The organism is Bosea sp. NBC_00550 (genome assembly GCF_026020075.1).
Lineage (GTDB): Bacteria > Pseudomonadota > Alphaproteobacteria > Rhizobiales > Beijerinckiaceae > Allobosea.
In genome coordinates, this window is the sequence record NZ_CP102772.1 from 222,415 (window position 1) to 672,907 (window position 450,493).

The window sequence follows — 450,493 nt, forward strand, 5'->3', positions numbered from 1 at the left end:
ATGAGGACGTAGTGATCGGCCGGTTCGGCGAGGGGTCGACGAAAGTCCGGCCGGGACGCCAGCAGAAGCTGCAACGACGTCTCCGAGATATATTCGAAGGAGGTGATCGCTTCGCCTGTTTCGCGCTGGGCGGCATCGAGAATCCCGCTCAGATCCTCGATATGCCTGATCGCAAGGAACGCGGTTATCGTCTGCTGAGGCTTTCTGGTCAGTTTAAGCGAAGCGCCCGTGATGATGCCGAGCGTGCCCTCCGCGCCGATGAAGAGCTGCTTCACGTCGTAACCCGAGTTGTTCTTTCGCAGCGGGCTGAGCTCGCTGTAGAGCGCGCCATCGGGGAGCACCACTTCAAGCCCGAGAACCAAGTCCCGGGCCATGCCGTAGCGAAGGACCGAAACGCCGCCCGCGTTCGTCGACAAGTTGCCGCCGATCCGGCAGGACTGCTGTGAGCCGAGCGAGAGCGGCAGCAACAAACCCGCATCGTCGGCCGCCCGCTGAAGCTCGCTGAGGACGATCCCTGCATCCGCCGTCACCGAAAGGTTGCCCGGGTCGAGATCGCGCACACGGTTCATGCGTTCGAGGCTGACGATGAGTTCGTCCCCGCTGCGACTTGGAGTGGCCGCGGTGCAGTAGCTCGTGTTGCCGCCTTGGGGGACGAGTGGAACATGCGCTTCAGCACAGGCGCGGACGATCGCCTGGACTTCAGCGGTGTCCCGGGGCCTCAGCAATGCTCGGGCACTGCCCGAATAAAGCCGCCGGAAATCGGTCGTGTAGGCGGCAACGATGTCCTGGTCGCAAGTAACGATGTCCTGCGGCAGCTTGGGGAGCACCCGAGCGATGGTGTCCATGGTGTCAGAAATCTTCCTGAGGTTGTTTTTGGAGCCGGGCCAGGATCTGCCAGGCAACACCGGTTGTCGGGAGGCGTGCGTCCCGGGCCGTCCGCGATCTTCGAGACCGCATGACGGAATTGATCGATGGCGGAGCAGCGTGCCTGTCAGCCAAGAATGTACTTCACCGGCACGTGACCCTTATCGACGATCGTCTTGATCACGATGTAGCTGAAGTACTTCTCCATGCCGATATTGCGCTCCAGTATGCCCTCCATGAGCTCCTGGTATCTCGCGACGTTCTTGATCACGAACTTCAGAAGATAGTCGTACCCACCGCTCACCAGGTGACACTCTTGGAGTGCCTCGTACCGCTTGATCTCGACCTCGAATTTGATGAAGTCCTCGCGGCGGTGATCGTTGAGCGTCACTTCGGTGAAGACGGTAATGTGGTCGATAAGCTTCGCCAGTTGGAGGCGGGCATTGTAACTCACGACGTAGCCGGCTTCCTCCAGCCGTCGCAGCCGGGCAAGGCAGGGGCTTGGGGACAGCCCCACCGCGTCCGCCAGGTCGACATTCGTCAACCTGGCGTTCTGCTGGAGCTGCGCGAGAATATTGATGTCGATGCGATCAAGTCTCGGTGCGCCCGCCATTGCCGCGCTATTCCCTCATGTTCAGCCGCGAAGCGCTTCCTGATGCGCCTTCGCGAGATCGGCCATGCTGTTGAAGCGGAAATCGTATTTCGGCATGTCGCCGGGATGCATCGTCGCGCCGAACCCGTCCTGGTCGTAGCGGCGGTAGATCCAACAGGACGCCAGGCCATGCCTGTTTGCCGGTCCGTGGTCGTGGAACATGCTCTCGGCGGTGTGCAGGATCTCGTGCTTCTGGATACCGAGTGTCTCCAGCTTCTTGAGCATGTACTCGAAGTTGCGATCGGACGGCTTGTAGGAGCCGATATCCTCAGCCGTGTAGATCGCATCGAATTCGACCTGGAGCTTCTCGTTGCTCGCGGCGAAGCTCTCATCGTCCACGTTCGACAGGATCACGAGCTTGTAGTGGCGCTTGAGGTACTGGAGGGCTCCCGCGGAGTCGGTGAATGCCGGCCAATTCTTGACCGACTGCCCATACGCAACGCACTCGTCCCATGTCACGGCGAGGCCCCACTCCTCGGCCAGTCGCTTGTAAACGATCGGCAGGAGGTCGCGATAATTCTTCGCCGGCGTCTGCAACTGCTGCGACGACTCGTGGCGAGCGTGCGCTTCCAGCACCTGATCGCGTGTGAGCGGAGTCGCGAGCCGGCCGGTGAGCGGCTTGAGCCCCTCGAACATGCCCGTTTCCCAATCGATCAGCGTTCCGTAGCAGTCGAAAGTAAGAGCTTTGAAGTCCGTCAGTTTCATCGGTCTTGTCCTGTCTTCGAGGGAGCGAAACGATGGTCGGCGCCTATGGGCAACGGCATGGCGATCGATGAGGTGCCAGCGGCCCGGTCGGCATCTCCCGCGCGCCCTCATTGTGCCGCGCCTCGCGCCGCAATTGCGGGAAAACCCACAGCAACAATCCGCAGCTCTTGCCGAATGCGGCCGGTGAAACAGCTGCATCTGCCGCTCCCGTCGACGCGTCAAAAATGACCCGTATATCGTCGTGCGCGATCATCGAGACCTCACCATCGGCAGGTTCTCGCCACAGAAGGGCTGGGAGAGCTCGTCGGCTGTGATGTCGCGCAGGATCAGCATCAGCCCGAGGCCGACATCGTCCTTCACCCGCATCCGGCGGGGAGGGGAGAACGCATCGCCGACGCCATTGATGAGCACAGGATCCGGATGGCCTTCGGGCCTGACGAGGCCCTTCAAGCGGAGGAGACGGCTTCCGAAGAAACCGGTCAGGTTCTCGATCCATTCGGAGATCGAGCTCCAGGATGCATTCGGATTCCATTCCGCGAAGGCTACCGTGATGCGCGAGGCCGAGGCTGCAATCGCCGAGAAGCGAGCTCCCCCGGGGACGAATGGGTCGCCTTGCGTCGAGAATGCCGAAAGGGCCCGCTCGCGAGGCTGATCCGTCAGGACCTGCGCCGCCAACGGATTGAAGCTTTGAGCTTCGGCAGCGCAGCAAGCCCACTCCTGCGGGGAAAGTCGATCGAGCTTGCTCATCACGATCGTCTGCGCGGCCGCGAGCTGCGATGCGTAGTGCGGAAGGAAGCTGTCGCCGACAAATGGTGCCGACGCGTCGAAGGTCGCGACGATGCGGACATTGAAAGCGACCTGCCGGATCGCGCGCAGCGAGCGAACGATCGGGGCGGGTTCGGCGAGGCCGCTCGTTTCCAGAATGATGCGCCGCGGAGGTCCCAGGCGCCGTTCCGCCCGCGCCAGCAGCAAGGCATCGATCCCTTCCTGCAAATCATTGCCGAGGGAACAGCAGACGCAGCCACCGTCGAGCGTGGCGAGCGCAAGGTTTCGATGGTCGGCACCGATGACCGCCCCATCGATGTTGACCACGCCCGCATCGTTGACGAGAACGCCTGTGTCGGAGGTGTCGGCGAAGGAGAGATAATCCGAGAGCAGCGTCGTCTTGCCGGATCCCAAAGGGCCCGTCAGCACGATGAACTCCGGTCGGTCCATCATTGGGACAGGGCGATCCATCACGCCCCCAGCCTGGCTGCCGAAACCATCGCCTCGACATCCGCAAGGAGCTCGGCTGGATCATACAGCAGCCCCCCCTTGATCACGGTCTCAAGGCTCCGGTCCCAATCGACCGACTTCGTCGCGTCGTTCAGGCGCATCGTGCCGGTGCCGTAGAGCAGTTTGAAATCATTCAGCGGATTGGCTCGGTGGATGAGGATATCGGCCCGCTTTCCGATTTCGAGCGTGCCGGTATCCTGCTCGATACCCAGCAGCTCGGCGCCGCAGGCCGTGGCGGAGCGCAGGACTTCCAGTGGGGTGAACCCGGCCTCCTGCAAAAGCTCCAGCTCCCGGACATATCCGAAGCCATAGGTCTGGAACATGAAGCCGGAATCGCTGCCGACGGCGATGCGGCCGCCGCGGTTCTTGTAGTCGTTGACGAAGCGCATCCAGAGGCGGAACGTTTCCCGCCACTCGATCTCGTTCGTCGTCGACCAGCGATACCAATAGGCGCCGTGCCCGCCGCGCTGAGGCTGGAAATAGGCCCAGAGCGTCGGATCGGTGAAACGCTCGTGCCAATCGGCCCGCCGCGTGCGCATCAGGTCGCGGTTGGCGTCGTAGACGTTGAAAGTCGGCACGAAGCTGTGGCGCGCCTCTAGAAAACGGCCGAGGACCGTTTCCCACTTCGGCGAGCCCGGGCGAGCCGCCTGCATGAAAGTCTGGCCTGCCGCCGAGAAACGCAGATACTCGTCGCCGTAATCATAGTCCGGCGGAAAGGCCTGCAGCGTCTGGTTTTCGAGCAGCGTCTCAGGGATACCGTAGGAATGCTCGGTGCTGCTGAGACCCCAGCCTGCAGTCTGGAGCGGGTTCATCCGGCCGACCGCGAGCTGGGAGTGGTGACAGCAGCTTCGCAGATCGCGCCGGATGCACTCTTCGAGCGCCGCCTTCATCAGTGCCGGCGGCGCACCGAAGAACTTCACGCCATCGGCACCGGCCACCTTCACGTCGCCGACCCAGGCGGCCGCCTGTTCCGGTGTATGCAGGCTCTTGACGTAGTCGGTCGTCGCCGGGAACGGCGCGTAGGCCATGATCCGGGGGGCATCGATACGCTGCTCCTCCGCGGCAGCCTTCTGCTGCAGCGTCCAGGACAGCCCGTTGAAGCAGCCGGTCTCGCGCACGGTGGTGATCCCGTGGCCGAGCCAGAGCTTATAGATGTAGTCGGCCGACGGCTGCGGTCCGTTCCTGGCATGGAACGGAGCGCCGATATGGGCGTGGCAGTCGATGAAACCCGGTGTGAGGAACTTTCCGGAGCAGTCGATCTCCAGGACATCGTCGGGGCGAACAGCCTCGGGCAGCTTCGCCTTGCCCGTCTTGGCCAGGGCCAGGATCCGGCCGTCCTCTACGATCAGATCCGCCGGCCCCCAGGGTGGAGCACCGGTTCCATCGATGATGCGGGCGCCCGTCAGCTTGAGATAACGACGGGGTTCACGGCCCCGTGTCCTCTCGGTCGCCGCGGCCAAACCGGGCAGCCCTGCAGCTGCGAACATGGCGGCGAATTCGTCTCCCGGAGCGCCGGCGTTGGAGGTGCTTGTCATGATGGCGCTCTCACTTCGATGGGACAGGCACAACCGCCGCGGACGTCGCAGTATCGGCGTCGAATGATCCCGCACGCTCGTTTCGGAGGCCGAAAACGCCCTGTGGCCGTAGCTGCATGATCACGATCAACGCGACCGCGAGGGCGAACTCCCTGAGCGACGCGATCTGCACCGCGCTCAGCCCCGGGATGAACTCGGCCGCAAAACGCGAGGACTCCAGGATCGTCATGACCGCGAGGGAGCCGAAAACGGCGCCAACCAACCTGCTATAGCCGCCTGCCGTCACCGCGAGGAAGATATAGATGGTGAGCTGGACGGCGAAGTTGTCGGGCGAGATGTAGCTTGTGAAGTGGGCGTAGAGGCCCCCGGCCAGACCGAAAAGAGCCGCGCCGATGCCGAAGGCCTGGCATTTCAGGCGCAGCACGTCCTTGCCTGCAACGGCGGCGACCTTCTCATCGTCGCGAACGGCGCGAAGGGCTCGGCCGAAGGGACTGCTGAGGGCGCGGGATAGGACCCAGACGACCAGCGCGACAAGGATCCAAGCCAGGGCAAAATAGAACCAGGGATACAGTTCGCCAAGGGCATCCTTGAACGGCGCCCGGATACCCGAGATGCCGTCGCTGCCGCCCGTGAGCCAACGCTCGTTGAGCTCGACAAGACGGAGGCCTTCACCGAAGCCGAGCGTCACGATGGCGAGATAGTCGCCCCGAAGCGTTCGAGTCAGCAGGCAGAACCCAACGCCGATCGCAGCCGCCAGTGCAGCTCCCGCAACCCACCCAAGGCCGATCGGGGCCCCGAACTTCGTCAGCAGCGTCGAGCAATAGGCGCCAAGGCCAAAGAAGCCGACCAGCCCGAGGTTGACCATGCCTGCTTGGCCCCAGCTCACGACGAGTCCGAGTGAGAGCAGGGCATAGATCGCCGCGATGGTCCCGATGAACAGAAGATAGGAGGTCATTTTCGAACCCCTGCCGTTCCGGCGAAGAGGCCGGTCGGCTTCACCAGAAGGATGAAGAGGATGGCAAGAAAGGCCGTGAGGGACTGATAAACCGGCGGCATGGCGATCATCGCGACCTCACCCGCGACGCCGATGATCAGGGCGCCCAGAACGGCCCCGTAGAGGCTGGTCAATCCGCCGAGGACGCTCGCCGCGAAGATGATCAGGATCAGCCGCGAGCCGGTCGATGGGTCGACGCTCGTATCGATCGCCAGCAGGGAGCCGCCGATGCCGGCGAGCCCCATGCCGATGAACGTCGCGAGGTTCGACAGATTGCGCGGCTCGATGCCCTTCAACCTGGCGAGGTCGGTATTGTCGGCGACGGCCCGCATCGCCTTGCCCCATCGGGTGAGCGAGAAGAATGCAGCGAGCGCGACGGCGATGACGAGTGCGGTGACCAGATTGCGAAGCTGCTGAGGGCCGACGCTCAACCCCCAGACCTGGAGGTTGCGCTCGATCGGGAGATCGAAGCTGTTCAGATCGCTCCCGAAGAGGAAGCGAAGCGCATTCTCGATCGCAAGGTTGAGCGCGATCGAGACGACCGCCAGCATCAAGGCGGTGTGGGCCCCGGATTGGCGCCGAATGGGAGCGAGCGCGAGACGATCGGTCGCGATACCCAGCATGCCCGGGACGACGAATGCGAAAAGCAGCATCACGACAGGCGACCAACCCAGATGGGCTCCCGCGAACCAGGCGGCATACGCGCCAACGGTCATCTGCGCGGCGACGCTGAAGTTGACGAACCCCTGCACGGAGAAGATCAACGTCAGGCCGAGCGCCGGCAGCGCGACGAGCGCTCCCAGCACGAGGCCGTTCAGCACGTACTGTGCGAATTCGGTGAACATGGCTCGCTCGCCCGAATTCGCTCAGGCAACCTTCAGAAGGGTCATCTTCCCCTTCTGAACCTGCTCATACCGGAAGAAGACGCCTTCGACGTCGCCATTCGCCGCGAACTCGAGGGGGCCGCTCGGGCCGTCATAGTTGATCGGCTTCTTGTCGGCGATGAACTTGAGCCCCTGCGCGACGTCGCTGACCTTTTGGCCCTTCGCGTCCTGCGAGATCGCCCTGACGGCGTCGCGTACAGCCGTGCCGCTCGGCGACGTGACGGCAGCCTGAGCAAGCGCCAGGGCCGTCAGCACGACATGGTCGTAGACCTGGCACGAATAGCTATCGATGGCCGACCGTCCCATCTTGCCGATGAGCGTCCTGTAGGCGGTTGAATCTTCGGACGCCGACGGTACGAGGGAGGCAGTGCCTTCCGACACCTCGTGAGGAACGCCATCGGCCAGAACCTGGTTTACCCCGAAGGAGTACCCGATCTTCTTGCCGCCGAAGCCGGCGCGGTAGAGGTCCTTGAGGACGACGGAGGTATCGGGCACGTAGCCGCCCAGCACGATGATATCGGGATTCGTCCGCAGCGCCTGATCGACCTCGGTGCGGTAGCTGGCTCGCTTGTCCTCGTAGATCAGGCCCTGTCCGGATCCGCCCGCATCCTTGAACAGCTTCGAGATGATGTCGATGTAGGACTGCGCAAAGGGCGTCTGTGGTCCGAGGAAGAACATCTTTTTCGCGCCGAGTTCCAGCGCATACTGACCCACCCGGGTGCCTTGCAGCGTCACGGTGGGAGAGGTGCGGAAGATGTAGCCGTTGTGCGGCGTCTTGGTGATGCTGTCGGCACCCGAGGACGTGAAGAGCACCGTCTTGCTGTCGTAGCACAGAGGCGCGATCGCCGAGGTTACGGCCGAAGCATATGAGCCGCCGATCGAGACGACCTTGTCGACGTCGATCAGCTTGCGCGCCGCGCGAACGGCGGCCTCCGGGTTGCTCTGGTCATCCTCGATCAGAACCTCGATGTGACGGCCCGCTACGCCTCCGGCTGCATTGACATCGCTCACAGCGATCTTCGCCGCGGCGCTCATCGTCGCGCCGAACTGACTGGTCGCCCCGGTCAGGGGAATGACGATACCGATCCTGATCGGCTGCGTGCCCTGGGCCAGCAACGCCCTCGGCCAAAGGGCCGCGAGAGAGCCGGCGCCCGCGGCGCCGGCCAGGAAATCACGACGGTCAAACTTGCTCATGACGATCCCCTTGTTCCGTTTTTTGCTTTGCGCCCTGGCCGTGTTCGCGGCGGCCAAGGAACAGGTGACGCACCTCGTCGTCGGCGAGCAGCGACGAAGCGGTTTCCTCGCGGGCCTTGCGCCCGGCGACCAGGGCAAGGCCCTTGGTTCCGTATTCGAGTGCGAGGAGAGCGTTCTGCTCGACCATCAGAACCGCGATGCCCGACTTCGCCAGGCTGCGGACAAGTTCGAAGACTTCGTCGGCGGCCGCTGGCGAAAGCCCGGCGGTAGGCTCGTCGAGGAGCAGGACGCTCGGGCTGGTCATGAGCGCGACGCCCATGGCGAGCACCTGACGTTGGCCGCCCGAAAGGTTCCCGGCCTTGTCGCGGAGCTTGGTCTTCAGGAGCGGGAAGCGCGATAGCTGCTCGTCGATGCGGTCCTTCAACCCCTTGCGAAGAAGGTACCCGCCCATCTCCAGGTTTTCGCGGATCGTCAGGCTTGCGAAGACATTTCTCTCCTGGGGAACGAAGCTCATGCCGCTCCTGCAAGCTGCTTGAGCGTTCCCGGGTTGGAGGGCTTTTCCTTGCAGGCTGATTTCGCCCGACGTCGGTTTCAGCAGACCGGCGACAAGTTTCAGGAAGGTCGACTTGCCGGCTCCGTTGGGGCCGATGATGACGGTCAGATCGCCAGCCCGGACATCCAGGTCGATGCCCTTTACGATTTCCTCGGCGTTTGGGTAGCCGCCGCGGATGCTTCGGACAGTAAGATCGGTCATTGGCGCCGGATCCCCAGATAGCTCTCCTGAACGTCACGGTTCCCAGAGATTTCGGAGAAGCTGCCGCGGGTCAGGAAGCGTCCTCCCGCCATGACGATGACCTCGTCGCAAAGCCGCTCGATCAGCTCCATTTCGTGCTCGATCAACACAATCGAGATGCCGCTTTTTCGGATCTCGACGAGACGGTCGGCGATGTCCTGGACGAGCGTCGGATTCACTCCCGCCATGGGTTCGTCGAGCAGGATCATCTTCGGCTTCGCGAGAAGAACGCGGCCGATCTCCAGCAGCTTCTTCTGGCCGCCTGACAGGCGCGTCACGAGATTGTCGATGACATGCGCGAGCTTGAGACGTCGCGCCATGTCGAGTGCCTCCTCCCGGAGCGCCTCCTCCTGCCTGCGCGTTTCGAGGCTGCCCAGGAAAGCGTTCAGGAGGCCTTCCCCCTGCTGGCGCGGGCCGTAGAGCATGAGATGCTCGAACACGGTCATGTTCTCGCACCCGCGCGCCAGCTGAAACGACCGGACCAAGCCTGCCCGCGAAATCGCCTGAGGCGCTGCCCGGGAGATGTCGCGCCCGCAGAATCTGACGGTCCCGGTCGCTCCAGGCGTCAGGCCCGAGATGCAATTGAACAGGGTTGTCTTGCCGGCGCCGTTGGGGCCGATCAGGCCGGTCGTGATGCCCGGCCGGATTGCGAAGGAGGCGCCATCAAGCGCACGGATGCCTCCGAAATGGATGGAGAGATCAGCGATCTCCAACTGGGCGTGTGTCATGGCTGTCCAATGTCGCGGTTCCCCGAGGGCTTCGACGAAACTCGTCGACCCTTCATCTGCTCGACGCCGCATGGCGACCTCGGCTCTTATCGCTGGACGCTATGATACCTAAACACTTAATGCTATAGGTGTTGAACACTTAAGTGTTCGGGCGGCATTTCAGCCGGAATAGCGCATGGAATTGGCTGCGATAGACGTGGATTATCGGGAGGCCTTCGAGAATGCGCCGGTGGGCTTGGCCGTCGGCAAGAGGCGGGTCATCGTGGCCTGCAACCACGAGTTCGCCCGAATATTCCGCGGCGCAATCGCCGAGATGGTCGGTGAGACGTTTGAGCGGCTTTATCCCACGCAGTCTGATTACGAAGAGACGGGCGCTCGCGTCGGCGAGCGCTTGGCCAACGAGCGCAGCTACACGGATGATCGAGTCATGCGCCGGCTCGACGGCGACTTGTTTTGGGTTCGGGTCAGCGGCTTCACCTACACGCCGGAACTGGCGCACGCGCACACGCTGTGGGTCTTTTCGGAACTGGACAGAAATCAGCAATCGGGTGGGTCGTTGAGGTCGACCCTGACTCCACGGGAGCGAGATGTCGCTACCCTCCTCATCGATGGAAAGACCGGAAAAGAGGTGGCGAAGGCGCTGGATATCAGTCCGCGCACAGTGGACATCTACCGGACCCGCCTGCTCAGGAAATACAACGCCAAGAACACCCAGGCGCTTGTCGAGCTACTGCTGCGCGGGTGACCATCAGCCGCTCTACATCAGAAACGATGACGCCGGCTTTGGGCCGGGGCGCCATCGAATGAGTTCCGGAATAGCGGCAGTGTCCGGCCCCCTGAAAGTGGCATGCGCTACCACTAACGGCAGATCAGGGGAGTTCGAATACCGCAGCGCCATAAGCTTTTCATGGATTTCTCTCCTCTATCTGACGTCAGATAGAGTTGTTGCCAGAGCGTTGCGATCGCCTTGCGCTGGTCAGCGCCTATTTCTGAAAGGTCGCCTGCTATGCGGCGCTGAAGCGAAGGTGGGCACCGAGAGACAATAGACGGCGCGTTTTGCAGGGGAGTAGCCTGCACAGGCAGCGAGTTTCGCCAGTGGGCCGCGCAGATTGCGGTGATTGCAATCGAGTTGACGTCAGAAATGGGACAGATCGCGATCAGGCGTCGGTGGTGGATCGTTCTGACAGGTGCGCTCGGCTACCTGCTGCTGGCCTATCTGATACTACCCCTCCTGTGGCGGCACCATGAACATGAACCCGGCCTCGCCGCCTTGCCCATGGTGACACGTACATCAAGCGGTATTCCAGGCGACGCGCTTAATGTCGGGTTCGTCGGCAGCAAAGATGACGCCCTGCGCGCCATGCACGCGGCAGGCTGGTATCCGGCCGACCCGATTACATTGCGGACGAGCATCGAGATCGTCGGCAGCGTGATGCTCGACCGGCCCTATCATGACGCGCCTGTCAGCTCGCTGTACTACGATGGAAGAAAAGAACAGCTCGCATTCGAAAAGCCCGAGGGCACGAGCGCTGACCGCCGACACCACGTGCGGTTCTGGATGGTCCTTGAGAAGGGGAACGGTGGGCGGCCAGTCTGGCTCGGCTCGGTTACCTTCGACCGGGGCGTAGGCTTCAGCCATGACACCGGTCAGGTGACGCACCACATTGCACCCAACATCGATGCCGAGCGTGACATGCTGATGCGTGACCTCGGCAAGGCCGGCATGGTCCAGGACTTCTTCCAGATTTCCGGAGCAGGCCCGACCCTGTTCGGCCGGAATGGCGAAGGCGATCCCTATTATACCGATGGGGAGATCTCTATCGCCACCTTGGTGGCCGATGGCATCAGGCGTGTCGAGCCGCCCGTGACCATTCCCGCGCCTCCGCTCATCACGCTAAAGGATCAAATCTGGCACGGCGTCGGCGCTGCATTCGCAGACTGATCGCGGCCTTCAGGTTAGAGGAACTGCCCGAACCCCGGCGTGTCTTAACTGTCATTGGCACTGGCCCGGATTGCTCTTGAGCCGGTACATGGACGCATGGAAACCCGCTTTACACTCCTTGGGTCCTTTTCGTTCCGGCAGGACATCAAGAAGAGCTGCTTCGTTGCGACCGCCGCTCCTGTCGTGGATGAAGCAGCCGCCAGGGACTTTGTTGCTGCGCAGTCCGATCGGACGGCCAATCACAATTGCTGGGCATGGCGTTGCGGACCGAGCTACCGCTTCAACGATGACGGCGAGCCGAGCGGCACCGCGGGAAAGCCGATCCTAGCGGCAATCGACGGGCAAGCGCTCGATGGCGTCGCCGTTGTCGTGACGCGCTGGTTTGGCGGCGTCCTGTTGGGCAGCGGCGGACTGGTCCGGGCTTACGGCGGCACGGCCGCCCTGTGCTTGCGCGGCGCCGAGAAGACGGTGCTGATCGAGGCTGCCTCGGCGATGATAACCTGTGCATTCGGCGACCTGGCGCGCGTTCAGGCGCGGCTTGGTGATCGGCCGGGGGTGCAGGTGCTTGATCAGGCCTTCACGAACACCGGCGCAGTGCTGTCGGTGTCCGTTCCAAAGGCGGAGGCCGATCTGGTCTCCCAGCTGGTGAGGGACGTCACCAGCGGACGCGCCGTGATCCGATGGAACGAATAGCGGCGCGATTTCCGGCCAATTCCGACCGCCTTGATATGTCAGATGATCAGAACGCGACCTTGTCGGCGCCCTTGAGCTGCAGCACCTCGCGGGCGTCGTCCGGCGTCGCGACCTCGAGGCCGAGACCCTCGATGATCATCCGCGCGGCCTTGACCTGGTCGGCATTCGACTTGGCGAACTGCCCCGGTCCGAGCCAGAGCGAATCCTCCAGCCCGACGCGCAGATTGCCGCCCATCGAGACCGCCATGGCGGCGATCGGGAGCTGGTGCCGGCCCGCGCCCAGCACCGACCACTGATACTGGTCGCCGAAGAGCCGGTCGGCGGTGCGCTTCATGTGGATGACGTCTTCCGGATGCGGGCCGATGCCGCCGAGGATGCCGAAGACCGACTGGACGAAGAAGGGCGGCTTCACCAGCCCGCGATCGACGAAATGGGCCAGCGTGTAGAGATGGCCGATGTCGTAGCACTCGATCTCGAAGCGGGTGTTGTTCTCGGCGCAGGTGGTCAGGATGTTCTCGATGTCCTGGAAGGTGTTCTTGAAGATCCGGTCCTTCGAGCCTTCGAGATAGGGCCGCTCCCAGTCGTGCTTGAAGTCCTTGAACCGGGCCAGCATCGGATAGAGGCCGAAATTCATCGAGCCCATGTTGAGCGAGGCGACCTCCGGCTTGAAATGAGCGCAGGGGCCGAGCCGCTCCTCGACGCTCATGGTGGGCGCGCCGCCGGTGGTGATGTTGATGACGCAGTTCGAGCGCTGCTTGATCACCTTCAGGAAGGGCTCGAAGGCCTCGGGCGACTGGTCGGGCTGGCCGGTCTTGGGGTTGCGGGCATGGACATGGACCAGCGCCGCGCCGGCCTCGGCCGCGCCGACCGCCGCGTCGATGATCTCGTCGGCCGTCACCGGCAGATAGGGCGACATCGAGGGCGTGTGGATCGCGCCGGTGACCGCGCAGGTGATGATGACTTTGCGGTTCTTCGCCATGGCGTGGTGTCCCTTCAGGCTGTGTCTTGAACGGAAATCGGGCGGCGTCAGTCGGGCTTGCGTGGCGAACCGCGCTTATGCGCCTGCAATGCCGCCAGGCGCGTGTCGCGCCAGTCGCTCAGCCGCTTCACGCGATCGGGCGATTGCGTGCCCGGCCACTCGCTCATCACGGTGGCGACCGTCTCCGGGCCGAAGGGATCCCCGCCGGCGCTGTCGGCCACCATGCGGGTCAGCGAGGCGCCATAGCGGGCGCAGTAGTCGGGAATGCCGCCGGGCGCATTGAGTTCGATCGTCTCGAACGGCCCCATGAAGGACCAGCGCAGCCCAAGCCCGTCGCGGATCGTCTTGTCGACATCCTCGGCGCTGGCCACGCCCTCGCCGACGAGCCGGAAGGCCTCGGCCAGCAGCACGGCTTGCAGGCGGTTCAGCACGAAGCCGGGCTTCTCCTTGCGCAGCATGATGGCGACCTGTCCGGCTTGCTCATAGATCGCCTTGGCCCGCTCGACGACGGCTGGGTCGGTCCAGGGCGCGGGCGCCAGCTCGACGATCGGCACCAGATGCGGCGGATTGACCGGATGCGCGACGAGGCAGCGGGCGCGGCCTTTCAGGCTCTCACTGAAGACGGAGGCCATGATGAAGGAGGTCGAGGACGCCAGGATGGTCGAGGCCGGCGCCAGCGTATCCATCTCCGCAAACAACTTCTGCTTGGCCTCCACGGTTTCCGGCCCGTTTTCCTGGACGAGGTCGGCGCCCGTCAGGACGTCCGCTAGGTCGGAGGCGACCCGGATGCGGGCGAGCGAGCCTTTGGGGTCATCGACGAGGCCGTGCCCGGCGAGTTCCTCGAGATTGGTCCCGATATGGGCGCGCGCCGCTTCGGCCGCTCCCGGCGCGACGTCATACAGCGCGATGGCGAAGCCATGGCTGGCGAAGACGGTGGCCCAGGCACGGCCGATGAGCCCGGAGCCGACGATAGCGATGTTGGTCATGCGAGGCGATCCCGATTCGGAAGTACGGAAACCACCGCGTCATTCCGGGGCACGCCGCAGGCGTGAGCCTGTAACCCATAACTGCAGGTGGTTGTTGGCAAGGCGCGCCGACGGCCGCGATTCATTCGGAGCCGGCAGCGCTTATGGGTTCCGGGCTCTTCGCTGCGCGAAGCCCCGGAATGACGGTGGAATGGAACCGACGTCACAGCCACAACACCTGCCGCCTGAGCGCCAGATCCTGGCTAAGTGCGCGCGAGGGGCCGGTATGGACGACGCTGCCGCGTTCCAGCACGACGGTGCGGTCCGACAGCGCCAGTGCCAGGTCGAGATGGTGGTCGACGATGACGATGGCGATCTCCTGCCTGAGCTTGTCGAAGGCCTCGAACAATTCCTCGACCACGGCCGGCGCCAGCCCCTCGAAGGGCTCGTCCAGCAGCAGCACGCGGGTGTCGCCCGACAGCGCCCGTGCCACCGCCACCATCTGCTGTTCGCCGCCCGAGAGGTAGTCGGCCGGCGAATGCCAGCGCTGCTTGATGCGTGGGAAGAAGGCGAAGATCTTCTCGTCCTCCCAGCGCGAGCCGTTGCCGGTCATCCGCTTGAGCCGGCCGAGTTCCATGTTGTCCTTGACGCTCATACCGGCGAAGAGGCCGCGCCCCTGCGGCACATAGGCGATGCCGGCGCGGGCGATCGTGGCAGGCGGCTGGCCGGCCAAATTTCTGCCTCCCAACATGTCCTGGCCTGCCAGCGTGATCGTGCCGGCTGCCGGCGGGGCGATGCCGGTGATCGTCTTGAGCAGGGTCGATTTGCCCGCGCCGTTGCGGCCGAGCAGTGCGACGATCTCGTTCTCGTGCACGTCGAGAGAGACCTGCCGGAGGATGTGGCTCTTGCCGTAGAAGGTATCGACCTTGTCGAGCCCGAGCAGCACGCCGTGGCGCGCGGCGCTCTGGCGTGGCTTCTCCGCCAGCGCATGGGCGCCCGAGCCGATATAGACCTCCTGCACGCGCGGCGACGAGCGCGCATCCTCGACCGTGCCGTCGACCAGAACCGAGCCCTCGTTCATCACGGTGACATGGTCGGCGATGGCGAAGACGCGGTCGATGTCGTGCTCGACCAGCAGGACGGGCAGGTCGGTCGAGATCGACTTGATCAGATTGCCGACGCGCTCGCGCTCGGCCGCCGCCAGCCCCGCGAGCGGCTCGTCGAGCAGAAGCACGCGCGGCTTCGTCGCGAGCGCCAGAGACATGTCGAGCAGCCGCTGGCCGCCATAGCTCAGCGAGCCGGCTTCGGCCGTTTCGATCCCGCGCAGGCCCATCGTGTCGATGACCGTCGTCGTCTGCGTGTTGACCTCATCGAGCGAGCCGGCGGGCCGCCAGAATCCGAAGCGCTCGCTGGCACGCGCCTGGACGGCGAGACGGACATTCTCCTCGACCGAGAGCGTCGGGAACAGGTTGGTGATCTGGAAGGCGCGCCCGATACCCGCCCGGGTAACGGCTTCGGGCGAGAGCCCGCCGATCTGGCGGTCGCGCAGGCGGACCTCGCCCCGGTCGGGCGCGAACATCCCCGAGATCAGGTTGAAGGCGGTAGTCTTGCCGGCACCATTGGGGCCGATCAGCGCATGCAGCCGCCGGTCGGCCATGGTGAGATCGACACCCTCGACAGCCTTGATGCCGCCGAAGCTCTTGGCGAGCCCGGTCGCGGTCAGGATCGGCCCGTCTCCGGCATCGTCGGGTTTCATGAAGGCGGGCAGCGTCACGCTGCCGGCCTTGCGCTCGGACATCGCCGCATCGCCCGCAACCTGCTTGCGGAAGGGCCGCAGCATCCGCTCGCCGACGCCGACGAGGCCGGTCGGGGAGAACACGATGAAGGCGACGAAAAGCAGGCCGAACCAGAACAGCCAGTTCGGCGTGATGCTGGAGAGATAGTCGCGGAAGATCACGAAGAAGAGCGCGCCGAGCGCCGGCCCCAGGAAGGAACGCATGCCGCCGATCACGACCATCGCCAGCAATTCGCCGGAGAACGCGACCGAGATCGGTTCGGCTGAGGTCATGCGGTTGTTGAAGAGCAGCAGCGTGCCGGCGAGCCCCGTCAGCGCTGCCGAGAGCGTGAAGGCGATCAGCTTGTAGCGATCGGTGGCGTAGCCGAGGAAACGCGCCCGCTGCTCGTTCTCGCGGATCGCGACCAGCACCGTGCCGACCGGCGAACGATGGAAGCGCCACAGCCCGTAGACCACCGCCATGCCGATGACGGCGACGAGGATGTAGAAGTTCGACGCCTGCTCGAAATCGATGCCGAGGAAGAGCGGGCGCCTGATGCCGCCGAGTCCGTCCTCGCCGCCGGTCACCGCCGTCCAGCGGAACGCGACCGAATAGGTCATGGCGGCGAGCGCCAGCGTCAGCAGCGAGAAATAGACGCCCTTGCGTCGCAGGATCAGCGCGCCGAAGGCAAAGGCGATGAGCCCGACGAAGACGACGCCGAGCAGGATCGGCAGGGCGAACTGGCCGGGCAGCCAATGGCGCTGGATCAAGCCGGCTGCATAGGCGGCAAGCCCGAACCAGGCGCCCTGGCCAAAGGAAACAAGTCCCGTCGTGCCGACCAGGATGTTCAGCGCCATGCAGGCGATGGCGAAGACGACGATCTCGGTGGCCGAGGTCGTGCCGAGCCCGACGCCATGCATCAGGAAGGGCAGCCCGATAAGGCCGGCGGCGGCGATGAGGAGGGGCGCGTGATCGCGCTGGGCGGGTGTCATCGCGTCCTCACTCGAAGCGCTGGATGCGTTCGCCGAACAGGCCGCGCGGCCTGAACAGCAGGACGAGGAGCATCATCAGGTAGATCACGGCGGTCGACCATTGCGTGTAGCCGAGCCCGATCGTGATGCCCTTGACCACGCCGACCATCAGGGCGGCCACGACGACGCCCCAGAACGAGCCGAGCCCGCCGATGACGACGACAACGAAGGCCGGGGTGATGATCTCCTGGCCCATGGCGGGATGGATCGAATAGATCGGCGCGAGCAGCACGCCGGCGAGTCCCGCCAGCCCGATGCCGATGCCGGCAACCGCGACCATATAGGGCTGGAGCGAGATACCGAGGGCGCCGACCATGTCGGGGTTCTGCACGCCCGCCCGCACGACGCGGCCGAAGGCGGTGCGCTGGAGCAGGAACCAGAGGCCGAGCACGCATCCGGCCGCGATCAGCAGCAGCATCGCCCGATAACGCGAATAGATGAAGTCGCCGATGAAGATCTGGCCGCGCAGGGCCGGCGGGATCGAGAAGGAGAGCGGCGGCGCGCCGAAGATCATCCGCAGCGACTGCTCGGCGACCATGGCGAGGCCGAAGGTCAGGAGCAGCGAGAGAATGGGATCGGATCGGTAGAAGCGCTGAAAGAGCCCGCGCTCGACGATGATGCCGATCAGCGCGACCAGTACTGGCGAGGCGACCATCGCGCCGCCGAAGCCGATATGGGGCGCGAGCACGATCGTGAGATAGGCGCCGATCGCATAGAAGGCGCCGTGCGCCAGGTTGACGATGCCGCCCAGCGAAAAGATCAGCGACAGGCCGAGCGCGATCAGGAGGTAATAGACCCCGTCGAGCAGCCCGTTCAGCACCTGCTGGATGAAGAGGGTGAGCAAGGGTTGGCTTTCGGTCGGAACGTGATGCTGGGAAACGCGCCGTCATCCCGGACGCAGCGAAGCGGAGCTCTGGAATCCATCGTAGGGAACTGCGCTCTACGATGGATCCCGGATCGGCGCGGCTGCGCCGCTTGTCCGGTATGACGGCGCGGGTTTGATGAGGCGAACCGGCCTCAGCTCATCTTGCAGACGGCCTCGTCGCCGCTGGTGGCGATGACCTCCATGTTCTCGTCAGGGCCCGGCACGGGCGGCGACGAGGTGAACAGGTCCCACTGGTTCTTCACCTGCGCGGCGGGCAGGGCGGTGATCGTGTACATCTCGCTGATGAGCTGGTGGTCGGAGGCGCGGAAATAGCCCTGGCGCGGCTTCATCACGTCGAACTTCGCGCCCTTTTCCCAATGCTCAAGGATCTTGGGCGTATCCGTGCTCTTCAGCTCGTTCATCGACTGCGCCATGATCTTCACGGCAATGTAGTCGCCCCAGGCCTGGTTCTCCGGCGGCTTGCCGTATTTCTTCGTGAAGGCGGCGACGAACGCCTTTGTCGAGGGCGTGTCGATGAGGTGGTGCCAGACCGAGGGCCAGGTCCCGCCGAAATTGTCCTTGCCGGCGGCCCAGGCAAGCGCGGTATCGAAGCCGAAGCCCGCGACCGGGAAGGTCAGGCCGAACTCGGAATACTGCTTCAGGAAGTTGGTGATCTGGTTGCCGGCGAGGTTCGAGATCACGAGATCGGGCTTGGCGGCGCGGATTTCGAGCAGCAGCGCCGAGAAGTCGGTCGCGTCGGTCGGCACCAGCTTGTCGGCGGCGAACTGGCCGCCATTGCTTTCCATGAAGCGCTTGGCGACCCTGAGCAGGTCATGGCCGAAGGCGTAGTCGGCGGTCAGCGAGAACCACTTCTTGCCCTTCACTAGCCCCTGCGCCATCAGCGATCGGCCGCAGCTCTTCACATACATCGAGTTCTGGTGCTCGACATGGAACATGTAGCGGTTGCAGCTTTCGCCGCGCAGCGCGTCCGAATTGGCGCCCGTATTCACGAAGAGCGTCTTGGTGCGCCCGGCGACCTGCGCGATCGTCAGCGCCGAGGCTGAAGAGATCTCGCCGATGATGCAGGCGACCTTGTCGCGCTCGATCATGCGCTCGGCCTTGGTCGAGGCGGTCTGCGGATTGACAGAGTCCTCCTTCAGCGCCTCGAGCTTGCGGCCGTTGACCCCGCCGGCCGCGTTGATCTCCTCGACCGCGAGGTCGACGGCCATCACCCCATATTCGCCGAGGGGGCCGAGAAAGCCGGTGCGCGGGGTCAGGTGGCCGAAGCGGATCGCGTCCGGCGTCTGCGCCAGGATGATCGACGGGCTGGCGATCAACCCGGTCGCCGCGCCGGCGCCGAGCCCGGCCAGCGCCTGCCGGCGCGAGAAGCGGGTCGTCTTCAACAGGTCTGACATTGGCGTTCCTCCCAGAACGAGCGCCGCGCCGTTTTGGCGCCGGCTGATTTTGATCAGCGGTCTGATGCCGCTTGTCGTGATCTGTGATCACAGTTAAGTTGGCAGACATGATCGCCCGTGTCCAGCCCTTGCCGGTCGCCGCAGAGCGGACTGTTTCCTCGACGGAGCAGGACGGCTCCGCGCTCGACGAGATCGGCGCGCTGCAGCGCGAGACGCTTGGCGAACGCGTCACCGGCGAATTGCGTGCGCTGCTGGTGGCGGGGCGGCTCGCCCCCGGCGAGAAGCTTTCTTTGCGCCGTGTCGCCGAGGCGCTGGGCGTCTCGATGATGCCGGTGCGGGAAGCGGTCAACCGGCTTGCGGCGGACCGGGCGCTGGAAGTGCTGCCGGGCAGGGCGGTACGCGTTCCCGTGCTCTCGCTCGCGCAATTCCGCGAGCTGACGCGGCTGCGCCTCGTCGTCGAAGGTTTTGCCGCCGAAGAAGCAGCGCGCAAGGCGACGGCCGACGATGTCGCGCGGATCGAGGCCTTCGATGCCGCCTTCCGCAAGGCCGCGAGCGCCGATCCGCCCGACAGCGCCGGCGCCGTTTCGGCCAATCGCGACCTGCATTTCGCGCTCTACGAGGCGGCCGGGATGCCAAGCTTGATCGAGATGATCGAGCGGCTCTGGCTCAAGGCGGGGCCGATCCTCAACATCGACATGCGCGACGAGCCCCGCCGCCTCAAGGGTGGAAGCGCCATGCAGGCGCATACGCGGCTGCTGGAGGCGTTGCGAAGGCAGGACGCCGCCGCTGCGCGCGCCGCGCTGGAAGACGACATCACGGCCGCCGCCGCGCATATCGAGGAAACGGGCCAGCTCAGCGCCTGAGATCAATCTGGACGGGAGACGCAAGGATGGATTTGCAGATCAAGGGCTTGCGCGTGCTGGTGACGGCCGGCGCCAATGGCATCGGCCGCGCGACGGCGCGTGCCTTCGCGGCGGAGGGGGCGAAGGTCCATATCTGCGATGTCGACCATGCGGCACTCGCGGAGATGGCGAAGAGCGACCCCGGGATGACGCAGTCGGTCTGCGATGTCTCCGATCGCGCTGCTGTCGGCCAGCTTTTCGAGGAAACGCTTGCGGCGCTCGGCGGGCTCGATTGCCTCGTCAACAATGCCGGCATCGCGGGCCCAACCGGCCGCGTCGACGAGATCGATCCCGCCGATTGGGATACCTGCGTCGCCATCGATCTGACCGGGCAGTTCAACTGCACAAGGCTCGCGGTCCAGCACCTGAAGCAGTCGAGCAACGCCTCGATCGTCAATCTCTCCAGCCAGGCCGGCAAGCATGGCTTTCCGCTGCGCTCGCCCTATGCTGCGGCGAAGTGGGGCGTCATCGGCTTCACCAAGGCGCTGTCGGCGGAGCTCGGCGAGTTCGGCATACGCGCCAATGCGATCTGCCCCGGCCTCGTCGAGGGGCCGCGCATCCAGAGCGTCATCGCCAACAAGGCGCGCAGCTTCAACGTCTCGCATGAGGAGATGACGCAGCGGCTCTTCGCCGGCGTCTCGATCAAGCAGTTCGTCGATCCGGCCGACATCGCCAAGCAGATCGTCTTCCTGGCGTCGCCCTTCGCAAAAACGATCTCGGGCCAGGAAATCTCGGTCTGCGGCGACACCAGGATGCTGGCCTAGCTAGATCAGGCCGACAATCGCGGCAGCACTATGCCGCGATTTTCATCGGACGGAGCCCAGCCGATACCCCCGGATTTGGCTCTCGGGATGTGCCGTTTTGGAGATGTGCCGTCGCGAACCAACAAAATTGTGGTCCGCCTTGTTCAACCGCGGCAAACTTTGCGTTTCCCTACATCGCTGTGGGGAAAGGCGAAGTTTGCCGCATTAATCCTCAAGCCGCTTCGTAACCCATTGAAAAATTTCAGAGCGACTGCAGGAGTGTTAAAGTTGAAAGTGCCGCAGTTAAGGCAAAGTGCTTCCGCGACCAGGCCACTGGGCTGTCGGCGTGCTGGCTGCTTCAGTTGAGTCTGGGCTCGCTTAAGGGAGGGCCAGCTTCCGGAATTGGTGGTGGTCTCAATCGGTAATCGCAACACGCTACTTTTCCTTTGGAGATGGAGCGTGGGTGATGATGCAGCGGCGGCGGATCTACTATTCGGCGGCCCAGCGGGCTGAGATCTGGGATCGCTGGAAGGCCGGCGAGTCGATGAGTTCGATTGGGCGGCGGTTCGATCGGGAGTCCTCTTCGGTGTTCTCGGTGCTTTCGCCGACGGGCGGCATTCGGCCTCCAGACCGGCGGCGGGCGCCGCGGGCGCTCACTCTCAGCGAGCGGGAGGAAATCTCCCGAGGGCTCAGCACCCGCCGGTCGCTGCGCGTGATCGCTCGGCAATTGGGCCGATCACCGTCCACGGTCAGTCGCGAGGTTCAGCGCAACGGCGGGCCGGATCGCTACCGCGCGGCGCGCTCCGATCAGGCGGCCTGGGACCGGGCCTTGCGTCCCAAGCCGTGCAAGCTGGCTTGCCGACCCGGTCTGGCCCGGACAGTATCCGGCAAGCTGCAGCGGAACTGGTCGCCCGAGCAGATCGCCGGCTGGCTCAAGCGCACCTGCCCCCGGGAGCCACACAATCAAGTGTCGCACGAGACGATCTACCGCAGCCTGTTCATCCAGACCCGTGGGGTGCTGAAGAAGGAACTGCTGGACCACCTGAGGGCCCGGCGAACGATCCGCCGCTCCCGGCACGCCAGCCTGAAGCGGAACGGCCTGGGCCAGATCAGGGACGCCGTCTCCATCAGCGAAAGGCCGGCCTCCGTCGAGGATCGTGCGGTCCCTGGTCACTGGGAAGGCGACCTGATCGGCGGCTCCCGGAACAGCTACGTCGCCACGCTGGTCGAGCGGCATTCGCGCTACGTGATGCTGGTCAAGGTCGCCAACAAAGACACCGGGAGCGTCATCACCGCCCTGATCAAGGCGAACTCTATCAGTCCCTGACCTGGGACCGAGGCAAGGAGTTGGCCGACCACAAGCGGCTGGCCCTCGCTTCGAACGTCGAGGTCTACTTCTGCGATCCCAGGTCACCCTGGCAACGTGGCTCGAACGAGAACACCAACCGGCTCCTGCGCCAGTATCTTCCCCACGGAACCGACCTGTCCCTGCAAAGCCAGGCCCAGCTCAGCGCCATCGCCCGTCAGCTCAACGAACGGCCCAGAAAGACCTTGCTCTATCAAACCCCAGCCGAGAGGTTCGCCGAGTGTGTTGCGGCGATCAGTTGAGCCCGCCGCCAACTCCGGAAGCTCCGCGTTTGGGAATTCGCGCGCCCATCGCCTCGTCCGCCCGCGAAGTCCGATGGACGGCCTGCGGGGAGGGGGGAGCCGCTGTGCTAAGTTAGCCGACCGGCACAGAGCCACTCGTTTTCCGGCAGGTTCTTAGCTGAACTGGCGCGCTTGCACACGTCGAGCTGAATGCTCTGGTCGACAGAACCCTGCTGCGGGAAACTGAGCGACGCCGGCAAAGCCGGCGTCGCATGTCAGATTGCGGAACTCGACCGACAATCGCGGCAACACTATGCCTCTCTCTTCACATCATTAGAGTTTCGGGAGCGACTTCACCAACGCGGCGTGGATTCACAGGAGTTGCACATTTGACAGATGCCGGCGCGTACCAGTGGATTGCGGTCGCCTTCTTGCACTGCGGCAAACTTCGCCTTTCCCTACATCGCCCGCGATACGCCTGAAGCCTAGGGGCTTGACGGGCCCCGGAGCTTGGGCCTAAACTTAACTCAATGGTTAAGTTTCAAGAGACGCAGCTCGATCGGACATTTTCCGCGCTGGCGGACCCGACGCGGAGGGCCTTGCTGGCGCGGCTGGAGCGGGAGGACGGACTGTCCGTCAGCGAACTGGCCAAGCCGTTTCCGGTCTCGCTGCCGGCGATCATGAAGCATCTCGACGTGCTCTCGGATGCCGGACTGGTCACGCGGACGAAGGCGGGGCGCACGGTGTCCTGCCGTCTGAATGCGGAGCCGATGGAGGAGGCGATGGGCTGGCTGGCGCACTATCAGCGGTTCTGGACCGAGCGGCTCGATGCGCTGGAGGCGCTGCTGGAATCGCGGCGCAAGGGCGAAGGCTGAGGAGAGGAGCGGGTCGATGCATCAACAGGTGACACCGAGCCTCACGATGAAACGGCGCCTCAATGCGTCGCCTGCCGAGGTCTACAGGGCATGGACTGATCCGGAGCTGCTCGTCCGCTGGTTCGGGCCCGAGAACGTCGTGGCCCAGGAGGCCGAGATCGATCCGCGCGTCGATGGCGTCTATCGCGTCGTGATGCGGGAAGACAATGGCGAGCGCCATGAGGTGTCGGGGCGCTATCTGGAGGTGGTCGAGAACGAGCGCCTCGTCTTCAGCTGGTCCTGGGTGACGACGCCGGAGCGCGTCTCGCGCGTCACCGTCACATTGAAGCCCGATGGCGAGGGCACGATCCTGACCCTGCTGCACGAGAAGCTGTTCGACGACGCGGCCGTGCGCGGCCACACCCATGGCTGGACCGGAACCATGGTCAAGCTCGAGGCCTACTTCGCCTGAGGCGGAGCGTAGCGCTGCCCTGTTCGGGCACGCATTTGAACGGCCGCCGGCACGGCGCCGGCGGAAGCACAGGAGCGGAGACGATGGAACACAGGATCGTATCCCGTGCGGAGTGGCTTGCCGCCCGCAAGGCGCATCTCGCCCATGAGAAGGAGTTCACCCGCCGGCGCGATGCGCTCTCGGCCGAGCGGCGCGAACTGCCCTGGGTCAGGGTCGACAAGGACTATGCCTTCGAGGGGCCGAAGGGTCGGCTGTCGCTGGCCGATCTGTTCAACGGCAACAGCCAGCTGATCGTCTATCACTTCATGTTCGGGCCGGGCGCCAAGGAAGGCTGCGAAGGCTGCTCCTTCCTCGCCGATCATTTCGACGGTGCCAACCTGCACCTGAAGCATCACGACGTCAGCCTGGTCGTGGTCTCGCGGGCGTCTTATGGCGAGTTCCAGCCGTTCCGGCGCCGCATGGGCTGGGAGTTCCCCTGGGTTTCCTCGGCCGGCAGCGACTTCAACCACGACTTCCACGTCTCGCCGAGCCCGGCCGAGAAGGCGGCCGGGAGCTATGAATACAATTACGAGATGCATGAGGGCGAAGGCGGCGAGATGCCGGGCTTCAGCATCTTCCACCGCAACGAGGCGGGCGAGATCTTCCACACCTACTCGACCTATGCGCGCGGCGGCGACCTGCTGATCGGCGCCTACAACTTCCTCGACATGACGCCCAAGGGCCGCAACGAGGAGACGATCATGAACTGGATGCGTCATCACGACCGCTACGACGAGAAGCCCGATGGTGCCGCGAGCGTCCTGCCCCTGGCTGCCGTGGGCTCCTGCTGCGGCTGAATACCGGGCTTCGCGCGTGCGCGCGAAGCGTTCCGGGTCGATATCAACGTTTGAAGCGCGGCTGCACCGACGACTGCGCGTGAGGGAGAACGAAATGGCTTATGTCGATGGTTTCGTCGTGGCTGTGCCGGCCGCGAACAAGGACATCTACCGCAAGCACGCGGCCGATGCGGCGCCGCTCTTCAAGGAATTCGGCGTCCGGCGCCACGTCGAGGCCTGGGGCGACGACGTCCCGGACGGGAAGGTCACCGACTTCAAGGGGGCGGTGAAGGCGACGCCCGACGAGGTCGTGGTCTTCTCCTGGTTCGAGTACCCCGACCGGGAGACACGCGACGCCGCCAACGAGAAGATCATGAGCGATCCGCGCATGAAGGAGATGATGGGCCAGGACATGCCCTTCGACGGCAAGCGCATGATCTATGGCGGCTTCGCCTCGCTGCTGGACGAAGGGGAGGGCGGCGCGATGGGCTATCTCGACGGCGTCCTCGTCGCCGTGCCCAATGACCGGATGGACGATTATCGCAGCTTCGCCGTCAAGCACGCTGCGCTGTTTAAGGAGCATGGCGCCCGCCGCGTCGTCGATGCCTGGGGCGATGACGTACCGGACGGCAAGGTCACCGATTTCAAGGGCGCGGTGAAGGCGCAGGCCGGCGAGACGGTGGTCTTCAGCTGGGTCGAGTGGCCGTCCAAGGCGGTGCGCGCCGCCGCCTGGGGCAAGATGATGGAAGACCCGCGCATGGGGGCGCTCAAGATGCCCTTCGACGGCAAGCGCGTCGTCTATGGCGGCTTCGCACCGCTGCTGGACGTGTGACGCGCAATACGACTCCGTCATTCCGGGCTTGAACCGGAGTGACGGAGTCGGGCTGGTCCGGCGTGCTCAGCCCGGCCCGGCGCCCTGCGTCGCCAGGTAGAGCGCATAGATCGACTGGCTCGCCGCCATGAACAGGCGGTTCCGCTTCGGCCCGCCGAAGCAGATGTTGCCGCAGACCTCCGGCAGCCGGATGCGGCCGATCACCTTGCCGGCCGGGTTGAACACGGTCACGCCGTTGTAGCCGACGTTCCGGCCGGCATTGCTCGACGCCCAGAGATTGCCCTCGACATCGCAGCGCAGGCCGTCCGGCCCGCAATTGATGCCGTCGATCATGCAGTCCGAGAAGACCTTCCCGTTCGACAGCTTGTTGTCGGCACCGACATCGAAGACATGGATGTCGCCCTTGCCGCCGGGGCCGGTATCGCCCGGTCCCTTGCCGGTAGAGGCGACGTAGAGCTTCTTGAAATCGGGCGAGAAGCACAGCCCGTTCGGGTCCGGAACCTGTTCTTCGCGGATGACGAGGTCGAGCCGCCCGCTCGGGTCGATCCGGTAGACATTCGTCGGCAGTTCGCGCTTGGCGAGGCCGATGCCGGGCGGTTGGCCGAGGCGGGGATTGATCTTGCCATTGGCATTGCTCGGGCCGCCGGCTGCGTCCGGCGCCCCTTCATAGAGCTGCCCGCCATAGGGCGGGTCGGTGAACCAGTAGCTGCCGTCCGTATGGGCGACGATGTCGTTGGGCGAATTGAGCTTCTTGCCTTCGAAGGCGTCAGCCAGCACCGTCGCCGAGCCGTCGAGCTCGTAGCGCACGACGCGCCGGTTCAGATGCTCGCAGGAGAGCTGCCGGCCCTGGAAGTCGAAGCTGTTGCCGTTGCTGTAGCCCGAGGGCATCCGGAATACGCTGACATTGCCGTCGTCATCGAGCCAGCGCATCTGCCGGTTGCGCGGGATGTCGCTCCAGACCAGATAGCGCCCCTGCGCATTCCAGGCCGGGCCCTCGAGCCAGAGCCCGCCGGTCCAGAGCCGCTGGATCGCGGCGTTGGGTTGGGCGAGGCCGTTGAAGGAGGGATCGACCGCGATGACGTCCGGGTCCCAGAAATAGGTCGTCGGCGCGCCGCGGCGGCTGAAATCGCGCGGCGGCGTGGTGATGGTGGTGGGCGGGCTTGCCCGGTCGGTGGGGGATTGCGCGAAGACGGGCGCGGAAGCGGCGGCGAAGGCGCTTGCGCCTGCGGCCTGGATCAGCCTGCGGCGAGAGAGCCGCTGCGTGGATGAGACGGGATTTGAATTATCATGCGTCGAACGGTGGCCCTCTGACATCGTGTCCTCCTGATTTTATGGTTGAAACGATTTAAATTTGCAGAAAGGTCGAAGTTCTCGGTCGCTCGGTTCTCCTTTTCGAAGGGCAAGCAAGGTCAGCAGGATCGCTTGGCCGGGTCGAGCCCTGCTTCGCGCAGAACTATCCTGCGCAAGGCGCAAGGCGTAAAGGTGACGCATCGCCCGACGCGGCTCGATTTCTCGCGGCCGCCATGCAGGGGCGGCATCTTGCCCGCGCCCGCCAAATGACCGAGAGATCGGGCAGCCCCACCGGATACTCCCCCATGTTTGCAGGCATTCCCCTCGGCGATCTCGCCTTCCTCGCCGTGTCGCTGGTGCTTGCCGGCGCGGCCACCGGCCTGCTCGCCGGCGTCTTCGGCGTCGGCGGCGGCGCGGTTATCGTTCCCGTGCTGTACGAGGTCTTCCGCGTCATCGGCGTCGCCGACGAGGTGCGCATGCCACTCGCTGTCGGCACCTCGCTCGCCGTGATTATCCCAACCTCGATCCGCTCGTTCAATGCGCATCGCGCCAAGGGGCTCGTCGATCTCTCCATTCTCAAGGTCTGGGCCGTGCCGGTCGTGCTCGGCGTCATCGTCGGCAGCTGGATCGCCCGCTATGCGCCTGCCGACCTGTTCAAGATCATCTTCGTCGTCGTCGCGCTGATTTCTGCGATCCGCCTGCTCTTCGCGGCCGACCGCTGGAAATTCGGCGAGGAGATGCCGGGCAAGCCGCTGATGGTCGCCTATGGCGGCTTCATCGGCGTACTCTCGGCGCTGATGGGTATCGGTGGCGGCCAGCTTTCCAGCCTGTTCATGACCTTCTACGGCCGCCCGATCCATCAGGCGGTCGCGACCTCCTCGGGGCTGGGCGTGCTGATCTCGATCCCCGGCGCGCTCGGCTTCATCTATGCCGGCTGGCCGAAGATGGACATCCTGCCACCGCTCTCGCTCGGCTATGTCTCGCTGATCGGCATGATCCTGTTCATCCCGACCTCGATCTGGACGGCGCCGATCGGCGCACGCATGGCGCACCGGCTCTCGAAACGGCGCCTCGAAGTCGCCTTCGGCGTGTTCCTGCTGTTCGTCGCCAGCCGGTTCATCTGGTCGCTGCTGCACTGAGCGGGTGGAGCCGGACTATGAGCGAAACGGTCATCCGCCTGCTTCAGCTCGCAGACCACCCGGCGCTGGCCGCGCTGATGGCCGAGATGCAGGGCCATTACGCGGTGCCGTGCCCGCCGCTCGATGAGATCAGGGCCGGCCTCGCGGCCCTGCCGGCAGGTGTCGATATCCTGGTCGCGGCGAAAGGGCAGGCGATCCTCGGCTTCGCCTCGGCCTGCAATCTCTATCCGGGACCGGGGCTGAAATCCGGCTTCTTCCTGAAGGAGATCTACGTTGCCGACGCCGCGCGTGGCATGGGCCTCGGCCGCGCGCTGATGAGGGCCTTGGCGGAACTCGCCATCGAGCGCGGCCATAAGCGCATCGACTGGACTGCGGATGCGGACGATGCACCGTTGCTGCGCTTCTATGAAGGCCTCGGCGCGGTCGCACAGACGAAGAAGGTCTTCTATCGACTGACCGGCGAGGCGCTGGAGGCGGTGGCGAAGACTTAGGCCGTCATTCTCGGGCGTAGCGAAGCGTAGACCCGAGAAGCTCGTGACGAGAAGACGCTGGTTTCCGAGATGCTCGGGTCAAGCCCGAGCATGACGTAGGGCCCCTATGGCTTATCCCGCAGCCGCTCCGGCAGCTCGGCCATGATTTTCAGCCGCTCGGCCTCGCTCAATCGGCCCCATTGTGCGATCTTGGCCAGCGTCCGCCCGCAGCCCTCGCAGAGCTTGCTCGCCGGGTCGATGACGCAGACCTTGATGCAGGGCGTCGAGGCGGTGGTCACCGTCCTGTCCATCCCAGGGCGAGCGCCAGACCGAGATAGATCGCGATCTCGGCGAGCTGCTGGGCCGCGCCGAGGATATCGCCCGTCTGGCCGCCGATCAGCCGCCGCGCCAGCCGCGAAAGAACCGCCGCCACGCCGTGCGCCAGCGCGAAGCCAAGAAGCAGCCCGGTGACCGGAAGATGCGCTGCCAGCGTGATCCCGCTCGCCAGCAGCAGGCTCAAGGCCAGCGCGATCCGCGCCGTCAGGTCTGTCGGCTGACCGACCGAAGCCGAGGCGCCGCCGCTGCGTGCCGCCGGCTGCGTCGCGAGCAGGAAAAGGCCCTCGGCGCGCGACCAGGGCGCGGCGACAAGCACCGCTGCCGACGCAGCCCAGGCGCCGGAGCGGTCGAGGATCATCGCGAGCAGGCTCGCCCGCAACAGCAGCGACAGGCCCAGCGCCAGCGCGCCATAGGAGCCGACGCGACTGTCCTTCATGATCTCCAGCCGGCGCTCCGGCGTATGGCCGCCGAACAGCCCGTCTGCGGTGTCGGCCAGCCCGTCCTCATGGAAGGCGCCGGTGGTCAGCACCAGCACAGTCAGCGCAAGCCCCGCGACGACCATTCCGCTCAGGCCCGCCAGTCCAGCCGCAAGCGCGACGAGCGCGGCCGGGAGGGCGATGATCAGCGCGGCGAAGGGCAGGGCGCGCGGCACGGTCCGGAAATCGGGAATGGCATGGCTGTCCGCCTCGCCCGGCAGCTGCGGCACGGGCAGGCGCGAATAGAAGCGCAGGCAGATCGCGGTCGCGATCGGCCAGCCCGGCCAGCTTGGCGGGGGCGTCTCCGTCGTCGTGTCGACCTCCACCATGCCTGCTGCGCCGCTCCGCTCGATTGTCTTCACACGCTCGAGCCTATAGCAGCAGCGCAGACCGCGCCGCCACGCCTAGCGTGTGGTGCCAAGCCCTTTGCCCGACGGAACTGCCATGGCCGCCTCCGGATTGCCCTTCGACGATATCCGCGAACTCATCGCCGCGATGCCCGGCCCCGATATGGCCTCCGCGAATGCGGTGCGCGCCCGCGACGCCAACCTCACCAAGCCGGCCGGCAGCCTCGGCCGCATGGAGGAAATCGCCGAATGGCTCGCTGCCTGGCAGGGCAAGGCGAAGCCGACGGTCGACCGGCCGCTGGTCTGCGTCTTCGCCGGCAATCACGGCGTGGTAGCGCAGGGCGTGTCCGCCTATCCTCAATCGGTGACGCGCCAGATGCTGGAGAACTTCGCGGCCGGCGGCGCCGCGATCAACCAGATCTGCGCGGCCTATGATCTCGGCTTCAAGGTCTTCGACCTCGCCCTCGACCTGCCGACCGGCGACTTCACCCAGACCGATGCGCTGGACGAGCGCGCCTGCGTCGCCACCATGGCCTTCGGGATGGAAGCGCTCGTCGGCGGCACCGACCTGCTTTGCCTCGGCGAGATGGGCATCGGCAACACCACCTCGGCGGCGGCGATCTATGCGGCGCTCTATGGCGGCGATGCGGCGCATTGGTGTGGCCGTGGCACCGGCGTCGACGATGAGGGCCTGAAGCGCAAGGTCGCAGCGGTAGAAGCCGGGCTGGCGTTGCATCGCGCCCATCTCAAGGATCCGCTCGAAGTGCTGCGCCGCCTCGGTGGGCGCGAGGTTGCGGCGATCTGCGGCGCCATCATCGCCGCGCGCTCGCAGCGCATCCCGGTGATCCTCGACGGCTATGTCGTCACGGCTGCTGCTGCGGTCTTGCATGCGATCGAACCCTCGACCATCGACCATTGCATCGCCGGCCATCTCTCGGTCGAAGGCGCCCATGCCGACGTGCTCGCACGCCTCGGCAAGGTGCCGCTGCTGGCGCTCGACATGCGCCTTGGCGAAGGCACGGGCGCAGCGCTGGCGGCCGGCCTCGTCAAGGCCGCTGCGGCCGTCCATTCCGGCATGGCGACCTTCGAGCAGGCGCAGGTGGCGCGGAAGGGGTAGTTCGGCTTTCGCCGGAACCACCGCCGTCATTCCGGGGCATTGCGCAGCAATGAGCCCGGAACCCAGAACCGATGAGTGTTCTCGAAAGGGCGACCATCCGGTTCGCCCATCAATCATCCGCATCGGTTCTGGGTTCCGGGCTCGCGCCTTTGGCGCGCCCCGGAATGACGGCAGCGGTTCCTGCGAACGCTATCCCTCGTAATCCGTCTTCAACCCCGCCCGCTCGGCGTGGCGCTCCTGCGCCAGTTCGATCAGGCGCGTCAGCAGCGCCGGGTAGGGTAGGCCGGAGGCCTCCATCATCTTCGGATACATGCTGATCGCGGTGAAGCCCGGTAGGGTGTTGATCTCGTTGAAGTAGAAGGCGCCGCTCTGCCGGTCGAGGAAGAAATCGACCCGCGCCAGCCCGCTGCATTCCAGCGCGACGAAGGCGTCGATCGCCAGCTTGCGCACGCGCTCCATCTGCGCGGCATCGAGCTTGGCCGGCAGGTCGACGGTGGCGCCGTCCTGGTCGATGTACTTGGCCTCGTAGGAGTAGAACTCGTGCTGCGGGCCGGCGTTGAGCTCGCTCGCGACGCTGGCGACGGGCGGATCGCCGTCTAGCACCGCGATCTCGATCTCGCGGGCGTCGATGCCCTGCTCGACCAGCACCTTGAGATCGTACTGGAACGCGTCAGCGAGCGCGGCGTCGAGATCCTCCCAGCGCTTCACCTTATGGACGCCGACGCTGGAGCCCATGTTGCAGGGCTTGACGAAGACGGGCAGCGTCAGCGCTTCGCTCGCGGCCTTTGCCGCACCTTCCGGGTCACGCCGGTAATCGCGCCGCGACAGGGCAAGATAGGGCGCGACCGGCAATCCGGCGAGCGCGGCGAGGCGCTTGGCGATGTCCTTGTGCATGCCGACGGCAGAGGCGAGCACGCCCGAGCCGACATAGGCCGCGCCCGCAAGCTCGAGCAGGCCCTGCATCGCGCCGTCCTCGCAGAGCGGGCCGTGGATCACGGGAAACACCACGTCCACCGGCGGAATGGGCGGCGCGGCGCTGTCGGAGGGAAGGATCGCGGTGAGATCGCCCTGCGGCTCCAGCCGGATCGCGGGCGAGTCGGCCGGAATCGGCAGGCTCTCGGTATTCGCGACCTCGATGCGGCGCAAATCGTGGCACTGCCAGCGGCCCTGCTTGTCGATGCTGATCGGAACGGGCTCGAACCGCTCGCGGTCGAGATAGCGCAGGACGGAGGCCGCCGATTTCAGCGAGACCTCGTGCTCGCCCGATTTTCCGCCGTAGAGCACGGCGACGCGCGTTTTCCGGTTCATGGTCCGATGGTCCGAGGAGAGAGGGCAGGCGCCGCGGGGTGGGGCGGCAAAGATGTTTCTCAACTGTGGGGCGAGATTCGGGCGATGGGCTTCACGCCGCCCGCGACTTCGGCTCCGGCAGGGCCGCCAGCGTGTCCATCACGCGCTCGGCCGGCAGGGTGATCGTCACCTCCGTGCCGGCACGCGGCCGCGACTTCAGGCTGAAGCCGCCGCCATGCAGATCGATCAGCCCCTTGACGATCGGCAGGCCTAGCCCCGAACCCTGCTCGGCCGTCTTGATGGCGAGCGAGCCGCGCCCGAAGCTCTGCATCACGATCGGGATTTCGTTCTCGGGGATGCCGGGCCCGGTATCTGCGACCGAGACGTACTGGCCGCCCGTCGCCGTCCAGCCGACCTTGATCGTGATCTCGCCACCCTGCGGCGTGAACTTGATCGCGTTGGAGAGCACGTTGAGGACGACCTGCCGGATGGCGCGCTCGTCGGCCCAGACCCGCGGCAGCTCGGGCTCGGCGAGTGCCCTGATGCTCTGGCCCTTCGCCTTGGCGCGCATGGCGAGCATGTGCTGGCAGTCGTCGACGATGCCGGCGAGCGACAGCGCCTCCTCGTTCAGCTCGTACTTGCCGGCCTCGATGCGCGACAGATCGAGGATCTCGTTGATGAGGTTGAGGAGATGCTGGCCCGAGCCGTGGATGTCGCCCGAATATTCCTTGTAGGCGGCGTTGGCGTGCACGCCGAAGATCTCGTTCTTCATCACCTCGGAGAAGCCGAGGATGGCATTGAGCGGCGTGCGCAGCTCGTGGCTCATCGTCGCGAGGAAGCGCGACTTGGCGAGATTGGCCTCTTCCGCCTTGCGCCGGGCCTCGTCGGAATTCGCGTTGGCGGTTTCGAGTTCGGCGATCAGCGCATCCTTCTCGGCCCGGAAACCGATCGAATCCACCGAGCTGGCGTAGAGCCGGTTGGCGAGGAAGATGAAGAAGAGCTGCGCCGAGGCCGCCATGAGCGCCATCGTGACGCTGTCGATATCGCGGCGCTCCCAGAAGAACGCCATGATGCCGGCGATGATCGGCGTCAACCCGGCATAAACAGCCATCGGGATCGTCGCGGAGAGCATGACGGTGAGCGCGCTGACGATCAGCAGCGCCGTGGTCACGAAGACCTTCGCGCCAGCCGCCTCGACGGGCGCGAACAGCAGCAGGAGCAGCGCCCAGGACAGGCCGTGCAGGCCTTCCGCTACGGTGAAGAGCCGGCGCCAGCGCTTCAATCGGACCGTATCGGCGGGCTTGCCCAGATAGCCGCGCGACAGGGCGACGACGATGAGCGTGCTCAGCAGCACCGCGCTGCTCCACAGCGCGACACGCGACGTCGGCAGCCAGAGGCAGGCGGCAGCGGCGATGCCAGTGACGAGCACCAACGTGCCGACGGAGCCCGAAAGGCGGTACTGCGCGAAGACCCGCAGCAATTCGGAATCGAAGGCGCGTTCGAGCCCGGTCGAGGAGGTCAGCCGCTCGCGCACGGATTTGACCTCGCGCGAAACGACCTTGCGGCGCGCCATTGCGGAAGGGTCGGGTCCGCGCCCGCGCTGCACCTGTTCGGCCGTCACTTCCGCCATGGTCGGGAGCGTGTATCCTCGTTCCGCCGTGCGGCATGCACGGACGGCTCGCCATCATGGACACCAAATCGTTAAGCTCTTCCTGATGGCTCCCTTCGGATTCGGCTCTTCCCGCTACGGACCTTTCGGCTGGCGCCGCGTCGGCCGCATGGCTGATTTCGTCGTGGCGCTCGGGCTTTTGGGCTTTCTCGCGCTCGCCGGCGCGATCCTGCAATACCGCCTCGGCCCGGCCCGGACACTCATCGGGCCAGCGCAGGCGATCGACGGCGATTCATTGCGGCTGCTGGGCGAGGAATTGAGGCTGGAAGGGATCGACGCCCCGGAATATCGCCAGAGCTGCGCCGGGCCCGGCGGCCGCCAGGTCGCCTGCGGGCGTGAAGCACGCCGTGCCCTGCAGGGGATGCTCGCGAGCGGCCTGGTGTCCTGCGAGATCGGCAAGGCCGACCGCTACGGTCGCGGATTGGCCCGGTGCCGACTGGGCGAAACCGACATCAACGCCAGGCTCGTCCGCGACGGCCATGCGGTGTCCTATGGCGCCTATCGCTCCGAGGAGGACGAGGCGCGGGCGGCCGGGCGCGGGCTCTGGGCGCTGCAGTTCGAACGGCCCGAAGCCTGGCGGCGGTCCCATCCGCGTTGAGACCGCAAGGAGCCTGCCGATTGCGGCATCACCTCGCCATGTTCGCGTCACGAAACGCCAGCATGTGGTTGACCTTCCGGCGCGGGCCGTGATCCGGTGCGGCCGGAGACGGAGAGTATCTGATGAAGCTCTATGATGGCGGGCGGGCGCCGAATCCGCGACGGGTTCGCATCTTCTTCGCGGAGAAGGGCGTGTCGCTGCCGGAGCTGGTGCCGATCGACATGGCCAAGAAGGAACACAGGTCCGAAGCCTTCACGAAGATCAACCCGGCGCAGCGCCTCCCGGTGCTCGAACTCGACGACGGGACGGCCCTGGCCGAGACGATCGCCATCTGCCGCTATATCGAGGCCCTTCACCCACAGCCGCCGCTCTTCGGCCGGGATGCCAAGGAGCAGGGCACCATCGAGATGTGGAACCGGCGCGTCGAGCTTGGCCTGTTCGCCAGCGTGGCCGCCGTCTTCCGCCACAGCCATCCCTCGATGGCTGAGCTGGAAGAGCAGGTTCCCGAATGGGCCGAGGCCAATCGCGAGCAGGTCGACGATCATCTCTGGCTGCTGGAGCTTCAGCTCGCGAGCAGCGGCTTCATCTGCGGCGAGGCGCTGACCGTGGCGGACATCACCGCCGGCATCGCCATCGACTTCATGAAGCCGTCGCGCATTCCATTGCCGGAGGATTTCGTCAACATCCGCCGCTGGCACGGCCAGCTCTCGACGCGCCCGAGCTGGAAGGCGTGATGCGCCGGCGTTTTCTCGCCCTGCTTGCCCTGTTGACGTCGACGGTCGCGCTGCAAGCTGCCGAGCGGCTGAGCGGAGAGGCGATCGAGCGGGCCTTTCGCGGCAACACGGTGTCTGGTCGCTATACCAATGGCGGCTTCTTCACCGAGTACCATGACCCCGACGGGCGGGCGCTCGGCCATAACGGCTGGCAGCCCAATACCGACGCTTGCTGGATCACCAAGCCTGACCGCATCTGCTACTATTACGGCCCGCAGAGCGACCGGACGGTGCATTGCTTCTCCGTCGAGATGAGCGGCGAGCTCTATGTGCTGCGCAACACCGGCAACGGCATGGTCAATGCGCTGGCCAAGGTCGAGCTCGGCAATCCGCGCAATCACGGCGACAACGGCACGTCCTGGTATTGCGACGGGCTGATCTCGCGCGCGCCCGCGCCGCCCATGAGCCGCAAGCTGGCGCAACGCTGATGAGCCGAGGCGCGCCCGTCATCGCTCTGGCCCTCGGCCTCGTCGTCGCGACCGGTGTGGGTGCCGCCGAGCGACTTAACGGCGAGCAGATCCGGCGTGTCTTCGAAGGCAACACCGTGACCGGCCTCTATTCCGGCAGCAACCTGCCGTTCAGCGAGTATCACCACCCCGATGGCCGGGCGAGCGGCCACAATCGCGGCGTGCCCAACAAGGATGCCTGCTGGACCACGACACAGGATGCCGTCTGCTATTATTACGGCCCGCATGAGACGCGCCGTACCTACTGCTTCACCATCGAGACCAGCGGCGATCTCTATGTCATCCGCAGCCGGCCCAGCGGGCGCATCAATGGCCTCGCCCGCATCGAGAAGGGCGATCCGCATGATTATGCGCAGAAGCAGCCAGAATGGGCCTGCGACGGCCTGATCTCGCAAGCGCCCGGGCGTTCCAGGCTGGCAAGGCGATGAGCGAGGCGGAAGCGCTCGATACCGTGCTGGCGGAATTGCGCGCCTGCCGGATCTGCCGCGACACGCCGCTCTATCTGCCGCCGCTGCCGCATCAGCCGCGACCGGTCATCCAGGCCTCCGCCACGGCGCGGCTCTGCATCGCCGGCCAGGCGCCCGGCACGCGGGTCCATGCCAGCGGCCGCCCGTTCACCGATCCCTCGGGCGTGCGCCTGCGCCGCTGGCTCGGCATCGACGAGACGATCTTCTACGATGCGGCGAAGGTCGCGGTCGTGCCGATGGGCCATTGCTTTCCCGGCCTGGATTCCAAGGGCGGCGACAAGCCGCCGCGCCGCGAATGCGCGCCGACCTGGCGCGAGCGTGTCTTCGCGGTGTTGCCGCGGATCGAGCTCGTACTCGCGATCGGGCGCTACGCCCAGAACTGGCATCTCGGTGCGAAGGAGGCCGCCAACCTCTCGGCCACGGTCGAGAACTGGCGGGAAATTCTTGCGCGCCCGACCTATCCGCGCGTGCTGCCGCTGCCGCACCCGTCCTGGCGTAACAATGCCTGGCTCAAGCGCAATCCCTGGTTCGAGGCGGAGCTGGTCCCGGCACTTCAGGCCGAGGTCGCGCGGCTGTTTGCGACGCCGAGCGATACTCAGTAGCGGAACGGGCCGGAATCCAGCCCGCGATCGACCCCGCCGCGAACACTGAGCACCGAGCGGACCGGGCCGAATGCGCTTTCGCCGCGGCTTTCGAGATAGACCATGCCATCGGCGCGGCTGCCATAACCGCTGCGCGAGCTCTTGCCGAATTCTGCACGCACCGCGCCGCCGGCCCGGACGCAGAAGGACGAGCCTTCGAGCCTGACGAAGCCCGCCCCGTATTCAGGGCAGGGGCGTGCGCCGCGACCCGCAGTGGGAGCCGGCTTGCTGAAGGATTCGCGGGGGGCGGCGCGCCCGGGCAGGGGCTCGCCGATCGACTGCGCTGCAGCCGCCGTCGCGAGGCAGGTCAGGAGCAAAGCGAGAATTGAGCGAGGCATGGCGGTATCCGAGCGATCAGGCTTGGTGGCCCTGAAACGAGGCGCGGTTATGACGATCGACGTCATCGTAACACGGCTGCCGGATGGCGCTCATGAAAAACCCCGGCTCGCGCCGGGGTAAGTTCCCCTCGCGCTGCGGCCCCGTTGGATCGGGATCGGTTCGAAAGCGCGAGCGGATTGGAAACGCGATAACTTCGAGGATTCAGAAAAGCAGATTTGGAGACGTAAGCAAGAGTTTTTTGCATGTCGAGCATGCAATTTTGTCATGGGTTATCGTGGCGCCGCCCAGCTGCGTCATGCTCTCCGTCAGAACGGGCACTCTCGGTGTCACAAAAAAGGGCCCGGCGGAGCCGGACCCTGAAGCGTTGACCCTAGCGGCTTGTAGCGAGCTCAGCGCGCCCGCGTACGGACCTGGAAGACGTCGAAGCTGAGTTCCGCGACCTGCCACCAGAGATACTGGTCCGAGCGGAAGGCGGCCATGGTCTCGATCGCCTTCTTGAAGTCCGGGTTCTTGGCCGAGATTTCGCCATAGAGCTCGTTGGAGGCCTTCAGGCAGGCTTCCATCACGTCCTGCGGGAAGGGGCGCAGCTGCGTGCCGGCCGCGACCAGGCGCTTCAGCGCCGGCGGGTTCACCACGTCGTACTTCGCCGCCATCTGGGTGTTGGCATAGGTGCAGGCGGCGGTCAGAGCGGCCTGGTAAGCCTTCGGCAGGGCGTTCCACTTCTCCAGGTTGACGAAGGCATGGACCGTCGGCCCGCCTTCCCAGAAGCCCGGGTAATAGTAGTACGGCGCGACCTTGGCGAAGCCGAGCTTCTCGTCGTCATAGGGGCCGACCCACTCGGCGCCGTCGATCGTGCCCTTTTCGAGCGCCGGATAGATGTCGCCGCCGCCGAGCTGCTGCGGCACGAGGCCGAGCTTCTGCAGCACAGAGCCGGCGATGCCGCCGATGCGCATCTTCAGGCCCTGGATGTCGGCGACCGACTTGATCTCCTTGCGGAACCAGCCGCCCATCTGGGCGCCGGTGTTGCCGCAGGGCAGACCGTAAATGTTGAACTTCTTGTAGAACTCGTTGAACAGCTCGTTGCCGCCGTTCTGAAACAGCCAGGCGTTCTGCTGGCGGGCGTTGAGCCCGAACGGGACCGAGGCGGCGACCGCGAAGGTCGGGTCCTTGCCGACATAGTAATACGAAACGGTATGGCACATCTCGACGGTGTTGTTGCTGACCGCGTCAGCAGCCTGCAGCGCCGGCACGATTTCGCCCGCCGCGAAGACCTGGATCTGGAACTTGCCGTCGGTCAGCTCGGAGACCATCTTGGCCATGATTTCGGCGCCGGCATAGATCGTATCGAGCGACTTCGGGAAGCTGGAAGCCAGACGCCACTTCACCTCCGGATTGGACTGCGCGACAGCCGGCATGGCCACGGCAGCGGTGGCGGCGGCGCCAGCCGCTGCGGTCTGGATAAACTGACGACGCTTCATCTAGCGATTCTCCTCGGACGTTTGGCGGGTGCGAGCGTTTCGAACCAGTTCTGTCGCTCGACGTTCAGAATCGCCTTGTACCGAATGGATTTTCGAAGTGCGAGGGATTTTATCGCCGATTCTTGCGACTTTCGGCTAGTTCCGGCACATGCCTAGGCTGGCTCCTGTGGCGGTGCTTAAAGCGACGATGATCGAGACCGAAAACCTGAAACTGCGTCGCCCCGTGACGGAGGATCTCGATGCGATCCACGCCATGCGCCGCGACCCCGCCGTCATACGCCACCTCGGCGGCAAGCCCCTCAATCGCGAGGAGGCCTGGCACCGGCTGACCCGCCTCACGGGCCATTGGGCGCTCCGGGGTTACGGCATGTTCATCGTGGTCGCGAAAGCGAGCGGACACGTCATCGGCGAGGTCGGCCTGTTCGACGGTTACAGGGGCTTGTCTCCGGATTTCGACAATGCGCCGGAGGCGGGATGGATATTGGCGGCTGAGGCCCATGGCAAAGGCTATGCGATCGAGGCTGCCACTGCCGCCCATCGCTGGTTTGCGCAGACGCATGGCGAGCAGCGCAGCGTCTGCATCATAGCGCCCGACAACCTCGCGTCCCTACGCGTCGCGCAGAAGCTCGGCTACAAGAGCTTCGGACAGGTCGATTATCAGGGCGGGCCTGTGACGATGCTCGAACGCATTCCGTTTTGACAGCTCGCCGCCGAGGAGATCAGGCATGGATCAGGACAAGCTCACCAAGCTGCGGCAGCGCTATGCCGGCGCCGGCGGCGGCGACATCCACGATCCGCGCTTCGCCAGGGTGGCTGCGGGCCAATTCACCGGCGACAAGCGCAAATGGCCGTTTGCTGATGTCGCGACCTTCCTCGGCACACCTTACCGGCCGGAGGCGCTTACCAAGCCCGATCTCGGTGGGCTGGATGTCGCGATCATCGGTGTGCCGATGGATCTGGGCGTCACCAACCGGGCGGGTGCGCGCCTCGGCCCGCGCGCCGTCCGCGCCATCGAGCGCGTGGGCCCGATGGACCCTGTGCTCGGCACCGCGCCCCTCACCATGGTGAAGGCCGCCGATATCGGCGATGTGCCGTTCCGCTCGCGCTTCTCGCTCGAAAACTGCCATGAGGACATCGAGGCGACCTTCCGCACGATCGTCGAAGCCGGCGTCTCGCCGCTCGCCGTCGGTGGCGACCATTCGATCACCTATTCGATCCTGAAGGCCGTCGGCGCGAAGCGGCCGGTCGGCATGGTGCATATCGATGCCCATTGCGACACGTCCGGCCCGTATGAAGGCTCGAAGTTCCATCATGGCGGGCCGTTCCGCCAGGCGGTGCTCGACGGTGTGCTCGACCCCGAGCGCGTCATCCAGATCGGCATCCGCGGCGGCGCCGAATATCTCTGGGAGTTCTCCTTCGAGTCCGGCATGACCGTGATCCACGCCAACGAGGTGGACGAGCTCGGCCTCGATGCCGTGATCGCCAAGGCCCTGGCGGTGATCGGGGAGGGGCCGACTTACGTGTCCTTCGACGTCGACTCGCTCGATCCCGGATTCGCGCCCGGCACCGGGACCCCGGAGGTCGGCGGCTTGACGCCGCGCGAGGCGCTGGCGATTTTGCGCGCGCTCAAGGGGCGCGACATCGTTGCAGCGGATGTCGTAGAGGTTGCGCCGCAATACGATGCCACGAGCAACACCGCTCAATGCGCGGCGCAAGTGCTGTTCACGGAACTCTGCCTTCTGGCGGAGGCCCGCGCCGCAGGAAAAGGAAGACCATGACGAGGTTTGGTTCGATTGCACGGTTCGCCGCTCTCGGCGCGCTCTGCATCTTGGGGACGGCCGCGCGTGCCGAAGTGCCGGCAAACGGCCCGGGCTACATGGACGCCGCCTTCGCCTCGGTCGACACGCTGATCAAGGCCTCCCAGGGCAAGCCGACCCTCCCACGCCTAGCCGATCCGGTCGAAGGCAAGGTGCTCGAGGATGTCTGGAACGAGGCGGCCATTCTCGGCAAGGCGCCCTATGCCGAGGCCGACATTCCGGCCTTGCTCGCCATCGTCCAGAAGCAGACCCTGATCCTGAAGGCCTACACGCTGTTCTCGCCGGACCGGAAGGCGCCCGATACGGCCAGGAATACGGTCGAGTTTCAGGACGAGCTGACGCGAACGCATGTCTTCCTGCTGAAGGCCGTTGCCGCATCGCTGGAAGCGATCAACAGCTTTGGCGCGCATCTCAAGGTCGAGGAGAAGACCGAGGCTCGCTTCCAGGGAATTCGCCAGATGCGCCTGGGCTTGCAGGAAATCGTGGCTGGGGCGGCGCTGGCCCTGCGCATTCCGGCGCTGCGCCCAGCGAACCAGCTTCTGATCGCACGCAGCCTCGCCGAAAACGCGGCCGCCCTCGCCGCCGGCACCGCGCCTCCCGACCGGCAGGCGCTGATCGCGGCCTTGCAGGCGGCCCAGCCCGCCTTGAAGCCGGATGCGAAGAAGGCGATCTCGGAGTTCATCCAGACCGTCTCGGCTGCATCCTGCGATGGTCTCTGCCGGCTCAACTGAGGCAGCCGCGCTAGCGGCGTGCCGCCAGCCAGATCACATGGCGCGCGCCGCCGCCGGTCCGGCGGGCGCGCGCCGTCACCTCCTCGGTGGCGAAGCCGGCGTTGCGCAGGCGACGGGTGAAGCCGTGGTCGGGCCCTGAAGACCAGACCGCGAGGATGCCGCCCGGCCGCAGTGCCGCCTTGGCGGCAGCCAGTCCCTCCGCCGCGTACAGGCTGTCATTGCCCGCGATGGTCAGCCCCTCCGGGCCGTTGTCGACATCGAGAAGGATGGCGTCGTAACCGCCCTTGCCCGTAGCGATGACGCTTGCCACGTCGGCGACGGTCAATTGCACGCGGGGGTCGTCGAGACAGCCTGCGAAGACAGCGGTCATCGGCCCGCGCGCCCATGCCACGACTGCCGGTATGAGTTCGGCGACCTCGACATGTGCATCCGGCGGCAGGTTGGCGAGCGCGGCCCGCAGGGTGAAGCCCATTCCCAATCCACCGATCAGGATGCTCGGTTGGGCGCGCTGAACCAGCCGCTCGCAGACCAGCTTTGCAAGGGCCTCTTCCGAGCCGCTGAGGCGGCTGTTCATCAGCTCGTTGCTGCCCAGCATGATCGAGAATTCGCTGCCGCGCTGCTTGAGCCTGAGGTCGCCGCTGCCATCCGGCAGCGCTGCGGTATCGAGTACGGTCCAGGGAATCACGTCGTTGTCGCCTGTGTCGGAAGCGGCCTTATAGCCGGATCCGGCGGATCCGTCCGGCTGGCGTATCGATATGCGCATGATGCATGAAATATCGCCATTTACGCTCTTGTATCGGCGTCAGTGGAATGGCTATTTCATGTTGCGGCGCAGCATGCCGACAATCTCTTGAAAGCGACTTATGACCCTCGCCGCGCATGATCGCAGCCTGAACGCGGACACGTCCGCCGTCAGTTCGACGCCGGTCGGGCTGGTGCTGTTTGCGCTGGCCATGGGCGGATTTGCGATAGGGACCACCGAATTCGCGGCGATGAGCCTGCTGCCCTATTTCTCGGCCGGGCTGGGAATCGACGAGCCCACCGGGGGACACGTCATCAGCATCTACGCGCTCGGCGTGGTCGTCGGGGCGCCGCTCATCGCCGTGCTCGCTGCGCGGGTGCCGCGCCGCACACTCCTGATCGGCCTTATGGGCGTCTTCGCGATCGGAAACGGCCTGAGCGCGCTGGCGCCGAACTACCACTGGATGCTCGCCTTCCGCTTTCTCAGCGGCTTGCCGCATGGCGCCTATTTCGGCGTCGCGGCACTGGTGGCCGCCTCGCTCTCGGCACCGAACCGGCGCGCGCAATCGGTGGCGCGGGTCATGCTGGGCCTGACGATCGCGACGATCCTCGGCGTTCCCGCCGCGAGCTGGATGGGGCAAGTGCTGGGCTGGCGCTCGGGCTTCGCCATCGTCGCGGTTCTCGCCCTTCTGACGGCGCTGCTGATCGGGCTCTTCGCACCGCGCGACAGGGTTCAGCCCGGTGCGAGCCCCTTGCGCGAGCTTGGCGCGCTGAAGCGCCGGCAGGTCTGGCTGACGCTCGCCACCGGTGCGATCGGCTTCGGCGGGCTCTTCGCGGTCTACGCCTATCTGGCTTCGACATTGGTGGCTGTCACCGGCGTTTCGCCCGCGCTCGTGCCCGTCGTGCTCGCCGTCTTCGGATTGGGGCTGACGCTCGGCACGCTCTTCGCCGGCTGGGCGGCCGACCGGGCGCTGGTTCCCGCCACGGCCGGCATGCTGCTCTGGAGCGCGTTCTGGCTCGCCGCCTTCCCCTTCGCCGCCGGCAATATCTGGGCGGTCTCGCTGGTCGTCTTCATGATCGGTGCCGGTGGCGGCCTCGGCGCCATGCTGCAGACCCGCCTGATGGACGTGGCCGACGATGCGCAGACGCTCGCCGCCGCGCTCAACCACAGCGCCTTCAACACCGCCAATGCGCTCGGCCCCTGGCTGGGCGGCATGGCGATCGCCGCCGGCTACGGCTGGACCTCGACCGGCTGGGTCGGCGCGGCGCTGGCGCTCGGCGGCCTCGCGATCTGGATCGTGGCGGTTCTCGACGCCCGCCGCTGAGCGGGCAGGGCGCTGCTCCCGCACGGTCGACCCCAGCGCTTGATGGCTTCTCCTTTGGCAGGATCGCGCCCGCTGCCGGCCCTTTGAGCGGGGTAGGCTGCGAAAAGCTGCGCGAGCCCCTCTTGCGGGTGGCGCGAAACTGCGCCCAATCTGTCGCGACGGAGCCGAACCGGGACGAATGCAAGTCCGGCGGCTCCGAAACTGCGGGAGGTCCCATGAAAAGTTTCGTTCGGTTCGTCGCGGCTGCGGCGTTGACGCTGGCTGGTGCGACAGGCGCTCTCGCCCAGGCCAAGGAGTGGAAGGAGATTCGGATCGGCACGGAAGGCGCCTATCCGCCCTACAACAACCTGAACGCCAAGAAGGAGCTCGAGGGCTTCGAGATCGACTACGGCAACCTGCTCTGCGAGAAGATGAAGGTGAAATGCACCTGGGTGGTGCAGGACTGGGACGGCATCATCCCGGCGCTGCAGGCCAACAAGTACGACGTCATCTTCGCCGGCATGAACGCGACCGATGAGCGCAAGAAGCAGGTCGACTTCACGTCGGTCTACAGCAAGACCCCGATCTGGGTGATCGGGCCCAAGAGCACCAAGTCGGACGACATTTCGCCTGCCGCTCTCAAGGGCAAGTCGATCGGCGCGCAGGGCTCGACGATCCACGCGAACTATGTCGAGAAATTCTACAAGGATTCGACCGCGCGCCTCTATCCCACCCAGGAAGAGGCCAATCTCGATCTGCTCAACGGTCGCCTCGACTATATCGTCGCCGACGCGCTCGCTCTCGCCGACTTCCTCAAGGGGAAGGGCAAGGACTGCTGCAAGAAGATCGCCGAGGTGAAGCGCGACGACGCCATCCACGGCGCCGGTGTCGCCGGTGCGGTCCGCAAGTCGGACACGGCTCTGAAGGACATGATCAGCAAGGCCATCGCCGAGACCATGGCCGACGGATCGCACAAGAAGCTCGAGGACAAGTGGTTCAAGTACGAGTGACCTGACGCCTGCTGACGCTCACCCGCCGGCCATTTCAGGCCGGCGGGTTTCAGTTCCTCGCGCGCCGGCCATGCCATGTTCGATAAACTTGCTCTGCTCGGCTTCGGTCCCGGCGGCTGGGGCTGGGCCCTGCTGCAAGGCGCCGCCAACACCATCTCGGTCGCTCTCGCAACGCTGCCCTTCGGCCTGGCGCTCGGCCTCGTCATCGCGCTGTGCAAGCGCTCCGACCACGTGATTCTGCGGGGGCTGGCGACGATCTACGCCACCGTGTTCCGCGGCGTGCCGGAGCTTCTGACGCTCTACATCATCTATTTCGGCATTCAGGTTCTGGTGCAGCGCGTCTGGACCGGTTTCTCGATACCGCCCTTCGTCGCCGGCATGGTCGCGCTCGGCCTGGTGCTGGCGGCCTTCTCCAGCGAGGTCTGGGTCGGCGCGCTGAATTCGATCCAGAAGGGCCAACGCGAGGCGGCCTCGGCGCTGGGGCTGTCGAAGGCGCAGGCCTTCCGGCTCGTCGTCTTCCCGCAACTGATCCGCGTGGCGCTGCCGGGGCTCGGCAACAACTGGATGGTGCTGCTGAAGGAAACCTCGCTGATATCGGTCATCACGCTGCAGGACATCATGTTCATCGCGACGCGGGCCAATGTCGTGACCAAGGAGCCGTTCCTGTTCTTCGGCACGGCGATGCTGCTCTATTTCTTCTTCTCGCTGGTTTCCGCCTGGGGCATCGACAGGCTGGAACAACGCACCCAACGCGGCCAGGCCGCTTTCGGCGGAGCGACGCGATGAACTGGTGCGAATATCCCGGTTCCTGGGTCGGCAGCGAGGTTCTGCAGAACTATGGTTGCCGGATGGCGAGCGGCCTCTGGGTCACTTTCGAGCTCGTGGCGGTGTCGGTCGCCATCGGCTTCGTGCTCGCGCTCGGCCTCGCCATTACCAGGCTCTATGGTCCGCGCTGGGCGCGGATGGCGGTCAGCGGCTACACCACCTTCCTGCGCGGCACGCCGCTGCTCTGCCAGCTTTTCCTGGTGTATTACGGCCTCGGCCAGTTCCGCGAGTTCTGGCAGGATGTCGGCCTGTGGTGGTTCTTCCGCGAGCCGTTCTATTGTGCGGCCTTCACCTTCACCATCAACACCGCCGCCTACCAGGCCGAGATCCTGCGCGGCGCCATCCAGGCGATCCCGCGCGGGCAATTCGAGGGGGCGCTCTCGCTCGGCCTGCATCGCTGGGCGACGCTGCGCCGCGTCGTGCTGCCCCAGGCGATGATCCTGGCGTTGCGCCCGCTCGGCAACGAGCTGATCGTGATGATCAAGTCCAGCGCGATCGTCTCGCTGGTAACGCTGTTCGACTTGATGGGCGCGACGCGGCTCGCCTTCGCCCGCTCCTTCGACCTGTCGATCTATCTCTATGCGGCGCTGATCTATCTGGTTTTGGTCGAGATCATCCGCCGCGTCTGGGATCGTCTCGAACTCAGGTTGAGCCGCCACCTGGCCCTGCGCTGATCCGGTCGGTAGCCCGATATCAGCCCGGCAGGGTCAGGACGACGGCGCCGCGCGGGGTCGCGACGACGGTGTGCTCGTACTGCACGGTGGGCGCGCAAGGCTCGCTGTAGAGCGTCCAGCGATCATCGTCCCCCTGTTCCGCCCAGTCCGCTCCCAGCGACAGGAACGGCTCGACGGTGAAGACGAGCCCATTCGTCATCGTCCGGCGTTCGCGCCGGTCGGGCCAGGTCGCGATCTCCGTCGGCTCCTCATGGAGCGAGCGACCGACGCCGTGGCTCGCGAGGTTGCGCACCAGTGTATAGCCGTTCTTGTCGGCGAAGCGTCCTACAGCCTGGCCGATGCCGGCCAGCGGCTTGCCCGCGCCGACCTGCGCGATACCGGCCCAGAGCGCGCGCCGGCCGTCGCGGCACAGCCGCTCCAGCTTTGGCTTGACCGGCGGCACGGCGAAGGAAGCGCCGGTGTCGGAGAAAAAGCCGTCCTTCTCCGCGGAGACGTCGACATTGACGAGGTCCCCCGCGAGGATGCGCCGCTCGCCGGGGATGCCGTGCGCGATCTCCTCGTTGACGCTGATGCAGGTCGCGCCGGGGAAGTCATAGGCGAGTTCCGGGGCCGGGCGCGCGCCGTGGCGTTCGAGGAAATCGCGCCCGATCGCATCGAGCTCCGCGGTGGTCATGCCGGGCTCGAGCGCCTTGCCCATGGCAGCCAGGGTGCGCGCCACGATCCGGCCGATCTCGCCGAGTGCGCGCAATTCATCGTCGTTGGATATGGTCATGGACCTGAGCTAAGCCGCCGGCGTTCCGGCTGCAACGGGAAAACCGCATGGGCGGCTCACGCTCTTCCGGCTTCCCAGCCCGCCGGCCCCGCGCTAAAGCGCCAAGGTCTTCGTAACGCGGGAGCTGTTCATGGCCAAAGTCGCATTCCTCGGTCTCGGCGTGATGGGATATCCCATGGCCGGCCATCTCAAGGCCAAGGGCCATGACGTCACCGTCTACAACCGCAATCCGACAAAGGCTCAGGCCTGGGTCGCCCAGCATGGCGGGCTTTCGGCGGCAACGCCGGCCGATGCCGCCAAGGGGCAGGAGTTCGTCTTCGCCTGCGTCGGCAACGACGACGATCTGCGCTCGGTCACGATCGGCGAGAACGGCGCCTTCGCCGGCATGGAGAAGGGCGCGGTCTTCGTCGACCACACCACCGCCTCCGCCAATGTCGCGCGCGAGCTCTACGAGGCGGCGCGGCAGGGCGGTTTCGGCTTCGTCGATGCGCCCGTTTCCGGCGGGCAGGCCGGCGCCGAGAACGGCGTGCTGACCGTAATGTGCGGCGGTGAGCCCGAGACCTATGCCCGCGCCGAGCCCGTCATCGTCTGCTTTGCCCGGATGTGCCGGCTGATGGGGCCTGCCGGCTCTGGCCAGCTCACCAAGATGGTCAACCAGATCTGCATCGCCGGCCTGGTCCAGGGTCTGTCGGAAGGCGTGCATTTCGCCAAGCGCGCCGGGCTCGACGTCGAGGCCATGCTGGAGGTGATCTCCAAGGGGGCTGCCGGCTCCTGGCAGATGGAGAACCGCGGGAAGACGATGAACCAGAATAAGTTCGATTTCGGCTTCGCCGTCGACTGGATGCGCAAGGATCTCGGCATCGTCCTCGACGAGGCCCGGACCAACGGCGCGCAGCTGCCGGTGACCGCGCTGGTCGACCAGTTCTATGCCGAGGTGCAGAAGATGGGCGGCAAGCGCTGGGACACCTCCAGCCTGATCGCCCGCCTCGAGGGCTGAGGCTCGAGCGTCGGATGCACACGACGCTCTGACAAGAAGATGGACGGCCCGGCTCAGATCGCCGGGCCACGTCCTTTGCGGGCTAAGCCGACCGCGACGAGGCCGAGCGCGATCAGCAGCCAGACCAGCACGTTCATGGATTGCGGCCAAAGGGTCACCAGCCAGCTGATCAGCACGGTCAGCCCGGCGCTGATCCCGAGCTGGATCGCGCCCAGCAGTCCCGCGGCGGAGCCGGCAAGTTCGGGACGTGCGGAGAGCGCGTCGGCTGTGGCACCGGGTATCGTCAGGCCATTGCCGATGGCGTTCACGGCCAGCGGCAGGAACAGGGTCAGCGGCGACCACCAGGGTGAGAACGACAGGGCAAGCGCCGCGCCCGTTCCGATGAACGAGATCACGAGGCCGAGCCGCACCATCTTCGGCGTGCCGACCCGCACTGCCAGCCGCGACATGGCGAAGTTGCCGAGCATGTAGCCGAGCGCATTGAGGATGAAGTAGCTGCCATAGGCGTCGGAGCCGTGCCCCATCGTCTCGACGACGATGAACGGCGTCGCGGCGATGAAGACGAAGAAGGCCGACACAGCGCTGGTTCCGGCCGCGACGTTCAGCAGGAAACCCCGGTTGCGCACGAGCTCCGGAAAGGCACGAAACACCCCGAGCAGGGAGCTCTGCGCGCCGATATGGGGCGCCGTCTCCGGCAGTCGCAGGACGGTGAGCGCGAGCACGCAGGTGCCGAACAGGGTCATGAACCAGAAGATGGTGCGCCAGCCGAGCGCGGTCTCGATCTGGCCGCCGAGCCAGGGCGCGAGCATCGGCGCCACCACCATCACCATCGTCACGCTGGCGATCTGGCTCGCGGCCTCGTCGCGATTGGCGCTGTCGCGGATGATCGCCCGCGACAGCGCGAAGACGGCGCCCGAGCCGGCTCCTTCCAGTATGCGCGCCGTCAGCAGGATTTCGGTCGAAGGCGCCAGCGCTCCCATTACCGAGCCCAGCACGAACAAGGCAACCCCGGCATTGACGCAGGGGCGGCGGCCGAAGCGGTCCGACAAGGGCCCGATGACGAGCTGCGTCAGGGCGACCGAGACCAGGAACAGCGTCAGCGTGAGCTGGATCGTGGCGTAGTTCGATGCGAAGTGGCGGGTCAGGGCCGGCGTCGCCGGAGCCAGCAGGTTGAGCGCGATCGGCTGGAGCGCGGAGATCGCGACCAGGATCGCCAGCGTCGGCTTGGCCGATCCAGCCGTCACGCCGTCGGCTTTCGGGTCAGCTTGAGGTTCGAATCGGGCCGCACGCGCTGCCGATGCATCGTATAGAGTCCGCTGCCGACGATCAGCCCGATGCCGAGGAAGGCAAAGAGATCGGGCACGTCGCCCCAGACGAGATAGCCGAGCAGCGTGGCGAAGACGATGACGGCATAGCGATACTGCGAGATCACGGCGACATCGGTGCGGCGGAAGGCGCTGATGATGAAGAAGGTCCCGACCGTGACCAGGACGGCGGCCAGCGCCACATAGACGCTTTCGATCCGCCAGACCGGCAGCCACTGCTCGGTCAAGCCGTAGCCGAACGCGACGAGGCCGACGACGACCGTCGTGGTCAGCGAGATGACCGTCGAGGGAACGTCGTCGCCGATGCTGCGCGTCGTCAGGTCGCGGCAGGCGACGAGGAAGGTGCTGAGCAGGGCAACGAGAGCGGCCGCGTTGAAGGAGGCCGCACCCGGCCGCACGATGAACAGCACGCCGATGAAGCCGACGGTGAGTGCCAGCGCCCGTCGCCAGCCGACGCGCTCGATCCGCAGCACGACCGCGAGAGCGACGATGAGCAGCGGGGAGGCCATGTTGATCGCCGTCATGTTGGCGAGCGGCAACAGGCCCAGCGACCAGCCGAAGGTCAACGCGCTCAAGGCTTCGAGCAGGCCGCGCAGCAACACGCGTGGCCGGAAGGCCGTGGCGAGGCGGTCGCTCTCGCGTGCTGCGAAGACGAGCGCGAAACCGACGACGACCGCGAAGACCGTCCTCAGCGCGATCGCCTGTCCGGCCGGATAGGTCTCGCGGGCCAACTTCATCAGCGTGTCGTTGACGACGAAGAGCGACATGGCCGCGAGCATGAAGACGACGCCGCGGCGATTTTCGGCTGCGCTGGCCAAGAGGTATCCTGCGGGAAAGGCTTAGGCCGCGAAGCGGGAAAGCGAGAATGGCGTCAGATCGAAGGGCGACTGGCCGGTGGTCGAAAGATCGGCCAGGATTTCGCCGATCGCGCTGGCGAATTTGAAGCCGTGGCCCGAGCAGGCCGAGGCGAAGACGGCCTGCGGCACGCCAGGCACGGTGTCGATGATGAAGCCCTCGTCGGGCGAAACGCTGTAGACGCAGCCCTTCACCGTCAGAGGCTCGCCGGCCGCATCGGGAATATAGCGCGCGAGGCACTCGCGGATGCGCTGGACCTGGTTTTCGCTCGGCGTCCGGTCCGGCTCGCGCGGGTCCATGGGCTCGCGCCCGAAATGCGGCCCGCCGAGCTTGAAGCCCGGATGCTCGTAGAGCGGGAAACCGTAGAAATTGCCTTCCTCGACGCTGAGGATGAAGACGGGGAAGGCACCCTCGCGAAAGAGTTCGGGCCGCCGCGTGGTGAACCAGCCGATCGCCTGCTTCACGGTGCTGACCCGTTCCGACAGGGCCGGCACCGCGTCGGCGATCCAGCCACCCGAGGTGATGACGAGGCGGCCGGCCGAGTAGGTGCCGCGTTCGGTGCGGACGACGACACCGCCCTGCGCCGTCGGCGTCCAGTCCAGCAGCGGCTCGTTGGTGCGGATGTCGGCCCCGCGCGATTGCGCCAGCCCGACATGAGCATAGATCGCCTTTTCCGACGCGACGAAACCGCCATCCGGCTGCCACAGCCCGACATGCCCGGCCGGAAGCTGGAAGCCAGGGAAGCGGCGCATCACCTCGGCTCCCTCCAGAACCTCATGCGTCAACCCGTGGTCGAGACAGGATTGCAGGGAGGATTCGACCGGTCCGCCGCCTTTCGGCGCGAGGTCGAGCGAGCCGGTGACATGGAGCAGCTTCATGCCGGCCTGTTCGCCGGTTTCCGCCCAGAGTTCATGCGCACGCCGCACGATCGGGACGTAGTGCGAGCCTTCGAAATAGGCGAGGCGGATGATCCGCGTCAGGCCGTGCGAGGAGCCCATCGCATGGCCGAGTTCGAAGCGCTCGAGGCCGAGAACCTTGAGCCCGCGCTTGGCGAGGTGCCAGCAGGCGGCCGACCCCATGGCGCCGACGCCGGCGACGATGACGTCATAGCTGTGCTGGCTCATGGCTCGTGCCCGTGCGACGTGGAAACCCCAGCCATACAGGCCGCGCAAGAGGTGGTCCAATGCTTCTGCGGCACAGGCGCCGTGCAGGTGCGGAGGAAGCTTTTGTTAACGGACGCCGCCCATAACCGCAGGCAGGGCTGACCTTAGGTGAGACTGGGCTTGGGATGAAGGGCAGGATTCGACGCTGGCTGGGCGCCCGAACTCCCATGGGTAGCGAAGCCCCGACCGAACCGGCGCCGATCGAGGTCGCAGAAGCCCCCATCGTGGCGATCGCTTCCAACGACCTGTCCGTCCGCGATGCTGTTGATGATATCGAGCGCGACATTCTGTTCGCGATGAATCGGCTCACGAAGGAACTGGGTGAGGTCGAGAAGCTCTCAGCCGATTCCGAAAGCGGCTCCCGCACCATTCTGGAAAGTGCCGGCAGCATGCGCATGGCCGTCGGCGCGGCGAGCGAGAACGCCTCCGTCCTGGCCGCCGCGACGCAGCAGGTTTCCCAGTCGGCCGAGCAGGTCGACAGCGCCATGGCGAGCGTCCGCGACCGGCTCGATGCTGCCGTGGAGCATGCGGGGCAGGCCACCTTGATGTTGGACGGCCTCAGTGAGGCGACAGGCGAAATCCGCGGCATCGTCGATTCCATTGCGGAGATCGCCCGCCAGACGAACCTGCTGGCGCTCAACGCCGCGATCGAGGCGGCCCGCGCCGGAGAGGCCGGCCGTGGCTTCGGCGTCGTCGCCTACGAGGTCAAGTCGCTCTCGGTCGAGGTGAGCGAAGCCGTCGAGCATATCCGCAGCCGGGTCGACCGGCTCACGCATGCGGCCCAGAGCTCTACGGGCATCGTCAACGAGGCGCTGCAGATCGTGCGGGACGTCAACCCGCTGATGACGACGATCAGTCAGGCTTCGCAGGAGCAGGCGGCGTCGACGGCGGAATTGTCCCGCAATGCCCGCGAAGCCGCGCTCTTCGTCGAAGGCGTCGCGCGCCGCGCGGATGAAATCGATCGCATCGCTCATGTCACGGTCGCCGAGAGCGAGCGCGCGCGCCGGGCCTCGGAGAAGGGCAGCCGGCTCGTCGGCCGCATGTTGCGCCGCTTCAAGCCCGTCCTGCGGCACTCCGCCTTCGCCGACCGGCGGCGCTTCGACCGTTTCCCGACCGCGCGGCGCGCGCAGCTGAGGATCGGCGGCATCGACCTGTCGAGCCGTATCGTCGATGTCGGTCGCGGCGGAGCGCTTCTGGCCGATGCGCAGGCCATCCGGTTAGGCGGCGGCGACGGCACGATCACCATCGACGGCCTGCCGCCGCTCCCCTGCCGGATGACCGGTCACAGCGAGCGCGGTTTGCATCTCGCCTTCGATGCGGATGCTGCCGCCGGCAGCGGCGCATTGGCGCTGATGATCGAGGATATCGAGCGCTCCTATCGCCCCTTCATCGAGCGCGCCCAGGATTTCGCGAACGAAATCGCCGCAGCCATGGAAACGGCCATCGAGAAAGGTCTGATAGCCGAGGAGGATCTGTTCGAGGCGAGCTATACGCCGGTTCCCGAGAGCGAGCCGCTGCAATATCTGAGCCCGAGCCTGCAGGCTCTGGAGGCCGTGCTGCCGCCATTGCTCAGGAAGACGCTCGCGAGCGATCCGCGTCTTGTCTTCGCCGTGCCGAGCGATCGCAACGGCTACATGCCGGTGCATCATGCCGAGACGTCGCAGCCCCAGCGCAGCCATGATCCGGACTGGAACGCGGCCCATGCCTGCAACCGCCGTATTCTCGACAGCCGCTCCGGGATCAGCGCGAGCCGCTCGGTCCGCCCGTTCCTGGTCCAGCTCTGCCATCACGACCTCGGAGACGGCCGGATCGAGGCCCTGAGCGAGATCAACGCACCGCTGCGGGTGCGCGGCCGCCACTGGGGCGGCGTGCGGATGGCCTACAGGCTCTGACGATCGCGGTTCGCACCGGCCGCAACGACGGCAGCGGCGCTACAGCCTGTCCCAGTTCACCGTGATGCTCAGCTTCTGGAAAGCCTGCTTCCACAGCGATGCGGCCTGTTCGAGCCGGGCCTGGTCGTAGACGCCCTGGACCTGATGGATGCTGAGCGCCCAGCTCTTGGCGCCCGAATCCTGCCAGACCTTGTCGAGCAGGCGCCGCAAGCGCTCCGGATCGCGCGCGCCGGCCGCGTTGCCGAAGACGGTGAACTGGCCCGAATTCTGGAGCATGTCCGAGACGAGGACCAGCGAGCGATCGCCGTTCGCCACGCGGTTCTCGCGCCGGGAGACGACGTCGCCGATGGCTTCCACGATCGGCGACTGGTTGCCCTTCGCCGGCTGGGTCAGGACGGTGAGCGCATCGTCGAGCGGGCGGCCGAACTTCTCGACCCATTTCACATATTCGCGGCGCGGGTTGCCGATCAGCTCGCTCGCCGTCTTGCCCGGGTTGCACAGCGAGATCAGCGAGGGGAAACCCGGCTCGAACACGTCGTTGAAAACGTAGATCGACAGCATCCGCTCGGCCGGCAATTCGTCGCCGATCTGCTTGACCAGCTTCTTAAGCCGCCCGGCCTGCACCTCGCTCCAGGGATCGCTCTTGTCGACCAGGATGAGCGTGTGCCCGACCGGCCCGCTCTTCGGGCACAGCGTCTCCTGGTCGCGCGGCGGGCCGCGCAGCAGGGAAGGGGCCGCGAAGAACCCGACGAGCGCAACGCCGGCGAGCACGGAAGCGACGATGGCCAGGTTCTCGGTCTTCATCTGTCGCTCTCTAGCGCGGCATTGCGGCGAAATCCTCGGCCGCCTGCTTCTGCGCCGCCTCGTCGCTCTCGAAGGCCTCGCGGCCGGCCTTCGCCGCGCGCAGCTTCACCTGCTCGATCTCGCCGGCGAGGTCGACCCCGCGCAGCAGGATCAGCCTGTCCTTCAGCTTGGCTTCGATCAGGGCCGGCATGCTCGCGAGCTGCTGCTCGAAATCCTCGATCTGGCGGCGGGCCGCAACATATTCCGGCAGTTCCCCCGGCTGGTCGATCTCGGCCAGGTTGAGCGATTGCGAGAAATAGGCGGGTGGCAGATCGGTGCGGACCCGCAGATTGGCCTCGCGATATTGCATCATCGCCGCGTCCTTGGCCGCGCGCAGTTGCCCGAGGCGGGACATAAACAGGTCTCGCGCCTTCTCCGCCGCGGCCTTCACGCCCTGCAGCTTGCCGAGCTCGTCGCGGCAATCCTCGCGGAAACCGTCGATCTGGGTGCGGATCGCCTCCAGTTCCGGCAGCAGCTCGACATCGAGCCGGCGCCGCTCCTCCTCGACCGCGCCCCAGCGCTGGCGCCAACGCTTGTAGGCGGCTGCATGCCCCGGATAGGTGCCAAAGGCCGTATAGCCCTTCGTCGCCGAGACAAAGGCGACGACGCAGCCGATGATGACCAGAGCGACCGATTTGATGTCGTAGATCGCGAAGGGGTTCTCCAGCATGCGCGGCATGACCTGGAAGGAACGCGTATCCGGGCTCGCGATCAGCATCTCGCGGTAATGCCCGACCGCGAGATTGAACAACACGATCAGCGCGATCATGCCGGCATAGGCGGGCAGGGCCCAGAACAGGTGCGAGCTCTTCACATGCTGGCAGTATCGCGCCGGCCCGACCCCCATGAAGAAGCCGAGCGCGATGTTGAGCGCCGAGATGATGACGGCCGTGGCCGCGCCGCCGACCAGGCCGAAATCGCTCGCCTCGGCGAAGAAATTGCCGTTGAGCAGGCTCTCGATCACCAGCGGCACGACCAGGAAGAACAGGATGAACTGCCACTTGTCGAGCTTGGGATCGGCGCGGCGCTTGTTCTCGTAGTTGAAGAAGGCGTATTCGCGCTTGGCCCTGAGCGTATCGTAGACGCGCTGCTCCAGCTCGCTGCCGTGCTTGTTCAGCATCGCGCGCATCGTCGCCTCGACGCCGCGCACGCGCCCTTCGAAACGTTGCTGCGTGAACAGCTCGCGGCGGCTCGCGACCTCGGCCTGGATGGCGTTGAGGCTCGCCGCAGCGTCCTGCCGCAGCGTAGCGTAATGCTCGCGTGCCCGGGCGATAAGAGTCTGTTCGGTCTGGGACAGCATCGTCGCATCGGCCGGCGGCAGATTGTCCACCGCATCGCTCGCGCCGTTATGGCCGGCCTTGACGGATTCCGCCAGGTGATGCGCGGTCACCGCAGGGCTGGTGCCACGCAGCGAGCCAACGCCGCCATTCTCATTCGCCATGGGCGGCTCGCGTCAGAAAAAGCCGGGCTTCGACGACATCGACCCAGAAATCGCGGAAGCCGGGATAGGAAGGCCGCAGATAGGCCCGTTCGAACCACAGCGTCAGCGCAATCAAGGCGGCGCTGCCCAGGATCGGCAGGATGGTGGCGGCAGAGAGCGACGCCGCATCGAGCTCCGCCAGCCGCCAGCCGAGGCCAGCCAGCACCACGGCGCTTGCGATGACGAGCAGCGCGCGAACGCGGTGGCGGCCGGTGTCGTAGGCGAGTTGCAGCGCGGCGGTCATCATCGTGACGGCGAGGGCCGCGCAGAGCTCGAGCACGACGAGCCCGGCGATCACCGCTGCTATGCCGGCTCCGATCCCGGTTGGCGAAGCGGGAGCGAGCACCGTGAACACCCCGCGCGCGGAAGACCAGGCCAGGTAAAGGCAGAAGAGCAGCGCGGCAGCGATGAGAATGGCGAGAAGCGGGAGGGAACGCCGCAACCGCGCCGCCATGATGGCGAGCCGCGCCGCGTGGGTCTGCCTCACGGCGTCATCGATTGCGCTTGCGGCCGCTCTCACGCGGCCTGCGATCGCTTTGAACATGACCCGCAGCAACTCCACCCGTCCAACGACGGTGACCGCATTCGGCGGGCCGGTCAAGCGAGCGGCGGCCTCCGTCCAGGCCGATCAGCCGCCGGTGACACTCATATGCCGGCCGACGGCCGGGCGCGCATGGCGCCGGTCGATGATGAAGTCGTGGCCCTTGGGCTTGCGGGCGATGGCCTCGTCCATGGCGCGATAGAGCAGCGCATCGTCCTGCGAGCTGCGCACGGCGGCACGCAGATCGGCCGCATCCTCCTGGCCAAGGCACATGTAGAGCGTGCCGGTGCAGGTCAGGCGCACCCGGTTGCAGCTCTCGCAGAAATTATGGGTGAGCGGCGTGATGAAGCCGACGAGCCCCCCGGTCTCCTTGACGCGGACATAGCGCGCCGGGCCGCCGGTGCGGTAGGGATCGTCGACCAACGTGTACTTGTCCATGAGCCGTCCGCGCACCACCGAGAGCGGCAGGTACTGATCGATGCGCCCGGCCTCGATCTCGCCCATCGGCATGACTTCGATCAGCGTGAGGTCCATGCCGAAGCCGTGCGACCACAGCATCAGCTCCTCGATCTCGTCGTCGTTGACGCCCTTCAGCGCGACCGCGTTGATCTTGACCCGCATGCCGGCCTTGCGCGCCGCTTCGATGCCGGCGAGCACGACATTCAGGTCGCCCCGGCGGGTGATCTCGCGGAACTTGTCGGCATCGAGCGTGTCGAGCGAGACGTTGATGCGCCGGACGCCGTAGCCGGCCAACTCGTCGGCGTAGCGATGCAGCAGCGAGCCGTTGGTGGTCAGCGTCAGCTCGTCGAGCGCGCCGGAGGTGAGGTGGCGCGAGAGCGAGCGGAACAGGCTCATGATGTCGCGGCGGACCAGCGGCTCGCCGCCGGTGAGTCGCAGCTTGCGCGTGCCGCGGGTGACGAAGGCGGTCGCGATCCGGTCGAGCTCTTCCAGCGTCAGCAGTTCCTTGCGCGGCAGGAACTGCATGTTCTCGGCCATGCAGTAGACGCAGCGGAAATCGCAGCGATCCGTCACCGAGATGCGCAGATAGGAAATCGTCCGGCCGAACGGATCGACCAGTGGCGACCGGGTCAGCGGTTTCATGTCGTCGAGCAGCACGTCTGCCTCAACTCCAAACGCACTGTCCGCTCCGCACAGGATGCGAACAGGTTTCTACATTGCTATAGCGAGACATTGGCATCGATGCGGCCAAGGTCAAGCGCATGGCTGCTACCCGCTGCGAAGGGCTTACACGATCATGTCATCCTGGCCGACCGAAATCCGCCTGTCGAAGGATCGCCGGACCCTGCATGTCGCCTTCGAGGACGGCGCGAGCTTCGCGTTGCCGGCCGAGCTGCTGCGCGTCGAAAGCCCCTCCGCCGAGGTCCAGGGCCACCACCCCAGCCAGAAGACGATCGTTCCCGGCAAGGCGGCCGTCGAGATCCTGCGGGTCGAGCCTGTCGGCCACTACGCCGTCAGGCTCGGCTTCGACGACATGCACGAGACCGGCATCTACGCCTGGGACTATCTGCGCGAGCTCGGCGAGCAGGCCGGCGAGAAAATGCGCGCCTACGAGGCCGCGCTGGCCGAAAAAGGATTGTCGCGGGAGCGGCGCGGCTAGGCGCAGCTTTGGACCTGGCGCTGTCGCGCCTTCTGAAGGCTATGATCGGGAGGCTCTTCGGAGCGCCAGCCCGACGCCGCTCAGGGTAAGGGCCATGGCGACGAGCTCACGGACACCCAGGGAATCGCCCAGCAGCAGGGCTGCTGCGAGCGTCCCGATGATCGGCACGAGCAGCATGCCGGTTGCGGCAGCGGAGGCGGGCAGCCGTCTGAGCGCTCCGAACCAGGTCAGGTAGCATAGGGCCATCGGGCCCACCGCCATATAGACGAGGCCGGCGAGGCCCGGCGCCGAGAGTGCTGGGACGCGCGGCTGTTCCAGCAGCAGGCCGAGGATCACCATCGGCAGGCAGCCCAGTGCCACCTGCCAGGCGACCAGCGCCGTGGGCGGCATCGATATGGGCTTGCGAGCCGTGACCGTGCCGAGGGCGAACAGCATGGCCGCGGCGAGCGCGAACAGGATACCCGGCCATTTGCCGCCGGCGAGGTCGGGACCGCCCATCAGCACGGCGATACCAGCAATGCCCAGGGCCAGCGCCAGCAGGCTCTGCCGGTTCGGCCTCTCGCCGAGCAGGGGCCATGCGATCAGCATCGCCCATATCGGCATGGAATAGGCGATCAGGGCGCCTTCCGAGACTTTCAGCCAGTTCAGCGACAGGGCGGTGAAGCCCATCCAGGCGAAGACGTTGATGCCGGCCGACGCGGCAAGCCGCAGGCGGGCGTCGCGTGGGACTGCAAAACGTTCGCTGCGCAGCCAGGCGAGGGCGGCCAGCCCGATCGCACCCAGCAGCCCGGCGGTGCCGCGCGCGAACAGGGGCGGCCAGTCCTGAAGGACGAATTTGAGCACAGCCCAGTTCAGCCCCCAGCCCATGGCCGTGATCATAAGAAGGATCTGGCCGGACCGCTGATGGGCGGTTTCGACCGATGCCGCTGCCTCGCTGCCCATAGCCACGGGCCTGCTCAGCGGTGCGCTGCCGTCAGCGCCTGGTCGAGATCGTCGTAGAGATCGCCGACGTCCTCGATGCCGGTCGAGAGGCGCAAGAGGTCGGTCGGGCAGCGCGAGCCCGCGCCCTCGATCGAGGCGCGATGCTCGATCAGGCTCTCGACGCCGCCGAGCGAGGTCGCGCGCTTGTACAGCGCGACCTGCGCCGCCGTGGCGATGGCCGCCGCCTCGCCGCCGGTGACCTGCACCGAGAGCATGTAGCCGAAGCCGTTCTCCATCTGGCGGGCCGCGATGTCGTGGCCGGGATGTTGCGGCAGGCCGGGATAGAGCACGCGCGCCACCATCGGATGCGCGGAGAGCCGCTGCGCCAGCTCCAGCGCCGAAGCCGCCTGCCGCTCCTGCCGCAGATGCAGCGTGCGCATCCCGCGCATCAGCAGATAGGCCTCGAACGGGCCGAGGATGCCGCCCTGGCCCTTGCGCACCGTCTTGATCCGGCTCCAGAACTCGTCGTCCTCGCGGGCGCAGAGCGCCCCGGCGACGACGTCGGAATGGCCATTCAGCACCTTCGTCGCCGCATGCATCACGATGTCGGCGCCGAGCGTCAGCGGGCGGGTATGGACCGGCGAGGCGCAGGTCGAATCGACCGCGAGCCTGGCGCCGGCCTGGTGCGCGATCTCGGCTGCCGCCGCGATGTCGGTGATGGTCCAGAGCGGGTTCGACGGCGTCTCGACCCAGATGAGCTTGGTCACGCCCGGCTTCACCGCGGCCTTCAGCGCGGCGAGATCGTCGGTCTCGACGAACTCGACGCTCAGGCCCCAGCGCGTCGCCTCGGTCATGAGCCAGGCCCGCAGCGCCCAGTACATCACCTTGGAGGCGACGACGTGGTCGCCCGGCGAGAGCGCCTGGAAGACCGCGGTCGCCGCCGCCATGCCCGAGCCGAACAGCAGCGCCCCGGCCCTGGCTTCCTCCAGCATGGCGAGCACGGCCTGCGCCTCATGCACCGTCTCGTTGTCGGGCCGGCCATAGATGAAGCCGGAGGAATAGCCGTTGTCCGGGTCGCGCAGATAGGTCGTCGCGACATGGATCGGCGGCACCACCCCCTTCGTCACAGGATCGACCTTGCCCAGAGCCTGCGCGGCAAGGGAGCGCTTCGTCCAAGTCTTCAGTCCCATGACGCATTTCCGACGCCCTCTCCGGGGCCGGCCGATCCGGTCCTCGCTGATTGGCTGCCCGTCATCCTGCTCGGAAACGCATGGTCATTTTCGCGGGATTTAGTTAGATGGTGACGAATTTCGCCGTTCTGAATGGGCTCCATGGCAAAAACAGTCGAACTCGATCGGTTCGATCATGCTCTTCTCAGGGAGATGCAGATCGACAATCAGACTCCGGCGCGCGTTCTGGCGGAGCGGGTCGGCCTGTCACAGAGTGCGGTGCTTCGGCGCTTGCGCCGTCTGCGTGCCGAACAGGTCATCATGGCCGATGTCTCGATCGTCAGCCCGGAAACCCTCGGCGTGCCCGTCACGGTGCATGTGCTCGTCTCGATCGAGCGGGGATCGCGAACCTATGGCGAGTTTTCCCGCAAGCTGCAGGCGCGCCCGGAAGTCCGGCAGGCCTCCTATGTGACGGGAGGCGCGGATTTCGTCGTGCACCTGCAGGTCGAGAGCATGGCAGCCTATGCGGCCTTTGCCCGCGAGGTCTTCCACGACGACCCCAACGTCTCCGAATACCACACCTACGTCGCCATGCGCGAAGTCGTCGGCCCGGCATCGAAGCGATAGAACGACACCCTTCGATACAACCACGCCGTCATTCCGGGGCGGGCCGTAGGCCCGAGCCCGGAACCCATGAACACGACAGCCCGTCAAAAGGCCGCCGATCTGACAAAGCTTCTCGTCTGACCTCGTGTTCATGGGTTCCGGGCTCTTCGCTGACGCGAAGCCCCGGAATGACCCCGCGGTTCCGTCAAAACCCAGCAAGCCCCAGGCCGATAAAAGGCCTCTGCGTCATCCTCGGGCGACCGCAGGGAGATCCGAGGATCTCAAGCAGGGCAGGGCGCGGGAGCCTCCTTCGACCAGAGATGCTCGGGTCAAGCCCGAGCATGACGCGGAGGGTGGCGTCGGGGAGATTCCCATCGTGAGCGCAGTGGGGATACCGGCCACGAAAAAGGGCCGGCGTTTCCACCGGCCCTTCTTAATTCAATTCTGCGTCCGCTCAGCGGGCGACGACGACGCGGGTGCCGACCTTGGCGCGCTCGTAGAGGTCGATCACGTCCTCGTTCAGCATGCGGATGCAGCCGGAGGAGACGGCCTGGCCGATCGTCTCCGGCTCATTCGAGCCGTGGATGCGGTAGAGGGTCGAGCCGAGATACATGGCGCGGGCGCCGAGCGGGTTGTCCGGGCCGCCGGTCATGTGGCGCGGCAGGTCGGGGCGGCGCTTCAGCATCTGCGACGGCGGGGTCCAGCTTGGCCACTCGGCCTTGCGGGTGATGGTCTGGCTGCCGGCCCAGTCGAAGCCAGGGCGGCCGACGCCGACGCCGTAGCGCACGGCCTTGCCGTCTGGCATCACGAAATAGAGGCGGCGCTCGGCGGAATTGATCACGATCGTGCCCGGCCGCTGGTTCGTCTGATAGCTGACGATCTCGCGCGGAATCGCGGTGGCCTGCGCCTTGGCGGGGTCGACGTACTGGACCAGCGGCTGGCGGGTCAACGGATCGATTTCGGCCCGGGCGGCGGAGCCGAGGGCGAGCAGGCCAAGGCCGGCGAGCATGGCCAGACGGATGGAGCGGATCATCGAGAACCTCGGACGGTCGGGACGGCGTTGGACATGAAGTTGACATGGAAAAGTCAACGTCTCCTCAATGTCCTGTCAGCTTCGCCGGCCCCCGGCAATCGGACTCCAATCACAACGCTGAGAGCTTTCGAGCTTTGCCGTTCTGCGTTGCGCGCAAGCAACATGCGGCCGGCATCTCAGCTCCGCAGAACCACGCAGGCGCCGCGATCGGCCTGGATGCGCCGGCAGAGCGTGCTGGCCTCGGCGCGTGTCGCGGCCGGCAGCCGCACCCGGTAGAAGGCGCGCGTGCCCCGGCTGCGCAGCCGCGTGCCGATCACCATCGGCTGGAGCTCGCCGATGATCGCCCGGTGGCGCGCGCCGGCGCGTTGGAAGCTGGCGAGCGCGCGTGCCTTCGAGAAGTTGCCGGCGAGTTGCACGCCCCAGGGCGCGAAGGGCGCCTCCGCGATCATGGGCAAGGCCGGACGCGATTGCCGGATCGCGATCAGCGTCGGCGCGCATGCGGTCTGTGGATCACGCGTCGCCGGTCGAGGCGGCGGAGAGCGGCCGTCGCCATTGGCGACATTGCGTGCCTCCTCCGCCCAATCCTCGACCGAGGCGCCGGTGATCAGCAGGACATAGTTCCCCGTCTCCATCGGGAGAAAGCGGGATTGCCCGGCGGCGCGGGCGGCGAGCCAGCCGGCGAGGCGGTTCGGACCCCCATTATACGCGGCGGCCGCGAGCCCCCAATTGCCGAAGCGATCCCGCAGATCGGCCAGGAAATGCGCCGCCTTGGGCACGGCCTGCTCGGGGTCGAACGGATCAACGAGGCCGCGCTCGCGCGCCGTGCCGGGCATGAACTGCGCCACGCCCTGTGCGCCGGCCGGGCTGGTGACATGCGGGCGGAAACTCGATTCCTGGAAGATCAGGCGGGTCAGGAAGGCCGGAGGTACCGAATGTGTCCGCGCGGCGTCATCGATCAGCCGGCAGAGCGCATCCTGGATGCCGGAGGATGGCGGCAAGGGCTCCTCGGCCGCCTGGGCGGAGCCGGGCAGCAGGCTAAGCGCGAGCAGCATCGCGGCGAGCCGTTTCGCAGGATTGGCCAGGCGGCGGAGGGCGCCGTAGATCATGCGGTTTCTCTCGCATGTTCGCGTGCCGGCTGCCAGCGGGGGCGGCTTTCGGTTGTGGCCGGGGCGCCGCCTGTGCGAAGAGGGCGCCGCGTCGGCGCATCGGTCGGTGCTGCGGGAATTGGGAGTGCACGGCCGCAATGGCGAAGGCCTGGGTCATCTGGTCGCGATGGTTCTTGGTAGCGGCCGTGGGCTGCGCCGGCCTGCTGTTCGCGTTCATCGCCGTGCTCGATCCCTTCGGCTTACGGGTTGTCGCAGGGCAGGCGGCGCGGCCGATCATGGATATCAACCAGCGCTTCATGTACCCGCAGCTCGTGCGCTCCGGCCGCTTCGACGCGGCGGTGCTCGGCACCTCGACGATGCGGCTGCTCGATCCGCAGACGCTGTCGCGCGGGCTCGACGCCCGTTTCGTCAATCTCGCGATGAATGCCGCGACGCCCTGGGAGCAGCTCCAGATGGCCGGGCTGTTCCGGGATCAGGTCCGGACGCCCAAGCGAATCATCTGGGGCTTCGATACGACCTGGTGCGAACCCGACGCCACCGATCCGGCAAAGCGCCTGACGCCGCGGCCCGTGCCGGCCTGGCTCTCGCGCGACGTGCGGTGGACCGATTGGCCCAAGCTCCTCAACCTTACAAATATCGAGATCGCCGGCCGGCTGATGGCCTATCGTCTCGGCTGGTCGCGGAAGCGCATCCGGGGCGACGGCTACGAGGTCTTCACGCCGCCGGAGGCGAGCTACGATCTCGCCCGGGCGCGGAGCCACATCTACGCCGGCAGCGGCGGCAAGCCGGTCGACCTGGAACCCCTCGCGGTTCCGGCGGCAATCCCGGAGACGGAGCGTGCCGGCTGGCGCTTCCCGGCGCTGGCCTGGCTGGAGGAGGCGATCGCCGCCTTCCCGAAGGAAACACAGGTGATGCTCGTCCTGCCGCCGGCCCATCTGATGGCCTACCCGCGCGAGGGCTCCGCGGGCGGGCAGCGCTACGCCGCCTGCAAGGCCGGGATCGCCGCCTTGGCTCGCCGCCATGGCGCGACCGTCGTCGACTACGCCCACGCGTCACCCATCACAGCGCAGGATTCGAACTACTGGGACCCGCTGCATTTCCGTCTGCCGATCGCCGTACGGTTCGGCGACGAACTGGTCGCGATCGCGAAGGGAAATCCGCCGCTCGCGGATGGCGCGGCGCGCGTCTTGCGCTGACGATGTCGGGAAAATGGTGGGCGATACAGGGATCGAACCTGTGACCCCTCCCGTGTGAAGGGAGTGCTCTACCGCTGAGCTAATCGCCCGGACCGGCCCTCTCCTAGTCGGCGCGTCTCATGCCGTCAAGGACGTGCGGGCACCAGATTGAGCGCGCGATCCACAGCTTCGGGCAGCTCGCCGAAATGCTGGATGATGAAATCCGGCTCCAGCGTCTCGATCGGCACGTCGGTATAGCCGAAGGGCACACAGATCGAAGGAATGCCGGCCGCGCGTGCCGTGGCGATGTCCGTGCGCGAATCGCCGATCATCACGGCGCGCGCCGGATCGGCCTTTGCCGCCTCGATGGTCAGGGTGAGGTGGCGCGGGTCCGGCTTGAAAAAGGGGAAGCTGTCGCGCCCGGCGACGGAGGCGAAGCGCTCACTAATGCCGAAATGGTCGAGGATCAGGCGGGTGTGCAGGATCGGCTTGTTGGTGCAGACCGCAAGCGCATAGCCTTCACCGGCAAGCGCATCGAGGGCGCCGAGCACGCCGTCGAAGAGATGGCTCTGCGATGCGACATCCTCGGCGTAGATCAGCAGAAAATCCTCGAACAGCCGTTCCAGCGTATCGGCCGTGAGCGGCCGTCCCGACACCTTGAAGCCGCGTTCGATCAGCGCGCGTGCGCCGGCGCCGACGAGTTCGCGCGCGCGCTCCAGCGGCAGTGCCGTCAGATCCTCGCGCACCAGGATGACGTTCAGCACCCGCATGATGTCGGGCGCGGTCTCTGCGAGCGTTCCGTCGAGATCGAACACGACGATCGGGGGCAGGCTCATGACATGACCTTCAGGGCAGGGCGGCGGATGGCTCGCTTATCAGATGGCTGGCTTAAAGGAGTTCGCGGGCCTGCTGGCAAGCACTTCTCGATCACCACCCCAAATTCGCCGCGCATGATGGTATCGTTCGCGCGATTCGTCGCACCCTCGGCGGCAGGGGAAAGTGTCATGTCGAAGATCATCGCAACACGGGCCGGCGTGGCGCGCCTGGCGCTCGGAGCCGGGCTCTCTCTGCTGTGCGCGGGCTCTGCCCTGGCAGGACCGTTCGAGTTCGCCCCGGCGCCGCAGAACGACCTCAACCGCGTCTACCGCATCGACAAGGCGACCGGCGAGGTCGGCGCCTGCCAGTTCCAGCTCAAGGAGGGCGGCGTCGGCGTCACCGTCTGCTTCCCGGCGGGAGAGGGCGCCGGCCCGCAGGCGCCGAGCGACTATGGGCTGATGCCGTCCCGACACGAGCGCGAAGGCGGCATCTTTCGCGTCAATATCCGCACCGGCGAGATGAGCATCTGCTACGTCTTCGACGACAAGACGGTGTGCACGCCGCAGACGAAATGAGGTTTTGCGCCGTTGGGATGCTGGACATGGGGCATCCGGCGCGGCAGGAGAGCGGCGCTATCCGCTGCGGATGGCGGCCGGTTTCCGCAATTCGACCCAGGCAGTGCCATGAACGCCGATGATCTGAAGAAGCAGGCTGCCGCCCGCGCCCTTGAACTCGTGCGGCCCGGCATGCGGCTGGGCCTCGGTACGGGCTCCACGGCGAAGCACTTCGTCGACCTGCTCGGTGTGAAGGTCGCTTCCGGTTTCGATATCCTCTGCGTCGCCACCTCCGAGGTTACGCAGGCGCAGGCCGTATCGCTCGGCATTCCGATGTCAACGCTCGACGAGACGCCCGCGCTCGATCTGACGATCGACGGTGCCGACGAGCTCGATCCGCAGCTTCGCCTGATCAAAGGCGGTGGTGCCGCGCTGCTGCGCGAGAAGATCGTCGCCGCGGCCTCGGCGCGCATGATCGTGATCGCCGATGACGGCAAGCTGGTGCAGACGCTCGGCCGCTTCCCGCTGCCGATCGAGGTCGTGCCCTTCGGCCTGGAGGCGACGCGCCGCGCGGTGGCGGAGGCCATTGCGGCCTCCGGTGCTGCCGGCGCGCTTTCGCTGCGCCAGCGGGCGGACGGCACGACGCTCGTCACCGATGGCGGGCATTTCATCCTCGACGCCCATCTCGGCGCCATAGAGCGGCCGGAATTATTGGCTCAGGCTCTCAACGCGGTGCCGGGCGTGATGGAGCACGGTCTGTTCATCGGGCTTGCCGCCGGCGCGATCCTGGCCGGGGCGGACGGGTTGAAGATCCTCGGCCAGATCGACTGATTCCATTCCTGCGCGATCCACGCTAAGGAACGCGCGAACAACGGTCGGCTCGGCACGGGCCGGTGGCGCTGCCGGGCTCATCGCCCGGCTCGTCCAAGATGAAGGGGTTTTGACCGCATGATCCGCCACACTCTCGCCAGCCTGGCACTCGGCCTCGTGCTCCTCGGCGCCGCGCCGGCTTCTGCCCAGGCGCCGACATTGACGCCGAGCCACCTCCAGCTCGCGCGCGAGGTCATGGATCTGACCGGCGTCACGCAGAACGTGAACAACATCTATCTGGAGTTCCAGGACAGCGCGAAGCAGCTGGTCTCGACCCGGCCCGAAGCCACGAAGGACATGGAAGCCGTCATCAACGAGCTGAAGCCGGAGGCGGACAAGCGCACCGACGAGATGCTCAGGACCTCTGCCGCCGTATTTGCCAGCAAGATGACGGAAGCCGATCTCAAGGAGATCACGGCCTTCTTCAAGTCGCCGGTCGGGCAGCGCTACACCAGCCTGCGGACCGAGGCGATGAAGGATATCATTCCGCTGCTTCAGCCCTGGAGCGTGCAGACCAGCAACTATCTCTTCGACCGGTTCTCGCAGGAGATGCGCAAGCGCGGCCATACGCTCTGACGCTGCCTGCGATCCAAGACCGGATCATCTCATGGACGCCTCCCTTTCCGTCGGAAGGGGAGGCGTTTTCTTTTTCGCGGCTCAGTTGACCGGGCCGGCGCCGCCTATGTCTTCCATCAGCGGGTCGCCCGGATGCGTGCCGGTCCTGCGGTTGACCATGACGGTCACGACCCACAGCAGCACGCCGATGCCGAGCAGCACGCCGGCGATTGTGTATTGCACCGAGGCGCGGCCGGTCCACGGCCCGGCCAGGAAGGCGCAGGAGATCGCGCCGACGATCGGCAGGAAGGTTGGCGTCCGGAAATGGTCATGGTCGACCGTGTCCTTGCGCAGGACGAGTACGGCGACGTTGACCACGGTGAAGACGCAGAGCAGCAGCAGCGCGGTCGTGCCGCCCAGCGCCGGCACCTCGCCGACGAAGGTGATCAGCGCGAAGGCGAGCAGGCTGGTGAAGCCGATCGCGACATAGGGCGTGCGCCGGGTCTCATGGACCTTGCCCAGAATGGGCGGCAGCACGTGCTCGCGGCTCATGCCGTAGACCAGCCGGCTCGCCATCAGCATGTTGATCAGCGCGCTGTTGGCGACCGCGAACATGGTGATGAAGCCGAAGATCCAGAGCGGGAAGTTCGGCGCGCCGGCCTGCACCACCTTGAGCAGCGGCGTTTCGCCCTCGCCGAGCTGTTCCGGCGGGACGAGCGTGATCGCCGAGATCGAGACCAGCACATAGATCACGCCGGTGATCGCGAGCCCGGCGAGCAGGATGCGGGGGAAGATGCGGCTCGGGTCCTTCGTCTCCTCTGCCATGTTGACCGAGTCCTCGAAGCCGACCATGGCGAAGAAGGCGAGCGTCGTCGCTGCGATGACCGGCCAGAACATGCCGCCATCGGCGGTGGTCTTGAACTGCATCACGCGCGAGACGTCGCCCTGGCCGGCGGCGATCGCCATCAGGCCGATAGTGATGATGATCAGCAGGCCGGTCAGCTCGACGCAGGTCAGCACCACATTGGCCTTCACGCTCTCGCCGACGCCGCGCAGGTTCACCACGGCGACGATCGCCATGAAGCCGAGCCCGATCAGCGTGATGCCGATGCCGCCGGAAAGCCCGAGGCCCAGCGCGTTCGACATGTTCGCGGCGAAGGCGCGCGAGGCCGTCGAGGCGGAGGTGATACCCGAGCACATCACCGCGAAGGCGACGATGAAAGTGACGAAATGGATGCCGAAAGCCTTGTGCGTGTAGAGCGCGGCGCCGGCGGCCTTGGGATATTTCGTGACGAGTTCGAGATAGCTGAAGGCCGTCACCATCGCCACGGCGAAGGCCACGAGGAACGGCAGCCAGACGACGCCGCCGACCTGGTTCGCCACCTGCCCTGTCAGGGCATAGATGCCCGTGCCGAGGATGTCGCCGACGATGAAGAGAAGCAGGAGCCAAGGCCCCATGACGCGGTGCAGGCTGGGCTCCGCGGTGGCGGGCTGGCCCTTCTCGGCCTGCGCGCCAAGCGAGATGTCGCTCATCGATAGTCTCCCTCTGCCGCGGCATCGAGCGCGATGCCGGCCTTGAGACAACACAGTTCCGCCGTATTTGTTCACGCGCAGGTGGAGAGACGGAGGGGTTGGCCGCTGGCGTTTGTCGGAAGCCCGGCCTATCTGCGTGCTCTCGCTGCTGCTGCGCCGGAGCCCGGATCATGACCCGCGATCTCGTCCTCGTGACCGGAGGCTCCGGCTTCCTCGCCGGTCACTGCATCCTGGCGCTGCTCCAGGCCGGTTATGACGTCCGCGCCACACTGCGCTCGCCGGCACGGGAGAGCGGGTTGAGGGACGCCTTGAGGCTGGCCGGCATCGATGCGGGCGAGCGGCTGCAGATCGCGATTGCCGATTTGATGCTGGACGAGGGCTGGGACGAGGCGGCTTCGGGTTGCTCCCATGTGCTGCACGTCGCCTCGCCGCTGGCTGCCGCCGTTCCCAAGGATGAGGACCAGCTGATCCGCCCGGCGCGCGAAGGCACCTTGCGCGTCCTGCGCGCCGCGCATCTGGCCGGTGTGAAGCGTGTGGTTCTGACCTCGTCCTTCGCGGCCATCGGCTACGGACGCGCGCTGAAGCGCCCTTATGACGAGCGCGACTGGACCGACCCGTTGGCGCCCGGCCTGGCGGCCTATCCGAAATCGAAGGCGCTGGCAGAGCGGGCGGCCTGGGATTTCGTCGATGGGGAAGGGCAGGGGCTCGAGCTTGCCGTGGTCAATCCTGTCGGCATCTTCGGCCCTTTGCTGGGACCGGATCTCTCGGCCTCGATCCTGCTGGTCAAGACCATGCTGGAAGGGAAGCTCTGGGCCGTTCCCCGCCTGATGTTCGGCGTCGTCGACGTGCGCGACGTTGCCGATCTGCATCTGCGCGCGATGACCGATCCGGCCGCGGCCGGTGAGCGCTTCCTCGCCACTGCCGGCGACTTCATGACGATGCAGGCCATTGCCCAGGCGCTGAAGGACGGCCTCGGCGAGCGTGCTGCCGGTGTTTCCACGCGCGTGCTGCCGGACTGGCTGGTGCGCTTCGCCGCACGCTTCAGCGCGACCGCGCGTCAGGCTGCTACCCCCGAGCTCGGCCGCGTCAAGACCGCGACCAGCGCCAAGGCTCAGGCCATGCTGGGCTGGCAGCCACGCCCGGCTGCGGAGGCTCTCGTCGCGACCGGCGAGAGCCTGCTCCGGCTCGGCCTCGTCAGTCCTCCGCGGCCTTGAACCGGTTCAGCCCCTGCATCGCGAAGGGCGCGACCAGGGCAAGCAAGGCGATGCCGAGCAGCGTCGCCGAGATCGGGTTTTCCAGCAGGATCATCGGGTCGCCGAGGCTGATCTGCAAGGCGCGGCGCAATTGTTGCTCCGCCATCGGCCCGAGGATGAGCCCGACCACCATCGGCGCGACCGGATAGTCGTAGCGGCGCATCAGATAGCCGAGGAAGCCGAAGGCGAAGAGCATGGCGAGCTCGACCGGCGAGCCGTTGACCGCGAGCGTGCCCATCGTCGCGAAGACGAGGATGCCGGCATAGAGCCAGGGCTGCGGGATCGCCAGCAGACGGACCCAGAGACCGATCAGCGGCAGGTTCAGGATCACCAGCATGACGTTGGCGATGAACAGCGAGGCGATCAGGCCCCAGACTAGGTCCGGCTTCTCGGCGAAGAGCAGCGGCCCGGGGTTCAGCCCGTATTGCTGGAAGCCGGCGAGCATAATCGCGGCCGTCGCCGAGGTCGGCAGGCCGAGCGTCAGCAGCGGCACCAGCGTGCCGGCGGCCGACGCGTTGTTGGCGGCCTCCGGCCCGGCAACGCCCTCGATCGCACCCTTGCCGAATTCGTCGGGGTATTTGCAGAGCTTCTTCTCGGTCGAATAGCTGAGGAAGGTCGGCACCTCCGCGCCGCCCGCCGGCAGCGCTCCGATCGGGAAGCCGAAGGCGGTGCCGCGCAGCCAGGGCGCCCAGGAGCGCTTCCAGTCCTCCTTGGTCATCCACAGCGAGCCCTTGATTGGGATGATCTCCTCGGGATCGCGGAAGCGCTTGGAGGCGACATAGAAGGCCTCGCCCACGGCGAAGAGGCCGACAGCCAGAGTCGTGACCTCGACGCCGTTGAGCAGTTCCGGCACGCCGAAGGTCAGCCGCGCCTGGCCGGTCAGCTTGTCGATGCCGACCAGACCCAGCGTGATGCCGAGGAACAGGCTGGTGAGGCCGCGCAAGGGCGAGTCTCCAAAGGTCGCCGAAACCGTGACGAAGGCGACGATCATCAGGGCGAAATAGTCCCAGGGGCCGAACTTCACCGCGATCTCGACCAGCCACGGCGCAAGGAAGGCAAGTCCGATCGTCGCGATCAGGCCGGCGACGAAGGAACCGATCGCCGAGGTCGCGAGGGCGGGTCCGCCGCGCCCGGCCTTTGCCATCTTCGAGCCTTCGAGCGCGGTGGCGAGCGAGGCGCTTTCGCCGGGTGCGTTGAGCAGGATCGCGGTGGTCGAACCGCCATACATGCCGCCGTAGTAGATGCCGGCGAACATGATCAGGGAGCCCGCCGGATCGAGCTTGAAGGTGACGGGCAGCAACAGCGCGACCGTCAGCGCCGGGCCGATGCCCGGCAGCACGCCGACGGCGGTGCCGAGGAAGACGCCGATCAGGCAGAAGACCAGCTTGGAGGGCTCGAGGGCGACGGTGAAGCCGTGGAGCAGCGAGAGCAGGGTATCCATGGGGTTCAGCTCCGCCTCAGAGGAAAAGACGCTCGAGCGGGCCCGACGGCAGGATCAGCGTCAGGAGCTTGGCGAAGACGAGAAAGATCGCGAGGCCCAGCACGAGGCCGATCGCGGCGTCGACGAGCAGGGCCTGCCGGCCCATGCCGCGCGCGGTGCAGGCGAACACGACCGCGATGGCGATGCTGAAGCCGCCGCCGAGCCCGATGCAGGCGATCAGGAAGGCGAGCCCGCCCGCGATCCACAAAAGCGCATTGCGATCGGCTTCTTCCGGTTCCGGCAGCCCCTCGCGGAAGGCTACGAAGAAATGCGCCAGGCCGAGGATGACGAGCCCGCTCGCCACCACATAGGGCATGGCGGTCGGGCCGACGCCGTAGGTCGAGGTGATGGTCTGCTGGGAGGCATCGTAGCCGACCAGCGCGGCGACGATCAGGAGCAGAACGCCCACGATCAGGGCCGGCTTGTTGGCACCTTGCGTGCGAGTCTCGTTCGTCATGGCGTTCCCGCGGGTGGTGGCCGGCGCCTTCGCAGCGCTTCTGGCGGTGAGAAAAGGGGCCGGTTTCCCGGCCCCTGCTGAATTTGGCTTTTTCGGCGGCTTACTTCACCAGGCCGACTTCGGTCATCACCTTGCCGACACGCTCGATCTCGGCCTTCTGGAAGGCGGCGAATTCCGCGCCGCCGAGGAAAGCGTCGTCCCAGCCGCGTGCCTTGAGGATCTCGCCCCATTCCTTCGTCTTGACGAGCTTGGCGACGGTCTCCTGCAGAGCCTTCTCCTGATCGGCCGAGAGGCCGGGAGGCGCGACGACCGAGCGCCAGTTCAGCAGCTCGAGATCGATGCCCTGCTCCTTCAGCGTCGGGGCGTCCGGCGCATTCTCCAGGCGCTTGCCGGCGGAGACGGCGAGCACGCGCAGCTTGCCGGCCTTGATCTGGCCCTCGAACTCGCCATAGCCGGAGATGCCGGCCGTGACGCGCCCGCCGAGCATGGCGGCCAGTGCCTCGCCGCCGCCCGAGAACGGGATGTAGTTGATCTTCTTGGCATCGGCGCCGACAGCCTGCGCGAACAGCGCCGCGAGGATGTGGTCGGTGCCGCCGGCCGAGCCGCCGGCCCAGGTCACCTTGGCCGGATCGGCCTTCAGGCGCTCGGCCAGATCCTTGGCGGTCTTGAGCGGGGATTCGGTCGGGACGACGATGACTTCGGCCTCGGCGGTAAGGCGCGCGATCGGCGTCACCTGCGTCAGGTTGACCGGCGACTTGTTGAGCAGGATCGCGCCGACCATGACGAAGCCGTTGACCATCAGCTGGTGGCCATCGCCCTTCGCGCCGATGAGCTGGGCGAGGCCGATGGTGCCGCCGGCGCCGGTCACGTTGTTGACCTGCACGCTCTTGACGAGGCCGGAAGCGGTCAGTGCCTGCTGCATCGAGCGCGCCGTGCCGTCCCAGCCGCCGCCGGGCGCGGCGGGAGCCATGATCTTGAGCTCGCTGACTTGGGCGAAGGCCGCCGTCGAGAGAGCCGCGAGCGCCACCGCCGTCAGGGCCGTGCGCTTCAGGATGGTTGTGAGCATGGATTCCTCCGCTTGCGGCTTTGCCGCGGGTTTCTTGAGGCGGCTTCGCCTGTGGCACCTTGCCGCGCCGGTCGTCAATTGCGCCTGATTGCATAATCGGAAGTCAAGAATTTTCGACGGCAGGCAGCTTCCGTCGCATCTTCTATACCTTTCGTTCTACGACCCGCACGTGCCTGCTGATCGAAGCCTCTGGCCGGAAACTCTGCGATCGCGTAATCGCAGGGCCATGAGTTCCTCGATTATCCCCGGTGCTTCCGTGCCGGCTCCCTCGGTCCTTTCGCAGCGTCTTGCCCGCGCCGGCTACGCCCTGTTGGTCGCGCTGCCGCTGGCGATGTGGCTCGCCAATCGCTCGTCGCCGCTGGTCCTGGGATTGGCCGCCCTCTGTTTCCTGTGCTCCGCCCTGGCTGATCGGGGAGTGGCTGACCTCCTGCGGCGCCTGCGCGATGTGCTGCGGACGCCGGTGGGGCTGGCGCTCGGCGCGTTCATGGTGTGGTCGCTCGTGACGATCCTGTGGAGCCACCGGCAGGCCACCAGCCTCGCGATGTGGGGCGAACTGGCGATTCCACTGGCGAGCGGCCTTGCGATTGCCGCGAGCGGGCGCTTCCGGCCCGGCCGGTTGGAGAGCCGCGCCCTTGCCGTCGCCATCGCCGCCGCAGCGATCTTCATGATCGCGGAACTTGCGACCGGGCTCTCGCTTCGCATCGCGCTCGATATCGGCAGGCAGGTCACCTACATCTTCAACCGTCCAGTGCTGACCTGCCTCGTCCTGTTGCCCGTTGCCGCAGCCGGTCTGTTTCTCGGCAGGGGCAGGACGGTTTTCGACTGGCTGCTTTGCGCAGTCATGGTCCTCGTCGTGGCGAGCATTTCCTTCGACTCAGAGAGTGGCGCCGCCGGGCTCGGTTTCCTTCTGCTGGCCCTGGCCTGGATCGCGGCCCGGCTTCTGCCGCGTCTGACGCTTGCCGCAGTCGCTCTCGGCTTCGTCGCGACGATGGCGCTTGCCCCCGTGCTCGGGCGGCTCGGCGACGAGGCCCTGCCGGCCTCGCTGCACGAGCGGCTCGCCAATTCCCATTCGCGGGACCGTGTCGATATCTGGCTGAGCTTCGGCGAGGCGATCAGGGCGCGGCCGTTGCTGGGCTCGGGCTTCGGCACCTCGCCGACGCTGGATCGTCACCCCGTGGCGCTTGAAGTTTCGCCGCCGCGCCGCCAATTGCTCGCAGTCGGGCATCCGCATAGCGCGCCGGTCCAGGCCTGGGTCGAGACGGGCGTCGTCGGTGCGATCCTGCTGACCCTTGCCGGCCTGGCTTTCCTGTGGCGCCTCAGGCATCTCGCGGCGCGCGACCTCGCGCCGCGCCTGGCGCTGGCAGCCTCGGCCTTCGGGGTTGCGACGGTGGCACATGGCGCCTGGCAAGGCTGGTGGGTCGCCGCGTTAGCGCTGGCGGCCGTCTGGCTGACCTGTGGCTTGCCCTCCGAAGGCAGCGACGGCTGAGAGGATATCATGGCTGATTTCGACGTCGATCTCTTCGTCATCGGGGCCGGTTCCGGTGGCACGCGGGCAGCACGCATCGCATCAAGCCACGGCGCCCGGGTGATGATCGCCGAGGAGGATCGGATCGGCGGCACCTGCGTGATCCGCGGCTGCGTGCCCAAGAAGCTCTTCGTCTATGCCAGCCGCTTCGCCGAGGATTTCGAGGATGCGGCGGGTTTCGGTTGGACGCTGGGCACCAGGCCGTCCTTCGACTGGCCGACCCTGCGCGATGCGGTGGCGAATGAGGTCACGCGGCTTTCCGGCCTCTATAGAAAGGGCTTGGAAGGGGCGAAGGTCGAGATTCGCGAGGAGCGCGCTGTCGTCGAGGGGCCGCAGAGCGTGCGGTTGGCCAAGAGCGGCCAGATCGTCCGCGCCCGCCACATCCTCGTCGCGACCGGAGGCTGGCCTTCCTTCGATCCGCCGATCCCCGGCGGCGAACTCGGCATCTCCTCGAACGAGGTCTTCCACCTGCCGGTCTTGCCCAAGCGGATGCTCGTGGTCGGCGGCGGCTATATCGCGCTCGAATTCGCCAGCCTCTTCGCCCGGCTCGGTGTCGCGGTCACGCTGCTCCATCGTGGCGACAACATCCTGCGCGGCTTCGACGAGGACATTCGCACGCGGCTGCGCGATGCGCTCGCCCATGCCGGCATCACCTTCCGCCTCGGCTGCACGATCGAGCGCATCGAGGAACTGGCGGACGGCACGCGCCGCGCCCATTGCCCCAGCGGGACGCCGATCGACGCCGACGTCATCCTGGTCGCGACCGGACGCCGGCCTAACACGAAGGGCCTTGGCCTGGAGCAGGCAGGGGTCGAGCTCGGCCCGCTCGGCGAGATTGTCGTCGACGCCGCCACCGCCAGCAGCGTGCCGTCGATCCACGCGGTCGGCGACGTCACCAACCGCGTCAACCTGACGCCCGTCGCCATCCGCGAGGGTCATTCCTTTGCCGACAGCATCTTTGGCAGCAAACGCTGGATAGTCGACCACGCCACCATCGCCTCGGCGGTCTTCACCACGCCGGAGGTCGGGACGGTCGGTTTGTCGGAAGGGCAGGCCATGGCCGCCGGGCACGACGTCAGGATCTTCGAGTCCGGCTTCCGCCCGATGAAGGCGACGATCTCCGGCCGGCAGGAGCGCATCTATATGAAGCTCGTCGTCGATGTGAAGACCGACCGGGTGCTCGGCGTTCACATCCTCGGTCACGACGCCGGAGAGATCGTCCAGGCTGTCGGCATCGCCGTGACGATGGGCGCGACCAAGGCGGATTTCGACCGCACCGTCGCCCTGCATCCGAGCGCGGCCGAGGAACTCGTGACGATGCGCACGCCGCGCGCCGGCTAGCGGCGCGCAGGGCGCTGCCGGTTTCGGCAGCGTTGAATCAATCTGCGAAGCCGCTCTTCCGCGACATCAACGACTGACGGCATCTCGCTGAGATGAATCGGCTTTTCGATATCCAGTAGACGCGGATCGCGCCCGTTTCGCGCGCGCTGACCGGACTGTGGCTATTCCGGCGCCATGGGTGTATAGCCGCGCCTTCGCGCCACGAAGAGGTAACCACGCGCGATTTCAATGAGCAGGAGCACGTAGTCCCATGTCCGAGCGGTGGACGCCAGAAAGCTGGAGGGCCATGCCCGCCCAGCAGATTCCGGAATATCCGGACCAGGCAGCCTTGAAGGCGGTTGAGCAGCAGCTCGCCGGCTTTCCGCCGCTCGTTTTTGCAGGCGAGGCGCGCAAGCTCAAACGGGCGTTGGGCAAGGTCGCGGCCGGTGAGGCCTTCCTCCTGCAGGGCGGTGATTGCGCCGAGAGCTTCGCCGAGCATTCGGCCGACAATATCCGCGACTTCTTCCGGCTCTTCCTCCAGATGGCCGTGGTGCTGACCTTTGCCGGTGGCTCGCCGGTGGTGAAGGTCGGGCGCATCGCGGGCCAGTTCGCGAAGCCGCGGTCCGCGCCGAACGAGAAGATCGGCGACGTCGAGCTTCCCAGCTACAAGGGCGACATCGTCAACGACATCGCCTTCACGGCCGATGCGCGCATCCCCGATCCGCGCCGCCAGCTCGAGGCCTACAGGCAGTCGGCGGCGACGCTGAACCTGATCCGCGCCTTCGCGACGGGCGGCTATGCCAATCTCGACAACGCGCATCGCTGGATGCTCGGCTTCGTCAAGGACAGCCCGTCCTCGCATCGCTACCAGGAAGTGGCCGAGCGCATCACCGAGGCGCTCGACTTCATGCGCGCCATCGGCATCGATCCGGAAACCCATCCGGAGATGCGCACGACCGACTTCTACACCAGCCACGAGGCGCTGCTGCTCGGCTACGAGCAGGCGATGACGCGCACGGATTCGACCACCGGCGAGTGGTACGACACCTCCGGCCACATGGTCTGGATCGGCGACCGCACGCGCCAACTCGACCACGCCCATGTCGAGTTCTTCCGCGGCATCAAGAACCCGATCGGCCTGAAATGCGGTCCTTCGACCACGGTCGACGGCCTGCTCAAGCTGATCGAGGTGCTCGATCCGCAGAACCAGCCGGGCCGCCTGACGCTGATCGCCCGCTTCGGTGCCGACAAGGTGTTCGACAACCTGCCGGCCCTGGTGCGCGCCACCAAGCGGGAAGGGCGCAATGTCGTCTGGTCCTGCGATCCGATGCACGGCAACACGGTCAAGGCCGCGAGCGGCTACAAGACGCGTCCCTTCGACCTGATCATGACCGAGGTGAAGAACTTCTTCGCCGTCCATCAGGCCGAAGGCACCCATGCCGGCGGCCTGCATCTGGAGATGACCGGCAAGAACGTCACCGAATGCACCGGCGGCGCGCGCGGTATGACCGATGCGGATCTCAACGACCGCTATCACACAGTCTGCGATCCCCGCCTCAATGCCGAGCAGGCGCTTGAGCTCGCCTTCCTTGTGGCCGAGCTGGTCAAGCGCGAACGTTCCGGCCGCGCCCGGCCGGAAGTCGAGGCAGCCGAGTGAACTGAAGCCAGGCTGAAACGAAAAAGGGCCGGTGCGGATCGCACCGGCCCTTTTTCGTTGGAGAAACAAGTCAGAATTTGATGGCGGCTGCAACGCGGGCGGTGTTGACGTTCACGGTCACGCCTTCGACGTCATTGAAGCTGGTGAAGAGATATTCGCCGCGTACGATCAGGTTTTCTGTGAGTGCGGCTTCGAGGCCGCCGCCGACAGACCAGCCATACCCCCAGACGTCTTTCTTTGCGCCCCCGATTACGCGGGGCCAGCCAAAATAGCTCGTCGTGTAGTTGGAAGCCGGTGTGCGCCAGTCGGAAGCGACGGCGATGTTGGTGTCGAAGCGTCCGGCTGCCGCGCCGATCGTGAAGTACGGCATCAATCGCCCGTAGGCATAGCCGAAGCGGAGGCGAGCGTTGAAATAATCGTTCAGCCGGGCGTTTTGAACAGAGGCGATATAAACGTCGCCCGAAGATAGTCGACGACCCTCGAGCGTGGACGCCGTCGTTTCCTGATCGACTCGGGAATATTCGGCCTCGAAACCGAGGATGACATCGCCAAATGCATAGTTATAACCCGCGAACACACCATAGGTCGGTCCGCGATCGTTCCTCGCCGGCGTCAATACCAGCTGGCCGGGGTCCATCTCGCCTAGCACGACTGTGCCGTTGAAGTTGCCGTTGGCGATGTCGAGGACGCCTTTGTCCGTACGGAAGCGAGTCTCGCTCAACCCGCCGAATCCGCCGAAGTAAAAGCCCGACCAATTGATGCCGAGATCGGGCGCAGGCGGAGCATCCTCGATCTGAGAGCCGCGCAGCACCGGATAATCCGCCGCAAGGGCAGGGGCTGTGAGAACACCTGTCGCGAGGGCAGCGGCCGCGCATGCAGGCGCGATGGAACGGATACGCATCCTGATCTCCCCGAGCAGCGGTCCGGTTCCATCCGTTTCACCCTGCTCGGCGATGATTCATGCCTTGGTAACCCTAATACCGGGTTAACGGTGCGGAAGCCGGGCCAACGACGCGATTGTCGCCTGCCTGCAAACGCGCCATAAGCCGCGTCATGACAACGCCAGTCGCCACATCGCCCTTGGTCCGCTTCGCGCCATCGCCCACGGGCTATCTCCATATCGGCAACGCCCGGCCGGCGCTGTTCAACTGGCTGTTCGCCCGTCGGCATGGCGGGCGTTTCCTGCTGCGTTACGACGACACCGACGTCGCCCGTTCGAAGCCGGAATATGCCGATGCCATCGCCGAGGATCTCGGCTGGCTCGGCATCGTGCCCGATCTCGTCATCAGGCAGTCGGAGCGCCTCCCGATCTACGACGCGGCAGCAGAGCGTTTGCGCCAGGCCGGTCGTCTCTATGCCTGCTACGAGAGCGCCGACGAATTGGACCGCCGCCGCAAGCGCCAGCTCGCCCGCGGCCTGGCGCCGATCTACGACCGCGCTGCGCTGAAGCTCACTGCCGAGCAGAAGGCGGCCTTCGAAGCCGAGGGGCGCAAGCCGCACTGGCGCTTCCTGCTGGAGGCGCGTGAGGTTACCTGGGACGATCTCGTGCGCGGCGCCTCTCATGTCGATTGCGCCTCGCTCTCGGACCCGGTGCTGGTGCGCGAGGACGGCAGCTACCTGTACACGCTGCCTTCCGTGGTCGACGACATCGAGACCGGCGTGACCCATGTCATCCGCGGAGAGGATCACGTCACCAACACGGCGGTGCAGGCACAGATCTTCGAGGCGCTGGGCGCGAGCCTGCCCGTCTTCGGCCATCACAACCTGCTGACCACGGCGAGCGGCGAGGGGCTTTCAAAGCGCCTCGGCCATTTGTCCCTGCGCGGCCTGCGCGACGGCGGTGTCGAGGCCCTGGCCGTCGCGGCGCTGGCTACGATGGTCGGTACCTCCGACGCGGTGCGCCCGGTGTCGAGCCTCGACGAACTCGCGGGCCTCGTCGAGCTCTCCCATGTCTCGCGCGCGCCGGCCAAGTTCGACGAGAACGAGCTGGCGGTGCTGAGCGCCCGCACGCTCCACCAGCTTCCATTCGCCGCCGTGGCGGGGCGGTTCGCGGCGCTCGGTATCGACGGCGAGGCCTTCTGGCTGGCGGTGCGGGGCAATCTCGCGAAGCTGGATGAAGCCGGCCAGTGGTGGCAGGTCGTCCAGGGACCGGCGACGCCCGTGATCGCGGATCAGCCCTTCGTGGCCACGGCCGCGGGCCTGCTGCCGCAGGAGCCCTTCGACGCCACGACCTGGAAAAGCTGGACGCAGGCCGTTGCCGCCGCGACCGGCGCCAAGGGCAAGGCGTTGTTCATGCCGCTGCGGCAGGCCCTGACAGGGCTGGACCACGGCCCGGAGTTGGCCGCTCTGCTGCCGCTGATCGGGCGCGAGAAGGTGCTGAAGCGGCTCGCCGGCGAGAGCGCCTGAGGACCCTCCGACCGTCATTCTCGGGCGCCGCGCAGCGGCGACCCGAGAATCTCATGCAGGAGAGGCACTGGTTTCCGAGATGCTCGGGTCAAGCCCGAGCATGACGTTCCCGCATTCCCTCACTCATGGCGGTGCATCGCCGAGCTGTGCTTGGTGTCGCGCATGGTCGAATAGACCAGGAACGACAGGAAGATGACGCCCGCGAGGTAGTAGTAGAACCACTCTTCATGGCCTTGCTGTTTGAAGAACAGGGCGATGGCCGGCGCCGTGCCGCCGAAGATCGAGACCGTCACCGCATAGGGCACGGCGACGCCGGTGGCGCGGATCGCGGTCGGGAAGAGCTCGGCTTTCACCACCGCGTTGATCGAGGTGTAGCCGGCGGTGAAGATCCAGGCGCCGCAGATCAGCAGGAAAGCCATCCACGCCGATTTCGTGCCGGCGAGCGTGGTCAGGATCGGCACGGTGAGGAGCGTGCCGGCGAGGCCGAAGAACATCAGCATCGGCTTGCGGCCGATCCTGTCGGAGATCAGGCCGTAGATCGGCTGCAGGATCGCCGCGAAGATCAGCGAGCCGGCGATGACATAGGTCGTCACGATGTCGGAGAGCCCGACCGTCTGTCTGACGAAGGTCTGCATATAGGTCGTGAAGGTGTAGAAGGCGGCCGTTCCGCCGGCCGTGAGGCCAACCACGATCGCGACCTCGCGCGGATACTTCATCAGGCCCTTGAGCGAGCTTTCGCGCTTCATCGTGCCCTTGGCCGCCTCGAAGGCTTCGGTCTCCTGCATATGCCGCCGCATGAACATTGCGGTCACGGCGAGCAGTGCGCCGATGACGAAGGGGATGCGCCAGCCCCAGGCGACGAGCTGCTCATGCGTCAGGAAGACGTTCTGGAGCAGCAGCAGCACGAGAATGGCGGTGAGCTGTCCGCCGATCAGCGTGACGTACTGGAAGCTCGAATAGAAGCCGCGATGCTCCGGGTCCGCGATCTCGGTGAGATAGGTGGCGCTCGCCCCATACTCGCCGCCGAGGCTGAGGCCCTCGATGATGCGCGCCAGGGCCAGCAGGACTGGGGCGGCGAAGCCGATCGTCGCATAGGTCGGCGTGAAGGCGATGATCAGCGAACCAAAGCACATCATCAGGACCGACACCATCAGCGACAGCCGCCGCCCGTAACGATCAGCCAGATGCCCGAACAGCCAGCCGCCGATCGGCCGCACGATGAAGCCCGCGGCGAACAGCGTCGCGGCGTTCAGCTGCTGCACGACCGGATCGTGCGAGGGGAAGAAATGCGGCGCGAAATACAGCGCGAAGGCGGTGTAGGCGTAGAAATCGTACCATTCGACGAGGTTGCCGACGGAGCCGATGAAGATCGCCTTGAGGCGTCTTTTCGCGTCGTCGATCTCGATCGGATGGGGATGTGGCGTGGTGGTCGTATCGGACATGGCGGCCTTCTGCAGCTGGGGAGCGTCAGAGGCGAGCGCGCGACCCGAAAGGCCGTGGAGGCGGTCTGGCGGCCTCCCGAAGGGCGGCTTGGGAACCCTTTTATGCGTCCGTTTTCGGCATGCGTCCAGCGGCCGGCACGCCGTCGCCATGCGCCCGCAATTGCGTTTGGCGCATGGAACTTTGCCGGTTCAGGGCCGAACGAGCTGCGGGCTGAGGTTCGGTGCGAGGTTGGGTGCGACGATGCGCACCGAGCGCCGCTCGCCGGTGACGCTGCGGGACTCGCTCTTCAATCCGTCCTTCTTGTCTAGCACCTTCTCGTCGACGATGCTCGGGCCGACACCGGCGGACTCGGTGCCCGCCGTCGGCGAATTCTCGGAGGGCATCGGCTTCTCCTCGGCGACATCCGGCGTGGCGCCCGGTTGCGCCGCCGGTGCCGGCTGGGTGCCGGCCCGCCGCTTCGCATCGGCTTTCGGGTCGAGCTTCGGACGGGAGAGCTCGGCGGCGCGCTGCTCGCTGAGGATCACGTCGCCCTTGCGCTTGTCGAGCAGGTATTCGGCGTTCTTGAGCGCGGCCGACCAGCTTTCGCCCTGGCCCCGACAGGTGCAGGCGGCATCGAAGCTGCGCGTGTATTTTCCGGCGTTCGCCAGCGAGGAATAGGGTTGCCCGGTCGAGCGCGAGGCCGCGTTCTGGATATCGCCGCCGGTGCTCATGCCGAAAGCCGTCGTCTCGACGCCGGGGCAGAGCGCCTGGCACATCTCGTCGGCATTGCCGGTGTTGTTGGTCAGCGGGAAGAAAAAGCCGTCGCAGGTCCGGACGCAAACCGTCTGCGGGCCGCCGAGGCGCGGCTTCTCGGGCTCGACAGGCTGATCCGGGTCAAGCTCCGGCAGGGTCGAATCGATTTCGCCGCGGCGCGGCTCGATCCCGAAGATCGTGTCGAAGAAGCCGCGCGGCTGGGCCCGGCAGTTGTTGTTGATCGCGGCGGCGAGCTGGGCGCGCCGCTGTTCGACGCCGCCGCCCTGGGCCTGGCGCTGCAGCGCCGTATACTGTGACTGCAACTGGCCGAGCTGAGCGCGGATCGCCCCGCATTGCGGCGGGCCGGAATCGAAAATGCCGAACGCGCGCTCGCAGCCCATGGCGCGATACTGGCCGGTGAGCTGCGAAAGCTGGGCGCCCGCGCGCTGGGCCGCCTGGGCGGCGCGCGGATCGCCGCCGCTGCGGCCCTGCAGGCTTTCGAGTTCCGATCGCCAGGCGTCGCAGGAAGGCGATTGCGCCGCGGCAGGCCCGCTCAGAGCCGCCAGCGCCAGCAGCGCCATACCGAAACGTCTGGAAAGTCGCAGAATCATCGCAGGTCGGGTCACGCCATCCATTGTCGAAAGCCGGCAAGCCGACTCTGTCCAAGAACACCCGCCAAACACGACGGAACTATGGAGCGGCCTGCGTCGGGGCGCCGCGGACTTGGCTCCTGTTGGAGGCTTCGCATGCCATATTCGGGCCGTGGCAGCAATCCGGGGACGGGGGCGGCGGCGCGGTGGTGGAAAACTCCCGCTTTCGCTAGAAGGGCAGCCTGAACGGCGCTGCCGGCGCCCGTCCTCGTGTTCCGCCAATGAGGCAAGCCCGCCCATGTCCGACTATCCGCCTCTTCACGAAGCCGTCATCCCCGAGCTGCCGAACTACTATCGCGGCAAGGTCCGCGAGAACTACGACCTGCCGGGCGATCGTCGCATCCTGATCTCGACCGATCGGCTCTCCGCCTTCGACCGTGCGATCGCCTCGATTCCCCTGAAGGGCCAGGTCCTGACCCAGACGGCGCGCTACTGGTTCGAGCAGACCGCCGACATCTGCCCCAACCATGTGCTGGAATATCCGGACCCGAACGTCGTGGTCGGCAGGCGCCTCGAAATCCTGCCCGTCGAGATCGTGGTCCGCGGCTATCTGGCCGGCACGACCGGCACCTCGATCCTGACGCTCTACAAGCAGGGCCAGCGCGAGATGTACGGCATCAGCCTGCCGGACGGCCTGCGCGACAATCAGGAACTGCCGCAGCCGATCATCACGCCGACGAGCAAGGCCTTCGACGGCGGCCATGACGAGCCGCTGTCGCAGCGCCAGATCGTCGAGGGCGGGCTGCTGACGCAGGAGCAGTGGGACACGGTTTCTGGCTACGCGCTCGCGCTCTTCGCGCGCGGCCAGAAGCTCGCCCGCGAGCGTGGCCTGATCCTCGCCGACACCAAATACGAATTCGGCACCGATGCGCAGGGGCGCATCATCCTCGCCGACGAGATCCATACGCCGGATTCGAGCCGCTATTGGTTCGCCGAAAGCTTCCTCGCCCGCTTCGCTGCCGGCGAGAAGCCCGAATCCTTCGATAAGGATTTCGTCCGCAACTGGGTCGTGGCCCGCTGTGACCCCTACAAGGAAGAGCTGCCGCCGATCCCGCAGGAGCTGATCGACCAGACCTCGGCGGTTTATGTCCGCGCCTACGAGACGATCACGGGGGCGGCTTTCGCTTATCCCCCGAAGGGCGAAGACCCGTTGCCGCGGATCAGGAAGAATCTCGCCCGGTATTTTTGAGGGCGCGGCGCGAACGTACGTCATTCTCGGGCTTGACCCGAGAATCTCAGGCCGAGAGAGGCGAGGGGCCTCGGCGTCACGAGATGCTCGGGTCAAGCCCGAGAATGACGGCGCCCACGCGTTTCCTCGCAGCCGCTACGCCCCGTCCTCGTCACGATAGTTGCCGGCGAGGTGGCGGCCGCGCTCGGTCAGCGTCGAGAGCACGCGCTCGAACACCTTGAGCTCGTCGGGCGCGATGCCCTCGAGCCAGCGCGCCTCGAAGCCGAGCGCCAGCGGCACGATCTGGTTGTAGATGCGCCGGCCGGCAGCAGTCAGCGTCGCGAAGGATTCGCGCCGGTCCTGCCGGTTCTCCGCACGCGAGACGAGGCCGCGTTTCTCCAGCTCGGTGACAGCGCGCGAGACCTTGGTCTTGTGCATCTGGGCGAGCTCGCCGATGTCGCGCGAGGTCAGCTTGCCGAACTCGCCGAGCTGCGCCACCACCCGCCATTCCGGGATGCCGATGCCGAAATGCTCGCCATAGATGCGCCCGAGCGCGCGGCCGCCCAGCGTGCCCACGACGTTGAGGCGATAGGGCAGGAAGCGCTCCAGATGGAGCGCCTGGTTTTCCGGATCGGGTGCTGGCGGTTTCGTTGTCATGGCGATGGACAGGCGCGCCTCAGCGCGCCTTCAGCCTGTTCATGAACGAGTCGTAGGACAGCTCTGCCACCTGCCACCAGAGCAGGTTCTCGCCACGGAAGGCGACCATCGAATCGTAGCCCTTCTTGAAGTCCGGGCTTTTGGCGCTGGTTTCGGCGTAATACTCCTCGGCCGCCTTGAGCGCCGCTTCCATGACCGGCAGCGGGAAGCCGCGCAGCTGCGCGCCCTGCGAGACCAACCGGCGCAGGCCGCCGGGGTTCACGAAGTCGTACTTCGCCAACATCCAGTTGTTGGCCGCTTCGCAGGCGTTCTGGACGATGGCCTGATAGTGCTTCGGCAGCTTGGCCCAGGCATCCTTGCCGATGATCAGGTGCAGCATTGCGCCGCCCTCCCACCAGCCGGGGTAGTAGTAGTATTTCGCGACGCGGATGAAGCCGAGCTTCTCGTCGTCATAGGGGCCGACGAACTCGGCCGCGTCGATCGTGCCGCGCTCCAGCGCCGGATAGACGTCGCCGGGCGCGATCTGCGTCGGCACCACGCCGAGCTTGGCGAGAACCGCGCCGCCCATGCCGCCGATGCGGAACTTCAGCCCCTTGAGGTCGTCGAGACCAGTGAGTTCCTTGCGGAAGAAGCCGCCCATCTGGCAGCCGGAATTGCCGCAGGGGATCGAATAGGCATTGAAGCGGTCGAGCACGCCGTTCACGATCTGCTCGCCGCCGCCGAAATACCACCAGCTATGCTGCTGGCGGGCGTTGAGGCCGAAGGGGATGCCGGTGCCGAGCCCGAGCGTCGGGTCCTTGCCGATGTAGAAATAGGTGGGGGAATGCGCGCATTCGACCGTGCCGGAGGAGACGGCATCGAGCGCCTGCAGGCCGGGCACGATCTCGCCGGGTGCGAAGACCTGGATGTCGAACTTGCCGTCGGTCGCCTCGGATACGTATTTCGAGAACTGCTGCGCTGTGCCGAAGATCGTGTCGAGCGACTTCGGGAAGCTCGAGGTCAACCGCCATTTCACCTCGGGCTGGGACTGAGCGATCGCCGGCATCGCGACCGAAGTCGCCGCGGCGGCGAGCGCCCCCGTTTTCAAAAAGCTGCGACGTTCCATATGGTCTCCTCCCGAAGGCTTGTTGCGTCCTTATTGGCGCGTCCGCGAAGGAATGAAAAGAGATGAAGCTTGCCTCGCTCTCGCATGGCCGTGATGGCCGCCTCGTCGTCGTCTCGCGGGACCTGACGCGGGCGACCGACGCCTTTCCCGTCGTCGCGACCCTGCAGGCGGCACTGGACGACTGGGAGCGCCATGCCCCGCGTCTGGCCGACCTTGCCGAGAGTCTGGAGCACGGCTCGGTGCCGTCCTTCCGCTTTCATGAGCACCATTGCGCCGCGCCGCTGCCGCGCGCCTATCAGTGGCTCGACGGCTCGGCCTATGTGAACCATGTCGATCTCGTCCGGAAGGCGCGCGGCGCGGCCATGCCGGACAGTTTCTGGACCGATCCGCTGATGTACCAGGGCGGCAGCGACGTCACACTCGGGCCGCGCCAGCCGGTGCTGGCACGCAGCGAGGAGGACGGCATCGATTTCGAGGCCGAGATCGCGGTCGTGACCGGCGACGTGCCGATGGGTGCGAGCCGCGCCGAGGCGCTCGGGCACATCCGGCTCATCATGCTCGCAAACGACGTGAGCCTGCGGAATCGGATTCCCGGCGAATTAGCGAAAGGCTTTGGATTCGTTCAGTCAAAGCCTGCCTCGGCCTTCTCCCCGGTCGCGGTCACGCCGGACGAGCTCGGCTCCGCCTGGCAGGACGGCAAGCTCAGCCTGCCGCTGCTGGCCCAGGTTAACGGCACGCTCTTCGGCAAGCCCGATGCCGGTGTCGACATGACTTTCGATTTCGGCACGCTCGTCGCCCACGCCGCCGCGACGCGGCGCCTCTCCGCCGGAACGATCATCGGCTCCGGCACGGTCTCGAACCGCGATTCCGATGGCGGCCCCGGCAGGCCTGCCGCGGAGGGCGGGCTGGGCTATGCCTGCATCGCCGAGCAGCGCATGGTCGAGACGATTCGCCAGGGCGAGCCGCAGACGCCGTTCCTGCGCTTCGGCGACACGGTCCGCATCGAGATGAAGGATGCCGCCGGGCATTCGATCTTCGGCGCGATCGAACAGGAGATCCTGCCTCATGTCTAAGCCGCGCGATGTCTGAGAGCGCGGGCCGCCATGGGCCGTTGAGCGCCCATTTCCGCAAGATGGCGCATAACAACGCCTGGGCGAACTGGCGGCTGCTCTCGGCCTGCATGCGGCTCGGCGACGAGGCGTTCACGGCGACGCGCACGAGCTTCTTCCCCTCGCTGCATGAGACGCTGAACCACAACCTGATGGTCGATCTCTATTACATCGACGCGCTCGAACGCGGCGGGCTTGGCCGGCAGGTGTTCGAGCGCTTCCGACCCTTCGACTTGAGCGGGCTGTTCCAGGCGCAGACCGTGGCCGACCGCCGCCTGATCGCCGTCTGCGACGGGTTCACGGACGCCACTTTCAGCTCCACCGTCGCCACCGACCGCGGCGAGCATGGCGCGATCGAGGAGCGGATCGACGACCTGCTGGCGCATCTCTTCCAGCATCAGATCCACCATCGTGGCCAGGCCCATGCGATGCTGGCCGGCACCGAAGTCCCTCCGCCGCAGCTCGACGAGTATTTCCTGCTGTTCGACTCGCAGCAGACGCGCGTCGAGCTGCGCCGCCTCGACCTGCTTCCACCGGAAGAGTTGCTCTGAGCCGGGAAGGCGGGCTTGCCGTGCTTGGCGGCGGCCCGCGCGCCGGATAACCTGATCCGGAAGCGCCGATGTCTGCCGCGAGAGCCGAGATGCCATGACCGAGACCGTGCCGTTCTATTCGACCACCATACCGCTCGCCTTCTTCATCTGGGGCCCGGTGCTGGTGGTGGTGCTGTTCTGGGCGGTCGGCTTCTGGTCGAACCGGCAGGGCGTGCCGCGCATGCTGGAGAGCGACTGGGATGGCTACAACGTCGCCGATGTCGAGAAGCTGTTCTCGCTCTATGGCGAGAAAATTCGCGCCCGCTACCGCAACCGCGTGCTGCCGGCCGATGTCGCCTGCGCCTTCACCTATGCGATCGTCGGCGCGCTGCTGATCGTCGGGCTCGGCATGCGCGGGCAGCCCTGGTGGGTGGCGGCGCTCTGCGGCGGGGGCTGGCTGCTCGGTGGGCTCTGCGATGTCGCCGAGAACTTCGCTGTGGCGCGCCTGCTCGACCGTTACCCCCAGGTCGATGGCGGCAATGTCGCCTTCGCCAGCGCGATGACGCGGCTGAAGCTCGTCCTCTTCGCGCTCGGCGTCGTCGGCGCGCTCGTCGCGGCCTATCTCGTCTTCAAGCCTCTGGCGAGCTGAGCTTCAACCAATCGCCAAGCGTGAGCTTGAGACGGGCGGCAGGCACCGCCGGTTCGCCGATGAGGATATCGGGGTCGGACGGCTCGGCTTCGAAGCCGAGCCGCTCCGCCAGACGCAGCGAGGCGCTGTTGAGCGGATGGGTCGTGATGGCGATCGCCGGGAAACCGAGCGTGCCGAACGCATGGTGCAGCAGGCATATCGCCGCTTCCCCGGCATAGCCCTTGCCCCAGTGGCGCACTTCGAAGCGATAGCTGAGCTGGACATCGTCCACGGGCTCGCCATCCGGAATGAGGCCGACATAGCCGGTGAACTCGGCCGGGTCCGCCCTGGCGAAGACCGACCAGTAGCCGAGCCCCTGCGCGACATGGCTGAAGCTGCGTGCCGCCACCGCGTCTCGCCCCATCGCCGGATCGCCGATAGCCGCGATATGGCGCATCACCTGCGGATCGGCGTTCATGCGGGCGATAGTATCGATGTCGTCGAGCCGGCGCGGGCGCAGCAGCAGTCTCTCGCTTTCCAGTTCTGGCAGCACGAAGCGATCCTTCTCGATGAGGCGACAGCGCACACCCTCAGAACTCTGGTGCAGTGCCTGCGGGCTTCCCATATCCTGCCGGGCGCCAAGCTGAAACGCGCCGGGAGAATGGGAATGCTGCTTCGTCGTTGGGTCCTGGCCGTGCTGGCCCTCACCCTGTCAGGAACGATGCTGTCGCCGGCCACGGCGCAGGAGGATCTGATCTTCCGCAAGTCGACGGTCTGGAAGATGCTGACCCCTAACGACAAGCTCGCCGTCTACGGCGTCGACGATCCGATCATCGATGGCGTCGCCTGCCACTACACCGTGCCCGAGAAGGGCGGCGTATCCGGCATGTTCGGCGTAGCCGAGGAAGTCTCCGAGGTCTCGCTCGCCTGCCGCCAGGTCGGCCCCATCAAGTTCAAGGAGAAGGCGGAGCAGGGCGATGTCGTCTTCCGCGAGCGCCGCTCGCTGGTCTGGAAGAAGATGCAGATCGTGCGCGGCTGCGACGCCAAGCGCAACGTGCTGGTCTATCTGGTCTATACCGACAAGCTGATCGACGGCTCGCCGCAGAACTCGACCTCGACCGTGCCGATCATGCCCTGGGGCGCATCCGGCGAACCGCCGAAATGCTCGGAGTGGATCAAGTGAGCGGAAGGGCGATCAATCGCTGCAGGTGATGCTGAGCGGCTGCTCGGCCACCTGCGTCGGGCTCGGCCGCGCGACCGTGCCCGTGAAATCCTCGCGGTCGGCGACGCCGAAGGCGACGGCCTTGCCGAAGCCCTGGGATTCGCACCAGGCGGTGGCGACGATCTTGCCGCATTCCGCCTTGGTGGAGATGCAGTCGGCGACGCCGTAGCCGTCGCTGGCCGGGATCAGGAAGGTGCGCGGCTCGTTGGCGGCGGCCACCGAGCGGCTGGACGGCATCACCGAGAGCGAGATGCCGGCGGCAACGATCCCCAGCAGTCCGACGAAGGCCACGGCGCGGCGCATGAATTGAGTTTCCTGGTGACGACCGGCGGAGAACCCGCGAATCGGGATGATGGTTCCGGCCGGTTAAATTTGAATGAAGCGCGGCAACCTTGGTGCAATGCTGCATTGCAGCAATCGGCCGCCCTCTTGACGGAAAGCTTGCGGAAAGGCAATCAGTTCTTCCCATGACGCGAGCCGCCATCAACAGCCCTTGCATTATTTGCCGCTAGCTTTCGCTGGCCGGCTGCTCACGTCCTCGTCCTGAAAACGAACCGACAAAAGCGCCCCGGCCAGCGGCCAGGTCGTTTTTTGCTTTTCGCCGTTTCGTTCGTTTTCAGGATTTAGCCCCGATGTCGCCGACCCTGAGGCTCTACAACACGCTGACGCGGACGAAGCAGGACTTCGCGCCGATCGATCCGTCGAATGTGCGGATGTATGTCTGCGGCCCGACGGTCTACGACTACGCCCATATCGGCAATGCCCGCCCGGTCATCGTCTTCGACGTGCTCTACCGGCTGCTGCGGCACATCTATGGGCCGGATCACGTCACCTATGCCCGCAACCTCACGGACGTCGACGACAAGATCAATGCGCGCGCCGCCCGCGATTTCCCCGGCCTGCCGCTGAACGAGGCGATCGCGAAGGTCACCGAGACCACGACGGCGCAGTTCCACGCCGATGTGGATGGGCTCGGCAACCTGCGCCCAACGAGCGAGCCACGGGCGACCGAGCATATCGAGGAGATGAAGGCGATCATCGAGCGCCTGATCGCGCGCGGCGTCGCCTATGTCGCCGAAGAGCATGTGCTGTTCCATGTGCCCGCGGTCTCCCATCTGACGAAGGCGCCGAAATACGGCACGCTCGCCCGCCGCTCGCTCGACGAGATGCTGGCCGGCGCGCGGGTGGACGTCGCGCCCTACAAGCGCGACTCGATGGATTTTGTGCTGTGGAAGCCGAGCCGTGATGGCATCGACCCCGGCTGGCCGTCCCCGGCCGGCATCGCCACGCCCGGCCGCCCCGGCTGGCATATCGAGTGCTCGGCCATGTCGATGGCGAAGCTGCTGACGCCCTTCGGCGGCGGGCTTGCTTGCGACGACCCGGCCAAGAACGTCTTCGACATCCATGGTGGCGGCATCGATCTCGTCTTCCCGCACCACGAGAACGAGATCGCCCAGTCCTGCTGCGCCTTCGGCGGCGGGGAGGGCTCAGCCCGCATGGCCAATATCTGGATGCATAACGGCTTCCTGCAGGTCGAAGGCGAGAAGATGTCGAAGTCCCTCGGCAACTTCGTCACCATCAACGAACTGCTGGCGACGGAGACTTTCGGCGGCCGGACCTGGCCGGGTGAGGTGCTGCGCCTCGCGATGCTCAAGACCCATTATCGCCAGCCGATCGACTGGACGGTGAAAGCGCTGGAGGAGGCGGAGAAGACGCTGGACCGGTGGTATGAATGGCTTGAGGGAACGCCGATCGACGATAAGGCAGCCCCTATTGGTGCTGTTCTTGAACCTTTGTTCGACGATCTGAATACGGTCGCTGCGGTCGCTCAACTACATCCGCTGTTTTCTTCAAGTACCGCCGGCGCGATGATGGCCGGCGATGTATTGGGCTGGGATATACGTGATCCAGCTACGGCGTCAGCCGTTGTTGCGGCTGCGCGCGTGCTGGGGCTCCTAAACCACGATCCAGCCGTCTGGAAAGCGAACAAGAAGGCAGCTCTGGCGATTGATGAAGAGCAGGTGGAACGCCTGATCGCGGCCCGTCTCGCTGCCCGCCGCGCGAAAAACTTCGCCGAATCCGATCGCATCCGCGACGAACTTGCCGTCATGGGCATCGCGCTGAAGGACGGTAAGGAAGCCACAACTGGCGAGCCGACGACCACCTGGGAGGTGAAGCGATGAGCCCGAAGATCCGCCCTGCCGGCTCGCTTTCCTTCGCCATCAAGCTGGTCATGCTGGCGATGGTCGTGCCGCGCGTCGTTCGCTTCAAGCTCCGGCGCGAGCGATGACGGGCGCTCGCGTCCAGCTCTTCGACACGACGCTGCGCGACGGCGCCCAAACCACCGGCGTCGATTTCTCGCTCGACGACAAGCGCGCCGTCGCCGCCCTGCTCGATCGGCTTGGCGTCGATTATGTCGAGGGCGGCTATCCCGGCGCCAACCCGCTCGATACCGCCTTCTTCGAGCACAAGCCGACGAAGCAGGCGAAGTTCGCCGCCTTCGGCATGACCAAGCGGGCAGGGCGCTCGGCGGCGAACGACCCCGGCATCGCGGCGCTGCTGGAGGCGAAGGCCGACGCCATCGTCTTCGTCGCCAAGAGTTGGGACTACCACGTCCATGTCGCGCTCGAGATCTCGCTGGAGGAGAACCTCGCCGGCATCCGCGAGAGCGTGGAGGCGGCGAAGGCGGCCGGCCGCGAGGTGATGCTCGACTGCGAGCATTTCTTCGATGGCTACAAGGCCAATCCCGATTATGCGCTCGCCTGCGCCCGCACGGCCTATGAGGCCGGCGCCCGCTGGGTCGTGCTCTGCGACACCAATGGCGGCACGCTGCCGGACGAGGTCGGCGCCATCGTCCGCGAGGTGACGAACACCGTGCCGGGCGACAATCTCGGTATCCACGCGCATGATGATTGCGGCTGCGCCGTCGCCAATTCGCTGGCGGCCATCGAGGCCGGCGCACGCCAGATCCAGGGCACGCTCAACGGCTTGGGAGAGCGCTGCGGCAACGCCAATCTCGTCACGCTGATCGGCGCGCTGAAGCTGAAGGAGCGCTATCGCGACCGTTTTGAACTCGGCGTCAGCGATGCGCAGCTCGCCGACCTCGCCCATGTCTCGCGCGCCCTCGACGAGATGCTGAACCGGGCGCCGAATCGCCACGCGCCCTTCGTTGGCGCCTCGGCCTTCGCCACCAAGGCTGGCATCCACGCCTCGGCGGTGCTGAAGGACCCGCGCACCTACGAGCATGTCGCCCCCGAGGCGACCGGCAACACCCGGAAGGTCCTGGTTTCCGATCAGGGCGGCAAGTCGAACCTCGTCGCCGAACTCGAGCGCATCGGCGTCACGCTCGGCCGCGACGACCCGCGACTGAACCGGGTGCTGCAGGAGGTCAAGGACAAGGAGGCACAAGGCTACGCCTTCGAGGGAGCCGATGCCTCGTTCTTCCTGCTGGTGAAGCGCATCCTCGGCGAGGTGCCGGATTATTTCGCGGTCGAGCGCTTCGCGGTAAATGTCGAGCGCCGCTACAATGCGCTGGGCGAGCTAGTCACCTTTTCCGAGGCGATCGTGAAGGTGAAGGTCGGTGACGACGTGCTGATCTCGGCCGCCGAAGGCGATGCCGGCCCGGTCAATGCGCTCGACATCGCCCTGCGCAAGGATCTCGGCCGCTACCAGTCGCTGATCGGGGGCCTGCGCCTCGTCGACTACAAGGTCCGTATCTTCCAGGGTGGTACCGATGCAGTCACCCGCGTGCTGATTGAATCTGGCGACGAGACGGGCGAGCGCTGGACCACGGTCGGCGTCAGCGCCAACATCATCGACGCCTCGTTTCAGGCGCTGGTCGACTCGATCACCTATAAGCTGGTGAAGGCCGGCGCCACGGCGTGAGGCGCCGAAACGTCATGCCCGGGCTTGCCCCGGGCATCTCTTGCGGAAGAAGGCTCCTACCTCTTCGTCCCGTCACTCTCGGGTCTGCGCTTCGCTCCGCCCGAGAATGACGCGCTCGTCGCCTCACTCCGTCAGGCGGATGACGCGGTCCCGGCACAAATCCATGTCGGCGTCGCTGGCAGCCTCGTCGTCGAATTTCCCCTGCACCGTATAGGCACAGCCCTGCGGCTTGTTGAGCTTGAGCGCGACGCTCTTGCCGGGCGCCAGCGGCTTGGCGAGCTTGGCGACGAGACGGGGTTGCTCGCCGGCGGTGGCGATCTCGAAACTCGTCAGCGGCACGGTGCGCTGATTGGTGATGGTGACCTGCGCATGCGGCTTGCCGGCCTGCGCGGCGGCGGGCAGCGTGGCCAGAACGAGAGCGGCGGCGGCGCCGAGCCCCATGGCGATAAGATGCTGATCTCTCATGGTTGTTTCTGTCCCCGGTCGTGAGCGTCCTTGCGCTCTGAGCCGGATCAGACACCGGGCTTTCGGCGAGAGCAAGGCGGCTTTCGGGCAAGGGCGCGCAGATGGCACCGCGTTCCCCCATGCATTGGCGTCCGATTGCGCCTATATGAGCGCACCAACTGGAATCGTTTGAAAATGTCCCTGCCGTCAGCGCCGCCTCCGGCGCCGAGCTTCTCCCGTTCCGCGATCCTCCAACCGGGTTCCGGCTTCTTCGCCACCTTCCGCGCGCTCTGGCCCTATCTCTGGCCGGCGGAACGCGCCGATCTGCGCGGTCGCGTCGTTGCCGCCTTCGCCCTGATGGTGGCGGGCCGCCTGGTGCTGATGGGGGTGCCGTTCAGCTTCAAATGGGTAACCGACGCCCTGGCCGGCACCTATTCGAATCTGGAGAGCTGGCTGCCCTGGCTGGTCGGCGCGCCGCTGGCGCTGACGGTCCTCTACGGCCTCGCCCGCGTCGGCTCGGCCGCCTTCGTGCAACTGCGCGACGCCATCTTTGCGCCCGTGTTCATGCATGCGGTGCGGACGCTCGCGCTGCAGACCTTCGGCCATCTCCACCATCTCTCGCTGCGCTTCCACTTGGAGCGCAAGACCGGCGGCCTGACCCGCGTGCTGGAGCGCGGCCGCAACGGCATCGAGGAGATGGTGCGCCTCGGCCTCAACCAGCTCGTGCCGGTGATCATCGAGGTCGTGCTGATCATCGCCGTGCTGCTTTATCTATTCGACTGGCGCTACGTCGTCGTTCTGGTCACGATGGTCACGGCCTACATGACCTACACCATCAAGGCGACCGAATGGCGCATCGCCATCCGCTCGGCGATGAACGAGTCGGACACGGACGCGAACGCCAAGGCGATCGACTCGCTGCTCAACTACGAGACCGTGAAGTATTTCGGCGCGGAAGCCCGCGAGACCGCGCGCTACGATCAGTCGATGGCGCGCTACGAGCGCAACTCGATCAAGTCCTACACCTCGCTTGCCTGGCTGAATTTCGGCCAGGCCGCGATCTTCGCCGTGGGGCTGACGCTCTCGATGGTGATGGCGGTGCGCGGCTTCCAGGCCGGCACGAACACGGTCGGCGATCTCATCCTGATCAACTCGATGCTGATTCAGCTCTACCTGCCGCTGAATTTCATGGGCACCGTCTATCGCGAGATCAAGCAGGCGACGCTCGACATCGCCCAGATGTTCTCGCTGATCGGCCGCGACCCCGAGATCCAGGACAAGCCCGGCGCGTTGCCCCTGGATGTCCGGGCCGGGGAGGTCGCGTTCGAGGATGTCCACTTCGCCTATGTGCCGGAGCGGCCGATCCTGCGCGGCGTCTCGTTCAAGGTCCTGCCGGGGCAAACCGTCGCCATCGTCGGCCCGTCCGGCGCCGGCAAGTCGACGATCTCGCGGCTGCTGTTCCGGTTCTACGAGCCTCAGGAGGGCCGCATCCTGATCGACGGCCAGCCGATCGCGGATATTCAGCAGGTCAGCCTGCGCGCCGCCATCGGCATGGTCCCGCAGGATACGGTGCTGTTCAACGACACCATCGAATACAACATCCTCTACGGTCGCCCCGAGGCGACGATGGAAGAAGTCGCGGAAGCTGCGCGGCTCGCCCAGATCGACCGCTTCATCCGTCTGTTGCCGGAAGGCTACGCGACCTCGGTCGGCGAGCGCGGCCTGAAGCTTTCGGGCGGCGAGAAGCAGCGCGTCGCCATCGCCCGCACCATCCTGAAGGGCCCTCCGGTCCTCGTCCTCGACGAGGCGACCTCGGCGCTGGATTCCTTCACCGAGAAGGAGATCCAGGACGCGCTCGACCGGGTCAGCGAAGGCCGCACCACGCTCGTCATCGCACACCGGCTCTCCACCGTGGTCAATGCTGACGAGATCATCGTGCTCGACAAGGGCATCATCGTCGAGCGCGGCCACCATCGCGACCTGCTCGCGGCGGACGGCGTCTATGCGGCCATGTGGAACCGCCAGCGTGAGGTCGACGAGGCCAAGGCCACGCTCCAGCGTGCCAACGAGGCCGAGGGCGAAAGCGTCAGGGTGAGCCTGACGTCCTGAGCATCACAGCGGCTGCGTTCGAAAGCGGCGCGGCGGCCTCCCGGCTAGTTTAAAACCTCTCGCAACTTCATCGCCTTTCCTGCATGCTCCGCCGGCAGACCAAGCCATCGGGGGAAGGCGACTGTGTTCGATCCGACGACATTTGTAGGTTTTCATACCTGGCTCAGCCTGATCGCCATCGTCGCCGGATTCCCGGTCGCGGCCGGGCTGTTGCAGGGGCATACGCGGCCGGGCTGGACCGGCGTGTTCCTGTCCACCGCCTTCGCGACCAGCGCGACCGGTTTCGGCTTTCCGTTCAACGGCATCCTGCCGTCCCACATCGTCGGCGCGATCTCGCTCGTGCTCGTCGCGATCGCCGGCTTCGCGCTGTATGGGCGCAGGCTGGAAGGGCCCTGGCGCCGGACCTACGCGATCACGGCGATGCTGACCTTCTACCTGCTGGTCTTCGTGCTGGTGGCGCAGATGTTCGCCAAGATTCCTGCGCTGCGGGCGCTGGCGCCGACCCAGTCCGAGCCGCCCTTCGCCATCGCCGAGAGCTTCGTGCTGTTCGTGTTCGGCTTCGTCACCTGGAAGGCGGCCGTGCGGTTTGTCCAGATGCCGAGGCTCGCCTAGCGCGAACCACGGCTGTCCGGCAGTTCAGTACCCGCCGATGATCGGCAGCACCTCGCCGGTGATGTAGCTGGAGCACTGGCGCGAGGCGAGGAAGACATAGGCCGGAGCGATCTCCTCCGGCTGGGCCGGCCGCTTCATCGGGACCTTGGCGCCGAACTGGGCGACGTCCTCCGCCGTCTTGTCCGTGGGGTTGAGCGGGCTCCATACCGGCCCGGGCGCCACCGCATTGACCCTGATGCCACGCGATACCAGATGCGCCGCAAGCGAACGCGTGAAGGCATGGATGCCGCCCTTTGTCGTGGCGTAGTCGATCAGGTCCTTGCTGCCGTCGAGCCCGGTGACGGAACCCGTGTTCACGATCGCGCCGCCATGCGGCAGGTGCTCCACCGCGGCCTTGGCCATGTGGAAGTAGCCATAGAGATTGGTCTTCATCGTCGTGTCGAAATGCTCTTCCGTGAGATCTTCGAAATTGGCGGCATGAACCTGGAAAGCCGCGTTGTTGACGAGGATGTCGAGCTTGCCCAATCGCTTGACCACTTCCTTGGTCGCCTTTCGGCAGAAGGCGGGATCACGGACGTCGCCCTTGATCGCGATCGCTTTGCGCCCCTCTGAAACGATAGCTTCGACCGTCGCGGCGGCATCCAGCGTCTCGTCGAGATGCAGGATCGCGACATCCGCACCCTCGCGCGCGAACAGCACGGCGACAGCGCGCCCGATACCCGAGTCGCCACCGGTGATGAGCGCGACCTGGCCTTCGAGCTTGCCCGAGCCCTTGTAGAACGGGGCGTCGTACATCGGCGCCGGGTCGAGCTGCGCTTCGCTGCCCGGCTTGGCCTGATGCTGTTTCCTGAACGGCGGAACGGGATAGGCGCGGGCGCCGGCCTGCATCGCCTCGGTCTTTTGCTTCGGCCGCGCGCGTTCGGCCTGCGCGACCTGCTTCTGGATTTGCCGCTGTTGCTGGACGGCTGCTGCAACCCGTTTGGTCGTCCCGGTTTTGGCCGTTGCCTTCGCCATGGCTCGCTCCTGTCTGGATGGCTTTCCTTGGCTGGTGAACGGGTGCGGGCTGGGACGGTTCCGGCTTTTGCGCCTTTTGAACGGTGCATCTGTCGCGATGTCGCAGTTTCCGGGCTTTCCCTGAGGGCCGGAACGCCCTAAATCAGCGCAACGCCGCGGCCGGCACCGCCGCTGCGGCAATGCAATTGATGTGCGCCCGGCGCGCCGACAGCCTAACGGAAACCCGCCTCATGTCCCTCGTCGATTCCGTCCGCAAGGTGATCGTGCCCATCCACAAGGAGGGCTATGTCTTCATCGCCATCGGGCTGGTCGCGACCATCGTGCTCGCCAATCTCTGGTCGCCCTTCGGCTGGATCGGCGCGATCATAACGGTCTGGATCTGCTATTTCTTCCGCGACCCCGTCCGGGTCACGCCCCAGCGCGAAGGTCTCGTGATCTCCCCGGCCGATGGCCGGATCAGCCAGATCGCATCGGCCCTGCCGCCGCCGGAGCTCGAATTGCCGGCCGAGCCGATGACCCGCGTCTCGATCTTCATGAATGTCTTCGACTGCCATGTGAACCGCGCGCCGGTTCCGGGCCGTATCGCCAAGATCGCCTATACGCCGGGCCTGTTCCTCAATGCCGAGCTCGACAAGGCGAGTGACGACAACGAGCGCAACGCGCTGGCGATCGAGACCTCCTCAGGCATCGTCGGCGTCGTGCAGATCGCCGGTCTGATCGCCCGCCGCATCGTCCCGTTCGTCAAGCAGGGCGACACGTTGGCGACCGGCGAGCGCTTCGGCCTCATCCGCTTCGGCTCGCGCGTCGACGTCTATCTGCCGGCGCATGTCGTGCCGCTGGTCGGCGAAGGCCAGACCGCGATCGCCGGGGAGACGGTGCTGGCCGACATGAGCGGCAACGAGCCGGTCGCGCGCAGCTTCCGCGATATCTGAGAGGCAGGGTGGGGACGGCGTGCCCCATCGCTCCGCCCCGCGCTAGCGCCCGCTCGCGAAACCGCGTATTTCGGCTCGCATGAGCGATCTGTTTCCCCCTTTCGAACCCGAGCGCGTCGAGTCCCGGCGCGCCCGCTTCAAGCCGATCCCGTTCCGGCTGCTGGCGCCGAACGTCGTCACGTTGCTAGCGCTCTGCCTCGGGCTCACGGCGATGCGCCTTGTGGTCGAAGGCAAGCTCGAGACCGCGACGATCTGCATCCTGATCGCTGCGGCCCTGGACGGCGTCGACGGCCGCCTGGCCCGCATGCTCAAGGGCACCTCGCGCTTCGGCGCCGAGCTCGATTCGCTCTCCGATTTCGTCAATTTCGGCGTCGCCACCGGCTATGTGCTGTGGATTTTCGTCCTGCACGACCTGAAGTCGTTCGGCTGGATCATCGTGCTGACGCTCGCTTGCGCCATGGCGCTCAGGCTCGCGCGCTTCAACGTCATGATCGACGACCCGGACCGGCCGGACTGGCAGAAGAACTTTTTCGTCGGGATGCCGGCGCCCGCGGGTGCGATCACGGCGATGCTGCCGGTCTATCTGCAGGCGATCGGCGTGCCGGTTCAGGACTATGGCGCGCCCTTCGTCGGCATCTACATCCTGTTCATCGCCTTCCTGACGATCTCGCGCATCCCCTGCTATGCCGGCAAGACGCTCGGCACCCGCGTCCCGCGCGACCGGGTCCTGCCGATCTTCGTCGCAGTGGTGATCGTGGCGGGGCTGCTCTTCGCCTATCCCTTCGAGGTGCTGTCCCTCGTGGTCGTGGCCTATCTCGCGCTCATCCCGTTGAGCGTTGCGCGCTATCGCAAGCTAGAGCGCGAACACAGCCTGCCGGCGCCTGTTGCCGGGGCCGCCGAGCCTGCACCGCAAGATACGGTCTGAAGTCTTCCTTCCGGACGTCGCCGCGCTCGATTGGGCTAGCGGCGGCTCCCGCTGAGCCTGGCGGCATTGGCACGGGTCCGCCGTGCGAAGGGTTCGAGCGTACTGTCTGCAGCCCGGACCGCTGCCGCAGCCATGTCGAACTGACCGGGCGGGTTGAGGGCAAGCCCCCACCAGAACGCCGTGGCGGCCTGCGTCGCGGCGAGGCTGCTCTCGACCATGGCCGAGAGCTTCTCCATGACGGCGTTCGTCGCCTCGTGCTGGCCGCGGCTGTCGCCGAAGGCGCCCTTCAGCAGGATCGGCATCCGCATGGCGATGGTGATACCGGCTTCCGCCTGCATGGCCATCACACGCGCGGCAAGCACCTGTGCATCCGCTCCAGCCGCGACGGCGGAGCGCGATGGCTTGCGCGAACTCGGCATGGGCGAACTCCGGAAACACAGTCATGAACGGCGTGACGCCGAGGGGGATGGAGTCTGCCGCCCGCAGGCGGGCTTGGCAACCCGTGGTATACCAGTTCTCCCGCCCAGCTTTTATGCGCCACGCGCAGAACCAGCGATTGCAGAAGCGGCTGACATGCATCTTGTGCGTTTCGGTTGCCGATTTATCGCGCCGTCGAAATGTTCTAAGGCTGATGCCGCGCCGGTCGTCTCGGCGTCTGAAACGCGTCGGGAAGCCTTTTGAGCCTGTTCTCCTCCCCCAAACATCCCGGCTGGCGGCCGATGCTGGTGCTGGCCTCGGCTTCGCCGCGCCGTCTTGCCTTGCTCGAGCAAGCGGGCCTGAAGCCGGATGCGCTGCTGCCGGCCGATCTCGACGAGACGCCGCATAAGGGCGAGCGGCCGCGCGATCTCGCCCGCCGCCTGGCCCGCGAGAAGGCGGAAGCTGCGCGCGAGGGCGCCAAGGCGCGGGCCGATCTCGAGGGTTGCTACATCGTCGCCGCCGATACGGTGGTCGCCGTCGGCCGGCGCATCCTGCCCAAGGCCGAGATCGTCGACGAAGCCGCCGCCTGCCTGCGCCTGCTCTCGGGCCGGGCGCACCGCGTCTACACCGGCGTGGCGCTGGTGACGCCGTCGGGCGCGATCCGGGATCGGATCGTCGAGACGCGGCTGCGTTTCAAGCGCCTCTCCACCGAGGATATCGAGAACTACCTCGCCTCGGGCGAATGGCGCGGCAAGGCGGGCGGTTACGCCGTCCAGGGCATCGCCGGCTCCTTCGTGATCAAGCTGGTGGGCTCCTACACCGGCGTCGTCGGCCTGCCGCTTTACGAGACGGTCAATCTGCTCGGCGGCGAGGGCTTCCCGATCCGCTTCGGCTGGATGAACGCAGCCTGATCGCAGGGCGGGGGTTGCCTGTTCGCGATCGACGCCCGATCCTCACGGGGCAAAGCGCGCCGGGCTGACAAGGGCGCGCGACGGAGGATGACACGCAATGACCGGACGTCTGAGAGGCAAGGTCGCGATCGTGGCCGGGGCGGGGTCGATCGGCCCGGGCTGGGGCAACGGCAAGGCGACCGCCACGATCTTCGCCCGCGAGGGCGCGAAGGTGATCTGCGCCGACATCAACCGCGACGCCGCCGAGGAAACCGCCGCCATCATCCAGAATGAAGGCGGGCAGGCTTTTGCCGTCCAGGCCGACGTCACCAGAGCCGATCAGGTGGCCGATCTCGTCGGCCGCGCGCTCGGCCGCTACGGCCGCATCGACATACTCGACAACAATGTCGGCATCGCCGAGGTCGGCAGCGTCGTCGATCTGCCGGAGGAGGTCTGGGACCGCGTCTTCAAGGTCAACCTCACCGGCGCATTCCTGGCCATGAAGCACGTCATCCCGGTGATGCAGCGCCAGTTCGAGGAGACGGGCGAGGGCGGCTCGATCATCAACATCTCGTCGATCGCCTCGATCCGCCATACCGGCGTGCCCTATGCCAGCTATTCGGCGACCAAAGCGGCGCTGAACCAGCTGACCCGCACGACAGCGGCACAGTTCGCGCCGCAGATGGTCCGCGTGAACGCGATTCTGCCTGGGCTGATGAAGACCCCGATGGTCGAGCATTCGGCCGGCCTCGCGCAGGCCTATGGCGATGGGGATGTCGAGGCGATGTGGGCGGCGCGCGCGGCGCAGGTGCCGATGGGGCACATGGGCGAGGCCTGGGATGTGGCCAATGCCGCCCTCTTCCTTGCCAGCGATGAAGCGCGCTATGTCACCGGCATCGAGCTCATCGTCGATGGAGGCATCACGCTCAAATATGACTGAAACCGACACGCCTGCGCCGGCCGCGAAGCCTTGTCCGATCTGCGGGAAACCAGCGCTCGCCCTTTATCGGCCGTTCTGCTCGAAGCGCTGCGCCGACATCGACCTCGGCCGCTGGCTGAAGGGCAGCTATGTGATTCCGGGCGAGCCGGTCGAGGAAGCCGAGGAAACGCCGGCGCCACGCGATGGCGACGACTGAGCGACGGGTGCGATCCCTTGCTGCAAGCCAGACTTCGATTTGCTAGGCTGCGGGAATGACTGATTTTCCTGACATCATTCGTTCGCCCCTGTCGCAGAGCTTCACCGACGATGGCGTGACCGTTCAGGTCGAGATCTACAGGATCGGTGGCACCGATGGCTGGACGCTTGAGCTCGTCGACGAGGACGGCGGCTCGACGGTCTGGCAGGACAGTTTCGCCACGGATGCCGAGGCTTTCGCGGAGTTCACGGACGGGGTGGAGCAGCTCGGCCTGGCGAAGCTGATCGACCCCGACGACGACGACCTCGCGACGGTGCACTGAGCGGCCTCGGCGCCATGGCCTACACCGATGAGCTCGACGCCGTCGTCGCCCATGAGCTGCGGCTTCGCCGGCGGATTGCGACCCGCATCGCCGAAGAGGCCGGCGCTTCCGCCGAAGGCGGCCCGTCCGAAGACGCCTTGGCCGCGGCGGACGCCGCGATTGAGGCCTGGCGCACCGAGGGCGAGGAGCAGCAGGACCTGGCCGCCTTCAGGCCGCTGGGACCGCTTCAGCAATTGCTGGTTGAGCATCAAGGCATCGTCGAGCGGATCGACGACATGCTCGACAGACGCTTGGGCTAGGGTTCTGGCGCGACAGACGCCGGACCAGGCCGACGATAGGCCCGCACGGCTTCCGCGGCGATCAGTGGATGACGGGTCGCGGGATCTTTGGATCTCGCCTTGGCGAGCGGCTTTTTCCGAACGGATCGACACGGCGCCCGCCGCTTTCGGGCAGGCTTGGCCGAGCCGGGTCAGGGTAAGAATTCGACATCGAAACCCTGGTTGCCGCAGTATCCATCCTGTGCTGGTGTCCTCCCACGAACAAGAAATGCAGGGAGGCCCACATGCTGCCGAGCAGTCGTGTCCTCGCCATCTGGACGAGGACGGCAATCGTTGCCGCCATCTTTACGGCCGTCGTGCTGCCGATGGCCCTGGTGCGATAGTCCACGAGCCTGACGCCGATTTAATCCAGCCGTAACCGCCGAGCGTGCCGGCTCCCTCTAGGAGCGTAATCGCTCGTCTTTGGAATGCGACAGCCAGACATGGCGCTCGAAGATGAGACTGGCGCCAGCGCCGGCGGAGAGGGGGCACGTCTCTGGGAGAAGGCGTTGCTCCCTCTTCGACAGGCCGTTCGGAATACGGGCCTCATCAGCCAAAGAGAGACGGTGATCTAGACGCTTAGGAAAAGAAATGGTGCCCAGGGGCGGAATCGAACCACCGACACTGCGATTTTCAGTCGCATGCTCTACCAACTGAGCTACCTGGGCGCCCCGGGAGCGCGAAGCGCCGTCCGTGTTGGTTGGGGCGATATAGAGGCTGTCGTCAGGTTGGCGGTATCGATCTGCCCTAGGTTTCCTCACGCATCATATGTCTGCTGCTGGCCCGTTTTCTACACCGGTCGGATACCACGGCGAAAGCCCCTATGCGATGGTCTCAAGCTTCTCGCCTACGAGGCACAGCAGCGCTGGTTCGCCTGCGGGTACCCTGGGCTCCTGATGGGTGTTCGCTCTCACCACTGGATGTCCTCGGCTTCCTACGGTGCCCCTTGGCTGCACTAGCCAACTTATAGGCCCCATAGCCTGCCGCGCCGAGCAAGAGAGCCGGCACCGGGAGCCGCGATATCAATACCGTGAGAGGCACAGAGAGCTTGACCGGGAGAGTGCCCTTTTCGACTTCGCGAGCCACCAGAAGGCCCGCTAGACCAGTTAGTGGTGATTTGAGCATGGGCGGTTCTCCTGATGATATCGATAGGACGGAGGCAGAACGCGGGATATGCTTGAGCGTTCCCGTGAGGGCTTGGGCGTCAGTAACGGGAGACGGTCCTCCTAGGCATCTTGACTCATTCTCGGTTTTTGTTCCTATTTCGATCGTATGAAGAGACGAGCCATGGAACATGAGAATTCACGCGAGCCTGAAGCTCCCGCGATCACCGACGCTGACGTGGACGCGGCTCTAGCCGAGTTCAACGGCGATGCTCGGGAGGCCATCAGGGCTCTCTTGCATGATCTAGATGCCCTCGCTAGGGACGCTGATCGGCTAGTCTCGCATGGCTATGTGCGGGGCCGGCAACCGTGGAGAAAGGGCAATTCCGACAACCGGAGGAGGGTGGTCTGATGGTCCAGAAGTCCAAGCGGTCCCTACATTCCAGCAAGCCGATGAGATCGATAGGGAGGTCAGAAGCTTTCAATGGTGGGTCAGGCAATGGGCCGTAGTTCAGTGTATCTCGGCCTGGACCGTCTGAACCCTGTTTGGGGCTCATAACACGCGTACTGTATGGCGAGAGAGATGGCAGGGGTTACCGAAGGGAATACGATGAAGGTGGGACGGAATAGGACAATAAGAACAACAACCTAAGTGGGTCCTATGGCAAATGTCAGCTTTCTGCTCAGCGCTAAGGCGCTCGGCATGTCCTTCGACCCAACACCTCCAACGGAGCTTCAGTTCGAGGCATCGGGAACACCCAATTGCTTAATTAGGCTGCGTCAGTGGGATCGAGACAATGGGGAGAGGGGGCTTGAGGTCCAATGCTCGGCAGCATTCGAGGTTTCAGAATGGGAGAGGGACTTTATAGCTGCTCAGCTAGAGCGCAGATATCTTGCCTCGGCTACCATGCCCCTCAAGCTACCTTATCGAATTAACGGCGAAACTCACATCGAAGCGGACGGATCGATGCGCGAAGGGTTTGGCATTCCCTTCGAGTTTCTCCCGCCCGAAATTCAAGCGCTATGTGGAAGGGCTCGGGAGCATCTTACCGCCACCCTCTCCCGCTTCATCAAACTTCTGCGTTGGGAACAAGCTTCGCCTGGGGCTCATGCCCTATTTGAATATTCGCCTAGTCTATATTGGGCGTTGGGGCGTGAGGACTACCACAAACATGTTAAGGCGCCCCGTGAGGATTTTGAAACGAGTGCGTTGGGCGGCGTCAAATGGGGGGCGGAGCATGAAGAGCGCATGGCTCTCCTATGGAGGTCGGAAGGCGTTGAGGAGCCGCTAGCGCACGAGTTGCTGCGGGAAGCTTGTTATCTGGCGAATGGAGGCTCGCCTCGATCTGCGCTGCTGATTGCAGTTAGCGCAGTGGAAACTGGATTGAAGAACCACATAAGCCGGCATGTGAAGAGTTCCGGCTGGCTTGTAGAGTGCGCGCAGTCTCCCCCTGTTTACAAAATCCTGCGTGATTACATACCCGACCTGCACGTTGAATCTAATCCAGAGATGAAATGGAGCGGAATTCGGCATCTTTCTAAGAAACTTCAGACTTATGTCGAGTTGAGAAATCAATTAATTCAATATGGAAAGGCGAATTTCGATAATAAGGATGCGTTTGCTTTGGTCGATCTTGTTTCTGATATTCTGTACGTGCTGGACTTTTTGTCAGGGCACGTTTGGGCGCAAAGCAACGTAAGCTCCGCACTGGCGCGCGAACTGGGGTGGAGCGTCGCGGAAGGGAAGGGGATCAGAATCAACGTCCTATCGGGCTATCCGTTGCCCAACGATTAGCTTTGCGCGCTCCCGCGCCCCCTGATGGCACCAAGCGACGTGGGGAGCCTCAGGAGCTTTTTATGTTCCAAATGTCCGGTGCTGCTCTCGTCTGCATATAGGGGACAGGACTCTGATCACAAAAAGAGACCCCTGTGGGCGTGACATCCTTCAGGGGCCGTAAGTGGGGTTAGGATCGCCCTGCAGCGTAGCGCTCGACGCTGGGAGAGGTAAAGCATTAGTTTTACCCTAAGGTCATGGTCCAGAGGTCCTGAGCATCGAAATGGGCGAAGATTTCATCTGCCTTCTTTGCAACGAGAAGCACGCGACTAGCCTCAAGCGCCTTGTGGAGCGGCTGACGTTGGATTGAATCTTCGCCGGGTTCTCGTTGCTCAACCGGCCAGTGCGGGACTCAGCGCCACCGCGCTAATAAGAACCTTCAAGCTATGCCACAACGCGGGAGCCCCTAGTGCCAGACCGGGGACCGACCCGGCCTGTCCATCGAGCTATCGAAAGGGTCAGCCTGCCTCCTAAGGCGATCCACAACCCGCTGGACGGTCGTCGGGTGCCATGGTCCGCCGCGAGCAGTCTTGATGCCGGCGGCGTTCAGTGCCTCGGCAATCTCCCTGATGCTTTTGCCGGCTCCACGGAGCGGCTCCACGACGCCTCGCCATGCCTCGGCCCGTTCCTGGGCCTGGGCCTTCACGACTTCGTTTCGCTTCATGGTGGCGGCCCGGAGGCCACCTAGCTTGACGCCAGGGCCCTTGGCTTTCTGTGAGGCCACCTTGGTGCGGAGGGTGACGAACTGCCGCTCCTGCTCGGCCAGGGCCGCATAGGTGCAAAGCTGTAAGGCGTCGGCGTGGGGCATCGAAGCGACCCGAACGGGGACCCGCTTGTCCTCCGTCAACGAAGCGATCAAAGACACCCGGCGCGACAGGCGGTCCAGCTTCGACACCAGGAGCGTGGCCCTGGTCTTCCGAGCCAACTCTAAAGCATTGGCCAACTCTGGGCGGTCAGCGTTGGCGCCGCTCTCCACCTCGGTGAACTCCCGCAGCACTTCCCAGGGCGTAGGGCTGTAGGTCTCAAGATACAGTCGGATGTCCCGGTCCTGCGCCTCCAGGTCCAGGCAGCTCTTGCCCTGCTCTTCGGTAGAGACGCGGCGGTAGAGAACGTACTGCATTGGCATAGGGGGCTCCGGGAAGACCCTGAGACTTACTCTAGCCCTGACTGTGACCGGACAGTCCCGCAAGGGGCAATATAGTGATAGCTCGGTTGGATATGCCAGCCATGTTCCCCCAGATCATTGAAATTGCACGGCAAGGACGAACAACACCACGAGACCTTTAGCTCCTTTTTTGAAGCCGCTGTGTTTCGATGGGGATCAAATAGGCCTCTGGAGGTACCCAAAAGGGGCCCCTAGTTCCTCGTGCCACCAGGCGGGGGCCGGTTTGAGGCTCTCAGGGAGGTTCTTGATGCGGAACAGAAAGGTTCCGATGAGTTTCAGCATGAGAGGGCCGTTGGCCAAGTCGAGGAGCGTTAGCTTGGCAGCGACCCAACAGGAGCCCGCAAGGTCCAAGGGGCATCTACCTCCCAGGGCATCTCGAGAACGGCGTCTGGGGACACTCCCCTGAGGAGAAGAGCGCGTGCTGCTGAGAGGAAGGCGCATGCTCCGGGACTGAAGGTCCACGTTTGAATGCCAAATTGGATGGCAGCACTTTCGAACGACGCTATGGTCCATCGAAGACCGACAATGAGCAGGTCAGGTTAGGGGTGGCAGAATGTCAGGGCCTAGGGTCGGGGTGCGGGTGAATGATGAAGTGGGAAATATAGTTGTTGAAATTGGTGCTTTTGTAATAGCCGAGCATCCGGTATTTGCCGCTCAAGTTGGAGTGCTAGCCGGTGAATGGGCTCATGCTGAAGCCGAATTGAGTGTTTATCTAGCCTCGCTGATGCACACTAGTCCTGAGCGAACATTTGCTCTCCTTGCGGCCTACAACAATGCCACTTCCACAACCAAAGCTGCTATTAACCTCGCAAAGGTAACGTTGAGCGGCGATCCTCTCGCGAATTTTGAAACTATCGTTGCTCGGTTTCGCAAATTGGCTGAGCGGCGGAATGATATTCAGCATGGCATTTGGGCCAGGAAGCCTGCGCAAAACTCGAACTTGTTTCGGGTAAAGCCGGTCGAATATACCAAATTCATGATCGCTGTGTCTCACTCGAAGGACCTTATTTCTGAGGCCAATCAATTCGCATCGCAATTAGACGACGAATATTCTGTTGAGGCGTTGGAAACAATAAGCAAGGACATTCGCCAACTAACGGCTGATCTGTGTGCTGCTCGTTTCGATTGGCTTAATTCGGGCGTTCGGGCGAAGACCGTACACGGGAAGTTCTGAGGTAGCTCAGGCTGCCTGAGTGATGCAGGACAAATAAGTCTCCAGCATTTCCTAGGAGGCCCCCTCCGAAACCCATAGAGCCAAGGGGAAGCGGAGGGGGCGTGGTAGCGCGCGATCTCTCAGGCCTAGCTTTTAGCCCAACGTCACTGTGCGTAGGTTTGCCGCATCAATGCGCCCAAAGGCTTCCTCAGCGTCCTCAGGAGCCAGGAGGGCCGTGGTGCCGTTACTCAAGGGACACAACGACCTAAGCTGGTCAATGGCTGCCTGTGAGGCTCCTTGGAGCGCTACAAAACCGCTGGTGTAAGAAACGTAGATGTCGACAATCGTCACAGGCATAGTCATGGTTCCGTGAGGCCGCGTTATTGCGGCTACCAATAGTTGGCATAACCTTGAGTCGCCCGCAATCTATAGTCAGAGCTATGGGATAGGGGATTCATTGGGCCCCAAAGCTCGTTCACACCACACGACAAGGACGAACAACAACAGCGAGAGCTTTACCTCTTTTTTTAAGCCCTGATTAGTCTTGCGGGGTGAGAGCGGGCTCAGGAGGGACCCAAAAAAAAGGGGCCCCAGGTCCGCGTGAGGCCACGCGAAAACCGGAGTTACGCTGTGGTGGCAATGACGCCTATGTAAGTCCAATGAACTCGAGAGATAGCTGAGAACTTGGATGCCTCAAGGACATTGGACACATTGGCCTCAGGCCTTCTCAGCCGTGAGGATGCGATGGACCTGCATGCGGCTGGCGCCTAGCGACTTGGCAATCTCAGTCGGGCCTTTGCCTTCCTGATTCATGGCCATCACGCGCTGAGCATCGATCCTGCGCTTACCGCCGGTATAGACACCAGCCTCCTTCGCCTTGGCGATACCATCGCGCTGGCGAGCCTTGATGAACCCGCGCTCCATCTCAGCCACCATGCCTAGGACAGTGAGCACGATCCTGCCGGTGTCCCCCTTGGTGGAAACATAGGGCTCTAGCACCGTGAGGGACGCCTGCCGCTGGTCGCACTCGTGGACGATGTTGAGGACATCCCGAGTGGACCTCCCGAGCCTGTCGAGCCGCGTGACCATGAGTTCATCGCCCGGCCTGAGGAAGTCGAGGATGGCGGCAAGTTCATCACGGCCTTCGCGGCTCGCTGCGCTCACCTTCTCCTTCCGGATCGTGGTGCACCCTTCGGCTTTGAGGCGCTCTACCTGACCTTCGTAATCTTGGTCATGGGTCGAGACGCGGGCATATCCGATCTTGGTTATTGCGAGGGGCGCTTTCGTAACATCAGGCTTTTAACTTTCCTTTTGTCGCGTAACTTCGAACCCAAGTCAACCCTGATGTTACGCTATATGTGTAACATTCGTGAGTCACGCGAGGGTATGCCCTATGCCCTGATGTGACGAGCGTAGGCTTGCGGATTTAACGGAACGCAGGAGGTGAAGCGTCGTAGCGGAAGCCCCACGCCTCGGTTACGCGGTATCTGACTTGGTCAACTTTGGCCCCGTGCGGAAAGAAAACCTGTCCTGTCGCACCGGGCTTCATCGCCCCCACGAAGGTCCCCTGAATGGGTGTTTCCCTGGGTTGGTCATATAGCGTGATATTTAACAGCGATATGGCATAGTCGGGCGATGTGTTCCTGACCACGAAGCGAGGTCCCATCTTATCGCCTTGGGGAGGTATGACGTAGTTCTCAACGTTAGCGAAGTTCGAAAGGTTATAGGATTCCTTTCGGATGCAGAACTCTATGCCAGCCGTCATTCCTTGGGCAGCAATGGCCTTTTCATTACGATTAAGGCAATCGCCATATGCGGCCATAAACTGCTCGCCGTAGCGAAGCTGTAATCCTTCTTTTGAGGAAGCAAACAGGCCTATGCCGTAAACGCACATTGCGAGGATTGCTAAACCCCAGATACCTTCTGATAGTGACTGGCCGCGAAAGGGATCGACGAACCAGCGCTTAAGCGTGGAGGCTATCATAGGTTATCCAGTGCTTCCGATAGTCACTAATTCTACGGTAGTATCGCAACACACGAGAGATCAATACATCGTATCAAAGCAGTGGGCTCCGCGCGTAACGCGAGCGGCCTCTTCGGAGGGATTTCGTACCCTTCTGACAGGGGGCACGGTTGAGTGGGCTCATGGGGGTTCCTAAAGGGCTTATCTGAAAGTTTCATCTATTCCGCTGTGTTATCAAAGGCTTGTCCACGCTTCGGCCAAAAGTTGTCACCCTTATGACAGGCGGCACGAGTGAGTGGGCCCATGGGGCTCCTTCAGGGCGCATTTGAATGTTCCGGCGATACCGCTGTAATTTCAGCGGCTTAGAAGCCAAACGGCCAAAAGTTGTTACCCTTATGATATGCGGGCGGCTCCGGCTCCCCAAAGGTACGTTACGAAAGTTCGGGTCCTTCTGCTGTGACATCATGAGCTTATGATCGTTCCGGCCAAAAGTTGTGACACTTAAGATAGGCGGCGCGGTTGAGCGGGCTCGTGCGGCTCAATGAGGGCGCATTTGAATGTTCCGGCGATTCTGCTGTTGATTCAATTATTTAGAGGCAAAAAGGCAAAAAGTTGTCCCCCTTATGACAGGTGGGGCTCTACAGAAGCCTCCAAACCGCCTGTCCAACAACAAGAAGGCAGCAGCCAAGCTGCCCATTGAACCCAAAGGGCTCGCGAGCAATCGCGGGCTCTTTTTTTGTTGTCATGCCGGAGCCTCAGTCAGGCTCGGTAACCTCATCTGAGGAACTAATGGAACGAATAGAATGAGTGAGATACAGAGAAGTAGCTTAGCCCATGATATAGCTAGGCTGAGAAGTGAGGGAGTAAATGACGATGAGATACTCAGTGGATATCGTACCTTTGCGCCACACCATAACTCAGACGTCGATAGACTGATCGGCGAAGGTGTCTCAGCCAAGGACATCTTAGACACCGCAGCTTCAATGGAACCTCAGGTTACTCAACAGGCCCCACAGGATACCCAAGGCGTCATTGAGAAGACTGGGAAAGCCCTTCAATATGGAACGGGCCAGGCCGCTGTAGGCCTTGGGAGGACCGCTCACTGGCTTGGTGAGGCCTCAGGCATCAATATCGCCAAGAGTGCTGGTGATGCACTCGCTGATGTCGGTCAGGGTATGGCCCCTGGGAGCTATCGTCCCGCACATGCTGACTTCATGAACCCTAAGACTTCTGAGAAGGGCATAGGCGGGTATGGTTGGGGATATCTCCCGAGGATGATCCTTGAGGGCACACCCGGTCTCGTCATGGACGTTGGTGCGGGGGCTCTCGCCGGCCCAGGTGGCTTCATGGCGTCCAATGCTGCTCGGAGCTTCGGACCGGCTGTCGATGCTCGTGTGGAGAACAATGGTGGTCGGGATGCCTCGGGGGCTGACTATGCCATTGCTGCGGGGTCATCGGCGCTACAGGCCTATCTCAACAAGGCCGGGCTCAGTCCTGCTCTGTCAGGCGTGACCAAGGGTGCCGGCACGAGAGCCATTGCCCAGCTTCCCGGTCAGGTGGCCAAGGCCGCTGCTGTGGATGCTGTAAGCGGCGGTGCTGGGGCTCTGGTGGATCGTGCTGCGGTCACGGCTGGCACCGACAAGGGGCTGACCATCGATCCTCATGAGGCTCTTGGGAGCGTTGTGGCCTCGGGTGCCACGGCAGGAACTGTCAGGGCTCTCAGGGGCGTTGGCGATGTCACCAATGCCATTCGTTATGCCGATATGGACCCGGCTGTGGCCGGTCGGCTGGCCAAGAGAATTGAGAGCCTTGGCATTGAGCCTGATGGACCGGAGCAGGCCTACAAGGCGATCAAGGTCGCTGAGGCCGTGCTGTTGTCAGACATATCGCGCGCCAGGAAGGACTATGTCACCAAAGTAGGCCGGGAGGGCAGGAACACGACAGAGCCTCTCATGGGCACCGCTGAGGCTATTCTCGGCCACGGTGGAAAACTCACTGATGATCAAATTGGCGGTCTTCGTGATGCCTTGTCGGACCACCCACATGGTCAGCGATATCTGAGCGCCCTTGAGGAACATAATGCCCTCAACGATCTCAAGACCAAAGGGCGGTTCGAGGATGGCTACTTCGCTGGCGGTCTCTCAAGCTCCTCTCTCATCGAGGATGGATTGAACCCGGCTAGCTGGCTTAGAAGCCCCACCAAGAGGGCGATAGGTACCACGGCCGCGGTGCTGGGTATGGGAACTGAGCTTGAGGCTGTCAGGGCTCTCGGGGCTCCTGTCGCAGCGGCAAAGATGCTCGCACTTCAAGGCGCGGCCTATGGCGGTGTGAGAGCCATTGACGGAATCATGGGCAGCAGGAACCCCGTCAGGCAGTTCACGAGCCGCTTCGGTGACAATGGCCTGCACGAAAGTCCTCAGGTGTCCGATATGGGTGCCGCGCAGAGGCCGCCTAGCCATGCTGGGGAAGACCTGCAGCTTCGAGAGGCCATCAGGAAGGCCGCTGAGGGGCCCGTGGAGGCCCAGGGGCGGCGTGACCTAGGCGAGGGTGGCCCAGAGAGCGCAAAAGCCGCTAGGGGTGCTACTAGAGGCTCTAGCGAGGACATTGGGTCAAGCCCTATACGTATTGAGGTCGGTCAATATGTAGTCGAGAGGCCAAGAGAGAGCATAAACAACCTAAAAGCCTACGTGACGAAGACGAAGTCTCGCATGGAAGCTACGGCTGCATTTGGTAATGAGCTTGAACTTATCGCTAAGGGCTATGAGAATGTTGCACAAGGCCTTGTCAATCAGCTTAACAACAAGGCTAGGAGCTTCGATGAGGCTGCATCTCTGGTGGAAGGCGCTATCAATGAGCTGCCTTGGGATAAGCGCTCTGCCGCATGGGACGCGTTTGCTAAGCATGAGGCTCGCTTGAGAGGCACATACTAAAAATAATCACTAAGCAAACGTGTAACTATGGGCCTCTTGCAGCAATGCAGGGGGCCTTTCTTTATGAACACAGACAGGACAACAGAAATGATCACCAAACGATTCAAAGACGCCCGTGGGATACATGAGCCCACGGCATTCTACGGGTTCTATGCTCGGGTCTCCGGGGAGAGCAGAGAGCTGGACACCCGCAAGAACCTACCGGTTTCGCTGATTTCGTGATTCAATCTCTCATCGGCACACGAGGCGGGTGAGACGATGGAACAGCGGTCGTTTTTCGGGTTGTCGGAGCATCTGGAGCGATTGAGTGCGATCGGCGATCCGCTGGAGACGCTCGAAGCGACGATCGATTTTGAGTATTTCCGGGGCTGGCTGGTCGAGGGCCTTGGCTATGGGGACGGGGCCAAGGGCGGACGTCCAGCTTTCGACCCGGTCTCGATGTTCAAGGCGCTGATCCTTCAGGCGCAGCACAATCTCAGCGACGCGAAGATGGAGTTCATGATCCGGGACCGTCTGTCCTGGATGCGCTTCCTGCGCTTTGATCTTGGCGGTCCGACACCCGACGAGAACACGATCCGGCACTTCCGCAACAGGCTGACCGAGAGCGGCACGCTGCGGCGGGTGATGAAGGCCTTCGACTGGCAATTGCAGAAGAAGGGCTACATCCCGATGTCGGGCCAGATCGTCGATGCCTCCCTCGTGCCGGCACCCAAGCAGCGGAACACGGACGCGGAGAAGGAGGCGATCAAGGCGGGCAAGACGGCCCGGGAGATCTGGCCCGATGAACCCAGCAAGGCGGCGCAGAAGGACGTCGATGCGCGCTGGACGCTCAAGATCGGCGGCAAGATCCGGTATCGGCCCGACGGCACGCCCTTGGCGCAGATCGCCTTGCCCGTCTTCGGCTACAAAACCCATATCGCGATCGACCGGCGCTTCGGCTTCATTCGGGAGAGCGCGGTGACCTCGGCAGCCCATGCGGATGGGCGGATGCTGCCGCGCCTGGTGACGACGCAGAACACCTCCTCCGAGGTCTGGGCCGACAGCGCCTACCGATCACAGACGAACGAGAAAAGTCTGGCGGCGAAGATGCTGGTCAGCCGCATCCATCGCCGCAAACCGCCTGGACGGCGGATGCCGCAGCATGTCGCGCGCGCCAATGCCGGCAAGTCGGCAATCCGGGCTGCGGTCGAACATGTCTTCGCCCATCAGAAGAACAGGTTCGGCCTGTTCATCCGCACCATTGGCCTGGCTCGCGCCGAGGCAAAACTGACCCTGGCCAACATCGCCTACAACTTCGACCGGCTGATCTTCCATGAACGCGTCAGGGCCATGGGATGAGTCTGCCCGAAATCCAGGATCGGCGCTGAAATTAGCCCTAAATGCCGCTCTCTCAGGCAGCCTGACGCCGATCATCATGCCGCCAAGGCGCCAAGGCGCCAAGGCGCCGAGCATGCCGAAAATCAAACGGTTCTTGCGGGTGTCCAGCTTCTCAAGCAGGTTCATGAGACGGCCACAGCGCAGATGAGGGGTCAGCCCAGCAATGCGGTGCTCATGGATGAGCTCATGAAAGCATACCTAGAGCACAATGCGCCTCGAAACGCCGGCGTATAAGCCACAACAGTGTGTCTTTAGTCCAAGTTTGCGCTTGAGAAAACTGGAGTCGATCTCAGTAACATACTGCACAATAACAGTTATTTAGATCGATCCTTAAAAGAAAAGCATAGAGACTTAAGGGGTATCCTTAAGAAGTCTCTGGAAGGGGGTATTAATATAACCCCCACCCCCAAGAGCAACTACTCAACTAATGATGCCCACGACTCGTGCTCTATTGAGCGTCAGAGTGTCGTGGTTGTCATTGCTCATTCCTCAAGTACCGAAAGAAAACTACTAAATTGATAACCATCATTGACTCAATCATGGGCTCTGGAAAGACCACATACATGATCGACCGTATCAACCAAACTCATACAAAGGCTGTGTCATTGAGCTTCGATAATGAAGATCACTGCATGCCTAAGTTCATCTATGTGGCCCCCTTGCTCAGTGAGGTGGATCGTATCACCGATATGTGCCCTAGGCTTAATTTTCGTAATCCTCAGTCTATCGATGGGCGGAAGCTATGCCATCTTGATAGCCTCATAGATCGTGGTGAGAACATATGCACTACGCACTCGTTATTTAAGCTTCTCACTAAGGACATGTGTGCGAAGATCAAGGAGCAGGGGTACACTCTGGTTATAGATGAGACCTTAGAGTGTGTCGCTCTCTTTGATGAGCTTTCGGCCTCTGATCGTGCTTTGCTCCTCGATAAGGGCATGATCTATGTCGATAAGGAGTCGCGGAGGATTAGATGGAATAACGATGATCACAAGAAATATGTCGGAAAATTCGACCATATCAAACGTCTCTGCGACAACGGAAACCTTGTATTCGTCAGGGACAAGGTACTGATCTGGGAGTTTCCTTCTGAGTTCATTCGTGCCTTTGAGGATGTATTGATCCTAACATACCTCTTTCCTGGCTCCGCGATGGCTTCGTACTTGCAAGCGGAAGGGCTGGAATACGAACTCAAGACCCTTGGGAATCGGAAGGTTGTTCCCTACGCTGATAACGATGAGGAGGTGTGCCTTAAGCAGCGCTTGCGGCAGCTTATAACTATCTACGAGGGGCCTTTGAACGACTGTGGGCAGCGCGTTGGCAAAAGCAACCCGTTCTCATCCACCTGGCTAAAGGACCGAACCGACAAGCAACTTCAGTCTATCAAGGCAACCATAGAGTATTTCTTCAAATCTGTGACCAAAACGCCGGCAGTCGATAATGCTTGGACAACCTTTGGAGTGGTCAAGGGGACGCTTAAAGGGGCTCGATATTCACGTGGATTCATCCCTTGTAATGCCAAGGCGACCAATGAGTACCGGGAGAAGAAGGCGCTTGCCTACCTCTGCAACATCTTTCCCCATCCATATGTGGCTGCCTACTTTCAAGATCGCGGAATAGCTATGGACGAAGACGCTTATGCACTTTCGGAGATGGTCCAATGGATTTGGCGTTCCCAGATTAGAGAAGGCGAGCCCATCATTGTCTTTATCCCATCGGGCCGCATGAGGGGCCTCCTGAAGGATTGGCTGGGGGATAAGCCTGTAACGGCTGAAGAGGCAGAGACGATCACCGCACGAGCGGCGTGATCAACGGTGACACAGAAGCCCCTGAGCATTCCCATTGGCGCAGATGCGGAATGCTCAGGGACTCTAAGCTATTGTAATAATGTTGCGTGGAAAAGTTTAGCATGGAGAGATTGTTGCGTGTAATGGATCGCTCAACTGTGAGGATCTTAGGAGCCCTTAAGCCCCCGTGGCTTCTTCCCTCGCGATCTGCCTCGGGAACTTCGCAATGGCTAGAGCCATAGCTTCCACAGTCACATCTCCATAATCATCGCCAGCGGTCCTAGGAGCATGCCCTTGGATCGCATCTACCACGCGGCCATCCATGCCGACTGAGCGGGCCACGGTCTTGAATCGGTGCCGCCAGCCGTGGTTCGGCATCACGCGGGTATCCTTGACCGTCTCCCGTGCCTCTTCGGCTAGGCGGTTCTTGACCCCTTGGAGCGGCCCAAGGACGTCTCCTGTTTCTTGGGCTGGCTTGAGGAACAGGTGACCTACCTTGCAGCCCTGCACGAACTCGGGGAAGCCCTTGGCTACAAGATGCTCGTGCATCACAACGTCTCGGGCCTCGTCGGTTTTCACCGTGCCTGCCTCAGGACTGATATGGATCACCCAATGGCTGCCTACCCGCTTCAAGTCCTGCTTGCGAAGCTGACATAGCTCGCCAACACGGGCTCCTGTGTAGGCACATAGCCATGGAATCCACCGCTTCGCATCAAAGGTCTTGGGCTGTTCATTGCCCGGCGTAAGCGCGTCAGCGGCCTTGAGAAGCGCCTCGGCCTCATCATCCGTGAAGCCTTTAGACCGGGTGATCTTGCGCTTGCCGAGCTTGATGGTGATCCCATGAGTGGGATTGCTGGGCATGCGTCGGTTGCTCACTGCCCATCCAAAGAGGGTCTTGAGGCCCGATAGGTCGCTATCCTTCACGGTCTTTGCCGAGATGGGTTTCCCAGTACGGGGATTGATGGACGATAGACGGTAATCCTTGAAGTCCACGATGTCGTCCGGTGTCACCCGCGAAGCATCGTCATGGCCTAGGAATGTAACAAGGCTGCTGGTGGTGTTCTTGTAGCTCTCGTGAGTGCTGGGCTTTCTTCCGGCCGCCTTGGCTTCCTCCCACCAGTCTTGGCAGATGCTTGTGAGCGAAGCCTTTTCATTCGGCGGTGCAGGGAAAGTGGATAGGCCACTCTTGGAGGGCCGCTGCTGGGGTGAGGCCCCGCTCCCCTGAGCGCTTTCCGGTCTCTTGGCTAGCCAAGGCAGCGCGAGGCCGCCATACGCCTCCTCAGGCTTCACAGCCCCATTGCGGATGCATGCATAAAGCACCGCAAGCTGACCCACGGCAGCACTATTGCGGGCTGCGGCTAGCGAGCGATCATGCGTCCTCAGGGAAAATCTCACGACACGCCCGAAGGTGGCCCGCACGATCATCTCCTGCCCTGAGGAATCAGGAGGGAGAGCGAGGGTAGTCTTGTGGCCTCTCAGGCGCTCTTGGAGGTCGCAGGGAACGTGGGCGCAAAATTGATGAAAGCCACTGTCTGACCGCCTTGTTGGTCGAGGGATTCTCAAGACCATTCTACACCGCCCATCAACACCGTTGGGCAGCAGACACTTATGGTGAGAGAGGAAATTCCAGTGTTCTCAAGGCCTTAAGGCTCAAAAGAGAACAAATGGTGCCCAGGGGCGGAATCGAACCACCGACACTGCGATTTTCAGTCGCATGCTCTACCAACTGAGCTACCTGGGCGCCCCGGGAGCGCGAAGCGCCGTCCGTGTTGGTTGGGGCGATATAGAGGCTGTCGTCAGGGCTGTCCAGTCACTTCAGCCGGCTTTCTACAGTCCGTGTTCGGACGGAGCGGAAACCGGTCGGATTGTGCTGAAGGACGGGACAGCGGCACGCTCAAGCCGGGAGCCAGCTCTCTTCCCGCCATTCGGCATGGTCGATCACCGCCGCCAGGCCATCGACCGCCGCCAGTGCGTCGCGCCGGGCCTGCTCCGATTCGATGATCGCAGCCTGGGCGTACAGGAGTTTGGCGAAGGCGATGACCCGATTCACCACCGAGAACGATGCGTCCTGCAGGGCCTGCGTTTCGCGCAAGACCGCATTCAGATGCGCCACATGGCTCTCGGCGCTTTCCTGCAGGGCCTTCGCGGTGAGAACTCCCGCCTTGAGCAAATCCGCGCGCAGGGTCTCGACGTCGCGCGCCAGCAGCTCCTTCACCCGCTCAGCCATGGTGCCCCCCGTTGAGGAGATCGTTATGTCGGCCAGATCGAAAATAGCATCGAATACAGCGGGGATCAGCGCGAAGCCTGACGTTTGGTTAGCCAGTTCTCTACGAGAGATATCGAGATTGCCGGAAACGCCTCGTGGGACCGGAAGCCGTTCCGGCCGCCGTCCGTCAATCCTCGGAATCCTGCGCTATCGGCGTCTCTGCTGGCCGGAAATGCTTGCCGTTGATGAGGCGAACGAGCGTTCGGATCAGGGCAGCCACGACGATGACCAGCGGGAGCGCCATGACGGCGTTTCCCTCCAGTGCCAGCCAGATCGCCAGGCCGCAGCTCACGGCGATTCCGATGATGAGCAGGAACTTCATCATGGCGAACAATGACCCTGCTTCGAACTGCCGGCAAGGGGCACGCGAAAGCAGCCGGATTTCGGTTTCCAAACCACATCTCCACGCGCTTGAACGGCGCTGCAAGGCCCATGCACCCTGCCAAGGAACCGGTTGACGCCATCGCCAGCGCGGGAAAGGATGGCGTGTGCTTGCCGTCGCAGCTCCCGCGTGTCGGGGCGCTCACCGATGCGGTCTCCAGCGAAGGCGCTTCCTTGCCGGAGCGCTCTCGGTCTTGGCGACATGTCTGGCGGCCACGGACCTCCTCGCCGGTAATCTCACCGCGTGGCCTGCGCAGGCCACGCCGCCGCTTGCGCTCGACCAGCTCGACGGTCCGCTGCGCGATCTCGCCGGTTTTCGGGGCCGCCCGGTCATCGTCCATTTCTTCGCGACATGGTGCGCGCCCTGCATCGAGGAGATGGCCTCGCTCGATGCGCTGGCGGCCCGCGCCGATGGACCGTTGACGATCCTCGCCGTCAATGTCGGCGAGGTCGATGCGCGTGTGCGCAACTTCTTCCGCGACCGCCCCGTGCGCTTCCCGATCCTGCTCGACCGCGACCGGGCAGTGATGAAGCGCTGGCAAGTGGAAGGGTTGCCGACGAGCTTCGTGCTCGATCGCGAGCAGCGGCCCGCACTGATGACCGCCGAACCGCTCGACTGGACCAGCCCGAAGGTGCTGGCAGCGCTGGGGGCCTTGGCGCTGCGAAGCCAAACGCAATGACCACCAACGATACAAGAGAGGGAGCCCATGATGATCAGCCGACGCGACATGCTCAGGACCGGTGCCGCCGCGGGGACGGCGCTTCTGCTGCCGCGCGAGGGCTTCGCGCAGGCGGTCCCCTTCGCCCCCAAGCCCGGCAAATGGCGCGATTTCGAGGTGGTGACACGGCTCGATCTCGCAGGGCAGGGGAAGACGCAGGCCTGGATTCCGCTGCCCTCCGTCGCAGAGGCCGAATGGATCAAGCCCGGCCGCAATGATTGGCAGAGCAATGCAGGTTCTGCGGAGGTTGTGCGCGATCCGAAGTACGGCGCTCAGATGCTGCATGTCGTCTTCAAGGAAGGTGAGGCAGCTCCCTCCGTCGAGGTCAGGAGCCGCTTCTCGCTGCGTGATCGCGCGGAGGACTTCGCTGCGGGCCAGAAGGCTGCGCTGAGCCCGGCGGATCGCAAGCTCTATCTGGAGGCGACCGAGCTGATGCCGACCGACGGCATCGTCAAGGAAACTGCCGACAAGGCGAGCGCTGGCAAGGCGAGCGATGTTGAGAAGGCGCTCGCGATCTACCAATGGGTCGTCGAGAACACGTTCCGCGACGCAAAGACGCGCGGTTGCGGCACAGGCGATGTCGCCTCGATGCTGCGCACCGGCAATCTCGGCGGCAAATGCGCCGATCTGAACGCGCTCTATGTCGCGCTGGTGCGCGCCGCCGGCATTCCGGCGCGGGACATCTACGGCATTCGCGTCGCGCCCTCGCAGTTCGGCTACAAGAGCCTGGGCGCGGGCTCGGAGGTGATCACCAAGGCGCAGCATTGCCGCGCCGAGGTCTGGCTCGAAGGCCATGGCTGGGTCGCGACCGATCCGGCCGATGTCCGCAAGGTCGTGCTCGAGGAGCCGCCCGGCAACAACGCGATCGACAATCCGAAGGTGGTGGCGGCGCGCGACGTCCTGTTCGGCGCCTGGGAGGGCAACTGGCTCGGCTACAACATGGCGCATGACCTCGAACTGCCGGGCTCGAAGCACAAGGTCGGCTTCCTGATGTATCCGCAGGCGGAGGTAGCGGGCGCCCTGCTCGATTGCCTTGATCCCGACACCTTCAAATACACGATCAAGGCGGCCGAGATCACCGCCTGAACCGTCTCGGCCGGACACGCGCCGTGTCCGGCCGGCTTTGCCCCGGAGACCGATGATGAGTGAAACGATCGAGCGCGAGGCGCCCGTGCGGCCGGCCGCTCCGAGGCTGACCAGCTTGGCGCATGGCGGTGGCTGTGGCTGCAAGCTGGCGCCTTCCGTGCTGCAGCAGCTTCTGGCCGAGCATCCGGCCGCAGGTCCCGACAAGCAACTGCTCGTCGGCACCGAGACGGGTGACGACGCCGCCGTCTGGCAGATCGATGACGATACCTGCGTCGTCGCGACCACCGACTTCTTCATGCCGATGGTCGACGATCCCCATGATTTCGGCCGCATCGCCGCGACCAATGCGATCTCCGACGTCTACGCCATGGGCGGCAAGCCGATCATGGCGCTGGCGATCCTCGGCATGCCGCTCGACAAGCTTCCGATCGAGACGACCCGCGAAATCCTGAAGGGTGGCGCCTCGATCTGCGCCGAGGCCGGCATCCCGGTCGCCGGCGGCCATTCGATCGACGCGCCCGAGCCGATCTACGGTCTCGCCGTGATCGGGCTGGTGAAGCCTCGGAATTTGCGCCGCAACAGCGGAGCCAGGCCCGGCGATACGCTGATCCTGACCAAGGCGCTCGGCGTCGGCATCTATTCGGCTGCGTTCAAGAAGGAGCAGCTTTCTCCGGCCGCCTATGACGAGATGCTGGCATCGGTGACGCTGCTCAACCGCATCGGTGCCGAACTCGCGAAGGACGACGACGTCCACGCCATCACCGACGTCACCGGTTTCGGCATCCTCGGCCATGGGCTGGAGATGGGGCGCGCCTCGGGCGCGACGCTGAAGCTGAATCTCGCCGATCTGCCGTTCCTGTCGCAGGCCGAGCGATTGGCGCAGGAAGGACGGGTTACCGGAGCCTCCCACCGCAACTGGGCGAGCTATGGCGAGGGCGTCGCGCTGCCGGTCGGGCTGCCCGACTGGCAACGCCATCTAATGACCGATCCGCAGACCTCGGGCGGGCTGCTGGTCTCCTGCAAGGCGGAGCGGGCGTCGGATCTGCTGGCGCAGGTCAAGAGCGCCGGCTATCCGGCGGCGCGGATCATCGGCTCGGTCGAGGCAGGACCGGGTCGGGTGGTGGTGGTCTGAAAAGCCCCGCCGTCATTCTCGGGCGCCGCTCCGCGGCGACCCGAGAATCTCTTGCCGGAAGAGGCGGAGGAGCCTCCGTGTCCGGAGATGCTCGGGGCAAGCCCGAGCATGACGCAATTCTTCAGGCTGGCGGGAACTGCTCAAGCCTCCTGAACCTCCAGGTTCCGCCCCCAGACATCGAAGAAGGCGCCCTTGTTGAGGACCAGCCGGTCCTCGCGCAAGGCGCTCTCGAGTTCGCGCAGCCGGGCGCGGGCGATCTCGTCGGGCACCAGCCCGCCATCGTCGTCGCGCGTTGGGAAGAAGGCGGCGCCATCCCAGTTCACGCCCGCGCCCCGCAGCATCATGACGATATCGCCCCAGTCGATCTCGTCGCCGACGATGTGGACGAAGGTCGAGCGCAGCGGTTCGACCTTCGGATCGGCGATCTTCACCAGCACGATCAGCGCGGTGAAAGGCCCCTTGCGAAAGAGCTTCCAGAGCCAGCGGTCGAAGTCGGTCCCGAGCCCTCTAGAAGTCGACACGCGGCGTCTCTGGCATGTAGCGATCGAACAGGGCGTAGAAATCGCTGCCGGTCTCGGTGCGGTACCAGTCCTCGAAGCTACGCAGCGCATGTTCTGCGTCATCAGCGCGTAGGGCATCCCCATCGGCCATCCCGGCCCGCAAGGCTTCGAGGAAGGGCACAAGCCGGTCCAGCACGCGCTCCTGTGGAGGGCCGATCTCCTCCCAGCCGAGCGATTGCGCTACGATGAAGCGAGCGCGCGCTACCGCTTTTTCGGGGTCTTCGGCATCCGCGATGGCTGCGACCGCGCCGCGCACCAGATTGAGCCGCCGGAAGGCACCGCTGCGGTCATGCGCCAGCGCGGCGATCCGCGTCGCAGCTTCCTTGCGATAGCCGTCCTCGGTGTGCCGCGCCGCTTCCGCCGCACGCTCGAAGCGCGCGATCAGGTCGAGGGCAGGGGCGTCCGCGTCCGTCATGCCGCCTCAGTGAACTGGCGGAAGAGAATGGGAGTCGAACCCACCAGAGACCGTCTGACGGCCCCTCCCGGATTTGAAGTCCGGACGCCCCACCGGGGACGCTTCTCCTCCATCGGGCATCGCCGGCTGCGGGCCGAACAGGTCGAGCCTTTGCCGGTTGATGCGCCTGAGATCGCCGCGACGGATGGTGAGGCCGTGGCGATCGAAGAATTCGAGAATCTGGATAGCGACCTTTCGGCCGTTGTCGAGCTTGTCGCGGAATTGCGCCGCATTGAAGCCGGCGGGATGGTCGCCGGCAAGCCCGGTCGCGATTCCGATCATCTCGGCGAGCGTCGCGCGCAGGAAGAAATGGTCGAGCGCGACTTCGTGGACATCCCCGCGCCGCCCGGCGAGCCGGAACAGCCGGCGGATATCCTCTTCATGGCGGCCCAGCGTCTGGCCGATATCGCGCACACGCGGCGGCCGGAAACGCTCCTCTCCGTCGATCAGCGGTGCGATCCGGGCCCAGAGCGCTTCGTCCTCCGGCGAAAGCCGAACCTCGTGGCCGGGCCGGCGCATCCATGAGCCGGCGGCAACGACCGCGCCGTCCTCTGCCAGCCGCGCCAGAACGGTTCGGAAGAGAGGCGCCGGCAGACGCGGAGCGACGGCGAGGCGCAGGCGCTCCAGCCCCATGCCCGGCAGGTCGGGATGCTCGCCATGCCAGGCGTCCAGCCGGTCGACGGTGGCTTGCGCCAGCGTCTGCCAATGCTCCGGCAGCATCGCCAATGCGCCGGTCCTGACGAGGCCGAGGCGCGTGGTCAGCTCATGCACGGCCTCCGCGCCGAGCGCACGGTCGCGCACGAAGCCGTCGAAATCGGCATGATGAGGCGGCACCCGCAGCAGCGCGTTCAGCGCGTCGGTAGGATCGGCAAGGCAGAGCGCGGCCAATTGCGCAACCCGTTCGGGCGCGCGGCGCCGGCGCTCCGGCGCACGCAGATCGAGGAAGCGCCCACCCCCGATCGTGCGCTGGGCGCTGGTGTCGCGCAGCACGAAGCGATCGAGTGCTGCCGCGGCCAGAGGATCGTCAAGGACGAGCTGGGCGAGTGCGGTCGTACCGGGTGCGATCTCGTCGCCGAGAAGCACGAGGCGCGCGCCCACCTCCGTCGCGGCATGATGCAGGCGGACAGGCTGCCACATCGTCAGCGGCTTCGTCTCCGACGCCAGGACAGTCACCTCGGCGTCTATCCGCATCGCCGGCATATGCAGAGGCGGCGCCACGACCATGTCGCCATGCCGGATGGCATCCTTGGTGATACCCGGTCCCGCGAGGTTCAGCGCGCAGCGATCGCCGGCCTGGCCGCGTTCGGCAGGGCGGTTCTGGGCATGGATCGAGCGTATCCGGGCGGGAATTCCGGTCGGCGAGATGATGACGCCGTCGCCGGACGCGACGTTGCCGGAGAGCACCGTGCCGGTCACGACCGTGCCGGTGCCTTGCAAGGTGAAGCAGCGGTCGACGGCGAGGCGGAAGGCGCCGTCGTTGCGCCGGGCCTGGATTTCGCGCGCATTGGCAGCAAGGAGCGCGGATAGTTCCGGCAAGCCCGCCCCGTCCACCGTCGAGACGGGCAGGATCGGCGCCCCGGCAAAGGGCGTATCGGCCAGCAGGCCAGCGATCTCCGCCTCGACCTCGGCCAGCCTCTCCGCATCGGCCAGATCCGCTTTGGTCAGCGCCACGACGGCCTGTCCGATGCCGAGCAGCCGGGCGATGGCGACATGCTCGCGCGTCTGCGGCATCACTCCGTCATCGGCCGCGACGACGAGGAGCAGGAGGTCGATGCCCGAGGCTCCCGCCAGCATCGTATGCACGAACTTCTCATGGCCGGGCACGTCGATGAAGCCGACGACGGACCCGTCGGCTTGCGGCCAATAGGCGAAGCCGAGCGCGATGCTGATGCCGCGTGCCTTCTCCTCCTTCAGTCGGTCGGTGTTGACGCCGGTCAGCCGCCTGACCAGCGAGGTCTTGCCATGGTCGATATGGCCGGCCGTGCCGATGATCATGGCTCAGGCCTCCGCCGGGGAGGCGGCGCGCGCGGCCTTGATGAAGGGCGCCGCGAGCAGGCTGCCCTTGCCCTCGGCCGAGAGCAGCAGGGTGAGCGCGCGTTCCGCATCCTGCGCCACGCCCTGGCCGAGCAGGGTCGCGGCGCCGAGCATTGCCTCGGAATCCGGATCGCCCGCCGCCATGCCGCGCTGCCACCAATGCGCGGCGAGGCCTGGATCGCGCTCCACGCCGAGCGCATCGTGATGCATCATGCCGAGCCGGGTCATGCTGGTGGCGATGCCAGCTTCGGCCGCCGCCTTGGCCCAGCGCAGCGCTTCGTCGCGATCGGCTATCTGGCCGCCTTCCAGCAACATCCAGGACAGCATGTCCTGCGCCGGCGCGTCGCCCTGCTCGGCGGCGAGGCGATAGAGCCGCAGGGCCTCGTCATCGCTCTGCGCGACGCCCTCGCCCTTGAAATGGAGGGCCGCCAGGTTGCGCTGCCCGACCGGGTCGCCGCCCTCGGCCGCAAGCGTCAGCCAGCGCACGGCCAGCGCCGGATCGCGCTCGATGCCGAGCCCTTCGGCGAAGCAGGCTCCGATATTGTTCTGCGCGCGCCCGACGCCGGCATGCGCGAGCGGCCCCCAGATCGCGAGCGCGGCCCGATGGTCGCCGCGCCCGACCGCCTCGGTGGCACGCGCCATCGCGGCAGCGACGTTGTCACCGCCGGCCGGCGCCTTCCCGAGCAGTCGGTCAAGCCAGCCCATCGCCACCCTCGAGCTTGAGGGCACTGATCTGCGCGCCAAACAGCGCCTCGTCCTCCAGGCAGCGGAGGTCGAAGACGAGGGCGCCCTGCGCGATCCGGCCGATGACCGGCACCGGCACGGCCCGAAAGCCGGCTGCCAGTTTCTCGACGGCGGAGCCTGCAGCCTTGCCGGCCGGACGGATCGCGAACCCGGCGCTGGGTAAAGTCTCCAGCGGCAGCGCGCCGGAGCCGATCTGGCTGGCGCAATCGATGATGTCGACAACCCAGCCTGAGCCGAGCCCGCCCGCGAGCTGCGGTTGCAGCCGTTCCGCCAACGCACGCAGATCCGCAGCTTTTCGCGTGAACAGTCTCAGCGTCGGCAGCAGCTCCGCCAGCCTGTCGGGATTCCGATAGAGCCTGAGCGTCGCCTCCAGAGCCGCGAGCCGGAGCTTGTCGAGTCGCAGCGCCCGCTTCAGCGGGTTCTTCGCCAGTTTGGCGATGAGGTCCTTGCGGCCGGCGACGATGCCGGCCTGCGGTCCGCCGAGCAGCTTGTCGCCGGAGAAGGTCACGAGATCGGCGCCGCCCTTCAGCGCATCCTGCACGGTCTTCTCGCGGCGCAGGCCCCAGCGGGACAGGTCGATCAGCGTGCCGGAACCGAGATCGTCGACGAAGGGCAGGCCATGCTGGCGCGCGAGCTTGGCGAGTTCGGCGGGCTCGACTTCGGCCGTGAAGCCCTGCACCACATAGTTGGAGGTGTGGACTTTCATCAGCAGCCCGGTCTGCGGGCCGATGGCCTCGGCATAGTCCCTGGGATGCGTGCGGTTGGTCGTGCCGACCTCGCGCAGGACGGCGCCCGCGCGGGCCATGATATCGGGCATGCGGAAGGCGCCGCCGATCTCGATCAGCTCGCCGCGCGAGACGATGGCCTCGCGCTCGCGGGCGAGCGTGTTCAGCACCAGCAGCACGGCCGAGGCGTTGTTGTTGACGAGGATCGCGTCCTCCGCGCCGGTCAGTTCCTGGATGAGACCGCGCACATGCGCGTCGCGCTCGCCGCGCTGTCCGGCCTCGATCTCGTATTCGAGGTTCGTTGGCGCGCGCATCGCGGCGACGACAGCCTCGATCGCCTCCTCCGCCAGCAGCGCGCGGCCGAGATTGGTGTGCAGCACCGTGCCGGTCAGGTTGATGACCGGGCGTTGCGAGGGCCGACCGCGCTCTTCCAGAAAGTCCAGCGCCATGCGGCCGATCTGCTCGACAGATCCCCCAATCGGCTGGCCACCGGCACGCAGCCGGTCCAGCACCTGCCGCACGGCATCGGTTGCGGACATCCGCCCATGGTTTGCGATGGCGAGCTCGCCGCCGGCGCTGCGCAGCACGGTGTCGACAGATGGCGGGCGGAAACGTTCGGGTTTGTTCATCAGGCTCCCTCCGGGAGACGCTTGATTACTCTGCTCGTCTTGCGATGAAACACGACCGTCATCCCGGGCTTGCCCCGGGATCCATCGAAGGGCTGCGGAGCCCGACGATGGATCCCGGATCTCCGCTTTGCTCCGTCCGGGATGACGGCAGTGGTTCCACGGCAGACCAACAAATCAGTATCCCAGCAGGAACGGGTTCACCCCTGCGCGTCGCCAGCCGGCCTCGGTCACCAGCAGGTCGAGCCCGAGGCTCGCGACATCGTCCGCCACCGGTTCCAGCTCCATATCCTTGCGCTGCTCGAGGATCTTCACATAGGTCCGGCACTCGTCGCAGGTTTCAGCCTTGATCGTGTCGGCAATGCCCTCGATCGCTTGATAGGCGATGCCCTTGGTTGATCCGCATGAGACGCATTTCACCCGGACATGGTTCCATTGCGCAGCGCAGAGCGAGCACTGGACGTAGCGCACGCCCTCGATATTGGCGTCGCCGACCACCGTGCTGGTGACGGGCGGTCCGCCGCAGCACGGACAGACCCCGTGCGCGACCGGCTGCGGCAGCAGCGGATTGAGCTGCGCCGCGCGCCGGGCGGCAACGACCTGAAGAGCTGCGGCGGCGAAGATATGCTCGGCCACCGTCTCGACTGGCACGGCGTCCGCCAGCACCGCGGCGAACATCGCCTGACGCTCTTCACCGGTCGCATTACGGGCACGTTCGAGCGCGGCGCGGGCCAGGTCCGGCATCGCCACATCGGCAAGCAGGGTGGTAAGTCGTGCCAAGCTCTCCGAGGCGGCCGGTTCGTCGGCGAGCCCCTCGCGCGGCAGGATCGGCATGGCGTGGCCGGCGCGCTGGCGCATCTCGGTCAGGGGCGGCAGGGCAGGGGACGGGAGTTCATGCACCACCCTGTCCTGCATCTTCGACAGTTCGGCGAGGAAGGCGAGGTAAGCTTCGAGCTGGTGCCCTGGCGCCAGCGCCGCGAAGCGCATGGCTCTCAGGCCGAACAGGGTTTCGGGCTTCGGCAATCTGACGAAGGGAGGCTTGTCGCGCTCGGCGATGCCGACATTTTCGAGGGCATCGAAGCCCGGAACATTGCTCATCCTGGTCCTCTCGAACCGCACGGGTCACGGGAGGCGGAGCGGCCTGAGCCGCGCCGCAACGGGTCTTATTCGGCCGCGCCGGGGCTGTGGCGGCGCGGCGGCACCTGTCGCTCGTCGATCACGCCTTCGCGCGCTTCCTTGCGCAGCCAGAGCCTGTGGTGGCGGAAGGCCCAGCCGCCCGTCACCTTGCCTTCGGTCATCGCGTTCATGGTGCCGCGCACATAGAAGCCGGCATAGATATGGACGATGACGACCAGCAGCATCGCGATCGCCGCCAGCGCATGCAGAATATGGCCGAAGCGCTGCTGCTCGATGGTGAAGGTCGCGCCGAAATATTCGTACCAGATCATGATACCCGTCCCGAACAGGACGAGGATCAGGAGCGTCATCAGCCAGAAGACGATCTTCTGTGCGCCGTTGTACTTGCCGATTTCCGGCAGGTTCTCCTCATGACCGGACATCACGTCGCCGATATGGCGCATCCACTGCGTGTCGACCTTCGTCCAGAAATTGTATCTGACCATCTGGACGAAGAGGATGGCGAAGCTGGCGAGCAGCACGACGCCGATCCAGGGATGCAGCGCCCGCGTGTTGGAGCCGCCGCCGAAGAAGCTCGACAGGAAGAACAGCGAGGGGTGGAACAGGGCGGCCCCGCTGACCGCGAGCAGGATCAGCGAGATCGCTGTGACCCAATGGTTGACGCGCACGCGGCCGGGATAGCGGTCGACTGTCGTGCTCTCCTCTTCACGCCTCACGACCACGGGCGGCCTCCTCGTCGATCAGATGCTCGGCCTCTCGATCCTCCGCGCGGCTGACATCGTTCCGTCGTGCCACGATGCCATGGACGAAGGCGAAGGTGGCGGCAAAGCCGATGGCTGCCATGCCGGCATATTTGGTCAGCCCCTTCCAGAGCTCGACGACCTGGCTGATCCGCGGGTTCTGCGGCAGGTTGGCGTAGAGCTGCGGCTTGTCGGCATGGTGCAGCACATACATCACATGCGTGCCGCCGACGCCCGGAGGGTCGTAGATGCCGGCATTCTTGAAGCCGCGGGACTTCAGATCCGTCAATCGCGTCTGCGCATAGTCCAGCATCGCCTGCTTGGTGCCGAAGACGATCGCGCCGGTGGGGCAGGCCTTGGCGCAGGCCGGCGCCTGGCCGACGGAGACCCTGTCCGAACAGAGCGTGCACTTGTAGGCCTTGTGGTCGGTCTGGCTGATGCGCGGGATGTTGAACGGGCAGCCCTTCACGCAGTAGCCGCAGCCGATGCAGTTCTCCGAGACGAAGTCGACGATGCCGTTGTTGTACTGCACGATCGCGCCGGGAGAGGGGCAGGCCTTGAGGCAGCCGGGGTCGGCGCAGTGCATGCAGCCGTCCTTGCGGATCAGCCATTCGAGATTGCCGCTCTCCGGGTTCTCCCATTCGGTGAACCGCATCAGCGTCCAGGTGTTCGGCGTCAGGTCATGCGGATTGTCGTAGACGCCGCGGTTGTAGCCGACCTCTTCGCGCAGATTGTTCCACTCGAGGCAGGCCGCCTGGCATGCTTTGCAGCCGATGCATTTCGAGACATCGATGAGCTTCGCCACCTCGAAATCGTGGCGGACATCCGGCGGCCTGAAGGTGGTCGCCGAGATGCGGGCGAAGTCCTGACTTTGCAATCCTGCCATCGGACCCTCCCTAGCTCACGGCCGGCCCGTTGGACGGCTCGACATTCACCAGGAACGCCTTGAACTCGGGCGTCTCGATGTTGGCGTCGCCGACGAACGGGGTGAGGCTGTTGGGGCCGAAGCCCTTTCTCGCCGCACCGGTGAAGCCCCAGTGGAGCGGGATGCCGACGACATGCACGGTCTTGCCGTCGCAGATCAGCGGCTTGATGCGCTTGGTCACCACGGCCTTGGCGTAGACCTCGCCGCGCGCCGACGAGACCTTCACCCAGCCGCCGACCTTGATGTTCTTCTCCGCTGCCAGCTGTTCGCTGATCTCGACAAAGAACTCCGGCTGCAGCACCGCATTGACCCAGACATGCTTCGTCCAGAAGTGAAAGTGCTCGGTCAGCCGGTAGGAGGTCGCCGCATAGGGGAACTTGTCCGAGGTCCCGAGCGCGGCGAGGTCGTCCTTGAAGATGCGCGCGGCGGGATTGCCGCGGATCTTCGGGGCGAGCACGTTGGCGATCGGGCTTTCGAACGGCTCGTAATGGGCCGGGAAGGGGCCGTCCTTCATCATGCCGCGCGAGAACAGGCGGGCCGTTCCCTCCGGGTTCATGATGAACGGGCCGACATCCCGCGGCTTGGCGGTCGGCGCGATGTCCGGCACGTCGTAGCCGGTCCAGGCCGTGCCGTTCCATTCGATCAGCTTGCGCGTGGGATCCCAGGCCTTGCCGTCGATATCGGCCGAGGCGCGATTGTAGAGGATGCGCCGGTTGGCCGGCCAGGCGAAGGCCCAGTTCGAATAGGCGCCGGTATTGCCGGGGTCGCTGGTGTCGCGCCGGGCCATCATGTTGCCCCGCTCGGTCCAGCTGCCGGAATAGATCCAGCAGCCGCAGGCCGTCGAGCCGTCGTCGCGGAGCTGGCCGAAGGTGTCGAGCAGCTTGCCCTTCTCCAGCACGACCTTGGTCGGATCGACCGGGTCGGTGACGGTCGAGACGACGTAGCCGTTCATCTCCTTGGCCATCTCGTCGGGCTGCGGGTCCTGCGGATCGCGATAGGGCCAGTGCAGGTTGAGGATCGGGTCGGGGAAGGCCCCGCCCTCCTTCTGGTAGAGCGCGCGCAGGCGCATATGGATCTGCGCCATGATCCAGGTGTCGGGCTTGGCTTCGCCCGGAGGTTCCTGCCCCGGCCAGTGCCATTGCAGCCAGCGGCCGGAATTGACCAGCGAGCCCTCGTCCTCGGCGAAGCAGGTCGTCGGCAGCTCGAAGACCTCGGTCTGGATCGACTCCGGCTTGACGTCGTTATGGACGCCCTCATCCTTCCAGAACCGCGATGTCTCCGTCTGCAGCGGGTCCATCACCACCAGGAACTTCAGCTTCGACAGCGAAGCCGTGATCTTGCCCCGGTTGGGGAAGGACAGCAGCGGATTGAAGCCCTGGCAGAAATAGCCGTTCACCTTGCCCTGGTTCATCAGCTCGAAGGTGCGCAGCACGTCGTAGCCGGGCACGTCGAGCTTGGGCAGCCACTGATAGGCGAACTCGTTTTCCGGCGTCGCCGCCGGGCCCCACATCGACTTCAGGAAGCTCACCATGAACTTCTTGTAGTTCTGCCAGTAGCTCATCTGGTTGGGCCTGAGCGGCTTGAAGCCTCGCGTCGACATGTAAGTCGAAAAATCGACCTCCTTGTCGGTCCCCAGCGTGAGGTAACCCGGGACGAGATTCGACATCAGGCCGATATCGGTCAGTCCCTGGATGTTGGAGTGCCCGCGCAGGGCGTTCATGCCGCCGCCGCGCACGCCGATATTGCCGAGCAGGAGCTGCAGCATCGCCATCGAGCGGATGTTCTGCGAGCCCTTGGAGTGCTGCGTCCAGCCGAGCGCGTACATCGACGTCATCGTCTTGTCGCGCGCGGAGCATTCCGCGATCATCTTGCAGATCGCCAGGAACTTGTCCTTTGGCGTGCCGCAGATGCGTTCCACCATCTCCGGCGTATACACCGAGATGTGCTTCTTCAGCAGCTGGTACACCGAGCGCGGGTGCTGGAGCGTCTCGTCGATCTGGACATAGCCGTCCGGCCCGAGCTCGTATTCCCAGCTCGAGCGATCATAGTCGCGCTTGGCCTCGTCATAGCCGGTGAACAGCCCGTCCTGATAACCGAAGCCCTCCTTCACGATATAGGGCGCGTTGGTGAAGGCGCGCACGTAATCATGCTGGATCTTGTCGTTGTCGATGCAGTACTTCATCGCCCCGAGCAGGAAGGCGATGTCGGTGCCTTGCCGGATCGGCGCGTAGAAATCCGCGACCGAGGCCGAGCGCGTGAAGCGCGGGTCGACGACGATCAGATTGGCGCCACGCTGGGCTTTCGCCTCAGTGACCCATTTGAACCCGCACGGATGCGCCTCGGCGGCATTGCCGCCCATGATAATGACGAGGTCGGTGTTCTTGATGTCCGTCCAGGAGTTCGTCATCGCACCGCGACCGAATGTTGGGGCCAGACTGGCCACCGTCGGTCCGTGTCAAACGCGCGCCTGGTTGTCGAACGCCAGGACCCCGAGACTTCGCACGACCTTGTAGGTCAGGAAGGCCGTTTCGTTGGTTGTCGCCGACGCCGCCAGGAAACCGGTGGACAGCCAACGGTTGACGGTCACGCCGTCCTGGTTGGTGGCGATGAAGTTCTTGTCGCGGTCGTCCTTCATCAGCCGCGCGATGCGGTCGAGCGCCTCGCCCCAGCTGACCTGCCGGAATTGGCGCTCGCCGGGGCCGCGATATTGCGGGAACTTGGTGCGCGTCTCGGAATGGACGAAATCGAGGAGGGCGGAACCCTTCGGGCAGAGCGTGCCGCGATTGGTGGGGTGGTCCGGGTCGCCTTCGATATGGATGACCGCCGGGTGGGCGTTCTTGGACTTGTCGCCCAGGCTGTACATGATCACGCCGCAGGCGACGGAGCAGTACGGACAGGTGTTTCGTGTTTCCGTGGTGCGCGCCAGCTTGAAGGGCCGCACGGCCTGGGCGAGTGCCTCCTCGGCACCACCAAACCCGAGCGCGGCGACGGCAGAGCCGCCCAGACCCGCACCTGCGGCTTTCAGAAACTGGCGGCGCGAGAGCTCATGCAGCATCTCAACCTCCCAGGCGAACAAGAACGCCTTGTTCCTGTTTAGAATAGTGAAACCCTGTCGGAAGGCCGTCAAGCTGCCGCTTCATTGGGCAAAGTGTCGCGGCGCTAGACTTTGGGAGTACGCCTCCGCCGTCGGAACAGCGCGGCTGGCGGTGCGTTCCCGTCGAGTCCTCCGTGCGAGGCGGTCGTCGCCCGATGAGGAGGCCATCATGCTGAAATATCTCGCGATTCTTGGAAGCGCTTCGATAGCTGTCGCTCCGTCAGCATGGGCTCAAGCACCCTCGGTCTCCTTCACCGAGATCAAGGACTTCAAGATCTTGGCCGGTAAGGCCGAGATCGGCACGCTGCATGACGTGATCGTGACCTCGGATGGCCGATTGGCGCAGATCATCGTCGGCCGGGGCGGGGTTCTCGGGCTGGGGCAGAAGCTGAACGTGGTCGATTTGGGCGAGGTGCCGCCGCCGCGCGACGGAGCGATCCAGCTCGGCGACAGGGAAGCTGTTCTGGAGAAGCTGCGCGAATACCATCCCGAGGCGCCGCGGCCGGCACCGCCCGGTGCGCCGCCAGTCTCAGGCGCGAATCAGCAGGCGGGGCAAACGGCGAGCAGCCTGATTCCGGTTTCACCGAGCACACCGCCTGCTTCCGGCAGGCCCGAGCAGCCGCGCCCGGATCAGCAGCCGGCGACCCGCCCGTCGCTGGATACTGCGCAGGAAGCGGAGCAAAGCCGTGCCGCCGGCAAGACATCCGAGGCTGCCGAAAAGGCTGAGACCGGTTCGGGCTCGACCGGCATGGCGCCGCAGCAGGGAACGGGTTCGGGAGCGACACCATCCAGGGCTGACCCTGCCGTGGCCGCGGCCCCGTCTCCCGCTCCAGGCGCCGGACCGTCGCTCAATCAAGAATACGGACGTGACATGACGCCGGCAGCCCAGACAAACCAGGCCGCAGCCGGCGGCGCCTCCGACCGAAGCGAAGCCGCTGCGGACCCCTCGGCGGGATCGGCATCCGGCGGTCAGCACTGGCGCATCGGCAAGATCGTCGGAGCGAAAGTGCGCGGGCAGCGGGATGGGGTGCGGGTCAAGGATATGCGTTTCGATGGCCGCAACATCGGCATGGTCGTGCTGGCTGATGGTGGGTCGACGCGAGAGGTGCCCTTCGCGACGCTGATCCTGGGCGGGACGGCGGAAGAGCCGCTGGTCGCGCTCCGCCCGCTGCCGTGAGTGCACGGCGAGCCGAGTATTAGACGCCGGCGCTTTCGATCACGAGCGGCGGATCATGGGGCACGTTGACCTCCTGCGTCGGCGCGCCGCTCCACAATGACCTTAGCTGCGCCACGACATATTGGCCGAAGTGCTCATAGGGAATTCGGATCGACGTCAGCCAGGGTGCGATCCAGCGATTGATCGCATTCCCGTCGATCCCGATCAGCGCGCAGCGTTCGGGAATGGCGACGCTGCTTTCGGCTGCCAGTCGATAGGCGCCATAGGCGATCATGTCGCTGACGCACAGCGCGCTGTCAGGCCAGCCGCCTTCCTCCACCATGTTCTTTGCGGCGGCATAGCCGATCTCGATATGCGACAGCCCGGGCGCGCTCGCCCGGCGAATCCGGTCGGCGGCAAAGCCGCGCGCCAGGAGCCTGTCGATGAAGCCGGCCGCCCGCTCTGCGGTGCTGGACGCGTTTTCGGCGGCCATCAGCACGGCCGTGCTCTCGATGCCCCGCGCCAGCAGGTAATCGGCGGCATCCGCGCCGGCGGCGCGGTTGTCGATGCCGACATAGGCCCCGCCGCCGAGCGGGTTGCGGCGCGCGACGAAGACCATCGGGTCGCCGCGCTTCAGCGCATCGGAGAGGCCCGGGCTGCGCACCGCACTGACCATGACGTAGCCCGCGACGAACTGGTCGCGCATCGCCCGCAGGTAGTCATCCTGCAGATCGGCGCGATCATGCGTGTCGCAGAGGATCATGACGAAGCCGGCATCGCGCAGTGCGGCCTCCGTCGAGACCGCGATCGCGGCCATGGCGGGGTTGTCGAGATTGGGCGCCAGCATAGCCACGACGCGGCTGGCCCGGCGCTTGAGTGCACGCCCGACCGGGTTGGGTCGATAGCCCAGCCGCGCGATCGCTTCCTCGACGCGAACGATGGTGTCGGCCGAGGCCCGGCCGCTCTTGCCGTTGACGATACGGGAAACCGTCGCGACCGAGACGCCGGTGTCGCGCGCGACGGTGGCGAGCGAAATCCCGCCTTGCCCCGGTCTTGCCTGCTGCGGTCTTGCGGCCTTCGCCGTCATTATCCTCCCCAGTCCATGCGCGCGGTGGTTTTCACTGGCAGGTGGCATCGGCCAATGAGCGCAGCAATGGTGTGCGCTTCGCCCGTTGACAAGCAAGGCAAACGTTTGCCTTAGTGGTTGTCAAGACGCTCGTTGAGGCGTCGCGATCATTCAGGGATGGAACGCAGATGCAGAGGAAGCATTGGATTTCCGCGCTCGCGCTGACGGTCGGCCTCGTCGCCGGCAGCGGGGCCTTCGCCCAGACCACGGTGCGCATTGCCTGGTATTCCGACGGCAACGAGGGCGAGGTCGTCTCCGATCTGCTGAAGCGCTTCGAGGCTGAGAACAAGGACATCAAGGTCGTCCTCGACCAGGTGCCCTACAAGGCGATCACCGAGAACCTTCCGGTCCAGCTCGCCTCGGGGCAGGGGCCGGACATCGCCCGCGTCGTCGATCTCGGCGGCATCGCCCGCTATGCGCTCGACATGCGCCCCTATCTGAAGGACGCCTCCTACTGGGAGAAGAATTTCGGGCCGTTCCTGCCCTGGATGCGCCCCGAAGGCGATTCCAGCGCGATCACCGGCTTCATGACGCAGCTCACCGTCACCGGCCCCTTCGTCAACAAGACGCTGTTCGAGCAGGCCGGCATCGCCATGCCCGGCGCCAAGGCGACCTGGGAGGACTGGGGCAAGGCGGTGAAGGATGTCGCCGCCAAGGTGCAGGCGCCGTTCCCGCTGGCGATGGACCGCTCGGGCCACCGCTTCTTCTCGATCGCGGTTTCGGAAGGCGCCAAGGTCTTCGACGACAAGGGCGAGCCGGCCGTGATCGACGACGGCTTCAAGCGTGCCGCCAAGCTGGTTTATGACTGGCACAATAACGGCGTGATGAAGAAGGAGCTTTGGGGCTCGGTCTCCGGCACGGCCTATCGCGGCGCCAATGACGAGTTCAAGAACGCCCAGGTGGTGATGTACCACTCCGGCTCCTGGCAGATCGCCCAGTTCGACAAGACGGTCGGCGACGCCTTCGACTGGGTCGCGGTTCCCTCGCCCTGCGGCGCGGCGAACTGCTCGGGCATGCCGGGCGGCGCCGGCCTCGTCGCGATCAAGACGACGAAGAGTCCGGAAGCGGTCGCCAAGGTGATGGATTATCTGGCGAGCGAGCCGGTGCTGAGCGAGTTCTACGCCCGCTCGCTCTTCGTTCCCGGCCATCTCGGCATCGCGGCCAAGGGCCTCGACTACAAGGATGCCAAGCCGCAGGCCAAGGCCGCGCTGAAGGTCTTCTCGGATCAGGTCGCGCAGCTTTCGCCGGTCGCCTACAAGCTGCAGGGCTACGTCAACAACCGCGTCATCTTCAACGCGGTGATCAGCCGTCTCGGCCAGGCGATCTCGGGTGAAGGCAGCCTGGACGACGCCTTCAAGCGGATCGAATCCGACATCACCCAGCAGATCGCCGAGCGCAAGAAGTAAGACGGATGGCCTCCGCCGATCCGAACCCGCGCCAGGGTGGCGCGGGCGCCGCCGGCATCTTTGCCGCGCCGCTCGCACTGCTGATGCGCTTCGTCGACTGGCCGATGCGCGCGCTCCAGCGCGGGATCGGCGAGCGGCGGATGGCCTATGTCTTCCTCCTTCCGAACCTCGCCTTCTTCTCGCTCTTCGTCTTCCTGCCGCTCGTCATCAACTTCATCTTCTCGGTGACGGGCGGGGCGGGGCTCTTCCCCTCCGAGCGCCCTTTCGTCGGGGCGCAGCAATACGCCTATCTCTTCGACTGCGGCTCCTTCCTCGACCCCAGCTCCTGCCGCGAGGATCATTTCTGGCGCGGCGTCTACAACACCGCCCGCTTCACCGCCTTCCAGGTCACCGCGATGGTTCTGTTCTCGCTGCTGACGGCGGTGGTGCTGAACATGAAGATCCGGGCGCGCGGCTTCTTCCGGGCGGTCTACTTCTTTCCCGTTCTGCTCTCGCCGGTGGTGGTCGCGCTGACCTGGAAATGGATTCTGCAGCGCGACGGGCTGCTCAACGCCGGCATCACCTCGCTCGGCGGCGAGCGCATCCTCTTCCTGGTCGATCCCAGTTGGGCGATGTTCTGGATCGTCTTCGTCTCGATCTGGGCCCATATGGGCTTCTACACGCTGATACTGCTTGCCGGCCTGCAGGCCATCCCGGCCGATCTCTACGAGGCGGCAGAGATGGATGCGACGCCGCGCTGGCGCATGTTCTGGCGCATCACCTTGCCGCTGCTCTGGCCCAACATGATCGTCGTCATCGTGCTGGCGCTGATCCGCGGCGTGCAGACCTTCGACGAGGTCTTCGTGCTGACCGGCGGCGGGCCGGGCACCGCGACGCTGATGGTGGTGCATTACATCTACGAGACGGCCTTCGCCAATCAGGCACAGAATTTCGGCCTGGCGGCGGCGGCCTCCGTCGTGCTCGGCGTCGTGCTCTTCGCGCTGACGCTGGCCCAGCTCGCGGCAAGCCGCCGCAAGGGGGCCGCATGAGTCTTGTGACCCGCTTGGCCACCGCCCGCCGCAAGCCGGGCCGCTGGCATTGGACCGATATCGCGGCCTATGCCTACCTCGCTTTCGGCGTCGTGCTGATGTTCGGCCCCGTGCTCTGGCTCGGCATGTCCTCGTTCAAGACGCAGGCCGGCCTCCTCGAATTCCCGCCCTCGCTGCTGCCGATGTCGCAGAAGGAGGTCGTGGTGCCCGGCCAGACTCAGAGGCTGCCGCTCTTCGAGGTCGAGATGCCCGATGGCAGCAAGCGCGTGCTGGCGCAGGTGCGCCGCATCGGCATTCAGGCGCAGATGGTCGACCCGGCCAACCCGGGCGAGACGATCCGCGTGCCGATCGACAAGCGCACTCCGGTGCGCGAATTCAAGCTCGCCACGGAGAACTACACCGAGCCGCTGGAGCGCTTCGCCTTCACGCGCTTCCTGTGGAACTCGGTCTTCGTCACGGTCGTCGCGACGATCATCACGCTGATCATCAACTCGATGGCGGCTTTTGCGCTCTCGATCTACGAATTCCGCGGGAAGACGGCGGTGATGCTGATGGTGGTGGGCACGCTGATGATCCCGATCACCATCATCCTCGTGCCGGTCTATCTCGTCGTCACCAAGCTCGGCCTCGTCAATTCGCTCTGGGCCGTGATCCTGCCCGGCGCGGCGACGCCGACCGGCGTCTTCCTGCTGCGCCAGTACATGCTCACCTTGCCGCGCGACCTGATCGAGGCTGCCCGCATTGACAAGGCCTCGGAGTGGCAGATCTACTGGCGCATCGTCATGCCGCTCGCCATGCCGGCACTCGCCGTGCTCGCGATCTTCTCGATCATGTGGCGCTGGAACGAGTTCCTTTGGCCGCTCGCGGTGCTGACCAAGACCGAGTCCTACACGCTGCAGATCGGCCTCAACGCCTTCCAGGGCGAATTGCAGACGCAGTGGCACTACCTGCTGGCGATGACCGTGATGACGCTGCTGCCGGTCGCGCTCGTCTTCGTCTTCCTGCAGCGCTTCATCACCACCGGCATCGCCAATACGGGAATGAAATAATGGCGGGACTGAGCCTCTCCGGCGTCCGCAAGGCGTATGGCGCGACGACGGTGCTGCACGGCATCGACCTCGACGTCGCCGACGGCGAGTTCGTCGTCTTCGTAGGCCCCTCCGGCTGCGGAAAATCGACGCTGCTGCGCTCGATCGCGGGGCTGGAGGAGATTACCGGCGGCACGATCGCGATCGACGGCGCCGACGTCACCGGTCTGCCGGCGTCCGAGCGCGGCCTTGCGATGGTGTTCCAGTCCTATGCGCTCTATCCGCATATGAGCGTCTTCGCGAACATGGCCTTCGCGCTGGAGAATATGGGCTTCAAGCGCGACGAGATCGACAAGCGGGTCAGGCGCGCTGCCGCGATGCTGCGCCTCACCGACTATCTCGAGCGCAAGCCCAGGGCGCTTTCCGGCGGCCAGCGCCAGCGCGTCGCCATCGGCCGCGCCATCGTGCGCGATCCGAAGATCTTCCTCTTCGACGAGCCGCTCTCAAATCTCGACGCGGAACTCCGCGTCGCCACCCGCAAGGAACTCGCCGGCCTCCACGCCGAGATCGGCGGCACGATGATCTACGTCACTCACGACCAGGTCGAGGCGATGACGCTCGCCAATCGCATCGTCGTGCTCCATGGCGGCAGGATCGAGCAGGTCGGCACGCCGCTCGAACTTTACAACCGGCCCGACAATCTCTTCGTCGCCGGCTTCATCGGCTCGCCGCGCATGAACCTGCTGCCGGGCCGCGTGACCGCGGCCGGCAGGGTCGCGCTCGGCGAGGACGGCCAAGGGAATGGATATGAGATCGCCTGCGCGACCGGCGGCCTTGCCGCCGGCGCAGCCGTGACGGCCGGCATCAGGCCCGAGCATCTCGCGCTGGCGCCGGAAGGGCAGGGCCTGCCGCTCGCCATCGAGCTCGTCGAGCGGCTTGGCGGCGAGAGCTATCTCTATGGCTTGGCTGCCGGCCTTCCCCAGATCACGCTCAAGCTCGACGGCCAGAGCGAGCACGAGCGCGGCCATACGGTCCCGCTCGCCTTCCCTCAGCAGAAGCTGCACCTGTTCGACGAGGCGGGAAAAGCGGTCAGGGTTTGAAGATTTGCTCCGTCATTCCGGGGCAGGCCGAAGGCCTGAGCCCGGAACCCAGAACCGATCCCTCTCGGGAGAGGATCGGACCGATCGACAGTTGCGGCGCCGATGTCGGTTCTGGGTTCCGGGCTCTTCGCTATGCGAAGCCCCGGAATGACGGCGCGGGTGAGATCAAGGTATTCGGAGACCATTCCATGAAAGCCCTCACGCAAGGCCGCTATCTCGGCCGCGATGGCGAAGCCGCCCTGTTCGATGTCGGGCTCGGCCACACGCTCGCCGTCCGCATCCTCGAAGGCGATATCGGCCGTGTCACCCTGAAGCCGCAGGACGGCTACCGGCTCGACCGTGGCTGGTCGATCGCGCCCGGCGGGCTGGAGCCGGCCTATGAGGGCCGTCCGCGCGACGATCTCTCCGGTTTCACTTGCCCGAGCGCCAAGGTCAGCACCGGCGAGGGCTGGGTGGTTCTCTCGGCCGGCGGGCTGACGGCCGAGGTCACGCTTGCGCCCTTCGGCATCGCCTGGCGTCGTGACGGCGAGGACAAGCCTTTCCTGCAGGACCGGACGACGCAGGCCTATCTGGTTTCGCCGCGCACCGGCGCGCTCGCACATTTCATGGCGCGCGATTATGCGGAGCGACATTACGGCCTCGGTGACAAGGCCGGCCCGCTCGATCGCACCGGTCGCCGTTTCGCCATTGATGCGGTCGATCCCTGCGGCTTCGACGCGGAGCTGTCGGACCCGCTCTACAAGATGCTGCCTTTCTTCATCGTCGACGGGCCGGTCGGCGCGCACGGCATCTTCTACGACAACCTCTCGACCGGCAGCGTCGATCTCGGCTGCACGCTCGACAATTACCACGGCCTGTTCCGCTCCTGGAAAGGCGACGATGGCGACCTCGACTATTACGTGATGGCCGGCCCGACCGTGCCGGACGTGGTCAGGCGCTTCTCCTGGCTGACCGGCGGGCAGGCCTTCGCGCCGCTCTGGTCCTTCGGCTTCGGTGTGACTTCGATGGCGATCGCCGACGCACCCGACGCCGATGCCCGCATCAGCGACTTCATCGGCAAGCTGGAGGCGCATCGCATCCCCTGCGACAGCTTCCACTTCGGTTCGGGCTATACCCAGATCGGCCATCGCCGCTACGCCTTCAACTGGAACCGGCAGAAGTTCCCTGATCCGAAGGCGACGATGCAGCGCCTGAACGATGTCGGCATCTTCACCGTCGCCAATCTCAAGCCCTGCCTGCTCGACGACCACCCCCGCCTGCAGGAGGCTTTGGACGACGGCTTCCTCGTGAAGGACGGCAAGACCGGTGAGCCGGCCGTCGCACAGTTCTGGGACGGGCTGGGCTTCCACCTCGACTACACCAGCCCCAAGGGCCGAGCCTGGTGGCGGAACGGCATAGAGACGGCGCTGCTCGATTACGGCTTCACCACGGTCTGGAACGACAACAACGAATACGAGATCTGGGACGAGGACGCCGTCTGCGACGGCGACGGCCGCCCCTTCCGGCAGGCGCTGGCGCGCCCGGCGCAGCCGCTATTGATGACCAAGCTCTCCTACGAGGCGCAGGCCGAGCGCCAGCCCGGCAAGCGGCAATATGCGATCACGCGTGGCGGCTGCGCCGGCATCTCGCGCTACGCCCAGACCTGGTCGGGCGACAACGAGACCGCCTGGAAGACGCTGCGCTACAATCTAACTCAGGGGCTCAACATGAGCCTGTCGGGCCTATTCAGCATCGGCCACGATGTCGGCGGCTTCCACGGCCCGACGCCCGGCCCCGAGCTCTTCGTGCGCTTCAACGAGTTCTGCTCCTTATGGCCGCGCATGGTCATGAACTCCTGGAACGATGACGGCGTCGTCAACCTGCCCTGGATGTACCCGGAGATGGTGCCGCAGGTGCGCGAGGCCATCTCGCTGCGCTATCGGCTGATGCCCTATCTCTACACGCTGATGTGGCGGGCGAGCCGCGATGGCACGCCGGCGATCCGCCCGCTGCTCTGGGACTTCCCGCAGGATGCGACGGCCGTGAAGACCGACGATGCCTTCATGCTCGGCCCGGATGTGCTGGTCGCGCCGGTGCTGGAGGAAGGCGCCCGCGAGCGCAGCGTCTACCTGCCGGTCCATGATGGCGGCTGGTACGACTGGCATACCGGCAAGCATTTCGCGGGCGGCGCGGTCGTGACGGTCGCGGCCCCGCTCGGCCGCCTGCCGGTCTTCGCCCGGGCCGGGGCCCTGATCCCGCTCGGCAATCCCGAGGGCATCGACGATCTCCGCGAGATCCTCGTCTGCGGTGTCGTCGAGGGCGCCAGCGGCGAACTCTACGAGGATGACGGCGAGACCAGTGACTGGCGTGGGGCCGGCGGGGCCGTGCTCCGCTTCAGCGTGCGCGATGGCGAGATCGAGACCCATCAGCAGGGCGAGACCGAGCCCCGGTTCGACCGCATCGCGATCCGGCATATCGCGACTGACGGGACCAAGCCCGGCGCCTGAGCCAGTTGGGGTGTAGGGTCGGTTGGCTTGCGCCGGCCGGCCTCAATCGCTGCGGCGCGCAGCGCGCGCCACAGCGGCCGCGACCCGCTCATGCCCATCAGCCAAAATCGCCGTGGCCAGCCGGACATGCTCGGTCGGCCGCAGCGAGCATTTGCTGCCCGGCAGGACGGCGATGCCATGGGCAGCCAGAGTCACCAGCGCGTATTGCTCGGATTCGACGGGGATCCAGATGCAGAGCCCATCGGTCTCCGGCATGGCGACGCCATGCTCCGCCAGGCCGGCCAGCAATGTCCGCCGACGCTCGGCATAGATCGCGCGGGCTTTGGCGACGTGTTGCGCCGTCGCCGCATCCTCGATCAGCCAGGCGGTCGCGGCCTGCAGCAGCCGGCTCGTCCAGCCCGACGAGAAGCTGCGATAGGACTGGATCTGCCGGATGATGTTGGTTGGCGCCGACAGCACGGCGATCCTGAGATCGGGCCCGAGCGACTTCGAGAACGAGCGGATATGGACGACCCGCTCCGGCATGGTCGTTCCCAAGCTGATCGGCGGGCGAACCGAAACATCGCCGACGCCATCATCCTCGATCACCAGGGTTTCGCTGCCGGCCAGCACCGCGGCCAGTTCCTGCAGGCGCCCGGCGCTGACATGCCGGCCGGTCACGGAATGCGTGCGCGGCTGGAAGATGAAGGCGGCAGGACGCCGCGCCAGCGCCGCGGCCAGCTGATCGGGCAGGGGGCCTTCCGCATCGCAGCCGATCGGCAGGATTTCCGCGCCGAGATCCTCGATGATGTCGAGGAGCCGCATCGCGGTGGGGTCTTCGATCGCCACGCAAGCCCCCGGCAGCACGGTCGCATGGAGAACCGAGTAGACCGCGTTGTAGCCGCCATTGGTGGCGAGGAAGGCGTCGGGGGCATAGGGCCATTGCGGCAGGACCGCGCCCCGCAGCGCGGGCAGGATCGGCGTGCGCTCGTAGCTGTTCAGGTTCTCGGCCCCGGCCGCATGCGCCAGCGCCTCGCGCAGCGGCGGCAGCAGGCCGGCATCGGGAATGGCGAATGAGAGGTCGAGCACATCAGGCGCGAAATGCGCGACGCTGCCCATGCGGGAAGGGCGCGGAGTGGCACTGTCGCCGCTGACCCAGGCACCGCCGCGGCCACGGCCCGAGACGATCTTCTGCCGCTTCAGCTCGCTCCAGGCCTCGGAGATCGTGCCGGGGCTGACGCCGAGCCGGAAGGCAAGGTCACGCACGGTCGGCAGCCGCAGGCCCACGGGCAGGGCGCCCGAGCGGATCAGGCCGCTGACCTCCAGCGCGAGCCCGCGTGCTGTGCGTTGCGCCAGGCGGCTTGCCAACCAGGTTGCGTCGGTTTCGCTGTTCATCAGATTCAGAAAAGAATGTTCAGGAACGTAATATCGATTGATCAGGTAAAGTGAACATTTAATCTCGCCATATTCAAGGCTTGGAACGAGGTGTGTGTTGAAACCTGTTATCCGGCTGGCCCTGCGCGACTGGGACTTCATCACGCCGCTGTTGCTTGGCGATCTCGTCCCCGAAAAATTCGAACTGAAGATCGAGCGGCTGGCAGCCCTGCCGGACGATTTCGCCAGCGATCCGCGCTTCGATGCCTCGGAAATCTCGTTCAGCCGCTACACCACGGGCAAGGCACGCGGCGAGACCGGCGTCTTCGGCATTCCGAACTTCATCATGCGCGGTTTCCGGCATCGCTGCGTGGTCACCACGGCGGCGAGCCCGCTGAAGCGTTTCGAGGATTTGCGCGGCAAACGCATCGGCATCGCCGGCTGGCAGGATTCCGGCAACACCTGGACGCGGGCCGCCTTGGCCGAATCCGGCGTCGGCATCGAGGACGCCTTCTGGGCGGTCAGCCGCCTTGGCGCGGACCACCCGATCACCGACCGTGTCGGGCGCTATGCGCGGCCCGGCCGGATCGAGCCGCTGCCGGGCCAGCCGCCCCTGCTCGACTTGCTCACGGCAGGCGAGATCGACGCCGTCCTGATGCCGTTCATGCCCAAGGGCTTCTTCTCGCCCGGCTCGCCGTTCCGCGCGCTGCTGCCTGATATCCGCGCGGCTGAGAAGGGGTATTTCGACAAGGTCGGTTACGTGCCGGGCATGCACATCATCGGGCTCAAGCCCGAGATCGTAGCGCGCGATCCCTGGCTGCCGCAGGCGCTCAGCGATCTGCTCGACGAGAGCCAGCGTGTCTGGTTGGAGAAGCGCCGCCGTTACGCCGACACCACGCCCTGGCTGATCGACGAACTGGTGCGCAGCGGACATGATCTCCCGGCGGATTGGAACGCTAGCGGTCTCGGCCCGAACCGGGTGATGATTGCCGCGTTTCTCGATCAGCTGCGGATCCAGGAGCTCGCGGAGACCGATCTGACGCCGGAGACGCTGTTCCCAGCCGCCGGTGAATTGGCGGAGCCTGCGCGCGTCGCCTGAGCGGCGCCATCTGATCAAAGACATAACGACGAAGGGGAATGTCGCCATGAAGACGATCGTGAAATTGGCCGGTGCCGTCGCGCTCTCAGTAGCGCTCATGCAGGGGGCGGCCCAGGCGCAGGACCAATCCATTCAGATCCCGAAGCAGAAGGTCGACGAGAGCCTGCGCGCCAAGCTGCCGGAAACCATCCGCAGCGCTGGCAAGATGATCTCGGTCAACAACGGCTCCTTCCCGCCCTACGAGATCGTCACGGACACCAACAAGATGATCGGCGCCAGCGCCGATCTGGCCGATGCGCTGGGCGAGCTGTTCGGCGTCAAGATCGAGCATGCGACGGTCAACGGCCTCGCCTCGGCGCTGAGCGGCATCGCGGCCGGGCGCTTCCAGTTCGCGATGGGGCCGATCGGCGATTTCAAGACGCGCCAGGAGGCGAACGACTTCGTCGACTACGTCCGCGAATTCGTGATCTTCGCGGTGCAGAAGGGCAATCCGAAGGGCATCACCAGCCTCGAGGATAGCTGCGGCAAGAAGATCGCGGTGATGTCCGCCGGTTCGGCCGAGAAGGTCATCAAGGCGCAGGCCGAGAAATGCGCGGCCGAGGGCAAGCCGGCGCTCGAGGTGATGTCCTTCACCGACCAGCCGACATCGATCCTGTCCGTGCGCTCGCGCCGGTCCGACGCGTTCTTCTCGTCGCAGGCGCCGCTCAGCTATTTCGTCCAGCAGGCGAAGGGCGATCTCGAACTCGCCGCGATCGGCAAGGCGAACGGCTTCCAGGACCTGTTCCAGGGCGCCGTTGTGCCCAAGGGCTCGCCGCTCGGTGCCGCCCTGCTCGACGGCATCAAGGCGCTGAAGGCGAACGGCACCTATGCCGCGATCTTCAAGAAATGGGGGCTCGAGAACAACATGATCGACGAGCCCGGCATCAACCGGTCGACGAACTGAGCGGCGGCCGAACGATGAGCACCGCAGCTGACATGGCGGGCGATCGGCAGGCGACGTTGCGCGACGTCGCCACCGCCCACCGCCCGGTCGAATGGGGTCGCTGGCTGATCTGGGCATTCGTGCTCGTCGTCGCAGCCAATTTCGCCTGGATCGTCGCCTGGAACCCGAATTTCGGTTGGCCGGTCGTGGCCCAGTGGTTCACCGCCGAGTCGATCCTGCGCGGGCTCTACGTCACGCTCGGGCTGACGGTCGTCGCGATGGTGATCGGCGTCGCCATCGGGCTGCTGCTCGCGGTCGCCCGGCTCTCGGACGACCGGCTGCTGAGCGGCCTCGCCGGCCTCTACATCTGGTTCTTCCGCGGCACGCCGCTGCTGGTGCAGCTCATCTTCTGGTACAATCTCTCGACGCTCTTTCCCGAAATCTCGATCTCCATCCCCTTCGGCCCGACGCTGGTCAGCTGGCACACCAACGACCTGATCACGCCGATGACGGCGGCCATCGCCGGCCTCTCGCTGAACGAGGCGGCCTATATGGCCGAGATCATACGGGGCGGGCTGCTCTCGGTCGACAAGGGGCAGGTCGAAGCGACCGATGCCTTCGGCATGACGCGCTCGCGGGCACTGCGCCGGGTCATCATTCCCCAGGCGATGCGCTCGATCGTGCCGCCCACCGGCAACCAGCTCATCAGCATGATCAAGGCGACCTCGCTGGTCAGCGTCATCGCCATGGCCGACCTGCTTTATTCGGTGCAAGCCGTCTACAACCGCACCTTCGAGGTCATCCCGATGCTGATGGTCGCGGTGATCTGGTATCTCGCCATCACCTCGGTCCTGAACGTCGGCCAGGGCTTCATCGAGCGCTATTACGCCCGCGGCGAGCGCGGCTCGACCCAGGCGGCGCCCGTCGTCATCGCGGAGCCCACACCATGACCCGCAACGCCACCGAAGCGGGGGGCCTGCCGCTGGTCAGCGCCCGCAACGTCCACAAATCCTTCGGCTCCAACGAGGTGCTGAAGGGCATCGATCTCGATGTCGCATCCGGGGAGGTCGTCGTGATCCTCGGGCCTTCGGGCTCGGGCAAGTCGACCTTCCTGCGCTGCATCAACCATCTCGAAGCGATCGATCGCGGCTCGATCATGGTCGCGGGCGAGCAGATCGGCTACCGGCTCGCCGGCGAGCGGCTGATCAAGCTGTCGAACCGGGCGATCGCGGCGCAGCGCCGCCAGATCGGCATGGTCTTCCAGCAGTTCAACCTCTATCCGCACATGACGGCGCTGGAGAACATCATCGAGGCGCCGGTCGGCGTGCACCGGCACGGCCGCAAGGCCGCGACCGACTACGCGATGGAACTGCTGGGCCGCATCGGGCTGACCGAGAAGGCCAACGCCTATCCGCGCCAGCTGTCCGGCGGCCAGCAGCAGCGCGTCGCCATCGCTCGCGCGCTCGCCATCCGCCCGAGGCTGATGCTGTTCGACGAGCCGACTTCGGCGCTCGATCCCGAACTGGTCGGCGAGGTGCTGGCGACGATGCGCGATCTGGCCGTGCAGGGGCTGACGATGATCGTCGTCACCCATGAGATCGGCTTCGCGCGCGAGGCGGCCGATCGCGTCGTGTTCATGGATGGCGGGCTCGTGGTGGAGCAGGGGCGCCCGGAAGAGGTGCTGGCCAATCCACAGCATCCGCGGACCCGCCTCTTCCTCAGCCGCTTCATTCGCGAAGCGGCCTGAGCTTCGATCGGACGGCCCCGCCAGCTTCCAAAGGCCTGACGGGCCGACCGCGCGCCGCCTTCACATGCCTCCAAGATGGCGCGGCAGCCATAGCGCGAGGTCCGGCCAGGCGAGCAGCATGGCGATCAGCACGAAGGGCGCGACCAGGAAGGGCAGCACCCCGCGATACATCGCCCCCAGGCTGATCTCGGGCGCCTGGGTGCGGATGACGAAGAGGTTCATGCCGACCGGCGGATGGATCAGTCCGATCTCAACGACGATCACCAGGAGCACGCCGAACCAGATCGGATCGTAACCCGTCGACAGCACGAGCGGCAGCAGCACCGGCACCGTCACCAGCACCATGCCGATCCCTTCGAGGAAGCAGCCGAGGAAGACGTAGAAGGCGACGAGCAGCAGCATCACCGCAAGCGGCGGCAGGCCGACCGCATCGATGCTCCTGACCACGGACTGGGCCATGCCGGTCTGCACGACGAAATAGGAGAAGATCGTCGATCCCAGCACGATCAGGACGAGATTGGCGGTGATGCGCGTCGTCTCGGTGAAGGCGGTGGCGACGTCTCCGCGCTTGAAGCCGCCGCGCAGGAGCCCCAGCAGGAGGGCACCGAAGGCGCCGACCGCAGCCGCCTCGGTCGGGCTGAACCAGCCGAGATAGATGCCGCCGAAAGTGACCGCGAAAAGCAGCGCGACGTCCCAGATCGACAGCACCAGGCGGAAGGTCTGGGCCCGGCTCTCCGCCGGCAACTTCGGCGCCGCTCCGGGCCGCAGCCAGACCCAGAGCGCCACGGTCGCGAGGTAGAGGGCGGTGGGCAGAAGACCCGGGATCAGCGCTGCCGCAAACAGCTTGATGATCGAGAGCTGGGCGATGATGCCGTAGATCATCAGGATCAGCGAAGGCGGGATCAGGATGCCGAGCGTGCCGCCGGCGGCGACCACACCCGCCGCCAGCGCTGGCGAATATCCGGCCTTCAGCATCTGCGGAATCGAGATCCGGCTCATCGTCGCCGCCGTCGCCAGCGACGAGCCGCAGACGGCGCCGAAGGCCGCCGAGGCGCCGACCGCCGCCATGGCGAGCGAGCCGCGGATGCCGGCGAAGATGCCGTTGCTCGCGCGGAACAGATCGCCGGATAGGCCGGCCATCGTCGCGAGCGCGCCCATCAGCGTGAACAACGGCAGCACCGAGAGCGAATAAGCGGAAGATAATTCGAGCGGCACCGCGCCGAAGACGAGCCTGGCCTTGGCGAAGCCGTCGATGGCGGCATAGCCGACGAAGCCGACGAGGCCGAGCGCCACGGCGACCGGAATGCGGGCCAGGATCATGCCGACGAGCGTCGCCATGCCGAGGAGGCCAATGGTGGTCGTGCTCATGGCGTGGCCTCCTCCTGGCGATGCAGTGCGGCCGCTTTCGGCTTGTTCTCGCCCCGCGGAAACATCCTGACCTGCGTGATGACGCGGCCCAGGACGACGATCATGGAAACGATGAGGGCGACTTCGATCGTCAACAGGAGCGTCCAGATCGGCACCGGCAGATCGGGCTTCTGGTCGCCGAAGCGATAGGCGTCCATGAGCGGCTGCAGGAGCGTGGCGGCGAGCAGCCCGAGGAAGGCAAGCGTCGCGATCTCGCCGATCAGGATCAGCATCGCGAGCCCACGCGGCCCCGCCGCCGCGTCGAAGATGTCGACCTTGATCTGCTCGTCCCGTCGGAAGCAATCCGGCAGCGCCAGGAAGGCGACGAGAACCAGCGTGACCTCGACGAGATCGAGCGTGCCGTGGATCGGATGGTTGAAGGCGAGCCGCCCGCCGATGTCGAGCATCGTCCAGAGCAGCATCACGGCCAGCGCGATCGCTCCGCAAGCTGTCAGAAGACGCGCCGGATCGAAGCGATGGCCTGCGCCGCCGCCGGTCATTGCGCCCTGCCCACGGCTGCGCGCAGCCGCTCGTAGAAGTCGCGCGCCTTGGGGTTCTTCGCCTCGGCCTTCGGCAGGAAGGCTGCGGCGATGGGCTTGGTCTTCTCCTCGAAGGCGGCCCGTTCGGCGGGTGTCAGATCGACGATCTCGACATTGGCGGCGCGCAGATACTTCTCGCCGTCATCCTCGGCCGCGTCGTAGAGCGCGCCGATCTTGCGCGCGGCCTCCGGCCCCGTGGTTTCGTCGATGATCTTGCGCAGGTCTTCCGGCAGGGACTTGTAGCGCTCGGCATTCATGACCAGCGCGAAGGTGCCGGCGGACGCCTTCACCGGCGTGACCGACTTCATGCTCTCGGCCATCTGGAAGGACTTTGCCGCCTCGTAGTTGAACAGCATGCCGGTGATGGTGCCCTTGGCCAGCGCGTCTGAAAGCTCTGCCGGCGTGACGGCCGCCGGGCTGCCGCCCCAGGCCTCGATCATCGCGGACGCGATCGGCCCGTTGTGCCTGATGCGCAGGCCGCGCATCGCGGCAGGGTCGCGCACCGCCCCGCGGTTGAAGAACAGGCTCACCGTCGGCGTCGCGATGAAATAGAGCAGCTTCGTGCCTTCATGCTCGGCGGCGAGATCGGCGGCCATCCCGGTCACGATCGCGGAGGCTTCGGCAGTGCTGATCGCCTTGGAGGCGGCGCCTTCACCGCGATTGAAGATGTAGGGGATCTGGGTCAGCTCCGTCAGCGGGAAGCGCCCCGGCAGCGCACCGTGCAGGAAGAAGGCGATATCGGCGACGCCGGTGCGGGCGAGATCGTATTGCCGTGGCATCGGCCCCATCTGCGCGGCGGGGAAGATCGTCAGCTTGAGCCGCCCGCCCGAGCGCTTGGCAAGATCGTCGCCCCACTCTTCGAGCTTCTTGTGAAGCTGGTGGTTGGGAGGCAGGTAATGCGAGACCTTGAGCTCGATGGTCTGCGCGAGCGCACCTGCCGCTGAGAGAGACAGGCCGAACAGGGCGCCCAGCAAGGCGCCCGCCATTCCTCGTATCATCGTTTCCTCCCCGATTGTTTTGTCGTTGGTCTTCTATGCGGCCGTGGCAGATACCGGTGCGACCGCTCCCTTTTCGATGGCCCCGGTGACGCGTGCGAGCAGTTCCGCCGCATCCGCCGGCAGGGCGTCGCTGCGCCAGGCGACGTGCTGGTCCGGCCGGATCAGCGCGAACCGCGCAGCGTAACGCGCAGGCAAGCGCCGGTCCCCCGGAGCGAGAACCGTCAGCGGGATTCCGAGGTGCTCGGCCACTGCTGCGAAGCCTGCCGCCTGCTGCGTCTCGCCCGCCGTGACGAGCAGCGTGAAGCCGGAGCCGAAATTGTCGTAGAGCGACGAGCCGTCGTTCAGCCACAGATGCGGCGCGAGGCAGCCGGGATGGGCCGAGGGCACATAGAGCATGAAATGCTCCGGCGGCGGCTCGCTGCCATCCGGTACGATGACCGGCGAATCCGCGTAACGCGAGCCCAGCACGATGCCGAGCGTCCTGAATTCGCGCAGCTTGGTCGCCTCGATGATCTCGCCGACCTCGCGGCGCGTCGCCTCGCCGAGCGGCCCGGGATCTTCCAGCCCCGGCCGGACGAGCTGATTGCCGAGCACGCCGTAATTGATCACCGCTTCCGCGATGGTGCGTTCATGCACCTGGCGCCGCTCCGCCTCGTAGCTCGCCAGCAGTTCAGGCCCGCCCCAGCCCTGGAGCGCGGCGGCGAGCTTCCAGCCGAGATCGACCGCATCGCCGATGCCCATGTTCATGCCGAAGCCGCCGAAGGGCGGGTGGAGATGGCAGGCGTCGCCAGCGAGGAAGACGCGCCCCTCCTCGTAACGATCGGCAACCAGCTTGTGCGCGACCCAGGGGTCCTTGCCGACGATCTCGATCTCGAGGTCGTGCAGGCCGGTGCCCTGGCGGATCAGGGCGACGGGGTCGACGCTCGCCGGATCGATGTCGTTGGCGAGCTTGGTGACCATGAAGAACCACAGGCCCTGCCCATCCATCGGCCCGAGCAGCGAGGGCAGCTCCTCGTTGATCATCCAGTACATGATCGCCTCGCCGTGCGCATGGCAGCTGGCGAGGTCGGGAGCGCGGAAGATGATGTTGTAGTTGCGCGAATAGGCCCTGTCGCCGGTCATCGTCGCGCCGATGGCGTCGCGCACCAGGCTGCGCGCGCCGTCGGCGCCGATGAGGTAGGCGCTCCTGACCTGCTCGACCTTGCCCGTCGAAAGGTCCTTGAGTTCACTGGTGACGCCGCCGCCATCCTGCTTGAAGGAGGCGAGTTCGGTGCTGAAGCTGATGCTCACGCCCGGCAGCGAGGCCGCATGCTCGCGCAGCACCTCCTCCAGCACATATTGCGGCACCCACTGGGCGGATTCCGAATAGAGGTCGTTGCGCGCCGGGCTGCCGTTCAGCGCGTTCTCGAAGCGCGCGAGCCTGGGCCCGGTCATCCGCGTGGCGAAGACGACGTTGGAGGGATAGTCGCGCGGGATCGGCGAGACCTCGCGCAGCCTGTCGGCGATGCCCCAGCGGCGCAGATGCTCGCGGGTGCGGACATTCGTCGTCTTTGCGCGCGGCGCGTAGCCGACCCGGTCGTTGCGCTCCACCACGAGGCAGCGCACGCCGCGGCTGCCGAGTTCGATGGCGGCGGCTAGCCCCACAGGGCCGGCGCCGGCGATCAGCACGTCGATCTCGTTGCCGCTGTCCTTCACCGCATGTCCCCTTCCGTCTTGCTCAACGATGCCCGCCCGGTCACGCGGCGGTCTGTGCGGCTGCTTCCTGAGCAATGGGATTGACCAGCAGGCCGATGCCCTCGACCTCGACCTCGCAGACATCGCCGGGCTTCATGAAGAGCGGCGGCTTGCGCGCACCGCCGACGCCGGCAGGCGTGCCGGTGACGATGACATCGCCCGGTTCCAGCGTGATCGCCTCGCTGATGATCGCGATCAGGCTCGCGACATCGAAGACCATGGTGTCGGTCGAGGCGCTTTGGACGGTCTGGCCGTTGAGGCGGGTTTCGAGCTTCAGCCCCTTCGCGCCCGGAGGCAGTTCGTCCGCAGTGACCAGCGCCGGGCCGAAGGCGCCGGTGCCGTCGAAATTCTTGCCGACCGTCCATTGCGGCGACTTGAACTGGTACTCGCGCACCGAGCCTTCGTTGAAGACGGCGTAGCCGGCGACGAGATCGAGCGCGGCGGCCTTCGGCACATGCTTGCCGTGCCGGCCGATCACCGCCGCGATCTCGCCCTCATAGTCGAGCTGGTCCGAGAGGTTCGGCCGGATCATCGGCGCCCGATGACCGATCAGCGTCGTCGAGAAGCGGCCGAAGAGCGTCGGATAGTCCGGCTGCTTGAAGCCGCTCTCCGCCGAATGATCGGCATAGTTCAGGCCGACGCAGATGATCTTGCCCGGACGCGGCAACACCGGCAGGAAGGTCGCCCGCTCCGGGTCGAGCACTGCAGAGGCCGGGGCCTTGTCGAGCGCGGCGGCGACGGCGGCCCGTGCCGCAGGCCCGCCCTCGATGAAGGCGAGCATGCTTTCCGGCAGGCCGGTGCCGACCGCCGAGAGATCGACGAGATCCTGGCCGCGATAGGCCGCCAGCCGGGCCTTGCCGTTGCGGGAGATGGTGGCGAGACGCATTGAAGGCACTCCTTCGGATTGAGCTCAGGTGCCAGCTATCCAGCCGGCTCCGATCGATGTCAGGCTTGGCCGAACAGCACGGACAGGCGCCGCTCCGCGAAGCGCCATTCCCCATCCGGCTCCTTGCGGTAGCGGTCGGCGTATTCGCAGATCAGGAAGGGCGTGGCCGAGCCCGGCCCGGCGCCGTCATGGCGATAGAGCGTCAGCACGACGAAGCCGCGCGCGGTGTCGGGCGAAACGGCCTCGATCAGGATGTTGCTCTGGACGTGCCGCGAGCGCCTCTCGCGCATGGCCGCGCGCTCCGCGCCCCAGGCGGCGATGGCCGCGCGCCCGACCTTGTCGGGGCCGACGCCATAGAGCGCGGCATCCGTGGTGAACAGCTCGCCGATGCGATCCGACTCGCCATGGTCGATCAGCCAGGCATGGCGCTGGATCAGATCCTCGATCGCCGCGCGATCCTCAGGGTTCAGTCGGGCTGTCATCGCTGACGAACCTCCGCCTTGCCGTCAAATCGGCAGGCCGAGATCGGGCGGCGCACCGGCCGGTTCGTAGTCCCCCTTGCGCATGCCCGTGTGCAGCGCTTCGAAGCCGGCCCCGCCCTTATGGGCTTGGTAGACGCGTTCGGGGTCGAAGAAAGTCCCGATCGGGTTTTCCCTGAAATCCGGCGACGTTCGCATCCATTCGCTGGATTGCGCCCAGTCGCCATAGCTGTCGCATTGCAGCTCGACGAAATTGCCCTCGGGATCGCGATAGTAGATCGAGATCGTCATGCCGTGGTCGAGGCAGAAGGCCGGCAGGATGCCCTCGTCACGCAGCCGGGCATAGGACGACATCAGGTCGGCGAAGCTCTCATATTCGAACGCGCTGTGGTGCATGCCGTTATGGCTGCGCTTGTCGGGATCGTCGCCGAGACCCGGCGCTGACAGAAAGGCTACGCGGTGATTGGCTGCGTCATTGGTCGTCCAGGCATTGTTCGCATCCTGGAAATTCGGCGTGGAGCCGACCACCCGGCCGTACCAAGCGACCATCTCCGCGAGGCGGCTGGTCTTGAACGTGACGTGATGGAAGGCGGGCTTGATGATGTCCATTGCGTTCCTCCTGCGGCGCCATTCTTCCCGTGAGGGCGCGGCGCCTGCGTTTTCGGTGGAACAGAGCTAGCGGACGGGCATATACCTGAATAGATGACAATAATGCCGGAGCGATAGCAGTTTGATATCGCTTCGGTGCGCTCGGCGGGAGGCCGGATCATGAAGCTTCATCACTTCGAGGAAGTCGTCGCGATCGCCGAGCGTGGCAGTGTCAGGGCGGCCTCCCGCCATTTGCGGATCGCGCAGCCCGCGCTGACGCGCAGCCTCGCCATGCTCGAGCGTGAATTGGGGGCGCCATTGTTTGAGCGGCGCGCCCGCGGCGTCGTCTGCACGCCCTTCGGCCAGGCCTTCATCGCCCGTGCTCGCTCGATCCTGTCGGAGATTCGCCGCACGCGCGAGGAGATGGAGCAGCTGCGCGGAGCCGGCACGGGCACCGTGACGGTCGGCCTTTCGATCGCTGCGCATCTCGCGCTGCTGCCGTCGAGCCTGCGGCCCTTCCGGGCGCGCTACCCGAACATCAAGCTGCATATCATCGAGGGCTTCTATCCCACCCTCGAAACGCGACTGCGGGACGGCTCGGTCGATTTCTACATCGGCCCGGAGGGCGGGGCGCAGGCCGTGCCTGAACTCAGCCTCGAAGTGCTCTTCCAGAACCGCCGCGTCGTGCTCTGCCGGGCAGGGCATCCGCTCGCGGGCGCGACGTCGTTGCGCGACCTCGTCGGACAGGACTGGGTCACGACGTCGATCACGGCGGATGACAGCGCCGAGATCAACGCATTCTTCGCGGGCCACGAGCTGCCGGCGCCGCATCTGGCGGTGCGTAGCCAGTCCGCGCTCACCTTGCTGACATGCCTCGCCAATAGCGACCTGCTGGCGATGGTGCCGAGCCAGTGGCAGGATTTCGAGATGACCGGGCAAGCCCTGACCACGATCAAGATCGTGGAGGAGCTGACCGCGCCGGCGCTCGTTGTCGTGCGCCGGGCCGATCTGCCGTTGACGCCGGCGGCGCTTTATCTTCTCGATCTGATGCGGCGGGCGAAGTCGCGGCTCGCAACGCCCGGTAGCCGCCCTCCGCCGGAACCCCAACTGCAGAACGTCGTGACGGCCGGCGGTAAGGCGACGCCGGCCGGTCGTTCTAAAGCCGGATCCGATCAGGTTGAATCAATCTGATCGAATTCGGCTGTAACTCCATGATGCAACTTGTTTTCCGGCTTCAGCGCTTGAGAGCCGGGCAGGCGCTTTCGCTCAACGGCCGGAACGCCTGGTCGCCCGGAATGGTCGCGAGGACATCGTAGAGATCCCACTCGCTTTTCGACTCCGAGGGCTGCTTGGCGCGGAAGACGTAGAAGTCATGGACCATGCGGCCGTCCGCGCGCAGCTTGGCGTTGCGCACGACGTCGTCCTCGATCGGCAGCTCGCGCATCTTGGCGATCACGGTCTTCGCCTCGTCGGACTTCGCGGCGGCGACAGCCTTCAGATAGTGCCGGACCGACGAATAGATGCCGGCCTGGATCGCCGACGGCACGGCGCCATGCGCGGCCTTGAAGCGCTCGGAAAAGGCGCGGGTGCGCTCGTCGAGGTTCCAGTAGAAGCCTTCGGTCAGCACGGTGCCCTGCGCCGAGGCGAGGCCGACGCTCTTGACGTCCATCGCGGTGAGAAAGAAGGCGACGAGCTTCTGCTTGTCCTGCCCGATGCCGAAATCGCGGGCGGTCTTGATGCCCGCGACCGTGTCGCCTCCGGCGTTGGCGAGCGCGATGAAATCCGCGCCTGAGCCCTGCGCGGTCAGCAACTGCGACGAGAGATCCACCGCAGGGAAGGCGTGCCGGATCGACCCGACATAGGTGCCGCCCTTGGCTGTCACCAGAGTCTTCGCGTCGGCCTCGAGCTGGTGGCCCAGCGCATAGTCGGCCGTGACGAGGAACCATTTGGTTCCGGGCTTGGTCAGGTAGTTCGCGACACCGGCGACCTGGACGTAGGTGTCCCACATCCACTGCACGACATGGTCGGGCTGGCAGGCATCGCCGGTGAGGCGCGCCGTGCCGCCGGGGAACAGGCCGACCCGGTTCTTGTCCTTGAGCAGCGGCGGAATCGCGAGCTGCAGCGAGGCGTTCGACATGTCGGCGAGGACGTCGACACCCTGCCGGTCGATCCATTCGCGTGCGATGGTCGAGCCGATATCGGGCTTGTTCTGATGGTCGGCCGAGACAACCTCGATCTTCATGCCGGCGCATTCGGCCTTCATGCAGTCATCGACGGCCATCTGCGTTGCGACGATGGAGCCCTTGCCGGTGATGTCCGAGTAGACGCCGGACATGTCGGTGAGCACGCCGATCTTGACGGAGCCCCCCGAAATCTCGGCGCGGGCCGCGCCGGCGAGGCACAGCGCGGATACGCCGGCCAATGCTGCGATGAAGCGTTTCATGGTCCCTCCCAGGTCCTTTTTTGATTGCGATGCGGTGCGTGATGTCGCGGCGACTACCAATGCGCCATGGGCAGCCCGGCGACGGGTGAGCGGAAATACGGAATGCGCGAGGCCCGCAGACTGCCGACATAGGCCGTCCCGAGATCGGGGCCGCCGAAGGTGATGCTGGCGAACCAGGGTGCGATCGTGCCGCCGCAGGCGAGCATCAGCTCGGAGGTCACTTCGTCGCGGGCAAAGGCGGCCATCAGCGCCTTGCCGGCCTCGCTGCCGCGGTCGTCGTCGAGCAGGATGCGCAGATCGCCGTCGGGCGTGATCGCAAAGATCCGGTCGACCATCACATGGGTGCCCCAGAGATTGCCGTGAGCATCGAAGGCGATGCCGTCGATGAAGGCGCCGTGATCGCTGGGACCAAAGGTCTCGCGGTCAGTCAGGCTGCCATCGGGCTGGACGCGCAGCCGCGTCACCCGGCAGGCGCAGGTCTCGGCGACATAGAGCCACTCCTCGCGGGCATCGAGCCTGATCTCGTTGGTGAAGGCGAAGCCGTCGGCGACGATCCACAGGCGTCCGCCATCATAAAGGGCGATATAGCCGTCGCGGATGGTCGGGCTCATCGCCCGCATCCAGTTCTGCGTCCGCGTCGAGATCGTCATCCAGACGCGGTCGCGGCTGTCGCGCAGCACAAAATTGACCTTGCCGATGGGCTGCCCGTCGATGGTGTCGACCAGCACGCGGGTCTCGCCGCCGCGCGTCATCAATTCCAGACGGTCCGTGCCGAAATTGGAGATGAGGATGTCGCCATTGCCCGCGAAGGCGAGGCCGTTCGGCAGCGTACCGGAAACGAAGCGCGCTTCCTCGTCAGCCGCGTCGGTGAAGCGGCGGCTGGCCGTCTGGGTAATCAGGCGCTGCGTGCCGTCGGGCCGGATATGCACCACGCCACCGCGCGCATCGGCGCTCCATAGCGAGCCGTCGCGCTCCGCGAGGATGCATTCTGGCCGTTGCAGGCCTTCGCCGACATAGCGGATCGCCGCAGGATCGACCGTGAAGCCATCGAGCGGATTGGGGCTGCGCGACATCGGTGGCCTCAGAAATTCACTCGGTCGCCGCCCTTGAGGCCGAGCGTGGCGCGGGCCTCCTCCGGGGTGGCGATCTCGTAGCCGAGTTCTTCGACGATGCGGCGGATCTTGGCGACCTGCTCGGCATTGGAGGTGGCGAGCTTGCCCCTGCCGATGAACAGGCTGTCCTCCAGGCCGACGCGGACATTGCCGCCCATCATCGCGGCCTGCGTGCAGAACGCCATCTGATGACGGCCAGCCGCAAGAACAGACCAGTGATAGTCCTTGCCGAACAGCTTGTCGGCAGTGCGCTTCATGAACATCAGATTCTCAGGGTCGGCACCGATGCCGCCCAAAATGCCGAAGATCAATTGCAGGAAGACCGGGGGCTTGAACCAGCCGCGATCGAGGCAATGCGCGAGATTGTAGAGGTGCCCGACATCGTAGCATTCGTGCTCGAACTTGGTGCCGTGCCCCTCGCCGAGCAATTTGTAGATGCGCTCGATGTCGCCGAACGTGTTGCGGAAGATGAAGTCCTTGGTGCCGGCGAGATAGGGCTGCTCCCAGGGGTGCTTCCAGTCGCTGTACTTCTCCGCCAGCGGGTGCAGCGCGAAATTCATCGAGCCCATGTTGAGCGAGCACATCTCCGGCGCGGCCCTGAGCGGCGCCGCGAGGCGCTCATCCACCGTCATGGTCAGGCCACCGCCGGTGGTGATGTTCACCACCGCGTCGGTCGCCTGCTTGATGCGCGGCAGAAACTCCATGAACACGGCCGGGTCCGGTGTCGGGCGGCCGTCCTCGGGGTCGCGGGCGTGCAGATGCAGGATGGCCGCGCCGGCTTCGGCGGCGGCGATGGCCTGTTCCGCGATCTGGTCGGGCGTGATCGGCAAATGCTCGGACATGGTCGGCGTATGGATGCCGCCGGTGACGGCGCAGGTGATGATGACCTTGCTCATGGGCGTCTCCCTTGCTTTTCGTTTCAGGCCGGCAGGATGGCGACGGCGCGTGTCCAGCCGGCGGACCCGTTGCGGACCTTCACCGGCAGGCAACTGACCATGAAGCCGGTTGCCGGCAGCGCTTCGAGATTATGCAGCTTCTCGATCTGGCAGTAGCCGGCCTCGCGCCCGGCCTTATGGCCCTCCCAGATCAGCGAGGCGTCGCCCGTCTCGGCGAAACGCCGGGCGGTGTGGCTGAACGGAGCATCCCAGCTCCAGCCATCGGTCCCGACGACCTTGATCCCTTGGCGGACGAGATGCAGCGTGGCCTCGCGGCCGAAGCCGCAGCCGGAGTCGATATAATCGGCCTGTCCGTAGCGGCTGCCGGCTCGGGTGTTGGCGATAACGATATCGAGCGGGCTGAGGCGATGGTCGATCCGCTCCAGCTCGGCGTCGATCTCGGCGGGGGTGACGACGTGACCATCCGGAAGATGGCGGAAATCGAGCTTCACGCCCGGCTGCAGGAACCACTCCAGCGGGCATTCGTCGATCTTCAGGGCAGGGGCGCCGCCATCCTGCGTCGGATGGTAATGCCAGGGCGCGTCGACATGGGTGCCGTTATGCGTCGAGATCGTCGCAAGCTCGACGGCCCAGCCCATAGCGTCCGGGAGTTGCTCAGGCTTCAGGCCGGGAAAAGCCGCAGCGATGTCCTTCGCGGTGCCCTCATGGGTGCGGTAGTCGATCCTGACCTTCTGGAAAGGCGGATCGGCAGGCACATCGTTTTCGAGCGGGATCGAGAGATCGACGAGGCGCCCGGTCGGCATCATGCTGGTTTCCTTCCCGTCCCGATGTGCTCTTCTCGGTATAATTTGGACGAACGTCCGACCAATAGCGTAAGATGTGCTTTCTGGTAAGAGGAAATCGCGCAGCGCGGAGGCGTTGCGAAGGAAAGGGATTCGATGTCAGGGGCGTCGACGCGCGAGCGCATTCTCGACGCTGCGGAGCGGACATTCGCGGAACGTGGCGGCGCCGATGGCGCTTCGATGCGGGATCTCGCGGCCGCGGCTGACGTCCGGCTTTCGCAGCTGAGCTATTACTTCGGCTCGAAGGAGGCGCTGTATCGGGCCGTCTTCGCCCGCCGGGCGGATGCGCTGGCCCTGGCACGCGGCACGGCGCTCGGCGTGGCGATGGCCGTGTCCGCGCCCGATATCCGTGCGGTGGTCGAAGCCTTCATCGGCCCTTCCGTGCGCCAGCGTTTCGCGGAAGGCGTTCAAGGGGCGGCGTTCGCGCAGCTGACGGCCCGCGAGGCGGTCGATCCGCGCGAGGCCGCGCGCGGCGTATTGGCCGAGCATTTCGACCCCACGGCCAGCGATTTCCTGGCGGCATTTGCGCGGCTCTACCCGGGTTCATCCCCCGCTTGCCGCGTCGATGCCTATCTTTTCATGGTTGGAGCGCTGGTCATGACGATGGCGTCCGGCGACCGCGCCGCACGGCTCGATCAGGAGCGCCGTGATGCCCCCCCAGGCGAGAACACCGAGCTATTGCTCGAACATCTCATCACATTCTGCGCTGCCGGAATTGTCGGGTTGCTGGCGAGAAGGAACGGCGGATCGGCCGGGGCCTGATTGCCTTCGGCGACCCGGCGAAACCGATTATGATCCGCAGAGATGGATTACCCATCGCACGACTGCAGAACGCAGGCTTCAATCTCTCTCCAAGCAGAAATTCGAAGGTATTTTCTATCCGAGCAGTGCCATAACGCCGCTCGGCCGCGTCTGTCATGCCGCCGAACGGAGCTTGATATGATCGACCGCAGAACTCTGCTGGCTCTGGCGGCCGGTACCGTGGCCGGGATCGGTCAGGGCTTCGCTCAAAGCACGACGCTGCGCATCGGCTATGTGCCGGTCATCGGAGCGAGCGCCCTGTTCGTCGTCGCAGGAGACGGATCGGCACGAGATGCCGGCCTCGACCTCAAGCTCAGCAAGTTCGACTCCGGCCCGAACGCCATCCAGGCCTTCGCCTCCGGGACGATCGACATCCTGGTCATCGGCGTCGCTCCGGTGGCCGTCGCCCGCGCCCGCGGACTCGACACCGCGATCATCACTGCCGCTGCCGTCGGCGGTGCCGCCTTCATGGCGGGTCCCACCCTGGCCAAGGCCTTCGCCGAAAATGGCAACGACCCGGCCAAGGCCTTTGCCGCCTTCAACGCTGCGACGGGCCGCAAGGCCAAGTTGGGCACACTGCCGCCCGGCGGCGTGCCGACGGTCGCCCTTCACCATTGGCTCTGGAAAGTCGGCAAGGTCGAGCGATCCGACGTCGAGATCGCCAATATGGGCATCGAGGGGGTGCAACAGGCCATGCTGACGGGCGCCATCGATGGCGGCACGCTGCTCGAGCCTTCGGTCACGGTTGTTTCCGAGCGGGACCCGCGCATCAAGCGCATCGTCAATTCGCCGGACATGTTCCCGAACATTCCAGGTGTCGTCGTCGCGGCATCGGGCGACCTCCTCAAGAACCGGCCCGATCTGGCCGAGCGTTTCGTCGGCCTCTTCCATCGAGCGACCGAGCAGATTCGCAGCGAGCCGGCCAAGGCGGCGCCGCTCGTGCTCGCCGTTCTCGGCGGCGGCCTGGTCGAGGAGGGCACGATCGCGCGAGCCCTGACCTCGCCGGCAGTGAGCTTCGTCAACGACCCCGGCAGGATTCGCGGGGCAACCGAGGAGCTGCTCGCCTATCAGGTGGAACTCGGCGACTTCCCCCAGGCCCCGGCGCTCGACGGCCTGTTCGATCAGGCTCTCTACGAACGCGGCGTGCGGACCGCAGCGCGCTGAGCGGCGCGCCTCAAAACGGGCTGGATAGGGTCGCGCTGCGCAACGCTATCGATCAGCTACCAGCGTCACAGGCGCAACGCTGAGCGCCCGGATAGCTGGCCTCCGTTTTCCGCCTCAAGCGGATTGGGCAGGGCCGAGCAGGGCGAGCCTGCGGCGCACGCCTTCGTCGTCGAGCAGATTCCCGGCATCGCCATCCAGCCGGTGGCGCCAATTGGGCTTCTCGATCGTCGTGCCGGGGACGTTGGGCTGCACGCGCAGGCCGAGCGCATCCTCTATCGGCACGATCTTCAGCGTGCAGGGTGTCGCGGCGATATAACGGATCGCCGCGTCCACCACCGGAGCGGTGTCATCGGGAGCAGGGCGCTCGCCCTCGGCCAGTCCGGCATCCTGAAAGGCACCCCAAAGCACGCCGCGCTCCCATGCACGGGCATTTTCCGGTTCGGCGCCATCGGCCGGATCGATATCCGAGCCTGCCCACCAACCTGCAGTCGGCACGAGATCATGCGTGCTCGTCAAAGCGACCGCCTGCGGATCCCAGTCCCAGGGCCGGACATAGCCATGCTCGGTGCGCTCGAAGCGCAATACGCGCAGGCCGGCGACGCCCTGCTCGCGCAGATAGTCGCGGAAGCCGTAGGGCAGGGTGCCCAGATCCTCCCCGATGACGATGGCACGGTGCCGCCAGGATTCGAGCGCGATCAGCCGGAACAGCGTTTCCGAGGGAAAGCTGACATAGGCGCCGTCGAGTGCGCCCGCACCCTCGGGGATGAGCCAGAGGCGGCTCATGCCCATGACGTGGTCGATGCGGATGCCGCCGACATGGCGCAGGCTCGCGCGCAGGGTTTCGATGAAAGGCGCGTAGCCGCTTGCCGCGAGGCCGCGCGGGGAGAAGGTGGTCAAGGCCCAGTTCTGGCCGTCGGCGGCGTAGTAGTCGGGCGGCGCGCCGATGCTGAGCCCGTGCAGGATCTCGTCCTGACGGCTCCAGGCATGGCTGCCGGACCCGTCCATGCCGATGGCCAGATCGGCGATGAGGCCGACCGTCATGCCGGCATCCCGGCACGCGCGCTGGGCTCCCGCGTAGGAGCAGCTCGTGAGCCATTGCAGGAAGATTTGGTAGTTCACATCGCTCGCATGGGCCCCGGCGAACGCACCGACCTCGGCACCGTCGGGGTCGCGATAGCCCGGGAGCCAATCGCGCCAGCTCCGCAATGTCGGGTCGCGCGCCAGCTCAGCTGCGTGCAGCACCTCGAAGATCGCGTGAGAGCGCAGCAAGGGGGAGGCCTCGTCGGCAAAGCGCTGAAAGGCCACGCCGGCCTCGCTGCCGCTGTCAGCGCCGAGCAACCCATCGAACAGCCCCCGCAGGAAGCGCTGTTTCAGTGGGGTCGCGGCAAGCCAGTCGATCTGGCCGAGGCCGGAGAGCCGCTCCATCTCCTCCGCGAGTCCTTGGCGCGCGATGACATCGCGGATCAGGCCGTCCGGCAGCGCCGCGACGGGATCGGCATGAAGAGGGTTGTAGAAGAGCCGTGTCGAAGGGGAGTAAGGGCTGAACTGGGCGGGCAGGGCGCCGTAGAGCGCGTGGACGGGGCTGATCGCCAAGGTGTCGGCGCCCTGGGCGGCGGCGGCGCGCCCGAGCGCGGCAACCCCGGCGAAATTGCCGATGCCGCCGTCATTGTCGCTGCGCAGGGAATAGATCTGGGCGGCCAGCCCCCAGCCGGCGCGCCCGCCCGACAGATCCGGGAAGGTGATGCAGCGCGCCGGGGCGACCGCAACTGTGATGGTCCCGCTGTCGAGCTGGATGCTGTGGTAGCCCGGCTCGTCGAAGGCGGGCAGGGACAGGCGATCTCCCGATCTGTCGGCCGTGACGGTGCGGCGCGTTCCGTCCTCCCGAACCGTCTCGACAGTCATGCCGGCTTCGCCTGCCACCGGCAGGTCGACCGGTCGGCCGACACGGGCGGTCACGAAATTCGCCGAACCCGAGAGCGGGTTGGCTTCGATGGCAGCGAGCGAGTTGCGCAGGGCCTCGTCGCCAGCCGTGGGCAGACCAAGCGCCAGCAGGATGGCGCGCAGGCTGTCCGGCGAGACCTGGCGCAGCGTGCCGGTCTGGTCGGTCCATTCGGGCGCGATGCCGGCGCGCATGGCGAGCTGGCGCAGGATGTCGTCGGTCATCGCTCGCTCCGAAGCTCAGATCTTGCGCGCCGGGCCGGCATGTTCCAGCACGACCAGAGACAGCGGCGGCAGGGTCAATGACAATGATTGCGTCTGCCCATGCGCGGCCACGGGCTCAGCCACAACCTGCCCGCCATTGCCCAGGTCCGAGCCGCCATAGGCGGCCGCGTCGCTGTTGAGCCGTTCCGCCCAAAGGCCTGAAGCGGGGACGCCGACGCGATAATCGTGGCGCGGGACCGGCGTCATGTTCGAGACGACGAGCAGGGGCGGCCGATCGTCCCCGGCAGATCGCGCGAAGGCGAAGATGGCGTTGACGTTGTCGTCCGCGATGACCCAGTCGAAGCCATCGGGGCTGTGGTCCAGGCGATAGAGCGCCGGGGTCGCGCGATAGAGCGCATTGAGATCGCGCATCAGCTGCATCGCACCGCGACGCCGGACGTCGTCATCGGCGGGCCAGGGGAAGGGAGCATCGACGTTCCACTCGTCTTCCTGGCCGAACTCGCAACCCATGAAGAGCAGCTTCTTGCCCGGATGCGTCCACATCAGCGCAAGGCAGAGGCGCAAATTCGCGAAGCGCTGCCAATCGTCGCCGGGCATGCGGCCGAGCAGCGATCCTTTGCCGTGCACGACCTCGTCATGGGAGATCGGCAGCACGAAGTTCTCGGAGAAGGCGTAGATCAGCCCGAAGGTGACGTCGTCGCCGTGAAAGCCGCGATGGATCGGATCGCGCGCGAAATAGCGCAGGGTATCGTGCATCCAGCCCATGTTCCATTTGAAGTGGAACCCGAGCCCGCCATGGTGGACGGGAGAGGTCACGCCGGGCCATGCCGTCGATTCCTCGGCGATGGTGATGGCCCCGCGGCTGCGAGCGCCGACCAGCGTGTTGAGTTCCTGGAAGAACGAGATCGCCTCGAAATTCTCGCGTCCGCCGAGATGGTTGGGCACCCATTCGCCGGGCGGGCGGCTGTAGTCGCGATAGAGCATGGACGCGACGGCATCGACGCGCAGGCCATCGAGATGGAAGGTCTCCAGCCACCACAGCGCCGAGGCGATCAGGAAGCCACGCACCTCGCGCCGGCCGACATTGTAGATCAGCGTGTTCCAGTCGCGGTGGAAGCCCTGTCGCGGGTCCTCGTGCTCATAGAGCGCGGTGCCGTCGAAACGGGCAATGCCGTGATCGTCCGATGGAAAATGCGCCGGCACCCAATCGAGGATCACCCCGATGCCGGCGGCGTGGCAGCGATCGACGAAGCGGGCGAAATCCTCCGGAGAGCCGAGCCGGGCGGTCGGCGCGAACAGCCCGAGCGGCTGATAGCCCCATGAGCCCCCGAACGGGTGCTCCGTGATCGGCAGCAATTCGACATGGGTGAAGCCCATATACTGCAGATAGGGGATCAGCCTGTCCGTCGCCTCCTCCCAACTGCCGAGCTGGCCCCATTCTGTCCGCAGCCATGAGCCGACATGGACTTCATAGGCCGCAAGTGGCTCGTTCATCGGAGTGGCGTTTTCGCGATGCTTCAGCCATTCGGCGTCCGTCCAGGTGAATGCGGGTGCCGCTGCGACGATCGAGCCGGTGCGCGGCGGAAGCTCGTGCCGCCGGCCGAGCGGATCGGCCTTCCAGGGCAGCTGTTCGCCATGGGAGCCGGTGATCGCATATTTGTAGACAGCGCCGGGGCCGATGCCGGGGATGAACAGTTCCCAGATGCCGGGGCCGAGGCGGCGGCGCATCGCATGACGGCGGGCATCCCAGCCGTTGAAGTCGCCGACGACCGAGACATGAGAGGCGTTCGGCGCCCAGACGGCGAAGAGGACGCCGTCGACGCCGTCGAAGCTGCGCGGATTGGCGCCGAGCCGGGTCGACAGATCGAAATGCCGTCCCTCGGCGAAGAGGTAGATGTCCTCCTCCGAGAGCAGCAGGCCGAAGGCGTAGGGGTCGGCCGCCTCGACGATGCCGTCCGGCCAGGAAATCCGGAGCCGATAGGGCTCGTCAGCCGGCGCGATGGCCTGGAATATGCTGTTGCCCAGGCCGATCATGGCGACGGATTTGCGATCGTCGCCCTCTCCGGTGACGAGCTCGACATAGTTGGTGCCGGGCAGGAAGGCCCGCACGAAATGGCCGCCCTCGAAGGCGTGGCGGCCGAGCACGGCGAAGGGGTCGGGATGCCGCGCCTGCTCGAGGAGATCGACCTCATGCAAGGACAAGCTGGGCAGGGGAGGCAAAGTCTGGCGCATCAGTCGCCCTTGTCGCGGCGCGAGAGGGACTCCACCGCAGCCGGGGAATCATTCATGATGCAACGCAGCAGAGATGCTTTGCGTTCCGGCTTCAAGATGCCGCATATTTCGTCAGATCCTGCCCGGAACCGGGCGCTTTGGCTGCGGTTGTTCAACCGGATTTTAGCCCTGAGGCAAGGAGATTGTCGATGAGCCGGGAGCAGATCGTCCGCGATACCGCCTATGCGATCTGGGAGGCGGAGGGCAAGCCGGAGGGGCGCGATACCGAGCATTGGCGTCAGGCCGAGCAGCGCGTCACCGCGAGCGTCGACAAAGCCCCCAAAGCGAAAGCGCCTGTGAAGGGCAAGGTCACGCCTGACGCCGATGGCAAGCCGAAGGCGCAGGCGCCCCTCAAGGCCGCTGCGACGAAAGCCGCGCCCGGCAAAGCCGCATCGACGAAGAAAGTCTGAGGTCGCCGGCTCGACCGGTCGCACTCTCCGGGCTGCCAACAGCCGCTCTCTATGGGAGCGGCTTTTTTGCGTCCAGAAGCCGCGTGCCACGCTGTTCAAGCGGCCAGGGCTCGAGCGTACACATCGGCATAGCGGAAAGTGGGGCGGCGCCAGTCGAAGCGCTTGGCCATCGCGTGCTCGCGCATCTGCCGGAAGTCGCGCTTCGAGCGATAGGCTTCGAGGGCGCGCGTGACGGCGCCGGTAAGCCCCGCCCCGGTCAGCGACGAGAACAGGAAGCCCGAAAGCCCATCCTCGATCGTGTCGACGAGCCCGCCGGTACGATAGGCGATCGGCAGGGCGCCGGAGCGTTGGGCGTACATCTGGCTCAGGCCACAGGGTTCGAAGCGGGAGGGCATCAGCAGGAAGTCGCTCGCCGCGAAGAGGCGCCGCGCCTCGCCATCGTCGAAGCCGATGCGAGCGGCGACCGAGCGGGGATACTGTCGCGCCAGCTTCTCGACCGCCTCCTCGATGCGCGGCTCGCCACGGCCGGTGACGACGAGCTGGCCGCCTTGCCTGACGATGGTCTCCGCCGCTTCCAGCGACAGGTCGATGCCCTTCTGATGGACGAGGCGCGAGACGATGGAGAACAGCGGGCCGCGCGAGTCGGGCAGTTCAAAGACCTTGCGGATTTCAGCGGCATTGCGCCGCTTCCACTGCCGGATGATCTGCTCGCTGGTCTTGCCGCCTTCGATCAGCGCGTTCCAGCTATCGTCGATGCCGTTGACGATGCCGGTGAGGCGGCCCTCGTCCATGCGCGTCTTCAGGAGCCCTTCGAGGCCGCAGCCATGCTCCGGCGTGGTGATTTCCTGGGCGTAGGTTTCGCTGACGGTGGTGACGTGGGAGCCGTAGAAGATGCCGCTCTTCAGGAACGAGATCTTGCCGTGGAATTCGGCGCCGTTGACGTGGAAAGCGAGGTCGGGGATGCCGAGCGCGGCCATGCGCTGCGGCTGGTAGAGGCCCTGATAGGCGAGGTTGTGGATCGTCAGGATCGACGGGGTAGCCAAGCCCTTCCATCGCAGATACCCGGCCGCGAGCGCGGACGGCCAGTCGTTGACGTGGATGATGTCCGGCTTCCAGTTCGGGTCGGCTTCACCGGCGGCGATTTCCGCGGCTGCGAGCGATAGCCGGCCGAAACGGACGTCGTTGTCGCCGAAATCCCCGCCTCCGAAAGGCCCGTAGGGCGATCCTTCCCGATCATAGAGTTCATCGCAGAGCACGGCGTAGATCGTGAGGCCGTCTGCGGTGGCGAAGCGCCCGAGCGACCAGGGCGGCAGGCTCGCCGTGCGCGGCATCGTCCGCACGATGTCCATGGCCGGCCTGGCAGCCCGCACCTGGCGGAACCCGGGGATCAGAACGCGGACGTCGCAGAATCCGCGCAACTGACGCGGCAGTGCCGTGGAGACCTCTCCGAGCCCGCCGGCCTTGATGAAATCCCCCATCTCGGAGGTGACGAAGAGGAGTTTGGTCGCAGCCGCTATAGGCGAAGGCGCTTCGGCGGGTTCATGCCTGACGGCCTGGGCATAGGTGAGGGCGTGGCCTGACGTGGACGAGACGGTCTCGGTCTCAGCCTGCTTCAGCACATCGGCCATCGTCACGTCCTCGGCACGTCGCCCATCGAGAAACCCAGCGGAGTCATCATAGTTCCATGTTGCGTTGCAAAATCATTATGCAAGATCGGGACCGTTCCGCCGGAACCGGGCGGCATGCGCGACGTTGCAGCCTTCACGACCAGCATGACGGGCGGAGATGACAGGGTCGTGGCGCGATGCCGTTGCCCGTTCCCGCCTCAAAGGATGAGGCGAGAGCGGCATGGCGCGGACTTCCATCGATCCGAGCGAGATCAAGCCTGGGCATATCAGCGAACTCGGGGCGACCTGCGACGGGGAGGGCACCAACTTCGCGCTGTTCTCGGCCCATGCCGAACGGGTCGAGCTCTGCCTTTTCGACGAGAGCGGCAAGACCGAGACGGCACGCATCACCTTGCCGGAATATACCGACGAGGTCTTTCACGGTTACTTGCCCGGCATCGGCCCGGGGCAGCGCTATGGCTATCGCGTCCATGGCCGCTTCGCGCCCGAAGAGGGGCATCGGTTCAATCCCAACAAGCTGCTGCTCGATCCCTATGCCAGGGAGTTCTCAGGCGCCCTCGACTGGAACGACGCGCATTACTGCTACGAGATCGGAGCTGGAAAGGATCGGGACCTCAGCTTCAGCGAGTTGGACAGCGCCCCGTTCACGCCGAAATGCGTGGTCGTGGACTGGAAGGCCGATCCGAAGCGCCCCGCATCGCCGGCGGTCGAATGGGACCGGACGATCTTCTACGAGGCCCATGTACGCGGCTTCACCCAGCTTCACCCGGCGGTGCCGGAGGACAAGCGCGGCACCTTCGACGGCCTCGGCGAGAAGGCGGTGATCGACTATATCAAGGCACTCGGCGTCACCACGGTCGAGCTTCTGCCGGTGCATGCCTATCTCGACGACCATCACCTCGTCGCCAAGGGCCTGTCGAACTATTGGGGCTACAATAGCATCGGCTTCTTCGCGCCGATGGCGCGCTATCTCGGCCGGGCCGGCCTGTCCTCATTCCGCGACATGGTCCGCAAGTTCCACGATGCCGGGCTCGAGGTCGTGCTGGACGTGGTCTACAACCATACGGCGGAAGGCAACGAGCTCGGGCCGACGCTCTCCTTCAAGGGCATCGACAACTTCTCCTACTACCGGACGATGCCGAAGGAGCCGCGCTTCTACATCAACGACACCGGCACCGGGAACACGGTCAACACTTCCCATCCGCGCGTGCTGCAGATGGTGATGGATTCGCTGCGCTACTGGGTCGAGGTCATGGAAGTCGACGGTTTCCGCTTCGATCTCGGCACGATCCTCGGCCGCGAGCCGCATGGCTTCGACCCGCGCGGCGGCTTCTTCGACGCGATCGGGCAGGACCCGGTGCTGCGCAAGGTCAAGCTGGTCGGCGAGCCCTGGGATATCGGCCCCGGCGGCTATCAGGTCGGCAGCTTCCCACCCGGCTGGGCCGAATGGAACGACAAGTACCGCGATACCGTGCGGGCCTATTGGAAGGGCGAGGAAGGCATCATCCGCGACCTCGCCGCGCGGGTCACGGGCTCTGGTGACATCTACGATCAGCGCGGCCGCAGACCCTGGGCCGGAGTGAACTTCCTGACCGCGCATGACGGCTTCACGCTCAATGACCTCGTTTCCTACAACGACAAGCACAACGAGCCGAACGGCGAGGACAACAAGGACGGCCACGGCCACAATCTGTCCTTCAACTATGGCACCGAGGGGCCGACAGAAGACGAGGGCATCATTGCCGTGCGCGAGCGGCAAAAGCGCAATCTGCTGGCGACGCTGCTCCTCTCCCACGGCACGCCAATGCTGCTCTCCGGAGACGAGCATAGCCATTCCAACCGCGGCAACAACAACGTCTACGCCCAGGATAACGACACCGCCTGGATGCGCTGGGACGAGATCACCGCTCGCGACGAGGCGCTTGCCAGCTTCGTGAAGCGCGTGATCGCGCTGCGGACGGAGCATCCGATCTTCCGCCGGGCATCCTTCCGCGACGGCTGCGTGCTGCGCTGGGTCAATCCGGCCGGCGGCGACCAGCAGGAGGAGCACTGGGATGACCCGGGCGTGCTCGCGATCGGTCTGCTGATGCATAGGCCCGATGTCGAGGCCGGGGGCGACGAGGCGCTGATCCTGTTCAATGCCTTCGATGGCGAGGTCGTGTTCAAGATTCCGGCGCGGGTGAAGCCGGGCTCCTGGGCAGTGGTGCTGGATACAGAGACCGGCCCTAACTCGGACGAAGGCCGCAAAGGGGTGAAGGCCGATCAGGAGATCACGCTGTCGCCGCGCTCGCTGATCGTCCTGATGTGACGATGCTCGGCGTTCGCTAGAGCTCAGGAGTGTTGACGGAACCACGGCGTCATTCCGGGGCTTCGCGTCAGCGAAGAGTCCGGAATCCATGAACACGGGGTCAAACGAGAAGACGAGTCGGATCGGCGCGCTTTTGGATGGGCCGTCGTGTTCATGGGTTCCGGGCTCGGGCCTGCGGCCCGCCCCGGAATGACGGCGTGGTTCCGTGCAAAATCAATGTGCTCTAGGCCGTGCGGCGCCAGAGGCTGACGCTGCGGGGCGGCAATTCGCCGGCTGCACCCTCGTTCGATGCGAGCAGCCTGGTCCAAGCTCCCGTAGAGAACGACAACGGCATGGCTTCACGTCCACGGTTGATGGCGATCAGGAGGCTCTCCTCTGCGTCGTTGAGCTGGAGGCAGAAGGCATCCAGCTTCGACCATTCGCCGTCGGCCACGCGCTGGCCGTCCGGCTTCAGCCAGAGCCCGTCGGGCGGATCGCCATTGCCGGTGAGGAAGCTGTGCTGTCCGAGAACGGGATGGGCACGGCGCAGGCGCATCAGTTCCGCGACGAAGTCGATCAGGGCCCCGTCGACTGACGCCCAATCGAGCCAGGTGATGTCGTTGTCCTGGGCATAGGCATTGTTGTTGCCGCGTTGGGTCCGTCCGAATTCATCGCCGGCCGTCAGCATCGGGACGCCACGCGATAGGAAAAGCGTCGCCAGCAGGGCGCGGGCGTCGCGTCGCCGCGTCGCCTCGATTGCGGGATCGCCGCTTGGACCTTCGACGCCGTCGTTCCAGCTGTGGCTGTCATTGTCGCCGTCCCGATTGCCTTCGCCGTTCGCCTCGTTGTGCTTGGCGGCGTAGCTGACGAGATCGGCGAGGGTGAAGCCGTCATGGGCCGTGACGAAGTTGACGCTCGCCTGCGGGCCGCGATGGCGGGCGGCGAAGAGGTCGGAGGAGCCGGCAAGCCGCGTCGCCAACGCGCCGGCCATGCCGCTGTCGCCACGCCAGAAGCGGCGGACATCGTCGCGATAGCGGCCGTTCCATTCGGCGAAGGGGGCGGGGAATTCGCCCAGGCGATAGCCGCCAGGCCCGATGTCCCAGGGCTCGGCGATCAGGATCGACTGCGAGAGGTCCGGGTCCTGGAGGAGGGCGGAGAAGAAGGGCGCTTCCGGCGAGAAGCCCGTGGCGGTGCGGCCAAGCACTGTGCCGAGATCGAAGCGGAAGCCGGAGACGCCGAGGCGGCGCCAATGGCGCAGCGCGTCCAGGGCCAGGCGCACGACCGGCGCGCTATCGAGCGCGATGGTGTGGCCGCAGCCTGTGTCGTTGATCAGCCGGCCGGGATCGTCCTCGGCGTGGCGATAATACACCGCGGTATCGAGGCCGCGCAGCGAGATGGTGGCGCCGTGTTCGTCGCTCTCGGCCGTGTGGTTGAAGACGACGTCCAGGATCACGCCGATGCCGGCGCGGTCATAGGTCGCGCACAGCGCTGCCAGATCGGCCCCCCCGTTCGGAGCCAATCGCGGATCGAGCGCGAAGAAATTGACGGGGTTGTAGCCCCAGGCGTTGCGCAGTCCGAGGGGCGGCAGGTGCCGCTCATCCATCCAGGCAACAACGGGCATCAACTCGACATGGCTGACGCCGAGCTTCTTGAGATGCGCGATCAGTGCCGGCTCGGTCAGCGCCGCCAGCGTGCCGCGTAGCGCCTCCGGCACGGCGGGCTGGCGCATGCTGAAGGCCCTGACGGACAGCTCATAGATGAAACCCGGCGATCGCGGCGCGACGATCTGCGCAGCCTCGTGCGCCGTGACGATGCCCAGGGGAAGGAGCCCGGCCGAATCCACGCCGCGTTGCGCAAGGCGCGGGTCCCACCGAAACTGGCGGTCGACCGATCTCGCATAAGGGTCGACGAGCAGCTTCGATGCATCGAAGCGATGGCCTTGCTCGGGCTGCCAGGGGCCCTCGACCCGCAAGCCATAGCGCAATCCCGGCCGCGCGCCCGGCACGAAGCCATGATGGATGTCGCCGCTGCGGACTGGCAGGGGCTGCCGCGCGACCTCCGTTTCGCCGTCCTCGTCGAACAGGCATAGATGCACGCGCTCGCCATGCCGGGAGAAGACGGCGAAAGCCACGCCATCCCGCGTCGGCGTCGCTCCCAGCTCCGCCGGGCAGGCGCAGGGGACGACGGACCAGCGGGTCATCGGAGCACGAGACGTTGCGTACGTCGTGTAGGCTCGAACGGGCGATGTCCTGCCAAGATGTCAGCCCTTGGGAGCGTAGCCGGCCGGCACGTTCCAGATCCGGTCGGCATATTCGCGGATGGCGCGGTCGGCGCTGAACCAGGCGCAATGGGCCGTGTTGGTCACCGCCATGCGCCACCATTGCGCGGGATCGCCCCAGAGCGCATCGACCCGTCTCTGTGCCTGGCGGTAGCTCTCGAAGTCGTTCAGCACCATGAACCAGTCATTGGCGCGCAGGCCGTCGACGAGGCCGAGATAGCGGTCGCGATCGCGCGGCGAATAGGCGCCGCTGGCGACGGCATCCAGCACGCCTTCGAGGTGCGGTGCCTCCCGGATGACATCGCCCGTTGGGCGCGGGTTGCGCTTGGCGGCTTCGACCTGTTCCGCCGTCATGCCGAAGATGACGATGTTGTCTTCGCCGACGCGCTCGCCGATCTCGATATTGGCGCCGTCGAGCGTGCCGATGGTGACGGCGCCGTTCAGCGCGAACTTCATGTTGCCGGTGCCGGAGGCCTCCATGCCGGCGGTGGAGATCTGCTCCGAGAGGTCGGCGGCCGGAATGATCATCTCGGCCAGGCTGACGTTGTAGTTCGGCAGGAAGACGACCTTGAGTCGGTCGCGCGTGGTGATGTCGTTGTTCACCACGGCGGCGACGTCGTTGATCAGGTTGATGATCGACTTGGCGGTGGCGTAGTTCGACGCCGCCTTGCCGGCGAAGATCTTCACGCGCGGCGCCCAGTCTCGATAGGGCTCGGAGCGGATCGCATCGTAAAGCGCGATCGTCTCGAGGATGTTGAGCAGCTGGCGCTTGTATTCGTGGATGCGCTTGATCTGGACGTCGAATAGCGCATCGGGATCGACCGTGACCCCGCAATCCTGGCGGATGATCTTGGCCAGCTTCAGCTTGTTCTCGCGGCGAATCGCGATGAGGCGCTCATGGACGGCCTTGTCGCCCGCATGGGCGCCGAACCGGCGGATGAGGCCGATATCGTCGGTGACCGCTTCTCCGCACGTCTCTTCAAGCAGCTTAGTCAATCCGGGGTTGGCGCCGAACAGCCAGCGGCGCGGCGTGATCCCGTTGGTGACGTTGGTGATGCGATCCGGAAAGACATTGTTGAGCGGCGCGAAGACCGTCTCCTTCATCAGGCTGGAATGCAGTGCCGAGACGCCGTTGACCTTGTGCGAGCCGACGAAGGCGAGATGGGCCATGCGCACGCGGCGGCCGTGGTGCTCGTCGATCAGCGAAAGCGACGCGAGATCGGCCTCGGGCGCGTCGCGGCGCACGCTGTCGAGGAAGCGGGCGTTGATACCGAAGATGATCTGCATGTGGCGCGGCAGCAGCCGCTCCATCAGCGCCACCGGCCAGGTCTCCAGGGCCTCCGGCAGGAGCGTGTGGTTGGTGTAGGAAATCGTGGCGTTCGTGACTGCCCAGGCCTGCTCCCATTCCATCTTGTGCTGATCGATCAGCAGCCGCATCAGCTCCGCCACGGCGAGCGCAGGGTGCGTGTCGTTGAGCTGGATCGACGCCTTCTCGGCGAGATCGTCCAGCTTGCCGAACTGTCGATAATGCCGCCGGACGAGGTCCTGCAACGATGCGGAGGTGAAGAAGAACTCCTGCCGCAACCGCAATTCCTGGCCGACCGGCGTGGAATCGTTTGGATAGAGCACCTTCGAGATGGCCTCGGCGCGGTTCCGCTCCGCCACGGCGCCGATCAGGTCGCCCTGGTTGAAGGCGTCGAGCGAAAGCGGGTGCATCGCGCGGGCGCGCCACAGCCGCAGAGTGGTGGCGTCCCGGCCGCGCCAGCCGACGATCGGCGTGTCGTAGGCGACGGCGAAGACCGTTTCTTCCGGAGCCCAGAAGACCTCGCCGGGCTTGGCAGTGCCGGTGACCGAACCGCCGAAGCCGATCTTGTAGGCGCTCTCGCGCCGTTCGAACTCCCACGGGTTGCGGAAGGAGAGCCAGTCTTCGGGCACTTCGACTTGCTTGCCGCCGTCGATGCGCTGCTTGAACAGGCCGTGGTCGTACCGGATGCCGTAGCCGAGCGCGGCGACGCCGGTCGACGCCATCGCCTCCATGTAGCAGGCGGCGAGCCGGCCGAGGCCGCCATTGCCCAGGGCGGCATCGGGCTCGATGGTTTCGATGTCGTTGAGGTCGACGCCCAACTCGTGCATGGCCTGCGCCATCGCGCCGGTCAGCCCGAGATTGTTCAGCGTGTCGGCGAGCGATCGGCCGATCAGGAACTCCAGCGAGAGGTAGTAGACCCGCTTGCGCCCGGTGGCGTAGCTCTCCTTCGTCGAATTCTGCCAGACGTCGACGACATGGTCGCGTGCGGCGAGGATACCCGCCGTCAGCCAGTCATGCGGTTGAGCGACAGCCGGGTTCTTCCCGAGCGAATAGGTGAGCTTGCGCACCACCTCTGCCTTGATGCGCTCGACCTGTTCGTCGGGCTCATAGTGCACGGAGGACTGGGAGGAGGTCGCGCTCAAGGACAAAGCTCGTTGCTGCCAAAGGAGATGCCACGATCTCCTAATGCTGCGGCCACATCAAGGTCGCGTTGCCTCAAGGGTAGACTCAGGCCCTGACGCAGCCGGTCAAAAGCGCGCCAGTGATCATTTTTCGAGACTTTCCTTCACACAGGAAATCTGGCCGGAAGCCGCTTCGCTCCCGGCAGCGAATGGAACGGCGATGCGCGTTCGCCAAGCGAATGGGACACGCCATCGATGCAGCGTGACCGCCGCCGTCATGACATGCGAGGGCTACAGGAAGCCCGCCCGCCGGCGGGAAGCTTCCCGGCCTATGCGCCATGAAACTTCGCTTGTGGCCATCGATCAGCACCTGCCTGATCCGCAGCTTCTGCCGAGCAAATGCAACCGGCGTGTTCGCGACGGAGCCATTACCGCTGCGTCGACGAACCGAGATCAGGGTCCTACGAGTTGCCCGCCGTCGACGACGATGGTCTGGGCGGTGACCCAGCTGGCCTTGTCGGAAGCGAGGAAGAGCACGACCTCGGCAACTTCCTCGGGCTTGCCCATCCGGCCGAAGGGGATGCTGGCCAACGTCGCTTGATAGAGTTCGGGATTCGACGTCTTCCGATCCTCCCACGAGCCGCCCGGGAACTCGATCGAACCGGGCGCGACCCCGTTCACCCGGATGCCCTTCCGCGACAGCATCTTCGCCTGGCTCGCGGTATAATGCATCACTGCCGCTTTGATGGCGCCGTAGGGCGCCGCACGCGATGAGGCCCGCAGGGCCGAGATCGAAGAGATGTTCACGATCGACGAACCCGGCTTCATATGGGGGATCGCCGCATGGCTGCCCCGGACAATAGCCATCATGTCGACGTTGAGCGAGGCGGCCCAGCCTTCCTCGTCGTCCGAATGGCCGAAGCCGGAGGCGTTGTTGACGAGGACGTCCAGCCCGCCAAGAGCCTTCACCGCCTCGGGCACATAGGCCTCGATCGCGCTTGCGTCGGCGAGATCGACGCTGGCCCCGTGAGCCGTGACGCCGAGCGCTTCGATTTCCCGGCGTGTCGCCTCGAGCGGTCCGGCGCCCCGCGCACAGATCGAGACGGATGCGCCGCCGGCCGCGAATCTCAGCGCGATGGAGCGCCCGATGCCGCGGCTGCCGCCCATCACGATCACTCGCTTGCCGGTGAATTCCTTGACCATGCGGGCACTCCTTCTGATCGCCTGCCGGCACCGTTACAGGGGTGCCGAAGGACTCGGTTTGAAGGCCCTTCAACATGGCTCGCGGAGTCGTGTAAAGGCGGATGGGCAGTTTTCAGCTCTGGCTCATCTGACGCTGGGCCGGAGCAACCGGAATTGTGACGCTCACCTGCTGGAGAGCCCGTGCTCCGGACGCCACTCGATATTCGGAAATGGTGCTATCCGGGTGCGGCTTCGGAATAATCTCACTGGGGCCGGCAAGCACGACATGTGCAACGCGATTCCCTGGCGGTGAATTCAATGTGAACAGTTGCCGAAAGATCAGAAGATATTGGGTAATGGCACTGCCGCGCCGAAGGTTCGGTTCAGATTCTCTATCGCCGCTTACGGGCCGGACAGCCTCAATTTCAGTCTCATCTTGACGATCTGGGCCATAGACCGGAGGAACAACCATCCCCGCGAATGCGGATGTTCGCGGCGTTGATCCAGCTCTCCGAAACCAATTTCGGACTCCAAAACAATATCGACAGCGTCGGAATTGAACGCTACCTCAGCGATGGGCGACAAGCGGGGCGGGGATATGCGGGGAGCGTTGATCAGATTGGCGGGCACGCTGATCCTGTTCTTTGCCCGCTTCCTGACTGCTGTCCGTGGGCGGTGGGAAGGCGTGGCCCCGGCAGCCGAGCAGCAGATCTATTACGCCAATCATGCGAGCCATGGCGACTTCGTCCTGATCTGGACCGTTTTGCCGCGTCGGATGCGATTTGCGACCAGGCCAGTCGCGGGCAGCGATTACTGGCTGAAAAGCCGCATGAGGCGCTTCATCGGTTGTGATGTCTTCAACGCGGTTTTGATCGATCGCGATCGCGCCAGCCGGACACGTGATCCGATCGTCCAGATGACAGAAGCGCTGGATGCCGGCTCGTCCCTGATCGTCTTCCCCGAAGGCACGCGAAATATGACGCAGGCTCCGCTCCTGCCGTTCAAAAGTGGCCTGTTCCATCTTGCGAAGGCGCGTCCGAACGTCGCCCTCGTGCCGACCTGGATCGACAACCTCAACCGGGTCATGCCGAAGGGCGAGTTCGTGCCCATCCCGCTGATCTGCACCGTCACTTTCGGCGCGCCGCTCCGGCTTGCCGAAGCGGAGACGAAGCAGGATTTCCTGGCCAGGTCGGAGGCGGCCCTGCTCGCCCTGTCACCGAAGTCGAACATGTCATGACCATGCCGCATCCCGATCTGGTCGCTGTGCTGGCCGGCCTGCTCGTCGTCCTGATCCTGGCTTCCGTCGTCGGCTACGTGCTGCAGCGCAGGCTGTCGCCCGACGGTTCGCATGCTGTGGTGGAGAACCTGAACGACCGCATCCGGGCCTGGTGGGTGATGGTCGTGCTGATGGGACTGGCGCTGATCGGCGGCAAGACCGGCGTAACGCTGCTCTTCGCGTTCTGCTCCTTCGCAGCCCTGCGTGAGTTCATTACGCTGACCGATACGCGCCGGGCGGACCACTGGGCGCTGGCGGCGGCCTTCTTCATCGTGCTGCCGGTGCAGTACTACCTGATCTGGATCGAGTGGTACGGGCTCTACTCGATCTTCATCCCCGTCTACGCCTTCCTGCTCATGCCGATCATCGCCGCCTTGCGCGGCGACACTGACCATTTCCTCATGCGCATCGCCGAAGTGCAGTGGGCACTGATGATCTGCGTCTTCAGCACCTCGCATGTGCCGGCGCTGCTGAGCCTCGACATCGCCGGCTACCAGGGCCGCAACGTCCTGCTGATCGCCTTCCTCGTCATCGTCGTGCAGATCAGCGACGTCCTGCAATATGTCTGGGGCAAGCTGCTCGGCCGCACCAAGATCGCGCCGAAGCTCTCGCCCTCGAAGACGGTCGAGGGTTTCGTCGGCGGCGCGCTCAGCGCCACCGCCGTCGGCGCCGGCCTGTCCTGGATGACGCCGTTCACGCCGCTCCAGGCCGCCTTTCTCTCGCTGGTCATCGTCCTCCTGGGCTTCTTCGGCGGGCTCGTCATGTCGGCGATCAAGCGCGATCGCGGCGTCAAGGATTGGGGCCATCTGATCGCCGGCCATGGCGGCTTCATCGACCGGCTCGATTCCGTTGTTTTCTCCGCTCCGATCTTCTTCCATCTGGTCCGCTACGGATGGTCGGCCGTATGACCCGGCCGCTCGCACGCCTGATGCGCAGCAGCGTCGTCCATGTCGCCTTCGCTTTCGTCGCGATGGGTAGCTGGGCGGCCTTTGCCAACCGCGCCCATCCAATGCCGGCACCGCTCCATGCGGGCCTGTTGCAGGGCGCGATCTCGGCTTCGATCACGCTGGTCCTGAAGCGCTGCATCGAATATCTCGCCAGCCGCTTCTCCGGCGTGGCCGCATTGCTGGCGCCGCCGGTGATCGCCGGCCTCGTCTCGGCGAGCCTGCTGACGATCCTCCACACGATCGGCGGCACGCCCGAGATCATCCGCACCATCGCCGTGCCGCTCACCGTCGCGACGAGCTACGCCGCGCTCTACAATTATTCGCTCTGGCGCATCCGGAAGGCCTGAACCATGGCGAAGGACGAGAATCGACGCCCGCTCGCCAGCCGCGATTCCGGCTGGGCCCGCGCCATCGCCCGCAGGCTGAGCGCCGCTGCCGTGACGCCGAACCAGATCTCGATGGCGAGCATGGTCATGGCCGCCTTCGCCGGCGTGGCGTTCTGGCAGGCGGGTACGGCCGGGGCAGGCATCCGCGTGGTCCTTCTTCTGACGGCCGCGCTGTTCTGCCAGTTCAGGCTGCTCTGCAACCTGTTCGACGGAATGGTGGCGATCGAAGGGGGTAAGCAGGCGCCCGATGGGCCGTTCTGGAACGAGTTCCCCGATCGCGTTGCCGATATCCTGATTCTCGTCGGCGCCGGTTACGGGGTTGGCATTCCAGCCTTGGGTTGGGCGGCTGCCGGTTTTGCAGTCCTGACCGCTTACACGCGTGAACTCGGTCGCGCCTGCGGGCTGCCGGCCGATTTCTCCGGCCCGATGGCCAAGCAGCACCGTATGGCGGTGATCACCATGGCGGCCCTCCTGTCACTGTTGGAGCCGCTTTGGCGCGGCCACAACGAGGTGCTGGTTATCGCTCTCTGGATCATCGCCACAGGGGCCGCTTTAACCGCTCTCATGCGAGCAATTAATGTCGTACGGGGGTTGCGCGCCCGCTGAGCTGTCGGGCACTCGGTGCGGTAACGGCGGAATATGCACGCCCCCCGAGCTGACTTCCGCTGTCATTTATCAAGCGGGAAGATCGGCCGGCGGGCGCGGCGATAGGGCAGCTTGGTCAGGTCCGGCGTGCAGAGCGCGCCGCTGTCGCAGACGATCACCTTGCCGGCGATCGGCTCGAAGGCGGCCCGGAAATGCTGCATCGACTTCAGCCCGACGATGCGCTTGGCCGCAGGGTCGATACCGAAGGCGCGGAACTGCTGCAGGTCGTTCATCTGCGCGCGGATCGTGGTGACGAGGATTTCAATGTCGCCGACGCGCAGCACGGCGCAGGGCCCCCAACTCGCGTGCAGCCCGCCCATCATCGGCCCGTCCCCGACATAGTCACCGTCGCTCAGGCTGACGAGCGTGCCGGTGACGGAAAGCGGCCCGCCGCCGATCTCGGGATCGACCTTGCCGCCGAGCCTGACGGACACTGCCGTGCCTGGCTGTGCCCGGTGCAGTTCGGCAGCAGTCTCCGGATCGACGATCGGGCCGAAGCAGGCATCCTTGAGATCGGCCGCGATCATGCCTTCGAGCAGCCCTGTCGCATCGCCATAGCCCCCGCCGCCGGGATTGTCGGCATAGTCCGCGATGATCAGCGGGCCCGATGTCGCGACATAGGCGGCAGCCTCCGCGACGGCATCGTCCACCGGGAGGAAGGGCGTCACCATCTCGAAGCGGCGCTGCCACATGTCGTCGACCAGCGCCTCGGCGAAGCCGCGATGCCGGTCGAGATCGCCCTGGCAGGTCACGAGGACGGTCGGGCCGACCTCTTCGATATCGGCATTGCCGAAGCCGCCATTGACGCTGACGGCGAAGACATCCGTCTGCTTCTCGTAGGCCTTTGCCTTGGCGATGCGCTCGACCATCGGGCCGATATCGGTGCGCCCGCCATTGACCTCCTCCAGCATCGGCCGCTCGGCACGCAAGGTCACCGGCCTGATCTCCCCCGCCATCGTGCGCTGCATGATGTCGGCGGCCAGCCGCCCGGTCTCGCGGACGTCGACATGTGGATAGGTCTTGTAGGAGACGACGATATCAGCCAGCTCGGTCATCTTCCGGGTGACGTTGGCATGGGGATCGAGCGTGATGCCGATCGGCACGTCGGGGCCGAGAACAGCGCGCAGCCGCTCCAGCAATTCGCCTTCGCCATCCTCGCAGAACTCCGTCACCATTGCGCCGTGCAGGCCGAGCAGCACGCCGTCGATCGTCCCGGCATGGGCCCTGGCCGCTTCGACGATCACGTCGGCGATGCGATCGAAGGCATCGCGCGTCACCGGGCCCGAGGGCTGGGCTGCGGCGCTGATCGCATGGATCACTCGCCAGCCGGCCGGGCGGCCGATGTCGAGGAATCCGGCGATCGGGGTATTCGCCTTCCCACGCTCCGTGATCGCCTCGTCGCCAAGCCGGATGCCGCGATCCGTGAAGGCGGCATAATCGGCCGGGCAGCGGCTGAAGGTGTTGCTCTCATGCGAGAACTCGGCGGTCAGCACGGTGAAGGTCATGGCGTTCCCTGCGGTTCTCTCTTGTTTCTGTCCGATGGTGGTCGTCAGCCGTCGCGCAGCGGCCGGCGGATATCGAGCGCCTCGATCAGCGCGTCGCCGAACAGGTTGATGGCGATGACGGTGGTGGCGATCACGAGGCCGGGGAAGATGATGATCCAGGGCGCGATGAAGATCTGCGCCGTACCGGAACTCATCATCGCCCCCCAGCTCGGGACCGGCGGCTGCGCGCCGAGCCCGAAGAAGCCGAGCGTCGCCTCGAGTACGATGGCATCGCCCGTCGCGAGCATCCCGGCGACGATGACAGGCGTCATCGCGTTGGGCAGAAGATGGGCGAACAGCACGCGCCCAGGCCCCGCGCCAGCCGTCACCGCCGCATCGACGAAGAGTTCGCCCCGGAGCGCCATCACCTGCGCCCGCGTCAGCCGGGTGAATTGCGCGAGATAGGCAATGGCGATGGCGATCGCGGTGGAATGCAGCCCCGGCCCGAGGATCGCGATCAGGATCAGTGCCAGGAGGATTTCCGGGAAGGACCAGGTCAGGTCGACGATGACGGTGACGACCCGGTCGAAGACGCCGCCGAAATAACCGGCTGCGGCGCCGAGCGTCGCGCCTGCGATCACCGAGAGTGCGATGGAGAGCACACTGACGCTGAGCGAGGTGCGTGCGCCCCGGATGATGCGTGAGAGCAGATCGCGCCCGAACTCATCCGTGCCGAGCCAATGCGCTGCCGAGGGTGGCGTGTTGGCGATGGAGAGTTTCTGCGCGGCATAGTCATAGGGCGCGATCCAGGGCGCGAAGATCGCGCAGAGCACGAGCGCGAGTAGGAACAGCGCGCAGATGGCGCCGCGCGGCGAACGGGCCAGGCGGCCTGCAAGGGACGGACGGCTCATCTTGCACCCATCATCTTGCACCCATGGCTTCGCGCAGGCGCGGATCGAGTGCCGCCTGGGCCAGGTCGCCGAGCAGCGTGCCGAGCATCACCGCTATGGCGAGCATCAGCAGGCAGCCCTGCACCAGCGGATAATCGCGCTGCCCGAGCGCCGTGATCAGCAGGGAGCCCAGGCCCGGCCGGGCGAAAACGTATTCCACGGTGACGGCGCCGCCGAGAATCCAGCCGATCCGCAGGCCGAGAATGGTCATCACCGGCAGCATCGCCTGCTGGAGCACATGGCGGAGCTGGATGCGCCAGAACGGTACGCCCTTGGCCTGAAGCACGCGCACGAAGTCGCGGCCGGCGATCTCGATCATCGCTGCGCGGGTCACGCGGGCGATCAGCGCGGTGCCGCCGATGCCGATGGTCAGCGCCGGCAGGACCAGCGCATCCCAGCTGCGCGCGCCCGAGACCGGAAACCACTCGAACTGCACGGCGAACATCAGGATCATCAAGAGCGCCAGCCAGAAGCTCGGCAGCGTCGAGCCGAGCAGGATGAAGCCCATCACGGTCCGGTCGAACAGGCTGTCGCGGAAGGAGGCGGCGAGCACGCCGGTTACGATCCCGACCGTCGTCGAGAAGAGGAGAGCCGTGCCGCCGAGCGCGAGGCTGTGCGGCATGTTCTCCGCGATCAGCCGCGCGACGGGCTGGCGCATCACGATGGCGTCGCCAAGATCGCCGGTGACGATCTTGGCGAGCCAGCGCCCGTACTGGACGAGGAGCGGCTGGTCGAGGCCGTAGCGGGCGATCATCTGCGCTCGCTGCTCGGGCGACGAGCCGACCTGGATCAGATGCTCCAGCGGGTCGCCCGGCACGAGATGGATGATCATGAAGATCACCAGCGAGACGGCGAGGAACACCGGCACCAGCATGGCGAGCCGGCGGATCGCAAAGCGCAGCAAGGATCTCTCCCGTGTGCGGCCGTGGCCTAGAGCATCGGACCGAAAAGTGGGATCCACTTTTCGGAAGAATCCGATGCGGCAACAGAAAGACAGATCGCCGTTATCGCGTCCTATCGAACGCGCGGCGATCTAGGCTCAGTTCGCCGGAGCGATGTCGAGCATCGTCGGCCCGTAGAGCCCGGTCCCGCGGATCTTCTCCGGCATCACGATGCGCTTGCCATAGGCGAGGCTCTGCGCCGGCTGGTAGATCGGTGCGAACGGGTACTGCGACAGCACGTACTCATGATACCTGGTGAAGTTCGCGACGCGCTCGTCCCAGGTCTTCGACTTGTTCATGGCGATGTCGTTCAGCCGCTCCGCTTCCGGATCGTTGAACATCGAGACGTTGGGATAGCCTGCCCGCTTCGCAGCGAAGAACCAGTCGACGATGTCGGCATTGGTCCACTGATAGGAGCGGATCGCGAGCTGGTGCTCGGTCTTCTTGCGATACTGGGCATTGATCGACCCTGCATCGACGATGCTGATATCAGCCTGCATGCCGACGGCCTTGAGCTGGGCCTGGACGATCTCGACGAGGCGCTTGAACTCCGTGCCGTTCTGGGTCCACAGCTTCACCTCGAGGCGCTTGCCGTCCTTGACGCGGATACCGTCGGGGCCTGCCTTCCAGCCGGCTTCATCGAACAGCTTCTTCGAGCGCTCCGGGTCGTAGGAGATCCTGGCCTTCGGATCGACCTGCGACTCCTTGAGCGAGGAAATCAGGAAGGTGTCCGCTGCCGCGCCGTTGCCGCCGTAAAGGCTGTTCAGGATTTCCTTCTGGTTGACGGCGAAGGCGGTCCCCTCGCGCACCTTGATGTCGGTGAACGGCTCTACGCTGGTGTTGATCGGCATGTAGACCAGCTCGTTGCCGGGAATGGTCACGAGCTTCACCGCCTTGTCGGCCTGGATGCGCGGCAGGAAGTCGGTCGGGACGTTGACCAGCATGTCGGCGCCGCCCGTCTTCAGCTCGAGATAGGCCGTCGATTCCTCCCCGATCTCGCGGAAGGTCAGCTTCTTGAACTTGGCGGGCCCCTTGTTGGCCGACAGGTCGGAAGCCCAGGCGTAGTCGTCATTGCGGACCAGAACGGTCTGCTGGCCGACGGTGAATTGCTGCATCTTGTAGGGGCCGGTGCCGATCGCCTCCGTCACGCCGAACTTGTCGCCGAGCGCCTCGAAGGCCTTCGGCTCGGGAACGCACATGAACGATGTGGCGAGGTTGAACAGCAGGTTTGGATCCGGGTGCTTCATATGGAAGCGCACGGTCAGGTCGTCGACGACCTCGACGCGCTCGATCGCCTCGACGGTGAAGGCGTTCTCGGTGCCCTTGAACTGCGGCACCCACCACTCGATCGTCTTGGCGTTGAACGGCTCGCCATTATGGAATTTCACGCCGGGCTTCAGCTTGAAGGTCCACTGCATGCCGTCGGGGCTCGATTCCCATGAGGATGCGAGCTGGCCATGGAAGCTCTGGTCCGCGTCCTGCACGACGAGACGGTCGAAGATCAGCGTCGTCGCCGTGTTGAGCTTGGTCGCCTTGGTCGGGTTGTAGGTCGGCGCGCCGACGAGACGCGCGGTCATCACGAACGTCGCCTCCTGTGCCGGCGCCGCGGTTGCGGCGAGGGTGGCGAGACCCAGTGCCAGCAGGCTCCCTTTCATCATCGTCTTCATCCCGTTTCCCCTTTTGTTTCGAGATGCTGCGAAGGCGTGGATGGCAGCGACCGTCAGCCGAGCGGGCCGGAGTTGTCGCCGACATGGCCGGTGAAGCGGCCGTAGAGTTCCGCCATGCGGTTCAGCCGTTGCTCGACCTGCGGGCCGAGCTCGACGAAGACGGCGTTGATCATGAGATTGCTCAGGCTCGCCATATGGGCGGTCGAGTCCCAGAACAGGTTGAACTCGGTCGAGACGACCAGCATCTCGTCGACCAGTTCGCGCCCCCAGTCGCAAAAGGAATCGGTGACGAGGGTGGTCGCGATGCCTGCGGCCTTCGCTTCCTGCGCCAGTAGCTTGGCCATGCGCGAGTAGCGCCGCGCCTCGAAGATGACGAGGCAGCGACCAGCCTCGCCGGAGAGCAGCAACTCCGAGAAATTGCCGGCGGCGAGGTCGACCAGATGCACGCCGTCGCGCAGGTATTGGAGCTGATTGGCGAGATACTGCGCGAGCCCGCGCTCGGTCTGAAAGCCGGTGACGTAGACCGACGGCGAGGTCGCCAGCCGGCGCGCCACGCGCTTCCATTCCTCGCTCTGGGCGAGTTCGTAGAGCCTGACGAGGCCGGCGATCTCGAGCTGCAGGCTGCGCGCGAGCTGGTCGTCGCCTGCGAGGCTGCGCTGCTGGAAATCCCGCAGCCGGTCGCTGATCAGCCAGGGCCTGTCGCCGATCTCCTCGGCGAGGCTCGACTTGAGGTCCTTCAGGCTTTTGTAGCCGAGCGTCCGGCAGAAGCGCCCGACCGTCGGCTCGCTGAGCGACACCTTCTCCGCCAGGCTGGCCGCGGTCTCGAAGGGCAGGCTCGGCATCTGCGCCAGCATGTAGCTCGCCAGCGCCTTGTCGGCCCTGGAGCCGTTGGCGAGGCAAGCCTGCAATCTCTGGCGGAGAGTCTGCGACATCGAAAATCCCTGCGATGTCTCATCAAGAAATTTTTCTTTCACAGTGTCAAAGGATTTTTATTTTCTTGCAAATCGCTTCGGTTTGAGGCTCGTCTTCGGCTATGCCCCTTGTCGGGCGAGTGGAGACGGGTCTGCCCGGCGCGATGACGACTGCAACACGACAGACTGATGTGATCGTGCTCGGGGCCGGCATCATCGGCGTCAGCGTCGCCCTGCATCTGCAGGAACGCGGCCGCACCGTCCTGCTGGTTGATCGCGGCGAGCCGGGAGCGGAAACCAGCCATGGCAACGCCGGGCTGATCGAGCGTTCCTCCGTCGTTCCCTACGCTTTCCCCCGAGATCTCGCGACGCTCGCCGCCTTCGCCTCGAACCGCTCCATCGCCGTGCGCTATCGACCGGCGACGCTGCTGCGGATGGCGCCCTGGCTGGCGCGCTATTGGTGGAATTCGGCACCGGACCGGCTCGACAGGTTGGGCCGCGCCATCCTGCCGCTGATCGAGCGCAGTATCTCGGAACACCGGCACTGGACGAAAGCCGCCGGCACCGAAGCGCTGATGCGGGGGGAGGGGTGGATCGAGCTCTATCGCAACCCTCGCGCCCTTGAGCAGGCGATCCGTACTGCGACTGAGCTGCAGCGCTACGGGCTCACCTATGATGTGCTCGAGCCGGACGCGTTACGCAGCCGCGAGCCTGCTTTGCTGTCGGCCGCCGTGGCCGGTGCGCTGCATTGGCGCGACCCCGTCACCGTCAGCGATCCAGGCGCGGTGACGCGCGCCTATGCCGAGCTTTTCTGCGCGCGTGGCGGCGCGTTGACGAAGGCGGACGCTTTCGCCTTGCGTAACGAAGGCACGGAATGGCACCTGCCGACCGACGCGGGAAACTGGCAGGCACCGGAACTCGTCGTCGCGCTGGGGCCTTGGTCGGGCGATTTCTGCGAGCGTTTCGGGTATCGCTTCCCGATCGGCTTCAAGCGCGGCTATCACATGCATTACGAGGCCGTGGACGAGGCGACGCCGCAGCATCCGCTTTGCGATGCGCAGGCCGGTTTCGTGCTGAGCCAGATGCGGCGCGGCATTCGCCTGACCACCGGCATCGAGCTCGCCGGCCGCGACGAGCCGTCGGATTCCTGGCAGCTCGACCGGGCGGAGCAGATCGCGCGGCGGATCATGCCGCTCGGCCGGCGCCTCGACGCCGAGCCCTGGCGCGGCGCGCGCCCCTGCCTGCCCGACATGCTGCCGGTCATCGGTCGCGCTCCCCGGCATCGCAATCTGTGGTTTGCGTTCGGCCATGCCCATCACGGCTTCACGCTGGGGCCGGCCACCGGGCGGCTTCTGGCGGAGGCGATGACAGGCTTGCCAACATTCTGTGACCTCGAGCCCTTCGCGGCCGATCGCTTCTAGGCGCGTATCGACTTCCAAGAAACAGGTGGCGCTCGCCTGCGCTGCCGCGGCTAATGGCGACAAGGCAAAGTTCGCCGGTCTGAGATGTAGGGCCCTTGCCTGGCCGTCGATCTGAACAGCAGCTCGATCCGTCGCCTGTGGCTGATCGACCACGATCACACCGACCTCGAACTTGCAGACGTCGGTCGTGTCCCGCTTCGGGCTGTGCGTGGTTTAGCCAGGAAGACCGCGCTCGGAATTGGCAGCGCTGCAAATGCCGATCATTGCGGCCCCTCGAATGCGCGCCGGTTTCAATCGAAGCGTGCCGTCGCACCAAAACTCCGCCGGACACGCAGCGGTTTGCGCAAACGCCGAAGCAGAAAAAGGAAGCCGCGGCGGCACAACCTTGAGCAAGCGCTCGCGCTAAGCCTCTAATTATGAACGGTTATTCATGGAACACGCAATCCGGCCAGCCGTTTTGCTAAGCGGCGGGGGAGCCATCAAAGGGAGAAGTACCATGATCAAGAATCTTGTTGTGGTCGCCGCGCTGGCCATCGTTCCGGCGACCGCGTTCTCGCAGTCTAATTCTGGCGCGGCCGGTGGAGCCGCAAGCGGCGCGGCCACAGGTGCGGTCGGCGGCGCGATCGTCGGCGGACCGGCCGGGGCGGCCGTGGGTGCGGTCGGCGGTGCTGCTGCGGGCGCGATTGTCGGCGGAATCGCGGCCGACCAGCGCACCGAGTTCCGCACTTATGTGAGGGAACAGAAGATGCCGTCGGTGGCTTACCGCGAGAAGGTCGTCGTCGGCGCAACCTTGCCCGACACGGTCACCTATCGTGAGGTTCCGACCCGCTATGGCAAGACCGAATATCGCTACACGGTGATCAACGACCAGACCGTCCTGGTCGAGCCGAAGACACGCAAGATCGTTCAGATCATCGAATGATCAACGGGAGCCCACTCGTGACCGGGTGGGCTCCTTCGATCGGGTTCACCCTGATCAACCAAGGAGACAACGCCATGTTACGGCCAATCCTGATCGCCGCTGCTGTCGCGGCCACCGCCGCTTTCAGCGCTCCTGCCCAGGCGCAGGTCCAGTTCGAGTTCGGAATCGACCGGCCGGGATATGACGGTCCGCGCTATCACGAGCCCCGTGGGTACCGCTTTGCTGGGGAGCGACGTGGCTTCCGGGGTCCCGCTGTGCTCGATGACGACGATGACGATTGCCGCATCGTCATAAAGCGCCGGGTCAATCGCTATGGCGAGGTTGTCGAGCGCCGTATGCGCATCTGCGACTGACGCCTGGCGCCGTGCGGCGGGTGTGTTGGTGCTTTCCAGAGCCCGCTGCTTGGCATGTGATTATCGCGATGCTTCCTTGAGGAGGAACCGATGCGAAAGTTAATCTTCGTTGCAGCAGCCATGCTGAGCTTCGGCTCGCCATCGACGTCCCAAGCCGCCCCTGTGGCAGGTCTGACGAGCCTGGAGGCGCCTGGCCATATCCAACAGATAAAGAATGGTGGCCACGGGTACAAAGGCCACAAGGGTTGGCACGGTTCGCGCCATTGGCACCATGGACGTGGCTACGGTCGCTATTATGGGGGGCCGCCTCCGCATGCTCGCGCCTATGGCAGGCGAGCTCGCGACTTCGGCTATTATCGCTATTGGTAAGCCTGAGAGCGCCGGCCGCGATAGAATTCATTTCGTCCAGTTGCACACCTGAAACCGACAGCAGCAAACCAAGACGCTGAAACGGTTTCGGGTGCTTGGGGTGGGTGGCCTTCTCTGGCTGGGGCAGCGCTGTATTGGCTACGACACCTGTCGTCTCGCCGATTGCTTATATCTGATGCCGATCTTCGTTGAATTCGAGAACTTCGTTGTCGTACTGGCGGGGGCCACATGAAGTTCGCAAAATACCCGTTTGCCATTGCCGTTCTATCAGCTGCGGCCGGCGTCGTCGGATGCCTGATCGTCGCCAACCTTGTGCCTGAGCGGAGGGATCTTCAGCAGCCGCTGCCTCACCATCTCGCATCTTCCGACGATCAGTTCAGGACCTCGATGGGAGCACTTTTCGGCTCCAACGCCATCCCCGGCAATAAGGTCGAGACGCTCGTCAATGGGAACGAGATTTTCCCTTCCATGCTTCGTGCCATTCGCAGCGCCAAAAACACGATCACGTTCGAGACCTACATCTACTGGCGAGGCGATATCGCGGACCAATTCGCCGATGTGCTGTCGCAGAAGGCCCGCGATGGAGTGAGCGTGAAGGTTCTTCTCGACTGGGTTGGCAGCATCCCGATGGAGGAGAGGCTCATAGAGCGAATGCAGACGGCCGGCGTGGAGGTGGTCAAATTTCGCCCCGTCAAATGGAGCACGCTGGACCGGATCAACAACCGGACACACCGGAAGCTCCTCATCGTCGACGGCCGGATCGGGTTCACCGGCGGCGTCGGTATCGGTGACGAATGGAATGGCGATGCTCGGACTGCGGCCGAGTGGCGCGACAATCACTATCGGCTCGAAGGGCCCGCGGTTTCGGAATTGCAGGCCGCGTTCGCCGAACACTGGATCGAGGCAACAGGCGAATTGCTGATGGGAGACCGGTTCTTCCCGTCCATCAGACCCGATGGACAGCTGGATGCCCAAGTCGTCGTCAGCTCGACTCATCAACGCAACGTCATGCATCTCATGCTGATGACGGCGCTTGCCGCGGCTCAAAAGAGCATCCGGATCGGCACTCCTTATTTCGTTCCTGACGTGATCACGCGACAGCAATTGCTGGAGGCGAGAAAGCGCGGCGTGGACATCGAGATTATCGTGCCGGGCCAGAGGACCGATGCGCGGCTTGTCCAGAAAGCATCGCGGCATTTTTGGGGAGAATTGCTCGAGGCCGGCATCAAGATCCATGAATTCGAGCCAACGATGTATCACTGCAAGCTCGTGATCGTCGATGACGTCTGGACCTCGGTGGGCTCCACCAACATCGACGAGCGCGCCCTTCGCCTGAACGACGAGGCGAACATCAATTTTTACGATCGGGAGTTCGCACGCCATCAGATCGAGATTTTCTTGTCCGATCTGAAGCGCTCGACCCCCTACACGATAACCAAATGGCGACAGAGGTCTGCGAGCGAGAGGCTCTCCGACTGGCTGGCAGGCCTTCTGCGCACACAGATTTAAGCAGTCGGCGAACGCGGATTATAGCGGCTGCCCGCTGATCGCGCTGGCCGACCCGCCGGCACTTGAAGGGGCGAGGGGTTCTCGATTGATGCCCGGTTTGGACTATTTCGACGCCGCAGGCGAGACATCAGGCGGTCAATGTTCTTGCTTATCTTCGGTTACATCGACGCGAATATCCAACGGGGTCGGCGTGTCTTCGGCGACGGCCAAGAACTGCTGCACTGCGCCCGACACCAGTGCAGCTCGGTCGCTCGTGCCCGACTTCCAAAGGCCGATGATGATGTGAGCCAACCGCTCCCGCTGAGCGGAAACCATGAGCGGGTCCGAGATGGAATCGCTACCCACCGCGCTCCACGCCTCTTCGAAACCTGCTTCCAACACGGCGAATTCTTCAGGCTCGACAAGGGAACGAAGTGGCATGGGTCTCGTTTGCAGCTCGATGAGGAAAGGAGTCTCTCATTGGAATGATTTTAAGTTAGCTCGCGACTAGCGATGTGTCGCCATGAATTTTTCGACGCCTCGACGTCCGGCTCTGGGGAGAGTGCTCGCGAATGTCGTGGCGTGTGTGACCGCCCGTCCGCGGCCTGCCATGCAGCTCGCAATGCTGGCTGCGCTGATCGCCCGGCGTCGAACTGTTTCGCCTCTATCGCACACCTTGGCTCGACGGGTCGGGCTATCGAATCAATATCAACTGACGACGCAGGACCATCGACTTTCTGTCGAGCAACCCTGATGTTCCCAAAGCCAGCCGTTGCGCGCTTTGTGAGACAGTTTTGTCAGAACCGTCGCGGCTCGGGAAGTAAATACGCGATTTCAGGCTGTTAGGGAGGTAGTGGCGGAGACGGAGGGATTCGAACCCTCGATACCCTTGTGGGGTATGCTCATTTAGCAAACGAGTGCCTTCAGCCTCTCGGCCACGTCTCCGGCGAGAGGCTCTATGCCCGATTGCAGCGCCCTTTGACAAGCCTTGCCGACAACTTCCTTCGGGTTCGCTGTGCATGTCGGCAGGAGAGGGCGTCGAGCACTCCCTTACCAAGAGTGTGCTCTCGCATCCCAAGACGTAACGGGATATCATGGGCAGAGCAATTTCTCCTTGAAAGTCAAAGTCTAAGGTATCATCATATATCATGTGAACGCACGAGACATCCCGATTGCGGTGCTGTTCCGGTGCTGTTCGAGCCTACGGGGTGGAGATCGGCCATGGCGGCCATGGTGTTGACGAAGGCGAAGATTGAGAAGGCCGTGGCGGCGGGCGTCCCCGCCGGCAAGTCCCACTTGATGCTCTGGGACGCCAACGTGACGGGGCTGGGTGTGAAGGTCCGTCCCAGCGGGACCTGCTCGTGGATCTACAGCTACAGGCCGCGCGGTGCAGGCCGCTCCGTGGCCGCGAGGACTGTGACGCTGGGCTCGTGGCCGTCCCTGGCGCTCGACACCGCCAGGGCCGCGGCCCAAGTCCACATGGGCGCCGTCGTGCTGGGCAAGGATCCCGCCATCGACCTGCGGCAGGAGCGGAACCGCGAGAAGCGGATCGTTTCTGCTTGCGTCGCCGAGTTCTCGGCGTTCATGACGCGCCGCCGCCTCGTGAACGCAAAAACAATCACCAGCACGCTCAGCCGCGGCCTCGTGCCCCTGGCGGCCCGCGAGATCGCGGAGATTACGCGCGCTGATATCGTGGCGCTTGTCGAGAAACTCGAAGTCGCCGGTAAGCCCGGCGCGGCACAGGATCTGCGCCGCCACACCGGGGCGCTGCTGGAGTGGTCGGTGTCGAAGGGCTATCGCGAGTTCAACCCGATGGCGGGATTGCGCCGGCCGCGCACGTCCCGCGCCGATCGCCTCGACAACGGTCGCCGGCTGGGTCGCGCCCTCTCCGACGGCGAGGTCAAGGCGGTGTGGGGCACCACCGCAGCGGCCTCGCCTTTCAATGGCCTCGTGCGGCTGGCACTGCTGACGGGGCTTCGCCGCGGCGAACTCGCCGGGCTGCGGTGGTCGGATATCGGTGGCGACCGCATCACGATCCACGCGGAACGCACCAAGATGGGCGTGCAGCACGAGGTCCCGATCACCTCGGCCATGCGCGCCGTGCTGCAGGCCCAACCGAGGACGAGCAACCCGCTCGTGTTCGTTTCGGGCCGCCGCGAGGGCGGTACGAAGCTCTCGGGCTGGTCGAAGCTGCTCTCCAGGCTTATCGCGGCCAGCAGCGTGCGCTTTACGTTGCACGACTGTCGAAGGACAGTCCGCACGAACCTGTCGCGGCTTGGCGTCGCCGAGGACACCGCCGAACTCTGCATCGGCCACGTCCGCCGCGGGCTGCTTGGGGTCTACAACAAAGACCGGGCCTGGGCCGCCCGCGTTGCGGCGTTCGAGACACTGTCGAATTACGTCGCCTGCAACGTCTCGGGCTTCGCGCCGGACGGGCTTCATGGTCTCGCGCTGGTCTCAAGCGCGAGCTCGAAGGGTGGAGCGCGATGATCGAACAGGACCAGCGCGAGCAGAGGCGCGAACGCTCCCGGGACTATCTCGCTGGCGACGACGAAGCTGCCGAGGCATTGGGCACGCTACTCGAGGCGATGGAGCGTGAACGCGGCGCCGCTGACAGCGCTCGGAGGAAGGAGCCTCAGCAGGCGGCGCTCGAGGCGCTGGGCGCCCTCCTGAAAACCACGAAGATAACCGACCTGTTGTCCCGACGAATGCTGGCCGCAGCCGGAGGAGGTGAGCCCTGGAGCATCACTTCGCAGGGCCAAGCCGATCTCGGACGCATATTCTCGATGAAGAAGGCCCGGACCCAGGCGGGGCGCGAGGGGATCCGTATCGCCACCGCCCGGCTGCTGCTGGACGTCGGCTCCGCCATCGATCCCCTCATAGCCAACATCAGCGCTGCTCAGACGCTCATCGCGGACGCGGGACATCACGGGCCATTGGGCGATGGCGACGAGGCGGGCGTCGCCTTCGCCACCGAGACGCGGCAGGGCGTGGACCGAGACGCCGGCGCCGATTTCGCGATGCGGCTGCTAATCACAACCCATGCAGGCTATGAGTTCGGCGGCAAGGATGTGATGCAGAATGTCGTGGACATCCCCCGGCACCGCTGGGGGCAGGCCGCGGCCTGGGTTCGCCGGAACAAGAAGCGGTTCGGCGGCAAGACATTCTCGCCTTCGGTCATCCAGGATTGGGCGCAGGACAAGACGATGGACAAGTGCGGCATGTCCCTGGCCGGCGTCTTCGAGCAGGCTCGACAGGACGGTGCTGCCCACAAGGCGACGGGCCGGTTCGACCCCAAGTGCGGGCTCCACTGAAAAGGGGACCCGATAACCCACTGATCCTGCAAGCAAAACGCGAGGGAACTTCTCCCTCTGCGTCGACTGCCTTCGCTGGGGCATTCGTGGTGATCTCTTTGCGAAAGGAGCTCTCGCGATGCACTATCCCACCATCGACGCAGTTGTTATCCGTCCGCTGGCCGAACTCATCGGTCCGGCCATCCGCCTCGACGAACTGGTCGAGGACGAAGGCCCCGAGCGCGTCATTCGCGCCATCGACCTCGGCCTTGTCTTCTACGACGGCGGGGGCGCCCTGCTGGTGCAGCGGCAGGTCTTCGACCTCCTCGCCGACGGCTACGGCCTGAAGCAGCAGCAGCCGCAGCACGCGGAGGTCGCGTGATGGCCGCCGCCAAGCACCGCCGCGCAGCGCGGCCGATCCAGATCTCGCACATCGTGACGTTACCCGACGACGCGACAGTTTCGGAGGCCGAAGCCGCGGCCTGGATCGGCAAGGCGCCGCGGACCCTTACCAACCGCCGCTCGATCGGCAAGCCGTTGCTGCCCTTCCTGAAAGTCGGCGGCAACATCCGCTATCGCGTTGGCACGGTTCGCCGGGCTGCAACGACCGAGGCCACGAACTAGACCGCCGCCGGCCCCGGAGAAGTCGGCGGCAGTGGCAGGAAAAGCGGTCCTGGGTGGGACGCGCCGAACCTACTACCAGCCCAGCGGCAATCCAACACCTGTGGCGGTCTTCATCGCAACACGATGGAGATCCGCATGAACATCAACACGCCTTTTCACTGCAGCAGCGGCTTCATCGGCGACGGTCCGATGGCCAGCATGGTCCAGAACCTCGATCCGATCGGCCGCGCCGCTTACCAGGGCATCAACAATGCGATCTTGCGCTCCGCCTTCGAGCGGCAGGGGGCTTACGCGCTGGGCAGCAGCCGCATCGACGCGGCAGCCCATGAAGCCGGGCATGCGATCTACAACACCGCAACGGGCAGCCCAGTGACCCGCGTCAGCATTCGCCCCGCCCGCATCCCAGCCGAGGGGCGGGTTGCGGGCGGCGGTGGCACCTACTGGGTTGGTCTAACGGAAGGCGGCTGGTGCGTATCACCCGACACCGATCCCTCCGACGACATGGACCGCGTGCGGGACCTGCTGGCGGGCTTCTACGGCGAGAGGCAGTTGCTCGGCGACCGCCTGCGTCTCGGCTCGGCCGCGGACGAGAGGACTACCGCGATGATGATCGCGGGGTTCACGGCCATGAAGCTCGGTGCGGACGGCCTCCTCCTGCTGGGCGAGCAGGCCGCCATCGTAGCCGAGATCCTGCGCATTAATGACGCCCCGTTGCGCGCCGTGACCCGCCTGCTCGAGCGGGACCGCCGCATCAGGGGCGACCGCCTCGCGCGCCTGCTCGCCGACGTGGAACCTTTCCGCGTCATCACCACCACTACTGCCGCAGCCACCGACGCGATGGAGTTCGAGTGATGCCTATCGACTTCGACGACCTCGCGCGCCGCCACGCTCCGCTCAAGGGATCGTTCGTCATCGAGATCGTTCCTGGTTCCGCCAGGGCGTTCCGCACGCCGAAGACAGAGGGCGTGAGCTTTGCAATCCGCATCGTTGATGGCGAACACAAGGGCCGCGATCTGCGGCTGCGCCTACTGATTTATGGCCCCGAGCATATCGTCGCGCGCGACGTGGGGGTGTTGGCCGCTTGGGCGAAGGCGGTTGAGATCGGGCCTCAGCCTGATTTGGAGGCCGCGCTTCGGGCGCTGTGGGTCGCCTCCCGCGGCCGCGTCGTGAAGCTTAGCCTCGACGCGGCGCCCGGGCAGGCCGGAACGATGGAGCAGGTCGCGACCAGATGCGTCGTCGAACCGCTGGCGGTGGATCAGCCGGAACAGCAGCCACAATCGTCGCGGCCACACCTGCCGGAGGTTTCCGACGATGTCGTCTGATCCCAAAGAGCCAATCTATCAGTTCACGGCGGCCACCGTCGTCGACCAAGGCAAGGCCGCCACCAAGTTGATCGAGATCGAACCCGACGGCACCGTCAGGAAGACCTCATACGACACGGGCGCGACGTACTGGCGGTTGAAGGAGATCGATGAGCCCGACCACCAAGCGATGGCCGCGATGCTGCGCAGGCTCTCGACGCACAAGCGCATCTGCCTCCTCGCAGGCGCGCCACTGCCTCATGTCGATCTCGCGGTGCCGAACTACAGGCGCAGTAACAATGCCGATCCGTCAACAAACACACTGTGCAATGCGCCGCGCGCCTGCCTCGTGATCGACATCGACGGGGCGGCGGTCCCTGACGGGCTCGGCCACGGCGAGCGGATAGCGGAGGCCGCATCGTGGCTGCGCGACAATTGCCTGCCGGCATCGTTCAAGGGCGTTACCGCGATCGCGATACCGTCGAGCAGCACCGGGCTCTACGCGGCGGAAGACGGCACATGGACGAAGGCGTGGCTGAAACTGTTCTTCCTGCTCGATCGGGCCCATCCGCTCGAGGCCCTCTATCGCTGGGCCAGGGGCGCCAAGATCGCAGGCTTCGCAGTCGACCCCGCGGTGTTGCTGCCGTCGCAGCCGATCTATGTCTCTCGCCCGGTCTTCGTGAACTGCGCCGATCCCGTTCCGCCCGAGCTTCACGCCGTGGTGATCGATGGCCCGGTCTCCGACCGTGTGACGCTCGATGTGCAACAGTTCGAGACGCCCCTGGTTGCCGCCGACGCATGGTCAGCCAAGGCCCGCGCTGACACCGGCTCGGACTGGCACGCGGTCCTCGATGCCGAACTCGGCGGTGAACAGGGCTTTTTCCAAGTCCTGACCGTCGCGCTCGGCCTCGCCGCAAAATCCGCCGCCACCGATGAAGAGATAACTGCCACGATCAAGGCTCTCCTTACCGAGCGCGCCGACCGCGATCGCCAGAACGAATACGACCGCAGCTGGGTGTTGAGTACGCTGCGTCGCTTCCGGGCTGCCGATCATGGTCGTCGTGCCCGCATCGAGGCGGGCCTCTCGCTCTTGCTCACCAGTCCCGCCGCCGCGCGCGACCATGGGGGACATCCGATGCCTGATCCTACTCTTGCCAGGCATGCCGGCAGCGCCTCGGAAGGCGCCGCGCACGCTGTGAATGGACACTCGCCGATCACCGTCTCCATGGCAGTCGTCCCCGACTGCAGCGGCGGCGACGACTGCGACCTGCCCGATGCCACGCAGGCCACTGCCGCGGGTGTGCTGGCCGAGCGGGTCGTGGCGGCGCATCAGCAGATGCCTACTTCTGATCACGCCAATATCAAGCCGACCGTTCTCGCCCAGGTGGATGCTAATCAGCCCGAGGGCGATGCCGATACCGAATATGAGCAACTGGCGGCCGAATACCGCGTCGCCGAGGCCGAGGCGGAAGCGAACCCGTACGCCGGGCACGGCTGCAACGACCTGATCACGATCGTGCAGGGCTTGGACCACAACGACCCGGCCCTTGTCGACCGATGCAAGCGGCTGATCGACGCCGCGATCGCGGCACGGTTCGAGCCTCTGTTGAAGGGCCGCGTGCGGAAAGCCCTGGCGGTAAAGCTCGGCATCACGCAGACCTCCGTCAGGGAGCAGTGGGAGACGCAGGAGAAGGCCTGGGCCAAGGCCAACGTGCCGAAGCCCGACGAAATCGAGGCGCAGGAGGCCGAGGAAAAGGCGGCCGCGGCCGAGGCGCGGCAGACCGAGGCGGCCGGGCTCTGGACGAAGGTCTCACCGCTGGCGGTCGACCCTGCGCTGATGGATCGCTTGCGAAGGTTCGTCGCCGACGCTGGCGTCGTCGGCGAGCAGGCCGGGGCGGTGAGCCTCTTCCTTACGCTCGTCTCGCGGCTGCTGCCCGACCGCGGCCTGTGTCTGCTGCGCCGAGGCGCGGCGTCGTCAGGCAAAAACCACCTGCCAGAAATAATGCTGAAGATGATGCCCGAAGGGGACGTGATCACCGCAAGCGGCGGCAGCCCGAAGTCGCTCCCGTACATGGGCGGCGCCGACAATCGTGGAGCGTTGGCGCACAAGGTGCTCTACATCCCAGAGGCCGCCTCGATCGCGCCGAGGGGCAGCGTCGAGAACGACAACACGATCATGCTACGGACGCTGATCTCTGAGGGGCGCATCGTCTATCAGGTCGTGGTAACGCGGCAGGACGGGCCACCAGAGACGGTCGAGATCGTCAAAGACGGCCCTATTGCGGTGGTTCTCACCTCCGCGAGGAACAATATCGAGGCGGAACTCCTGACGCGGCTGGTCCTGGCGGACACGGACGAGAGCGCGGCGCTGACGGAGCGGGTGTGCGCGTCCATACTGAAGCGGGCAACCCAAAGGCGCTTGAGGTCGACTGTGGCGGAACTAGAGCTGTGGCGCGATTATCACCGCTGGCTCGCGCTCGGAGGCCCGTATGATGTGGTCGTGCCGTTCGCGCGCGCCATCGGCGTCGCGTATGGAGGTATGGCGGTCCCGTTGCGGGTGCGCCGTGACATCAATTCGATCCTGGCCGCCATCAAGGCGTCCGCCATCGCCCACAAGGCGCAGCGGGCAATTGACGGGGACGGCTGCATAATCGCGACGCTTGACGACTACCGGCATGCTTGGACGGCCCTCGCGGGCGGGTTGGCAGCGGTCTACAAGCCGCAGGTGTCGGCGGGCGTCATGACGCTGGTGCGGACGCTCGAAGCAATGCTGGCCGAGGCAGTTGCGGCAAGGAAGGCGAAGGTCGCGGAGCACCACAAGGCGCACGGACCCGGCGCTTCGCTGCCTCACGATCTCAGGCCGGTTACGACAGTGATCGCCACGGTCCGCCAGATCATGGCAAGGCTCGGTATCGCCAGCCGCGATACCGTCGCGAGCCGCATCGAGGCGGCCCTCACTTCGGGCGTCCTTGAGGTAGTCAACCCGACAGCGCCGCGCAACGCACCGCGGGAGTACCGGGTGCGGGTGTCGTCTACGGCGTTGCGGGCGCAGATCGCCGGCTCCGCGGCGATGCCCGCGCCCGACGCCGTCGCGGCCCTGGTGGCCGACCCGGACGTCCTCGAGGCTGCGCTTGCGCAGGCCGAGGCCGCTGCCCTGGCGGCTCCCGAGCACGACGACGCCACGACCGAGACCATGGCGCTGGGCGATGAGCCCGAGACGGACGACGACGTCGCAGACATCGTTTGACCCTCGCCCCCCAACACATTCGACAGGTGTCAGAACTCGCCGCGAGAGGGCGGTACTACCTTGGCGGACAACCGGGACAAGCGGGACAAGTCCAGCTCAGTACGGCAGATGAGGCATTCCTTGTCCCGCTTGTCCCGGTTGTCCGCCAATGTGTCCACCTCCGTGGCGACCATCCCGAGGCGGGCGACGCCGATCCGTCCCTCAGACCGCAAGCCAAAGTACGGGGAAAGGGGCGTCAAGGCGTCCAAACAGTAGCAGCAGCCGTTTTCGAACGGGACTGCTACCACCTGCCCATCATGGCTAATCGCGCGAAGAGCCAGATAGACGCGCTGTCAGACACGATGTAGACCAATGATTATCGTTACGGATACGAAACGATTGGCTTACAAATGGCCCTTACCGTCTTCGAACGCCTCGGCCGCGACTACTGCACCAGCAAGGAACACCTTACCCGCTGGCGAGACGCCCTGAACGAAGGCCGCCGTACGACCCCGCGCTGTACAGCTATTACTCGCATGGGCTCTCAATGTCGGATGCTGCCGCTGCGCGACGGCCGCCCGGGCGTGCACCTTTGCTGGCATCACGCGCGCGGTGCAGCTCGGGACGAGATCGACCGCAAGCGCGAAGCGAGGGCGATCCGCTGGTCGGTGTCCGGCAATGCCCGTAAGCGAGAACAAGGCATCACCGCGCTCGCAGTGATCCACCGCCGCCGCGCCTGGAAGGCGCTCAAGGCCGACCCATCCGCCGCCGTGCAGATCCTGCTGCTGTCCGATGCCGACGAGCGCAACGTGACGTACTGGCTCCGCGATCACGGCCTCGACGGAGCGCTAACCGAAACAGGCCGCCCGATCACGAACTACAGCCGCGAACGGGCGCGTTATGCCGCTGTCATGTCGATCTCGGAACGGATCACCGCCGAGGCCGCCCGGCGGCGTGTCGTGAGTATCGTCCAGTGGGAGGTTGCGTACTGGCACAAGGTGGGCGGCGCATGACCCGAGGGCAGAGGTTCCTGACGATCAGGCTCTCCTCGTGGCGAACCCAGGAGGCGAAGGAGGCCTTTATTGCCGGGACGCAGGCCGCCATCGGTCGTCGGCGAACGGCGAGGGCATTGTGCCGACGGCCCGCAGCCGAAGGCATGGCGGCGATCTCCGTCACGCCGTCGGAGGTGGCAGCGGCGTTGCGGCACTTCCGCGACCATCTCGACAGCATGAGCGAAGAACAGCAGGCGCAGTTCCGGGACCGGCTGCGGGCGTATCTGGAAGGCCGCCTCGACGGGGCTGTCTGGCGGGAGATCGTGAAGGCGCTGGGCAAGGCCAAGCGAGATCGCGATTTCGCCTATGACTACAATGGTTGGTGATACCGACCCATCCCTGACCGACCTGTTCGCCGAATGCGGCCTGCATCTTCAGACACGCGGCGGCGTGCCCAGACCGGGGAATCGCCACCGCTGGCAGGGGCGAGCAAATCTTTGGCGGAGAATAACAAGCGACGGGCGCAGCGGCAGCACATCTCAGGGATGTCGGATCCGGGAGGTGAAGGCGCATGCCAATGGACGCAAGACTTCAAACGTTTGTCCGTGCGGGCTCTGCGACTCCAGCGCATTCGGGCCGAAGACGGTGCTGGCAATGAGCTTCCTGTGCGAACCCACCCACCTTCCTCCGGAGCAAAACATGAAACGCCTGTTGATCGCGGCTGCCCTAGCGGCCTGCGCCTCGTCGGCTTCAGCTGCACAGACCCTCATCTGGGAATGTGAATTCAAGGGCAAGGACGAGCTGAAGCTCAAATACACTTTCGATGTGGGCACAAAGACGGCGTTTGTATCCGGCAAGAACGGCGTCGAAGAGGTCTATCGCAACATGGGGCATGAAGCGCAGCTCGTTTTGAGCTTCATCGAATTCGTGCCGAGTGGCGAAGTCCACACCACGACAATCATCCTCGACACTAAAGAAGCTATTCACAGCCGTCACACCGTCATTCCGAACGGATTGAGCGGCTTCACGCCCTCGCAGATGCTGGGCAAATGCGTCCTCCTGCCCTGAGCTACCTCTAGAGGAACCCGAAAGCACCCGCCCCTGGTGAACGCTCCACAAGGGGCGCCGGGCGCCATCCCAGTCAGGCATCACCATACAAGCTCGTCTCGCCCACAGGCGACGGCAAGGAGACGAAGGTCTGCGTCGGCCCCGCTACAAGAGCATCATGCGCACTGCGATCCCACTGCGTGCTGATCGAACAAATCGTGCTCGACACCGATAACATCGGGCATTGCGTCCAGAAGTATAACTCACCCATCAACAAGTAAACAGGAGTTAGTTCACATGAGTTCCGCATATCGGGTGAGGCTAGTCCTGCTGGCCATCCTCGCGCTCGTCGAAATCGCGATCATCGCCGTCTGCCTGAATGCAGGCTGGTCGCTCGCCACGGCCCATGGCGGCGGCCTGCTGGTCGCCACGCCGATCATCCTGATTGCGTTGGTCGAGTGCCTGCGCGTGCCGCTGGCCTCATGGGCGATGCACCTGAAATGGACCGGCAGGCTCGCCGCTTTCATCGTCCTCGGCTTCATCGCGGTCGGCACCTTTGAAGGCCTGTCGCTCGCGGTCGAGCAGATGATGAATGCTCGGATCTCGTTCATCACCAAGGCGCGCGAGGAGCACGACGTCGCCAAGCAGTCGCTTGAAAGTCTCACGTCAAACGACGCCCGCAACAGCGAGCGGCTCGCGAAACTCGACAAGGAGATCATCGCCGCCGGCAAGACGCTCACCGAGCTGAAGGACACCGAAGTCCCGAAGCTGCCTGACACCCGCCCCTGCACGCTCAAGACCGGGAAACCCGGCCTCTGTCGCAACCCTGGGGCAGCCGAAGCGAACGTCAGGGCGATGGAACAGCACGCCGAGTTGCTCACCAAGGCCGGGCAGGCGAAGGCCGAGCTAGAGGCACAGCGGGCTGTCCTGACTAAGGGCGGCAATGGCAACAGCGACAAGATCGCCATGGCCGACCACGCCGTCAGCAAGGCTGAAGCCGATCTGACCCGCGAGCTGAAGGAGTCGCCGATGCACCGCCTCGCCGCCAACTTCTTCGGCATCTCGGTGCAGAAGATGCAGGAGGCAGATTTCGAGCGCTTCAAGGGCTACGCGGTCTACGGCGTCGCTGGCGCTCTCTCGCTGGCCACCATGGTGATCTCGATGATCGCCCACGCCGCGCCGAAGGGTAAGGACGGTCGCATCGCCAAGGCCCTACGCGCCTACATCGCCCGCAAGCGCCGCCCGCTCTACCGCGACCGCACGATCGAGGTTCCCGGCCCGGAGGTCACGGTCGAGGTCGAGAAGCCGGTCCCCGGCCCGGAACGCAAGGTCCTTGAGTACGTCTACGTCCCTTACGACCACGCCACGGGACGTCGCATCCGCGACGACCACACCCTCGGGGAGGTCATCCACCCGAACCAGCCGCACCTGAAGCCCGTTGCTGGAGGCAGGCTATGAACGAGCGTCCCGACGAGATCCGTCACAATACCGACGCCACCGACGCGCTCGACCAGTTCGCCATCAAACGCAACAACGATCAGCACGACGCTGAGATCGGCAAGGCCAAGGCCGAGACGCATGGTATTGAGAGCCATGCCAACGCCGAAAAGATCGCCGCCCAGGGCGTTGCCGATGGTATCCGCCGGAAGCACGCCGCCTTCATCGCGCTCGCTGCCGGGGCCGGGATCGGCCTCGCCTGCTGGGGCGCGAGTTTCCTGCTGACCCCTGAGGTCAAAGTGGTCGAGCTGGAGAAGCAGGTGATCGTCAAAGAGCCGGTCGTCGTCAAGGAGACCGTCATCGTCAAGGAGCCCTTGATCGTGAAGGAGACGACCATCGTCAAGGAGCCGATGCCGGTGACGGTCCCCGGCCAGCCACAGGTTGCGGTGACCCCGCCCCCCTCCACGGGTGGAGGCACGAACAGCGAACCGAAGCCTGACAGCCCGGTCCCGCCGCAGACCCAAGCCGAGCGCAACTTCACGGAAAAGCCGGGCGGCTACGCCGACGCGACCATCCGTGGCCGCATCGTCAAGGCGACCGATGGCTGGCTCCACTTCGACACGGGCCAGTACTTCTTCCCTGCAGACGGCGACGTCGAAAACCCAGCCTATTACCTTGATACCGACCCGTTTGTCGGCGACTTCGGCTATTGCTTGCCGCTCGTCGCGCGTCCGAACAGTTACGACTGCTACGCCTCCCATAATGGCGCAACCATGCCGATTGTCGTCAGGAAGCGCGGAGAGACGGGCGGTGCGCCGGCAGTACCGCCAGCCTGGTCGCAGCCCGCCACCGGAACGCCCGGCTCGGCAGCACCGTCGCCGTTTCCGCCGAGAGATCCGACGCCCGCCGAAGCCCAGTTCATCAAGTCGCCGGGCTACCAGAAGACAGATATTCACGGGCGGATCATGAAGTCCCCCGATGGCTTCACCCGCTTCGACAACGGCACGCAGCTCTCCCCACCCAGCAACGATGGGCGCGTGCGCTCATTTCTGACGGAGGAATTCGTCGGCGACTTCGGCTTCTGCGACAACGGGGCACCGTTTAACTGCTTCGCCTTTCATGCCGGCAAGACCGTCAAGGTCCCGGTCGATCCGCCCCTGACGGTCGCCAGCCCGCCAAAGCCCGCCAAGCCGGCCAGACCAATCAACCCCTTCCCGACCATCGACCCGGCCCGCGGGGGCTCGGCCTGACCTCGGAGAGATCAATGTACTTCTTCCAGACCCTCTCGCTGCTGGCGCTCTGGGCCTGCTATGGCCCCGCCGCGACGACGACGCCGGCGCAGCTACCCTCGCAAGTCACCCCGGTCTCAGCCCGCGCGATGATGACGCCGGCACAGCCACCCTCGCAAGTCACTCCGGTTTCAGTCCACGCGATGACGACGCCCGCACAACCCGCCTTGCAAGTCACTCGGGTCTCAGCCCAGTCGCTGACCGGTGTTCCCGTTGTGATCGATGGCGATACGGTGCGCGTTGCAGGCAAGTTGGTTCGCTTGAACGGCGTCGATGCCGAAGAGATCGGCCACTTCGGCCAGCCTGACGAACCGCATGGTCACGCAGCTCGCGCCGCGCTGCAGGCCATCATCGGCATCGGCGCTGAGGTTCACTGCCGCTTGAACAACGAGACCGCCTATCGCCGCGCCGTCGGGATCTGCTTCAACCGGCAAGGGCAGGATGTCGGTGCCGAGCTGATCCGGCATGGTCATGCCCTCGATTGCGGTCGCTATTCCGGGGGGCGCTACCGCAGCCTGGAACCCGACGGAGCCCGCGCAACCCTTATCCAGAAACCGTATTGTGGGCAGTAGAGCGGACATACCGCCAACTCGAACTACGCTGTAAATCATGACCGCGAAGGGCTTGACCCGTGTCGCCGCTTACACAGCCAGTCCAGTTGGCAATGCCAACACGTATGTACGCAAGGGCGGAACATGCATGCGAGGCCACGATACGCAGCGATGTCTTTGAACTAATCGGCGCTTGCAAGAACAAGGCTCTGTCAATGCTGATCGAACGAGCGATTGCTTAGAAAGCATCATGAAGGGCGCGATAGTGCTGGCGCTCATCGCGCCCCTGGCGAGCGGCGCTCTGACGCAGTCGCTATCGTTCTAGGGCAGCCGCACCGGCCGGATCGTCGGCCGTTCGACAACGGACAGCGGCGGCGCGACCAGGTACTACGACGGGGGCAAGATCACCGCGCACTCGTCAACCATTGTCGGTGTGACGACGATCTATGACGCGGCCGGGCGCCATGTCGGAAGTGTCACAACGAGCGGCCTGTTCCCGAGCCACAGAGGGAATGGGCCACAACCCTAGATCTTTCCGATCGCGCCTTACTCCAGCGCATCGAGACGGGAATAGGATCAGGTCGAGGGCGTTTGCGTGTGCCGCCCTCGTCAGCCAACCCGCAGCCGGTAGGAGAGCTGGCGGCAGAGGTTGGAGCAGTACTTCGCGTCTGCGCGACGCTTTGGGAAGAAGAACGTCGCGCCACACGTTGCATTTCAGGGGAGGACGTTCGCGCTGTATCCGCGCCCGCCGGGCGCGTTGCCAACAGGCAGTGGAACAGGTCGCCTTTTTCTCCCAGGTGTGCACGAACTTTCGGTCGCCACACCCTTCGCAGACGATCTCGGACGTGCAGTTTTGCGCTCCCATTCCGAAAGGCACGCTTCGCAGACGGGGACATAGGCTTTCACCGTCGCAATGCGACCGATGCGGGAGATAGACGGATCCAGGAAATCCCTGGCGACCGTCTCTGAGACGATAAAGGGTGCGGCGTCTGCCGGGAACGCTACCGAGCAGCGGGTGCATCGGCCAGGCTGGAGTGAATAAACCGGGATTGTCATGCGTTACAGGTAGCCGAACGCTGGTAGGCCGACAATCGCTGCTTTAGCGCTAACGGGCGCGGCGGCTTTGGTCTTAACTCACCGTTCGGGGATCCCGATCCTGGCTGTTACGGTTAGGAGGAGACCGTGAGGTCGATGCTACGCATACCTGTAACAAGACAGCACCAATTAGCATCGGGCGTTACAGATAGATGAAAGAACTTCCGGCTTATGGTTGCTGGTCTGTAATCCCGACAGGATGATCCGAATTCGGCTATCCGTAACGCAAGGTGGGGTCCGGAGAAACGACATCCATCAAGTGTGAGCGGCGGCCAACCGCATCTGGCTCGGTGCGACCCCGGTCCATTCTTTGAATGCATGAGAGAACGCGCTGACCTCCTGAAATCCAAGCAGCCAGGCGACCTTGGAAACATGGTGGCCGCCATCATTGAGATAGCGCACAGCCAGGTCACGCCGTAGCTGCTGCAGGATCTCAGAGAAGCTCAGGCCCTCGTCGGCGAGCTTGCGGGCAAGCGTCCGTTCGCTCATGCCAAGGAGGCGAGCAATGACTTCCACGCGAACCTTGCCATGAGGGAGCAGCGGAGCGATCGCATTCTCGACGCTCACCCGAAGCGGGCTCGCATTGGTTGTGCGAGACGACAGTGCCGTCTCGCAATACTCCAGCATGAGATCGTTGAGGTAAGGGTCGGCATTGACGAGAGGGCGCTCACGCACTTCGGCAGGTAGGACTAATTCATCGGCATTTGCCCCGAACTCCACGGTCGTTCCAGCAAACCGTGACATCGCCGAGATATCGCCTGAGCGGTGATGCGCGATCGAGACGCGCAGTGGCACGAGCGTCGTTCCGGTCAGGATGCGGCAGAGGCGAATTGCGCCAAAGATGCAGAATTCGGCCTGATGCCGATCGAAATGGCGAGGCAGGCCGACGTATCTCAGGCGCAGGGCAAGCGCTCCGCGCTCGGCCACGCTGAAGACCAGCGCCTCATTGGTGATCGCGCTGTAACGGGCAATACGCTGGAGCGCGTCGCCAAGCTTTTGCGACGACGCCATCACATAGAAGAGCAGTCCGAGCGTACGTGGATCGAAGTCCTGCGCCAGGGTGAAGCCCAGGCGGTCATCCGCCAGCGCTGTCGCGGCGCGGTCCAGCAGGGCGACCTGATGCCGGGCAAGCACTCTTTGATCGTGACCAACGAGCACCTCGTCGGTCAAGCCAGCGGCCTTTAGGAGAGGCGCGGCCGGCACGCCGGCGCTGACAAGACGCGCAACGGCCAGACGCGCGATGCCCGCACGGGTCGTCGGCAGGAAAGCCAGGTCGTGTACCAAAGCCTCGGGGCCCCCTGCTCATGTTCGAGCCGAGTACATCACCCTAGGCAGAGAAGAGCAAATCTTTGGCCGAGAATAACAAGCAGCGGGCGCGGCGGCCGCACATTTCAGGGAGGTCAGATCCGGAACGTCAAGGGTGATGTCAATGGATGTTAAGACTTCAAACGTCTGCGGTTGGAGCCGCCTAAAGAAGACCGCTGCCTGCCTTGCGGCCTTCGTGGCAGTCGCTCTGGCCACCTCGGCGGAAGCCGCAAGCATCAAGCCTATCCCCAAGTGGAACGGTGTCAGCATTCAGGGCGGCATCGTCCAAGGCGACCTAGAGCGCTTCGTCGAGACTGTGATCACGCTCGATCTGCGCAAGACGGTCACGATTGTGCTCAACTCGCACGGCGGCAACTTCGACACCGCTGCCAACATCGTGCAGTTGATGGGTCGCGCCAGCGAGGAATACGGCATCGCCTTCAACACCTACGTCGGCAAGACCGACGAGTGCGCCAGCGCCTGCACCTACATCTGGGCGATGGGCAAGGAAAAGTTCGTCACGTTCGGTGGCCAGCTTTACGTCCACGCCGTGATCTCCCGCAACGCCAGCGTCCCCGGCGGTCCTTCCTTCGAGACCGAGACCAGTGAGGCCCTGACCCTGCGAGCCGCACGGTTCTACAAGGCGACCGGCGCTCCGGACAGCGTGGTCGCGAAGGCGCTGGAGAACAACCCGGCTGGCAACGTCATCGGCTATCCGGAGATCGGCCGGTGGGGCGGAACGTTCCTCTCCGATGTCGATGGTCACCGGTTCAAGACGTGTCGCGCGTCGGGCCCTGAGAAGCCCTTGGCCGTCACCTGCGACGATTGAGGAGAGCAGCCGATGATCAATATCCAGTCTCTCTGAGATGCTCTCGCCAAGCGAGCGCTGTCAGGAACCGCTGCGGGATGCCGCTGCCCCGAGCCTGCGCTACCTCGTTCCGCTCGCCCGCACATGAAGAGCGCAAACGGGTCGGCAATGGGTTTCCTCGAGAACCCGCGTCCACCTCTAGGCGCCGCTCGAGCAGCTTGAGACCCACCCGACGGTTACCCCCGCGACCCTCGAGTTGCTGTGCGCAGAGCTGCACGAGCTGGAGACAGGCTGCGCATACATCCACCCATCCAAGGGAGTAAAGAAATGAAGTCCTTCATAGACCTGAGCAACTCGATCAGCCGCTGGCGCTACTTCCTCATCATCTTCGCCTCCCATACCGCCTTGAGCCTTTACACGAAGTCCAGCTACTGGATCGGATATGGCTTCGGCTGGCTCTGGAAGACGATGGGCCTGCCCCAGAGCCTCTTCCTGGGCTTTTTGCTGGCGGCGATGTTCTGCATGGTCGCCGCGGTCATCGCCCTGATGATCATCACCGCCTGCCAGCGCGCAAACGACATCGCGACTTGGACCTCGACCATCATGTTCCGCGTGTTCACCGTGGCATGGTTCCTTGTCCTGCTCTACGTCGGCTTCATCTTCCTGACTTACGCGCTCGCCGGCGCGGATACCGTAAAAGCGATGACCGATACCACCGAGGGCTTCACCGCGCTCGTGACGCTGCCCGCCGTGATCTCCCACATCTATTTGTGGGCTACCCCCGGCAAGCTGGCCAAGCAGGCCAAGAAAGCCAATGAAGCCGCGCGTACGCAGAACTTCTCGCGCAACATTCAGGCGGCTGAGTGATGGACCCGTTTATCTCGCAGCTTCTGTTCTGGCTCGTCGGCGTGCCGGCCGTCGTAGCCTTCCTAATCCCCCCATTCGCGTGGTTCTGCGTCGCCCTGGCCTGGCTGCTCGCCGTCGGCATTCTCGGCGGGTCTGGGTCGATCTTCGTTGCCGTGCCTGTCGTCTTCGGGGCAGGCGTCGGTCACATGATACGCGCCTATCTGTTCCCCAACTAACCCCGGAGTAAGTCACGACGACCTACATCGCCCACCGCAGCTCTGACGACTTCTTAGTCGGATCGGTCGAGGTCGAACTTACTCCGAAACTGATGGCGCCGAGCGCATCCAGCTCGTAGCCGCATGACGTTAGGTCGTCACGAGAGAGCCCTCTTCGGACCTCCCTCGCCAACGTCTCGTCGGGTTCGGCGAATGCGCGGTTGCACCCAGCCGCGGCTTGGAGTTTGGTCACTGGTAGCCGTTCGACCTCGACGAACAGCCGCTCGGGTCCGAACTTCGAAGCCTGAAGAGCTTTTCGCCCACATCCGTGAGATGCTCTCGCCAGAGGAGCGGTGTCAGGAACCGCTCCGGGATGCTGCTGACACCATAGATGGCCCCTGCAAGCATGCCCGTCACGGCGCCCGTCGTGTCAGCGTCTCCTGCCAAGTTGACGGCCAGCGTGACCGCATCCTCGAACCTATCCGTGGTGCCGACCGACCAGAGGCTGGCACAAAGCGTGTCCACCACATAGCCGCCTGACCTGATGTCGTCGCGGGAGAGCTTTCCCCAAACGCCTCTGGCCAACGCCTCGATGTCCGGGTCCGCGAACGAGCGCGTGCCGCAAGCGTCGAGCGTGCGGTTCTTGTCGCCGGTTGCGATGGCCGCGACGAGCATTCTCGCAAGAAGCTCGCACGCGTCCAGACAGGCCGGACTGGCGTGCGTCACCCGGGACTGTTCCCGCGCGAGATGAGCAGCCCGATCAGGGTCGGTCGTAACGATAGACACCGGCGCGAGACGCATCAGCGAGCCGTTGCCGCTGGAATGTTCGTGGTGCGGTCCGACGGGCTGTCCGGTTGCGAGGAATGCGCTAACTGCGCCTGATGTGGTCCCCCCGATATCGACGCAACGCGCCGCCGGGTGATGTTTGCCGTGCTGCATGTAGCCGGCGCACTCCCCGGCCAGACGCATCGGGTCGAGTTTGCCCTCGCCGGCGATGAGTGTCTGCGCGAGGGCCAGCGCCAGCGCGGTATCGTCTGTCCAGTAGCCCGGTGGCAAAGAGAGCCAGTTGCTCGCGCTGTAGTCGGTGCGGGTGCTCGTCGCGCCTCCGGAATTCAAGCCCGAGGCCAAGGGCATCGCCCACGGCCAGCCCCAGAAGGGCACCGAGGGCGCGGTCGTGTTCATCCTGCATGGGGTTCCGTTCTTGAGATGCCTAGAAGCAGTTCACGAAATCGCCAGAGCGAATGCAGGTGCGCGGTCGCGATGCCTGCCACGCTGCGGCGGCTGTCACCCGCGCGGCGTAGGCTTGCGTCTTCTGTTGCGAGCGTTCGGCTTCGGCTTGCGCATGGAGCGCCTCGACTTCGATCTGCGTCATCAAGCCTCGGTCGTGCTTCTCGGCGAGGGCGATCCCGCGTCGCCAAAGAGCTTCATCGAAGATATCGAAGCCACCGACAGTCTTCGCAAGCTCGTACTGCCGCCGCATGCCTTCCGCGCGCTTAATCTTTCCAGCTCTCATGAGAGCGACGATGGCCTGTATCTGCGGCTCAATTCTCGCGTATTCGGCATCATGGTTGGCTGTCTGACATCCCGCCAGCACAGCGCAGGCAGCAAGCACGAGCATCATTCGTCGCATGGCGTCCTCTCGCGATTAAAGCAGCGGGCATGACCCAGCGCCGGTCTAAGCCGCCGCAAGCTTTACTTCGCAACACTGCCGCTCGCTCTGATACACCGCAAGGACTGTGCGGGCGGCGGGTTGAACATCAGGCCACCTCGTGCGTGGTCGAGAGCCTGACCCGGTGAAATGATGCCGACCGCCGCCGGTTCGCAACGGACCGTCCTTGGTTGATGCCGACCCGGCCTATCAGGGCCGCTTGGGTTGCCACTCACGCGCCAGATTCTGGGCTTCCGCGATTTGTTCGGGGGTCATGACCTTTGCAAGCTCATCCCTATCTCTCGCAGCATGTCCAACCTCCTGCGCGGCTGACAAGTTGAACCACATGTGTGCGCGGACATAATCCTGCGGCACGCCCGCGCCTTCCATGTACATGACGCCGACATTGAACTGCGCGAAGGCGTTGCCTTGGTCTGCCGCGAGGCGATACCACTTCAGCGCCTCGGCGTGGTTCTGCGGTACGCCCTGGCCATTGCTGTACATGAAGCCAAGAAAGTACTGCGCCTCGGCGTTGCCTTGGTCTGCCGCGAGGCGATGCCACTTCAACGCCTCAGCGTAATCCTGCGGCACTCCATCGCCATTGCGGTACATGGCGCCGAGCATGAGCTGCGCCTCGGCGTTGCCTTGGTCTGCCGCGAGGCGATACCACTTCAGCGCCTCGGCGTGGTTCTGCGGTACGCCCTGGCCATTGCTGTACATGAAGCCAAGATTGAACTGCGCGTTGGCGTTGCCTTGATCGGCCAGCGGACGCAAGTGCCGCAGCACGGCAGAGTACATAGCGGCAACGTCCTCAGACGGTCCTGCCGCCACAGGTGCGGCAAGGCTCAACAGCAGAACGATGGCGGCAAAGGCCGCTCGCGTCCATGCGGTCCAAGTCGATGGCTGCGAAACGCGATGCCGTCCGCCGCCACTCACCTGTCCGCCGCAGTGCTGCTCGCCATTCATGCTATCGTTGTCCTGTCCTCGCCGCTAGTGCGCCGTCTTACCACGCACGCCAGCGTCGAGCTTGAGATTGCCAGCCAAACAGTTGTTCTACGTCGCCACGCTGTGGCGGTTGCGCGAGAGCAGCGACAAGAAGACGCAGTCTTCACTGACAGTGGGGCAGCCGATGGCAAAACAGCGCTTGGCAGGCCCGCCACGAAAAGTTGAGCACTGGCGATTTGGTCGGAAGGTCTGCGCGTGTGCGGCGCAGCGCGCGCTGGCGTTGGCAGGGGGAGAGCCTAGTGCCGTGAGCCAGGCGCGCGCTGCCCAGCCAGCGAGGGCAGGGCAGTTCGCGTAGGTGTCGCCATTGCTGCCCCTGCGCTGCCACCGCGCGGGCGTCAAGTCCATGTGTGTTAGCGCCAAGTGCCAGTTCCGCGAGGGAGGGCATGGGCACCACTGACACTACTCGCCCCTGATACCCCACGCGAAGCGGACCTGGGCGGTGTTAGTCGCAACAGGACCCGCCCCCCACCGCGAGAGCCTTAAAACGTGCTCGCGTGCTGTGCTGGTGCTGTCTCGCCTTGATCTGGGAGCGCTCATCACTAGACTAAGTCATTGAAAGTGCTGGTGCTGCGAGAGAGGATTGAACTCTCGACCTCTCCATTACCAAGGGAGTGCTCGGTGGGCGGCGCCCGTTCTCCAGGCGACGCTCGTTGCAACGGCGCCTTGCGTCGGCTTGCCTTGCCCCGGGGTGATCCGCTTATTAGAATGCGTCTGTCCGTTGGGGTGCCGAAAGGCTGAGAGGTGCGCGTCGCGCCAACCCATCGCACCTGATCCGGGTAATGCCGGCGAAGGGAACGGTCTTCGGCTCGCAGACAAAGCTGCTCGCGCCTTTGGCCGCTGCCTTCCCGGGAGCAGGGAAAAGCATGGCGGCTGCATCCAGCCCTTATCGGAACATAACCGTCGCGGTGGTCGGCGCCGGTGTCGTTGGCCTTGCCTGCGCCACCGAGCTGGCCGCGCGCGGCGCGCAGGTCACCATCCACGAGCGCGGTTCGCGCATCGGTGCCGCGGCCTGCTCCTGGTATGCCGGCGGCATGCTCGCCCCCTGGTGCGAGGGCGAAAGCGCCGAGGAGCCGGTGATCCGGCTCGGCCAGGAGGCAGCCGGCTGGTGGGAGCGGCACGCGGACGGGGTGGTTCGCCAGGGCACGCTCGTTGTCGCGCCGAGCCGCGATCGCTCGGAGCTGCGCCGCTTCGGCCAGCGCACCAGCCATTTCGAGGAGATCGATGGCGAGGCGGTCGCAGGGCTGGAGCCCGATCTCGCCGGGCGCTTCTCGCGCGGGCTGTTCTTCGCTGACGAGGCGCATCTCGATCCGCGCAAGGCGATCGCGGCCTTGGCCGAACGCCTCCTTGCAAAGGGCGTGGCGGTGCATTTCGACAGCGCGGTCGAACCGGCCAATCTCGATGCCGAAATCGTCCTCGACTGCCGGGGGCTGTCGGCGCGCGATGTCCTGCCCGATCTGCGCGGCGTCAAGGGCGAGATGCTGCTGCTGAAAAGCGACGAGGTCCGCTTGTCGCGCCCCGTAAGGCTGCTGCATCCGCGCATCCCGCTCTACATCGTTCCGCGGGCAGGCGGCATCTTCATGGTCGGCGCGACGATGATCGAGAGCGGCGAGCGCAGCCGCATCTCGGCCCGCTCGATGCTGGAGCTGCTCGGCGCGGCCTATGCGCTGCATCCCGCCTTCGGCGAGGCGGAGGTCGTCGAGATCGGCACCGATGCGCGCCCGGCCTTCCCCGATAACCTGCCGCGGCTGACGCGACGCGGCCGGGTGATCCATGTCAACGGGCTCTACCGTCACGGCTTCCTGCTCAGCCCCGCCATGGCGCGGATGGCTGCGGATGCCGTGATGAACCCGCAATCACGACCGGAGATGCTGCATGACCTTGCTGCTTAACGGCGCGCCGCAGGAGATCGCCGCGAAGACGCTGGCCGAGGCGCTGGCCGAGCTCGGCTATGCCGGCCGCATCGTCGCGACGGCGGTGAACGGCGATTTCGTGCCGGCTCGCAAGCGCGCTGAAGTGATCTTGAACGACGGCGACCGCATCGAGGTCGTCGCCCCGATGCAGGGAGGCTGAGATGGCATCCTTTTACGGCTTCGAGCCGCAAAACCGGCTTTTCCTCGGCACGGCGCAATATCCGTCGCCCGCGATCCTCGCCGAGGCGGTGAAGCGCTCCGGCGTCGAGGTCGTCACCGTTTCGCTGCGCCGGGAATCGTCCGGCGGCGCGGCGGGGCAGGCGTTCTGGGCGCTCATCCGCGAGCTCGGCGTCAAGGTGCTGCCGAACACGGCCGGCTGCCACACGGTGAAGGAGGCAGTGACGACGGCGCAGATGGCGCGCGAGGTCTTCGGCACCGACTGGATCAAGCTCGAGGTGATCGGCGAGGACGACACGCTCCAGCCGGACGTGATCGCGCTGGTCGAGGCTGCGCGCATCCTCGCCGATGACGGCTTCAAGGTCTTCCCCTACACGACAGAGGACATCGTCATCGGCGGGCGCCTGCTCGATGGCGGCTGCGAGGTGCTGATGCCCTGGGGCGCGCCGATCGGATCGGGCAGGGGGCTCAACAACCCCTACGGGCTGCGCACCATGCGCCAGCATTTCCCGGATATTCCGCTCGTCGTCGACGCCGGCATCGGCCTGCCCTCCCATGCCGCGCAGGCGATGGAGCTGGGCTATGACGGCATCCTGCTCAACACCGCCGTCGCCAAGGCGGGGGACCCGGCCGCGATGGCGGAGGCCTTCGCGCTCGCCATCCGCGCCGGCCGGCTCGCCTTCGAGGCGCAGCCGATCGAGGCGCGCGACATGGCAGCTCCCTCCACGCCCGTCATGGGCAAGGCCTTCCTGGCATGAAAGACCTGTCTCGCATGAAGCTCGATCCGTTCTATCCCATCTTCGACAGCGCCGACTGGCTGGAGCGGATGCTGCCGCTCGGCGTCAAGCTGGTGCAATTGCGCGTCAAGGATCGGCCCGAAATCGAGGTTGCCCGCGAGATCGCTCGCGCCAAGCGGCTCTGCGCGGAGGTCGGCTGCGTGCTCGTCGTCAACGACTACTGGAAGCTCGCCATCGCGGAGGGCTGCGATTTCCTCCATCTCGGTCAGGAGGATCTCGACACCGCCGATCTCGGCGCGATCCGCAAGGCGGGCCTCAAGCTCGGCGTCAGCAGCCATGACGAGGCCGAGCTGGAGCGCGCGCTGGCGACGGAGCCGGATTATGTCGCGCTCGGGCCGGTCTATCCGACAATTCTCAAGCAGATGCGCTTCGGCCCGCAAGGGCTGGAGCGGCTTGGCGAGTGGAAGCGCCGCATCGGCGACCTGCCGCTGGTCGGCATCGGCGGCATTTCGCTGGAACGCGCGCCGGGCGTTTTCGACGCCGGCGCCGACATCGTGGCAGCCGTGACCGACATCACGCTGAACGCCGATCCCGAGGAGCGGTTGAAATCCTGGGTGGCGGCGACGCGGAAGCACGCGGTCTGAAGAGGCGCGCCGTTGCGCCTCCGGATATGGCACGGAACCACTCCGTCATCCCGGACAAGCTGCGAAGCAGCGCAGATCCGGGATCCATCGTAGAGCGCGGAGCCCTACGATGGATCCCGGCGCTCCGCTTTGCTGCAGCCGGGATGACGACGTAATTCCTAAGTCTCAGCTCTCCGCTTCCGTCGACATCGTGTGCCCGTCGACATGGCCGAGGCTGCGCTCGGGGTCGAGCCGGTCGCGCACGCGCTGCTTCAGCACCTTGGAATCCGGGAATCCGCCATCGGTCTTGCGGTCCCAGATCAGCTCGCCGTCATAGGTGATCTGGAAGATGCCGCCCGTGCGCGGGATCAGCGCTACCTCGCCGAGATCCTGCCCGAAGGTGGAGAGCAACTCCTGCCCGAGCCAGGCCGAGCGCAGCATCCAGTTGCACATCGAGCAATAGGTGATGGCGATGCGGGGGGCGGGCTTGGTCTGGGTCATGATCGGTCACCGAAGCGGGAGGTCGTTTCCGACATCCCGCTTCGTGCCCCCCGATGCAAGCCCGAAAGCTGCATGGCCGATCAGCATGAAGCCGCGGACAAGTCTTTGTTTTGAATAAATAAAATCAGAAAGATCAGGTCTCTTCGATGTAGCGGCGGCGCAGATGCGCCTTGAACACGGAGGCGTCGAGCGGCCGGCCCGTCGCTTCGGTGAGCAGGTCGTCGGTCGGGAGCAGCGAGCCCTTGCCGTGGATGTTGGCGCGCAGCCAGCCCACCAGCGGGCCGAAATCGCCCTTGCCGATGCCGGGCAGGATGCCCGGCTCGGCCCGACAGGCGGCGTCGAAGATCTGGGCCGCCGTCATCGCGCCGAGCGTATAGGTCGGGAAATAGCCCCAGCCGCCGGAGGGCCAGTGGATGTCCTGCAGGCAGCCGACCCGGTCGTCGGGCACGGTGACCCCGAGCAGGGACTTCATCCCCGCATTCCAGGCGGCAGGCAATTCGGCGAGCGGCATCTCGTTGGCGATCAGCGCCTTCTCCAGCCGGTAGCGCAGGATGACATGGGCCGGATAGGTCACCTCGTCGGCATCGACGCGGATGAAGCCGGGCTCGACGCGCGTATAACGGTGCCACATCGCCTCGGTCTCCCAGGCGGGGCCGGCGCCGCCGAAGCTATCGCGCATCAGCGGCGCGGCAAAGGCGAGGAACTGGCGCGAGCGGCAGGCCTGCATCTCCATCAGCAGCGACTGGCTTTCATGGATGCTCATGCCGCGCGCGGCGCCGACCGGCTGGTTCATATGGCCCTGCGGCCGGCCCTGCTCGTAGAGCGCATGGCCTGTCTCGTGCAACACGCCCATCAGCGCCTTGGTGAAGTCGGCCTCGTCGTAGCGCGTGGTGATGCGCACATCGTTGTCGGCACCGCCGCAGAAGGGATGGGTCGAGATGTCGAGCCGCCCGCGCTCGAAATCGTAGCCTAGCGCTGCCATCAGGCGCAGGCCGAGCGCGCGCTGTGTCTCGGTCGCGAACGGACCTTCGAGCGCCGGCAGCGCCGGCCGGCGCGCCTGCACCGCCATCGCTTCCTGTGTGAAGCCGGGCAGGAAGGCGGCGAGATCGTCGAAGAGCCCGTCGATCTTTGCCGAGCTGCCGCCTGGCTCATAATCGTTGAGCAGGGCGTCGTAGGGCGAGACGCCGAGCTTCTCGCCCTTGGCCTTGCCGATCTGGCGCTGGAGGTTCAGCACCTCGGCGAGATAGGGCAGCAATCCCGCGAAATCGGAATCGGCCCGTGCCTGCCGCCAGCGCATCTCGCAGGCCGAGACCGCCTTGCTCGATGCCTCGACGAGATCGGCGGGCAGGGCGGTGTCGACTGTCCAGACGCGCCTGATCTCGCGCAGGTTTGCCTTCTCCCAGGCGCCGAGGCCGCCGTCGTTTTCGGCCTCCGCGAGCCAGCCGCCGATGTGGGCGTCCGTCGCCATGCCGTGGCGCATCACATGCAGCAGCGCCATGCTTTCGGCCCGCGTCTCGGCGGCGCCCTTCGGCATCATCGTGTCGTTGTCCCATTGCAGGATGCCGACGGCGTTGGAGAGCGCGGCGATGCGGCCGAAATGGGCGGCGAGGTCGGAATAGGCGGTCATGTCTCGGCGTTTCTCGCGATTCTACGGGGCTTGATATCGCACGCGGTCACCCCCGGCGACCGGAGGGAGACCCGGGGTCCATGCCGGAGTGCTTCCGAAGAAGCTTTAGGCGTGGATCCCGGGTCTTCGCTTCGCTACGCCCGGGATGACCCGGGCAGCCTGTGGCTGCCTCAGGCGAACAGCTTGGAATACTGCCGCGGCTGCGAGCGGAGATACTGGTTCGGCGCCTTGACGCTGGCGCCGAGCTCGGCCGCCGCATGCCAGGGCCAGCGCGGATTGTAGAGGATGCCGCGCGCCAGCCCGATGAGATCGGCTTCGCCGGTGCCGACGATCGCCTCGGCCTGCTCCGGGTCAGTGATCAGGCCGACGGCGATCGTGGTGATTCCCGTTGCCTGCTTCACGGCCCGCGCGAGCGGAACCTGGTAGCTCGGGCCGAGCGGGATCTTCTGGGCGGCCGAGAGGCCGCCGCTGGAGACATGGATGAAGTCGGCGCCGCGCGCCTTGGCTGCCTCGGAGAAGGTGATGCTGTCCTCGATATCCCAGCCGCCTTCGACCCAGTCGGTGCCGGAGATGCGGAAGCCGACCGGGAAACCCGCCGGCACCACCGCGCGCACCGCGTCCAGGACTTCCAGCGGGAAGCGCATGCGGTTCTCGAGCGAGCCGCCATATTCGTCCTCGCGCCTGTTCGAGAGCGGCGAGAGGAACTGGTGCATCAGATAGCCGTGCGCGCCGTGCAGTTCGATGGCTGCCAGACCGAGCCGGACGCTCCGTCGTGCCGAATCCGCGAAGGCCTCGCAGAGCCGCGCGATGTCGTCCTTGGTGAGGGCACGCGGCGACCGCGGATAGGTCTCGAAGCCGATCGTTGAAGGTGCATGTACCGTCCAACCGCCCTCGTCGAGGCCGAGCTGGCCGCCGCCGTTCCAGGGCTGCGCGACGGAGGCCTTGCGCCCCGCATGCGCCAATTGGATCGCGATCGGCATGTCCGACCAGGCGCGGGCGGATTGCAGCGCCTTGCCCAAGGCCGCTTCCGTCTCCTCCGACCACAGGCCGAGATCGAAGGGGCTGATGCGTCCGTCCGGCTCTACGGCCGTGGCCTCGATGACGAGGAGCGCGGCGCCTGACAGTGCGAGGTGGCCGAGATGGATGGTGTGCCAGTCCGTGGCGCAGCCATCCTGCGCCGAATACTGGCACATCGGCGCGATGATGATGCGGTTGGCGAGCGTGAGGCCGCCAAGCTGATAGGGGCTGAAGAGCTGACTCATGTCGGGAGAACTTCTCGAAGAGGGCGCGTTTTCGGGCGCAGTCTAGAAGCGCTTGGCCGTGCGAAGCCAGAGGCGCGCGCGCAAAAGCGATGCGCGCTCAGGGCGGCGCTCCTCACGATTCCGCGCTTCTTATTGTGCAACCGCGAAATCGCCGTAATCTGATATACTATAAGCAGGCTTACGTTCTTGGAGATCGGTGTATGAAGCGACCCTTGCGGCGGGAATTCATGTTCCAGCTCGTCGAAACCTCCCGTCTGCTGCGGACCTATGTCGATCAGCGTGCCCGCCAGCACGGCACGACACGGGCGCAATGGGGCGTGATGGCTCGTTTGCGACGGCAGGAGGGGCTGAATCAGGCGGCTCTCGCCGAGCAGATGGATTTGCAGCCGATTTCACTCGCGCGCCTGCTCGATCGCCTGCAGGGGCAGAACCTGATCGAGCGCCGCGAGGACCCGGCCGACCGGCGTGCCTATCGGCTCTACCTGACCCCGGAAGGCCGGGCGCTGGTCGACGATCTCGATCAGGTGCGCACCGCGATCGCGCAGGAGGTGCTGGGCAGCGTCGAGGAGAGTTCGATTCTTGCCGCGCTGGAGGCGTTGGCCGCCATCCGCGAGCAGACCCGTCCCCAGCGGGAAGACAAGCTGCAAGTGCCGGCTGTTGCCGGCCGGACCGCCTGAACGAGTGGAGAGAACATGAAGCGTTCAGGACTTATCGTCGGTCTGGTTCTCGTCGCGGCTGCTGCCGCGGGCGTCTGGTATGTGCGTTCCCGCGCACCCGAAGGCGCGCAGACGGCCCGCAATCGTGGTGACGGCGCGGCTGTCGCGATCGTCTCCGCCGCTGCCGTCCAGGCTGACTTCCCGGTGCGCAAGCGCGCGATCGGCTTCGTCGAGACGCCGGCGAGCGTCGTGGTGCGCTCGCGCATCGACAGCCAGATCATGGCCCAGCACGTCACCGACGGGCAGTTCGTCAAGGCCGGAGACCTGCTCTTCACCCTCGACGACCGCGACATCAAGGCTCAGATCGCCAAGGATGAGGCGATGCTCGCGCGCGACGAGGCGACCCATACCCGCAACGTCGCCGATCTCGAGCGCTACAAGCAGCTCTTCATCCGCAATGCCGGCACGCAGGCGCAGGTCGATCAGGCGACCGCGGACGAGCGCAGCTCCGCGGCCAGCATCCAGGGCGACCATGCCACGCTCGATGCCGACCGGCTCAAGCTCGGCTATACGCGGATCACGGCACCGATCGAGGGCCGCATCGGCGCGGTCCAGGTCACGCCGGGCAACCTGGTCAGCGCCAATGCCAGCAACAGCAGCGGCGCCACCGGCCTGCTGACGATCACGCAGATGAAGCCGCTGCGCGTCTCCTTCGCCATGCCGGAGAATGAGCTGCCGACCCTGCACGGTGCGCTGGCCGCCGCCAAGCCCGTGCCGGTGACGGCCCGTGTGCCGAATTCGGGCCGCCCGCCGGTGGAGGGCAGGCTCAATTTCGTCGATTCGACGGTCGACATCACCTCTGGAACCATCACCGCCAAGGCCGCCTTCACCAATGACGACCTCACGCTCTGGCCCGGCCAGTATGTCGACGTCGAGATCATTCCGGAAACGCTGACCGGCGTCACCGTGATCCCCACCGTCGCGGTCCAGACCGGGCAGCAGGGGCCCTATGCCTTCGTCATCAAGCCGGATTCGACCGTCGACCTACGCCAGATCAAGGTCGCGCTCAGCGACGGCGACAAGACGGCGTTGACCGAGGGCATCGCTCCGGGCGAGCGGGTCGTCACCGACGGACAGATGCGTCTGAAGCAGGGCACGCGGGTGCGGGAGCGTGCCGCGACGAGCGAGAAGCCGCCGCAAAGCACGCCGGTGGCGGAAGGCGCACGCTCATGAACATCTCGGCCTTCTGCATCAAGCACCCCGTCGCCACCATCCTGATGTCGGTCTCGCTGGTGCTGGCGGGGCTCTTCGCCTGGCGCTTCCTGCCGGTGGCGGCCTTGCCGCGCGCCGAGTTCCCGGTCGTCAACGTCTCCGCCCAATTGCCCGGCGCCTCGCCGGACACCATGGCGACGTCGGTCGCGACGCCGCTGGTCAAGCAGTTCGGCACCATCGCCGGCATCGACTCGATCTCGACCACGAACTCGCAGGGCTCGACCTCGATCGCGATCCAGTTCGTGCTGAACCGCGACATCGACGCCGCGGCCGCCGACGTGCAGGCTGCGATCACCCGCACCCAGCGGCAACTGCCGATCGAGATGACGACGCCGCCGAGCTACCGCAAGGTGAACCCGGCCGATGCGCCGATCATCCTGATGGCGCTGAAGAGCGATGTGGTGCCGCTCTCGCAGCTCGACGCCTTCGCCCAGCAGGTGATCTCGCCGGCCCTCTCGACCGTCGACGGCGTCGCCCAGGTCCTGATCTGGGGCAGCCAGAAATACGCGGTGCGCATCCAGATCGATCCGACCGCGCTGGCCGCGCGCGGCATCGGCCTCGATGAATTGCAGCTCGCGATCACCGCGACCAATGCCAATACGCCGGTCGGCACGATCCAGAACACGGCCCAGCAACTCACCATCCAGGCGCAGACCCAGCTCGCCAACGCCGCCCAGTTCTCCAACGTCATCATCGCGACGCGCGCGGGCAAGCCGGTCAGGCTCGGCGATGTCGCCAAGGTGATCGACTCCGTCGAGAATACCCAGACGCGCAGCACCTATGACGGCGTGCCGGCGATCGTGCTGGCGGTGCAGCGTCAGCCCGACGCCAACACCGTGGAAGTCGTCGACCGCGTCAAGGCGATGATCCCGGCTTTCGAGGAGCAGCTGCCGGCCGCCGCCTCGCTTTCGCTGCTCAACGACCGCTCGACCTCGATCCGCCAGGCCGTGGACGATGTGCAGCTCACCCTGCTGCTCACCATCGCCCTGGTGATCATGGTGATCTTCGCCTTCCTGCGCCGCGTCGCCGCGACCTTCATCCCGGCAGTGGCGGTTCCGATCTCCATCATCGCGACGCTTGCGGCGATGTATCTCCTCGATTTCTCGATCGACAACATCTCGCTGCTCGGCCTCACGCTATCGGTCGGCCTCGTCGTCGACGACGCCATCGTCATGCTGGAGAACATCGTCCGGCACATGGAGGAGGACGGGCTCTCGGCCTATGAGGCATCGCTGAAGGGCGCGAGCGAGATCGGCTTCACCATCATCTCGATCTCGCTCTCGCTGGTCGCGGTCTTCATTCCCGTGCTGCTCATGGGCGGCGTCATCGGCCGCATCTTCAACGAGTTCGCCGTGGTGGTGACGGTCTCGATCCTCGCCTCCGCCTTCGTCTCGCTGACGCTGACGCCGATGCTGTGCTCGCGCCTGCTCTCGGGCTACTCCGAGCATCATCAGGAGAACGCGCTCGGCCGCTGGCTTGAGAAAGGCTTCGACGCGATCCTCGCGGGCTATGATCGCGGGCTGAAATTCTGCCTGCGCTTCCAGCCGCTGATGCTCCTGGCCTTCTTCCTCACCATGGCCGGCACGGTCTGGCTGCTTCAGACGGCACCGAAGGGCTTCTTCCCGCAGGAGGACATCGGCCAGCTCCAGGTTTCGACCGAGGCCCGGCAGGACATCTCCTTTGATGCAATGCTGAAGCTGCAGGCCGAGGTCGCCGATATCTTCCGCAAGTCGCCCTATGTCGCGCATGTCGCTTCGTCGGTGGGCGGCAATGGCGGCGGCGGCAGCGCGCTGAACTCCGGGCGCCTCTTCGTCGAGCTGAAGCCGCTGGACGAGCGCCCCAAGCTGCCGCATGTTCTCGCCTCGCTCCGTCGTGACCTCGCCCAGGTGGCGGGCATCAACACCTACATGGTGCCGGTGCAGAACCTGAACATCGGCGCGCGCTCCTCGAAGAGCCAGTATCAGCTCGTCGTTCAGGGGCTGGACCAGGCGCTGATGAACGACTGGTCCTTGCGGCTGGCTGACGCCATGAGCCGTGACCGGGAGGTTTTCGCCGACGTCACCACCGATCTGCAGAACAACGCCTTGCAGGCCACGCTCACGGTCGACCGCGACAAGGCTAATGCGCTGGGCATCGGTGCCGACATCCTGCGCTCGACGCTCTATTCGGGCTTCGGCGTCCGGCAGGTCTCGACGATCTATACGACTGGCGACAACTACAACGTCGTCATCGAGTTCAATCCGAACGAGCATTGGACGCCGGAGCGGCTGAACGCGATTCGCGTTCGCACCAAGAACGGCAATCTGGTGCCGTTCGGCGCTTTCGCCCGGATCGAGCGCACGGCAGGCCAGCTCACGGTCAACCAGCTCGGCCAGCTCCCGGCGGTCACGATCTCCTACAATCTGCCGCCCGGCGTCGCGCTCGGCGACAGCGTCAACCGCATCAATGCGCTCAAGGAGCAGATCGGCCTGCCGAAGTCGCTTTCGACCACGCTCGCCGGCACCGCCAAGACCTTCCAGGATTCGCTGGCGAACCAGGGGCTGCTGATCGCGGGCGCGATCCTGACGATCTACATCGTGCTCGGCATCCTCTACGAGAGCTTCATCCACCCGCTGACGATCCTGACCGGCTTGCCATCCGCCGCGATCGGCGCGCTCGGGGCGCTCAGGCTCTTCGACATGGATCTCTCGGTCATCGCCATCATCGGCCTGCTGATGCTGATCGGCATCGTCAAGAAGAACGCGATTATGATGATCGACGTCGCCCTCTTGCTCCTGCGGGAGGGCAAGAGCGCGCAGGAGGCGATCCATCAGGCCTGCGTGATGCGTTTCCGGCCGATCCTGATGACGACGCTGGCGGCGCTGATGGGTACGCTGCCGATCGCGCTCGGCGCGGGCGCCAGCGCGGAGCTGCGCCAGCCGCTCGGTATCGCGGTGGTCGGCGGCCTGATGATCTCGCAGGTGCTGACGCTGTTCATCACGCCCGTCCTGTTCCTCTACATGGACAGGCTGTCGAACGGGCTCCTCCGGCTCGGTGGCTGGCTGCGCGGCAGCAAGCAGGATCCGGCGCAGATCAGCCATCCGGCTGAGTGAAAAACTGGCTCATGCCCTGGGCGTGAGCCAGCCGACATAGCGCACGAGCAGACCGAAGATCGGCAGCGTCAACTTCACGTCGAAATGGAAGCGGCCCTGCGTATCCACACTCTCGGTCGCCTCCGATCGCGGCAGCAGGAAGCGGGGCAGGGGTAGACCCAGCATCCGAGCGGCGGCGACGGGGAGCCTGAGTTCGCCGTTCCCGGCCGTGACATCGAGGCGGAAGCTCACGGGGCCAAAGCGCTCACGCAAACAGCCGCCCCGGTCGAGGTCGAGGTCGAGACGGGACGAGAAGCGACAGCCGCCGAAATTGCGGGTCCAGATCTCCGCCGCGCCGCCTTCCATGGCGGTGCGCTCGACACTGACAGTCACCGGCACGTCGTCTGTGGCTTCGGGCAAGCCGATGATGCGCCGCAGCAGCCAGGCGACCGGGCTCTTGCCGTTCTCCACCCGGGCGCGACCTCGCCAGACGGGATAGCCCTCGGCGCCGTGGAAGGCCTGCAAAGGCCCAGGCAGTGCAGAGAAGGTGGCGGTGTCCAATGCCCGCTGCAGCAGCGCGGGGCCATGCGCTTTGCTTTCGATGTGCGTCGTGATCGCATAGGGAGCCAGTTCGGCCTCGATCTCCCTGAGCGTCAGTGCTCCGGCCGCCGGGCGAGCCCCCGCTTCGAGCGCCCCCCGCATGAGCGCGCGCAACGCCGCAGCCGCAGCTAGCGTCGGGACCTGAGGCCCGTCGCCCTGTTCGGCCAGCAATGACCAGCGCGCCTGGCGCAGAATGCCGTCGTCATCGAGCCCGGTCACCGTGACCAGCATGCCGCCACGATTGGATGTCGTGGCCTGCGTCAGCCTGCGCGCAGCCAGGAGGGCAGGGATCAACCCGTCAAGGGATCTGATGAGTCCTGTCCGACGCAACCACGCCAGCGCCATCAGCCCCCATTGCTCGATATGCGACTCAAGGCCGGCATGAAATCCGATCCGCGAGGCGACGCCGAGTCGTGGGCCGAGCCATTGCACATCGACCGTCTCGACCGCCGCCACACGCTGCCGCCGCAGCCGGGGCATGGCGATAACCCGGCTGTCGAGCCAGCCTGTCGTCTCCTGCAACTCGCCTTCGCGCCAGACCGGAACCGGTCGCCCTGCGTAGCTCAGGATCGCCGCAATGACCGCCTCGCCGACTTCGCTGCGCCCGCCCGGTGTGATCGCGATGTCGATCGCATCGATCCGCTTCCAGCCGCCTGTGATCGCCGCGACTGCGGCGGTGGACAGGGCCGGAGTCGAACTTGCTCCGGCAAGCGCCACCAGCCCGCGCGAGCGCGCGATTTCGTCGAGCACCGGGCCATAGCCGAGGATGTAGTCTCGCGCATCGGCGAGGTCGACGACATGGGCGCCGGCTTCGAGCGCGGCACGCGGCACGTCGTAGCTGGCGCCCTGGAACGGCCCTGAGGCGTCGATGACCAGCCACGGCGCGATCTCGGTGAGGCGATCGGCAAGGCCGTTTCGATGATCGAGCCCGATCCCGGAGACCGTCGTCCCCGGCGCGGCGCGGATGGCCCGCGCCGCGGCCTGAGCCTTGTCGGCGTCGCGCGAGGTCACGATGAGATCAAGCCCTTCCGTCCGGGCGAGATGATGTGCGAGCCGACGGCCGAAAACGCCGGTCCCACCGATCAGGAGCACGCGCCGCCGGCCCATCATGTCTCCGGCAGGGGGAACCGATGGCGCTGGGCCGGATCGGGCATCTCGCAGGCGGTCTTTTGCCCGAAGAGGCGGTAGCGGTTGCGCGCGACACGGTCGTAGAGCCAGTCCCGCAAGGGTTTCGGCAAGAGGAGCCCCGCCAGCAGCAGCCGCGCCGGCCCGTCGAGGTGGTCGAGCAGCGCCAGCACCCCGTCGGATTTCGCGAGCGCCTGGCCGTTTTCGATGAAGAGGAAGCTTTCAGGCGTATCGGGGTCGATGCCATTCGCCAGCGCCAGGGATCGCCCCTCGCGCGACTGGATCGCAACGAAGCGGATCGCATGGTCGCGCTCATGCTTCAGCGTGTAACGCACCCCGCCGGAACAAAGCACGCAGACGCCGTCATAGAGCCAGATCGGCGCGGCGCTCATATGTGCTGATCCCGGTAGCGGCCGCTCTGGTAGATCAAGCTCCCAGAGGTCGGACGAGGGTGCTCTGTGAATTCCGGGTTGAGTCCGGAAGACGTGCAGTTCGCTGCGGCCTCAGGCGGCGTCGAGGCCGTAGAGCGAGTGCAGCGTGCGCACCGCGAGTTCGGTATAGGCCGCGTCGATCAGGACCGAGAACTTGATCTCGGAGGTGGTGATGGCGCGGATGTTGATGCCCTTCTCGGCGAGCGCCCGGAAGGCGCGGGCCGCGACGCCCGCATGCGAGCGCATGCCGACGCCGATCGCCGAGATCTTCACCACGTCGGTGGCGCCCTGGATCTCCTGATAGGCGATCACGTCGTGCTTGCTCTCGAGCAGCGTCTTGGCGCGCTCGTAATCGGCTGTCGGCACGGTGAAGGTGATGTCGGTCGTCGCCTGGTCGTCCGAGACGACCTGGATGATCATGTCGACATTGATGTTGGCATCGGCGAGCGGGCCGAAGATCGCGGCGGCGACGCCGGGCTTGTCGGCCACGCGCCGAAGCGTGATCTGGGCTTCGTCCCGGGAGAAGGCGATGCCGGTGACGATCTGCTGTTCCACGATGTCGTCCTCGTCGCAGATGAGGGTGCCAGGATTGGGGTTTTCGGGGTCGTCGAAGGAGGAGCGCACATAGGTCGGCACGCGATGCAGCATCGCGATCTCGACCGAGCGCACCTGCAGCACCTTGGAGCCGAGCGAGGCCATTTCGAGCATTTCCTCGAAGGAGACCCTGTCCATGCGCTTGGCCTTGGGGACGATGCGCGGATCGGTGGTGTAGACGCCGTCGACATCGGTGTAGATGTCGCAGCGATCGGCCTTGAGGCCGGCGGCGAGCGCCACCGCGCTGGTGTCCGAGCCGCCGCGGCCGAGCGTGACGATGCGGTGCGTGCGCGGATTGACGCCCTGGAAGCCCGAGCAGACCGCGATCTCGCGGTTGCGGTCGAACCCGGCGAGGATGCCGGCGCCGTCGACGCCCTCGATCCGGGCCGAGCCATGCGCGTCGGAGCCGTAGAGCGGAATCTGCCAGCCCTGCCATGAGCGGGCGGGTAGACCCATCTCCTGCAGCACGATTGCCATCAGCCCGGAGGTGACCTGCTCGCCCGAGGCGACGACGGTGTCGTACTCGGCGTGGTCGTAGAGCGGCGACGCTTCCTTGCACCAGGCGACGAGTTCGTTGGTCTTGCCCGACATCGCCGAGACGACGATCGCGACCTCGTTGCCGGCCTCGAACTCGCGTTTGACGTGCCGCGCCGCGTTCTTGATGCGCTCGACAGTGGCGACTGAGGTGCCACCGAATTTCATCACCAGACGGGCCATGACGGTCTTTTCGGCTCTCGATAGCTGCCCCCGACGGTAAGGCCGGGTCGAAAACTCGCCCTCGCACTGGCGGCGGGGCGGGTGTAGATGACGGGCGGCAGGCGCGGTGTCAATGCGGCATCGCATAAACGAAGGACCGGTTCATGGCGGCTGCGAGTGAGCGCACAGGCTCGACGATCGACCCGGCCGAGGTCGCGCGCTTCGATGCGATCGCGCGCGACTGGTGGGATCCGAAGGGGCCGATGGCCGTCCTGCACAAGTTCAATCCGGTCCGGCTCGCCTTCGTGCGCGACGAGGTCTGCGCGCATTTCGGCCGCGACGCGAAGCAGATGCGGGCGCTTTCGGGCCTGAGCCTCGTCGATATCGGCTGCGGCGGCGGCGTGCTGTCTGAGCCGCTGGCAAGGCTCGGCGCCGGGGTGACGGGCCTCGACCCGGCCCCGACCAATATCGCCGTCGCCAGCGCCCATGCCGAGAAGGCCGGTCTCGCCATCGACTATCGCGAGGAGACGATCGAAGCGGTCGTGGCATCCGGCAAGCGCTTTGACATCGTGCTGGCGATGGAGGTCGTCGAGCATGTCGCCGATGTCGAGGCCTTCATCGCGGCCTGCTGCGCGGCTGTGAAGCCCGATGGGCTGCTGGTGATGGCGACGATCAATCGCACGCTGAAATCCTATGCGCTCGCCATCGTCGGTGCCGAATACGTGCTGCGCTGGCTGCCGAAGGGAACCCATGACTGGGAGAAGTTTGTGACGCCGGACGAACTCGGCGAAGCGATCGAAGCCAACGGCTTCATGCTCGGGACGCGGACGGGCGTGGTCTATAATCCGCTGACCGGCCGTTGGAGCGCCGCGCGCGACATGGACGTGAACTACATGCTCGCCGCCAGCCGGAGCGGTTGAACCGCTGCGCGGGGCCATCGCAATCCCGCTTCGGGATTGACCCTCACGGCCTGACGACCGCTGCAACGACCACCAGGGCAAGCCCCGATCCGACCGCGATCGCCGCGCGCAATGCGTTGGCATCGATGCGCGTCGGAATGCCGAAACGGTGCCAAAGCCATGCGCCGGCGTAGGCGCCGATCAGGATGAGCCCGGCGTTGAACATGATGCCGAAGCCGGCGTTTCCCAGCAGCATGTCGGAAATCCAGCCGAACAGGAGCGCTGTCAGCACGATCATCGTCACGACGATGAGGATCGACAGGAGCGGCAGGTCCGGCAGGCCGATCATCATCAGCAGACTGCGCATCGCTTCCCCTCCGTGTCGCGCCAGCGCGCAGGATGGGGCTCAACGGTGAAGAAACCGCAAGCGCCCGGTGGAGTTGGATTTTGCGTTGCGGCGTGATTCCTTAGATGAATGGCGCAGCGCAGCATATGATGCATGATCGGCGGATAATCCCGCCCGCGATGTTCTAGGCATCGCGACGGACGGATCAGAGCAGGGGAGACGACCATGTCGAAGTCGCAGGCTGCCGTGAAGCCGTTGAAGGACCTCTACGAACTCGACGAGTTGCCGCCGCTCGGCCATGTCCCGGAGAAGATGTATGCCTGGGCGATCCGGCGCGAGCGTCACGGGCCGCCGCAGGAGAGCTTTCAGGTCGAGGTTGTGCCGACCTGGTCGATCGGCGAAGAGGAGGTTCTGCTCCTCGTGATGGCCGGTGGCGTCAACTACAACGGCATCTGGGCGGGCCTCGGCCAGCCGATCTCGCCCTTCGACGTCCACAAGGGTTCGCTGCATGTCGCCGGCTCCGATGCCTCCGGCATCGTCTGGGCCGTCGGCTCCAAGGTGAAGCGCTGGAAGGTCGGGGACGAGGTCATCGTCCACTGCAACCAGGATGACGGCGACGACGAGGAGTGCAATGGCGGCGACCCGATGTTCTCCCCCTCGCAGCGCATTTGGGGCTACGAGACGCCGGACGGCTCCTTCGCGCAGTTCTGCCGGGTGCAGTCGCGCCAGCTCATGCTGAAGCCGAGGCATCTCTCCTGGGAGGAGTCCGCCTGCTACACGCTGACGCTGGCGACCGCCTACCGCATGCTTTTCGGCCATGCCCCGCACACCATCAAGCCGGGCGACAACGTGCTCGTCTGGGGCGCCTCCGGCGGCCTCGGCGTCTTCGGCGTCCAGCTCTGCGCGGCGTCGGGCGCCAACGCCATCGGCGTCATCTCCGACGAGACCAAGCGCGATTACGTCCTGGGCCTCGGTGCCAAGGGCGTGATCAACCGCAAGGATTTCAACTGCTGGGGCCAGATGCCCACGGTCAATTCGCCGGAATATGCGGAGTGGACCAAGGAAGCCCGCAAGATCGGCAAGGCGATCTGGGACATCACCGGCAAGAAGGACGTCGACATCGTCTTCGAACATCCCGGCGAGGCGACCTTCCCGGTTTCCTGCCTCGTCGCCAAGCGCGGCGGCATGGTGGTGTTCTGCGCGGGGACCTCGGGCTTCAACATCACCTTCGACGCCCGCTATGTCTGGATGCGGCAGAAGCGCGTCCAGGGCTCGCATTTCGCCCATCTCAAGCAGGCGAGCGCGGCCAACCAGTTCGTGCTGGACCGGCGCATCGACCCCTGCATGTCCGAGGTCTTCCCCTGGGACAAGATCCCGCTCGCCCATCACAAGATGTGGAAGAACCAGCACGCGCCGGGCAACATGGCTGTGCTCGTCTATGCGCCGCGCACCGGCCTCAGGACCTATGAGGATGTGGCCGAGGCGCTCGGGAGATAATCCGATTGCAAAACAGGATCGGTTTTCGTATAGGCTGATTGCAAAATAAGATCAGTCAGGAGGAAGCCGTGTCGCTGACGCTCTATGCCCATCCGTTCTCCTCCTACAGCCAGAAGGTGCTGATCGCGCTTTACGAGAACGAGACGCCCTTCACATATCGCATGCTCGGGCCCGAGGATCCGGAGGCCGGTGCCGACTGGGCTGCCCTGTGGCCGATGAAGCGCATGCCGGTTCTGGTCGATGCCGGCACGGCGGTGCTGGAATCGACAGTCATCATCGAGCATCTCGGCTTGTTCCATCCCGGGCCGGTGCGGCTGCTGCCGACCGATGCGAAAGCCGCGCTCGCCGTCCGCATGATGAATCGCTACTTCGATAACTACGTCATGACGCCAATGCAGGCGATCGTCTTCGACCATCTGCGGCCCGCCGGGGAACGCGATCCCTATGGCGTCGCCAGGGCGCGCGAGCAGCTGGACGACGCCTATCGCTGGCTCGACGGGGCGCTCGCCCAGCGCCATTGGGCCTGTGGCGACGACTTCACCCTGGCCGATTGCGCGGCCGCGCCGTCGCTGTTCTATGCCGATTGGGTTCACCGGATCGATACCGCATTCGGCCATGTCCGCGCCTACCGTGCCCGGTTGCTGGCGAGGCCATCATTCGCGCGGGCGGTCGACGAAGCCCGGCCCTTCCGCAAGCTGTTTCCGCCCGGCGCTCCCGACCGCGACTGAGAGGCCTTGCCCCTCGGCAGGGACATGGGCCAGGCGCGCTGGCGCTCTGTATCGGTGGGCGCATCGGCGATAGAGACGCCGAGGTCCGGCGGTCCCAGGTTTCAATGTCCTCGCCCTTCATCCTGCGCGCGATACCGCTGGTCTTCACCTTCCTCTGGTCGACGGGCTGGATCGTCGCCGGCTATTCGGCACGCTATGCCGATGCATTGACCTTTCTCGCCGTGCGCTTCGCCAGCGCGGCGCTGCTCGTCTCGCTGCTGGCTCTGGCGATGGGCGCACCCTGGCCGCGCAGCTGGCGCGCGCTGCGCGACGCGGCGATCTCCGGCATCCTGCTGCACGGCATCTATCTCGGCTGCCTCTGGTGGGCGGTGCGCCACGGGCTTCCGGCGGGTATCTCCGGGCTCATCGCCGGCCTGCAGCCGGTGCTGACGGCATTGTTCGCTCCGGTGATGCTGGGGGAGCGTATCTCGGGCGTCCGCTGGCTCGGCATCCTCTGTGGCTTCGCCGGCATCGCGATCGTGCTGGAGCCCCAGCTCGCCGGTGTCCAGCCCGCCGCACTGTGGGGCATCCTCGGCCCGATCCTGATCAACGTGATCGGCATGTTCTCCGTGACCTTGGGTTCCTTCTATCAGAAGGCGCACGTCTCCTCCGGCGACCTGCGAACGGTGACGGCGATCCAGTATGTCGCCGCCTGCCTCGTCGTTCTGCCCTTCGCCTTTGCGTTCGAGCCGATGCACATCGAATGGAACCTGACCATGCTGCTGGTGCTGGCATGGTCTGCCGTCGTGCTCTCGCTCGGCAGCATCGGACTCTACTTCTTCATGATCCGCCGCGGCGAGGTCTCGCGCATCGCGACCTTCCTCTATCTCGTGCCCGCGCTGGTCGCCGTGGAGGCCTGGATTCTCTTCGGCGAGACGCTCTCGCCGCTGCAGATCGGCGGCATGGCCGTCACCATCCTCGGCGTCGTCCTGGCGAGCCGGAAATAGCCTCCGCAAAAAGGAGGATTTCGGTTTCGCTTGAACTCCCCTTATGCTGCGCCGCAACAAAGGGAGGTCGAAATCATGGGCGCCAGCATCGCCACCAAGCCGGAAAGCCGGGCCAATGCGATCGAGCTGATCGGCGCGGCATTGCCGGGTTTCGAGACGCTGTTCCAGGAAGCGGTCGCGTCGGTCCGGCAGAAGGTGCTCGTCGACGGCCGCATTTCCTCGGCGCGGCTCGAGGCGGAGCAGCATGCGGCGCACGGACTGTCCTGGCTCGCGACCTATGTCGCGGCGTTGCGCGAGCTCAAGGCCTATGGCGAGCGGCTGCAGGGCGAGGGGCGCTACGGTGCCGTCGAGGACTGCGCGCTGCGGATCGGCGCCGGTGAATATGCCGCGCAGATCTTCGGCGGCATTCCGATGAGCCAGGGCGAGATCGTCCGTTTGCCGGCGCTCGGCCTGTCGCAGAAGGCCATTGCCACCGCTCACTCGGATGCGGCCGAGGCCCTGATCGCGGAGGGTAACACGCCGGAGAACCGCGCCCGCTTCGTTGCGCTGTTCAGCCAGGATCAGGGCGCGGCCAGCGTCGGCGATCCCGGCCTCGACGAGACGCTGGAGGCTATCCGCTCGGAGATGCGCCGCTTCTGCGCTGCGGAGGTGACGCCCCATGCCCATGAATGGCACCTCGCCAACGAATACATCCCGATGCCGGTCGTCGAGAAGATGGCCGAGCTCGGCGTCTTCGGCCTGACGATCCCCGAGGAATTCGGCGGCATGGGGCTGTCGAAGGTCTCGATGTGCGTCGTCTCGGAGGAGCTGTCGCGCGGCTATATCGGCGTCGGCTCGCTCGGCACCCGTTCCGAGATCGCGGCCGAACTCATCCTCTGCGGCGGTACGCCCGAGCAGAAGGAAAAATGGCTGCCCAAGCTCGCGTCGGGCGAGGTCCTGCCGACCGCCGTCTTCACCGAGCCGAACACCGGCTCCGACCTCGCCTCGCTGCGCACCAGGGCGGTGAAGGAAGGAGAGGGGGAGGACGCCGTCTGGAAGGTCCATGGCAACAAGACCTGGATCACCCATCCCGTCCGCGCCGACATCATGACGCTGCTGGTCCGCACCGATCCGTCGGAGCCGGGCTACAAGGGCCTCTCGATGCTGATCGCGGAAAAGCCGCGCGGCACCGATGAGGACCCCTTCCCGGTGGGGGGGCTGACCGGCGGCGAGATCGAGGTGCTCGGGTATCGCGGCATGAAAGAATACGAGCTCGCCTTCGACGGCTTCGTGGTCAAGGGTGAGAACCTGCTCGGTGGTGTGCCGGGGCAGGGCTTCAAGCAGCTCATGCAGACCTTCGAGGCGGCGCGCATCCAGACGGCTGCCCGCGCCATCGGCGTGGCGCAATCGGCCTTCGACCTAGGCTTGCGCTACGCGCAGGAGCGCATCCAGTTCGGCAAGCCGCTGATCGCCTTCCCGCGCGTCGCCGACAAACTCGCGATGATGGCGGCCGAAATCCTGATCGCCCGGCAACTCACCTATTTCGCCGCGCGCGAGAAGGATGCCGATCGGCGCTGCGACCTCGAGGCCGGCATGGCCAAGCTGCTCGGCGCCCGCGTCGCCTGGGCGGCCGCCGACAACGCCCTGCAGATCCATGGCGGCAACGGCTTCGCGCTGGAATATCCGGTGAGCCGCGTGCTCTGCGACGCCCGCATCCTCAACATCTTCGAGGGCGCGGCCGAAATCCAGGCGCAGGTGATCGCGCGCCGTCTGGTGGAGGAATAGGCCCGGCCGATGGCGCCGCGCGGCATCGGCCCGCGGGCGCCGCTTTTCAGGGCATGCCGTGATAATTTCGACAAGATGTCCCTGCTCGGATGAGCAGCCCGGCCGATCGAATGCCGGGAGCATCAGGAGTCATCATGTCGAATCGCCTTGCCTTCGCTTTGGCCGGAACCGTCCTCGTCAGCGCTGCCGCGCTGTTTTCCGCCTCCGCGATGGCCCAGCAGAACCTGGCCGGCCCGCAACCGGCGCCGCGCATCAGCGTGACCGGCGAGGGAGAGGTGGCTGTCGCGCCCGACATGGCGATCCTCAACCTGTCCGTGCTGCGCGAGGGCGAGACGGCGCGTGCCGCGCTGACCGCCAATAATGATGCGATGAAGCAGGTGCTGGCGGCGCTCAAGGAAGCCGGGGTTGCCGAACGCGACCTGCAGACCTCTGGCCTGAGCATCCAGCCGCGCTTTGCCCAGCCCGGCAAGGAGCGCAATGTCGAGCCGAAGATCAATGGCTACACCGTCAGCAACGGCGTGACGGTCCGTGTCCGCAAGCTCGCCGATGCCGGCGCCATCCTCGACAAGGCGGTCAGCCTCGGGGTCAACCAGGGTGGCGGCATCGTCTTCGTCAAGGACGACCTCAAGCCGACCTTGACGGAGGCGCGCAAGCTCGCGGTCGCCGATGCCATCGCCCGGGCCAAGACCCTGGCCGAGGCCGCCGACATCAAGCTCGGCCGGATCCTGGCGATCGAGGAGCAGTCGAACCTGCCGCGTCCGATGCCTTATGGAGGGCCGATGCGGATGGCGGCGAGCGACGCTTCGGTTCCGCTGGCGAGCGGCGAGAACACCTATCGCACGCAGGTCAACGTGGTCTTCGAGATCGCGAACTGACCCCGGGCAGCCGGCCGGGCTTGTCTGCCGGCCGCTGCCGAACTCTGGAGCCGGCCTGCTGCGGCAGGCTGGCGACGACGACGCCGCACAGGACGACAAGCCCGGGCAGCAGCAGGTCCATCGGCGGCAGCTCCGCCAGGACCAGATAGGCCGCCAGAGTGATCAATGGCACGCGCAGCGTGTCCGCGCTGCAAAGCTGGAGCGGCGTAGCGTGGCGCGAGGCATTGGCCAGCGCTGCCTGCGAGACGAAACCGCCGACGATCAGCGCCAGAACCGCTCCGCCGATCACGGCAAGCTCGGGCGCCGGAAAGGCGAGGCGGTAAGGCTGCGGGGGCGGCGACCACTGCTCCGGCACGGCAAACCAGAGCAGCAGGTAGAGCGGCAGCTGGATCGCATGCATCAGCACCACGATGGACAATGTGCTGCGATGCATGGCCAGGCCGGCCAGCATGAGATTGGTCGTCGTCAGGACGGCGACCGCGCCGACTGCGATCGCGATATCGCTGTTGGGCACGGCGTTCAGCTTGAGGAGCAGCAGGCCGATGCCGATCGCGAGAAGAGCCAGGCCGAGCGCGGGGACGGCGCCGGGCCTCCGGCGCAACGTCAGGAACAGCAGGATCGCGGCGACAAGCGGGCCGGTGAACTCGATGGTGGTGACCAGCGTCAGCGGCAGATGGGACAGGCTCCAGATCAGCGCCAGCGAGCCGACAAGATGCAGCACGCTGCGGATGATGTCGTCGCGCAGCCTTGTGGGCAGGAAGCTCCGCAGACGCCCGGCGCCGCTCGCCCAGACGATGGAGCTGGCAATGGCGAGGCTGCCGATCGAGCGTAGCAGGCCGATTTCGATGATGGTGAGATAGCCCGCCAGGAGGCGGATCGAGAGGGCGATGGCGAGGTAGGAAGCGAGGTAGGCGCTCATCCACCCGAGGAACGCCGGAAACTGTCGGCCTGTCCGGTCCAGGGAATTCCCGACAGCATGCGGTCCAGTATGGCCATCCGTGTCGGCACCGAGAGCTGAACCTGGCGGAAATAGCCTGCGTTCGGAAGGCTGTCGCATGAGGTGTCGAGCTCCGAGAAGCGCGGAAGGGGGTTGAGGATCAGCGTGTCTGACCGGGCATCCAGGATTTTGCGTGCGGTGAGGGTGAAGGGTTCGCTTTCCTTTTCCTTGTCGACGGCCTCGTTGCCGAGCGCGGCATGCGCGAACCTGCTCATGTCCTGCATCTGGATGCTGAGAACGTCGTGGTCGAGCGTTTGGCGGATGTCGTGCACGACGCCGACGGTGCTGCCGAGATCGGCGAGGACGGCCATGGCCTCGCGCATCACCGGGTTGATCGGCACGTCGGGCAGGCAGCACAGCGTGAAGCGCTTCGGCGGGCAGAGTCTGAGCATCTTGACGAAGGAGACGGCGAAGCGCGCCCGCGTGTCGCTGGAAAGGGCGATGCTGAGGGTCTCTATTTCGCCGCGCATCTGCCGGATGGCAAAGATGTCGATCAGGGCCTGGGTCGGGTGTTCGTCGGCGCCGTTGCCGGCGTTGATGACCGGCAGATAGCTCAGCCGTCCCACGCGGTAGGGCATGTCTTCCATATGCGAGCGGACCACGATCAGATCGCTGTAGAGCTCGACGGTATGGATATGGTCCTCGATGGACTCGCCCGTCGCGCTGCCGATGCGGCTGCGGTCGGTGTCGTAGGCATCGATCGACTGGTGGCCGAGCCGGGCGGCCGCGGCCTGGAAGCCCAGCCGCGTACGCGTGCTGCGCTGGTCGAACAGCGTCGCGATCACCTTCGGCCGCCGGCGCGGCGCGGGCGGCTGCTCGGGAAGGGGAAGCCCGGCTTTCTCCATGTCTTCCTCGCGCAGATACCGCTCGGCCCGTTCGATGATGTCGTCGAGGTCGAAGCGCGAAACGGCATCGGCGCTCAGCAGATCCTTCCCGCTCGGATAGTTCGGGCGCTGCATCCAAGGCCTCCGGCTCGCGCGGGCGTCTGCAGCCGGAGCGTTTCAGGCAACTTGGCTGAAGCGATCCGACTTGCGCCAGCCGGAGCGCGGGCGTGCCGCCCTCGTCCGTCCCGTCGCTACACGAGTGCCGATCATGGGCAGCAATTCCTCCGCTGTCATCGGCCGAGCGAAAACAAAACCCTGAATGCCATGAACTGCGTGCTTTTTAATGATCTCGAGCTGCTCCCGCGTTTCCACGCCCTCGACGATCAGGCGCAGTTCGAGGTCGTGGGCGAGCTGGGTGATGACATTCATCAGCGAATCGGCCTTGCGCGAGGTCCCCACCTCCTGGGTGAAGGCCTGGTCGATCTTAATGGTGTCGATCGGCAGATGCGCGAGATAGCTCAGCGAGGAGTACCCTGTGCCGAAATCGTCGAGCGCGATGCGCACGCCGAGCGCACGCAACGCGACCAGGCGCGAGACGACATGGTCGGGATCGTCGATCAGCGAGCTTTCGGTGATCTCGATCGTCAGCCGCTCCGGCTCGATGCCGCTCATCCGGATCAGCGCCTCGACCGTGCCGACGAGGTCATGGCCGTGGTCGAACTGGCGCGCCGAGACATTGACGCTGACGCCGACATGGGTGGGCCATGTCAGTGCGGTCCGGATCGCCTCTCCCAGTGCCCAGGAACCCAGCACGGTGATGAGCCCGGTTCGCTCGGCCAGGGGGATGAAGACCTTTGGGTTCACCATGCCGCGGCGCGGATGGTTCCAGCGCAACAGAGCCTCGGCCAGCGTCGCCGTGCCCGAGCGCGGGTTATAGATCGGCTGGAAATACAGCTCGAACTCGCCGCGGCGAAGCCCCTCGCGCAGTTCGGTTTCGAGCGCCAGGGTGTCCTCGTGGTCGTCGCGAATGGCGGAGGTATACAGGACGAAGCGGTTCCGCCCGTCGAGCTTGGCGCGATAGAGCGCGATGTCGACGCATTTCAGCGCCTCTTCGATCGAGGGGGCGCAGCCGGCCGGCGCGATTCCCATGCTCGCAGTGGCGATGACATGCCGCCCGCCGATGATGCGCTGGCTCGCCAGCAACATGACGAGACGGGCCGCGAGCGCAGACGCCTCCTCGGCATTGCGCGTGGTGGCGACCATGAACTCGTCGCCGCCGGTCCGGGCCGCGATGTCGCCGGCGTCGACTTCCGTGATCAGCGTCTCGCTGACCGCTTTCAGCAACGCATCGCCGACATCGTGGCCGAGGCTGTCGTTGATGCCCTTGAACCGGTCGATGTCGATCGAGATCAGCGTCACCGGCCGGCCCGCGGCCGACATGGCCCGGATCTCGCGCATGAAGCCGCGGCGATTGTAGAGGCTGGTGATCGTGTCGTTGACGGCGAGATGCTCCAACTCCCGCATCGAGCGCAGGCGGGCCAGGAAGATTTGGTGGATCACCTGTGCGCTGGAAAAGGTCAGCACGGCGGTCAGCGCCACCGACAGCGCGATGACGAGATAGGCGGGGTCTCGCGTCCAGAGCAGGGCCAGCGTGAACGGCGCCGCGGCGGCCAGGACCTGCACCCGCGTGATCATCGGACGCGAGCTGTTGCGCCCCGATATGCCCGCGAGATAGCCGATCGTCTGAGCGACTGCGAGCACGACGACGGGCTCGTAGGTGTAGCGCAGGATCGCGTAGGAGCCGAAGGCGGCGATCAGCACGGCCGTCGACCACGCTCCCGCCATGGCGAGGTTTTCGATCCGGCTGATGTCGTTCGCGGTGGCGGAAGGGAGGCGGATGGATTTGTAGTGACGATGCGAGGCGTAACGAAAGCCGCCGATCGCGATCATGCCGGCGGCCATCGCATAGAAGAGCGGGTCGTTGCCTGTCAGCAGCCCGGCCGCGATCATGACCGCGGTTACGGTCACGGTGCCGATGAGGATCGTGCCGGGCGTCGCATAAAGTGCGGCCACCAGTTCCGATTTCATCGTCATGTCGTTTTCGTGAACATCAACGATCATGAGGAGCACCCTGTCGTCGGGTCTGGATTGACCCGACGAACGCTCCATTCTCGATAAAAATCTATTAAGGAACGGTATGTGGAAGCTGTAGTTTCGCCGGCAATTTGTGTGAGTTTTTCCTAGTATTTCAGAGTTTTGCTGCGAGCCGGTACTTCATGAAACCTTCCGCAGCTTCGCCTGCGGGGGCGGCCTTCAGGCTCGGCGGCAACTTGTCGGCCGCTGCCGGCGAGGTGACGAAAGTGACGTTGACGCCCGGGGGCAACGGCGCAAGCGACCAGTTGCCGTCCGCCTTCGGCTCGATCGCCTTCTGGCCGACGATGTGACGGACGATGACGTCGCGGTTGAGGTCGGGTGCTTCCAGCACGATCGTCGTCCGCGTGCCCGGAAAATTGCCGCCGCCAGAGGCGCGGTAATTGTTGGTGACGACGAGGAAATTGGCCTGCTCGTCGATCGGCTGCCCTTCAAAGGAAAGATCGCGGATGCGGTGCGCATCAGGCGCGACGAGCTTGCCGTCGCCGTCATAGCGTGAGGCCCGGGTGACGTCGATCCGGTAGCTCACCCCGTCGATGACGTCGAAGTTGAAGGCGGGGAAACCCTGGTTGATCAGCGGCTGCTCTTCGGTTTTCGCCGGATCGATGCGGTTGAAGATTCCGGCCGAGCGCTCCAGCCATTCCCGGATTTCCGAACCGGTGACTTTCACGATCTGCACGGTGTTCGGGTAGAGATAGATGTCCGCGATGTTCTTCAGTGCCAGCGGCCCGGCCGGGATATCGGTGTAGAAGGACGGGCCGGCGCGCCCGCCGGATTTGAACGGCGCTGCCGCCGAAAGGATCGGCAGATCCTTCCAGCGCGTCTGCGCCATCAGCGGCTTGGCATAGGCGATCTGCGCCTCCGAGACGATCTGGATCGAAGGATCGTCCGTCACCAGCGCGAAATAGGAGTTGATCGGCGATGCCGTGCTGCCGACCGGTTCGCGCATATAGGTCAGCGTCGCCTCGTGGTCGGCCTTGACGGCGGCGAGGATCGCCGGCTCGGCCGCAGCTTTCGGCACGATCTTGCGATCGGGCGTGCGCTCGTAGATCGGTTTGGCCTCGACCTTGAAATCGGCGATGCGCCAGCGCTCGCCGCGCTTTTCCAGCTCCAGATCGACGATGCCGAGATGCGAGCCCCAGAAGCCGGGCTGGCAGGCCGGCTTGCCATTGAGCGCACCCTTGACGTTGTCGACGCCGGGGATGCCGTCGAAGGCCTTGCCGCCGGGAAAGACCAGATGCTGGTGGCCGGTCAGGATGACGTCGATCCCCTCGATCTTCGAGAGATGCAGCGCCGCGTTCTCTTCCATGCCGCGCCGATCGCCCCCGGCGATGCCGGAATGGCAGAGCGCGATGACGAGATCGGGCTGGGCATCCAGCAGGTCGGGCAAGTGCTTCTCGGCCGCGTCGATGATGTCGGTCGCGACGAGCTTGCCGTCGATGTTCGCCTTGTCCCACTGCATGATCTGCGGCGGCACGAAGCCGATCACGCCGATCTGGAGGACATGCCGTTTCCCGGCCTCGTCCTCGAAGCTCTGCTCGAACAGCCGCCAGGCATCGACCAGCGCTCCCCCGCCGACGCGTTCGACATTGGCGCAGACCAGTGGGAACTCCGCCTTGGCGAGGCCGTGGTCGAGGAATTCGAGCCCGTAGTTGAACTCGTGATTGCCCAGCGTGCCGCAGAGATAGGGCAGGGCGTTCATGGCGGCGAGCATCGGGTGGGTCTCGCCGGCCTTCAGCCCCTTCTTGTAGGCGATGTAGTCGCCGAGCGAGGAGCCTTGCAGGAAGTCGCCATTGTCGAACAGCAGGCTGTTCTTCGCCTCGCCTTGTGCCGCCTTGATGAGGCTCGCGGTCTTGGCGAGGCCGACCGTGTCGTCGGACGTATCGCGGAAATAGTCGTATGGCACGACGTTGACGTGGAGGTCGGTGGTTTCGAGCACGCGCAGCTTCAGCCGTGCCGGCGCCTGGGCCGCTGCAGGGAGGGCGGCGCTGGCGGCCATGACGGCTCCGGCCTTCAGCGTCTCGCGCCGGTTGAGATGATGACCCCGCGCCCGATGACCGTGTGCCATGTTCAGCTCCAGCTTTGCGCACCGGAGCAGGACGGTAGCATTGCGGCGAGCCCATGACAGGGGAAAGATTGAGTCAACCGTAACTCTTTCAGACCATGATGAACGAGGCTCTGCGATGATCCTGATCGGCCAGTACGACTCGCCCTTCGTGCGCCGGGTCGGCATCGCGCTGGCGCTCTACGGCCTGGCTTTCGAGCACCGCCCCTGGTCGGTCTTCGGCGATGGCGAGCAGGTCCGGGCCTTCCCTTTGATGCGGGTGCCGACGCTGGTGCTCGACGACGGCGAAGTACTGTTCGACAGCTTCAGCATGATCGATTGCCTCGACGATCTCGTTGGCGAGGAACGGGCGCTCTGTCCGCGCACCGGCCCGATGCGCCGCCATGTTCTTGCCGTCGCCGCACTCGCCATGGGCGCAGCGGAGAAGGCCGTCAGCCTGTTCTATGAGTTGCGGCTCCACAAGGAAATCTCGGCCGTCTGGGCGGAACGCTGCCGCACCCAGATTCTCTCGACGCTTGCCGCCCTCGAACGCGACCGCGCCGCCCGGACGAGCCCCTATTGGTTCGGCGATGCGATCAGTCACGCCGACATCGCTGCGGCTGTAGCGCTGCGTTTCATCAGGGAGGCACATCCGGGTCTGGTCGCCGAGGCGGACATCCCGGCGCTGGCAGCGCATGCTGCTGCACTCGAAGCGCTGCCCGTCTTCCACGAGATCTCGCAGCCCTTCGTCGCCCCGGCTTGAGGCCGCCGCCTCAGGCGCGGTTTGCAGCCACAGTGACCGCGAATTCCGTTCGCAGCGCGGCATCGTGCTCGCCGAGCGCGGGCACCGGCCGCATCGTAACGCGCTGGCCGTCGACGATGACTGGCGGCGCCAGCACCTCGATCGGCCCCCGCGGTGTCGGTACGGGCAGGGCGGTGGCGGCCGGGTGGTCGATCAGATCGCCGACCGTCGAGACCGTGCCATAGGCGATGGAATGACGATCGAGCGCCGCGGTGACCTCCGTGAAGCGGCGCTGGCCAAGCCGCGCCTGCACCGCGCTGTCGAGCGCGGCACGGGCCGCCACGCGCAGCACATTTGAAGCATAGCGCGGATCATCAGCCAGTTCCGGGCTCTCCAGCACCTCGCGGGCGAAGACCTGCCACTCCCGCTCGCTCTGGATCGAGACCAGCACCTCGCCATCGAGCAGCCTGAACACGCCATAGGGCGCGATCGAGGGATGGGCGAGGCCGATGCGTGCCGGCTCGACGCCGCCATGCCGACGGGTGATGTAGGGCACGTTCATCAGCTCGGCGAGCGTGTCGAACAGCGAGAGCGCGATCGCCGAGCCTTCGCCGGTGCGCGCCCGCCGCAGCAGAGCCTCCAGGATCGCGGCATAGGCGGCTTGACCGGTGGCGACATCCGCGATCGAGACGCCGATGCGGGAGGGGCCGGAATCAGCTGTGCCTGTGATGGCCGCCAGGCCGGATTCGGCCTGGATCAGCAGGTCATAGGCCTTGCGTCGATAATGCGGCGTGCCGGGCGCATAGCCGGAGATGTCGCAGGTGATGAGGCGCTGATGGCGCTGCCGCAGCGTCGCGCTGCCCAGGCCGAGGCGCCCGGCCGCGCCCGGCGCGAGGTTCTGGATGAAGACATCGGCCGAAGCGATCATCGCCTCGACGAGAGCCAGGTCCTCCGGCCGGCGCAGATCGACGCGGCAGGATTCCTTGCCGCGATTGATCCAGACGAAATAGGACGACTGCCCCTTGGCGAAGCCGTCATAGCCGCGTGCGAAATCGCCTTCCGGCCGCTCGAGCTTGATCACGCGCGCACCGGCATCGGCGAGTTTGCAGGTGGCCGTGGGTGCGGCCACGGCCTGCTCCAGCGCGACAACGACGATTCCTTCAAGCGCCCCAGTCATTGGCGGTCCAGATCCTCCCCTGTAATCCTGTCTTCAGCAAAACGGGGCCGCGTCGTGCCTGTCAAACGGGCGCTGTCCCGCCGGCCCTGCGCCTGTTGCGGGGCGCCACGGCCTGCCGCCAGCTTGCGCCGAGGTCCGCCAGCCGGCAGCCTGCCGCGCGATTCCGCCGGGGCCGCGCCACCGGCCAGAGCGATCGGAGCCAACATGAATCAACATTTCATCAACGGCCGCTATGTGCCTGGCCAGACAGGCGAAACCATCGCCAAGCTCAACCCCGCCACCGGCGAGGAATTCGCCCGCATCGCCTGTGGCAACGCTGCCGACATCGACGTCGCGGTCAAGGCCGCCCGCGCCGCCTTCGACGGTGCCTGGGGTAGACTGACGGCGGCCGAGCGCGGGCGCCTGATCGCCAGGCTCGCGCTCAAGGTCCAGGATCACCACGACGAACTCGCCAGGCTCGAAGCGCGCGATACCGGCAAGCCGATGGGGCAGGCCCGCGCCGATATGGACGCCACCGCCCGCTATTTCGAGTTCTATGGCGGCGCGGCCGACAAGGTGCACGGCCAAATCATCCCATTTCTCAACGGCTACAGCGTCAGCGTGATCCACGAGCCGCATGGCGTCACCGGCCATATCCTGCCCTGGAACTACCCGGCACAGATGTTCGGCCGCTCGCTCACCGCCTCGCTCGCCATGGGCAACGCCGTGGTGCTGAAGCCGGCCGAGGATGCCAGCGCCACCGCCTTCCGCCTTGCCGAGCTCGCCAGCGAGGTCGGCTTCCCCGATGGCGCGATCAATATTGTCGCTGGGCGCGGCCATGAGGCGGGCGCGGCGCTCTCCTCGCATCAGGGCATCGGCTTCATGTCCTTCACCGGCTCACCCGAGGTCGGCAAGATGGTGCAGCACGCCTGCGCCGAGCATCTCATTCCCTGCACGCTGGAACTTGGCGGCAAGTCGCCGCAGATCGTCTTCGAGGATGCCGATCTCGATGCGCTCGTGCCCATCGCCTGCAAGGCGATCGTCCAGAACACCGGGCAGACCTGCTCGGCCGGCAGCCGCCTGCTCGTCCAGAAGAGCATCTATGACGATGTCGTCTCGGCCGTCGCCAAGGAGTTCTCCAAGCTGCAGGCCGGCACGCCGGAGATGGATCTCGATTGCGGCCCGGTGATCAACGCCAAGCAGCGCGGTCGCGTGCAGAGCTTCATCGACCAGACCCGCGAAGCGGGTATCCCGGTGATCGCGCAGGGCCAGATCGCCCAGGGCGTGCCGAATGGCGGCTTCTACGTCACGCCGACGCTGTTCGGCCCCGTGCCGCGCGGCAACCGGCTGGAGCAGGAGGAGGTCTTCGGCCCCGTCCTCGCCGCCTTCCCCTTCGAGGACGAGGACGACGCGATCAAGGCCGCCAACGGCACCGATTATGGCCTCGTCGCCGCCGTCTGGACCAAGGACGGCGGGCGCCAGCAGCGCGTCTCGAAGCGCGTGCGCGCCGGCCAGGTCTTCATCAACGGCTATGGCGCCGGCGGCGGCATCGAACTGCCCTTCGGCGGCACCGGCAAGAGCGGTCACGGCCGCGAGAAGGGCTTCATCGCGCTGGAAGAGTTCGCGGTGACCAAGACGATCGTGCACAAGCACGGTTGAGGGCAGGAGGGTCTTCACCGCTCCACCCTGTCATCCCGGATAAGCCGCGTCCGCGGCGCCGACCCGGGATTCATGCCTGAACCTTCTTCGGAAGCGCTCAGGCATGGATCCCGGGTCTCCCTCCGGTCGCCCGGGATGACGGCGTGAACGGAAGGACCGGACTACATCCTGACGATGTGCCGGATCGTGCGGCCTTCGTTCAGTGCGTCGAAGCCCTCGTTGATCTCGTCGAGGCTGCCCGAGCTGGTCCAGAGCTTGTCCACGGCGAGCCGTCCGCGCTGGTAGAGCTCGACGAAGCGCGGGATGTCGCGCGAGGGCACGCAGGAGCCGACATAGGAGCCCTTCAGCGTCCGCTCCTCGGCGACGAGCCTCACCGGCGAAAGCGAGAGCGTATGGGCGGGATTGGCGAGGCCTGCCGTCGTCGTCGTGCCGCCACGCCGGGTGATCTGGTAGGCGAGGTCGAGCGCCTTGACCGAACCGGCCATCTCCAGCCCGTGATCGACGCCACCCTTCGTCGCCTGCTTGATCGCCTCGATGACGTCGGGAGTGCCGGCGTTGAAGACATCGGTCGCGCCCAGCGCCTGCGCCAGTTCGAGTTTGTCGTCGGCGAGGTCGACGGCGATCACGCGCGAGGCGCCGCAGGCGATCGCGCCGAGCAGTGCCGAAAGCCCGACGCCGCCGAGCCCGACCACCGCAACCGTTTCGCCGGCCTTGATCCGAGCGGTGTTCACCGCCGCGCCGACGCCGGTCAGCACGGCGCAGCCGAATAGCGCCGCGATCTCGTGGGGGATATCGGCTTCGATCTTGACCAGCGAGCGGCGCGAGATGACGGCGTGCTCGGCGAAGGCGGAGACGCCGATATGATGGTGCACCGGATGGCCGTCGATGGAGAGCCTGCGCCCGCCGCCGAGCATCTCGCCACGCCCATTGGCGGCGTTGCCGGGTTCGCACAGGGCAGGGCGCCCTTCGGCACAGGGCGCGCAATGGCCGCAGGACGGCACGAACACCATCACCACCCGGTCGCCGGGCTTGAGATCATCGACGCCTTCGCCGGTTTCGATGACTTCGCCCGCCGCCTCATGGCCGAGCACCATCGGCACCGGGCGAGGGCGGTTGCCGTCGATGACCGAAAGGTCGGAATGGCAAAGCCCGGCGGCCCGTACCCTGACCAGCACCTCGTCACGGCCGGGCGGAGCGAGGTCGAGTTCTTCGATCCGGAGTGGGCGGCTCTGAGCGTACGGCGCAGCGACCGGGCTTGCGTTCAGGACGGCGGCGCGAATCTTCATGGGGCTTGAGGCTCCGGTCTCGTGGTCCGGCGCCATCCCGACAGGTGAGGGCGCCGCTGTCAAAGCGGAATGGCTAGCCCTCTTCCGTCATTCCGGGCGGAGCGAAGCGGAGACCCGGAATCCATCGTAGAGCGCACCGCCCTTTGATGGATTCCGGATCGGCGCCGCTTCGCGGCTTGTCCGGAATGACGACGGAGGTTTTATCAGGCGGCGTCGGTCAGCGTGCCGCCGAGGAAGAGCTGGCCGATGCGCGGATCGGCCAGGATGTCCGCTGCCGGTCCCTGCATGCGGGTGCGGCCGAGTTCGAGCACCAGCCCCTCATCGGAAATCTCCAGCGCCGAGCGGGCGTTCTGCTCGACCATCAGGATCGAGACGCCTTTGGCGCGCAGGTCCTGCAGGATACCGAAGGTCTCCTGCACCAGCAGCGGCGAAAGCCCGATCGAAGGCTCATCGATCAGCACGAGCCTGGGATCGAGCAGGAGCCCGCGCACGATCTCGAGCTGCTTCTGCTCGCCGCCCGACAGCGTCGAGGCCTGCGCGTCGGCCTTCCGCCGCAGCGCGGGAAAACGGTCGAGCGCCGCTTCGATCCGCTGCGGCATGTCGGTGATGCCGGAGCCGGCGGCGACCGTACCGAGCTCGATATTGTGGCGCACGGACAGCTCGGGGAAGATGTTGCGCCCCTGCGGGACATAGCAGATGCCGGCTTCGAGCAGCTTGCGCTGGCTCCAGCCGTTGATGTCCTGCCCGTCGAAGCGGATGCGGCCCTCGCGCAGCTTGAGCAGCCCGAATATCGCCTTGAACACGGTCGATTTGCCGGCGCCGTTCGGTCCGATGACGGTGGTGATAGCGCCGCGCTTCACGGCGAAGCTGGTGCCGTTCAGGATGGTCATGGCGCCGTAGCCGCCGACCACGCCGTCGAGTTCGAGGATGGGGGTGGTCATTCCTTGCTCCGTCCTGCCGTCATGCTCGGGCTAGACCCGAGCATCTCTTGCCGGAGATTCTCGGGTCTGCGCTGCGCTCCGCCCGAGAATGACGCATGTTTCAATGCCCGAGATAGGCTTCGATCACCGCCGGATCGGCACGAACCTCCGCGGGCGTGCCCTCGGCCAGCACCTTGCCCTCGGCCAGCACGATCACGCGCGAGCACAGGCTCATCACGAAATCCATGTTGTGCTCGATGACGACGAAGGTCGCGCCCTGCTCGGCATTGATGGCGCGGAGCCGCTCCTTCAGGTCACCCAGCATGGTCAGGTTGACGCCGCCCGCAGGCTCGTCGAGCAGCACGAGGCGCGGCCCGGCCATGAACGCCATCGCCGCATCCAGCAGCTTCTGCTGGCCATAGGACAGCCCGCCCGCCTTGGCATCGGCGAGATGGCCGAGCTTGAAGAAGCCGATCATCTGCTCGGCCTTCTCGGACAGTCCCGCATCGCGCGCGCCGAACAGGCGGCCGAGCATCGAGCCCTGGTGCTCCTGGCCTGCGAGGATGAGGTTCTCTCGCACCGACAGTTCGGGGAAGACCTGCAGCAACTGGAAGGTGCGGCTGACGCCGAGCCGGTTGAGATCGGACGGGCGCATATTGGTCACGTCGAGCCCGTCGAGCTTCACCGCGCCTTGCGTCGGTTCGAGCTGGCCGAGAATGCAGTTGAACAGGGTCGACTTGCCGCAGCCATTCGGCCCGATGATGCCGAGGATCTCGCCCTCGTTCACCGAGAACGAGACGCCGTTGACAGCCTTGATGCCGCCGAAAGCCTTGTGCAGGTCGTGGACTTCGAGGACCGGGTTCATCGCGCGCCTCCTGACTTCCGCCGGAAGGCATTCCAGCCGCGCTCGAACAGCCCGCTGACGCCCTGCGGGCAGACGATCAGCAGCGCCAGCACGATCGTCGCGAAGATGATGAGGTAGAGCGAGCCGGCGAAGCGCAGCCATTCCGGCAGCACGACACCGAGCAGCGCGCCGATGAAGGGGCCGAAGAGGTAGCCGGCACCACCCGCCACCACCATCAGCAGCAGGAACAGGCTCTGCGACAGCGAGAACGGGGAGGGGTCGATGAACTCGACCAGCGGCGCATAGAGCGAGCCGGCAAAGCCGCCATAGGCCGAGCCGATCGCGAAGGCGAGCAGCGTATAGGCGCGCGTGTCGATGCCGAGGCTTGCGGCCCGGACCGGGTTCTCGCGCAGCGCCGTGAAGGCGCGTCCCCAAGGTGAGCGGATCAGCCACCACAGCGCCAGCGACAGGATCAACGTGACGACGACGACGAAACGGTGGAATTCAAGTGCGCCGAACAGCTTGATGCCGAGGAAGTCGGGCCGGTTGATGTTGGAGATGCCGAAGACGCCGCCGGTCAGCCATTGCTCGTTGCGCAGGACGAGCCAGATCAGCGTCGAGAAGGCGAGCGTCACGAAGGCGAGGTAATGCGTCCGCACGCGCAGGGCCGGAAAGCCGAGCAGGATGCCCACGGCGAAGGTCAGCAACCCCGAGAGGCCGAAGGCGGCATACCAGCTCACCCCGTATTTCGTGGTCAGGATCGCGGTGGCGTAGGCGCCGAGACCCATGAAGGCGGCCTGCGCCAGCGAGGTCTGGCCGGCATAGCCGAGGGTGAGGTTGAGCCCCATCACGCCGATGCTCATGACGAGCCAGAGCGAGAGCACATAGGTGCCGTAGCGGCCCATCCCCACTGGCGCGAACCAGAGGATGACGGCGCCGAGGACGAGCGCGACCAGGGCGGCGTCGATCCGGCGAGCCGGGCGGCGCGGAGCAGCGGCAGGATTCTGCAGGGCGGGGGCGCTCATACGCGGCGCTCCTCCTTGCGGCCCATCAGCCCTTCCGGCTTGATCAGGATGATGGCGACGAGGAGCACCAGCGGCACGGCGAGCCGGTACTGCGACGAGACATAGGCCGCGGCAAGCGAGTCTGCGACGCCGATCAGCAAACCGCCGACGAGCGCGCCGCGCACCTGGTTGAAGCCGCCGACGATGGCCGCGATGAAGGCGAAGAGGCCGATGGTCTCGCCGTTGGAGAACTTCGCCAGGTAGATCGGCGAGATCAGCAGCGAAGCCACCACGGCGAGCGCAGCGTTGAGCAGGAAGGTGAGCAGCACCATCCGCTCCACGGGGATGCCGACGATGCGCGCGACGGTCGGGTTCTGCGCCGTCGCCTGCATCTGCCGGCCGAGCTTCGTCCCGCCGACGAACCATTGCAGCAGGCCGATGGCCGCGAAGGCGACGATGATGATCGCGAGATGCTGCAGCGAGATCGATGCGCCCAGCAGGGTGATCATGTCGGTCGGCACCAGCGAAGGGAAGCTCTGCGCTTCCGCCGAGAAGCCGTCCTTGGCGCCTTCCTTCATGATGATCGACAGCGCCATGGTGGCGATGGCGAGCGGCAGCACGCCATGCTTGATCATCGGGTCGACCACGACGAGCTTGAAGCCGGCGCCGAAGACCAGCAGGAAGACCGCGATGCCGAGGAGGCCGCCGGCCCAGAGCGGCAAGCCGAAGAGCTTGACCGCGAGCAGGATCAGCACGGCCGGCAGCATGACGAACTCGCCCTGGGCGAAGTTGATCGTCTGAGAGGTCTGCCAGACCAGCGTGAAGCCGATCGCGGCGAGTGCGTAGATCGCGCCCGTGGCGATGCCGGCGATGAGATAGGCGATGAATTCGGCCATGGCGATATGCGCTCGGTTGGAGAGCGTTTCGTGTTCAATTCGCGCGCGTCATCCCGGACGAAGCGAAGCGGAGATCCGGGATCCATGCAGCAGCGACGCCCGTCGATGGATCCCGGGTGGAGCGCTGCTCGCCCGGGATGACGTCGCGGATGGGCTGGCTGTTTACGGCTTGATCTTCGGCAGGGTGGTGTTGATCACCTGCTTGCCGTTGACGACTTCGGCGAGGAAGCTCTCGCGGTCGAGGTCGCCGTTCTGCTCGATGACCGTATCCATCAGGATGCCCGGCTCCTCGCTCGCCTTGATGGTCGCGCCGCGCAGCGTGTCGGCGAGGCCCTTCTTGTCGAGCTTCTTCTGCTTCTCGGTCGCCCATTTGACCATGAAGACGGCCATGTAGCCCTTCACGCCGTTATGGTCGGAAGCGAAGCCGTATTTCTCGCGATAGCGCTTGCCGAATTCCTGCAGCGCCGGGATCGGCGCGTCGGTCGAGAGGCCGACATGACCTTTGGCGCCGTTGGCGGCGTCGCCCGCGAGCTCCAGCACCTTGGCGCCGAGCAGGGTGGTCTCGCCGATCATCGGCTTGGTGATGCCCTGCTGCTTGGCGGCGCGCAGGAAGCGGGCGCTCTCCTCCTCGTTCAGATAGACGAAGACGGCATCGGCATTGGCGTTCTTCACCTTGATCGCATCGGCGGTGAAATCGGCCTGGCCCTGCTCGGTCGAGACGTCGACGGCGACCTTGATGCCGGCCTTTTCCAGCTCGGGCAGGATGGTGTCGCGCCCGCCCTTGCCGAAGTCGTTGTTGACCCAGACCACGGCGATGGAGCCCGCCTTCAGCGTCTCCTTCATGTATTTGGCGATCTTCGGCATCGCAGCCGCCTGGCTGATCGAAGTGCGGAAGATGTAGGGGTTGCCCTGCCGCGTGAAGCCGGCCGCCTCGCCGCCGACGATCTGGGCGACCTCGGCGCGCTGCGAGATCTGCATGGAGGCGCCGATCGGGCCGGAGAAGATCGGGCCGAGGATGGCGTAGGCGCCTTCGTCGATGCCGCGCTGTACGGCGGCGCGCGTGTTCCCCGGATTGGTCTGCGTGTCGTAATGGACGATCTCGACCTGCTTGCCGAGGATGCCGCCCTTGGCGTTGATGTCGGCAGCGGCGAGGTCCGCGCCGTTCTTCCAGTTGGTGCCGGCGGCGGCGCCGGCACCCGAGAGCTCGATCACGTCGACGAGCTTGACCTTGTCCTGCGCCTGCGCGGGCAGGCTGAGGGCGGCGCCGAGCGCGGCGGCCATGACCCAAAGCGATTTCATTCCCTGACTCCTCCCAGACCGTTTTCTTGTTTGCCCGCCTCGCGCTGTCTGGCGAAAGCGGGAATGCAGGCATGCGCGGACGTTGCCGCAGCGACCGTCTGCTTCTTGCGCGGCTTTGGGGCGGGATGTCCAGAGGATACAGGGCCTCCATTGCGAGGCTCTGCAATGGCTGGGGATTTCGCCGACTTGCGAGTGCGGGGATGGCAGCTGGTGGCCGGCCTTCGTGGCGAGCTGCTGAGAGGTGTCGATAGCCTGCCGCGGCTGCTTGAAACACAGTCTTTGACGCACGTTTGCAGGGCGTCCTGGACCGGCAAAGGATTACCGCAGCGGTCCCTGCCGTATAGGGCGTGCCTCGACCATGTGACGCTCGTCACAGACGTTGATCGCGCAAACCCGCACCAAGACCGGGCCAAGGCCGATCAAGGTCGTGACTCCATCAGTGGGAGCGCAAAATGCACTCGCCGAACCGCGGATTTCTTCACTCCACCGAACGTCTCTGGGTTGGTCTGGCGATTGGGCAGATTCTGCGTGAAGACTACCTTTACGAGGTCCACGGGCCCTTTGTGGCTGTCGCTTCGGTGCCGCCCACACGGTCCATCTTCAAGCGGCTGACCGATAGGCTTTCAGCCTCGATGAACGGGGTTGCGCACTGGAGCCGTCTGCGTCGCGGGACCATGATGTAGCTGTCTTGACCTAGCGAAGAGGGCGGCGGCGCTGAGCGAATTCCCACCTCGCGGCAGTTGAAAGGCACAGCTTCCGGGTAATTCCCGAACCTCGGAAAGGCTCAGAACAACTCCCTCGTGCCGCCGGGCGTTTCGATCTTCGCGGAATAGCGAGGAACGCTTCCCTCGACGATGGCCGGCGGGCGGTCGAGAACCAGCGTCCGATAGAATTCACGGATCGCGGCCGCGTCGGGGTGCTGGAGCGTGAACGAACTGAGCCTTGCGCCCAGATCCGCCATCGTCGCCATCGAGCGCGGCTTGCCGCGCCTGTCGATGATGGATGGGGCTGCGCCGCCGAGAGGCAGGGAGCCGTCCTCCGGAATCGAAAAGTCCATCGACGGATCGGTCCAGGGCAAAGAAACCTTCTGTCCGAAGATACTCTCGCACCCGGCCAGAACGGTATCGATCGCATCCGTCCTGGCGACCCAGCCTCGCAGGCGGCGGCCAGCATCCCAATGGGCCCTGACGGACGCCCGATCGTCCAGGCCGAACCAGCGTGTCCGGCCCGGCCCTTCGGCGTCGGGATCTACCGCCACGATCTCCAGATAGACGGTATCGCCGAGCTGAAGCAGGTGATTGTACGTGCCCATATAGCCGTGGCGCTGTCCGAACGGCACATCGAGATCGAGGCATGCCCGGACATGCGAAACCCCCTCCGCCAGGGTCGGGGCGATGACGGAGAGATGGTCGAGCTTGAGCATGGCGTTCGGAGAGGTCGAGGTCAGCACGTCGCGGTGCCCGTACAGTTCAGGATGGCCGTATTTGCTGGTGTCCCCAACCTGACCGCGGCAGCGCAGCGTTCCACGCGGCTGCATCGAAGTCCATGGTTGGGGCAGCATCCCGCTCGCAGAGGCTGCAGACCTCGCGGGCTAAGGCGAGCGCGGCAGATCCCGGGCTTTCTGGTCGAGCTCCCGGAACACCGGCAAGGACCGTTCCGCGAAGGTCTTCAGCTCCGGATCGTCTCCCGCGCTGGCATAACGCTGCATCAGCTCTGCCGCTTGACGATGGGCGTCGCGCTGGGCGTCGACATAGGCCCGGTCGAAATCGGCGCCGTGCTTGTCAGCGAGATCCCGCAGCAGGTCGAGGTGCTTGCCGTCGGGCCGGTCGGGCAGGGCGATGTCGGAGCGCTTGGCGATGATGCGGCGCAGGCTGCTCGTCGCTGCCGCATGCTCGTCGGCGAGGCGATGGGCAAAGTCCTTGATGGCCGGAGACGTGGTCTTGTGCAGCGCCAGCGTCGCCGATTCGACGCCGAACATGTTGGCGACGGCGGTCTGGCTGACGAAATCCTGCGCGGGGACGGGCGCCTGCGCCTGAGCGCTGGCGGCGACGAACAGCGCAAGCGCGGCGAAGCCGTGCACAAGCGCCCTTCGGAAGCGGGGGTGATTTCGGGTCATGTTCGGGCAACCAAAAAACGACCGGGAGGTTCCCTCCGCATGGCCGGGGCTCGGCTGCGCGCCTTGTCGCACCCGGAGCGCTGCGCTAGCAGAGGCGTGGCGCTCCGCCTTGTTCGGATGCAGAGGGAATTCCATGCCGACCACCGTCGAGACCGTGCGCGATGCGCTCGTGCAGGCCCGCCGCGACCGCTCGCTGATCGAGACGGCTAGCCTGCCGGTGCCGGAGTCGATCGCCGATGGGCTGGCGACACAGGCTACCGTCGGCCGCGCACTCGATTTGCCCGAGGCCGGCTGGAAGGTCGGCATCGCCGAGGACGGCACGCCGATCGCAGGCCTGATGCCCGGCCCTTATCTCGCTTCCGGCGATGTCTACGAGGGTGCGATCGGCGCGGAATTGCGCATCGAGATCGAGCTCGCGCTCCGGCTGTCGCGCGACGTCCCCTTCCGCCCGGCGCAGCCCTATTCGCGCGCCGAGCTGCTCGCCTGCTGCGACAAGGCCTATCTCGGCATCGAGATCGTCGAGAGCCGCCTCGCCAACTGGCACGGCAAGGTCGCGTTTCCGCTCTGGCTTGCCGATGCGCTCGGCCATGGCGGCTACATCCTCGGCTCGGAGATCGACATCAAGACGCTCGACGATCTCAGCGGGCTCGGCTGCTTCATCTCGCTCAACGGCGTGACGATCTATGATCAGCCCGCCGTCCACGGCAACGGCGATCCGATGGTGCCGTTCCTGGCCTGGGCCAATCGCAAGCACGACAATCTCGGTAGCCTGAGCGCCGGCCAGATCATCACCACCGGCAGCCTCTGCGGCGGCGTGCTCTCGCCCGGCAAGGGCGAGGTCGTGACGAAGCTATCTCCGCTGGCGACGATCGCGCTGACGCTTCGGTAAAGCGGCCGAACGCCAGATCGCGCCGCGTCGTTTCTCGCGGCGGGCGCTAGCTGGCCTGTTGTTGCGGCGTGGCCTGGTTGCCGACGACCCGGTCGCGCCCCTGCCGCTTGGCCTCGTAGAGATGTGCGTCGGCATGGGCGACGAGGCCGCGGATGTCCTTGGCGTCATCGGGAAACGTCGCGACGCCGATGCTGACTGTCGGGGCGGCCGCGAACTCCTGCGCCAGCGTGCCGTGTACGGCAAGCCGCATGCGATCGGCTGAGGCGAGCGCCGCGTCATGAGGCATGTTCTCGCACAGCACGACGAACTCCTCGCCGCCATAGCGGAAGATGCGATCGTCGCTGCGGATTTCCGCGCGCAGGCACTCGACGACCCGCCGCAGCACCTCGTCGCCGGTGACGTGCCCGTAGCGGTCATTGATGCTCTTGAAGTGGTCGACATCGAGGATCGCGAGGCTGATCGGCCGTTTCGTCGCGGCGCTCCGCGCGAGAATGGCCTGGCCGAGGGTCTCGAACCGCTCCCTGGTCAGGGCGCCGGTCAGCGCGTCCTGGCCGCTCTTGCCGAGCAGTTCCTCGTATTTGTGTCGGTAGGTCAGCTTGTGGAACACATCCGAGAGCGGCTGGGGCGCGAGTTCCGATGTCCTGCGCTCGAACAGGTTGAGGTAGAGGCCCATGAGCGCGGCATAGGTGGCGGCCGCGCCCATCTTCGCCACCCAGCCGCCGAAGAGCGCGCTCAGCGGCGTGCCGGTCACCAGATGCAGCCCGATGAAGAAGCCGACCTGATCGAAGGTCAGGATGATCGCCAGGCTGATACAGGCGCGCAGGACGAGCGAACGCGGGAGCAGGAGGCGCAGCTTCTCGTAGAGCAGGATCAGCGCGATGGAATCGATGAAGAGCAGCGTCGTGCCCCACACCATCAGCGCGCCCATCTGGTCGATCAGCACGAGATCGGGGTTGTAGCCGGGCAGGGTGACGGGCGCGCCGTAGAGCCTGAGCGTCGCCACCAGCGCGACCATCAGGAAGTTGCCGATCAGCAGCCCGTAGATCGGCTGCCGGACCGTCTCGGCGTCTTCGCGGATGTAGAACAGCAGGATGATCGCGAGCTTGCCCGAGAACAGCACGGTCGAACCCGGCGAGAGCAGGCCGAAGGGCAATTCGATGAAGAAGACCGCAGCCAGATAGGTCTCGAGGAAGTGCATCACGCCGAGCGCGCAGAGGAAGGCGCCGAGCCCCATGAGGTGGCGCAGCCGGAACAGCATGGCCATGACGCCGAAATAGATCAGAGCTTGCGTGAGCAGCAGGATGGTGCCGGACATGGGGGCGTCTTAGCTCAAATCGTTCTAACGAGGGGTCAACATCATCTTGTCCTGCCCGGTTGGCATGGCCGCTGACAACCAATGGTTAGGCTTTTCGGAACAAGGCTGTCCGCGATCTCAGGAACGCCGCGGAGGCTCGCTGGGTCCTTGAGCATTGCGCATGCCGGCTCCCGCCCTATGATGGCGGCGGGTATCGGACGCTGTTTCGATTGTGTGTGGCGGGGTGGCTTGGAGGGCGGATGCGGTTTTGGCGTAGGGCAGGGCATGCCGTCGCTCTGAGCGGCGGCTGTGCGTTTGCCACACTGCTGGGCCTGCAGGCTGACGCTGCCCGGGCTTTCGATCTGTCGTCGCTCGATGTCTTCGGCCTCTTCACCAAGAAGGACGAGCCGCCGGCGCCGAGCGCCACGACTTTGCCCTACAAGCTCGACTTCGATCTCGGCGATGCCGAGGGCGCGAAGGCGCTGACCCGCACGCTGCAGGATGCTTCGCTGCTCTATCGCCTGCGGCAGGATGCGCCGCCCGATGGCGAGACGCTGGCGCGTCGCATGGCGGCCGATTTCAACCCGCTCATCGATGCCCTCTGGTCGCAGGGCTATTTCAATGCCGATGTCGCCCTGGTCGTCGACGGGGTCTCGCTGACGGTCGCGGTCGAGCCGAACGCCACCCTGATCCGGGCGCTGGAGGCACATCGCAACCGCGACGCGGTGCCGATCATCGTGAAGGTCCGCCCCGGCAAGGTCTTCGGCCTGCGCAAGATCGATGTGGTCGAGCGCGACGAGCCCGGCCCGCCGGCGATCGCCGATCCGCTCAAGGTCTCGAAATTGAAGGAGGGCGACCCGGCGACGTCGGCGGCGCTGCGCAGCGCGCAGGCCGCGCTGGTCGACTATATGCGCGCCCAGTCGCGTCCGCTCGCCAAGATGGTCGAGTTCCGGCCGGTCGTCGACCACGCCACCGGCATCATGGACGTGACCTATGTCCTCGATCCCGGCCCGCTCGCAGGATTCGGCGACATCACCATCGGCCAGACCGACGAGATTCCGCCCGAGGTCGTGCGCTCCTTCATCTATCTAGAGCCCGGCGATCCCTATTCGCCCAAGGCGCTGGCCGATACGCGCCGCTCGATCGCGACGATTCCCGCCGTGGGCTCGGTCCGCATCCGCGAGGGCGACAAGCTCGACAGCGCCGGCAACCTGCCGATCTTCGTCGAGGTCACCGAACGGCCGAAGCGCCTGCTCGGCTTCTCGGCCCGCTACTCGACGATCGACGGCCCGGCAGTGAAGACCTACTGGGAGCATCGTAACCTGTTCGGCGGCGCCGAGCGGCTGCGGCTCGAAGGCAGCATCTTCCTGGCGCCGCGCATCGACGGCACCAAGATCCAGAGCTTCGGCGATTTCAACGAATCCGACATCGGCGCCCGTTTCGGCTTCAGCTTTATCAAGCCGGCGCTGGGCGGGAGCCGTTACGACTGGCTGCTCGACGGTGTCGCGACGCGCGAGCGGGTCGGCACCAACCGCTATGGCGGCTATACCGCCCGCTACGCCAACGTCACCACCGCGATCCGCCACCGCTTCAGCGACACCTTCTCGGTCCAGGCCGGCATCGAGGTCGAGCGTGGCCAGACCAGCGACGTGCTCGGCGAGATCGACTACACGCTGGTCGGCATCCCGCTCTCGGTGAGATACGATTCGACCGACAGCCTGCTCGATCCCACGCGCGGTTTCCGGGCGATCGCATCCTTCACACCCTATCCGACCTTCCTCGGCTCGACCGTCGGCATCTACCAGACCAAGGGCGCAGTCTCGGCCTATTATGCGCTCGACGAGGACGCTCGCTACGTGCTGGCCGGCCGGGTCGGCTTCGGTTCGATCTCGGGCGCGAGCCTCGACGAGATCCCGGCGACGCGGCGCTTCTATGCCGGCGGCGGCGGCTCCGTGCGCGGCTATGCCTATCGCAGCCTGGCGCCGCTCGGTCCCTACGGCCAACTTATCGGCGGACGCAGCCTGCTGGAGCTCTCGGCGGAAGCGCGCATCAAGATCACCGACACAATCGGCATAGTACCCTTCTTCGACGCCGGCACGGCCTTCGAATCGAGCTTCCCGGACGGCAAGCAGAAGCTGCAGATGGCCGCCGGCCTCGGCCTGCGCTACTATACCGGCATCGGGCCGATCCGCGTCGACGTCGCCGCACCGCTCAACCCGCGCAAGGGCGACAAGCCGGTCGCCCTCTATGTCAGCATCGGGCAGGCCTTCTGATGCGCCGCCTCCTCACCGACTTCGCCAAGATGAAAGCCCTCGTCCTGAGGAGCGCCGCAAGGCGCGTCTCGAAGGGCGCTCCAGCGGGTTTTGGAACCTCCTGGAACATCCTGCGAGACGCCGCTTCGCCGCTCCTCCGAATGAGGGCTCGCAGGGTGGCGGGGCTTTTCGCTCTGCTCATGGCGGGTTTCCTCGCCTCGGCCCATTTCGGCGGCTTTGCACAGAATGCCCAGACCGACCGCGGCATCGTCGCCGATCTCATCTCGAAGGCGCTGTCCAGCGACACTAGCCAGGTCTCGATCGGCGAGGTCAATGGCGCGCTTTCTTCCGATGTCGAGATCCGCGACATCGTCCTCTCCGATCGCGACGGCGCCTGGCTGCGTCTCGACCGTGTCCGACTGATCTGGACCCGCAGCGCCCTGCTGCTGCGCCGGCTCGATGTCGACCGCCTCGAGATCGGCAAGCTTGAAGTGCTGCGCAAGCCGGCCCCGCAGCCGGCCGGCACGACGGCGCCGAGCAACGAGCCGATCCTGCCGGAACTGCCGCTCAAGGTCATCCTCCGCGCCTTCCAGCTCAACGAGCTCGCTTTGGGCCAGCCCGTCCTTGGCGTCGCCGCACGCCTCGGCGCCACCGGTTCGGCCTCGCTCGGCCCGCCGAGCGAGGGGCTCGACCTCAAGCTCGAGGCGCGCCGTCTCGATATGGGCGGCACCTTCAACGTCAACCTGGCCTTCGTGCCGCAGTCGACGCGCCTGCAACTCGCCGCCAAGCTCGACGAGCCTGCCGGCGGCTTGATCTCGAAGGTCGCGGGCCTGCCGGGCGAGCCGCCGGTGAAGCTCGACCTCAATGGCGACGGCCCGCTCGATTCCTTCCGCTCGAACCTGACCTTCACGGCCGGCCCGACCATCGGGGCCGAGGGCTCCGCGACGCTCGCGCGGGCGGGCGCCGAGCGTCAGCTCGCGCTTGCGCTCGACGCGCGCATCGAAGGGCTGATGCCGCCGCCGGTGGCGCCGGTTTTCGCCGGCTCGACCCGGCTCGACGGTTCGGTCGGCTTCCGCGATGACGGTGGCGTCGATATCCGCAACCTCGCGCTGGTCTCAGCCCTGGCCCGCCTCGACGTGCTCGGCCGCTACAATGCCGACAAGACGCTGGACATGCGTGTCAGCGCCGCGTCCCGGCCTAATGCCGACGGCCGCACGGTCGCCTCGGGCGCGGAGATCGGCAAGCTCGCCTTCGATGCGACGATCCGCGGGCCCGTCGCCGGCCCGACCGTCGTGGCGACCCTCAACGCGCAGGATGCAAACCTGCCGACTGGTCGCTTCGGCAAGGTCGCACTCACCTTCAATGCCACGCCGAGCGGCATTATCGGTGAGCCCGGCACCCGGATCACGCTGACCTCGGACGGCGAGGCCAGCGGGATCGCGCTGGCCGACAAGGCGCTGGCGCGCGCCGTGGGCGACAAGGTGACCTTCACCCTGCGTGGCACCGGGCAGGATGACGGCACGGCCGATTTCGAGACCTTGAAGCTCGCCCTTTCCGGCGTCGAGCTCGACTACAAGGGCAAGCTCGGCCAGGCCCGTATCCTCGGCCAACTCACGGCGGTGCTCCCCGACCTCGCCCGGCTGAGCGATCTCGCCGAGCGTCCGCTCGGGGGCAGGGCGGAGGTCACGGCCGATCTCGACGCGACCCCGCGCCTCAACGATTATACGGCGATACTGGACGGCAAGGCCGAGCGCCTCGCCACCGGGACGGCCGCCGTGGACCGGCTTCTCGCCGGCAGCCTGACACTCGCCGGGCGGGTCAATGCGCTTGCCGGCGACTACACGGTGAGTGGCCTGCGCGTCGCCGGCCAGCATGCGGCCTTCACCGCCGATGGCTCGATCGGCCGGCAGCAATCCGATCTCAAGCTCGCGCTCGCCCTGCCTGATCTCAAGCGCGCCGATCCGCGTCTTTCCGGCCGCGGCGACATTACTGCGCAACTCACCGGCCCGCAGAACCGGCTCGATGCCACGGCGCGCATCGCCCTCGCCAATGCCACCGCGCTGGGCCGCCCGATCCAGCGCCTTGGCATTGATGCCGTGGTGAAGGACCTGCAGGGCGCGCTCGATGCGCGCGTCAATCTGGCCGGCGAGGTGGATTCGAAGCCGGCGACAGGCACGATCCAGCTCGCGCGTCAGCCGGACGACGGCTGGAATCTCTCCACGCTCGATCTCGCCATCGGCTCGGTCCGGCTGAATGGCGGGCTCACGCTCGATCCCGCGAGCCGCGCCGCCGGCCGCCTGACGCTGGCCGCGCGCAATCTCGACGATCTCTCGGCGCTGGCGCTCACCAAGCTCGGCGGCCAGCTCGATGCCGATATCGTGCTGGCGACGCCGGACGGGCGGCAGGACATCGACCTGACCGCGCGTGGATCGCGCCTCGCCAGGCCGTCGGTCTCGATCGACAAGCTTGATGCCAGGGTCGGCGCCCGCGACATCTATGGCCGCCCGATGCTCGATGCGGCCATCGCCATCGACCGCGCTGTTGCCGCCGGCGAGACGATCAGCGCGATCCGCTTCGATTCGAAAGGCGCGCTCGATGCCAGCGCCTTCACGCTGAGCGCGAGCGCGCGCGGCTTTGCGCTCAAGGGCGCCGGCCGGCTGGTGCCCGGCGAGCCGCTGAAGCTGGAGATCGCCTCCTTCGACGCTCGCCGTGACGGCCGCGCGATCACGCTCGCCAATCCGGCCTCGCTGAGCTTCCTCGCCTCCGGCGTCGAGATCGCCAACCTCGCCCTGATGATCGACAAGGGCAGGGTGACGCTCGATGGCCGCGCCGGCGAGACGCTCGATCTGCGCTTCGCCGCCCGCGACGTGCCGCTCTCGGCCGCCCGTATCGCTTCGCCGAACCTGAACCTGTCGGGCACCCTGAATGCCGAGGCGCAGATCAAGGGCAAGCCAGGCGATCTCTCCGGCCCGTGGAAGCTGCGGATCGCGCAACTCGTCACGCCCGAGACCCGGCAAGCCGGCTTGCCACCGGTCGAGATCACCGGAGAGGGCGCCTTCAAGGGCGACGCCACCAGCGTTTCCGCCACCGTGAATGCCGGCCGTGGCGCCAGCCTGACGCTGCGAGGCACGGCGCCGCTCAACGCCACGGGGCCGCTCGATCTCTCCGCGCAGGGCCGTGTCGACGCCGCGATCGCCAATACGATGCTCGCCGTAAACGGCCAGCGCGTCACCGGAAATGTCGCCATCGATATGCGCGCTGGCGGGACCGCGTCCGCGCCGCGCCTGAGCGGCAACGCGACGCTGTCGAACGGCAGCTTCACCGATGCGCTGCAGGGCATCCGGCTCAACGCCATCGAAGCCCGCATCGCCGCCAATGGCGACAATCTGACGATCGAGCGCGCTTCGGCCCGCGCGCCGAATGGCGGCACGATCTCGGGCAGCGGTCAGGTCAAAGTCGATCCGGCCGCCGGCTTCCCCGGCAATATCCGCATTCGGGGCGAGCGCGCACAGCTCGTCTCAAGCGGACTTGTCACGGCCGTCGCGGGGCTGGATCTCGAAATCAGCGGGCCGCTCGCCCAGCGCCCGCGGATCGGCGGGCGCATCGACATCGTCTCGCTCGAGGTTTCCGTTCCCGACAGGCTGCCCGCCTCGCTCCGACCTGTCGACGGCATCAAGCACATCAATGCCCGCGGCACCGCCGCTGCCCGCCTCGCTGCCGAGCGCAAGGCGCGCCAGGCTCGCGGCCGTGGTCGCGCTGCCCCGGCATTCGACGCGACGCTCGCCCTGACGGTTTCGGCGCCGAGCCGCGTCTTCATCCGCGGCCGCGGCATCGATGCCGAGCTCGGCGGCGAGATTCGCATTGCCGGCACCTCGTCCGCACCGGTGCTGAATGGCGGCTTCGAACTGCGTCGCGGCCGCCTCAGCGTGTTGACCCAGCGCCTCGACTTCAGCCGCGGCCGGCTCACCTTCGCCGGTGGGCTGATTCCCGAACTGGACTTCGTTGCCGAGACGAGCGCTGGTGACGTGACAGCCAAGGTCATCGTCAGCGGCCCGGCCGACCAGCCCAGCTTCGCCTTCACCTCCCAGCCTGAATTGCCACAGGACGAAGTGCTGTCGCGGCTGCTGTTCGCCCGTGCCTCTGGCTCGCTTTCGGCCTTCCAGGCCCTTCAGCTCGCCCAGGCTGCCGCGCAATTCGCCGGTGGCGGCGGGGACGACACCTTCGAGCGGCTGCGCAAGTCGCTCGGCGTCGACAATCTCGACATCCAGATGGGAGAGGGCGGTCCGACCGTTGGAGCGTCGCGTTACATCAGCGACAACGTCTCCGTTGGCGTGAAGGTCGGCTCCAAGCCGGAGGATAGCGGCGTCTCGGTCAGCATCGATGTGACGAAGCGCCTGAAGCTCCAGGCGGAGACCGGGGCAGACGGCAGCGCCGCAGTCGGGATCGGCGCCGAGTGGGAATACTGAACCGGAGCCGGTTGAGAATCGCTATCCAACGGGATTCGCGGCTTAGGACACGCGGAGCGCATCCGATTCCCGTTTGGACGGCTTCAAAACGGGCCGTCGCGAGCCTGTGAGGTTAATGCTTCGTAAATTTCGAGCGTCAAAGCGTGGCTCGCCTGCAACACCGGATTTCAAAGCACCCCATACACAGGTCTGACAGGCGGATCGTGGTTGATCGGCGAGCCCGCATTCGTATGGTGGTGATGCGTCGGGACGTTCCCGGTCGCTGTTTTTCGTCTTCGCCACCGAAATAGGTCGGTGACGCAGGCGAAAGACCGGGAACAGGCAGGTTCTGCGATCAGGCTGAAAGTCTGGGGCGGGGGGCAGGCTGAAGCCCGAGGGTCTCGAAACTCTTTTGGAGGTTACCAAATGAAGCTCGTCAAGAGCCTCCTCCTCGGTTCCGCCGCCGGCATCGCCGCGGTCGCCGGGGCTCAGGCCGCCGACCTTCCCTCGCGGAAGGCCGCTCCGGTCGAATACGTTCGCGTCTGCACCGCTTACGGCGCTGGCTTCTTCTACATCCCCGGCACCGACTCCTGCCTGCGCATCTCGGGCCGCGTCCGCGCCGAGTACGCCGTCGGCGAGCGTTACAGCGACTTCCAGGATGCCTACGGCACTCGTGCTCGTGGCCGCCTGAACGTCGACGTCCGTACGCAGACCGCCTACGGCACGCTGCGCACCTTCATCCGCTATGAGCTGACCAACAACACCGGCATCTACGCTTCCGGCACCGGTCCGTTCAACGTCGGCTCCAACGTCCCCGGCCTCAGCCGCGGCCCTGCCAGCTCCGCCACCACCTCGCTGCTCGATCTGGCCTTCGTCCAGTTCGGCCCGATCACCGCTGGTCGCGCTCAGTCGTTCTTCGACTTCTACGCTTCGGACCTGAACTTCGCTTCGATCCGTACGGCAGACTCGCGCGTCAACCTGTTGGCTTACACCGCCACCTTCGGCTCGGGCTTCTCGGCGACGGTGTCGCTCGAAGACCGCACCTCGGGCACGGTTGGTCGTGAGCTCGGCGGCATCATCCAAGATCCGGTTCTGTTCGTGAACGGCGGCGCTGCTGTCACCCAGGGTCAGGACTACCCGGATCTCATCGCCTCGCTGCGCGTCGATCAGGGTTGGGGCTCCGCTCAGCTGTCGGGCGCCGTCGGCCAGCGCAACTACGCCACGCTTGCGAACGTCGCTGCAGTTAATGGTGACGAATTTGCCTGGGCCATCCAGGGCGGCGTCAAGATCAACCTGCCGTCGCTCGCCGCTGGCGATGCCCTGTGGCTGCAGGCCGCTTATGCGGACGGCGCTCTCGGCTACCTCGGCTGGTCCGGTGGCAGCTTCGGCCTCGGCCGTCTCGGCCGCCTGAGCCTGGCTGACGCCTCGATCAACCCGGTCACCGGCAGCATCGATAACTCGACCGGCTGGTCGCTCGTCGCGGCGTTCCGCCACTTCTGGACCCCGACGATCCGCACCGAGATCAGCGCGTCGTACTCGGAACTCAAGCTCGGCTACAACGACAACTCGCAGCTCTTCTTGGCTTCGCGCTCGCTGGACCCGAAGGAATTCCTGGTCGCTGCCAACGTGATCTGGTCGCCGGTTTCCGGCCTGGATATCGGTGTCGAAGTGCTCTACTCGCACCTCGACGTCCGTGCGCCGGTCGGTGTCGTCAGCAACGCCAACGTCCGCAGCGGCGTGCTCGGCATCAAGTCGGAAGACACGCTCTCCGGCCGCCTTCGCATCCAGCGCGACTTCTGATCGGTCTCCGATCTCAGTCGGAAGCCCCGGGGAAACCCGGGGCTTTTTTTATTGTCTGTGGGTTGCCGAGGCTTCGCGGTTGACGAGCGCGCGTCGTCGGGCCTGATCTAGCGTATGCGCCGTTCTTGCTAGCAGTCTCAAAGAAGACGTGGAGCAAGGCGGCGGTTGGATCGATATCTACGGGTCGCCTGGTAAGCCATTGATAAGGTAGGGCGGTCGCGATCATCGGATGCCTGCGCCCACGCTGAGCGGACGCAGGGGTAGGGGGCAAGACATGTCGCAGCCGGCGCGCTGGATCTGGGGGCTGATTCCGCTGGCTCTGCTATGGGGCGCGGGAAATCTCGGACTGGACGATGCGATCGAGCGCGACGTCGGTGCCCGGGCCGTGCAGGCCGTGGCTGCGGTTGCCGGCAAGACGCCGGGCGCTCGCCCGGTCGTGGCTCAGGTCGAGGGCCGGGACGTCACCATAGGCGGCGAGGTTCTCTCCACCGACGGCGCCAACAAGGCGATGTCGCAGCTTCGAAGCGAATTCGGCGTCCGCCGTGCGTTCGGAGGACTGTCCCAGGTCGTGGCACAGAAGCCTTACTCTTGGTTCGCCGCGCGCTCGGCGGACAATGTCGCGCTCGGCGGCTTCGTTCCGGATCTCGACACGGCCTCGGCCAATCTCGCAGCTGCGGCGCGCGCGCTGCCGGGGCTGCGCATCGACGACCGCCAGATCGTCGCCTTCGGAGCGCCCGAAGGCTTCGCCGCGATGACCGCCTCCATGATCGCTGAATTGCCCAGATTGGCCTCGGGCCGGATCGCGCTCGACGATGGCCGCTTCTGCATCGAAGGCAAAGCCGCGAGTCCCGACGCGTTCCGCGCGCTCGAGGCTGCCGCGGCGCAGCCAGCTCATTCCGGATTCCGGGCCGTGACGTGCGATCTCGAGCCGCCGACCATCGCGCCTTATCGCTGGAGCGCCGAGCGCAGCGCCGGCAACGCGCTCGTCCTGCGTGGTTTCTATCCGAATGAGGAGGTGCGCAGGCAGCTTCTCGACTCGGTGAAACGCGCCTTTGGAGCAGCCGTCCCCCTGCGCGACGAATTGCAGCCGGGCGCCGGTGCGCCGTCGGCGTTCCCCGAGAAGGTTGCCCGCGCTGCCGTAGATCTCGCCCGCCTCCGCGAGGGCAGGGCCGAGATCACTGGCGACGTCTACACGCTCTCCGGCAAAGGCCCGGACAGCTACGACGCCTGCCAGGCCCTGCGCCTGCAGATCGCCCAGATGGATGGGCCGGATTCGGTCGCGCGTGTCGCGGTCGATTGCCCACCGGAGCCGCCGCCGGTCCCTGTGGTCGTGCCCTTGCCTGAGGTGCCGGGCTTGATCCTGGACGATGTGCTGCCCGCCGCGCCCGCACCTCGTGACACCGCCGGGCCTGGGCTTTCGGCCTCTGGCACTGCTGCGCCACCGATGGCCTCCGGCGCGGTAGCCGGTGCGCCGGCAACCGCGCCGTCGGTTGCGGTCCTGCTCGATTGGACCGCGAGGCGCACCGATGGTCGCATCGCTCTGGAGGGAGCGCTGCCCAGCGAGCCGGTTCGGACCGGCGTCCTTACCGCTGCGCGCCGCCTGTTCGCGGAAACGGCGATCGACGACCTCATGGCTGTCGCGCCTGCGCTGCGCTCCGAACTCGACATCCCGGCATCGCTGTCTTTCGCGCTCGACGTGCTGTCGAAGCTGAAATCCGGCTCGGTGTCGGTTCGCGACAAGGCTTTCGTCATGGCGGGCGAGGTTGCGGACGCTGCGGGGCTCGCCGCGCTGCGCGACATCCTTGCCCGAGGGGCTCCGGCAGGCCTCAGCGTGCCGTCTTCTTTGCCGGATAGTATCGTGGTGCGGCCCTATGGCCTGGCGCTGTCCATGGACCGCACCGGCATGCGACTGTCCGGCTATCTGCCGGACGAGGCAATGCGGGCGGCCCTGCGTGGACTTATCGCGGATTCCCCGCTCAAGGACCGGCTCGAAGACACAGCGGTTGTCGTGCCGGGAGCTCCGCCCGGTTTCGGGGCCGCCATACGAACGGTTCTCACAGATCTGCTGCGTCTCGATCTCGGCTCGGCGTCTATCGAGGATGAGCGGATCGCCATCCGCGGCCTGACCTGCCGCGAACTGGTCAAGAGCGAGGTCGAGACCAGCGCGTCCTCAGGTCTGCCGCCGGGCTTCAAGGCCGATGCCGTGATCGGTCTGCGCCAGACTGGCTGCGTGGTCGATCCACCGGCGAGCTGCCAGAATGATCTCGACAATCTGACCAGGCAAAACACGGTCCTGTTCGGGCAGGGCACATCCGTCGTCGAGCTCGACACGACGACGGAGCGGGTGATCGGCGAGGCGGCGGCCATCCTCAAGAAATGCCCGGGCGCTCCGGTCACCATCGAAGGACACGCCAACCGCGACGGCGAGCGGCACGGCTTCGACAATCAGGATCTGTCGCTGCGGCGAGCATTGCGCGTGCGCGAGGAGCTGACGCGGCGCGGCATCGATCCGGGCCAGCTCACGGTCAAGGCCTATGGCAGTGCGCGTCCGCTGGTGTCTTATGACACGTCGGAAGCCAAGACGATGAACCGCCGCGTGCAGTTCACCGTGGCGAAGTAGGAGGCGGACATGCTCTATCTCGCCAGCCAGTTCGTCTGGTTCCTGCTCGCCGCTTTCGGCTTGGGGCTGGCCATGGGCTGGATCAGCAACGATGGCGGAAAGCCGCGCCTGTGGAGCGGCGCCTGGACCGTCCTCGCTCTGCTCTGGGCGGGCGGTGCTGCCCTGACATGGTTCCAGTGGCTGAACGGCATGGCGGCGACCTGGGTGGAGTCGGCCTTGCTGTTCGCAGCGGCGTATTGGATCGGCTGCGTCTGCGCCAGCCTCGTTCCCAAGAGGATGGCTGCAGAGACTGCTCCAGTGGCTGCGCAGAAATCGATGCCATCGGTGCCGGCCCGACCGGCTGCAGCTGTGGCCGAGCCATCCGTTGCGAAGCCTGCCGGCGCGCTTGCGCCGGTTGCCAACGAGGCCGAACTGCCCGGCCAGCGCCCGTCAGGCCTCGCGACGGCACGCGATGACAAGGCCGACGATCTCAAGTTGATCAAGGGCGTCGGCCGCCAGAACGAGGGTCGGCTGCATGGCCTCGGCATCTGGCATTTCGAGCAGATCGCAACCTGGACCGCTGAGAACGTCGAATGGGTCGGCAGTTATCTCGCCTTTCCCGGCCGCATCGAGCGCGAGGACTGGGTCGGCCAGGCGAAGGTGCTTGCGGCAGGCGGGAGCCGGAATTCGCCACCCGCGCCAAGGCGGGGGCTGGTCGAGACCTCACGGGATGACGGCTCCGCCGGCCTGGACAACGTTGCCGCCTTGCCCGAGGGCGAAACCAAGGCCGGACCCTCGAAATCCTGAACCGGTTCAGGCCGCGCGCCGCTCGGCCCGGGCAATCAGCTTGCCGATGCGCCGGATCATCTCATTCGAGCCCAGCAGCGGGGCGTGGCCCTGACCGGGGGCGGTATAAATCTCGCAGTCGGAATGGCGCTCGGCCATGTCCTGCAATGTCTTTTCTGCCAGAAGGTCGGAATTGGCACCGCGGATCGCCAGCAGCGGCACGGCCTTGAGGCCGTCGAAATAGGTCCACAACACCGGCAGCGGCGTCTCGAGGTCGAGCTCTTCGAGGACCTTCATCAGCTGGGGGTCGTAGTCCGGCCTGAGCGCGCCGTCGCGATCCGTCCAGGTCCGGCGGGCCATCACCTCCCATTCGGCTTCACTCAGCACCGGGAAATGCTGGTCGGAGAGCCTTTTCAGGATCTCGGCCCCTTCCGAAAAGCTGCGCGGCATCGGCAGCTTGCCGACATAGCCGCGGATGCGCAGCAGGCCGCGCGCGTCGATCACCGGGCCGACATCGTTGAGGACGGCGCCGCGGATCACGGCGGGGCGTGCTGCCGCCAGCGCCATGGTCAGAAGCCCGCCGCGCGAGGTGCCGACGAAGACGGCCTGTTCGACCCCCATCGCCACCAGCACCTGCATCAGGTCGTCGAGCTCGATGCGGATGTCGTAGTTCTTCCAGTCGCGGTCGTAGTCGGAGAGCCCGCGGCCGCGATAGTCGAGCGCCAGCACGCGGCGCGGCTTGGCGTCGTCCTGGGCAAAAGCCAGGGCCAGTTCGTGGAAATCGGCCGCCGTGCGCGCGAAACCGGGTAGGCAGATAATGGGCAGCGCGGGTGCTTCGAGCGGGCCGTAATCGCGCAGATGCAGCTTGAGTCCGTCGCGGGCGCTGACGAAGCGGGAAATGAAACCGGGCTCGGATGTCATGCAGGACTCGGAAAGGGCAAGGCGGATCCGCACCTAATCACGGTGGCGCCGGGTGCGAAAGCCGGTCTTGGACTGCCGGCCGTCAGGATGCGCCCCAGCCTTTCAGCTTGGCGAGGCAGCGATTGAGGCTGTCGAGTTCTTCCGGCGTGAGCACGGCGAGGAAATCGCGCTCCAGTTCCTCGCCCAGCCGGTCGGCCTCCTGACGGATGGCGGTCCCCTTTGCCGTCAGTCGGAGCGCGACGCGGCGAGCATCGGCGCTTTCGATCTCGCGCTGGACGTAGCCTTGATCCACCAGCTTGCGCAGATGCTTGGAAACAAGCGTCTGCTCGATAAGGGCCCCGTCCGACAGCGCGCGGGACGACAGGCCCGGAGTGTCGCCGATCACGCGCATCACGCGCAGCTCGCGGATATTGAGGCCGAGCCGCTCCTTGTAGACCCGCGAGGCCTTCGCCATCGCGGTCTGGCTCAACTGGTCGAGCCGAAAGGTCAGGAAGGGTTCGAGGGGCATCGCCGGCGGGGCTAGCGAGGGCTGCTTGTCCGGCTCGCCAGCCCGAGCGCAATCAGCGACAGCGCGGTGCAGGCAAGGAGATAGTAGGACGGAACCATGTCCGAGCCCGTCTTCGCCACCAGCCAGGTCAGGGTGAAGGGCGCGAGCCCGCCGAACAGCAGCACCACGACATTGTAGGCGATCGACATGCCGGTCGAGCGCACATCGGTCGGGAACATGCCGGCGAGCAGGCCCGGCGTCGGCGCCCAGATCGCCGCGATCGACAGCGCGCAGATCGCTTGTGCGATGAGCAGGCGTTCGAAGCTCGGTACAGCCACGACATAGGCCAACAGCGGATAGGACAGCAGCGCGAAGCTCAGCATGCCCAACAGCCAGATTCGGAAGGCGCTCCACCGGTCGGCGAGATGGCCCATGATCGGCACGAAGATGAACAGCAGGATGCCGCCGATCAGCGAGCTCAGCATCGCGCTGGTGAAGGGCAGCTTGAGCTGCCGCACCACATAGCCCGGCAGGAAGATGAACCAGACATAGTTCGAGGCCGTGCCGGGGATCATGATGCCGAAGCAGCGCAGCAGCGCGTTGCGATGCTCGGCCAGCACGGCCCGGAACGGCGTCCGGCTGGCGCTTTTGCCGCCCTCGCTCTCGTATTCGGGAGATTCGTCGACGAAGCGGCGGATGTAGAAGCCGAGTGGCGTGATCAGCGATCCCAGCAGGAAGGGGATGCGCCAGCCCCAGCTCTGGAGTGCCTCGGGTGACAGCAGCGTCGCCAGCGCATAGCCGGAGAAGGCCGCGAGCGCGAGCGCCAGCGCCTGCGAGCACATCTGGAAGCTGCCGAAGGTCATCTTGCGGCCGGGCGGCGCGTATTCCACCAGCATCGCCGTGGCGGAGGCGAATTCGGCACCGACAGAGATGCCCTGCAGGATGCGGGCGATGATGACGAGGATCGGCGCGAGGATGCCGATCGTCGCATAGCTCGGCGTCAGCCCGATCAGCACGGTCGAGAACCCCATGATCAGGATCATCACCGTCAGGATCGGCTTGCGGCCGAAGCGGTCGGCATAGGTCGAGAGCAGCACGCCGCCGATAGGCCGGACGAGGAAGGAGATCGCGAAGGTCGCAGCCGTCAGCAGCGCCGAGACGAGCGGGTCGGAACTCGGGAAAAAGACCTGTGCGATGACCGTGGCGAAGAAGCCGTAGACCAGGAAGTCGTACCATTCGAGGCCGTTGCCGATCACCGAGGAGATCACGGCGCGCCGGACCATCGCGGGAGAGCGCGATTGCCCGATCTGGATGGTGGCGGCGGTCATGCGTTGGCTCCCGTCTGGCGCTCGACGAGACGGCACAGGATGCTGGCGCCGATCGGGAGCAGGCGGTCATCGAAATCGAAGGTCGGGTGGTGGCACATCGCGCCGGGCTGCCCGAGGAAGATATAGGCGCCGGGCCACTCGCGCAGCATCAGCGCGAAGTCGTCCGAGAAGGGCAGGGGCTTGAGATCGACCTTCACATTGGCCTCGCCGAGCACAGTGCCGGCGGCGGCCGCAGCCGCTTCCGCCGCACGCGGATCGTTGAGGCAGGGCGGGCAACCCGCCTTCTTCGTGCAGGTGATGGTGCAGCCCGACATCAGCGCGAAGCCGCGGCAGATCGCATCGAGCTTGTCGACGATGCGGGCTTCCGTCGCCGGGTCATAGGTGCGGATCGTGCCGCCGAGCTCGGCGGTATCCGGGATGACATTCGGGGCGGTGCCGGCCGAGAGCCTTCCGAGGCTGATGACGGCCGGCTCCATCGGGTCGACATGGCGTCCGACGATCGAGGAGATCTCGGTCGCGAGCCGCGCCGCGACCTGAAGCGGATCGACGGTGGTGTGCGGTGCCGCGCCGTGGCCGCCCACGCCCTTGACCTTGATCTCGAAGACGGTGGTGCCGCTCAGCGTCGGGCCGGATCGGACGGCCGCCGTTCCTTCCGCGTAGAGCGGGATGGTGTGCAGCGCGTAGACCTCGGAGCAAGGGAAGCGCTCGAATAGCCCATCGGCGATCATGCGCTCGGCGCCCTGTCCGACCTCCTCGGCCGGCTGGAAGATCAGATGCACCTTGCCGCGCTTGGGTGGGTTGGCGGCGAGATGGCGCGCCGCCGCGAGCAGCATCACCGTATGGCCGTCATGGCCGCAGCCGTGGAATGTCGTTTCCGTCGTCGAACTGTAGTCGAGCCCGGTCTCTTCATCCATCGGCAGGGCGTCCATATCGGCCCGGAGCCCGATGGTCGGCCCCTCGGCCGCGCCCTTGATGACGCCGACGAGACCGGTGCCGCCCAGCCCGCGATGCACCTCGATGCCGAAGGATTCCAGCGTCCGCGCGACGAAGTCCGAGGTTCGAAATTCCTGGAAGGCGATTTCGGGATGGGCGTGAAGGTCGCGGCGCCACGCCTGAAGCGTCGGCGCGAAATCGGCAATGTCCTGCAGCATCGAAACCCCTCCGCTGTCCGCAAGGGGTATTTGAAAATTTCAAATATTGCAACGGGCAGGAAAGATCATTGCCGCATCGGCAAATCTCCGGTGTGAATTTGACGTACGGCCGGAACCCCCGCCGTCATCCCGGGCGCAGCGAAGCGGAGGCCCGGGATCCATGCCCGAGCGTTTGCTGGAAAGGTCCAGGCATGGATCCCGGCACGGCTGAAAGCCGCTTGTCCGGGATGACGCGCGGTTTCAGGTCCTCAGTCGCGCTTGCCGCCGCGCTTCAAATCGTAGTCGATCAGATAGGCTGTGCGCTGGTTCAGTCGCTCGCGATAGACCTGCAAATTCTCCATCACGCGCTGGACGTAGTTGCGCGTCTCGGAGAACGGGATGCGCTCGACCCAGTCGACGGCGTCGACCTCCGGATCGCGCGGGTCGCCATAGGCGGCGATCCATTTCTTCACGTTCGGCGAGCCGGCGTTGTAAGCGGCGAAGCTCAGGATGTAGGAGCCGCGCCATTCCTTCAGCAGGTCGTTGAGATGGGCCGCGCCCATCCGCGCCGCGTAGAGCGGATCCTGTCCGAGCTTCTGCCAGTCGAAGGGCAGGCCGGCGCGCCGCGCCGTCTCGCGCGCCGTCGCCGGCATCATCTGCATCAGGCCGCGCGCACCGGCTTGCGACATCGCGGTCGGCTCGAAGGCGCTCTCCTGCCGGGCGATGGCGTGAACGATCGCCCTCTCCATCGGGTCGCCGAGCACGTCGAACTCCGGGATGCCGTTGGTCGGATAGGCGGCCATATCGAGTGGGAAACCGCGCTGCAGCGCGGCCTTGCCGATGCCGACGAGCGCCCGCGCATCCGCCTCGCGACGGGCGATGGCCGCGACCGCCTCCAGCGCCTCGGTGGTGTGAAGGCGCTGCGCCAGGTCGTTCAGCATCGCGGTGGCGAGGTCGCGCTCGCCGATGCGGTAGAGCAAACGGACGCCGCGATGGCCAGGCAGCGCCTCGAGCCCGGCCGCGGCCGAACTCCTCAGCGGCAGGCCGGCCAAGCCCAGCTTGGCCCGCGCGAGTTGTCCGTAATAGGCGATCGGTTGCTCGGCGGCCTTGCCGAAGGAGGCCTTTGCCTCCTCGGTCTTGCCCAGTTCCTCATAGGCACGGCCCCGCCAATAGGCGGCGCGCGAGGCCGAGATCGGCGTCTCGGCGATGGCCGCCGCCGCGTCGAAATGCTTTAGCGCGACATCGGCCTTCTTGAGGAAGCGCAGCGCGACGAAGCCGGCATGCCATTCCGCTTCGATCCGCTCGGCCGCATCCTCGGCGCCATGGCCGGCGGAAACCTCATAGGCTTTTGCCGGCTGGCCGGCATCGATGAGCTTGCGCGAGATGATGCGCCGCTCTTCCCACCAGCCGTCGCCATCCCCGAGCAGCGCCGGATCGCGCGGGATGTTGGCGAGCGCCTTCACCGCATCGTCGAGCTTGTCGCCGCGGCGGGCCTGCTGCGCCTGCAGGAAGGCGAAGGAGACATCGCTGCGCACGGAAGGTGGCACGGCGGCAATGAGTTTATCGGAGATCGGCCGGCGTGCACCGGCGCTGGCGAGGCGCGCTCTGGCCAGCACGACATAATCGGCCGAGACGCGAGCGGCATTGCGCAGTGCCGCCTCGCCGCTCTCCTTGAAAAGGAAGCGCTCGGTGCGCAGGCGATGGTCGTCTTTCGTCAGCGCCGTCTCGAACTCCTTCAGGACGATCTTCTCGAGCGCCTGTCCGAACGGATCGGTGCGCCAGCTCTTGCGTGCGAGAGCGATCGCCTCGTCCGTGCGTCCCTCGTCCTTGAGCGCCAGAGCGAGCGCAATCCTTCCGGCCGGCGAGACCGGCTGCTGGCCATGGAAGAAGGTGCGCACGACCAGGGGGCTCTTCTTCTCGGCGATCAGCGCCTCTTCGGCGCGTCGTCGAAAACGGGTCGTGGCCGGATAATTCGGATGCTCGCGGAGGAAGGCGTCGATCCGCGAGAAGGACACGGAGCCCGCATTGGCGAGGATCGCCACCCATTCAAGCAGCGCGCGCGCCGCGCGGTCGTCGATCCGCGCAGCGAGATCGTCGCCCTCTCCGAGCGCGCCGCGGCGATAGGCGGCGACGGCCGCCTTCACGGCATCCGGATTGATCGCATCCTCGTCGCGCATGACGGCGGGTGGATAGGACGGCAGGGCGCCCGTGATCTCAATGTCGCCGATCATGGCGAGTTTGCGCTGGCTCACAAGCATGCCGTCGTCGCCGGCTCGCGTCGATGAGGCGCAGAGCAGGGCAGGCAGCAGCAGGCCGAGCAGTCTCCGCGCGGCGGCAGGCGAGGCCATGGCGGGTCTCCATCCTGTAGCAGGCATTGGTCGATGGTCGGTGAAGGGGGTTTATGAAGGTTTAACTATGAGGCCACGCATTTTCATGGGTTGCCGGCTTTGCCTTGGCGGAACGACGGTTTATGTGTGGCGGCCCTATCATCCACGTTTTCGGTTCAGGATCGTCCTCATGACCAAGCACATTGCCTTTACCGGCTCGATGCCCGCTCTGGTCACGCCGTTCAAAGCCGGTAAGGTCGACGAAGAGGCACTGCGCGCGCTGGTCGACTGGCAGATCGGCAATGGCTCCACCGGCCTCGTTCCGGTCGGCACCACCGGCGAGAGCCCGACCCTCAGCCATGACGAGCACAAGCGCGTCGTCGAGATCGTCGTGGAGCAGGCCAAGGGCCGCGTTCCGGTCATTGCCGGCGCCGGCTCCAACAACACGATCGAGGCGATCGACCTCGCAAAGCATGCCGAGAAGGCCCGCGCCGATGCCGTGCTCGTGGTCACGCCCTACTACAACAAGCCGACCCAGGAAGGCATGTACCAGCACTTCAAGGCTGTGAACGATGCGGTCGGCATCCCGATCATCATCTACAACATCCCTCCGCGCTCGGTCGTCGACATGTCGGTCGAGACGATGGCACGGCTCTACGAGCTGAAGCACATCGCCGGGGTGAAGGACGCCACGGCCAACCTCGCCCGTGTCTCGCAGCAGCGCCACGCCATGGGCGCGGACTTCATCCAGCTCTCGGGCGAGGACATGACCGCGCTCGCCTATATGGCGGCCGGCGGCCATGGCTGCATCTCGGTGGTCGCCAATGTCGCGCCGCGCCTCTGCGCCGATCTCATGGAGGCCGCGCTCAAGGGCGACTACGCCGCGGCGCTGAAGGTGCAGGATCGGCTCGTGCCGCTCCATGACGCAACTTTCAAGGAGCCTGGCCTCGCGGGCGCCAAGCACGGCCTCGCTCTGCTCGGTCGCATCGAGGAGGAGGTTCGCCTGCCGCTGATGCCGGTGACGCCGGCGACCGGCAAAGTCATTCGCGAGGCGATGGTGTTCGCCGGGCTGTTGAATGCCTAAGTAGAGATTGCGCTCGTCCGGTCGTCCCGGCCGACGCCAGGGAGAAGAGCCGGGATGTACGAGCCCAGTCATTTCAAGGTCGAGGATCGTGCGCAGCTCGACGCGGTCATCCGCCAGCATCCGCTCGCCACGCTGGTGACAGTGGGCGAGGGTGGGTTGATCGCCAATCCCGTGCCCTTCGTCCTGCATGCCGATGAGGGCGAGAACGGCGTTCTGCGCGCCCATCTCGCGCGCCCCAATGCGCAATGGAAAGCGATCGCGGCGGGTGCCGAGACGCTGGTGATCTTCACAGGCGTGGAGCGCTACGTGACGCCGGCCTGGTATGCGACCAAGCAGGAGACGGGCAAGGTCGTGCCGACCTGGAACTACGTCACGGTGCAGGTGCGCGGCCCGGCCCGCACGATCGACGACGCCGTCTGGCTGCGCGCCCAGCTCGAGTCGCTGACGCGCCAGCAGGAGGCGCCGCGCGCCGAGCCCTGGGCGGTGAGCGACGCGCCTGAGCCCTTCATCGCAGCGCAGACGCGCGGCATCGTTGGCATCGAGATCGAGATCGCTTCGATCATCGGCAAATTCAAGCTCAGCCAGAACCGGCGGGAGGACGACAAGCTCGGCGTTCTCAACGGCTTGAGCGCCAATCCTGAATCGGAATCGCAGACGATGGCAGCGCTCGTCAAGGAACATGGATTCGGCGGCAACGCATGAAGAAACCCGATCCCGAGCGCTACAGGCTGGCCGCCGATAATCGCAAGGCGCGCTTCAACTACGAGATCAAGGAGACCCTGGAGGCGGGCATCGCCTTGCAGGGCACCGAGATCAAGTCGTTGCGCGGCGGCAAGGCGACGATCGGCGAGAGCTATGCGGGCCCGATGGGGACCGAGCTTTACCTGTTCAATGCCCACATCCCGGAATATCTCGAAGCCAACCGCTTCAACCATGAGGTCCGCCGGCCGAGGAAGTTGCTGCTGCATCGCCGCCAGATCAACCAGCTGATGGGCGCGATCCAGCGCGAGGGCATGGCCCTGATCCCGCTCAAGGTCTATTTCAACGACAAGGGCAGGGCGAAGGTCGAGCTCGGCCTCGGCAAGGGCAAGAAGCTGCACGACAAGCGCGAGACCGAGAAAGAGCGCGACTGGAATCGCGACAAGCAGAGACTTCTGAAATCGGGCGGCTGAGCCGCTCCGGATCAGCTCTCGACGGGTTCGTCACCCTGGCGGATGCCGTAGCGCCGCTCCAGCGCCGGGTTTCCGGGAGTGCCGGGCGCGCCCTGGCCGCCTGCACGGCTCGCGCGCTCGGAGGGGTCGCGGCCGATTTTCTGCATCAGCTGGGCGAGGTCCAGGAACTCGTCGCATTGCCGGCGCAGCTCGTCCGAGACCATCGGCGGATTGGTCGAGATCGTCGAGACGACCGAGACCTTGACGCCCTTGCGCTGCACCGCCTCGACCAGCGGGCGGAAGTCGCCATCGCCGGAGAACAGGTAGATCTGGTCGAGATGCGACGCGAGTTCGAGCATCTCGATCGCCAGCTCGATGTCCATGTTGCCCTTCACGCGGCGCCGGCCGGTGGCGTCGGTGAATTCCTTGGCCGCCTTGGTGATGACGCGGTAGCCGTTGTAGTCGAGCCAGTCGACGAGCGGACGGATCGAGGAATACTCCTCGCTCTCGACGAGCGTCGTGAAATAGAAGGCGCGGATCAGGTTGCCACGGCCCTGGAACTCGCGCAGCAGGCGCCGATAATCCATGTCGAAGCCGAGCTGCTTCGACGTGGCGTAGAGATTGGCGCCATCGATGAAAAGCGCGATGCGCGGTGCGCCGTTCATTGCAATCACTCCTGCTGAAATGTCTTCAAGTAACAAAGATGGAAACGAAACGCGTTCGAACAATGTCTTTCATGAATGAATTTTGACAAGTTTCAAAGAGACGGCGTGGCGTCTTGACGCGGCGCTGCACTACCGAAGTCGCGGTGTCGCCGGGTTCGCCGCGCTGATGCCGCGACCTACCTCTCGGACTTGTCGTCTCCGGAAAGCAGGCGCAGCCGCGCGGGATTGCCGACCGCCGTGCGGCCTTCGGGCACATCGCGCGTGACCACGCTGCCCGCTCCGATGATCGCATCGTCCCCGATCGTGACGCCCGGCAGGATGATCGCGCCGCCGCCGATCCAGACATTGCGCCCGATGCGAACCGGGCGGCCAAATTCAAACATCTGCCGGCGCTGAACGGGATCGCGCGGATGATCCGCGGTGAGGATCTGGACGCCAGGGCCGATCTGCGTGCCGTCGCCGATGGTCACGGCCACCACATCGAGAACGACGCAGTTGAAGTTCAGGAAGACGCCATCGCCCAGGCTGATGTTGTAGCCATAGTCGCAATGGAAGGGCGGGCGGATCGTGACGTCGCGCCCGACATGGCCGAACGCCTCCTTCATGAGCGCCGGCCGTTGCTCGGGCGCTGCCATGGTCGCGTTGAAGCGCTCCATCCAGGCGCTGATGCGGCGATTATCGGCGATGAGCTCAGGGCTGTCTGCGCGATAGAGCTCGCCGGCCAGCATCTTGTCCTTCTCGCTGCGCATCGCGGTTCCCGGCGCGCCTCAGCCTTTGCCCTTGGGAAACTCCAGCCCCATCTCGCGATAGCGCTCGGGGTCGTCGCTCCAGTTCTCGCGCACCTTCACGAACAGGAAGAGATGGACCTTGGCCTCGGCCGCTTCGGCAATCTCGATGCGCGCCTTCTGGCCGATCGCCTTGATGGTCTGGCCGCCTTCGCCGAGCACGATCTTACGCTGGCCTTCGCGCTCGACATAGATCGTCTGCTCGATGCGGACGGAGCCGTCCGGCCTCTGCTCCCAGCTCTCGGTCTCGACGGTGGAGCGATAGGGCAGTTCGTCGTGCAGCCGCTCGAAGATCTTCTCGCGGGTGATCTCGGCGGCAAGGAAGCGCAAGGGAGCGTCCGAGATCTGGTCTTCCGGGTAGAGCCAGGGGCCGAGCGGCAGCCGTGTCTCCAGCCAGGTCAGGATGTCCTTGACGCCATAGCCGGTCAGCGCCGCGACCATGAAGGTCGCTTCGAACTGCGTGCGCTCGTTCACCTTGGCGGTGACCTCGAGCAGCTTCTCCTTCGGCACCGTGTCGATCTTGTTGAGGATCAGGAACTTCGGCTGCTTCAGCTCGGCGAGCTTTTCGAGCAGCGCGGTGTTCTCTTCATGCTCGAAGCGGGCGACATCGACGAGCACGCCGATCAGGTCGGCATCGGTCGCTCCGCCCCAGGCACTCGTCACCATCGCGCGGTCGAGCCGGCGCTTGGGCGCGAAGATGCCGGGCGTGTCGACGAAGATGACCTGCGCCGCGCCCGATAGCGCGATGCCGCGCACCTGCGTCCGCGTCGTTTGCACCTTGCGCGAGACGATCGAGACCTTGGCGCCAACGAACTGGTTGAGCAGCGTCGACTTGCCGGCGTTCGGCGCGCCGATCAGCGCGACGAAGCCGCAGCGCGTGGGTTGATCGGATTCAGACATTCTCGCCTTCCGGGTTGTCGTTCCACAGGCCTTCGCGCCTCAGGAACGCTTCGGCTGCTGCCTGTTCGGCCAGCCGCTTGGAGGGGCCGCGCGCCTCGGCGTCGGCGAGCCCGTTGATTTTCGCCGCCACCACGAAGACCGGCGCATGGTCCGGGCCGGAGCGGCCGCGCTCGCTATAGGTCGGTGTCACGTAACCTTTACCCTGCGCCCATTCCTGCAGGGCAGTCTTGGCATCGCGCAACGGCCGGACCGGCTTCATCATCCGCTCGCCGAAGGCACGCTCGACCAGCCCGCGGGCCGCATCATAGCCGCCGTCGATGAAGACCGCACCGATGATCGCCTCGCAGGCATCGGCCAGGATCGCCTTGTTCTTCCGCGCCCCGCCCTGAATCTCGCCTTCGCCCAGCCGCATGAACTGGCCGAGGTTCCAGCTTTGCGCAACCTCGGCGCAGGTCTCCTTGCGCACGAGATCGGCGAGGCGGCGCGAGAGATTGCCTTCTTCCGATTGGGGATAATGCCGGAACAGCAGATCGGCGATCGACAGGCCCAGAACACGGTCCCCGAGGAATTCGAGGCGCTGGTAGCTCGCCAGCCGCGAATCCTCGGCGCTCATATGCGTGAGCGCCGTGGCCAGGAGTGCCTTGTCGTTGAAGCGGTGCCCGAGCGTGACCTCGAGCCGCGCGGTGTCGGGCGCCTTGCGCGCGGCTTCGCTGGCCTTGTTCACTTGATGGTGCTGAACAGACGGTTCCAGCGAACCGTGTAGGGCCATTCCCAGATCTTCCAGGCCGAAGCGCCGTCCTCGATCGAGAAGAAGATGATCTCGGCGCGCCCGACGAAATTCTCGAACGGCACAAAGCCGACGCTGCGGTCGCGCGAGTCGAGCGAGTTGTCGCGGTTGTCGCCCATCATGAAGAAGTGGCCGGGCGGCACCTGGAACACCTGGGTGTTGTCGAAGGTGCCGGTATCGCCTTCGCGCTCGATGATCTCGTGGCTGACGCCGTTCGGCAGCGTCTCGCGGTAGCGGATCACCGGTACGCTGCGGCCCCAGTTGTCGCTGGTCACGTAATCCGCGATGCGCTCGCGCTTCACCGGCTGGTTGTTGATGTGGAGGATGCCGTCGATCATCTGGATGCGGTCGCCAGGCAGGCCGATGACGCGCTTGATGTAGTCGGTAGAATTGTCGGTCGGCAGCTTGAAGACGGCGATGTCGCCACGCTTGGGCTCTGCCGCCCAGACGCGCCCCGAGAACAGCGGCGGGCTGAACGGGATCGAGTGCTTGGAATAGCCGTAGGTGTATTTCGACACGAACAGATAATCGCCGATCAGCAGCGTCGGGATCAGCGAGCCCGAGGGGATGTTGAAGGGCTGGAACAGCAGGGTGCGGATGACGAGCGCAATGAGAAGGGCCTGAACGACGACCTTGATGGTCTCGAACACGCCGCCTTCTTCCTTGGCCGCCTTGCTTTTGCTGTCGACGTCGTTGGCCACCCGGGCGCTCCTGAGACTGCGATCCAGCGCGCGGTCTAGCCGACTATCGCGCCTGCGACAACGCGCAAGAGCAGTCTGGGGGGATGACGCTGCCGGATGGCGAATACATGGCCAGAACAATTCCAGTCTGAGAAAACGGCAAGAAAAAGCTACGATTACCGGTCTCGGCAAGTTGACGATATCGTGTTTCGAGAACAGCATCGCGACCGTTCAACCTCTGAGGGAATCGCGATGAGCATGAAGAAATATGTCGCCGAAGCCATCGGCACATTCTGGTTGACGTTTGCGGGTTGCGGCAGCGCGGTCATTGCTGCGGGGTTTCCGAATGTAGGCATCGGGTTGCTGGGTGTTTCGCTCGCCTTTGGCCTCACCGTCGTGACGATGGCCTATGCGATCGGCCATATTTCCGGTTGTCACCTCAATCCCGCCGTGACGGTCGGTCTTGCTGCCGGCGGCCGGTTTCCGGGCAATCAGGTCGTCCCCTACATCGTCGCACAGGTGGTCGGCGCGGTCGTCGCGGCCGGCCTCCTCTACGTCATCGCGCGCGGCGCTCCGGGCTTCGATCTGGCCAATGGCTTCGCCTCGAACGGCTATGGCGAGCATTCGCCCGGAAAATACAACCTCGTCTCCGCCTTCCTCATGGAAGTCGTCATGACGATAATGTTCCTCTTCATCATCATGGGCTCGACCCACGGCAAGGCACCGGCCGGCTTCGCGCCGCTCGCCATCGGCCTGGGTCTCTGCCTGATCCATCTCGTCAGCATTCCCGTGACGAACACCTCGGTGAATCCGGCCCGCAGCACCGGGCCGGCCCTGTTCGTCGGCGGCTGGGCGCTTGGCCAGCTCTGGCTGTTCTGGCTTGCTCCGCTGATCGGCGGCGCGCTGGGCGGCGTGATCTATCGCTGGCTGAGCGAAGAGCCGGGGGGTGTCGTCAGCGGCACGCAGCCGGCCGAATAAGCCGGCTCGATCTTCTCCGACGAAAACCAAGGCCGGCGCTTTCAGCGCCGGCTTTTTTGTTCTGTCGCGCTCGTTCTACGCCGGTCTCTCGCCGTTGATAGGCCGGGCCTCGATCACGACGAAGGCCTGCGCCAGTGGCGGATCGTCCGTCAGCGAAACATGGACGATCGCCTCGAAGCCGGGCGGGGTCATGGCTTGCACCCGCTCCAGCGCGCCGCCCGTCAGCTTCATCGTCGGGCGCCCGCTCGGCAGGTTGACGACCTCCATGTCGCGCCAGAACACCCCGGCCCGCATGCCGGTGCCGAGCGCTTTCGAACAGGCCTCCTTGGCCGCGAAACGGCGGGCATAGGAAGCCGCGCGCGTCGCGCGGCGGTCGGATTTCACCCGTTCGCCCTCGGTGAAAACGCGGTGGGTGAAGCGCTCGCCGAAGCGTTCGAGCGAACGTTCGATGCGCCGGATGTCGCAGAGGTCGGAGCCGATGCCGAGGATCATGCTCGGGATTTAGAGCATCGGCCCGGAAAGTGGAAACCGGTTTTCCGGCAAGGCCGATGCGTTCAAGGCGCTGCTGCGCGGCCTTCGTCCATGGCCTGCCGCATCTGGCGGATGGCGGCTTCCAGCCCGATGAAGATCGCTTCCCCGATCAGGAAATGGCCGATGTTGAACTCGACGAACGCCGGGACAGCGGCGAGCTTGCGGGCTGTCTCGTAGTCGAGCCCATGTCCGGCATGGACCTCGAGGCCCATTTTGGCCGCATACGCTGCGCCATTCGCCAGCCGCCGGAATTCGGCCTCGGCCTTGGCCGCCTCGCCATCGACGACGGCGTGGCACCAGCTTCCGGTGTGCAGCTCGACGACCGGCGCGCCGAGTTTGGCCGCCATCGCGATCGGCGCCTCGTCCGGCTCTATGAAGAGCGAGACGCGGCAGCCAGCCGCTTTCAACTGCGCGATGCGCGGCGCGAGCTGTGTTTTCTGCCGGACGACGTCGAGGCCGCCTTCGGTGGTGCGCTCCTCGCGCTTCTCCGGCACGAGGCAGGCCGCATGCGGCCTCAGTCGCTCCGCCAATGCCATCATTTCGTCGGTGGCCGCCATCTCGAAGTTGAGCGGCTTCGTCAGTTCGTTGGCGAGGCGGACCATGTCGGCATCGCGGATATGGCGGCGATCCTCGCGCAGATGGGCGGTGATTCCGTCTGCGCCGGCGGCGATGGCGAGATGGGCCGCCCGAACCGGATCGGGCAGGGCGCCGCCGCGCGCATTTCGCACAGTGGCGACATGGTCGATATTCACGCCCAGACGCAGCCGTTCGGCCATGGTGCAAGCCCCCTTGGTAACTGCGCCGTGCTTAGACGAAACTGCGCCATCGGCTCAATGCAGGATTGTGATGGCGGCCTCACGATTTGTGATCGGTGCGGCGACGAGGCGATTTGCGATTTGATAACCGCGAATGCTTGTCGGTTATCTGTGAAGGTAATCGTAACCGGCCGCTTGTAACGTCAAGAGATCACTTCGCTAAATTCAGAGTCGAACGGTCGGGGCTTATGCAACTCCCGTTGAAGAATGCGGCCTTCCACACCGATATCGCGCCGGACCGGCGCGACGCCGACCAGCCGCCGGAACGGGCGCTGGGGCGGGTGATTGCCTGCGACGGTTCGCGCGCCACCATTCTCAGCGCGGTCTCGACCGGGAACTGGCTGGCGGGCGACGCCTGGGCGATCGGCCGGATGATCTCGATCAATCTCGGCCAGAGCCGGATCGTGGCGCTGGTCTACAAGCTGCACGCCGTCGAGGCTGCATGGAGCGATGGCGACAATCCGATCCAGGTCGAGGTCGAGTTCCTCGGAGAAGTGCAGGAAAAGCCGGACGGCTCGGCGCGCTTCCAGAGCGGCATCACCAATTATCCGCCGATCGGCGCCGTGGCTCATCGCATCCGGACGGGCGATCTCGCACTCGTGCACGACCTCGGTGACCGAACGGCGGCCGAGATCGGCCATGTCACGCAGGATGCCAGCATCCCCGCCACCGTCAGCATCCAGGACATGCTGTCGCGCCACTTCGCCCTCGTCGGCACGACCGGCGTCGGCAAGTCGAGCGCGGTCTCGCTGCTGCTGCGCCGGGCTGTGGCGGCGCGCCCGCGCCTGCGTGTGCTCATTCTCGATCCGCACAACGAATACTCCGTCGCCTTTCCGGACCTCGCCCTCACGATCGACGGCGAGGCGCTCGACCTGCCGTTCTGGATGTTCAAGCAGGAAGAGCTGGCCGATGTCGTCTTCCGCGGCCGGCCGGCTCTGGCTGACGAGCCCGACATCCTGCGCGAGGTCATCGCCGCTGCCCGCACGCGCTACCGCATCCCGAGTAGTCAGGAGCTGGCGCGCGATCTCGGTTCGAGCCTGCTCAAGCGCCCGCTCGATCTCGGCGCCGGGCGCGGTGTTCCAGAGCCGGCGCCGACGGCCGGCATCGATGCGGCGACTCCCTATCGCCTGAAGGATGCCTTCTCGGTCATCGACGAGCTCATCGGTTTGCATGAGCAGCGCTGGCCGCGGGCGGCATTGCGCTCGCTGAAGGTGCGGCTGGAATCGCTCCATGCCGATCCGCGCTACCGTTTCATGTTCGGCCGCGCCAACATGTACGAGACGGTGGCGCCGATCCTCGGTCAGATCTTCCGCATCCCCATGCATGGCCGGCCCATCACCGCCTTCCAGCTCGGTGGCCTCCCGGGCGAGGTGGTCAATGCCGTGGCCTCTGTGCTGTCGCGGCTGGCCTTCGATCTCGCCATGGCGAGCCAGGGCGCCTGCGAGGTCCTCGTGCTCTGCGAGGAGGCGCATCGCTATGTGCCGTCCGACCCGGCGCTGGGCTTCTCCCCGACCCGCCAGGCGATCGCCCGCATCGCCAAGGAGGGCCGCAAATACGGCTGCTATCTCGGCGTGGTCACCCAGCGTCCGGGCGAGCTCGATCCGACGATCCTGTCCCAGTGCTCGACGGTCTTCGCGATGCGGCTGGCCAATGAGCGCGACCAGCAGATCATCCGCTCGGCGATCTCGGACGCCTCGGCCAGCACGATCAACTTCCTGTCCTCGATCGGCAATCGCGAAGCGATCGCCTTCGGCGAGGGCGTCGCCACCACGATGCGGATGCGCTTCGCCGAGCTCAAACCGCACGAATTGCCGGCGATGGGCGGCCGTGCGGGCGAGGGCGGCGGGCGGCTGGAACCGACCCTCGACGACATGGTCCGGCGCATGCGGGCGTGAGTGCCGGCAGGCAAGCGCGAAATTCTTGCATCGCGGCGGCATTGCCTGTAAGGCCGTGCTCAATCCATTTCCCTGCATCGCTGAGATCGGAAGGAGCCGGCCATGGCTCGCGTTACCGTTGAAGACTGCATCGACAAGGTCGAGAACCGCTTCGAGCTGGTGCTGCTCGCCAGCCACCGCGCGCGGATGATCCAGTCGGGCTCGTCGATCCTTGTCGCCCGCGACAACGACAAGAACCCCGTCGTCGCGCTCCGCGAGATCGCCGACGAGAAGCTGAAGCCTGAGGATCTGAAGGAAGACCTGATCCACTCGCTGCAGAAGCATGTCGAGGTCGACGAGCCGGAGCAGGAGACGGTGCCGCTGCTCGCCAGCCCCTCTGCCGCCGCGACGCCCGACAGCGAAGTCCAGTTCGACCGCATGAGCGAGGAAGACCTTCTGCGCGGCCTCGACGGCCTCGTGCCGCCGACCGAGAGCGCCGACGACGAGGACTGATCCTCCTGCTGTGAATCGATTGTTCATTGTTTGACGCTAAAGCCCGGCAGTGCCGGGCTTTTTCATGCCCGCCTTCCGGAAAACGCCTTGCCGCCCCTGATGCCCGTGCCGATAATAATGTGTTGCAACGATCAAGGGATGAGGCAGGGGCCCGCATGGGCATGATGCGGCAATACGAGCTCGTTGACCGGGTCAGGAGCTACAATCCGAACACCGACGAGGACCTGCTCAACCGGGCCTATGTCTATGCCATGCGCGCGCACGGCACGCAGAAGCGCGCCTCGGGCGACCCCTTCTTCGCCCACCCCCTCGAAGTCGCGGCGATCCTGACCGATCTGAAGCTCGACGACGCGACCATCGTCGCGGCCGTCCTGCACGATACGGTCGAGGATACGGCGGCGACGCTCGAAGAGATCGAGAGCATGTTCGGGCCGGATATCCGCCGGCTCGTCGACGGCCTCACCAAGATCAAGAAGCTCGACCTCGTCTCGAAGAAGGCCGCGCAGGGCGAGAATTTCCGCAAGCTCCTGCTCGCCATCGCCGACGATGTCCGGGTGCTGCTGGTCAAGCTCGCCGACCGGCTGCACAACATGCGGACCCTGCATTTCGTCCCGCCCGAGAAGCGCCTGCGCATCGCCGAGGAGACGATCGAGATCTACGCCCCGCTCGCCGGCCGCATGGGCATGCAGGAGCTGCGCGAAGAGCTGGAGGAGCTCTCCTTCCGCCACATCAAGCCGGAAGCCCACGCCACCGTGACCAAGCGGCTGGAAGAGGTCACCGAGCGCGAGGGCAGGGTGATCGGGGAGATCGAGGACGATCTGAAGGGCAAGCTCGCCGCCAGCGGTATCCAGGCGCAGGTCTCGGGCCGCCGCAAGCGCCCCTATTCGATCTGGAAGAAGATGGAGCGGAAATCCGTCTCCTTCGAGCAGCTCTCGGATATCTTCGGCTTCCGCGTCATCGTCGAGAAGCCGGAGGATTGCTATCGCGTCCTCGGCATCGTCCACATGACCTGGCCGATGGTGCCCGGCCGCTACAAAGACTACATCTCGACGCCAAAGCAGAACGATTATCGCTCGATCCACACCACCGTGGTCGGCCCCGGCCATAGCCGCGTCGAACTGCAGATTCGCACCGATTCGATGGACCGTATCGCCGAATACGGCATCGCCGCCCATGCGCACTATAAGGATGGCCGCACCGGCGAGCCGAGCCAGCTCGGCGACGAGAGCCGCGCCTATCAATGGCTGCGCCGCACCGTCGATCTGTTGAACGAGGGCGACAGTCCCGAGGAATTCCTCGAGCACACCAAGCTCGAGCTCTTCCATGATCAGGTCTTTTGCTTCACGCCCAAGGGGAGGCTGATCGCCCTGCCGCGTGGCGCCACGCCGATCGACTTCGCCTATGCCGTGCATACCGATGTCGGCAACAGCGCCGTCGGCGCCAAGATCAACGGGCGCATCGCCCCGCTGCTGACCGAACTGCAGAACGGCGACGAGGTCGAGATCACCCGTGCCGAAGGGCAGGCGCCGCCCGCGGCCTGGGAAGCGCTCGTCGTCACCGGCAAGGCCCGCGCCGCGATCCGCCGCGCCACGCGCACGGCGGTGCGCCGCCAATATGCGGGCCTCGGCCGCCAGATCCTCGAACGGGCCTTCTCCCGTGCCGAACGCGCCTTCTCGGACGACAAGCTGAAGGCCGCGCTGAAGCGGCTCGCGCGCAATACGGTCGACGATGTGCTCGCCGCCGTGGGCCGCGGCGAGATGTATTCCGGCGACGTCGTGAAGGCGGTCTATCCTGATCTGGAACCGGAGAAGCGCGGCTCGCCCGAGGCGAAGCCTCCCTCCGGGACCAATGGCAAGGGCTGGTTCGAGCTGCGCCAGGGCGAGAACCTGAAGTTCAAGCTGCCGGGCGAGGCACCTTCCGACAGTGCGATTCCGATCCGCGGCCTCGGGCGCGACCTGCCTGTGCGCTTCGCTCCAAATGGCGGTGCCGTACCGGGGGATCGCATCGTCGGCATCCTGACGCCGGGCGAGGGAGTGACGATCTACCCCATCCAGTCATCGGCGCTCGCGGCCTTCGACAACGAGCCAGATCGCTGGCTCGATGTGCGCTGGGATCTCGACGACAAGGTGCCGCAGCGCTTCCCCGCTCGCATCGCCCTGAAGTCGATCAACGAGCCGGGCTCGCTCGCCCAGATCACCACCACCATCGCCGAGCATGACGGCAATATCGACGCCGTCTCGATGAACCGCCCGAATCCGGACTTCACCGACGTCACCATCGATCTGACGGTCTGGGACCTGAAGCATCTCTCGGCGATCATCAGCGAACTGCGCGAGAAGCGTGTGATCAGCCGGGTCGAGCGCGTGGTGGGGTAGGCGAGAATGGCGCCGTCATGCTCGGGCTTGACCCGAGCATCTCGTGACCAGGGCTTTCTCTGGAAAGAGATTCTCGGGTCTGCGCTTCGCTCCGCCCGAGAATGACGCCGAGGCTGGAGACTACCCGCGAAACGCCGCCGCCAATTCCCGCACGAAGGCGCTCGCGCGCGGTGTCGCGACATTGCTCCTGAGCACGACCTGCGAGGCGCCGAGCGCCGGCAGGCCCCAGTCCGGCCCGACATCGATCGTTCCGGCAGGCGCGATCCGCGCCGCCAGCGGCGAGACGCCGAGCCCGACCTGAACCGCCGCCGCGACCGCCGCCATGCCGCCGCCGATGAAGGCCTCGCGCCAAGAGATGCCGGCGCGGTCGAGCGTGTCGATGCCGTGCGCCCGCAGGCGGCAATCGGCGACGAGACTGACGAGGGGCACGGGCGCATCCGGTTGCCACACCAGGCTGCCTGCCGCAAACCAGCCGAAAGCGTCGTCGCGCAAGACCTCGCCCGTCCGCCCCGGCCCGATCCGGCGGACGATCGCGACATCGATCTCGCCTCGTTCGAACGCCTCTTCCAGCGCCCGCGACGACTCGATCCTGAGGTTGATTACAATGCCTGGATCATGAGCGGACAGCCGCGCCAGCACGGCCGGAACCTCGGCGCCAACAGCCTGTTCGCTGATGCCGACCGCGATTCGCTCGGTCGTGGCGGTGAAGGCGAGGAGCGCCTTGCCATGCGCCGCCATCAGGTCCTGTGCGGCCGGCAGAAAGCGTTCTCCCTCGGCCGTCAGCCGGACCAGCCGGGGATGGCGCTGCAGCAGCAGGCGGCCGAGCCCATCCTCCAGCCGTTTCACCCGAGTCGAGACCAGCGACTGCGTCGTGCCGAGCGCCTCGGCGGCGCGCGTAAAGCTCTTCAGTTCGGCAGCGCGCAGGAAGGAGGCGACGGCGTCGATATCGAGCGTGCTCATAGATCGTAATTCCGTATCTTTGATATCATCAGAAATACGATTTTCAGATCGATATCGCAAGCCTATGGTTCTTCTCGAAGGCGCGATCACGCGCCGCGAAGGAGACGACACCATGCCCCTGATCCGTATTTCCATGCGGCGCGGCCGCCCGGCTTCCGAGCCCGCCGCGATCATCGACGGCGTCTACAAGGCGTTGCGCGAAACCTTCGAGGTGCCGGAAAAGGACCTCTTCGCCGTCGTGCACCAGCATGATGCCGACGAGTTCGTCTTCGATGCCAACTATTTCGGCTTCAACCGCAGCGCGGGGCTGGTGATCATCCAGATCACCGTCGCCAATACGCGCGGCGTGACGCAGAAGAAGAAGCTCTATGCCGCGATCGCCGAGAACCTCGCGCGCGAGCCAGGGCTGAAGCCCGACGACATCTTCATCAACCTCGTCGAGGTCAAGCGCGAGGACTGGTCCTTCGGCGGCGGGATCGCCCAGTACGTGGCGTGAGGCGTCGTTTCCGCTCACCTCCGCGCCGTCATCCCGGACAAGCGGCGAAGCCGTGCAGATCCGGGATCCATCGTAGAGCACCGGAACCCTACGATGGATCCCGGCGCTCCGCTTCGCTTCGGCCGGGATGACATTGCACTGGAAATTGCAGCGACGACCCTCCCACTCTACATCCTGTCCTCATGGAATGGACGGACGAGGGCACGATCATCGGCCTCAAGGCTCATGGCGAAAGCGCCGCGATCCTGGAGGTGATGACCCGCGACCATGGCCGCCATCTCGGGCTCGTCCGGGGCGGGCGCTCGGCCAAGGCTCAGGCCCCGCTGCAGCCGGGCAACAGCGTCTCGTTGACGTGGCGCGCCCGGCTCGACGAGCATCTCGGCGAATACAAGGTCGAACTGCTGACCTCCCATGCCGCAAGGCTGATCGAGGCGCCGGTCGCGCTCTACGGGCTGGCGACGGTTGCCGGCCTGCTGCGCCTGCTGCCGGAGCGCGATCCGCATCCCGGTCTCTACGAAGGGTTCTCGGTGCTGATCGCTCATCTCGACGAGCCGCGCCTCGCCCCCGCGCTGGTCGTGCGCTTCGAGCTCGCCATGCTGTCAGAACTCGGCTTCGGGCTCGACCTGGCGCGCTGCGCCGCGACCGGCTCGACCGACGATCTCAGCCATGTCTCGCCGAAGTCGGGCAAGGCGGTCAGCCGCCCGGCGGCGCAGCCCTATCTCGACCGACTGCTGGCGCTGCCGGCCTTTCTCGTCGAGGGGCAGGGCGGGCGCCAGCCATCGGCCGCCGATATTCTCTCGGGCTTCGCCTTGACCGGGTTTTTCCTGCGTCGGCACCTCTTCGAACCGCGCGGTTTGCAGGAGCCGCCGGAGCGCGCAAGGCTGGTTGAGCTGGCGACGCGCGCAGCCGCGAATTCATCCACCGATTGAACGCAAAATGCCGGTCCTGGCGTTTGCGCGCATGGGCGCGTACCTGCATTGTTCTGGCGGGCTGATTCGTGCTGTGCCATAGAGCATCACGCGAATTTCGACGAGACGAGGGCTGACGAAGCATGGGCAAACCGGTCGATCCGCCGCCGGAGGATGAATCCGAGCGCATCGATCTGAAATCGGCGCTCGAAGAGCGCTATCTCGCCTATGCGCTCTCCACCATCATGCACCGCGCCCTGCCGGACGCGCGCGACGGGCTGAAGCCGGTCCACCGCCGCATCCTGCACGCCATGCGGCTGCTCCGGCTCGACCCCGGCCAGGTCCACAAGAAATGCGCCCGCATCGTCGGCGACGTCATCGGTAAGTTCCACCCGCATGGCGACCAGTCGGTCTACGACGCGCTGGTGCGCCTCGCGCAGGATTTCGCCCAGCGCTACCCGCTCGTCGACGGGCAGGGCAATTTTGGCAATATCGACGGCGATAACGCCGCCGCCTACCGCTACACCGAAGCACGCATGACCGAGGTCGCGCGGCTGCTCCTCGACGGTATCGACGAGGATGCGGTCGATTTCCGCGAGACCTATAACGGCGAGGACGAGGAGCCGGTCGTGCTCCCGGCGGCCTTCCCGAACCTGCTCGCCAACGGTTCGCAGGGCATCGCGGTGGGCATGGCGACCTCGATCCCGCCGCACAACGCCGCCGAGCTCTGCGACGCCGCGCTCTATCTGATCCAGCATCCGGAAACCTCCTCCGAACAGCTCATGACCTTCGTGCCCGGCCCGGATTTCCCGACGGGCGGCATCATCGTCGAGACCCGCGCCTCGATGGCGGAGACCTATCGCACCGGGCGCGGCGCCTTCCGCACCCGCGCGCGCTGGATGAAGGAGGATCTAGAGCGAGGTGCCTGGCAGGTCGTCGTCACCGAAATCCCCTACATGGTCTCGAAGGGCCGGCTGATCGAGAAGATCGCCGAGCTGCTCAACGACAAGAAGCTGCCGCTGGTCGCCGATCTGCGCGACGAGTCGGCAGAGGACATCCGCATCGTCATCGAGCCGCGTGCCCGCAACGTCGATGCCAACCTGATGATGGAATCGCTCTTCCGGCTCTCGGAGCTGGAAGCGCGCATTCCGATGAACATGAACGTGCTGACCGGCGGGTTGGTGCCGCGCGTGCTTGGTCTCTCCGAGGCCTTGCGTGCCTGGCTGGACCATCGCCGCGACGTGCTGCTGCGGCGCTCGCGCTTCCGGCTCGGCCAGATCGAGAAGCGTCTCGAAATCCTGCGCGGCCTGCTGATCGTCTATCTCGATCTCGATCGCGTCATCAAGATCATCCGCGAGGAGGACGAGCCGAAGATCGAGCTGATGCGCTATTTCGAGCTCAGTGAGGTCCAGGCCAACGCGATCCTCGACACGCGCCTGCGTGCCTTGCGCAAGCTCGAGGAGATGCAGCTCAAGACCGAGCTCGACGAATTGACCAAGGAGAAGGAGCAGATCGAAGGTCTGCTCGCCTCCGAGGTGACGCAGTGGAAGACCATCGCCTGGGACATCCGCCAGGTGAAGAAGACCTTCGGCCCGGAAACGGTGATCGGCAAGCGGCGCACCGATTTCGCCGATATGCCCGAGACGACCGACATCGACCTGACCCAGGCCATGGTCGAGCGCGAGCCGGTCACGGTGGTCATCTCGAAGAAGGGCTGGATCCGCGCGCTGAAGGGCCATGTCCAGGATCGCTCCAGCTTCTCCTTCAAGGGCGACGACGCGCTCCAGACGGCCTTCTTCACCGAGACGACGGCAAAGGTGCTGGTGCTTGCCTCGAACGGCAAGGTCTTCACGCTCGACGCCTCCAAGCTGCCGGGCGGCCGCGGCTTCGGCGATCCGATCCGCCTGATGATCGAGCTGGAGGAGGCGGCCGAGATCGTCTCGGCTTTCGCCTACAAGCCGGGCTCCAAGCTGCTGATGGTGACCAGCGAGGGCAGGGGCTTCGTCGCGCCGGCCGACGATGTCGTCGCCAACACCCGCAAGGGCCGTCAGGTGCTCAATGTCGACGGCAAGGCGGTCGCGGTGCTGGCGGTTCCTGCGGAGGGCGACCATGTCGCGATCATCGGCGAGAACCGCAAGCTGCTCTGCTTCCCGATCTCGGAAGTGGCGGAGATGGGACGCGGCAAGGGCGTTCGCCTGCAGCGCTACAAGGATGGCGGCCTGTCCGACGCCAGGACCTTCAACCTCGCCGACGGCCTCACCTGGCTCGACACCTCCGGCCGGACCTGGACCGTGACGCAGGCCGATCTGCTGGAATGGCTCGGCCATCGCGCCGAAGCAGGCCGCCTGCCGCCCAAGGGCTTCCCGAAGAGCAATACGTTCGGGGGGTAGGCGCGGAGTACGACGAGGCGTCATGCTCCGGCTCTACCCGAGTATCTCTGGAAGGAGAGGCGCCTCATTCGGGAAGAGATTCTCGGGTCGCCGCTGCGCTTTGCCCGAGAATGACGCAAGATCAAGGCTTTGCGCGGCGTTCCGGAATCACCTCCGCAGTCGCCTGAATCGAATCCTCAGCGGATCGCCTGGCCGAAGACACCCACCTCGACGCCGAGCGTGATCTTGTCGGTTACGGCCCATTCCACCCCGGCGCGCGCTTCCGGGCGCACGGCGATGTCGCTGCGGCTGAAGGGGGCCGCGAAGTCGGTCGCGCCATAGCGCCAGGTCTCGTTGGCGGCGCTCACGCCGACCTTGGTGTAGAGCAGCACGTCCGGCGTCACCAGCACACCTGTCTTGATCTGGAAGGCGCCGGCGAAGTCGCGCGTGTAGGCGGCGTTGCCGAAGCTCGGATAGCCGTAGCCGCCGATCGCGGGGGCGTAGTCGATCGCGCCGATGATGCCGTAGACGAAATTGCCCTCGCGCCGCATCGTCCCGGCCTCGAGCCCGAAGGTCGGCCCGGCGCTGGTGCGCATGTGCTTCGAGCTGGTCACCTGGAAGCCCGACGAGATACGGGCATAGGAACCTTCCCATTTCGGCGAGAGACTCGGCTCGTCCCAGGCGAAGGAGGGTACGGCGGCGAAGCCGGTGAGGGGCAGGAAGGTTTGCGCCTCTGCCGCGCCGGTGAAGAAGATCGAAAGCGCCGCAGCGGAAAGAAGCGGAAATCTCACGTCGAAGCCATCCTCGCGCAGAAGCGCCCTGCGGGAGGCTAGCATGAGGCGGGTCGAATGTCGCGGTTTTGTGGCGCGGCCACGGGTCGCTCAGGCGATCTTCGTCCTGAGCTTGAGGAAGCGCAGCGTCCGTTCCGCCGTTGCGAGATCGAGCTTGGCGTAGGCGTCGACATCGTCATCGATGTCGCGCGACGAGAAGTAGAGCCGCCGCGCGCGCAATTGCAGGATGGCGCGGAAGGCCGTGGTGCCGATCCCCAGCGCGCGGCAGGTGACGGCGATGCCGCTGGCATCCCGCTGCATCAGCACGCGCAGCGCCTGCTCGATCGAGATGTCGGATATCTGCGCCAGAACCTGCGCGAGATGGTAGGCGCGATCCTCGTCGGCCAGCATGGTGAGCACGTCGTCGACCTCGCGGACCTTCGCCGCAAGGTCGGAGAGCAGGAGCTTGACCTCGAGGCGCTGCTGGCGCGCCTGCCGGGCAAGCGAGACAGCTTCCTCCGTCGCGCTCGCGCTCGGGGCAGGTCCATCGGCGAACTGCTCGACGATCCGCAGCACGCGTTGCGCCCGGTTTGGTGCAAGGTCGGATCGGCGGGCGAGAGCGCCGGTGACCGCGGCGTCGTTACTCCCACGCTCGAGCAACCGGTCGAAGCCGCGATCCGAGAAGGCGGCGCCCTCATTGGCGCTGACGGTGTGCAACACCTTCTGGTCGCCGCGTTCGACGAGGATGTCCGTGACGCCCTCGGAGAGACGGGCGCGCTCGGCGATGGCGACGAGGTGCTGCTGCGACTGGCTCACCGCGATGGCGGCGAGGTCGGTGTCCGTCAGCACAGGCGAGAGGGTCAGGACGAGCCGGGCGACCTCCGCATTGCTGTCGCCACCGAGCGTGACCGCGACGTTGTGCGGCAGCGTCGGCATGCTCGCCACGCGGTCGGCATAGCCCTTGCGCTCGTCGTCGCCGAGATGGGGAAGCGAGCTCGTCGCGATCTCCCCATAGTGATCCTTGACGGTGTCGCTGGGTTCCTGGTCGAGCAGGAACAGATCCGTGACGGCATGAAGCAACTGCCGGCGCGAATCCGACGACATGTCGGCCGGCATCCGGGTCAGGTTACGCAACATGAAGGCCCCCACGGCAAAGCAGCGACGGCATCATGCCCGAACCAGCTTGATTTACTCTTAAGGCAACAGACTCGTTTTCTGGACAGCGGGATGGTGATGCCCCGCCGTCCAGCCCGTGGTGTACGTGCCGGCGCCTGCCAGCCGGTCTTCCAGGTTACGCACCTATAGGTTGCGTATTTCGTGTCAGGAGGTGATCGATCAGGGCCATCGCGATCAGCGACGCTCCGACCAGCGGGAAAACGAGCCCCCCGACCGCGAGCAGGCCGACGACAATGCGCAGCGTCCCCCTCTCCGCCGGCAGCGGCGGGACACCGAGCGAGCCCTGGGGCCGCCGCTTCCACCACATCACCAGAGCCGAGACGGCCAGCAGGATGATCGCGAAGCAGACCGCTAGCATCAGGAGTTGGTTCGCCAGACCGAATTCCTGGCACATATGGACGTTGACGCCCCATTCCAGCGCCTTGCCGAGCGGTCCGTAGTCGGAAAAGCCCATGTCGAGCAGCGGCTTGCCGCTGTATTGATCCAGATGGATCACCCGCTGGAACGCCATGTCCTTCGGATAGACCGAGCCCGTGTAGACGCCGGCCGGACCGCTCGGGAGATTGACGGCATAACCCCGCTTCAGCCCGAGGCGATCGAAGGTCGCGATGGCAGCATCGAGATCGATAGGCTTGCCTCCGGCGCCTGCCGATTCAGGCATCCTGGCCTGTTCGAGCGACCATGAGGTCGGCCCGGCATGGGCGAGGTGCTCGTCGGACATCGGCACGGCGACGCGGACACCGGCCGGATAGCCGAAATTGTGGCCGTTGGCCCATTGGTTGACCTTGGCTCCCCAGAGCACCGACCAGGGCATGCCGGTGATGGCGAGGAACAGGATGAAGCCGCCGGCGACGAACCCGGTCACGGCATGGAGATCGCGCCAGAACACCCGCTGGCGCGGCTTGCCGCGCACGGTGACGACACCGTCGCGCTGCTTGCGAGGCCACCACAGATACAGGCCGGTCAGGACGAGCAATATCGCCCAGCCGCCGACGATCTCGATGACGCCGTTCGCGATCGGCCCGAAATAGGCGAGGCTGTGCAATTGACGGATCACCCACATCAACGTGCCGCGATCGGGGATCTGGCCGAGGACGCGGCCGTCATAGGGATCGACATAGACCACCATCCGCGTCCCGGCAGCATCGCGCAGGGTGACCTCGGCCGACGCGGTCGCGGTCTCTGGAGGCACATATTTCACGGGCTGACCGGGAAAGGCCCGCATGGCCTGCGCGACGATTTCGGTCGGCGGTCGCTCGGTTGTCTGTCGGGCCTCGACCTGCTTGACGTCGCGGTGGATCAGGCCGTCGATCTCGGCCCGGAACAGGTAGAGCCCGCCCGTCACGGCCAGCAGGATGAGGAAGGGCAGGGTGATGAGCCCGGCATAGAAATGCCAGCGCCAGACGGCGCGATAGAGGGATGCGGCTTGCCGGCCCGCGCGCTCGGGCGCGGCCGTAGCCGTGGAAACGGTTGTCATGAAAATTCCTGGTCTGAGCTGAAGGGGAAGGGCTTCAGGCCAGGGAAGGGGGAGCGCGGGCGCCGAGCGGATAGCCATGCGCTGCGGGAGCCGGGTCGGCGGCTGCCCGCGGAACGGAAACGATATGCGGCGCCGGCTCTCGCCGGGGGATCGCGAAGGGCACTGCGGGCGGTGGCAGCGCAGTCGCCGACAGACAGAGACTCGCGCAGCAATCGGGCAGCCTGCCGCCGCTGCTATCCGGAGCAGGCTCCGCCGGGGCGGTTTGGCCGGGCGCGCAAAGCGGATGCAGCAGAGTGGGCGAAGGCTGCGCCGATATCCCGGCGGCGAGCGCCGCGAGCGTCGTCTGCAGAACGACGACATAGACGGCCAGCAGCGCGATGGCGCTCCTGTGCCAGTTCGTCCGTCCTGTCGTCCCCTTCATGCAGAAGCGCTTAGCCGATCCGTCGGGCCGGCGGAAGCGCGCAGCGTGACGCTGCCTTCTGTTCAGGCGGCCGGCAGGCAGGCCGGGCCGAGCGGCTCGAAGCTCTTATAGGTCAGGATGAATTCCTGATGTCCGAGTTCTTCGGACTTGGTCTTGCCGCCCTGGCCGAGCGAGACGACGAGGTCGCGGATCTCGGTGCCGACTTCGTCGAGGCCGGCCCGGCCTTCGAGGATGCGCCCGGCATCGATGTCCATATCCTCCGACATCCGGCGATAGGTCTCGGGATTGGCGCAGATCTTCACCACCGGCGAGATCGCCGATCCCACGACCGAGCCTCTGCCGGTGACGAACAGCACGCAATGCGCCCCGCAGGCGATCAGTTCCGCGATCTCGGCATTGTCGTTGATGTTGGGGAAGCCGAAGCGAACTTCGCCATCCGGCACGACGTCGAGCAGATAGAGCCCGCCGTGTGGCGGCACGTCGCCGGGCTTGATCAGGCCGGAGATCGGCGAGGCCCCGGATTTGGCATAGGCGCCCATCGATTTCTCCTCGATGGTCGAGAGCCCGCCCTCGGCATTGCCGGCGGCGAAGGAGCCGTAGCCCAGTGTCGCGTAATAGCGCGCTGCCTTGGCCACGGATTTCTCCAGCTCGGCGCCGAGTTCGGGCGTCACCGCGCGCGCCGCCATGATGTGCTCGCAGCCGATCAGCTCGCCGGTCTCCTCGAAGATGCAGGCGGCGCCCTCCGAGATGAGCTGGTCGAAGGCGCGCCCCGCCGCGGGGTTGCCGGTGATGCCGGAGGTGCCGTCGGAGCCGCCGCAGACCGTGCCCACGACGAGTTCGGACACCGCCATCGGCACCGTCTCCTGCGTGTCGAGCGCGATGCGCTGCTCCTCGACCCAGGCCCGGCCTTCGCGGATCGAGGCACGCGTGCCGCCGGTGCCCTGGATGATGATGGTCTTGACCGGCCGGCCGGTGGCGCGCACCGCCCGCTCCAGCGCGTATTTGTTGAAGCTCTCGCAACCCAGCGAGACCAGCAGCACGGCGCCGACATTCGGATGGGTGCAAAGCTGCTCCATCATCCGCTCGGCATAGGGGTTCGGATAGCACCCGGGGAAGCCGATGGCGTGGACGCCTTCCTCGCGCCAGGGCAGTGCGATCTCGCGCGCGACATGATGGGCGCACTCGACGAGATAGGCGACCGCGACGGTATTGCGGATGCCCTTGCGCCCGTCGGACCGGAGATAGCCGCGCATCTCGCTCATGCCGAAGCTCCCTTGCGCTCGTCTTCCAAATGATAGGTCGGCGTGTAGTCGCTTCGCATGTTGTGGACATGGACATGTGCGCCGGCGGCGATCGCCTCGGTCGCCACACCGATCGGCGCGCCGTATTTCAGGATCTTCTCGCCGGCCGCGATGGCGCGGCGGGCGATCTTGTGGGCGAGCGCGATGTCACGGTCGAGCGCTGCCGGGCCCGAGCCGGTCTCCACCGTCTCGCCGGCCTTGAATCGCACCCGCGCGACGAGGACATTGTCGCGCGGATCGAGCAGGATGAGGCGCGGATCGTGGGACATGGCGTCCTTTCCCTCTGGTCGTCATCCCGGACAAGCCGCCTTGGCGGCGCTGATCCGGGATCCAAGCCTGAACCTCTGCCAGCCGCGCTCCGGCATGGATCCCGGGCCTCCCTTCGGTCGCCCGGGATGCCGGCGCGGTTGGATTGTCTTTCAGAACTTGCCGTACTGCAGATAGGCCTTTTGCGGATCGGTGCCGGCCAGGATCGCGGTGCGGACCTTGTTCTCGGTATAGATAGCGGTCTCCGACTTCTCCAGAACCTCTTCGATGATCTCGGCGGGAATGCGAACGACACCGTCGCGATCGGCGAGGATGTAGTCGCCGGGGCGGATCCAGACATCGCCGATCTTGATCGGCTCGTCGACCGCCTTCGGCAGCCAGGCACCGACGATGTCGCGCGGAGTATAGGCCTTGAAATAGGCCTGGAAGCCCATCTCGACCATGAACTCGGTATCGCGCGACAGGCCGTCGATGACGCAGCCGCGCACGCCCTTGTTCTTCAGCGTCTCGGCGGAAAGTTCGCCCATCAGCGCGATCTCGTTGGTGTTCGGCTGGCAGACCCAGACATGGCCGGCCTTGGCGGCCGACAGCAGGCCGGTCCAGCCCAGCAGCGTCTCATGCGCGTCGAATTCCCCGGTCTTGCCCTCCACCGTGAAGGCGGGGCCGGCAAGCTTCTGGCCCGGCAGGAGCGGGCGCAATTCCGGCGGCAGCACGAAATCCTTCAGCCCCATCGCCCGCATCGTGTCGTGGATGATGCCGGTGTAGCAACGCTCCAGCCGCTGCGTCAGGTCTTCGCTCATGTTTCCTCCGGCGGGCCTTATCGCGGCGGGTTTGCCGCGCTGGCCGTTGGCGGCACAGTGCCGGGAGGGAGGGGGCGTCGCAAGCGCGTTTTCCGCGCGTCGCTGATGCGTTTCAATCGGTTGAATCGGCGCGGTCGACGCGCTCCCAGCCCTGCGGCATCAAACGCTCCTGCGGCAGGAAGCGAGCCTTGTAGGCCATCTTGGGCGAGCCTTCGACCCAGTAGCCGAGATAGACATAGGGCAGGCCGAGCCGCCGGGCGCGGGCGATATGGTCGAGCACCATGAAGGTGCCGAGCGAGCGGGCCTCCAACCCGGGATCGTAGACCGAATAGACCATGGAGAGCCCGTCGCCGAGCGTATCGGTCAATGCCATGGCGAAGAGGTCACCTTCGCCCCGCCCGGTGAAACCGGAATCAGGACCGCGGCGGCGATACTCGATCAGCTGGGTCTCGACATGAGTGTCCTCGACCATCATCGCGAAGTCGAGCGCCGACATCGTCGCCATTCCGCCATCCGGGTGGCGCTCGTCGAGATAGGAGCGGAACAGCGAGTAGTGCTCGGAGCGCGGCTGCGGCGCCCGGGCCTCGCCGATCAGATCGCTGTTATGCGCCAGCGCCCGGCGGAAGCCGCGCGAATAGCGGAAATCGTCGACGCAGATCCGTACGGAGATGCAGGATCGGCAGATCTCGCAGGCCGGTCGATAGGCGATGCTCTGCGAACGGCGGAAGCCGCCCTGGGACAGCACGTCGTTGAGCTCGCGCGCCCGCGAGCCGACCAGATGCGTGAAGACCTTCCGCTCCTCGCGCCCGGGCAGATAGGGGCACGTGGTCGGGGAGGTCAGATAGAATTGCGGAGCATCCCGCAATGGGCGCGTCACGTCGGCTGGCTCCGGAATAGCTGCGCCGTTCAATGTAACATCGGCTGCGGCGGCAACAAGCTATGACGATGGGGTATGCTACGCTCTGGAGTGATCTTGCAGTCGACATCTTCGCGGCGGCGACTGTGCGGCGAACCGGCGACCCAGGAGTGCGAGATGCCCGGCGAGAAGGTGGCGCTCAGTGGCTCGAAGGAAACGCTCCTGATCACGCTCTGTGCGAAGGCGGGCGAAAGCCGGTTGCCTGATTCGCTGCTGGGAGACCACTTCGCCGCCGAGGCGATGGATCGGATCGACTATGATTTCTCCCGCTTGAAGATCGACCGCGACCTGATGATCGGCGTCGCGCTGCGTGCCCATGTGATCGATGGCTGGACCCGGGACTTCATCGCTCGTCATCCCGAGGCGACCGTGCTGCATCTCGGTTGCGGGCTCGACAGCCGCATCTTCAGGATCGCGCCGCCCGCCGGCATCCGCTGGTTCGACGTCGATTTTCCTGATGTCGTCGCCTTGCGGCAGCGCCTCTATCCGACCTGCGAGAACTACGAATTGGTGGGATCGTCGGTGACCGAGCCCGGCTGGATCGAGGCGGTGCCCCGGGATCGACCGACCTTGGTCGTCGCCGAGGGGCTGCTGCCCTATCTGCAGGCGCAGGACGTACCGGACCTGCTGGAGCGCGTGATCGGCCATTTCCCGGGCGGCGAGTTGGCTTTCGACGCCTATAGCCGCCTCGGGCTCTCCATGATCGCGTGGCAGCCCTCCGTGCGCTCCACCGGCGCGACATTGCACTGGGCGCTCGACGACCCGCAGGAACTGGTTCGGCAGTTTCCCCAGCTCGAACTCGTCCAGGAGCTGATGGGCTACGGTCCGGACGGACACGACCCGCGCCAGGTTGCGCGCATGTCGCTGCCGGCGCAGGTCGCCGTCCAGTTCTTCGGATGGATTCCCGCGCTGGCGAGGGCCGGCCGCCTGCTGCGCTTCCGCTTCTAGGGTTCTTACGCCCTGACGACGACGAACCCGGTCAGCAGGTCATGACCCATGCGCCGGTCGGCGCGGGCGAAGCCGCAGGCGACGTCGAGAAGCCAGAGCACGAAGGTGCCGGCCGCGACGTAGAACAGCAGCGCATGCACGGCTGCCGCAAGGCCATCCGGCCGGCCGCCATCGGCAGTCTCGACCCTCAAGCCCGCGACGCGCATGCCCCAGGTCGACTGGCGCCGCCCGCCGATCGTCAGCGCGGCATAGCCGAGCGCGGTCGCGACCGTCGCGATCGGGATGAGGAGCCAGGTCGCGCCGAAGGTGACCACGCCAAGGAGGACCAGCAGAAGGAAGACCAGCCAGCCGAGGAAGAACAGCACGACGATGTCGATGAACCAGGCGAACAGCCTTGAGCCGAGAACGCCGCTGACGTTCTGGTAGGGGCGCTGTTCGAGTGCCGTGACCGGCGGCTGGCCGTAGCGGGTGTCGCTCATCGAGACTTCGATCCTCCATCGGCGCGCGAAATGCGTCGCCCGGCGAATAATGTTTGTTCAGCGTGCCGGTTCCGCAAGGCCGCGCGGCAGGATGCGCCGTGGCGCGAAGCCGTTTTTTGCAAGAACGTCCTCGATCGCGCGCGAATGCGCCTCGCCGCGCGTCTCGACGGTGACGTCGAGCGAGACGCCCTTGGCGGGAACGTCGAGGAAGAGTCGGCCATGGCTGACCTCGAGGATGTTGGCGCCCTCGCTGCCCAGCAGGCTCGCGATCTTGCCGAGCAGGCCCGGCCGGTCGTTGCTGGTCAGGCGGAAGGCGACGATGCGGTCCTCGCGCTCCAGCTCGCGCACCATGATCGCGGCAAGCAGGCGGGTGTCGATGTTGCCGCCGCAGAGCACGAGCCCGACCTTGCGCCCGGCATAGCGCTGCGGCTCCTTCAACATCGCGGCGAGCCCGGCCGCGCCGGCGCCTTCTGCCAGACTGTGTTGAAGGCTCGCATAGGCATTGACCGCGCGCTCGATCAGATCCTCTCCGACGAGGACGATATCGCTGACGAGGCTCGATATCACCGGCAGGGTGAGCTGGCCGACGGTCTTGACCGCGATCCCCTCGGCCAGCGTCGGGCCGCCGATCGGGCGGTCCTGCGCATGCACGGCGTTGAAGAAGGAGGGATAGAGATCGGCCTCGACGCCGATCAGCTCGATGCCGGGCTTGATCGCCTTTGCCGCGATGGCATTGCCAGCCATCAGCCCGCCGCCGCCGAGCGGGATGATCAGCACGTCGAGATCGTGCGCGTCGGCCAGCATCTCCTGCGCCACCGTGCCTTGTCCGGCCATGACCGCCGGATCGTCATAGGGGTGGACGAAGACGAGTTGCTCCGCGCCGGCGAGCTCGCGTGCCTTGTGGCCGGATTCGTAGAGCGTCTCGCCGTGGAGCACGACGCGGGCGCCATGGGCGCGGGTATTCTCGACCTTCACCAGCGGTGTCGTCTCGGGCATCACGATCGTCGCCGGGATGCCGAAGCGCTTGGCGTGATAGGCCACGGCTTGTGCATGGTTGCCGGCCGACATGGCGATGACGCCGCGCGCCCGCTCGCTCTCGCTGAGCGTCAGCAGCTTGTTGACCGCGCCGCGTTCCTTGAAGGAGGCGGTCGCCTGCATGTTCTCATGCTTCACCAGCACGGTCGCGCCCGTCAGCTCCGACAGGCGCGGTGCCGGCACCAGCGGCGTGCGCAGCACGTGCCCGGCGATGCGGTTCGCGGCCGTGTCGATATCCTCGGGGGTGATCGCGAAAGCTTCGCTCATGATACGCTCCATTCGGATGTGGTGTCGCTAGACCTGCCGCGGTGTCAGATCGCCATCGCCGAAAAACCCGCCTGGGCGCAAGATCAGGACGATGGCGAGCAGCGAATAGACGGCGAGGTCGCGCTGTTCGATCGGCAAGGTCGACGACCAGGCGGTTTCGAAGACGGCGATGAAGAGGCCGCCCAGCGCTGCGCCGCTGACCGAGCCGATCCCGCCGAGGATCGCGGCGACGAGGGCCTTGAGTCCGAGCGAGAAGCCGCCCGCAAAGCCCATGCCGCCATAGATCACGGTGACGATCACGCCGGCCATGCCGCAGACCGCGCAGGCGATGATGATGGCGACGTCGTGAACCGCGCGGGCATCGACGCCAAACAGCGCCGCAGTGTGCGCATCGTCCGACACGGCCCGCCAGGCCCGGCCATAGGCCGTGCGCCGGATCAGCGCGACGAGGCCAAGCGCCGTGCCGAGCCCGATGACGGCGAGCGCCAGCGACAGCGGGTTCAAGGTGAGGATGAAATCGCCGGCATGCGCCAGGGGAATCGGCGTGTTGAAGACGGGCGGCAGCCAGCGCATTTCCGGCCCCTGCACCAGCCTGAGATACTCCGACATCGCGATGGCGAGCCCGATCGTGGCGATCAGCATCTGCTGGCCGCTGGCGCGTTCGAGATGGCGCAGCACGAAGCGGCCCATGGCGAAGCCGTGCAGGGCGCAGACGACGATCGCAACGGTGAAGGCGACGGCGAGTCCCGAGAGCGGTGTCGAGATCGCGAGCGACAGCAGGAGCGCCACGCCGACGACGGAGGACAGCGCGCCCAGTGCCGCGAACTCACCGAAGCTGAGGATGATCCGTCCGGTCAGCCCATAGACGAGAGCATAGGCCGCGGCGAGCAGGCTGTAGATCGCCGCCGAGGGCAGGGCGCTCAAGCCTTGCTGCAGGCCGTAGGCGAGACCGCCCGGAATCGCCGGCAAGTCTTCGGCCGAGGGCGCGGCTGGGTCGGGAGGTGGTTCGGCCCGGTCTTCGAGATAGAAGCGCCGCAGCAGATAGAAGCTGGCATCGGCCATCGGGCGTCCGTCGGAGGCGATGCCGATCATGGCGCCGCGGCCGGGCCCGCTGCCTTCCCCGGCGAAAAGGCAATCGATGCTGCGATGGCGCGATATGCCGTCGCCGAGCTGGACCCGGTAGAGCAGCCTCAGCGCGCGACTGACCGGCCCCTTGGTCGCCCGTTCGATCTCGATGCGGGCATTCGGCGGATTGAGCGGCGGGATCGCCTGTCGGCAGAGCCGCATCTGGTCGGTGTCGAAATCCTCGCCGCACCCCGCGAGGGCGAGCAGGACAACAGCCAGAATCGGCAGGAGGAGCGGGCGCATGTGCCGAGACGGTAGCGCTTGCCCGTGCGCATTGGAACACGAGGCTCAGGCTGCTGATGCTGTGCATAGTACGGACGATGCCGAAGAGCGTCGGGCTTCGCCTGTCAGCGTCGGAGCGGCAATCTCCGCAACACGCGCACGGGTGGCCAGGAAACGCACTCGACCGTCTCGAATGTCATGCTGAACGGCGCGACCGCTCGTTCGGCGAATTCAAGCGCCAGAGCGCGGCGCTCCGAGGGGATCGACATCGCAAGCGTAAGATGGGGCGTCCATTGCTTCGGTCGATAATGGGGATCGCACAATGTCGAACCGGCTGCTTTGTGCAGCCTGTCATGCATGTCGAGTAGATGCCGATCCGCTCGCGGCGACAGCCAGAGAACAATTGGATCGGTATCGAAAATGCCAATGCGATCGAATGTCAGGGCGAGCCGCTGACCCTCGATAGCTGCGGCGGCTGCGAAAAGCAGGTCCGGAGAAATCTGCTGATATCGGGCGAGCGTGATATGCGGTGGGTATGCCAGCGCCCGGATCGAGGAAGTCGGCTCAAGCCGGGAGGCCTCGTCGACCAGCTCCCAAAATGGCAGCGCGTCGGACGTCGCGCTTATCGTGATGCCGAACATGGCCAGAGCGACTCGAAAAAGTCTCGACGATTATGGCGGTGCCACGTGCCTTGACGAGGCATGGCCGGAACGAGACGTGCAGGAAAACCAGACGCGTCCCGCTCAGACCGCCGCTTTCAGCTTCTTCGCCACGCGCGGCGCAAAATAGGTCAGCACGCCGTCGGCACCGGCACGCTTGAAGGCCATCAGGCTCTCCAGCATCGCCTTTTCGCCGTCGAGCCAGCCATTGTTCGCGGCCGCCATGATCATCGCGTACTCGCCGGAGACCTGGTAGGCGAAGGTCGGCACGCGGAAGTGGTCCTTCACCCGCGCCACCACGTCGAGATAGGGCAGGCCGGGCTTGATCATCACCATGTCGGCGCCCTCTTCGAGGTCGAGCATCACCTCGGCGATCGCCTCGTCGGAGTTGGCCGGGTCCATCTGGTAGGTGCGCTTGTCGCCAATGAGGGTGGCGTTGGTGCCGATCGCATCGCGGAACGGGCCGTAGAAGGCCGAGGCATATTTCGCCGCATAGGCCATGATCTGCACGTCCTCATGGCCGTCGCCATCGAGCGCGGCGCGGATCGCCGCGACACGCCCGTCCATCATGTCGGAGGGCGCGATGACGTCGGCGCCGGCATCGGCGAGCGCCTGTGACTGCTGGACGAGAATATGGACGCTGGCGTCGTTGAGGACGCGCTCGCCATCCATGACGCCGTCATGGCCGTGCGAGGTGTAGGGGTCGAGCGCGGCGTCGCAGATGATGCCGATCTGCGGCACCTCGGCCTTGATGGCGCGCACCGCGCGGCACATCAGGTTGTTGATGTTGAACGCTTCCGAGCCCGTCGGATCGCGCAGCGCCTTGTCGACGAAGGGGAAGGGCGCGATGGCCGGGATGCCGAGCGCGGCGGCCTCGGCGGCCTGCCGCACGGCCTCCTGGATGTTGAGCCGGTCGACGCCGGGCATCCATTCCACCGGCGTGCGGGCGTCGGAGGAATCCATCAGGAAGATCGGCCAGATCAGGTCGTCCGTCGTCAGCACAGATTCCCGCACCAGCCGGCGCGACCATTCGGCCTTGCGGTTGCGGCGCATGCGGCGGGTGAGCCCGAGCGACGGCGCCGCGGGCGCCTCGTCCTGGCGGGAACGGGGAAGGGGGAAAGGCCGCACGACCCGGGATTCCATGAAATCTGCCTCGAGCGATTAAAGGTAGGTGACCCGGCTTTCGTCATGCGGGCGAAGTCGGCGATGTCCTCCATACCACATCGGAATAATTCCAAAACAGGGCGCATGGTCGCAAGGCTTGGTCCAGCGCGACGCAACTCTTGCGGTGTCCGTCGGTGCGACGGGGCCAAGGCGGGCTGCCGTTCCGTCGCGTTGACAAGCCTGCCCCCGCCTTCCAGAACCGCAGCCATCGGAAGCGGGATCGGGCCATGACGCAGGACCAGGAGATCATTTGCGAGATCCGCGGCGCCGCCGGCGTGGTGGTGCTCAACCGGCCGAAGGCGCTGAACGCGCTGAGCCTCGGCATGGTCCGCGAGCTCGCCCGCGCGCTCGATGCTTGGGAAGACGATCCGAAGGTCACCCGCGTCGTCGTCATCAGCACCAGCGAGAAGGCCTTCTCCGCCGGGGGCGACATCCGCTGGCTGCATGATTGCGGCAAGGCCGGCCGCTACGACGAGATGCTCGCCTTCTGGGGCGAGGAATACATCCTCAACCACCGCATCAAGACTTACCCGAAGCCCTATGTCGCGCTGATCGACGGCATCGTCATGGGCGGCGGCGTCGGCATTTCCCTGCATGGCAGCCACCGTATCGCCGGTGACCGCTACCTGTTTGCGATGCCGGAGGTCGGCATCGGCTTCTTCCCCGATGTCGGCGCCACCTATGCGCTGCCGCGACTGGCTGACGGCTTCGGCGGTTTCCTCGCGCTGACGGGGGAGCGGATCGGCGCGGCCGATGCGCTCTCGGTCGGGCTCGCGACCCATGGGGTGCCGAGCGAGCGGATGGCGGAACTGGCCGATGCGCTGACGGGCCGTGGCGCGCTCGACGAGATTCTCGCGGCTTTCGCTATGCAGCGCGGACCCGGCCCCCTGCAGGCGGAGCGGACCGTGATCGCCGATGCCTTCGGGGCAAAGGCCTTGCCGGAGGTGATGGAGCGCCTTGGCAAGTCGGCCACGGATCGCAGCGCCTTCGCCGGCAAGCTATCGCAGACGATCGCCGCGAAATCCCCGACGAGCGTCGCCGTCGCCTTCGAGCAGATGCGGCGCGGCGCCGGGCTCGATTTCGCCGAGGCGATGCGCACGGAGTTTCGCATCGTCTCGCGCATCGCGCGCGGCCATGATTTCTACGAGGGTGTGCGCGCCGTGGTGATCGACAAGGACCAGGCGCCGCGCTGGCAGCCGGCGACGCTCGACGCGGTCAGGCAGGCGGATATCGACGCCTATTTCGCGCCGCTCGGCGCCGACGAACTCAAGCTGGAGGGCTGAGCTTGGGGCTAGGCGGTGACGGCGAGGCCCTGCGCGGGGCGCGGGCTGGCGAGGATGGCGCAAAGCGGCAGGGCCGCTGGCGGCTCCTGCTCGTCTGGTTCCTGCGCCTGCTGTCGGCCTTCTGGCTGGCCAAGGGCCTGACCGCCTGGGCGGTGATCTTCGGCCTGCCCGGCAATCCGCAGCCGCCCTTCGAAAGCCGCCTGCTGAGCTATCAGGCCATCATCGTGTATTTCGCGGTGATCGATCTCGTCGCTGCCGTCGGGCTCTGGCTGACCTCGACCTGGGGCGGCGTGCTCTGGCTGCTGGCCGCGATCAGCCAGATGCTGCTGAGCTTCTTCTTCCCGCGCTTCGTGCCGATGACCGTCTGGCTGATCGCCCTCTATATCGGGCTGATGGCGGTCTACTTCCTGGCGACCTGGGCGGCGGAGAACGAGGCCGAGTAAGTCGGCATGAGCGCGTGAACCGTTCCGTCACTCCGGGCTCATCGCTGCGCTATGCCCCGGAATGACGTCCTGAGGCCGCTCGATTGCGCCGAGTCATGGTAAGAATCGCTTTAGCTTAAGCGTTTCTGGCTTCACCTACGATTCACCCAAAGCGGTAAATCCCTGATTCATCCTGATATTTAAACTCGTTTTCATCCGCGCCAGCTTATGGTCTTTTTCAGAAGCGGACCAGGAGACAAATCCTGGCCGACACACAACAGGCGGGATATACCATGAAAGCGAGCGTCAAGACTTCAGACGTTGCCAAGACTAGCGACGCCGAACTCAACGTGAAGCCTCTTTATCTTGAGTCTCTCACGCTGGTGGAGCGGCTGCATCGCCGCCTTCTCGATGTCATCAAGGATGAGTTCGAGCGCCGCGGTCGTGACGACGTCAACAGCGTGCAGGCTCTGCTGCTCTACAACATCGGCGACGCCGAGCTCTCCGCCAGCGAACTCAGGACGCGCGGCTACTATCTCGGCTCGAACGTCTCCTACAACGTCAAGAAGCTGGTCGAGCTGGGCTATCTCCACCATGCCCGCTCGCGCATCGACCGCCGCTCGGTCCGCATCAGCCTCACAGACAAGGGCACGGAAGTGCACGATATCGTGAAGGGCGTCTACGACAAGCACGTCCGCACGGTCGAGCAGATCGGCGGCATCGCGGCCGATGATTTCGAGCGGATGAACAACGCCCTGCTGCGCCTCGAGCGCTTCTGGACCGACCAGATCCGCTACAAGCTCTGAGAAAACCGCGGCTTTCCGCGGTTCTGAAGATCACCTGCCTGTTGCGCGGTCGGGGCACAGCCTCGGCCGCGCCGGCACGATTCCGGCGAGGCGTTCGCCCCAACTGTGGTTTTGTTGCCATGCATCGGGCAAAACCATGCCATGCCCTAAATTCGCCTCTGTCATCACGCCTCGTTAACCGTGCTAGGACACCGTCGTCGGTCATGAGGTTGTTGCGGCAGTCCGCCGCAAACGTCGCCTTTTTGGCGACGTTTTTATGCGGCCTGCCTGCATGCGTGTAGTCTTGAAGAGGCGCGTAGTCTTGAAGAGGGAAGAGATGTCGCAACTGAGCCTGACCCGCCGCGAAACCGTGCTGGCCCTTCTCTCGGGCGCCGCAACGGCCGCTGCAGCCCCGGCGCTCGCCCAGCAGGCCGAGTGGCGCCAGAGCTACGACGCGGGCATGCGCAATGCCGTGTTGCGCTCCTCGACGCCGATGCTGTCGTCCGAGTCGCTGCAGGCGACCGAGGAGGCGATCACGGCCTACCGCGATCTCGCCGCGCGCGGCGGCTGGCCGCAGGTTCAGCTTCCCGATCGCATGAGCGTCGGTGCCAAGGGGCCGGGCGTGGTCGCCCTGCGCCGCCGCCTGATCGTCACCGGCGACCTCGATGCCGCTGCCGGCGACAGCCCGATCTATGATTCCTACGTCGAGGCCGGTGTCCGCCGCTTCCAGTCCCGCGTCGGGCTTTCGACCACCGGTACGATCAACCGCGCGACGGTGGTTGCGCTCAACGTGCCGATCGACCGCCGCATCCGCCAGCTCGAGACCAATGTCGTCCGGCTGCGCAGCTGGTCCGGCAATCTCGGCGGCCGCTATGTCGTCGCCAACATCCCCGCCGCGATGGTGGAGACGGTCGAGAACGGCCATGTCGCGACACGCCACGCCGCCGGCGTCGGCAAGATCGACCGCCAGTCGCCGCTGCTGCAGACCAAGATTCCGGAAATCAATTTCAACCCGACCTGGACGGTTCCCGCCTCGATCATCCGCAAGGATCTGATCCCGAAGATGCGCAAGGAGCCGAGCTACCTCACCGAGAACAAGATCCGCATCATCTCGCCCAATGGCGGCGAGATTTCGCCCGCCAGCGTGAACTGGAATTCGGACGAAGCGACGCGCTACACCTTCCGGCAGGACCCGGGCGGCGACTTCAACTCGCTCGGCTTCGTACGCATCAACATCCCGAGCCCGCACGGCGTCTACATGCATGACACGCCGTCGAAGGGCATCTTCGGCGACGATTACCGCTTCGTCTCCTCGGGCTGCATGCGCGTGCAGAACGTGCGTGACTACGTCGCCTGGCTGCTGAAGAACACGGCCGGCTGGGATCGCGCCAGGATCGACGAGACCATCCAGTCCGGCCAGCGCGTCAATGCGCGTATTTCCGACCCCGTGTCCTGCTACTGGGTCTATGTCACCGCCTGGGCGACCGCCGATGGCGGCGTGCAGTTCCGCGACGACATCTACAACAAGGACGGCCTCGGCCCCGCGCCGGTCGCAGCCCTGCAGGGCGATCAGGATATCTGAGGCTTCGGCTTTCGCTGCTTCTGGAAAAACCCGCCGGTCTCCGGCGGGTTTTTTGTTGGCGCGGGATATCCGATCCTGACGTCGCGAATATCGCGGCAGGAAACGAGATCGCAGCTTGGATTTTTATGGTGATCTCACCAATCACTAGGGCGCTAGCCCTTCTTGCCCATTGATTTCACGCCCGCTGCCAGCCCCGCCGCGATCGCCATCGCAGCCAGAAGCAGAGCGGTGTTCCAGAACAACCCCCGATAGCCATGTGCGGCGATCAGCGGCGTGCTGATCAGCGGAGAGCAGAACTGGCCGATGAAGATCGAGGCGGTCAGGATGCCGCCGGCCAGCCCTCGCGAGGAGGGCGGTGCGAGGTTCAGCGCGATGGCGATAAAGCTCGGCGACACCAGCGCGTAGCCGGCGCCGATCAGCAATGCCGCCGTAAACAACGCCGGAGCCGCCGCTGCGAAGGGCAACAGCGCGAAGCCGATCGCCATCGCGGCATAACCCAGCGTGAAGATGCCGGGATAATCGATCGCCCGCTGGATTCGCCGATAGAGCAGCGCGAAGCAGCCGCCGGAGATCATGAGCATGCCCAGAACCATGCCGGTCATGACCGCACTCTCATAACCCTGCATCTCCAGGAAGAACGAGATCTGGGTGGGCATCAGGAAGAAGATCATGTTCGTCGCAGCCTGGAGCAGCACCAGCAGGGCGAGCAGGGCGCGCCAGGACGGATGTCCATCGTGGCCATTCATCGGTCTGCCGCCAATCACCGGCGCGCTGCGGGGCGGATCGGTGATGACCAGCCACATCAAGGGCAGGAAGATCGCGGCGAGTCCGTAGATGGCGAAGGGCAGGCGAGGGGATATCGACGCCACCCAGCCCGCCAGCGAGATGAAGATGAGCCCGCCGAAGTTCCGGGCGGAGATCTGCAAACCCGTCAGCGCGTTGCGATCATCCCCGCTGAAATAGTCGCCGATGAGCGCGGTCTGTGCGGTCATGATGAAGGCGACCGCGACGCCGAGGACGAGGCGGCTTGCGAAGATCGACGGCAGGTCCGGCAGGACGAGGCCGGCGCATCCGGCGATGACGAACAGGATGACGCCGGCCAGAAGCATCGCGCGCCGTCCGAATCGGTCCGCCACGATCCCGGCGAAGGGCGCGCAGAGCGCGACGCTGAGCGAGGGCGCCGGCACCAGCAGACGCGTCAGCATCGCCGCGTTCGGGTCGCCGGCGAACAGGCGCTCCAGTCCAGGCAGCGCCGGGCTGATCGTCGCATTGGCCATGGTGGTGAGCGAGGCCGCCATCAGCAAGGCGATGGCGCGCGGGTCTTGCCAGATCGGATTTTCTTTCGCTGTGACAACGCTTTCCATGATTTTTCCTCTTGCCGAAATCAACTGTCCGGCAGAGCCTACGAATTCAAGTCGACTTGAGGTCAAGCATGCTGTTGCTGGATATCGGTGAGGTCGCGGAACGCTCCGGCGTGCCGGCCTCGGCCTTGCGCTATTACGAGGAGATCGGCCTGATCCGCTCGGAGGGGCGGCGCGGGTTGCGGCGGCAGTACGATCCCGATGTGCTGCTCAGGCTGTCGTTGATCGGCCTCGGCAAGACCGCGGCCTTCTCGCTCGAGGAGATCGCCGCGATGTTCGGGGCGGACGGGCAGCCGAACATCCCGCGCGAGCAGCTGCGGGCCCGGGCCAACGAATTGCAACGGCAGATGGTCGGCCTTAGGACGTTGCGCGACGCTCTGCGCCATGTTGCCGACTGCCGCGCGCCGACTCACCTGGAATGCCCGACTTTCCGGGCGCTGTTGAAGACGGCCTCGCGCAGACCGCTCGTCTATCACCCGTCCCGACCGGATACGGAGAAGAAACTGCTGCCGAAGCGGCGAAAGCCGGTAGGTCGATGATGGCGACGGTGGCGTTGCCTGGTCGTGTCCATCTATCGCTTGGACAGCCTCACGGCACATGATAGGGAGCCCGCGACGGAGCCGGGCGCCCACCGGCCGTTGAACTTCAGGAGCCGGACATGACCGAAGCCGCGCTGGACAAGCACCTCTCGAACTCGTTTTTCGGGGCCTCGCTGGCCGATGCCGATCCCGAGATCGCTCGTTCCATCGAGCTGGAGCTCGGTCGTCAGCGCGACGAGATCGAGCTGATCGCCTCGGAGAACATCGTCTCCCGCGCCGTGCTCGAGGCGCAGGGCTCGGTGATGACCAATAAATACGCCGAGGGCTATCCGGGCCGGCGCTATTATGGCGGCTGCCAGTTCGTCGACATCGCCGAGAAGCTCGCCATCGAGCGCGCCTGCCGGCTGTTCGGCTGCAGCTTCGCCAACGTCCAGCCGAATTCGGGCTCCCAGGCCAACCAGGGCGTCTTCATGGCGCTGATGCAGCCGGGCGACACCTTCATGGGCCTCGATCTCGCCGCCGGCGGGCACCTGACCCATGGCGCACCGGTCAACCAGTCCGGCAAGTGGTTCAACGTCGTCTCCTACGGCGTCTGCGTCGTCGACCAGATCATCGACTATGACGCGATGGAGCGGCTCGCGGTCGAGCATAAGCCGAAGGTGATCGTCGCTGGCGGCTCCGCCTATGCCCGGCACTGGGACTTCGCCCGCTTCCGCGAGATCGCCGACAAGGTCGGCGCCTACTTCATGGTCGATATCGCGCATTTCGCCGGGCTCGTCGCGGGCGGCGCGCATCCCTCGCCGTTCCCGCACGCCCATGTCGTCACCACCACGACGCACAAGACCCTGCGCGGCCCGCGCGGCGGCATGATCCTGACCAATGACGAGGCGCTGGCCAAGAAGATCAACTCGGCGATCTTCCCCGGCATCCAGGGCGGCCCGCTGATGCATGTCATCGCCGCCAAGGCGGTCTCGTTCCTCGAGGCGCTGCAGCCCGAGTTCAAGACCTACGCCCATGCCGTCGTCGCCAACGCCAAGGCCCTGGCCGAGACGCTGAAGTCGAAGGGATTCGACCTCGTCACCGGCGGCACCGACAACCACCTGATGCTGGTCGACCTGCGCTCCAAGAAGCTGACCGGCAAGGCGGCGGAAGCGGCGCTCGGCCGCGCGCATATCACCTGCAACAAGAACGGCATCCCCTTCGATCCGGAGAAGCCGATGACGACCTCGGGCATTCGGCTTGGCACCCCGGCTGCGACCTCGCGCGGTTTCGGCATCGCCGAGTTCAAGCAGGTTGGCGAGCTGATCGCCGAGGTGCTGGACGGGCTCAGCCAGAACGGCGAGGAGGGCAATGCCGCCGTCGAGCAGGCCGTCACCGCCAAGGTCAAGGCGCTGACCGCGCGCTTCCCGATCTATTGACGTCGTTTCGAAGGGGCTCTGAGAAAGGTTAGCGGCTGGATGCGCTGTCCCTATTGCGGCTCCCTCGACACGCAGGTGAAGGACTCCCGTCCCACCGACGACCACGCGTCGATCCGCCGCCGCCGGGTCTGCCCCGATTGCGGCGGCCGCTTCACCACCTTCGAGCGCGTGCAGCTGCGCGAGCTCACTGTCGTGAAGCGCTCGGGCCGGCGCGCCCCCTTCGACCGCGACAAGCTGGAGACCTCGATTGCGCACGCGCTGCGCAAGCGCCCGGTCGCGCCGGAACGCATCGAGCGCATGGTCAATGGCATCGTGCGCCAGCTCGAAAGCTCCGGTGAGGCCGAGATCCAGAGCTCGGCCATCGGCGAGCTGGTGATGGAGGGGCTGAAAGGCCTCGACGACGTCGCCTATGTCCGCTTCGCCTCGGTCTACAAGAACTTCCGCGAGGCCAAGGACTTCGAGGAACTGCTCGGCCAGCTCGGCACCATCGAGGAGGAGGGCGTCTCCGCCCCGCCGCCCCGCGCCGATGACTGATCCCAAGGCGTTTTCGAGCGAAGCGGGGCCCGCTTCGCATCGGGAAAATGCGCCAGAACAAAGATCTGCGATCGACCGCGCCTTCATGCGCCAGGCACTCGCCTATGGCGCGCGTGGCCTCGGCACGACCGCGACGAACCCCTCAGTCGGCGCCATCATCACGCGCGACACGCCGGATGGCCCCGTGGTCGTCGCGCGGGGCCATACCCAGCCCGGAGGCCGCCCCCATGGCGAGGCGCATGCCTTCTCGCGGGCGCGCGCGGCCTCGATGGGCGGCACGCTCTACGTCACGCTCGAACCCTGCTCGCATCGCTCGGTGCGCGGCGGTATCCCTTGTGTCGAGCACACCATCCTCTCCGGCGTGAAGCGCGTGGTCTCGGCGATGGCCGACCCGAACCCCTTCATCGCCGGGCTCGGCCATGCCCTCCTGCGCACGGCCGGTATCGAGGTCACGGTCGGCGTGCTGGAGGAGGAGGCGCGGCAGGCGCATCGCGGCTATCTCACGCGCATCACGCAGGGACGGCCGATGGTGACCTTCAAGATCGCCCGGACCGCCGACGGCTATGCCGGCGGGGCGGGGGGAGTTCCGCTTGCCGTATCGAGCCCGGTCGCAGGCGGCTGGGTTCATCTCCAGCGCGCGCATCACGATGTCATCATGCTCGGCATCGGCTCGGTTCTCGCGGACGACCCGCAGCTCACCGTCCGCCTGCCCGGCATGATCAGGCGATCGCCGATCCGCGTCATCCTGGACACGCATCTGCGCCTGCCGTTGACCTCGAAGCTCGTCCGCACGGCCCATGAGGTCCCCGTCTGGGTGATCGCGGCCGAGACTGCGCCGGTCGAGCCGGAGCAGGCGCTTGTCGCGGCCGGCGTCGAGGTCATGCGGGTTTCGATGGCCCCCGACGGCCATCTCGACCTGGGCGAGGCCCTGACGCTGCTCGGCACGCGCGGCATCAACCGCGTCTTCTCCGAAGGCGGGCCGCGTATCGGCGAGAAGCTCGCGCTCGCAGGGCTGGCGGATGAGGTCATCGTCTCGACGTCCCCGAAAACGCTGGGGCAGCCCGGCATCGTTGCAGTGCGTCCGGGGCTTGCCGCTCGGCTTGCCGACCCCGATCTATACGGCCTTGTCGAGACCGGCATGATCGGTCAGGACCGTTTCGAGCATTTCACGAGGAGAGGCTGATGTTCACCGGCATCGTCACCGCCATCGGCGAGGTCGTGGAGGCCGAGCGCAAGGGCCCCAGCCTCAAGCGCCTCGCCATATCCTGCCCCTATGAGGCGGAAGGCATCGCTATCGGCGCCTCGATCGCCTGCGCCGGCGTCTGCCTCACCGTCACCGCGCTTCGGCCCCGCACGGATGGCCAGCCCGGCTGCATCTTTCAGGTGGAAGCCGCGGCCGAGACGCTGGCGAAGACGCTGGTCGGCGAGTGGGAGCCCGGCACGCTGGTCAATCTCGAGCGCTCGCTCAAGGTGGGTGACGAGCTCGGCGGCCACATGGTCGTCGGCCATGTCGACGGTCCCGGCCGCATCCTGAAGATCGACGCGATCGAGCCCGATCCGGACGAGCCCTGGGGCGCGACCGCCCGCTTCCATATCCGCGCCCCGCAGGGGCTGAAGCGTTTCATCGCGACGAAGGGCTCGATCTGCCTCGACGGCACCTCGCTGACCATCAACACGGTCGAGGACGATGTCTTCACCGTCCTGCTGATTCCGCACTCCTTCGCGGTCACCACCTGGGGGCAGCGCAAGGAGGGTGACTCCGTTCATGTCGAGGTCGATCTGATGGCACGGTATGCCGCGCGGCTTGCGGAGGCGCGCCCGCAAGGGTAACCAGCCCGATCACATTCCAAGAAGGATAGAAGAAATGGCCGGACCCCGGCAGACATCGGCCGACAAGGCCGCAACTCCTGCCGTCGAGATCGACGGCGCGCGCGTCCTCGTGGTCGAGGCGCGCTTCTACGACAAGCTCGCGGACGAGCTCCTTGCCGGCACGACGGCGGTGCTGGAAGAAGCCGGCTGCCGCGTCGACGTCGTCACCGTGCCCGGCGCGCTGGAAATCCCCTCGGCGATCGTCATCGGCCTGCGCGCCGCCGACGAGGCCGTCGATCCCTATGAGGCGGTCGTCGCGCTCGGCACCGTCATCCGCGGCGAGACCGGCCATTACGACATCGTCGCCGGCGAGAGCTCGCGCGCGCTGATGGATCTCTCGGTCGCCTTCGCGCTGCCGCTCGGCAACGGCATCCTCACCGTCGAGAACGAGGCGCAGGCCTGGGCTCGCGCCAACCGCTCCGAGATGGACAAGGGCGGCGGCGCGGCGGAAGCGGCGCTCGCCGTGCTGCGCTACAAGCGCTCCCTGGCGGAGCCGTCGCAATGAGCCGGGCCGAGATGCGGCGCGGGGCGCGGCTCTCGGTCGTGCAGGCGCTTTACGAGATGGAAGTCGGCGGCCGTGGCGTCGTCGAGGCGATGGCCGAGTTCGAGGCCTTCTGGATCGGCAAGGAGGTCGAGGAGATCGAGCTGCCGAAGGCCGAGCTCGCCTTCTTCCGTGATATTCTCGGCGGCGTCGTGCGCGAGCAGCGCCTGGTCGACCGCACCGTCGACGATCTCTTGGCCAACAACTGGCCGCTGAAGCGGGTCGAGGCCGTGGTCCGCGCGATCCTGCGTGCCGGGGCCTATGAGCTCGCCTTCCGCAAGGACGTGCCCGGCCGCGCCGTGATCTCCGAATATGTCGCGGTTGCGCGCGCCTTCTATGAGGGCGAGGAGATCGGCATGGTCAACGCGGTGCTCGACAAGATGGCGCGGGACTTCCGCGCCGACGAGTTCGACGCGCCGGCGGCGTAGTTTAATACCTCAACCGTCATCCCGGGCGACCGAAGGGAGACCCGGGATCCATGCCGGAGCGCTTTCGGATCGGGTTCAGGCATGGATCCCGGATCGACGCGGCTATGCCGCTTGTCCGGGATGACCTTGGAACAGTTGCGGAGTTTAGCTGACCCATGGCCGATAACCAGCGCCCCGGCGAATTCGAGCTGATCGGCCGTTATTTCGCGCCGATCGCTGGGCCGGGCGGCTTGGGCCTTCTTGACGACGCCGGCCTGCTGCGGCCGGGCCGGGGCTACGAGGTCGTCGTCACCGCCGACGCACTCGTCGCAGGCGTGCATTTCTTCCCGGACGATCCGCCCGATGCGATCGGCTGGAAGGCGCTGGCGGTCAATCTCTCCGATCTGGCCGCCAAGGGCGCGAAGCCCGAAGGCTTCGTCCTGACGCTCGCCTTGCCGCGTGGCTGGACCGAATCCTGGCTCGCCAGCTTCGCGGCGGGCCTCGCCCGTATGGCCGAAAGCGGCGGCTGCCCGCTGGTCGGCGGCGACACCGTCTCGACCTCCGGGCCGCTCTCCCTGTCGATCACCGCCTTCGGCACGGTTCCGGCCGGGCGCATGGTTCGGCGTGCCGGCGCGAAGCCCGGCGATATCGTGCTCGTCTCCGGCAGCATCGGCGACGGCGCGCTCGGCCTGAAGGTGCATGGCCCAGACAAGCCGGGCTGGGTCGCGAGGCTCGGTGCCGATGAACGGGCGTTCCTGGCCGATCGTTATCTGCATCCGCAGCCGCGGTTCATTCTCGCCGACGCCCTTCAACGCCATGCCTCGGCGGCGATGGACGTCTCGGACGGCCTCGTCGGAGACCTTGCCAAGCTGCTTGCCGCTTCGGGAACAGGCGCCGAAATCGATCTCGACGCCGTCCCGCTGTCTGGTTCGGCCCGCGCCGCGCTCATGGCCGATCCCGCGCTGGCGGAACTGGCCTGGACCGGTGGAGACGACTACGAAATTCTCTGCACGGCTTCGGAAGGGGAATATTCTGCCCTGATCGCAGCCGCGGCGGAGACGATGGTTCCGCTGGTGCCGATCGGCCGGATCACGGCAGAGGCCGGCGTGGTGACATATCGGGAGAAAGGTCAACCGCGCAGCTTTGCGCAGGGCTCCTTCTCTCACTTCTGACGGCGGCGCATCGCGGGCCGCGAGGCGGCGTTGTGATGAACCAGCATGTTCCGGTCCTCGATGGCGACAGGCTCGCGAAGCGCAACGCGCTGGTGCTGGCCGGCGCGCAGGCGCTCGGCGGCGCCAACCCGGCGATCATCGTCTCGCTCGGCGGCATCGTCGGCGCGCAGCTCGTGGCGGACAAGGCCTTCGCGACGGTGCCGGTCAGCCTGCTGCAGCTCGGCATCGCGACCGGGGTCATTCCGGCCGCGATGGTCATGCGCCGGCTCGGCCGGCGCAGCGGCTATCTGATCGGCGCGCTCATAGGCGCCGCCGGTGCGAGCCTTGCGGCCGGCGGCGTCGCGCTCCAGCTGTTCTGGCTGTTCTGCTTGGGCACCTTCGTCTGCGGCCTCTACGGCTCCTTCGTCCAGAGCTACCGTTTCGCCGCGGCGGACACGGCGAGCGACGGTTTCAAGCCCCGCGCCATTTCCTGGGTGATGATCGGCGGCCTCGCCGCGGGCATCATCGGCCCCCAATCTGTGTACTGGACACGCGATCTCACGCCCTCGGCTCCCTTCGCCGCGAGCTTCCTCGCGCAAGGGCTGCTGGCGCTGCTGGCGATCGGGATCGTTTCCCAGCTACGCGCTCCGCCGGTCGCGACCGCGCGTTCCGGTGGCGGCCGCCCGCTCGGCGAGATCATGCGCCAGCCGAAGTTCATCGCCTCGGTGATTGCTTCCCTGGTCGCCTATGGCCTGATGAGCTTCGTCATGACGGCGGCGCCGATGGCGATGGTGGCCTGCGGCCATTCGGTCGGGGATGCCGCCCTCGGCATCCAGTGGCACGTGCTCGCGATGTTCGGGCCGAGCTTCTTCACCGGCCGCCTGATCGCCCGCTTCGGCAAGGGCACGATCACCTCGATCGGCCTGGTGCTCACGGCGCTTGCTGCCGTCGTCGGCCTCACCGGCCTCAGCGTGGGGCACTTCTGGCTGGCACTGATCCTGCTTGGCCTCGGCTGGAATTTCGGGTTCATCGGCGCGACCGCGCTGGTGACGGATTGCTATCGGCCGGAAGAGCGGGTGAAAGTGCAGGCGGCGAACGACTTCCTCGTCTTCGGCTCGGTTGCCATCGCCTCCTTCTCGGCCGGGGGGCTGCTCAGCCATGGTGGCTGGGACAGCGTCAACTGGCTCGTCTTCCCGCCTGTCGCCATCGCTCTCGCGATGGTTGCCTGGCAGCGCCTCCAGCGCCCGGCGGCCGCCTGAGCGCTGCGGCGCTTCGTCCATCCTTGGAGACATCCGAATGACCAACCGCGCATTCCCGCCCGCGACCGGCCGCGTGCCGCCCGGCGCGATCGGCCATAATCGCGGCGTCGTGCGCTCCAACTACGCCTTCATGCCCCCTGAAGGCGTGCTGATCAGCCGCCTGCCGCAATACCGGGACACGATCGTGCGCGTTCTCGCCGCGCCTGTCCTCGGCGCCTTCTTTGCCCAGTATGTGCTCGAGATCGCGCCGGGTGGCGGCACGCCGGCCGCCTTCAGCGAGGAAGGCGTCCAGCATTTCTTCTACGTTCTGTCCGGTGAAGTGAGCTTCGCAATCGAGGGTGCCGCGCCCCAAGGGATGGCCGCGGGTGGCTTCGCCTATCTCCCGCCGGCGACGCCCTTCACGCTGCGCAACGAATCGGCCGGGCCCGCTCGCGTCCTCGCCCTGCGCAAGCGCTACGAGGCGGCGCCTGGTCTCGCCATCCCCGAGCCGATCCTGTCGCATCAGGACGCGGTGCCGATGACGAATCACACCGGCATGGAAGGGCGCGCCTTCCAGTTCCTGCTGCCCTATGGCGACATGCGGTTCGACTTCGAAATGAACCTGATGTGGTTCAAGCCCGGCGTCTGCTTTCCTGCCGTCGAGACCCATGTGATGGAGCACGGTCTTTATATGCTGGAAGGGCAGGGGCTCTATTTGCTCGGCGAGGACTGGCACGAGATCTGGGCGCAGGATTTCATCTGGATGGGTGGGTATTGCCCGCAACAATTCTATCCGACCGGCCAAGTCGACGCCTGTTATCTGCTCTACAAGAACGTCAATCGCGACTTCGCGCTCTGAGCTTTCGCGGGTCTGCCTGACATTCGACCAAATTTGTAAGCCGAGGCGTTTGCGCTCCTCGCCGAAACTTGCCACAAATTCGCCTGACACTGGCGACGCGGAGCGGGCCTTGAGTCTTTAGGGCCCGTTTTTTCGCTGCCTGACGTCCAACGCTGCAAAGAGGAGCGACAGCGCTCCCGACGGCTCGGAAGCTCAAGGTCAGGAAAACGAATGTCAGCTCTGCTTCTCATCATCATATTGAGTGCGCTTTCCATAGCCTACGGCGTCTGGGCCTATGGCGATGTGATGAAGCGCGATGCCGGCAACCAGCGCATGCAGGAGATTTCCGGCGCGGTCGCCGAAGGCGCGCAGGCCTATCTCAAGCGTCAGTACATGACCATTTCGATGGTCGGCGTCGTGCTCTTCGTCGTACTCGCCTGGCTGCTCGGCAAATGGGTGGCGATCGGCTTCCTGATCGGCGCGGTACTTTCGGGCATGGCGGGCTTCATCGGCATGAACGTCTCGGTGCGCGCCAACGTCCGTACCGCCCAGGCGGCGATGCAGTCGCTGGGTGAGGGCCTCGACGTCGCCTTCAAGGCCGGCGCCGTCACCGGCATGCTCGTCGCCGGCCTCGCGCTGCTCGGCGTCGCCGTCTACTACGGCATCCTGACCTCCTATCTCGGCTTCGAGGCCTCCAGCCGCACGGTCATCGATTCGCTGGTGGCGCTCGGCTTCGGTGCCTCGCTGATCTCGATCTTCGCCCGTCTCGGCGGCGGCATCTTCACCAAGGGCGCCGACGTTGGCGCCGACCTCGTCGGCAAGGTCGAGGCCGGCATCCCCGAGGACGACCCGCGCAACCCGGCGACCATCGCCGACAATGTCGGCGACAATGTCGGCGACTGCGCCGGCATGGCCGCCGATCTGTTCGAGACCTATGCGGTGACGCTGGTCGCGACCATGGTGCTCGCCGCGATCTTCTTCGCCGGCCAGCCGGTGCTGGGCACGATGATGCTCTATCCGATGGCGATCGGCGCGGCCTGCATCGTCACCTCGATCATCGGCACCTTCTTCGTGAAGCTCGGCGCCAACCAGTCGATCATGGGCGCGCTCTACAAGGGCTTCATCGCCGCTGGCGTGCTTTCGGTCGGGGCGATCGCGGCGGTGAACTACGCCATGTTCGGCGGCTTCTCGGCGTCCTTCACCACGGGGCAGGGCATCACCTTCACCTCGGGCGGCCTCTTCGGCTGCGCGCTGGTCGGCCTCGCGGTGACGCTGCTGATCGTCGTCATCACCGAATACTACACCGGCACCGGCAAGCGCCCGGTGGTCTCGATCGCCCAGGCCTCGGTCACCGGCCACGGCACCAACGTCATCCAGGGCCTCGCGGTCTCGCTGGAATCGACTGCGCTGCCGACCATCGTGATCATCGCCGGTATCATCGTGTCCTATGGTCTCGCCGGCCTGTTCGGCATCGCCATCGCGACGACCGCGATGCTGGCGCTGGCGGGCGTGGTCGTGGCGCTCGACGCCTTCGGTCCCGTCACCGACAATGCCGGCGGCATCGCCGAGATGGCGGGCCTGCCCAAGGAAGTCCGCCACTCCACCGATGCGCTCGACGCGGTCGGCAACACCACCAAGGCGATCACCAAGGGCTATGCGATCGGCTCCGCCGGCCTCGGAGCGCTCGTGCTCTTCGCGGCCTATACCTCGGACCTCAACTTCTTCATCGCCGAGGCCAACAAGGCGGGCTCGACCACCTTCCAGTACTTCAAGGGCGTGGTCGTCGATTTCTCGCTGTCGAACCCCTACGTCGTCGTCGGCCTGCTGCTCGGCGGCCTCATCCCCTTCCTCTTCGCCGGCATGGGCATGACCGCGGTCGGCCGCGCCGCCGGTTCGGTGGTGGAGGAGGTCCGGCGCCAGTTCAAGGAGAAGCCCGGCATCATGGCGGGCACGGACCGGCCCGATTACGGCCGTGCCGTCGACATGCTGACCCGCGCCGCGATCAAGGAAATGATCGTGCCGTCCCTGCTGCCGGTGCTGGCGCCGATCGTGACCTATTTCGTGATCTACGCGATCGCCGGCAAGAACAACGCCTTCGCCTCGGTCGGCGCCATGCTGATGGGCGTCATCGTCACCGGCATCTTCGTGGCGATCTCGATGACCTCGGGCGGCGGCGCCTGGGACAATGCTAAGAAGAGCTTCGAGGACGGCTTCGTCGACAAGGACGGCGTGCGCCACATGAAGGGCTCGGAGGCGCATAAGGCCTCGGTCACCGGCGACACCGTCGGCGACCCCTACAAGGACACGGCGGGGCCCGCCGTGAACCCGGCGATCAAGATCACCAACATCATCGCACTGCTGCTGCTGGCGATCCTGGCGCATTCCTGAGCACAAGCATCTTCGCAAAAATCCAACCCGCGGCGAAGGCCGCGGGTTTTTCTTTTTGGCCAATGGTTTAGATGCCGCAATTGACTCAGCTTCGCAGGCTCTTGAATCAGGCTGCGAAGCTACGGCCGGAACCGTAGCGTTCCCGCATGCATCGACGCGTCGCTGCTGTCATGTTTCGCCAACCCAAGGAGAAACATATGTCGATGCAAGCGCTGGATGCCCCGGCCGCAACGCCGAACCGTGCCACCGAACTCGCCCTGCTGCTGGCGCTCGCCACGCTCTGGGGCGGCTCCTACACCTTCATCAAGATTGGTGTGGAGACCATTCCGCCGCTGACCCTGATCGCAGCCCGCACCCTGATCGCCGGTTTGATCCTGCTCGCCGTCATGCGCTGGCGCGGCCTGCGCTTGCCGCGCGATCCCGTCATCTGGCGGCGCTTCCTGACGCAGGCCTGCCTCAACAGCGTCGTGCCCTTCACGCTGATCGCCTGGGCCGAGCGCAGCGTCGATGCGGGCCTCGCCTCGATCCTCAACGGCACCACGCCGGTCTTCGTCTTCCTGATCTCGCTGATGTTGATGCCGGGGCAGCGCCCGGACTGGCGCAAGGGGCTCGGAGTCGGTGCCGGCATCGCCGGCGTCAGCCTGATCGTCGGCGTCGACGCCTTTTCCGGCCTTGGCCATGCCGTACTGCCGCAACTCGCCATCATCGCGGCGACGGTCGCCTATGCCTGCGCCGCCCTGTTCGGACGCAACTTCTCCGGCATGGATCCCTTGCTGCCCGCCGCAGGCTCGATGCTGGCCGGCACGGCCTTGCTCATTCCGGCGGCGCTGATCGTGGACCGGCCCTGGACCCTCGCTCCGTCGCAGGAATCGGTCATGGCGCTGATCGCCCTGTCCGTCTTCTCGACGGCGCTCGCCTTCGCCATCTATTTCCGCCTGATCCGCACGCTCGGCTCGGTCGGGACGACGGCCGTGTCCTATGTCCGCGTGCCGATCGGCGTCGTCATCGGCCTCGTCTTCCTGGGCGAGACTCTAAGCTCCACCGCCTGGGTCGGCCTCGGCTTCGTGGTTGTCGGCGTCATGGCGATGACGCTACCGGAGCGGCGCCCGGCCGTGGAGCGTTGAAGCCGAGGCGGGCTGATCGGGGCGGGCCGGGGGAGTCGCGGTACCGGTCTGCCTGGGCCGGCATCTGGGCCGAATTTCGCGGCTCCGACCGGTATTGGAGACCCACGTAAACGACTGTGCCGCCTGCCTTTGGTGAACGTTTTGATTAACCGTGGACTAAAACTGCGATTGCGGGAGGCCGAGGGCGAGATCATTCTGAATGCTGCAGCGCGAGCATTTGGAGCGGAAGCGATCATGTCCCTGGCAACCATGGCCCCGGTTCGCGTTGAGGCGACCTCGCAGGCCGTTGGGCCTGCACCCGCCTCCACCGCCGAGTACTTTCGCAGCGTCTCGCCGAACTGGCACTCGGAATGGGCCTGGGACAATTACGAGCCCACCATCCTCGGCATGGCCAGCCAGTTCGGCCTGCGCCGCATCTGCGAGATCGGTGGGGGGCGCGATCCCCTGTTCACGCAGGCGCAGGCGGCCGATGCCGGGATCGAGTTCATCGTGAACGATATCGATGCCGGCGAACTCGCATTGACGCCGCCCGGCCTGAAGACCGCGCACTTCGACATCGCCGGCGACCTCACGGAGCCGGATGCGGTGCGCGGGAGCTACGACATGATGGTGTCCCGCATGGTCTTCGAGCATATCGACGGTGTCGAGCAGGCCTGGCGCAACATCCATGCCCTGCTGGCGCCCGGCGGCGTGGCGCTGGCCTTCTTTCCGACGTTGTGGGCGCCCGTCTTCGCGCTGAACCATATCCTGCCCGAGAACGCCTCGCGGGCGATCGTCCATGCGCTCTTTCCGGCGCGGCGCGACGGCGGCGGCGATCCGAAGTTTCCGGCGCTGTATGACTGGTGCCGTGGTAGCCCGGCACTGCTGACGCCGATGCTGAACCGAGCGGGCTTCGGCGACGTGCATGTCCAGCGCTTCTGGGGTCATGGCTATTTCGACCGCATGCCGGGCCTGAAGCAGCTCGACCATGCCTTCAATGCGCTCGCCGCGCGGATCGGCTGGAATCTGGTGACGACCTACCCCTATGTCGTCGTCCGCAAGGACCGTGCCTGAGGCGCTGTCACGCGCGACCTGCCGACCACTGAGCCAAGCGCAGTTGTCCACCGTCTCCGCTCGGTCGATACTTGCCAGCTGACCCTACGTCACGCCACCATCAGGCATTGCCGCGTTGATGGGAGTCGTGATGCGTGCTCTGTCGCGTAGTTCGGACGTTCCGCTTTCCAACCATGGCGCCGTGCTGTTGCGCGCCCTTGTCGTGGTTGTCGTCGCCATGGCGATCATAATTCCGCTGGCTGGCTGAAGCCGCTTGCCCGTATGAAAAAGCGGCGGGAGAGCCTGCCGCCTTCCTCAGACCCGCGCCAGCCAGTCGCTCAGCAAGCCGAGATCTGCCTGGCCGAGGCCATGCCCGGCCGGCAGCACGCGATGCTCCACCAGCGCGCCGCTATCCTCGAGCTGGCAGGCGAGCCCTTCGGCATTGGCAGCCGGCACGATCGGATCGAGCGCACCCGAGAGAACCAGCACGGGCTTGCCGTTGAGCTGACTGCGCGGCGCATCCGAAAACGGCATCATCGCGCGTAGCAGGGCCGCTCCGGCCAGAACCTCCGGGCGCTGAAGCAGCATCGCCGCGGCGATGTTGGCGCCGTTAGAGAAGCCGAGCGCGACCGGGGCGGGGAGGCCGTAGCGCTCCCGCGCCTGAAGGACAAAATCGGCCAGTTCATCCGTGCGGCGGCGCAAATCGGCCTCGTCGAAGACGCCTTCGGCCAATCGGCGGAAGAAGCGCGGCGCAGCGCCTTCCAGAACCTTGCCGCGCGGCGAGAGCAGGCTCGCGCCCGGGGCGACGGTGCGGCCGAGCGACAGCAGGTCGCGCTCGTCGCCTCCGGTGCCGTGCAGCAGCAGGAGCGGCTTGCGGGCCGGATCGCTGCCCGGCTCGAAGACGTGGATGAAGTCAGTGTCGGTCTTCGTGTCGATCATGGTCATCTCCCTTGACGAAAGCGGAGCCGACCTGTCCCCAAGATGGCAGGCAGGTCGGTTTGCCGGCCGGTCTTCACCGGTCCGCATGAGAGTCCTGCCGCCCGCCGGCTCATGGCCAGGCGGCAGGACGTGTTCAGCCGAGTTCGGGCAGCACCGCCTCGATCTGCTTGCGGTGCGCCTCCAGGCCGGGCGGCAGCTTCAGCGCCCGCCCGAGTTCGGCAGCCGGCTCATCGACCGCGAAGCCGGGGACATCGGTCGCGATCTCGAACAGGACATGGCCCGGCTCGCGGAAGTAGACCGAACGGAAGTAGTTCCGGTCGCGCTGCTCCGTGGTGTGGATGCCATGGTTCTCAGAGAGGCGGCGGACCATCTCCTCCTGCGCGGCGTCGTCGGCCGCCCGGAAGGCGATGTGGTGCACGGAGCCCGCGCCCTGCCGGGCCGGCAGGAAGCCGCCGGCGACGCGCAGGTCGATCACCCCGCCGACCGTCGTGCCCTGTGCGGCATAGCGGATCAGCGTCTCCTCGCGGCCGACCTCGGCGAAGCCGAAGACGTCGCTCAGGATCGCAGCCGTCGGTGCCGCATCGGCCAGCAGCAGGCTGACGCTGTGGAAGCCGCGCAGCGCATGCTCCGCCGGGATGCCGCCTTCAGCCCAGGCCGGCTCCTTCTCGACGCCGGGCAGGCCGACGAGGGCGAGCCTCATGCCGTCCGGATCGCGGAAGCTCAGCACGCTCTCGCCGAAGCGCTTGATCGGCGCCTCATGCGGCACGCCCTGTTCGACGAAGCGATGGGCCCAGTAGCCGATGGAGCCTTCGGGAACCCGGAAGACCGTCTCCTGCGTCTCGCCGACGCCGAGCCGGCCGGGAGCGGCATGCTCCCACGGGAAGAAGGTCAGGATCGAACCCGGAGCCGCATCGGCATCGCCGAAATAGAGGTGATAGGTGCCGGGATCGTCGAAGTTCACCGTCTTCTTGACGAGGCGCAGGCCGAGCACGCGGCTGTAGAAGTCGAGGTTGCGGCGCGCAGGGCCGGAAATGGCGGTGACGTGGTGAAGGCCGTTGATCTGCATGATGCTTGTCCTCCGAACATGTGGGGCGTCTGCCCTGTTGGCCGAAAGATTGGCCCGGAACCGCAAAAGCGCCAGAGGGAGTTGATTGCAATTATGCAATATATGATGCTTCGATTTACAATTTGATTTGCGCAACGATCGGCCCAAAATCCTGACCCGAGACCAACCGGTCCTTTTCAGGAGACACCACCATGATCGACAATCGCCTTGCCCCTTATGGCGCCCTCGGCCTGCGCGTCGCGCTCGGCCTGATGTTCATCGCACATGCCTATCTGAAGCTCGTGATCTTCACCCCCGCCGGCTTTGCCGGCTTCCTCGGGCAGGTCGGCCTGCCGGCGTTCCTGGCCTGGCCGATCATGCTGGCCGAGCTTCTCGGCGGCTTCGCGATCCTCCTCGGCTTCTATGGCCGCTATGTCTCGCTGGCGCTGGTGCCGATCCTGCTGGGCGCCCTGGCAGTCCATGCTCCCAATGGCTGGGTCTTCAACGCCCCGAACGGCGGCTGGGAATATCCCGCCTTCCTGGCGCTCACTGCCTTCGCCCACGCGCTGATCGGCGATGGCGCGCTGGCGCTGAAGTCCGGCCGCAGCGAATGGCAGGGCAAGCCGGCCATTGCCTGAGCGAGCGGCACTTGCTGGAACGGAAGCCTTGGCCAAGAGTGACCGGATGATTCAATCCGCGAAGCCCTTGGCCTGGGACGATTTCCGCCTGATCAAGGCCATCGCCGACAAGCGAGCGCTGCCGGCAGCCGCGGCAGCGCTCGGCGTCAACCACTCCACCGTCTTCCGCCGCCTCGGCCAGATCGAGGAGGCGCTCGGCGTCAGGCTCTTCGAGCGCCACCGCAGTGGCTATGTCGCGACGCCGGCCGGCGAGGAGATGATCCAGCTCGCAGCCCGCGTCGACGACGACATCACTGCTTTCGCCCGTAAGCTCGCCGGCCAGGAGATCAAACCTGCCGGCGAGTTGCGCGTTGCGACCAACGACTCGCTGCTGGTCGACCTGCTGACGCCGCTCTTCGCCCGGTTTCTCGGGCAATGCCCGGACATCCGGCTGGACATGCTGATCGGCAACCAGGCGGCAAACCTTTCCAAGCGCGATGCCGACGTCGCGATCCGCGCCACCGACAACCCGCCGGAAACGCTGATCGGCCGCAAGCCGGCCCGCATCGCCTGGGCGCTCTATGGCCGCGCCGCCGATTTTCCCGATGCCGAGTCGCCGACGACGGAAAGCCTGTGGGAGCGCAGCTGGATCTCGCTGGGCGACCAGTTCACCATGCTGAGCGCCGTCCGCTACCTCGCCCGCCACGTCGCGCCCGAGCGCGTCGTCTACAAGCTCAACACCGTGCTTGGTCTTGCCGAAGCGGTCGAGGCCGGCATCGGCATCGGCTTCCTGCCCTGCTTCATCGGCGATACCCGCCCAGGGTTGACGCGGCTGGCACCGCCCGATCCGGATCTCTCCGCCGATCTCTGGCTGCTGACCCATCCCGACCTGCGGCATACTCCGCGGGTTCGGCTGTTCCTCGATTTTCTCGCCGTCGAGGTCGCGAAGCTGCGGCCGCTGATCGAGGGCGAACGTCCGATCGGACGCAGCTTACAGCCCGCTATCGCCTTGGCGGAGGAGGGCGCCTGAAGAGCGCCTCTCGACGTCCGCCGAGGCTTGTTGCTGGCCTGGCGTCGGCAGGTTGCTTTCAGTCCGATGGTGATTGCCGGGGCGCTGACGCGCGGGCTACGATCGCGCCATGGAGATCGTGGTCCCTCTCATCATCGGCTTGAGCCTGATCTGGTTGATCGGCCGTGGCGTGCCCTGGAACGCGAAAGTGATGACGATCGCTGTCACGCTCGTCATCATCGTGCTGATCGTTCTGCTGGAGCGCGGGGGGTACTGGCCTGAAGCGTGGCGGCGAAGCTGACCCGCTTCGCTACAGCTCGCATTCACCCGTCAGGGCGAGACCAGCTTGAGCCCGACGATACCGGCGACGATCAGGCCGATGAAGGCCAGCCGCAAGGCGTTTGCCGGCTCGCCTAGCAGGGCGATGCCGAGGATCGCCGTTCCGATCGTTCCGATTCCGGTCCAGACCGCATAGGCGGTGCCGACGGGCAGCGATTTCAGCGCGAGACCCAGGAGTCCGAGGCTCACCACCATGCTGACAGCGGTGAACAGCGTCGGCATGAGCCGGGTGAAGCCATCGGTGTATTTCAGGCCGATGGCCCAGCCGACCTCAAACAGGCCCGCGACAAAGAGATAGAGCCAGGCCATCGCGGCGCTCCTTGATGATGCGGCGCAGTCGTCCACGCGCGATATGGGAAGTTCCGAGGTCGCCCTCGGTTTGGAAGCTATGTTGCGCGCCGATAACATCAACCGGCTGAATCTGGCGCGCGTGCAAGTTGTGCACAGTTGGCTCGCATACACATCTTGCCGCCTCACCGAGCCCCAAACTAGCTATGTCGTTGGGTAAGGGGTGGGGCTAACATGCTGAAAATTCGAGTTCTTATCGCGGTCGCCGTTTCGGCCGCACTGGGCGGTTGCGCGACACGCGCGGGACGACGAGCCAGGTGACGATCACCAGCGAGCCGGCGGGAGCGGAGGCGCGGTCATCGCTGGGGCACGCCTGCACGGCGACCCCCTGCACCTGGGAGGTGAGCCGGAAATCCGAGTTCGTCGTCAACTTCTCGAAGGAGGGTTATGCCGATCTGCAGGTGCCGGTTTCCACGCGCATCGCCGGGGCGGGCGCAGCCGGCTTCGCCGGCAATGTCATCGTCGGCGGCCTGATCGGCATGGGCGTCGATGCCGCGACCGGCTCGACGCTCGAACACTATCCGAATCCGGTGCTCGCGAACCTGGTCCAGCACAGGAAGGCCGGTGCCGCGGCGCATCGCCGGCAAAGGCCTGCTGCACGCCGCGACCCCGTGGGTCGTCCCAGGATCGAGGAAGAAGCGCCGCCGCAGAGCTGAGCGACGGCTCAGGCCGCGTCGTCTGCCGGCTCCAGAGCGCGCTCGAGGATGCGCCTGCATTCCCCGAGCTCGTTCATCACGGCGGTCAGCACGGTGATGTCGTCGAGCCCTTCCGGGACAGGCTGGCGAGGTGGCGCAAAACCGGGCGCGGCCTCGTCGACCTGCATGGCCGCCGGGTTTTCGGCAGGCGCCGAGCCGGGTGCCGCCTGGCTCGCGCCGATCGGCCCTCCACGGCCAATCGCCTGGACATGGCGCGGCCCCTGCTCCTTGAGGATGCGCTGCAGGCCCTTGATCGTATAGCCTTCGCCGTAGAGCAGGCGCCGGATGCCCTTGAGCAGGGCGACGTCGTCAGGCCGATAGTAGCGGCGTCCGCCGCCGCGCTTCAGCGGCTTGATCTGGCTGAAGCGGGTTTCCCAGAAGCGGAGCACATGTTGGGGAATGTCGAGGTCTTCTGCGACCTCGCTGATGGTTCGAAAGGCATCTGGGCTCTTGGTGTCCAATTCGGCCTCGGTGTCGCCGGCGTGGAACTCCAGATTCACTCAGTCTCACCCTCACCACTCTGCCCGTTGATGCGGGCCTTCATCACGTTCGAAGGCTTGAACACCATTACCCGACGCGGCTCGATCGGTACTTCAACGCCCGTTTTTGGATTACGCCCGATTCGCTCGCCTTTGTCTCGCACGACGAAGGAACCGAATGAGGATAACTTCACGTTCTCGCCGCGCGCGACCGCATCGCAAATCTCGTCGAGTACCACCTCGACGAGCTTCGACGACTCCGTCCGCGACAAGCCGATCTTTTGATACACAGCCTCGCACAGATCCGCGCGAGTGACCGTTTGCCCCGCCATTCATATCCTCCAAGGCGTATTGCAGGCATCGGCGGTGACCGCCGGCCTTTCGCCATTACGGACGGCGGACGCTAGGCGCCCCCGTCGCGCGGGTCAATCCTCAAGCGTGGATCTTGCGCCGGCTTTGGGGTGAATCAACCTGAAATGGCTGAGAATCGTAACAATTTGCGCGATTTCGCTGCCGCAGCGTCACCAGCGGATCAGGGCCGAGCCCCAGGTGAAGCCGCCGCCCATCGCCTCGACCAGGACGAGCTGGCCCGGCTTGATCCGGCCATCGGCATGGGCCTCCGCCAAAGCGAGCGGGATCGAGGCCGCCGAAGTGTTGCCGTGGCGGTCGACGGTGACGACGACATTGTCGTGGCTGATGCCGAGCTTGGTGGCCGTCGCGTCGATGATGCGCCGGTTGGCCTGGTGCGGCACGAACCAGTCGATATCTGCGCCGGAGAGGCCGGTCTGCTCGAAAGTGTGGCGCACCGTCTCGGCGAGATTGTTCACTGCGTGGCGGAAGACCTCCTTGCCCTCCATGCGCAGGAAGCCGACGGTCTTGGTCGAGCCCGCGCCGCCATCGACGTAAAGCTTGTCCTTGTAGCGCCCGTCCGAGCGGATATGGGTGGTGAGGATGCCGCGATCGGCGAGCGTTCCTTCGCCTGGTGCGGCCTTGAGCACGACGGCGCCGGCGCCGTCGCCGAACAGCACGCAGGTGGCACGGTCCTCCCAGTCGAGGATGCGCGAGAAGGTCTCGGCGCCGATCACCAGGGCGATCCTGGCGCTGCCCGTCGTCAGGAACTTGTCGGCCGTCGCCAGCGCGAAGACGAACCCGGAGCAGACCGCCTGCAGGTCGAAGGCGGCGCCGCCATTGATCCCCAGCGCAGCCTGGATCTGGGTCGCCGTGGCCGGAAAGGTGTGGTCCGGCGTCGCCGTCGCCACGATGATCAGGTCGATCTCGGAGGGATCGATGCCGGCGTCCTCGATCGCCGCCTGCGCGGCCTTGAGGCCGACGATCGAAGTCGGCTCGTCATCGGCGGCGATGTGACGCTGGCGAATGCCGGTGCGCTGGACGATCCACTCGTCGGTGGTCTCGACGTGCTCGGCGAGTTCGGCATTCGTGACGACGCGGGCGGGCAGATAGGAGCCGCAGCCGACGACTTGTGAGCGCAGAATGGACAAGGACACCGTTCCCTATTCGGCGACGGCCGGCTGCGCGGCGGGCAGCTCGGGGCGCGTGCTTGCGGCGACCATCTCGCGGACCTTCGCCATCAGGTCCTCGCGCGCCATCTCGTAGCCGAGCTCGGCTGCGCTGGCGAAGCCAATGGCATCCGTGCCGCCATGGCTCTTGATGACGATGCCTTCCAGCCCCAGGAAGACGCCGCCGTTGGATTTGCGCGGATCAAGCTTTTCCCGCAAGGCGGCGAAAGCCCCGCGCGCAAAGACATAGCCGATTTTGGCCATCAGCGAGCGATTCATCGCCGCGCGCAGATAGGACGCGATCTGGCGGGCCGTGCCCTCGGCCGTCTTCAGCGCGATATTGCCGGTGAAGCCCTCGGTCACCACGACGTCGACAGTACCCTTGCCGAGATCGTCGCCCTCGACGAAGCCGTGATAGCTGAGATGCGGCAGGTTGCTCTCGCGCAGGATGCGTCCGGCCTCCTTGACCGCCTCGACGCCCTTGATCTCCTCGACACCGACATTGAGCAGGCCGACCGTAGGCCGGTCGAGATCGAAGACGACGCGCGCCATCGCCGCGCCCATCACAGCGAGATCGACGAGGTGGCGGGCATCGGCGCCTATGGTCGCGCCGACATCGAGCACGACGCTCTCGCCGCGCATTGTCGGCCACAGCGCCGCGATCGCCGGCCGGTCGACCTGCGCCATCGACTTCAGGCAGAATTTCGACATCGCCATCAGCGCGCCGGTGTTACCGGCCGAGACGGTGACATCGGCTTCGCCGGTCTTGGTTGCGTCGATCGCCCGCCACATCGATGATTTGTAACGGCCGTAGCGCAGCGCCTGGCTCGGCTTGTCGTCCATCTTCACCGAGACCTCGGTGTGGTGGAAGATCGTCACCGCCTTGAGCTTCGGATGCTGGTCGAGCAGCGGCAGAACCTGCTTCTCGTCACCGAATATCACGAAGCGTGCATCCGGGCGGCGCTCCAGCATCAAGGCGGCGCCTGGGATGACGATGGAGGGGCCGTGATCCCCGCCCATCGCATCGAGCGCGATTGTAACCGGTCTTGTCATGGAGTTCTGGCGTGTCCCGGATATGGCCGACCTTCGATCCGGGACGGCTCATGGCCGGCCGGACAATAGCGACTTGGGCGGCTGCCGCAAGCCGCGCAAGAGGCGGCGAAAGCTTCAATCACTGCGTTTCAGCTTGGCAAGAGCGGCGAAAGGCGATTGCGCGCCGGCCTCCTCGGCAGGCACTTCAAAGCTCGCGCCCGGCTTGCGCGGGTAGGGGTCGAGCGCCAGCGCCGCGAATTCAAGCGTGACCCTGCCGAGATCGATGACGCCGTCGACGATCGGCTCGGGCGGGTCGTCCTCGTTGAGCAGGACTTCGATGTCGATCTCGGCCTTGTCGCGCTCCGCGCGACGCGAGGCGGCTTCGTCCTCCGTCTCGGGCGCGAAGTCGAGCTTGACCGGCACGTCGAGCTGGACCGGAAAAGGATCGAGCGTGACGATGCATGTCTGATGCAGCCGTGCTGCGATTCGCCCCTCCAGCTTCACCCGGTCGCCGTTGCGGGACAGCTGATAGCGCGCCTCGAGGAATTCGAGCGAAGTGAGGCCGAGCATCGCCGCGATGGCCGCGAATTGCTGCGGCTCGGCGCTGACCGTGACCTCGGTACCGCGCTGGCGGATCGTCTCGACGCGGATCGGGTGACTCAGTGGCAGAACCGGCATGTGCTCAACTGTCATTGCGAGGCCTCCTCGCGAGAAAAAGCCGGAAACACATTCTCCTGGCTGAGAATGGCGGCAAGATCACGGTCGGCGAGCGCCGCCTGTGCTTGGCGGATATAAGCCGCGAGGCGAGGGGCGCCCTCCGGCGAGCAGGCATTGCGCCGCAGGGCTTCGGAGAGTGCATCGATCCCGGGGGAGGCCAGCGCCGCCTCATAGGCCTGGACGCGGCCATAGAACATCTGTCCGATCTTCTTCATGCGCTTGGGCACCGCGACATCGCTGATGCCACCATTGCGGAAGCCCAGCTCGAGATAGGCGAAGCAGGCGTCGATCAGCTCCTGCGCCAGCTCCGAGGCCGGCGCCGGCAGCTCGCGCAGGCGCCGCAGCACCAGCAGGACATGCAGCGCCAGCGATTCGAAACGGCCCTCGAAGCTGTCGGGAATGCCGCCCTCGATATAGAGGCCGGGCTGGCGCGACGCCTCGGCGACGCGTCCGAAGAGCGCATCCACAGGGGCGCGCCGTGACGCGCGCTTGCCGAACAACCCGAAAATCAACAGTCCGCCTCCGCCCACCGCTCTCGCGGGCGTCCTTGCCTTGCCAAAGCCATCCTCGGGCGTTACGCCAACCCTTACCCTTTTGACAAGCGGCTTGGGGTCCTCCCGAGCCGTGCTGCCCCGGATCGTGCCCGCATGACCCACACTACCCGCCGCACGGCTCTGCTCGGAGCCCTCGCGACCTCTTCCCTGTTGCTGGCCGGTTGTGGACCTGATGCCGGCGGCTTCGTGTTGCCAACCTCGACCGGGATGAACGATACCTTCACGCGCGGCTTCGTCATGGATGAGGGGTTGGTCGCGCAGATCAAGCCCGGCATGGATGTCCAGTCGGTGCTGCAGATCCTCGGCACGCCCTCGACCACCTCGACCGTCGGCAACCGCACCTTCTACTATATCAGCCAGACCGTGCGCCGCCGTTTTCAGTTCCAGGATCCGCAGGTCATCGACCAGCAGGTGCTGGTCATCTACTTCAACAAGAGCTTCAAGGTTGAGCGTATCGCCCATTACGGTCTGCAGGACGGCATCGTCTTCGACTTCATCAGCCGCACCACGCCGACCGGCGGCGAGGAGCAGAGCTTCCTGCGCAACCTCTTCCGCGGCGTCACCAAGTTCAACCCGCTCGGCAGCTAGGCGGCTTTCGCTTCGCGATGCAAAAACCCCGCGGCCCAGGCCGCGGGGTTTTTTGTTGCGGGCGGGACAGCTGATTTCGAAGACGCGCGGCTTTCGGCGTGCAAATCCTGCATCTGCATGCACGAGAGCGTCAGGAGAACATCTGGCGGGGTTGGCGGCTGCAGAAGTTTGTTCGGGACGGCCGTGCGTTTCTCCGGCGACAACTGCGCGCGAGATGGGCGCTGGCTGGATAAGGGAACGAACCCACCGATCCGCTTCTTCAGCCTCGCGAGAACGTCGCCAGGCCCCGACCGCGTTTCGCTGCCTGATCGGCGCGAGAGCCATGGGCGGCGTCGAGAGCTCGCCGCTGGTCAAGATCCGAAACCAGATTGCAGACGCTGCCACGCCGGGAGGGTTGCCGGAAAGGGTTCGCCAGCGATGAGAATGGGCCGATGTCGCCCTAGTAAAGGCTTTCGATCGCGGTTGTTGGGTTAGGTCGGGTACGCAGAACTCAAACAGCCCAGCGCGACGCGCTGGGCTGTTTCAGATACAAATCCCTGGTATCAGAATTTGTAATTCACGCCGACACGAAGAAGACCACCGCCACCGCTCCCATCGCTGGTTGCGGTATAGGTTCCGGCCGGAAGCACGCCGCCCGGCGCATTGACAAAGGCGCGGCTCTTTCGGCCTTCGCCCGTATCGACATAGAGACCTTCGATTTTGACGGTCCAATTGTTGGTGAAGGCGTATTCGACACCGCCGCCGACGGTCCAACCGGCGTTGCTTGTTGCGTCACCGGTCAACGGGTTGGTGTTCAGGCCGCCATAGGCCAAGCCACCCGTGACATAAAACAGCGTTCGGTCGACAGCGTAGCCTAGACGGGCTCGGACGGTCCCGAAGTAGCTACCGTCACCGCCGCCTCTGCCAGCCCACCACGAATAGCCTCCCCAGGAGACGTTGCTGTTCGTCCCAACGTACTGGATGTCGGTCTCAAGGCCGTAAACGATTGAACCGGATTGCCAGTTATAGCCGATCTGGCCACCGCCTACGAAGGCACCGTCGCCACCGCCCCCGCCCAAGATGCCGGACGAACCGGGCGTTGGTCCGGTGACGATGACGTCGCCGGAGTCGGCCCAGCCCACGCCCGCATTGAGGCCGACGTAGAAGCCGGTCCATGTGAAAATGGGCGCATATATAACCGGGGCCGGGGCCGCGCGAGGCGGAAGATCGGCCGCGAAAGCCGAGGAGGCCAGGCATGTCGCGAGAAAGGTAGCGGATACAAGGCTTAAACGCATGATATCCTCCCACGGTGGTCATTCACCGCCTAAATCGTTGCATATGAAGCTAGAGTGGTAAACCTGAACGACTGGCGATCTTCCAAAGCAGCCCAAGAAATTTCTGTTAAGTGATATTTCGACAACTTGCCAATGCCGGGAATCGCGCCAGGCGCCGAGCGTTCTGGAACGGAGAAGGGCAGCAAAGTTGACCTATGATAAAATATTGGCCCCGGCGGAATGAGGGTAATCGCGCCTACTTATACAGATGCGGCTGCTCTTGGTGACTGGGCGCGAACGCTGATTCCTGGCCAGGCAGGGGGGCGATTCCATGAGCATCGGCAGTCCGTCTGCTTCGATATTGATGGTTCGGACTGCGCCAGAACCCAGTGAGGCAGGTCCGGGCTGACACGAGTGGCACAGTCCCACTTCTCGTCCCGCCGCTTCCAGCTCGCATGACGACTGGCGCAGGCCCCAGTTGGCCGTATCTCGGAACGGCCGCTGATCAACACGGCGCGGCATCGTCGGCCGCCGTCGCGCGGACGATCAGGCCTTCGTTAGCGCACTTGGCCCACAGGGATGGAAAGCCGAGGAGGCGGATCGCGCTTTGTCCCAAGCGTTGAAATTTCCGTGTGCACGGGTGCTTTGACGAGAATCGCGGATTGCTGCGGGAGAAAATCCGAGGTCACAATAGGAACCCCGGGTGAACCCAAGAGACAAAAAACAGCGCCGGCCCTTCGTTTCGAAGGGCTCCTAAGGGGCTGATTTTCTTGGGTTTTATGGTCGGAGCGAGAGGATTCGAACCTCCGACCCCTTGTCCCCCAGACAAGTGCGCTAACCGGGCTGCGCTACGCTCCGACGGGTCGGCTTATAGTGGCGGGTCGCTGCAGATGCAATGCGCTTCGCAACGATCTTGAGCGCTCCTGCCTCCGAAGGTCCGCGGGAGATCGCGGTAACGTTATTTTGCACTGCAGCAAAATCGGGTGTCTCCCCCAAATGGGGGGTGCGGATCGCGCTTCCTTGGCGCAATCATGCCGGCGCGGTGTGGGAAACAGCAGTTATGAAACGCAGGCATCAGATGTCGATTATCGTGAGACGCGCCCAGATCCGCCGTGCCGCAGCCGGCAGGAAAGATGCCTTTCCGCCGCAGGAAGCCGGGCACCCCAGGCTCCGGCTGGTCTTTTCGAACAGCAGTCTCGAATATCTCAAGGCGAAGCCGGGGGACGAAGCCCGATCGCAGCCCCTCGAATAGACGCGCCATCGGCTCGCATCCGGCGATGCGGCCGTTCAGCAATCAGTCATCCGCAGTTTTCTTTCATGCGGCCGCGGCGGACGCTATGTTCGTTGCGCGAAGGGCGTATGCGGGCGGGGTCGTGTTGAGGCAGGACTGGTTCCATTGCGAAGATTGCGGCTCTCCCGGGGTATCGATTCCTCGGTTGCTGACCGCTTGCAGCATCGTCTCTTGCGCCAATTGCGGCCGCACGATCGGTTCCTGGGCGGAGTATCGCCGCCATATCGATCAGGCTCTGCGTGCGGAGCAGGCGCGCAGGGCAAGCCCGCTCGTCGTGGCGGATCCCATCGGCGTCGCGTAGCCGGGATTGAAGCAACCGAGCCGCCGCCCAGCGCAGGCCGCTGAAAGGCCCTTAGTGGCTATCTTTGATTGCCACAGGTTCGGACAGGGCAGGGCGTGCTGCCTGGGCAGCCGGGTTGGGCAAGGCCGCCAGACCCCAGATCAGGCCGAGCATCAGGTAGAAATGGCGCCAATGGTCGGTATCGATCTGCAGGCCTTGCAGGATCGTGACGAACAGGACCGGCCATAGCACAACGGCATGCTGCTGCCAGGGCCGGCGCTGCAGGACGAGGCGCCAGCCGACATAGCAGGTCGCGGCCATCAGCCCCAGCCACGCCATTCCGCCCAGCCATCCATAGGAAGCGAAGGCGTTGATGTAGACGTTGTGAGGATCGTCGGTGAAGTACCAGCGAAAGCGCAGCGGCCCGAGGCCGTTCGGCGTATCGAGGAGAAGCGGGATCGAGCGAAGCTGGTTGCCAAAACGCCCGGTCACACCCTGGTCGTAGCTCTGGTCGAGGCTTGCCCGGGTCTCGAAGACATCGCGGATGTTCTCGAAGGAGAGGGCGACGGCAAGCGCGGCCGCGGCCGCCATGAATGCGACGAGCGTCAGCCGGACGACACGGCCGCGTTTGGCGGAGCTGGGAGCCGTCAGGAACGTCAACCCGACCATGAGGATGGCCGACGCCACCAGATTGCCCCAGGCCCCGCGGGAAAAGCTCAGGAAAAGCGCGAGGAGCGGGAGGCTGACCAGGACAAGCCCGCGAAAAAGCCCGGACTGCCCGGTCAGGACGCGGTGAAGCACATAGAGGATCGGCAGGACGAGGAAGGGCCCCAGGACGTTCGCGTCCTTGAAGGTGCCGGAAGCTCGCCCGTAGAGCGTGAAGACGCTGCCGAGACCGGCAATGTCGAAATAGCCGAGCACTGCGGCTAAACCCGCGCACCAGGCAGCGAAGAGATAGCCCTTCCACAAGGTTTCCAGCCGGCCCAGCGCATCATCCGCCATGATCGCGGCAAAGAAGATGCAGGTGATCATCAGATAGACCGAGACGGCCGTGAACCGGACGGAATCGGCCTCCTCCAACCATGGAATCAGCGAGAAGATGCCGCCGATGTTGTAGAGCAGCAGCAATACCGCCAAGGGCAGCAGCTTCTGCGAGAAGCGGATGCCGGTGACCGCGAAGACGAAGAGCGTCAGCAGGAACACGAACTCGTAGGGCGAGGGCTCGATCAGCGCGAATCCGCTCGATGCACCGAGGAGCCACAGCGTCGCGCGCTTGATCGCGGCATGTGAGATTGCGAGCCGGCGGGCCGGCGCCTGCTGCGACGGATGCTCGGCGAACGCGCTCAATATGCGTTCTCGTTCTTGGTCAGCAGCGAGAACGGCGTCTTGAACAGGATGTAGAGGTCGAGCAGCACCGACCAGTTCTCGATGTAGTAGAGATCGTGCTCGACGCGCCGCTGGATCTTCTCGTCCGTATCGGTCTCGCCGCGCCAGCCGTGAATCTGGGCCCAGCCGGTGATGCCGGGCTTGACCTTGTGGCGGGCGAAGTAGCCGTCGACGACCTGCTCGTAGGCGCGGTTTGCCGTCGAGGCGTGAATGGCGTGCGGGCGCGGGCCGACCAGCGACAGGTCGCCCTTGAAGACCACGTTCAGCAACTGCGGCAGCTCGTCGATCGAGGTCTTGCGGATGAAGCGGCCGACACGCGTGACGCGCGGGTCGTTCTTCGTCACCTGCGTGGCTGCCGCATAGTCGCTCTTGTCATGATAGAGCGAGCGGAACTTGAGGACGTCGACCGTCTCGTTGTTGAAGCCGTAGCGCTTCTGGCGGAAGAACACCGGCCCCTTGGAGTCGAGCTTGATCGAAATGGCGGTCGCCAGCATCACCGGCGAAAGCGCGATCAGCGCCAGCACGCCGACCACCTTGTCGAACATCCATTTGACGACAATGTCCCAGTCCGCGATCGGCCGGTCGAAGACGTCCAGCACGGGGACGGTGCCGAAATAGGAATAGGAGCGCGGCCGCAGCCTGAGTTTGGACAGATGTGCCGACAGGCGGATGTCGATCGGCAGCACCCAGAGCTTGCGCAGCATGGTCAGCAGCCGCGCCTCGGCCGAGATCGGCAAGGTGAAGATGACGAGGTCGAGCTTGGTCCGGCGGGCGAACTCGACGAGATCGTCGATCGTGCCGAGCTTGGGATAGCCGGCGACGAGATCGGGCGAGCGCTCGTCGTTGCGATCGTCGAAGACGCCGCAGATGCGCAGACCCGTATCCCTCTGGCTCTCCAGGGCCCGGATCAGCGCCTCGCCGGCCTCGCCGCCGCCGACGATGGCGGTGCGCCGCTCCAGGCGGCCGTTGCGGGTCAGATGACGCACGCCGAGCATCAGGGCGATCCGGCCGCTGAGCAGTGCTGCGGCGCCGGCGAAATAGAAGCCGATCAGCCAGCCGCGCGAAACCTGGTCGCTGACCTTGAGGAAAAAGAAGACGGCTAATGTGATGAGGAACAGCATCGTCCAGCCGGTCAGCAGCCGGACCGCGCTGGGAAGGATGCTGCGCAGCGCACCGATCGGATAGAGCTGCAGGGCCTGGAAGACAGCGAGCGCGCCGATCGCCAGCGCCGGGATGGCGATCTGGTAGGGCAGGGCATAGTCGACCCTGCCGGCGACATAGAGCCAATAGATCAGGGCGCCCGTTCCTGCCACGGCAAGCGCATCGACGAGCCGGGTGACCCCTTCGATCATCACCGGCGAGAGCGTCGGCTTGACCGGGATGGCGGCGATGCGCTCGGCGAGGGGATGAAAACGCCGCGTCTGGCCTGCATCCGGCCCGCCGAGCATCGTCGGCGTGGCCGAGGCGGCCGCGTCCGCCTTCATCATGTCGCGGACATCGAAAGTCCCCATGGCGTCCATCCTCAACCCGGACGCAGCGCCGGGGCGCGGGCGATCCCGGTCGCGGTCTATCCGAAATTGCTCACGGAACGCTTAATCCGACAGCTCGTTGTTTTGCGGGATCGGTAGGAGATCTGCCGAAATCCAGGCGTTCCGGACCCGAAAAAGCGATCGTGGCCGACGTTGAAAACCATTAACGCAAAATCCTGATTTTGTCTCGGCGTGCCAATGGCTTGGCTGCAGGAAAAGTCACGTATAAATCAGGTCGATTCCCGTAAGTTATTGTTATTGCAAGTTATCGCGTGTTGACATTTGGCCTCGTGAAAGGCATATTCGGTCTCGATGAGTGTCTGAGAAGCATATATCGCCCGTTCAGGGCCTTGCGTCGGGAGCGTTATTTCGCTCATGGCGCCGATTGTCGAGGCTGGGCCTCAGCAACCGCTTCTTTTCGGACCTATCGATTTAAAACTCTAACGATTGCTTGGCTGTCCCTGCGTTGCATCCGCAACGTCCAGCGCCCGCTTCGCCTGTGTGCAACATGTCTTTTCATTGGTTGGTTCTGCTCGCGGCCATCGCCGTCGAGATCGTCGCGACGGCTGCGCTGAAGTCGGTCGTCTCGGCACCATGGCTCGTCGGCACGCTGCCGCTGATCCTCATCGGCTTTTCCTTCGTTCTGCTCAGCATCGCGTTGCGCGTCATTCCGATGGCGGTGGCTTATGCCGTCTGGGAGGGACTCGGTATCGTCGGCATTGCCGTCATCGGCCATATCCTGTTCGGGGAGCATCTGACGGTTGGCCGCGCCCTCGGCCTCGCCGCGATCCTGGCCGGTATCCTTCTCATCGAGGCCGGTGTCGGCCATGGCCGCAAGCAGGACGAGCGGCTCGCCGATGGGAGGCTTGTGTGAATGCCTCGTTCATTCAGGCCGCTCCCTTCCTCTGGCTGCTGCTGGCAGTCGCCTTCGAGATCGCCGGCACCTACCTGCTGAAGCTGTCGGACGGGATGAGCCGCCGCCTGATCGGCACGGGCGGTATCGTGTTCGTCATGGGCGCCTTCGCGGCCCTGGCGCAGGCGATCAAGGGCATGGACCTCGCCGTCGCCTACGCGGTCTGGGGTGGTGCGGGGCTCGTGATCACCGCGATTATCGGCGCGCTGGTCTTCGGCCAGCGCATCCGGCCGATCGGCTGGCTCGGCATTGTCCTGGTCATTGCCGGAGTGGCCGCGTTGAAGCTGGTCTGACGTCGCCTCAGATCGTGCAGCGCGCGGCCATCGCGTCGCGATAGGCATGGATGACGCCGTCGACCATCGAGTCGAGGCGGAAGTTCTCCCGGACATGCGCTGCCAGGTCGACGGCCTGGGCCAGTCGCTCCGCCTCGGGTGTCGCGAGCATGCTGCGGATCGCCTCGGCGAGGATTGCCGGGTCATTGGCCTTGATCAGCCGGCTGCTGTGCCGCGATCCGTAGATCTCGCCGATTCCGCCGACATCGGTGGAGATCAGCGGCTGCGCGGCGGCTGCAGCTTCCAGAATGACGTAGGGCAGCGACTCAGCGCGCGACGGCAGCACCATCACATGCGCTCGCGCGAGCGCCTTGCGGATGGGACCCGGCGGTTCGAAGACGCATTGATCGGCGATGCCGCGCTCAAGCGTCATCTGCCGCAGTTCGGCCTCGTCCGGCCCGGAGCCGACGATCAGGATCCGCGGCGTCAACCCGTCGCGCCGGCGCAGCAGTGCAAGGGCGTCGATCAGCGTGTCCACCCCTTTGGCCGAGCGCAGCTCGCCGAGATACAGCAGGTCGAACCGAGATTCCCCATGGTCGATCGGTTCGAACTCCGCATCTGAGACGCCATTCAGGACGATGCGGTGGTCGGTCCGCGGCGGGTGGCCGATATAGGCTTCGAACCGGCCGGCGATGAAACGGCTCTCGAACAGGAAGAGGTCCGTCGCGCGTTCGAGCAAGCGCTCGACCGACATATAGACCTTATGCTCTGTGCTGCCGGGCTTGTAGTTGAAGCTGCCGCCATGAGGCGTATAGGCTGTGATGTAGCGTCGCCGGGGTGAGAGCAGGGCCGGAAGCCGGCCATAGACGCCGCCTTTCGAGCCGTGGCAGTGCACCACATCGGGAGCCAGCCGGCGCTGCAGCGATATCGCCGACAGCTGTGCCTTGGCGTCGGCCAGGCTTGGATAGCGCGACATCGGCACGCGGGTCACGCCGAGCGTCAATTGACCCGACAGCTCCCGGAAAACGTCGGTGGCCCGCTGCCCCCCGGTGTTCGCGTCGCAGAAGATGCCGACGGCATGCCCGCGTTCGCATTGGCCCCGCGCCACGTCGAGAACGTGACGAAAGAGGCCGCCGAGAGGGGCGCGGAAGACATGCAGGATTCGGAGAGGGCGCGGTTCGGCGGCATCCGTCATGGCAGGATTCCGCGCGACCTCAGAACCAGCGTTCCTTGATGACGATGGTGTCCCCGGGTTGGACCGGATAGGTGATCGGCACGATCGCCGTGACGGTCTGGCCTTCGATCTGGCGCGTGATTTCCGCCGAGGAGCGTTGGCCCCGCGGGGTAAATCCGCCCGCAATGGCAACCGCGGTCTGCACGGTCATGCCGTTCACGAAGGGGAACTGGCCGGAATTGGTGACCTCGCCCAGCACGAAGAAGGGGCGATAGGTGTCGACCTCGACCGAGACCTTGGGCTCGCGCAGATAGCCGCCGCGCAGCTTGGCCTCGATCGCCTGGGCGAGCTGCTGGGTCGTGCGCCCTTGTGCCTCGACGGTGTTGATCAAGGGCATGGAAATCCGGCCGGAGCCGTCGACGGCATAGATGTTCGACAGATTGTCCTGGCCGAAGACGATGATGCGCAGCCTGTCGCCGCTGGCGAGCCTGTACGGGCCTGCCGGCTCGGCAAGCGTATAGTCCGACGCCGCGTACTGGGGCGCGCAGGCGCCCGTCAGCATGGCGGCGGCCAAGGCGAGAGAGGCGAGGCGTCGACTCATCACAGGCTACCCATGCACGATATGCCCGAGCTTTAGGCGTGATATGGTTAACAAAGGCTTCCCGCAGTCGGTGGCAGCCGGAAGCGCGCCATCTTAACTGGGCAATAACCTTACTGAGGCTTCAATGACGCTGCGTCCTGCGAAGGGCGCGGGAGTTCTGCGTCCAGAGGTGTGTCATGACCGCTCAAGCTGGGATTGAGGCGCGCGGCGTCGGCGAAAGCCGGGGCGACATGCTCGACCTCTCCGCTCTGTGGGTCGCGATCAAGCGCCGCAAGCTCTGGATCATCGGGCCGACGGTTGCCGCGCTGGGTCTGTCCTTCCTCGCGGTCAATGTCGTGACGCCGCGCTATACGGGCGAGGCGCGGCTGCTTCTCGAAAACCGCGGCGGCTTCTATGCGTTGCCGGGCCAGTCCTTGCCGGACAGCTCCGGGCAATTCGATTCCGAAGCCGTGCAGAGCCAGGTCCAGGTCATCATGTCGCGTGATCTGGCGCGCGAGGCGATCAAGCGCATCGGCCTGGTCGGCAACCCGGAGTTCGACTCCGGCGTCGGCGCTCTCAGCGCCGCGCGCAAGCTCGCCGTGATGATCGGGCTTGGCGGACATCCCGCTGACCGTTCGCCGGAAGAGCGTGTCATCGAGAAATACTTCGAGCGGCTGCTGGTCTTCCCGGTCGGCCGTTCGCGCATCGTCGCGATCGAGTTCACCTCGCGCGATCCCGCGCTCGCGGCGAAAGCGGCGAACACCATCGCCGAGACCTACCTGGAATTCCAGGAGGCGGCGAAGCAGGACAATGCCCGCAGCGCCTCCAACTGGCTGTCGACCACCATCGAGCCGCTTCGCAAGCGCGTCGCCGAGGCCGAGGCCAAGGTCGAGGATTTCCGCTCGAAGAACGGTCTGCTGGTCGGTTCCAATAACACGACGATCACCTCCCAGCAGCTCACCGATCTGTCGAGCCAGCTTTCGGCGGCCCGCAGCCAGCAGACTGAGGCGCAGGCCAAGGCCGGCCTGATCCGCGACGCGATCAAGCAGGGCCGGACCTTCGAGATCCCGGATGTCGCCAATAACGACCTCGTCCGCAGGCTGATCGAGCAGCGCGTCAATCTGCGCACGCAGATTGCGGCGGAGTCGCGCAGCCTCCTGCCCGAGCATCCCCGGATTAAGGAACTCAACGCCCAGCTCCTCGATCTCGAAGGACAGTTGCGCGCCGCGTCCGAGCGCGCCGTTCGCACGTTGGAGAACGAAGCCAAGATCGCCGGTCAGCGCGTCGAGAGCTTCCAGGCGGCGCTCGAAGGACAGAAGAAGAGTGCCTCGTCCGCCAATGACAGCGAGGTGCAGCTGCGAGCGCTCGAGCGCGAGGCGCGCACCCTGCGCGACCAGCTCGAGCAGTACATGCAGCGTTATCGCGAGGCGGTGGCGCGGGACACGATGAATGCCACCCCGGCGGACGCCCGTATCATCTCGCGGGCCGTCGAGCCGACCGAGCCGTCCTTCCCCAAGAAGGTCCCGGTCATGCTCGTCGTCACGCTCGCGACCTTCCTGATCGCGCTGGCGACGATCGTCACGCGTGAGCTGCTCGACGGTCAGGGGCGGCCCTTGCCGGGTGCCCCGCGCGGGCCGCGCTGGGTTGCCGCGGGCGCGAACGAGGACGAAACCGCACAAGCAGGGCCCGCACCGCAGGAGCCTCGCCGCGAGCGCGTCGCCGGCCTGCTGACCCATGCCGGGCGCCTCGGCCAGGTGCGGCTCGATCTCGACCGTCCCGAGCGGACGCTTGCCGAGATCGCGGAGCGGACGCAGGAGCCGCCGCGCGGCATGGCGCCGATGGCGCTCGTGCTCGATGGCGGCGGGGAGGGCGCCTCCAACGCGCGTGACCTCGCCAAGCTGTTGGCGCAGCGCTGCCGTTGCATTCTCGTCGACCTGACGGCGGATGACGAACAGGGCGAGCCCGGCTTTTCCGAACTCCTCGCGGGCGAAGCGCTGTTCTCGGACGTCATCATGCGGGCGCCGGGATCGCGTCTGCACAGCATCGGCCCCGGCAGGGCAGGTCGCGCCGCGGTGCTGGCGGCGCCCGATCTCGTCGATGTCGCGCTCGATGCGCTCTGCGAAACCTATGACTGGGTGCTGGTCGCGGCTGCGTCCAGCGACGACGGTGCCGTGCTCGGCCCCATCGCCCGGCGCGCGCAGGGCGGGCTGGTGATGAGCGGGCAGGTCGGGAACGGCCACGCCCTCGAAGCCGCCTACCGCTTGAGCGAACTGACCGAAGCGCCGGTCACGATAGTGCTCGATGCGGAGAGCGGTGTTTCCATGGCATCTTCGCCGCGCGTCGAGGCGCCGGCCGAGGCCTGAGCGCTACGGCTGCTCTTTACTCCGGCTCAGGTTCCTTGCGATGCAGCCAGCCGGAGGCCCGTTGCGCCAGCTTCAGCGCGACGGGGGAAGACTTGATCCGCCGTTTCAGTTCGCGCTTCGCCCGAGCCATCGCGGCGAAGAGCCGGCCCTTGAAGGTGAGCGGCAGGAAGGTGTCGACCAGATCGTCGTCGTCGTCGCAGAAGGTGGTCTTGTAGCGCGCTTCGCCCACGCCGAGATCGAAGACGGCTAATCCGTCGTCGCATTTCTGGCGGATCAGCTCGGCGAGCAGCAATTCGCCGGGGCTGGTCCGTACGGTCGCGCTGCTCATGTCGAACGAGGTTGCCATTCCGGAAAATCGCTCGCCCTGCGTGGCGCCGACATAGGTGGCGACGCATTCTCCCGCCAGATCGAGCGAGTAGAGCTCGATCACCGGGGAGCCGTTCCGGTCGTCGATGGCCGCGCTTGTCAGGAAGCTGCGGACCGCCGGCTCGGCGAAGGGGTCTGGCACGCCCATCGCGCGGAAGCGTTCCGCCTTCTGTGCGAGGAAAGCCGAGGCGACGCGTTCGATCTCTGCCGGCGTTGTCGCCCGAACCATCGCCGAAGGGCCGAAATCCTTGAAGCGGCTGTGCTTGTTCTTGAGCTTCTTGCGTGCGTGGCTGCTCATCGAGCGTCTCAGCGTCGCCTCGCCATCGCCGGCGATCAGCGCGAGCTTATAGGAGCGGCTCGGGCTCGGCCCGGCTGCAAGGCGGGCAGGCGGATTGGCATGGCCCTGCCATTGCGCCGGCTGATTGACGAAGACGAACGCATCGAGCCCGCCGATCGCCACGCCGATCTCGGCCAGCATCTGCTTCGCGCGGGCCGTATCGAGCGCGGCGGCGAAAGTCGGGGCATAGAGCCCCATATGGTAGTTGGCGTGCTTGCCACCGATGAATTCGGCGAAGCGAATGCCGCTGCGCCTGGTGATGACCAGGGGCAGGAGCGCGCAGAGCGCCCCCTGCGCATCGCGCAGCAGGGCATAGCGGAACGACATCCCATGAGCGGCGCCGATCGTCTCCGCGAAAGGGCGGACCCAGCCATAGGCCTGATAGGGCGTCACCAGCGCAATCGCTTCGAACGCACGCCACTCGCCTTCCAGCAAGCGAATGTCACTCTCGATCCCGATCGAAGCCCATGGACATTCGTCCGGGTGGCCGGCAACAGCTGCGTCTTGCGGATGCGGTGTCTCGGCGGCGATGGCGGGCATGGTTCCTCGGCGCCTCCGTAGCTGAGGGCGCATCGTCCTTAACCCGTCATTGTGAACGGATCGGTCATGATCCTCCCGCCCGGCAGCGCCATTGCGCAACAGCGTTAGCGGGCGGTTGCACGGACTGGCGATGAACGGACGTCACAAGGCCATCGCGGCCGCATTCAAACTCATGGCGACGACGGGCGCGGATCGCTGGAGTCGCGGCTTCGCGCAAGGTGCGGGCGTGATCCTGACGCTGCACCATGTCCGGCCGCATGCGCCGCAAGGTTTCTCGCCCAACGCCCTGCTGGAGATCACGCCCGAGTTCCTCGACACCACGCTCTGGCTGATCCGGGCCGAGGGCTACGATATCGTTTCGCTCGACGAGGCTCTGCTGCGCCTGCAGCAGCCGAAGCGCGGGCGCTTCTTCGTCGCGCTGACCTTCGACGACGGTTATCGCGACAATGTCGAGCACGCCTGGCCGGTCCTGGCGAAGCACGGCGTGCCGTGGACGCTCTTCGTCACGCCCGGCTTCGCCGATCGCACGGCGAGGCTCTGGTGGCTGGAGCTGGAGGAGGCGATCCGCGTCTTGCCGCGGCTCGACGTCGTCTTGCCGGATGGCCGTTTCAGCGCCCGGACCGAGACGGATTCGGAGAAGAGCCGCGCCTTCGACAAGCTCTATTGGCGTCTGCGCAGAGGCCCCGAAGAACTCCTGTTGTCGGCGATTTCCGAACTGGCTGCTGAGGCCGGTATCGATCCCGCCGCATTGGTCGAGCGCGAGTGTTTGCCGTGGGAAACGCTGCGCGCGCTCTCTGGGGCACCGGGCGTCACCATCGGCGCCCACACCCTGACGCATCCAATGCTGGCCAAGCACGATGCGGAGACCGCGCGCCGCGAGATCGCAGGAAGCAAGGCGCGGCTGGAGGCCGAGTTGGGGATGCCCATCCACCCTTTCGCCTATCCGGTCGGCGATTCCGGTTCGGCCGGGCCGCGCGAATTCGCGTTGGCGCAAGAGGCCGGTTTCGTCAGTGCCGTGACGACGCGCCCGGGCCATCTCTTCGCGGAGCACGCCGAGCATCTTCAGGCTCTGCCGCGCGTCTCCCTCAACGGCCTGCACCAGAACGAGGTGGCGCTGCGGGCGCTTTTGTCCGGGCTGCCGTTCTGGTTGCGGAACCGGGGGCGGAAACTGGATCTTGCCTAGCGCAGGCTAGGCTTCGTCCTTGCGCTCCATCCATTTGATCAGCGGCAGCAAGGGTAGCACCCAGGCGAAGCCGAGCACGACATAGGCGATCGTCTGGACGAGCTTCGGCGCTTCCGTGATCCGGCCCTGCGCGAGCGCCATCGCAACCAGCGCATAGACGCAGACGAAGACGAGGATCAGTACCGTCCCGAGCAGCTTGCGGTTGCGTTGTCTCATCGAATTCTCCGCCGCCCGCTCGGGCCTTGCATCGCTCCTGCGGCATTGCAGGCGTTGTCGCGCTGTCGCGACGGGTCTATGTCACCGCCATCGGCGCTTGTGAAGCGCCAGCCAGCTTCTGCGACCGAAAGCACGCATCCTTGACCCTCGCCCTGAACCAGACCGCCGGCGCTCTCGCCAAGGCCGATCATGCCGGCATCCGCCGCTGGCTCTGGGCGGTGGCGGGGCTCGTCTTCCTAATGGTGATGGTCGGCGGCGCGACGCGGCTGACGGGCTCGGGCCTCTCGATCACCGAGTGGAAGCCGATCACCGGCGCGCTGCCGCCGCTCTCGGCGGAAGCCTGGGCCGAGGAGTTCGGCAAGTATCGGGCGAGCCCGCAATACCAGATCCTCAACGACGGCATGAGCCTGGGCGAGTTCCAGTTCATCTATTGGTGGGAATGGGGTCATCGCCAGCTCGGTCGCTTCATCGGCCTGATCTATCTCGCTGGTTTCCTCGTCGTGGCGTTGCGCCGCCTATTGCCGGCGCGGCAGGTCGTCACGCTGTTCGGCATGGGGCTGCTGCTGGGCCTCCAGGGCGCGATCGGCTGGATCATGGTGGCCTCCGGTCTCCAGCCCGGCATGGTCGCCGTGGCGCCGGTGAAGCTGACGCTGCATCTCACCTTCGCCGGGCTGTTCTTCGCCTCGGTCGTCGCCTTTGCCACCGCGCTGACGCCGCTGCGCCGGGTCGAGCCGGCGCGCGCCCGCTCGACCGCCTGGCTGCTGCTGGTGTTGCTCTTCATGCAGGTCGCCCTCGGCGGGCTCGTCGCCGGCTCCAAGGCCGGCTTCACCTTCAACACCTGGCCGTTGATGGACGGCACGCTTGTCCCGCCCGGCTCGCTGCTCTTTGCCCAGACGCCGTTCTGGGAGAACTTCGTCGACAATGTCGCGCTGGTGCAGTTCAACCACCGCATCGGCGCCTACGTTCTTTTTGCCGTCGCGCTCTGGAACGTCGTCAGACTGCGCCGTGCCGCGCCGGGTTCGGGCAGCGCCAAGCGCGCGAGCGCCATCGCCGGGATGGTCTTGGCGCAGTCGGCGCTGGGTGTGGCGACGTTGCTGCTGGTCGTGCCGCTCTGGGCCGGGCTCGCCCATCAGGCGCTCGGCTTCGCCGTGCTGGCCATGGGCGTGGTCCATGTCACGCGCACCGAGCAGGCGGCGCGCGGCTGAACGGCGGGAATGCGCTCCGCGTTCTGGTTGTTCATATACGGAACCACGCCGTCATTCCGGGGCATCGCGTCAGCGATGAGCCCGGAACCCAGAACCGATGCCCTCGATCGTGAAAACTGCGGGGAAGAGACCGCTTCATGACGGACGGCATCGGTTCTGGGTTCCGGGCTCGGCCTTTCAGGCCGCCCCGGAATGACGGCGCGGTTCCATCTCAGGACGGCAGGCGTGAAGGGGCGCGACCCAAAACCCTGCAACGTCCGGAATGACGGGCGGCTACGCCAGCGCCTGATCGAGATCGGCGATCAGGTCCTCGACATCCTCGAGCCCGATCGAGAGCCTGACCACCTGCGGGCCGGCGCCCGAGGCCGTCTTCTGCTCGTCGCTGAGCTGGCGGTGCGTGGTCGAGGCCGGGTGGATCACCAGCGAGCGCGTATCGCCGATATTGGCGAGGTGCGAGAACAGCTTGAGGTTCGAGACCAGCTTGACGCCGGCGTCATAGCCGCCCTTGAGCCCGAAGGTGAACACCGCGCCCGCCCCCTTGGGGGAATAGCGCTTTGCCAGATCGTGGTACTTGTCGCCGGCGAGGCCGGGATAGCTGACCCACTCCACCGCCGGATGCTTGGCGAGATGCTCGGCCACCTTGAGCGTGCTTTCGCAATGCCTCTGCATGCGCAGCGGCAGGGTCTCGATGCCGGTCAGGATCATGAAGGCATTGAAGGGCGAGAGCGCGGGCCCCATGTCGCGCAGGCCGAGCACGCGCGTCGCGATGGCGAAGGCGAAGTTGCCGAAGGTCTCCGCCAGCACCATGCCGTTATATTCGGGCCGGGGCTTGGACAGCATCGGATAGCGCTCGTCGCCGAGCCAGTTGAACGAGCCGCCATCGACGATGATGCCGCCGATCGAATTGCCATGGCCGCCGAGGAATTTGGTCAGCGAGTGCACGACGATGTCGGCGCCGTGCTCGAAGGGCCTGATCAGGTAGGGCGTCGCCATCGTGTTGTCGACGATCAGCGGGATGTTGTGCTTCCTGGCGATTGCGGCGATGCCGGCGATGTCGACGACGACGCCACCCGGATTGGCGATGGATTCGATGAAGATCGCCTTGGTCTTCGGCGTCACGGCGGCAGCGAAGCCTTCGAGATCGTCGGAGTCGGCCCAGATCACGTTCCAGCCGAAGTTCTTGTAGGAATGGTTGAACTGGTTGATCGAGCCGCCATAGAGCTTGCGCGCCGCGACGAACTCGTCGCCGGGCTGCATCAGCGCGTGGAAGCACAGGAATTCCGCGGCGTGGCCGGAGGCGACTGCGAGCGCCGCCGTGCCGCCTTCGAGCGCCGCGACGCGCTCTTCCAGCACCGCATTCGTCGGGTTTCCGATGCGGGTATAGATGTTGCCGAAGGCCTGCAGTCCGAACAGCGAAGCGGCGTGGTCGACATCGTCGAAGACGAAGGAGGTCGTCTGGTAGATCGGGGTGGCCCGTGCGCCCGTCGCCGCATCGGGAGCGGCCCCGGCATGGACGGCAAGCGTGTGGAACCCCGGTGCGCGATCGGACATGGCGTGCTCCCTGACATTTCTGACTTCGAAACCGTTCGTTCGATTTAACGAACGGGGCTCGCAGCGTCAATTCAGCGGCGCGGCGCCAGCTCCGGCCCGATATGCTCGGGGCGGAAGCCCATGCCGACGAGCCGTGCCGGGATGCGGCGCAGCACCGGGAGCCATTGCAGGAGCTTCAGCACGAAGGGCGGCTTCACCGGCCCGCTCCCGGTGAGAAGCGGTGTTATGACGCGGTTCTGGATCGCGACCTGCAGGGCTTGCGTCGCCTTGGTGGGGAACATCCTGCGCTCCTGCACCGCAGCGAGGTCGTCGTCGCGCAGCCGCTTTTCGCGCAGCGGCGCCGCCAGCCGGTTGGCGGCCGCCACGGCGTCCTGGATCGCGAGGTTCACACCGACACCGCCGATCGGCGACATCGCATGGGCCGCGTCGCCGATGCAGAGGATGCCGGGCTGCCACCAGCGCTCCAGCCGGTCGACCGCGACCGAGAGCAGCTTGAGATCGTCCCAGCTGGCGAGTTCGCCGGCGCGGTCGGCGACGATCGGCAGCAATTCGGCGAGGCTCGCCTTGAAGGCGTCGAGCCCGGCAGTGCGCAGGGTCTCGAGCGTACCCTTGGGGATCACATAGGCGCATTGCCAATAGTCGCCGCGGTTCAGCATGACGGCGAAGCGCCCGCGTGCGACCTGCCCGAAGGTCTGGGCGGCGTCGCTTTCGCGCCGCGACAGCCGGAACCAGAGCACGTCCATCGGCGCGCCGATCTCGTCGACCGTGAAGCCGCCGGCCTGCCGCAGATCGGAATGGCGCCCGTCCGCCGCGACGACGAGATCGGCGCGGATCGTGATCGGGCCGTCCTCCGTCTCGGCAGTGGTGCCCGCGATGCGCCCACCCTCGCGGACGAGGCCGCTCGCCCGCGTCCGCATCAGCAGCTTGAAGTGTGGCAGCTCGCGGCCGCGATCGGCCAGGAAATCGAGGAAGTCCCATTGCGGCATGAAGGCGATGTAAGGCGCCGCCACCGGCAGATGCGTGAAATCGGCGATCGGCACGCCCTCGCTGCCGAAACGAGCAACGATGTGCCGCTCCTTCGTGTGCGGCAGCTTGAGGAAATCCTCCAACAGCCCGAGCTCTTCCATCAGCTGCATCGTCGAGGGATGGATGGTGTCGCCGCGAAAATCGCGCAGGAAATCGTCGTGCTTTTCCAGAACGGTGACGTCGATGCCGGCCCGCGCCAGCAGGAAGCCCAGCATCATCCCCGCCGGCCCGCCGCCGGCGATGCAACAGGTGGTCGTGATCGTGCCCATGCTCGCCTACCGTTCGAGGCGCGGGCAGTCAGGTGCCCGGCCGGTTGATCGTCAGCTTCTGGAAGCCCTTGCCGGCCAACATCGGCTTCTTGGCCGAAATGATGCGCGAATTGATGCCCTGCCAGCCGATCTCGCCGGAAAGCCGCCCATATTCGATCTTCGGGCAGCGGTTCATGATGACGGTGACGCCCTTCGCCTCGGCTCGTGCCGCGGCCTCGTCGTTGCGAACCGAAAGCTGCATCCAGATTATCTTCGGCAGCGGGTCGAGCGCCAGCGCCTCGTCGGTGATGGCCGAGGCGGCCTCCGAGTTGCGGAAGATCTCGACCATGTCGATCGGGCCGGGGATCTCCTTGAGCGAGGAATAGACCGTCTTCCCCAGGATGGTCTTGCCGGCAAGGCCGGGATTGACGGGTATGACGTCGTAGTCTCGATCGATCAGGTATTTCGTCACGATCCAGCTCGGCCGCGCCTCGTTGGCGGAGGCGCCCACCAGAGCGATCCTCTTCGTTTCGCGCAGGATGCGACGGATCAGCGCATCGTCATAGGAATCGTGGTTCAATGGAGAGCGTCCGAAGAAAAGCGAAGGATATCAAGGCGCTCCGGCGGCGTGTCAATGCCTGCTCAACATAGGCTTGCCATGCTTTCGTGCTTTCCTGACGGTTCGGGGAATGGGCCCCGACTTGCCATCTGCGAAAGGAGTGCCTGCCATGTGCGACTACAGCCTGCACAATGTTATGTCCACTCCGGCCAAGGTCGGCGACGAGCTCGTCTCGACCCGCTTTCCGGAAGCGAGCACACGCGGCTTCTGCGCCGCGGATCGCCCGGATGTGGCCGTTTGCGTGATGCCGGGGACGGAGCTGGCCTTCGCGGCCGATATCGAATGCGACCGTGGCATGGGGCTGCTGCCGAACCGCAAGTACCATGCCCGTGTCGCGCGCTTCCGCCAGATCGATATCGACAAGCCCTATGTCCACCACGACGCTCTCGAGCTGCCGAGTGGGCAACTCGTGATGGTCACCAGCCTGATCGAGGGGCAGCGTGTCACGGTGCTGCAACTGCCGGCCGAGCCGGCGCCTGAAGGCGAGACCGCCGCCCCGGTGGAGCGGGCGGGCTATCGGCATTGGGAAGTCGTCTGACGCTCGGTCGGATAAGCCCTGCCGCCAGCTCGCCTGGCCGGTTATGACTCCCAGATCGGCGCGCGCTTTTCCATGAACGCGCCGATCCCTTCCTCTGCGTCCCGCGCCAGCATGTTCTCGACCATCACCGCGGAGGCGTGGTCGTAGGCGCCCTTCAGCCCCATCTCGCGCTGCTCGTAGAACGCGCGCTTGCCCACCTTGACCGTCGCAGGCGATTTCGAGGCGATGACGGCTGCGAGGCGGCCTGCCTCGGCGAGCGCCTGACCCGCGGGGGCGACGCGATTGACGAGGCCCATTCGCAGAGCCTCCTCGGCCGGCACCATCTCGCCGAGCAGCAGCATTTCCATGGCGTGCTTGGCCGAAAGATTGCGCGAGAGTGCGACCATCGGCGTCGAGCAGAACAGTCCGATATGGACGCCCGGCGTGCAGAAACGGGCCTCGCTGCCGGCGACGGCGAGGTCGCAGCTCGCCACGAGCTGGCAGCCGGCGGCCGTGGCGGTGCCCTCGACGGCCGCGATGACTGGCTGGGGCAGGGCGGTGATCTGCTGCATCATGGCCGAGCAGCGCCCGAGGATATCGGCGAAGTAGGCCCGGCCGCGATCCGCGTCAGTGCGATGGGCGGTCATCTCCTTGAGATCGTGCCCGGCACTGAAGACGGGGCCGGCGGCGGCGAGGATGACGGCCCGCACCGAGCGGTCGGCGGCGATGGCGGCCAAGGTCTCGCTCAGTGCCGCCAGCATCGCCTCGCTCAGCGGATTGCGGGCCTGCGGGCGGTTGAGCGTCAGCGTCGCGATGCCGTCGGCATCCTGACGCAGCAGGACCGACGCGGCGTCGGGTTGGTGATGGGCGTTCATGGCGTTCCCTCTCGGCACCGCTCGGATGCATCGCGTTCGCGCGCGCCGCTTGCGCATTTTGGCCTATTGTCGGAGCCGGCCGCCCATGCTGCAAGGGGGGAAGTCCCGCCTCAGCCTTCGGTTTTCCGCATGACGACCCGCATGAGCGCCTTCGAGATCGAAAGCTATCTCGACGAGGCCTTCCCGCAGATCCACTATGGCGGGCGCACCTATTTCATCGAGGATGTCGGGCCGATGACGGCGCGGATGCGCTGCGACTATCACGAGCGCCATTTGCGTCCGGGCGGCACGATCTCCGGCCCCACCATGATGGCGCTCGCGGACCTTGCCCTCTATGTCGCGATCCTCGCCCAGATCGGCCCGGTCGGCCTCGCCGTGACGACGAGCCTCAATTACAATTTCCTGCGCAAGCCGGGGCAGGCCGCGCTGATCGGCGAAGCCAGGCTGCTCAAGCTCGGCAAGCGCCTCGCCGTCGGTGAAGTCTGCCTGTTCTCTCAAGGCGAGGCCGACATGGTCTGCCACGCGACGGGCACCTATTCGATCCCGGCAGTGCGATGAACAAGGCCCTGTCTTCCGTCATTTTCGGGGGCCGCGCGGCGGGACCCGAGAATCTCTTGCCGGGACGAGGCGCCGCTTCGTCATGAGATGCTCGGGTCAAGCCCGGGCACCTCATGACGAAGCGCCGCGTTACGGTATCATGATACCTTTTTTGTCAGGCCACTGAAAAACCTACGTTTTCCGGATTGTCGCGCTTCAAGACTCGCTTGACAGCCGGCTCTGCTCCCCCTATTGCGACCCTACACCGCCGCCGGTCATCCGGCGGCTTGTCCTTTTTCTAACGCAACCGAAGGGTGCCGCGATGAAGACCGTCTCGCTCAAGCCCGCCGATGTCGAAAAGAAGTGGGTAGTGATCGACGCCTCCGGGCTCGTCGTGGGCCGTCTCGCCTCCGTGGTGGCGATGCGTCTGCGCGGCAAGCACAAGGCTGCCTACACTCCCCATGTCGACTGCGGCGACAATGTCATCATCATCAATGCCGAGAAGGTCTCCCTGACCGGCCGCAAGCGTGACCAGAAGGTGTATTACCACCACACTGGCTTCCCGGGCGGCATCAAGGAGCGTTCGGCCAAGTTCATCCTGGAAGGCCGCTTCCCCGAGCGTATCGTCGAGAAGGCCGTCGAGCGCATGCTGCCGCGTGGTCCGCTCTTCCGCCAGATTCTCGGCAACCTGCGCGTTTACAAGGGCTCGGAGCATCCGCACGCCGCCCAGTCGCCGGAGGCGCTCGACGTCGCCGCGCTCAACAGCAAGAACAAGAGGGTCTGACCATGGCCGAGGTTCTTCAGTCCCTCTCCCAGCTCGGCGATGTCGCCAAGCCCGATCAGCCGGCCGCTCCGGTCCACGTCAAGAAGGTCGATGCGCAGGGCCGCGCCTATGCCACCGGCAAGCGCAAGAACGCCATCGCGCGCGTCTGGATCAAGCCCGGCTCCGGCAAGGTCACGGTCAACGGCCGCGATCAGGAGATCTATTTCGCCCGCCCGGTGCTGCGCCTCGTGCTCAAGCAGCCGCTGCAGCTCGTCGATCGCGTGACGCAGTACGACGTCGTCGTCTCGGTCAAGGGCGGCGGTCTCTCCGGCCAGGCCGGCGCGGTGCGCCACGGCATCTCCAAGGCGCTGACCTTCTACGAGCCGGAGCTTCGCGGCCCGCTCAAGAAGGAAGGCTTCCTGACCCGCGACTCGCGTGTCGTCGAGCGTAAGAAGTTCGGTAAGGCCAAGGCCCGCCGCAGCTTCCAGTTCTCGAAGCGCTGATCGTTTCCGGATCATCCGGTATGCGGAAGGGCGGCTCGCAAGAGCCGCCCTTTTCGTATTGTCTGGCGCCTCTTCGACACATCGACAGGAGCCTGCCATGACCCGCCCCGTTCTTCTCGTCACCGGCGGCAGCCGCGGCATCGGCGCCGCGACCTGCATCATGGCGGCAAGGCGCGGCTACGATGTCGCGGTGAACTACCAGAGCAACGAGAAGGCCGCCGCCGAGGTCGTCGAGGCCTGCGAGACCGCGGGCGCCAGGGCGGTCGCGCTGCAGGGCGACATGGCAAGCGCAACCGACATCACCCGCGTCTTCGCCGAGGCGAAGGCTGCGCTCGGCCCGCTCAGCCATGTCGTCAACAATGCCGGCATCACCGGCAAGTCCGGCACGCTCGCCGAGGCGGACATCGCCGCGATCCGCGAATGCATCGACATCAACGTCACCGGCGCGATCCTGGTCGCGCGGGAGGCGGCGCGCGCCCTGATCGCCAACGATGCGGCGCAGGCGAGGGCGATCGTCAACATCTCCTCCGTTGCGGCCGAGCTCGGCTCGCCCGGCGAATATGTCTGGTACGCGGCCTCGAAGGGCGCGGTCGATTCCCTGACCATCGGCCTCGCCAAGGAATTGGCTGGCCACCGCATTCGCGTGAACGCCGTTGCGCCCGGCATCACCGAGACGGAGATCCACGCCCTCTCGACAGGCGAGGCCGGCCGTGTCGCGCGCATCGCGCCGCTGATCCCGCTGAAGCGCGCCGCGACCGCCGACGAGATCGCCGAAGCCGTGCTGTTCCTGCTCTCGGAAGCCTCGAGCTACACGACTGGTATCATCCTGAAGGTCTCGGGCGGGAGGTAACCCAAGCCTCTGATCTCCACCACGCAGTCATCCCGGACAAGCGACGTAGTCGCGCCGAACCGGGATCTATGCCGGAGCGCTGATGATTGAGGTTCGGGCATGGATCCCGGGTCTCCCTTCGGTCGCCCGGGATGACGGCGCGGCCGGCAAGCGACATATAGTGCTGGTCAACGACCACCTGCCCGGAACCCAATGCGCGTCCTCCTCGTCCTCCTCGCCTTCGGCATGATCGCGGTGCCGGCCCTGCTGATGCTCGCCCGTGAGGAACTGCCGCGCGGCCGGCGCATCGGCCGTGCCCTCGTCGTCTTCCTCGCGCCCGCCATTGCGCTCAGCTTCATCCACGGCGTGCCAGAGCTCGACGGACGCGCGCTGAACAATCCCTATGCCTGGACGATGCTGCGGCTCGTCCTGACGGCGCTCGCGCTGATCCTGCCCTGGTGCCTCTTCGTCTGGTTCACCGCGCGGCGCTGATTTCGAGGACGATCATGACCGAAGCCAGGGACAAGCCGCCTATCGACCATGCCTTCACCGGCGACAGGCGGGGAGGAGCCGCGGATCCGACCTATGCCGGCGCGCTCTCCTTCATGCGCCGCCGTTACGCCAAGGATGTCTCCGGCTGCGATCTCGTCATCTGGGGCGTGCCCTTCGATCTGGCCGTCACCAACCGGCCGGGCGCACGCTTCGGCCCGCAGGCGATCCGCCGTGCCAGCGCGATCTTCGATGGCGATCCGCAATATCCGTCCGGTATCGATCCCTTCAGCCACCTCAGCGCGGTCGACTATGGCGACTGCGCCTTGCCGCGCGGCGATCTCCAGGGCTGTGCCAAGGCCATCGAGATGGAGGCCGACCGTATCCTTGCCTCTGGCGCCCATCTCATCACCTTGGGCGGCGATCATTTCGTCACGCTGCCGCTGCTGCGCGCCCATGTCGCCCGCCACGGCAAGCTGGCCTTGATCCAGTTCGACGCCCATCAGGACAGCTGGGACGACGGCGCCGGCGCGATCGGCCATGGCAGCTTCGTGCTGGAGGCGGTTCGCGAAGGGCTGATCGACGCGGAACGCTCGATCCAGATCGGCATCCGCACCGTTGCGCCGCGCGATTGCGGGATCGCCATCATCGATGCCTATCAGGCGCATGAACTCGGCGTCGCCGGCGTGGCGCAGCGCATCCGCGAGCGGGTGGGCGAGGGGGCCGCCTATCTCACCTTCGACATCGATGCGCTCGATCCGTCCGTCGCGCCCGGCACCGGCACGCCGGTCTCGGGCGGCTTCAGTGCGCATCAGGCGCTGCGCATTCTGTGGGCACTGCGCGATCTCGACATACGCGGCATGGATGTGGTCGAGGTCTCGCCGCCCTACGACCATGCCGACATCACGGCGATCGTGGCCTCGACCATCGTACAGCACCATATCCAGGCGCTCGCGCTGAAGAAGGCTGGTTGAATCGGCTTGCGAGGAAAGGCCGCGAAGCGATTCTGATGACTCGCGCTTTCGGGCTCGCGCCCGTCATGATCGGGCTTGACCCAAGCATCTCCCGCCGAAGGAGGTTCCCGCGTCCGCTCTCTCGGGCCAAGCCTGAATGACGCCACCCTCAAAGCTTCGATTGACACCCGACCCGAGCGCGAACATATACGGGATCATGATGACGAGCTTCATCCGACGTCGCACTGTCCAGGCCGCTCCGGCGCGCCCGCGATGACGCTCGGCTGAAGTCCGAACGCCCGCGACCGCGCCATCGAGCGCGGTTTTTTTATGCCCTTAGCCAACCCGCCTGCCCGGCGATCGGGGGTCCTGATGAGCCAGAACCTGAAATCCATCTTCATCGACGGCGAAGCCGGCACCACCGGGCTCGGCATCCGCGAGCGCCTCGCCGCTGTGCCGGAAGTCGCGGTCAAGAGCATCGATCCCGACAAGCGCAAGGACCCCGCCGCGCGCAAAGAGATGATGGCCGGCGTCGATCTCGTCGTGCTCTGCCTGCCGGACGAGGCGGCGAAGGAATCTGTCGCTCTTGCCGATGAACTCGGCGCGGATGCTCCGAAGATCGTCGACGCCGCGACCGCGCACCGCATCGCGCCGGGCTGGGTCTACGGCTTTGCCGAGCTTGCGCCCGGCCATGCCGAGAAGATCGCCAAGGCCGACCGTGTCGCCAATCCCGGCTGCTATCCCACCGGCGCCATCGCGCTGCTGCGCCCGCTCGTCGATGCCGGGCTGATGGCGCAGGATCATCCGGTCACGGTCAACGCCGTCTCCGGCTATTCCGGCGGCGGCAAGTCGATGATCGAGGAATTCGAGACCGGAGTCGCTCCTGCCTTCGAGCTCTACGGGCTGGGCTTGCGCCACAAGCACCTGCCCGAGTTGCAGGCCTATGCGCGGTTGACCCGCCGGCCGATCTTCGTGCCGTCCGTCGGCAATTTCCGGCAGGGCATGCTGGTCTCGGTGCCGCTGCATCTCGACACGCTGCCCGGGCGGCCGAGCGTCGGCGATCTCCATCACGCCCTGGCCGAGCGCTATGCCAGCTCGACCTATGTCAACGTCCTCTCGCAGGACGGCACGGCCGGCAAGATCGAGCCCGAGGCGCTGAACGATACCAACAAGCTCGAGCTGCGCGTCTTCGGGCAGGACGATCTCGGCCAGGCCGTGCTCGTGGCCCGCCTCGACAATCTGGGCAAGGGCGCATCGGGGGCTGCAGTCCAGAACATCAGCCTGATGCTCGGCCTGCCCGAAGGCTGAGATTTCGAACTGCCGGATATCTTTCCCGGTCATCGCTTCGGCTAAAGGCGCATGTGGCCTCCTCCAAATGGGGGAGGCCATTTTACTGCGGCCGGGCTACGTTGACGTCGTTGGGGGCTGACGTGTCGGGCAGCGAGTTCGAAAACACCTTGATCGACGGCATATATGAAGCCGCGATCGTGCCTGAAGGCTGGTCCCGCGTGTTGCGGGACACGGCTCGGCTCGCCGGTTGCAGGGAAGCCTTGCTTGGTACGGTGCTCGATGACGAGGCCCGTCTGGTCGGTTCGTCTCCGGAGTTCGCCGAGGCCTATGAGGACGTGCTGCGGCGCATCCCGTTTCAGATTAACCAGCGGGCGCAACGCCTGCTGGTCAGCGGCCGGCACGGCTTCATCACGGATGAGGATGTCTTCACCCGCGAGGAGATCGCAAGCGAGCCGCTTTATCAGGACATCCTGATTCCGGCCGGATACGGTTCCGGCGTCGCGACCGCGATCGCGGCCCCATCTGGCGACATGACGATCATCCACTGCGAGCGCTCCTTCTCGGAAGGTTTTGTGGGCGCCGCGGGGATCGCCGCTCTCGACAGTTTGCGCTCGCATTTCGCCCGCGCCGGATTGCTCGGCCGCCGGCTGGCGATGGAGCGGGCGCGAGCCGCATCGCAAGCCCTCGAACTGATGGGATTGCCGGCTGCAGTGCTGGGCCTGCGCGGGCAGGTGATCGATGCCAACGCCCTGTTCCAGAACCTGATGCCAAGCATCTTCCAGGATCGCACGCTGCGCCTCACTGTTGCGCATGCCCCGGCCGATCAGATGCTGGCCGCGTCGATTGCCGCATTGTCCCGGCCTGATCTGCCGCAGCCGGTGCGCTCCCTGCCGATCCCCGCACGGCGAGGCGATATGCCGATGGTGCTGCATGTCTCGCCGGTGCGCGGGCGAGCCCGCGATGTTTTCTCTTTCGCGAGCGCGATCGTCGTCGCCACGCCGGTGACGGCGAGTGCCGGCCCGGAAGCTAGCCTGATCGGCGGGCTCTTCGACCTGACGCCGGCGGAAGCGCGCCTGGCCGCTGCTATCGCCGCCGGCCATACGCCGCGCGAAGCCGCCCAGCGTCTCGGGGTGACCGAGGCGACGGCCCGCACGACACTGAAGCATATCCTGGCGAAGACGGGATCGCGGCGGCAGGCAGACCTCGTCGGCCTTCTCAAAAGCGCTGCGCCGCCGCGTTGAAGCCGCAACCCCCCATTTGGGGGATGCGCGCCTGTCGAAGCAGGGCGAGGCTGTCCGGGCGCGGGCTTTATGCCCGAGCGAACGTAACCTCGCGCCGCCACAGCCGGGTCAAGCGGCGTGGCGGTTTTTTTCTCGCCGAGCCGTCCGGTCGACTGCGTCTGCCGGCCCGCGGACTGCGTGCGTCCCGGCCATCTCGAAAAAGAAAGACGCCGGCGATTGCCGGCGTCTGATGGTGGGAGCGGGCAACTCGCTCGCCCTATGGCGGGCTCAGCCCTTGTAGACGACGAAATTCTGCTTCTGCTCGCCGAGGCCTTCGATGCCCAGCGTCACCACTTCGCCGCCCTTCAGGAAGCGCGGCGGCTTGAAGCCGAGGCCGACGCCGGGAGGCGTCCCGGTGGTGATCACGTCGCCCGGATCAAGGCGCATGAACTGGCTGATGTAGTGCACCAGATAGGCGGCGCCGAAGATCATCGTCTTGGTCGAGCCGTTCTGGACGCGCTCGCCGTCGACCGCCAGCCACATGCCGAGATTCTGGATATCCTTGACCTCGTCGGTCGTGACCAGCCAGGGGCCGAGGGGGCCGAAGGTCGGGCAGCCCTTGCCCTTGGCCCACTGGCCGCCGCGCTCCTGCTGGAATTCGCGCTCGGAGACGTCGTTGCAGACGCAGAAGCCGGCGATCGCGGCCATGGCGTCCTTCTCCTCGATATAGGAGCCGCCATCGCCGATCACGATCGCAAGCTCGACCTCCCAGTCGGTCTTCTTTGAGCCCTTGGGAATGACGACGTCGTCATTGGGGCCGACGATGCAGTTCGGCGCCTTGTTGAAGAGGATCGGCTCCTTCGGAATCTCGGCTCCGGTCTCGGCCGCGTGGTCGGCGAAGTTGAGGCCGACGGCGATGAAGTTGCGCACGTCGCCCACGCAGGCGCCGATGCGCGGCGAGCCCGAAACGAGCGGCAGCGAGTCCGGGGAGAGCGCCTTGAGCTTGGCGAGAGAGGCCGAGGTCAGCGCCTTGCCGGCGACATCGGAAATGACGCCGGACAGGTCGCGCAACCCGCCCTGGGCATCGAGAAGGGCCGGCTTTTCCTGGCCGAGCGCGCCGTAGCGGAGCAGTTTCAAGGTGTTTCCCCCGTTTCAAACGATCTAAATGGGTCCGGGACTTTGACTGGATGCCCGTCCGAAGCGCAAGCCCATATCGGCGCATGACCCGCCCGCAGCATGATGGTGGGTTGTTGCCCGAATGCAACGTGACGTTTCAAAGCGACTGTTGCGGTGACGAATGCCGGCCGGGTTGGCGGAAGCGCCACGGGTGCAAAACCGGCAATAGTTCGCATGTGAACCATCCTTTTCTGAACGATCTTTCGGCCGACCTCGCAAAAACTGTCATTTTTGGCCGATTTTTGCCTTCGCAGGCGCGAATACGGAAATCTGGCGGCGGATTTTGGACGATGCGGGCGGGATTGCGGCGGCAAACGGCACGCGGCATGGTTCGAATCAAGCGAGGTCCTGCGCCTCGAAGAACCGTAACTGGGATGGATTCGATGAAGGGCCTTGTTCGTACCGCTGCCGCCGCCACGGTTTCCGTTGCCGCTCTTCTTGCTGCTGGAGCCGCCTCGGCGAGTTCCTTCGCGATCCGCAGCGGCCAGGGCGCCGAAGGTCTCGGTATGGCCTATGCGGGCGCCGCGTCCGGCGGGATCGGCATGGGCGCGATGGCCTGGAACCCGGCGACCATCACCATGTTCCCCGGCCGGCACAGCAACTGGAACTTCACCTACCTCAACGCCAATGGCGATTATCAGCCGACGTCACCCTCGCGTATCGGCTCGCCCGTCGGGCCGCTGAATCCCATTCAGCTCGGTACCGGCAACCTCGGCGGCGACGGTGCCTTCATCCCGGCTTCGGCCAGTGCCTGGCAACTGACCGACCGGCTTTGGGTTGGCATGACCACGGGCGCCCCCTATGGCCTGCGCTCGAAGCCCGACAACCAGGCCCACGCCGCTCAGATTTATGGTCGCTCGGCCAAGGTCGTGACGGTGAACGTCTCGCCGACCATAGGTTATAAGGTCAATGACTGGCTCTCTGTCGGTGCCGCCATGCAGGTCCAGTACCTCAGCGCGACCCTTAAGCAGGCGAGTGGTCTTGCCCCCACGGCAGCACCTGTCATTCTCGACGGTGATACGATCGATTTTGGCTATCGCTTCGGTTTGACGCTGACGCCGTTCAACGGGACCAACATCGGCCTGGCCTATCGTTCGTCGATACACCAGAGCCTCAACGGCTCGCTGAGCACGCCGCTCGCCCGCATCCCGGTCAAGGCCAACCTCAACCTTCCCGATTCGGTCGTCTTCGGTCTCTCGCAGGTTATCAACGACCAGTGGCAGGTCCACGCCGGCGTCGAGTGGACGAACTGGAGCCGTTTCCGCAACATCCCCGTGGTGAGCAAGCTCAACGGCCTCCCGGCGACGAGCCTCAACTTCCAGTACGACGACGCCTGGTTCTTCAGCGGCGGCGTCGAGTACAAGTATAGCAATGATCTGACCCTGCGCGCCGGTATCGGCTACGAACTGTCCGCGGTGAACGACCGTAATCGCACGATCTACATCTCGGACAACGACCGGCTGTGGCTCAGTGCCGGTGCGAGCTATCAGGTTACCGATCGGATCAAGCTCGACGTTGGCTACACCTATATCGACGTGAAGAAGGCGTCGGTGAACTACACTGGCGGCCATCCGCAGCAGGGTGCGGTGTTCTACACCGCCGAGGCCAAGCCCTACATTCACATCGCCTCGGTTGGCATCACGTATAACTGGGACGATCCGAAGCAGACGATCCCGGTTCAGCCGGTCGTGCGCAAGTACTGAGCGTTCCGACAAGCGTTCGAGAAAGCCGGCCCTTGGGCCGGCTTTCCTGTTTTGGGGGCAGGCGGAAGCAGGCCTGCCTGCGAAAGGCATCCGGTCTGAAGTCAGGCCGACACTTCCGCCAGCAATCTCGGATTGGCAGCCAGGGCGCCCGCTCGGGTCTGCGTCAAGGCTCCAGCCCATTGCGGATGCCGGCGTTTCGCTTTCTTGATGACTTCGACGAGACGGCGGGGACTGGCACGGCGCAGTCTGGCCACGGCAGCGGAGAGCTCCACGCCGTTGCGCCGCCGGGTCGCGGCGAGGAGCGACTGGAACGCGACCGTGCCCGCCAGCATCCCGGTCACATGGTGCTGGGCGGAGTGTACCGGCACGAGTTCAGCGGTCGGTATGCGCGCGGCATGGCCGAAATCCGGGGCGTAGGAGGGATCGACGAAGACGTAGACCCTGCCGGAAACATCGTCGGCCCGGATCGCGTCTCCCGTGCGTCCTGCGACGAAATACTGCTCGTAGCGCCGATCGTACGGGGCGACATGCGCCGGATCGATCGACCATTGCGGGCAGAGCGACAGCGCGGTGGAGGCACCGAGCGGGCGGGAATATTTCGCCGCCCCGTATCCACCCATGGACGATCCATAGGTCACGATCTCCGGATAAGCGGCGCGCAGTTCCTGTGTTGCCGCAAGCGCTTGAAGCATATTGGCCTCCGGGTACCAATTCGGACGTTTGGCCATGAAGCCGAGCACGCTCAGATCCGTTCGCTGTGCCAGTGGGCGCCCGAAGAAATCCGTGCCATCGGCGAGGGTGTTCAAGGGGCCGAAGGTGACGAGCAGGATGTCGCCAGCTCCCCGATGAAAGATGACTTGAATCTCGTCGTCGTCGTAAACGATCACGCCGGGAGGCCTCCCTTCAAATTGCACTAAGATAGGCTGAAGGAAGCGGACAATAGAACGATGATACTGACGCGCAACATTTCAAAAAAGGTTCGAATTCAGTCGAAAGCTATAGCTGGCGAAAGAGCGCCGCATGCCTCTCGGCTTTCTCGTCGTAGCCCGCGGCGTTGGGATGCAGCGTATCGGACATCAAATTCCGCGCCACGGCGCTGTCGTAGTCGCCCCAGATGGCGGCGGTATCGATAAGAGGGCAGGCGATTTCGTCGGACAATTCGCGCATGGCCTGCCGGTAGGCACTCAGCGGATAGGCATAGGGACCGCGGGGGCCAGCCGGGTTGCTGGTTTCGAGAATGACGTCGCCGGTCGGGGTGCACAGATTGATCAGCGCGCGCAGGCTGGCCTTGAACTCGTCCGGGGCGACGCCCTTCTGCCAGTCGTTGAGCCCGAAGTTGATGACGGAGAGGTGAGGGCGGATCTGCGGGATGGTGTTCGCCACGGAATAGGGCGAGCGGGTGTCGGCGGCCATGGCGACGGTCGCGCCGCTGATGCCATGGTTGAAGATCGCGACTTCGGGGGTCCCGGGCGAGTGTCCGTGCTGCGCCAGCAGGCGGATCGTGCCGGTCAGGCCCGTGAACCGAACTGCATGAATGGACGGCGTCAGACCGGACAGTGTCAGCCGATGGAAACCCGTCGTGCTGTACGGCACCGCGGTCTCGGCCCCGTCATCGATCGCATAGCTGAAGGAGGAGGCGCCGGATGCGTAATACAGCGCCTCGAACCGGGTGCAGGCGACGGCTGTGGTGTGTGTCGCAGCATCGCCTGGCTCGAGGCGGATCGCATTGGCTGCGACCATCGCGCCCGCAGTCGACAGCCGCCCGTCGCCGCCAGCAAGTCCGCCGAGGGCCATCATCGTCTCGCGCGACCATTTGAGCCCGGGCGCATTCATGATGTCGGCGACGCGCTGCGGGACCGCCTTCGCATAAGCTTCGCCGCCCCACTGCCGGATGGTGCCGATGCCGCGCGTGATGCTGTCGCCCTCGTAGAGGATGCGTGTATCGGCCTTTCCGGCACGCGTTTCAGCGAGCGCGGCGCGGAACTTCGGCAGCTTGTGCCGGTCGAAATTGCGCAGCGCTTCGATGCCTGCGGCACTGCCTGCCGATGGAGATAGCGCGAGGGCGAGACTCCCACCGAGGAAACCGCGCCGGGAAAGATGACGAATGATCGCGCTTCTCACTGCGAGCCTGCATCTCCGATCGGCTTAGAGCCTGCTGCATTTTCGTGGAAAGGCTGGTCATCCCGGCCGGAGCGAAGCGGATAGCCGGGATCCATGCCTGAACCTGGACCGGAAGCGCTCCAGCATGAATCCCGGGTCAAGCCCGGGATGATGCCGTGGTTCCATGCAAAAGCGGCACGCTCTAGAGGCTCTTAGACCCTCACCTTCACATAGGTGCCGGGCGCGTCGGCGAGCGCCGGCAGCTTGCCGCCGCCCGGCTCGCGGGCTGCGACCCTCTTCGGCGCCTGGGCCTGGACCCAGGCGAACCAGTGCGGCCACCACGAGCCCGGATGCTCCTCGGCCTTAGCCTGCCAGTCGGCATAGGCGCCCTTGGCCGGCCCGCCCGTCCAGTACTGGTACTTCACCTTGTTTGGCGGATTGACGACACCGGCGATATGGCCGGAGCCCGCCACCACATGCTCGACAGGGCCGCCGAAGCATTGCGAGCCGTTGAAGACGGATTGCGCGGGGGCAATGTGGTCCTCGCGCGTGGCGAGGTTGTAGATCGGCATCTTCACGCGTCCGATGTCGAGCGTCTTGCCGCCGATGCGCATCTCGCCCTTGGAGAGCTTGTTGTCGAGATAGCAGTTGCGCAGATAGAAGGAATGGTTCGCCGCCGGCATCCGGGTCGAATCCGAATTCCAGTAGAGTAGGTCGAAGGCGGTCGGCGCCTTGCCCTTGAGGTAGTTGTTGATCGCATAGGACCAGATCAGGTCGTTGGGCCTGAGCATGTTGAAGGCGCCGGACATGCGGGAACCGTCGAGATAGCCGGTCTTGGCCATCTGATCCTCGATCGCGCGGATCTGCTCCTCATCCACGAAGACCGAGAGTTCGCCGGCCTGCGAGAAATCGACCTGCGTGGTGAAGAAGGTGGCGCTTTCGATCCGCTTGTCGCCGATGGCGGCCATGTAAGCCAGCGTGACGCCGAGCAGCGTGCCGCCGACGCAGTAGCCGATGGCGGAGACGCGCTTCTCGCCCGTCACCTGCTCGATCACGTCGAGGGCGGCGAAGATGCCCTCGCGCATATAGCTCTCGAAATCCTTTGCGGCGTGCCGGGCGTCAGGGTTGACCCAGGAGACGCAGAACACCGTCAGCCCCTGCTCGACGCACCAGCGGATGAAGCTCTTCTCCGGATTGAGGTCGAGGATGTAGAACTTGTTGATCCAGGGCGGCACGATCAGCAGCGGCCGCTTCAGCACCTGCGGAGTCGCCGGGGCGTACTGGATCAGCTCCATGATCTCGTTGCGGAAGATGACCTTGCCGGGGGTGGTCGCGATGTTGACGCCGACCTCGAAGGCGCTGGCGTCGGACTGGCGGATCTTGAGCTCGCCGCCGCCGGCCTCGACGTCCTCGGCGAACATCTTCATGCCGCGCACGAGGTTCTCGCCGCTCTGCTGCAGGGTCTCGCGCAGCAGCTCGGGATTGGTCGCGACGAAATTGGTCGGCGAGAGCGCTCCGGCGATCTGCTTGATGTAGAAGCGTGCCTTGTTACGGGTATGGGGATCGAGGTCGTCGGCCTTGTCGACCATGGCCTCGGCCCAGCGCGAGCCGATCAGATAGGCCTGCTTGATGAAGTCGAAGGTCGGGTGGTTCGTCCAGTCCGGATCCTTGAAGCGGGTGTCGCGCTTGTCGGGTTCGGCAACGGGCGCGACCTCCTCGCCGCTGGCGCGCTTCAGGGCCGTGCTCCACAGATTCATGAAGTCGCCGGTGAGCGAGGCCTGCGCCTCGATGATCTTGGCGGGATCGTTGACCCAGCGCTCGGCCACGCGGCTGAGCGTCTTGACCATGTCGCTCGCCTCCTCGGCCTGGCCGGTCTTGGCATCGCCGCGTTCGAGGGGCTTCAGATAAGCGGCCGTGACCTTGCCGTATTCCTCGACGAGCCGGCCCATGTTCTGGGCGAACTGGTCGAAGTCGGGGACGGCGGCTTCGGCGGAGCTGCTGGTGCCCTTGGACTTGTCGTCGGCGTGCCGGCTCATGAGTCGTCCTTCCCCCTCGTGTTTTAGGATAGCGCATGGCTTCCCATTTTGGTCCTATTAAGGACGCAGCCGCTGTGCTTTACCAAGCACATTCGACAAACCCGCTGGATGAACCCATGCTGATCGAGATGCCCGCGAGAAAGCCGCTTCTAATTGCGGGGGTGGTGCTTGCGGCCGGCCTCGCCCTGGCAGGCTGCGCGAGCGACGAAGGCATCAAGGGCGTGGCGGAAGCAGCCGGCATGGCGACGACGCCGCAGGAGGCGAAGACCTTCGTCAGGGAGACCCGGCAGGCGGACACGAACTACATCGCTGTCGGCAGCAGGATCCCGGTCGATACCCTCTGCCCGGGACCGAAGCCGCCGCCGCCCTATGTGCCGTCCGGAGACGCCGCCCGCTTCGCTGCGCCGAAGCCTGCCCGCGGCGCGAACGACCCCTGCAAGCGGCGCTCGGATTTCGAGAAGATCGAAGCCCAGCTCGAGGCCAAGCGGCAGGTCAACGAAAGCGCCGGCAACCAGGCGAAGGCGCTGGGGGCGACGCCGCCACCGCAGCCCGCAAAGATCCCCACGAACTGACCGACGGCCTTCGTCTTTGCAGCGGAGCGCCCCGCCGCAGGTGTCGCCATTTCGTCGCAGTCGCAAAATCTTGCGTTTTTTCTCCTGTGCGGACGAAAGATGCGGTGCTAAGCACCTCCGGCGCAAGGAAGTGATGCGCGCGAAAAGACATTGCCGGCGCCTCCGGCCGAGGACCTGTTCGAGATGACCGATTTTCACCGTATCAAGCGCCTGCCGCCCTACGTTTTCGAACAGGTCAACAAGATCAAGGCAGCCGAGCGCGCCAAGGGCGTCGACATCATCGATCTCGGCATGGGCAATCCGGACCTGCCGGCGCCGAAGCATGTCATAGAGAAGCTGGTCGAGACGGCCGGCAAGCCGCGCACCGACCGCTATTCCGCGTCGAAGGGCATCACCGGCCTGCGCCGCGCCCAGGCGAACTATTACGAGCGTCGCTTCGGGGTGAAGCTGAACCCTGACACGCAGGTCGTCGCCACGCTGGGTTCGAAGGAGGGCTTCGCCAATATGGCGCAGGCCATCACCGGCCCGGGCGACGTCGTGCTCGTGCCGAATCCGAGCTATCCGATCCACGCCTTCGGCTTCCTGATGGCGGGCGGCGTGATTCGCTCGGTCCCGGCCGAGCCGACACCGGCGATGTTCCCGGCGCTTGAGCGGGCGGTGATGCATTCGGTGCCGAAGCCGATCGCGCTCGTCACCTGCTACCCGGCGAACCCGACGGCCTATGTCGCCTCGCTTGATTTCTACCGCGATCTCGTCGCCTTCGCGAAGAAGCACGAGCTCATCCTGCTCTCGGACCTCGCCTATGCCGAGGTCTATTTCGATGACCGCAATCCGCCGCCCTCGATGCTGCAGGTGCCGGGCGCGATCGATGTCGCCGTCGAGTTCACCTCGATGTCGAAGACCTTCTCCATGGCCGGCTGGCGCATGGGCTTCGCCGTCGGCAACGAGCGGCTTCTAGCGGCGCTGGCGCGGGTGAAGTCCTATCTCGACTACGGCGCCTACACGCCGATCCAGGTCGCGGCGGCGGCGGCTCTCAACGGCCCCGACGACTGCATCCGCGAGATGCGCGACATCTATCGCAAGCGCCGCGATGCGCTGGTCGAGAGCTTCGGCAAGGCTGGCTGGGAGTTCCCGGCGCCGGAGGCATCGATGTTCGCCTGGGTGCCGATCCCGGAGAAGTTCCGCCATCTCGGCTCGCTGGAGTTCTCGAAGCTGCTGATCGAGAAGGCCGAGGTCGCGGTCGCACCCGGCATCGGCTTCGGCGAGCATGGCGACGATTATGTCCGCATCGCCATCGTCGAGAACGAGCAGCGTATCCGCCAGGCCGCCCGCAATATCGGACGCTTCCTGAAGGGTGCCGACGCCACGCTGCACAACGTCATCCAGATGCCGAAGGCGGGGTAGGGCAGAACTTCAGAGGGTGTGGTGCTGCGGCCTCTGGACTCAAGGCCGCAAAACATGGGAACCGATGCGATGCGGACGGCTCGTTCCGCATCGCGCCCGAGGCCCGCTCCCATGCCACGAAAAGGCCGCCTGCTCGGCGTCGCTTTCGCCGTCTTCGCCCTGGTCTGTTTGGTCGCGACCTACGACTATTCGAAGGGGCGGATCCCCCAGACGAATTCGGCGCTGGTCTCGGAGGTTCTGTCGGTGACGAACGGACGCGAATGCGCCCGTGACGCGACCGAGATCGTCTCTCGCTTCATCCCCGTCGGGACCGGCCGGGCCGAGGCCGAGCGCCAACTCGCCGAGGTCACGATCGACCCGCCCAAGCCCTGGTTCTGGACGCCGGCCGTCGAGAACAGCACGGTCTCCGAGGGCAATTCCATTGAGGCGCTGCACACGATCAAGGCAACGGCCTTCGGCACCAACCTGCTGCGCATCTATCTCGGCTTCGAGGACGCCAAGGTGAAGCGCGTCGCAGCCGAAGTGGTCTGCCATTTCGGCTGAAGGCATCGACCGGACTTACTGCCGCCGCAGCAGGTGCTTGAGGGCGCTGTCCGCATGCGGGTCGACATAGTGAAGCAGCGCGGTCGAGCGGATCGCGTCGGGGTCGCAGGCTTCGTTGGTGTGGATCGAGCGGTACCCGTTGAACAGATAGAGATTGCCCGGCGTGAGCTTGAGGTGCCGGATGCCGCGATGCCCTCGCTCATAGCGCGCTCTCAGGACCTTTTGCGAGAGCGGGTTGTCGAGCAGGATCTTGTCGATGAAATTCAGTGCGTAGGATGAACGCAGCTTGCGCGAATTGGGCATGATCAGCAGGTCGCCCGTCTTGCCGCGCTCGGGGATTATGATCGGGATCAGCGCCGTCAGCAGATAGGAATCGTAGTGGAAGTTCAGCGAGTTCGCGGCCGCTAGCCTGCCGGAGAGGCAGCGCAGCACCTGATAGAACGGTGCGTCGGGCGCGACCTTGCCGGTGGTTCGCTCATAGATGGCGTGACATAGCGCGATGAAGTCCGCGTCCTCCGGCCAGGAATGGAGGAACGTTCCTTCGAGTCCGTTCGCGCCGCGGATCGAGAGGTAGTTTCCACCGTTGCGCGCCACCGCCTGCCGCACGAATTCCTGGGCCGATCCCAGCTCAGCGGGCGGGATATAGCCTTCGATGACGGCATAGCCGTCCGCATCGATGCGCCGGGCGATCTCGGCGGTATCCGTCGCGGTTTGCAGTGGGGCAGTCGCAAGCATCGCAGGTCTCCTTCCAGAGGTGGGAAACGGCGAAGGCATCTCGTGGAATTCAAAGCAAGTTCCGTGCCTTGGCTGGCCGCGCGGCGGCCGGGGAGGCGGGCGCGCCGTTGACTCGAACTGCGCCGCATGCGACCCCCACGCCATGACGATGCACGCCCCACTCCCCGAGAACACGCCCTTGCGGGTCGGCATTGCCGGCCTTGGCACGGTGGGAGCAGCCGTCGCCGGAATTCTCCAGCGCCAGGAGAATGCGCTGGCCGCCCGCTGTGGTCGCGCCATCCGTGTCACCGCCGTCTCGGCGCGCGATCGCAGCCGCGATCGCGGCATCGATCTCGGCGGCCTCGCCTGGTTCGACGACCCGGTCGCTCTGGCGCAGTCGGACGAGATCGATTGCTTCGTCGAGTTGATGGGCGGTTCCGACGGGCCGGCCAAGGCGGCCGTCGAGGCGGCGCTCTCGGCCGGCAAGCATGTCGTTACCGCCAACAAGGCACTGCTTGCCGCTCATGGCAACGCGCTGGCGGAACTGGCTGAAGCGAAAGGCGCGGCCCTGGCGTTCGAGGCCTCCTCCGCCGGCGGCATCCCGATCGTGAAGACGCTGCGCGAGGCGCTGGCCGGCAACAATGTCAGCCGCATCTCGGGCATCCTCAACGGCACCTGCAACTACATCCTGTCGCGCATGGAGCAGGAAGGGCTGACCTTCGAGGCCTGCCTGAAGGATGCCCAGCGTCTCGGCTATGCCGAAGCTGACCCGACCTTCGACGTCGAGGGCTTCGACACGGCGCATAAGCTCGCCATCCTGACGAGCCTCGCCTTCGGTACGAAGATCGACGCCGAAGCGATTCATGTCGAAGGCATTTCCGCGATCACGCCGCTCGACCTGAAGATGGCGGATGATCTCGGTTATCGCATCAAGTTGCTCGGCGTCGCCGAGCGCACCAAGACCGGCATCGAGCAGCGCGTGCATCCCACGATGGTGCCGAAATCCTCCGCCATTGCGCAGGTGATGGGCGTGCTCAACGCCGTCAGCGTCGATGCGGATGCCGTCCGTGAGATCACTCTGGTCGGTCCCGGCGCGGGCGGCGACCCGACAGCCTCGGCCGTCGTCGCCGATATCGCCGATGTGGCCCGCGGCACGGCCGGTCTGCCCTTCGGCCTGCCGGTCGCGCGTCTGGAAGAAGCCAAGCGCGCCCCGATGCAACGCCATGAAGGCGGCTACTATGTCCGCCTCGCCGTCGCCGACCGGCCCGGCGCCGCCGCGGCCATCGCGACCCGCATGGCCGAAGCCGATATCTCGCTCGAAAGCATCGTCCAGCGTCGCTCGCCTGAGGCCGTGACCCGCGATCCGGGTGGCCGCTCCGGCGCGCCGGTCCCGGTCGTGCTGATCACCTACGCCACCAGCGAGACCGCCATCCGCGCCGCGCTCGAAAAGGTCACGGCCGATGGCCATGTCGCGGAACCGCCGCAAGTTATTCGCATAGAGCGGGAATAGGCTTCGCGCCCGTACCCAGCCACGTCTTTGCAAGGGGACCTCATTTCATGTCCGTCGATCTTCGTATCTCCCCCGATCAGATCATCGAGCGCTATCTCTCGATGGAACTCGTCCGCGTCACCGAGCGCGCCGCCGTCTCCGCCGCCCGCCTGCGCGGCCACGGCAACGAGAAGGCCGCCGACCAGGCCGCCGTCGACGCGATGCGCCGCGAATTGAACCGCCTGCCGATCGACGGCGAGATCGTCATCGGCGAGGGCGAGCGCGACGAGGCGCCGATGCTGTTCATCGGCGAGAAGGTCGGCAACAAGCAGGGCCCGAAGGTGCATATCGCGGTGGATCCGCTCGAGGGCACCACGCTCTGCGCCAAGGACATGCCGGGCTCGATCGCCGTGATGGCGATGGCCGGCGCCGGCAGCCTGCTTTACGCACCCGACGTCTACATGGACAAGATCGCCTGCGGCCCGGGTTACGCCAAGGGCGTGATCGATCTCGACGCCTCGCCGGCCGACAACATCAACGCGCTGGCCAAGGCCAAGGGCGTGAAGCCCAACGAGATCTCGACGCTGATCATGGACCGCCCGCGCCATGCCAAGCTGATCGAGGAGGTCCGCAAGACCGGCTGCTCGATCCGCCTCATCACCGATGGCGACGTCGCTGGCGTGATCTTCTGCACCCAGCCCGAGAAAACCGGCATCGACCTCTATCTCGGTATCGGCGGCGCGCCGGAAGGCGTGCTCGCGGCGGCGGCGCTGCGTTGCGTCGGTGGCCAGATGCAGGGTCGGCTGATCCTCGACACCGAGGAGAAGCGCGTGCGCGCCCACGGCATGGGCGTGCTTGACCCGAACAAGAAGTACGACATGTCGGAGATGGCCTCGGGCGACGTCATCGTCTGCGCGACGGGCGTGACGGATGGCGGCCTGCTCTCGGGCGTGAAGTTCGGCAAGGACTTCATCGAGACCGAGACGCTGGTCTATCGCTCGATCACCGGCACGGTCCGCCGCATCTATGGCGAGCACCGCGAGTTCTCGAAGTTCCAGCTCGACTGAGCCCATCGCAGCGCAAGCATTGTTCAGAAGCGGCCGGGTTGCTCCCGGCCGCTTTTTTCTTGTCCCACCGGCAGTGCCGCAACGGTTGGGGCAGCCTCAGCGCCACATGCCGCGCATGCGCGCCTGCAGGTCGATGCGTGGACCCGCGCTCGGCGGCCGGGCGGGTTGCGCCGCCGCGCGCGGCCAGGCGGTCTGCTCGAAGCGGCCGAGCAGCTTGGTGGGAATGAAGCGGCTGCGCGCCGCATAGACATGCCGATCGCCCGTGCTCGATTGCCCATGCGTGAAGAAGCGCTGCGGCACGATGAGGTCGAGATGATCCTTGGCGCGCGTCATCGCGACATAGAGCAAACGCCGCTCTTCCTCGATCTCGTCGGGAGCTCCGACGCCGAGATCGACCGGTATGCAGCCGTCGACCACGTTCATCACGAAGACGGACGACCATTCCTGTCCCTTGGCCGAATGGATCGTCGAGAGGATGAGATAGTCTTCATCGAGATGCGGCGGTCCCGCCCGATCGCTTGTCGCGTTCGGCGGATCGAGCGTCAGCTCGGTCAGGAAACGCTCCCGTGAGGGATAGCCTGCCGCGATCTGTTCGAGCTGAATGAGGTCGGCCTGCCGGCTGGCGGCGTCCTCGTGCTTGCGTTCCAGATGCGGCGCGTACCAGAGCCGGGCACGTTCGAGATCGGCGGGCCAGGCCGCATGCCCGGAGGCGAGCGCGGCGATCGTGGCGAGGAAATCCGGCCAGTCGGCTCCGGCTCGCTGCGGTGGCTCGGCAGCCCCGAGGGCGGCCAGCGGTTCGCTTGCGAGCTCGATCTGGTCGAGCACGCGTTGCGCGGTCGTGGGGCCGACGCCGGGCAGCAGCTGCATGAGCCTGAACCCCGCGACCCGGTCCCGCGGGTTCTCGACGAAGCGCAGCAGCGCCAGCATGTCCTTCACATGGGCGGCATCGAGGAACTTCAGCCCACCGAACTTGACGAAGGGGATGTTGCGCCGCGTCAGCTCGATCTCCAGCGGCCCGCTGTGATGCGAGGCGCGGAACAGAACGGCCTGTTCCTTCAAGGTGGCGCCGGCCTCGCGGTTCTCCAGCACCCGCTCGGCGATGAAGCGCGCCTGGTCGGCTTCGTCCCGGACATTGACCAATTGGGGGGCTGAGCCGGCCGCGCGCTCGGTCCAGAGATTCTTGGTGAAGCGCTCCGCGGCGAGATCGATGACCGCGTTGGCGGCCGAGAGGATGGCCTGGCTCGACCGGTAGTTCTGGTCGAGCGTGATGACCTCGGCCGGCGGCGAGAACGCGGCGGGAAAGTCGAGGATGTTGCGGACGGTCGCCGCCCGGAACGCGTAGATCGATTGCGCATCGTCGCCGACGACGGTCAGGCCCTGGCCATCGGGCTTCAGCGCCAGCAGGATCGACGCCTGCAACCGATTGGTGTCCTGGTATTCGTCGACCATGACATGGTCGAAACGCTCGCCGATATCGCTGGCGAGATCCGGGTCGGTCATCATCTGCGCCCAGTAGAGCAGCAGGTCGTCGTAATCGAGCACGCTCTGGCGCTGCTTGGCCTCCACATAGGCCGCGAACAGGCTTTTCAGCTCGGCCGCCCAGTTCACGCACCAAGGATAGGAGCGCGCCAGCACCCTGTCGATCTCCGTTTCGGCATTCACGCAGCGCGAATAGATGGAGAGGCAGGTGCCTTTCGTCGGAAAGCGCGCCTCTGTCTTCGAAAAGCCGAGCTCGTGGCGCACGAGATTCATCAGGTCGGCCGAATCCTCCCGGTCATGGATCGTGAAGGAGGGCGCGAGCCCCAGCTGCTCGGCGTTCTCGCGCAGCAGCCGGGCCCCGAGACCGTGGAACGTGCCGGCCCATGTCAGCGCGTCGGTCAGGACGGCGGCGCCTTCTCCGATAACCTTGCGGGCGATCCGCTCGACCCGGCGGATCATTTCCGTCGCCGCCCGGCGCGAGAAGGTCATCAGCAGGATGCGGCGCGGATCGGCGCCGGTGACGATCAGATGCGCGACGCGGTGGGCGAGGGTGTTGGTCTTGCCGGAGCCCGCGCCCGCGATGACGAGCAAGGGCAAGGCCGCCGGCACGCCCACGCCATAGGTCGCCGCCCGCCGCTGGGCAGGGTTGAGATTGTCGAGATAGGATGTGGCGAGCAGCGGCGAATCAAGGGCGAGCATGGCCCGGATTCGATCATTTTCGCGTTTTGTTCGCAATCGATCCTTGCGTGCAAAAGTCTCGGTCAGGCGACGGACTGCGCCGCCGCCCGCCCTGCAGCCCGCCCCGAAAAGATGCAGCCGCCAAGGAAGGTGCCTTCGAGTGCGCGGTAGCCATGGACGCCACCGCCGCCGAAGCCGGCCGCTTCCCCCGCCGCATAGAGCCCGGGCACCGGCTCGCCAGCCTCGTCCAGAACGCGCGACGAGAGATCCGTCATCAGCCCGCCGAGCGACTTTCGCGTCAGGATGTTGAGGCGCACCGCGATCAGCGGGCCATGCGCCGGGTCGAGGATGCGGTGCGGCTTCGCCGTGCGGATCAGCTTGTCGCCGAGATAGGCGCGCGCGCCGCGCAACGCCGTCACCTGCAGGTCCTTGCCGAAGGGATTGGCGAGAGCGCGGTCGCGCGCTTCGACCTGCCCGCGCAGATGCGCCTCGTCGATCAGCTGCTCGCCGGTCAGCTCGTTCATGCGCGCGACGAGACGCGAGAAATCGCTCTCGACGATGAAATCCTCGCCCTTGTCCATGAAGGACTGCACCGGCCCCGGCACGCCGCCTCCGGCACGGCCCAGCACCTGCCGCCAGCTCTTGCCGGTCAGGTCGGGGTTCTGCTCGGAGCCCGACAGCGCGAATTCCTTGGCGATGATGCTGCGGTTGAGCACGAACCAGGAATAGTCGTAGACGGTCCCCATGATGTGCTCGAGCGTGCCGAGCGTATCGAAGCCGGGGAAGAGCGGCACCGGCAGGCGGTTGCCGCGCGCATCGAACCAGAGCGAGGAGGGGCCGGGCAGGATACGGATGCCATGGTGCGGCCAGATCGGCGCCCAGTTGGCGATGCCCTCGACATAGTGCCACATCCGGTCGCCATTGATCAGCCGGCCGCCAGCGGCCTGCGCCACGCCGAGCATCGCGCCGTCGACATGATCGGGCACGCCCGAAAGCAACCGGGCAGGGGCCTTGCCGAGCCGCGCCGGCCATTGCGCCCGGACGAGATCGTGATTGCCGCCGATGCCGCCGGAGGAGACGATCACGGCCTGTGCCTTCAGCGAGAAATGCCCGGCGACATTGCGGCTGCTCTTTTCGCCCCGCCCGACGGCGCTCGGCTCCAGGATATCGCCCTCGACCCCGTCGACCGCTCCGCCGCTCTTCGTGACGCCGGTGACGCGATGGCGGAAATGAAACGAGAGCAACCCCTTGGCCTGTGCTTCCTTTGCGCGGCGCAGGAAGGGTTCCAGCACGCCAGGTCCCGTGCCCCAGGTCACATGGAAGCGCGGCACCGAATTGCCATGGCCGGTCGCGAGGCCTCCGCCGCGCTCGGCCCAGCCGACGACCGGGAACCAGCGCATGCCCATGGCGTGCAGCCAGCTGCGCTTCTCGCCGGCGGCGAAGTCGAGATAAGCCTCGGCCCAGCGCCGCGGCCATTCGTCCTCCGCCCGGTCGAAGCCGGCCGAGCCGAACCAGTCGTCATCAGCCAGCTCACGCGAATCGCGGATGCGCAGGCGCCGCTGTTCGGGGCTGTCGACGAGGAACAGCCCGCCGAGCGACCAGAAGGCTTGCCCGCCGAGCGATGCTTCCGGCTCCTGGTCGAGCAGCACGACCTTGCGCCCCGCTTCCGCGATCTCGCAGGCAGCGACAAGCCCCGAAAGTCCGGCGCCTACGATCGCCACGTCGGTTTCGTGCAGCATGTCCCGCCCCGAATGCCGCCTTTGCCGGCGGCTTCGGCGCAGTATGGCGGCCGTTCGCGGGCCGGCCAAGTTCGGCGCTGGTTGACCTTATGCTCCGCTTGCGCGACGCCCTTGGCACGATGAGTCCGATACAGCCCCGTGTTTTTCTTGGCGTAACCCGCTCCGCGCTCGGCCGCCCCTGGCGCGACCGGCTGGATACGGCCGGGCTCGGCCGGGCGGAAGCGCTCTCCCAGCGCGAGGGCCTGTCCGACATCCTGTCGCGCCTGCTCGCCGTCCGCGGTGTCGAGCCGGCCGAGGCTGGGCGCTTCCTCGAGCCGAAACTGCGCGACCTGCTGCCCGATCCCGCCATCCTCACCGATATGGCACCCGCCGCGGCGCGGCTCGCCCAAGCGGCGCTGCGTGGCGAGCGCGTTGCGATCTTCGGCGACTACGATGTCGACGGCGCCTGCTCCTCCGCCTTGCTCGCGGGCTTCCTGACGCAAGGTGGAGCGCGCCCGCGCATCCATATCCCCGACCGCCTGATCGAGGGCTACGGCCCCAACAGCGAGGCGATCCGCATGCTGGCCGGCGAGGGCGCGACCCTCCTCGTCACGGTCGATTGCGGAACGACGAGCGACGAGCCGCTGGCGGAGGCGCGCCGGCTCGGCCTCGATGTCGTGGTGCTCGACCACCATCAGGCGCCTGAGCGATTGCCTCCTGTCGAAGCGCTGGTCAATCCGAACCGGCAGGACGATCTCTCCGGCCTCGGTCATCTCTGCGCCGCCGGCGTGGTCTTCCTGACGCTGGTCGCCACCAGCCGCGAGTTGCGCCGGCAGGGCCATTGGGCCGCGCGCGGTGGTGAGCCCGATCTGCTGGCCGCGCTTGATATCGTCGCGCTGGCGACGGTGGCGGATGTCGTGCCGCTGCAAGGCCTCAACCGCGCCTTCGTGCGGCAGGGGTTGGCGATGATGCGCAGCCGTGCCCGTCCCGGCCTCGCCGCGCTGATGGACGTGTCCGGCCTCGATGGCCCGATCCAGCCCTGGCATCTCGGCTTCCTGCTCGGCCCCCGTATCAATGCCGGCGGGCGGATCGGCGATGCGGCGCTGGGCGCGCGCCTGCTGATGACCGACGACGAGGTCGAGGCCCGCACCATCGCCGCCGAGCTCAACCGCCTCAACCAGGAGCGGCAGGAGATCGAGCGGCTCGCCGTGCTGGAGGCGGTGTCGCAGGCCGAGCATGAGCTGGCGGGAATCGAGGACATGCCGGTGCTGCTCGCCGGCAGTGCCGACTGGCACCCCGGCATCGTCGGTCTGGTCGCCGCGCGGCTGAAGGAGCGCTTCCGCCGCCCCGCCTTCGCCCTCGCCTTGAACGGGGAGGGTGGGGCCACCGGCTCCGGCCGCTCGGTCGCTGGCGTTGATCTGGGGCGCGCCGTGCGTGCGGCGGTCGAGGCCGGCCTTGCGGTTAAGGGCGGCGGCCACGCCATGGCGGCCGGCGTGACGCTGGCCGGCGGCCAGGCCGGGCCCTTCCATGCCTTTCTCAACCAACACCTGGCGCGCGAGGTCGGGGCCGCCGGCGAGGCCGAGGCGCTGCTCGTCGACGCCGCACTCAGCGCCGGCGGCGCCAGCCCGCGCCTCATCGCCGAGATCGAGAAGGCGGGCCCGTTCGGCTCGGGCAGCCCGGAGCCCGTCTTCGTCTTCCCCGCGCACCGTCTGACCGATGCCATCGAGATCGGCAGCGGCGGCCATGTCCGCATCAAGCTGCGCTCCGGCGATGGCGCAACCATCGGCGGCATCGCTTTCCGCGCGGCGCAGGAGCCGCTGGGCCAGGCCCTGCTCGCGGCGCGCGGCGAGACTGTTCACCTCGCCGCGACGCTTTCGCTCAATCGCTGGGGCGGCAATGAGACGGCGGAACTCCGCATCCTCGATCTCGCTCGCCCGATCTGACGAGGGCTCCGTCACATTTCTTGTGAACAGGAGCTTGCGAAGCGGGAGGCCTGCCACTATACCTCGCCCCGCTTCGGCAAGAACCTTCCCGGTTCGAGGCAAAGCGACCTTCGTCTATCGGTTAGGACACCAGCCTTTCACGCTGGGGAGACGGGTTCGACTCCCGTAGGTCGCGCCACATTGCCCTTCGGCAACATTCATTGGCGACCGAAACCGGCCCGAAATGGCTGGTTTTTTCGTATTTAGTGTTCATTGACGATCGCTGGCTGCCGTTGACACCCGCGTAAATTGTTGGCCTCTCTGTTGGTCTCAGCCACGAGCCAACAAGGGCGAGGCCAACATGCCTTTGACCGACACCTCGATTCGCAACGCCAAACCTTCGACCTCGACGGTGAAACTGTCGGACGGGGCTGGCCTGCAATTATGGGTAACGCCCAAAGGCGCCAAGCTTTGGTGCCTGGCTTACCGGTTCGGCGGCAAGCAGAAGAAGTTGTCGATCGGGGCTTATCCCGAGATCGATCTGCGCGGCGCCCGCGCCCGCCGAGAGGAAGCCAGGGAACAGTTGCGCGCAGGGCTGGACCCTTCTGCAGAGAAGCGCCTGCACCGCCTGACCCGAGAGACCAGCCGCGCCACGACCTTTGGCCTGATCGCAGACGAGTTGCTGGTCAAGAAGGAGAAAGAGGGCAAGGCGCCGGCCACCATGGAGAAGAAGCGTTGGCTTTTATCCCTGGCAAGGCCGCTTATCGGCACGCGTCCAATCGTGGAAATCAGCGCGGCAGAGATATTGGCCGTGCTGCGCAAGGTCGAGGCGCGAGGCAAACACGAGACCGCCAAGGCCCTCCGTTCTTCGATCGGCCAGGTGTTCCGCTACGCCATCGCGACCGCGCGCGCCGAGAATGATCCCACGTTCGGGCTGCGTGGCGCATTGATCGCGCCGGTCGTGACGCATCGTGCAGCTATCACCTCTCCGAAACACTTCGGGGAGCTCCTTCGGGCGATAGAGGGGTTCACGGGCCAGATCACCACGAAGGTCGCCCTTCAATTGATGGCGCTTCTGTTCCCCCGCCCCGGCGAGTTGCGCCTTGCGGAGTGGAGCGAGTTCGATCTCGACGCCGCGGAGTGGATCATCCCAGCCAAGCGGACGAAGATGCGTCGTCCGCATCGCGTACCGCTGCCTAAGCAGGCGCTCGCAATTCTCGGAGCGCTCAAGGAGCAGACCGGTGACGGAAAGCTGCTGTTCCCGTCGCTGCGAACGAACCGGCGGCCGATCAGCGAAAACACGACCAATGCCGCACTGCGTCGCATGGGCTTTGCTCAAGACGAGATGACAAGCCACGGCTTCCGGGCCGCTGCGAGCACGATATTGAACGAATCCGGCAAGTGGTCGTCCGACGCGATCGAGCGAGCTCTCGCGCATCAGGACAAGGACGAGGTGCGCCGCGCCTACGCTCGCGGCGAGCATTGGGACGAGCGCCTGGAGATGGCGCAGTGGTGGGGCGATCATCTCGACGTTCTGCGCACCGGCGCCAAGGTCATTTCGATGAAGCCTGCGAGCGCCCGCTAATCGACCGAGACGGATGGGGCTGTCCCAGCCAGGAGAAAAGCGCGAAGCACCGCGCTCCTGCCCCATCCATCCCGCGTGGTGCTTGATGAGATGCAGCAATGTCGGCCACTCCGAATGAGATTTGGTGCTCCCCGCGCAATTGGGCCGATGCGCCGACCGGGTTCTTATTCCTTGCTCCGGCAATCTCTCAAATTGCCGTTCACCTACTCGGGGACGCCTGGAAAGACGACTATGGGGCGACCGATTACCTGCGGAGCACCCCAACTCCAGAGGCCGCCGATGAGAATTTACGGGATTGGGCGCACCAAATCCTCACAAGCTTAGGCGGCCTCGACTACGTGCCGAAGCTACAGACGCTCCCGCAACTTGGCCGCCTGGGAGAGCCGACAATCGAGGTTCGGGCCGGTTACAATTTTACGCAGCCAGAGTGGGATACCGTCCTAAAATACGTTTCCTATCACGATAAAAAGATCGAGCCGATCATTGGCCTGGTCAGGCAGGTTGCGACCTGGGTACGGGACGCAATTTTCAATAGGCAGCTCACGCCCTACCTTATGAAGTTAGCGGGTGGAGGATGGGGTCCGGGCGACCCTGATGACTGGATCGTGCCGAATATCGACGTCATCCGGAAGCGGATTTCGCATTGCCGCATGCAACCGGGGCGGCCCTCATCATTTGCCGGATCGCACTGGATATTTCTCAAGCGCGAAGAACTGGACCTACTGCTTGCAAGTCAACGACCATCGCCGCGGGTTGCTAGCACTGTGGAAAGTCAGCCATCCGACATCGCGCGAGAGGAGGGAATGGGCTGGAACCCCGAAAACGATTTGGTCTCGCAGGCGGAGGGCCAGGCGCCACAGCCGGGCTTGCTTTATGACAGCAGAGGGCGGGCCCTCACGGAAATGCGGCTAAACATCGCGACCGCTTTGCAAGAGCATTACGGCACACGGGGCGGGAAGGGCGCGACCTTTGTCACGCCGCAGCGGCGATACGAGGTTGTGAACAAGTGGCGCCTGCAAAAAGAAAACCGCGAGAAGGCCTTGCCCGCCACAAAGCGCGATGTGAAGCGCATGATTGAACACCTCGACAAACATTACTTCGTATAAGTATTTGATTTTAAATAATAAAAAGCAGCACGCCGCCTAAGGGTAATCGTGCTGACTTTGCGGATGTTGGCTTGCGGCATTTGCGGCGTCGTCTTGGGGTCACCACCGGCAGCGTTCCAGTGAACGCGGGTGAACCAAGGACGTACCATGATCAACTACAGCGAGCGCGTAGCGCCGTTGGCATACGGCCCGAGGGAAGCCTGCAAGGCTTTGAATATCGGGCTGACCAACCTCTATGCGGAGATCAAAGCGAAGCGGATCCCAGTCCGCAAGCACGGCCGTCGCACGCTGATCGCAGCGCATGATCTGAAAGCTTGGCTCGACGCTCTGCCTTCCAGCGAGCGGAAAGTGGCCTAAGCACCATGCACCTGGAAAGCACGAAACCCGACGCTGGGCGGCGCCGGGTCGCGAAGGCTCTCATTCCTAGCCGGAATGCCTCGCGAGTATAACATCCCCGCCACCATCGTCCAGAAGCTCCAGCGCCTCTATCGCGTCTCGGAGCTGCACGCTGAGGCGATTGCCCGCCTCGCCTCCTTTGGGCCGCAGGAGGGCCGTTGATCCATGGAGAACCTGAATTCCATCACTGGCGCCCTCGAGGGCAATCCGACGCCAGCCGCGTTGGGAACCCTTCCTGAGGCCGCCCCCCAGTTCGACGAGGGCAGGTAAGTGAACGACGACCCCGTTTCCCGCCTGTTAACGTCCAGACCGCGCGGCGCTTCGTCGAAGTGATCCACAAGGCTGCAGCGGCCGCGTGCGCCGACATCGACCAGCCAGGCGATCTGCAGCTCTTCCGGATTTCGCCGACCAACGCGAAGGACCAGTGCACCTACCGCTTCCCGATCGGCGCCGTCGACGCGATGACCGACCAGGCGATCGCGGACGCGATGGCCGGATACAATGTCTACGCCGAGGGCCGCACGGTCGACAAGAACACGCCACGCGGCAAGCGCGGCGACCGTGCCGCCACCCGCGCCGTCTTCGCCCTCGTGGCCGATGATGACCGCGACAAGGGCAAGGCGGCGGTCGATAGGCTCGAGCCGTCGCTGGTCGTCCAGACGAGCCCTGGCAACACGCATCGCTGGATCTTCCTTGCCCGCGCGCTCGGGCATGAGGAGGCAGCAAATCTCGGCAAGCGTATGAGGGACGCGATGGGTGGCGACGCCGATACAGGCGTGCCCACACAGCCCTACAGGGTCGCCGGGACGCCCAACTTCCCCGGCGCAGCCAAGCAGGCCCGCGGCAGGCTGATCGAGCCGACAACGATCCTGGAGCACGGCGGGCATGCCTACTCGATCGACGAGCTCGCAAGCGCATTCCCAGCCGACGAACCGCAGCCTGTGGTCGAAGACGGGCCACAGGTCGAGGAGGGGGTGCCGCGCGATATCGAGGAACTTCTGAAGGCGTGCTCGCCGAAGCGCATCGAGCAGCTCGGCGAAACATCGGAGCAGATGCAGGCGCGGGGCACGGACAGGAGCAGCGCGCTCATGCCGGTCGTCGGCTTCCTGCGTGGCGACGGCTTCAGCCTGATCGAGGCCGTGACGCTGCTGCATCATTTTCCAGGCAGCGGCTTCATCGAGAAATACGGCGACCGGATCGAGGGCGAGACGGAGCGGGTCTGGGACAAGGTCACGGACCGGCCGAACCAGGGAAAGCCCCCCGGCGGTACAATAACCCAGGACCAGGTTGCGCAGCGTTTCGCCCGCGAGTTCGGGGAGCGCCTGCGCTACTGCCACCACACCGGGGCATGGTTCCAATGGTGCGGCTCGCATTGGCAGCGGGACGAAACCGCTCTCGCCTTCAACTTCGTCAGGGAGCTCGGCCGGCGGATGACAGCAGCGGCCACCGACGGAGACAAGAAGCAGGTCCGCAGTGTGACGTTCGCCGGCGGCGTCGAGAAATTCGCCAAATCTGACCCCATCTTCGCGGTCACCTCGGAGCGCTGGGATCGCGACACCTTCCTGCTGGGCACGCCCGGCGGCACGGTCGATCTGAGGACCGGCATCCTGCGCGAGCCTGATCAAGCCGACCACATCACGAAGGTGACCGCCGTCGCACCCGCCGACACGATTGACTGCCCGCGCTGGCTGGAATTTCTCAAGGAGACATTCGGCCGCGATGCCGGCGGTGCCGGGATCATCCGCTTTGTCCAGCAATGGTGTGGCTACAGCCTGACCGGCGACACGCGCGAGCATGCTCTGGTCTTCGGCTATGGCGGCGGCGGCAACGGCAAGTCCGTCTTACTGAACGCAATCACCGGCATCATGCAGGACTATGCGGTCACGGCGGCGATGGACACCTTCATCGCATCCCAGTCCGAACGGCACCCGACCGACCTGGCTATGCTGCGCGGCGCGCGCATGGTCACCGCCTCCGAAACAGAGGAAGGCAGGGCTTGGGCCGAAAGCCGGATCAAGCAGATAACCGGCGGCGACAAGATCTCCGCGCGGTTCATGCGGCAGGACTTCTTCGAGTTCCTGCCGCAGTTCAAGCTGACGATCATCGGCAACCACCGGCCGGTGCTGAAGAACATCGACGAGGCGGCGCGGCGCAGGTTCAACCTGGTGCCGTTCGTGCGGAAGCCGGGCACCCCCGACCGCGAGCTCGAGGCCAAGCTCAAGGCCGAATGGCCCGGCATTCTGCGCTGGATGATTGAGGGCTGCCTCGACTGGCAGGCAAACGGGTTGGTCAGGCCGGAAAGCGTCAAGGCCGCCACGGAGGACTATTTCGCGGAGCAGGACCTCATCGGCCAGTGGCTCGACGAGGAATGCGACATCGAGCCAGGCAACACCCACAAGTTCGGGCTGATCGCCGACCTCTATGATTCATGGAAGGACTTCTGCGAGAAGGCGGGTGAGAATCCTGGCACCAAGAAAATGCTGAGCGGGCTGCTGCTCAAGCGGGGCTTCGCGAAGTGCACGGTAGGGCACTCCAAGGACCGAGGCTTCCGCGGCATTCGCGTGAATTCCAAGTCCTCCTACCACTCGGAGGGCGGCGGCTATGATTGAGCCGGGCGACCCACGGGGGGATGCGGACAGATGCGGACAGACCTCCCTGTTTTGCCCATGCGCGTGCGCGCACACACATGCATGGAAGGAACCGGAAACCCCGTCCGCATCTGTCCGCACTGTCGGCTGTGGCCAGTTGGGCTGGCGTGTGGGCCCCGCATGGCCGCGCCCCAAACCTTCCCTCACAAACGATCGGGATCAACAGGAGGGCGCAGTCATGAGCCGCAAGCAACGCCGTGCGGGGCAGGCCAAGACCGGCACCAGGAGCCGCCGGCTACCCGGAATGTGGGCCTCCTGCGGCGATAATCGGCTGGGAGGCATTTGCGTTCCCTACCCCTTATCAGAGCCGATGCTTCGCTCGCCAAATCTCGACATCGACGACAAGCTGAATCAGGAGGCGTTCTTCAGGGGAGCCTTCCGGCGCGCCGGTTCCTGAATGCGCTCCAGCGCAGCGTCGTAGTCGGCTTGGGACGTGATTGCCGCCATATGGTCCTCGCTCAGCGACGAACCTAGTGAGCCTCACTTCGTTCCCTTTCTCGCCGCATCGATCAGTTCGTAATGCTCGTGGGTATCACCTCGCGACATGAGGTTCTTGGAGCCACACGCTGAACAGCGGTAGCGCAGGCAGATGTCCGGGATCGTGGTTTCCGGAGGCAGATCGCTCACGTCGATCCCGCCCCGGTAATGGCGGCAAGCGTTGCAGTAGATCTCAACCTGGTGCCGTCCGAGCATCATCTGGCTGGCTACCGTGGCCGGTTGGATTTCCCGCCCATCCTTGTCGTAGGCGCGGCGCGGGTTGCGCTTCATGCTTGACTCCTGCGAGGCATTTGTTCTCTTAATGTTCTCATTCGGGGACGAGAGCAATGTCAGCCAAGCCGCTACTGAAGCCGCCGGAAACCGATGAGTTCGAGTGGGAGATTGTCGAGCTTGTCGACGAATATGGGACCGACCGAGCCGCTTTGCGTGCGACCTATTACGCGCTGAAAACGGCCTTGGCCGATGCGGATAGATCCGTTTCGAGGGGCTTCGTGCGAGGCCTCTTTTCGCAGGGAGCGCGACCTATCCGCGAACCTGAATGACCCGTCATGGTACCGCCGAACGAACTCACCGAGCTTCAGGATTTTCCCTGGGTTCTGCTGCGCCTTCGCTGTCACTTCTGCCGGCGCGAGCACGACGCGCGAGTGGTTGTCCTGAGCTGGCACCACGGCGTGCACGCCACAGTCGGGCAGATGGTCGACATCTTCATGTCGCGTTGCCCATGGGACCCTCACAACCCGGCCCGAAAGCCTCAGAAATACGGCAGGAAATGCGGCGCCTACTGCCCGGATGTAGGCAGGACCTCTCCGCCGGACTGGCCACCGCCAATGCTCGGTTTCACCCTGATTGTAGGAGGAAAAGATGGACAGCTTCCAGCTGACAAGCCCCGAGAGCAGCGTCGAAATCGCGTCGGAGGTAATCCAGAGGATACGTGAATCGCTGGCGGAAACCCGCGACAAGGGGGTTTCCGGCGCCGTCGGGTTCGACGAGCTCAGGGATGCGACCGACGTGATAGCGCAGCTCGACGACCTGGCAGAGGAATATGGGTGCCTGGTGACCGGCCCCTATGACAGCGAAGAAACGAACGGCGGAGGCTACTACCTCTTCGAACGCCAGGACGCCCCCAATGTTGTAGATGGCTGCTGGCTCACCAAGCCCGAGCCGGAAAGCGCCGGCGACACCCTCGGCTATCTTGGCCTGGCTTGACCGGTTCGCCCGTCTCGTCGAGCCTGAGGCCGATCAGGAGACGCCGATGTGCAACCTGTCGTCGTCTGATTGCGGTTGCTCGCGCAAACCGTTCCGCCAATCGCGCTGCCTCGCCCCGTAACGCACGTTCCCGAGGTCTTAAAAGGGTCGGAAGCGGACAATTACCGGCCATTTCATACGTGCTAACGAGGCATGGCAGGCCACGCCGCGGAGTTGCGAACGCTCATGACTAATTCGCCAATGAACTGGCTCACCACGGTGGTGCGTCCGAAAGTTCGCTCTCTGTTGCGAAGGCAAGCTCCAGACACTCTTTGGATTAAGGACCCAGAAACGGGCGAACTTGCTTATCAGAAGGATGTCGAGGCGAACCTCTGGGTGTTTCCGGGCTCGCAGCATCATATGCGCATCACAGCGGCGCAACGGCTGTCGATCACGCTTGATCCAGGCTCGCAAGAGGATGTGCACGTACCGGAAGTGACGGCTGACCCGCTGCGCTTCAGGGACACCAAGCGATATATCGACCGCATTAAACAGGCGAGAACGCTCACCGGGGAGCCGGACGCTGTCAAAGTGGCCTGCGGCACGATTGAGGGCATCCCAGTCACCGTAGCGGTGCAAGACTTCCAGTTCATGACTGGTTCGGCGGGCATGGCGGCCGGCGAAGCCATCGTCTCGGCAGTAGAAGCCGCGACCTCGCGTTGCACCCCTTTAATCCTCTTCGCATGCGGCGGCGGGATGCGCATGCAGGAGGGCATATTGTCGTTGATGCAAATGTCGCGCACGACTGTTGCCGTGCGGCGTTTACGGGCGGCAAAATTGCCGTATTTCGTGGTGCTGACGGACCCGACAACGGGCGGTATCACGGCTTCCTATGCAATGTTGGGCGATGTCCATATCGCCGAACCCGGCGCACTCATCGGCTTCGCGGGACAACGTGTCATCGAGCAAACAATCCGCGAGAAGCTGCCGGAAGGCTTCCAGCGAGCAGAATATCTAAGGGAACACGGCATGGTTGATATGGTTGTGCCCAGAGCCGAGATGCGCCCAACGCTCGCAAGTCTTTGCGGCCTTTTGACTAAGCGGCCGCTCGCCAAGACAGGCTAGCCGCTTCCCAGTCTCGCGGACGCTCTGGTCCGCTATGGGTCGTCGAGACGAGCCCTTCGCCTGGCTCCAAGAACCGGACGCTGGCAGGCCGCATTGGCGCCGATGGCTCGCGGTAGAAAGCCGGTGCCCGGTGCTTTCACCAACTCCAGCGAATTTAACAAGGACGCCGGCGGCGACATTTGGTTCGCGTTCGGTGAGGAGGGGCTGACGGCATTCTTCGCCGGCATGTGGACGCTCAATGGGCCAGCGTCCGCAAGATCAAGAACGGCGAGGAGAGGATCGATCTCTATGCCTTCCTCACCACCGATCCAAGTGCCGAGGTCGGCGCCGTCCACCCGAAGGCTATGCCGGTGATCCTGATGAGGAAGCCTGGCGCTCCGGCATCGAGACGTGCATGGCGTCACAGAGGCGAAGTGCCTGCAGCGGAGGCGAGGAAGGCGTTTGATACTGCAGCCCGCCGAGTGCGGCAAGCACGTCTGATTCCGCAAAGCCCCTGACAGCCACCCTACACCCCGAGCGATGGCGAAGCCGTTGGCGCGGATCATGGGGTGTCATGAGAGCGGATGCTCTCGTTTCGCTTTGCGATGGCAAGAGCGATGAAGGCGTCGGAAGCAGCAAGCGCGGCCTCCACCATGGGCCGGACGGCGTTGCGCAGATCGACGCGCCACCCGCTCCCGAGCGCATGCAACCCGACCTCCAGCGCGGCACGGCGTGGATCTCGGAGAGGTGCTGCCATGGTCCTGCCAAATCGGCGATATCGCCGATTTGAGATGCCACCTCTGCCGCATCCACCTCCCTGCGAACGGTGCGAACTTTAGCCCATGTGGGCTAACTGCAGAGGCGACTTTTGCTGCCGAGATTCGATCGAGAGCCTGGGGCGGCTTCTCGCGCTATTCCACCACGCAACGGGCGGCGGTGGCCCTCCTCCAGTTTTCCGTCGCGGACTCCTTGGCCAGGCTCAACCTGGCCGGCGTCGGCGGAAACGTGGGCAACTCGGACAGCCTGGAGCTGCTGGTGCTCGGACATGCCGGCGTTGGCGGCGGCCTGGCGCTGCGAGAGCATACGTGGACGCCCACGGTATGCTGATTATTGCCCTGCCCATCGAGTTGCTTGAGCAGTTCCCCGGCGCGGCGAACGGCGCGGGCTCGGATGCGGGTCGCCATCCGCATCAGTTCCTCGTCGTCGGCCTGTTTGGCGTAGGAGGCGAGCGCGGCGGCTTCGTCTGCCCAGGACTTGCACTCGTCGAGCGAGACGCATTCCGCCAGCGCGTTTTTGGCGCTCTCGTAGGTCTGGGGGAGGCGAGCGGCCGCCGGGCTGATGACAGAGGGCGCGTTCATCAGGCGACCTCGCGGGCGCGCTGCTGGCGCTCAACTCGCATGAAGGCGCGGATTTCGGCTTCGGTTTCGGGCCAGACGCGACCCGGTCGCGTGCCATGGATCGACCGGCGCGCAGCCGCTCGACCAGGCGACCGTGCACACGCATTTGCGTGAATCATGCTAATGAGCAGGCCATGAATACGCATCCCCCGGTCGCCTGGCGAAGCAGGCTGCTCTGCGCGGTTGACGCCTCGGGGCGCTCCGATCGCGAAATCAGCACAGCAGCGGGACTCGGCGTCAACGCGGTGAACGAGCTACGCAACACCGACAAGCAGCCCAGTGTCGATAGGGTGCTTAAAATTGCCAGCGTTCTCGGGATCAGCCTGTCGTTTCTCTTCTTAGGGAGAGAAGCCTCGCAAGAAGAGGATGAATTCCTGACTCTTCTGGCGGGTGCCACGGATGCGGAGAGGAAGGCTGTGGCCCTGCTCCTCCGCCGGAATTCCCCGACCGAAGCAGTCTGATCGCCGCGCATCTGGCTGGCCTACGACCAGAGCGAACTAGAGTGCGGGGACATTTAGGGCAGGGATCGGGGCAATGCTGGGCAGTCGTTTGAAGCGGTGGCGCAAAGGCGCGGGCCTGACACTGGAGCAGGTTGCCGAAAAAATCGGAACCTCGAAGGGCCACCTCTCCGACATGGAGAGGGGCATGAGGCCGGTCAGCTCACGGTGGCTTGCAAAGATTGCGGCGGCTTATGACGTGCCGGAAGCCGCTATTTTAGAGGACGACGGCGCTAGCCTTTCGCCTTCCGATCTGGCGCGGGAGCAGGCTCTGGCGCAGTTTCTTGAGCTGACGCCGGAAGCCCAGGCGGATGTCCTGGCCCTGATGCGGCACATGCCGAAGCGAGCGAAATAAGGACCAGAATCCTATTTCTGTCTCTTCGCCCCGATCGCCCTACGACCAGGCCATCAGCGAGGCCTTCAACCTCCGGCGACAGCTCGGCGATCACGGGCCGATCGATAGCCTGATCTGGAAGCCTAAGTGGATGCGCCGCCGCACCTTCGACCGGAAGGTCGATCGGATCGACAGGGTTGAGGCGAGGCTCAACTCCCGCCTGTGGCGGCTCATGGAGCAGCGTCAAGCGAGGCGGTCTGTCTAGAGCGGAATTAGCGCATTGTAGCGCATACTAGTCCGCGAGGCGGCGTTTGGCGCGCCGGCGAAAAGGGGAGTAGCGAGATGGGCGACGTAACGATTTGGCAGTGGCTGGTCACACTGACCATGATTGGCTGCACAATCTGGTTCTTGGTGTCGACTGCGAAGCTCCTGTCAGCGGCTGGCTTATCGGCGGCCTGGGTGGTGCTCGTCATCGTCCTTCCCTTCTTCGGGACAGCTATCGTCCAGAGCATGATCGCCAAGCGGCTATCTTAAGCCCATCGCCAAGCCTCTTTGCCTCTCGGACATGCCGGCGTCGCTTGCCGCTTGCCTTTGCGTCGAAGTAGAACCGTCGTCGGCGGCGGTTTTGCTCCTGTCTCCACCGCGACCGTCAAGTTGGTGGAGCAGTTCCCCGGCGCGGCGAACGGCGCGGGCTCGGATGCGGACATGAGCAAAGACACAGTGAAAGGAGCACCGCGCCAGTTCGTGCGCGCGTGGCGCGTTTACCGGAAGCTCTCGCAGGAGGCGCTCGCTGATCGCCTCGGCGTGACGCACGGACTGATCTCGCAGATCGAGCGAGGCATAACCGGGCTGACGCATGACCGCATCGAAAGCCTGGCGGAAGCGCTGGGCTGCGCGCCCGCCGACATCTTGTCCGGGCCGCCGAGGTCCCCCGCGCGTCTGTCCGCGGGGGCTCGGATGCGAACTGCCGCCGCCCCGGCAGAGGAGCCCGACCCGATTGTTGAAGCATTCTCGCGACTTTTGCCGCATCTGCCAGAAGCCCGCCGTCAGCGCTTCTTGGCAGACCTTCAGGACGCCGCTCGTCTAGAAGGGCTTGAAGAACCCGCTCCTGCGCCTCGCGCGGGAGCCAGAAAAACAAGCGAATAGTCTCGTCGGCATCGTTCATCGTCTCAGCGCCCCCCCACGCGCTAGTAGGGGACCCACACCATGCTGATGCCCTGCCCCGGCTCGATCTCAGGGCAGGGGCGTAAATCCATCACCGATGCAGCATCGATCCATCATCATCGCGAGTTCCAGGGAGGAGCGCCTTCCCCGGCTTGCGGTACTGCATCAGTGATGGATCGAGCCTCATGATCATCCCCAAGAAACGCCACCCCGAGGCCGGAACGAGCAACGCTTTGGCGGGAAGCAACAAGCGGCTGACGCAGCGGTAGCGTATTTTCAGCAGGTCTGATCCGGGCGTTCCAGCGTCCCGGGCTATTCCACAATGGTCGTTGCATCATGAAAAACCTGCTTCTCTGGTATATCCCGCAGGCGGCGCTGGTCGGCGCTCTCGTTGCCGGGGCGGTGCTGTTTTCCACGAACACCGCCATCCTCTACCGCCAGACCTGGGCTTGGGATTACGGTGAAAGGGTTGGGCTCCCTGAACAGTTCCGCTCGACCGGCATTCATTGCGAGTATTTCACCCCATTCTCGGTGTTCTTCAGGAGGTTCAAGAACGCCGATGTCTGCCCGCGAACTCTAAGCGTGTCTCAACAATGATCCAGCGCCGCTGCGGTCGCAGCGGTGGGTTTGGTCACGGCCAGCCAGGCGCAGCACCCCCCGTCCTGGGACGCCCAGCACAGTGCAGGGACGCCCAGCACAGTGCACCAAGCTCTTTGGCTTGAAATAACAAGCAGCGGACACAACGGAGCCCCAAGTTGGTCGGTGCGAGCGTCTACCGGCATCAGGGGCGGCTTGGCGCTGGGTCAGAGTAAAAGTGGGTTCGCCCCCACTTTTGCTCTGGTTGTCACCACCGGGACCGTCGATCTGCTGGAGCAGATCACCGGCACGTCTATCAACGCGAACGGAGCCCCGATGACCACCCCCTACAGTCCCGGCGCAATCGGTGCCCGCCTGCGCATAGCGCGTGAGATCATCAAGGCGGCGGGCACGCTCGCGGACATGGCCGAGCTGTTCGGGGAGCCGCTACAGACGTGGAGCCGCTGGGAGATTGGCCACACCCGGCTGACGATCGAGATTGCGTGGAAAATCCACGAAAACTACCCGATCGAGCGCGATTGGCTGCTATTTGGCGAGACGAGGTTTCTGAATGCGGCCCAGCGCCAGGCTATTGCCGACGCCGAGGCCCGGCTCGCTGTCACCCAGCCGAGGGGCCGCGCACGAGTGTCGTGAGCGACGACATTCCCACCATCTACTCGGAGTTCGGGACATGAATGGGGAAGCCGTCATCATGACGAAGGGTGATCGAAATCTTGGAGCGACTTACATCAAGGAGTGGCGCCGCGCCGCAGGAATGACGCTAGAGGCGCTCGGCGCCGAGATCGGCATGACGCATGCCAGTCTCAGCCGGATCGAGGCGCGCAAGCAGCCCTATAGCCAGGGCATTCTCGAGGCGATTGCCGATGTGTTCGGCTGCAAGCCGAGCGACCTTCTCAGCGGGCCGCCGCCCGCCATCGACGAAGGGCCGGGCACGAGTGTCGTGAGCGACGACATCCCCAGGCAGCCGCGCCGACCCCATCATCTGAAAGCATGGGCGCAGAAGCGTGGCCTCGCGCGCCCGACCGACCTGGCGCGCGAGTTGGACATCGACAAGAGCATGGTGACGCGCTGGTTCCAGGGAACCACGCCATCCGAGGAGAGCCTGTCGAAGCTGGGCGCGCTGTTCGGCGTCGAGCCCGAGGCCCTGTTCCGCGATCCGGAGGAGGAGTGGGTCGCCAGGTTCCTGCGCGGCAGGAGTGCGGACGAGATCGAGCGCATCAAACAGACGCTCGAGGTTGCCTTCCCACGAAAGACGGGCTGATCAGGCGGCAGGCCCTTACGAACCACTCACAGCGGTGTAACGCTCGCCTTTGGTTGCCCGTCGTTGATGACGAATGATGACATCAGGAAGCGGGTCGCCGATCTCCAGCGAGAGCCTGCTCACCCAAGGGCCTGTGCCGTGCTCTTCCGGGAGTGCGGAGCGATGCGCGAGAGGACTGGAAATCCTTGCGCGACAGCCCACGCGCGGCGGCCCCGTTAGACCGTGCCCGGCGAGACGCCCAGCACAGTGCACCTGCCTTGCCTTGTAAGAAATCTAAATGCTCGTATAGTGTACTTACATGCCGGTAAGGGACAGGACATGAAGCGGGCGGTTGGGTACATCCGGGTCAGCACCGCACAGCAGGGACGCTCCGGCCTGGGCATCGAAGCGCAGCGCGCTGCCATTGCCCGCTTTGCCGAGGCCGAAGGCTTCGAGATTGTCGGCGAGCACGTCGAGGTCGAGACAGGCAAGGGCTCCGACGCTCTCGATCGTCGCCCGCAGCTCGCCGCCGCGTTGGCTGAGGCTCGCCGACACAAATGCGCGGTCGTCGTCGCCAAGCTCGATCGCCTGTCCCGTGACGTGGCCTTCGTCGCCGGTCTCATGGCGCAGCGAATCCCGTTCATCGTCACGGAGCTCGGCGCGGACGCCGATCCGTTCATGTTGCACATCTACGCCGCGCTGGCCGAGAAGGAGCGGGCGCTGATCGCGGCGCGCACGAAGGCTGCGCTGGCCGCTGCCAAGGCCAAGGGCGCGAAGCTCGGCAACCGGACGAATCTGGCCGAGGCACAGGCCAAGGGCGCGGCCACTGGCCGGGCCAATGCCGATCGCTTTGCCGCGGCGCTCCTGCCTATGATCCGCGATGCCCGCTCCTCGGGCGCTTCGCTCCGGGCCATCGCGGACATGCTCAACGCCAGGGGCGTCCAGACGTCCCGCAAGGGCAAATGGGCCGCGACACAGGTGCGGGATATCCTTCTCCGCGCCTAGTGGCCGTGGTTGTCCGCCAGGCCGACCTTCGTGGGATCGAGCGCCCACATCTGCTCGAAACACAGGTCATAGAGGTCGTCCTGCAGGCTCTCAGCCAGCACCTGCTCGGTTTTCGAGTCAATCTTCATCACATCGAGCAGGGGGGAAGTAGCGGAAGTGCGGGGGCGTAGTGCCAGAACGCGGCGCCTCGCGGTCTGAAATTAGCCCCGTGCCGCGCATCGACGCCGTATCTTCTCCACTGTCGCTGCCATGCTGGCCAAGCTGCGCTGCTCGAGCGCCATTGCTGTCGCATGGGCGCGGTCATAGGTCGTCCAGTGCATTCCCTTCGGCTTGGGCGGGAATGACAGCGTGAGGTTGGGCGAACCTCCCAGGCGCTCCCGTATGCGCTGCGCTCGCCGCACCGATAGATAGCGCTTGTCCTCGTTCTGCGATGGATAGGCGATGCGCTTGCAGGACCGACAGGTGAAAGCCGGGCCGCCGGCATGGGACGAGCCGTAGATCTTCGCCGCGAGCCGGCTGCATCGAGGACAGCGGAACCATGGGCGAGCGCCGCCGAGGTGAACGGGCGTTTCCTCGATCACAATCCACTGCCGATGGCCCGCGATATTGATGACGCCTTCCCCCTCTCCGGCGAGGAAGGACAGGAGGCCACGCCGGCTGCCGTTGACGATTTCCCGCACCCAGGACAGCTTGCCGGGCCGCAGCATGTCGTGCCGCTTCAGCCACCTGATATCGAGTTCGAAGAAACTGGCGGGCGTCGGCTTCCCGCCTCCCCACGGCCTACCCATGGCGCCGCTGCTCAGCCTGAAGCTCGCGGACGCGTCCGGCGATGGGCGCCCAGGTCGTGAAATCATTCAGCGCATGGCCGAATTCGACGTCCTTGCCCCGCTGGTAGTGAGCCAAGAAGGCCGGCAACCAGGCATTGCCATCCTTCGGCAGGGTGATGCCGGCATGGGCGCAGAACGACAGGAGACCGTCCTGCGAGCGATCCATCAGGAGATCGACGAAGAGGCCGCAGAGGAGGCCCTCCTGCTCGGACCTCGCCGTCTTTGCCTTGGTCCTGCCGCGGGCAACCTTCGCACATTTGCCGGCGCCTGCCGCCCTGGCTGCCACTACATCAGGTCGCATCCGAGCCTCCGAATTTCCGAAATCAATTGGCAAATCTGCAATCAATCAGATCATTTGGCTCGCCAGATTATGCAATATCGCCATTGGAAATAACACCCGAGAATGGGCGCTGCCGGATTAGGGAAGAATGCCCAGAGGCCTGGGTTAGGCCAGCTGGCTGGGCGATCGAACCAATGTGGGCCGCATCTTGAACGACCAGCCGCGAAGCAAACGCCCGCGGACTTACGCCAGCTGAGCGCCAGCTCGGCCTACTGCTGCGCGCGCGTTGATGGCTCGTGACGCTCACAACGTCAGCTTCCGGACCGAGATCGAAGGGGCAAAATCGACCCAGGTAAGACATTCGATTGTGTGCCGGGTGCTGGCGAAAGTTGGCCCATTCCGGACGTTGCGAGTGTCCGATTGTGGGCGATCAAGGTTGCTGATGGAGCTGCGACACGGCGCGCCTGCATCAGACGACGTTGCTTGGCCGCGCCGAAACGCGGAATTGAACAGCGTCGAAATCGATCCGAACGAGGTCACTCACGTCACTGCCATGATCATGATGATTTTGGTAGACTTCGCGCTTGACGACGGCGATCCTGCTAATCAACGCCTGAGGTTGTTCCAGGCGAAACTGAAAAAAGCACAGTTGCCGCCATCACCGCCGTCAGTCTGGCGGTTGTACCTCGCCTTGGCCTAGAGCGATCCATGCACACTTGCCCGCCTCCGGTCTCCGCCATTGGCTCAAAGAAACCAACAAGAGCAACGGCAACTACGGCCATTTGCTTCTAGAGCAGCAAGCGCCGATCGATCCCACCCAGCTTTGTCCCTATTTCGAATCAGCATACCTCGACGCAAGAGAGATCTTCCACGGTGATGCGGGACTCATCGCAGCGATTTCGAGCTCCTGACAGAGGGCGCGTCGCATGTCGAACGCAAATTCGAATGGCGAGGGGGACGTATCAAGGAGCCAGCAAAGGCGCAGCAGGTTAAGGGAGTCAGTCCCGCAGCGGAGTAACGAACGTACAGCTTCTTTTCGGGCTAGTTCTTTGGAGGAGTTTGTATTTCGCAGGGTCGACAGTTCGGGCTTCGAGGTGACGGTGCTGTCGCCAAGCTGGCGCGCCACCGATGTCGTGCGGCGAGAGGCCGGCGTTCTCTCGGAACGTGCCAGGGTGCTGACTGGTTTGCCAATTTCCAGCAGATCGACGCCGCGCTTCCGTGGATTGTACTTTGCGGGGTGTGCAAATGATGATCGGACCGAGCCGTCATCGGGCGCTGCCGCATGAACCTTCTGTACTTCTCCGCTTTCCGCGCTGTGATGCTGACCGGAACAGTCAGTGCCGCAGCCGAACTCCTGGGCCGCAGCCAGCCCGCGGTCAGCCGCCTTCTCGACAAGCTGGAGGCCGAACTCGGCATCACGCTGTTCGAGCGCCGCAAAGGACTGGTCACGCCGACATCCGTCGCGCATCTCCTGCTCGACGAGATCGAACGTGCCTACATATCTCTCGATTCCCTGAAGAGCTTCGCTGCGCGCGTCGCGGAGGGGGAGGGTCGGCGGATCGATACGGCGATCATGCCGGCTCTGGCGCTCGGCTTCGTCCCGCGGCTTCTGGGCCGGTTTCGAGAAGACTGGCCGCAGACGAAGATCCGGGTGAACGTCACGCTCTCGCTGAAGGTCGAGGAATGGGCCGCGTCGCAGCAGATCGACGTCGGACTTGCCGAGCCGCCATTTCGCAGGTCCGGCTTCCGCGTCGAGACCTTCGGCAACACGCCCTATATTGCGGTTGTGCCGGCCGACCACCCGCTGGCCGGGCGAAGCTCCATCGGGCCGACCGATCTGGTCGGCATCCCGTTCATTGCCTGGTCGTCCATCACCTCCGCCGGCCAGCTTCTCGAACAGGCCTTCCGCTCCTGCGGGGTCAGGTACGACGCCGCCTATGAGACGAACGTGTCCGCGACGGCTTTAGAGATGGTCAGGGGCGGCGTCGGTGTCGGGCTGATCGACCCCTACACCGCCGTTGCCGAACAGGATGATGGGGTGAGGCTCATTCCGTTCACGCCGACGATCCCCTTCAACGTCGCCCTGCTGCGGCCGGATTCGCGCCCGGCGAACCGCGCTGTCGATGCGCTGATCGACCTGATGGCGTCCGAGCGTGACAAGCTCATGGACCGATTGCCGCGATAGGAGGCCTCGCTGTGAGGGACGACGCAACGAAACGCATTCTGGTTGTTGGAACCGGCCGTCTGGCGCAGGCCATGTCGCCGGCGTTCGTCAGGGCCTGGCCGGACTACGAGACCGCTGTCATGGGGCGCAGCCCGGAGGCGCAGAACGCGCTCCTGGCAGCCCATCCTCGCCTTGCCGCAGGCAGCCTCGCATTCGCCTCGCGCTGCGATGTCGCTGTGCTCGCCGTGTCTCCAGATGCCTACGAAGCCGTTCTGGCGACCTTGTCACCGCACCTTGCGGCGGAGACGATCGTTCTCAGCGTGACCAATGCCGTCTCGCTGGCGGATATCGGTCGCTGGACGATGAACCCCGTGATCAAGGCCGTGCCGACCATCGCGCAAAGCGTCGGTCGGGGCGCGGTCCCGGTGGTGACCGGCCCGCGGGCGGGCGCTGCCGAGATGCGGCTGGTCGTGGACTGGTTCGAGCGGTTCAGCTTTCCCGTTATCGTCGCCGAGGAGCACATCCGCATCGCATCGAATGTTGCAGGATCGGCTATCGCGGCATTCGCGGAGATCGCAAATGCATTCGTTTCAGCCAATGCGGAGCATGCGCCGGGGCTCGATCGCGCCTCGCTCGAGACGATGATGGCCGAGACGCTGATCGCCGTCGGTGAATTGCATCGTTCGGGGCGCGGTTTCGAGGAGATCATCGGGTCGATCGCCACACCCGGTGGCGTGACCGAGGCGATGCTGGCGCCTCTGCGTGCCGCAATCGACGACGTCTGCCACGCCATGGTTGCAACGAGCATCCAGAAGCAGGCCCGACTTCAGGCGGCGGCTGCGGGCAAGCATGGACACTAAGCCCGCTTATAACATGGCCGCCGGCCGTGATCGGGTCGCTACAAACGGCTGAGAGGTTGCCGCGGATCAAACTGCGGCGTTCGGCAGCTGCCTGAGAGCCTATATGCAAAATTGGCATAACGATCGCTAATTATTCGATTTTGAACATTTCGACTTTGACGATCTACTTCCGCGCAGTTCCTCAAAAGGGCGAAGACGCCACTGGCATGACGTCAAGGCAAGCTCAACACGAAGCGTTCGACGTCGTCGTGATCGGCGGCGGCATCAACGGGACCAGCACTGCGCTGGAGCTTGCCGCGACGGGCTATCGCGTGTTGCTCGCCGAGAAATCCGATCTGGGCAACGGCGCGTCGAGCCGGTCCTCGCGCATCCTGCATTGCGGCCTGCGCTATTTCGAAACGCACCATCCGGTCAGAACCTTCGCCCGCTCGCCGGCGCGCCTTCTGGGCGCCGTCAGGATGGCCAGGGCGGCGATGGAATCCAGGGCGGAACTGGTCCGGCTGCGGCCCGCGCGCTGCAAGCCCTTCACCATGTGCTTTCCGCTTTTTCAGGGCGACGACATTCGCGGCTGGCATCTCGACATCGGCTTTGCCCTGCTGAAACGCCTGGCCCCGTCGGGGCCGCCGCTCGACTATCGCCGGGTCCGCAGCCATCGCGATCGCGAGATTCCGTTCGCTGCCGATCTTCGCGACCGGACCCGGTTGAAATCGGTCGCAACCTACCGCGAATATATGATCGATTGGCCGGATCGCATCTGCGTCGACAACGCCGTCGACGCGGAGCGCGCCGGCGCGCAACTGCGTCTGTTCACGAGAGCCTCACTGCGCGAACGGACCTCCGACGGCAACTGGCTCGTCGATCTCGCCGACGGCTCGGGAGATGTCGAGACGGTTCGCGCCGGGGTCGTGCTGAACCTCGCCGGGACCTGGGTCGACGAGATCGTGCCGCCGGGGCGCAGCCCCAGCCAGCCGCTCGTGCGAGGCACCAAAGGCTCCCACATCGTGGTGCGCCTGCCCGAACGATATCGGGGTTATGGTGTCGCGACCCTGCACCGCGGCGGCATGCCATTCTACTGTCTGCCGCTCCAGGACGACTGGTTCTATTTCGGCCCCACCGAGACGGCCTACGACGCCGACGCCGACGAGGCGAGAACGACGGGCGAGGATGTCGATTTCCTCTTGGGTGAAGCCAATCACCTGCTTCCGGGGCTGTCGTTGCAGCGTCGACATGTGGAATTCACCTGGGCCGGGGTGCGCCCCCTGACCTTCGATCCCGCCCAACCGATGGGGCGGCGAACGCGAGAGATCCACGACCTCTCGGCGAGAGGCATGCCCGGTGTGCTCGCCATGACGGCGGGGCCGGTCCAGAGCCATATGAGCGCCGGCAGGGAGTTGCGCGACGCCGTCGCCCGGATGTTTCCGCCTTCGGGCGAACCCGTGGCGACGGAGTGGGGCACCGCGCTCGGGGCCCCGGATCCGCTTAACGCCCGAGAGGCCTATCGGATCGCCGTTCGAGAGGAACACGCGCGCGATCTGCGCGGCATCCTCTACACCCGCGTCGGCGTCGCCTGGGGGCGGCATCTTGACCGCAATGCTGCCGAGCACGCGGCACATAGCGTTGCCGATCTGCTCGAATGGAGCCCTGCGAAGGTCAACGAGCAGGTCGAGGCGTTTCTCGCATTCCAGCAACAGGTCTTTCCAAAAGGGGAGGCTGCCTGACGCGTATCTGCCGATCAATCGTCCACAAAAAAGGGGAATAACATGTCGTTTTCGCATAAATCCTGGTTCCGCTGCGCTCTCGCCGGGGCGTTCGCAGGCTGCGCCGGACTGCTCGCCTCGGCCCAGGTGCAGGCCGCCGATGGTCGTCTCAAGGAAATTATCGACCGCGGAACGCTTCGCGTGGGGGTGCAGGGCGCTTTCAAGCCCTGGTCCTTTCCGGCCCCGGACGGAACGCTCCAAGGCATCGAGGTCGATCTCGGGAAGTCCGTCGCCGAAGCGCTGGGCGTGAAGTTCGAGACCGTCGTCATCACCTCGGCCAACCGGATGCAGGTGCTGCAGCAGGGCAAGATCGACCTGATCATCGGCGGTATGTACGACACGGCCGAGCGCCGCAAGATTATCGGCATCATCGAGCCGTCCTACTGGACCTCGGGCCCGACGCTGCTCGCCAAGAAGGGTGTGATCAAGGACTGGAAGGATATCGCGAACAAGCCTGTCTGCGGCAAGCAGGGCAACGCCTACAACAAGATGGCCGAAACCGAGCTGAAGGCGAAACTCACGGCCTTCGCAGGGAATACCGAGGGCAAGGAAGCGCTGCGTACCGGCAAGTGCGTCGCCTGGCTGTACGACGACGTCAGCATCATGGCCGATCTCGAGACGCCCGAGTGGCAGGACTACGAGATGCCGGTCCAGACCCTCTTCAGCAATCCCTGGGGGGCTGCCGTGCCGCTCGAGGAGCTGAACAAGGGCTGGGGCGCCTTCATGGCCGGAATGGCTTATCGCTGGCAGGCCGAGGGCAAGCTCCTCGAACTCGCCAAGAAGTGGAATGTGAAGGCCGACGCCTGGTTCTCCGAGCAGCACAAGAAGCTGCATTGGGACACCTCCTACCTGACGCCGAAGAACTGACGCGCAGATCCTGAGAGCGGACAACGCTTTCAGGCCTAGGCTGACGGCAAGCGCCATGGGGATCGATGCTCATCCGGAACGGATGCGCGGCGATCCCGGTGGTTCCCCGGTCCGAGCCGCTTTGTGATCTCTGTGATCGATGGACAGGTATGCTTGAAATTATTGGGCTATACTTCAGGCGCCTGTACGAGACGACGGGACTGAACTTCAACGTCTTCTACGATCGATATGAATTCGATCGGTTCCTGAACGGTGCCAGCAATTCGCTCCAACTGATCGTGTGGGCGTTGTTGCTCTCGCTGCTCATCGGAGTTCTTGGCGCCTGGGCTCAGAATGCACGGAGCATAGCCGTAAGGGCTGTGATGGATGCCTATATTCAGGCCTTCCGCAACACGCCGCCTATGATCCAGTTGCTGTTCTTCTTCTTCGGCTTGGGCACCATGATGCCGAGCGTCGACATGGGCGGTTATTCGCAGCCTCTGATCTCCTCCTTCGGATGGGCCGTAATCGCACTGGGTATCTTCGGAGGAGCATTCAACGTTGAAATCTTCCGGTCGGGCCTCGAAGCGGTGCCGGAATCGACGCTTGAGGCGGCTGAAAGCCTCTGCTTCTCGCGCTGGCAAACCTATCTCTACATCACCTTGCCGCTGGCCTTCCGGATCAGCCTGCCGGCCCTGACAAACAACCTCGTCAGTCTGGCGAAGACGACATCGCTCGCCTACGTGATTGCGGTTCCCGAAATGACCTATGTTCTGAACCAGGTGTGGTCGGACAACGTCAATGTCCCGGAAATGATGCTTCTGCTCTTCCTGTTCTACATCGCCGTCGTGACGTTTCTCGCCAGCGCGCTGCATTCCATCGAGCGCAAACTCGTCCTGCCGGGGTACGGCCAGTGACGGCGCGCGCATTCGTTCTCGACAAGGAGCGCTTTTCGCCCTGGCGCCCGCTCTCTCATGTCACTTGGCGCTACGGTCTTTGCCTGGTCGCAGCGTTCCTGGTGTCGCTGGCCTCTGCGCTGGCGCAGTCGCCGGTGCCGGGCCGCGCTTCGGCTCTGGAGACGCTCATCATCTGGTTGCCGTTTATCCTGAAGGGCTTCGCGCTGAACCTGCTGATGAGCTTCCTTGCGATGGGGCTGGCGACGGTCACCGGCGTCGCGCTCGGGCTCATGCAGATCAGCCTGCTCTGGCCTGTGCGGGTGCCGTCGCGCTTCGTCACCCATCTACTGCGGAATTCGCCCTGGCTCGTCATCCTGTTCGCCATCATGTTCATGCTGCCGGCGGAACTTCGCTTGCCGGGCGGCTTCAGGATTCCATTGCCCGACTGGGGCAAGGCGACCGTCGCCTTCGCCCTGCCGGTGATGGGCAATATCAGCGAGATCGTGCGCGGCGCCGTGTACTCGATCCCGACGGGGCAGTGGGAATCGTCGGAAGGGCTGGGCTTCACGCGGTCGCAGACGCTGCGCTGGATCATTCTTCCGCAATGCGTGCGGCGTGCGATCCCGCCCTGGATGAACTGGTATGCGCTGCTGACGCTGTCGACGCCGATGGCCTCGATCTTCAGCATTCACGAGGCGGTATCGAACGCACAGGCCGGCATGGAAGCCGCGGGCGCGCGGCCAGACCTCCTCTTCCCCTTCTACCTTTTCCTGCTGTGCCTCTTCTTCGCCTACATCTACCCGATGGCGCTTTGGACACGAAGGCTGGAGCGTAAATATGCCCTCTGAGAACAGCTCTGCCCCCGCAGCCGTGGCCTCGCCGCCGGGTGAGCCGATCGTGTCCCTGCGGGACGTCCATAAGGCGTTCGGCGCGCTGGAGGTCATCAGGGGCATCAGTTTCGACGTCCGCAAGGGCGAGGTCGTCTGCATCATCGGGCCGTCCGGCTCGGGCAAATCGACGCTGATCCGCTGCATCAATGGGCTGAGCCCGATCCAGCGCGGCTCGATCAGAGTCGCGGGCCAGGAGGTCAACGATCCCAAGCTGGACAAGCTCGCCTTGCGCAGGAACGTCGGCATCGTCTTCCAGCAATACAATCTGTTTCCGCACAAGACGGCGCTCGAGAACGTCATGATGGCGCCGCTCAAGGTGTTGCGCGAGCCGAAGGCAGAGGTCGAACAGCGCGCGCGCGCACTGATCGCGAAGGTTCGTCTGACAGGCAAGGAGGATGCCTATCCCGGCCAGTTGTCGGGCGGACAGCAGCAGCGTGTGGCGATCGCCCGCAGCCTCGCGATGCGTCCGGGCGTGATGCTTTTCGACGAGGTCACTGCGGCGCTCGATCCCGAGACGGTCAAGGAGGTCCTCGCGACGATCAAGGAACTGGCCGCCGACGGGATGACCTGCATCCTCGTCACGCATGAAATGGGGTTCGCGCGCGAGGTGGCCGACCAGATTTACTTCACCGACAAGGGCGTCATCGTCGAGCACGGGCCGCCAGCCGAATTCTTCACGAACGCCACGGATCCGCGGACAAGGCAGTTTCTCAGCCAGGTCCTCTAGCAACGCCATCCGTGCCTCGCGGCACGGGACTTCGATCAGCAACGGCCAGCGCCGCACGAACCGAGCCGTTCGTGCGAACGATGGTCCTCGCCCGGAATTCAGGAGGCCACCATGTACACGCCCAACCCCGCGATCGTCGCAAAGGATCCGCTGCTGCAGCCGCTGACCATCAAGCATCTGACGATCCGCAACAGGATCATGAGCACCAGCCATGCCTGCGGGCTGGAGCAGAACGGCATGCCCGACGATGCCTATCAGAGCTATCACGAGGCCAAGGCCAGGGGCGGCCTCGGACTGACGATGTTCGGCGGCTCGTCCAATGTCGACATCGATTCCCCCAATATCTTCCGTCAGCTCAATGTCGGGACGGATGCGATCATCCCGTATCTGCAGCGCTTCAGCGCGAGGATCCACGCGCAAGGGGCGGCCCTCATGTGCCAGATTTCTCATCTGGGCCGCCGCGGCGACCCCTATGGCGGGGACAGGCTCCCGACCATCGGTCCCTCACCGGTCCGTGAGACGGCTCATCGCGCCATCCCCAAGGAGATGGACGAGCACGATATCGATCGCGTCGTGAAGGCCTTTGCGCGCGCCGCTCTGCGCTGCAAGGAAGGGGGGCTCGACGGCATCGAGACGATGGCCGGCGGGCATCTGATCGGCCAATTCCTGTCCAGCGACACCAACAGGCGTACCGACCGGTTCGGCGGCTCGCTGGAGAACCGCTGCCGCTTCGCGATCATGGTCCATGAGGCGATCCGCAAGGCCGTCGGCGACACCTTCTTGCTCGGCATGCGCTTCACCATCGACGAGGGGCCCTACAGCGCGCTGCGTCTCGATGAGGGCATCCGCATCGCCCTGATCCTAAAGGAGGCGGGCGCGGTCGATTTCTTCAACGCGATCTATGGCTCGATGGAAAACGTGCCCGCGCTCGCCGAATACAACATGCCCGGGATGGGCACGCCGCTGTCGCCCTGGGTCGAGCCGGTGGGCGTGTTCCGGCACGAGGTCGGGCTTCCGGTCTTCCACGCCGCGCGCATCGCTGATCTTGCGTCCGCGCGCTACGCGGTGCGCGAGGGCAAGGTCGATATGGCTGGGATGACCCGCGCCCAGATCGCCGACCCCGACATCGTCGTGAAGATGGCAAGCGGGCGCGAGGACGAGATCAGGCCCTGCGTCGGGGCGACGCATTGCCAGTCGCAGCACCGGCCATCCTGCCTGCACAACCCGGTCACAGGTCGCGAACTGACCCTGAAGCACCGTATCCCGAAGACCGACGGCCGGCCCCGCAAGGTGGTGGTTATCGGCGGCGGCCCGGCCGGGCTGGAGGCGGCCAGGGTCAGCGCGGAGCGCGGGCACCAGGTCTCGCTTTACGAGGCCGCGGCGGCATTCGGCGGACAGATCCTGATCGGTGCCACGGGTTCGTGGCGGCGTGACCTCAAGGGCATCGTTGAGTGGCGTGTGGCCGAGCTGGAGCGTCTGGGGGCCAGCCTCCATGCCAATGCCTACATGGACGAAGCCGACATCACCGCGCTGGAGCCCGACGTCGTCATTATGGCGACGGGCGGCCTGCCGCTCGTCGATATCGGCGCGGGGGCCGAGCTATGCACCAACACCTGGGATGTGCTGACGGGGCAGGCGGCGCTTTCGGGCGACGTGCTGATCTTCGACGGCACCGGGCGGCATCCTGGTCCCCTCGCGGCAGAACGCGCGGTGGAGATGGGCGCGAGGGTCTCATACATTTCCATCGACGCCGTCCTTGCCGAGGAACTGACTTACGCCGAGCGGGCGCGCTGGAAGAAGCTGTTCCTCAAGCACGCCATCCATCCGGTTTCGGAGACGCGTCTGCTGTCGGTCGAGCGTCGTGACAACCGGCTGCTGGCGACGCTCGCCAACGATATCTCGCACGAGATCATGACGCAGTCCGTCGATCATGTCGTGGTGGAGCAGGGCAGCATACCAATGGCCGAGGTCTTCGACGCGTTGCGTGGACGTGCCAGCAACGCCGGCGTCACCGATCTCGAGGCCATGGTAGCCGCCGGCCCGCAGCCGCAGGCGTCGGCGGCAGGCTTCGAGTTGCACAGGATCGGAGATGCGGTGGCAAGCCGCAATATCCATTCGGCGATGCTCGATGCGCTCCGGATCTGCAGCGCGCTATGACGTGCGGCTGTGCCCGGCGATCAGCGGCCGATCCGGTCGAGGAACTGGTACCAGCCAGCAACCGTCCGCACGGCCGGCTCCCGCAGGAAGTAGAACGGGATGGACTTCGGCTGCGCGCGACGCATCAAGGCGAGGTCGACGGTCTCGCCCATCACCAGATCGACCGCGTGCCGGCCGAGCAGGCTCGCCATCGCGATGCCGGTGCCGTTGTAACCCAGCGAGAAGGCAGTCCTGGCGTTGGCCAGTCCGATCTGCGGCAGGCTGTCCATCGTCATGGCCACGAGGCCGGACCAGCGATGGGTCACTGCGACCGAGGCGATCTGCGGGAAGATCGCCTTCATGGCCCTCTCGAGCGCGGTAAAGGCCGGGGCGGAGTCGGCTTTGCCGAATGCGCCGCGGCCACCGAACAGGAGGCGGTCGTCGATACGGCGGAACCACCGCATCATGCGCCGGGTCTCGCTGTAGCTGCGGCTGTTGGGGATCAGTGTGGCAAAGGTCGCCGCAGGAAGCGGCTCGGTCGCCACCATTGCGCTGCGAAAGGGGATGACCGTCTGCCGAACCCCGGCGGTGGCGCCCGAGAGATCGGAATATCCATTCGTCGAGATGACGAGGCGTTCAGCCCGAACCGAGCCCTGCGCGGCCGTGACTTCGATGCCGGCAGGGTCGGTGAGGGTGCCTTTCACCAGCGTATTCTCGAAGATCTCGCCACCGCCCTTGCGGACGGCCTGCGCCAGGCCGCGGGCATAGTCCAGCGGGTGGATGACGCCGGCGTGGCTGTTGAGAACGCCGCCCACGAAGCCGTCCGAACCCGTTTCCGCCGCCGTTTCGTGCGCATCGAGCATGCGGAGGCTGGTGTCGCCAAAGGTCGTCCGGACCGTCTCGACCTCGGTCGCGAGGGCGGCCAGCACATGGGCATTGTGGGCGCAGCGCAGATTGCCGGTCTCGGCCAGGCCGGCAGCGATGCCGTGCTCCTGCACATAGCGCCCGACCCGGTCCATCGCGTCATGGCCGAGCTGGTTCATGCGCTTCGCGGTTTGGACGCCATGGCTCCTGGCCATGTCGCTTAGCGAGACCCGGTATTTGGTCGAGACGACGCCGCCATTGCGCCCCGACGCCCCGTATCCGACCTCGCTTGCCTCGAGCACGATCGGCTTGAGGCCGAGCTCGATGGCGCGCAGGGCGGCCGAAAGACCGGTATACCCCGCGCCGATGATGGCGACGTCGGCCATGACCAGGCCCGACAGCGCGCGCGGCGGCGGGGCCGGCGTCGCGGTCTGCCGCCAGAGCGACTCAGGGAGCGTCAGCTGGTTCATGGTCGATGATCGGTCCTCGACGGGAGCGATAGTCTCACTCCCGCTCCACGGCGTCCGCCAGTTCGCCCAGCGACGAGAAGTGGAAATCGGGCTTGGTGACCTGCTTGGGGACCGGCGTTCCGCCGAACCCCTTCAGCCCCTGGCGCCGCTCGATCCAGCAGACCTTGTAGCCGAGCTCCCGCGCGACGCCGATGTCATGATACTGGCTCTGTGCGACATGCAGGATCTCGTCCTGCTTGTACCCGAATGCCGATTGCCGCCCGAGATTATAGGAGAAGAACCGCGGATCGGGCTTGGGATAGCGCGCCTCGTCGGAGGTGACGCTGTCATGGAAGGGCAGGCCGAGCTTGGTTGCGCAGTTGGTGAAAGCGACCCGATCGTAGTTGGTCATCGCAACCAGGCGGAACTTGCGCCGCAGGCGTCGCAGCGCGTCGACAGAGTCCGGAAATGCGGGAGCGCCGAAGAAGAAGCGGAAGTAACAATCGGCCGCCGCATCGTCGGCGGGCAATCCGAGCGTCTTGGCGGCGCCGAGGTAGACGTCGCGCATGACGGCGCTCGCTGCACCCGGAAAACCCTCGCGCGACTTGAGATAGGCCGCGAAGATCTCATCGTCCGTGAGCTCGGCGGCGGCTGCCCCGCCGGCTGCCCGGAAACCATCCAGGACACCTTTCTCGAAGTCGATGCACGTCCCGACGATGTCGAAGGTCAGAACTTTGAAGTCAGCAAACACCATGCATGAGCCCCTTGAAATCATCGATTGGTGCGGTCGTCGTCCGCTTCGTGCTCAGGAGGCCATGAGATGAGATGCCGTCGCAAGTCTCCAAATAATCACCGAGGGGGTTACATTTTGTAATGTCGCAGATCAGGCGCCTGCTGCCTTCCCTCAACACCCTGGTCGCGTTCGAGTCTGCCGTCCGATGCGGGACCTTCGCCAAGGCGGCCAGGGAACTCGGCGTCACGAGCCCGGCCGTCAGCCGGACGATCGGCAGGCTCGAAGGGCACCTGCGCACGCCGCTCTTCCACAGAACGCCAACCGGGGTCGTTCTCACCAGGGACGGCAGCGATCTTTTCGCCGGGGTATCGAGAAGCTTTAGCGAAATCGAGCGGACCGTTGCGGAGCTTGTCGATCGCCACCGGTCGCGCCAGCGCCCGATCGTCCTGTCCGTGTCGGCTGCCTTCGCCACGCACTGGTTCATGCCGCGACTGTCGCGGTTCCAGGCCCGCTTTCCCGGACAAGAGATCGAGTTCCAGCTGATCAATGGCCCACTGGAAGGTCCGCTCGACGGGGTCGACATCGCCATGCGGTTCAACGGGGGAGGCGACACGGAGACGATCGTCCATCCGCTGATGCAGGAGATACTGCTGCCGGTATGTGCGGAGCGCTATAACGGGGCGCGCTCCAAGGCCGACGCGCTCCTGCCGGCGGCTGCGCGCATGATCTCGCTCAGCGGCTCGCAGTTTCAGTGGGCCGATCTGTTCGCTGCCTCGAAGTACGGCGAACCCGCCAACGAAATCCTCCTGACCGACTATTCGCTGGTCGTGCAGGCCTCGCTAATGGGGCAGGGGCTGGCGGTCGGCTGGTTCAATGTCATTTCCAGTTTGCTGGCGACGGGCGCGCTGGTTCCCGCTCAGTCGACAGTCATCGCGACCGGGCGACAATGCGATCTCGTGATGCCGCGACGGGCGCCTTCGAACGTTCTGCCAGCCGTCTGCGAGTGGATGTCGGCCGAGTATCGTGATGATCTGGCAGCGATCCGATACCGCCACCCGACGCTTGCAAGTGAGATCGGAACCCTAGCCGGTTGGTCAACTTCCATGTGATTTACTTGTATTTCTAAATGGGCAGCGACCCAGTAATGACAGGCAATATGCCATTAAAATTAGCGGGTTGAAGGCAGAATTCGAGAGGTCGCTCTTTGGCGCTTATTCACAACATCCACGCCGCGCTGCTGGATGCGATGCGGCTCTGCAAGGACATCTGAAGGCAGCGACATGAAGATCACGTCGGCACGCATCTATCTGATCGAAAGCGGCGGCATCCGCCCGGTCATCCTCGAACTGACGACCGACGAGGGCATTGTCGGCCTCGGCGAGGCCTGCATCGCTTATGGCATCGGCGGCACCGCCTCGGCCGGGATGCTGAAGGACATCATCGAGCGCTACATGATGGGCGGGATCGACCCGTTCCGCATCGAGGCCTTATGGACGGAGATCTACGACCACGGCTTCTGGGCCAAGGGCGGCGGCCCGATCGTCTATGCGGCGATGAGCGCCATCGAGCAGGCGATGCTCGACCTCAAGGCGCGCAGCCTGAACATCCCGGTCTACGAACTGCTCGGCGGGCGCGTCCATGACAGCCTGCGGACCTATTGCAACGGCTGGTATTTCGGCTGCACGCAGGACAGCCAGCTGCCGCACGCCGCCACGAAGGCGGTCACGGACGGCTATGACGCGCTGAAGTTCTACCCCTTCGTCTCGATCCTGCCCGAGGGCAGGCTGCGCCACCCCTCCTTCCGCGCCGCCAGCGACCGCAGCGTTGTCAAGCGCGCCGTCAGAACGGTGAGCGAGATCCGCCGCGCCGTCGGACCCGATGTCGAGATCATGCTTGACCTCTCGGCCGGTCTGACGACCGACGACACGATCCGCTTCTGCCGCGAGGTCGAGGACCTCGACATCACCTATGTCGAGGAGCCGGCCGTGCCAGGCGATGTCGGCGCACTGGTCAAGATCGCGCAGAACATCTCGCAGCGTATCGCGGTCGGCGAGCGGGTGTATTCGCGCTACGGCTTCCGCGACATCCTGGAGAGCCGCGCCGTGGACATCCTGCAGCCGGACATCGGCAATACCGGCGGGCTGCTGGAAGCGCGCAAGATCGCGGCGATGGCCGAGGCCTACAGCATGAAGGTGCAGCCTCATATCTGCGCCAGCGCACTCTCGACCGCTGTCGGCATGCATTTCTCGGCCTCGATCCCGAACTTCTATATCCAGGAGCATTTCCCCTACTGGGCGCGCATCCCCGGCCATGTCGACGTGCTGGAGAACCCGATCGAGGCCTCCGTGAAAGGCGGCGTCATTCCCGTCAGCGACGCGGCGGGCTTCGGCGTCCAGCTGCGCCGCACCGCGCTCGACAATTCGATCTTCGGCGAATACGCGCTGTCATGACAGCCGTCCAAAGACGCTCCCATTCCCCGACGAAAGCAGGAACACGATGTTCATCGCTCTGAAGATCAAGGCGAAATCCGTCTATCACGGCTACGATGAAGAAGGACGACTGATCATCGACCCTGTGGAGTCGAAGGGGTTTGTCGAGAAGATCATTAAGATCGACAGGATTTTGTCGTTCACCGAGGATTACATCTTCATCGAGTGCCCGCACGATACCGTGCAGACCTGGGAGTATGAGGGCTCGCTGGGCGACATCAAAGCCAAGCTTACGTCGATTTCAGCGCTGGTTTGACAATCGACACGAAGCGGCGATGGCTCCACCTCAAAGAGGGGTGGAGACAACCGATTGCAGGTCCGCCTCATCCCGGATCGACGGATCGGCTCGATCATCGCTGTCCGCATTCTCGAACGTCTGATCGCACCAGGCACCGCCTTGGGCGCAGAATCCGCGGCGTCCATCGCGTGTTGCGAGATGCGTTCCAAAGTCAGGGCCGGTAGCGTCCGCTTCCCGGCAGCCTCCCAATGCCAGCTTGTGGCGCGACCCAGCCCCTTCGGTGGGCCTTGAGGAACGTCCGCAGTCCACCCCTGGCTGTCCCAAACAACGTCAGCTCTTGGGCACATTATCGAACGATAAAGCTCCAGTTCCGATGAGCCTGATCAGCGCCGCGGGCTGGTCGTTGTTCCGGTCACGCGACCGCTGGAATCGCGGAATGTCGTCGTCCCCTGGCTGTCGGTCGAGGCGCGCCCCGTCGTCCTGCCATCTGGGCCGTAGAAGGTCTGGTTGCCTTGGCTGTCGGTCGTTGAGCGGCCTGTGACGCGCCCGGAACTGTCGCGGAAGGTCTGCTGCGACTGCTGCGCCCCTGCATCGCCCGCCAGAGCTGCGAGCGTCAGGCCGAGGATGATGGCGGTCGTCCTGCTCATGGTCGCCTCCCAGTTCAGTCTGTTACGGACGCCCGCTCTCGGCGCTCCGGCCGGCCGGGCTTTTCCATTCCGGCCGGGAACCTTGGCTTCGCGTCGCGGTTGGCCAAAGGTTTCCTTTCGGTTTGAGCGAACTACCCCGCTTGCGTGCGCAGGCGGGGATTTTGTTATGTCAAAAAATATTGCCTCCGCTATCGAGATGCATAGATTCTCGCCCGTATCCAGGGCGGAGGAAGGAGCCATGCCATTCTCATCGTTGAGCGACCCGGTCGACCTGGCCCGCGCGCAAGCCGCGCTTGATGCTGCCTGGTCCGAGATCCGATCGACCACTCCCGATGCATTTGACCAGCGAGATCGAACGAAGCTGGCTTACATCGTGGCAAGCTTGGTCGCAGTTGCGGAGGATGAGGACGATCTGACGCTTCGGGCGATCGAGCGATTTCGACGCTCCCTCGTTGTATGAGGTTTGCGTCGGTGGAACTCCGCTGCCGCTACCTCGTTTTGGAAGTGCTACTGTCGCGACGTGACCCGCGATGGTTGTGGTGGCCACCTGCCCAGATGGTTACCGAAGGGAGCCGGTACAGCCCCCCAGCACTCGGCTCCCTTCTCCCGCCGATCGGGAAGTTAGCCGCGGATGTACCGGCGGCACCGATCGGCCGGTAGACCATGGAATTCAGAAGCGGCCGTTCGCCCGCGCGCGACGACGGTCACAGGCCCGGCACTCCGAAAGGGGGCCGGGCCTCTTTGCTTCCCCTCCGCAGCTAAAATGCTGGTCGGTCAGGGCCATTTTTACTTCTTCTAATTAGGAACTGAGACGAGGCGCTTGCGTTGATGGCCGTCGCACCGAGGTGCGTGGACTGGAGAAGGGGCCTGAAAGGAGAAGCTATGCGAATTTTTGCGACGATCGCCACCTTCACCGCAGTGGGAGGATACTTCGTCGCCTTGCATTGGCTGACGCGTCCGTCCGCCTCTGACGCTGGCACGCGGATTGACGTCAAAGGCCCACCTAAACCGGGAGGCCGCTGACGTAAATGCCGGCGCTGTTCGTACTGGCCGCTCTCACAGCCGTGATACTCGGCGTGATCGGATACGTATCTTTCAGGTGAGAGGAAGGAGTGGTGAAGAAGCGCGCAAATCCAGGGTGATGTTGTTTCAATTACCGGGAGGACATCAGAATGTCCCTACGCGCAAGGTGCTTCGTGGACAGTTGGATTACGAAAAACGTTCGAACGGGACCAGGGGACTCCAAGGAGTTGGCCTTGCGTCTTTTGATTGAGGCGAACGCCCTTGGCATTCCGCCAACGGAAATCACAATGGAGTGCGGTGACCCCAAAGCTACAATCGAGAGCGCCCTAGGCGGTATTGGCTTAAATCTGTCAGGAGGAGGGCAAGGAGCACATACCGTGGCGCACGTCGTTTTCCCCGAGGAATAGCGGTGTGCGGTGTCCAATTTGGAGGGATGCATCGCGCCGTCTTCAAACGGGGAAAACCGGCTCAATATCTCGTGTGGGTCGCGGGGTGAAGCGCGAGCGCCTTAGCTTTTGACGTAGTCGGCAGGTTCGGCCGCCGGCATGATGCGCCCATGGTGAACGTTCAACAGAGCCCTAGCCAGCCGAGCGCCGCCGAATGGCGTGAACAAGCGGAGAAGGCGGTCCACGACCTCCGCGCCCTACAGGATCTGGCGGAGGCCATCTTGCACTGGGACTCTGCAACGCCTGAGCAGCTTAGGGCGGCCGCGAATGTTCGGAATGGCCTTCAGGTCGCTTCGAAGCAAGCGCAAGCCCACGGCCTTGCAGCTAGATGTTGCAAGACGTCGGATCGAACTCCTGATGCAAGTGCTGGCGCGCTAACATCGCTTCGATCGCAAGGCTCTGAGCAACGCCTGCTGGTTCACCTGGCTCCTGCATCGGGGGGCGCCGCCGGCGTTAGGCCGTGACGGCGCATGATTTCGACCATCTTGGCCCGGTCCGGTGGACCGCCAGGCGTGGCGTTGACCACTGCGAAGACCTCGCGGAAATACTCCGGACCGATCGCAGCCGGCGTAATCACGCAAAGTGCTTTCGCGTCCTGGCTTCCATTGTTATCAAACCGATGAACGGCGCCTCGCGGAATGCACAGGGCCTGCCCCGGTCCAACATCGATTTGTTTCCCGTCGACCGTCCAGGTCAGTACGCCCGCGATGCCATAGATTGTCTCTTCATAGTGGTCGTGGCTGTGCGGGGGAGCCGGCAATCGCTGAGACGCTGGAACCAGAAGTTCAAACGCTGCAATGCTGCCGTTCGAGTTGTCTCCGGTCAGCAGGAAATGGACGGCGAGCCCCTTGGTCACAATGGCTTCGTCGGACGGGTTGGTGCGAGGACCTACGGCTAGCTGTGGCATTGCGAACCCCCTTGAGGTAAACTACGTTTACCACTGCAGTGGTAAACTTCATTTACCGGAAGTCAATGCCATATCTCAGAGAGCCTGCCGATGAGAACCGAGGACATGCTGATCGGCGCCTTGCTGCGCGTTCCGGCCCAGGCAATCCAGCGGCGTCTCATCAAGGAGCTCAACGCCGCAGGTTTTGACGAGTTGCGCTTGCCACATATGGCGGTGTTGCAGTTTCCCGGTCCTGATCAAGTTCGCCCGGCCACGCTCGCCGAGCGAGCCGGCATGAGCAAGCAGGCCATCAACCAACTGCTCCGAAGCCTGGAGGGCTTCGGCTATATCATCCGGTCGGATGTTCCGGGCGACGGCAACGCGCGGGAAATCCGCTTTACCGAACGTGGACACGCTGCATTTCGGAAGATGGTCGATATATTGCGAGACATCGAGCACGAGTGGAGCATCGAACTTGGGCCCCAGCGTTTCACCGAGCTCAAGGCCCTGCTGTTTCTCGTCTGGGATGGTCCATTGGCTCGCCAGTAACGTGACTCTAAAATACGCCGCATAAGGTGTTTTCAGCCTTTTTGCAGAAGCGCCTAACGGCCGCGAGGGCCTCGTCGGAGAACTTGATCCTGGCCAGCGTGATCCAGGCGAAGGTCCGCTCGACTATCCACCGCCGCGGCAGCACCTCGAAGTCCTTGGCGTGAGCGCCGCGGCGGATGATGTCCAGAGTGATGTGGGTCTTGTCGGCGGTCCATTGCGCGAGGCGACCGGCATTGCCGCCTTCAGCGAAGAGGCGGCTAACGAAAGGGTAACGCTGGCGAGAGCCTTTGAGCGGCAGCTTGCCGCCATCACCATCCTGCACGTCGGCGGCATCTCTGCGCGCGCACATCGCTCGATTGCGGCGAGTCATGGTAACAAACGCTTTAGCTTAAGCGTTTCTGGCTTCACTTACGATTCACCCAAAGGGGTAAATCTCCGATTCATCCTGATATTTAAACTCGTTTTCATCCGTGCCGCCTATGGTGTTCTTCAGAAGCGGATCGGGAGTTTAATCCTGACCGATGCTCAACAGGCGGGATATACCATGAAAGCGAGCGTTAAGACTTCAGCTGATCCGAAGTCGGAAGAATCTGATCTGAATGTGAAGCCTCTTTACCTTGAGTCTCTGGCCCTGGTTGAACGGCTGCATCGGCGTCTTCTGGACGTCATCAAGGACGAGTTCGAGCGCCGTGGACGCGACGACGTCAACAGCGTCCAGGCGCTGCTGCTCTACAATATCGGCGATGCCGAGCTCTCCGCCAGCGAGCTGCGGACGCGCGGTTACTATCTCGGCTCGAACGTCTCCTACAACGTTAAGAAGCTGGTCGAACTCGGCTACCTCCATCATGCGCGGTCGCGCATCGATCGCCGCTCGGTCCGTATCAGCCTGACCGAGAAGGGCGCCGAAGTGCACAATCTCGTGAGGGGCGTCTACGACAAGCACGTCCGCACAGTCGAGCAGATCGGCGGCATCGCCCCTGACGACTTCGAGCGCATGAACAACGCGCTGCTGCGTCTGGAGCGCTTCTGGTCCGATCAGATCCGCTACAAGCTCTGAGAAAAGTGCCGTCCAGCCTGCCATCCGCAGGTCCAAGCGGCTCTTCGAAAGCTCCCTGCCCAACACGTCCGCCGGCCGGATTTGCGCCCCAGGCCAGTTTCCAGATAGGCCGCGCCGACGAGTAGCGTGCTTGCCTCGCTGGTGGGACAACAACCGGAAAACTGACTTTCAAACCGCGTGTTCAAATCCTACGAGCATGCCGACGTGTCGATGCAACGGGTTGAATGACTGCTCTGCCGCTTTCTTCTTAGGTTCGGCGGTTGTGTCCCATAGCGTGGTGTAGCTGAGGGTGGTCATCGGCGATTGCCGGTTAGGTTTGGGTTGCGAACGCAAACCTTAAACCGAGAGATCCCCGATGACCGACGAGATGATGAACCTGCGCGGGCTGCTGGAGAAGAGCCCTGACGCCGATCTTCTGCGCGAGATGATCGGCTTTGCCGCCCAGCGCCTGATGGAGCTGGAGATCGGCGGACTGACCGGCGCCGGCTTTGGCGAGAAGAGCCCCGAGCGGCTGGCGCAGCGCAACGGCTATCGCGAGCGGGACTGGGAGACGCGCCGGCACGGTCGAGCTGCGCATCCCCAAGCTGAGGAAGGGCAGCTATTTCCCGGGCTTCCTCGAGCCCCGCCGCATGGCCGAGAAGGCGCTCACCGCGGTGATTCAGGAGGCCTACATCCAGGGCATCTCGACCCGCTCGGTCGACGACCTGGTCAAGGCGATGGGCATGAGCGGCATCTCCAAGAGCCAGGTCTCGCGGCTCTGCGAGGAGATCGACGAGCGTGTGCAGGCCTTCCTCGACCGGCCGATCGAGGGTGACTGGCCCTATCTCTGGATCGACGCGACCTATGTGAAGGTCCGCCAGGCCGGGCGGATCGTCTCTGTAGCGGTGATCGTCGCCGTCGGCGTCAACAGCGACGGAAGGCGCGAGGTGCTGGGCATGGATATCGGTCCCTCCGAGGCAGAGACCTTCTGGATCGCCTTCCTGCGCAAGCTGGCCAGGCGCGGCCTGCGCGGCGTCAAACTCGTCATCTCCGACAGCCATGAAGGCATCAAGGCGGCCGTCTCGAAGGTTCTGACCGCGACCTGGCAGCGCTGCCGCGTTCACTTCATGAGGAACGCGCTCGCCCATGCTGGCCGCTCGGGACGGCGTGTCGTCTCTGCCTTCATCGCCACGGCGTTTGCCCAGGATGATGCGACGGCGGCCAGCCAGCAGTGGCGCAGGGTCGCCGATCAGCTCAGGCCGACGGTGCCCAAGCTCGCCGCTCTGATGGACACAGCCGAGACCGACGTGCTGGCCTACATGACCTTTCCGACGCAGCACCGCGCCAAGCTGCACAGCACCAACCCGCTGGAGCGCCTCAACGGCGAAATCAAACGCCGCACCGAGGTCGTCGGCATCTTCCCCAACGAAGCCGCCATCACCCGGCTCGTCGGCGCGATCCTGCTTGAACAGAACGATGAATGGGCCGTCCAGCGCGCCCGCTACATCACGCTGGAAAGCATCGCGCCGATCAGCGATGATCCCATTGTCAGCCTGCCAGCCGTGGCCGCCTGACAACCCCGGCCAAGCCGGCATCGGGGTGGCTCCGCGAAGCTACACCACCATCAGGGACACGACCGGTTCGGCCGTCAGCGATCGGGCTGCTGGTCATTGTCTATTGGCCTCAGTGCCTCTCTGATTGGGGTCGCTAAGGTCAACCGGCCAGGCTCAAATCGCCCATTTCCGTGACAGTGCAGTGCTGCGCGGTTCTTCTGTTTTCACAGGGGACACCGGGGGAGGCGCTCTAGTATCTCTGCGATGGCGGGGGGGCAAATAGCGGAGCTGGCAAGAACATTCTCCAGCTACCCCCGCCGTTTCAGGAGTGGGTCGTCTCGGACGCGGGGCAACAAGACCCGGCAAGGGGATGACGAGCCGAGAACGATCGAGCCCACAGCAATCTAACGGGTGCGACAATTTGGCCGCGACCTTCGCGGGCGTTCACCGAAATTCACCGGCAGCGCCGAAAATTGCTGGCCTTTTTGTTGGCCTTCGCGGCAATCGATTTAGAGAAATGGATGTAAATACAACGGCATACGGACGTATTGTGTTTCCCGTAGGTCGCGCCACTTCAGTGGCACCAAAGAAGATCCATTGAAAACAACGGGTTTATTGGATTTTATTTCGATGTGGACCCAGTGGGTCTCTTCGAATGGACCCCAAATTTTTGGGAGCGTTCTTCAAGCATGGTGGATGTGGCCGGGCCATGGCGGTGCCGTCGTCGCTTGATATCGATCACCGCGCTGGGCGAAGCTTCCAGCGAACGAGCGGGCATTGAGGTGATGAGAGTGCGCCTTGGAAGCACCACCTGCGGCTCGACGCTGACCTCATCGAGCGATGGGCGTCTAGGCCGCATCAATCAGAGCGTCGATCCTTCCTGGTGGAGCGTACGGTAGGTCACCTACGCCATGCGGAAGCTGGACGACCGGTGAAGCTATCCACTGATCTGCTAACGGCCGCGATTGCAGCGTCCGATTTCCGGCCACCGCGTCGGATTTCAACCAAATGAACAACCACCGAGCGCATGTCACTCGGCTCCGCTCACATTGCGCCTTGCTGGGCCTGGACCGCCGGTCAGGCCGCTCGGCCGATCTTGCGCGGCTTTGCGATTTCGATGCGATTCCGGCCCATCTTCTTGGCGCGGTAAAGGGCGCGGTCCGCCGCGGCCAGAAGCTCGGTCAGGTCGACGTCGCCCGTCCCGGCTTCTGCCAGGCCGACGCTGACCGTCGCGGGGATGCCCAGCCCGTCAGCGCGGGCCGTCATTTCGGCAAATCGCTCGGCGACGCTCTGTCCGACCGCGCGGGCTTCCTGTCCGGCCGTGTTCGGCAGCAGGATCGCGAATTCTTCCCCACCGAGACGAACGCCCATGGCATCGGGCCCGGCAGTCTCGCGGGCGATGCTGGCGAAGAGCTTCAGGACGCGATCTCCGGCGTCGTGGCCATATTTGTCATTGATCGTCTTGAAATGATCGAGATCGAAGGCGAGCAACGAATGCGGCGCGCTTGTGCCCTGCTGCCGCAGCAACTCGGCGCCGAGCTCGAAAAAGCCGTGGCGGTTGTTGAGGCCGGTCAGGTAGTCGGTGCGGGACGCCGCCAGAAGCCCGGCCCGCTCCTCCTCCCGCACGAGCGCGAGAAACGACATGGGCATCGCAACAGAGAACAGCACCGCCTCGTACATCGTCATCTTGGCCACGATGGGCAGCATCCCGTCGCCGTAGAGCGCCACGATGACCGGCACGACGAAGGTGCGGGCGCCGTAGAAGGCGCTATGGCAAACGAAGACGGCAATCGCGATCGGCCGAGAGCGCAGTCCTTTTGCCGTCCGGCTGCGATAGAGCGTGAATGCGGTCAGGGCGCTGATGGCTGCGATGGGAAACGCGCTGACATGGTTCCAGAAGATGCTTCCCCAGCCGGCTCCGGCGAGAAGCCAGGCAGCGCCGATAGCCGCCAGGAGGCAGGCAATGTGACTCGGGCGCCAGCCCTTGCCATCCAGCGCTGCGGCGCCCTGCAGCACGAGCAGGTAGCCGAGCATCATGACGACATTCGTCAGGGCAGGGCCGACGACGCCCGGAAACGCCGCGCGATTCATGGCGAGGACGCAGCCGACGGCGAATGCGGCATAGGCGGCTGCCCAAAGGTCGAGTTCCCGCGACCGCGGGGCATGCGCTTTCCGCTCCCAGAGTGTCATCGCGAACGCGATGAGGAGCGTTCCGATCGTGAGGTACCAGAGGGTCGGAAGATCCATCGGTATCGTCGTATCAACGGGCCTGTGTTCAGCTCCCGGGCATTATGGAGGACGTTCCATTCTGCCTGGTACGTGAGGCTACGCTGGCAGAAATGAGTTAATTTCAGCTTGTGAGCGGGCGCGTGGTGCGGTTGATCACCGTGCGCGAACGGTATTGGTGAAATCTAAACAAAAATACATTTACAGCCGCGATGATCGGTATTCGCGTATATCATGCTATTGAATTTGATATGGTCTCTAATAAATCTCTGAAATAGCGGCGGATATCATTTGCGTAAGATATAAGTATTATTTTCAGCGGGTATTCTGAATTTGGCTGCGCGCGTCGGCGGTTTTGCGCGGTGTGCTCGGAGTCCGCCTTGTCACTCCAAGCGCAGCACATCGTCGCTGTCCCGGTGGAAGGCGGTCGCAGAGCGCCAAGGAGCGGGCGTCGGACGAGCGATCCAATCGCCGCTCTGTAGCGCCGTCATGCCTTTGATCTCTCTTTCGCCTGATTTCGGCTGAAGTTCGGTCTTTACCGACCCGCCGGCCTTTCCTAGCTTCAGTGTAATCGGTCGCGACAAGACCGAACGGATATGGGAGGACGGCCATAGCCTTGCCCTGGCACAGGTTGAGTCCGGACGAGCTCGCGCTGCTCGAGGCGACCTTCTGGTCGGGCGGCGTCGCACGCCACGCGCTCGCGGATGCGCTTCAGTTCTCGCGCAGCAAGACCAATGCGCTCGCTGCCGGCCTGCTCGATCAGGGCTTGCTCGACGAGGCTGGTGTCCAGCATTCGACCGGCGGGCGCCGCCCCGAGACGCTCAGGGTCCACGGCCGCATCGGCGTGCTTGTCGGCGTCGATATCGGTGCGACCAGCCTCGACGTGGCGTTGCTGCGACCGGATCTCTCCCTCATAGCCCGGCATTCGCAGGAGGCTGATGTCCAGGCGGGGCCGGGGCCGATCATGGCGCGTCTGCGCAGTCTGCTGCCCGCCATGCTGGCACAGCACGGTATTGCCGAGGACCGGATCCTCGCGGTCGGCATCGGCGTGCCCGGCCCGGTCAACTTCGCCATCGGCCAGCTCGTCAACCCGCCGCTCATGCCGGGCTGGGACAGCTACGCCATCCGCGACGACATGCGCGAGATCACCGATGCCCCGGTCTTCGTCGACAACGACGTGAATCTGATGGCGCTCGGCGTGCTCTGGCGCCAGCGCAAGCAGATCGACAATTTCCTGGTCATCAAGGTCGGCACCGGCATCGGCTGCGGCATCGTCTGCCATGGCGAGCTCTATCGCGGCGCCACGGGCTCGGCCGGCGATATCGGCCATATCTGCGCCGACCCCGAAGGTCCGCTGTGCCGCTGCGGCAACCGCGGCTGCGTCGAGGCCATGGCGGCGGCGCCGGCGATCGTGGCGATGGGAACCGATGCGGCGAAGAGCGGGCGCAGCCCGGCGCTTGCCGCGAGATTTGCCGAGAAGGGCAGGGTGGATGCGAGCGATGTCGGTGCGGCCTCTCGCGCCGGCGATGCGGAGGCCGATGCCATCGTGCGCCGCTCCGGCCGGCTGATCGGGCAGGTGCTCGCGGCGCTCGTCAATTTCTACAACCCGTCGCATATCTTCATCGGCGGCGGCGTCTCGGCGATCGGACCGATGTTCCTGGCCGCGATCCGCCAGAGCGTGAACCAGCGTTCGCTGGCGCTTTCGACCCGCCATCTCGAAATCACCGCCGCTCCGCTCGGCCCTGAAACGGGGCTGATCGGTGCCGGCGTGCTCGCCATGCGCGAGGCCCTGCGCAGCGGGAGCCTGGCATGAGCGAAATACGGCAGGATCGTCCGGGCTTGTCCGTCGCCTTCGACGGCATCGTCAAGCGCTTCGGGCCGGTCCAAGTGCTGCACGGCGTCTCCTTCGCGCTCGAACCCGGCCGCGTCTACGGGCTGCTCGGCGAGAACGGCGCCGGCAAGTCGACCCTGATGAAGATCCTCGCCGGCTATGAGCAACCGAGCGAAGGCCGCGTGCTCGTCGATGGCGAGGCTGTCGCTTTTGCCGGCTCGCGAGACGCCGAGGCGCGCGGCATCGTCCTGATCCACCAGGAATTCAACCTGGCCGAGGATTTGTCGATCGCCGGCAATGTCTTCCTCGGGCATGAGCGGCGGCAGGGCTGGTTTCTCGACGAGCGCGCCATGCGCCGGGAGGCTCAGGCGGCTCTTGCCGAAGTCGGTCTCGCCCGCGATCCCGAGACGCCGGTGCGGCGCCTGATCGTCGCCGAGAAGCAGCTCGTCGAGATCGCCAAGGCGCTCTCCCGCAAGGCCCGCTTCCTCATCATGGACGAGCCGACGGCGACGCTGACGCCTTCGGAGGTTGCGCGGCTCTTCGGCCTGATCGAGCGCATGAAGGCGCAAGGCGTCACCATCGTCTACATCTCGCACAAGCTCGACGAGGTCGAGCGCATCACCGACGAGGTCGTGGTGATGCGCGACGGCAGGCTGGTCGGCCGTGCGCCCACCGCCTCGCTCACCCGCCACGACATGGCGACGATGATGGTCGGGCGCGAGATTTCCGATCTCTTCCCCGACAAGATCGAGCCGGAAACTTCCGTAGCGCCGGCACTGCAGGTCGAGGCCTTCAGCGTTCCCGGCTGGGCGCGCGATATTTCCTTCGCGGTTCGGCCGCGCGAAATCCTCGGCTTCGCCGGGCTGGTCGGCGCCGGGCGGACCGAGCTGTTCGAAGGCATCATGGGGCTCAGGCCGGGCGAGGGCAGGATCACGCTCGACGGCAAGAGCGTCGCGCTGCGCTCGCCGCGGGACGCCGCCCGCAACGGGCTGACCTATCTGAGCGAGGACCGCAAGGGAAAGGGGCTGCACACCGCCTTTGCGTTGCGCCCGAACCTGACGCTGATGGCGCTGGAGCGCTATGCGACGCCCTGGCTCGATCAGGGCGCCGAACGCGAGGCGCTGAGGGCGGCGGTCGCCGAATTCGGCATTCGAACCGGCTCGCTGGAGGCCCGCGCAGCCTCGCTCTCCGGCGGCAACCAGCAGAAGCTGGCGCTCGCCAAGGTTCTGCACCCCCAGCCGAAGGTCCTGGTGCTCGACGAGCCGACGCGCGGCGTCGATGTCGGCGCCAAGCGCGAGATCTATTTCCTGATCCAGAAGCTCGCGGCGCAGGGGCTCGCAGTCGTGGTCATCTCCTCGGAGCTCGTCGAGCTGATCGGCCTCGCGCACCGCGTCGCGATCATGCGCGAAGGCCGGCTCGTCACGACGGTGAGCGGCGACGACATGACGGAAGAGACGATGATCGCCTACGCAACGGGAGCGCGCCATGTCGCAGCCTGAGACCGTGCAGGCCGGCGCCGCTGCCGGCCGTCGCGACGCGGGAACGCCGCTGGCGGAGCGCATCGCCAGCATCGGCCCGGTGGTCGGCCTCATCCTGCTCTGCGGGTTGGGCGCGTTGCTCAACGGCGATTTCGCCACGCTCGACAACGGCCTCAACGTGCTCACCCGCACGGCCTTCATCGGCATCATCGCGGTGGGCATGTGCTTCGTCATCATCCTCGGCGGCATCGACCTGTCGGTCGGCTCGATGGCGGCGCTGATCGCCGGCTGCGTCATCATGTTCATCAACTGGGCGGCCGGCGTGCTGGGCTCGCCCGTGCTCGCAGTGATCTGCGGCGCAGGTCTCGCGGTGCTGCTCGGCGCCGCCTTCGGGCTGATCCACGGCGTGCTGATCGCCAAGGGCCGGATCGAGCCCTTCATCGTTACGCTCGGCACGCTCGGCATCTTCCGCGCCTATCTGACCTACTTCGCCGATGGCGGCGCGCTGACGCTGGAGAACAATCTCGCCGACATCTATGCCCCCGTCTATTATGGCAGCGTCGCGGGAATCCCGATCCCGGTCATCGTCTTCCTCGTGGTCGCCGTCATCGGCGCGCTGATCCTGAACAAGACGGTCTATGGCCGCCATGTCCAGGCGATCGGCTCCAACGAGACGGTCGCCCGCTATGCGGCCGTTGATGTCGAGCGGGTCAAGATTCTCACCTACATGCTGCTCGGTATCTGCGTCGGCATCGCCACGCTGCTTTACGTGCCGCGGCTCGGCTCGGCATCGCCCACCACCGGCCTGCTCTGGGAACTGGAAGCGATCGCCTCGGTCATCGTCGGCGGCGCTGCGCTGAAGGGCGGGCACGGCAGCATCACGGGCACCGTCATCGGCGCGATCCTGCTGTCGGTGATCGGCAACATCCTCAACCTGACGAGCCTGATCAGCGTCTATCTCAATGCCGCCGTGCAGGGCTTCGTCATCATCACCGTCGCGTTTTTGCAGAAAGGCCGCCGCTAGGGTTTGGACCCTGGGCGAGCCAAAAAAGGGAGAGAAGCGATGTCCATGCAGACCAGACGCAGCCTCATGCTTGCCACCGCAGCGGGCCTCGCCTTCGCGGCGACAAGTGCCGCCGCCGAGCCCGTCAATCTCGGCGTCTCCATCCCCGCCGCGACGCACAGCTTCATGGGCGGCATCAACTACTGGGCGAACCAGGCGAAGAAGGATCTCGAGGCCAAGCACAAGGACCTCAAGATCACGATCCGCACCGCCGCCAATGCGACCGAGCAGGCCAACCAGCTCCAGGATCTGAGCACGGTCAACAAGATCAACGCGCTCGTCGTCTTCCCCTTCGAGTCGGCGGCGCTGACCCGGCCTGTCGCCAATGTGAAGGCCAAGGGCGCCTATGTGACCGTGGTCGACCGCGGCCTGACCGACACCTCGGCCCAGGACGCCTATGTCGCCGGCGACAACACCGCCTTCGGCAAGATCCCGGCCGAATACATCGCCAAGACGCTGAACGGGAAGGGCAATGTCGTGGCGCTGCGCGGCATCCCCACCACGCTCGACAACGAGCGCATGGACGCCTTCAACGGCGTGCTCAAGGCCCATCCCGACATCAAGGTGCTCGACGCCAAATACGCCAACTGGAATCGCGACGACGCCTACAAGATCACGCAGGATTTCCTGACGCGCTTCAAGGACATCGATGCGTTCTGGGCGGCGGATGACGACATGGCCTTCGGTGCCATTCGTGCCATCGACCAGGCAGGCCGCAAGGACATCAAGGTCATCTTCGGCGGTGCCGGCGCCAAGGACATGGTCAAGCTGATCCTCGACGGCAAGGACCCTCGCATCCAGGCCAATGTCAGCTACTCGCCGAAATTCATCTATGACGCGATCCAGCTGACGGCGGAGGCGCGCCTCAAGGGCGAGAAGCTGCCGGCCACGACCATCATCCCCTCGGTGCTGATCGACAAGGCCAACGCCAAGAACTTCTACCACCCCGACTCGCCGTTCTGAGGACGAGCCTGAGACAAGGCGGCCGCCGCACCGGCGGCCGCCAAGACGAACGGAACGACCATGAGCGAAGCAAACGGACGCAGGCTGCGTTACGCGATGATCGGGGGCGGCAAGGACGCCTTCATCGGCGCGGTCCACCGCCACGCCATCGCATTGGACGGGTTGGCCGAACTGGCGGCGGGCGCCCTGTCGTCGACGCCGGAGCGTGCATTGGAATCCGGTCGCGCGCTGGGCCTGCCCGACGCGCACAACCATCCGAACTGGCAGGCGCTGCTCGAAGCCGAGTTGAAGCGCCCGGCCACGGAGCGTGTCGACGCTGTCGTGATCGTCACCCCGACGGACACGCATTATCCCGTCGCTTTGGCCTTCGCGGAGGCGGGCTTCAACGTGGTCTGCGACAAGCCGTTGGTCCATAGGAGCGCCCAGGCCGATGCGCTGGTCGCGGCAGTGAGGACGAAGGGCGGCGTCTTCGGCGTCACCTATAATTACACCGGCTACCCGATGATCCGGCAGGCGCGCGAGATGGTGCGTTCGGGGGCGCTCGGCGCCATCCGCAAGATCGTGGTCGAGTACAATCAGGGTTGGCTCGCCAGTGCGCTGGAAACGACCGGCAACAAGCAGGCGAGCTGGCGCACCGATCCCGCCCGCAGCGGCATCGCCGGCGCGCTGGGCGATATCGGCTCGCACGCCGAAAATCTCGTCGCGAGCGTGACCGGTCTCGCGATCGAGGAGCTCGTTGCCGATCTCGGCTCGCTGGTTCCCGGCCGAGCCCTTGACGACGATGCCAGCATCCTCCTGCGCTTTGCGGGCGGAGCACGAGGCGTGCTCGTCGCCTCGCAGATCAATGCCGGGCTTGAGAACGACCTGCGCCTGCGCGTGTCCGGCGAACTCGGGACGCTCGAATGGCGGCAGGAAGAGCCGAACCGGCTCGTCCATCATCGCCAGGACGGGCCGATGCAGATCCTGACACGCGGGACACCCTGGCTCTGCGAAGCGGCGCGCCGGGCCGGCCGGATACCGCCGGGGCATCCGGAGGGCTTCATCGAGGCCTTCGCCAACATCTATCGCGGCGTCTTCGCCGATATCCGCGCTCGCGAAGCCGGGCGGGACGCCGACCCGCTCGACGCGGACTATCCGACGGTGATCGACGGCGCGCGCGGCGTCCGCTTCATCGAATGCGCGGTTGCCTCTTCGGCCGAGCGCCGCTGGCTACGGTTCGAGCAGCCCAAAAGCACCTGAGGGGTCGCGGCGCCGGGCGCTACGGGCGTCCCGCAATACCCAATTGAGGCTTGGTCAGATAACGCCGGCTCCAAAAAAAGGGAGGCGGCGCTCCTTCCTGTCCGTCTCTAGAGCCTGCTGCGTTTTGATAGAAAGACTGGTCATCCGGACGGAGCGAAGCGCAGATCCGGGATCCATGCCTGAGCCTCCAGCGTACCCGCTCCGGCATGGATCCCGGCTCAAGCCCGGGATGACGGCGTGGTTCCGTGCAAAAGCAGCGCGCCTCTAGATCACGACGAAGCCGTGCGCGAAGGGGTCGCGGTCGTCGATGAAGATCGTGTTGATGCCGGTCATCCGCGCCCAGCCAGCGATAGAAGGGATGATCGCCTCGCGGTTGGCGACGGTGGTCGCCGCGTCGACACGCCCCTTGAACAGCGAGCCGATGATCGACTCGTGCACGAATTCGTCGCCGACCTTGAGCTTGCCCTTGGCCGCCAGCTGCGCCATCCGCGCCGATGTGCCGGTGCCGCAGGGCGAGCGGTCGATAGCCTTCTCGCCGTAGAATACTGCGTTGCGGGCGTGAGCCTCCGGCTTCGTCGGCTGTCCCGTCCACTGGATATGGCTGAGACCCGTGATCTGCGGGTGTTCCGGATGGACGAATTCGTATTTCGCGTTGAGCGCCGCGCGCAGCTTGGGCGACCAGCCGACGAGCTGGCCGGCAGTGTGATCGGCCATGTCGCGGAAGTTCTTCTGCGGCTCGACGATCGCATAGAAATTGCCGCCATAGGCGACGTCGACCACGATCTCTCCCAGGCCTTCAACCTCCGCCGTCAGGCCCTCGGCATGGAGGAAGCCCGGCACGTTCGTCAGGCGGACCTCTTCGACGAAGCGGCCTTCCTGGCGATAGGTGATGTCGACCTTGCCTGCCGGCGCGTCGATCGAGAGCTTGCCCGGCTCGCGCGGCGTGATCAGGCCGTTCTCGATGCCCATGGTGATCGTGCCGATGGTGCCGTGGCCGCACATCGGCAGGCAGCCCGAAGTCTCGATGAAGAGCACGGCGACGTCGCAATCAGGCCGGGTCGGCGGATAGAGGATCGAGCCGGACATCATGTCGTGCCCGCGCGGCTCGAACATCAGGCCGGTGCGAATCCAGTCGAACTCGCGCAGGAAATGCGCGCGCTTCTCCAGCATATCGGCGCCTTCCAGCCGCGGCCCGCCGCCCGAGACGAGCCGGACGGGATTGCCGCAGGTGTGTCCGTCGAGGCAGGAGAAGGTGTAGCTCGCCATGGGTCCGTTCCCTCAGAAGCGCTGGGGGGATGCCGCAAAGAAGTCGGGCCTACAGAGCGCCCGACTCGTCTTCAAGGAAAGCGCAAGCGGCGCATGGCCCTCAGGCGGCGTATTTCTGGACGGCGCCGGGCTGCTTGGTCCAGGCGGCATACCAGCTGTTGAACAGCTTGAACTGCGCCTCGGCATAGCCGCGCTGGCTCTCGGTCAGCGCGTCGGTCTCGTTGAAGTGCAGCGTGTATTCCTTGTCTCCCTTCAGCACCATCAGGTGCTTGAAGTAGAGGACGAGGTCGGGGCCTTCGTCGAAGGAGGAGAGGATGGCGAGCGCCTGCTCCAGTTCGAGCGCGCGCTGGCGTGCCTCGGCATCACCCGCGGCCGCCGCCTGCGACAGCTTGCACAGATGGATCACCTCTTTCGGAAGCACATTGCCGATGCCGGTGATCGCGCCCGTGGCGCCGCAGTTGACGTAGCCATGGAACACGGCGGTATCGACGCCGATCATCAGCGACACGTCGTCGTCGCGGCTGGTGATGTTCTCGGCGGCGTAGCGCATGTCGGCCGGGCCGCCGAACTCCTTGAAGCCGATCAGGTTCGGGTGCTCGGCGCGTAGCGCAAAGAAGAGATCGGCACGCGTCGCGAAGCCGTAATAAGGGCTGTTGTAGATCACGGCCGGCAGATCGGGCGCAGCCGACAGGATCGCCTTGAAGTGAGCCTTCTGGGCGAGAACGACGGTGCCGCGCGACAGGACACGCGGGATCACCATCAGGCCCTTGGCCCCGACCTTTTGCGCATGGGCGGCGAGAGCCGCGGCAGAGGCGGTGTTGACCGCGCCGGTGCCGACGATGACCGGGATGCCGGCCTTTGCCAGCCGCTCGACGCCCTCCATCCGCTGCGCATCGGTGAGCAGGGGCCAATCACCCATCGAACCGCAATAGACCACCGCCGACATGCCGTCGGCGATCAGGTCCTTCGCCTTGCGCACGAGCGCGTCGAAGTCGGGGCTCCGATCTGCCTTGCAGGGCGTCATCAAGGCGGGGACTACGCCGGAGAAAATCTTGGCCTTCATCTCGCTCTCCTGCTGGCTTCGCGGGTGGCGTGAGAGGCCGGGCCGACCAGACGGCTCCGTCTCTCCTCGAAATCTCTATCGCACATTGCATATTATTTGTCGACAAGATTGGACCTGGATTTTCAGAGGGCGATCTCCAGCCGCTCGTCGCCGATCATGAGCTTCTGGATTTGCTGGACGATCTGGTCGGCGTGAGCCTTGCCGAGGCGCTCGGCCGCCACGGTGTCGCGCGCCAGGATCGCGGCGATCATCGCCTCATGCTCGTCGACGAATTGCTGCGGGAGCCGGTCGTCATAGGATTGGTAGTAGAGCCGCAGGAACCGCCGCCCTTCGTCGAGCAGGCGGCTGAAGAGGCTGTTGAAATAAGGGTTGCGGCCGGCCTCGGCGATCGCCGAATGGAAGGCTGCGTTCGTGGCGATCATCGCCAGCGCGTCCTGCGCCTTCACGGCCGCGGCGAACTCCGCCTGCTTCGCCCGGATCGCGTCCAGATCCTCCGGGCGATGGTTCTGGGCGGCGAGCTGCGTCGTCACCCGGTACATCAGCATCAGCGCGTCGAAGAAGGGCGACAGGTTCAGGAAGTCGAGGTTCGACACCATCGTCGAGCGATTGGGCAGGGTGACGATCAGCCCTTCGCTGGCGAGCCGCACCAGCGCCTCGCGGATAGGGGTGCGCGACATCTTGAAACGCTCGGCGAGCTGCACCTCGTCGATCGGGCTGCCCGGCGGCAGCACCAGATCGAGGATTTCATCGCGCAGCAGGTCGTAGACGAGCTTCACCCCGGAGCCGCGCTTGCGTTCCGTCACAGCGCCGGTGACCGTCATCGTCTTCATCGCACACCTCTTGTCGACAACAGGGATACTGAAGCGGCAGAAGGCGGGCAAATTTTCCGAAGTGCCGGAGGTGATGGTCGTGAGCCTGCCGGCCGGGTGCTCGGATCAAGGCCTGCTCAGATCAAGGCCAGCATATGCAGCCCGATGAAGCTGCCGGCGCCACCGGCGATCAGCAGCAAAGGGTTGACCGGTGTCAGCATCAGCAGCGCGGTCGAGACGAGTGCGATGCCGCGCCCGATCCAGCCGCTGTCGAGCGACTGGATGAGGACGTAGCTGGCGGCGAGGATCATCCCGGCCGCGACGGGGCGCAGCCCCTTTTCCAATGCACGCAGCAGCCGGGCGCCTTCATAGCGCGACCAGATATGGGCGACGCCGTAGATCAGGAAGGCCGTCGGACCGAAGATGCCGACCGTCGCGGCGAGCGCACCCCAGAAGCCGGCGATCTGCCAGCCGATCAGCGTCGCCAGCAGCGAGCCCGGCCCTGGCGCCAGCCGGGCAATCGCGAAGGCGTCGACGAATTGCGAGGCGCTCATCCAGTGATGCACGTCGACGATCTGGCGATGCATGTCGGCGATGGCGCTCTGGCCGCCGCCGATCGTCACCAGTGAGAGCGGCAGGAAGACCAGCAGGATGCTGAGCGGCAAGGTCGGCATCCGGCGCTCAGCTCCCGTAATACGTCACGGCGACGCTGAGCGAGCCGGCGCCGAGCACGGTCCAGAGCAGCGGCCATTGCAGGACGGCGACGGCCACGAAGGTCGCGGCCATGATCGCGAGCGGGAAGGCTCGGCGCGGCACGCGCCGCGCCGCAGTCAGCCCCATGGCCAGCGAGAGCCCGATCGCCGCCGAGGCTGCGCCGTCCAGCGCGACATGGGTGAGGTCGTAGCCACCGAGCGCGGAGAAGACGGCGCCGATCAGCACGATGACAAAGGCGGCGGGCACGACGATGCCGAGCCAGCAGGCGATCGCCCCGTTGCGCCCACCGAGCTTGTAGCCGATCCAGATCGCCATGTTGGTGACGTTGACGCCGGGCAGGGCCTGCGCGATCGAGAGGCCGTTGAGGAAATCCTCCTCGCTCATCAGCCGGCGCCGCTGCACGAATTCCCGCAGCAGCCAGCCGCTGAGGCCGCCGCCAAAGCTGGTCAGCCCGATCCGCGCGAAGATCAGGAAGAGTTGCGGCGCGCTCGGGCGCTCGGCCAAGGCATCCGGCATATGATTCCAAGCCATCTGGCAGCTACGACGCCAGAAAGCAGGCTTTGTCGGATGTGGCCAGCGTCGCAATGCATGTGCGCCATGACGCGACGCCCGGAGGCTGCTGAGAAGGCCTTAGCGAGGCGGAGTATCCGGCCGCCGCAATGTCCGCTTCACGGCGCGCCTCAGCCGCGCGCCGGCCTTGCGAACGAGTTCCCGGTTGCTGCGTTCGCTGCCATCGGGAAGGGCGGGGATCAGCAGGGGAGCATCGGGGGTATGCCGTGCCTCGCCGTTGCGGAAACCGATGCTGCTGCCGGCATGCTCTACCCCCACAGTTTCGAATTCCGTGCCGGATATGGAAAGCCCGGCAAGGGCGGGATCGACGAAGGCCTTGATCGGCAGGTGGTCGGAAGCGATGCGGGCGAGCGGCGTGTCGTGGACGGCGACGTCCGAGAGGATTTCGGGGCGGTTGGCGATGATCCGGTCGAGAGCCAGCAGCGGCATGCCCGATGGAAAGCTCGGCACCGGCATCGGCAGCGTGCCGAAGGCCGGGCCGAATTCCTTCAGGGCCGAGCGCTCGCCGAGCCGCCATTCGTTGAGGTCGCCGAGCAGCAGCGTGGGGCGCTCGTCACGGCTTCTCATGATCTCGATGAGCATGCGCGCCTGCTGGGAGCGCGAGCGGCGCAGCAGGCCGAGATGGGCGGCGACGATCCGCAGCTCGGTGCCGCTCTCCAGGTCGATGTCGACGACGAGCGCGCCGCGCGGCTCGAGGCCGGGCAGCGCGACCTGGTGGACGTCGCGTATCAGCCCCTGCCGGAACAGCACGACATTGCCGTGCCAGCCATGCGCCGCCGCATTGGCGCTTTCGATCGGGACGGGGACGAGGCCCGTCTCCTCCTTGAGTCGGGCGAGATCGAGCAGGCCGTGCCGGGCGCCGAAGCGCTTATCGGCCTCCTGCAGCGCAATGACGTCGGGCGCGATCTCGCGGATCACCTGCGCGATCCGGCCGGGATCGAAACGGCCGTCGACGCCGACGCATTTATGGACGTTGTAGGAGGCGACCAGCGTGCCAGCCGGCCGTTCGCCAGGCCCGGTCGCATCGGGCCGGCTCTTCCGCTGGCGGAGCGAGGCGATGATGCTGGCGCGCAGGCTCGGGCTCTTCTTCTGCATCGCTCTGCCGGTTGAGGCTCCGGACCCATTCGAATCGAACGGGGTCGAAGCCTGGGTATCCATCGCGTCAGGGATGTGACCGTGGCGGCTCAAAGGTAGGGAGAGCCGAGCCAGATCAGCCTGTCCATCAGACGCATGACATAGGGCCGGGCGCGCAGGGCGGCAAGCTCGACCGGCGTCGCCTCAGCCATCACCGCCTCGATGCGATCGTCGATCGCGCCGGCGAAATCATGGTCGAGCACCTCGATGTCGATCTCGAAGTTCAGCCTGAGCGAGCGGGGGTCGAGGTTGGAGGAGCCGACATAGGCCCAGCTGCCGTCGATGACGAAGAGCTTGGAATGGTCGAACGCCCCGGTCGAGCGCCAGATCCGGCAGTAGCTCTTGAGGATCTGGTCGAACTGCGCGGTCATGGCCCGGTCGACCAGCACCAGATTGTTGACGGAGGGAACGACGATGTCGATGTCCACGCCGCGTCTCGCCGCGGTGACGATCGCGCTGATCAGCTCCTGGTCCGGCAGGAAATAGGGCGACATGATCCGCACCGAGCGGCGCGCCACCGACAGCGCCCCCATCAACAGCTTGTGATTGGTCTCCAGATAGGAGTCCGGGCCCGACGGCACGGCCCGCATCAGCACGGAGGTTTCGCCCGCAGCTGCAGGCGTAATGTCCCATGCTGGTCCTTCCAGGATTTCGCCGGCGGCAAAGGACCAGTCTTCCGCCGCGATGGCGAAGAGATTGGCGACGACGGGACCGGTCAGCCTGAAATGCGTGTCGTGGGCGTAGGCATCGCCGGCGAATTCGCGGGTGAAGCCCTGGCGGATGTTCATCCCGCCCATGAAGGCGGTGGCGCCGTCGACGACGATGATCTTCCGGTGCGTCCGCAGATTGGCGTAGGGCAGCCGCAGACCCATGATGATGTTGCCGTTGAACACGTCGACCGCGACGCCGCCCTCGCGCAGATGCCCGGCGATGCTCGGCACCGAGTAGCGCGCGCCGACCGCGTCGATCAGCACCCGCACCGCGACGCCGCGCCGATGGGCGGCGATCAGCGCGTCGGCGATGCGCAGGCCGATCGGATCGCGGTCGAAGATGTAGCTTTCGAGGATGATGCTGCGCCCCGCGCCCTCGATGGCCGCGAGCATCGCTCCATAGGCCTCGTCGCCGGTGCGCAGCGTTTCGATGCTGTTGCCTGATGTCAGCGGGTGGCGGGCAACCCGATCGCCCAATGTCCTGAGCGCGGTGAAGCGTCGGCCGAACCGCGTCGCGATGTCGTCGTCGCTGGCGTGGAAATGGGTCGCGGCCGTGCCATGGCCGGGGCGCTGCGCCAGGATCGTGGCGCGGCGGATGCGGTTCACTCCGGCGATGGCATAGATCAGCGGCCCGATGATCGGCGACAGGATGATGACGCCGACCCAGCCGATCGCGGCGCGCACCTCGTCCTTCGTCATCACGGCATGCGCGCTGGCGATGCTCGCCATCACGATCGAGATGACGCCGAGGATATGCGGCCAATAGGCTTGGAGAATCCCCCACATGCCAGCGAGGCTAGCGTGCCGAGAGGCTCTCCGCCATGGCCTGTCGCCTCAGGCGGTTTCTGCGGCCGGGCGCATGATCCTAGCCTGCGCCAGCATCCTGATCGTCGCGATCACGGCAATGGCCGAGATCGCGGTTGCGAGCCCGAACAGGAAGCCGTAGCCCATCACATCGGCGAGCTTGCCGGCCAGCATCGAGCCGGCGAGATAGACCAGCAACTGGGCGCAGGCGAGGATGGTGAAATCGGTGCCGGGCTGCTCCGAGGTCGTCACCGCCATGAACAGCGAATAGAGCGCGACGATCTCCATGTAGCGGATGAGCGTCTGGAAGCCGGCGGCGCCGAAAAGCGGCCAGACCCCGACGACGGCGCCGAGCGCGTGGGCGGTGAACAGCGCGAAGCACAGCGTCCGCAGGCCGCCGAGCAGGGCGAGTACGAAGGAAAGGCCCTGCCGCTTCACCATCCAGGCGGCGATGGCCGAGCCGGCGAGCCCCGCCGTGGTGGCCGACAGACCGGAGAGATAGCCGATCTGGTCGAGCGGAATGCCGGCATCGACGAGATAGGCGCCCTCCATCGCCTTCACCAAGCCTTCGCTGGCCCGATAAGTCAGGGCGATCCAGAGGATCTGCCGCGCTTCCGGCCGCTTCAGGAAGGCGCGGATCGAGGGACGGGGCGCGGCCGCGGCGCCCGGCACCGGATCGTCCTCCCGCATCATCGCCGCCGCGACGAGCGGCAGCAGCGAGATTGCGGCGATGGTCACCAGCATCCCAGTCCAGCCGATATGATGATAGAGCACGAGGCCGAGCGTGCCGCCGATGACGACGCCGAACGCCACCGAGCCGCCCTGGATGGCGTTGCCGACGGCGCGGTCGGCTTCCGGCAGATATTTCGCCGCATAACCGTCGGTCGCGATGTCCTGCGTCGAGATCAGCAGCGAGGCGACGAAGCCGATCGCGATGATGGCGTCGACCTGTGTCGGCCCCACCGTGATCAGCGCGAGGATGGCGAGGATCGTCAGGCTCTGGGTGATGAAGACCCAGCCTGCGCGATGCGCCCGCGCGAAGGGGCGGATGCGGTCGACCCAGGGCGCCCAGAGGAACTTGATCACCAGCGGCAGCAGCAGGATGCTCATCGCGCCGATCGCGGTGCGCGAGACGCCCAGCTCGCGCATGATCGGCGGCAGCGCCGCGACGAAGAGATAGGACGGGATCGCCTGCGCGAGATAGAGCCCGCCCAGCACGGCGAAGAGCCGGTAACGCTGCATTGGCGCGGCCGTGGCCTGCACCCGAACCGGCTCCGTCGCGCTGCTCATGACCTCGTTCCGCTGTAATGGCCGAGCAGGAAGGCGCGGCCGGCCGCCTCTTCGCGCTCGGCGACGATCGGGAAGGGCCAGAGCCGGCGGAACACCTCGGCCGTCTTCTCGCTGGCGTCGGGGCGTACGATGGCGCAGGCGCGGCAGAAGCGCGAGACCCGCTCCCGCGTCGCCTTGAACCAGAGCGCCTGCTCACGCTCGCCGGCTTGCGAGAGCGCCCGCCCGCCGCCGAAGATCGTCAGCAGCGTATAGGGCTCCTCCCGCTCTCCGATGCGGTGGAGCGCGTCGAGATAGGCGCGCTCGTCTGCCGGCTGGTAGGGCGGCATGAAGCGCAGCGTCACCACGGCATCGGCGTCGATATCGAGGCTGACCATGCTGTCGCGCTGCCCTCAGAAGGTCTTGCGGAAGCCGACGGTGACGGTCCGGCCCCAGCTGTAGTTCGCGAGATTGCGGACCGAGGTCGCGGTCGGATTCTGGTAGTTGCGGTCGAACAGGTTGTTGACGGCGACATAGGCCTCGCCATCCCAGACCGGCGCGGTCAGCGCGGCGTTCATCGTGGCGGCGCCCTTCAGCTTGTAGCGCGTGCCGCGCAGGTCGATCGCGACGTCGCGGTCGGAGAAGGCCTCGCCCTCGACGCGCAGCTGCATGCCGTTCACGAAGCGGTAGCTGCCATAGAGCATGCCGCGCCAGGGCGAGCCGATGCGGTTGTTGGGCAGGTTGCTGTCGAGCTTGCCGTCGGCATTGGTGTCGTAGCGGCCCTCGCGATAGGACAGCACGGTACCCATGGTGAAGGCCTCGGTGACCGTGACGTCGCCGGTCGCCTCGACGCCCCAGATCCGCTCCTTCTGCTGCGACATGGTGTTGGAGACGGGGTCGAAGGTGACGCCTTCGTCGGAGGTGCTGATATAGCCGGTCAGCGAGCCCTTGAAGCGGTCATAGCTGCCGCGGATGCCGAGCTCGTAGTTGTTCACGATCTGCGCTTGGGGCGCGATCGAGGAGTAGCTGATGGTCTGCCGGTTGGCCGGCAGGCAGTTCGGCAGCTGTACGGGGCATGCATATTGCGTCGAGATGCCGGCGCGGCGCGTGAAGGCGCCGACATCGGGCAGCGCGAAGCCCTGCGAGAAGCCGCCGAAGATCTCGCTGGTTTCGCTAAGCTTGATCGTCGCGCCGATATTGGCTGTGAGCGCCGAATAGTCGAAATCGCCGCCGAGGACGCGCAGGGCCGGCAGCACGAAGGACTGGTAGCCCAGCGCATTGTTCGCGGCGACGGCGGCATAGGCGGCCGGGCGGGTATAGTCGCTGACCGAGAGCGAGAAGTGCTCGTAGCGCAGGCCGCCGCGCAGCACGACACGGTCGCCGATCGGGATCTGGAGCTGGCCGAAGCCGGCGGCCGTCGTCTGCTGCAGCGGCGTGAAGACGTCCTGCCCGCTGGTCAGGGTCTGCCAGGTCTTCTCCTGGATGAGATCGCCGCCCCAGGTCAGCTTGGCGCCGGGCAGCAAGCGATCCAGCGAGGTGTCGATGGTGACGTTGACGCCGCCGCGCTGCGAATAGAGCGTCGTCTGGTTGTCCCGGCTCGTCGGCGAGAGCGGGTTGAAGGAATAGTAGACCTGAGAATTGTAAGGGTAGGAGAAGGTCGAGTAATTGAAGCGCTTCTTGATGTCGTTGTAGTAGCCGAGCACGCTGAGCTTGCCGAGCGCGAAATCGGCGTCGCTGTAGCGCAGCGAGATCGACTTGGTGTCTTCCAGAACGCTCTGTCCGTTATAGAGCTGTGTCCGGTCCGGCCGTGCGAACGGGGCGGCGTAGTTCGTCAGGTATTTCGGGTCCTGGTCGAAGCCGATCCAGGAAGCATTGAGCTCGATGCGCTTGCCCCCGGCGAAGTCGTAGCCGAGCTTGGCGAGCAGATTGCCGGCCTTGTAGCGGTCGCCGCCACCCTGTCCGAGCAGCCCGTCCGAGGGCAATTCACGCCCGGAGCCGTCATAGGTGCGCCCGGCGCCGCGGATCTGCCCGGAGAACAAGTAGTCGATCCCATCAGGCACCTTGCCGGAGACCGTCACCGAAGCCTCCGGCGCCAGCGAACGGCCGATGTTCTGGGTGAAGGCGCGGATGGCCGAGTTGACCGTCACGCGCGGCTTTCCCTCGGCGGCCTTCTTCGTGATGAAGTTGACCGTGCCGCCCGTCGCGCCCGCGCCGTAGAGGCTGGAGGCGCCGGCGACGACCTCGATGCGATCAACCGTGTTGAGATCGATCAGCGACAGGATGCGCGAGACGTCGCGCAGCGGCGTGTTCATCGGTACGCCGTCGATCATCACCAGCAGATCGCGGCCGCGATAGTTTTCCGAGGCGCTAGAGACCGTCTGCGTCGACATTGAGTAGCCCGGCACCAGCTTGCCCAGCGCCGTGGCGGCGTTGGGGCTGAACTTGAGCTGCTCCTCGATCTCGCCGCGGTCGATGACCTGGATCGACTGCGGTATCTCGGCCGTGCTGCGCTCGGCGCGCGCGGCGGTGACGGTGATGGTGTCGAGATCGATCACGTTCGCCTGGGGCGCGGCCGCGGCAGGCGTAGCGGGGCGCGACGCGGACTGCGGCGAAACCTGCGCCACCGCCATGGAGGAGGCGAGGAGGGCAATGAAGCTCGTGGCGAGGCGGATCGATCGGGTCATGGTTTTACCTGGCGGTGCCGGCTGCGCCTCTGCTCATGTCTTGAGCAGAGGCGTCGAAGCCGTTCGAAGAGCATTTACTTGGAGTGTCTCAGAATTCGCTTTTTAGAATTATAGTAAAGTAGGGCTGTTCCATTGCGAGAAGGGATTCGCAAAGTCTCGTGATCTGTTTCAGTTGTTGCTGTATCGATATTGCTGAGGTCTAAGCTTGGACTTCTGCGAACGCGCCATAGGACTGAGACGAATCCGGTGTCGAAAACGGGAGATGTGACCGTGCTGCCACGCTCCGGGCCGGATGAGTCGCCGGAAACGGCGAGCTTCGTGCCGTTCCGGCTGATTTCGGCCGATGTCGGGCGCGACGAGGCGAGCACGCTGTCGCGGCGCATCCTCGGCCGCAATGCAGCCCGCGAGGCCACGGCTCCCGACCTGACCTTGCTCTTCGATGCGCGCTGCGTGCTGACCACGCGCCCCGATATCGGCTTGCGCTCCTGCTTCGCCCCGGCCTCGCACTGGATCTGGTCGTCGCCGGGGCGGGGCGGGGAGGGCCCGCGCCATATCCTCGTGCGGCCGGCCGAAGGACGCGTGGTCATCCGCCAGGGCGAGAGGCGGATTGCGCTGCGGCCGCGCGAGGCGGCGGCGCTTGCCTTGGACAACCCGGCCGAGTTCGTGCTGGCCCAGCCCGGCCGCATCGATGTGATCGAACTCGACGCAGGCTTGCTGCCGCTTCTCGGCGAGGAGCCGGCAGCGCTGATGCGCGTCATCCCGCGCTCCAATCCGGGGCTGCAGGCGCTGGCGCATTACGGCGCCTTGCTGCTGCGCGGCCTGCTGCCGCTGAACTCGGCCGAGCTTCAGGCGCTGGCCAAGGCCCATGTCCATGCTCTGGTCGGGGCCGCGCTATCCGACCTGGAATCCTCCGCGCCGGTCGCCGCGACAGATCGGCGGGCCGGTCGCCTCGCCGCGATCAAGGCCGATATCGAGGCCAGGCTCGATCGGCGCGATCTCGGCGTCGAGATGATCGCGACCCTGCACGGCGTCAGCGCGCGAGTCGTCCAGAAGCTGTTCGAAGGCGAGGGCAGGACCTTTTCGGACTATGTGCTGGAGCGCCGGCTCGACCGCGCCTGGCACCGCCTCGTCACCGCCGATGGGGCGGGGCTGACCATCAGTGCCGTCGCCTACGAGGTCGGCTTCGGCGATCTCTCCTATTTCAATCGCTGCTTCCGCAAGCGCTTCGGCCGCCAGCCCTCACAGGTCCGGGCGCAGGCCGTGAACGGAGAGGTGGAAGCCTGATCCGCGTCACCATCTGGCAGGGTGTGCGAAACGCATAGTTTGTCGGCAGGAGCCTTTGTAAGTATCTGATATTGTTGATGTCTAATTTCGACGCTGCAGAAGGTCTGTCGGCATTTGAAGTCATAGTCTGTCGGCATTCTGGCTACGAAATGCAGCCCCAGGCCGGCAAAACCGGCTTGAAACAGGACGAAAAACATCGCGCGGACGCACAACGCAATCGGCCCCGAGCAGGGAGTTGCTCGGGGCCGATTACGGTTTCGCCAGTGGAAGAATTTTTAGATCTGCGATTGAGCGCGCCGCGTTCCGGGCGGGCTATCGGCGTTGAGCAAGATTAGATCGACCGCCGCAAACTCATGGGTGGGGGCGGGGGTTGCCGCGTAGCGGCCCGACGCATTCTAACCCGAGGGCTCACCCGAACCCTGTTCTCCGGTCGCCGAGATCGCCAAATTCCTCTTGCGCTGAGCGGAAGGCTCGCCGTCGTTTGGCAGCGAGGTTCCGAGCCACGCCCTGGTACGCGGCGTCCGTGGGAGGATTTCGGGCCTCCCGATGTTCTCCATGACGGACGGAAATACGCGCGCGATATGCTTGCGCTCGTACAGCCGGAGGGGGACGAGTCCAAGGTCCAGGGCATGGATCCCGGCCGCGTCCAGCGCCGACTTGATGTGCCGAGGGTTCATCGAGAGCTGCTTGCTTGCATCGGAGAGGGAGGCATATTTGTTTCGGAACCTGATGACTTCCTCGAAGGTGATGTGCGGCGTCGCTGGGCGATTGCCTGGCTGGGTGATCGGCAGCAGTTCGATCAGACCCGCCCTGACGAGCCGGTGAAACGCACCCCCGCCCACGCCCATCATATGGAAAGCCTGATGGAAGGTTAGGTTTCCGGGCGCAGGGCCGAAGGCCTTCTTGCGAACCTCGCTGGCGTCGATGAGGAGTCCGTCGAAACCATGGCGCCTTCGATGCGGCGCAACCAGGACAGTTCCTCATTCAGAATGAGGTTGATCACAACGTCGACGGTGCATGGAACATTCGCTGGCGAGATTGCAATGGGAAGCGCGCCCTGAGGTGCTTCTTGCACGATCTCGGCGCAAGCAGACAGTCGTCCCAGGAACGCATCGACGTCCTCGCGCGCGAAACGCAGAATGCCGAGGCGATCGCCGTTGGGGGCTAGGATCGGCTTGATGAAGCCTTTTCTGACCAGGGTTTGCGCGGTCATCGGCTTGCATCCGGCATAGTTGGGAAGGTCTCGCACTAGCAGGGCTGATGCGAGCCTGCGGAATTCGTCAGCGAAGTCGGCCGCCTTGAACGTCAGTTCGCCGTCAGCCTTTTCCTGTTCCACTTCGGCTTCGGGCAGCCTGGCGAGCACGATGCGGCGAATGAATTTGGGAAAAATCCCGAATTCTTCGGCGGCCGTCACGACAGAGTGAATCTCTCGGGCGGGAAGCGGCTTCCCAAACATCCTAGCATTCCGGTGGAAGGCGACGGTGTCCACGAAATGATCCGTCAAGATATCTCGAAAGGGATCGTAGACGGGCTCGCTGGCTTAGCGCTGCAAAGCCACAGGTGCAGCGAGCCATGAGTCGGCACTTGATGATCCCTCAGGAATGCCGCGATAGCGTCAGCGCCACCGGATATGATCTCAAATCCTTTGCCGCCGGCCTCCCACCAGTGGGCCTCGGTCAGCAGGTCGCGGTTATGTTCGCCACCGAATACAGCCGTTGCACCGATTGCGTTGCAGCTTGCGACCGCTGCTCGCACAGGAAGAGCATCAAGCCAGTTTGGCTCTTGGGACACTCCGTTCACCCGCGAGCGGACGTAGGTTTCCAAACCCGACGGAGCGCGTCTCAGCGATGGAACGATCAACCCGTTCCTCTGCGCGAGGACGCGTGCAACGAAATCCCATCTCAACTGCCGGGCGGTTTTTGGCAACGTGACGATGGGGGCGTTGTGGACTTCGCAGGTGTGCAGGCACGAGATCCTCCACTCGCCGCGAAAGCAGATGCAGGCGCCGCTAGGGTCGGCCGCATGATCATCAAGGAGGCACTGGATGCATGCCCGCGAACCTTCGGCGTCACGGTCCTTGGTGCCGAAGGCGTGCCGCGGAAATACGCGAATGGGTGCTCGGCTCGCCATGTAGCTTGCATGAGCATTCCTGGATCGACACCGGTGAGCTCGGACAGACGCTCCAGGCTCTGGGTGGTGCCGCGGGTCAGCTCCCTTGCCCGAGTTGGAAATCCCTGCAGAAACTGCTGAGCATTACGCTGTTCACGATGGCAAGGCGCGAGGCAAAGCTGGCCGGCGTTTCGGCGGGGATGAAGGGAGTGGTGGGAAAGAGTCTCATCGCAATTTCCTCGCGTTCCTGAGTTCGAGGGCGTGGCTTGCTGCCTCCGCCTCGGCCTGGGTTTTCTTGAGCACCAGGGTGCAGTCGAGCGCCTCCCAACGGATTGCGATGAAGGGGTTCACACTGTCGGCGCATCCGGTGCGAGCCTGGTAGGCGCGGGCGAAGTGCTGGATATTTAGCTGCTGTGCGTTCGCCGCGATTGCATTGCCGATAGCTTCGTGGGTCAGCTGCAATGTCGTGCCGAGCTCAAGCATTCCGGCATGAATAAGCCTGGGAACGACCTCGCTCTTGATGTTTGTCGCGAAGCTGAGGCCGGTAACGGACGCGATGTCCTGGAGCGCTGCGAACACCATTGCGATGTCGCCAGGCAGGCTCAGAGACCGCAGGTGGATGAACTGGCTGCGCCTGCGCACTTCGCCTTTGGTGTCGGCGCGAGTCTGCCCATCGTCGTCTGTCTCCGCCAAGCCTTCAAAGAAGCTGGCGATCTGCGGCAAGCCAGACAGGACCAGCACGACCGGCCAGGCATCCGAGGCCATGAAGGTCTTGAACACCTTGCGGATCTCGCGGACGTCACGCTCGCTGGCGTTCTCCAAGACGTTGTGCACCTCGTCGAGGTGCAGGGCGAGGATGCCTCTCTGCTGCAACCGCTCGCGCACCATGGAGAAGATGTAGGCTTGGGTTCGGCTCGCGGACATGGGGTAGCCAAGGGCGCGCAGGATTTCGAGGCCGAGGGCTTTCGGCGTGCACGGGGAGGGGGTTCCGATCGTGATCGCAGGGCATTGCGAGTGCGGGATGCCGTAGCCGGTGAAGCCCGGATGGTTGGCGAACATCCGGGAGAGGAGCGAGCTCTTGCCGGCGCCCGTCCGGCCCGTGACGACGAGCGCGCGGGTTTCCATCCGGTTGCCGGGGCCGAGCGGGCGCGTGGGATCGACGCGCGTCACGAGATCGCGAAGCAGGAAGGTGAAGGCGGCGTTGGCTACGCCATCGCGATCATGCGTTCGCAGGACGCGTGACTTGACGCGCTCCATCAGCGCGATCTGGTCGCGCTCCTCTTGTGGGAGCGCGGTCAGGAGGTTCTGCAGAACCTGGGTCGAGCGATCGGCCGGGAGCGTCATGGCGTACCCTCCTTGCGATCGCCCATCTGCCAGGAGGCGGCCTCGTCGGGTGACTCGTCAGTCGGCTGGGTCTCCACCGGGCCTGCTATCATGTCGGCGGCACCGGAGACCGGGATGACGTCGTCGAGCAGATCGTAGTTGGGATCGTTGACGGGGGTGTCCTCGTCCCAGGACGGCAGCCGGAAGGACAAGCCCATATGCCTGATGGCGCGCTCCACTTCGGCAGGCGTCTCCAGCTCCTCGGAGATGCCGGCCTCGCGCTGGTATTCGCGGGCCAGCGCTTCGTTGTCACGCAGTGCGTCGAGAACGATCTGACGCGACAGCTCCGCCTCTTTCTTGAAGCGTGCGCCCAGTGCGGTAGCGGTGTCGATCCAGGCGCGCAGCGAAACGCCTCTCAGGTCCCGCTTGACGTTGGGGACGTTGAACCACTCGTTGCCGAACTGGAGCGAGATGCAGCCGATATCTGCCGGGTCGAGCTTGACGCGGACCTCGCTTTCGCCGACCTGCAAGAACCGCCTATGGATGTCCTTGCTTGCAAAACGCAAACCGAGGAGCTCGACGCCGGACTTGTCGAGCGTGGCAATGTGTTCGATCCCGAAAATGTGGCGCTGCATGTTTGTGTCCGGCAACGGGATCCTCCCAGTGAGCTTCACCAGGCGGTTCCAGGCATTGAGCGGGGTTTCGCCGCCGAGCCCTTGGTGTGGACGGTTGTGGTAGTCGTCGACGACATGGCGTACGAGCATCCGCGCCAGCACGTCCAAGGCGATGTTCGCCTTTCTTTCGGACGGGTAGTCGCCGCGCTCGACGACGTTCGAGAAGGTGCGTCCGGCAAAGTGGCCCATGAAGCGCCGCTCTACGGTGAGGAAGATGCGCTCGCCGGCTCCGCGGAACCAGGGCATCCCTTTCGGCGTATGGGAGGGGCTCCCGCCAGTCCCGGTCACAGCCCGGGTCGTTTCAAAAGCCGCGAATTCGCTACCGCGGTCGTAGGCGAGGGTGCCGATTCCAGTGGCCATCGACCAATCAGAAACCGCGCCAGTGCCTTCAAGGAGACGGGTTTTGTCGGCGAAGATCATGCGAATGGTGGCGATCGCCTCGTCGGAATTGATCTGGTCGACGAGGCGCATGGCCAGAACGATGCGCGATGCCCGATCAAGCGCCAATATCAGCCAAGGGCGAGCAGTCTCGACTTTTTGCCTGGTCACGACATCGAGCTGTTTCCATAACCGAGCCTTGATGAGCAGAGTTTGCAGGCTCACGCGCCATCCATCGATCTCGATGCGCTCACCGATGCGCGCGGCCTCGGTGACCTGAGACCCTGATCTTCCTCCAGGTTTGAGTGGAGTCCGTCACTCACGGAGACGGACGATGCGCCCCTCACGATTCACGGAAGAGCAGATTATCGGGATGCTAAAGGAGCAGGAGGCCGGAGCGGCGACGGCGGATGTCTGCCGCAAGCACGGCATCTCCTCGGCGACCTTCTACAAGTTCAAGGCGAAGTATGGCGGGATGGACGTGTCGGATGCGCGTCGAGTGAAGACGCTGGAGGACGAGAACGCCCGCCTCAAGAAGTTGCTGGCCGAACAGATGCTCGACAATGCGATCCTGAAGGATGTCGCCGCAAAAAAATGGTGACGCCCGATGCGAAGCGGAAGGCGGTGGCTCATGCCTGCACGGTGCATGCAGTGAGCCAGCGTCGGGCGTGCCTGGCCTTGACGATCGACCGCTCGACGGTACGCTCACGAGCACCCGGCCGGACGATGCCCTGCTGCGCGAGGCGATGAAGGGCGTGGCGGCGGAGCGCCGGCGGTTCGGCTACCGCAGGATCCACATCATGCTGGACCGCCAGGGCATCGTGATGAACCAGAAGAAGCTGCGACGGCTCTATAGCGAGGAGAAGTTGCAGGTCCGCCGGCGTGGCGGCCGCAAACGGGATTGGGCACTGCGCAGGCCCATGCTCGTGCCTGATCGGGCCAATGTGCGCTGGAGCCTCGACTTTCTCTCCGACACGATCTCGGACGGTCGCCGCTTCAGGGTGCTCGCCATCGTCGACGACTATACGCGCGAGTGCCTGGCGCTCGTCGCCGACACCTCGCTCTCGGGTCTGCGCGTGACCCGCGAACTGGATGGCGTCATTCGCCTGCGCGGCCGGCCGGGGACGATCGTGTCCGACAACGGCACCGAGTTCACCTCGATGGCGATCCTGCGCTGGTGCCAGGAGACCGGCGTCGAGTGGCACTACATCGCCCCCGGCAAGCCGACGCAGAATGCCTTCGTCGAGAGCTTCAACGGACGCTTCCGGGATGAGTGCCTCAACGACACGCTGTTCTCGACGCTCACTGAAGCCCGCAACGCTATCAGCGCATGGAAGGAGGACTACAACCGACACCGACCCCATTCGGCCCTCGGCAACATCACGCCCGCCGAGTTCGCCCTCAAATCCACGCTGGAAAAACAGGCCGCTTAAGGCCAGAAATCAAACTCAGGACTCTCCCTCAGGTCGGAGGAGAAATGGGTCTCAGGTCACAGCGAGAGTTTTGGGCATTATGATCTCCTGTTTGAAAGTGTAAGAGCCACAGCTATTGAGCGAAAATGGCAAGCCGATCATATTGGAGACCCATTTTCGGGTCGCCATGGCGATAATTCCGATTGAATATTATGCCAAATATGCAGACGGCACGGACGATGACAGCATTATCGCAATGAACTTGCGACTAAGGGACGCACAAATCATTTCGTCTACTATCAGACCCGCTTCACGCCCGGTGGCTGCCATGTTCCTGCGCCCGCCGGCAGGATCGAAGGCTGTGTTGGCTTCGGCCAATAGAGGCGCATCACGAGATAGATCTTGTCATCCGGCGCCGGAAGCCAGTTTGCTTCCTTGTCCGCACCGGGGCTGTCCTTTTGGATGTACAGAGTCAGCGAGCCATCCGCGTCCTTTTTCATGCCCGACAACATCGGAGAGTTGATGAGGTAGCGATTGATCGGGTTCTTCACCAGGAACTGGCTCTTGCCGTCGTACATCGTAACCGACCAGAACGCATTCACTGGCGGCAACTGGCCGGGTGCGAAGGTGATGGTGTATTTGTACTTGCTGCCGTCGAGCGCCTCACCGGTCGCGTCGGTGCGGGTATAGGGATACATGGCTTCTACAGCGTCATTGCCGAGGAGACCGCCCTTTGCAGACCCGGCCCGCATCACCCAATCGCTGTTATAGAAGGCCTCGTCGCCGAAGAACGAGCCAATGTTCCAGCCGTTGATGTTCTTGTTTCCACCGGCCAGCCATTTGTCGACCTTGCCGTTGCCTTGCTTCATGGCCACCAGGATTTCGGCCTTGTGCTCGAACGACAGATCCTTGAACGCAAAGGTCTTGGCGGGGCCGATGCCTATCTTCGCAAGCTTCGCGCGAACCGCCTTGTCCCTTGCCGTCTCGGGGACAAATTGCAGGGCCGCGTCGAGATACTCGAAGAAGTTATGCCTGATCCCGGCCGTGCTGGCGGGAACGAAATCAATCTTCGGCGCGGCGGGCGGGGCGGGCTGCTTGAGGAAAGCGGAAAGCGGCTGCCCCTTGTAGCCGGCCTGGATCTTCTCGACATTCGGCATGTCGCCGGGATTGAACAGTTGAGTGCGAAAAATCGCGAGCGGGAACGGCGTTGTCGATGAGAAGACCCGCTTGATCCCAGCGGGCGTTCCACCTTTCCAGTCCGGCCCGACGACCAGATAGTCGCCCGGCTCGGTCCCCGTGGCGCGCGTGCCGATATAGCCAAAATTGTAAGTGTTGCCGTCGATGAGCTGGACCGAATAATAGCGGTCCTTTTCGATCGCGGGCACCGAGATGACCATGGGTTCAGCACGCAAATCCAGCCAGATAAACGAGTAAGGCGTATCGCTATTGGGCGTGATGATTGCCGTGTCCGCCGGGGTGGCGACATGGTTCAGGTTTTTGATTTCGTTGAATGGGGCCTTGAACTGTCCCGAGTTCCTATCGACGGCGAACTCCTGCATCACTGCATAATACATCACCAGCGGCAGGCCGTAGATGAAGCCTTCCTCGGCGATGTCCTTGGCCTCGAACAGGCTGGGCCATTCGACACTGTTCTGCTCAATGACCGGAGGGGAGACGATGTCGGCCTTTGCCATCGTGGCGGTGAGCGCCAGCGCAGCAGAGCCAAGCAGATCGCGTTTCGTGATCATTTGAACACTTCCTTCGGGTTCACAACTCGTGGCTGAGCGCGCGTAGGTAGCAAGATGAAGTTACGCGACGTCTGCGATTATTGACAATGCAGGAACGGCCTATTCACAGCCGCTTGTATGTCGGCGTTTGGCGCGGTCACGCCCCCCGAGAGGCACCCATGAGCGGCTCGTTCGCCCATCATTTCGGGAACAGGAACTGGAGCTGGGCCCTCAGCTGCCAATCGGCGGCGCCGCTGGGCTTTGCGACATTATAGTAGGCTGCCAGCTGCGCATTGACGGGCTGATGGCCGATGTTGAACACGCGCCCAAAACCGCCTCCGATCGGCACCGTCCAGCGGTCGCCCTGGCCGGCTTCCCAGTTGGCGGTGATGACGGGGGAGGATGTCAGATACCAGCCGCCGTGGAAATTGTAGTTCACAAACGGCTGCAGCGTCATTGCGTTGACTGTGCTGCGGGTACTCTTGCCCGCGAAGGACCAGACGTTGTTGACGAGGACGCCGACAACCCAGGGCCCTTCGATTGCCAGGGCTACGAAGGCCGGCCCCGCCGAGTACTTGCCGGACGTGAGGCTCTTGTCGGTGCCGGTGGGGAGTACGACGGTCGGCCCGATGCCCCAGATGATGCCGTGAGTTGGCTGCTTCGGCGAGAAGAAGAAGCTGGGGTTGATGTCGCCCAGGCCGAACTCGCGGTCGCCATTCACCGTCAGGGCCGGTTGCGAGATCACAGGCGTGATCCAGCGCGTGATCAGGTTCCAATCCTTGTTTAGCGTGATCGGAATCACCGGCTGGATGTTGAGGACATTCTGCAGCTGTTTGTGCGGACCGACATTGAAGTTGAAGTTGTTCTGGAACGGCACGCTGATCATGTCGGCAACGGGGTTCTGCGCCGCCTTGGCCAGATCGCCGGGGCTGCCCGTTGAATCTTCCGCCAGCACCACTCCCGAACATGACAAGGTTGCGGAGAATGCCAGTTTAGCTAGCCTGATCAATTTCCTCCCGCTCACGGACGCAGGCTCCTTCAGCCATACCAAAGCTAATGCCAACGGCGAAAAATTGGGTTTTCCGTTTGCCGGGAGCACTTATACTGTGTGACAAAGCACCAATCAGATCTTGAGACCACTCATTTTGCGCCAACTTTGCAAGCATTCCGGAGCGTCCAGCGCGTGGCTGAGATCCCAGTCATCTCGAGCCACATCCTGCACGGCCTGCCGGCATTCCTGCGTCATGCAATCGGGGAAAGCGCGCTCCTACGGGCAAACCGCGCAGCAGGCTTCGATCTGGAGCTGACCGAAGGCCGCAATTGTTTCATCCCGCATGCCGCAGTCCTCGGCTTCGTGAATGCTGCGGCAAGGGCGGCCGGCGAGCCCAATCTCGGGCTTCTGATCGCGCCGATGATGAGCGCAGGCAATTACGGCAGCTTCGGGCGCTACGTTCTGGGGGGCGATACCCTCGGCCAATCCATCCAGCGGGCCATTGTGGCGCTGCCTTATCACAGCACCCATGACAGGATGTCCGTCGCCATCGTCGGCGACGAGGCACGCTATAGCTACGTCTTTGCCTTGGCTGGCCACGCGGGCTACGACATGATCGCCGGAGCGGCTGCCGGCGTTCTGCTCAGCGTCCTCAGGGCTTATTTGCCTTTTGACTGGCGGCCACTGCGCGTCGAGCTCAATATCAGCAGGCCGCGCCAGATCGGGCTGTTCGAAGATCTCTTCCAGTGCCCCGTCCTGTTCAACGCGCCCGCCGTGACGATCGTCATGGAACGCCACCTCTTGTCGGCTGCTCCTAACCGTGGGGCATGGCCGATCGTCACCATCGAGGACGTGGCCCGAGATCGGCCTGGCGGCGCTCCACGCGATCTGCTCGACGTCGTCATGGAGCAGGTCCGGGCTCAGGTTCTCACCGGCAGCGTGTCCATCGATCGCGTCGCGCGACCGATGGCTACCAGCGTCCGAACGCTGCAACGTGAGCTAAGTCAGGCTGGCACTGATTTTCGCAGCCTGGCGAATGCGGCACGGTTGCAGCGGGCCACCGAGTTGCTCAGGCACACGAATGGCTCGATCACCCGTGTTGCGGCAGAGATGGGATATTCCTCGCCAGCCAATTTCGCGCGTGCCTTCCGAAAGGTGACGGGCAGCGGACCACGGGAGTTTCGTGCCAACATCCACCATGAGGGCGCGCCAGACGGTGCCGGTTCCCGCTAAAATGGGCGCGGCCGGGGAAGAGGTCAAATCCGGCCCTGATGCGGCAGCGCAACTGACGTCTGCTTTTGGCCGGAGAACCAAGTTCCGCTTATGGCGCATCCCGCCCGGACAGCGTCCGGCGCTTTTGGCCCCTAGCTGACCTTTGGAAGGTCCGCTTTCCGGAACTCAATTTGGCGAACGGCTGCCCCCCTAGCGGCCGCTGGCAAAGGCAGCTTGCGTGTAGTGTGGCAACAGCTGCCTCGGCCAAACCATCCACCTTTTTAACTGCACGATTTAGGTGGCTCTTGGCGAGGGCTTACGCTTCCGGTGCTGAATTACCACTCACACCGGACCTCTCGGTGGGGGCGGATCGACGATGTACTCCTTACCTGCCAGAGACTGCCGCCTCGCAAACCGCAGGATCACGCCTAGCGACGCAGCGAGAGGTATCGCCAACAACACGCCCACGAAGCCGAACAGCCATCCAAAGGCGAACAGCGCGAACATCATCCAGACCGGGTGGAGGTTGACGCGGCGACCGATGAGGCGCGGCGAGAGAACATAATCGGAAAGCATTTCTCCGACGATGAAGATGCCCCCTACAACGGCGACTGGCCCCCAATTCGGCCAGAATTGGACCAATGCAACGCAGGCCGCGACGAAAAACCCGGTTGCGGCTCCAAAATAGGGAACAAAACTGATCAGGCCTGCGGTGATTCCGATCAAGACTGCATGGTTCAGCCCTGTCGCCTTCAGGGCTGTGGCATAAAGCACGGCGAGAACGAGGCAGATGACGATCTGCCCGCGCACGAAGCCAGCGACTGTCTCGTGGATTTCGCGCCCAAGCGCTCGCATGTCGTCGCGGCAGGACGGTGGAAACCAGCCATCGACGGTCGCTATCATTCGGTGCCAGTCAATGGCGACATAGATGGCGATGACCGGCGTGACGATCAGCAGCGAAAGAAGGGAAACCAAGGCCTCTCCACTCGACCATAGCGAGCGAAGGAACTCGTCAACCCAGTTAGTGCTCATCGTCTTCGCGATGTCGCGGGTCGATTGCTCGATATGGAGTTCGTCGCCCATGATACGGTGCAGCCACGGTCGGCTTGCATCGCCCATCTGCGACTGAAGGCGGGTGACGTAGGCGGGAAACTCTTCAACAAAAAACCTGAACTCGCCAACGATGGCCGGGAGCATAACCAGGAAGAAGCCGATTAGAACCGCGACGATCGGCACGAAGACGCCCAGAGCTGCAAGGGAACGGCTAATCCCGAGCCGCTCCAGCTTGTCGACCGCCGGAATGAGAAGATAGGCGAGCAACGTGCCGGCCACGAATGGCAGCAGTATTTGGCGCACCAGCATCAGCGTAACGAGCGCGATCGCAGAGACCGCGATCCAGAAGGTCGCCGGTCGCGCGATTCTCATCGACGTTCGTCACTCATGCGTTTCGATCTCGACTGCCAGATTCTACCTGCGCTACCAACGCGCGGATTCTCGGATCCCAGCGCGAGAAACGGTCGTAGAAATCCTTGTTCAATTCTCCATCAGACTGGCGAAGGCGATCTCGCCGTCGGTAACGTAGTGGTTCACCTTTCCGGCTTGCAAACGTGAACCGGACTGATGCAATGCGACATCCCCGATCACCCGCTTTGCCGTCAGCTGGGCGAGGATGTAGCTGCGTTCTGCATTCGTGTCTGAATCGGTCGCATGGGTTACTTGGAGCGTTAGTCGAGCCAGCGACAACCCCGTGTCTCTGGTGCCCGCGCCCACCCATAATACAGGCTGATCGGTCGACGGTTTATCCGTATTCATCCAAAAGCTCGCTGCAGCCATATCCTCCTCCGAGCGAGCGAGGCTCAGCGCCCAGAAACGGATATGATGGCGCTTTCGCGGGCTGTTATTGATGGGCTCCTGGAAACCTATGTCCTGCCTTCGTCCAAAGAGATAGAGGGTGCTGAAAGGTGCGTTGGGATACGGGGAGTTGAGCAGAAACGCTCGTATCATTCGCCACGAGCTTGCGGCCCCCAAGCGATCGGCCGTCGTCCAGCCTGCCGTTGCAAACGCATCGCGCAATTGTTGCAAGGTGCCGATGAGGACGAGGTTTACGGGATCGCCGGGCAGACCATCGCCGGTGATCGTGTAGCGGGGGATAAGCGACCGATGAAGGACCTTCAGACCCATTCGGACTACATTGGGCAGAATGACATATGCGGCCAACCCGTAAGTGAGGCTTACCGCCACGACCCATGGCAGCCTGTGATCCGCCGTATCAAAGATTACAAACACAATCAGCCAAACGCTGACGACGCCAAGACAAAAAATGAGAAACCTCTGAAAAAGGCGCGTGAGCAATCTCAAAATTCTTGTCCTATCTTGCTCCGGTCGATCGCGGCCGCCTCGCTATTCGTAGTCGGCTTCCGACAGGCGAGTATACCAGTGGGCAGTTGCGTCGCGTCCACGTGTCGGACCTAAGTTTTTCCGCGCCTTACACCTCGGCAGCGGCAGTACCCAAAGTCTCCGAACAGCAGTTCGAACTTAATCCTGAAACGGGAAGATCTTCTTCCAGTCTCGCTTCATATCGACAACGGTCCACTGATTAGCGGCTGCGGCGTCGAGCGCCTTGTCGAGCTTGCCGAAATGGGCCTGACGGTCATAGGCGAACTCGCGTTCGGCATCTGTATGGTGAAGGATTAGGCCGAAGCGTGGCCCGCCTGACATCGTCGTCCATTGCAGCATTTCGAGATCGCCGTCCGAATTCCCGAAAGCAGCGATCGGCCGTCGGCCGATCTGTTGGTTGATGCCGACAGGCTTGCCGGCCTTGTCGTCGATGAAGTTGATCTGCGGCAGACGGAATATGGTCGGCCTGCCGTCACGCATCTCGAATTTCGTCTTGATCGAGGAGCCGAGAACCTGCTCGGGAGGGATGCCGTACACTCTCTCAGTCCATGGCCGCATGAACTCGACGCCGCCACCGGAGGCGATGTAGGTCTTGAACCCATTCGCGCGCAGGTAGGTAAGCAGCTCCAGCATGGGCTGGTAGACCAATTCGGTATAGGGGCGCTTGAAGCGCGGGTGGCGCGCGGTGGCAAGCCATTCCGAGGCGATTTTCGCGAACTCGTCCGAGGTCATGCCGGCATGTGTCACCGCGATCAGTTGCATCAGGCCCTGCTCGCCCGAAGCCGCCAGCGCCCTCATGTCGCCATTGAGGACCGCCTTGAAAGGCTGCTTGGTCTTCCATCCGGGGTTTTGCGGAGCGAGTGCCCTGACCCGATCGAGGACAAACGCGAGCTGGACGTAAATCGGCTGCTCTGCCCACAACGTGCCGTCGTTGTCGAATACCGCGATGCGCTCAGCCGGCGCCACAAAGTCGGCGCCACCTTGCGTAGTCACGCGCGCGATGAAGTTGGTGATCGACGCCTTGACCGGGCCATCATTCCAGGACGACAGCGGGTCGGACTGCGCCAGCACTATTGACGGGCGAAGTGGTCCGATCAGAACAGGCACCCCGGTCAATACTGAGATCAACACGCGACGATTTAGACCGGCGCTGTAAGACAGAACGGATTTCATTTCGGTCTCCATCAAATGGAATCTCACTGACGGTGGGCGCCGGCGCTTGTTGCCGTTCCTAAGGCTGTTGCGTTGACGGCGGCCTCCAGACGCAGCGGAAGCCGAGATGGCTGGTCGAGGTGTCGACCGGTTCCGCATGGCGCGCAGCCGGGCGATAGCGGCGGCAATAGTTGGGTGCGCAAAGATGCGAGCCGCCCTTGATGACCTTACGGGGGATTCTAATCTCCGGCAGATCGGGGTCGTAGCTGTCGTCTTCGCGGCCGCCTCGCGGGTTCTGTGGAATGCAGCAGGTCTTCGCGGCCTCAGCCTGATGCTTGGGCGCGTACCAATCTGTGGTCCACTCCCAGACATTGCCGATCATGTCCTGCAGGCCGTAGCCGTTTGGCGGAAACGCCGTGACCGGCGAAGTGCGTTCGAAGCCATCCTCGGCCAGGTTCTGATGCGGAAACTCGCCTTGCCAGATATTGGCCATGTGGCGCCCGCCGGGAGAGAGGCTGCCACCCCAGGCGTATTCAGCGCCGGCGAGACCGCCCCGTGCGGCAAACTCCCATTCGGCCTCGGTCGGCAGATCCTTGCCGGCCCAGCGGGCATAGGCGAGCGCGTCTGCAAAGCTGACATGAACAACAGGATGATTGTCCAGCGCGTTAATATTGCTTCCAGGGCCATAGGGGCGGCGCCAGTTGGCTCCCATCCTCAGGCTCCACCAGTGACGGAAATCGCGTCGGTCGACCGGGCCCGCTGGCTGGGAGAACACCAAAGAGCCCGCGTAGAGCATGTGAGAGGGCGTTCCGGGATAATCCTTTGGGTCGGGCGCGACCTCCGCAAAGGTGACGTGTCCGGTTGCCTTGACGAACTCCTTGAACTGCCGGTTCGTTACCGGCGTTCGATCCATCCAGAAGCTGTCGACGGCCGCGCGATGGACCGGGGCCTCCTCGGGATAATGGCGATCGGATCCCATCAGGAATATCCCGCCAGGTACCGCGATCATGTCGGCCGGCTCAGGACTGGCTCGCGAGACATCGTCACGTTCGCGAAGCGCAGCGGCCATTCGGTCTGCGATGTCCAAGTCGGTCATGACATCCCCGGGCTGACGGATCAGAAGTGATAAGATGCTCGAAAAGACGCCGTGCTGGGTCGTACGATAGGTAAAGCCGTTGTTGCGGTTGTCGGTATAGATGGCCCGGTCCAAGGACCGTGGAGATGAAGTCCGTCCGGCGGCCTGCGCCAATCGGGATAGGCTTATGATCACATGAATGGAGCATCCCAAGGCCCGAAGTCGAAAGCATCCTGGTTTATCGCCGGCGTCATTTGCCGCTCGTCGGCGAGCCGCTTCTGAAAGACCATCTGGCGATACTGGGCGTAAGCTGCTCGGTTTCCGAAGTAGACACACTGGCAAACAATCGGATCAGCATACACGTAGGCGACCTGCGAGTTCTTGGTCTGCTGCACGAATTTGTTCGGCGGCAGCTTTTTCATGGCCGCAAGCCGCTGTGGCGTATTTGCAGGTTGTGGAATGAAGCCCGCCGCAGAGAGGAGGTCCTCCTTCTGCTGTCCGCCTGTTGGGTTGACTGGCAGGCTGCGAGGCCGATACTCAACGTAACAGCCAGACCGGCGGCGAGACGACTTCTCATGTTTGGCTCCTGAATGTGATGTTCAGCGCTGTTGCCCAATGAGTCGGGTCAACATTTGTGCGCGTCAGTTTCCTGTCGGCGCTCCGAGGCGATAATTCCTCCGAAGCTGTGCACTGGAGGATGGAGCGATCGCCTGGCACTCGTTGTAATAGAACTGGCCGGGCTGCCGATTAACGGGATTGGCGCAAATGCTGGCGAGTTCGGCCTGCCTAGACTGTGAGGATTGGCAGGCTGACAGGGCGAGGCCGGCGAGCGTCATCACGCACATGGATCGAACAAAGTTCATCGTTTTTTCCTCTCTCTGCCCCAGACTCCATTTTTTGAATCTTCGTCCGGGCCGCGTCCCGCAGGATGCGGCCCGTCCTCAGTCATTGATGCCCCCCGTCAATTGCCGGTTGGCAACGGAATGCTAACTCCGTCCTTCGCGAGGATTTCGCGGACAGACTGCAATCGTTCGTAGTCAGACAGCAAGATTGGCCCCGTGTAACCGTAGCTCTGCACCTTGCGCGGAGGATATTTCACATAAGTGGCCATGATCTTCTTCAGCTCTTCCTCCATGACGACACCCATCCAGGTGCGCTCAGTGAAGTTGTTCATGAAGATGTCGTAGCGCTCTTGCGGATCCTGCCACAGATCGAACACCTGCGGCACCGTGGCGACATACTTCGTCGGGCCTTTCCAGCCGAGATTGCTATCGACAGCGAGGCCACCGGTAGCGCTTCCGTCATCCCCACGAATGTTGAAGAGAAACTTGTAATTGTTGACCCGAACCGCGCCGGGCGAAAGCTCGTTTTCGGTGAAATAGAACCACGATTTCCGTTCCGATCGACCTGTCCCAAATAGTACGGCGGACATGTCGTAGCTGTCGAAGATGATGGGTTGGTTGGCGCGATCCTGCGTTGGAAGCGGAACGCGGCCGACGGAGGCGAAGGTTGCCATCAAATCCAGGCCACCAAGAATCTCATGGTTTTTGGCGTTGGGCGCGATCTTTCCCGGCATCCAGGCGATAGCCGGAACGCGGTTGCCGCCTTCGCGAAGGGTGCCCTTAGTGCCGCGGAAAGGGGTGTAGCCCGCGTCCGGATACACGTCCTGCCAGGCGCCATTGTCGGTTGTATAGAAGACGAGCGTGTTGCCGGCGAGCTTCGGATTTGACCGGACCTTATCCATGATACGGCCGATCCGGGCATCGAGCTCCACGACCGAATCCGCATACTTGCTCTTGGACAGCGACTTATGGATGTAGTCGGGATGCGGCATATTGGGCTGATGCACCTTCATGAAATTGATGCTCATGAAGATCGGCTCCGCCGAGTTTGCATTGCTGTCGAGATAATCGATCGCAGCCTTTTCAACATAGCCATCGAAGAACGGGATGCCGACCACCCCTTCGCGGCCGTTGATGACCGGCGTGTCGACATACTGGCCGTTGATCTTGAACTCTTCGCGCGCCGGCTGGCCGGCATTGCCCGATAGAGCCCCCTTCGTCACCTTCTGGAACATCTCCCGTAACTCCGGAGGCATATCCGGGAACCAGGTCGGGTCTGCATAAGTGTAAGCATTGAGATGGTACAGGCCGCAATACTTCATCTCGTCATAGCCCTGCGCATTGGGCAGCGCATAATCAGCCTCGCCGAGATGCCATTTGCCAGTAAAGAACGTCTTGTAGCCGCCGGTCTTGAGCACCGAGCCGAGAGTCCACTCCGCTGCCGGCAGGCCGCCGCCCTGACCTTGGAAGGCTACAGTGGTCATGCCGCTGCGGTTAGGCATCCGGCCCGTCTGCATGGCGGCTCGGCCCGGCGTACAACTCGGCTGGGCATAGAACGAGAAGAATGTCATGCCTTCCGCCGCCAGCTTATCAATGTTGGGGGTCGGCATGCCCCGGCCGGCGCCGCCGCCATAGGGGCCGAGATCGCCGTAACCCGTGTCGTCCGATATAATCATGATAATGTTGGGTTTTTGGGTCGGGGCTGGCGGCTGCTGTTGCGCCAGGGCGGGTAAGGTTACTCCCGCCGAAATTGCCACGCTCGCGCAAAAACCGAGCAGCCCGCGTCGACAGATCGACATGCTACGTCTCCGTTTGCAAAACTGGGGGGTAGGCCGTTGAACAGGCGAAGCAGCGCTTGCCGCGCAGCTCGAATGTTGCGCGGCAACGATTGCCGGAGACATAAAAGTCAATCGTCGCGCGCCACTATTGTACCTGAGGACAGTAGCATGCGGCCCGAGGCTGGGGCCGGGCCTCCACGAGATTAACTGAGCTGCCTGTCGGCGAACGAAGCGTCCGGCTGGAACTGGAGAAAATGCCCGAAACGAACGTCAGCAATTAGCCCGGCCCAGCCCGCGCGCCCGCACGACATCACTGCGCTGGATCCTAAATCCAGCTCATCGCGAAAGTGCGGCGCCCCCCAAAAAGTCTGGAAAGGGTCCGATTTAAGCTGCGCCTCCGTAACTGGCGAACTGAATACCCGGAAGCGGTCGTTCCAGATATCGGCTATAGGCCATTTGTATGCCAAGAGCGGTTCGACGTGATCGTCGCAGATGGGTCGATGTGGCTTAGCCTTTCGGTTCCCGAGACCTACTCAGGGAAGAGGAAGGTCAAGCCCGCGCGCGCGCCGAACCCCTTTGGCCCAGACACTGGGGAAAATGCATAATATCGACCGGCGACGAACAAGCTGATCGGCTGCTTTCCGATCCTGATCAGTTTCGAGACCTGAGCGTTAATCGGAACGGTGAGCTTCTCATTGGCCCAATCGTACGTCGTCTCCGTGTTGAGCGAGAAGGTCCAGGCATCGTGCGTCGTGTAGGAGATGAACGGCTGCACGAATGTCGCGTTGACCGGGTGCGCACCACTGCGGGTCGCCCCTCCGGCCGACCAGACCTGATTAGCCAAGATGCCGATCGTCCAAGGGCCTTCCTGCTTGAGTAAAACGGCGGTTGGACCCACCCCCCAGCGACTTTCGCCGAGGAGTTGATCCGTCGCGGTTGGCAGGCGGAACACGGGTCCGATCCCCCAGATAATTCCCCCAGGACCAGGAGCCTGTGGGGACAGAAAAAAGCTCTGGGTCGTATCGGACAACCCGAACTGGCGGCCCGAGCCTGGCGCAATATCCCATTGTGAGATGACTGGAAGAACCGTTCTGGAGATAAGGTTCCACTCGGGGCTGAGGTGAAAGGGGATGACCGGCTGGATATTCAGGGTCGCCCGCCCACCATTATCACCGGGCCCGATCCGGCCGTCGTAGTTGAACTGGAACGGAACGCTAATGAGAGCTGCGACCGGATTGTTGAGTTTCTTGGCGAGATCTGCGTCCTGCCCGAAGGCCGGTGACAGGCAATTCGCAAGGAGAACCATGGCGACCGACATAATTCTACGGATTTGTCGCAATGGAACCTCCCTAGACTTCGGTTCAGAGATCAAAACACGGGGTGCTTGAGTTTACTAGGTCGTGAACCCACAAACGGCGGACGTCCGCGTTGTGGAAAGCTGCCGTTCCCGGGCATCAAGGAAAACATCTGCCTTCCCATATTTCGGACCTTGCGGTTATCGACGCGTGGCGTCGACGATCCGACGCAGCTCCGTAGGAGCCGGCAGACTGAGATCGGCCACCCCCATTCGCTTGATCGAGCGATGCTCGGTTGCGTCGCGGTTATCAGCGCGCCTGCCGGGTTAGGGCCAATCATTGGAGCGATCGATATCGGCCCTGGGGACAGGTTTTTCGAGAACAGCGCCGCCGGACTCTACGATCAGTGGCCGGTCGGGATGGGCTTTGACTATTGCTACGGGTTCATGAGGCGCTCCGAACATCCTGCTGATTATGACGGACGATCAAGGCTATGGCGTTTCAGACACATTTGGTGGTGTCGTACCGACGCCGAACCTGGATCGGATCGCACAGATGGGACTGCGCTATCCGCAGTTCAACTCGACTGCGCTCTGTTCGCCGCGCGGGCAGCCCTGATCACCGGCCGTAACCATCATTCGACCGGCTTCGGTATCATTTCCGAACAGTCGACGGGCTACCCCGGGTATGACTCCGCCATCGGCGTGGAAAATGCCACGGCTCGGGGGCTCGCCGACGTTCCCATGGGCTTCACTGCGCGTCTGCCTGGCCGCCCTTCGGAATTCCCGAGGTCGCCTTATGATGTGAACCCTATTTGTCTATTGTCCCTGGCCCAATATCGACCCCCAATACCGCTGCCTATTTTCGGGCGCCCATCGCCAAGCTCGATACGAAGATTGGTGGACCCGATGAAAGCGGATCGGACCCGTTGCTGCAGCCGTGTCCGGCGCGACGCTAATACTCCCCCGCTCAGGCACCTCCCAGACGGCGCCCCCGATCCCACCGCCAATCGACACCCTAAATAAGCTCGAGTCGAGCATCGGCCCGCTGCAATACAACGACGGTGCGCCGAGACGGTCGCCAACGGGTCCGAACGCGCGGGCTGTATCAGGC

413 protein-coding genes, 7 tRNA genes, 9 pseudogenes and 1 riboswitch (1 of these 430 cut by a window edge) are annotated in these 450,493 nt (G+C 65.3%); of the genes and pseudogenes, 219 read left to right on the forward strand and 210 right to left on the reverse strand.

Annotated elements, in window-relative coordinates; all coding sequences use genetic code 11:
* The 10 genes from NWE53_RS01090 to NWE53_RS01135 all read right to left on the reverse strand — a co-directional run.
* Nucleotides 1-845, reverse strand: partial view of an FAD-binding oxidoreductase gene (locus NWE53_RS01090; RefSeq protein WP_265052556.1) — the 5' portion only. It extends 574 nt beyond the left edge of the window; only the first 845 of its 1,419 coding nucleotides appear in the window; its start codon is at nt 843-845; its stop codon lies beyond the left edge, outside the window.
* Between the two features lie 146 nt (nt 846-991).
* Nucleotides 992-1,477 carry an Lrp/AsnC family transcriptional regulator gene (locus NWE53_RS01095; RefSeq protein ID WP_265052557.1) on the reverse strand — a complete coding sequence of 162 codons (486 nt, stop codon included), beginning with the start codon at nt 1,475-1,477 and terminating at the stop codon, nt 992-994.
* 21 nt (nt 1,478-1,498) lie between these two features.
* Entirely contained in the window at nt 1,499-2,221 is a 723-nt protein-coding gene (locus NWE53_RS01100) for a haloacid dehalogenase type II (RefSeq protein ID WP_265052558.1), read from the reverse strand.
* Between the two features lie 249 nt (nt 2,222-2,470).
* Nucleotides 2,471-3,439, reverse strand: a complete 969-nt coding sequence (locus tag NWE53_RS01105) for a CobW family GTP-binding protein (protein WP_265052559.1) — start codon at nt 3,437-3,439, stop codon at nt 2,471-2,473.
* 17 nt (nt 3,440-3,456) lie between these two features.
* Nucleotides 3,457-5,031: an amidohydrolase family protein gene (locus NWE53_RS01110; protein ID WP_265052560.1), complete on the reverse strand. Its 1,575-nt coding sequence runs from the start codon at nt 5,029-5,031 to the stop codon at nt 3,457-3,459.
* 10 nt (nt 5,032-5,041) lie between these two features.
* Nucleotides 5,042-5,986 carry a branched-chain amino acid ABC transporter permease gene (locus NWE53_RS01115; protein WP_265052561.1) on the reverse strand — a complete coding sequence of 315 codons (945 nt, stop codon included), beginning with the start codon at nt 5,984-5,986 and terminating at the stop codon, nt 5,042-5,044.
* The gene (locus NWE53_RS01120) at nt 5,983-6,870 is read right to left on the reverse strand and encodes a branched-chain amino acid ABC transporter permease (RefSeq protein WP_265052562.1); all 888 of its coding nucleotides are present in this window, start codon (nt 6,868-6,870) and stop codon (nt 5,983-5,985) included. The genes NWE53_RS01115 and NWE53_RS01120 overlap by 4 nt, the downstream gene beginning before the upstream one ends.
* 21 nt (nt 6,871-6,891) lie before the next feature.
* Nucleotides 6,892-8,160: an ABC transporter substrate-binding protein gene (locus tag NWE53_RS01125; protein ID WP_265052563.1), complete on the reverse strand. Its 1,269-nt coding sequence runs from the start codon at nt 8,158-8,160 to the stop codon at nt 6,892-6,894.
* Nucleotides 8,090-8,857, reverse strand: coding sequence for an ABC transporter ATP-binding protein (locus tag NWE53_RS01130; protein ID WP_265052564.1), 768 nt, complete (start codon nt 8,855-8,857; stop codon nt 8,090-8,092). The genes NWE53_RS01125 and NWE53_RS01130 overlap by 71 nt, the downstream gene beginning before the upstream one ends.
* Complete coding sequence (locus NWE53_RS01135) at nt 8,854-9,624, reverse strand: ABC transporter ATP-binding protein (RefSeq protein ID WP_265052565.1); 771 nt, start codon at nt 9,622-9,624, stop codon at nt 8,854-8,856. The genes NWE53_RS01130 and NWE53_RS01135 overlap by 4 nt, the downstream gene beginning before the upstream one ends.
* 175 nt (nt 9,625-9,799) lie before the next feature.
* Here NWE53_RS01135 and NWE53_RS01140 point away from each other — a divergent pair, with 175 nt between their 5' ends.
* The 3 genes from NWE53_RS01140 to NWE53_RS01150 all read left to right on the forward strand — a co-directional run bounded on the left by NWE53_RS01140 (nt 9,800) and on the right by NWE53_RS01150 (nt 12,259).
* Entirely contained in the window at nt 9,800-10,369 is a 570-nt protein-coding gene (locus NWE53_RS01140) for a LuxR C-terminal-related transcriptional regulator (protein WP_265052566.1), read from the forward strand.
* 396 nt (nt 10,370-10,765) lie between these two features.
* Entirely contained in the window at nt 10,766-11,566 is an 801-nt protein-coding gene (locus NWE53_RS01145; protein ID WP_265055050.1) for an LssY C-terminal domain-containing protein, read from the forward strand.
* A gap of 96 nt (nt 11,567-11,662) precedes the next feature.
* Nucleotides 11,663-12,259, forward strand: coding sequence for an IMPACT family protein (locus NWE53_RS01150; RefSeq protein ID WP_265052567.1), 597 nt, complete (start codon nt 11,663-11,665; stop codon nt 12,257-12,259).
* Between the two features lie 46 nt (nt 12,260-12,305).
* Here NWE53_RS01150 and kce (NWE53_RS01155) read toward each other — a convergent pair whose 3' ends face one another.
* The 5 genes from kce (NWE53_RS01155) to NWE53_RS01175 all read right to left on the reverse strand — a co-directional run bounded on the left by kce (NWE53_RS01155) (nt 12,306) and on the right by NWE53_RS01175 (nt 19,289).
* Complete coding sequence (kce, locus tag NWE53_RS01155; RefSeq protein WP_265052568.1) at nt 12,306-13,238, reverse strand: 3,5-dioxohexanoate:acetyl-CoA acetone transferase; 933 nt, start codon at nt 13,236-13,238, stop codon at nt 12,306-12,308.
* A 47-nt stretch (nt 13,239-13,285) separates the two neighbouring features.
* On the reverse strand, nt 13,286-14,224 hold the full coding sequence (locus tag NWE53_RS01160) for a 3-hydroxyacyl-CoA dehydrogenase (RefSeq protein WP_265052569.1): 939 nt from the start codon (nt 14,222-14,224) through the stop codon (nt 13,286-13,288).
* Between the two features lie 202 nt (nt 14,225-14,426).
* Nucleotides 14,427-16,970 (reverse strand): branched-chain amino acid ABC transporter ATP-binding protein/permease, encoded by a 2,544-nt coding sequence (locus tag NWE53_RS01165; protein WP_265052570.1) that lies wholly within the window; start codon nt 16,968-16,970, stop codon nt 14,427-14,429.
* Nucleotides 16,971-16,977: 7 nt separating this feature from the next.
* Entirely contained in the window at nt 16,978-17,853 is an 876-nt protein-coding gene (locus NWE53_RS01170) for a branched-chain amino acid ABC transporter permease (RefSeq protein ID WP_265052571.1), read from the reverse strand.
* 173 nt (nt 17,854-18,026) lie between these two features.
* Nucleotides 18,027-19,289 (reverse strand): ABC transporter substrate-binding protein, encoded by a 1,263-nt coding sequence (locus tag NWE53_RS01175; RefSeq protein WP_265052572.1) that lies wholly within the window; start codon nt 19,287-19,289, stop codon nt 18,027-18,029.
* 107 nt (nt 19,290-19,396) lie between these two features.
* Here NWE53_RS01175 and NWE53_RS01180 point away from each other — a divergent pair, with 107 nt between their 5' ends.
* From NWE53_RS01180 to NWE53_RS01210, 7 genes and pseudogenes are all read left to right on the forward strand, one after another.
* On the forward strand, nt 19,397-20,152 hold the full coding sequence (locus NWE53_RS01180; RefSeq protein WP_265052573.1) for a GntR family transcriptional regulator: 756 nt from the start codon (nt 19,397-19,399) through the stop codon (nt 20,150-20,152).
* A gap of 26 nt (nt 20,153-20,178) precedes the next feature.
* The gene (locus tag NWE53_RS01185) at nt 20,179-20,955 is read left to right on the forward strand and encodes an SDR family oxidoreductase (RefSeq protein ID WP_265052574.1); all 777 of its coding nucleotides are present in this window, start codon (nt 20,179-20,181) and stop codon (nt 20,953-20,955) included.
* Between the two features lie 445 nt (nt 20,956-21,400).
* A pseudogene (locus NWE53_RS01190) lies at nt 21,401-22,542 on the forward strand (IS30 family transposase).
* 509 nt (nt 22,543-23,051) lie between these two features.
* The gene (locus NWE53_RS01195; protein WP_265052575.1) at nt 23,052-23,396 is read left to right on the forward strand and encodes an ArsR/SmtB family transcription factor; all 345 of its coding nucleotides are present in this window, start codon (nt 23,052-23,054) and stop codon (nt 23,394-23,396) included.
* 46 nt (nt 23,397-23,442) lie between these two features.
* The gene (locus NWE53_RS01200) at nt 23,443-23,847 is read left to right on the forward strand and encodes an SRPBCC family protein (RefSeq protein ID WP_265052576.1); all 405 of its coding nucleotides are present in this window, start codon (nt 23,443-23,445) and stop codon (nt 23,845-23,847) included.
* A gap of 83 nt (nt 23,848-23,930) precedes the next feature.
* Entirely contained in the window at nt 23,931-24,683 is a 753-nt protein-coding gene (locus NWE53_RS01205; protein ID WP_265052577.1) for a DUF899 domain-containing protein, read from the forward strand.
* A 94-nt stretch (nt 24,684-24,777) separates the two neighbouring features.
* Nucleotides 24,778-25,494: a DUF1428 domain-containing protein gene (locus NWE53_RS01210; RefSeq protein WP_265052578.1), complete on the forward strand. Its 717-nt coding sequence runs from the start codon at nt 24,778-24,780 to the stop codon at nt 25,492-25,494.
* A 66-nt stretch (nt 25,495-25,560) separates the two neighbouring features.
* Here the strand turns inward: NWE53_RS01210 and NWE53_RS01215 are convergent, their stop codons facing one another.
* Nucleotides 25,561-26,808 carry an SMP-30/gluconolactonase/LRE family protein gene (locus NWE53_RS01215; protein ID WP_265052579.1) on the reverse strand — a complete coding sequence of 416 codons (1,248 nt, stop codon included), beginning with the start codon at nt 26,806-26,808 and terminating at the stop codon, nt 25,561-25,563.
* A gap of 281 nt (nt 26,809-27,089) precedes the next feature.
* Between NWE53_RS01215 and NWE53_RS01220 the strand changes: the two genes are divergently transcribed.
* A complete protein-coding gene (locus tag NWE53_RS01220) occupies nt 27,090-27,923 on the forward strand; it encodes a sulfite exporter TauE/SafE family protein (protein ID WP_265052580.1) in 834 nt (277 codons plus the stop codon).
* 17 nt (nt 27,924-27,940) lie between these two features.
* On the forward strand, nt 27,941-28,414 hold the full coding sequence (locus NWE53_RS01225) for a GNAT family N-acetyltransferase (protein ID WP_265052581.1): 474 nt from the start codon (nt 27,941-27,943) through the stop codon (nt 28,412-28,414).
* A 104-nt stretch (nt 28,415-28,518) separates the two neighbouring features.
* Here the strand turns inward: NWE53_RS01225 and NWE53_RS01230 are convergent, their stop codons facing one another.
* Both NWE53_RS01230 and NWE53_RS01235 read right to left on the reverse strand, forming a co-directional pair.
* The gene (locus NWE53_RS01230; protein ID WP_442864926.1) at nt 28,519-28,692 is read right to left on the reverse strand and encodes a DUF1289 domain-containing protein; all 174 of its coding nucleotides are present in this window, start codon (nt 28,690-28,692) and stop codon (nt 28,519-28,521) included.
* Nucleotides 28,689-29,534, reverse strand: a complete 846-nt coding sequence (locus tag NWE53_RS01235) for an adenosylcobinamide-GDP ribazoletransferase (RefSeq protein ID WP_265052583.1) — start codon at nt 29,532-29,534, stop codon at nt 28,689-28,691. The genes NWE53_RS01230 and NWE53_RS01235 overlap by 4 nt, the downstream gene beginning before the upstream one ends.
* A 115-nt stretch (nt 29,535-29,649) precedes the next feature.
* Here NWE53_RS01235 and cobT point away from each other — a divergent pair, with 115 nt between their 5' ends.
* Complete coding sequence (cobT, locus tag NWE53_RS01240) at nt 29,650-30,669, forward strand: nicotinate-nucleotide--dimethylbenzimidazole phosphoribosyltransferase (protein ID WP_265052584.1); 1,020 nt, start codon at nt 29,650-29,652, stop codon at nt 30,667-30,669.
* 189 nt (nt 30,670-30,858) lie between these two features.
* Here cobT and NWE53_RS01245 read toward each other — a convergent pair whose 3' ends face one another.
* Both NWE53_RS01245 and NWE53_RS01250 read right to left on the reverse strand, forming a co-directional pair.
* On the reverse strand, nt 30,859-31,977 hold the full coding sequence (locus tag NWE53_RS01245) for a D-alanine--D-alanine ligase family protein (protein ID WP_265052585.1): 1,119 nt from the start codon (nt 31,975-31,977) through the stop codon (nt 30,859-30,861).
* A gap of 91 nt (nt 31,978-32,068) precedes the next feature.
* Complete coding sequence (locus NWE53_RS01250) at nt 32,069-33,586, reverse strand: sensor histidine kinase (protein ID WP_265052586.1); 1,518 nt, start codon at nt 33,584-33,586, stop codon at nt 32,069-32,071.
* Between the two features lie 85 nt (nt 33,587-33,671).
* On the opposite strand from NWE53_RS01250, the gene NWE53_RS01255 reads away from it, so the two are divergent.
* From NWE53_RS01255 to NWE53_RS01275, 5 genes are all read left to right on the forward strand, one after another.
* Entirely contained in the window at nt 33,672-34,223 is a 552-nt protein-coding gene (locus NWE53_RS01255) for a thermonuclease family protein (protein WP_265052587.1), read from the forward strand.
* A gap of 122 nt (nt 34,224-34,345) precedes the next feature.
* Entirely contained in the window at nt 34,346-34,957 is a 612-nt protein-coding gene (locus NWE53_RS01260) for a glutathione S-transferase family protein (RefSeq protein WP_265052588.1), read from the forward strand.
* Nucleotides 34,957-35,424, forward strand: coding sequence for a hypothetical protein (locus tag NWE53_RS01265; RefSeq protein ID WP_265052589.1), 468 nt, complete (start codon nt 34,957-34,959; stop codon nt 35,422-35,424). Before NWE53_RS01260 ends, NWE53_RS01265 begins: the two co-directional genes overlap by 1 nt.
* Entirely contained in the window at nt 35,424-35,891 is a 468-nt protein-coding gene (locus tag NWE53_RS01270; RefSeq protein WP_265052590.1) for a hypothetical protein, read from the forward strand. The genes NWE53_RS01265 and NWE53_RS01270 overlap by 1 nt, the downstream gene beginning before the upstream one ends.
* Nucleotides 35,888-36,532: a uracil-DNA glycosylase family protein gene (locus NWE53_RS01275; protein WP_265052591.1), complete on the forward strand. Its 645-nt coding sequence runs from the start codon at nt 35,888-35,890 to the stop codon at nt 36,530-36,532. Before NWE53_RS01270 ends, NWE53_RS01275 begins: the two co-directional genes overlap by 4 nt.
* Here NWE53_RS01275 and NWE53_RS01280 read toward each other — a convergent pair.
* Together NWE53_RS01280 and NWE53_RS01285 are read right to left on the reverse strand one after the other, a co-directional pair.
* Complete coding sequence (locus tag NWE53_RS01280; RefSeq protein WP_265052592.1) at nt 36,526-36,909, reverse strand: porin; 384 nt, start codon at nt 36,907-36,909, stop codon at nt 36,526-36,528. The genes NWE53_RS01275 and NWE53_RS01280 overlap by 7 nt on opposite strands.
* 390 nt (nt 36,910-37,299) lie before the next feature.
* Nucleotides 37,300-38,388, reverse strand: a complete 1,089-nt coding sequence (locus NWE53_RS01285; RefSeq protein WP_265052593.1) for a TRAP transporter substrate-binding protein — start codon at nt 38,386-38,388, stop codon at nt 37,300-37,302.
* A gap of 187 nt (nt 38,389-38,575) precedes the next feature.
* Here NWE53_RS01285 and NWE53_RS01290 point away from each other — a divergent pair, with 187 nt between their 5' ends.
* The 3 genes from NWE53_RS01290 to NWE53_RS01300 are packed head-to-tail and all read left to right on the forward strand — an operon-like array spanning nt 38,576 to nt 40,936.
* Nucleotides 38,576-39,088 (forward strand): GNAT family N-acetyltransferase, encoded by a 513-nt coding sequence (locus tag NWE53_RS01290; RefSeq protein ID WP_265052594.1) that lies wholly within the window; start codon nt 38,576-38,578, stop codon nt 39,086-39,088.
* Between the two features lie 25 nt (nt 39,089-39,113).
* Nucleotides 39,114-40,166 carry an agmatinase gene (speB, locus tag NWE53_RS01295; protein WP_265052595.1) on the forward strand — a complete coding sequence of 351 codons (1,053 nt, stop codon included), beginning with the start codon at nt 39,114-39,116 and terminating at the stop codon, nt 40,164-40,166.
* Nucleotides 40,163-40,936: a hypothetical protein gene (locus NWE53_RS01300; RefSeq protein WP_265052596.1), complete on the forward strand. Its 774-nt coding sequence runs from the start codon at nt 40,163-40,165 to the stop codon at nt 40,934-40,936. Before speB (NWE53_RS01295) ends, NWE53_RS01300 begins: the two co-directional genes overlap by 4 nt.
* Nucleotides 40,937-40,946: 10 nt before the next feature.
* On the opposite strand, the gene NWE53_RS01305 is transcribed toward NWE53_RS01300, so the two are convergent.
* On the reverse strand, nt 40,947-41,621 hold the full coding sequence (locus NWE53_RS01305; protein ID WP_265052597.1) for a polyamine aminopropyltransferase: 675 nt from the start codon (nt 41,619-41,621) through the stop codon (nt 40,947-40,949).
* Between the two features lie 178 nt (nt 41,622-41,799).
* Here NWE53_RS01305 and NWE53_RS01310 point away from each other — a divergent pair, with 178 nt between their 5' ends.
* The 4 genes from NWE53_RS01310 (at nt 41,800) to NWE53_RS01325 (ending at nt 45,490) form a co-directional block, all read left to right on the forward strand.
* Nucleotides 41,800-43,002 carry an MFS transporter gene (locus NWE53_RS01310; protein ID WP_265052598.1) on the forward strand — a complete coding sequence of 401 codons (1,203 nt, stop codon included), beginning with the start codon at nt 41,800-41,802 and terminating at the stop codon, nt 43,000-43,002.
* Between the two features lie 215 nt (nt 43,003-43,217).
* Nucleotides 43,218-43,991 carry a transporter substrate-binding domain-containing protein gene (locus NWE53_RS01315; RefSeq protein ID WP_265052599.1) on the forward strand — a complete coding sequence of 258 codons (774 nt, stop codon included), beginning with the start codon at nt 43,218-43,220 and terminating at the stop codon, nt 43,989-43,991.
* Nucleotides 43,992-44,066: 75 nt separating this feature from the next.
* Nucleotides 44,067-44,777 carry an ABC transporter permease gene (locus NWE53_RS01320; protein WP_265052600.1) on the forward strand — a complete coding sequence of 237 codons (711 nt, stop codon included), beginning with the start codon at nt 44,067-44,069 and terminating at the stop codon, nt 44,775-44,777.
* On the forward strand, nt 44,774-45,490 hold the full coding sequence (locus NWE53_RS01325; RefSeq protein WP_265052601.1) for an ABC transporter permease: 717 nt from the start codon (nt 44,774-44,776) through the stop codon (nt 45,488-45,490). Before NWE53_RS01320 ends, NWE53_RS01325 begins: the two co-directional genes overlap by 4 nt.
* Before the next feature lie 19 nt (nt 45,491-45,509).
* Here NWE53_RS01325 and map read toward each other — a convergent pair whose 3' ends face one another.
* The gene (gene map, locus NWE53_RS01330) at nt 45,510-46,262 is read right to left on the reverse strand and encodes a type I methionyl aminopeptidase (protein WP_265052602.1); all 753 of its coding nucleotides are present in this window, start codon (nt 46,260-46,262) and stop codon (nt 45,510-45,512) included.
* A gap of 121 nt (nt 46,263-46,383) precedes the next feature.
* On the opposite strand from map, the pseudogene NWE53_RS01335 reads away from it, so the two are divergent.
* A pseudogene (locus tag NWE53_RS01335) lies at nt 46,384-47,259 on the forward strand (NAD(P)-dependent oxidoreductase); the annotation flags it as partial.
* A gap of 53 nt (nt 47,260-47,312) precedes the next feature.
* On the opposite strand, the gene NWE53_RS01340 reads toward NWE53_RS01335, so the two are convergent.
* Genes NWE53_RS01340 through solA form a run of 3 tightly spaced genes read right to left on the reverse strand, consistent with a single transcriptional unit; the run spans nt 47,313 to nt 50,563 of the window.
* Nucleotides 47,313-48,503: a multidrug effflux MFS transporter gene (locus NWE53_RS01340; protein ID WP_265052603.1), complete on the reverse strand. Its 1,191-nt coding sequence runs from the start codon at nt 48,501-48,503 to the stop codon at nt 47,313-47,315.
* Complete coding sequence (locus NWE53_RS01345) at nt 48,500-49,402, reverse strand: DMT family transporter (RefSeq protein ID WP_265052604.1); 903 nt, start codon at nt 49,400-49,402, stop codon at nt 48,500-48,502. The genes NWE53_RS01340 and NWE53_RS01345 overlap by 4 nt, the downstream gene beginning before the upstream one ends.
* Nucleotides 49,403-49,423: 21 nt before the next feature.
* Nucleotides 49,424-50,563: an N-methyl-L-tryptophan oxidase gene (gene solA, locus NWE53_RS01350; protein WP_265052605.1), complete on the reverse strand. Its 1,140-nt coding sequence runs from the start codon at nt 50,561-50,563 to the stop codon at nt 49,424-49,426.
* Between the two features lie 206 nt (nt 50,564-50,769).
* Here solA and NWE53_RS01355 point away from each other — a divergent pair, with 206 nt between their 5' ends.
* Nucleotides 50,770-52,494, forward strand: a complete 1,725-nt coding sequence (locus NWE53_RS01355; RefSeq protein ID WP_265052606.1) for a methyl-accepting chemotaxis protein — start codon at nt 50,770-50,772, stop codon at nt 52,492-52,494.
* A 39-nt stretch (nt 52,495-52,533) separates the two neighbouring features.
* Here the strand turns inward: NWE53_RS01355 and NWE53_RS01360 are convergent, their stop codons facing one another.
* The 4 genes from NWE53_RS01360 to moaA form a co-directional block, all read right to left on the reverse strand.
* Complete coding sequence (locus NWE53_RS01360; protein ID WP_265052607.1) at nt 52,534-53,298, reverse strand: hypothetical protein; 765 nt, start codon at nt 53,296-53,298, stop codon at nt 52,534-52,536.
* Nucleotides 53,299-53,308: 10 nt separating this feature from the next.
* Complete coding sequence (locus NWE53_RS01365) at nt 53,309-54,778, reverse strand: hypothetical protein (protein WP_265052608.1); 1,470 nt, start codon at nt 54,776-54,778, stop codon at nt 53,309-53,311.
* Nucleotides 54,768-55,304: a hypothetical protein gene (locus NWE53_RS01370; RefSeq protein ID WP_265052609.1), complete on the reverse strand. Its 537-nt coding sequence runs from the start codon at nt 55,302-55,304 to the stop codon at nt 54,768-54,770. The genes NWE53_RS01365 and NWE53_RS01370 overlap by 11 nt, the downstream gene beginning before the upstream one ends.
* A gap of 141 nt (nt 55,305-55,445) precedes the next feature.
* A complete protein-coding gene (gene moaA / locus NWE53_RS01375) occupies nt 55,446-56,459 on the reverse strand; it encodes a GTP 3',8-cyclase MoaA (RefSeq protein WP_265055052.1) in 1,014 nt (337 codons plus the stop codon).
* 154 nt (nt 56,460-56,613) lie between these two features.
* Between moaA and NWE53_RS01380 the strand changes: the two genes are divergently transcribed.
* Complete coding sequence (locus NWE53_RS01380; RefSeq protein WP_442864927.1) at nt 56,614-56,976, forward strand: gamma-butyrobetaine hydroxylase family protein; 363 nt, start codon at nt 56,614-56,616, stop codon at nt 56,974-56,976.
* 39 nt (nt 56,977-57,015) lie between these two features.
* On the opposite strand, the gene NWE53_RS01385 is transcribed toward NWE53_RS01380, so the two are convergent.
* Nucleotides 57,016-57,918, reverse strand: a complete 903-nt coding sequence (locus NWE53_RS01385; RefSeq protein ID WP_265055054.1) for a DMT family transporter — start codon at nt 57,916-57,918, stop codon at nt 57,016-57,018.
* Nucleotides 57,919-57,932: 14 nt separating this feature from the next.
* Nucleotides 57,933-59,087: a trans-sulfuration enzyme family protein gene (locus NWE53_RS01390; protein ID WP_265052610.1), complete on the reverse strand. Its 1,155-nt coding sequence runs from the start codon at nt 59,085-59,087 to the stop codon at nt 57,933-57,935.
* 141 nt (nt 59,088-59,228) lie between these two features.
* Between NWE53_RS01390 and NWE53_RS01395 the strand changes: the two genes are divergently transcribed.
* Nucleotides 59,229-59,693 (forward strand): Lrp/AsnC family transcriptional regulator, encoded by a 465-nt coding sequence (locus NWE53_RS01395; RefSeq protein ID WP_265052611.1) that lies wholly within the window; start codon nt 59,229-59,231, stop codon nt 59,691-59,693.
* Nucleotides 59,694-60,126: 433 nt separating this feature from the next.
* Here the strand turns inward: NWE53_RS01395 and NWE53_RS01400 are convergent, their stop codons facing one another.
* Together NWE53_RS01400 and NWE53_RS01405 are read right to left on the reverse strand one after the other, a co-directional pair.
* Nucleotides 60,127-60,705, reverse strand: a complete 579-nt coding sequence (locus NWE53_RS01400; RefSeq protein ID WP_265052612.1) for a L,D-transpeptidase — start codon at nt 60,703-60,705, stop codon at nt 60,127-60,129.
* Nucleotides 60,706-60,881: 176 nt separating this feature from the next.
* A complete protein-coding gene (locus NWE53_RS01405) occupies nt 60,882-61,811 on the reverse strand; it encodes a lytic transglycosylase domain-containing protein (RefSeq protein ID WP_265052613.1) in 930 nt (309 codons plus the stop codon).
* A gap of 137 nt (nt 61,812-61,948) precedes the next feature.
* On the opposite strand from NWE53_RS01405, the gene NWE53_RS01410 reads away from it, so the two are divergent.
* Nucleotides 61,949-63,007 (forward strand): hypothetical protein, encoded by a 1,059-nt coding sequence (locus tag NWE53_RS01410; RefSeq protein WP_265052614.1) that lies wholly within the window; start codon nt 61,949-61,951, stop codon nt 63,005-63,007.
* Nucleotides 63,008-63,021: 14 nt separating this feature from the next.
* On the opposite strand, the gene NWE53_RS01415 is transcribed toward NWE53_RS01410, so the two are convergent.
* A tRNA-Val gene (locus tag NWE53_RS01415) sits at nt 63,022-63,096 on the reverse strand.
* A 36-nt stretch (nt 63,097-63,132) separates the two neighbouring features.
* Nucleotides 63,133-63,822 carry an HAD family hydrolase gene (locus NWE53_RS01420; protein WP_265052615.1) on the reverse strand — a complete coding sequence of 230 codons (690 nt, stop codon included), beginning with the start codon at nt 63,820-63,822 and terminating at the stop codon, nt 63,133-63,135.
* A 168-nt stretch (nt 63,823-63,990) separates the two neighbouring features.
* Here NWE53_RS01420 and NWE53_RS01425 point away from each other — a divergent pair, with 168 nt between their 5' ends.
* From NWE53_RS01425 to NWE53_RS01435, 3 genes are all read left to right on the forward strand, one after another.
* Complete coding sequence (locus NWE53_RS01425; protein WP_265052616.1) at nt 63,991-64,377, forward strand: hypothetical protein; 387 nt, start codon at nt 63,991-63,993, stop codon at nt 64,375-64,377.
* A 108-nt stretch (nt 64,378-64,485) separates the two neighbouring features.
* Nucleotides 64,486-65,187, forward strand: coding sequence for a ribose-5-phosphate isomerase RpiA (gene rpiA / locus NWE53_RS01430; RefSeq protein ID WP_265052617.1), 702 nt, complete (start codon nt 64,486-64,488; stop codon nt 65,185-65,187).
* Nucleotides 65,188-65,304: 117 nt separating this feature from the next.
* Nucleotides 65,305-65,802, forward strand: a complete 498-nt coding sequence (locus NWE53_RS01435) for a DUF2059 domain-containing protein (RefSeq protein WP_265052618.1) — start codon at nt 65,305-65,307, stop codon at nt 65,800-65,802.
* A gap of 81 nt (nt 65,803-65,883) precedes the next feature.
* Here the strand turns inward: NWE53_RS01435 and NWE53_RS01440 are convergent, their stop codons facing one another.
* Nucleotides 65,884-67,314 (reverse strand): APC family permease, encoded by a 1,431-nt coding sequence (locus NWE53_RS01440; protein ID WP_265052619.1) that lies wholly within the window; start codon nt 67,312-67,314, stop codon nt 65,884-65,886.
* A gap of 170 nt (nt 67,315-67,484) precedes the next feature.
* Here NWE53_RS01440 and NWE53_RS01445 point away from each other — a divergent pair, with 170 nt between their 5' ends.
* The gene (locus NWE53_RS01445; protein ID WP_265052620.1) at nt 67,485-68,528 is read left to right on the forward strand and encodes an SDR family oxidoreductase; all 1,044 of its coding nucleotides are present in this window, start codon (nt 67,485-67,487) and stop codon (nt 68,526-68,528) included.
* Here the strand turns inward: NWE53_RS01445 and NWE53_RS01450 are convergent.
* The 3 genes from NWE53_RS01450 to NWE53_RS01460 all read right to left on the reverse strand — a co-directional run bounded on the left by NWE53_RS01450 (nt 68,509) and on the right by NWE53_RS01460 (nt 71,570).
* Nucleotides 68,509-70,008 (reverse strand): tripartite tricarboxylate transporter permease, encoded by a 1,500-nt coding sequence (locus tag NWE53_RS01450; RefSeq protein ID WP_265052621.1) that lies wholly within the window; start codon nt 70,006-70,008, stop codon nt 68,509-68,511. The genes NWE53_RS01445 and NWE53_RS01450 overlap by 20 nt on opposite strands.
* Nucleotides 70,009-70,024: 16 nt before the next feature.
* Nucleotides 70,025-70,504 (reverse strand): tripartite tricarboxylate transporter TctB family protein, encoded by a 480-nt coding sequence (locus NWE53_RS01455; RefSeq protein ID WP_265052622.1) that lies wholly within the window; start codon nt 70,502-70,504, stop codon nt 70,025-70,027.
* 100 nt (nt 70,505-70,604) lie between these two features.
* Nucleotides 70,605-71,570 carry a Bug family tripartite tricarboxylate transporter substrate binding protein gene (locus tag NWE53_RS01460; protein ID WP_265052623.1) on the reverse strand — a complete coding sequence of 322 codons (966 nt, stop codon included), beginning with the start codon at nt 71,568-71,570 and terminating at the stop codon, nt 70,605-70,607.
* Nucleotides 71,571-71,796: 226 nt separating this feature from the next.
* On the opposite strand from NWE53_RS01460, the gene NWE53_RS01465 reads away from it, so the two are divergent.
* From NWE53_RS01465 to NWE53_RS01475, 3 genes are all read left to right on the forward strand, one after another.
* Nucleotides 71,797-73,056 (forward strand): O-antigen ligase family protein, encoded by a 1,260-nt coding sequence (locus NWE53_RS01465; RefSeq protein WP_265052624.1) that lies wholly within the window; start codon nt 71,797-71,799, stop codon nt 73,054-73,056.
* 9 nt (nt 73,057-73,065) lie between these two features.
* Nucleotides 73,066-74,436: a glutathione-disulfide reductase gene (gene gor, locus NWE53_RS01470; protein WP_265052625.1), complete on the forward strand. Its 1,371-nt coding sequence runs from the start codon at nt 73,066-73,068 to the stop codon at nt 74,434-74,436.
* A gap of 250 nt (nt 74,437-74,686) precedes the next feature.
* On the forward strand, nt 74,687-76,072 hold the full coding sequence (locus NWE53_RS01475) for a class II 3-deoxy-7-phosphoheptulonate synthase (protein WP_265052626.1): 1,386 nt from the start codon (nt 74,687-74,689) through the stop codon (nt 76,070-76,072).
* A 70-nt stretch (nt 76,073-76,142) separates the two neighbouring features.
* Here the strand turns inward: NWE53_RS01475 and NWE53_RS01480 are convergent, their stop codons facing one another.
* Nucleotides 76,143-76,973, reverse strand: coding sequence for an outer membrane protein (locus tag NWE53_RS01480; RefSeq protein WP_265052627.1), 831 nt, complete (start codon nt 76,971-76,973; stop codon nt 76,143-76,145).
* Nucleotides 76,974-77,125: 152 nt separating this feature from the next.
* Between NWE53_RS01480 and gltX the strand changes: the two genes are divergently transcribed.
* Nucleotides 77,126-78,478 (forward strand): glutamate--tRNA ligase, encoded by a 1,353-nt coding sequence (gltX, locus tag NWE53_RS01485; RefSeq protein WP_265052628.1) that lies wholly within the window; start codon nt 77,126-77,128, stop codon nt 78,476-78,478.
* A gap of 119 nt (nt 78,479-78,597) precedes the next feature.
* Here gltX and NWE53_RS01490 read toward each other — a convergent pair whose 3' ends face one another.
* Nucleotides 78,598-79,920, reverse strand: coding sequence for an MFS transporter (locus NWE53_RS01490; RefSeq protein WP_265052629.1), 1,323 nt, complete (start codon nt 79,918-79,920; stop codon nt 78,598-78,600).
* 189 nt (nt 79,921-80,109) lie between these two features.
* Entirely contained in the window at nt 80,110-81,234 is a 1,125-nt protein-coding gene (locus NWE53_RS01495; RefSeq protein ID WP_265052630.1) for a DUF2865 domain-containing protein, read from the reverse strand.
* 307 nt (nt 81,235-81,541) lie between these two features.
* Between NWE53_RS01495 and NWE53_RS01500 the strand changes: the two genes are divergently transcribed.
* Nucleotides 81,542-82,492 carry a phosphoribosylaminoimidazolesuccinocarboxamide synthase gene (locus tag NWE53_RS01500; RefSeq protein WP_265052631.1) on the forward strand — a complete coding sequence of 317 codons (951 nt, stop codon included), beginning with the start codon at nt 81,542-81,544 and terminating at the stop codon, nt 82,490-82,492.
* Nucleotides 82,493-82,627: 135 nt separating this feature from the next.
* Here NWE53_RS01500 and NWE53_RS01505 read toward each other — a convergent pair whose 3' ends face one another.
* Nucleotides 82,628-83,128: a MarR family winged helix-turn-helix transcriptional regulator gene (locus NWE53_RS01505; RefSeq protein WP_265052632.1), complete on the reverse strand. Its 501-nt coding sequence runs from the start codon at nt 83,126-83,128 to the stop codon at nt 82,628-82,630.
* A 19-nt stretch (nt 83,129-83,147) separates the two neighbouring features.
* Nucleotides 83,148-84,233 (reverse strand): TRAP transporter substrate-binding protein, encoded by a 1,086-nt coding sequence (locus tag NWE53_RS01510; RefSeq protein ID WP_265052633.1) that lies wholly within the window; start codon nt 84,231-84,233, stop codon nt 83,148-83,150.
* A 62-nt stretch (nt 84,234-84,295) separates the two neighbouring features.
* Between NWE53_RS01510 and NWE53_RS01515 the strand changes: the two genes are divergently transcribed.
* The 3 genes from NWE53_RS01515 (at nt 84,296) to NWE53_RS01525 (ending at nt 86,521) form a co-directional block, all read left to right on the forward strand.
* The gene (locus NWE53_RS01515) at nt 84,296-85,306 is read left to right on the forward strand and encodes a fumarylacetoacetate hydrolase family protein (protein ID WP_265052634.1); all 1,011 of its coding nucleotides are present in this window, start codon (nt 84,296-84,298) and stop codon (nt 85,304-85,306) included.
* Between the two features lie 8 nt (nt 85,307-85,314).
* A complete protein-coding gene (locus tag NWE53_RS01520) occupies nt 85,315-85,893 on the forward strand; it encodes a DinB family protein (protein WP_265052635.1) in 579 nt (192 codons plus the stop codon).
* 94 nt (nt 85,894-85,987) lie between these two features.
* A complete protein-coding gene (locus NWE53_RS01525; protein WP_265052636.1) occupies nt 85,988-86,521 on the forward strand; it encodes a hypothetical protein in 534 nt (177 codons plus the stop codon).
* On the opposite strand, the gene NWE53_RS01530 is transcribed toward NWE53_RS01525, so the two are convergent.
* Nucleotides 86,502-87,086, reverse strand: a complete 585-nt coding sequence (locus NWE53_RS01530; RefSeq protein WP_265052637.1) for a GNAT family N-acetyltransferase — start codon at nt 87,084-87,086, stop codon at nt 86,502-86,504. The two genes, NWE53_RS01525 and NWE53_RS01530, sit on opposite strands and share 20 nt — an antisense overlap.
* Before the next feature lie 81 nt (nt 87,087-87,167).
* On the opposite strand from NWE53_RS01530, the gene NWE53_RS01535 reads away from it, so the two are divergent.
* Nucleotides 87,168-87,683: a CreA family protein gene (locus NWE53_RS01535; RefSeq protein WP_442864929.1), complete on the forward strand. Its 516-nt coding sequence runs from the start codon at nt 87,168-87,170 to the stop codon at nt 87,681-87,683.
* Between the two features lie 12 nt (nt 87,684-87,695).
* Here NWE53_RS01535 and NWE53_RS01540 read toward each other — a convergent pair whose 3' ends face one another.
* Nucleotides 87,696-88,025 carry a hypothetical protein gene (locus NWE53_RS01540; protein ID WP_265052638.1) on the reverse strand — a complete coding sequence of 110 codons (330 nt, stop codon included), beginning with the start codon at nt 88,023-88,025 and terminating at the stop codon, nt 87,696-87,698.
* Between the two features lie 329 nt (nt 88,026-88,354).
* Here NWE53_RS01540 and cysS point away from each other — a divergent pair, with 329 nt between their 5' ends.
* Together cysS and cimA are read left to right on the forward strand one after the other, a co-directional pair.
* A complete protein-coding gene (gene cysS, locus NWE53_RS01545) occupies nt 88,355-89,905 on the forward strand; it encodes a cysteine--tRNA ligase (RefSeq protein WP_265052639.1) in 1,551 nt (516 codons plus the stop codon).
* Nucleotides 89,906-90,008: 103 nt separating this feature from the next.
* On the forward strand, nt 90,009-91,607 hold the full coding sequence (gene cimA, locus NWE53_RS01550; RefSeq protein WP_265052640.1) for a citramalate synthase: 1,599 nt from the start codon (nt 90,009-90,011) through the stop codon (nt 91,605-91,607).
* 123 nt (nt 91,608-91,730) lie between these two features.
* Here cimA and NWE53_RS01555 read toward each other — a convergent pair whose 3' ends face one another.
* Nucleotides 91,731-92,072 (reverse strand): hypothetical protein, encoded by a 342-nt coding sequence (locus tag NWE53_RS01555; RefSeq protein ID WP_265052641.1) that lies wholly within the window; start codon nt 92,070-92,072, stop codon nt 91,731-91,733.
* A gap of 174 nt (nt 92,073-92,246) precedes the next feature.
* On the opposite strand from NWE53_RS01555, the gene NWE53_RS01560 reads away from it, so the two are divergent.
* Both NWE53_RS01560 and NWE53_RS01565 read left to right on the forward strand, forming a co-directional pair.
* Entirely contained in the window at nt 92,247-94,160 is a 1,914-nt protein-coding gene (locus tag NWE53_RS01560) for an ABCB family ABC transporter ATP-binding protein/permease (RefSeq protein WP_265052642.1), read from the forward strand.
* Between the two features lie 123 nt (nt 94,161-94,283).
* Nucleotides 94,284-94,772, forward strand: coding sequence for a hypothetical protein (locus tag NWE53_RS01565; protein WP_265052643.1), 489 nt, complete (start codon nt 94,284-94,286; stop codon nt 94,770-94,772).
* Between the two features lie 24 nt (nt 94,773-94,796).
* Here NWE53_RS01565 and NWE53_RS01570 read toward each other — a convergent pair whose 3' ends face one another.
* The gene (locus NWE53_RS01570) at nt 94,797-95,786 is read right to left on the reverse strand and encodes an SDR family oxidoreductase (RefSeq protein ID WP_265052644.1); all 990 of its coding nucleotides are present in this window, start codon (nt 95,784-95,786) and stop codon (nt 94,797-94,799) included.
* A 188-nt stretch (nt 95,787-95,974) separates the two neighbouring features.
* Between NWE53_RS01570 and NWE53_RS01575 the strand changes: the two genes are divergently transcribed.
* Nucleotides 95,975-96,718: a phosphatidylserine decarboxylase gene (locus NWE53_RS01575; protein WP_265052645.1), complete on the forward strand. Its 744-nt coding sequence runs from the start codon at nt 95,975-95,977 to the stop codon at nt 96,716-96,718.
* A 79-nt stretch (nt 96,719-96,797) separates the two neighbouring features.
* Nucleotides 96,798-97,643, forward strand: a complete 846-nt coding sequence (locus tag NWE53_RS01580; protein WP_265052646.1) for a CDP-alcohol phosphatidyltransferase family protein — start codon at nt 96,798-96,800, stop codon at nt 97,641-97,643.
* A gap of 35 nt (nt 97,644-97,678) precedes the next feature.
* On the opposite strand, the gene NWE53_RS01585 is transcribed toward NWE53_RS01580, so the two are convergent.
* Complete coding sequence (locus tag NWE53_RS01585) at nt 97,679-98,062, reverse strand: hypothetical protein (protein ID WP_265052647.1); 384 nt, start codon at nt 98,060-98,062, stop codon at nt 97,679-97,681.
* A gap of 300 nt (nt 98,063-98,362) precedes the next feature.
* On the opposite strand from NWE53_RS01585, the gene NWE53_RS01590 reads away from it, so the two are divergent.
* From NWE53_RS01590 to NWE53_RS01610, 5 genes are all read left to right on the forward strand, one after another.
* On the forward strand, nt 98,363-98,971 hold the full coding sequence (locus tag NWE53_RS01590) for a Maf-like protein (RefSeq protein WP_265055056.1): 609 nt from the start codon (nt 98,363-98,365) through the stop codon (nt 98,969-98,971).
* Between the two features lie 97 nt (nt 98,972-99,068).
* Nucleotides 99,069-99,890, forward strand: a complete 822-nt coding sequence (locus NWE53_RS01595) for an SDR family NAD(P)-dependent oxidoreductase (RefSeq protein ID WP_265052648.1) — start codon at nt 99,069-99,071, stop codon at nt 99,888-99,890.
* Complete coding sequence (gene yacG / locus NWE53_RS01600; protein WP_265052649.1) at nt 99,883-100,086, forward strand: DNA gyrase inhibitor YacG; 204 nt, start codon at nt 99,883-99,885, stop codon at nt 100,084-100,086. Before NWE53_RS01595 ends, yacG begins: the two co-directional genes overlap by 8 nt.
* A 55-nt stretch (nt 100,087-100,141) precedes the next feature.
* On the forward strand, nt 100,142-100,408 hold the full coding sequence (locus tag NWE53_RS01605) for a hypothetical protein (protein WP_265052650.1): 267 nt from the start codon (nt 100,142-100,144) through the stop codon (nt 100,406-100,408).
* Nucleotides 100,409-100,422: 14 nt separating this feature from the next.
* Complete coding sequence (locus NWE53_RS01610; protein WP_265052651.1) at nt 100,423-100,707, forward strand: hypothetical protein; 285 nt, start codon at nt 100,423-100,425, stop codon at nt 100,705-100,707.
* Between the two features lie 610 nt (nt 100,708-101,317).
* On the opposite strand, the gene NWE53_RS01615 is transcribed toward NWE53_RS01610, so the two are convergent.
* Nucleotides 101,318-101,393, reverse strand: a tRNA-Phe gene (locus NWE53_RS01615).
* Nucleotides 101,394-102,489: 1,096 nt separating this feature from the next.
* On the opposite strand from NWE53_RS01615, the gene NWE53_RS01620 reads away from it, so the two are divergent.
* Complete coding sequence (locus NWE53_RS01620; protein WP_265052652.1) at nt 102,490-103,623, forward strand: hypothetical protein; 1,134 nt, start codon at nt 102,490-102,492, stop codon at nt 103,621-103,623.
* A 445-nt stretch (nt 103,624-104,068) separates the two neighbouring features.
* On the opposite strand, the gene NWE53_RS01625 is transcribed toward NWE53_RS01620, so the two are convergent.
* Nucleotides 104,069-104,782, reverse strand: coding sequence for a recombinase family protein (locus NWE53_RS01625; RefSeq protein ID WP_265052653.1), 714 nt, complete (start codon nt 104,780-104,782; stop codon nt 104,069-104,071).
* Nucleotides 104,783-105,407: 625 nt separating this feature from the next.
* Here NWE53_RS01625 and NWE53_RS01630 point away from each other — a divergent pair.
* The gene (locus tag NWE53_RS01630) at nt 105,408-106,001 is read left to right on the forward strand and encodes a hypothetical protein (protein ID WP_265052654.1); all 594 of its coding nucleotides are present in this window, start codon (nt 105,408-105,410) and stop codon (nt 105,999-106,001) included.
* A gap of 696 nt (nt 106,002-106,697) precedes the next feature.
* Here the strand turns inward: NWE53_RS01630 and NWE53_RS01635 are convergent.
* Nucleotides 106,698-107,249: a recombinase family protein gene (locus NWE53_RS01635; RefSeq protein WP_265055057.1), complete on the reverse strand. Its 552-nt coding sequence runs from the start codon at nt 107,247-107,249 to the stop codon at nt 106,698-106,700.
* 157 nt (nt 107,250-107,406) lie between these two features.
* Complete coding sequence (locus NWE53_RS01640) at nt 107,407-107,964, reverse strand: hypothetical protein (protein WP_265052655.1); 558 nt, start codon at nt 107,962-107,964, stop codon at nt 107,407-107,409.
* Between the two features lie 782 nt (nt 107,965-108,746).
* Between NWE53_RS01640 and NWE53_RS01645 the strand changes: the two genes are divergently transcribed.
* From NWE53_RS01645 to NWE53_RS01655, 3 genes are all read left to right on the forward strand, one after another.
* Nucleotides 108,747-110,873 carry a hypothetical protein gene (locus NWE53_RS01645; RefSeq protein WP_265052656.1) on the forward strand — a complete coding sequence of 709 codons (2,127 nt, stop codon included), beginning with the start codon at nt 108,747-108,749 and terminating at the stop codon, nt 110,871-110,873.
* A 258-nt stretch (nt 110,874-111,131) separates the two neighbouring features.
* Nucleotides 111,132-112,211, forward strand: a complete 1,080-nt coding sequence (locus tag NWE53_RS01650) for an IS5 family transposase (RefSeq protein ID WP_265052657.1) — start codon at nt 111,132-111,134, stop codon at nt 112,209-112,211.
* 602 nt (nt 112,212-112,813) lie between these two features.
* Nucleotides 112,814-114,058 carry a hypothetical protein gene (locus NWE53_RS01655; protein WP_265052658.1) on the forward strand — a complete coding sequence of 415 codons (1,245 nt, stop codon included), beginning with the start codon at nt 112,814-112,816 and terminating at the stop codon, nt 114,056-114,058.
* Between the two features lie 156 nt (nt 114,059-114,214).
* Here NWE53_RS01655 and NWE53_RS01660 read toward each other — a convergent pair whose 3' ends face one another.
* The 4 genes from NWE53_RS01660 to NWE53_RS01675 form a co-directional block, all read right to left on the reverse strand.
* A complete protein-coding gene (locus tag NWE53_RS01660; protein ID WP_265052659.1) occupies nt 114,215-115,372 on the reverse strand; it encodes a tyrosine-type recombinase/integrase in 1,158 nt (385 codons plus the stop codon).
* A gap of 330 nt (nt 115,373-115,702) precedes the next feature.
* Nucleotides 115,703-115,778: transfer RNA gene (locus NWE53_RS01665), tRNA-Phe, on the reverse strand.
* 153 nt (nt 115,779-115,931) lie between these two features.
* Entirely contained in the window at nt 115,932-116,264 is a 333-nt protein-coding gene (locus tag NWE53_RS01670) for a hypothetical protein (protein WP_265052660.1), read from the reverse strand.
* A 166-nt stretch (nt 116,265-116,430) separates the two neighbouring features.
* A complete protein-coding gene (locus NWE53_RS01675) occupies nt 116,431-116,697 on the reverse strand; it encodes a hypothetical protein (RefSeq protein ID WP_265052661.1) in 267 nt (88 codons plus the stop codon).
* Nucleotides 116,698-116,878: 181 nt separating this feature from the next.
* Here NWE53_RS01675 and NWE53_RS01680 point away from each other — a divergent pair, with 181 nt between their 5' ends.
* Genes NWE53_RS01680 through selD form a run of 3 tightly spaced genes read left to right on the forward strand, consistent with a single transcriptional unit; the run spans nt 116,879 to nt 119,621 of the window.
* Nucleotides 116,879-117,364, forward strand: coding sequence for a TlpA disulfide reductase family protein (locus tag NWE53_RS01680; protein WP_265052662.1), 486 nt, complete (start codon nt 116,879-116,881; stop codon nt 117,362-117,364).
* Between the two features lie 30 nt (nt 117,365-117,394).
* The gene (locus tag NWE53_RS01685) at nt 117,395-118,489 is read left to right on the forward strand and encodes a transglutaminase-like domain-containing protein (RefSeq protein WP_265055058.1); all 1,095 of its coding nucleotides are present in this window, start codon (nt 117,395-117,397) and stop codon (nt 118,487-118,489) included.
* 55 nt (nt 118,490-118,544) lie between these two features.
* Entirely contained in the window at nt 118,545-119,621 is a 1,077-nt protein-coding gene (selD, locus tag NWE53_RS01690) for a selenide, water dikinase SelD (protein WP_265052663.1), read from the forward strand.
* A 140-nt stretch (nt 119,622-119,761) separates the two neighbouring features.
* On the opposite strand, the gene NWE53_RS01695 is transcribed toward selD, so the two are convergent.
* The 10 genes and pseudogenes from NWE53_RS01695 to fdnG form a co-directional block, all read right to left on the reverse strand.
* A complete protein-coding gene (locus tag NWE53_RS01695; RefSeq protein ID WP_265052664.1) occupies nt 119,762-120,142 on the reverse strand; it encodes a hypothetical protein in 381 nt (126 codons plus the stop codon).
* A complete protein-coding gene (locus tag NWE53_RS01700) occupies nt 120,129-120,596 on the reverse strand; it encodes a hypothetical protein (RefSeq protein WP_265052665.1) in 468 nt (155 codons plus the stop codon). The genes NWE53_RS01695 and NWE53_RS01700 overlap by 14 nt, the downstream gene beginning before the upstream one ends.
* 15 nt (nt 120,597-120,611) lie before the next feature.
* Nucleotides 120,612-120,707: transfer RNA gene (locus NWE53_RS01705), tRNA-Sec, on the reverse strand.
* 105 nt (nt 120,708-120,812) lie between these two features.
* Nucleotides 120,813-122,630, reverse strand: a pseudogene (gene selB / locus NWE53_RS01710) (selenocysteine-specific translation elongation factor); the annotation flags it as partial.
* 3 nt (nt 122,631-122,633) lie between these two features.
* The gene (locus NWE53_RS01715) at nt 122,634-123,374 is read right to left on the reverse strand and encodes a tetratricopeptide repeat protein (protein WP_442864930.1); all 741 of its coding nucleotides are present in this window, start codon (nt 123,372-123,374) and stop codon (nt 122,634-122,636) included.
* Complete coding sequence (gene selA, locus NWE53_RS01720) at nt 123,361-124,767, reverse strand: L-seryl-tRNA(Sec) selenium transferase (RefSeq protein ID WP_265052666.1); 1,407 nt, start codon at nt 124,765-124,767, stop codon at nt 123,361-123,363. The genes NWE53_RS01715 and selA overlap by 14 nt, the downstream gene beginning before the upstream one ends.
* 174 nt (nt 124,768-124,941) lie before the next feature.
* Nucleotides 124,942-125,862: a formate dehydrogenase accessory protein FdhE gene (fdhE, locus tag NWE53_RS01725; RefSeq protein WP_265052667.1), complete on the reverse strand. Its 921-nt coding sequence runs from the start codon at nt 125,860-125,862 to the stop codon at nt 124,942-124,944.
* 65 nt (nt 125,863-125,927) lie between these two features.
* The gene (locus NWE53_RS01730) at nt 125,928-126,623 is read right to left on the reverse strand and encodes a formate dehydrogenase subunit gamma (protein WP_265052668.1); all 696 of its coding nucleotides are present in this window, start codon (nt 126,621-126,623) and stop codon (nt 125,928-125,930) included.
* Nucleotides 126,607-127,527, reverse strand: a complete 921-nt coding sequence (gene fdxH, locus NWE53_RS01735; RefSeq protein ID WP_265052669.1) for a formate dehydrogenase subunit beta — start codon at nt 127,525-127,527, stop codon at nt 126,607-126,609. Before fdxH ends, NWE53_RS01730 begins: the two co-directional genes overlap by 17 nt.
* 10 nt (nt 127,528-127,537) lie before the next feature.
* A complete protein-coding gene (fdnG, locus tag NWE53_RS01740) occupies nt 127,538-130,621 on the reverse strand; it encodes a formate dehydrogenase-N subunit alpha (RefSeq protein WP_265052670.1) in 3,084 nt (1,027 codons plus the stop codon).
* A 208-nt stretch (nt 130,622-130,829) separates the two neighbouring features.
* On the opposite strand from fdnG, the gene NWE53_RS01745 reads away from it, so the two are divergent.
* The gene (locus NWE53_RS01745; RefSeq protein ID WP_265052671.1) at nt 130,830-131,837 is read left to right on the forward strand and encodes a PRC-barrel domain-containing protein; all 1,008 of its coding nucleotides are present in this window, start codon (nt 130,830-130,832) and stop codon (nt 131,835-131,837) included.
* 19 nt (nt 131,838-131,856) lie between these two features.
* Here the strand turns inward: NWE53_RS01745 and NWE53_RS01750 are convergent, their stop codons facing one another.
* Nucleotides 131,857-132,903, reverse strand: a complete 1,047-nt coding sequence (locus tag NWE53_RS01750) for a LacI family DNA-binding transcriptional regulator (protein WP_265052672.1) — start codon at nt 132,901-132,903, stop codon at nt 131,857-131,859.
* Between the two features lie 167 nt (nt 132,904-133,070).
* Between NWE53_RS01750 and NWE53_RS01755 the strand changes: the two genes are divergently transcribed.
* The 5 genes from NWE53_RS01755 to NWE53_RS01775 all read left to right on the forward strand — a co-directional run bounded on the left by NWE53_RS01755 (nt 133,071) and on the right by NWE53_RS01775 (nt 139,990).
* Nucleotides 133,071-134,348 (forward strand): ABC transporter substrate-binding protein, encoded by a 1,278-nt coding sequence (locus NWE53_RS01755; RefSeq protein ID WP_265052673.1) that lies wholly within the window; start codon nt 133,071-133,073, stop codon nt 134,346-134,348.
* 5 nt (nt 134,349-134,353) lie between these two features.
* Nucleotides 134,354-135,376: a carbohydrate ABC transporter permease gene (locus NWE53_RS01760; RefSeq protein ID WP_265052674.1), complete on the forward strand. Its 1,023-nt coding sequence runs from the start codon at nt 134,354-134,356 to the stop codon at nt 135,374-135,376.
* Nucleotides 135,373-136,425 carry a carbohydrate ABC transporter permease gene (locus NWE53_RS01765; RefSeq protein ID WP_265052675.1) on the forward strand — a complete coding sequence of 351 codons (1,053 nt, stop codon included), beginning with the start codon at nt 135,373-135,375 and terminating at the stop codon, nt 136,423-136,425. Before NWE53_RS01760 ends, NWE53_RS01765 begins: the two co-directional genes overlap by 4 nt.
* Nucleotides 136,422-137,504 carry an ABC transporter ATP-binding protein gene (locus NWE53_RS01770; protein ID WP_442865069.1) on the forward strand — a complete coding sequence of 361 codons (1,083 nt, stop codon included), beginning with the start codon at nt 136,422-136,424 and terminating at the stop codon, nt 137,502-137,504. Before NWE53_RS01765 ends, NWE53_RS01770 begins: the two co-directional genes overlap by 4 nt.
* 188 nt (nt 137,505-137,692) lie before the next feature.
* Nucleotides 137,693-139,990 (forward strand): glycoside hydrolase family 31 protein, encoded by a 2,298-nt coding sequence (locus NWE53_RS01775; protein WP_265052677.1) that lies wholly within the window; start codon nt 137,693-137,695, stop codon nt 139,988-139,990.
* A gap of 42 nt (nt 139,991-140,032) precedes the next feature.
* On the opposite strand, the gene NWE53_RS01780 is transcribed toward NWE53_RS01775, so the two are convergent.
* A complete protein-coding gene (locus tag NWE53_RS01780; protein ID WP_265052678.1) occupies nt 140,033-141,364 on the reverse strand; it encodes an aminotransferase-like domain-containing protein in 1,332 nt (443 codons plus the stop codon).
* 97 nt (nt 141,365-141,461) lie between these two features.
* On the opposite strand from NWE53_RS01780, the gene NWE53_RS01785 reads away from it, so the two are divergent.
* The 4 genes from NWE53_RS01785 to NWE53_RS01800 all read left to right on the forward strand — a co-directional run bounded on the left by NWE53_RS01785 (nt 141,462) and on the right by NWE53_RS01800 (nt 145,111).
* Nucleotides 141,462-142,442 carry a substrate-binding domain-containing protein gene (locus NWE53_RS01785; protein ID WP_265052679.1) on the forward strand — a complete coding sequence of 327 codons (981 nt, stop codon included), beginning with the start codon at nt 141,462-141,464 and terminating at the stop codon, nt 142,440-142,442.
* Nucleotides 142,443-142,539: 97 nt separating this feature from the next.
* Complete coding sequence (locus NWE53_RS01790) at nt 142,540-143,385, forward strand: ABC transporter substrate-binding protein (RefSeq protein ID WP_265055060.1); 846 nt, start codon at nt 142,540-142,542, stop codon at nt 143,383-143,385.
* Nucleotides 143,386-143,399: 14 nt separating this feature from the next.
* The gene (locus NWE53_RS01795; protein ID WP_265052680.1) at nt 143,400-144,314 is read left to right on the forward strand and encodes an amino acid ABC transporter permease; all 915 of its coding nucleotides are present in this window, start codon (nt 143,400-143,402) and stop codon (nt 144,312-144,314) included.
* On the forward strand, nt 144,311-145,111 hold the full coding sequence (locus NWE53_RS01800; RefSeq protein WP_265052681.1) for an amino acid ABC transporter ATP-binding protein: 801 nt from the start codon (nt 144,311-144,313) through the stop codon (nt 145,109-145,111). The genes NWE53_RS01795 and NWE53_RS01800 overlap by 4 nt, the downstream gene beginning before the upstream one ends.
* Nucleotides 145,112-145,171: 60 nt before the next feature.
* Here NWE53_RS01800 and NWE53_RS01805 read toward each other — a convergent pair whose 3' ends face one another.
* From NWE53_RS01805 to NWE53_RS01835, 7 genes are read right to left on the reverse strand one after another with little or no spacing between them, the layout of a single operon-like run.
* Nucleotides 145,172-146,479: a TRAP transporter large permease gene (locus tag NWE53_RS01805; protein WP_265052682.1), complete on the reverse strand. Its 1,308-nt coding sequence runs from the start codon at nt 146,477-146,479 to the stop codon at nt 145,172-145,174.
* On the reverse strand, nt 146,476-147,018 hold the full coding sequence (locus NWE53_RS01810; protein ID WP_265052683.1) for a TRAP transporter small permease: 543 nt from the start codon (nt 147,016-147,018) through the stop codon (nt 146,476-146,478). Before NWE53_RS01810 ends, NWE53_RS01805 begins: the two co-directional genes overlap by 4 nt.
* Nucleotides 147,015-148,055, reverse strand: a complete 1,041-nt coding sequence (locus NWE53_RS01815) for a TRAP transporter substrate-binding protein (RefSeq protein WP_265052684.1) — start codon at nt 148,053-148,055, stop codon at nt 147,015-147,017. Before NWE53_RS01815 ends, NWE53_RS01810 begins: the two co-directional genes overlap by 4 nt.
* A 33-nt stretch (nt 148,056-148,088) precedes the next feature.
* Nucleotides 148,089-149,750, reverse strand: coding sequence for an FAD-dependent monooxygenase (locus NWE53_RS01820; RefSeq protein WP_265052685.1), 1,662 nt, complete (start codon nt 149,748-149,750; stop codon nt 148,089-148,091).
* A gap of 40 nt (nt 149,751-149,790) precedes the next feature.
* The gene (locus tag NWE53_RS01825) at nt 149,791-150,675 is read right to left on the reverse strand and encodes a fumarylacetoacetate hydrolase family protein (protein WP_265052686.1); all 885 of its coding nucleotides are present in this window, start codon (nt 150,673-150,675) and stop codon (nt 149,791-149,793) included.
* A gap of 59 nt (nt 150,676-150,734) precedes the next feature.
* The gene (locus NWE53_RS01830) at nt 150,735-151,157 is read right to left on the reverse strand and encodes a nuclear transport factor 2 family protein (RefSeq protein WP_265052687.1); all 423 of its coding nucleotides are present in this window, start codon (nt 151,155-151,157) and stop codon (nt 150,735-150,737) included.
* Between the two features lie 24 nt (nt 151,158-151,181).
* On the reverse strand, nt 151,182-151,763 hold the full coding sequence (locus NWE53_RS01835; RefSeq protein ID WP_265052688.1) for a VOC family protein: 582 nt from the start codon (nt 151,761-151,763) through the stop codon (nt 151,182-151,184).
* A 159-nt stretch (nt 151,764-151,922) separates the two neighbouring features.
* Here NWE53_RS01835 and NWE53_RS01840 point away from each other — a divergent pair, with 159 nt between their 5' ends.
* Nucleotides 151,923-152,933, forward strand: coding sequence for a LysR substrate-binding domain-containing protein (locus NWE53_RS01840; protein WP_265052689.1), 1,011 nt, complete (start codon nt 151,923-151,925; stop codon nt 152,931-152,933).
* A gap of 43 nt (nt 152,934-152,976) precedes the next feature.
* On the opposite strand, the gene NWE53_RS01845 is transcribed toward NWE53_RS01840, so the two are convergent.
* The 4 genes from NWE53_RS01845 to NWE53_RS01860 are packed head-to-tail and all read right to left on the reverse strand — an operon-like array spanning nt 152,977 to nt 156,999.
* Nucleotides 152,977-154,185, reverse strand: a complete 1,209-nt coding sequence (locus tag NWE53_RS01845) for an ABC transporter substrate-binding protein (RefSeq protein WP_265052690.1) — start codon at nt 154,183-154,185, stop codon at nt 152,977-152,979.
* 53 nt (nt 154,186-154,238) lie between these two features.
* Entirely contained in the window at nt 154,239-155,258 is a 1,020-nt protein-coding gene (locus tag NWE53_RS01850; protein ID WP_265052691.1) for an SMP-30/gluconolactonase/LRE family protein, read from the reverse strand.
* 8 nt (nt 155,259-155,266) lie between these two features.
* Complete coding sequence (gene kce / locus NWE53_RS01855; RefSeq protein WP_265052692.1) at nt 155,267-156,193, reverse strand: 3,5-dioxohexanoate:acetyl-CoA acetone transferase; 927 nt, start codon at nt 156,191-156,193, stop codon at nt 155,267-155,269.
* 23 nt (nt 156,194-156,216) lie between these two features.
* On the reverse strand, nt 156,217-156,999 hold the full coding sequence (locus NWE53_RS01860; protein ID WP_265052693.1) for a cyclase family protein: 783 nt from the start codon (nt 156,997-156,999) through the stop codon (nt 156,217-156,219).
* A 132-nt stretch (nt 157,000-157,131) separates the two neighbouring features.
* Between NWE53_RS01860 and NWE53_RS01865 the strand changes: the two genes are divergently transcribed.
* Together NWE53_RS01865 and NWE53_RS01870 are read left to right on the forward strand one after the other, a co-directional pair.
* Nucleotides 157,132-157,797, forward strand: a complete 666-nt coding sequence (locus tag NWE53_RS01865; RefSeq protein ID WP_265052694.1) for a TetR/AcrR family transcriptional regulator — start codon at nt 157,132-157,134, stop codon at nt 157,795-157,797.
* Between the two features lie 177 nt (nt 157,798-157,974).
* Nucleotides 157,975-159,000 carry an ABC transporter substrate-binding protein gene (locus tag NWE53_RS01870; protein WP_265052695.1) on the forward strand — a complete coding sequence of 342 codons (1,026 nt, stop codon included), beginning with the start codon at nt 157,975-157,977 and terminating at the stop codon, nt 158,998-159,000.
* A gap of 114 nt (nt 159,001-159,114) precedes the next feature.
* Here NWE53_RS01870 and malQ read toward each other — a convergent pair whose 3' ends face one another.
* Together malQ and glgB are read right to left on the reverse strand one after the other, a co-directional pair.
* Nucleotides 159,115-161,163: a 4-alpha-glucanotransferase gene (gene malQ, locus NWE53_RS01875; protein ID WP_265052696.1), complete on the reverse strand. Its 2,049-nt coding sequence runs from the start codon at nt 161,161-161,163 to the stop codon at nt 159,115-159,117.
* Between the two features lie 15 nt (nt 161,164-161,178).
* A complete protein-coding gene (glgB, locus tag NWE53_RS01880) occupies nt 161,179-163,395 on the reverse strand; it encodes a 1,4-alpha-glucan branching protein GlgB (protein WP_265052697.1) in 2,217 nt (738 codons plus the stop codon).
* Between the two features lie 188 nt (nt 163,396-163,583).
* Between glgB and NWE53_RS01885 the strand changes: the two genes are divergently transcribed.
* Entirely contained in the window at nt 163,584-163,844 is a 261-nt protein-coding gene (locus NWE53_RS01885; protein WP_265052698.1) for a DUF2934 domain-containing protein, read from the forward strand.
* 95 nt (nt 163,845-163,939) lie between these two features.
* Here the strand turns inward: NWE53_RS01885 and glgA are convergent, their stop codons facing one another.
* The gene (glgA, locus tag NWE53_RS01890; protein WP_265052699.1) at nt 163,940-165,472 is read right to left on the reverse strand and encodes a glycogen synthase GlgA; all 1,533 of its coding nucleotides are present in this window, start codon (nt 165,470-165,472) and stop codon (nt 163,940-163,942) included.
* A gap of 220 nt (nt 165,473-165,692) precedes the next feature.
* Here glgA and glgX (NWE53_RS01895) point away from each other — a divergent pair, with 220 nt between their 5' ends.
* Nucleotides 165,693-167,780 (forward strand): glycogen debranching protein GlgX, encoded by a 2,088-nt coding sequence (gene glgX, locus NWE53_RS01895; RefSeq protein WP_265052700.1) that lies wholly within the window; start codon nt 165,693-165,695, stop codon nt 167,778-167,780.
* A 223-nt stretch (nt 167,781-168,003) separates the two neighbouring features.
* On the opposite strand, the gene glgX (NWE53_RS01900) is transcribed toward glgX (NWE53_RS01895), so the two are convergent.
* From glgX (NWE53_RS01900) to NWE53_RS01910, 3 genes are all read right to left on the reverse strand, one after another.
* Nucleotides 168,004-169,959 (reverse strand): glycogen debranching protein GlgX, encoded by a 1,956-nt coding sequence (gene glgX / locus NWE53_RS01900; RefSeq protein ID WP_265052701.1) that lies wholly within the window; start codon nt 169,957-169,959, stop codon nt 168,004-168,006.
* A 60-nt stretch (nt 169,960-170,019) separates the two neighbouring features.
* Entirely contained in the window at nt 170,020-172,491 is a 2,472-nt protein-coding gene (locus NWE53_RS01905; RefSeq protein ID WP_442864933.1) for a glycogen/starch/alpha-glucan phosphorylase, read from the reverse strand.
* A gap of 426 nt (nt 172,492-172,917) precedes the next feature.
* Nucleotides 172,918-173,667 carry an SDR family NAD(P)-dependent oxidoreductase gene (locus NWE53_RS01910; protein ID WP_265052703.1) on the reverse strand — a complete coding sequence of 250 codons (750 nt, stop codon included), beginning with the start codon at nt 173,665-173,667 and terminating at the stop codon, nt 172,918-172,920.
* Between the two features lie 577 nt (nt 173,668-174,244).
* Between NWE53_RS01910 and NWE53_RS01915 the strand changes: the two genes are divergently transcribed.
* The 4 genes from NWE53_RS01915 to NWE53_RS01930 are packed head-to-tail and all read left to right on the forward strand — an operon-like array spanning nt 174,245 to nt 176,861.
* Nucleotides 174,245-174,883, forward strand: a complete 639-nt coding sequence (locus NWE53_RS01915) for a lysophospholipid acyltransferase family protein (RefSeq protein WP_265055061.1) — start codon at nt 174,245-174,247, stop codon at nt 174,881-174,883.
* Entirely contained in the window at nt 174,880-175,830 is a 951-nt protein-coding gene (locus tag NWE53_RS01920; protein WP_265052704.1) for a phosphatidate cytidylyltransferase, read from the forward strand. The genes NWE53_RS01915 and NWE53_RS01920 overlap by 4 nt, the downstream gene beginning before the upstream one ends.
* Nucleotides 175,815-176,216: a hypothetical protein gene (locus NWE53_RS01925; RefSeq protein ID WP_442864934.1), complete on the forward strand. Its 402-nt coding sequence runs from the start codon at nt 175,815-175,817 to the stop codon at nt 176,214-176,216. Before NWE53_RS01920 ends, NWE53_RS01925 begins: the two co-directional genes overlap by 16 nt.
* Before the next feature lie 3 nt (nt 176,217-176,219).
* Nucleotides 176,220-176,861, forward strand: coding sequence for a CDP-alcohol phosphatidyltransferase family protein (locus NWE53_RS01930; RefSeq protein WP_265052706.1), 642 nt, complete (start codon nt 176,220-176,222; stop codon nt 176,859-176,861).
* Nucleotides 176,862-176,923: 62 nt separating this feature from the next.
* Here NWE53_RS01930 and NWE53_RS01935 read toward each other — a convergent pair whose 3' ends face one another.
* From NWE53_RS01935 to NWE53_RS01955, 5 genes are all read right to left on the reverse strand, one after another.
* Nucleotides 176,924-178,405, reverse strand: coding sequence for a M81 family metallopeptidase (locus NWE53_RS01935; protein ID WP_265052707.1), 1,482 nt, complete (start codon nt 178,403-178,405; stop codon nt 176,924-176,926).
* A 44-nt stretch (nt 178,406-178,449) separates the two neighbouring features.
* Nucleotides 178,450-179,295: an ABC transporter permease gene (locus NWE53_RS01940; RefSeq protein ID WP_265052708.1), complete on the reverse strand. Its 846-nt coding sequence runs from the start codon at nt 179,293-179,295 to the stop codon at nt 178,450-178,452.
* Between the two features lie 10 nt (nt 179,296-179,305).
* Nucleotides 179,306-180,238 (reverse strand): ABC transporter permease, encoded by a 933-nt coding sequence (locus NWE53_RS01945; RefSeq protein WP_265052709.1) that lies wholly within the window; start codon nt 180,236-180,238, stop codon nt 179,306-179,308.
* 135 nt (nt 180,239-180,373) lie between these two features.
* Complete coding sequence (locus NWE53_RS01950) at nt 180,374-181,942, reverse strand: ABC transporter substrate-binding protein (protein ID WP_265052710.1); 1,569 nt, start codon at nt 181,940-181,942, stop codon at nt 180,374-180,376.
* A 53-nt stretch (nt 181,943-181,995) separates the two neighbouring features.
* Nucleotides 181,996-182,874, reverse strand: coding sequence for a MurR/RpiR family transcriptional regulator (locus NWE53_RS01955; protein ID WP_265052711.1), 879 nt, complete (start codon nt 182,872-182,874; stop codon nt 181,996-181,998).
* A 143-nt stretch (nt 182,875-183,017) separates the two neighbouring features.
* Here NWE53_RS01955 and NWE53_RS01960 point away from each other — a divergent pair, with 143 nt between their 5' ends.
* The 4 genes from NWE53_RS01960 to cls all read left to right on the forward strand — a co-directional run bounded on the left by NWE53_RS01960 (nt 183,018) and on the right by cls (nt 187,427).
* Entirely contained in the window at nt 183,018-184,274 is a 1,257-nt protein-coding gene (locus NWE53_RS01960) for an NAD(P)/FAD-dependent oxidoreductase (protein ID WP_265052712.1), read from the forward strand.
* 496 nt (nt 184,275-184,770) lie between these two features.
* Nucleotides 184,771-185,196: a DUF1236 domain-containing protein gene (locus NWE53_RS01965; RefSeq protein ID WP_265052713.1), complete on the forward strand. Its 426-nt coding sequence runs from the start codon at nt 184,771-184,773 to the stop codon at nt 185,194-185,196.
* Nucleotides 185,197-185,270: 74 nt separating this feature from the next.
* On the forward strand, nt 185,271-185,549 hold the full coding sequence (locus tag NWE53_RS01970; RefSeq protein WP_265052714.1) for a hypothetical protein: 279 nt from the start codon (nt 185,271-185,273) through the stop codon (nt 185,547-185,549).
* A 597-nt stretch (nt 185,550-186,146) separates the two neighbouring features.
* Nucleotides 186,147-187,427 carry a cardiolipin synthase gene (gene cls, locus NWE53_RS01975; RefSeq protein ID WP_265052715.1) on the forward strand — a complete coding sequence of 427 codons (1,281 nt, stop codon included), beginning with the start codon at nt 186,147-186,149 and terminating at the stop codon, nt 187,425-187,427.
* 135 nt (nt 187,428-187,562) lie between these two features.
* On the opposite strand, the gene NWE53_RS01980 is transcribed toward cls, so the two are convergent.
* A complete protein-coding gene (locus tag NWE53_RS01980) occupies nt 187,563-187,847 on the reverse strand; it encodes a hypothetical protein (RefSeq protein ID WP_265052716.1) in 285 nt (94 codons plus the stop codon).
* 413 nt (nt 187,848-188,260) lie between these two features.
* Nucleotides 188,261-188,351: transfer RNA gene (locus tag NWE53_RS01985), tRNA-Ser, on the reverse strand.
* Nucleotides 188,352-188,627: 276 nt separating this feature from the next.
* Here NWE53_RS01985 and NWE53_RS01990 point away from each other — a divergent pair.
* The 13 genes from NWE53_RS01990 to NWE53_RS02050 all read left to right on the forward strand — a co-directional run bounded on the left by NWE53_RS01990 (nt 188,628) and on the right by NWE53_RS02050 (nt 201,187).
* Nucleotides 188,628-189,896: a tyrosine-type recombinase/integrase gene (locus NWE53_RS01990; RefSeq protein WP_265052717.1), complete on the forward strand. Its 1,269-nt coding sequence runs from the start codon at nt 188,628-188,630 to the stop codon at nt 189,894-189,896.
* Entirely contained in the window at nt 189,893-190,720 is an 828-nt protein-coding gene (locus NWE53_RS01995; protein ID WP_265052718.1) for a hypothetical protein, read from the forward strand. The genes NWE53_RS01990 and NWE53_RS01995 overlap by 4 nt, the downstream gene beginning before the upstream one ends.
* 118 nt (nt 190,721-190,838) lie before the next feature.
* The gene (locus NWE53_RS02000) at nt 190,839-191,081 is read left to right on the forward strand and encodes a hypothetical protein (RefSeq protein ID WP_265052719.1); all 243 of its coding nucleotides are present in this window, start codon (nt 190,839-190,841) and stop codon (nt 191,079-191,081) included.
* The gene (locus tag NWE53_RS02005; RefSeq protein ID WP_265052720.1) at nt 191,081-191,323 is read left to right on the forward strand and encodes a hypothetical protein; all 243 of its coding nucleotides are present in this window, start codon (nt 191,081-191,083) and stop codon (nt 191,321-191,323) included. The genes NWE53_RS02000 and NWE53_RS02005 overlap by 1 nt, the downstream gene beginning before the upstream one ends.
* 135 nt (nt 191,324-191,458) lie before the next feature.
* The gene (locus NWE53_RS02010; protein WP_265052721.1) at nt 191,459-192,175 is read left to right on the forward strand and encodes a hypothetical protein; all 717 of its coding nucleotides are present in this window, start codon (nt 191,459-191,461) and stop codon (nt 192,173-192,175) included.
* On the forward strand, nt 192,175-192,645 hold the full coding sequence (locus NWE53_RS02015; RefSeq protein WP_265052722.1) for a hypothetical protein: 471 nt from the start codon (nt 192,175-192,177) through the stop codon (nt 192,643-192,645). Before NWE53_RS02010 ends, NWE53_RS02015 begins: the two co-directional genes overlap by 1 nt.
* Entirely contained in the window at nt 192,635-195,871 is a 3,237-nt protein-coding gene (locus tag NWE53_RS02020; protein ID WP_265052723.1) for a hypothetical protein, read from the forward strand. Before NWE53_RS02015 ends, NWE53_RS02020 begins: the two co-directional genes overlap by 11 nt.
* Before the next feature lie 389 nt (nt 195,872-196,260).
* On the forward strand, nt 196,261-196,863 hold the full coding sequence (locus NWE53_RS02025; RefSeq protein WP_265052724.1) for a hypothetical protein: 603 nt from the start codon (nt 196,261-196,263) through the stop codon (nt 196,861-196,863).
* Between the two features lie 143 nt (nt 196,864-197,006).
* Nucleotides 197,007-197,228: a hypothetical protein gene (locus NWE53_RS02030; protein ID WP_265052725.1), complete on the forward strand. Its 222-nt coding sequence runs from the start codon at nt 197,007-197,009 to the stop codon at nt 197,226-197,228.
* Between the two features lie 313 nt (nt 197,229-197,541).
* Nucleotides 197,542-197,910 carry a hypothetical protein gene (locus NWE53_RS02035; RefSeq protein WP_265052726.1) on the forward strand — a complete coding sequence of 123 codons (369 nt, stop codon included), beginning with the start codon at nt 197,542-197,544 and terminating at the stop codon, nt 197,908-197,910.
* 276 nt (nt 197,911-198,186) lie between these two features.
* On the forward strand, nt 198,187-199,347 hold the full coding sequence (locus NWE53_RS02040) for a hypothetical protein (RefSeq protein ID WP_265052727.1): 1,161 nt from the start codon (nt 198,187-198,189) through the stop codon (nt 199,345-199,347).
* Nucleotides 199,344-200,576, forward strand: a complete 1,233-nt coding sequence (locus NWE53_RS02045) for a hypothetical protein (RefSeq protein WP_265052728.1) — start codon at nt 199,344-199,346, stop codon at nt 200,574-200,576. The genes NWE53_RS02040 and NWE53_RS02045 overlap by 4 nt, the downstream gene beginning before the upstream one ends.
* A 14-nt stretch (nt 200,577-200,590) precedes the next feature.
* Nucleotides 200,591-201,187: a thermonuclease family protein gene (locus NWE53_RS02050; RefSeq protein ID WP_265052729.1), complete on the forward strand. Its 597-nt coding sequence runs from the start codon at nt 200,591-200,593 to the stop codon at nt 201,185-201,187.
* 1,329 nt (nt 201,188-202,516) lie between these two features.
* Here NWE53_RS02050 and NWE53_RS02055 read toward each other — a convergent pair.
* On the reverse strand, nt 202,517-203,545 hold the full coding sequence (locus NWE53_RS02055; protein ID WP_265052730.1) for an AraC family transcriptional regulator: 1,029 nt from the start codon (nt 203,543-203,545) through the stop codon (nt 202,517-202,519).
* Between the two features lie 145 nt (nt 203,546-203,690).
* Between NWE53_RS02055 and NWE53_RS02060 the strand changes: the two genes are divergently transcribed.
* The 3 genes from NWE53_RS02060 (at nt 203,691) to NWE53_RS02070 (ending at nt 205,456) form a co-directional block, all read left to right on the forward strand.
* Entirely contained in the window at nt 203,691-204,395 is a 705-nt protein-coding gene (locus NWE53_RS02060) for a hypothetical protein (protein WP_265052731.1), read from the forward strand.
* A 306-nt stretch (nt 204,396-204,701) separates the two neighbouring features.
* Entirely contained in the window at nt 204,702-205,241 is a 540-nt protein-coding gene (locus NWE53_RS02065; protein WP_265052732.1) for a hypothetical protein, read from the forward strand.
* Entirely contained in the window at nt 205,241-205,456 is a 216-nt protein-coding gene (locus tag NWE53_RS02070; RefSeq protein WP_265052733.1) for a hypothetical protein, read from the forward strand. The genes NWE53_RS02065 and NWE53_RS02070 overlap by 1 nt, the downstream gene beginning before the upstream one ends.
* Before the next feature lie 228 nt (nt 205,457-205,684).
* On the opposite strand, the pseudogene NWE53_RS02075 reads toward NWE53_RS02070, so the two are convergent.
* The 3 genes and pseudogenes from NWE53_RS02075 to NWE53_RS02085 form a co-directional block, all read right to left on the reverse strand.
* Nucleotides 205,685-206,624: pseudogene (locus NWE53_RS02075) on the reverse strand (ADP-ribosylglycohydrolase family protein).
* A gap of 21 nt (nt 206,625-206,645) precedes the next feature.
* Complete coding sequence (locus NWE53_RS02080) at nt 206,646-207,065, reverse strand: hypothetical protein (RefSeq protein WP_265052735.1); 420 nt, start codon at nt 207,063-207,065, stop codon at nt 206,646-206,648.
* Between the two features lie 228 nt (nt 207,066-207,293).
* Nucleotides 207,294-208,049 carry a tetratricopeptide repeat protein gene (locus NWE53_RS02085; protein WP_265052736.1) on the reverse strand — a complete coding sequence of 252 codons (756 nt, stop codon included), beginning with the start codon at nt 208,047-208,049 and terminating at the stop codon, nt 207,294-207,296.
* A gap of 748 nt (nt 208,050-208,797) precedes the next feature.
* A riboswitch (TPP riboswitch) is annotated at nt 208,798-208,899 on the forward strand.
* Nucleotides 208,900-208,981: 82 nt separating this feature from the next.
* On the opposite strand from NWE53_RS02085, the gene thiO reads away from it, so the two are divergent.
* Genes thiO through NWE53_RS02105 form a run of 4 tightly spaced genes read left to right on the forward strand, consistent with a single transcriptional unit; the run spans nt 208,982 to nt 211,556 of the window.
* Entirely contained in the window at nt 208,982-209,977 is a 996-nt protein-coding gene (thiO, locus tag NWE53_RS02090) for a glycine oxidase ThiO (protein ID WP_265054792.1), read from the forward strand.
* Entirely contained in the window at nt 209,961-210,158 is a 198-nt protein-coding gene (gene thiS, locus NWE53_RS02095; protein ID WP_265052737.1) for a sulfur carrier protein ThiS, read from the forward strand. Before thiO ends, thiS begins: the two co-directional genes overlap by 17 nt.
* 1 nt (nt 210,159) lies before the next feature.
* The gene (locus NWE53_RS02100; RefSeq protein ID WP_265052738.1) at nt 210,160-210,933 is read left to right on the forward strand and encodes a thiazole synthase; all 774 of its coding nucleotides are present in this window, start codon (nt 210,160-210,162) and stop codon (nt 210,931-210,933) included.
* Nucleotides 210,934-210,947: 14 nt separating this feature from the next.
* The gene (locus tag NWE53_RS02105; protein WP_265054793.1) at nt 210,948-211,556 is read left to right on the forward strand and encodes a thiamine phosphate synthase; all 609 of its coding nucleotides are present in this window, start codon (nt 210,948-210,950) and stop codon (nt 211,554-211,556) included.
* A 165-nt stretch (nt 211,557-211,721) separates the two neighbouring features.
* Here NWE53_RS02105 and NWE53_RS02110 read toward each other — a convergent pair whose 3' ends face one another.
* From NWE53_RS02110 to NWE53_RS02120, 3 genes are all read right to left on the reverse strand, one after another.
* A complete protein-coding gene (locus NWE53_RS02110; RefSeq protein ID WP_265052739.1) occupies nt 211,722-212,036 on the reverse strand; it encodes an Rdx family protein in 315 nt (104 codons plus the stop codon).
* 133 nt (nt 212,037-212,169) lie between these two features.
* The gene (locus NWE53_RS02115) at nt 212,170-213,663 is read right to left on the reverse strand and encodes a carboxypeptidase M32 (protein ID WP_265052740.1); all 1,494 of its coding nucleotides are present in this window, start codon (nt 213,661-213,663) and stop codon (nt 212,170-212,172) included.
* Nucleotides 213,664-213,833: 170 nt separating this feature from the next.
* A complete protein-coding gene (locus tag NWE53_RS02120) occupies nt 213,834-214,925 on the reverse strand; it encodes an NADH:flavin oxidoreductase/NADH oxidase (RefSeq protein WP_265052741.1) in 1,092 nt (363 codons plus the stop codon).
* Nucleotides 214,926-215,125: 200 nt separating this feature from the next.
* On the opposite strand from NWE53_RS02120, the gene NWE53_RS02125 reads away from it, so the two are divergent.
* The 3 genes from NWE53_RS02125 to NWE53_RS02135 are packed head-to-tail and all read left to right on the forward strand — an operon-like array spanning nt 215,126 to nt 219,945.
* A complete protein-coding gene (locus tag NWE53_RS02125) occupies nt 215,126-215,602 on the forward strand; it encodes a MarR family winged helix-turn-helix transcriptional regulator (protein WP_265052742.1) in 477 nt (158 codons plus the stop codon).
* Between the two features lie 15 nt (nt 215,603-215,617).
* Nucleotides 215,618-216,814 (forward strand): efflux RND transporter periplasmic adaptor subunit, encoded by a 1,197-nt coding sequence (locus NWE53_RS02130; RefSeq protein ID WP_265052743.1) that lies wholly within the window; start codon nt 215,618-215,620, stop codon nt 216,812-216,814.
* A complete protein-coding gene (locus NWE53_RS02135) occupies nt 216,811-219,945 on the forward strand; it encodes an efflux RND transporter permease subunit (protein WP_265052744.1) in 3,135 nt (1,044 codons plus the stop codon). The genes NWE53_RS02130 and NWE53_RS02135 overlap by 4 nt, the downstream gene beginning before the upstream one ends.
* A gap of 9 nt (nt 219,946-219,954) precedes the next feature.
* Here NWE53_RS02135 and NWE53_RS02140 read toward each other — a convergent pair whose 3' ends face one another.
* The 3 genes from NWE53_RS02140 to NWE53_RS02150 all read right to left on the reverse strand — a co-directional run bounded on the left by NWE53_RS02140 (nt 219,955) and on the right by NWE53_RS02150 (nt 223,391).
* Nucleotides 219,955-221,631, reverse strand: coding sequence for an SDR family oxidoreductase (locus tag NWE53_RS02140; RefSeq protein ID WP_265052745.1), 1,677 nt, complete (start codon nt 221,629-221,631; stop codon nt 219,955-219,957).
* Nucleotides 221,631-222,041, reverse strand: a complete 411-nt coding sequence (locus tag NWE53_RS02145) for a thiol-disulfide oxidoreductase DCC family protein (protein ID WP_265052746.1) — start codon at nt 222,039-222,041, stop codon at nt 221,631-221,633. Before NWE53_RS02145 ends, NWE53_RS02140 begins: the two co-directional genes overlap by 1 nt.
* A 111-nt stretch (nt 222,042-222,152) precedes the next feature.
* The gene (locus NWE53_RS02150) at nt 222,153-223,391 is read right to left on the reverse strand and encodes an aspartate kinase (RefSeq protein WP_265052747.1); all 1,239 of its coding nucleotides are present in this window, start codon (nt 223,389-223,391) and stop codon (nt 222,153-222,155) included.
* Nucleotides 223,392-223,534: 143 nt separating this feature from the next.
* Between NWE53_RS02150 and ubiG the strand changes: the two genes are divergently transcribed.
* Nucleotides 223,535-224,290, forward strand: a complete 756-nt coding sequence (ubiG, locus tag NWE53_RS02155; RefSeq protein WP_265052748.1) for a bifunctional 2-polyprenyl-6-hydroxyphenol methylase/3-demethylubiquinol 3-O-methyltransferase UbiG — start codon at nt 223,535-223,537, stop codon at nt 224,288-224,290.
* 43 nt (nt 224,291-224,333) lie between these two features.
* Here the strand turns inward: ubiG and NWE53_RS02160 are convergent, their stop codons facing one another.
* A complete protein-coding gene (locus NWE53_RS02160) occupies nt 224,334-224,636 on the reverse strand; it encodes a hypothetical protein (RefSeq protein ID WP_265052749.1) in 303 nt (100 codons plus the stop codon).
* A 204-nt stretch (nt 224,637-224,840) separates the two neighbouring features.
* On the opposite strand from NWE53_RS02160, the gene ccrA reads away from it, so the two are divergent.
* The 5 genes from ccrA to NWE53_RS02185 all read left to right on the forward strand — a co-directional run bounded on the left by ccrA (nt 224,841) and on the right by NWE53_RS02185 (nt 230,465).
* Nucleotides 224,841-226,112: a crotonyl-CoA carboxylase/reductase gene (ccrA, locus tag NWE53_RS02165; protein ID WP_265052750.1), complete on the forward strand. Its 1,272-nt coding sequence runs from the start codon at nt 224,841-224,843 to the stop codon at nt 226,110-226,112.
* A gap of 68 nt (nt 226,113-226,180) precedes the next feature.
* Complete coding sequence (locus NWE53_RS02170; protein ID WP_265052751.1) at nt 226,181-226,840, forward strand: glutathione S-transferase family protein; 660 nt, start codon at nt 226,181-226,183, stop codon at nt 226,838-226,840.
* A 104-nt stretch (nt 226,841-226,944) separates the two neighbouring features.
* Nucleotides 226,945-227,826: a DMT family transporter gene (locus NWE53_RS02175; RefSeq protein ID WP_265052752.1), complete on the forward strand. Its 882-nt coding sequence runs from the start codon at nt 226,945-226,947 to the stop codon at nt 227,824-227,826.
* Nucleotides 227,827-227,901: 75 nt separating this feature from the next.
* Complete coding sequence (locus NWE53_RS02180; protein WP_265052753.1) at nt 227,902-229,590, forward strand: acyl-CoA dehydrogenase family protein; 1,689 nt, start codon at nt 227,902-227,904, stop codon at nt 229,588-229,590.
* Between the two features lie 134 nt (nt 229,591-229,724).
* Complete coding sequence (locus tag NWE53_RS02185) at nt 229,725-230,465, forward strand: SIMPL domain-containing protein (protein ID WP_265052754.1); 741 nt, start codon at nt 229,725-229,727, stop codon at nt 230,463-230,465.
* Here the strand turns inward: NWE53_RS02185 and NWE53_RS02190 are convergent.
* The 4 genes from NWE53_RS02190 to NWE53_RS02205 form a co-directional block, all read right to left on the reverse strand.
* The gene (locus NWE53_RS02190) at nt 230,437-231,384 is read right to left on the reverse strand and encodes a hypothetical protein (RefSeq protein WP_265052755.1); all 948 of its coding nucleotides are present in this window, start codon (nt 231,382-231,384) and stop codon (nt 230,437-230,439) included. The genes NWE53_RS02185 and NWE53_RS02190 overlap by 29 nt on opposite strands.
* A complete protein-coding gene (locus NWE53_RS02195; protein WP_265052756.1) occupies nt 231,381-232,421 on the reverse strand; it encodes an aspartate carbamoyltransferase in 1,041 nt (346 codons plus the stop codon). Before NWE53_RS02195 ends, NWE53_RS02190 begins: the two co-directional genes overlap by 4 nt.
* 42 nt (nt 232,422-232,463) lie before the next feature.
* Nucleotides 232,464-234,380 (reverse strand): putative bifunctional diguanylate cyclase/phosphodiesterase, encoded by a 1,917-nt coding sequence (locus NWE53_RS02200; RefSeq protein WP_265052757.1) that lies wholly within the window; start codon nt 234,378-234,380, stop codon nt 232,464-232,466.
* A gap of 154 nt (nt 234,381-234,534) precedes the next feature.
* Nucleotides 234,535-236,505, reverse strand: a complete 1,971-nt coding sequence (locus tag NWE53_RS02205) for a bifunctional 2',3'-cyclic-nucleotide 2'-phosphodiesterase/3'-nucleotidase (RefSeq protein ID WP_265052758.1) — start codon at nt 236,503-236,505, stop codon at nt 234,535-234,537.
* Nucleotides 236,506-236,620: 115 nt separating this feature from the next.
* Between NWE53_RS02205 and NWE53_RS02210 the strand changes: the two genes are divergently transcribed.
* Nucleotides 236,621-237,244 carry a glutathione S-transferase family protein gene (locus NWE53_RS02210; protein WP_265052759.1) on the forward strand — a complete coding sequence of 208 codons (624 nt, stop codon included), beginning with the start codon at nt 236,621-236,623 and terminating at the stop codon, nt 237,242-237,244.
* 10 nt (nt 237,245-237,254) lie between these two features.
* Here the strand turns inward: NWE53_RS02210 and NWE53_RS02215 are convergent, their stop codons facing one another.
* Nucleotides 237,255-238,400 (reverse strand): CaiB/BaiF CoA transferase family protein, encoded by a 1,146-nt coding sequence (locus NWE53_RS02215; protein WP_265052760.1) that lies wholly within the window; start codon nt 238,398-238,400, stop codon nt 237,255-237,257.
* A 204-nt stretch (nt 238,401-238,604) separates the two neighbouring features.
* Between NWE53_RS02215 and NWE53_RS02220 the strand changes: the two genes are divergently transcribed.
* Nucleotides 238,605-240,038: an aldehyde dehydrogenase family protein gene (locus NWE53_RS02220; RefSeq protein ID WP_265052761.1), complete on the forward strand. Its 1,434-nt coding sequence runs from the start codon at nt 238,605-238,607 to the stop codon at nt 240,036-240,038.
* A 161-nt stretch (nt 240,039-240,199) separates the two neighbouring features.
* Here NWE53_RS02220 and NWE53_RS02225 read toward each other — a convergent pair whose 3' ends face one another.
* The 8 genes from NWE53_RS02225 to NWE53_RS02260 all read right to left on the reverse strand — a co-directional run bounded on the left by NWE53_RS02225 (nt 240,200) and on the right by NWE53_RS02260 (nt 248,367).
* Nucleotides 240,200-241,324 carry a zinc-dependent alcohol dehydrogenase family protein gene (locus NWE53_RS02225; RefSeq protein ID WP_265052762.1) on the reverse strand — a complete coding sequence of 375 codons (1,125 nt, stop codon included), beginning with the start codon at nt 241,322-241,324 and terminating at the stop codon, nt 240,200-240,202.
* Between the two features lie 203 nt (nt 241,325-241,527).
* Nucleotides 241,528-242,265 (reverse strand): ABC transporter ATP-binding protein, encoded by a 738-nt coding sequence (locus NWE53_RS02230; RefSeq protein ID WP_265052763.1) that lies wholly within the window; start codon nt 242,263-242,265, stop codon nt 241,528-241,530.
* A 100-nt stretch (nt 242,266-242,365) separates the two neighbouring features.
* Complete coding sequence (locus NWE53_RS02235) at nt 242,366-243,109, reverse strand: ABC transporter ATP-binding protein (protein ID WP_265052764.1); 744 nt, start codon at nt 243,107-243,109, stop codon at nt 242,366-242,368.
* The gene (locus tag NWE53_RS02240; RefSeq protein WP_265052765.1) at nt 243,106-244,113 is read right to left on the reverse strand and encodes a branched-chain amino acid ABC transporter permease; all 1,008 of its coding nucleotides are present in this window, start codon (nt 244,111-244,113) and stop codon (nt 243,106-243,108) included. The genes NWE53_RS02235 and NWE53_RS02240 overlap by 4 nt, the downstream gene beginning before the upstream one ends.
* A complete protein-coding gene (locus NWE53_RS02245; protein WP_265052766.1) occupies nt 244,110-244,988 on the reverse strand; it encodes a branched-chain amino acid ABC transporter permease in 879 nt (292 codons plus the stop codon). Before NWE53_RS02245 ends, NWE53_RS02240 begins: the two co-directional genes overlap by 4 nt.
* Nucleotides 244,989-245,150: 162 nt before the next feature.
* Nucleotides 245,151-246,287 (reverse strand): ABC transporter substrate-binding protein, encoded by a 1,137-nt coding sequence (locus NWE53_RS02250; RefSeq protein ID WP_265052767.1) that lies wholly within the window; start codon nt 246,285-246,287, stop codon nt 245,151-245,153.
* A gap of 784 nt (nt 246,288-247,071) precedes the next feature.
* Nucleotides 247,072-247,824 (reverse strand): VOC family protein, encoded by a 753-nt coding sequence (locus NWE53_RS02255; RefSeq protein ID WP_442864935.1) that lies wholly within the window; start codon nt 247,822-247,824, stop codon nt 247,072-247,074.
* 54 nt (nt 247,825-247,878) lie between these two features.
* On the reverse strand, nt 247,879-248,367 hold the full coding sequence (locus NWE53_RS02260) for a DUF4142 domain-containing protein (RefSeq protein ID WP_265052768.1): 489 nt from the start codon (nt 248,365-248,367) through the stop codon (nt 247,879-247,881).
* A gap of 169 nt (nt 248,368-248,536) precedes the next feature.
* Here NWE53_RS02260 and NWE53_RS02265 point away from each other — a divergent pair, with 169 nt between their 5' ends.
* Entirely contained in the window at nt 248,537-249,292 is a 756-nt protein-coding gene (locus tag NWE53_RS02265) for a hypothetical protein (protein ID WP_265052769.1), read from the forward strand.
* A gap of 46 nt (nt 249,293-249,338) precedes the next feature.
* Here the strand turns inward: NWE53_RS02265 and NWE53_RS02270 are convergent, their stop codons facing one another.
* Nucleotides 249,339-250,607: a GGDEF domain-containing protein gene (locus NWE53_RS02270; RefSeq protein ID WP_265052770.1), complete on the reverse strand. Its 1,269-nt coding sequence runs from the start codon at nt 250,605-250,607 to the stop codon at nt 249,339-249,341.
* 239 nt (nt 250,608-250,846) lie between these two features.
* On the opposite strand from NWE53_RS02270, the gene NWE53_RS02275 reads away from it, so the two are divergent.
* From NWE53_RS02275 to NWE53_RS02295, 5 genes are all read left to right on the forward strand, one after another.
* Entirely contained in the window at nt 250,847-252,859 is a 2,013-nt protein-coding gene (locus NWE53_RS02275) for an autotransporter assembly complex protein TamA (protein ID WP_265052771.1), read from the forward strand.
* Complete coding sequence (locus NWE53_RS02280) at nt 252,859-257,304, forward strand: translocation/assembly module TamB domain-containing protein (RefSeq protein ID WP_265052772.1); 4,446 nt, start codon at nt 252,859-252,861, stop codon at nt 257,302-257,304. Before NWE53_RS02275 ends, NWE53_RS02280 begins: the two co-directional genes overlap by 1 nt.
* Before the next feature lie 405 nt (nt 257,305-257,709).
* On the forward strand, nt 257,710-259,083 hold the full coding sequence (locus NWE53_RS02285; RefSeq protein ID WP_265052773.1) for a porin: 1,374 nt from the start codon (nt 257,710-257,712) through the stop codon (nt 259,081-259,083).
* Nucleotides 259,084-259,357: 274 nt separating this feature from the next.
* Nucleotides 259,358-261,703 carry an OmpA family protein gene (locus NWE53_RS02290; RefSeq protein WP_265052774.1) on the forward strand — a complete coding sequence of 782 codons (2,346 nt, stop codon included), beginning with the start codon at nt 259,358-259,360 and terminating at the stop codon, nt 261,701-261,703.
* Nucleotides 261,704-261,712: 9 nt separating this feature from the next.
* Nucleotides 261,713-262,489, forward strand: a complete 777-nt coding sequence (locus NWE53_RS02295) for a hypothetical protein (RefSeq protein ID WP_265052775.1) — start codon at nt 261,713-261,715, stop codon at nt 262,487-262,489.
* A gap of 6 nt (nt 262,490-262,495) precedes the next feature.
* On the opposite strand, the gene NWE53_RS02300 is transcribed toward NWE53_RS02295, so the two are convergent.
* The 5 genes from NWE53_RS02300 to NWE53_RS02320 form a co-directional block, all read right to left on the reverse strand.
* A complete protein-coding gene (locus tag NWE53_RS02300) occupies nt 262,496-263,389 on the reverse strand; it encodes an alpha/beta fold hydrolase (protein WP_265052776.1) in 894 nt (297 codons plus the stop codon).
* Nucleotides 263,390-263,471: 82 nt separating this feature from the next.
* Nucleotides 263,472-263,897, reverse strand: coding sequence for a MarR family winged helix-turn-helix transcriptional regulator (locus NWE53_RS02305; protein WP_265052777.1), 426 nt, complete (start codon nt 263,895-263,897; stop codon nt 263,472-263,474).
* A gap of 11 nt (nt 263,898-263,908) precedes the next feature.
* Complete coding sequence (locus NWE53_RS02310) at nt 263,909-265,204, reverse strand: MFS transporter (protein WP_265052778.1); 1,296 nt, start codon at nt 265,202-265,204, stop codon at nt 263,909-263,911.
* Nucleotides 265,201-266,355 carry an amidohydrolase gene (locus tag NWE53_RS02315; RefSeq protein WP_265052779.1) on the reverse strand — a complete coding sequence of 385 codons (1,155 nt, stop codon included), beginning with the start codon at nt 266,353-266,355 and terminating at the stop codon, nt 265,201-265,203. Before NWE53_RS02315 ends, NWE53_RS02310 begins: the two co-directional genes overlap by 4 nt.
* A gap of 248 nt (nt 266,356-266,603) precedes the next feature.
* Nucleotides 266,604-268,682 (reverse strand): lytic transglycosylase domain-containing protein, encoded by a 2,079-nt coding sequence (locus tag NWE53_RS02320; RefSeq protein WP_265052780.1) that lies wholly within the window; start codon nt 268,680-268,682, stop codon nt 266,604-266,606.
* A 169-nt stretch (nt 268,683-268,851) separates the two neighbouring features.
* On the opposite strand from NWE53_RS02320, the gene dapA reads away from it, so the two are divergent.
* The 3 genes from dapA to smpB are packed head-to-tail and all read left to right on the forward strand — an operon-like array spanning nt 268,852 to nt 270,917.
* On the forward strand, nt 268,852-269,745 hold the full coding sequence (dapA, locus tag NWE53_RS02325) for a 4-hydroxy-tetrahydrodipicolinate synthase (protein WP_265052781.1): 894 nt from the start codon (nt 268,852-268,854) through the stop codon (nt 269,743-269,745).
* Nucleotides 269,746-269,799: 54 nt separating this feature from the next.
* Nucleotides 269,800-270,447, forward strand: coding sequence for an FMN-binding negative transcriptional regulator (locus NWE53_RS02330; RefSeq protein WP_265052782.1), 648 nt, complete (start codon nt 269,800-269,802; stop codon nt 270,445-270,447).
* Nucleotides 270,444-270,917 carry an SsrA-binding protein SmpB gene (gene smpB, locus NWE53_RS02335; protein ID WP_265052783.1) on the forward strand — a complete coding sequence of 158 codons (474 nt, stop codon included), beginning with the start codon at nt 270,444-270,446 and terminating at the stop codon, nt 270,915-270,917. The genes NWE53_RS02330 and smpB overlap by 4 nt, the downstream gene beginning before the upstream one ends.
* 11 nt (nt 270,918-270,928) lie before the next feature.
* Here the strand turns inward: smpB and NWE53_RS02340 are convergent, their stop codons facing one another.
* The 5 genes from NWE53_RS02340 to lepB all read right to left on the reverse strand — a co-directional run bounded on the left by NWE53_RS02340 (nt 270,929) and on the right by lepB (nt 274,734).
* Nucleotides 270,929-271,561 (reverse strand): LabA-like NYN domain-containing protein, encoded by a 633-nt coding sequence (locus tag NWE53_RS02340; protein ID WP_265052784.1) that lies wholly within the window; start codon nt 271,559-271,561, stop codon nt 270,929-270,931.
* Between the two features lie 176 nt (nt 271,562-271,737).
* Complete coding sequence (locus NWE53_RS02345) at nt 271,738-272,310, reverse strand: sugar O-acetyltransferase (protein ID WP_265052785.1); 573 nt, start codon at nt 272,308-272,310, stop codon at nt 271,738-271,740.
* Nucleotides 272,311-272,328: 18 nt separating this feature from the next.
* Entirely contained in the window at nt 272,329-273,246 is a 918-nt protein-coding gene (gene era, locus NWE53_RS02350) for a GTPase Era (protein WP_265052786.1), read from the reverse strand.
* Complete coding sequence (gene rnc, locus NWE53_RS02355; RefSeq protein ID WP_265052787.1) at nt 273,239-273,970, reverse strand: ribonuclease III; 732 nt, start codon at nt 273,968-273,970, stop codon at nt 273,239-273,241. Before rnc ends, era begins: the two co-directional genes overlap by 8 nt.
* Nucleotides 273,967-274,734 (reverse strand): signal peptidase I, encoded by a 768-nt coding sequence (gene lepB / locus NWE53_RS02360; protein WP_265052788.1) that lies wholly within the window; start codon nt 274,732-274,734, stop codon nt 273,967-273,969. Before lepB ends, rnc begins: the two co-directional genes overlap by 4 nt.
* A 231-nt stretch (nt 274,735-274,965) precedes the next feature.
* Here lepB and aqpZ point away from each other — a divergent pair, with 231 nt between their 5' ends.
* Nucleotides 274,966-275,691 carry an aquaporin Z gene (gene aqpZ, locus NWE53_RS02365; RefSeq protein WP_265052789.1) on the forward strand — a complete coding sequence of 242 codons (726 nt, stop codon included), beginning with the start codon at nt 274,966-274,968 and terminating at the stop codon, nt 275,689-275,691.
* Between the two features lie 75 nt (nt 275,692-275,766).
* Here the strand turns inward: aqpZ and acpS are convergent, their stop codons facing one another.
* Together acpS and NWE53_RS02375 are read right to left on the reverse strand one after the other, a co-directional pair.
* Nucleotides 275,767-276,183: a holo-ACP synthase gene (gene acpS, locus NWE53_RS02370; RefSeq protein WP_265052790.1), complete on the reverse strand. Its 417-nt coding sequence runs from the start codon at nt 276,181-276,183 to the stop codon at nt 275,767-275,769.
* Between the two features lie 62 nt (nt 276,184-276,245).
* Nucleotides 276,246-276,998 (reverse strand): pyridoxine 5'-phosphate synthase, encoded by a 753-nt coding sequence (locus tag NWE53_RS02375; RefSeq protein WP_265052791.1) that lies wholly within the window; start codon nt 276,996-276,998, stop codon nt 276,246-276,248.
* 227 nt (nt 276,999-277,225) lie between these two features.
* Here NWE53_RS02375 and NWE53_RS02380 point away from each other — a divergent pair, with 227 nt between their 5' ends.
* From NWE53_RS02380 to NWE53_RS02390, 3 genes are all read left to right on the forward strand, one after another.
* Nucleotides 277,226-278,932, forward strand: a complete 1,707-nt coding sequence (locus NWE53_RS02380; protein ID WP_265052792.1) for an ATP-binding protein — start codon at nt 277,226-277,228, stop codon at nt 278,930-278,932.
* A gap of 102 nt (nt 278,933-279,034) precedes the next feature.
* Nucleotides 279,035-279,424, forward strand: a complete 390-nt coding sequence (gene rpoZ / locus NWE53_RS02385; RefSeq protein ID WP_265052793.1) for a DNA-directed RNA polymerase subunit omega — start codon at nt 279,035-279,037, stop codon at nt 279,422-279,424.
* Nucleotides 279,425-279,585: 161 nt separating this feature from the next.
* Entirely contained in the window at nt 279,586-281,799 is a 2,214-nt protein-coding gene (locus NWE53_RS02390; RefSeq protein ID WP_265054795.1) for a RelA/SpoT family protein, read from the forward strand.
* Between the two features lie 120 nt (nt 281,800-281,919).
* Here the strand turns inward: NWE53_RS02390 and NWE53_RS02395 are convergent, their stop codons facing one another.
* Nucleotides 281,920-282,759 carry a LysR family transcriptional regulator gene (locus tag NWE53_RS02395; protein ID WP_265052794.1) on the reverse strand — a complete coding sequence of 280 codons (840 nt, stop codon included), beginning with the start codon at nt 282,757-282,759 and terminating at the stop codon, nt 281,920-281,922.
* Nucleotides 282,760-282,871: 112 nt separating this feature from the next.
* Here NWE53_RS02395 and NWE53_RS02400 point away from each other — a divergent pair, with 112 nt between their 5' ends.
* From NWE53_RS02400 to parC, 3 genes are all read left to right on the forward strand, one after another.
* Nucleotides 282,872-283,255, forward strand: coding sequence for a tautomerase family protein (locus NWE53_RS02400; protein ID WP_265052795.1), 384 nt, complete (start codon nt 282,872-282,874; stop codon nt 283,253-283,255).
* Between the two features lie 182 nt (nt 283,256-283,437).
* Nucleotides 283,438-284,184: a DNA repair protein RecO gene (gene recO / locus NWE53_RS02405; protein WP_265052796.1), complete on the forward strand. Its 747-nt coding sequence runs from the start codon at nt 283,438-283,440 to the stop codon at nt 284,182-284,184.
* 122 nt (nt 284,185-284,306) lie between these two features.
* A complete protein-coding gene (gene parC / locus NWE53_RS02410; protein WP_265052797.1) occupies nt 284,307-286,553 on the forward strand; it encodes a DNA topoisomerase IV subunit A in 2,247 nt (748 codons plus the stop codon).
* A gap of 176 nt (nt 286,554-286,729) precedes the next feature.
* Here parC and NWE53_RS02415 read toward each other — a convergent pair whose 3' ends face one another.
* The 8 genes from NWE53_RS02415 to NWE53_RS02450 form a co-directional block, all read right to left on the reverse strand.
* Nucleotides 286,730-287,323 (reverse strand): outer membrane protein, encoded by a 594-nt coding sequence (locus NWE53_RS02415; RefSeq protein ID WP_265052798.1) that lies wholly within the window; start codon nt 287,321-287,323, stop codon nt 286,730-286,732.
* Nucleotides 287,324-287,413: 90 nt separating this feature from the next.
* Nucleotides 287,414-288,439: a DUF2336 domain-containing protein gene (locus NWE53_RS02420; RefSeq protein ID WP_265052799.1), complete on the reverse strand. Its 1,026-nt coding sequence runs from the start codon at nt 288,437-288,439 to the stop codon at nt 287,414-287,416.
* A gap of 154 nt (nt 288,440-288,593) precedes the next feature.
* Nucleotides 288,594-289,955 (reverse strand): PepSY-associated TM helix domain-containing protein, encoded by a 1,362-nt coding sequence (locus NWE53_RS02425; protein ID WP_265052800.1) that lies wholly within the window; start codon nt 289,953-289,955, stop codon nt 288,594-288,596.
* Nucleotides 289,956-289,989: 34 nt separating this feature from the next.
* On the reverse strand, nt 289,990-290,376 hold the full coding sequence (locus NWE53_RS02430; RefSeq protein ID WP_265052801.1) for a hypothetical protein: 387 nt from the start codon (nt 290,374-290,376) through the stop codon (nt 289,990-289,992).
* A 62-nt stretch (nt 290,377-290,438) separates the two neighbouring features.
* Nucleotides 290,439-291,638 (reverse strand): UxaA family hydrolase, encoded by a 1,200-nt coding sequence (locus NWE53_RS02435; RefSeq protein ID WP_265052802.1) that lies wholly within the window; start codon nt 291,636-291,638, stop codon nt 290,439-290,441.
* Nucleotides 291,635-291,946: a UxaA family hydrolase gene (locus tag NWE53_RS02440; RefSeq protein WP_265052803.1), complete on the reverse strand. Its 312-nt coding sequence runs from the start codon at nt 291,944-291,946 to the stop codon at nt 291,635-291,637. Before NWE53_RS02440 ends, NWE53_RS02435 begins: the two co-directional genes overlap by 4 nt.
* A gap of 150 nt (nt 291,947-292,096) precedes the next feature.
* On the reverse strand, nt 292,097-292,744 hold the full coding sequence (locus NWE53_RS02445) for an RraA family protein (protein WP_265052804.1): 648 nt from the start codon (nt 292,742-292,744) through the stop codon (nt 292,097-292,099).
* 112 nt (nt 292,745-292,856) lie between these two features.
* Entirely contained in the window at nt 292,857-293,621 is a 765-nt protein-coding gene (locus tag NWE53_RS02450) for an arginyltransferase (RefSeq protein WP_265052805.1), read from the reverse strand.
* Nucleotides 293,622-293,777: 156 nt separating this feature from the next.
* Here NWE53_RS02450 and NWE53_RS02455 point away from each other — a divergent pair, with 156 nt between their 5' ends.
* A complete protein-coding gene (locus NWE53_RS02455; RefSeq protein WP_265052806.1) occupies nt 293,778-294,608 on the forward strand; it encodes a class I SAM-dependent methyltransferase in 831 nt (276 codons plus the stop codon).
* A 5-nt stretch (nt 294,609-294,613) separates the two neighbouring features.
* Here NWE53_RS02455 and NWE53_RS02460 read toward each other — a convergent pair whose 3' ends face one another.
* The 5 genes from NWE53_RS02460 to hemB all read right to left on the reverse strand — a co-directional run bounded on the left by NWE53_RS02460 (nt 294,614) and on the right by hemB (nt 299,538).
* Nucleotides 294,614-295,087 (reverse strand): RDD family protein, encoded by a 474-nt coding sequence (locus tag NWE53_RS02460; RefSeq protein WP_265052807.1) that lies wholly within the window; start codon nt 295,085-295,087, stop codon nt 294,614-294,616.
* Nucleotides 295,088-295,144: 57 nt separating this feature from the next.
* Nucleotides 295,145-296,389, reverse strand: a complete 1,245-nt coding sequence (locus NWE53_RS02465) for a threonine ammonia-lyase (RefSeq protein ID WP_265052808.1) — start codon at nt 296,387-296,389, stop codon at nt 295,145-295,147.
* Nucleotides 296,390-296,416: 27 nt separating this feature from the next.
* The gene (locus tag NWE53_RS02470) at nt 296,417-297,757 is read right to left on the reverse strand and encodes a branched-chain amino acid ABC transporter permease (RefSeq protein ID WP_265052809.1); all 1,341 of its coding nucleotides are present in this window, start codon (nt 297,755-297,757) and stop codon (nt 296,417-296,419) included.
* A gap of 104 nt (nt 297,758-297,861) precedes the next feature.
* On the reverse strand, nt 297,862-298,377 hold the full coding sequence (locus NWE53_RS02475; RefSeq protein ID WP_265052810.1) for a 2'-5' RNA ligase family protein: 516 nt from the start codon (nt 298,375-298,377) through the stop codon (nt 297,862-297,864).
* Between the two features lie 102 nt (nt 298,378-298,479).
* Nucleotides 298,480-299,538: a porphobilinogen synthase gene (gene hemB, locus NWE53_RS02480; protein ID WP_265052811.1), complete on the reverse strand. Its 1,059-nt coding sequence runs from the start codon at nt 299,536-299,538 to the stop codon at nt 298,480-298,482.
* Between the two features lie 248 nt (nt 299,539-299,786).
* On the opposite strand from hemB, the gene NWE53_RS02485 reads away from it, so the two are divergent.
* From NWE53_RS02485 to NWE53_RS02500, 4 genes are all read left to right on the forward strand, one after another.
* The gene (locus tag NWE53_RS02485; protein ID WP_265052812.1) at nt 299,787-300,842 is read left to right on the forward strand and encodes an enoyl-CoA hydratase/isomerase family protein; all 1,056 of its coding nucleotides are present in this window, start codon (nt 299,787-299,789) and stop codon (nt 300,840-300,842) included.
* Between the two features lie 2 nt (nt 300,843-300,844).
* Complete coding sequence (locus NWE53_RS02490) at nt 300,845-301,285, forward strand: DUF6163 family protein (RefSeq protein ID WP_265052813.1); 441 nt, start codon at nt 300,845-300,847, stop codon at nt 301,283-301,285.
* Nucleotides 301,286-301,557: 272 nt separating this feature from the next.
* Nucleotides 301,558-302,070, forward strand: a complete 513-nt coding sequence (gene ldtR / locus NWE53_RS02495; RefSeq protein WP_265052814.1) for a transcriptional regulator LdtR — start codon at nt 301,558-301,560, stop codon at nt 302,068-302,070.
* A gap of 316 nt (nt 302,071-302,386) precedes the next feature.
* Nucleotides 302,387-303,631, forward strand: a complete 1,245-nt coding sequence (locus NWE53_RS02500; RefSeq protein WP_265052815.1) for a L,D-transpeptidase family protein — start codon at nt 302,387-302,389, stop codon at nt 303,629-303,631.
* Between the two features lie 152 nt (nt 303,632-303,783).
* Here the strand turns inward: NWE53_RS02500 and NWE53_RS02505 are convergent, their stop codons facing one another.
* Entirely contained in the window at nt 303,784-304,995 is a 1,212-nt protein-coding gene (locus NWE53_RS02505; RefSeq protein WP_265052816.1) for an MFS transporter, read from the reverse strand.
* A 68-nt stretch (nt 304,996-305,063) separates the two neighbouring features.
* Between NWE53_RS02505 and NWE53_RS02510 the strand changes: the two genes are divergently transcribed.
* The 13 genes from NWE53_RS02510 to NWE53_RS02570 all read left to right on the forward strand — a co-directional run bounded on the left by NWE53_RS02510 (nt 305,064) and on the right by NWE53_RS02570 (nt 318,092).
* Nucleotides 305,064-305,531, forward strand: a complete 468-nt coding sequence (locus NWE53_RS02510; protein WP_265052817.1) for a helix-turn-helix domain-containing protein — start codon at nt 305,064-305,066, stop codon at nt 305,529-305,531.
* Between the two features lie 119 nt (nt 305,532-305,650).
* Nucleotides 305,651-306,949: a serine hydroxymethyltransferase gene (glyA, locus tag NWE53_RS02515; protein WP_265052818.1), complete on the forward strand. Its 1,299-nt coding sequence runs from the start codon at nt 305,651-305,653 to the stop codon at nt 306,947-306,949.
* Nucleotides 306,950-306,988: 39 nt separating this feature from the next.
* On the forward strand, nt 306,989-307,483 hold the full coding sequence (gene nrdR, locus NWE53_RS02520; RefSeq protein ID WP_265052819.1) for a transcriptional regulator NrdR: 495 nt from the start codon (nt 306,989-306,991) through the stop codon (nt 307,481-307,483).
* Between the two features lie 85 nt (nt 307,484-307,568).
* Nucleotides 307,569-308,666, forward strand: a complete 1,098-nt coding sequence (gene ribD, locus NWE53_RS02525; RefSeq protein ID WP_265052820.1) for a bifunctional diaminohydroxyphosphoribosylaminopyrimidine deaminase/5-amino-6-(5-phosphoribosylamino)uracil reductase RibD — start codon at nt 307,569-307,571, stop codon at nt 308,664-308,666.
* Nucleotides 308,666-309,313 (forward strand): riboflavin synthase, encoded by a 648-nt coding sequence (locus NWE53_RS02530; RefSeq protein ID WP_265052821.1) that lies wholly within the window; start codon nt 308,666-308,668, stop codon nt 309,311-309,313. Before ribD ends, NWE53_RS02530 begins: the two co-directional genes overlap by 1 nt.
* Before the next feature lie 34 nt (nt 309,314-309,347).
* Nucleotides 309,348-309,857, forward strand: a complete 510-nt coding sequence (gene ribH, locus NWE53_RS02535) for a 6,7-dimethyl-8-ribityllumazine synthase (RefSeq protein WP_265052822.1) — start codon at nt 309,348-309,350, stop codon at nt 309,855-309,857.
* Nucleotides 309,854-310,321, forward strand: coding sequence for a transcription antitermination factor NusB (nusB, locus tag NWE53_RS02540; protein ID WP_265052823.1), 468 nt, complete (start codon nt 309,854-309,856; stop codon nt 310,319-310,321). Before ribH ends, nusB begins: the two co-directional genes overlap by 4 nt.
* Nucleotides 310,322-310,476: 155 nt before the next feature.
* Entirely contained in the window at nt 310,477-311,472 is a 996-nt protein-coding gene (thiL, locus tag NWE53_RS02545) for a thiamine-phosphate kinase (protein WP_265052824.1), read from the forward strand.
* 35 nt (nt 311,473-311,507) lie between these two features.
* On the forward strand, nt 311,508-312,710 hold the full coding sequence (locus NWE53_RS02550; protein ID WP_265052825.1) for an MFS transporter: 1,203 nt from the start codon (nt 311,508-311,510) through the stop codon (nt 312,708-312,710).
* 37 nt (nt 312,711-312,747) lie between these two features.
* Entirely contained in the window at nt 312,748-313,548 is an 801-nt protein-coding gene (gene allE, locus NWE53_RS02555) for a (S)-ureidoglycine aminohydrolase (RefSeq protein WP_265052826.1), read from the forward strand.
* Between the two features lie 210 nt (nt 313,549-313,758).
* Nucleotides 313,759-315,915, forward strand: coding sequence for a sodium-translocating pyrophosphatase (locus NWE53_RS02560; protein WP_265052827.1), 2,157 nt, complete (start codon nt 313,759-313,761; stop codon nt 315,913-315,915).
* 197 nt (nt 315,916-316,112) lie between these two features.
* The gene (locus NWE53_RS02565) at nt 316,113-317,039 is read left to right on the forward strand and encodes a DMT family transporter (RefSeq protein WP_265052828.1); all 927 of its coding nucleotides are present in this window, start codon (nt 316,113-316,115) and stop codon (nt 317,037-317,039) included.
* 234 nt (nt 317,040-317,273) lie between these two features.
* A complete protein-coding gene (locus tag NWE53_RS02570) occupies nt 317,274-318,092 on the forward strand; it encodes a class I SAM-dependent methyltransferase (protein ID WP_265052829.1) in 819 nt (272 codons plus the stop codon).
* 294 nt (nt 318,093-318,386) lie between these two features.
* Here the strand turns inward: NWE53_RS02570 and NWE53_RS02575 are convergent, their stop codons facing one another.
* Both NWE53_RS02575 and NWE53_RS02580 read right to left on the reverse strand, forming a co-directional pair.
* A complete protein-coding gene (locus NWE53_RS02575; RefSeq protein WP_265052830.1) occupies nt 318,387-319,010 on the reverse strand; it encodes an alpha/beta hydrolase in 624 nt (207 codons plus the stop codon).
* Between the two features lie 133 nt (nt 319,011-319,143).
* The gene (locus tag NWE53_RS02580; protein ID WP_265052831.1) at nt 319,144-320,076 is read right to left on the reverse strand and encodes a ring-cleaving dioxygenase; all 933 of its coding nucleotides are present in this window, start codon (nt 320,074-320,076) and stop codon (nt 319,144-319,146) included.
* Between the two features lie 191 nt (nt 320,077-320,267).
* Here NWE53_RS02580 and NWE53_RS02585 point away from each other — a divergent pair, with 191 nt between their 5' ends.
* The 3 genes from NWE53_RS02585 (at nt 320,268) to NWE53_RS02595 (ending at nt 321,982) form a co-directional block, all read left to right on the forward strand.
* The gene (locus tag NWE53_RS02585) at nt 320,268-320,693 is read left to right on the forward strand and encodes a DoxX family protein (RefSeq protein ID WP_265052832.1); all 426 of its coding nucleotides are present in this window, start codon (nt 320,268-320,270) and stop codon (nt 320,691-320,693) included.
* Nucleotides 320,694-320,739: 46 nt separating this feature from the next.
* Entirely contained in the window at nt 320,740-321,702 is a 963-nt protein-coding gene (locus NWE53_RS02590) for a LysR family transcriptional regulator (RefSeq protein WP_265052833.1), read from the forward strand.
* Between the two features lie 109 nt (nt 321,703-321,811).
* Nucleotides 321,812-321,982 (forward strand): hypothetical protein, encoded by a 171-nt coding sequence (locus NWE53_RS02595; RefSeq protein WP_265052834.1) that lies wholly within the window; start codon nt 321,812-321,814, stop codon nt 321,980-321,982.
* A 29-nt stretch (nt 321,983-322,011) separates the two neighbouring features.
* On the opposite strand, the gene sugE is transcribed toward NWE53_RS02595, so the two are convergent.
* Nucleotides 322,012-322,329 carry a quaternary ammonium compound efflux SMR transporter SugE gene (gene sugE / locus NWE53_RS02600; RefSeq protein ID WP_265052835.1) on the reverse strand — a complete coding sequence of 106 codons (318 nt, stop codon included), beginning with the start codon at nt 322,327-322,329 and terminating at the stop codon, nt 322,012-322,014.
* A 296-nt stretch (nt 322,330-322,625) separates the two neighbouring features.
* Between sugE and NWE53_RS02605 the strand changes: the two genes are divergently transcribed.
* A complete protein-coding gene (locus tag NWE53_RS02605; RefSeq protein WP_265052836.1) occupies nt 322,626-323,024 on the forward strand; it encodes a translation initiation factor 2 in 399 nt (132 codons plus the stop codon).
* 8 nt (nt 323,025-323,032) lie between these two features.
* Here NWE53_RS02605 and NWE53_RS02610 read toward each other — a convergent pair whose 3' ends face one another.
* The 6 genes from NWE53_RS02610 to NWE53_RS02635 form a co-directional block, all read right to left on the reverse strand.
* Complete coding sequence (locus NWE53_RS02610; RefSeq protein WP_442864938.1) at nt 323,033-323,563, reverse strand: MerR family transcriptional regulator; 531 nt, start codon at nt 323,561-323,563, stop codon at nt 323,033-323,035.
* On the reverse strand, nt 323,560-323,874 hold the full coding sequence (locus NWE53_RS02615) for an integration host factor subunit alpha (protein WP_265052837.1): 315 nt from the start codon (nt 323,872-323,874) through the stop codon (nt 323,560-323,562). The genes NWE53_RS02610 and NWE53_RS02615 overlap by 4 nt, the downstream gene beginning before the upstream one ends.
* A gap of 189 nt (nt 323,875-324,063) precedes the next feature.
* Nucleotides 324,064-325,041: a beta-ketoacyl-ACP synthase III gene (locus tag NWE53_RS02620; protein WP_320109575.1), complete on the reverse strand. Its 978-nt coding sequence runs from the start codon at nt 325,039-325,041 to the stop codon at nt 324,064-324,066.
* Nucleotides 325,042-325,053: 12 nt separating this feature from the next.
* Nucleotides 325,054-326,112 (reverse strand): phosphate acyltransferase PlsX, encoded by a 1,059-nt coding sequence (plsX, locus tag NWE53_RS02625; RefSeq protein ID WP_265052838.1) that lies wholly within the window; start codon nt 326,110-326,112, stop codon nt 325,054-325,056.
* 114 nt (nt 326,113-326,226) lie between these two features.
* Nucleotides 326,227-326,784 (reverse strand): YceD family protein, encoded by a 558-nt coding sequence (locus tag NWE53_RS02630; RefSeq protein WP_265052839.1) that lies wholly within the window; start codon nt 326,782-326,784, stop codon nt 326,227-326,229.
* Nucleotides 326,781-327,320 carry a ubiquinol-cytochrome C chaperone family protein gene (locus tag NWE53_RS02635; protein ID WP_265052840.1) on the reverse strand — a complete coding sequence of 180 codons (540 nt, stop codon included), beginning with the start codon at nt 327,318-327,320 and terminating at the stop codon, nt 326,781-326,783. The genes NWE53_RS02630 and NWE53_RS02635 overlap by 4 nt, the downstream gene beginning before the upstream one ends.
* A 135-nt stretch (nt 327,321-327,455) precedes the next feature.
* Here NWE53_RS02635 and NWE53_RS02640 point away from each other — a divergent pair, with 135 nt between their 5' ends.
* Nucleotides 327,456-327,950, forward strand: coding sequence for an outer membrane protein assembly factor BamE (locus NWE53_RS02640; RefSeq protein ID WP_265052841.1), 495 nt, complete (start codon nt 327,456-327,458; stop codon nt 327,948-327,950).
* A gap of 542 nt (nt 327,951-328,492) precedes the next feature.
* Here NWE53_RS02640 and NWE53_RS02645 read toward each other — a convergent pair.
* The 4 genes from NWE53_RS02645 to NWE53_RS02660 all read right to left on the reverse strand — a co-directional run bounded on the left by NWE53_RS02645 (nt 328,493) and on the right by NWE53_RS02660 (nt 333,671).
* On the reverse strand, nt 328,493-329,224 hold the full coding sequence (locus tag NWE53_RS02645; RefSeq protein ID WP_265052842.1) for an outer membrane protein: 732 nt from the start codon (nt 329,222-329,224) through the stop codon (nt 328,493-328,495).
* 759 nt (nt 329,225-329,983) lie between these two features.
* A tRNA-Pro gene (locus tag NWE53_RS02650) sits at nt 329,984-330,061 on the reverse strand.
* A gap of 785 nt (nt 330,062-330,846) precedes the next feature.
* Nucleotides 330,847-332,121: an O-antigen ligase family protein gene (locus NWE53_RS02655; RefSeq protein WP_265052843.1), complete on the reverse strand. Its 1,275-nt coding sequence runs from the start codon at nt 332,119-332,121 to the stop codon at nt 330,847-330,849.
* Nucleotides 332,118-333,671: an undecaprenyl-phosphate glucose phosphotransferase gene (locus tag NWE53_RS02660; RefSeq protein ID WP_265052844.1), complete on the reverse strand. Its 1,554-nt coding sequence runs from the start codon at nt 333,669-333,671 to the stop codon at nt 332,118-332,120. The genes NWE53_RS02655 and NWE53_RS02660 overlap by 4 nt, the downstream gene beginning before the upstream one ends.
* Nucleotides 333,672-334,197: 526 nt before the next feature.
* On the opposite strand from NWE53_RS02660, the gene NWE53_RS02665 reads away from it, so the two are divergent.
* Together NWE53_RS02665 and NWE53_RS02670 are read left to right on the forward strand one after the other, a co-directional pair.
* A complete protein-coding gene (locus tag NWE53_RS02665; protein ID WP_265052845.1) occupies nt 334,198-334,563 on the forward strand; it encodes a DMT family transporter in 366 nt (121 codons plus the stop codon).
* On the forward strand, nt 334,560-334,895 hold the full coding sequence (locus tag NWE53_RS02670; protein WP_265052846.1) for an SMR family transporter: 336 nt from the start codon (nt 334,560-334,562) through the stop codon (nt 334,893-334,895). Before NWE53_RS02665 ends, NWE53_RS02670 begins: the two co-directional genes overlap by 4 nt.
* A gap of 7 nt (nt 334,896-334,902) precedes the next feature.
* Here the strand turns inward: NWE53_RS02670 and NWE53_RS02675 are convergent, their stop codons facing one another.
* Both NWE53_RS02675 and NWE53_RS02680 read right to left on the reverse strand, forming a co-directional pair.
* Nucleotides 334,903-336,069 (reverse strand): glycosyltransferase, encoded by a 1,167-nt coding sequence (locus NWE53_RS02675; protein ID WP_265052847.1) that lies wholly within the window; start codon nt 336,067-336,069, stop codon nt 334,903-334,905.
* A 19-nt stretch (nt 336,070-336,088) separates the two neighbouring features.
* Entirely contained in the window at nt 336,089-336,649 is a 561-nt protein-coding gene (locus NWE53_RS02680; RefSeq protein WP_265052848.1) for a polysaccharide biosynthesis/export family protein, read from the reverse strand.
* Nucleotides 336,650-336,825: 176 nt separating this feature from the next.
* Here NWE53_RS02680 and NWE53_RS02685 point away from each other — a divergent pair, with 176 nt between their 5' ends.
* The gene (locus tag NWE53_RS02685; RefSeq protein ID WP_265052849.1) at nt 336,826-338,991 is read left to right on the forward strand and encodes a GumC family protein; all 2,166 of its coding nucleotides are present in this window, start codon (nt 336,826-336,828) and stop codon (nt 338,989-338,991) included.
* A 16-nt stretch (nt 338,992-339,007) separates the two neighbouring features.
* Here the strand turns inward: NWE53_RS02685 and NWE53_RS02690 are convergent, their stop codons facing one another.
* Nucleotides 339,008-340,234, reverse strand: a complete 1,227-nt coding sequence (locus NWE53_RS02690) for a GNAT family N-acetyltransferase (RefSeq protein ID WP_265052850.1) — start codon at nt 340,232-340,234, stop codon at nt 339,008-339,010.
* A 130-nt stretch (nt 340,235-340,364) separates the two neighbouring features.
* Between NWE53_RS02690 and NWE53_RS02695 the strand changes: the two genes are divergently transcribed.
* Complete coding sequence (locus NWE53_RS02695; protein WP_265052851.1) at nt 340,365-341,417, forward strand: polysaccharide deacetylase family protein; 1,053 nt, start codon at nt 340,365-340,367, stop codon at nt 341,415-341,417.
* 6 nt (nt 341,418-341,423) lie between these two features.
* Here the strand turns inward: NWE53_RS02695 and NWE53_RS02700 are convergent, their stop codons facing one another.
* Entirely contained in the window at nt 341,424-341,633 is a 210-nt protein-coding gene (locus tag NWE53_RS02700; RefSeq protein ID WP_265052852.1) for a DUF2842 domain-containing protein, read from the reverse strand.
* 140 nt (nt 341,634-341,773) lie between these two features.
* Here NWE53_RS02700 and NWE53_RS02705 point away from each other — a divergent pair, with 140 nt between their 5' ends.
* The gene (locus NWE53_RS02705; protein WP_265052853.1) at nt 341,774-342,838 is read left to right on the forward strand and encodes a COX15/CtaA family protein; all 1,065 of its coding nucleotides are present in this window, start codon (nt 341,774-341,776) and stop codon (nt 342,836-342,838) included.
* A gap of 273 nt (nt 342,839-343,111) precedes the next feature.
* Here the strand turns inward: NWE53_RS02705 and NWE53_RS02710 are convergent, their stop codons facing one another.
* The 3 genes from NWE53_RS02710 to NWE53_RS02720 all read right to left on the reverse strand — a co-directional run bounded on the left by NWE53_RS02710 (nt 343,112) and on the right by NWE53_RS02720 (nt 346,243).
* Nucleotides 343,112-344,389: an O-acetylhomoserine aminocarboxypropyltransferase gene (locus NWE53_RS02710; RefSeq protein WP_265052854.1), complete on the reverse strand. Its 1,278-nt coding sequence runs from the start codon at nt 344,387-344,389 to the stop codon at nt 343,112-343,114.
* 71 nt (nt 344,390-344,460) lie between these two features.
* Nucleotides 344,461-345,684, reverse strand: coding sequence for an FAD-dependent oxidoreductase (locus NWE53_RS02715; protein ID WP_265052855.1), 1,224 nt, complete (start codon nt 345,682-345,684; stop codon nt 344,461-344,463).
* Between the two features lie 28 nt (nt 345,685-345,712).
* A complete protein-coding gene (locus tag NWE53_RS02720; protein WP_265052856.1) occupies nt 345,713-346,243 on the reverse strand; it encodes a CoA-binding protein in 531 nt (176 codons plus the stop codon).
* Between the two features lie 148 nt (nt 346,244-346,391).
* Here NWE53_RS02720 and NWE53_RS02725 point away from each other — a divergent pair, with 148 nt between their 5' ends.
* Entirely contained in the window at nt 346,392-346,820 is a 429-nt protein-coding gene (locus NWE53_RS02725) for a hypothetical protein (protein ID WP_265052857.1), read from the forward strand.
* Between the two features lie 41 nt (nt 346,821-346,861).
* Here the strand turns inward: NWE53_RS02725 and NWE53_RS02730 are convergent, their stop codons facing one another.
* Nucleotides 346,862-347,674 carry an enoyl-CoA hydratase gene (locus NWE53_RS02730; RefSeq protein WP_265052858.1) on the reverse strand — a complete coding sequence of 271 codons (813 nt, stop codon included), beginning with the start codon at nt 347,672-347,674 and terminating at the stop codon, nt 346,862-346,864.
* A 129-nt stretch (nt 347,675-347,803) separates the two neighbouring features.
* Between NWE53_RS02730 and NWE53_RS02735 the strand changes: the two genes are divergently transcribed.
* The 8 genes from NWE53_RS02735 (at nt 347,804) to NWE53_RS02770 (ending at nt 354,279) form a co-directional block, all read left to right on the forward strand.
* The gene (locus NWE53_RS02735; protein ID WP_265052859.1) at nt 347,804-348,232 is read left to right on the forward strand and encodes a PaaI family thioesterase; all 429 of its coding nucleotides are present in this window, start codon (nt 347,804-347,806) and stop codon (nt 348,230-348,232) included.
* A gap of 301 nt (nt 348,233-348,533) precedes the next feature.
* A complete protein-coding gene (gene rplM, locus NWE53_RS02740; protein ID WP_265052860.1) occupies nt 348,534-348,995 on the forward strand; it encodes a 50S ribosomal protein L13 in 462 nt (153 codons plus the stop codon).
* Between the two features lie 2 nt (nt 348,996-348,997).
* Nucleotides 348,998-349,477 (forward strand): 30S ribosomal protein S9, encoded by a 480-nt coding sequence (gene rpsI / locus NWE53_RS02745; RefSeq protein WP_265052861.1) that lies wholly within the window; start codon nt 348,998-349,000, stop codon nt 349,475-349,477.
* A gap of 97 nt (nt 349,478-349,574) precedes the next feature.
* Nucleotides 349,575-350,327 (forward strand): SDR family oxidoreductase, encoded by a 753-nt coding sequence (locus NWE53_RS02750; protein ID WP_265052862.1) that lies wholly within the window; start codon nt 349,575-349,577, stop codon nt 350,325-350,327.
* Nucleotides 350,328-350,519: 192 nt separating this feature from the next.
* The gene (locus NWE53_RS02755) at nt 350,520-350,798 is read left to right on the forward strand and encodes a hypothetical protein (RefSeq protein ID WP_265052863.1); all 279 of its coding nucleotides are present in this window, start codon (nt 350,520-350,522) and stop codon (nt 350,796-350,798) included.
* Nucleotides 350,799-350,812: 14 nt separating this feature from the next.
* Nucleotides 350,813-351,769 carry an agmatinase gene (speB, locus tag NWE53_RS02760; RefSeq protein WP_265052864.1) on the forward strand — a complete coding sequence of 319 codons (957 nt, stop codon included), beginning with the start codon at nt 350,813-350,815 and terminating at the stop codon, nt 351,767-351,769.
* A 351-nt stretch (nt 351,770-352,120) separates the two neighbouring features.
* Nucleotides 352,121-353,056: an N-acetyl-gamma-glutamyl-phosphate reductase gene (gene argC, locus NWE53_RS02765; protein ID WP_265052865.1), complete on the forward strand. Its 936-nt coding sequence runs from the start codon at nt 352,121-352,123 to the stop codon at nt 353,054-353,056.
* Nucleotides 353,057-353,178: 122 nt separating this feature from the next.
* Complete coding sequence (locus tag NWE53_RS02770) at nt 353,179-354,279, forward strand: helix-turn-helix transcriptional regulator (protein ID WP_265052866.1); 1,101 nt, start codon at nt 353,179-353,181, stop codon at nt 354,277-354,279.
* 267 nt (nt 354,280-354,546) lie between these two features.
* Here the strand turns inward: NWE53_RS02770 and NWE53_RS02775 are convergent, their stop codons facing one another.
* On the reverse strand, nt 354,547-355,395 hold the full coding sequence (locus tag NWE53_RS02775; protein WP_265052867.1) for a fumarylacetoacetate hydrolase family protein: 849 nt from the start codon (nt 355,393-355,395) through the stop codon (nt 354,547-354,549).
* Nucleotides 355,396-355,478: 83 nt separating this feature from the next.
* On the opposite strand from NWE53_RS02775, the gene NWE53_RS02780 reads away from it, so the two are divergent.
* The gene (locus NWE53_RS02780) at nt 355,479-357,137 is read left to right on the forward strand and encodes an OmpP1/FadL family transporter (RefSeq protein WP_265052868.1); all 1,659 of its coding nucleotides are present in this window, start codon (nt 355,479-355,481) and stop codon (nt 357,135-357,137) included.
* Between the two features lie 101 nt (nt 357,138-357,238).
* Here the strand turns inward: NWE53_RS02780 and NWE53_RS02785 are convergent, their stop codons facing one another.
* The 3 genes from NWE53_RS02785 to phaC all read right to left on the reverse strand — a co-directional run bounded on the left by NWE53_RS02785 (nt 357,239) and on the right by phaC (nt 361,273).
* The gene (locus tag NWE53_RS02785; protein WP_265052869.1) at nt 357,239-358,024 is read right to left on the reverse strand and encodes a hypothetical protein; all 786 of its coding nucleotides are present in this window, start codon (nt 358,022-358,024) and stop codon (nt 357,239-357,241) included.
* 109 nt (nt 358,025-358,133) lie between these two features.
* Nucleotides 358,134-359,258, reverse strand: a complete 1,125-nt coding sequence (locus NWE53_RS02790) for an SGNH/GDSL hydrolase family protein (protein ID WP_265052870.1) — start codon at nt 359,256-359,258, stop codon at nt 358,134-358,136.
* A gap of 191 nt (nt 359,259-359,449) precedes the next feature.
* The gene (gene phaC, locus NWE53_RS02795) at nt 359,450-361,273 is read right to left on the reverse strand and encodes a class I poly(R)-hydroxyalkanoic acid synthase (protein WP_320109546.1); all 1,824 of its coding nucleotides are present in this window, start codon (nt 361,271-361,273) and stop codon (nt 359,450-359,452) included.
* A 116-nt stretch (nt 361,274-361,389) separates the two neighbouring features.
* On the opposite strand from phaC, the gene NWE53_RS02800 reads away from it, so the two are divergent.
* The 3 genes from NWE53_RS02800 to NWE53_RS02810 all read left to right on the forward strand — a co-directional run bounded on the left by NWE53_RS02800 (nt 361,390) and on the right by NWE53_RS02810 (nt 363,792).
* On the forward strand, nt 361,390-361,845 hold the full coding sequence (locus tag NWE53_RS02800; RefSeq protein ID WP_265052871.1) for a hypothetical protein: 456 nt from the start codon (nt 361,390-361,392) through the stop codon (nt 361,843-361,845).
* A gap of 183 nt (nt 361,846-362,028) precedes the next feature.
* Nucleotides 362,029-363,249 (forward strand): LL-diaminopimelate aminotransferase, encoded by a 1,221-nt coding sequence (locus NWE53_RS02805; protein ID WP_265052872.1) that lies wholly within the window; start codon nt 362,029-362,031, stop codon nt 363,247-363,249.
* Nucleotides 363,250-363,360: 111 nt separating this feature from the next.
* Nucleotides 363,361-363,792, forward strand: a complete 432-nt coding sequence (locus NWE53_RS02810) for a hypothetical protein (protein ID WP_265052873.1) — start codon at nt 363,361-363,363, stop codon at nt 363,790-363,792.
* Nucleotides 363,793-363,807: 15 nt separating this feature from the next.
* On the opposite strand, the gene NWE53_RS02815 is transcribed toward NWE53_RS02810, so the two are convergent.
* Nucleotides 363,808-364,527, reverse strand: coding sequence for a hypothetical protein (locus NWE53_RS02815; RefSeq protein WP_265052874.1), 720 nt, complete (start codon nt 364,525-364,527; stop codon nt 363,808-363,810).
* A 148-nt stretch (nt 364,528-364,675) separates the two neighbouring features.
* Between NWE53_RS02815 and NWE53_RS02820 the strand changes: the two genes are divergently transcribed.
* Nucleotides 364,676-366,016, forward strand: coding sequence for a homoserine dehydrogenase (locus NWE53_RS02820; RefSeq protein ID WP_265054799.1), 1,341 nt, complete (start codon nt 364,676-364,678; stop codon nt 366,014-366,016).
* A gap of 47 nt (nt 366,017-366,063) precedes the next feature.
* Entirely contained in the window at nt 366,064-367,062 is a 999-nt protein-coding gene (gene glpX / locus NWE53_RS02825) for a class II fructose-bisphosphatase (protein ID WP_265052875.1), read from the forward strand.
* Nucleotides 367,063-367,158: 96 nt separating this feature from the next.
* Here the strand turns inward: glpX and NWE53_RS02830 are convergent, their stop codons facing one another.
* Together NWE53_RS02830 and NWE53_RS02835 are read right to left on the reverse strand one after the other, a co-directional pair.
* Nucleotides 367,159-369,240: an ATP-dependent helicase gene (locus NWE53_RS02830; protein WP_265052876.1), complete on the reverse strand. Its 2,082-nt coding sequence runs from the start codon at nt 369,238-369,240 to the stop codon at nt 367,159-367,161.
* A gap of 62 nt (nt 369,241-369,302) precedes the next feature.
* Complete coding sequence (locus NWE53_RS02835; protein ID WP_265052877.1) at nt 369,303-370,958, reverse strand: FAD-binding dehydrogenase; 1,656 nt, start codon at nt 370,956-370,958, stop codon at nt 369,303-369,305.
* 119 nt (nt 370,959-371,077) lie between these two features.
* Between NWE53_RS02835 and recJ the strand changes: the two genes are divergently transcribed.
* From recJ to NWE53_RS02875, 7 genes are all read left to right on the forward strand, one after another.
* Nucleotides 371,078-372,880 carry a single-stranded-DNA-specific exonuclease RecJ gene (gene recJ / locus NWE53_RS02840; protein WP_265052878.1) on the forward strand — a complete coding sequence of 601 codons (1,803 nt, stop codon included), beginning with the start codon at nt 371,078-371,080 and terminating at the stop codon, nt 372,878-372,880.
* A gap of 103 nt (nt 372,881-372,983) precedes the next feature.
* A tRNA-Glu gene (locus NWE53_RS02845) sits at nt 372,984-373,058 on the forward strand.
* Between the two features lie 162 nt (nt 373,059-373,220).
* Complete coding sequence (locus NWE53_RS02850) at nt 373,221-374,444, forward strand: tyrosine-type recombinase/integrase (RefSeq protein WP_265052879.1); 1,224 nt, start codon at nt 373,221-373,223, stop codon at nt 374,442-374,444.
* A 98-nt stretch (nt 374,445-374,542) separates the two neighbouring features.
* Complete coding sequence (locus NWE53_RS02855; RefSeq protein WP_265052880.1) at nt 374,543-375,550, forward strand: hypothetical protein; 1,008 nt, start codon at nt 374,543-374,545, stop codon at nt 375,548-375,550.
* 147 nt (nt 375,551-375,697) lie between these two features.
* A complete protein-coding gene (locus NWE53_RS02860) occupies nt 375,698-375,907 on the forward strand; it encodes a helix-turn-helix domain-containing protein (protein ID WP_265052881.1) in 210 nt (69 codons plus the stop codon).
* 368 nt (nt 375,908-376,275) lie between these two features.
* Nucleotides 376,276-378,555, forward strand: a complete 2,280-nt coding sequence (locus NWE53_RS02870; protein ID WP_320109547.1) for a phage/plasmid primase, P4 family — start codon at nt 376,276-376,278, stop codon at nt 378,553-378,555.
* A 217-nt stretch (nt 378,556-378,772) separates the two neighbouring features.
* A complete protein-coding gene (locus tag NWE53_RS02875) occupies nt 378,773-378,991 on the forward strand; it encodes a hypothetical protein (RefSeq protein ID WP_265052882.1) in 219 nt (72 codons plus the stop codon).
* Nucleotides 378,992-379,074: 83 nt separating this feature from the next.
* On the opposite strand, the gene NWE53_RS02880 is transcribed toward NWE53_RS02875, so the two are convergent.
* Nucleotides 379,075-379,362, reverse strand: a complete 288-nt coding sequence (locus NWE53_RS02880; protein ID WP_265052883.1) for a hypothetical protein — start codon at nt 379,360-379,362, stop codon at nt 379,075-379,077.
* A gap of 56 nt (nt 379,363-379,418) precedes the next feature.
* Here NWE53_RS02880 and NWE53_RS02885 point away from each other — a divergent pair, with 56 nt between their 5' ends.
* The 4 genes and pseudogenes from NWE53_RS02885 to NWE53_RS29960 form a co-directional block, all read left to right on the forward strand.
* A complete protein-coding gene (locus NWE53_RS02885) occupies nt 379,419-379,634 on the forward strand; it encodes a hypothetical protein (RefSeq protein WP_265052884.1) in 216 nt (71 codons plus the stop codon).
* Between the two features lie 319 nt (nt 379,635-379,953).
* A complete protein-coding gene (locus tag NWE53_RS02890; RefSeq protein ID WP_265052885.1) occupies nt 379,954-380,298 on the forward strand; it encodes a hypothetical protein in 345 nt (114 codons plus the stop codon).
* A 240-nt stretch (nt 380,299-380,538) separates the two neighbouring features.
* The gene (accD, locus tag NWE53_RS02895; RefSeq protein WP_265052886.1) at nt 380,539-381,402 is read left to right on the forward strand and encodes an acetyl-CoA carboxylase, carboxyltransferase subunit beta; all 864 of its coding nucleotides are present in this window, start codon (nt 380,539-380,541) and stop codon (nt 381,400-381,402) included.
* A gap of 70 nt (nt 381,403-381,472) precedes the next feature.
* Nucleotides 381,473-381,899: pseudogene (locus NWE53_RS29960) on the forward strand (SOS response-associated peptidase family protein); the annotation flags it as partial.
* A gap of 393 nt (nt 381,900-382,292) precedes the next feature.
* Here the strand turns inward: NWE53_RS29960 and NWE53_RS02905 are convergent.
* Nucleotides 382,293-382,739, reverse strand: a complete 447-nt coding sequence (locus NWE53_RS02905) for a hypothetical protein (RefSeq protein WP_265052887.1) — start codon at nt 382,737-382,739, stop codon at nt 382,293-382,295.
* A 173-nt stretch (nt 382,740-382,912) separates the two neighbouring features.
* Between NWE53_RS02905 and NWE53_RS02910 the strand changes: the two genes are divergently transcribed.
* The 8 genes from NWE53_RS02910 (at nt 382,913) to NWE53_RS02945 (ending at nt 387,615) form a co-directional block, all read left to right on the forward strand.
* A complete protein-coding gene (locus tag NWE53_RS02910) occupies nt 382,913-383,239 on the forward strand; it encodes a helix-turn-helix domain-containing protein (RefSeq protein ID WP_265052888.1) in 327 nt (108 codons plus the stop codon).
* 73 nt (nt 383,240-383,312) lie between these two features.
* On the forward strand, nt 383,313-383,630 hold the full coding sequence (locus NWE53_RS02915; RefSeq protein ID WP_265052889.1) for a helix-turn-helix domain-containing protein: 318 nt from the start codon (nt 383,313-383,315) through the stop codon (nt 383,628-383,630).
* A 321-nt stretch (nt 383,631-383,951) separates the two neighbouring features.
* Nucleotides 383,952-384,143, forward strand: a complete 192-nt coding sequence (locus NWE53_RS02920; protein ID WP_265051905.1) for a hypothetical protein — start codon at nt 383,952-383,954, stop codon at nt 384,141-384,143.
* A gap of 171 nt (nt 384,144-384,314) precedes the next feature.
* Nucleotides 384,315-384,755 carry a helix-turn-helix domain-containing protein gene (locus tag NWE53_RS02925; RefSeq protein WP_265052890.1) on the forward strand — a complete coding sequence of 147 codons (441 nt, stop codon included), beginning with the start codon at nt 384,315-384,317 and terminating at the stop codon, nt 384,753-384,755.
* A gap of 354 nt (nt 384,756-385,109) precedes the next feature.
* Nucleotides 385,110-385,370 (forward strand): hypothetical protein, encoded by a 261-nt coding sequence (locus NWE53_RS02930; RefSeq protein WP_265052891.1) that lies wholly within the window; start codon nt 385,110-385,112, stop codon nt 385,368-385,370.
* A gap of 315 nt (nt 385,371-385,685) precedes the next feature.
* Nucleotides 385,686-386,003, forward strand: a complete 318-nt coding sequence (locus tag NWE53_RS02935) for a helix-turn-helix domain-containing protein (protein WP_265052892.1) — start codon at nt 385,686-385,688, stop codon at nt 386,001-386,003.
* Nucleotides 386,004-386,040: 37 nt separating this feature from the next.
* Nucleotides 386,041-386,631 (forward strand): helix-turn-helix domain-containing protein, encoded by a 591-nt coding sequence (locus NWE53_RS02940; RefSeq protein ID WP_265052893.1) that lies wholly within the window; start codon nt 386,041-386,043, stop codon nt 386,629-386,631.
* Between the two features lie 318 nt (nt 386,632-386,949).
* Nucleotides 386,950-387,615 (forward strand): recombinase family protein, encoded by a 666-nt coding sequence (locus tag NWE53_RS02945; protein ID WP_265052894.1) that lies wholly within the window; start codon nt 386,950-386,952, stop codon nt 387,613-387,615.
* On the opposite strand, the gene NWE53_RS02950 is transcribed toward NWE53_RS02945, so the two are convergent.
* The 3 genes from NWE53_RS02950 to NWE53_RS02960 form a co-directional block, all read right to left on the reverse strand.
* Entirely contained in the window at nt 387,612-387,743 is a 132-nt protein-coding gene (locus NWE53_RS02950) for a hypothetical protein (RefSeq protein ID WP_265052895.1), read from the reverse strand. The two genes, NWE53_RS02945 and NWE53_RS02950, sit on opposite strands and share 4 nt — an antisense overlap.
* Before the next feature lie 72 nt (nt 387,744-387,815).
* The gene (locus NWE53_RS02955; protein ID WP_265052896.1) at nt 387,816-388,403 is read right to left on the reverse strand and encodes a hypothetical protein; all 588 of its coding nucleotides are present in this window, start codon (nt 388,401-388,403) and stop codon (nt 387,816-387,818) included.
* The gene (locus NWE53_RS02960) at nt 388,396-388,743 is read right to left on the reverse strand and encodes a hypothetical protein (RefSeq protein WP_265052897.1); all 348 of its coding nucleotides are present in this window, start codon (nt 388,741-388,743) and stop codon (nt 388,396-388,398) included. The genes NWE53_RS02955 and NWE53_RS02960 overlap by 8 nt, the downstream gene beginning before the upstream one ends.
* A 415-nt stretch (nt 388,744-389,158) precedes the next feature.
* Here NWE53_RS02960 and NWE53_RS02965 point away from each other — a divergent pair, with 415 nt between their 5' ends.
* The 9 genes from NWE53_RS02965 (at nt 389,159) to NWE53_RS03005 (ending at nt 399,019) form a co-directional block, all read left to right on the forward strand.
* Nucleotides 389,159-389,422 carry a hypothetical protein gene (locus tag NWE53_RS02965; protein ID WP_265052898.1) on the forward strand — a complete coding sequence of 88 codons (264 nt, stop codon included), beginning with the start codon at nt 389,159-389,161 and terminating at the stop codon, nt 389,420-389,422.
* 582 nt (nt 389,423-390,004) lie between these two features.
* Complete coding sequence (locus NWE53_RS02970) at nt 390,005-390,907, forward strand: LysR substrate-binding domain-containing protein (protein ID WP_265052899.1); 903 nt, start codon at nt 390,005-390,007, stop codon at nt 390,905-390,907.
* Nucleotides 390,908-390,918: 11 nt separating this feature from the next.
* The gene (locus NWE53_RS02975) at nt 390,919-391,746 is read left to right on the forward strand and encodes a pyrroline-5-carboxylate reductase family protein (RefSeq protein WP_265052900.1); all 828 of its coding nucleotides are present in this window, start codon (nt 390,919-390,921) and stop codon (nt 391,744-391,746) included.
* 155 nt (nt 391,747-391,901) lie between these two features.
* Complete coding sequence (locus tag NWE53_RS02980) at nt 391,902-393,464, forward strand: FAD-dependent oxidoreductase (protein ID WP_265052901.1); 1,563 nt, start codon at nt 391,902-391,904, stop codon at nt 393,462-393,464.
* Between the two features lie 42 nt (nt 393,465-393,506).
* Entirely contained in the window at nt 393,507-394,370 is an 864-nt protein-coding gene (locus NWE53_RS02985) for a transporter substrate-binding domain-containing protein (RefSeq protein WP_265052902.1), read from the forward strand.
* A 149-nt stretch (nt 394,371-394,519) separates the two neighbouring features.
* Nucleotides 394,520-395,266: an amino acid ABC transporter permease gene (locus tag NWE53_RS02990; RefSeq protein WP_265052903.1), complete on the forward strand. Its 747-nt coding sequence runs from the start codon at nt 394,520-394,522 to the stop codon at nt 395,264-395,266.
* The gene (locus NWE53_RS02995; protein WP_265052904.1) at nt 395,263-396,093 is read left to right on the forward strand and encodes an amino acid ABC transporter permease; all 831 of its coding nucleotides are present in this window, start codon (nt 395,263-395,265) and stop codon (nt 396,091-396,093) included. The genes NWE53_RS02990 and NWE53_RS02995 overlap by 4 nt, the downstream gene beginning before the upstream one ends.
* Nucleotides 396,083-396,862, forward strand: a complete 780-nt coding sequence (locus NWE53_RS03000) for an amino acid ABC transporter ATP-binding protein (RefSeq protein WP_320109548.1) — start codon at nt 396,083-396,085, stop codon at nt 396,860-396,862. Before NWE53_RS02995 ends, NWE53_RS03000 begins: the two co-directional genes overlap by 11 nt.
* A 111-nt stretch (nt 396,863-396,973) precedes the next feature.
* A complete protein-coding gene (locus NWE53_RS03005; protein WP_265052905.1) occupies nt 396,974-399,019 on the forward strand; it encodes an NADH:flavin oxidoreductase in 2,046 nt (681 codons plus the stop codon).
* Nucleotides 399,020-399,039: 20 nt separating this feature from the next.
* Here the strand turns inward: NWE53_RS03005 and NWE53_RS03010 are convergent, their stop codons facing one another.
* Together NWE53_RS03010 and NWE53_RS03015 are read right to left on the reverse strand one after the other, a co-directional pair.
* Entirely contained in the window at nt 399,040-400,332 is a 1,293-nt protein-coding gene (locus NWE53_RS03010) for an NAD(P)/FAD-dependent oxidoreductase (RefSeq protein ID WP_265052906.1), read from the reverse strand.
* Nucleotides 400,333-400,366: 34 nt separating this feature from the next.
* Nucleotides 400,367-401,065, reverse strand: coding sequence for an HAD-IA family hydrolase (locus NWE53_RS03015; protein WP_265052907.1), 699 nt, complete (start codon nt 401,063-401,065; stop codon nt 400,367-400,369).
* 119 nt (nt 401,066-401,184) lie between these two features.
* Between NWE53_RS03015 and NWE53_RS03020 the strand changes: the two genes are divergently transcribed.
* The 3 genes from NWE53_RS03020 to NWE53_RS03030 all read left to right on the forward strand — a co-directional run bounded on the left by NWE53_RS03020 (nt 401,185) and on the right by NWE53_RS03030 (nt 403,789).
* Nucleotides 401,185-402,153 carry a LysR family transcriptional regulator gene (locus tag NWE53_RS03020; protein ID WP_265052908.1) on the forward strand — a complete coding sequence of 323 codons (969 nt, stop codon included), beginning with the start codon at nt 401,185-401,187 and terminating at the stop codon, nt 402,151-402,153.
* Between the two features lie 171 nt (nt 402,154-402,324).
* Complete coding sequence (locus NWE53_RS03025; protein ID WP_265052909.1) at nt 402,325-403,494, forward strand: mandelate racemase/muconate lactonizing enzyme family protein; 1,170 nt, start codon at nt 402,325-402,327, stop codon at nt 403,492-403,494.
* Nucleotides 403,495-403,540: 46 nt separating this feature from the next.
* Nucleotides 403,541-403,789 carry a hypothetical protein gene (locus tag NWE53_RS03030; protein WP_265052910.1) on the forward strand — a complete coding sequence of 83 codons (249 nt, stop codon included), beginning with the start codon at nt 403,541-403,543 and terminating at the stop codon, nt 403,787-403,789.
* A gap of 365 nt (nt 403,790-404,154) precedes the next feature.
* Here NWE53_RS03030 and NWE53_RS03035 read toward each other — a convergent pair whose 3' ends face one another.
* A complete protein-coding gene (locus tag NWE53_RS03035) occupies nt 404,155-404,418 on the reverse strand; it encodes a hypothetical protein (protein WP_265052911.1) in 264 nt (87 codons plus the stop codon).
* A 238-nt stretch (nt 404,419-404,656) separates the two neighbouring features.
* On the opposite strand from NWE53_RS03035, the gene NWE53_RS03040 reads away from it, so the two are divergent.
* Nucleotides 404,657-404,878, forward strand: a complete 222-nt coding sequence (locus NWE53_RS03040; RefSeq protein ID WP_265052912.1) for a hypothetical protein — start codon at nt 404,657-404,659, stop codon at nt 404,876-404,878.
* Between the two features lie 1,427 nt (nt 404,879-406,305).
* Here the strand turns inward: NWE53_RS03040 and NWE53_RS03045 are convergent.
* Entirely contained in the window at nt 406,306-406,743 is a 438-nt protein-coding gene (locus tag NWE53_RS03045) for a cupin domain-containing protein (RefSeq protein WP_265052913.1), read from the reverse strand.
* Between the two features lie 141 nt (nt 406,744-406,884).
* Here NWE53_RS03045 and NWE53_RS03050 point away from each other — a divergent pair, with 141 nt between their 5' ends.
* Nucleotides 406,885-407,322 (forward strand): MarR family winged helix-turn-helix transcriptional regulator, encoded by a 438-nt coding sequence (locus NWE53_RS03050; protein WP_265052914.1) that lies wholly within the window; start codon nt 406,885-406,887, stop codon nt 407,320-407,322.
* A 7-nt stretch (nt 407,323-407,329) separates the two neighbouring features.
* On the opposite strand, the gene NWE53_RS29965 is transcribed toward NWE53_RS03050, so the two are convergent.
* Complete coding sequence (locus tag NWE53_RS29965; protein ID WP_442864942.1) at nt 407,330-407,692, reverse strand: transposase; 363 nt, start codon at nt 407,690-407,692, stop codon at nt 407,330-407,332.
* A 174-nt stretch (nt 407,693-407,866) separates the two neighbouring features.
* On the opposite strand from NWE53_RS29965, the gene ldtR (NWE53_RS03055) reads away from it, so the two are divergent.
* Nucleotides 407,867-408,379, forward strand: coding sequence for a transcriptional regulator LdtR (gene ldtR / locus NWE53_RS03055; protein ID WP_265054802.1), 513 nt, complete (start codon nt 407,867-407,869; stop codon nt 408,377-408,379).
* A gap of 168 nt (nt 408,380-408,547) precedes the next feature.
* On the opposite strand, the gene NWE53_RS03060 is transcribed toward ldtR (NWE53_RS03055), so the two are convergent.
* A complete protein-coding gene (locus NWE53_RS03060; RefSeq protein WP_265052915.1) occupies nt 408,548-408,676 on the reverse strand; it encodes a hypothetical protein in 129 nt (42 codons plus the stop codon).
* A 58-nt stretch (nt 408,677-408,734) separates the two neighbouring features.
* Between NWE53_RS03060 and NWE53_RS03065 the strand changes: the two are divergent.
* A pseudogene (locus NWE53_RS03065) lies at nt 408,735-409,932 on the forward strand (IS256 family transposase).
* Nucleotides 409,933-410,988: 1,056 nt separating this feature from the next.
* Here the strand turns inward: NWE53_RS03065 and NWE53_RS03070 are convergent.
* Complete coding sequence (locus tag NWE53_RS03070) at nt 410,989-412,158, reverse strand: GGDEF domain-containing protein (protein ID WP_265052916.1); 1,170 nt, start codon at nt 412,156-412,158, stop codon at nt 410,989-410,991.
* Nucleotides 412,159-412,753: 595 nt separating this feature from the next.
* Here NWE53_RS03070 and NWE53_RS03075 point away from each other — a divergent pair.
* From NWE53_RS03075 to NWE53_RS03095, 5 genes are read left to right on the forward strand one after another with little or no spacing between them, the layout of a single operon-like run.
* Nucleotides 412,754-413,950, forward strand: a complete 1,197-nt coding sequence (locus tag NWE53_RS03075; RefSeq protein ID WP_265052917.1) for an ROK family protein — start codon at nt 412,754-412,756, stop codon at nt 413,948-413,950.
* Entirely contained in the window at nt 413,947-415,467 is a 1,521-nt protein-coding gene (locus NWE53_RS03080; protein WP_265052918.1) for a sugar ABC transporter ATP-binding protein, read from the forward strand. The genes NWE53_RS03075 and NWE53_RS03080 overlap by 4 nt, the downstream gene beginning before the upstream one ends.
* Nucleotides 415,454-416,470 carry an ABC transporter permease gene (locus tag NWE53_RS03085; RefSeq protein WP_265052919.1) on the forward strand — a complete coding sequence of 339 codons (1,017 nt, stop codon included), beginning with the start codon at nt 415,454-415,456 and terminating at the stop codon, nt 416,468-416,470. The genes NWE53_RS03080 and NWE53_RS03085 overlap by 14 nt, the downstream gene beginning before the upstream one ends.
* 39 nt (nt 416,471-416,509) lie before the next feature.
* Nucleotides 416,510-417,472 (forward strand): substrate-binding domain-containing protein, encoded by a 963-nt coding sequence (locus NWE53_RS03090; RefSeq protein ID WP_265052920.1) that lies wholly within the window; start codon nt 416,510-416,512, stop codon nt 417,470-417,472.
* A 60-nt stretch (nt 417,473-417,532) separates the two neighbouring features.
* Nucleotides 417,533-418,711, forward strand: a complete 1,179-nt coding sequence (locus NWE53_RS03095; protein ID WP_265052921.1) for a Gfo/Idh/MocA family protein — start codon at nt 417,533-417,535, stop codon at nt 418,709-418,711.
* A 264-nt stretch (nt 418,712-418,975) separates the two neighbouring features.
* Here the strand turns inward: NWE53_RS03095 and NWE53_RS03100 are convergent, their stop codons facing one another.
* From NWE53_RS03100 to NWE53_RS03145, 10 genes and pseudogenes are all read right to left on the reverse strand, one after another.
* Nucleotides 418,976-419,977 carry a 4-hydroxyproline epimerase gene (locus NWE53_RS03100; protein ID WP_265052922.1) on the reverse strand — a complete coding sequence of 334 codons (1,002 nt, stop codon included), beginning with the start codon at nt 419,975-419,977 and terminating at the stop codon, nt 418,976-418,978.
* A gap of 100 nt (nt 419,978-420,077) precedes the next feature.
* Nucleotides 420,078-421,040 (reverse strand): dihydrodipicolinate synthase family protein, encoded by a 963-nt coding sequence (locus NWE53_RS03105; RefSeq protein ID WP_265052923.1) that lies wholly within the window; start codon nt 421,038-421,040, stop codon nt 420,078-420,080.
* Nucleotides 421,041-421,162: 122 nt separating this feature from the next.
* Entirely contained in the window at nt 421,163-421,870 is a 708-nt protein-coding gene (locus tag NWE53_RS03110; protein WP_442864943.1) for a GntR family transcriptional regulator, read from the reverse strand.
* A 116-nt stretch (nt 421,871-421,986) separates the two neighbouring features.
* Nucleotides 421,987-422,523 (reverse strand): chromate transporter, encoded by a 537-nt coding sequence (locus NWE53_RS03115; protein ID WP_265052924.1) that lies wholly within the window; start codon nt 422,521-422,523, stop codon nt 421,987-421,989.
* 7 nt (nt 422,524-422,530) lie between these two features.
* Nucleotides 422,531-423,094, reverse strand: coding sequence for a chromate transporter (locus tag NWE53_RS03120; RefSeq protein ID WP_265052925.1), 564 nt, complete (start codon nt 423,092-423,094; stop codon nt 422,531-422,533).
* A gap of 327 nt (nt 423,095-423,421) precedes the next feature.
* Nucleotides 423,422-424,228 (reverse strand): annotated as a pseudogene (locus tag NWE53_RS03125) (endonuclease/exonuclease/phosphatase family protein); the annotation flags it as partial.
* Nucleotides 424,229-424,317: 89 nt separating this feature from the next.
* A complete protein-coding gene (locus NWE53_RS03130; RefSeq protein ID WP_265052926.1) occupies nt 424,318-425,763 on the reverse strand; it encodes a phospholipase D-like domain-containing protein in 1,446 nt (481 codons plus the stop codon).
* A 48-nt stretch (nt 425,764-425,811) separates the two neighbouring features.
* Nucleotides 425,812-427,071, reverse strand: a complete 1,260-nt coding sequence (locus NWE53_RS03135; protein WP_265052927.1) for an MFS transporter — start codon at nt 427,069-427,071, stop codon at nt 425,812-425,814.
* Complete coding sequence (locus NWE53_RS03140; protein WP_265052928.1) at nt 427,068-427,445, reverse strand: hypothetical protein; 378 nt, start codon at nt 427,443-427,445, stop codon at nt 427,068-427,070. Before NWE53_RS03140 ends, NWE53_RS03135 begins: the two co-directional genes overlap by 4 nt.
* A gap of 15 nt (nt 427,446-427,460) precedes the next feature.
* Nucleotides 427,461-429,731: a TonB-dependent receptor gene (locus NWE53_RS03145; protein WP_265052929.1), complete on the reverse strand. Its 2,271-nt coding sequence runs from the start codon at nt 429,729-429,731 to the stop codon at nt 427,461-427,463.
* Nucleotides 429,732-430,001: 270 nt separating this feature from the next.
* Here NWE53_RS03145 and NWE53_RS03150 point away from each other — a divergent pair, with 270 nt between their 5' ends.
* A complete protein-coding gene (locus tag NWE53_RS03150) occupies nt 430,002-431,015 on the forward strand; it encodes a helix-turn-helix transcriptional regulator (protein WP_265052930.1) in 1,014 nt (337 codons plus the stop codon).
* A 395-nt stretch (nt 431,016-431,410) separates the two neighbouring features.
* Here the strand turns inward: NWE53_RS03150 and NWE53_RS03155 are convergent, their stop codons facing one another.
* The 4 genes from NWE53_RS03155 to NWE53_RS03170 form a co-directional block, all read right to left on the reverse strand.
* Nucleotides 431,411-431,866 (reverse strand): hypothetical protein, encoded by a 456-nt coding sequence (locus tag NWE53_RS03155; protein ID WP_265052931.1) that lies wholly within the window; start codon nt 431,864-431,866, stop codon nt 431,411-431,413.
* 20 nt (nt 431,867-431,886) lie between these two features.
* Nucleotides 431,887-432,504: a hypothetical protein gene (locus NWE53_RS03160; RefSeq protein WP_265052932.1), complete on the reverse strand. Its 618-nt coding sequence runs from the start codon at nt 432,502-432,504 to the stop codon at nt 431,887-431,889.
* Nucleotides 432,505-433,349: 845 nt separating this feature from the next.
* The gene (locus NWE53_RS03165) at nt 433,350-434,468 is read right to left on the reverse strand and encodes a TniB family NTP-binding protein (protein ID WP_265052933.1); all 1,119 of its coding nucleotides are present in this window, start codon (nt 434,466-434,468) and stop codon (nt 433,350-433,352) included.
* Nucleotides 434,465-435,724 carry a hypothetical protein gene (locus NWE53_RS03170; RefSeq protein ID WP_265052934.1) on the reverse strand — a complete coding sequence of 420 codons (1,260 nt, stop codon included), beginning with the start codon at nt 435,722-435,724 and terminating at the stop codon, nt 434,465-434,467. Before NWE53_RS03170 ends, NWE53_RS03165 begins: the two co-directional genes overlap by 4 nt.
* A gap of 109 nt (nt 435,725-435,833) precedes the next feature.
* Here NWE53_RS03170 and NWE53_RS03175 point away from each other — a divergent pair.
* A pseudogene (locus NWE53_RS03175) lies at nt 435,834-436,932 on the forward strand (IS3 family transposase).
* Between the two features lie 278 nt (nt 436,933-437,210).
* On the opposite strand, the gene NWE53_RS03180 reads toward NWE53_RS03175, so the two are convergent.
* Together NWE53_RS03180 and NWE53_RS03185 are read right to left on the reverse strand one after the other, a co-directional pair.
* Nucleotides 437,211-438,659, reverse strand: coding sequence for a DUF1254 domain-containing protein (locus NWE53_RS03180; RefSeq protein WP_265052935.1), 1,449 nt, complete (start codon nt 438,657-438,659; stop codon nt 437,211-437,213).
* A gap of 178 nt (nt 438,660-438,837) precedes the next feature.
* Nucleotides 438,838-439,593 (reverse strand): hypothetical protein, encoded by a 756-nt coding sequence (locus NWE53_RS03185; protein WP_265052936.1) that lies wholly within the window; start codon nt 439,591-439,593, stop codon nt 438,838-438,840.
* Between the two features lie 228 nt (nt 439,594-439,821).
* Between NWE53_RS03185 and NWE53_RS03190 the strand changes: the two genes are divergently transcribed.
* Nucleotides 439,822-440,862: a helix-turn-helix transcriptional regulator gene (locus NWE53_RS03190; protein ID WP_265052937.1), complete on the forward strand. Its 1,041-nt coding sequence runs from the start codon at nt 439,822-439,824 to the stop codon at nt 440,860-440,862.
* A 321-nt stretch (nt 440,863-441,183) separates the two neighbouring features.
* Here NWE53_RS03190 and NWE53_RS03195 read toward each other — a convergent pair whose 3' ends face one another.
* The 7 genes from NWE53_RS03195 to NWE53_RS03225 all read right to left on the reverse strand — a co-directional run bounded on the left by NWE53_RS03195 (nt 441,184) and on the right by NWE53_RS03225 (nt 449,403).
* Complete coding sequence (locus tag NWE53_RS03195; RefSeq protein ID WP_265052938.1) at nt 441,184-442,266, reverse strand: AI-2E family transporter; 1,083 nt, start codon at nt 442,264-442,266, stop codon at nt 441,184-441,186.
* 108 nt (nt 442,267-442,374) lie between these two features.
* Nucleotides 442,375-443,199, reverse strand: a complete 825-nt coding sequence (locus tag NWE53_RS03200; RefSeq protein WP_265052939.1) for an LssY C-terminal domain-containing protein — start codon at nt 443,197-443,199, stop codon at nt 442,375-442,377.
* Between the two features lie 177 nt (nt 443,200-443,376).
* Complete coding sequence (locus NWE53_RS03205; RefSeq protein ID WP_265052940.1) at nt 443,377-444,411, reverse strand: HAD family hydrolase; 1,035 nt, start codon at nt 444,409-444,411, stop codon at nt 443,377-443,379.
* Between the two features lie 58 nt (nt 444,412-444,469).
* On the reverse strand, nt 444,470-445,399 hold the full coding sequence (locus tag NWE53_RS03210; RefSeq protein ID WP_265054804.1) for a formylglycine-generating enzyme family protein: 930 nt from the start codon (nt 445,397-445,399) through the stop codon (nt 444,470-444,472).
* Between the two features lie 257 nt (nt 445,400-445,656).
* Nucleotides 445,657-445,887 (reverse strand): hypothetical protein, encoded by a 231-nt coding sequence (locus tag NWE53_RS03215; protein WP_265052941.1) that lies wholly within the window; start codon nt 445,885-445,887, stop codon nt 445,657-445,659.
* Nucleotides 445,888-446,426: 539 nt separating this feature from the next.
* Nucleotides 446,427-448,106, reverse strand: coding sequence for an arylsulfatase (locus tag NWE53_RS03220; RefSeq protein WP_442864945.1), 1,680 nt, complete (start codon nt 448,104-448,106; stop codon nt 446,427-446,429).
* A 508-nt stretch (nt 448,107-448,614) separates the two neighbouring features.
* Complete coding sequence (locus NWE53_RS03225; RefSeq protein ID WP_265052942.1) at nt 448,615-449,403, reverse strand: transporter; 789 nt, start codon at nt 449,401-449,403, stop codon at nt 448,615-448,617.
* 451 nt (nt 449,404-449,854) lie between these two features.
* On the opposite strand from NWE53_RS03225, the pseudogene NWE53_RS03230 reads away from it, so the two are divergent.
* Nucleotides 449,855-450,099, forward strand: a pseudogene (locus NWE53_RS03230) (sulfatase-like hydrolase/transferase); the annotation flags it as partial.
* Nucleotides 450,100-450,493 lie beyond the last annotated feature (394 nt).

What these genes read in the sequence shown, in the direction of transcription:
- NWE53_RS01980 (WP_265052716.1), bottom strand. Translation starts at nt 187,847, where the DNA reads ATGCCACTTCGTTCCCTTGTCGAGCCTGAAGAATTCGCCGTGTTGGAA.
- NWE53_RS02380 (WP_265052792.1), top strand. Translation starts at nt 277,226, where the DNA reads ATGCAACTCCCGTTGAAGAATGCGGCCTTCCACACCGATATCGCGCCG.
- NWE53_RS01365 (WP_265052608.1), bottom strand. Translation starts at nt 54,778, where the DNA reads ATGGCGAATGAGAATGGCGGCGTTGGCTCGCTGCGTGGCACCAGCCCT.
- NWE53_RS01815 (WP_265052684.1), bottom strand. Translation starts at nt 148,055, where the DNA reads ATGATACGAGGAATGGCGGGCGCCTTGCTGGGCGCCCTGTTCGGCCTG.
- NWE53_RS01250 (WP_265052586.1), bottom strand. Translation starts at nt 33,586, where the DNA reads ATGGCGGAAGTGACGGCCGAACAGGTGCAGCGCGGGCGCGGACCCGAC.
- NWE53_RS01130 (WP_265052564.1), bottom strand. Translation starts at nt 8,857, where the DNA reads ATGACCGATCTTACTGTCCGAAGCATCCGCGGCGGCTACCCAAACGCC.
- moaA (WP_265055052.1), bottom strand. Translation starts at nt 56,459, where the DNA reads ATGAAACCGCTGACCCGGTCGCCACTGGTCGATCCGTTCGGCCGGACG.
- NWE53_RS02080 (WP_265052735.1), bottom strand. Translation starts at nt 207,065, where the DNA reads ATGCGACGAATGATGCTCGTGCTTGCTGCCTGCGCTGTGCTGGCGGGA.
- NWE53_RS02275 (WP_265052771.1), top strand. Translation starts at nt 250,847, where the DNA reads ATGCGGTTTTGGCGTAGGGCAGGGCATGCCGTCGCTCTGAGCGGCGGC.
- NWE53_RS01835 (WP_265052688.1), bottom strand. Translation starts at nt 151,763, where the DNA reads ATGGACATCATCAAGCCCGCCTTCCATCACGTCACGTTCAAGACCAGC.
- NWE53_RS02950 (WP_265052895.1), bottom strand. Translation starts at nt 387,743, where the DNA reads ATGAAGATTGACTCGAAAACCGAGCAGGTGCTGGCTGAGAGCCTGCAG.
- NWE53_RS03040 (WP_265052912.1), top strand. Translation starts at nt 404,657, where the DNA reads ATGCCATTCTCATCGTTGAGCGACCCGGTCGACCTGGCCCGCGCGCAA.
- NWE53_RS02730 (WP_265052858.1), bottom strand. Translation starts at nt 347,674, where the DNA reads ATGAACGCCCATCACCAACCCGACGCCGCGTCGGTCCTGCTGCGTCAG.
- rpsI (WP_265052861.1), top strand. Translation starts at nt 348,998, where the DNA reads ATGGCCGAGGTTCTTCAGTCCCTCTCCCAGCTCGGCGATGTCGCCAAG.
- NWE53_RS02445 (WP_265052804.1), bottom strand. Translation starts at nt 292,744, where the DNA reads ATGAGCGAAGACCTGACGCAGCGGCTGGAGCGTTGCTACACCGGCATC.
- ldtR (WP_265054802.1), top strand. Translation starts at nt 407,867, where the DNA reads ATGAAAGCGAGCGTTAAGACTTCAGCTGATCCGAAGTCGGAAGAATCT.
- NWE53_RS01525 (WP_265052636.1), top strand. Translation starts at nt 85,988, where the DNA reads ATGACCGAGACCGTGCCGTTCTATTCGACCACCATACCGCTCGCCTTC.
- cls (WP_265052715.1), top strand. Translation starts at nt 186,147, where the DNA reads ATGAAGTTCGCAAAATACCCGTTTGCCATTGCCGTTCTATCAGCTGCG.
- NWE53_RS03025 (WP_265052909.1), top strand. Translation starts at nt 402,325, where the DNA reads ATGAAGATCACGTCGGCACGCATCTATCTGATCGAAAGCGGCGGCATC.
- recO (WP_265052796.1), top strand. Translation starts at nt 283,438, where the DNA reads ATGGAATGGACGGACGAGGGCACGATCATCGGCCTCAAGGCTCATGGC.
- NWE53_RS01860 (WP_265052693.1), bottom strand. Translation starts at nt 156,999, where the DNA reads ATGATGCCGACCGGGCGCCTCGTCGATCTCTCGATCCCGCTCGAAAAC.
- NWE53_RS02395 (WP_265052794.1), bottom strand. Translation starts at nt 282,759, where the DNA reads ATGAGCACGCTCGATATCGACGCCGTCGCCTCCTTCCTGCGCGCTGCC.
- NWE53_RS02015 (WP_265052722.1), top strand. Translation starts at nt 192,175, where the DNA reads ATGCCTATCGACTTCGACGACCTCGCGCGCCGCCACGCTCCGCTCAAG.
- NWE53_RS02945 (WP_265052894.1), top strand. Translation starts at nt 386,950, where the DNA reads ATGAAGCGGGCGGTTGGGTACATCCGGGTCAGCACCGCACAGCAGGGA.
- NWE53_RS01495 (WP_265052630.1), bottom strand. Translation starts at nt 81,234, where the DNA reads ATGGCGCTGCTGGCGCTGGCGGCTCTGAGCGGGCCTGCCGCGGCGCAA.
- NWE53_RS02270 (WP_265052770.1), bottom strand. Translation starts at nt 250,607, where the DNA reads ATGTCCGGCACCATCCTGCTGCTCACGCAAGCTCTGATCTATTTCGGC.
- map (WP_265052602.1), bottom strand. Translation starts at nt 46,262, where the DNA reads ATGACCATATCCAACGACGATGAATTGCGCGCACTCGGCGAGATCGGC.
- NWE53_RS02205 (WP_265052758.1), bottom strand. Translation starts at nt 236,505, where the DNA reads ATGGCACACGGTCATCGGGCGCGGGGTCATCATCTCAACCGGCGCGAG.
- NWE53_RS02920 (WP_265051905.1), top strand. Translation starts at nt 383,952, where the DNA reads ATGGGCGACGTAACGATTTGGCAGTGGCTGGTCACACTGACCATGATT.
- NWE53_RS03030 (WP_265052910.1), top strand. Translation starts at nt 403,541, where the DNA reads ATGTTCATCGCTCTGAAGATCAAGGCGAAATCCGTCTATCACGGCTAC.
- NWE53_RS02150 (WP_265052747.1), bottom strand. Translation starts at nt 223,391, where the DNA reads ATGGCCCGTCTGGTGATGAAATTCGGTGGCACCTCAGTCGCCACTGTC.
- glyA (WP_265052818.1), top strand. Translation starts at nt 305,651, where the DNA reads ATGACCGAAGCCGCGCTGGACAAGCACCTCTCGAACTCGTTTTTCGGG.
- NWE53_RS03120 (WP_265052925.1), bottom strand. Translation starts at nt 423,094, where the DNA reads ATGGCTTGGAATCATATGCCGGATGCCTTGGCCGAGCGCCCGAGCGCG.
- NWE53_RS03195 (WP_265052938.1), bottom strand. Translation starts at nt 442,266, where the DNA reads ATGAGAATCGCGCGACCGGCGACCTTCTGGATCGCGGTCTCTGCGATC.
- argC (WP_265052865.1), top strand. Translation starts at nt 352,121, where the DNA reads ATGAGCCAGAACCTGAAATCCATCTTCATCGACGGCGAAGCCGGCACC.
- NWE53_RS01610 (WP_265052651.1), top strand. Translation starts at nt 100,423, where the DNA reads ATGGCCTACACCGATGAGCTCGACGCCGTCGTCGCCCATGAGCTGCGG.
- NWE53_RS02820 (WP_265054799.1), top strand. Translation starts at nt 364,676, where the DNA reads ATGCACGCCCCACTCCCCGAGAACACGCCCTTGCGGGTCGGCATTGCC.
- NWE53_RS01180 (WP_265052573.1), top strand. Translation starts at nt 19,397, where the DNA reads ATGATCGCCCGTGTCCAGCCCTTGCCGGTCGCCGCAGAGCGGACTGTT.
- era (WP_265052786.1), bottom strand. Translation starts at nt 273,246, where the DNA reads ATGTCTGAATCCGATCAACCCACGCGCTGCGGCTTCGTCGCGCTGATC.
- NWE53_RS01950 (WP_265052710.1), bottom strand. Translation starts at nt 181,942, where the DNA reads ATGAAGACGATGATGAAAGGGAGCCTGCTGGCACTGGGTCTCGCCACC.
- NWE53_RS01225 (WP_265052581.1), top strand. Translation starts at nt 27,941, where the DNA reads ATGAGCGAAACGGTCATCCGCCTGCTTCAGCTCGCAGACCACCCGGCG.
- NWE53_RS03050 (WP_265052914.1), top strand. Translation starts at nt 406,885, where the DNA reads ATGAGAACCGAGGACATGCTGATCGGCGCCTTGCTGCGCGTTCCGGCC.
- NWE53_RS02160 (WP_265052749.1), bottom strand. Translation starts at nt 224,636, where the DNA reads ATGCGCAGTCTGCTGATGATGATCGGCCTGCCGGACCTGCCGCTCCTG.
- ribH (WP_265052822.1), top strand. Translation starts at nt 309,348, where the DNA reads ATGGCCGGACCCCGGCAGACATCGGCCGACAAGGCCGCAACTCCTGCC.
- NWE53_RS02695 (WP_265052851.1), top strand. Translation starts at nt 340,365, where the DNA reads ATGAACGGACGTCACAAGGCCATCGCGGCCGCATTCAAACTCATGGCG.
- selA (WP_265052666.1), bottom strand. Translation starts at nt 124,767, where the DNA reads ATGAACAAACCCGAACGTTTCCGCCCGCCATCTGTCGACACCGTGCTG.
- NWE53_RS02140 (WP_265052745.1), bottom strand. Translation starts at nt 221,631, where the DNA reads ATGGGCCGGCGGCGCGTGCTCCTGATCGGTGGGACCGGCGTTTTCGGC.
- NWE53_RS02390 (WP_265054795.1), top strand. Translation starts at nt 279,586, where the DNA reads ATGATGCGGCAATACGAGCTCGTTGACCGGGTCAGGAGCTACAATCCG.
- NWE53_RS02310 (WP_265052778.1), bottom strand. Translation starts at nt 265,204, where the DNA reads ATGACCGCCGCCACCATCCAGATCGGGCAATCGCGCTCTCCCGCGATG.
- NWE53_RS03180 (WP_265052935.1), bottom strand. Translation starts at nt 438,659, where the DNA reads ATGATCACGAAACGCGATCTGCTTGGCTCTGCTGCGCTGGCGCTCACC.
- NWE53_RS01790 (WP_265055060.1), top strand. Translation starts at nt 142,540, where the DNA reads ATGCAGGGGGCGGCCCAGGCGCAGGACCAATCCATTCAGATCCCGAAG.
- NWE53_RS02640 (WP_265052841.1), top strand. Translation starts at nt 327,456, where the DNA reads ATGACCCACACTACCCGCCGCACGGCTCTGCTCGGAGCCCTCGCGACC.
- NWE53_RS01650 (WP_265052657.1), top strand. Translation starts at nt 111,132, where the DNA reads ATGGAACAGCGGTCGTTTTTCGGGTTGTCGGAGCATCTGGAGCGATTG.
- NWE53_RS01165 (WP_265052570.1), bottom strand. Translation starts at nt 16,970, where the DNA reads ATGACACCCGCCCAGCGCGATCACGCGCCCCTCCTCATCGCCGCCGCC.
- NWE53_RS01215 (WP_265052579.1), bottom strand. Translation starts at nt 26,808, where the DNA reads ATGTCAGAGGGCCACCGTTCGACGCATGATAATTCAAATCCCGTCTCA.
- NWE53_RS02425 (WP_265052800.1), bottom strand. Translation starts at nt 289,955, where the DNA reads ATGACAACCGTTTCCACGGCTACGGCCGCGCCCGAGCGCGCGGGCCGG.
- NWE53_RS02230 (WP_265052763.1), bottom strand. Translation starts at nt 242,265, where the DNA reads ATGACCACCCCCATCCTCGAACTCGACGGCGTGGTCGGCGGCTACGGC.
- NWE53_RS02420 (WP_265052799.1), bottom strand. Translation starts at nt 288,439, where the DNA reads ATGTTGCGTAACCTGACCCGGATGCCGGCCGACATGTCGTCGGATTCG.
- NWE53_RS01410 (WP_265052614.1), top strand. Translation starts at nt 61,949, where the DNA reads ATGGCGAAGGCCTGGGTCATCTGGTCGCGATGGTTCTTGGTAGCGGCC.
- NWE53_RS02330 (WP_265052782.1), top strand. Translation starts at nt 269,800, where the DNA reads ATGTACGAGCCCAGTCATTTCAAGGTCGAGGATCGTGCGCAGCTCGAC.
- NWE53_RS01160 (WP_265052569.1), bottom strand. Translation starts at nt 14,224, where the DNA reads ATGACCAACATCGCTATCGTCGGCTCCGGGCTCATCGGCCGTGCCTGG.
- NWE53_RS01865 (WP_265052694.1), top strand. Translation starts at nt 157,132, where the DNA reads ATGTCAGGGGCGTCGACGCGCGAGCGCATTCTCGACGCTGCGGAGCGG.
- NWE53_RS02880 (WP_265052883.1), bottom strand. Translation starts at nt 379,362, where the DNA reads ATGAAGCGCAACCCGCGCCGCGCCTACGACAAGGATGGGCGGGAAATC.
- NWE53_RS02685 (WP_265052849.1), top strand. Translation starts at nt 336,826, where the DNA reads ATGACCGCTCAAGCTGGGATTGAGGCGCGCGGCGTCGGCGAAAGCCGG.
- NWE53_RS01780 (WP_265052678.1), bottom strand. Translation starts at nt 141,364, where the DNA reads ATGAACAGCGAAACCGACGCAACCTGGTTGGCAAGCCGCCTGGCGCAA.
- NWE53_RS02265 (WP_265052769.1), top strand. Translation starts at nt 248,537, where the DNA reads ATGCCGACCACCGTCGAGACCGTGCGCGATGCGCTCGTGCAGGCCCGC.
- NWE53_RS02485 (WP_265052812.1), top strand. Translation starts at nt 299,787, where the DNA reads ATGACGCAGGACCAGGAGATCATTTGCGAGATCCGCGGCGCCGCCGGC.
- NWE53_RS01140 (WP_265052566.1), top strand. Translation starts at nt 9,800, where the DNA reads ATGGAATTGGCTGCGATAGACGTGGATTATCGGGAGGCCTTCGAGAAT.
- NWE53_RS03070 (WP_265052916.1), bottom strand. Translation starts at nt 412,158, where the DNA reads ATGGATCTTCCGACCCTCTGGTACCTCACGATCGGAACGCTCCTCATC.
- NWE53_RS01940 (WP_265052708.1), bottom strand. Translation starts at nt 179,295, where the DNA reads ATGAGCCGTCCGTCCCTTGCAGGCCGCCTGGCCCGTTCGCCGCGCGGC.
- NWE53_RS02580 (WP_265052831.1), bottom strand. Translation starts at nt 320,076, where the DNA reads ATGCAGATCAACGGCCTTCACCACGTCACCGCCATTTCCGGCCCTGCG.
- NWE53_RS03115 (WP_265052924.1), bottom strand. Translation starts at nt 422,523, where the DNA reads ATGCCGACCTTGCCGCTCAGCATCCTGCTGGTCTTCCTGCCGCTCTCA.
- NWE53_RS03145 (WP_265052929.1), bottom strand. Translation starts at nt 429,731, where the DNA reads ATGACCCGATCGATCCGCCTCGCCACGAGCTTCATTGCCCTCCTCGCC.
- NWE53_RS02970 (WP_265052899.1), top strand. Translation starts at nt 390,005, where the DNA reads ATGAACCTTCTGTACTTCTCCGCTTTCCGCGCTGTGATGCTGACCGGA.
- NWE53_RS01320 (WP_265052600.1), top strand. Translation starts at nt 44,067, where the DNA reads ATGTTCGATAAACTTGCTCTGCTCGGCTTCGGTCCCGGCGGCTGGGGC.
- NWE53_RS01535 (WP_442864929.1), top strand. Translation starts at nt 87,168, where the DNA reads ATGCTGCTTCGTCGTTGGGTCCTGGCCGTGCTGGCCCTCACCCTGTCA.
- cysS (WP_265052639.1), top strand. Translation starts at nt 88,355, where the DNA reads ATGTCGCCGACCCTGAGGCTCTACAACACGCTGACGCGGACGAAGCAG.
- NWE53_RS01315 (WP_265052599.1), top strand. Translation starts at nt 43,218, where the DNA reads ATGAAAAGTTTCGTTCGGTTCGTCGCGGCTGCGGCGTTGACGCTGGCT.
- NWE53_RS02430 (WP_265052801.1), bottom strand. Translation starts at nt 290,376, where the DNA reads ATGAAGGGGACGACAGGACGGACGAACTGGCACAGGAGCGCCATCGCG.
- NWE53_RS01750 (WP_265052672.1), bottom strand. Translation starts at nt 132,903, where the DNA reads ATGACGGCGAAGGCCGCAAGACCGCAGCAGGCAAGACCGGGGCAAGGC.
- NWE53_RS01435 (WP_265052618.1), top strand. Translation starts at nt 65,305, where the DNA reads ATGATCCGCCACACTCTCGCCAGCCTGGCACTCGGCCTCGTGCTCCTC.
- NWE53_RS02595 (WP_265052834.1), top strand. Translation starts at nt 321,812, where the DNA reads ATGGAGATCGTGGTCCCTCTCATCATCGGCTTGAGCCTGATCTGGTTG.
- NWE53_RS01395 (WP_265052611.1), top strand. Translation starts at nt 59,229, where the DNA reads ATGGCAAAAACAGTCGAACTCGATCGGTTCGATCATGCTCTTCTCAGG.
- NWE53_RS03155 (WP_265052931.1), bottom strand. Translation starts at nt 431,866, where the DNA reads ATGATGGGCGTGGGCGGGGGTGCGTTTCACCGGCTCGTCAGGGCGGGT.
- NWE53_RS01960 (WP_265052712.1), top strand. Translation starts at nt 183,018, where the DNA reads ATGACGACTGCAACACGACAGACTGATGTGATCGTGCTCGGGGCCGGC.
- NWE53_RS02210 (WP_265052759.1), top strand. Translation starts at nt 236,621, where the DNA reads ATGATCCTGATCGGCCAGTACGACTCGCCCTTCGTGCGCCGGGTCGGC.
- NWE53_RS02315 (WP_265052779.1), bottom strand. Translation starts at nt 266,355, where the DNA reads ATGCTGCAGGACATTGCCGATTTCGCGCCGACGCTTCAGGCGTGGCGC.
- NWE53_RS02100 (WP_265052738.1), top strand. Translation starts at nt 210,160, where the DNA reads ATGGCATCCTTTTACGGCTTCGAGCCGCAAAACCGGCTTTTCCTCGGC.
- NWE53_RS03130 (WP_265052926.1), bottom strand. Translation starts at nt 425,763, where the DNA reads ATGTGGGGGATTCTCCAAGCCTATTGGCCGCATATCCTCGGCGTCATC.
- NWE53_RS02290 (WP_265052774.1), top strand. Translation starts at nt 259,358, where the DNA reads ATGTCGCAGCCGGCGCGCTGGATCTGGGGGCTGATTCCGCTGGCTCTG.
- NWE53_RS02215 (WP_265052760.1), bottom strand. Translation starts at nt 238,400, where the DNA reads ATGACTGGGGCGCTTGAAGGAATCGTCGTTGTCGCGCTGGAGCAGGCC.
- NWE53_RS02115 (WP_265052740.1), bottom strand. Translation starts at nt 213,663, where the DNA reads ATGACCGCCTATTCCGACCTCGCCGCCCATTTCGGCCGCATCGCCGCG.
- NWE53_RS01195 (WP_265052575.1), top strand. Translation starts at nt 23,052, where the DNA reads ATGGTTAAGTTTCAAGAGACGCAGCTCGATCGGACATTTTCCGCGCTG.
- NWE53_RS01260 (WP_265052588.1), top strand. Translation starts at nt 34,346, where the DNA reads ATGAAGCTCTATGATGGCGGGCGGGCGCCGAATCCGCGACGGGTTCGC.
- NWE53_RS03060 (WP_265052915.1), bottom strand. Translation starts at nt 408,676, where the DNA reads ATGACCACCCTCAGCTACACCACGCTATGGGACACAACCGCCGAACCT.
- fdhE (WP_265052667.1), bottom strand. Translation starts at nt 125,862, where the DNA reads ATGAGCAATGTTCCGGGCTTCGATGCCCTCGAAAATGTCGGCATCGCC.
- NWE53_RS01115 (WP_265052561.1), bottom strand. Translation starts at nt 5,986, where the DNA reads ATGACCTCCTATCTTCTGTTCATCGGGACCATCGCGGCGATCTATGCC.
- NWE53_RS03035 (WP_265052911.1), bottom strand. Translation starts at nt 404,418, where the DNA reads ATGAGCAGGACGACCGCCATCATCCTCGGCCTGACGCTCGCAGCTCTG.
- NWE53_RS02185 (WP_265052754.1), top strand. Translation starts at nt 229,725, where the DNA reads ATGTCGAATCGCCTTGCCTTCGCTTTGGCCGGAACCGTCCTCGTCAGC.
- NWE53_RS01420 (WP_265052615.1), bottom strand. Translation starts at nt 63,822, where the DNA reads ATGAGCCTGCCCCCGATCGTCGTGTTCGATCTCGACGGAACGCTCGCA.
- allE (WP_265052826.1), top strand. Translation starts at nt 312,748, where the DNA reads ATGACCAACCGCGCATTCCCGCCCGCGACCGGCCGCGTGCCGCCCGGC.
- NWE53_RS01355 (WP_265052606.1), top strand. Translation starts at nt 50,770, where the DNA reads ATGGGTAGCGAAGCCCCGACCGAACCGGCGCCGATCGAGGTCGCAGAA.
- selD (WP_265052663.1), top strand. Translation starts at nt 118,545, where the DNA reads ATGAGTGAAACGATCGAGCGCGAGGCGCCCGTGCGGCCGGCCGCTCCG.
- NWE53_RS01385 (WP_265055054.1), bottom strand. Translation starts at nt 57,918, where the DNA reads ATGGGCAGCGAGGCAGCGGCATCGGTCGAAACCGCCCATCAGCGGTCC.
- NWE53_RS02885 (WP_265052884.1), top strand. Translation starts at nt 379,419, where the DNA reads ATGTCAGCCAAGCCGCTACTGAAGCCGCCGGAAACCGATGAGTTCGAG.
- NWE53_RS01540 (WP_265052638.1), bottom strand. Translation starts at nt 88,025, where the DNA reads ATGCGCCGCGCCGTGGCCTTCGTCGGACTGCTGGGGATCGTTGCCGCC.
- NWE53_RS02905 (WP_265052887.1), bottom strand. Translation starts at nt 382,739, where the DNA reads ATGAACGCGCCCTCTGTCATCAGCCCGGCGGCCGCTCGCCTCCCCCAG.
- NWE53_RS01400 (WP_265052612.1), bottom strand. Translation starts at nt 60,705, where the DNA reads ATGATCCGCTCCATCCGTCTGGCCATGCTCGCCGGCCTTGGCCTGCTC.
- NWE53_RS02645 (WP_265052842.1), bottom strand. Translation starts at nt 329,224, where the DNA reads ATGCGTTTAAGCCTTGTATCCGCTACCTTTCTCGCGACATGCCTGGCC.
- NWE53_RS02925 (WP_265052890.1), top strand. Translation starts at nt 384,315, where the DNA reads ATGAGCAAAGACACAGTGAAAGGAGCACCGCGCCAGTTCGTGCGCGCG.
- NWE53_RS02435 (WP_265052802.1), bottom strand. Translation starts at nt 291,638, where the DNA reads ATGAGCGAGATGCGCGGCTATCTCCGGTCCGACGGGCGCAAGGGCATC.
- NWE53_RS02005 (WP_265052720.1), top strand. Translation starts at nt 191,081, where the DNA reads ATGGCCGCCGCCAAGCACCGCCGCGCAGCGCGGCCGATCCAGATCTCG.
- NWE53_RS02935 (WP_265052892.1), top strand. Translation starts at nt 385,686, where the DNA reads ATGACCACCCCCTACAGTCCCGGCGCAATCGGTGCCCGCCTGCGCATA.
- NWE53_RS01455 (WP_265052622.1), bottom strand. Translation starts at nt 70,504, where the DNA reads ATGACGAACGAGACTCGCACGCAAGGTGCCAACAAGCCGGCCCTGATC.
- glgA (WP_265052699.1), bottom strand. Translation starts at nt 165,472, where the DNA reads ATGGCCGATGTGCTGAAGCAGGCTGAGACCGAGACCGTCTCGTCCACG.
- NWE53_RS01465 (WP_265052624.1), top strand. Translation starts at nt 71,797, where the DNA reads ATGAGTTCCTCGATTATCCCCGGTGCTTCCGTGCCGGCTCCCTCGGTC.
- NWE53_RS03090 (WP_265052920.1), top strand. Translation starts at nt 416,510, where the DNA reads ATGTCCATGCAGACCAGACGCAGCCTCATGCTTGCCACCGCAGCGGGC.
- thiL (WP_265052824.1), top strand. Translation starts at nt 310,477, where the DNA reads ATGGCCGATAACCAGCGCCCCGGCGAATTCGAGCTGATCGGCCGTTAT.
- NWE53_RS02750 (WP_265052862.1), top strand. Translation starts at nt 349,575, where the DNA reads ATGACCCGCCCCGTTCTTCTCGTCACCGGCGGCAGCCGCGGCATCGGC.
- NWE53_RS02240 (WP_265052765.1), bottom strand. Translation starts at nt 244,113, where the DNA reads ATGAGCGCCCCCGCCCTGCAGAATCCTGCCGCTGCTCCGCGCCGCCCG.
- NWE53_RS01460 (WP_265052623.1), bottom strand. Translation starts at nt 71,570, where the DNA reads ATGCTCACAACCATCCTGAAGCGCACGGCCCTGACGGCGGTGGCGCTC.
- NWE53_RS01955 (WP_265052711.1), bottom strand. Translation starts at nt 182,874, where the DNA reads ATGTCGCAGACTCTCCGCCAGAGATTGCAGGCTTGCCTCGCCAACGGC.
- NWE53_RS01715 (WP_442864930.1), bottom strand. Translation starts at nt 123,374, where the DNA reads ATGGGCTGGCTTGACCGACTGCTCGGGAAGGCGCCGGCCGGCGGTGAC.
- NWE53_RS02830 (WP_265052876.1), bottom strand. Translation starts at nt 369,240, where the DNA reads ATGCTCGCCCTTGATTCGCCGCTGCTCGCCACATCCTATCTCGACAAT.
- NWE53_RS02465 (WP_265052808.1), bottom strand. Translation starts at nt 296,389, where the DNA reads ATGAGCGAAGCTTTCGCGATCACCCCCGAGGATATCGACACGGCCGCG.
- NWE53_RS01995 (WP_265052718.1), top strand. Translation starts at nt 189,893, where the DNA reads ATGATCGAACAGGACCAGCGCGAGCAGAGGCGCGAACGCTCCCGGGAC.
- NWE53_RS02455 (WP_265052806.1), top strand. Translation starts at nt 293,778, where the DNA reads ATGCCCGGCGAGAAGGTGGCGCTCAGTGGCTCGAAGGAAACGCTCCTG.
- NWE53_RS01870 (WP_265052695.1), top strand. Translation starts at nt 157,975, where the DNA reads ATGATCGACCGCAGAACTCTGCTGGCTCTGGCGGCCGGTACCGTGGCC.
- NWE53_RS02860 (WP_265052881.1), top strand. Translation starts at nt 375,698, where the DNA reads ATGATCAACTACAGCGAGCGCGTAGCGCCGTTGGCATACGGCCCGAGG.
- NWE53_RS01605 (WP_265052650.1), top strand. Translation starts at nt 100,142, where the DNA reads ATGACTGATTTTCCTGACATCATTCGTTCGCCCCTGTCGCAGAGCTTC.
- NWE53_RS01915 (WP_265055061.1), top strand. Translation starts at nt 174,245, where the DNA reads ATGCGGGGAGCGTTGATCAGATTGGCGGGCACGCTGATCCTGTTCTTT.
- cobT (WP_265052584.1), top strand. Translation starts at nt 29,650, where the DNA reads ATGGCCGCCTCCGGATTGCCCTTCGACGATATCCGCGAACTCATCGCC.
- NWE53_RS02180 (WP_265052753.1), top strand. Translation starts at nt 227,902, where the DNA reads ATGGGCGCCAGCATCGCCACCAAGCCGGAAAGCCGGGCCAATGCGATC.
- NWE53_RS01555 (WP_265052641.1), bottom strand. Translation starts at nt 92,072, where the DNA reads ATGAGAGATCAGCATCTTATCGCCATGGGGCTCGGCGCCGCCGCCGCT.
- NWE53_RS01220 (WP_265052580.1), top strand. Translation starts at nt 27,090, where the DNA reads ATGTTTGCAGGCATTCCCCTCGGCGATCTCGCCTTCCTCGCCGTGTCG.
- NWE53_RS02675 (WP_265052847.1), bottom strand. Translation starts at nt 336,069, where the DNA reads ATGACGGATGCCGCCGAACCGCGCCCTCTCCGAATCCTGCATGTCTTC.
- NWE53_RS02575 (WP_265052830.1), bottom strand. Translation starts at nt 319,010, where the DNA reads ATGATCGACACGAAGACCGACACTGACTTCATCCACGTCTTCGAGCCG.
- NWE53_RS01205 (WP_265052577.1), top strand. Translation starts at nt 23,931, where the DNA reads ATGGAACACAGGATCGTATCCCGTGCGGAGTGGCTTGCCGCCCGCAAG.
- hemB (WP_265052811.1), bottom strand. Translation starts at nt 299,538, where the DNA reads ATGGAATCCCGGGTCGTGCGGCCTTTCCCCCTTCCCCGTTCCCGCCAG.
- NWE53_RS02145 (WP_265052746.1), bottom strand. Translation starts at nt 222,041, where the DNA reads ATGAGCGCCGCGCCGATCTGGCTCTATGACGGCGTCTGCGTGCTTTGT.
- NWE53_RS01105 (WP_265052559.1), bottom strand. Translation starts at nt 3,439, where the DNA reads ATGATGGACCGACCGGAGTTCATCGTGCTGACGGGCCCTTTGGGATCC.
- sugE (WP_265052835.1), bottom strand. Translation starts at nt 322,329, where the DNA reads ATGGCCTGGCTCTATCTCTTTGTCGCGGGCCTGTTTGAGGTCGGCTGG.
- NWE53_RS03105 (WP_265052923.1), bottom strand. Translation starts at nt 421,040, where the DNA reads ATGAAGGCCAAGATTTTCTCCGGCGTAGTCCCCGCCTTGATGACGCCC.
- NWE53_RS02890 (WP_265052885.1), top strand. Translation starts at nt 379,954, where the DNA reads ATGGACAGCTTCCAGCTGACAAGCCCCGAGAGCAGCGTCGAAATCGCG.
- NWE53_RS01505 (WP_265052632.1), bottom strand. Translation starts at nt 83,128, where the DNA reads ATGACAACGAAACCGCCAGCACCCGATCCGGAAAACCAGGCGCTCCAT.
- NWE53_RS02045 (WP_265052728.1), top strand. Translation starts at nt 199,344, where the DNA reads ATGAACGAGCGTCCCGACGAGATCCGTCACAATACCGACGCCACCGAC.
- NWE53_RS01300 (WP_265052596.1), top strand. Translation starts at nt 40,163, where the DNA reads ATGACGAGGTTTGGTTCGATTGCACGGTTCGCCGCTCTCGGCGCGCTC.
- NWE53_RS01645 (WP_265052656.1), top strand. Translation starts at nt 108,747, where the DNA reads ATGAGTGAGATACAGAGAAGTAGCTTAGCCCATGATATAGCTAGGCTG.
- NWE53_RS02850 (WP_265052879.1), top strand. Translation starts at nt 373,221, where the DNA reads ATGCCTTTGACCGACACCTCGATTCGCAACGCCAAACCTTCGACCTCG.
- NWE53_RS01310 (WP_265052598.1), top strand. Translation starts at nt 41,800, where the DNA reads ATGACCCTCGCCGCGCATGATCGCAGCCTGAACGCGGACACGTCCGCC.
- NWE53_RS02025 (WP_265052724.1), top strand. Translation starts at nt 196,261, where the DNA reads ATGGCCCTTACCGTCTTCGAACGCCTCGGCCGCGACTACTGCACCAGC.
- NWE53_RS01930 (WP_265052706.1), top strand. Translation starts at nt 176,220, where the DNA reads ATGGCGAAGGACGAGAATCGACGCCCGCTCGCCAGCCGCGATTCCGGC.
- NWE53_RS02960 (WP_265052897.1), bottom strand. Translation starts at nt 388,743, where the DNA reads ATGCGACCTGATGTAGTGGCAGCCAGGGCGGCAGGCGCCGGCAAATGT.
- rpoZ (WP_265052793.1), top strand. Translation starts at nt 279,035, where the DNA reads ATGGCTCGCGTTACCGTTGAAGACTGCATCGACAAGGTCGAGAACCGC.
- NWE53_RS01685 (WP_265055058.1), top strand. Translation starts at nt 117,395, where the DNA reads ATGATCAGCCGACGCGACATGCTCAGGACCGGTGCCGCCGCGGGGACG.
- NWE53_RS02280 (WP_265052772.1), top strand. Translation starts at nt 252,859, where the DNA reads ATGCGCCGCCTCCTCACCGACTTCGCCAAGATGAAAGCCCTCGTCCTG.
- NWE53_RS01640 (WP_265052655.1), bottom strand. Translation starts at nt 107,964, where the DNA reads ATGATAGCCTCCACGCTTAAGCGCTGGTTCGTCGATCCCTTTCGCGGC.
- NWE53_RS01210 (WP_265052578.1), top strand. Translation starts at nt 24,778, where the DNA reads ATGGCTTATGTCGATGGTTTCGTCGTGGCTGTGCCGGCCGCGAACAAG.
- NWE53_RS03225 (WP_265052942.1), bottom strand. Translation starts at nt 449,403, where the DNA reads ATGTCGGTCGCCATGGTTCTCCTTGCGAATTGCCTGTCACCGGCCTTC.
- dapA (WP_265052781.1), top strand. Translation starts at nt 268,852, where the DNA reads ATGACCAAGCACATTGCCTTTACCGGCTCGATGCCCGCTCTGGTCACG.
- NWE53_RS03080 (WP_265052918.1), top strand. Translation starts at nt 413,947, where the DNA reads ATGAGCGAAATACGGCAGGATCGTCCGGGCTTGTCCGTCGCCTTCGAC.
- NWE53_RS02035 (WP_265052726.1), top strand. Translation starts at nt 197,542, where the DNA reads ATGAAACGCCTGTTGATCGCGGCTGCCCTAGCGGCCTGCGCCTCGTCG.
- NWE53_RS01275 (WP_265052591.1), top strand. Translation starts at nt 35,888, where the DNA reads ATGAGCGAGGCGGAAGCGCTCGATACCGTGCTGGCGGAATTGCGCGCC.
- cimA (WP_265052640.1), top strand. Translation starts at nt 90,009, where the DNA reads ATGACGGGCGCTCGCGTCCAGCTCTTCGACACGACGCTGCGCGACGGC.
- NWE53_RS02135 (WP_265052744.1), top strand. Translation starts at nt 216,811, where the DNA reads ATGAACATCTCGGCCTTCTGCATCAAGCACCCCGTCGCCACCATCCTG.
- NWE53_RS03205 (WP_265052940.1), bottom strand. Translation starts at nt 444,411, where the DNA reads ATGAAATCCGTTCTGTCTTACAGCGCCGGTCTAAATCGTCGCGTGTTG.
- glgX (WP_265052700.1), top strand. Translation starts at nt 165,693, where the DNA reads ATGGCGCGGACTTCCATCGATCCGAGCGAGATCAAGCCTGGGCATATC.
- NWE53_RS01290 (WP_265052594.1), top strand. Translation starts at nt 38,576, where the DNA reads ATGATCGAGACCGAAAACCTGAAACTGCGTCGCCCCGTGACGGAGGAT.
- NWE53_RS03140 (WP_265052928.1), bottom strand. Translation starts at nt 427,445, where the DNA reads ATGGTCAGCCTCGATATCGACGCCGATGCCGTGGTGACGCTGCGCTTC.
- NWE53_RS02940 (WP_265052893.1), top strand. Translation starts at nt 386,041, where the DNA reads ATGAATGGGGAAGCCGTCATCATGACGAAGGGTGATCGAAATCTTGGA.
- NWE53_RS01920 (WP_265052704.1), top strand. Translation starts at nt 174,880, where the DNA reads ATGACCATGCCGCATCCCGATCTGGTCGCTGTGCTGGCCGGCCTGCTC.
- ccrA (WP_265052750.1), top strand. Translation starts at nt 224,841, where the DNA reads ATGTCGAAGTCGCAGGCTGCCGTGAAGCCGTTGAAGGACCTCTACGAA.
- NWE53_RS01755 (WP_265052673.1), top strand. Translation starts at nt 133,071, where the DNA reads ATGCAGAGGAAGCATTGGATTTCCGCGCTCGCGCTGACGGTCGGCCTC.
- NWE53_RS01325 (WP_265052601.1), top strand. Translation starts at nt 44,774, where the DNA reads ATGAACTGGTGCGAATATCCCGGTTCCTGGGTCGGCAGCGAGGTTCTG.
- NWE53_RS01255 (WP_265052587.1), top strand. Translation starts at nt 33,672, where the DNA reads ATGGCTCCCTTCGGATTCGGCTCTTCCCGCTACGGACCTTTCGGCTGG.
- NWE53_RS02105 (WP_265054793.1), top strand. Translation starts at nt 210,948, where the DNA reads ATGAAGCTCGATCCGTTCTATCCCATCTTCGACAGCGCCGACTGGCTG.
- NWE53_RS02345 (WP_265052785.1), bottom strand. Translation starts at nt 272,310, where the DNA reads ATGCGCAGCGAGAAGGACAAGATGCTGGCCGGCGAGCTCTATCGCGCA.
- NWE53_RS02065 (WP_265052732.1), top strand. Translation starts at nt 204,702, where the DNA reads ATGAAGTCCTTCATAGACCTGAGCAACTCGATCAGCCGCTGGCGCTAC.
- NWE53_RS03000 (WP_320109548.1), top strand. Translation starts at nt 396,083, where the DNA reads ATGCCCTCTGAGAACAGCTCTGCCCCCGCAGCCGTGGCCTCGCCGCCG.
- speB (WP_265052595.1), top strand. Translation starts at nt 39,114, where the DNA reads ATGGATCAGGACAAGCTCACCAAGCTGCGGCAGCGCTATGCCGGCGCC.
- NWE53_RS01795 (WP_265052680.1), top strand. Translation starts at nt 143,400, where the DNA reads ATGAGCACCGCAGCTGACATGGCGGGCGATCGGCAGGCGACGTTGCGC.
- NWE53_RS01765 (WP_265052675.1), top strand. Translation starts at nt 135,373, where the DNA reads ATGAGTCTTGTGACCCGCTTGGCCACCGCCCGCCGCAAGCCGGGCCGC.
- NWE53_RS02700 (WP_265052852.1), bottom strand. Translation starts at nt 341,633, where the DNA reads ATGAGACAACGCAACCGCAAGCTGCTCGGGACGGTACTGATCCTCGTC.
- NWE53_RS02200 (WP_265052757.1), bottom strand. Translation starts at nt 234,380, where the DNA reads ATGACGATGAAATCGGAACTGGTGGCCGCACTTTATGCGACGCCCGGC.
- kce (WP_265052692.1), bottom strand. Translation starts at nt 156,193, where the DNA reads ATGAGCAAGGTCATCATCACCTGCGCCGTCACCGGCGGCATCCATACG.
- glpX (WP_265052875.1), top strand. Translation starts at nt 366,064, where the DNA reads ATGTCCGTCGATCTTCGTATCTCCCCCGATCAGATCATCGAGCGCTAT.
- NWE53_RS02615 (WP_265052837.1), bottom strand. Translation starts at nt 323,874, where the DNA reads ATGGCGGGGCAAACGGTCACTCGCGCGGATCTGTGCGAGGCTGTGTAT.
- NWE53_RS02505 (WP_265052816.1), bottom strand. Translation starts at nt 304,995, where the DNA reads ATGGAAAGCGTTGTCACAGCGAAAGAAAATCCGATCTGGCAAGACCCG.
- NWE53_RS02585 (WP_265052832.1), top strand. Translation starts at nt 320,268, where the DNA reads ATGATCGACAATCGCCTTGCCCCTTATGGCGCCCTCGGCCTGCGCGTC.
- NWE53_RS02855 (WP_265052880.1), top strand. Translation starts at nt 374,543, where the DNA reads ATGTCGGCCACTCCGAATGAGATTTGGTGCTCCCCGCGCAATTGGGCC.
- NWE53_RS01390 (WP_265052610.1), bottom strand. Translation starts at nt 59,087, where the DNA reads ATGGGACTGAAGACTTGGACGAAGCGCTCCCTTGCCGCGCAGGCTCTG.
- NWE53_RS02225 (WP_265052762.1), bottom strand. Translation starts at nt 241,324, where the DNA reads ATGAAGATTCGCGCCGCCGTCCTGAACGCAAGCCCGGTCGCTGCGCCG.
- nusB (WP_265052823.1), top strand. Translation starts at nt 309,854, where the DNA reads ATGAGCCGGGCCGAGATGCGGCGCGGGGCGCGGCTCTCGGTCGTGCAG.
- NWE53_RS02915 (WP_265052889.1), top strand. Translation starts at nt 383,313, where the DNA reads ATGCTGGGCAGTCGTTTGAAGCGGTGGCGCAAAGGCGCGGGCCTGACA.
- NWE53_RS02040 (WP_265052727.1), top strand. Translation starts at nt 198,187, where the DNA reads ATGAGTTCCGCATATCGGGTGAGGCTAGTCCTGCTGGCCATCCTCGCG.
- NWE53_RS01970 (WP_265052714.1), top strand. Translation starts at nt 185,271, where the DNA reads ATGTTACGGCCAATCCTGATCGCCGCTGCTGTCGCGGCCACCGCCGCT.
- NWE53_RS02060 (WP_265052731.1), top strand. Translation starts at nt 203,691, where the DNA reads ATGGATGTTAAGACTTCAAACGTCTGCGGTTGGAGCCGCCTAAAGAAG.
- NWE53_RS01095 (WP_265052557.1), bottom strand. Translation starts at nt 1,477, where the DNA reads ATGGCGGGCGCACCGAGACTTGATCGCATCGACATCAATATTCTCGCG.
- NWE53_RS02295 (WP_265052775.1), top strand. Translation starts at nt 261,713, where the DNA reads ATGCTCTATCTCGCCAGCCAGTTCGTCTGGTTCCTGCTCGCCGCTTTC.
- NWE53_RS01580 (WP_265052646.1), top strand. Translation starts at nt 96,798, where the DNA reads ATGAGCGATCTGTTTCCCCCTTTCGAACCCGAGCGCGTCGAGTCCCGG.
- NWE53_RS02460 (WP_265052807.1), bottom strand. Translation starts at nt 295,087, where the DNA reads ATGAGCGACACCCGCTACGGCCAGCCGCCGGTCACGGCACTCGAACAG.
- NWE53_RS01830 (WP_265052687.1), bottom strand. Translation starts at nt 151,157, where the DNA reads ATGACAGCCCGACTGAACCCTGAGGATCGCGCGGCGATCGAGGATCTG.
- ribD (WP_265052820.1), top strand. Translation starts at nt 307,569, where the DNA reads ATGCGCCAGGCACTCGCCTATGGCGCGCGTGGCCTCGGCACGACCGCG.
- NWE53_RS02440 (WP_265052803.1), bottom strand. Translation starts at nt 291,946, where the DNA reads ATGTCCCACGATCCGCGCCTCATCCTGCTCGATCCGCGCGACAATGTC.
- NWE53_RS02710 (WP_265052854.1), bottom strand. Translation starts at nt 344,389, where the DNA reads ATGTCCGATCGCGCACCGGGGTTCCACACGCTTGCCGTCCATGCCGGG.
- NWE53_RS02780 (WP_265052868.1), top strand. Translation starts at nt 355,479, where the DNA reads ATGACCCGCCCGCAGCATGATGGTGGGTTGTTGCCCGAATGCAACGTG.
- NWE53_RS02735 (WP_265052859.1), top strand. Translation starts at nt 347,804, where the DNA reads ATGACGACCCGCATGAGCGCCTTCGAGATCGAAAGCTATCTCGACGAG.
- NWE53_RS03095 (WP_265052921.1), top strand. Translation starts at nt 417,533, where the DNA reads ATGAGCGAAGCAAACGGACGCAGGCTGCGTTACGCGATGATCGGGGGC.
- plsX (WP_265052838.1), bottom strand. Translation starts at nt 326,112, where the DNA reads ATGACAAGACCGGTTACAATCGCGCTCGATGCGATGGGCGGGGATCAC.
- NWE53_RS01840 (WP_265052689.1), top strand. Translation starts at nt 151,923, where the DNA reads ATGAAGCTTCATCACTTCGAGGAAGTCGTCGCGATCGCCGAGCGTGGC.
- NWE53_RS02530 (WP_265052821.1), top strand. Translation starts at nt 308,666, where the DNA reads ATGTTCACCGGCATCGTCACCGCCATCGGCGAGGTCGTGGAGGCCGAG.
- NWE53_RS02560 (WP_265052827.1), top strand. Translation starts at nt 313,759, where the DNA reads ATGTCAGCTCTGCTTCTCATCATCATATTGAGTGCGCTTTCCATAGCC.
- NWE53_RS01440 (WP_265052619.1), bottom strand. Translation starts at nt 67,314, where the DNA reads ATGAGCGACATCTCGCTTGGCGCGCAGGCCGAGAAGGGCCAGCCCGCC.
- NWE53_RS01450 (WP_265052621.1), bottom strand. Translation starts at nt 70,008, where the DNA reads ATGGATACCCTGCTCTCGCTGCTCCACGGCTTCACCGTCGCCCTCGAG.
- NWE53_RS01585 (WP_265052647.1), bottom strand. Translation starts at nt 98,062, where the DNA reads ATGCCGAGTTCGCGCAAGCCATCGCGCTCCGCCGTCGCGGCTGGAGCG.
- ldtR (WP_265052814.1), top strand. Translation starts at nt 301,558, where the DNA reads ATGAAAGCGAGCGTCAAGACTTCAGACGTTGCCAAGACTAGCGACGCC.
- fdxH (WP_265052669.1), bottom strand. Translation starts at nt 127,527, where the DNA reads ATGGCAGGATTGCAAAGTCAGGACTTCGCCCGCATCTCGGCGACCACC.
- NWE53_RS02665 (WP_265052845.1), top strand. Translation starts at nt 334,198, where the DNA reads ATGTCTTTTCATTGGTTGGTTCTGCTCGCGGCCATCGCCGTCGAGATC.
- NWE53_RS01100 (WP_265052558.1), bottom strand. Translation starts at nt 2,221, where the DNA reads ATGAAACTGACGGACTTCAAAGCTCTTACTTTCGACTGCTACGGAACG.
- NWE53_RS01135 (WP_265052565.1), bottom strand. Translation starts at nt 9,624, where the DNA reads ATGACACACGCCCAGTTGGAGATCGCTGATCTCTCCATCCATTTCGGA.
- NWE53_RS02930 (WP_265052891.1), top strand. Translation starts at nt 385,110, where the DNA reads ATGAAAAACCTGCTTCTCTGGTATATCCCGCAGGCGGCGCTGGTCGGC.
- NWE53_RS02810 (WP_265052873.1), top strand. Translation starts at nt 363,361, where the DNA reads ATGCCACGAAAAGGCCGCCTGCTCGGCGTCGCTTTCGCCGTCTTCGCC.
- speB (WP_265052864.1), top strand. Translation starts at nt 350,813, where the DNA reads ATGACCGAAGCCAGGGACAAGCCGCCTATCGACCATGCCTTCACCGGC.
- phaC (WP_320109546.1), bottom strand. Translation starts at nt 361,273, where the DNA reads ATGAGCCGGCACGCCGACGACAAGTCCAAGGGCACCAGCAGCTCCGCC.
- NWE53_RS02590 (WP_265052833.1), top strand. Translation starts at nt 320,740, where the DNA reads ATGATTCAATCCGCGAAGCCCTTGGCCTGGGACGATTTCCGCCTGATC.
- NWE53_RS02755 (WP_265052863.1), top strand. Translation starts at nt 350,520, where the DNA reads ATGCGCGTCCTCCTCGTCCTCCTCGCCTTCGGCATGATCGCGGTGCCG.
- NWE53_RS01515 (WP_265052634.1), top strand. Translation starts at nt 84,296, where the DNA reads ATGAAGCTTGCCTCGCTCTCGCATGGCCGTGATGGCCGCCTCGTCGTC.
- NWE53_RS01655 (WP_265052658.1), top strand. Translation starts at nt 112,814, where the DNA reads ATGATCGACCGTATCAACCAAACTCATACAAAGGCTGTGTCATTGAGC.
- NWE53_RS02815 (WP_265052874.1), bottom strand. Translation starts at nt 364,527, where the DNA reads ATGCTTGCGACTGCCCCACTGCAAACCGCGACGGATACCGCCGAGATC.
- NWE53_RS02875 (WP_265052882.1), top strand. Translation starts at nt 378,773, where the DNA reads ATGAGCCGCAAGCAACGCCGTGCGGGGCAGGCCAAGACCGGCACCAGG.
- NWE53_RS01520 (WP_265052635.1), top strand. Translation starts at nt 85,315, where the DNA reads ATGTCTGAGAGCGCGGGCCGCCATGGGCCGTTGAGCGCCCATTTCCGC.
- NWE53_RS02470 (WP_265052809.1), bottom strand. Translation starts at nt 297,757, where the DNA reads ATGCGCCCGCTCCTCCTGCCGATTCTGGCTGTTGTCCTGCTCGCCCTC.
- NWE53_RS02835 (WP_265052877.1), bottom strand. Translation starts at nt 370,958, where the DNA reads ATGCTGCACGAAACCGACGTGGCGATCGTAGGCGCCGGACTTTCGGGG.
- NWE53_RS01885 (WP_265052698.1), top strand. Translation starts at nt 163,584, where the DNA reads ATGAGCCGGGAGCAGATCGTCCGCGATACCGCCTATGCGATCTGGGAG.
- rpiA (WP_265052617.1), top strand. Translation starts at nt 64,486, where the DNA reads ATGAACGCCGATGATCTGAAGAAGCAGGCTGCCGCCCGCGCCCTTGAA.
- NWE53_RS01445 (WP_265052620.1), top strand. Translation starts at nt 67,485, where the DNA reads ATGACCCGCGATCTCGTCCTCGTGACCGGAGGCTCCGGCTTCCTCGCC.
- gor (WP_265052625.1), top strand. Translation starts at nt 73,066, where the DNA reads ATGGCTGATTTCGACGTCGATCTCTTCGTCATCGGGGCCGGTTCCGGT.
- NWE53_RS02110 (WP_265052739.1), bottom strand. Translation starts at nt 212,036, where the DNA reads ATGACCCAGACCAAGCCCGCCCCCCGCATCGCCATCACCTATTGCTCG.
- NWE53_RS02020 (WP_265052723.1), top strand. Translation starts at nt 192,635, where the DNA reads ATGTCGTCTGATCCCAAAGAGCCAATCTATCAGTTCACGGCGGCCACC.
- NWE53_RS03005 (WP_265052905.1), top strand. Translation starts at nt 396,974, where the DNA reads ATGTACACGCCCAACCCCGCGATCGTCGCAAAGGATCCGCTGCTGCAG.
- ubiG (WP_265052748.1), top strand. Translation starts at nt 223,535, where the DNA reads ATGGCGGCTGCGAGTGAGCGCACAGGCTCGACGATCGACCCGGCCGAG.
- NWE53_RS01405 (WP_265052613.1), bottom strand. Translation starts at nt 61,811, where the DNA reads ATGATCTACGGCGCCCTCCGCCGCCTGGCCAATCCTGCGAAACGGCTC.
- NWE53_RS01775 (WP_265052677.1), top strand. Translation starts at nt 137,693, where the DNA reads ATGAAAGCCCTCACGCAAGGCCGCTATCTCGGCCGCGATGGCGAAGCC.
- yacG (WP_265052649.1), top strand. Translation starts at nt 99,883, where the DNA reads ATGACTGAAACCGACACGCCTGCGCCGGCCGCGAAGCCTTGTCCGATC.
- NWE53_RS01500 (WP_265052631.1), top strand. Translation starts at nt 81,542, where the DNA reads ATGTCCGACTATCCGCCTCTTCACGAAGCCGTCATCCCCGAGCTGCCG.
- NWE53_RS02285 (WP_265052773.1), top strand. Translation starts at nt 257,710, where the DNA reads ATGAAGCTCGTCAAGAGCCTCCTCCTCGGTTCCGCCGCCGGCATCGCC.
- NWE53_RS02565 (WP_265052828.1), top strand. Translation starts at nt 316,113, where the DNA reads ATGTCGATGCAAGCGCTGGATGCCCCGGCCGCAACGCCGAACCGTGCC.
- NWE53_RS02550 (WP_265052825.1), top strand. Translation starts at nt 311,508, where the DNA reads ATGAACCAGCATGTTCCGGTCCTCGATGGCGACAGGCTCGCGAAGCGC.
- NWE53_RS01935 (WP_265052707.1), bottom strand. Translation starts at nt 178,405, where the DNA reads ATGACCTTCACCGTGCTGACCGCCGAGTTCTCGCATGAGAGCAACACC.
- NWE53_RS01245 (WP_265052585.1), bottom strand. Translation starts at nt 31,977, where the DNA reads ATGAACCGGAAAACGCGCGTCGCCGTGCTCTACGGCGGAAAATCGGGC.
- NWE53_RS01805 (WP_265052682.1), bottom strand. Translation starts at nt 146,479, where the DNA reads ATGAGCACGACCACCATTGGCCTCCTCGGCATGGCGACGCTCGTCGGC.
- NWE53_RS01745 (WP_265052671.1), top strand. Translation starts at nt 130,830, where the DNA reads ATGCTGAAATATCTCGCGATTCTTGGAAGCGCTTCGATAGCTGTCGCT.
- NWE53_RS02985 (WP_265052902.1), top strand. Translation starts at nt 393,507, where the DNA reads ATGTCGTTTTCGCATAAATCCTGGTTCCGCTGCGCTCTCGCCGGGGCG.
- NWE53_RS02340 (WP_265052784.1), bottom strand. Translation starts at nt 271,561, where the DNA reads ATGAACGGCGCACCGCGCATCGCGCTTTTCATCGATGGCGCCAATCTC.
- NWE53_RS02660 (WP_265052844.1), bottom strand. Translation starts at nt 333,671, where the DNA reads ATGGGGACTTTCGATGTCCGCGACATGATGAAGGCGGACGCGGCCGCC.
- NWE53_RS03015 (WP_265052907.1), bottom strand. Translation starts at nt 401,065, where the DNA reads ATGGTGTTTGCTGACTTCAAAGTTCTGACCTTCGACATCGTCGGGACG.
- NWE53_RS29965 (WP_442864942.1), bottom strand. Translation starts at nt 407,692, where the DNA reads ATGACTCGCCGCAATCGAGCGATGTGCGCGCGCAGAGATGCCGCCGAC.
- NWE53_RS02400 (WP_265052795.1), top strand. Translation starts at nt 282,872, where the DNA reads ATGCCCCTGATCCGTATTTCCATGCGGCGCGGCCGCCCGGCTTCCGAG.
- glgX (WP_265052701.1), bottom strand. Translation starts at nt 169,959, where the DNA reads ATGACCCGCTGGTCCGTCGTCCCCTGCGCCTGCCCGGCGGAGCTGGGA.
- NWE53_RS01990 (WP_265052717.1), top strand. Translation starts at nt 188,628, where the DNA reads ATGGCGGCCATGGTGTTGACGAAGGCGAAGATTGAGAAGGCCGTGGCG.
- nrdR (WP_265052819.1), top strand. Translation starts at nt 306,989, where the DNA reads ATGCGCTGTCCCTATTGCGGCTCCCTCGACACGCAGGTGAAGGACTCC.
- NWE53_RS02000 (WP_265052719.1), top strand. Translation starts at nt 190,839, where the DNA reads ATGCACTATCCCACCATCGACGCAGTTGTTATCCGTCCGCTGGCCGAA.
- NWE53_RS02175 (WP_265052752.1), top strand. Translation starts at nt 226,945, where the DNA reads ATGTCCTCGCCCTTCATCCTGCGCGCGATACCGCTGGTCTTCACCTTC.
- accD (WP_265052886.1), top strand. Translation starts at nt 380,539, where the DNA reads ATGAACTGGCTCACCACGGTGGTGCGTCCGAAAGTTCGCTCTCTGTTG.
- kce (WP_265052568.1), bottom strand. Translation starts at nt 13,238, where the DNA reads ATGGCGAAGAACCGCAAAGTCATCATCACCTGCGCGGTCACCGGCGCG.
- NWE53_RS02630 (WP_265052839.1), bottom strand. Translation starts at nt 326,784, where the DNA reads ATGACAGTTGAGCACATGCCGGTTCTGCCACTGAGTCACCCGATCCGC.
- NWE53_RS01910 (WP_265052703.1), bottom strand. Translation starts at nt 173,667, where the DNA reads ATGGTCAAGGAATTCACCGGCAAGCGAGTGATCGTGATGGGCGGCAGC.
- NWE53_RS02500 (WP_265052815.1), top strand. Translation starts at nt 302,387, where the DNA reads ATGTCGCAACTGAGCCTGACCCGCCGCGAAACCGTGCTGGCCCTTCTC.
- NWE53_RS01280 (WP_265052592.1), bottom strand. Translation starts at nt 36,909, where the DNA reads ATGCCTCGCTCAATTCTCGCTTTGCTCCTGACCTGCCTCGCGACGGCG.
- NWE53_RS01380 (WP_442864927.1), top strand. Translation starts at nt 56,614, where the DNA reads ATGTCATCCTGGCCGACCGAAATCCGCCTGTCGAAGGATCGCCGGACC.
- NWE53_RS01145 (WP_265055050.1), top strand. Translation starts at nt 10,766, where the DNA reads ATGGGACAGATCGCGATCAGGCGTCGGTGGTGGATCGTTCTGACAGGT.
- NWE53_RS02130 (WP_265052743.1), top strand. Translation starts at nt 215,618, where the DNA reads ATGAAGCGTTCAGGACTTATCGTCGGTCTGGTTCTCGTCGCGGCTGCT.
- NWE53_RS01235 (WP_265052583.1), bottom strand. Translation starts at nt 29,534, where the DNA reads ATGGTGGAGGTCGACACGACGACGGAGACGCCCCCGCCAAGCTGGCCG.
- NWE53_RS02510 (WP_265052817.1), top strand. Translation starts at nt 305,064, where the DNA reads ATGCTGTTGCTGGATATCGGTGAGGTCGCGGAACGCTCCGGCGTGCCG.
- NWE53_RS01480 (WP_265052627.1), bottom strand. Translation starts at nt 76,973, where the DNA reads ATGCGTATCCGTTCCATCGCGCCTGCATGCGCGGCCGCTGCCCTCGCG.
- NWE53_RS01175 (WP_265052572.1), bottom strand. Translation starts at nt 19,289, where the DNA reads ATGTCAGACCTGTTGAAGACGACCCGCTTCTCGCGCCGGCAGGCGCTG.
- NWE53_RS02195 (WP_265052756.1), bottom strand. Translation starts at nt 232,421, where the DNA reads ATGCAGCGCCCGAACTATCCGAGCGGGAAGGATCTGCTGAGCGCCGAT.
- NWE53_RS03020 (WP_265052908.1), top strand. Translation starts at nt 401,185, where the DNA reads ATGTCGCAGATCAGGCGCCTGCTGCCTTCCCTCAACACCCTGGTCGCG.
- NWE53_RS01670 (WP_265052660.1), bottom strand. Translation starts at nt 116,264, where the DNA reads ATGGCTGAGCGGGTGAAGGAGCTGCTGGCGCGCGACGTCGAGACCCTG.
- aqpZ (WP_265052789.1), top strand. Translation starts at nt 274,966, where the DNA reads ATGAGCATGAAGAAATATGTCGCCGAAGCCATCGGCACATTCTGGTTG.
- NWE53_RS02715 (WP_265052855.1), bottom strand. Translation starts at nt 345,684, where the DNA reads ATGGGCACGATCACGACCACCTGTTGCATCGCCGGCGGCGGGCCGGCG.
- NWE53_RS02725 (WP_265052857.1), top strand. Translation starts at nt 346,392, where the DNA reads ATGTGCGACTACAGCCTGCACAATGTTATGTCCACTCCGGCCAAGGTC.
- NWE53_RS01150 (WP_265052567.1), top strand. Translation starts at nt 11,663, where the DNA reads ATGGAAACCCGCTTTACACTCCTTGGGTCCTTTTCGTTCCGGCAGGAC.
- NWE53_RS02320 (WP_265052780.1), bottom strand. Translation starts at nt 268,682, where the DNA reads ATGGCCTCGCCTGCCGCCGCGCGGAGACTGCTCGGCCTGCTGCTGCCT.
- NWE53_RS01285 (WP_265052593.1), bottom strand. Translation starts at nt 38,388, where the DNA reads ATGAAGCGTCGTCAGTTTATCCAGACCGCAGCGGCTGGCGCCGCCGCC.
- NWE53_RS01810 (WP_265052683.1), bottom strand. Translation starts at nt 147,018, where the DNA reads ATGACCGGCGGCGGCGCAGGCCATCGCTTCGATCCGGCGCGTCTTCTG.
- thiS (WP_265052737.1), top strand. Translation starts at nt 209,961, where the DNA reads ATGACCTTGCTGCTTAACGGCGCGCCGCAGGAGATCGCCGCGAAGACG.
- NWE53_RS03010 (WP_265052906.1), bottom strand. Translation starts at nt 400,332, where the DNA reads ATGAACCAGCTGACGCTCCCTGAGTCGCTCTGGCGGCAGACCGCGACG.
- NWE53_RS01700 (WP_265052665.1), bottom strand. Translation starts at nt 120,596, where the DNA reads ATGACGGACGCGGACGCCCCTGCCCTCGACCTGATCGCGCGCTTCGAG.
- NWE53_RS02800 (WP_265052871.1), top strand. Translation starts at nt 361,390, where the DNA reads ATGCTGATCGAGATGCCCGCGAGAAAGCCGCTTCTAATTGCGGGGGTG.
- NWE53_RS02680 (WP_265052848.1), bottom strand. Translation starts at nt 336,649, where the DNA reads ATGAGTCGACGCCTCGCCTCTCTCGCCTTGGCCGCCGCCATGCTGACG.
- NWE53_RS01490 (WP_265052629.1), bottom strand. Translation starts at nt 79,920, where the DNA reads ATGTCCGATACGACCACCACGCCACATCCCCATCCGATCGAGATCGAC.
- solA (WP_265052605.1), bottom strand. Translation starts at nt 50,563, where the DNA reads ATGAGCCAGCACAGCTATGACGTCATCGTCGCCGGCGTCGGCGCCATG.
- NWE53_RS02910 (WP_265052888.1), top strand. Translation starts at nt 382,913, where the DNA reads ATGAATACGCATCCCCCGGTCGCCTGGCGAAGCAGGCTGCTCTGCGCG.
- NWE53_RS02070 (WP_265052733.1), top strand. Translation starts at nt 205,241, where the DNA reads ATGGACCCGTTTATCTCGCAGCTTCTGTTCTGGCTCGTCGGCGTGCCG.
- NWE53_RS01925 (WP_442864934.1), top strand. Translation starts at nt 175,815, where the DNA reads ATGGTCGGCCGTATGACCCGGCCGCTCGCACGCCTGATGCGCAGCAGC.
- NWE53_RS01965 (WP_265052713.1), top strand. Translation starts at nt 184,771, where the DNA reads ATGATCAAGAATCTTGTTGTGGTCGCCGCGCTGGCCATCGTTCCGGCG.
- smpB (WP_265052783.1), top strand. Translation starts at nt 270,444, where the DNA reads ATGAAGAAACCCGATCCCGAGCGCTACAGGCTGGCCGCCGATAATCGC.
- NWE53_RS02220 (WP_265052761.1), top strand. Translation starts at nt 238,605, where the DNA reads ATGAATCAACATTTCATCAACGGCCGCTATGTGCCTGGCCAGACAGGC.
- NWE53_RS01575 (WP_265052645.1), top strand. Translation starts at nt 95,975, where the DNA reads ATGTGCGCCCGGCGCGCCGACAGCCTAACGGAAACCCGCCTCATGTCC.
- NWE53_RS03220 (WP_442864945.1), bottom strand. Translation starts at nt 448,106, where the DNA reads ATGTCGATCTGTCGACGCGGGCTGCTCGGTTTTTGCGCGAGCGTGGCA.
- NWE53_RS01760 (WP_265052674.1), top strand. Translation starts at nt 134,354, where the DNA reads ATGGCCTCCGCCGATCCGAACCCGCGCCAGGGTGGCGCGGGCGCCGCC.
- NWE53_RS02010 (WP_265052721.1), top strand. Translation starts at nt 191,459, where the DNA reads ATGAACATCAACACGCCTTTTCACTGCAGCAGCGGCTTCATCGGCGAC.
- NWE53_RS02085 (WP_265052736.1), bottom strand. Translation starts at nt 208,049, where the DNA reads ATGAATGGCGAGCAGCACTGCGGCGGACAGGTGAGTGGCGGCGGACGG.
- NWE53_RS01425 (WP_265052616.1), top strand. Translation starts at nt 63,991, where the DNA reads ATGTCGAAGATCATCGCAACACGGGCCGGCGTGGCGCGCCTGGCGCTC.
- NWE53_RS01800 (WP_265052681.1), top strand. Translation starts at nt 144,311, where the DNA reads ATGACCCGCAACGCCACCGAAGCGGGGGGCCTGCCGCTGGTCAGCGCC.
- NWE53_RS01475 (WP_265052626.1), top strand. Translation starts at nt 74,687, where the DNA reads ATGTCCGAGCGGTGGACGCCAGAAAGCTGGAGGGCCATGCCCGCCCAG.
- NWE53_RS02190 (WP_265052755.1), bottom strand. Translation starts at nt 231,384, where the DNA reads ATGAGCGCCTACCTCGCTTCCTACCTCGCCATCGCCCTCTCGATCCGC.
- NWE53_RS03165 (WP_265052933.1), bottom strand. Translation starts at nt 434,468, where the DNA reads ATGACGCTCCCGGCCGATCGCTCGACCCAGGTTCTGCAGAACCTCCTG.
- NWE53_RS02120 (WP_265052741.1), bottom strand. Translation starts at nt 214,925, where the DNA reads ATGAGTCAGCTCTTCAGCCCCTATCAGCTTGGCGGCCTCACGCTCGCC.
- NWE53_RS01845 (WP_265052690.1), bottom strand. Translation starts at nt 154,185, where the DNA reads ATGAAACGCTTCATCGCAGCATTGGCCGGCGTATCCGCGCTGTGCCTC.
- NWE53_RS01590 (WP_265055056.1), top strand. Translation starts at nt 98,363, where the DNA reads ATGCTGGTGCTGGCCTCGGCTTCGCCGCGCCGTCTTGCCTTGCTCGAG.
- NWE53_RS02030 (WP_265052725.1), top strand. Translation starts at nt 197,007, where the DNA reads ATGGCGGCGATCTCCGTCACGCCGTCGGAGGTGGCAGCGGCGTTGCGG.
- NWE53_RS01360 (WP_265052607.1), bottom strand. Translation starts at nt 53,298, where the DNA reads ATGAAGACCGAGAACCTGGCCATCGTCGCTTCCGTGCTCGCCGGCGTT.
- NWE53_RS01270 (WP_265052590.1), top strand. Translation starts at nt 35,424, where the DNA reads ATGAGCCGAGGCGCGCCCGTCATCGCTCTGGCCCTCGGCCTCGTCGTC.
- NWE53_RS01560 (WP_265052642.1), top strand. Translation starts at nt 92,247, where the DNA reads ATGTCCCTGCCGTCAGCGCCGCCTCCGGCGCCGAGCTTCTCCCGTTCC.
- NWE53_RS02250 (WP_265052767.1), bottom strand. Translation starts at nt 246,287, where the DNA reads ATGAAATCGCTTTGGGTCATGGCCGCCGCGCTCGGCGCCGCCCTCAGC.
- NWE53_RS02305 (WP_265052777.1), bottom strand. Translation starts at nt 263,897, where the DNA reads ATGCCCCTCGAACCCTTCCTGACCTTTCGGCTCGACCAGTTGAGCCAG.
- NWE53_RS02955 (WP_265052896.1), bottom strand. Translation starts at nt 388,403, where the DNA reads ATGGGTAGGCCGTGGGGAGGCGGGAAGCCGACGCCCGCCAGTTTCTTC.
- NWE53_RS03085 (WP_265052919.1), top strand. Translation starts at nt 415,454, where the DNA reads ATGTCGCAGCCTGAGACCGTGCAGGCCGGCGCCGCTGCCGGCCGTCGC.
- NWE53_RS01110 (WP_265052560.1), bottom strand. Translation starts at nt 5,031, where the DNA reads ATGACAAGCACCTCCAACGCCGGCGCTCCGGGAGACGAATTCGCCGCC.
- NWE53_RS01620 (WP_265052652.1), top strand. Translation starts at nt 102,490, where the DNA reads ATGGCAAATGTCAGCTTTCTGCTCAGCGCTAAGGCGCTCGGCATGTCC.
- NWE53_RS01200 (WP_265052576.1), top strand. Translation starts at nt 23,443, where the DNA reads ATGAAACGGCGCCTCAATGCGTCGCCTGCCGAGGTCTACAGGGCATGG.
- NWE53_RS02690 (WP_265052850.1), bottom strand. Translation starts at nt 340,234, where the DNA reads ATGCCCGCCATCGCCGCCGAGACACCGCATCCGCAAGACGCAGCTGTT.
- NWE53_RS02050 (WP_265052729.1), top strand. Translation starts at nt 200,591, where the DNA reads ATGTACTTCTTCCAGACCCTCTCGCTGCTGGCGCTCTGGGCCTGCTAT.
- NWE53_RS03100 (WP_265052922.1), bottom strand. Translation starts at nt 419,977, where the DNA reads ATGGCGAGCTACACCTTCTCCTGCCTCGACGGACACACCTGCGGCAAT.
- NWE53_RS02235 (WP_265052764.1), bottom strand. Translation starts at nt 243,109, where the DNA reads ATGAACCCGGTCCTCGAAGTCCACGACCTGCACAAGGCTTTCGGCGGC.
- NWE53_RS02125 (WP_265052742.1), top strand. Translation starts at nt 215,126, where the DNA reads ATGAAGCGACCCTTGCGGCGGGAATTCATGTTCCAGCTCGTCGAAACC.
- NWE53_RS03110 (WP_442864943.1), bottom strand. Translation starts at nt 421,870, where the DNA reads ATGAAGACGATGACGGTCACCGGCGCTGTGACGGAACGCAAGCGCGGC.
- NWE53_RS03210 (WP_265054804.1), bottom strand. Translation starts at nt 445,399, where the DNA reads ATGATCGCGGTACCTGGCGGGATATTCCTGATGGGATCCGATCGCCAT.
- acpS (WP_265052790.1), bottom strand. Translation starts at nt 276,183, where the DNA reads ATGATCCTCGGCATCGGCTCCGACCTCTGCGACATCCGGCGCATCGAA.
- NWE53_RS01185 (WP_265052574.1), top strand. Translation starts at nt 20,179, where the DNA reads ATGGATTTGCAGATCAAGGGCTTGCGCGTGCTGGTGACGGCCGGCGCC.
- NWE53_RS02990 (WP_265052903.1), top strand. Translation starts at nt 394,520, where the DNA reads ATGCTTGAAATTATTGGGCTATACTTCAGGCGCCTGTACGAGACGACG.
- NWE53_RS02805 (WP_265052872.1), top strand. Translation starts at nt 362,029, where the DNA reads ATGACCGATTTTCACCGTATCAAGCGCCTGCCGCCCTACGTTTTCGAA.
- NWE53_RS02570 (WP_265052829.1), top strand. Translation starts at nt 317,274, where the DNA reads ATGTCCCTGGCAACCATGGCCCCGGTTCGCGTTGAGGCGACCTCGCAG.
- NWE53_RS01625 (WP_265052653.1), bottom strand. Translation starts at nt 104,782, where the DNA reads ATGCAGTACGTTCTCTACCGCCGCGTCTCTACCGAAGAGCAGGGCAAG.
- recJ (WP_265052878.1), top strand. Translation starts at nt 371,078, where the DNA reads ATGAGTCCGATACAGCCCCGTGTTTTTCTTGGCGTAACCCGCTCCGCG.
- parC (WP_265052797.1), top strand. Translation starts at nt 284,307, where the DNA reads ATGGGCAAACCGGTCGATCCGCCGCCGGAGGATGAATCCGAGCGCATC.
- NWE53_RS03135 (WP_265052927.1), bottom strand. Translation starts at nt 427,071, where the DNA reads ATGAGCAGCGCGACGGAGCCGGTTCGGGTGCAGGCCACGGCCGCGCCA.
- NWE53_RS02375 (WP_265052791.1), bottom strand. Translation starts at nt 276,998, where the DNA reads ATGGCCGAACGGCTGCGTCTGGGCGTGAATATCGACCATGTCGCCACT.
- NWE53_RS01825 (WP_265052686.1), bottom strand. Translation starts at nt 150,675, where the DNA reads ATGCGTCTCGCCACCATCTCCCGCAACGGCAAGGCCCGGCTGGCGGCC.
- NWE53_RS01510 (WP_265052633.1), bottom strand. Translation starts at nt 84,233, where the DNA reads ATGGAACGTCGCAGCTTTTTGAAAACGGGGGCGCTCGCCGCCGCGGCG.
- NWE53_RS01120 (WP_265052562.1), bottom strand. Translation starts at nt 6,870, where the DNA reads ATGTTCACCGAATTCGCACAGTACGTGCTGAACGGCCTCGTGCTGGGA.
- NWE53_RS02245 (WP_265052766.1), bottom strand. Translation starts at nt 244,988, where the DNA reads ATGGCCGAATTCATCGCCTATCTCATCGCCGGCATCGCCACGGGCGCG.
- rplM (WP_265052860.1), top strand. Translation starts at nt 348,534, where the DNA reads ATGAAGACCGTCTCGCTCAAGCCCGCCGATGTCGAAAAGAAGTGGGTA.
- NWE53_RS03215 (WP_265052941.1), bottom strand. Translation starts at nt 445,887, where the DNA reads ATGAAAAAGCTGCCGCCGAACAAATTCGTGCAGCAGACCAAGAACTCG.
- NWE53_RS02475 (WP_265052810.1), bottom strand. Translation starts at nt 298,377, where the DNA reads ATGTTCGGCATCACGATAAGCGCGACGTCCGACGCGCTGCCATTTTGG.
- NWE53_RS01265 (WP_265052589.1), top strand. Translation starts at nt 34,957, where the DNA reads ATGCGCCGGCGTTTTCTCGCCCTGCTTGCCCTGTTGACGTCGACGGTC.
- malQ (WP_265052696.1), bottom strand. Translation starts at nt 161,163, where the DNA reads ATGACCGACGACATCCTGCGCCAGCTCGCCATGCGCGCCGGCATCGCG.
- glgB (WP_265052697.1), bottom strand. Translation starts at nt 163,395, where the DNA reads ATGCGCCAGACTTTGCCTCCCCTGCCCAGCTTGTCCTTGCATGAGGTC.
- NWE53_RS01850 (WP_265052691.1), bottom strand. Translation starts at nt 155,258, where the DNA reads ATGTCGCGCAGCCCCAATCCGCTCGATGGCTTCACGGTCGATCCTGCG.
- NWE53_RS01595 (WP_265052648.1), top strand. Translation starts at nt 99,069, where the DNA reads ATGACCGGACGTCTGAGAGGCAAGGTCGCGATCGTGGCCGGGGCGGGG.
- NWE53_RS01570 (WP_265052644.1), bottom strand. Translation starts at nt 95,786, where the DNA reads ATGGCGAAGGCAACGGCCAAAACCGGGACGACCAAACGGGTTGCAGCA.
- gltX (WP_265052628.1), top strand. Translation starts at nt 77,126, where the DNA reads ATGACAACGCCAGTCGCCACATCGCCCTTGGTCCGCTTCGCGCCATCG.
- NWE53_RS02255 (WP_442864935.1), bottom strand. Translation starts at nt 247,824, where the DNA reads ATGCAGCCGCGTGGAACGCTGCGCTGCCGCGGTCAGGTTGGGGACACC.
- NWE53_RS02300 (WP_265052776.1), bottom strand. Translation starts at nt 263,389, where the DNA reads ATGACATCCGAGCCCGGTTTCATTTCCCGCTTCGTCAGCGCCCGCGAC.